This window comes from Actomonas spartinae, assembly GCF_051209155.1.
Lineage (GTDB): Bacteria > Verrucomicrobiota > Verrucomicrobiia > Opitutales > Opitutaceae > Actomonas.
On sequence record NZ_JBPJGB010000002.1, the window covers coordinates 1,107,676 to 1,569,048 of the forward strand.

The window sequence follows — 461,373 nt, forward strand, 5'->3', positions numbered from 1 at the left end:
CACAAAGACCCAGACACCGCCGATCGCGGCAAACCAAGCCAGCCCAGGTTGATAGGCGGAGGAACGGGATTCGGTGGACAGGAGCGGCATCGCGAAAAAGTCGGATTGGCGGTGAAGAACCGGCCACCCTACAACCCGCATTCCCTTTGACAAATCCTTACGCCGGGGAATCCGTGGCAGGATGAACTCTTTGTCTGCCCGGTTTTGCCGCGGCCGCGGTCCGTTGCTGCAGCTCCTTTGCGCGGCCGCTCTGCTTTTGTGCTCCGCCTGCAATCGCTCCGATCAGGCGGCCGAGGCCGACCATTTGCCGGTTCCGGGCCGCCCGCTCAAGGGCCAGATCATCAAGGTCGACCGCGAACGCGGCACCCTGCTGGTCGATCACGAGGAGATCCCCGACTACATGCCGCAAATGGTGATGGAGTTTCAGGTCGGCGAAGGCGACCTGGCCAATGCAGTCGAGGGGCAGTTCATCCGCGCCCGCCTCATCGAGGAAGCCAACGGGGTCTTCCGCCTCGCGCACATCTGGGCCGAGGACAAGCTCGCCGAGTCGCAGGTCGCCACCGCCGCCGCCGCGTTGCGCGAGGACACGGTCATTCGTGGCAGCAAGGCCTACCGCGCCGTCGGCGAAGACCTGCCCGACTTCAAACTCTACGACCAGACTGGCGCCGTCGTCGACGTCAGCCGTTTCCGGGGCAAAAAGGTCATGATCAACTTCATCTACACCCGCTGCCCGATCGCAACCATGTGCCCGGCCGCGGTGACCAACTTCATGGCCGTGCAGGAGGCGGTGGCCAAGGCCGGCAAGAGCGACCAACTCGAGCTCATCTCGGTGACCTTCGACCCCGAATACGATACGCCGGGCGTGTTGCGCGACTATGCCGAGGCCCGCGGGGTCGACACCTCCAACTACAGTTTTCTCACCGGTCCGGAGTCGGCCATCAAAGACCTGCTGCGGCAGATGGGCGTGCTCGCACAGGTGGAAGGCCCGCTCATCCAGCACACCCTCGCCACGCTGCTCGTCGACGAGCGGGGGCGCATCATCGATCGCGCCGATGGCAGTGTGTGGGACATCAACCAATTCGTCCGCAAGATCGTGCGATGAGCAGCACCGCCGCGACGTCTCCCGCCCCGCGTCTCACCGCCGCTCAGCGCCGGCAAGTGGTCATGCTCACCCTCGGCGCCCTCGGCGTTTTCGCGTTGTTTAGGTGGATGCCCACCGGCACCAACCTGAGCCACGGCGACTTCCGGCTGGAGGGCGGCAACGTGCTCGAGTTTTGCGATCCGGCCGCGCCGCAGTTTTTGCCGGTGACCACCGCGCGCTCGCCCGTCGCGCTGACCGCCACGCCCGCCACCACGGGCGTGGGTGAGCCCACCAAGCTCACCCTGCGCCTTAGCACCTCAACGGGCAAACCGATCAGCCCGGTCGACCTGCTCGTCGCGCACGAGCACAAGCTGCATATCATGATCGTTGATCCGACCCTGCAGGACTACCACCACGTGCATCCGGTCGCCTCGGAGACGCCCGGCGAGTGGACCGCGGTCTTCACGCCGCGCCTGCCGGGCACCTATCGGGTGTTTGCGGATTTCACGCCGGCGGTCACCGCTCGCGGACTTTATGCCAGCACCGACATCACGGTGCCGGGAGCGGTGACGATGCCCGAGATCACGCTTAACCGCAGCGCGGAGCGTAACGGCTTCGCTTTTTCGCTGAGCGCCAAGAATCCGGTGATCCGCGCCCGTGAACCGGCCGATCTCACCCTGAGCATTCGCGCGAGTGACGGCGGCGACGTGCAACTCGGTGAAGTGATGGGGGCCTTCGCCCACCTCGTGGCCTTTGATCGCGAGCGCAGTGGGTTTGCCCACCTGCATCCGCGGGAAACCGATCTCAGCGTGGCGCTCGATGCGCAGGCGCCGGAGTTGCATTTTCAAGTCACGATTCCCGAGCCGGGCGATTACGTGATCTGGGCGCAAATGGTCCTCAACGAGGCCGAAACCTTCGTGCCGTTCTGGTTCGAGGTGGAGCCGTGAGGGCGAGGGGGGCTGTCGCTGAACCGGGTCTGCAGGCCGACGCTCAGTTGGTCGCGAGGGGATGGTTGCGCATCGGCATCGGCTTGGCGGTGGCGGGGCAGGCGATGGTGTTTGGGCTGGCGATCAATGTGACGCCAGCGGAGGGCGCGGGGTATTGGGTGGTGCACGGCGGACTCCTGCTGTCGGCCCTGCTGGTGCTCGTGTTTCTCGGTCGGGATCTGGTCGGCTCGGCCTGGCGTTCGCTGCGCGAACAACGCATCAGCATCGATCTGCTGTTTCTGGTCACACTGACCGGCGCGGTGGGCGGCTCGCTGGTCAGCACCTTCACCCGCACCGGCGCGGTGTATTATGAAGTCGTGGCGGTATTGGTGGCGGTGCACACGCTCGGCAAGCTCATCGGCGCGCGCAGTCGTTTGGCGGCCTTGTCGGCCGTGGACAAAACGCGGCAGGAATTCGGCGAGGCGCGGGTGATCGCGGCCGACGGCGGCTCGGTGCGCAAGGCGGTGGACACCTTGATGGAAACCGACCGCGTGCTGGTGGGGCCGGGCGAAGCGATTGTCGTCGATGGCACGATCGAGCGGGGGCGCAGTTACGTGACGGAGACGAGCATGACCGGCGAATGGCGACCGGTGTCGCGTGGTCCGGGCGAGGCGGTGATGGCGGGCACACATGTTGTGGATGGCGACCTCGTGATTGCGCCGCAGCTGGGGCCGCGTCGTTTGGATCACATTTTGAGGGAAGTGGAACGAGCCCGGCTTGCCCCAAGTGCCTTGCAGGCCCAGGCCGACCGCTGGATGCGAATCTTCCTGCCGGTGGTGGTGACGGTGAGTGTGGTGACCTTTGTCTTCTGGTGGTCACGGGCGCCGTGGACCGATGCATTGTTCAATGCCATGGCGGTGCTGCTGGTGGCCTGTCCCTGTGCCATGGGTCTGGCCACGCCGATCGCGGTGTGGAGCGGGTTGGCGCGACTGGTGAAGCTTGGCCTGGTGGCGCGCACGGGCGACCTGCTCGACGTCCTCGGGCGCTGCGACCTGCTCTGTATCGACAAAACGGGCACACTCTCGGAGGACCGCATGGAAGTCCTCGCGTGGCGCACCGAGTCGGCATGGGCTGCTCAGAAACCTTGGCTGTATGCCGCCGTGGTCACCCTGGAATCGGATTTACAACACCCGATTGCGGAGGCACTTGTGAGCCATTGTAACCTATTGGGTGACAAATTATCCGGGGTGCCGAATGGCTCCGGATTGGCTGTAGCCGGGGGCGGTGACCCCGGTGCGGTGGGTGGGGCGGAGGGCGCACCAGGGTCAACGACCCCGGCTACAGCGGGGATGGGTGCACCGGGGTCAACGACCCCGGCTACAGCTGTAGGGCGCGAAATCGTGGCGGGGGGCGGTGTGCGCGGGGTGATCGATGGTCGGAAGGTGGCGGTAGGGGAGTGGGCCCTGCACGGGTTTGCGGGGGAGGCGCCAGTGGGAGGGGCCAAAGCCGTTTGGGTTTCAGTGGACGGGGTGTTGGCGGCGACGGTGACGCTCGGCGAGCGCTGGCGGGTGGGGCTGCGCGAGACGCTGAGCGATCTGCAGGCCTTGGGCGTCGAGGTGGAGGTGCTCACGGGTGACCGGCACCCACCGGACGATTTGGGGGTGGCGGTGCGTGGCGGGTTGTCGCCGGAGGACAAGGTGGCGCGGGTGCGCGAGCACATCGGCTTGGGGCGGCGCGTGGTCTTCGTCGGCGACGGGGTGAATGATGCGGCGGCGATGGGCGCTGCGTCGGGTTCAATCGCGGTGGGGGGCGGCGCGGAGCTGGTGCGGGCCTCCGCGATGGGCACGATGGCAGGCGATGATCTGCGGGTGCTGCCGCGGGCGATCCGCCTGGGGGGATTGGTGCGACGGGGGATTCGGGGCAATCTGCGCTTTGCGGCGAGTTACAATGCGATCGGCATGGCGCTGGCGGCGGCGGGTTGGCTGCACCCGGTGGTCGCCGCGTTGCTGATGGTCGGTTCCAGTTTGGCGGTCGGTGTGCGCGCACTGCGCACAGCGGAGAAGGCGGTGGTGGAGTAGTTTGTTTTTACAGGAGGGAACGGAGAACAACGGAGCCGAGCTGCCGGGTTCATTTCACAGAAGGAAACGAAGAGAACGAGGGATCGAGACGCCCTGCCTTGCTGCGTTCCCTTTGTTGCCTTCTGTAAAACAGCTCCAGTGGAGTGGCTCTGTTTTCCTCTGCTTTCTCCTGTAATAAAAACTCTCCTACAGCAGGACGAGGTCGTTGCGGTGCACGACTTCAAACCGGCGCCGGCTGGGATAGAGGGCTTTGAGGGCGTCGGTATTCAGTCCGGCAATACGCGGGACTTCCTCGTTGCTGAAACGGGCCTGGCCGCGGGCGACGACGGTGCCTTCGGGGCCGGCGATGTCGACGATGTCGCCGACGCTGAAGGGGCCGCGGCTGCCGGTCACGCCCACGGCGAGCAGGCTGCGGCCTTTGTCGCGAAGCGCGGCGACGGCTTTGGCATCGATCTCGATGCGGCCTTCGGGGCGTTGGAAGTAGGCGAGCCAGCGTTTGCGGGCTTCGAGGGGCAGTCCCGAGGGCACGAAATAGGTGCCGGGGTTGTGGCCGGAGAAGATGCGGGGCAGCACCTCATCCTCGGCGCCGCTGGCGATGAAGACGCCGCAGCCGGCCTTCACCGCGAGTTTGGCGGCGGAGATTTTGGAAATCATGCCGCCGACGGCGGTGGCGGAGGTGGTGCCGCCGGCCATGGCCTCGATGTCCGGGGTGATTTTTTGCACCGTGGGCACGATCTCGCCGGTGCCCTGCAGATCGATGAGGCCGGGGGCGGTCGAGAGGATGACGAGGTAGTCGGCGTGGATGAGGCTGGCGACCATCGCCGAGAGGGTGTCGTTGTCGCCAAATTGAATTTCGGCGCCGCTGACGGTGTCGTTCTCGTTGATGATTGGGATGGTGCCGTAGCCAATGAGGGCCTCGATGGAAGCTTTGACCGCAAGGTGGCGGGCGCGGGCACGCACGTCTTCGTGCGTGAGCAGCACCTGGGCGACGGTGGCGTGGTGCGGCTCAAAACCGCGCTGCCAGGTTTGCATGAGCAGGCTTTGGCCAATGGCGGCGCAGGCCTGTTTCTGCGCGAGCAGGGCGGGGCGGCGGCTGAGGCCGAGGCGGCCCATGCCGAGTCCGACTGCGCCGGAGGAGACCACGATCACTTCCGTGCCGGCGGCGCGCAGCGCGGCGATCTGGGCGCAGACGCTGGCGATGCGGCCGATGTCGAGCTGACCGATGCCCGAGGTGAGCACGCCGGTGCCCAGCTTTACGACCACGCGCTTGGGCGGCTGGGTGCTGAAGGTGGTGTCGGCGTTGGGCATGGGGGGGGAGGGCGAGAGAGGGGTGATCTTTCTCTTTATACTTTATCTTTCTCTTTATCCCCACCGGCCGGAACCCATCCGCTCAACGGGGAGAAAGAGAAAGATACAGAGGAAAGAGAAAGAATCTTCGGCGGGCATAAGGAAGGCGGGCTCGGTGAGCCCGCCCTAGCTTTGGGTCACCGGGTCGAGGGGGCTCAAGTGACTTCGAGCAGTTCCTTTTCCTTGGCGTTGAGGTGCTCGGTGATGTTGGCGACGTGTTTGTCGGTGAGAGCCTGAATTTCCTTTTCGAGGCGCTTGGCTTCGTCCTCCGGGAGTTTGGCCTTCTTGATGGCATCGAGGCCGTCGTGGCGGGCTTTGCGCACGGAAACTTTGCCTTCTTCGGCGTAGCGGTGGGCGACCTTCACAAACTCCTGGCGGCGTTCGCGGCTCATTTCGGGCAGGGGCACGCGGACGATGCCGCCGTCGATGTTGGGGTTGAGGCCGATATTGGCGACTTGGATGCCCTTGGCGATGGCTTGGATGACGCCTTTGTCCCAGGGCTGAATGACGATCATGCGCGAGTCGGGGGTGGAGATGGCGGCGCAGTCCTTGATGCGCATGGACGAGCCGTAGGCCTCGACCGGAATGCTCTCCACCATGGCCGGCGTGGCCTTGCCGGTGTGAATGTTGGCAAACTCATGGATCGTGTGATCCACGGCTTTGGTCATCTTGGCTTCGGTGTCGTTGACGATTTCGTGAGACATGGCGGAAGAACTTAGGAGAGGTTGCGGGCGAGGGACAAGGCCTGTCGGGGAACCGGCTTAGCTGTGCACGAGGGTGCCGATCTTTTCGCCGAGGACGGCCTGGCGAATGGCGTGCGGATCGCTGAGGTCGAAGACAAGGATGGGCAGGTTGTTGTCGAGGCAGAGGGAGAAGGCGGTCGCGTCCATCACGTTGAGGCGCTGGCGGAGCGCGTCGATGAAGGTGATGTCGTCGTATTTGACGGCGTCGGCGTGCTTCTTCGGATCCTTGTCGTAAATGCCGTCGACCTTGGTGGCCTTGAAAATGATGTCGGCGCCGACCTCGTTGGCGCGCAGGGCGGCAGTGGTGTCGGTCGAGAAGTAGGGGTTGCCGGTGCCGGCCACGAAGATGACGACGCGTTTGCGTTCGAGGTGGCGGCGGGCGCGGCGGAGGATGAAGGGCTCGGCCACCTGATCCATCGGGATGGCGGTTTGCACGCGAGTCAGCACGCCCATCTTTTCGAGGCAGTCCATGATCGCGAGGCCGTTGATGACGGTGGCGAGCATGCCCATGTAGTCACCGGTGGTGCGGTCGACGCCGCGTGACTCCCCCTGGAGGCCGCGGAAGATGTTGCCGCCGCCGATGACGACGCAGACCTCGACGCCCATGTCGTGGATCTCTTTCACCTGACCGCAGATGCGGCTGAGCACGGCGGGGTCGATGGGATCGGTCCCGGAGCCACGGAGGACTTCGCCGCTCAGTTTGAGGACGATGCGTTTGTATTTGGGGGCGGGACAGTCCGAATCGGATTCGCTCATTTGAGGAGCGAGTGAAGGAAGCGCGTTTTCCGGCGTCAATGCGGGAGAGCGCCGGCCGGGCGGGCCGGGGGAAGTCAGCTCGCGGCCAAGACCTCGTCGAGCACGCGCTTGAGGGTGGAGATTTCGTAGGGCTTGGAGATGGTGCCAACGAAGCCATGAGCGGCGTATTCGGTGGTGACGTTGCCCACGGAGTGTCCAGTGGAGACGATGCTCTTCACCTTGGGATCGAGGGCGCGCAGGCGCTGCTGCGTTTCGGAGCCGTCCATGCCGCCGTGAATGGTGAGGTCGAGAATGGTGGCGGCGAAGGGATCCCCCGTTTGCATGGCCTCCTCGTAGGCTGTGAGGGCGGCCTGGCCCTCGGCCACGGTGGTGGCGCGGTAACCAAGGTAGGTGAGCACGCGCTCGCCGATTTTGCGGATATCGGATTCATCATCCATGAACAGGATGCGCGGGGCGTTGGCGGCGGGAGCGGGCATGTGACCAGGTCCAGGTTAGGGTCGGGCGGCGCGGAGGCGACGCCGAAGTCGCAGGATGACAAGAATGGCAAAGATGTTGCCAATTGCCAGCAGCACGGTGGCTTTCAGCACCCAATCGAGCCTGAACGTGGCAGGTTCGCTCAACACGGTGACGGAGTCGGGATGATCGACCTTGAGATGAAACTCGGCGGGATCGCCGAGATCGTTGGTTTGGATGGCGTAGATCCCGGTGACCAGCAGGCGGGAACCGACTTGGAAGTTGGGGGTTTCGCTCAGGTCGCCCGCGGTTTCGATTTGGGCTTCGAAGACCTGACCCTCGTTCTCCAAGGTGAGGTGGATCTGACCGGCGAACTGGCCGACCTGCAGCAGCTCGCCGTCGATCGTCACCCGACGGTCGACATAATCGAGTTCGAGCACGCGCGGCGACTTGAGTCGTTCGGCCGCGGGCGGCGCGCCGCTGCCCACGACTCGGATCTGGGCTTCGCGCAGCGCGAAATACTCTTCGATGCGGGTGGGCAGGCCGACGGCCTCGATGCGGTCGCCGGCTTGGAGGGCGGTGTTGTCGCGCCGGAGCAGACGCAGGGTGGAGTGTCCCTCTTGCACCAGCACGATGCGGTCGGTTGTGGCGCTCAGAACCGTGGCGGCGATGCGCACATGACGCTGGAAATAGTCGGACGTGCCGAAGCGGCCGAAGTCGGTCAGTGGCACCAGCGGCAGGCTGAACGGATCGGTGGGCACCGGCTGGCGGATATCGACTTGGTTTTCCGAGGGCACCCAGACGCGCACATTGGTCACGCGACCCCGATCATCGGTCACCGCTGTGCAGACCCCCCGCAGGCGCACCACGGCACCGACCTGATTGTCAAACGCGGCGGTCCGGGGCAGCACGGCGCGGAAATCGCCATCGTGGGTCGAGATGTGCAAGTGGGTCCAGTTGGCGGCGGACAGGGTGCGGAAGAGATAACCGGTGAGCTCGACCCACTGGGCCTCGTAGACGCCGGTGCGGGCGGCATCGAGCGTGATGTTGGCGGGCACGGGAAACTCGATGGCCCCACCCGCCTGGTTGCTAAACTCCTCCGCGACGACGACGGGCGCGAACTCGCCCAAGCCGGTCACCCCGGTGAGGCGTGCGCGGGCGCCGACCTCCGGCACCGGCGATTCACTTTTCCCGAGATAGACGCCGACGCCGCCGCTCGAGTCCTGAAAATACAAATACCGGGAGTCCGCATGGGACCACGTGATCATGCCATCAAGCTCCACGCGGTGGCGGTCATTGGCTTCATCAGGTGAGAGGCCGAGCACGCGCGCGGCGAGGGTGTAGACCTGTTCGGGGCCTTCGCGGGCCGGGGGCGGCGCGGTGAGCGTGTGCCGGAAAAACGCGTCGTGCAGAGCCAACTGCAGGCCGTTTACGCGCGGGTGGCCGATGATCTCGATCGCGGTCCCTTTCGCCAAGGGCTCGATCTGACCGGTCAGCACGGTGGCCTGGGCCGTGTGGTCGCGGACGGTGACCGAACGGCCGGGCACCTGATCCACGACCTCGCCGGCGACCAGCACGAGCTGGTCGGAATCGGCCTGGGCGATGCGGTTGAGCGACACAGGCGTGCCATCGAAACGTGGGTCGTCGTCGAGACGGGAGATGTAGTGCACGAAGTCGGGGCTGGCCACCATGACTTCGAGGCTCACGAACTCGCCGGAGGGGGAAACCTTGGGGTTGTAAACGCCACTCACCGTAACGAACGAACCGACCCATCTCACCGCAGCGCCGTCATCCTGTTCGATCACCAAGGCGTGGAAACTCTTACCCTGAGCGGCGACGGTCAGTTGCGTGTGCATCGGGTCGGTCCGACTCTGGTTGATGACGAGACCGCTGATGGTGAGGATTTGCTCGGAAACCTGGCGGTGATCGGTGAAGTCCGCCGGCTCCACGGTCGGCATGGGCGCGTCGGGTAGCGGGGTGAAGGTCGCGTTGCGCAGGGAAAGCTCGGCGGCGGGGAGCTGGATGGTGCCGGTGATGCGGTAGCGCCCGCCCGGCTCGAGGTCGAGGTCGAGGTCGTGCCAGTCGTCGAGGATGTAGCCCACGCGTTGGCCATCGTGAATCCACATCAATGTCCAGGCGGGGTCGAAATATGCGACATGCGCAATCATATCGAGCCGGGCCTGACCGGGGGCGTTCCGATCGGGCAGGTTCCAATATTCGTCCCACGACGTGACGACAGATTCCGGCTGATTCGGGGCCGTGTCCTGGGCGGTCAAGATGCCGGCGGAAGCGAGCCACCCGAGCAGCACCAAGCCCACCCGGCGCGGAAGCGCAGGGCATCGGCGGAACGGCGAAGGCGTGGGGCGGAGGGGATGCACTGGGAGAACTCCTATACCATCAATGCGGACAACCCAGCGGAAGATTTACGTAATTCTTCGTTCTGCCGACACTTTGCAAAATCAGCACAGAGGGCGAAACGGTTGCGACTTGAGTTGGAGCGGTCCTGCCGCGATCGCCGCCAAACGAGTGAACGAAGCCGTGACAGGACGTGCGGCGAACCCATACTTTCCTCGCTTCATGTCGTTGGTCACCACGCTCAATTTTTGTGGTCGAACGGAGGAGGCGGTGGCCTTTTACCGCGAGGCCTTGGATGCGGAGGTCGATTTCCTGATGCGGTTTTCCGAGAGCCCGATGCCGGCGTCGGCGTGGGAGGGGGGAGGGGACTTGATCTTTCACGCGACGTTTCGGATTGCCGATACGGTGTTGATGGCGAGCGACGTGGGGCACGTGCCAGGCGCGGCGGTGGTGCCGTTTTCCGGGTTCGCCTTGGCACTCCGTCTGTCGTCGGTCGAGCAGGCGCAGCGGTGGTTTGCCAACCTGAGCGTCGGCGGCGAGGTGGTGATCCCCTTGGCGAGGTCTGAGTTCACCTCCTGGTATGGCATCGTGATTGATCGCTTCGGGGTTTCCTGGAAGCTCAACGTGGACGAAGCATCGGAGTGATGTTGAATCCGCGGAGCTGGGCCATGGGCAGGACCGGTGGTGCGTAAAAACAACCCGGAACCCGGTCTTGACGCGTCCGTCAATCGGACCACGCTGCCCGATCCCGTTTCACTGCCCGATGGTGTAATGGTAGCACAGGCGACTTTGACTCGCCTAGTCATGGTTCGAACCCATGTCGGGCAGCCACGGAGTGCAGCGGAGGGGAAGCCCGATTTGGGTGAGAACCCTATGGTTCGACGAAGGGGCGCGCAGCGACCCGGAGATGGGGCAACCGTAGGTTGATCCCGCGTGAGCGGGACGAGCTGAAAGCGAGCCAACCCATGTCGGGCAGCCACGGAGCGCAGCGGAGGGGAAGCCGATTTGGGTGAGAACCCTATGGTTCGACGAAGGGGCGCGCAGCGACCCGGAGATGGGGCAACCGGCAGGTTGATCCCGCGTGAGCGGGACGAGCGAAAGCGAGCCAACCCATGTCGGGCAGCCACGCTGGATGAATTTGACCGCAGATGACGCTGATGGGCGCAGATGACTGTGAGGCAACGACGGTTTAACCACAGATTTCACAGATGGGCACAGATGCGGGGAGGCAACGAAGAGGAACGCTAATCTGCGCTGATCTTCACTGATCAAGATGAGCGAAGATTAGCGTATATCAGCGTTCCGTTTCACTCGGATGGATCTGTGCGAATCTGTGAAATCTGTGGTTAAACCGTCGTTGCCTCTCGGTATTTGCGTCAGCCGTGGTGGGGCAGGTAATTGGTGGAACACTGATCGACGCTCATCCTCGCTCATTTGGTTTGCGCAGATCAGCGCAGATCAGCGTTCCCCTTCACTCGGATGGATCTGTGCCCATCTGTGCAATCTGTGGTTAAAGCCATCCGTGCCTCTCGGTATCTGCGGGCATCTGCGCCATCTGCGGTTCAATCCCACGCCTCAATAGCCGTAGTAGCGGTAGACGGTGTCGGTGACTTTGCCGAGCGCGGCCTGCATGGTGCCGCCGCCGCTGACAAGGACGACGAGGTCGATGCCGGTTTCCGGGTCGAGGCTCATCTTGGTGCGGTAGCCGTCCCAACTGCCTTCGTGGCCGTAGCGGTCGCCTTCCAACATGAGGCCGTAGCCGTAGCCACGGCCGAAGAGCATCGTCTGGTGCGGGTTGCTGCGCATGAGCGAGAGGGTGTCGGCGTCCACCAGCTGATGGTTGCGCATGGCGGTGAAAAACCGGCCGAAATCCTCGACCGAGCTCACCTGCGCCATGGCGCCGTGGATATACGTCTTGGTGCCGTAGAAGTTGTCCCGGGTCCCGTAGGCGAGGGCGTCGGTCGGGCCGAGCGCCTGCTGTTCGTCGTTGATGAAACTGTCGGTCATGCCGGCGGGTTCGAAGATGTTCTGGCGGAGGTAAGTGGCAAAGCGCTGACCGCTGGCGCGGGCGACGACCTCGGCAAGCAGGATGTAGCCGGTGTTGCTGTATTCGGCGATCGTGTTGGGCGGGTATTCAAGATCTGGATGCGCGATGAGGTAGGCGATGATGTCGGCGTTGGTTTTGCCCTCCAGCCAGGTGCTGGGCAGGATGTCGTTGACGACGTCGATGATGCCGGAGCGGTGGGAGAGCATGAGTTCCAAGGTGATGGAGCCCCAGGAGCCGGGAAGTTCGGGCAGGTGGGTGAGGATCGAGTCGTTGAGGCGCAGCGTGCCTTCCTCGACCAGTTGCAGGACGGCGAGGGCCGTGAAGGTCTTGCTGATCGAGGCGATGCGGAAACCGGTGTCGGCGGTGATGGGCGTCGCGGGGGTGTTGCGGGCGAGTCCGACTGCACCGCGATAGACGACTTCGCCGTCTTTCATGACCAGGACCGCGGCGCCGCCGGAGCGATCGGCGTAGGCGGCGAGCACGGCGTCGAGTTGGCCGGGCAGACTTTGGTCGACCACGGGCGGTGGCTCGGGCGGCGGTGGTGGTGGAGCGGGCGGCGGCGGCGGTGGGGCCGGATTCGGCGTGGCCGCGTTGCTTGATTTGGCGCCCCCGCCGCAGCCGGTGAGAGAGACGAGAGATGCGAGCAATACGCCGCAGGCGGCGAGGAGGCGGAGTCGGGGCATGCACGGGAAAACCCGGAGGGCGGGCAACTACGTCGGCGAAGTTTGCGACTCGCGGTGTAGGCTTGTCGTGCGCGGCGCGGCTGGCTCTGCTGGCGGGGTGTCTGGCCGATGCCCAAGCTTTTCGCGTGTTTTCCTATGTTGCGTGGGGTGGTGGGGCGGAATGCACGCGCTGGCGCAGGAAACACCGTTGCGGTATCTGTCCGACTTCTGGGCGGCGGCGGAAGAGGATCGGGCCGCCGGCTTGGACTACCGGTTTGAGGTGGACGTGCTGTATTACGACGCGGCGTGGGACATTGTGCAGGTCCAGGATGAAACCCTGGCCGAATATTTGATGCCCTTGGGACCCTTGCCGATGGCTTCGGGGCAGCGGGTGAGGCTGGAAGGCACGACGGTGCCGCCGGGGGCGACGTTTGGCATCAAGGACGCGCGGGTGACGGTGCTGGGGGAGGCCGAGGTGACCTGGCAGCCCATCAATGTGGCGACAGCCAACCACCGGCTCCTGGTGAACACGCCGGTCGAAATTGCGGGGGTGGTGGAGAGCCAGGGTTTTGATGGGGCGGACCATCTGCGGCTCTCGATGATTTGCGACGGCTTGAAGGCGACGGTATGGGTGATGCTCGATCCCTTGGAGCCGGTGCCGAGTTTTGAGGGGCAACTGGTGACGGTGCGCGGAGTGAATGCCTCCCGTTTTGATGGGAAGGGGCGGGTGAATGCGTTCGATATGTTTTGTCCGGGCCTGCGGCACGTGACCTCACACGGCCCGTTGGCGGAAACCGCGCGTTTCAACGGCACGGTGTCCACGGTCCGGACGGTGTTGGGCGCGGGCGGAGGCAGCCCGGTGTTGGTGCGAGGACGGATCGTGCGGATCACCGATGACAACCAAGTGATCCTGCGGGATGAGACCGGGCAGGCCGTGCTGGAGACGGAGCAACGCGCGGGACAGTGGCTGGGCGAGACGGTGTTGGCGGCCGGTGTGCCGGAGGTCGACGGGGTGGCCCTGCGCTTGAAGGAGGTTTTGATGACGCCGGTGGAATCGGCGGAGAACCGTTCGACGGAGCCAGCGCGTTTTCAGCAACGGTCGCTGCACCGGATCGCCGCAACGGCGCTGGAGCTCTCGCCGGAGCAGGCGGCGAAGAACCACCCGGTCGAGTTCAACGGGGTGGTGACCTGGTCGCATCCGCGATCGATGCTGTTTTACCTGCAGGATTCATCGGCCGGCATCGGAGTCTATCGGGCCAGTGCGATTGAGCCCCCGCCGGCGCCCGGGCGGCACATTGAAGTGTCCGGCGTCACCGTGATGGGCGACTACGCGCCGACGGTGCAGGCCGCGCGCATTCAGGACCTCGGTGAAATCGGCGTGCCGCGCCCGCGGCGGGTGACCCTTGAGCAGGCGTTGACCGGTGTGGAGGAGGGGCAATGGGTGGAGATGACCGGCTTCGTGCACCGGGCGAAACGGGACGGACCCTGGGCGCGATTGGAAATGACCTCGACCGCCGGGGCCATGGTCGTGCGGCTGCCCGGGGATGAGGAAGTGGCGGACCTGGTGGGCTCGGTGGTGGCCGTGCGCGGGGTGTGTTCCGCGCTGACCAATGAACAGCGAAGGCTGACGGGCATCGAGATTTGGGCCAACAATCTGGGCGCGATTTCCGTGCTCGAAACCGGTGATGTGGATCTGGCGACGATGCCAACCCGCAACCTGAACGAAGTGGGCCGCTTTCGCACGACGGCGGACCAGCGCCGCCGGATCAAGGTCGCGGGCACGGTCTTGCATTGGGATCCGGAAGGGTGGGTTTATTTGGAGGACGGCGACCAACGATTGATCGTGCAGACGCGGCAGAGCGGCACGTTTCCGCGCGGCAGTCGGGTGGAGGCGGCGGGGTTCCAGGGGCGCGAGGGCGGGCGCACCGTGTTGCGCGAAAGTGTGGTGCGGTTCGTGGAACGCGGTGAGCTGCCGTCGCCGGCGGTGGTAGGAGACATCAGTGAGGTCGATCCGGCGCTGGACGGTCGCCTGGTGGCCCTGACCGGTGAGGTGGTGGAGCGTTTTCGCGCGGGAGGGCGCGTGCTCTTGGCGGTGCAGGATGGTCGCACGGTTTTTGAGTGCGAGTTGTTGGCGGCGAGCGCCGATCGGGGGCTGGCGGAAGCGGGCGCCAGGGTGCGGGTGGAAGGCGTGTATGATGTTGCTTATGACGATCGCACGCGGCCGGTTGGTTTCCGTCTGTTGGTCGACGAGGCCGGGCAGATCGAGGTGTTGCAGCCGCCGGCGTGGTGGACCCGGGACCGGGTGATGGTGATGGCCGGCGTGATGGTGGGCGGGGTGTTTTTGGCCTTGGGCTGGGTGTGGACCCTGCAACGCCGCGTGGGCAAACAGGCCTACGAGATCAACGAGCAGATGCGGCGCGCGGGCCAGTTGGAGGCCGAGCTGCAGCAGGCGATGCGACTGGAGTCGCTGGGCACGCTCGCGGGCGGAGTGGCGCATGATTTTAACCGGCAACTGTCCATGATCATGGACAACCTGGCGGGCTTGCTGAAGGACGAGACCCTGTCGCGGGAGGCACTGACCCGGGTCGACAACTCGCGCGAAGCGGCGATCCGTTCCCGCGACCTGGCGCATCGACTGATGACCTTTGCCAAGGGCGGCGAGCCGAAGTGTCAGCCTACGGATCTGGTGCGGCTGGTCACCGAAACGGTCGGGGCCTTCGGGTTGCCCAAGATCATCGAGTTGCACACCCGCTACGCCAACCGCTGTGAGCCGGTGAAGGCGGACCCGTGGCAGATGAAACAGCTGTTGCAGAACCTGCTGCTCAACGCCGTGCAGGCCATGCCTCACGGCGGCGCGCTCACGGTGGAGGTGGAGGAGGAACTGCGCGAGGAGTCGAAGGCCTCGATCTTGGCGCCGGGGCGCTACGGCGTGATCGTGGTGCGGGACAACGGCGAGGGCATCGCCGACCGCAACCTGCCGCAGGTCTTCGACCCCTATTTCACCACCCGCGACGATGCACAGGGCCTCGGCTTGGCGGTGGTCTACACCATCGCGCGCCGGCACGGCGGCTTGGTGACGCTGAGCTCCAAGGCGATGCTTGGCACCGAAGTGAAGGTGTGGATTCCGGTGGCGTGAGGGTTGGAATGGAAACCGCAGATCAGGCAGATGAGCGCAGATATGGCGAGGCAGGGAGTTGGAGGGAACGCTGATAAACGCTAATCTTCGCTCAATGGAATCAGTGAGGATCAGCGTTCCAAGAAACTCGTCCAGTCAGTTGCGCCGATCTGCGAGATCTGCGGTCAGTCTTTTCCCTGTTTGTCGGCCTCGGGGTCTTCGAGTTTGGCCTGCTGCACGATGGGCAGGGTGCCGCTGCGGATGTGCAGGTCGCGTTGGGGGAAGGGGATCTCGATGTTGTTTTCGCGCAAGACCCGCTCGATGGCGAAGTTCAGCTCGCTCCGGAAGCGCTTGGGGTTCTTCAACATTTCGGCCGTCCAGACGCCGATCTCAAAGTCGAGCGAGCTGTCGCCGAAGCCGATGAAGAAGACGTTGGGAGCCGGGTCGTTGAGCACCTCGGGTCGGGCCTTCACCAGCTCTAGCATGACGCGACGAAACTTCTCCACGTCCGAGCCGTAGGCGATGCCGACCGGAACGTTGATGCGCACTTTCGGGTCGCCGTGGCTCCAATTGACGACCACGTCGCTGATGAAACTGGAATTGGGCACGATGACCGAGATGTTGTCGTTGGTGACGACCACGGTGCTGCGCAGGCTGATGCGGGTGACCTGACCGGCGACACCGTTGACCTCGACGCGGTCGCCGATGGCGATGGGTCGTTCGGCGAGAATGATGATGCCGGAGATGAAGTTGTTGACGATGTTCTGCAGGCCGAAGCCGAGACCCACACCGATGGCGCCGGCCAACACCGCGAGTGAGCTGAGGTCGATGCCGACGAAGGTGAGCGCGAGGTAGAGTCCCAGGGTGAGCACGACGTAGCCGAAGATCCGGGCCACCGCGAAGCGCATCCCCTCGTCCAGTTGGGTGCGGCTCAGCACGCGGAGCAGCACAATCTTCCGCAGGGTCGATTCGCCGATCACCACCAGGGCCGCGAGGAAGATGAACTTAAAGATCGTGGCCAGGGTGATGGCACTTTGGCCGAGGTGAAACAGCTCAAAGGTGAGCACGTTTCGCACGGAGTCGTAGATCGGGACCAGCGTTTCAATCATGCGCGCGAGGGGACCATGCGGGCACAGTGACAGGTTGCGGCTAACTTACAACAAAGGGCGCGAAATAACCGTGCTGGGCCGGTGGATACCGGCCGATGAGGCGAACGCCCTCGTCGAGCGTCTCCTCCTCCTGCACGTGGCCGACCTGGTGCAGGCGCGCGACGACGTCGTAGCGATCGTGCGGCACGAGCAGCTCGGCGCTGCCGAAGGTGTCGCGGATGAGATCGACGCAATGGGTGGCGAGGCCGGGCAGGCCGTCGCCGGAAAGGGCCGAGACGAAGAGCGCGTCGGGGATGAGCAGCTTGGCGCGGTGAATCTGCTCGGGGGTGGCGGAGTCGATCTTGTTGAAGACGGTGAGCCGCGGACGGTCCTCGGCGCCGAGTTCGGCGAGCACCTCGACGGTGGTCTTGTGGTGCTCGGCCACGCTGGGCGCGGTGACGTCGAGCACGTGAATCAGGAAATCGGATACGATGGCTTCCTCGAGCGTCGCCTTGAAGGCCTCGACCAGGCCGTGCGGCAGGCGGCGCACGAAACCGACCGTGTCGGTCACGAGCAGCTTCTGGTTGCCGGGCAGAAGGAGCTGGCGGGTGGTGGGGTCGAGGGTGGCGAAGAGCTTGTCCTCGGCCAGGACGGTGGCGCCGGTGATGGCGTTGAGCAGGGAGGATTTGCCGGCGTTGGTGTAGCCGACGATGGCGGCGGTGGGGACGGGCACGCGGCGGCGTTTGGCGCGCTGCACGCCACGGTGTTGCTGCACCTCGTGGAGTTCGCGCTTCAGGCGGGTGATGCGGTCGCGCACGATGCGGCGGTCCTGCTCGAGCTGGGTTTCACCCTCGCCGCCCATGGCACCCTTGCCGCGCTGGCGGGACAAGTGGGTCCAGGCGCGGGTGAGGCGGGGCAGGGAATATTCCATGCGGGCGAGGGCGACCTGGAGCACGGCCTCGCGGGTCTGGGCGCGATCGGCGAAGATATCGAGGATGACCTCCTGGCGATCGATGACAGTGATCTTGGACTGCTTTTCCCAGTTGCGCTGTTGGGCGGGCGAGAGGCCCTCGTCGAACACGATGACGTCGCAGTCGTGCAGGCGGGCGGCACCGACGATCTCCTCAACCTTGCCCGAGCCGACGAGGGTGGCGGGGCTGGGCGAGCGGAGTTTGACGACGGTGTGCGCGACGACGGAGATGCCGAGGTTCTCGACCAGTTCGGTGAGCTCGTCGACGAGTTCCTCCGCCTCGGTGGCGGTCATGTCGGGATTCTGCACCCCCACAAGGAAGGCGCGCTCCACCCGGAGCGGATCCTCTTTTTGTTGGTCGGTGTTATCGAGAAAGTCGGCCATGCAGACGAAACCCGGTAACAACGGACGTTCCGGCGGAAATGTCCAGAAACGCTCTTTAGTCTTTCGCTTTATCTTTCTCCCCGCGGGCCGAAACCCGTCCGCACCGTGGGGAGAAAGATAAAGAGAAAGAGGAAAGAGAAAGATGGGGACCTCAGTTCACCCGGAAGAAGGTGGCGCGACCGCAGGTGACGGGGGTGAAGGCATCGTCGATCTGCACGGTGGTCTCGGCACCGCCGAGGGAGAGGTAACCGCCGGGGCGGAGGAGCTGGCGGGCTTGGCGCAGGATCTGGCGACGGGTGTCGACGTCGAAATAGATGAGCACGTTGCGCATCATGATGAGGTCGCACTGCGGCAGCCCGACCCACCGGCCGATGAGGTTGAGGTGGCGGTAGTCGACCTTTTTGCGGATGTCCTCGCTGATGGTCCAGGCGCCGGCCTGCTGGCGGAAATATTTGATAAGCAGTTTTGCGGGCAGGCCGCGGTTGACCTCGTGCTGGAGGTAGGCCCCGGAGTTGGCCTTTTCGAGGACCTTGTGGGAAATATCGGTGCCCACGATGCGGTAGGAGATGCTGGGAAAGTGCTCGGCGAAGAGCATGGCGAGGCTGTAGGGCTCCTGTCCGGTGGAGCAGGCGGCCGACCAGATCGAGATGGGGGCGCCGTGGCCGCGGGCGTGGAGTTCCGGGATGATCTGGTCGCGCAGGGCGTCGAAGGGCGCGAGGTCGCGGAAGAAGAGGGTCTCGTTGGTGGTGAGGGCGTCCAGGACTTCGAAGCGCGGGCTACCCGGGCCGGAGACACTGCTGGTGCGCAAGTGGGCCACCAGGTCGTTGACGCTGCCGAAGCCGTGACGCGTGGCGATGGTGGCGAGGCGGGTCTCGACGAGGTATTCCTTGCCGTCGGCGAGCACGATGGCGGTCTCGCGTTTGAGCAGATCGCGCATGAAGACAAAGTTCTCGCGCGTGAGGGGCTGGAGATTGGCGGCGAGCGAACTCATGCGACGAGAGCCGGTGTGGCGTGGAGTTGGCGTTCGATCTGCCGGGCGAGCTGGTCGAGCGGGTATTCGGTGTAGGGCAAACCGGAGGCGGCGATCGCGCCGGGCATGCCCCAGATGGTGGAGGTGGCGCGGTTCTGAATGAGGAGGGTGCCACCGGCTTCGTGCACGTGGGTGCAGCCGCGCGTGCCGTCGGAGCCCATGCCGGTCATGACGACGCTGAGGATGCGGGCGCCGGTGAGGGCGGCGGTGCGGAGCATGACATCGGCCGCGGGGCGACAGGAGTTTTCCGGCGGGTCGTCCGTGAGGCGGACGATAAAATCGCCGCCGACGTTGCGCTCGATGGCGAGGTGGCGACCGCCGGGGGCGAGCACCGCGGTGCCGGTCACGAGGGGCTGGCGGTCGGAGGCTTCCACGCAATGCATGGCGCCGGGACCGCGATCGAGGCGTTCGGCGAGCAAGGTGGTGAACATGGGCGGCATGTGCTGCACGACCGCGACGGGCACCGGAAGGGGCGCGGTGAAACCGGCGAAGAGTTCGGCGAGGGCGTTGGGACCGCCAGTCGAGGCGGAGATGCACACGAGGTCGTAACGACCGCGGACGTTGCGCGCGGGTCGGGCGGCGGGAGGACGGCGCAGGAGTGGCGGGGCGGCGACGGGAGCCGGAGCGGCTTCGAGCAGGCGGCGTTGCAACTCGTGCTCGCAGAGCTGGCGGATGCGCGGGACCAGATCGCGGGCGAGTTTGCTGAGCGCGCCGTTGAGGTCGCCGACGTCGGTGGGTTTGGTGATGTAGTCGTTGGCGCCGGCGGCGAGGGCGTCGAGGGTGGCCACGGCCCCCTGGCGGGTGGTGGCGGAAAACATGATGACGGGCAGGCGCGGGTGGGCGCGACGCAACTCGCGCAGCGTTTCGAGTCCGTTCATCTCGGGCATCTCGACATCGAGGGTCACGATGTCGGGATTCACCTGCGTGATCTTTTGCAGGGCGATGCGGCCGTTGGGCGCGCTGCCCACGACCTCGATATCGGGCTCCTTTTCCAAGGCGACGTGCAACAGGCGTCGCATGACCACGGCATCATCTACAACCAGGACGCGGTGTTTGGGCATGAAAGGAGAGCGGGAAAAGGTGGGCAGGCGAGGCGGGCGCGCGGGGAAGGCGCAGGGATCAGGCGACGAGACCGAGGAGGCGGAGCTTGTCGACAAACATGTCCTCGTTGAGGGGTTTCATGAGGTAGTCGTCGGCGCCGGCCATGATGGCTTCGGTCACGCAGTCGTAGTTGGATTGGGCGGTGACCATCATCGCCTTGATGTGGTGCAGCGACGGGTTGGCCCGCATGATTTTGAGCAGCTCGATGCCGGTCATGCGGGGCATGTCCCAGTCGATGAGGATGGCTTCAAAGTTACCGTCCTTCTCGAGCACTTCGCAGGCGGCGATGCCGTCCTCGGCCTCCACGGTTTCGCAGCCATGTTTGTGGGCAAAGGAGGCCAGGATCGACCGCATGGTCTTGGAGTCGTCGACGATGAGAAAGCGCATAGCGGGTGGAGATGGGTTTACCTCTCTGTTATCGGCCATCGTGGCGCCGACTTGGGGGCTTTTTTGGAGAATCGGACGAGCGGAGTCGCCCGAGGGCGGGCAGACCCTAACGTCCGGCCGGGACCGGCGCGCGGCGGGCGTCCGGCCGGGCCGCCGATGGAAGCGGGTTGGTCGGAGACGACGGGGCGACCTGCTGCTGGGTGGCAAAAAAGAGCCGTTCAAGGGCCTCGACCGAATCGCGCAGTTGGTCGGTCTGGGCGTTGAGCTCGTGACCGGCGGCCGAGGTCTGCTCGGCGGCGGCGGCGTTGGATTGAGTGACGTGGTCGATTTGGCTGACGGAGGTGTTGAGCTGGGAAATGCCTTGGCGTTGCTCGCTGGAGGCGGTGGCGATGTGGCTGACCATGCTGCCGAGTTCGTTGATGCAGGTGGCGACCTCAGTGAGTGTCGCGCCGAGTTCGGCGCCCAGCTTGCCGCCGACTTCGCCACGTTGGTTGGACTCGGCGATCTTTTCGGCGGTGTCGCGGGCGGCGGCGGCGGAGCGAGTGGCGAGGGCCCGCACCTCGTCGGCCACGACGGCGAATCCCGCGCCGGCCTCACCGGCGCGAGCGGCCTCGACGGCGGCGTTGAGCGCGAGGATGTTGGTTTGGAAGGCGATCTCGTCGATCGTCTTCAGGATGCGGGAGATGTCCTGTCCGGCGGTCTGGATGTTGGCGATCGCCTCGTTCATGGCCTGCATGCGTTCCAGCCCGCGATCGATGGTGCGACGGGTGGTCTCGGCGGTGGCGAGCGCGGCCTTGGTGTGATCGTCGTTTTGGCCGACCATGCTGGTGAGTTCCTCCAGCGATGCGCTGGTCTCTTCGATGCAAGCGGCCTGGGTGCTGGCGCCGTCGGAGAGCGTTTCACTGGTGCGGGCCAGTTCCGAGGAGGAGCGCCGCGATTCGTTGGCCATGGCGGATAGATCGACGAGGGCCGCCTGCACGGGGCGGCGGACGGCGCGGCGGTAGAAGACGTTGAAACCGAACACCACGGCAAGGAGGATGGGGATCAACCAGAGGAACTCGGCCTTCATGCCGTCGGCCACCACGGCGTCGATACGGCTGAGATCGGCCTCGAGCACGAAGGCGCCGTGGACTTCACCGACCTTCCAATTCTCCATGGCGAAACCGAGGATGTCCTTGCCGTCCTTGGTCGGGCTGGTGGCGGGGTCGCCGTGGCAGGCGAGGCAATCCTGGGTGAGTTTGATCGGTCGCGCGTAGGTGATGACATTACGCGCGCTGTCGACTTCGAAAAATTCCAGGACGTTTTGATTTTCGAACCGATCGAGGATCGCGAGTTCGGCCGGCGTCGGTTGATTGGCGGGGTTGCGCGGCTGTTTTTTCGGCACGCGAAATTGGTAGTCCTGTTCGGCCGCGACCTTCTCGATCGCCTGCCAGGCCGCCACAACGGGTATGGTGCGATAGAGGGTGGAGCCGCGCAGGTCGCCGGAAGCTTCATATTCGGCGAGGAGTTGCGGGCGGTTGAAGGCGCCGGCGGTGCCGAGGGCGGAGATGGTGTCGCGCACATTCTCGGCTTCGAGGACCGCGGCGCGCATGGTGTCGCGGGTCAGCTCAATCCCTTGGCGGCGAACGATGGAGCGCTGGACCAGCAGCAGAGTGGTGGTGGTGACCGCAACTGCCGCGAGGCTGCCGAGGATGATTTTGTGGCCGAGGTTCATGCTGGAAGAGTAGAAATTTCATTCGTCGCATTGGGCCGCCGGCTTGAGGTCGGCGCTTGGGGATAAACTACCCATTTCCGGGCAGGGGTTTGCCTAGGGTCGTTTGGGATCGCGGGGTCGATCCAAACAGTTCATGCGCGGCCGCCACGCTGCGGCCTTCTCCGGCCGCACCGAGGAGGATTAAACGCAAACGGCCGCCAGCGGGTGCTGGCGGCCGTTGTTGTAAGGGGATTGTTGATACGATCAGGCCGCCTTGCGGAAGGCGGTGACCTTCTCTTCACCGCCGGTGTTGTTGTCGACGATGGCCTTGAGCTCGGCGGAGAGGCGGGCCAGTTCCGACGCCGCGGTGAGGGTGCTGGCGGCGCCTTCGGAGGTGCTCTGGGCGGCCGAGGAGACACTCGCGATATTGCGGGTGATCTCGGTGGCGCCACGGGCGGCCTCGCTGGCGTTGCGGGCGATCTCGTTGGTCGTGGCCGACTGTTCCTCCACCGCGCTGGCGATGGTGTTCTGGATGTCGTTGATCTGGGCGATGATCTTGGAGATGTCGCCGATGGCGCCGACGGCGCCCTCGGTGTCACCCTGGATCGCTTCGATCTTGGCGGAGATGTCCTCGGTGGCGGCGGCGGTCTGCTTGGCCAGTTCCTTGACCTCGTTGGCGACGACCGCGAAGCCCTTGCCGGCTTCCCCGGCACGGGCGGCCTCGATGGTGGCGTTGAGGGCGAGCAGGTTGGTCTGCTGCGCGATGGAGGTGATGACCTTGATGACTTCGCCGATCTCGATCGAGGAGGTGCCGAGTTTGGTGACGGTGGCGTTGGTGTCGGAGGCGACCTTGACGGCGGCGGTGCCGACCCGGGCGGCCTCGGCCGCGCTCTTGGCGATCTCCTTGACGGTGGAGCTCATCTGCTCGGCGGCGGTGGCGACCATGGTGACGTTGTTGGACACCTGCTCGGCGGCGGAGGAGGCGACCCCGGCCTGGGTGGCGGTTTCCTCGGAGTTGGAGCTCATGGTCTGCGCGGTGGCGGAAAGCTCCTCGGCGGAGGCGGCGAGGGTCTGCGAGTTGTTGCCGACGAGGTCCATGGTCTCCTTGAGCTTGGCCTCGGTGTTCTTGCGGGCGGTGATGTCGTTGGCGAGTTTGATCACGCGGTTGACCTTGCCGGTGACATCGAAGCGCGGGTTGTAGGTGGCTTGAATCCAGACGATCTTGCCGCCCTTGCCGACGCGCTTGTATTCGGCGGTCTGGAATTTGCCGGCGCGCAGATCGTCCCAGAATTGTTTGTATTCCGGGGACGAGGCGTCGAGCGGATCCACGAACATGGAGTGGTGTTTGCCCACGATCTCATTGAGCGAGTAGCCCATGGTGGAGAGGAAGTTTTCGTTGGCCTTCTCGATGGTGCCGTCGGCGGTGAACTCGATGACAGCCTGGTTGCGGTTGGCCTGCTCGAGTTGGCGGTCGTTGTTGATCTGGCGGACCTTGTCGGCGGTGATATCGGTGGCGATCTTGACGACCTTGGCGACGCGGCCGACCTCGTCCTTCACGGGGGCGTAGACGGCCTGGATATAGACCTCGCGGCCATCCTTGGTGATGCGTTTGAAGACCCCGGAGACGCTTTCGCCGTTCTGCAGCTTCTTCCACATGGCGGCGTATTCGGCGCTGTTGGCGTAGGCCGAGTCGACGAAGGTGCGGTGATGTTTGCCGAGGACCTCGTCGGCGGCGTAACCGAGGGTGGCGAGGAAGTTCTGGTTGGCGGCGAGAACTTCGCCCTGCGGGGTGAACTCGATGAAGGCGTAGGCGCCGTCGATGGCGTTGATGATGCCCTTGGCGTTCTGGCGTTCGATCTCCGCTTCGGTGATCTCGTAGCGGACCCCGACGTATTTCTCGGGTTTGCCGTTCTCGCCGAGGACCGGCGCGATGACGGCGTCGACGTAGTAGGGGGTGCCGTCTTTTTTGCGGTTCTTGACGATGCCGCGGAAGGTTTTGCCCTTGCCGATGGTGGCCCACATCTCCTTGAAGACTTCCTTGGGCATGTCGGGATGGCGGAAGATGCTGTGCGGCTGGCCAATGAGTTCCTCGCGGCTGTATTGAGAAACTTCACACAGCTTGTCGTTGACGGCGAGGATGTTCCCCTTGAGGTCGGCTTCCGACACAATGGAGGTGACGTCGGCGATTTCGGCACGGACCTTCATGCCGGCCAGCTCCATCCAGTCGAGTTTATCGACCTTGAAGGTCTTCTTCAGGTCATTGCAGGTCTGGTTGAAGGCGCGGGCGAGGTCGCCGACCTCGTCTTTGGCACTGATGTCCAGCTCGGTGTCCAAGCGACCCTTGGCAAGCGCTTCGACGCCGTCGACGGCGGCCTGGATGCTCTTGGCCACGGGGCGGGCGATGAAGTAGATCGCGACGGCGCCGGCGATGATGGCGAGCAGGGCGACGATACCGATCGTGCGTTTGAGCAGGTTGATGGAGGCATAGAGCTCGGCCGGTTCGGCGCGCACGAAGGTGGTGAAGCCGGTGCCGGCGTAGCCGAGGACGGGCACGCTCTTGGCGAAGCCGCCGGGTTGGAGGACACCCATGCGCGCGCTCATGGCCTCGTCGATGCCGTCGCTGTCGGGGCTGGTGGCGGCGTCGGTGGCGAGGCCGTCGTTCAACTTGACGAGGTTCACCTTCATGACGTCGTCATGGCGGGCGGTGAGGCTGCCGGTTTCGGCGGGATCGACGTCCACGAGGAGGGTGCCATCGCGGCCGACCACGTTGAGCTCCGTGGAACCGAGGCCGCGGGCGTTGAACTGATTCCACTCGGCCAGGACGATGCCCTCGACGGTGGCGGAATCAAAAACGTTGTGCCAGTAGCCACGAAGGTTGCCCTCGGCGTCCTTGATGGGCGCGGAGTAGGAGATGTTCCAGGCGGGGGCCTGGTCGCGGTAGATCTCCTGCACGAGCGGGTCCTTGCCGGCCGGGGAGACGGTGGTGCCGGTGAGGGAGTCGGCGCCGTTGTAGGTGAGGTAGCGGCCGGCGGAGACGTCGCGGAACCATGCGTCGTTGGCGAGACTGCGGCCGATGAGGCCGCTGGTGGGGAGCGGGTTGCCGAGGTAGTCGGTGGTGCTGGTGGCGACGACATTACCCTGCGGATCGGTGATGACCATGAGGGAGTAGCAGCCGTAGGTGACGACGTAGTCGTTGAGTTTTTTGTTCAGGCGGGTGCGTTCCGTTTCGGAGACGGCGCCGAGGTCCTGGTGAAAGAGCTCGTTGAGCGCGAAGGCCTGCACGTCGCCGTAGCGCTCGAAGAGGTTGCGATCGATCTTGTCTTGGATCGCGCGGGCGCCGGAGGCGAGGGTGAGCAGTTGGTTCTCGCGGAGGAGTTTGGCCTCGCGGGTAACGGTGAGGTAGACTGCCGCCATGCTCAGCGCGATCAGCACGCAGGCCGGGAGGATGAGTTTGGTTTTGATGCGCATGGTGATGCGTGGGTTGGGCGTTGGGACGGTTGTTGTTGAGAGGGAGGACGGGTAACTAGGCGGCCTGGGCCATGGCAGCCTGGGAGGAGCCGGTGGCCTCGGCGTCGAGGACGTGGAGGAGCGTGCCGTCAAGTTTGTGCACGCCTCGGATGAGGCTGAGCACGGCGGCCGGCACGGTGTCGGGCGGGGCTTCGAAGGTCTCCTCGCTCACTTCCATGACGTCGCCGACGGAATCGACCACGAGGGCGATCGAACCGTTGGTGGTGCGCAGGATCATGAGCATGGGAGAAGCGATCTTTTGTGCAGGTTCGCGCAGCTTGAGCAGGCGACGCAGGTCGATGGCGGTGAGGATCTGGCCGCGGAGGTTGAGCAAGCCCTGAATGGTCGGCGGGGCGAGGGGAACGAGGGCGAGCTCGGGGCTGCGGATGACTTCCTGGACCGAGAGCACATCGAGGCCGAGGAACAGGCCGCCGACGTGAAAGGTGCAAAGTTGACGAGGCGTCTTCATGGCGGTCAGGCGGCGCGGCGGCTGGTCATGCCGGTGGCGGAGAGAATGGCAGGCACGTCGATGAGGTCGGTGATCTTGCCCTGGATGATGGCGGAGCCGGCGAGGCCGTTGCCACCGGTGCCGGGTTGCAGCTCGACGTGTTCCTCGACGATGTCGCGGATCTCGCCAACGACCAGGCCGACGGTGCGGTCCTCGTGGGAGAAGACGATGACCTGCTCGGCGGCGCGTTTTTCGGCCGCGCCATTGCCGGTGCCTAGGATGCGATCGAGGCGCAGGAGCGGCATGATGCCGCCACGGTATTGCACGGACTCGCGGCCGGCGGAGCTTTCGATCTCGCTGCGGTTGAACTCTTCGAGACGGGCGGCGGCGGAGAGCGGGAGGGCGACGCGTTCGCGGCCCGGGACGGAAAACAGCAGGAGGGAGGTGGTGTCGCCGCCGTGGTGTTGCTCGGCGACCTCGGTCGCGGTCTTGAGCTCACGGTGGTTGTTGCCGAGGGCGCCGGCATGCTGGGCGAGGCCGAGCGCGTCGAGAATGAGCGCGACCTTGCCGTCCCCCATGATGGTGGCGCCGGCGAACATGGGCAGGCCCTTGAGGTGCTGGCCGAGCGGCTTGACCACGATCTCCTCAGAGTCGCAAACCTCGTCGACCACGAGGCCGAAGAGTTGCTGGTCGGAGCGGAGCACGATGATGTTGAGCGAACCGCGGTCGGTGTTTTCCGGGTCGCGGAGTTTGAGCTGCTCGTCGAGGAAAACGAGGGGCAACAAATCGCCACGCAGCCGGAAGACGGGGGATTCGTAGACGTGCTCGATGGCGGTGGCGGCGTCGTCGCCGTCGATGTGCACGAGTTCGACGAGGCTCACCTGCGGGATGGCAAATTGCTCCGAGGCGGTGCGCACGACGAGTGCGGGGACGATGGCGAGGGTGAGTGGAATCTTGATCTTGAGGGTGGTGCCCTGGCCCGCGACGGAGGTGACGTCGACCGAGCCACCGGTCTTTTCGATGTTGGTCTTCACCACATCCATGCCGACGCCGCGGCCGGAAACATTGGTCACCTGCTCGGCGGTGGAGAAACCGGGGAGGAAGATGAGGTTGACCATCTCGCGCTCGGAGAGGCGGGCGGCGTCGTCCTCGGAGATGAGGCCCTTGTCGAGGGCCTTGCGGCGGACCTTCTCCCCGTTGATGCCGGCGCCGTCGTCGATGACCTCGATGTTGACCTGACCCCCCTCGTGGAAGGCGCGCATGATCACGTGGGCCTCGGCGGACTTGCCGGCGGCTTCGCGGACGGCGGGCAGCTCAACGCCGTGGTCGACGGAGTTGCGGATGATGTGGGTGAGCGGGTCCTTGATCGCCTCGATGATGGTGCGATCGAGCTCGGTGTCGGCGCCGATGGTTTCGAGGCGAACCTTCTTGCCGAGGTCGGCGGCGATGTCGCGCACGATGCGCGGGAACTTGCCCCACACGTTGCCGATGGGCTGCATGCGGGTCTTCATGACGCCCTCCTGCAGCTCGGTGGTGACCTGGTTCAGGCGTTGGGAGACGGCGGTGATCTCCTGTTGGGAAATGGTGCGGTGCTGGCTAAGCTGAAGCAGTTGGTTGCGCGAGAGCACGAGCTCGCCGACCATGTTCATCAGCTTGTCGAGCAGGCTTACGTCAACGCGCACAGAGGCGGTGGTGGCGACAGGCGCAGTGTTCTTGGGCGCGTTGGTTTTCGCAGCAGGTTCTTTGCTCGGCGACGAACCGGGGTCCGCGACCCCGGCTACAGGGGCCTCGGGTGCATCGGTGAACAGGCCCCAGCCTTGGGCGGCTTCGGCGGTGTCCCTGGCGGAACCGGGGTCATCGACCCCGGCTACAGCGGAATCATCGGTGGCGGGCTCGTCGTCGAAGAGGCCCCAGCCCTGATTGGTGGTGTCGTCGCTGCTGGCGGCGGCGTTGACGGCATCGAGGGCGTCGGCGGGCTCGTCTTCGAAAAGGCCCCAGCCTTGGGCGGTGGTGTCGGGGGTGGGGGGAGCGGGGGCAACGACCCCGGCTACAGAGGAGTCCGCTGTATCCGGATCTTTGAGACGGGTGAGCAGGTCCTGCAGCGGGGTGTAGTCCTCGCCGGAGTCGTCGCTGCCGGTGGACTCGATGGCGCCGAGCATGGCGCGCAGGGCATCGGAAAGTTTGAGCAAACCGTCGGCGATGGCCGGGCTGCTGTCGAGGGTGCCTTCGCGCAGGAGGGAAAGCAGGTTTTCGCCGGTGTGGGACAGTTTCTCAATGTGGTGGAAACCGAGGCAACCGGCGGTGCCTTTGAGGGTGTGAACGACGCGGAAGATGTCGTTGAGCGTCTCGCCATCGGCCTCGCCTTGTTCAATGGCGAGGATGGCCTGGTCGTAGCGATCCAGTCCCTCGTAGCTCTCCGTGAGCATGTCACGGACGAACTGCTCATGGAGGTCGTTGCTCATGCCGCGTGGGCGTTGACGGCTCCGGGGAGGACGCGGGAGACGACGGAGAGAAGCTGTTCCTGCTGGAAGGGTTTGACGATCCAGCCGGTGGCGCCGGCGGCGCGGCCCTCGTTCTTTTTGGCGATCTCGGACTCGGTGGTGAGGATGAGGATGGGCACGCTGCGGCCGTTGGCGGTGGCGCGGGCCTGGCGGGTGAAGGTGATGCCGTCCATGCGCGGCATGTTCACGTCGGTGATAATGAGATCGAACGATTGGCGCTGGAGGGCGGCGAGCGCATCGACGCCGTCGGCCGCTTCGACCACTTCGAGGCCGGCACCGCGCAGGGTGAACGCGACCAGTTTTCGCATAGTGAGAGCATCGTCGACGGTGAGGACCTTACGTTTCATGGCGGGGACAGAGGTTGGTTTGATCTGCTATCGGTTGGCGGAAGGGCGCGCTTTAGCGGGAATATTACGAATGGGAGCCTCAGAAGAGTTCCACATTGTCGGCCAAGGCGGCGGGAGCCGCGGCCTGGGGAGTCTTGCCGGGTTGGGCTGGGGTGCTTGCCGCAGGTGCGGGTTCGGCGATGGCGACCGCGGCGGGAGGCGGATCGACAAAGAGTTCGGTGCTGGCGTCGTGTTCGCCGAGGTCGTGTTTGTCGCCGGTGATCTCGGCGTGGACGCGGCGCTCCGAGGCCATGGTGTAGCTCTTGACGTGATCGGCGAGAGCCTGGCGTTGGGCGGGGGTGACCGGTGCGTCGGTGCTGTGGCGGGCGAACCAATCGGCGCAGCGATCGAGGCAGGCTTCGGCGACGTCGAGCTCCTTGAGGCGCTGGGGCTTGGGGTTGGTTTTGGTGCGGACGTTTTCCATCTCTTCGCAGACGTCCTGAAGCACGGTGAGGGTGCGGTCGCGCATATGGTGGAGGCGTTCGACCACCTCGGCTCCGCGGGTGCGCAGCGCGCCGAGATGTTGGCGGCCGACCTGCTCCATCTCCTCGAGTTGGGCGAGCACGGCGTGGGTGACGTCGCGCAGTTCCACGATCTCGGCGGCGGTGCGGTCGCCGAGTTCGCCGAGTTCGGCGGAGATCTCGGCGGTGCGGGCGGCGAGGACTTCGAGGCCGGATCCGTCGCCGAGTTGGACGGAGCGCACTTGGGCGTTGAGGGCGATGAGTTGGATGTTGAGGGAGACCTCGATGACGACGGAGGAGAGGTTTTCGGTGACGTCGCGCACGGGGTTGAGGGCGCGGCGTGATTCCTCGGCGAGGCGCACGTTGTCGGAGGAAATTTCGGTGATCTCCTGAAAGGCTTCGAGGAGGAGCTGCACCATGCCGTCGACGGAGGCGGTCGAGGTGTCGAGGTTGCGCAGCATGATGGCGGCTTCGCCAAGTTCGTTGGCGTGCTTGACGATGAGGTCGATACCTTCGTCGAGGTCGTTCCGGGCCTCGCGCAGGCTGCCGGTAATCTCCGTGACCTGGCGGTGCATGAGCTGCATCCAGGCGTTGCGCGCCTGAGCCGGCGGGCCGGCGCGCATGGTCTTGAGGCCGTGGTCGATGCGCTGGGTGAGGATGTCCTCATACTGGAGCGCGGAGACCAGGCGGCTGATGACCTGATTGAGCACGGCGGTGGTTTCGCGCGCCTGGGTGTCGCGCTGGGTGCCTTGGCCGAGCTGGCCGCTGAGCGCCTCGATGGCGTGCTCGATTTCGCCTCGTTTTTGGCTGATGCGCGCGGAGTAATCGGCGTAGTCCTTCTTCACCTTTTCACGCACGTGGCTGACGGTGTCGCGGGCCTCGCGCAGGCGGGCGACGTTCTCATCGAAGGTTTCGTCAATGAGCTCGCGCAGACGGTGGATCTCGTCGGCGACGGTGAGGAAGGTGGTCTGGTGTTCCGGCTCGAGCTGGGCGGCCTCGATACGGAAAAACACGATCATGTGGCGCAAGGGGGCGAGGACTTCACCCATCGCGAGCTGGCATTTGAGCAACTCGTTGGAGTGGTGATCGCAGCGCGTGATCTGCTCCAGCATGGGGGGGAGATTCTGGAGCGATTGGTCGGCGTGAGCGAGGGGTTGGTCGAGGATCTGCAGGGAGTCCTGGAAGAGGTTGATGCCTTCCGAGTTGCCAGCCGCGAGGGAGATCAGCTCCTCGCAGCGGGACAGCAGGCTGCGGGTCTGCTGGTCGAGCTCGTCGAGGTCGTTGCCGAAGGCGGCGAAGGTGCGGTGGAGGTTGCTGCGGCCGTCCATGAGGGCGCGAGCGGCGGGTTCGACGGCGGGCCCGGTGTCGGTGCGGTGACGGCGCCAACCGCGCATGATGCGCCGCAGCCCGCGGCCGAGTTGATGGAGGGAGGCAGGAACGCGCCGCTTCATGATTCGTCGGGTCCGGTGACCTGGGCGTGAGTGTCGATGCGGGTGAAGGATAGGATGCGCCGCACGCTGGGGTGGGCGACGCGCAGGAGCACCTCGCCGTCGCGGGCCTTGGCGGCCTTGATGATCGTGACCAGGGCGTTGAGGCCGACCGAGTCGACCAGGCGGGCGGCGCGCAGGTCGATGGTGAACGTGGCGCCGCGGGCGAGCTGCGCGCAATGCGCGGTGGCTTGTTGGCGAAACTCGCCGATGTTGGTGCTCAGCAAATCGCCAGGCACCGTGATCGACGGTCCGGTTCTGTTGGGTAATCCGTAGCTGGTGGTCGAGAGCATCAGTGGGGCGCGGGTGCGATCGAGAAGTCCATGGTCATGCAGGCGCCGCGACTGAAGGCGGCGGTGCGGGAGGGAAGGTGTTTCATCATCACGAGACCGCGGTGCTCGGTGAGCAGGTCGGCGGCGGCGGTGGGCTCATGGGTGTCGAGGTCGAAGTCGTGGCCCTGGCCGCTGTCGGTGACTCGCAGGTGGAGTTGGGTGCGGTCGGCCGAGACGGAAACCTGCACGTCGGCGAGGCGGTCGGCGCGACCTTCGCAGCCGTGGGAGAGGGCGTTGATCATGGCCTCGCGGGCGCAGATGGTCACGTCGGCGAGTTTGTCGTCGGGGGTGTCGGGCAGAGCGACACGCAAAGAGCGTTCGAGCCAGGCTTGGTGGCGGTCGATCTCGTCAACGGTGTCACCGGCGAAACGACGGCTGACGAGGGGGATGGCCGGCGAGCCGCCGATGCGGGAGTAGCGCGCGAGGTCGATGCGGACGACGGCGATGTCGTCGGCCACGTTGGCGAGGTAATATTCGCGGGCGCCGTCGGTCTGTAGCAGGCGGTGGGTGAGCGCCAGTGGGTCGAGGTCGTGCTTGTCGGCGAGGTCCGGCAGACCGTCGGTCCACACGACGACATAGCCGGTGGGCATGGGCGTGTAAACGGAGGCGGGGCGCTCGGGGAACCAGCCGAGCGGACCGGTGCCGTGAGAGGAGTGCAGGGGGTAGGCGAAGCCGTCGATGTCGGAGGCGAGGGGGAAGGGGAAGCCGCAGTTGAGCGAGTGAAGCGAGAGGGAACCGCGATCGAGGACGAGGCCGCAGGCGGCGAGCGAGAGGTTGATGTCGCCGTCGGTGTTCCACTCTTCGATGAGCATCTCGTTGAAGCGGTGGAAGACCTCGTCGATGCTGGCCCCCCGGGCGGTCATGCCGCGGGCAATGCCGTGAAAGTAGTTGGACTGGAAGGCGGCGCGCAGGTCGTGGCCGGAGGCGTCGGAGACGAGGATGATGTGGCGGTGTTCGTGCTTGGGGAGCACGCTGACGAAGTCGCCCGAGGCCTCGGCGAGGGAGTGGAAGAACAGCTCGATGGAATCGTCGAGTTGGCCGAGGTGGTGCTGGAGGAGAAAACGCTGGCTGTCGCCCAGCGCGTTGGCGTTGGCGGCGGTGGTGCGCAGGCTGCGTTGTTCGCGGGTGCTTTGGGAAGCGCCGACGACGGCGTCGCGCAGGGCGGTGCCGGAGACGGGCTTGTCGAGGTAGCCGTAGCCGCCGTTACGGAGCACTTCGGTGACGATCTCCTTTTCGCCCTCGGCGGTGACGAGCATGATGGCGAGGGTGGGGTCGAGGGCGTGAATCTGTTTGAGCAGATCGAGGCCGTTGCCGCCGGGCATCCAGTAGTCGCTGATCACGCAGTCGAACCATTCGGGGCCGATGCTGCGCAAGACCTCGAGGGCTTGCGCGGCGGATTCGGCGGCGTCCACTCGATGCCCTTCGCGTTTGAGCATGGAGCTGAGCACAAAGCGCGCGTTGGCGTCGTCGTCGACGACGAGAACGTGGAGGGATTCGTGAGGGGACGGCATGCGACTACGATGGAACCCTCTCGTTATCGGCTGGTTCAGGCGCGACTTGAGCACGCGCGGGAAATCCGCCGTCCCCGGAGGGGAGGGTGTCCGTCCCCGGGGGGCGGTGCCGGGGCGGGATCGGGACGCGTGGGCGCGCCTGCCGCGATCAGCGACCGAGCCGGGTGATGGTCGCGGGTTCGGCGTCGCCGCTCATGTGGGCGATGAGGCGGTCGTTGAACTCCTTGGCGGGATCGTGGCCCATGTTCTTGAGGGCCTGCACGAGGGCGGCGACTTCGACGAGGCGGGCGATGTCACGGCCGGGGCGAACGTAGAGGTCCACCTCCGGCACCTTGAGACCGAGGATGTTGTAGTGGTTTTCCTCGAGTCCGGTGCGTTCCTCGACCACGTCGGGGGTCCACTCGTGGAGGGAGACGACGAGGTCGACGCGTTTGTCGGGCCGCACGTTTTTGATGCCGAACATCTCGGCGACGTTGATGATGCCGATGCCGCGCACCTCCATGTAGCCGCGGTTGAGGGCGGGGCCGGTGGCGATGAGTTCACGTTCATCGACGAGGCGGATGAGCGTCATGTCGTCGGCGACGAGCGAGTAGCCGCGCTCAATGAGGGCGAGGGCGCACTCGCTTTTGCCGACGCCGCTGTCACCGCGGAGCAGGACGCCGATGCCCTTCACGTCGAGCATGGTGGCGTGCTCGGTGGTGGAGGGCGCGAACTCGTTGTCGACGCAAAGCGTGGCGATGTTGACCCAGTGACGGGTGATCATCGGGGTGCGGAAGATGGGGAGTTTCATCTCGTTGCACACCGCCAGCATGGCGCTGGTCGCGTTGTAGTTGCGGGTGAGGACGAAACAGGGGACGTGGCGGCGGGCCATGGCGCGAAACACCTCTTCCTGTTTCTCGCGCGGCAGAGTGCGCAGGTAGGTCATCTCGGCGGCGCCGAGCACCTGAATGCGTTTGTTGGCGAAATACTTGAAGAAGCCGGTGAGCGCGAGGGCCGGGCGATTGATCGCGCCCTCCTTGATGAGGCGGTGCAGGCCGGTGTCGCCGGTGACGAGCTCCAGTTTCAGCTTCTCGCGATAAGTGGTGAAGAAGTGTTCGACGGTGATGCCGTTGATGGTGCGGGGCATGGCGGGGTGGGGTGGAAGGTGGGTTGAGGGCGCGCGCGGGGGCAAGCTCAGCGCGGGGGGCCGGAACCATCGAACTTTTTTTCGGAAAATCGGGGGCGTTTACCAGACGCACACACGACCTTAACAATCGGCGGGTAAGCTGGTCCGCGATGATGAACCACCAGGTGACACCGGTGCGGAATCAACGCTTCGCCGCACTCTGACTAGGGCGTCGGTGAGACGATTCGTCGCGTGGGCGGCTGGCGGCCGGGAGTCCGTCGAGCCGCCCGCGCGGCCCCTCGGGGGGGGGCCGCCCTCACATGTTGAAGTCGCGGCCGAGGTAGATCTCGCGAGCCTGCTCGTCCTGGATGAGGAAGTCGCCGGGGCCACTGGTGAGCACGCGGCCCTGATGAATGAGGTAGGCACGGTCGACGATGCGCAGGGTTTCGCGCACGTTGTGGTCGGTGATAATGACACCGATGCCGCGCTCCTTGAGCGACAGCACGATGCGCTGCACCTCGGTCACCGACTTCGGGTCGATGGCGGCGAAGGGCTCGTCGAGCAGGAGAAACTTTGGGTTGGTGACCAGCGCGCGGGCGATCTCGAGGCGACGGCGTTCGCCGCCGGAGAGGGTGTAGGCCTTTTGGTTGGCGACATGGCTGAGATGGAGTTCGTCGAGGTGACGGGCGACGAGCTCGGCGCGTTGGCTGCGCGGCACCGCCAGGGTCTCGACGATGGCGAGAAGGTTTTGCGCGACGGTGAGTTTGCGAAAGGTCGAGGGCTCCTGCGGCAGGTAACCAAGGCCGAGGCGGGCGCGCTCGTGCATCTTCAGGCGGGTGGCGTCCTTGCCGTTGATCAGCACTTGGCCGGAAGTCGCGGCGACCAGCCCGACGATCATGTAGAAGGTGGTGGTCTTGCCCGCGCCATTGGGGCCGAGCAGGCCGACCACCTCACCGGCCGCCACGTCGATGTCGACGCCGTCGACCACGGTGCGCTGCCCAAAAGTCTTCACGAGCCCCTTGGTCTCAATGCGATGCGCGGTGGGGGAGGCGGTGTCGGTCATGCGGGATCTATTTTACAAAATGAAGCGAAGGGAACGAAGGCGGAGAGGCAGGGTGTTTTTTGACACAGAGGCCACAGAGGGAGCACAGAGATCACGGGTTCGGAGGCAAGGCCCTCTGTTGCTCTCCGTTTCCTCCTGTAAAAGTAAATCCGGTGGAGCGGCTTTGTTGCCCTTCGCTGCCTTCTGTGAAGTCAATTTAGTTCGTTTCAGGCGTCGGAGGCGCGGGCGCAGGCGTGGTTGGGACGTCGGCGCCGAGGTCTCGGATGGGCGGGCCGCTGAAGCGGGGTTTTTGGATCTCCATTTCCTGCTGGCCGCGGCGCAGGGTGATGACTTCACCGCGGCCGATGATGTCGGTCGCCCGGTCGAGCACGACCGGATTCTCGCTGAGCACGACCGTGCCGTCACTGGGCAAGACTTCGGCGCGGCCGCAGGTGGCTTCGCGCTGACCTTGCACGATGCGCACGTTGCCGGTGGCGAGCAGGTATTTGAAGCCCTTCAATTCCCCCAGCGTGGCGGTCGGGTCGTAATCGCGATCGGCGATGATCTCGAGTCGATCGCAGACGATGCGCAGGTTGGTGCCGGTGAGCTGCACATTGCCCACGCACACGACGCGCGACTCGCGGTCGGTGCTGGTCATGACGAGATCGTCGGCGGTGAGTTCGGTGCGCTGCGGGGCGACGGGCTGGGCGACGAGGGTGGCCCCGCTGAGGAGGGCGAGAAGGAGAAGGACGGAGCGGATCATTTGAGCAGGTCGGCGAGAGGGGCGTTGAAGACGATGCGCGCGTTGCGGCGGATGTGCACCCGACGCTCGCGGTGTTCGTAGGACCAGTCCTCACCCGTGAGGTTGAGGTCGCTGCGTTCGAGGCGCACCGTGTCGGGTCCGCTGACAACTTCGGGTTCGGGTTCGACGATGGCGGTCGGTGCGATGAGCACGGTCTCAATCTCGCGATCGGCCTGGCCGGTGAAGACCGTGAGAATCATGTCGCCAAGTTTCACGTGGGCGGGATCACGCAGGTCGGCGCTGGCACCCTGCACCCGCACGTGCGGGTAACCCTCCTCGCTGAAGAAAGAGACGGTGTAGTCCTTCACCGGCGCCGGCGTTTGCACGCGTCCACCCGATTGCGCGATGGCGCCGACGGCGAGGGAGCTGGCGAGCAGGGCGATGGGACGGAAGCGAAGCACGGCGGGAATCCTCAGTCCTGACCGCGATGGGCGAGGATTTGTTCACACACTTCACGCACGGCGCCGTGGCCGGCGAGGCGGGTGGTCACGCAATCGGCGGCGTTGAGCGCGGCCGGCATGGCGTGCGGCACGCTGATGCCGATGCCGGCCCACTCCAGGGCGCCGGCGTCGATGTCGTCGTCGCCGATGTAGGCGCACTGCGCGGCGGTGAAACCGAGTTCGGTGGCGAGTTCGGCGAGGGCGATGTGTTTGTCGACGCGGCCTTGGATGATGTAGGGGATGCGCAATTCCTCGGCGCGGACGGTGGTGGCGCCGGATGCGCGGCCGGAGATCCAGGCCACGGCGACGTCGTCGCGCAGCAGGCGCACCATGCCGAGGCCATCGAGCACGTTGAAGGTCTTGGTTTCGACGCCGTCGGAGGAAACTTGGATGGAGCCGTCGGTCAGCACGCCATCGACGTCGGTCGCGAGCAGTTTGATGGCCGCCCAACGGGCGGCGGGAATGTCGGCGGGAGTAGGCACGGGAAATTGGTTTTACAGGAGAGAACGGAGGGCAACGGAGTCGAGCAGGAGGCGGGATCTGTTCTTACAGAAGGGAACGAAGATAACGAAGGTGCATCGTGACGCGGGCGTAAGAGCGGCTCTGTTTACCTCTGTTTCCTCCTGTAAAACAACCCCGTTGGATCTGCTTTGTTCTCTTCGTTGCCTTCTGTGAAAGAAAAGAAACTTAGCCGATCCAGTCGGCGATGGCGGTGGTGACTTTGTCGAGGGTGGGACGGAAGGCTTCCTCGAGTTCGGGGGCGAAGGGCACCGGGAGGTCGAGGGCGCCGATCCGCAGCGGCGGGGCTTCGAGGTCGAAGAAGTGTTCCTCGGTGAGTTGCGCGACGAGTTCGGCGCCGAAGCCGTGTTTACGGCGGCCTTCGTGCAGCACGATCAGGCGGTGGGTGCGGGCGAGCGAGGCCTTGATGGCGTCGAGTTTGAGCGGGTTGAGCGCGCGCAGGTCCCAGAGGTCAAAGGTGAGCTCGTATTCGTCGCGGAAATACGCGGCGGCCTTCTCGGCGAGGCCGACCATCTGGCCGTAGGTGACGACGGTGGCGAAATCGCCGGCGGCGACGTGGCGGGGGGCCCAGACCGAGCGGTAGTCGGCGTCGAAAGCGACGGCGGCCTTGGCGCCGCGGTAGAGGGCTTTGTGCTCGAAGAGCAGGACCGGATTGTCGTCCTCGTAGGCGGCGAGCAGCGCGTTGAAGGCATCCTGCGGCGTGCTGGGGTAGAGCGCCTTGAGGCCGGGCATGGCGAGCAGGAAGGAGTCGAGTTCCTGTGAGTGGAAGGAGCCGAAGGTGAGGCCGCCGCCGGTGGGCAGGCGCAGCACGAGCGGAACCTTGGCGCCGGAACGAAAGTGATAGGTCGCGGCGTTGAGGGTGATCTGGGTGGCGGCCTCGGTGCAGAAGTCGGCGAACTGAAACTCCTCGATCGGGCGGTGACCGCCCAGGGCGAGGCCGACGGCGTAGCCGGTGCAGGCGCTCTCGGCCAGCGGGGTATTAAAAACACGACTACGCCCGAAGTCGGCCAGCAGGCCGTCGGTCACCTTGAAGGCGCCGCCGTAGGTGGCGATGTCCTGGCCGAGCACGAGGGACTCGGGGCGCTCGGTGAGGATCTTGCGCAGGGCGGTGTTGAGGGCCTGGGCGAAATTGAGCGGCGCGGCCTCGGCGGGCGTGGCTTGCCAAGCGATGGGGGCGGCGGCGGGCGCAAAGACGTCGGCTTTGAGCGCGGCAAGGTCGGCGGTCGGACGCGGGACGGCGAGGCTCTCTTTGATGCAGGCCTCGACGAAGGCATCGAGTTCGGTCTCGAGGGCGGTGATGGCGTCGGCCTGGCCGGCGGCGACGAGTTGGGCGCGGAGTTTGGGCAGCGGATCGGCGGCGAAAAAGGCGTCGGATTCGCCGGGTTTGAGGTAGTCGCAGGTATCGTAGGCGGCGTGGCCACGCAGGCGCAGGGTGGAGGCCTCGACGAGCAGGGGGCGGCCGGTGTCGCGCACGGTGGCGACAGCGTCGGCAAAGGCGGTGGCGGCGGCGAGGGGATCGGTGGCGTCGATGTGACGGCCCTCGATGCCGTAGCCAGAGGCGCGTTTCCAGAGCTCGGTGCCGGGCGCGAACTGCTCCGCCGTGGGGGTCGAGTAGGCGTAGTGGTTGTTCTCGATGACGAAGAGAACGGAGAGGGAGAGCAGGGCGGCCAGGTTGAGGGACTCGTGAATGTCGCCGGTGGAGGAGCCACCGTCACCGAAGAGGGCGACGCCGATGGCGGGGCGACCGGCGCGGCGCTGGGCGTCGGTGGCGCCGAGGACGTTGGAGAGCATGGCGCCGAGATGGGAGATCATCGGCAGCGAGCGGTTGGCCGGGTCGCCGTGGTGGATGTTGCCCTCGCGGGCCTGGGTGGGGGAGGCGGCGTTGGCGAAATATTGGTTGAGGTGCTCGCAGAGGTGTCCGCTCCAGACGAGGTGGCCGCCAAAGTCGCGGTGGGTGAAGGAGATGACGTCGCTGGCTTTGTCGAGCAGGAGGGCGAGTGGCACGATGAGGCCCTCGTTGCCCTGGCCGCCGGTAACGGTGCCTTTGATGAGGCCTTGGCGAAAGAGCTCGAGGATGCGGTTGTCGGCGCGGCGGGCGAGGTGCATCCACGCGAAGACGCGCAGGTTCGCCGCCGAGGCGTCGGCACCGGAGAGTTCGTCGGCGCTGAGGTTGCGTTGTTCGAGGATCGCGGGAAGTGACGGAAGGGTCATGTCCAAGCCGCGACGTTGGACCGGCTTGCCGGAAGATTGAAGAGCGAAATGGCTCCACCGATGGGCCGGCGGTGAAACGTCACTTGTCACGTCAGCCGTGACAAGTGGCGGGAGGGTTTGGCTGGTGGCGCGGACGGGCGGGGGATCAGCCGATGGCGATTTTGAGGCGCTCGAATTTGCGGGCGGCGCGCTCGCGGGCGATGCGGTAGCGGTGGGTGTCGACCCCCGCCTTGGCGAGGGTGTTGAAACCGGGATCCCAGTAGGGGGCCTCGCCGGGGATCGCGCCGAAGCGGTCGGCGGCGGCGGTGGCGGCGAGCATGAGCAGGTGGATAACGGGGTTGTGGCGGCGGCCGGGCTCGCAGTGGTGGCGGATGGCCTGGACGGTTTCGTGAGGGAAGTTCCAGTGCAGGAGAATCTTCTCGGTGACCTCGACGTGGGTGAGGCCCCAGTTTTCGCGTTCCCAGTCGAGGACCTTGCGGTGGCCCGAATCGGGGAAGGCGGGGATGCCGTGGCCCGGGGGCGCGAGGTGTTCGAGCGCCATCATGCCGAGGGTGCGCAGCATGCCGACGGTGTAGCAGCGGCGTGGATTTTCTTCGGCGGCGTCGGCGAGTTCCTCCATCAGCACGGCGACGTAGAGGGTATTGAGGCGCAGCTGATCGGCGGCCACGGCGTGGAGCCTCATCTGCTGTTCGGCGATCTGGCGACTGGCGATGGCGCCGAGCAGACGGTGCACCTCCGCGAAACCGATCATGGAGAGGGCTTGGTCAAGGTGGCCGATCTTTTCGGCGGGGCTGTAGGCCGGGCTGTTGGCCATGCGCAGGATCTGCGCGATGAGCGCGGGGTCTTGGTTGAGCAGGCCGGCAATGTCGCCGACGTCGCAGCGGGGGCGTTCCAGCAATTGCTCCAATTGGACCAGGAGGCGCGGGGCGGAGGGGAGCTTTTCAGCAATGTGGATGATTTGTTCGTCGGAGATGGCCTCTGCTAGCATCAAGACGCGATCGGCACGGCGGCGACCAACTTAAGGCAGGGCGAACGGAACGAGGTGAAAATCTGATACTGTCGGCGCTCGCCAGAGAAGCGCTTGCGCTGCTGGAGCGGTGCGTTTGCTTGGGAGTGAATTCGCCGCGTTGAAGTCGATATGGTCAGGTCGGAAAGTTGGTTTAAACCCTGTGTGTTCGTGGTCTTGAGCTGGGCCCTGTGGTCTGGTTGCGGCCGGCCAACTGAGACCGCGGCGGGGCGGGAACAAGCTGCGCCAATTTCGGCGACCGTGCCGGTGCCACCGGTGCCGGGGGAGGGGACGGCCCGACCGGAGATGGATCCGGCGCTGCAGTTTGAGCCGCAAGCGATCGGCGAGCCTGCGGAGGGGCGCCCTTGGATCGCGCACGTGGCGATCGTCGACCTCGATGGCGACGGTGCACTCGATGTGTTGGCGTGTGACGCGGTGAGCGATTCGGTGCGGTGGTTGCGCCAGGTGGCGCCGCTGCATTTTGAGGAGCGGCAGGTGGGCGGCACGATCAAGGCGCCGGCGCATGTGGCGGCCTGCGATTACGACCGGGACGGGGATCTCGATCTGTTGGTGGCCAGCATGGGGCAGATCCTGCCCAACAACGACGCGATCGGCGCGGTGGTGGTGTTGGAAAACGACGGCACGCAGCACTTCACCACGCGGATCATTCGTGAGAACGTAGCGCGGGTGACGGACGTGCGGGGCACCGACTTCGATGGGGACGGCGACATCGATCTCGTGGTCGGTCAGTTTGGGTATGCGACCGGTGAGGCCAACCTGCTGCGGCGCATGGCGGATGGCAGCTATCGTGCGGAGCGGCTGCTGTCGCTGGCCGGCACGATCCACACGCCGGTGGCGGACTTTGACGGCGACCGCGCGCCCGACATCGCGTTGCTGCTTTCACAGGAATGGGAGGAGGTGCGCGTGTTTGACAACGTGGGCGGCAACCCGCGCGAGCGGGCGGTCTGGGGCTCGACCAACGAAGACTTTGGTTCGAGCGGTCTCGCGGTGGCCGACCTCGACCGCGACGGCGATCCGGACCTGTTGCTGACCAACGGTGACGCTTTCGATTATGCGCGCCCGGGCAGCCGCCCGTGGCATGGCCTGCAATGGCTGGAAAATGTGCGCGGCAACTTCACCTACCATCGTATTGGCGCCTTCGCCGGTGCCTTCAGTCCGGTGGCGGTTGATCTCGATGGTGACCGCGATCTGGATGTGGTGACCGCGTCGGGGTTTAATGACTGGGATGACCCGCGGGCGGTGTCGCTGATGGCATGGATCAACGACGGCGCGCAGCACTTTAGCCCGGTCGTCCTCGCGCACACGCCGACGCATCTCATCAGCGTCGCGGCGGCCGATCTCGACGGTGATGGCATACCGGAGCTGGTGACCGGCGCGCTGCACGCGTATCCGCCGTGGGGCGGTGAAAGCCGCCTGCTGTTGTGGACGAAAAAATGAGCGTGGTCAGCCCCCGGATCCTTGCCGGCGTCATGTTGAGTGGCGCCCTTCTGCTGCTCCCCGGTTGCGGTCCGGCCGCGCCATCGCCGGCGATCACGCCGGCGGCGTGGGTCGCCGAGGTTCCGCCGGCGCCGAGTGGCGGCGGTTTGCCGGCGGCTTTCTACGCGGAGGCCGAGCGGACCCGTGAGCAGGCGGTGGCTGGAACAGGCGATCCCGCGGCCCTGCGCAAATATGCCGGGCTGTTGCACGCCAGTGGATTTTTTGCGGAAGCGGCGGTGGGCTGGCGGCTGGTCGCGGCCCAGGACGCCAGCGACCCGCAGGCGCGTTACTTTTTGGCAGACGCGTATCGAAACATGGGATACGAAGAGGAGGCGCAGGCCGTCCTGCTGCAGGCGCTGGCGTTGGACCCGGGTTACGTGAAGGGCTGGTTGCGGGCGGGCGAGTTTCAGTTGAAGCGCGGTCAGGTCGCGGCGGCGCATGCGAGTTTCACGGCCGCGCTGGCGATGGTGCCGGACTCCCTGCCGGGGAGACTGGGCTTGGCCCAGGCGGAGGCGCGCGCAGGGCAGGTGGAGGCGGCGATCGAGCGGCTACGCGGGGTGTATGCGGACGCGCCGGGTTTTGGGTCGGCGGCGACGGTCCTGGCCGGATTGCTGGAGCAGCAGGGCGCGGCCGCGGAGGCCGAGCGGGTGCGGCGCCAGGCGGCGGGCGCGTCACAATCCTACGAGGCGGCGGATCCCTGGCTGAGCGCTTTGTATGCGGAAAGTTATGACGCGGATCGATTGGTGCTGTGGGGCAACTACGCGGAGCATGCGCGGCGTCCGGCCGAGGCGGCGCGGTTTTTTGAGCGGGCGATGGCGCGAGCTCCGGCCGCCTCGGCGGCATACCAGTTCATGGGGCAACTCCTGGCCGAAAACGGATCGCATGCCGAGGCGGTGGCGGTGCTGCAGGAGGGGGTGAAACTCGATGACGCTTCGGAGGGGATGTTTGTGCGCCTGATCGAGTCCCTGATGATTCTGCAGCGCCAAGCTGCGGCGCAGGCGGCGGCCGAGGCGGGGCTGGCGCGGTTTGGTGAGTCGGCGCTGGTGGAGAACGCGCGGGGGCGGGTGCTGGTTTTGCAGGGGCGTCGGGACGAGGCGATGGCGGCCTTCGATCGCGCGCTGTCGTGGTTGCCCAACTACGCCGATCCCGCGCTCAATCAGGCGCTGGTGCATCTGCAGACCGGCGATCGTGCGGCGGCGGAAGCGGCGATTGATGAAGCGTTGCGCCGCCAGCCGGCGTTCCCGCGCGCGCGGATTCTCCGTGCGCAGATTGCGATGGGTGATGGCGACCTGATGGCGGCGCTCGATCAGTTGCAGGCGGCGTATCAACAGTCGCCCGGTGTGCCGGATGTGCGCACGGCGTTGGCGCGGTGGTTTGAGACCGCGATCGAGGATCGCTTGGCCGCCGGCGATCGGGTGATGGCCGAGCGTTTGGCGCGGCAGGGAGGGGTGCTGTTGCCGGAGGTGGCGGAGGCGCTGTCAGCTCGGCTGCGTTAGCGCCAGGGTCATAAACACGCTGTTGGGGTCTTCGCGGTAGTCGGCGAAGGGGCCGCAACGCACAAAACCGTGGCGTTCGTAGAGGCGGTGAGCGGGCTCGAAGGGAGGTTGGGCACCGGTTTCCAGACTCAGGCGGTGCAGGCCGCGCGCGCGGGCGGTGGCGATGATGTGGCGGAGGATGAAGGCGGCCACGCCTTGGCGCAGGTGGTCGCGGGCGGTGCGCATCGACTTCACCTCACCGTGGGTGGCGTTGAGGGTCTTGAGCGCGCCGCAACCGAGCAGGGCGCCGTCGCGGCGGGCGCACCAGAAGGTGATTTCCGGTCGACGCAGGCCCGAGAGGTCAAGTGCGTGAATGCTTTCGGGCGGCGAGATGCGGTGCATGTCATCGAGGTGCTCCTGCAGGAGCGCGATGACATCGGAGCCGGTGAGATCGTCGACGAGGATTTGCATGGTGGGCGCGGTTGCCGAGACAGCATGAATCATGCTGAGACGGCGGACTGGCGCGGCGCCGGTCGGGCGCGCGCGGCGCGCATGCCGTGCCACCAACCGTTGAAGGCCATGGTCGGGCCACACAGCGCGTAGAGGGCGCCGGGTTGCCAGTCGAAACGCTGGGTGCTGGCGAGCAGGATCGAGCTGATGCAGATGACGATATTAATGAGGTTGGCGCGCAGGGAGCCGAGGGTGAGCACCACCTCGGACGCGGTCAGGCGCAGGCGCTCACGCATCCGGTAGGCGTGCCAGTGCAGCAGCGCGAAAAAGAGCCAAATGAGTCCCAAACCACCGCCGTAGATGATGTAAATGTTGGCCAGCTGTTCGAGCGAGTCGATGCCCACGACCCCATCGCCGATGCCGAGCAGGGCGCCGAAGGCGCTGGCGAACATGAACTTCAAGGGGTAGGCGAGAAACACCACAAAGAGGAGCACCAGGATATTGAGAAAGCGGGTGAGGGTGTCCTCCAGACCGTAGCGGCGAAAGAAGAGGTAGTGGACCGACCAGAACCACATGAGGATGGCGAAGGTCGCCGCGAAGGCCGGGAAACCGGCGAAGACGCGAAACAGGCCCTCGTAGTCGCGCGGCACTTCGAGCGCGACCACGAGCAGGGTCACGGTGAAGGCAAACACGGCGTCGGCGAGACCCTCGACCCGGGAGACGCCGGTGCCGCGCCAACGGAAGAGTTCCTCCGGTTTGGGCGCGCCGGGCAAGTGGGCCCGGAGGGGCCGACGACTGGAGCGGCGAGGCATGGGCAAGTTAGTTGAACGGTTGGATCTCTTCCTTGATCCGCAGGGTGTGACCGAGGTCCTCCATCTCGAAGAAACGGGCCCGCTCAACCTTGCGATTGGGCTGGTGGATGACCATGGCCAGGCGACCGTCGAAGGTGCGGAACAGCATCGGGTGGCCGCCGTCGTCGACCCAGATGGGTTCCTCCTGTTGCACCCACGGCCCGCGGACCTTGCCGCTCTCGGAGCGGGCGATGCCGACGGCGTAGCGTTCCGGGCCGTAGCTGGACCAGAGCATGAGGAGTTCGCCGGTCTCGGAGCGGTGGAACCAGTTGCCGTCGCTCACGTAGGCGTGGTATCGCTTTCCTTGATACAGTTCACCGATGTCACCGCGGCAACGCACCCAGGGCGCGGCGGAGGCGTGGAACAGCAGCTCGGGTTCGCCCACGGGAGCGGACAGGTCGTCGGTCAGGCGCACGAGGTCGAAGGAGCCGTCGACGATCTGCGCCCACTCATGGCAGAACACCATGTAGGGCACGCCATCCTCGACGAAGAGGCCGCCGTCGAGCGCCATCCAATCGTGCGGCGTCTGCGGACCGTCCCCGATCGGTTGAAACGGGCCCATCGGCGAATCAGCCACGAGGACCTCGGTGCCGCGTTTCACGTTTTGCGGGCGACCTTCGGGCGTGGGCAGGGTGTCTTTGCTGGTGAGCGTAACAAAGAGGTAGTAGCGGCCGTTGTAGACGTGCACCTCGGGGGCCCAGGCGGTTTCGCGTCCCCAGTGGTTCTCCGGCACCTCAAAGACGGGCACCGGGGCCTCCCAGTGGTCGAGGTCCTTGGTGCGGTAGACCATGATGGCTTTGCGCTCCACGCCGGCGTCGAAAATACCGGAGGTGGTCGTGCCGTAGATGTAATAAACGCCGGCCTCGGGGTCGGGCAGGACGAACGGATCGCGGATGCGAACGTCCGAGCGGTGCAGGGTTTCAGCGGCGGCGGTGGCGGCGAGCGTCATGAGCAGAACGCCGAGGGCAATCAAGGGGCGGGGCATGGCGGGGAGCTTTCAGCGATCGGCCGGCCGCTGAAAGCATTTTCCGGCTCAGATCAGCATGCCGGCGATCGAAGCCGGAATGAAGCAGGCGAGCGAACCGCCGAGCAGGGCGCGCCAACCGAGTTGGGCGAGATCCTGGCGGCGTTCGGGGGCGAGGGCGCCGATGCCACCGATTTGGATGCCGATGGAAACGAGATTGGAGAACCCGCAGAGCGCATAGGTGAGGATGATGCGCGTGCGTTCATCGGTCAGGTCACCGCTGGCGTAGAGCGTGTTCATCGAGAAGTAGGCGACGAACTCGTTGAGCACGGTCTTCTGGCCCAGCAGGTTGCCGGCGACCAGCAGGTGGCCGCTGTCGATGCCCATGAGCCAGGCGAGGGGCGCGCCGATGAGGCCGAGCACGAACTCCATCGAGAAGGTCTGGAATTCGCCGCCGGTCATCGAGGCAACGAGGCCGTTGAGTCCGGTCCATTCGCCAATCATGTCGCCGAGCACGTAATTGCACATGGCGACGAGGGCGGTGAAGACGATGAGCATGGCACCGACGTTGACGGCGAGTTTCACGCCATCGGTGGTGCCCGCGCAGATGGCGTCGAGGATGTTGGCGCCAAACTTGTCGCGCGGGATCTGGATGTTGGAATCCACTTCCTCTTCCTGCGGCAGCAGGATCTTGGCGATGACCAGCGCGCAGGGCGCGGAGATCACGGACTTGGTCAGCAGGTGGGTGGCAAAGGCGATCCGGGCCGCCGGGTCATCGCCGCCGAGCAGGGCGATGTAGACTGCCATGACACCGCCCGCGATCGTGGCCATGCCACCAATCATGATGGCCATGAGCTCGGACCGCGTCATGCGGTCGAGGTAGGGTTTGATGAGCAGGGGGGCCTCGGTCTGGCCAACGAAGATGTTGGCCGAGGCCGACATGCTCTCGGCCCCGCCGAGCTTCATGGTCTTCGACATGAGCCAGGCGAAGACGTAGACGACCCGCTGCAGCACGCCCAGGTAGTAGAGCATGGCGGTGAGCGCGGCGAAGAAGATGATGGTGGGCAGGATCGTGATGGCGAACACCGGACCACCTTGGGTGAAGGTCAGCCCCTCGACGTTGCCCCCGGCGATGTTGGTCATCCACCCGAAGACCAGGCTCGTGCCGGCGTTGGTGAAGTCGATGACCTTCACGAAGAAGGCGCTGGCGATTTCGAAAAGCGAGCGCACGAAACCGACCTTCAGCACGATCACCGCGACGACGACCTGCAGCAGCATGCCGGTGCCCACGAGTTTCCAATCAATGGCGCGACGGTTGGTGCTGAAGGCATACGCAATGCCGGTAAACGCAGCCATACCAAGCAAGCCGCGCAGAATAGGAACCAAGGTGTCCATAAGGTGGATGGGTTTTACAGGAGGAAAGGGAGGGAAACAGAGGCGACTAGCGATTGGCCCCCGGCAGGATGAGGCGGGATACGCCGAGCGTTAGCTTGGTGACGTTGAAATTGATCAACAGCCCGATGGGAACGTCCAAAAGTTTCATGTAGGTCAGGAGTTGTGCCTTGTGGATGGGAAGGACGTGTTCGACGGACTTGGCCTCGATGAGCAGGGCATCGGCCAACAACACGTCAAATCGCAACGGTTCCTCTTTGATGAATCCCTTGTATTCCACTTGGACCAGTTTCTGGTTGGTCGCAGGAAGGTCGCGAAGTTCGAGTTCCTTGAGCAGGCACCATTCGTAGATGCTTTCGTTCAACCCGGGGCCCTTGTTCCGGTGCACTTCGATGGCAGCAGCGATCGCGACTTCCGTAAGCGAACTGGCTTTTTCGAATAAGGGGTGCAAGACGGCGAGCTCTGTTTGCCTCTGTTCCCTCCTGTAAAAGAAAGGATTTGGAGTCGGCGGTGAGCTTGCGGTTTGGGCGGGGGGGGGCGAGAACCATTCTTGGTATGACCGTTGAAGAACGTTTGCAGCTACACCTCGCCAAGACGCCCGATGTCGCCGCCGCCAATTGGGTGGCGCCCAATGCCTCCGTGATGGGTGACGTGGTCCTCGGGCCGCGCTCCAGCGTGTTTTACGGCGCGGTGCTGCGCGGTGACATCGCGCGCATTCGGGTGGGCGAGGGCAGTAACATTCAGGACAACGCCATCGTGCATCTGGCCGACGATCTCGATGCCATCATCGGCGACTGGGTGACGGTCGGCCACGCCGCCATCATTCACGCCTGCACGATCGAGGACGAATGCCTCATCGGTATGAATGCGACCATCCTCGACGGCGCGGTCATCGGCGCGCGTAGCCTCGTCGCGGCCGGTGCGGTGGTGACGCCACGCACCGTCATTCCCCCCGGTTCGATGGTGGTGGGCACGCCGGGCAAGGTTCTGCGGACCCTTTCGGAAGCTGAGCAGGCGGGCCTCAAGGGCTGGGCGGAGAAATACCTCGCGGTGTCCGCCGCCCACGCGCGGCTCGAACGCGGCGAAAAAATCTAGCGTTTGGCTGTAAGGCATTGCGGCCGGGCGGCCACTCATGGGGTGAACCGATGCATTCCACCGATCCCCAAGAACAACGCTTTGCCGCCTGGCTCGAGGAGCATGGCGCGATTCTGCACCAGCTGAGTCGCGCCTACGCCCCCGAGCCCGTCGACGAAGACGAGCTGCGCCAGGAAATGATGGTGCAACTGTGGCGCTCGGTGCCGCGGTTTCGCGAGCAGGCCAAAGTCTCCACGTGGATTTACCGCGTGTGCCTTAACACCGCGCTCACCTGGCGCCGCACCACCCGTCGCCGTGAGGCCCGGGTGGTGGCCCAGCCCGAGCCAGTCGAGGCGGCGGCCAGCGATGACCGCAGTCCCGATTCGTCGCATGCGCGTCGCGATCTGATGGCGGCGCTCATGCGGGCGGTGCGGCAACTGCCGTCGACCGACCGCTCGCTCGTCGTGCTCGCGCTCGACGACCTGAGCTACCGCGAAATCGCCGACGTCACCGGCATGAGTGAAAACCACGTGGGCGTGGCCCTGACGCGCGCCCGCAAAAAACTGAGCAAATTAATGGAGGAGATTAGTCATGAACTTTGAAGAACTGCAGAACGCGTGGCAGGCCGATGCCGCCGCGTCCCGCCCCATCGTGGATGCCCGTCTGCTTGCCGCCGTGCGGCAAGGCAGTCGCAGCTTTTCGCGGCAAATCTTTTGGCGCGACGTGCGCGAGATTGGCGCGAGTTTTCTCGTCGCCGCGGTGTTTGGTAAAGTGGCGCTCGATGCCCAAGCCGAGGGCGCGACGGCCTGGCCGGCCTGGACGGCGGCGATCCTGCCGTTGGGCGTGGCCGCCTACTTTCTGCTCGATCGCTTCTTTATGCACCGCCGCGCCACGCCGCAGGGCGAGACCGTGGCGGCTGAGATCGAGCGCGCCGCCGCCGCCGTGCGGCACCAGATCTGGCTGCTGCGCAATGTGCTGTGGTGGTATATCCTGCCGCTCGCGCTGTGCTCGTTCATGCTCGGGCTGCAGATCATCCTTTATGGCCCGGAGAATTTTCCGAACTGGGCGCGCTGGATCATCGGCGCCTTGGTGCTGTTGCCAACCGGTCTCTTCGACTGGTGGGTGTGGAAGCTTAACCAGAACGCCGTGCGCAACGATCTCGAGCCGCGGCTGGCCGAGTTGGAGCAGCAGCGCGATGCCTTGCAGTCGGTCGGTGCCTAAGGGAGGCGCGAATGTGATGACCGTTGGCGCGGCGGGCTTGAGTCCGCCGTGCCGAGGAGCATGCTGCGCGCATGAAAATTGGCGTTCCGAAGGAAATCAAAATCGGTGAAACGCGGGTCGCGATGACCCCCAATCTTTGCCGCCGGGTCATCGGCCTGGGCGCGGAGGTTTACGTGGAGAAGGGGGCCGGCGGGCGCGCCGGTTTCACCGACGAGCATTACCGCAAGGCCGGGGCCCGTGTGGTCACCACCGCGGCCAAGGTTTGGCACACGGTCGACCTCATCGTGAAGGTGAAGGAACCGCTGGCGGCCGAGTTCAAATACTTCCGCCCGGACCTCACGTTGTTCACCTACCTGCACCTCGCGGCCTGTCCCGATCTGGCGGCGGCCTTGGTGAAGAAAAAGGTCCTCGGCATCGCCTACGAATCGGTCGAGGCGCCGAGCGGATTCCTGCCGTTGCTCAAGCCGATGTCGCACATCGCGGGCCGGCTTTCGATTCAGACCGGCGCCTATTTGCTGCAGTCGCAGAATGGCGGCTCGGGTGTATTGCTGGGAGGGATACCCGGCACCATGCCGGGCCGCGTGGCGGTGATCGGCGCGGGCAACTCCGGCGCGCACGCCGTGCGCATGGCGATGGGCATGGGCGCACGGACCGCCGTGCTTGATTTGGACCTGCGCAAGCTGGAAACGCTCGATGAGGAATACCGCGGCGGACTCGTGACCCTCGTGGCCAATCCGGCCAACATCGAGCTGGCGGTGGCGGATTGCGATTTGTTGATCGGCGCCGTGCTGGTGCCCAATGCCAAGGCGCCGACGGTCGTGACCAAGGAGATGGTCAAAAAGATGCGCCCGGGCAGTGTGATCGTGGACATCGCGATCGACCAGGGCGGTTGCATTGAGACGATCCGCCCGACCTCGCACACCGAGCCGACTTACCAGAAGCATGGGGTGGTCCACTATGCGGTGCCCAACATGCCGGCGCTGGTTGGGCGCACCTCGACGGTGGCGCTCACGCAGGCGACGGAGCCCTATCTCGTGCAAATGGTGGCGGAAGGCATCGAGGCGGCGCTGGCCAACCACCCGGGTTTGGCGAAGGGCGTGAACACCCGGGGCGGCGAGATCGTGAATGATGCGGTCGCGCAAGCGCTGGGCTATGCGTGATTTGCAGTGAGATTCCGGCGGGGCGGGCCCGGGGGCTCGTCTTGCCGGTCGGGAAAATTCGCCTTCGAACCGGTTCTTGCGCGAACCGGGATTGCACATGGCGAGCCGTCGGATTCACTCAGCGTCCCATGAAGACGGTGACTCGACGGCTCGGTCTTACGGTGGCAGCGCTTGGCCTGATGGCGGCGGAGGGAAGGGCGGCCCCGCGATGGTATCAGGCCGAGACCCCGCACTTTGAGGTCTACTCGTCGGCCAACAAAGCCGAGACGCGCGCGATCATCTCGGACCTCGAACTGTTTCACCAAACGATCACGGCGATGTTCTCGATCCAGCAGCAGTCGGATCGCAAAACGCGCATCGTGATCTTCGGCCGGGAGCGCGACCTCGAGCCCTACAAGCCGGACGGCTCGGCGCCACCCGATGATTCCCTGGCCTACGACGTGTCGCGACGGCGCTTCATTCCGGTGGGTGCCCAAATGATGGATACGCCGGAGATCCCGCGGTTCGATCGCATCAACGCGCTGCCGTTGCGCGTGCAGCAAGCCAAGCGATTTGAAGCCATGCGCGCCGGCTTGACCGGCAACGACGGCAAGATGGTCGCGGCGGCGCCCGATGCCGTCGATGAACAACACGCCTACTCCGTCACCCATCCGGATGAGACGCTCATTGTGATGTCGGGCGAGGACGATTGGGAGAACAGCAAGGCGACGCTTTACGGCCGGCACATGGTCACGCTGTTGCAGAATGCCGGCGTGGAGGGGCCGCGGTGGTTTTTGGAGGGCATGGCGGAGTTGATGGCCACCTTCGACATTCGGCGGGAGACCTGCGTGGTCGGGCGCACGAGCGGCGAGCTGTTGGGGTTCATCCGGCAGATCAGCTACCTGATGCCGTGGCAGGACTTTTTTGCGGTGGCAGCGGACTCGCGCGAATACCAGTCGGTGAGCAGTCGCGATCTTTTCAGCGGGCAGGCCTGGCTGTTGATGCACTACTGCTACTTCAGCGAGGAACGCTCGGCCGAGTGGCGTGCCGGGTTGCTGCGTTGGATGGAAGATGTGCAGCGGGGCGAAGGGGACATGGTGGAGCTCCTGCAACGGCACCTCGGGGTGACGCCGGAGCAGCTTACCGCCGAGCTGTTGGCCTACGCGCAGGGGGACAATTTCCCGGGGCTCATGACGGAGCGGCCGGATTCGTGGGCTGGCGAAAAGGTGAAGCTCGACCGGGTGGCCAAGGATGAGACGGAGAACGTGTTGCTCGATGTGCGGGTGCGGGTGACCCGCGATCCCGAGGCGGTGCAGGAACTGCAGGCGCGGGCGGAGCGGGATCCAAGTGATGTCGACGCGCTGCGCTTGCTCGGCGTCGATGCGATGCTCCGCGGCGACGAGGCGGCGCAAACCGCCTATTGGAACCAGGCCAAAGCGGCGGGTTCGACCGAAGCGGCGGTGGTGCGGCAGGGTGCGATCGCGGGATTGCGGGCCCGGTTGGAGCACGTGGATCCGGCGGACCTCATTCCGGACGAGCAAGTGATCGTCTGGCGGGCGGAGCTGGAGGAGGCGCTGCGGCTGGATCCGAGCGACGAGATTTCCCTGCAATGGCTGGCGTGGCTGGAGGCGCTGGCGGAGACCCCGTCGGTGCCCAACATGAATCGGGTGCAGCGTGCGGTGATGGCGGGCCTGGCGCAGCCGGACTTTGCGCTCATGGCGGTGGCGATCATGCGCGCTCGGATTGGCGATCTGGATACGGCGCGGGAGATCACGACCCGCTTTGCGGACTGGGACCGGTGGGAATGGCGCCAGGTGGTCGACCGGGTGAGCGCGGTGCTCAAAGACGACAACGAGGCCGCTGCCAAACCTGCCACCCGCACCGAAGGCTGAGCGGCGCGGCGCGGCGGGGCGCCGATGCGTTTCGTGGGATTGCCAAGGCTCAGCCGCGCGCCTTGGGTGAGCAACCATGCACGATTTGATCAAGCGTCGGCGTCGGTTTGGAACGTTGGTGGCAGTCCTGTTTTTGACGGTCGTCGCCAGTGGGCGGGCGGAGTGGCTCTATGGCGAAACTGAGCACTTCGAAGTATTCACTTCGGCGGGCAAGGCGGAGACGCTGGAGGTCCTGGGTGACCTGGAAGTGTATCACGACGTGATCATGCAGGTCTTCGGCGGGCGGCGGATGGTCAACCAGCGCACCCGGATTGTGTTGTTCGATCGGCAGAGGGACATGGAGCCCTACGTCGGCGAGGACGAGATGGCGGAGTATAATATGTTCACCAATGTCCGCGGCGTGAGCCAAGCGGACGGCGCGCTGATCGCGATGTCGGGCGAGAGCCGTTGGAAACACTCACGGCGCAGCGTGCAGAAGGTCTATGCCTACACGCTGCTGAGCTCGATCGGTATGAGCCAGCCGCCTTGGTTCGGGGCCGGCCTGTCGAAGGTGTTTGCATCCTTTGAAATTGGGCGGAACGAGATGATGTTGGGCCGGGCGAGTGCCGATGAAGTTTATGTGCTGCAACGGCGCGAACAGATGCCGTGGAGCGAACTCCTCCATATGCAGCCGTCGCTGTGGCAAAGATTGTCGGCCATCGGGGCGCCTGTTCACGACGCCCAGGCGTGGGCGCTGTTGCACTACTGTTTCCTCAGTCCGGAGCGCGCGCAAACCTGGCGGGCCGGCATCCTGCAGATGGCGCTGGATGCCCAGATGGGTGAGAGGGATTATGCGGCGCTCGTGCAGCGACACCTCGGGGTGAGCATGGAGGAATTGACGGAGGAGATGAAGGCCTACACCCGAAAGACCGATTTCCCGGCCGCCGATCTGCCGCTGCCGGAGGGAGGCGTGAAGTCAAAGCTGCGGCTGAAGAAGGCGGATCCGGTCGGGGTGGAGGATGCGCTGTGGGAAGTGAAGGCGCGGTTCAAGAAAGACGACGCGACGGTGGCGGAACTGGCGGTGGCGCGGGCGGAGACCTCGCGGTTGCGACTGCGGGAACTGCAGGGCTCGCTCGCGCTCGTCCTGGGTGATGTGGAATCGGCGGAGGCGCATTGGGATCAGGCGCGCGAAGCCGGGTCGCAGAATGCCTTTGTGGTGCGTTTTCGCGCGGAGCGGGAGATTCGCCGCCGACTGGCGCAGGGCGCGATCGAGCAGCAGTTTTCACCGGCGGAAGCCGAGCCCTTGCGGGCCGAGTTGGAGCGCGCGCTGGAGCTTGATCCGGGAGATTATTTTTCCGTGCAATGGTTGGCTTGGTTGGAGGCGTTGGCGGAGAAGCCGTCCATCGCCAACGTCAACCGGGTGCAGCGAGCCGTTGGTGAAATGGCGCGGCCACATTTGACCTACCTCGCCATCGCCCGTCTGCAGTCGCGCTTGGGTGATGCCGCGACCGCGCGGAATCTGGTGAACTCGTTGCAGGCCTGGCCAAACTGGGAGTGGGCGCCGGCCGTGCGGGCGGTGGCCGCGGCTCTTCCGGCCGAAGCGGAATAGTCGCGCGCCAGAGAGTGGCGCATGATGGCGGCGACGACGTGACCGATGGTTGACCGCGCCGCCGAAACCGCCCTGCATGCGCCCATGTTGCATCGGACCAGGAGCGTGAATGGACTGAAGCTTTGGGCGGGTTGGTGGTTGTTGTTGGGTTTGCCATTCGTGGCGCTCGCCTCCCCCAAGGACGAGTGGAAGGAAATCGAATCGCTGTCAGCTCGGCTGGACGAATTGAACGCCAAGGGGCCGCCGAAGGTGCGCGAGCGGACGGTCTCCAACGATCCCATTCTCTCCACGGCGGTGCTGCTGAATCTGCGATTGGAGGCGTTCATCAGCGCGCACGAAGGCGACAAACGCTGGGCCGATGCGCGCGCGCTGCATGCCCTGATCATGCCCGAGGCGAACAAGGCACTCGGCCGGGAGCTGGCGATCGATGATTGGCTTGAACATCTCAACAAGGTGAGGCGTTTGCCCGGGGTGACCGACCGATTGGCGGCGAACGCGACCTACAAGTGGATCGCGGTGGGCTTCAATCGCGGGAAGCGCGATGGCTTTGCCCCGGGGGCGCTGGAAGAGCTGTTGGAAGCCACGGAGGCCTTTGTGAAGGCCAACCGTCGTCATGCGGGGGCGGCGCCCCTGGCCTTGGAGGCGGGACGACTGTTGGTGCGGTCAGACGCCGAGCGGGCGCGATCGCTGCTGAAGCAGGCGAAGAAGTTGGCCGACCGCTACAACATCAGGCTGGCCAACGAAGCGGAGCAGGAGCTGGCGGTGCTCGACTATCGCCTCGCGCCGATGGACCTGAAATTTGAAGCGGCCGATGGCAGTGCGGTCGATTTTGCCGCGTTGCGCGGCAAGGTGGTGATCGTGGATTTCTGGGCCTCCTGGTGTCCGCCCTGCCGCAAGGAGGCGCCGGAGCTGGCCGCCCTGTATCAGAAATACCAAGACAAGGGCTTGGCGGTGGTCGGGGTGTCGCTGGATCAGGATCGGCGCAAGATGGAGGCCTTCGCCGCCCAGTCCGGCATGACCTGGCCGCACTACTTCGACGGCCGCGGCTGGGACACCAAACTGAGCCGGGAGCACGCAATCGCCTCGATCCCGACCGTGTGGGTGATCGGTCAAGACGGTCGTCTGATCGACAACAACGCCCGGGGAAAACTCGAGACGATGATCCCGCACCTGTTGGCACCTGGTTCGGCGGGGAAGTGACGGTTGAGGCGGAAACCAATGCGGATGCTCCGGGCAGTTTTGACAGAGGTGGGGCGCACGATCCGGCGACGCGGATGCCTGGTATTGTTGGCAGGGGCGATCGTGGCGGTCTCGCTGGTCCGGGGGGACGAGGCGTCCTGGTTGCGGATTCGAACCCCCCATTTTGAACTGTTAACATCCGCCGGGAAATCCGAGGCGGTGGAAATATTGGAAGGGTTGGAGTCCTACTGCACCGTATTGGAGGAACGTCTTGGCCACACGCCGGCGACGCGCCGACCGATCCGTATCGTCCTGTTCGACCGGGAGTGGGATCTGGATCCCTACAAACCGGTGTCGGAGCCGGAGGAATCGTCCCAATCTACCGGGGAGAACCTTTGGCAAAAATACGAACGGGAGCTGGAGTGGATGGGAGCGAAGCAGCGGGAGTATGGGCGGGTGATGAGAGCGTTGCCGACTTCGAGTGGCCCCACCCGTTTGCACCGTCAGATCGTCTGGAATCCACTCTATTCCGGCGGTCCGGGTCGGGACTTGGATTACTTTACCTTCATCGATGAGGACTCCGCCACGGTGGTGTTGTCGGGAGATCGACGATGGGAGCGAACCGAACGGTTGTTGCGGTGGCCTTGTGCTCGTATCCATTTGGCGCGACTGCGTCGGCCGTTGCCTTTGTGGTATCAGGACGGGCTGGTCGCTTTGTTGGCGCAGGTCCGGGTTCTCAAGGATGAGTATGCCTTTGGCGCTTGGGACGGTTCTCGCGGTGACTTTCTGGAGGCATTGGACGCACTTGCGCCGTGGGAGGATTTTCTGCGTCGAACCGAGGAGGATGAGATATTTGCGGTGCCCGGCGTGCGGTATGCGCACACTGCGCAAGCTTGGTTGTTCCTGCAGTATGCGCATTACGATCAGGGGCGAAAATTCGGTGGCGCCGATGCGATTGAAGCCATCCTCCGGTCTTGGGGGAGGGGCAACGATGACGTGGCGGAGGTATTCGTGCGGGAGACCGGTCAGTCGTTGGCGGGGATCGACGATGCAATGCAACGCATGCTGCGGCGAAAACGCTCGCGAGAGGAATTCCATCCACTCGCGAAGCGGGGCAAGGTGGAGGCAGCGAACATGGTGACGGTTCCGGCCAGCGAACTCGAAACCTTGTTCATGGAACTGCGCGTGCGCCTCACTCGCGATCCGGAGATGCGTGATGTGTTGAAGGCGCGTTTGGCCGACAATGAACAGGATGTCGCGGCTTTGACCCTGTTGGGCTGGCAGGCGCGACAAGACGGTGAAGTTCAGCAGGCCGCCGCGTGGTGGCAACGGGCGGTTGAGGCCGGTTCGACCGTGTCGGCACAGTTGCGCGCGCAGCCTCAGGCTGTCATTGAGGAGAAATGGTCGAGTGGTGATTTTGCAACGTGGACGGGCGGCGAAAAAGCTCGGGTTGATCGATGGCGAGCGCAGTTAATCAAGATTCTTGAACTCGACCCGAGCGATGAATCGGCGGTCGAAGTGCTGGCTTGGGTGGAGGCTTTCGCCGAGTCGCCAAACGAAGTGAACCTGCACCGGATTCGGGCGCGATTACCGCAGTTGGCATGGCCGGATCGCACCCAGCTCGCGTTGGCCCACCTCCGCTTGAGAGCGGACGCTTTGGATGCGGAAGCGCGGGAAACCGTGACCCATCTGCGAACGGGGCGTGGTGACTATGTGTCGGGCGTGGCCCTCGCGCTCATGCAGTTGCACGAACTACTTTAAGCGCAACCCGCCGGAAACAAAAACGCCCGGGCGGTAAAGCCGGGGCGTCTGCAAATTTGGCGACCGGGATCGAGGCTCAGGCGGCGACGATCTTGATCGACTTCACTTCGACGCGGTCGATGGGGGTGCTCTTTTCGCCGCCGCCGCCGTGTTTGGTCGGGACGGTGGCGATCTGCTCGAGCACCGAGTCGCCGGCGGTGAGTTGGCCGAAGGCGGTGTATTGGCGGTCGAGGAAACCGGCCTCGCCGTGGCAGATGAAGAACTGACAGCCGGCGCTGTCCGGGTGGGCGGCGCGGGCCATGGAAATCACGCCGCGCGCGTGATGCTTGTCATTGAATTCGGCCTTCACCTTGTAGCCGGGGTCGCCGGTGCCGGGCATGCCGGAGGCGCCTTCCTTGGTGTTGGGGCAGCCACCTTGGATCATGAAACCCTTGATGATGCGGTGGAAGGCGGTGCCGTCATAAAAGCCCTCGCGGGCGAGTTTCTTGAAGTTCTCGACGGTCTTCGGCGCGACTTCGGGCCAGAAGGAAAGGGTCATGTCGCCGTAGCTGGTGGTGATGACGGCGACTTCGTTGGCGGTGTTTTCAGTGCTCATGTTGCTTTGGGAAAAGGGTAAGCATCGCGACCCGGCCGAGTCCCGGTCAAGCCTCAGCACCCCCGCGCCGCCAATAAAGACCCGATTTGGTGGCTCCAATTGTCACCTAATAGGTGACAATTTGGGAGGAGAGAGTTGAGGTCGGTAGATCTACAAAACGCTAGATGAGCGCTTGAAACGCGATCGTTGCCGGGGCGGCGCCAGCGAAATTGTCACCTAATAGGTTACAAATTCTCCGGGTTGATGGGGCTGGGGGTGCTTTGGGTTTTGACGGGGGCATGGGGCCTGCTTCGGATGCGGGATGCGTTCCCTTTATGTGTTGGGTTTTTCTCTGATGGTGGCGGCGGGGTCGGTTTGGGCAGCGGACCCGATTCCGGTGAAGGTGGTGGTGGTGGCCATGTTTGAGGCGGGGGAGGACACGGGGGATCGGCCGGGCGAGTTTCAGTATTGGGTGGAGCGCGAGGGGCTGACCGAGACCTATGCTTTTCCACAGGGGTATCGGGATCTGCGGGGCACGGCGGACGGCAGTGTGCTGGGCGTGGTGACCGGGGTCGGCACGGCCAAAAGCGCGGCGACGATCATGGCGCTGGGGCTGGATCCGCGTTTTGACCTGAGCAAGGCCTATTGGATCGTGGCGGGCATTGCGGGCGTGGACCCGAACGACATGTCGATCGGCTCGGCGGCGTGGGCGGAGTGGCTGGTGGATGGCGACCTCGGGCATGAGATTGATATTCGCGAGGCGCCGGCGGACTGGACGACGGGTTACATTCCGCTGCGCAAGGCGTATCCATTCCAGCAGCCGGTGGATGGCAGCGAGGGCCAGGTGTTTCGGCTGGTGCCGTCGTTGGTGGAGTGGGCGTATCAGCTCACCAAGGACACGGAACTGCAGGATTCCGAGGGAATGGCGGAGAAGCGGGCGCTGTATGAGGGTTACCCGATGGCGCAGCGGAAGCCGTTTGTGCTGAAGGGCGACCAGCTCGCGGCGATGACCTATTGGCATGGCGAGATCCTGAACGAGTGGGCGAACCAATGGGTCGATTATTACACGGAGGGGCAGGGCAATTTTGTGACCAGCGCGATGGAGGACACCGGCACCTACAATTCGCTCTTCTGGCTGACGCGGGCGGGCAAAGTCGATGTGAAGCGCCTGCTGGTGCTGCGCACGGCGAGCAACTATTCGATGCAATGGCCGGGCGGAGACGCGGCCGAGAGCTTGAGTGGGGAAAAACTGGGTCCGGGTTATTCGGCGTATTTTCAGTCTTTGGATGCCGCGCATCGGGTGGGCAGCCAGGTGATGCATGCACTGATCGACGGGTGGGAGACGTATCAGGACGAGTTGCCGATGCCGTGAGACGCGGTCGGGAGGTCCGCGTCCACCTTGGAGTGTTGGGTGCGGGCTTGATCGGGGCGGGGGAGGTGCGCACGGTGGTCGGCTGTGCCCTATTTTGATCACAACGCGACCAGTCCCTTGAGCTCCGCTGCGCGGGAAGCGTGGCTGAAGGCGCAGGATGAGGCGTGGCAAAATCCGTCGAGCCTGCACCGGGCGGGGACGCGGGTGGGGCTGCGCCTGCAGGCGGCGCGGGAGAAGCTGGCGATGGTCTTTGGTGCCAGGGCTGAGCGAGTGGTGTTCACCAGCAGCGCGACCGAGGGGATCGATGCGATCATGCAGCACCTGTCGGAGCGAGTGGCGCCCGATGCGGCCATCGCGATCAGTGTGACGGAGCACCCGGCAACGTGGGGCGCGGCGGCGAGCTACTTTGACAAGAGTCAGTTGCTCGGATTGCCGTCCAATCAAGGCGGGCAGGTCGTGATCGAGCGGGTGGACGAAGCGCTGGCGGCCGGGGCCCGGGCGGTGGTGTTGATGGCGGCGAACAACGAGACCGGCGTGATTCAACCCTGGCGCGAGGTGGCCGCAAAATGTCGCGCCGCGGGTGTGCCCCTGGTGTGCGATGCCACGCAGTGGTTGGGCAAGTTACCGGCCGATGGATTGAGCGCGGCGGATTGGGTGCTTGGCTCGGCGCACAAGTTCGGCGGGCCGAAGGGCGTGGGTTTTCTGCTGCGGCCGGAGGCGGAGAACGGCTTCGTGATGCGGCGTGGCGGCGGGCAGGAGGGCGGTCAGCGTGGTGGAACCGAAGACTTTCCGGGCATCGCGGCCATGGTCGCGGCCTTGCTGGAGGCCGAGCAATCCAAGGTGCTGTTCGAGGATGAACGCTTGCGAACGCGTGCGGCCTTCGAAGCGGAGATCACGCGGCGGCTGGAGGGCGCGCGGGTTTTGGCGCCGGTGGTGGATCGCCTGTGGAACACGGTCGCGCTGGTGCTGCCGCACGGTGAGGCGACGCGCTGGGTGGCTAAGCTGGACAAGCGGAGCTTTGAGGTTTCGACCGGCTCGGCCTGTGCCAGCGGCAAGGACAAACCCTCGCACGTGCTGGCGGCGATGGGGGTGCCGGGCGAAGAGGCGCGGCGCACGATTCGGATCAGTGCGGGTTGGGACACGACTCCGGCTGAGTGGCGGGCCCTGGCCGACGCCTTGGTCGGGGTCGCCGACGAAACGAAGCCGCCGGCCAACGTGGTGTCGATGTAGTGCTTTTTTAACCACAGATGAACACAGATAGACACAGATGTGGATTAGCCTTACCAGTGGCTCCGTCGGATCGGATCCGTGCCCATCTGTGTCCATCCGTGGTTAAACTCCGTTCCCTTCCGCTCTGATGCAGATTCGTCGGATTGCGTTGCAGCAGTTTCGGAACATCTCCGCCGCGCGGTTGGAGTTGGTCGGGCGCTTGCATTTTTTGGTGGGGCGCAATGGGCAGGGGAAAACGAATTTGTTGGAGGCGGCGGGATTGATCACCGCGCTGCGGTCATTTCGATCGGCGGATGCGAAGACTTTGATTGGTCATGGCGGGGCGGAAGCGGCGATTGCGGTGGAGCTGGATCATGAGTTGGAGGGCGAGACGCAGCTCACGATCAAACTGCGTCCCGGGGCGAAGGAGGCGTGGTTGGAATCCACCAAAGTCACGCGCTTGGCCGAGGTGATCGGACGTTTTCCGACGGTGGTGTTTTCCTCGCAGGACCAGCAACTCGTGCGCGGTTCGCCGGGGGGACGGCGACGGTGGCTGGACCTCACGCTGTCGGCGACGGATGGAGGATACTTCAAAGCATTGCAGGCTTATCATCGGGCGCTGGCCGAGCGGAATGCCTTGCTTAAACGCGAGGCGGGCGCGGCGCAGTTGGATGCCTTTGAACATGTGATGGCGGAGCACGGCGCGGTCCTCGTGCGGGCCCGGCGCGAGTCGCTGGCGGCCTTGGCCAGCGATCTTACCGAGGCCTATGCGCACATCGCGGATCGGGCGGAGCCCGCGGCCTTTGCCTACGCGGCGGATGTGGAGGAGGATACGGTCGAAGGATTGCGGTCGAAGTTCGCGGCGGGACGGCGGCGTGACCTGGCGATGCGTTCGACGGGGAACGGTCCGCATCGGGACGATTTTGATTTTCTGCTGCACGACAAGGAGGCGAAGAACTTTGCGTCCGAAGGTCAGCAGCGGGCCTTGGTCTTGTCGCTGCGCTTGGCGCAGGCGGCGTGGTTTCTGGCGAAACGACAGGTGTTGCCGGTGCTGTTGGCCGATGATGTTTTGGGCGAACTGGATCCGGTGCGCCGCGAGCGGTTTTGGAGCGCGGTGCCGGCGGAGGCACAGGTGATCGCAACAGGCACGACGGCGCCGGATTCAACGTTGGGCAGTTGGCAGGTGTTCGAAGTGAGCGGAGGTGGATTTAGTCCGCTCAGCGTATGACTTTGGAACCCTGGCAGTGGATCTTGGCGTTGACGGCGGCGATGTTCATCGGCGTGTCGAAGACCGCGATCGGTGGGCTCGGCATGGTGTCGGTGACGCTGTTCGCGAACTTTGTGCTGCCGGCGAAGGAGGCGAGTGGCTTTGTGCTGCCGCTCTTGATCTGCGGCGATCTGGTGGCGGTGAAGGCCTACCGGGCGCACACGCAGTGGAAGCATCTGGGGCGCTTGTTTCCCTGGACGGCGGGGGGCGTGTTGCTCGGCTGGTTGGCGATGGGGCGGATCGATGACCGACAGGCGAGTTTGTTGATCGGCGGCATCGTGATCGTGATGGTGGCGATTCACCTGTGGCGGCGGCGCAAAGGGCAGGAGGCGGCGGGGCTGGGGTTTGCGTTTGCGGCGTTTATTGGCGTGATGGCGGGATTCACGACCTTGGTGGCGAATGCGGCGGGGCCGCTGATGGCGATCTACCTGCTGGCGATGCGGCTGCCGAAGATGGAGTTCATGGGCACGGGCGCGGTGTTCTTCTTCCTGATCAACCTCTTCAAGGTGCCGTTCATGGTGAACCTCGACCTGATCTCATGGGAGAGCGCGCGAGGGAATCTGATGCTGGCGCCGGCGGTGTTCCTGGGGGCCTTCATCGGGCGGTGGCTGTTGCCCAAGATCGATCAGCGACTGTTCGAAAACCTCGCGCTGTGGGCCAGTGCGCTGGCCGGACTGAAGCTGTTGTTCTGAGTCTCCGCGGGGCAGGATTCTTTTTTACCACGGATGAGCACGGATCAACACGGACGGGGGGAGATAAAATATCCGTGTCTATCCGGGTTCATCCGTGGTTAAACCTTGCCCGAGTATGGCGAAGATGTCGGTCAGAGCGATGTGGGCGGCGAAGTTGGCGGGCAAAGACGTGCCGGCGGCCTCCTCGCGGCCGCAGCGCGCCGGAGCGACCCCACGCGCCTTGCCCAATATGCAGCGCACGGCGTTTCGGGGGCAGGTGCTGGGCATCGACCCTTCGCTGCGGGGAACAGGTTTGGCGCTGATCGATTTTCAGCCCGGTAAGCAGCCGGTGATGTTGCGTTGCCAGACGGTCAAGGTGCACGCAAAGCGGCCGATGCCGGAGGCGCTGGCGGAGATCCACCGGGCGATCACGCGGTTTCTGGAGGATTTCCAGGTCGTGCACGTGGCCCTGGAGCAGACGATCTACGTGCAGAATTTTCAGACCGCCCAGATTTTGGGCGCGGCGCGCGGCGCGGCGATCACGGCGGCGGCGTTGCGGGAGTTGCCGGTCTTTGAATACCCGCCACTGCGGGTGAAGCAGGCGGTGGTCGGCGTGGGCCGGGCGAGCAAGGAGCAGATGGCGCGCACGGTGATGGGTTTGCTGGGGCATGGCCGGGCGCTGGCACCGGACGAGGCCGACGCGGCGGGCGTGGCGCTGTGTCATGCCTTCACCTGGCGAGCATGATTTTTCGGTAAATCGCTCAAGGACGACCGGGATTGTGCCGATGTTGGTGACACAAAGCCGGCCGCTCCGCTCGCATCTTCACCACAAACGATATACACCACCCAGTGTGAAGGATTTCGAGGGACGCGGCCGGCTCTATTTTTGCCCGGTCGCCGACGATCGAGCGAGGTGAGGCGCGGGGAGTGGATCGGGTTTGCGGCCGGACGGCGGTGAAGCTTGGATGGAGCGATGCGTCCCCAAGTCCTGCTGGTTTTCAGGATGATCTATGAAGAATGCCCGTCCATGCTGCGGGGCATCGCGCACTACGAGCGGTCGCACCGACCTTGGCAGGCCTATCTCGATGACGAGGCCAAGGCCGTGGACGACCCGCGATGGATTCGCGGCAAACCTTGGTCCGGCGTGATCAGCCGAAACACGACCGCCGACATGGTGGCGGAGTGTCGGGCTGCGGGTATTCCGTTGGTGGACCTGAGTGACTGCGATCCCTTTGACGGTGTGCCCAAAGTGCGACCCGACAATCATGCGCTCGGGCATTTGGGGGCGGAGCATTTCTTGGAACGCGGGTTTCGGCAGGTCGCGTTTTGTGGGTTCTCCAATCACGCTTGGGCGGTCGAGCGCCGCGATGGATTCGTCGAAGCGGCCCGGCTGGGCGGGCTGGAAAGCCAGGGGTTTGACGTGAGTTACCCGGGCGATCTCACCCCGCAGTGGGACGAGGAGCAGACCGCGGTGCTGGCCAGGTGGTTGCATGGACTGCCGAAGCCGATCGGCATCATGGCCTGCAACGATATGCGGGCGCTGCAGGTGATGGCGGCCTGTCAGGCGGCGGGCATTCTCGTGCCGGAGGAGGTGGCGGTCTTGGGCAGCAACAATGACGCGATTCGCTGTGACCTGTGCTTCCCGCCGCTTTCCAGCGTGGCGACGGATCCGTTTCAATCGGGCTACCGGGCGGCCGAGATGTTGGATCGCTTGATGATGGGGGAGGAGCTGCCGGACAGCTACGTGCGCATTGATCCGCGCGGGGTCGTGGCGCGGCAATCGAGTGATGTGCTGGCGGTGGATGATCGCAACGTGGCGGCGGCGCTGAGCTACATCCGCGAGCACGCGTGTTCGGGCATCACGGTCGATCAGGTCCTGCGTCAGGCGGCGGCGTCGCGCAGCCAGTTGGAAAAGAAGTTTCGCAAGTTTTTCGGCCGTTCGCCCCAGGCGGAGATCCGGCGGGTGCAGGTGGATCGCATCAAGCAGCTCTTGATCGAAACGGACTTTCCGTTGAAGAAGATCGCCGAGTTGGCGGGCTTTGAGCACGTGGAATACATGAGCGTGGTCTTCAAGCGGCTGGCCCAGATCACCCCGGGGGAATTCCGGCGGCGGCACTCGGAAGGCGGGCGGAAGAGTTAAGGAGGTTTGTAGTATGGATCCAGGGTGCGCCTCCCGAAGTGACGGCCGGAACCGAGAGGCAGATGGAACACGCCGTCGGGGACGTCGGCGTCCACCTTGGGGAAGTGAAAGGTGGAAGTCGGCCTCCGGACGACGTGGGGACGGTTGGGTTGAACGGCCCGACTACACGACTCTCGCCGTCGCATCGATATTCCCGGTCGCGCCGTAGCTTACCGGTGCCGATTTGAATTCCGTGCTTTCGCTGGCGCGCGATTGCGGCACGATGCCGGGTTTCTTGTTCTAGCACCTGTCCATGTCCAAGCACGATGATGATTCCGCGGCCCTGATCGGGTCGGATGACGAAGAGACCGTCTCGGCGCGCGAGAAGCCCATGGCGTTCTTCGACCACTTGGAGGAGTTGCGCTGGACCTTGGTGAAGAGCGCGATCGCGTTCACGGTGTGCGCGGTGCTGGTGGGTGTCTTCCTGAAGGAGTTCAATCACATCCTCATGTTGCCGCTGGAGTGGGTGCAGTCGGAGAAGACCGACTTCGCGCTCGATCTGGGCACGGTGAGCGTGATGGAGAGCTTCACGGTCGTGATTCAGATGTGCTTCATTGGCGGCCTGGTGCTGGGGGCGCCGTTCATCCTGTTCTTCATTGGCCAGTTTGTGGCGCCGGCCTTGCATGAGCGGGAGCTCAAGCTGGTGGCGCCGGGCTGCGCGGCGGCGCTGTTGTTTTTCCTGCTCGGGGTGTGCTTCAGTTTCTTCCTGCTGGTGCCCGGCACCATGCGGGTGTCGATCGGGCTCAACGAGTTGTTCGGCTTCACCATGCGTTGGACCCCGGGTTCCTACTACGGACTCCTGATCTGGCTGTGCATGGGGGTGGGGGCGGCCTTCGAGTTTCCCCTCGTGATCGTCCTGCTGGTGCACCTCGGCCTGGTGACCAGCGTGAAATTGCGCGGTTGGTGGCGCCACGCGCTGGTGCTGTGTTTCGTGGTGGCGGCGATCGTCACACCGACTCCGGACCCGATCAATCAGTCGGTCCTGGCGATGTCGCTGTATGGCCTCTACTGGATCGCGATCGCCGCGGCGACGCGGGTCGAGAAGAAGCAGGCCGAAGCGGAAAGCGAAGACGGGCTCTGATCTTGGTTTTCTTTTCACAGGAGGGAAGGGAGGGGAACAGAGACCGGAGGCCCGTCAGCCTCGGGCTTTCTTCACAGAAGGTAACGAAGGTAAGGAAGCCGTCAGCCTGAGGCGGGAACGCTAATCTTCGCTGACGTTCGCTGATACCGATGAGTGATGATCAGCGGCTATCGGCGTTCCTCTGGTTGTGTTCACGGCTTTGGCCTGATCGCCAACGCGCATGGTCTGCCCGGATTTACGGACAGGAGGCTGAAGCAGTAGAGGGCGGGATCGGGGATCGCGTTCTAGGCGACTTTGGCGTGTGGTTCTGAATCGTGATACGGTTTTGCGTCCTTGTCGGGTTGGTTTGTTTGTTCTCGCCTGCTAGCATCGCGGAGGACTCGGCGGATGATTTAGCCGGGAAAGCTGCCAGGGCGCTGGAGAGCGGAGACCTTTCGACGGCGAAGGACTTGTTCCTCCGCGCGACGGTCGAGAAACCGGACTTTGCCGAGGCGTGGGTTGGTTTGGGGCTGTCGCTGTGGCGGCAGGGCGAGGAGGAGTTGGCCCAGCAATCGTTTGAGATGGCGCTCAAATGGCATGAGTTTCGGTTCCGGAAGCACCCGTCCGACTGGAACCAGTTGTTTCAACAAGTCGCGGTTTTGCTCCTGCTCAATCGGGAAGACGAAGCGCTGCATCGACTCCGAGAAGGCCAAACGAGGTTTCCTGACGTTGAGGCCTTCCAGGTCGACGAGGCGACGGTGCGCGGAATGAAGGCCATGCTCGACGGTGAGTGAGCATCCCGTTGGCGCGCTTGTGCTTCAGGGGGCAACGAAGGTGGGGGAGCAGTCAGCTTGCGGGTGGTTTCACCGCAGATGGAATAGATGAGCACAGATCCGTCAGGCCGAGGTGGGAACGCCAATCTTCGCTGATGGCCGCTGATACGGATTGGTGAAGCTCAGCGTCTGTGAGCGTTCTTTACCTCTTGGGCCCTTCGTTCTCTTCGTTGCCTTCTGTAGAGCTCTGCGGGCTGCTGGGGCTCCACGCTCTGTTGCCCTCCGTTTCCTCCTGTAAAATCAGCGCCTAGTCCGGCTGGCGGAGTTTGGCGGCGAGGTCGGGGTGGGTTTCCAGGTGTTTGGTGAGGCGACCGAGGGCGGCGAAGGTTTCGGGGCTCACGTGGTGCTCCATGCCTTCGACGTCGCGGGCGATGACCTCGTCCTCCAGGCCGAGCAGGCCGAGGAACTGGGTGAGCAACTCGTGGCGGTGGGCGATGTGGGCGGCCACGGCCTGACCGGTTTCGGTGAGGACCATGCCGCGGTATTTTTCGTATTTAACGAGGCCCTCGGCATCCAGGCGCTGCACCATGGTGGTGACGCTGGCTTGGGAAATTTTCAGCTCCGCCGCGATGTCGACCACACGGGCGTAACCCTTGGTCTGGATGAGTTCGCTGATCCGCTCGAGGTAGTCTTCGACGGCGGAGGTGGTGCGGGGGAGCGAAGGGCGGGAGGATGCGGCCACGGCAAGACTCAAAGCCGCGGCGCGGCGCGGTCAAAGGCTAATACGCAAAACAAAAAACCCGGCGCGCGGCCGGGTCGGGGGAGAGGTCAGTTGCGGGTGTTGAGCACCTTTTGGTAGCGGGCAACCATACGCAGCATCCAAAGGGCGAGCCAGAAGGTGCCACTCATGCAGGCGGCGGTGCCCATGGACCACAGGGTCACCATGGTCGGGTCGTTCGACGGCACGTGGCTGGGGAGCCAACGGAAGGCGAACAAGCAGAAGAACGCGCCAACGGCGACGATATCGACGAGGAAGTCGGATTTGCGGACGAGTTTGACTTCGGACTGGGCCATGGTGGTGGAAAAGGAGGCGCGGAGGTGCGGGCTTGTCGAATGCTTTTTTTGGGGATGCGGGATGCGGGGACCGGGCTCACCGAGTCCGGCTACAGCGGGGGGGCGCATCCCTGATCCCCCGATCGCCTCAGGCCCCGTAGGCGCGGGCGGCGGTGGCGACGGGCGGGGCGGCCACGGCGGTGGCGGTGGCCGGGCGCTGGAGGCTGCCGCGGAGCAGGAGTTGCTCGTTTTCGCGGCTGAGGTGCAGGGTCTGCAAAATGCGTTCGCGCAGGCGGGCCACCTCGGCCCGGGCGTCGGAGGTCAGGTGGTTGGGCCGGTAGTCGTGCAGCGCGGGCAACACGGTGTTGAGGCGCTCAAGCAGGGTTTCACGACGTTCGCGCAGTTGCGGGTCATTGAAGTGGTTGCCGGCCTTGAGGGCGCGGTTTTCGGCCAGGTGAAGGGAGTAGGCTTCGTCGCAGGTGGCGGCGAATTCGGACAGGTTTGGGTTCATGGGTTCGATGCGGTGTGGGTTTGGCCTTCTGGGGGAAGGGAATTGATGAGGAGACTGATGTCGGCGCGTTCGCGTTCGAGGTCCTCGAGGTGGGTGATGCGCCAGGAGGCCATCTCGCCGATTTCCTGCAGGCCAATGGACTCGGCCTCGGTGATGCTGGCGACGATGTCACGATACATGGCGATGGCCTCCTCGGTCATGCCGAGACGTTCGCGGCAGAGGGCGGCTTGGTAGGAGGCGGGCAGACGCCACTCGGCATCGCCGTCGAGCGAGGCGAGGGTGTCGTAGATCTGGCGGGCGTTGGCGAACTCGCCGCGTTGGAAAAAGGTGTTGGCGAGCTCGTTGCCGGTGCGGCGTTGCCAGTAGGCCCAAGCGGAGGGATCGCCGGACTGTTCTTCGCGGCTGGCTTGCAGGAGGTGCAGGGTGTGGGCGAGGGCGTCGTCGGCCCGACCGAGTTCACGCAGCGCGGTGGTGGCGTGGTGGAGGGCGGCGGGCACGTGGCGGTCGCGCGGGTATTGGTCGATGAACTCGTTCACGCCGCTCACCACGGCTTCGTGGCGACCGGCGGCGGAGCGGGCTTCGATGACCTTGAACGCACCGAGGGCGCGGTCGGTGGGGGCGAGCTCGAGCAGGGCGAAGCGGTTGAAGTAGCGCTCGGCCTCTTCGTAGCGACCGGCGCGCAGGTGCGTCTCGGCGATCTCGTATTGGGCGGTGCGGGCGAGTTGGCGGTAGCGGTCGACCCAGGTTTGGTCGGGAATGCGCAGGGTGGCCTGTAGCACGGAATAAAAACGGGACAGCGCCAGGCGATCCGCGCCGAGCGAGCGGTGCAGGCGACCGGCGTCGAGCAGGGCCTTGGCGGCGTAGGGGGACCCCGGGTGGTCTTTGACGAGGCGCTCAAGAATGGCGACGGCGCGCGTGCGCTCGTTCAAGTCCTGGTAGGCTTTGGCCAGACCGATGAGGGCCTCGACCTCCATCTCCGGCGGGGCGTGATTTTCCAGCACCTGGTAGAACGCGGTGATGGCGCCTTCGTGGTCACCGGTGGCGGCCTGACTTTCGCCGAGACGCATGAGGCTCTCGAGCGGGGCTCCGGTCAACTCGGTGGGGTTGTCCGGCGCGGTGGCGATGTCGTGGCTGTTGGGATGACCTTGACGGAGGCCGTGGTCGTTTTCGCCGCTGTGGGAGGAGGCCGCGGGGGCAGCGGCGTGATGATCGTTCGCCGCAGTGGGCGACGGTGCGTGGTCGTCGTCGGCGTGATCGTGCTCGGCCGCCTGGGTGCCCTCATGCAGCACGGCCGGAGCATCGTGGTGCTCCGGAGCCGGGCTGGCGTCGTGGTGTGCCGCGGCCGGGACCGGCTCATGATGCTCGTGGCTCGGGCTCGGCTCCGCGGTGTTGGCGCGGCCCAGGAAGGGGACGGCGAACAGAAGCAGGAGCGCGAGTCGGGAGCGGAGCGTCATTTTTGGCGGAAGGTCGCGGAGGAGGGAACGGAGGGCAGACGGAAGAAGGGCATGATGTCCTCGGTGCGGTCACCTAACATCGAGTCCTCGTTGAGAATGATGGGCGGTGGGCCTTTGGGTTGGTCTTCTTCGGTGGGATTGTTTTCGGCGGTTGAGTCGTTGGCGGGATCGAGTCCGGCGAGGGAGCTGTCGAGGGTGCTGGTGGACGGGAGGGCGAAGTTAAAATCGCCAAAGTCGCCGAAGAAGCCGCCGGGCAGTCCAGTGGCGGAGGTTTCGGTCGTGGCGGTTTCGTCGGTCGCGGCTTCCTCGATGATCTCCTCGGGGAGCGGTTCGATTTTGAGCACGGCGGGCGGCCGCTCGGGAGCGGCAAAGCGCAATGGTGTGGGCACCAGCATCGCCAGGTAGGGATGGGTGTTGGGCGTGGGCGAGAGGACGGGACGGCGGTGGCCGCTCGGGTGTCCGAGGGCTGCCGGGGTGGTCAACGCACAGGCCGAGACCATCAGCGCACGCAAGGCCGCGCGCAGAGGCGCGGGCGACTTCCGGATAGGGGAAGGCTTGAGTATCATGTGCGGCGGTTTGGGTCGTGAGCTTCACGTGGTTGATCCGGTTTCCAAACGGTGCAATCGGCCCGGGAGGCCGGACCTCGAGCACAAGTTTTCCGCGAGGGTCCGAGGCAGCTGGACGACTGCGTTCGGGCGGGTGACTTGAGCCAAAGACCCGCACTCCGTGGTTTGAGGACGGAATGCGGGGCTCGCAGGGTGGTGAGTGACCGAGTTCCAGGCCGGAGCCAGGGTCGGCGTCACCAAAGGGAAGGGGAGGAGGCTTAGGCCGTGACCGGCTCGGCCTTCTCGATCGCGGCTTTGGCTTCTTCGAGCGAGTCGTAGAATTTCCAGCTGCGGGTGTCCTCGAAGCCCTTGCATTCCTGCACGATCGGGCCGGAGCCCACCATGGAGTAGTGCAGACCGAGCTCGCGGCAGGTGTTCATCGCGCCGACGAGCAGCTTGATGACGTTCATGTCGAGGCGCTTGAGCTCGGAAAGGTCGATGAGGGCCTTGCCGATGCCGGCGTCGACGGCGTCGGAGATCTTGGGCTTGAGGTAGGTGTTGACCTCGTGGATGGCGGACTGGCCGGTTTGTTCCGGCAGGCGCATGACGAAGAAATCACCGTCTTGGGAAAAGTAGCGCTGCGAGGTGTCGAGGTTCATGGCCTTGGCGACCTTGGTCTCGAGTTCGGAGACATCGAGGGGCTTGGTCACAAGGGCGGAGAAGCCGACCTGTTGGGCCTGGTTTTGCGCGGCGATGTCGGTCTTCACCACGAGGGCGAAGATGGGCGTGTATTTGGTTTTCACCTGGGTGCGCAGGAGGCGGAACAGGGTGTAGGCGGATTCCTCAGGCAGCGAGAGCGAGATCATGATGAGGTCCGGCACGGTGCGGCCGCAGAAGTCGATCGCCTCACCCGTGGTGTGGGTGCCGGTGATCTGCCAGGGCGTGTGCTTGAGGCCTTCGGTGATCTGCTGGATGATCGCGGGCTTGTCCTCGACGACGAGGATGTTGGCCGGATCGAAAATGGACTTGGCCTTGGTGGGCTGGTCGGAGAGTGGCTTGAGATCGATGATGCGACCGATCTTCTCGATGAGCACGTCTTCCTTGAACGGTTTCACGATGTAGTCGCGGATGCCGATCTTGGCGATCTTGAGCACGTTGTCGCGACCACCTTCCGCCGTGAGCATGACGACGGGGATGCCCTTGGTTTGCGGGTCCGCCTTGAGCTTGGTGAGCATCTCCACGCCGTCCATGACGGGCATGGTGATGTCGAGGAGGATGACGTCGGGCATCTCCTTGGAGGCGGCGGCCAGACCCTCGACGCCGTTGGCGGCCTCAAGGATTTCGCAGTCATAGGACTTGAAGGCCTTCTTGACGATGATGCGGACGGTTTTGGAGTCGTCCACGGTGAGGACTTTATAACGCATGGTGGGCAGGGAGCAGAGGGTTGGGAGGAATTATTCGCCTTGTTTCATCAACAGGTCGGCCACGAGCGTGTGACCGGCGATATCGAAGTGGTAGATGCGACGGGCGGCGGAGCGGACGGGCTCGATGGTGAAGTTGCTGCCGCGCAGGATGGACGGGATGGTGAGCTTGCAGGGGTAGCCCACGTCGCAGAGTTGGTTTTTGAAGGCGCCCACCGTCATGTTGGTGAGTTCACCGATGGCGTCGTTGACGACCTCGTCCTCGCACTCGGCGAGTTCGGCCGGCTCCATGTCGAGGAGACCGCAGGCGACTTCTTCGGCGAAGGGAATTTCGAGATAAAGGTAGATGAGGCCGGTGATCTCGCCGATGAACCCGACGGTGCCGACGATTTGAGCGCCTTTCAGCTCGAGCGCGTCGACCTGGTTGGCGTGGATGAGCTCATGCTGGCTCTCCTGTAGAACAGCAGATTTGCCGAGCATGGTGCTGAAGACATCTTGCACCGCGCGGGACAGGGTGTCCTGGAAGACGGCGTCACTGATTGTTTCGACGAGTGGCATAAGGCGGCTTGAGTGAGGTTGAATGTAAGCCTAGTTGTTATCGGCCACCTGACGGGGAATTTAGGGAAAAAGCGGTGCACAGGGCTTTTTCTCCGAGAAAAGTGGCGGTGCAGGATCCGGGATGTGCGATCCGGGATGCATGATGCGCGACGCAGGATGCGGGATGCGGTGGAAACTGTAGCCGGGGTCGGTGACCCCGGGGGAACGGCGGAGCGGCATGGAACCGGGGTCACCGACCCCGGCTACAGCGGAGGAACTCGGATCGTGTATCCCGAATCCCGCATCCCGGATCTCGGATCCCGCGTCCTGTATCTTGCATCCCGTATCCCGCGCCGCGACTCAGTCGTCGCCAGGGATGTCGTCGCCTTGTTTCCGGTATTCCGCGATTTTGTTGCGGAGGGTGCGGATGGAAATGCCGAGCTGATCGGCCGCCTTGGTGCGGTTCCCGCCCGTGGAACGCAGGGTGTCGAGGATGGCGCGCTTTTCCATTTCGGCGAGCGACATGGGTTCGGACGGGGCGAGGCCGGTGGTGGGATCGGCGCCGGCACGCGGCTCCTCGGCCCGAGGCGGATCCTCGTCCGGCTCGGGCGAGGGATTGATGTCGATCGCGGGAGGCGGAATGATGGGGTCCACGGCCGTCGTGTAGGGCGGTGCGGCAGGTGGCGTGGTGCCGATGCCCAGGGTCGGCGGCTCGGGGCGCGGAGCGCCCGCCGGGCCGGCGCTCAGGGGCGCGGGGGTTGGAGAACGAGCACCGGTGTCCGGAGTTGCCGCGCCGAAGATGGAAGGGGGCAGCGAGGGCAGGTTGAGCTGCGCGCTGGAAATGGGGCGGCCTTCCTCGCCGAGGATGACGGCGCGCTCGATGGTGTTCTGCAGCTCGCGCACGTTGCCGGGCCAGGGGTAGGTCTCGAGGGCCCGGGAGGCCTGGTCGGTGAAACCGGGCAGGGCGAGACGGTGGCGCCTGGCGAAGCGCTTGAGGAACTCGTTGGCAATCGCCTCGATGTCCTCGGGGCGTTCGCGCAGGGGCGGGACGTGGACCGGGAAGACGTTGAGACGGTAATAAAGGTCGGAGCGAAACTCGCCGCGTTCGACGGAGCGTTCGAGGTGGCGGTTGGAGGTGGCGAGGATACGGACGTTGACCTTGATGGTCTTGGTGCCGCCGACGCGCTCGAACTCGCGCTCTTGGAGGACGCGCAGGAGCTTGGCCTGGAGGGACGGCGGAATCTCGCTGACCTCGTCGAGCAGCAGGGTGCCTTTGTGGGCGAGTTCGAAGCGTCCCTCGCGGCGGGTGGTCGCGCCGGTGAAGGCGCCGCGTTCGTGGCCGAAGAGTTCGCTCTCGATGAGGGTCTCGGAGAGGGCGGCGCAGTTGACCTTGATGTAGGGTTCGTTGCGGCGGCTGGACTGACGGTAGAGCTCGCGCGCGATCATCTCCTTACCGGTGCCGTTTTCGCCGGTGACCAGCACGGTGACATCGGAGGGGGCGACGCGGCCGATGAGCTGTTTCAGCCGCGCCATGGCGGGGCTGCGACCGAAAACGAGACCGTCGCCGCCGGTTTGCTCCTGCTCGTTGAGGTAGCGGTTGACGCGCAGGAGTTGGATGAACGACTCGCTCTTATTGAGCACGACGTCGATCTGCGAGGCGGAGAAGGGTTTGATGAGGTAGTCGAACGCGCCGATGCGCATGCAGGTCACGGCGTGTTCGATCGTGCCGTGGCCGGTGATCATCACGACCAGCGGGCGGTCGGGCATGGCGACGATGCGCTCGAGGAAGTGTTGGCCGTCGCCGTCGGGCAGCCGCACGTCGAGGATGACGAGGTCGAAGACTTCCTTGGCCAACTGCTCCTCGCCCTCGCGGATCGAGCCCGCGATGGTGACGTGATATTTACGTCGTCGCAGGAGCTCGCCGAGGGAGCGTTGGATAAGCGGTTCGTCGTCAACGACCAGTATTCTCTCGAGGGGCATGCCGGTAGGATGGTCAAACTAGTGATGCGCGAGGTAGGGTGGAAAGGGGAAAGCGGTGCAATTTTTTCCTTAAGCCGGGGCCTGCCCGGCCGATTGCAGGGTTATCCCGCTATGCGCCCGCTCTCTTTTCTCTCCCAAGTCGAAGATACGATCCGCCAACTTAAACCCGACGCCATCACCGGGCAAACGTCGCGCGCGATCGACTTCCGCCAGGGACTGGCCCGTCTGCAACTGACGCCGGAGGGGGATGTCGTGGCGGTGCAGTGCTTCGAACTGGCCGATGGCCGGGACTGCCTCAAGGCGGTCGTGCATTGGGCCGGCAGCGAGGAAACCCGCGAGGTCGCGGTCTATCCGAACGAGGTCAATCGCCTCACGATTTGGAAAGAGTCAGCCTCCCGTCTGGCCGAGCTGTGGCTCGCCGGGGCGCCGAGTGCGGCGACCACCACGCCGATCGGTCACACCGATGCGGGCATGGCAGATGTGCCGCTGCAGGCGAGTGCCTGAGTGTCGGTCGGCACCGTTCGGTCCACTTGGTGGTAAAGGCGTGACCCATACGCGCTACCTCTACTTGGCGGGATCGTATTGTCGCCACGGATATCACGGATTTACGCGGATGGAGTGGCTGTGCCTAACGGCCCCTATCCGGGCAATTTGTTCCGCCTGACAAAGCAGATCCTCGTGGTCATGCGGTGGATGAGGCTGACGCGGCGTTACGCCGTCGGAGACGCCGGCGTCCACTGGCAGGCACCTTGTCCTTGCCGGAAAAGCCTCAGGCGCTGGTGTCGATGCGCGGGCGGCCGGTTTGGCCGGCGGCGGACTGCGTGTAGGCGTTGCGGGTGGGGCGCAGGCGGGATTGCGCCTGGCGCAGGCGATCGAGTTCCTCGCGGGTGGCCGCCGTGGCTTGGCCGAAGCGGCTGTGCAGGTCGCCCAAGAGTTGGGCGCAGCGGCCGAGAGCGGCGGGCTGATGATCGTTGCGGGTGGCCACCAGCGGGAGAATCTTGGAGGCGCGCTCGATGGCTTCGAGGGCGGCAGACCAGGCGCCGGTGCCGGAGCGGCTCAGTGCCCGCTGGAGCAGCTGCTCGAGGTCGAGCGTGAGCTGGGCGGTGGTGGCCGGCATGGTGAGGAGGAAGGTCGAGGCGCGGGGCCCCGCAAAAAATCAGGCGACCTGTGCGGTGGGTGCTTCCTGTTGGCGGAGCATCTCGGCCCAGCCGTCGCGCAGTTCGGTGACGAGGTTGAGCACCTCTTGGATGGCCTCGACGTCCTTCTTGATGTTGGCTTCGTGGAGGCGGCGTTGGTAGTAGTCGTAGAGCCGGTCGAGGTTGGCGGCGTAGTCGCCACCGACGTCGTGGTTCAGGTTCGACTGAAGTTCGGCGAGGATGGCGCCGGCCTTGCCCAAGGCGGTATGCACCACCGCGATACGCTGGATCTCGTCATGCTGCGGGGAGAACCCGTCGATCGCTTGGCGGAGAAACTTGAGCGTCCCGTCGTAGAGCATGAGCACGAGCTGGCCGGGCGAGGCGCTGAGGACAGCTTGGTTCTGATACTGACGGGCGTAGGCGGCGGGCATCATAGGGCGGTAGGGAGGACTCAGGCCTCGGCGGAAACTTTGGTGAGGAGCTCGCGGGCGATCGAGTCGATCACCTCGCGCGGCGGGTAGGCCGGATCTTCGACAAAGTGTCGAGCGCGCTCGACGACTTCGCTGCGGATCTCGGGATGGCGGGCGAGTTCGGCCTTAATGTGGGCCGAAGCGCCGGAATAGATCTGGTCCGAGCCCGGTTCAACGGAGCTCGTGACCCGCTTTTCGCGGTTCACGTCGGCGTTGATGGGCGCGGACGGTCGATTGGATGGTGACGTGGAGTGAATCATTTGTTTGGTCCTTGATTCGTTGGTGGGCGCCTGTTCCGGAGAGCAGACTATGTAAGTGTGTTGAGAGAACTATCGGCGCGGGTCGGCGCGGCTTTAGGTGAAAAACACGTAAGCAAAGCTACGAAGATCAACGGGAGGGTAATGTCCCTACCAGCGTGTCGGCCGCATAGGCGGCGAAACGGGCCGGACTTTGCAGGACGGTGGGGCTGAGATCGGCCGGTTGGGGGGCGCCTTGCAGGTGGTGGCGGCGGGCGCCGGCGGCGGCGGTGGCGCGGGAGGCGTCAAAAAGTTCGTCGGTTGCCCACAGGGTGGCGCCGGTGTCGAGGCGCACGAGACGGGTGCGCAGGCCGAGGGCGAGCGGCGGGTAGGCGGAGTGCGTGGTGACGTCGATGAACAGCACGGCGTCGGCGCCGGTTTGCGCGCGCAGTTCGGTGAAGAGGTTGGCGGGCAGGGCGGAGGTGGAGCCGACGGCGGGCTGCTTTACCCAGCTGCGCAGGTCGTCGCGGGAGACGGGCACGGTTTCAAAACGGGCCGCGCGCGTGAGGGCGTTGACAAAGGCTTGATCGACGTTGTCGAGAGAGCGGCCGTCGAGCGGCTGGGTCGACCAGGCGGGGAGGATGGCGACGCGGCGCACCTCGATCGGCAGGTAGTCGGGGCCGGCGACGTTGGTCGGTTTGTAGGAAGGGGTGAGGGGATCGACCGCGAGGCGATCGGGCACGGATTCGCAACCGGTCAGGCCAAGCAGGAGCAGCGCCGCGCCGACGGCGGCGGTCGGGAGGCGGCGGGAGGCGGGGCGGAGCGCGCGGGCGACGAGGGGGTAGGTGCGGTTCATGCGGCGCGGGTCACTTCTTGGACGAGGTGGTGGGGGCGATGCTCGGGATCGAGGCGATCTGTTGCGACATGTTTTGAATCTGTTGCTGGGCCTGTTCCATGGCAATGAATCCGGCTTCGAGCACGGCGCGCCGTTGGGTGAGGCGGCGCTCGGCGTCCTCGATCTGTTGATCGATGGACTTGTTGGTCTCGGTGAGCGCGGTTTGCTGATCGTCGAGGTAGCCGCCGTTACCGTCGTCGCCGATGAAGTTGGTCATGAGGCTGTCGAAACGGGCGAAGAAACCCGTGTCGGCGGTGGTGAAGAACGCGGCGACATCCTCGGCGTTGTTGGTCAGGGCGTCGTCGAGCTTGGCGGCATCGGTGATGGAAAGGGTCGAGGTGGCCGATGAGAAATCGATGCCCATGTTTTCCAGACGGGCGATCGAACCACTGAGACCCGACACTTCGGCAAAGGCGGAGGCCCGCAGTTGGCGGGCCCAGTCCTGGATCTCGCGATTGGAGGAGAGGGTGGACGTGGAGACACCGCGGGAGCTGGTGGTAATCTTGGTGGCGTCTTCGATGTAGCTTTGGACGGCGTTGAACTTCTCGATGAAGGTGTTGATCGAGTCCTTCATGTCGTCGGTGTTGGCCTTCACCGTGATGTCCTGTGAGCCGGTGCTGTCGACAGTCAGGTCGAGGCCGGTGACGCCGTGCACGTCGGAGGTCAGCGTGTTGCTCGTGCTCGTGATGGTGCTGCCACCGTCGATGGTGAACTGGGCGTTCACACCCCGCTGGAGAGAGGCGCCGGCGCCGCTGGTCAGACCGAGCGCGTCGAGCAGGCCACCGGCGGCTTCGCTGACCCCCAGACCGATGTCGCCGGTGCGGTCGTTGGTAAGGGTCACGCGGTCGGCGGCGGAGTCGTAGGCGGCGGTGACGCCGGCATCGGCCGCGTTGATGCGGGCGATGATGTCGTTGATGGAGTCGTCGTTGACGTTGTAGGCGATGTCGACGCCGTTGATCGCGAAGGTGCCGTTGCCGGAGCCGTCGACGGCGGTGATGGCGGACTTGAGGCGGGCGTCGGTCAGGGCGGCGTCGGTATCGACGGTGCCGAGTCCGTTGCTGGAGGTGACGCTGCCGGTGCCGTTGTTGGCCAGCTTGGCGACGGTGAGAAAGTTGGAAGTGTCGTTGGCGGCACCCAGCACGATCTCCGAGGCGGAGGAGAGGGTGATGGTGTCGGTCACATTGTCGTAGGCCGCGGTGACGTCGCCGCCGGTGGCGGTGGAGATGGCGTCGAAGACATCCTGGAGGGAGTCGGCGGTGTCGACGGTGACCTTGGCGCCGTTGACGGAAAAGGTGCCGGCGGTCACCGCGGTGGCGGTGGGCATGGCGGCGAGGGTGACGCCGGAAACGTCGGTGGTGGTCGCGATGCCCTCGGCGATGTCGGCCGCGCCGCGCTGGGAGGCGGAGGTGGCGAGGCGGGTGACATTGAAGGTGTGCGTGCCCGTGGTCGCGCCCGCGATGACGCCGGCGTTCCAGGTGGAGCCGGTCGTGGAGGAGGAGGCGCTGCGGGCGTTGAAGAGGTCGGTGTCGTTGAGCGCGTCGTTGGCGGTCTGCAGGGCCTTGAGGCGCGTGCCCAGTTCGGTGAGGGCGTTGTTCTTGCGGATGTTGACGACCTGTTCGCTTTCGAGTCGTTGGATCGGGACGCGCTCAAGCGACATGAGGCTGTCGACGAGAGATTTCCAGTCGAAGCCTGAAGCGAGTCCTGCGAGTTGTAGTCCGGCCATAGGTTTAAAGAGAAGTTAGGTGCGTGATCGTCGCAGGCGGGCAAAACTTGAGCCCTTTCGGCCGGGCGGAGGACTCGACGAAAAAAACACGATTTTGCTCAAAAGGCCGCTAAAGGCCGCGACCAAACGACCCGTAAATCAGGGGCAAGCCCAGCAATCGCTGAGCCCGAAGTGACCGGACTTCACCTCCCTCCGGTCCGTCGCCCTACGGACAGGGCAACTTATCAAGGAAGATAACCATGTCAGTCGTCATTAACACCAACTCCGCGGCTTCGATTGCGTCCAACAATCTCGCCGCTTCGAACAACATGCTGCAAAAGAGCCTCAACCGGCTCTCTAGTGGTTCCAAGATCGTCTCTCCGGCCGATGACGCCGGTGGCCTCGCCGTGTCCATGAAACTCACGGCTGCCGCCCGTCGTTCCGGTGCAGCTTCGGTCAATATCAGCAACACGGTCTCGTTCCTGCAGACGCAGGACGGCGTGCTCAAGGTTGCCGGCAAGGTCCTCGAGCGTATGGGCGAACTCAAAACGCTCTACTCCGATCCGACCAAGAACAGTTCCGACCTGGCCAACTACGACAAGGAGTTCACCGCTCTGCAGTCGCAGCTCACGGCTCTCACCACGGAGAAGTTCAACGGCAACGCCCTCTTCGGCACCACGGCTCTGTCCGTCGCTGTCTCGGAAGACGGCACCAACACCACTTCGATCGCGGCCCGCGACCTGTCGAGCACCTCGACTGGCGTCGGCGTCCTCGTCGCCTCCGCGGTGACCGATCTCGGTGATGTGACCTTGGCCAACATCACGACCGCCCTGCAAAACGTGTCGACCTTCCGCGCCGAAAACGGTGCGGAGCAAAGCCGACTCGGATTTGCGCAGGAACTGCTGACCGTCAACAAGGCCAACCTCGAGGCCGCCTCCTCCCGCATCGTCGACGTGGACGTCGCGGAAGAGTCGACCCAATTGGCACGATGGAACACCCTCGTGCAGGCCGGCACGGCCATGCTCACCCAGGCCAACCAAAGCGCGCAGACCGCGCTGAAGTTGCTCAACGGGTAAGGCGTAAGCCGTCCCTGATCCTGCTTGGGAGCGGTTCTCCAAAACCGTTCCCCGCCACGCGGGCCATCGTCGATTGGTCCCGACCCGGCCCGCGTGGCAGGCACCTCCCATCGTTCCTTGGCTTTCCACTAGCAGCCAGCAACCCACTCGCAGGGTGATACTTTGATGCAAATGCATTAAACGGCGCGGCCCGCGCTGTTCTCCAACGGGCCCGTGGCGACGACGGACGTCGCAACATATCAAGGAAAGATAAATACCATGGCAGTGGTAATTAACACCAATAGCGCGGCGGCTCAGGCCTCCAACAACCTCGCCGCTTCAACCTCCATGCTGCAGAAGAGCCTCAACCGGCTCTCGAGCGGCTCGAAGATCGTCAACCCTTCTGATGACGCCGGTGGTCTCGCCGTGTCGATGAAGCTCTCCGCCGCCGCGAAACGTTCCGGCGCCGTGCAGACCAACATCGGTAACGCCGTTTCCTTCCTGCAGACTCAGGATGGCGCCCTCAAGGTCGCTGGTAAGGTCCTCGATCGTATGTCTGAGCTCAAGACGCTCTACTCCGATCCGACCAAGAACAGCTCCGACCTGGCCAACTACGACAAGGAGTTCACCGCTCTGCAGACGCAGTTGACCGCCGTCGCCGGAGAGAAGTTCAACAGCGTTTCCCTGTTCGGCTCCACTTCTTTGACCGTCAATACGACTGAAGACCAGACCTCCGCCTCGGTGTCGCTGGCCGGTCGCGATCTCACCAGCACCTCCACGGGTGTCGGCGCGCTCACCTCCTCCTCGGTGACCGACCTCGGTGACATCACGCTCGCCAACATCACCACCGCGATCCAGAACGTCGCCACCTTCCGTGCGGCCAATGGTGCTGAGCAAAGCCGTCTCGGCTTCGCCAACGAGCTCGTCTCGGTCAACAAGGCCAACCTCGAAGCCGCCACTTCCCGCATCACCGATGTGGACGTGGCCCAGGAATCGACGCAACTCGCGCGATACAACACCCTGGTGCAGGCCGGCACGGCGATGCTCTCGCAGGCGAACAGCTCTGCGCAGACCGCCCTCCGCCTCCTCGGTTAATCGAGTTAGGTTCCTTCGTTAATGACACATTAGATTCGGTTTCTTCCAAAGCTACCCCCACGCGGTCTGGACGCCGCGTGGGGGGATGCTTGGTAAGCCCAAGCCGATCGCAAAGAAGCCCCGTTGCGCTGATCTTTCGAGCCGCTCGTCGCCCCTCCGGACGAAGAGCATCGAGAAACATCAAAACGCGCGTTCGCCGTTCACCCGGCGGGCGCGCGTTTTGGCGTTTAGGGGCGGCGGGTATTCGGCAAGCGGAACGCGCGAGCACGAGCTCGCGCGCGCGGCTACCTGACGGCTCCGAGCTGTAGCCGGGGTCGGCGACCCCGGTCCGTGGGGTGGACCGCGACCTCCGGACGCGGTCTTGCCTTGGATGGGGTAGGCGGACGCAACACAGCGCGCCCGACGCCGTCGGGACGTCGGCGTCCACCTTTGTCGGTCTCCCCCGGCAAACTCTGCCGCCACCAGGTTCGCTACCTGGGATCGCCGCCTTGTTGAAACGGTGGTTTCATCTCTATTTCTTTTTACATCAGATGCTTGCGTCGCCCGGTCGCCAGTTGGCACACGGCATGCAAAACCCATTTCCGTGACGTGATTCACCACCCATCCAGCGCTGCGCGATCGCCGATTGGTCCCGGAGATCGCCCCCGCCGCGAGGTTCTCGCGACGGGAGCTGGGGGCGAATCTCCGCCTGCCTTTTCCCTCTCACCTTCACTTTCACTTCTCCCTCTCAAATGAACCTTTTTGTTACCGGCGGCTGCGGCTACCTCGGCGCCCCCCTCACCCAAACCCTCCTCGCCCTCGGCCATGAGGTCACCGTCATCGATGCCGGCTTCCACGGCTGCAATCTCCCGCCGCATCCGAACCTCACGCTGCGCCTCGCCGATCTCCGCGATCTCACCACGCTCGATCTCGCCGAGTTCGACGCCGTCATTCACCTCGCCAGTATCGCCGATCCGGATACCGCCGCGCTCAATCCCGATCTGGTCTGGGAAACCAATGTCGGCGCCACCACCTTCCTGGTGGAACACGCCATCAATGCCGGCGTGCCGCACTTCATTCACTGCAGCGCCGCCGCCGTCTACGGCAACACCCTCGACCGCCCGCGCACCGAGGCCGATCCGGTCGTGATCGACGGCCCGCTCACCCAGTCGCTCGTCCACGCCGAGCGCCTCCTGCAAAGCTACCACCGCGACCTCCGCGTCGACATCGTCCGTCCCGGTTTCGTCTGCGGCGTCTCACCCCGCATGCGTCTCGACCTGCCGGTCAACCTTTACGCCATGCAGGCCCTTACCCGCGGCCGCATCACCGTGAATGGCGCCACCGAGACGGCCACCCACACCCACCTGCGCGACCTCATCCGCCTCTTCACCACCTTGCTCGACCGCCACCTGCCGGCCGGCCTCTTCAACGCCGGTTTCGAAACCTGCACCCATCTCGATCTTGCCCTGCGCGTCGCGGCCCAGATTCCCGCCGACCTCGAGGTCGTGCAGAGCGAGAACCCGCAGGCGGCGCAGCTCGACAGCAGTCGCCTGACCCATTTCGGCTTTAAGCCGACCTACAATCTCGACGACGCCATCTGGGAGATCGCCGCCGAATACCGCATGGGCCGCCTCCGCGAACAGGAGAACCACTACAATCTCCCGGTCCCCGCGACGCCGCACTTGGTGGTCGCCTGAGCGCATCCCGCGCCCACGCGCCCCCAGCCCGGACGCAAGCCAACCAAATCCCAAACCGACTCATGCCCAATGTTCGTATTACGAACATTGGGCATCGCTACGTTCGGGGAGCGGGATCGCGAGGAAGGATCGTGATGCCTCGGTAGTTACGGCGCGCACCTCTGCTGCGCCATCCCGTTACCGAGCCGCAGAACCTCCTGCCGTGCACACCCCGCGCCGTGCTCGCACTTCCGGCCGTCGGGAGCACGCAATGTTCGTAATACGAACATTCGGTTTATGGGCGCGCCACGTGGGAAGGGGGGGCTGGTGCATCCGGCATAATTTTCCCGGCCGGGGGCCGTTCCGTTCCGTGCGAATCTCGGATTCTGTTTCGGGAAATTTCATGGAAATTTAAAACGTTGGTAGACAGATAATAGCATCACACTTCATCCAACTGGCACATGGACTGCAACCTTCGGGCGCGAACCCAGAAACCACGGCACACTCCATGTCCAAACCACTCAACTTACTCGTCACCGGCGGCTGCGGCTATGTCGGCACCCCGCTCACCCAATCGCTCCTTGCCGCTGGCCACAAGGTCACCGTCGTCGACATCCAGTGGTTCGGCAATTACCTGACGCCGCACCCCGAGCTCACCGTTGTTCGCGCCGACATCCGCGACATCGACGCGGTGCCGATGGAGGGCATCGACGTCATCCTGCACCTGGCCAACGTCGCCAACGATCCCTGCGCCGACCTCGACTCCAAGCTCAACTGGGAGGTCAACGCCCTCGCCACCATGCGGCTGGTCGAGAAGGCCATCGCCCACGGTGTCGGCCAGTTCATCTACGCCAGCTCCGGCAGCGTCTACGGCGTGAAGGAAGAGGAGCGCGTCACCGAGGACCTTTCGCTCGTCCCCATTTCCGATTACAACAAGACCAAAATGGTCAGTGAGCGCGTGCTGCTCAGCTACGCCGACCAAATCTGCGTGAACATCGTGCGCCCCGCCACCGTCTGCGGCGTGTCCGCCCGCCAGCGCCTCGATCTCTCGGTCAACATCCTGACCATGTCCGCCCTCACCAAGGGCGTCATCACCGTCTTCGGTGGCGACCAGACCCGCCCCAACATTCACCTGCGCGACATGATCCGCGTTTACCACCACTTCCTGGAGTGCGGTCGCGATCATCCGGGCATCTACAATGCCGGCTTCGAGAACATCTCCATTCGCCAAATCGCCGAGATGGTCACGAAGCACGTGCCGGCCGAGATCGTCTGCACGCCGTCCAACGATCCGCGCTCGTATCGACTTTGTTCCGACAAGCTCCTCGCCACGGGTTTCACCCCGTCGTTCTGCGTGGAGGACGCCATCCTCGAGGTGAAGGCCGCCTTCGAGTCCGGCCTGCTCCGTGACGAGGAGAACAGCTACAACATCAAGACGATGAAGCGCCTCGCCGTCGCCGCCTGAGCCGCCACCGGAACCGCCGCTCTACCAAGACCACCGCCATGACGTCGATGACCCCCAGCATCCCGTCGGCCGACCTCGAATTGGCCACCCGCCTGCTCCGCTCGATGGAGCGCATTCGCCTCGTCGAGGAAGCCATCGCCGACCGCTACCCGCAGCAGCAGATGCGCTGCCCGGTGCACCTCTCCATCGGCCAGGAAGCCGCCGCCGCCGGGGTGTGCGCCGCCCTGCAGGCCGACGACCTCGCCATGAGCGGTCACCGTTCGCACGCCCACTACCTTGCCAAGGGCGGCAATCTCGACGCCATGATCGCCGAGATGCACGGCCGCGTCACCGGTTGCTGCGGCGGCCGCGGCGGCTCGATGCACCTGATCGATCGCGCCGCCGGTTTCCTCGGCGCCGTGCCGATCGTCGGCAGCACCATCCCGATCGCGACCGGTCTCGCCTTTGCCGACAAGCAACGCGGCATCCACCGCGTGACGGTCGCCTTCCTCGGCGATGCCGCGACCGAAGAGGGGGTCTTCCACGAGAGCCTCAACTTCGCCCAGCTGCACCAGTTGCCCATCGTCTACGCCTGCGAGAACAACCTCTACTCGGTCTACTCGCCCATGCGTGTCCGCCAACCGGATAAACGCGCCATCCACCAGATCGCCGCCGGCCACGGCCTGCGCACGCTTCACGGTGACGGCAACGACGCCCTCGCGGTGCACGCCCTCGCCAGCAGCGCCGCCGAATCCGCGCGGGCAGGGGAGGGCCCCGTCTTCCTCGAGCTCGCCACCTACCGCTGGCGCGAGCACTGCGGGCCGGGTTGGGACAACCACATCGGCTACCGCACCGAGGCCGAATACCTCGAGTGGCGCGAACGCGATCCCATTGCCCGACTGCAAAAGCTCCTCACCGAACTCGGCGCTTTCGATGCTTCCGCGCACGCCACCGAGATCCGTGCCATCCAAGCCGAGATCGACCGCGCTTTCGCCGCCGCCGAGCACGCGCCTTTCCCGGCCAACGCTTCGCTGGCCGACCACGTTTACGCCGCCGCCTGAACCCACCGCCCGATTCACGATGAGCCGCGAACCCCGCACCCTTTCCTACGCCGCCGCCATCCGCGAAGCCTTCGCGGTCTGCCTCGCGCGTGACCCGTCCGTCTCGCTCATGGGCCTCGGCGTCACCGATCCCAAGGGCTTCTTCGGCACCACCCTCAACCTGCACCTTGAGTTCGGCGAAGACCGCGTGATGGACATGCCTTGCGCCGAAGCCGGCATGACCGGCGTCGCGCTCGGCGCCGCCCTCAACGGCCTGCGCCCCGTCATCAACCACCAGCGACTCGACTTTGCGCTGCTGTCGATGGACCAGCTCTGCACCCAGGCGGCGAAGTGGCGCTACATGTTCGGCGGCCAGGAAAAAGTCCCCCTCGTGATGCGGGCCATCATTGGCCGCGGTTGGGGGCAGGGGCCGCAACATTCACAATCGTTGCAGTCCTGGTTTGCCCACATTCCCGGTCTCAAGGTCGCCATGCCGGCCACGCCTTACGACGCCAAGGGCATGCTCATCGCCGCGATTGAGGACGACGATCCCGTTGTGTTCCTCGAGCACCGCTGGTTGCATCACCTTACCGGCCCCGTGCCCGAGGGCCACTACACCGTGCCGCTTGGTCCGACCCGCACCGCCCGCGAAGGCGAACACGTCACCATTGCGGCGATGTCCTACATGGTCATCGAAGCGCTCGAAGCCGCCGACCGCCTCGCCGCCGAAGGCATCGAGGCCGAGGTCGTGGACGTGCGTTGCCTGCGTCCGCTCGATCGCGAGAGTCTCATCCAATCCATCTGGCGCACCGGCCGGTTGGTCGTTGCCGACGGCGCCTGGGCTTCCGCCGGCATGAGTGCCGAACTCATCGCCTCGATCAGCGAATCCGCCTTCGGCGCGCTCAAGGCCGCGCCCAAGCGCGTGTGCATTCCCGACTGCCCGACGCCGACCAGCCCCTCGCTCGCCGCCGACTATTATCCGCGCGCCGGCCACATCATGGCCGCCGTCCGCGAGTGCCTCGACCTCGCGCCCCGCGACGAAGACCTCGTCGTGCCCGCCGGCGTCGAACTCGACAAACCCAACCCCGCCTTCACCGGCCCCTTTTAAGCCAAGCCACTTTCAACATGAGCGACACCGCCACGCTACCGCCCCCTGTCCGCATCGGCCGCGAGATCAACCTGCTCGATCGGCTGCCGCAGACCAAACGCAACCTGAAGGCTCGCGCCGAGGAAAAGACCGCCGCCGACCGTGCCATCGCGAAGCGCTTCGACTTCGACTTCTTCGACGGCGAGCGCCGCCACGGCTACGGCGGTTACCGCTATGATGGCCGCTGGCTGCCGGTGGCCGAGCGCATGGTGGAGTTCTACAACCTGCCGGCCGACGCCCGCATCCTCGATGTCGGCGCCGCCAAGGGTTTCCTCATGCACGACTTCAAGCAGGTGCTGCCCAACTGCACCGTGCGCGGCATCGATGTCTCGACCTACGCCAAGCTCAACGCCCACGGCGGCATGGGCGAATTTATCGACATCGGTTCGGGCGAGAAACTGCCCTACGCCGACGACAGCTTCGATTTCGTTGTATCCATTAACTCGATTCACAACCTCGCCCCCGCCGCCTGCGGCCGCGCCCTGGCCGAGATCGAGCGCGTGAGCCGCGGCGCGTCCTACATCACCGTCGACGCCTGGCACACCGAAGAAGAGCACCAACGTCTCCTCTCCTGGATCCTCACCGCCGAGTCCTACTTCCACGTCGACGACTGGAAGAGCCTCTTCGAGCAAGTCGGCTACACCGGCGACTTCTACTGGTTCATCCCCTGATCAACCACGACCCGTCCAACCGAATTTTTCCACCACGGATGAACACAGATGCACACAGATATCAGGCACCCTATCCGGGTCTATCTGTGTCCATCCGTGGTTAAAAAACTGCCTTAGATGAAAACCCAGGCCGCCATTTTAGTGCAGCAGCGCGCACCGCTCGAGATCGACGAGATCGAGCTGCCGGTGCTCGGCTACGGGCACGTGTTGGTCGAAATCCGGGCGACGCGCATCTGTGGTTCGCAGCTTGGTGAGATCGACGGCGCCAAGGGCCCCGATCGTTACCTGCCACATCTGCTCGGTCATGAGGCGGGCGGCGTCGTGCGCGAGGTCGGCCCCGAGGTCACGCAGGTCAAACCCGGCGACCACGTCGTCGTGCACTGGCGCCCGGGCAAGGGCATCAACGCCAAGCCCGTGCAATACCGCCGCGGTTCGCAGGTCATCAACGCCGGCAACATCACCACCTTCCAGCAGTTCACGGTCGTCTCGGAGAACCGCCTCACCGTCATCCCGGCCGACGTCGACTTCGAGGTGGCCGCGCTCCTGGCGGACACGCTCACCACCGGCTTCGGCACCGTCACGCGTGAGGCCAAGGTTGAGATCGGCGAGTCCGTGCTCGTCATCGGCGCGGGCGGCATCGGCCTCGGCGCCATTCAGGCCGCCAGCCTCGCCGGCGCCTACCCGGTGATCGCGGCCGACCTGTTGCCCAACAAGCTTGAAAAGGCGGCCCAGTTCGGTGCCACCCACACGGTTAACACCTCGAAATACGATCTCGTTGAACGTGTGCGCACGCTGCTCGACGGCGAGTCCGTCGACGTCGTGATTGACGGCACCGGTCAACCCGCCGTGCTCGATCAAGCCTGGCAACTCCTCGGCCGCACCGGCCGCCTCGTGCTCATCGGCGTGATGCGCCACGACCGTCAGTTTTCACTCAATACACTGCCATTGCATTTCGGCAAGGTGCTCACCGGCACCGAAGGCGGGTCCAGCCGCCCGGCCGAAGACATCCCGCGTTACCTCCGCGCCATGCGCGGCGGACGCTTCGACCCGCGAGGCATGGTCACGCACCGCACCTCGCTCACCGACATCAACCAAGCCATCACCGCCATGCGCCAGGGAGAGGCCGTGCACACGATGGTGACCTTCCCCGCCGCCGCCTGATGTCCCGTCCTACATCCAACGCGCAATCCACCGCCACCGCCGCGGCGATCAGCTGGGATCTCACCCAGCGCACGCCGTCGCTGGCCGATGCTCTGCTGCTGCGCATGCGGGCGGAGCTGAACGCTTGGGTCCAAAGTAATGACGGCGGCGATGTCGCCACCGCCCTGCGGGTAAACCTCTGCGGCACGTCGCCACGGTGGCCGCAGGGAGAAATGCTGCTGCGCCGTGTTTTTGCGGCCTCCGGCTTCGCATTCCAAATTGAGACCACCGCCGCGGAAAATCATCGGACCGTCGCCTTGCCGCGGCCTGCGCAAACCGCCGACGAAGCCGCCATTGATATTTCTCCGCTCATCGAGTTCAGCGCCGCCCGTGGGGTGACTCCGCGGCTGCACTGGTCCGATGCCCTCCGCCGCGCCGCTCGGACCCTCCGCCGCCACTTCGCCGCGCGACTCTATGCCGTGCATGTGCCGCGGTCGGTGTTCGCGCAGGCCGATGATCCCTTTGCGCTGGTCTCCCAGTGGATGGAGTTCTTCGCCCGTCATGCCCGGCCCGGGGAGTGCGAATTTATCGTGCTGGGGGACGAGCCGGTGGAGTTCTGCTGGCGCCTCGGCGCTGGCGCTTACCGCGCAGCCGATCTGGGCATCGAAACCATGACGCAGCTTGCGCTGCTCGAGACCGTGCAAGGTTACCTCGGTTACACCTCGGGCGTATCCTGCGCCGCTCACTTCAGCGCGGTGCCACAAGTCGTTTTTGATGCCAACGCCGCGCCGACGACTTTGCCCTTTGCCGCGACCGATCAGATCCGCCGGCCCTACCCGGGCTCTGTGGCCGACCTCGCGGACGCGTTCCAATTCCTGCCCGACGCCCCTGCCACCGTAGCTTCGCTTCCCGCGCTCAGCGCCGCCGCCTGAGTCGTCACCCTTTTTACACTACACCCGATCCTCAACCTTCACCGCCGCACCTCCGATGCCCTCCACGCTTGAAAAACCTCGTGCTGAAAAAGTCGCCACCCACCAACGCTCCTGCTGCTCCGCCTGCGGCTGCAACGCACTGGAGGAGGTGCTCGATCTGCCGCGCCTGCCGCTGACCGGCATTTTTGTTACTCCCCAGACCCGGGCCGACTACCCCGAGTTCGACCAGGCGCTGCTGCGTTGCACCGCCTGCGGTCACGGCCAGCTCCGGGACTCGGTCGACCCAACCTACCTTTATCAGGACACCTACACGCACCGGTCTTCGCTCAGTCCCATTTCCACCCGGGGCAATGACTTCTTCCATCGTTTCATCGAGGATGTGGCCGGCGACCGGCATTTCGAATCGGTCGCCGAGATCGGCTGCAACGACCTCTACCTGCTCAAGAAGCTGCAAGCCCGCGCCACGCACCTGACCGGGTTCGATCCGATCTGGAAGGACCATCAACCGGCTGAGGCCGGTGAGATCAAGGTGTTCGGGAAATACATCGAGGAGATCGGCTCCGCGGATCTACCGCAAGCGCCCGACCTGGTGGTGTCGGTCCACACCCTGGAGCATGTCGACAACCCCTTGGCCTCCCTCGGTCCGATCTTCGAGCACGCCCGTCCGGGGGCCTTGTTCATGATCGAGATTCCGAGTCTGGATACCTTGCTCGCGATCAATCGCTTCGACCAAATTTTCCACCAACACCTCAACTACTTCTCGTTGGCTTCGGTGCAGCGCATGATCGCCCGTTTGGGCGGCGAGTATATCGATCATCGCTACAACTACGGTTATTGGCTGGGCACGATGATGGTGGCGTTTCGCAAGCCGGACCACGCCGGCTTTTTCGAAACCGAAGTCCGTCCGGCGGCGCACGCTACCGCGGGCATTCGGGAGCAGTTCACTCGCTACCGGCGCCAACTGGCCGACCTCAAGGCCCAACTGGATTCGCACCTGGATCGCGGCGTGCCGGCGGTGGGGTTTGGCGCCGCCCAAATGGTGCCGACGCTCGCTTATCACATGGGCACCGATTTCAGCGAACTCCTGGCCATTGTGGACGACAACCCGGACAAGACCGGTCGAACCTGGCCGAGCATCGCCACCACGATCGCGAGCGGCGCCGAGTTCGATGACCTCTCCGACCACGCGGTGCTGCTCACGGCCTTGGACAGCGCCCGCACCTTGGTCCCACGTTTGATCGAAAAACGCGCGCGGTATCTCCTCCTGCCGAACAACCCCTTCTGACCCTTGCGTATGGAGCCCAAACTCAAAGTCGCCATTCTCGGCAGCGGCCGAATCGGCTTCGACCTGTTGGTCAAAGTCCTGCGGTCTCCTTTGCTCGAATGTGGCCTGTTCGTGGGGCGCAATCCTATGAGCCCGCAGTTGGCTCGGGCGCGCGAACTCGGGGTGAGGGTTTCAGCCGACGGCATCGATGCGATCACCCGTGAACCGTCGGTTTGCGATGTGGTTTTCGATGCCACTTCGGCGGCCGATCATCTACGGCACTGGCCCTTGCTGCGCCAGCTCGGCAAACGGGTCATCGACATGACGCCGTCCAACCTTGGGACGATGTTCGTGCCCGCGGTCGATCCGCACGGCGCCGAACTAGCCCAGAACATCAACATGGTGAGCTGCGGCGGCCAGGCTGCCATCCCCATGGCGCACGCGCTCGCCGCGGTATTGCCGGATATCGAATACATCGAGGCGGTGTCCTCCATCGCGTCCCTCAGTGCCGGCCCCGCCACCCGCGCCAATCTCGACGAATACATCGAAACCACCGAGCGCGGCCTGGAGCGCTTTTCCGGCTGCGCCCGCACCAAGGCCATTCTCATTCTCAACCCGGCCAATCCGCCGATTCACATGCAAACGACCGTGAGCGCCAAAGTGGCCTCGGCCGACCTCGACCGGGTGCGGGCCAGCGTCGACGCCATGATCACCCGCATCCGCGCTTACGTGCCGGGTTACGAACTCATCGTGCCGCCGGTCTATGAACAAAACCGTGTGGTCGTCATGGTCCGGGTCGCCGGTCGCGGGGACTCGCTGCCGACCTACGCCGGCAATCTCGACATCATCAACTGCGCCGCCATCGCCGCCGCCGAACGCATCCCGGCCGGCGAGGTGCCTATCCCGGAGCTCGTCGCCGCATGACCTCGATTCTCGTCAGTGATCCCACCCTCCGCGACGGCAACCACGCGGTCGCGCACCAACTCAGCGAAGCCCAGATCGGGGCCTACTGTCGCGCCGCCGATGTCGCCGGCATTCCGGTGGTGGAGGTCGGCCACGGCAACGGTCTGGCTGCGTCCTCTCTGCAACTCGGTCTCGCCCGGGTGTCCGATGCCGACATGATTCGGGTCGCCCGCGCCAACCTGCAGCGCTCCCGTCTCGGCGTGTTTGTGATCGCTGGTTTCGGCACCATCAAACGCGACCTGGGCCCGGCTATCGATCTCGGTGCCGAGGTCGTGCGCGTGGGTTCGCATTGCACCGAGGCCGACACCACGCTCCGTCATCTGACCTACGCCCGCGAACGCGGCTGCGCGGCCTACGGCAACCTCATGATGAGTCACATGGCCGAGCCGGAAACGCTGCGCGAGGAGGCTCGCAAGATGGCCGATGCTGGTGCCCAAGGCGTCGTGCTCATGGACTCCGCCGGCGCGCTGCTGCCCGATGAGGTGCGGCGCCGCGTTGACGTCATGGTTCAGGGCCTCGACATCGCGGTCGGTTTTCACGCGCACAACAACCTCGGCATGGCGGTGGCCAATTCCGTCGCCGCCCTCGAAGTCGGTGCGACCATCGTCGACGGCACGGCCCGCGGTTTTGGCGCCGGCGCCGGCAACACCCAACTCGAGGTGCTCGTGGGTGTGTTGCATAAGCTCGGTTATGAAACCGGGATCGATCTCTACAAGGTGCTCGAGTTGTCCGATCTCGCCGAGGAGCAGATCCTGGAGACCGTGCCTGTCGTGCGTTCGGGCAGCATCGTGAGTGGCATGGCCGGCGTGGTCTCGACCTTTGCCCAACCCGCCGCCCGCATCTCCCGCCAATTCGGCGTCGATGCGCGCGATCTCTATTTCGAACTGGGCCGCCGCAAAGTCGTGGCGGGTCAGGAAGACATCATCATCGAAGTCGCCAAGGAACTGGCGGCCAAAGCGGCCGAGGAGGTCGCTGCTTAACCACGGAACCCCAGCCATGGATCTTGGAATCAAAGGAAAGAAAGCCGTCGTCACCGGCGGAGCCACCGGCATCGGCGCCGCCATCTGCGCCGAGCTCGCCCGTGAGGGCGTGAGTGTCGCCTTCACCACCCGCAAACCCGATGACGCCGCTGCCGCACTCGAACGCCTGGGCGGCAAGGATGCCGGCCACTACGCTATCGTCATCGACATTGCCGAAGAGGGCGGCCCGCAACGCATGGCCGACGAATTGCGCGCCAACTGGGGCGTGCCCGACATCGTCGTCAACAACGTGGGCGACACGCTGGGCGTGACCGATCCGCTGTGTCCGATCACCGACTGGCGCCGGATTTTCCGCCTCAACCTCGAGGTGCACATCGAAACCAACAACTGCTTCATCCCGTCGATGAAGGAGAAGGGCTGGGGCCGGATCGTGAACATCTCCGCCGGGGCTTCGATGGAGAACAGTGGGCCCGTGCCGTATTGCTCGGTCAAGGCGGCCTACACCGCCTACACCCGCTCCATGGGCCGCGTGCTTGCCACCGACGGCATTGTCATGTCGGCCGTGTTACCCGGCGTCGTGTTCACCGAGCGCGGCCACTGGGCCACCGTGATGGAGGAACGTCCCGAGCACGCCGAAAAATACCTGGAAGAGCGCACCGTGCTGAAGCGTTTCGGTCGCACCGATGAGATCAGCCCCATGGTGGCGCTGCTCTGCTCGCAGCAGGCCTCGTTCTGCGTGGGCTCCATCGTCCCGGTCGAGGGCGGTCAGGCCCGGCACTATTTCCACTTCAACGGCGTGGGCTGAAACCCTCCGGCGCAACCCTCCGCTGCTTCGTCATGAAACTCACCGACTACCTCGCCGAGACCCTCGCCGACCACGGCGTGAAGCACGTCTTTGGCCTCACCGGTGGCGCCGTCGTGCACCTGTTCGATTCGGCCGCGCAGACCGGTCGCATCGAGCCGATCTTTCATCACCACGAACAGGCGGCGGCCTTCGCCGCGCAGGCCAATGCGCGCATCACCGAAAATCTCGGGGTGTGTTTCGTGACGACGGGTCCGGGCGTGACCAATGCCATCACCGGGCTCGCGGCCGCGTGGCTGGATTCGGTGCCCTGTCTTTTTGTGTCGGGCCAGACCCGGGTGGCGCACACCACCCGGCACAAGCGTATCCGCCAACTGGGCACGCAGGAACTGGATGTGATTCCGCTGGTAGAGAGCCTGACCAAGTCGGCCGTCATGGTCGAAAAGGCCGAAGACTTTCCCTACGAACTCGGCCGTGCGCTCCATCTCGCCACCAGCGGTCGCCCCGGGCCGGTGTGGATCGACCTGCCGCTCGACCTGCAGTGGACCGAAATCGATCCGCTCACCTGCCGGCACTACGATCCGGCCGAAGACGCCACCACGGCCGAGCTCGTGCTGGAGCCGGCCACGGAGTCGATCGACACCCTCACCACTTGGATCGCGCAGGCGGAGCGTCCCTTGTTGCTGGCCGGCTACGGCGTCGTGCGCAGCGGGGCCCGCGACAAGTTCGCGCGCTTGGTTGAAGAAACCCAACTTCCTTTTGTCACCACCTGGGGCGCCATCGACGTGATGCCCAGCGGGCATCCGCTCAACCTTGGTCGGCCGGGTGTCGCCGGCCAGCGTGGCGCCAACCTCGCGGTGCAGAACTGTGACCTGCTCATCGCGGTGGGCTCCCACCTGAACATTCCGGTGACCGGGACCATGTTCGACGCCTTTGCCCGCACAGCGAAGGTCGTGGTCGTTGACATCGACCCCGATGAACTCGCCGAACGCACCGTGCCGGTGCACCTGCCCGTGCAGGCGGATGCGGGGCGCTTCCTTGATCGGCTGATCACCCGGGCGCCCTTCGCGGCGCCGGCCTCGCGGGGCGCTTGGATGGCGGCGTGCGAACGTTACCGCGACTACCTGCAGCCGCCGGCACCGACTGAGGGTGAGATCAGCCCCTACGACTACGTGCGCACCTTGTCGAATCTGAGCGCAGAGGACGATCTCATCGTCGTCGATGGCGGTGGCACCAACGTCTACACCTCCTTCCAGACCTTTGAGCTGAAGGGCCGGCAACGCATGTATCTCTCGACCGCCCTGTGTTCGATGGGGTCCGGCTTTCCGGAGAGCATTGGCATCTGCATCGGTGGGGAACGTCGTCGCACCATCTGCCTGTGCGGGGACGGAAGCGCGCAACTCAATATCCAGGAGTTGCAAACGATCCTGCATCATCAACTGCCGGTCAAAATCTTCATCTCCGACAACCGCGGCTACATGTCGATCCGCCACACGCAGAGTGAGTTTCTCGGCGCACGCTACACCGGTTCGCAGGCGTCGGGCGGCGTGAGTCTGCCCGACTACACCAAGGTGGCCGCCGCTTATGGGTTGCCAGTCTTTGAGATTACCGAGCGCGGGCAGTTGACCGACGGTTTGGCCGCCGCTCTGGCGGCTCCGGGTCCAAGCCTGTGCGTGGTGCACACCGCGCCGAATCAGGAAATCACGCCCCGCCAGGGATTCCGCCAGCGCGAAGATGGCACCTTTGCCGCCCGACCGTTGGAAGACATGGCGCCGCTGCTTGAACGCCGTGAATTTGCCGAGGCGATGATGATCCCAACGTGGGATGACAGCCCGGCTCCCGTCCCCGCGCCGGTGGCTTCCACCAACGCTTAAAGCTGACCCTTTCGATTCCCCTTCAGATGTCCTCCCGTCCGCCGCTCCTTTCCGTCTGCTTCGCCAGCTATAACTACGGCCGCTACCTGCGGCAGTGCCTCAACGGCATGCTCATGCAGACGTTTCGGGACTTTGAAATCGTGGTCACCGAAGACGGTTCGACGGATGAGAGCCGCGACATCCTGCGCGAATACGAAAAGAAGGACTCGCGCCTCAAGGTGAACTACTTCCCGGAAAACCGCGGCGTGATGCCGGCCGCGCAGGACATGTTGTCGCGGGTGCGCGGCAAGTATCTTTACTGCACCGCGGCCGATGACTTCGTGGCCAACAAGGAGTTCTTCCAACGCGCCGTAACGGCACTGGAGCGCGACGAACGCCCGGCCGGGTTTTACGGCATCTGCGGCATCTTCACCGATGAGTTGAACAAGATCACTGGTGGCATGGGCACGGCCGAAACCGTTGGCTACAACACCCCGCGCCAATGCTGCGAAGGTTTCCTCAAGTGCCGTTCCGTCGTCACCTCGCCGAGTGCGATCTTCCGCACCGACTGGTGGTTGGGGCAGGGCGGGCGCAGCATCGACGACCTCATGGTCAACCTCGGCCCGCAGGTGGATTATTACCTGAACCACTCCCTGGCGTTCCGCCACGGCATGTTCTTCGATCAGACCTTCTTTGCCTGTCAGCGCGTGTATCAGGCCAAGACGAACTACTCGTCCAACCTGCACCTGTGGGAAACCGCCGCGCGCTATGCGGAGATGGAGCGCTTGCTGCGCGAGGACGGTTGCGCGGATTACCCCGACATCGAACGCGACTGGCTCCACTGGCGTTCGTATTGGATGATGGATACGGTCAACAAGGCCGGCCACATTTACCAAGCCGGTGGACAAGCGGCTGCTTGAGTCCGCGCGCACCAAGCGCGATAAGGGCGCCGCATGAAACGCGGCGCTTTGTTTTTTGATCGGGATGGCACGCTCATCGAGCACGTGCATTACCTGCGCGATCCCGCGCAGGTCCGCTTGTTGCCGGGCGTGTCGGAGCTGCTCGCAGCAGCGCGCGATGCGGGTTACCTGCTGTTTGTGCTCACCAACCAAAGTGGGGTGGGGCGCGGTTACTTCACGCTCGCCGAGGCGGAGGCCTGCAACGTGCGCATGGTCGAGTTGATTGGGCTCGGACCCGATGTCTTCACCGAGATCTGCATCGCGCCGGAACGACCCGACGAGCCGAGTCGTTACCGGAAACCGAAGCCGGATTTTTTGCTGGAGAAGATCCGCGAGCACGAGCTCGACCCGGAACACTGCGTCATGCTCGGCGACATGCCGACGGATTGGGAAACCGCGGCCAATGCCGGCATCGCCGCGGTCGCGGTGCGCTCCGCGACGTCGAAACCGAAAGTCATCGCGCAACAGGAAGCGCTCGGACTGCCGTTCGTGAGCGACCTGCGGGATCTGGTGCTGCCGTAAGGTGGGTGGTGGACGCGGACGTCTCCGACCGCGTTGTGTTGCCCCAAGGGGGGAGTTGGTCGAGAGGCAGAGCGGGACGCCGTCCGGAGGTCGGCGTCCACCTTTAATGATTGCTCACGCCGCGCGCCTTGCGAGCACCTGCAGTTTGTTGCGCAGGGCGCTTACTTCGCGGTTTTGGGGCTCCAGGCGTTGCGCTTGCGTGAGCGCTTCGATCGCGGGGGCGAGCAGGCCTTGGCCGGCGAGAGCCACGCCGAGTTGATGGTGAAACGGCGCGTGTTGCGGGAAGCGTTGCAGCGCGAAGCGGAAGACCTGCTCGGCTTCGACGGGGGCGTTGCGGCGCAGTCGCAGCAGGCCGAGGTAGTGCAGGAAGGGCGGCAGCTCGGGGAACTTCGCGACGGCTTCGAGGAGGATGCGTTCGGCTTCGGCGATTTGACCGAGATCGGCTTCCTGGCGGGCGCGTTCGAGCCAGAGCTGCGGCGGCTCGGCGATCGCGATGTCCTCCCAGGCGGCGTAAGCGTGCACATAGGTGTCGAGATCGAGGAGGCGGGAGCGATAGCGCCAACGGCGTGCGGGCGTCGTCCATTGCAGGCCGTAGTGGGCAATGATCTGCGGGTGCAGCGGCACTTCCTCGGCGCCGAGCACGTCGTTGGCGTTGGCCGGCGCGGCGGGCAACTCGACCGCGCCGTCGAGCAGGTGCTGGGCGACGCCGGTGCCGATCGCGTGGAGCGTGCGGAAGGTCGGGTGATTGACCGTGCCGAAAAGTTTGTGGCTCGCGAGATCGCGCTCGATCAGCGGCGTGATGGCGACGTCGGACTGGCGGTCGTTGTGGCGCAGCTCAGCGAGACACATGCGGCCGAAGCGCTCGAGGTTCACGATCTGATTGAGGTCGGTCTCGCGATAGCGCGCCGGGATGTCGGTCGGCGCGACGCCTTGCTCCAGGAGACGCACCACGATGCGATCGCCGTAGGGGTAGCGGCCCCACGGATGGTTGGGCTCGGGCTGATTGCGGGGGTCGACCACATAGGTCGGCCAGAGCATCTTGAGCCACAGGGTGGGAAAACGAATCTGCCGCGCGGTTGCGGGGATGGCATCGAGAAAGGCCGGGTTGCCACGCGTGGCGGCGGTTTGCCAAACGCACACTTCGACGCCTTCGAAGAAGCCCGGCGCCTGCGTCGGATGATCCGCCGGGATGTGCTCGTAGTCGGTCAGGTAGGTGAGCTCGTAGCGGGCGGCGACCTCGGGCAAGGCACCGAGAAAACGGGTGAGCCAACCGGCCTGACAATTGCCGTAAACCAGCAGGCGCTGTTTGCGGTCGGCGCTCATCGTCAGGCTTTGGTGGCGACGAGGGTTTCGTCGACGAGGTCGACCAGTTCACCGACGTCGGCGAGACCGAAGATGCGTTCCTCGGGCAGGGTGAGGCCGAAGGCGTCCTCCACCGCCATGAGCACCATGGTGTGGGAGAGCGAATCCCAGCCGCGCACATCGACGGCGCGGGTGGAACGTTGGATATCGACGGGGCCGCAATGCAGGGTTTCGCGGATAACGTCGGCGACGCGTTCGAGGGTGGAGGCGTTCATGGTGAGGACAGGTAAAGGGAGCTCAGGCCGCGCGCGGCAGCGGGCGTGGCGCGGGCTGGTGGCGGGCGGCTTCGTATTTTTCGAGATTCGCGCCGCGGGCGATTTTGCCGCTGGTGGTTTTGACCAGCCAGCCGGGCGGCACGATCAAGACGTCGAAGGGCACGAGACCGGAGCCGTTGACCAACTCGTGGCGAATGTCGGCGGCGAGCTCCTCGGGTGAGCGGGTGGGCGAGAGGAGTTGGTCGAACTCCGCGATGACCACGACTTCGTGGCTGCCGACTTCCCGGCGGAACCAGCCCAGCGCGACGTTGCGGCCGGGGTGCACGCCGGGGACTTGGTTGATGAGAAACTCCAGCTCGTGGGCCGTGTAGTTGCGACCGTGCACGATGATGAGGTCGTCCTCGCGGCCGACGACGTAGAGTTCGCCGTCGTGCAGGAAACCGAGGTCGCCGGTGAGGTAGCGACCATCGCGAAACTTCTGGGCGGTGACTTCCGGCAGGCGGTGGTATCCATCAAACAAGCACGCGCCCGTGATCGCAATCGTGCCAACGTGGTCGGGCGGCAACGCCTGGCCTTGGGCGTCCACGATCGTGACCGCGAGGGCATCGATCACCGATCCGGCGGAAAGGAAGGATTGCGCGTCCGGGTCGGTCGGCTCGGCGAGGGCGACGCGGTGTTGCTCACGCAGCAGTTGTGGTTGCACCCGCAGATCGGTGGCGCGGGTGTGGGGGCGGGTTTGCGTGACGGCGAACACCGTCTCGGCCATGGCGTAACAGACCTGCAGACTCGTGGGCTCGAGGCCCATGCCGGCAAAGCGGCGCGCAAAGGTTTCGAAAGTTTCGGCACGGCAGGGCTCCGAGCAGTTGATCCACGCGCGCACGCTGGACAGGTCGTAGTCACCCGATGGCCGCACGGTCCGGCACAGGTGATGGAAGGCGAAGTTGGGTTGCCACAAGAGCGTGGGCCGATGCCGGGTGATGGCTTGCAGCAGCCGCTTGGGGCTGGCCACCCACTCGAAGGGATCGAGCATCACGACCGGCACGCCATGCACAAACGGCAGGAGGAAGCAGGCGATCAGGCCCATGTCGTGATAAAGCGGCAGCCAGGACACGATGCGGTCGGTGGCTTGCAGCTCCAGCCGCGTGCCGTAGGACGCGAGCTGCGTGAAGATCGCGTCGTGGCTGAGGGCGACGCCTTTCTTCAGTCCGGTGGTGCCGGAGCTGTGTTGCAACAAGGCGATGTCCTGCGGAGCCGCGTCGTGCTTGGGCGCCTGGTCGGGGGAAAATGCGGCGGCCTGCGCGAGATCGATGACCATTTGCGGAGCTTCGGGCAGGTGCTGCCGCAGCGCCGCGGCGCGGTCGGCATCGGTGAGGATCGCGCCCCGGCCGATGCGTGCGAACAGCGCTTCGTGCGAGGCCCAGTAGCGCACGGGGTCCTGCTTGGCGCTGGGACCGGGCATGAAGGACGGCACGGCCCCGGCACGCAGGGCGCCGAAGAAGCTGAACCACAGCTCCGGTCCCGACGGCAGGACGATCAGGACAATGTCACCGGCGGTGATGCCCTGCGCGGCGAGCAAGGCGGCAATGCGACCGGACTCGCGGTGAAGGTCCGCGTAGGTGACACCGATCTCCTGCGCCCCGAGCCACCAGCGACCAAACTCCGCGTCGGGGTGTGCGGCGCAGTGTTGTTCGAGTCGGTGGTTGAGGGTGCGGGCGGACATGGCGGGCAGGTCACGCGGCCGCGGCGGGGGCGTGGATTTCGATCAGCTCGATCACTTCGCGCAACATGCGCGCGGTGCGGAAATGTTTGTCGGCCCGGGCGCGGGCGGCATCGCCGAGTTGGGTGCGGGCTTCGCGCGTGCGACAGAGATCGGTCCACGCACCGATCACGTCGCGCACGACGCCGGCGGCATCCTGATGCGGGTCGGCGGTGAGCTTGCCGGTCTCGGCCAGTTCCTCGGGGATGCCACTGACCGGTGTTGCCACGACGGGTAGACGGCGGGCCATGGCCTCCATGATCGCGATGGGCATGCCTTCGCTCAGGGAGGTGAGGGTGAACACGTCGGCGGCGTCGAGCCAACCGAGGATGTCGCTTTGCAGACCGATGAAGCGGATGCGGCCCTGGAGGCGGCGGTTGCGCACTTCGGTTTCGAGGGAGGCGCGGGCGTCGCCGTCGCCGGCCCAGACGAGCAGGAGTTTGGAGCGCGGGTTCTGCTTGAGCAGGTGCTCCATCGCGTGGATCTGGAAAATGTGGCCCTTGATCGGATCGAGGCGGGCGGAGGTGAAGCTCACGATGGCGTCGGCCGGGATCTGGTGACGGGCCCGCAGCGCCTGGCGCTTCGCGGGATCGGCGGGCGTATCGAAGAAGACGTCCTTGGCGCTGGGGAAGACCACGTGGCCGCGGTCGGGCGCGAGGCCGAAGAGCTGGCGCAGCCCTTGTAGGTTCTCGCTGGATACCGCGATGACCGCGCGCGCGGCGGCGAATTGTTTGCCCACGATCGGCAGGCACTGGGCGAAGCGCTCGGCGAGGTAGGGCGCGACGAAGTGGACCATCGTCACAAAGGGCAACCCACGATGCAGGGTGACGTGTTTGGCGGCGATGTTCGAAACGGGGCAACAGTCGGAGTAGAACACGAGGTCGACCTCCCCCAGGGCGTCGAGCGCCTGCTCGGCGCTGGCGGTGTCGGTGATGGTGCGCGCGAAGTCGACGCCGGTGTCGTAGTCGATCCACACGAAGTTCACACCGCGCGCGGCGAGGGCCGAAAGGGCGTCGGATTCGTGGCGGGTTTGCACCAGCGACACGCGGTGACCGGCGTCCAGCAGGCCGTGCGCGATCTGATAGGTATAGTTGGCGACGCCGCCTTTACCGGGATCGTCGGTGTAGAGAGCGATGTGCAGCGCGGTGGACATCAGGCGACCTCATATTGCGCGGCAACCGGGGCGCTCGGACGGGGTGCGCCGACCGCGGCGCAGCGTTCAAAGAGTTCTCGGCCCGAGGCGTCGAGGGTGAGGGTGCCGGCGCGCGGTTTGGGATCGAGCACGGCGAGGCCGAGTCCGCCCCACATTTGCCCGTTGGCTGGGTTACCAGGCTGATTGACCACGCAGCCGGTGGTGTAGTCGACCTCGACGAAGTGGGCGTAGGGGCATTGCTCCCAACCGGCGGTTTCAATGCCGCGGCGGCAGCCGGGGTTGAAGCTGTCGTGCATGAGCACGTAGGTGCGTTTGAGGGGCTGGCGGCGGAGCACGCTCTGGATGTCACCGCGCACCCCGGCCTCACTGTGGTCGGCGTCGATGAGAATGAAGTCCGGCCAGAGGTTCTTGGTGCGCAGGCTGTCGAGCAGCATGGGCAACGACTGGGCGGAGGGGCCGATGAGGAACTGGGTGTTCTTGAACTGCTTCAGGCGCTCCGGGATCGATTGGTCGATGTCGAGGGCGAAGACGTTCTGCGAATAGGCGCTGATGATGGAGAGGCTGCCCCCGCGGAAAGTGCCCACTTCGACCGCGAGGCGGGGGCGCAGGCGGTCCATCAGGCCGCGCAGGAGGTGGCGCTCGGCGTGGCTCATTTCCCACTGGCTGTCGCGATGCAGGCAGTCGGGGTAGAGGAAAGCGGCGAGATCGGCCGGATCGGCGGGCTGCGGGTGACGAGCAAGGGGACTGATAGGCTGTGGCATGGCGAGCGAGTCGACGGGAGATTAGGCGAGAGGGAGAGAGGATGGGCGGGCGGCTAAATTGGTGGGGGATTGGGTCGATAGCATGGTGGCGCAGTATCGCGCCGCGCTTAACCCAACCTCGCCGCCATGTCTGAACACCTCTACCCGCTGCAGCTTGATCCCATGGACCTCACGGACTGTTTTGGTCCGATCGGGGCGCATACGAAGTCCGCGGATTCGTCGCCGGATGTCGCCGCCGGCGCGACGGTCGAAGCGATCGGGCTTGAGGCGGGCGAAGGACATGAAGAGGCGGCTTGAGGGGCGGCGGGTCAGACGGTGAGCATCGATTGCCCGGCTTTGAGGAAGCGGCCCTTGTTGATGGGCTCGGTGTTGCCCACGACCTTGACGGCCTGGGCGCCGGCGAGCTGACCCATGAAGGTGGCGACGGGTAGGGGCACGCCGGATACGGCGGCGAGGGAGGCGACGGCGCAGAAGGCGTCACCGGCGCCGACGGTGTCGACGGGCGAGCGCTCAAAGGGCACGCAGCGGGTGAGCTCCTGGCGGCAGTTGCGACCGAGGGTTTCGGTGGCGCCGCGGGTGAGCCACGCGTAGCGGCTCTGGAATGTTTTCGCGAGGTCGGTGAGGGCCTCGCCGTAGTCGAGGTTGCGGCTGCCGGCGGCGAGGTGGATTTCGGTCTGGTCGAGCGTGAACGCGTCGGCCCGACGGTAGCGGCGGTTGATGACGTTGAAGCCGTGGTTGGCGCTGTTGGTCTGGCAGTTGACCACGAGAAAATTGGCGCGGCGCTGCACGAGCTCGCGGACCTTGTCCTCCATGAGGCCGTGGCCGAAATCCATCACGATCACGAGGTCGGCCTCGTCGATCTCGCTGGTGATGCGGGCGAGCAGGGCCTTCTGCACGTCGGGGGCCGGGGCCTCCTTGTTGAGGTAGTTGATCGAGAAGAGCTTGTTCACGCCCTTGCCCTCACCCTTCGACTCGACGAAGCGCTGCTTCACCACGGAGGTGAAGGACTTCGCCCGCACGATGGCGTCTTCGCCGGGTTGCAGGTATTGAGCGAGCGTGTCGTTGAGCCAGGACTCGGTGCCGGTGAGGCCGATGAGTTTCACTTGCGAAGTGAACTCGCGCAGGTGGCGCAGCACGGCGAGCGCGCCGCCGGCCTGCAGGCTCTCGTCGACGTAGCGACCGGAGAGGATGCGGTCCTTGGCGGTCAGGCCCTGGACTTCGACGGTGGTGTATTTGTCAAAAATGATGTCGCCGATGACGAGGACCTTGAGCTTGGCAAAGCTCTCGACGGTGCGACGAAAGGCCGCCGGCGGACACTCCGCCGCGACGAGCTGACAGAATTCCTGCACCTCCGGCGCGTAGGGCGAGAAGTGGCGGTTGAGCAGCTTGGTCGAGCTGTGCACGACGGAGCCGACGTAGCGCATTTCGCCGCCGCAGCGGCGCACGGTGGCGACGTCGTCGGCGATGTTGCCGGTCACGTCGTTCGACTGGTCGGCGTATTCGGTGCCCTTGCAGTAGAAGTGCGGGCGCACGGCTTCGATGGCCTCGACGGCGGCCGCGAACGGGATGATGACCACGTAATCGACACAGGCCAGCGCGGCCAACCAACGGGTGCGCATGGTGTCGTCGAAGAAGGGGCGACCGGGGCCCTTGTTGACGAATTTCTCCGCGGTGAGGGTGACGACCAACACATCGCCGAGCGCGCGGGCTTCCTCGAAGTGCACGATGTGACCCGGATGCACGAGGTCGAAGGTGCCGTGGCACTGCACGATGCGCTGGCCGGCGTGGCGCAGCTTGGCGAAGTGGCCGGCGGCGTCATCGAAGGCGATGATCTTGGAATCGGCGGAAGTGAGGACCTTCATGGCAAACAGATCGGCTGGGAGAGGCGTTTGTCACTTACTAAGTGACAAGTGGTGAATTGCGGCGGAGAGGGAGTGGGAGTTTGTCACTTGCTAAGTGACAAAGGGGATTGGGCTGGGCGGTCGGTTGGTGCGGGAGCGTGGCTCAGGCTTTGTGGATGTAGTTGAATTCTTGGGACGAGATTTCGTCGAACTGGTCGTTGATCCAGGCGATGGTCTGGCGGACGCCTTCCTCGAGGCTCACGCGGTCGGTCCAGCCGAGCGTGGTGCGCACCTTGGTCGAATCGAGCAGGTAGGCGGCGTCCTTGCCGGGGCGGTCGTCGGTCACGTTGACGACGTCGTCAAAGTTCGCGCCCATTTCGCGGCACACGAGTTCAACGAGTTCGCGGATCGAGACAAAGCGGTCGGTGGAAAGGTGGTAGCACTCGCCGGCGGGCGCGCGTATCGCGATGGCGAGGGTGGCGGCGGCGACGTCGTCGATGTGAATGAAGGAGCGCACGCTGTGGCCGCCGCCGTGCAGCTGCAGCTTGTTGCCCAATTTGATGAACAGGGCGGTGCGGGGCAGGATGCGGTAGAGTTGCTGACCGGGGCCGTAGACGTTGGCGGCGCGGGTCCAGACCACCGGAAACTTGTGCTGGGCGAGGAAGGTGCGCAGGTGGAGGTCGCAGGCGGCGCGGGAGGCGGCGTAGGGGGTCGAGGGGTTGAAGGGCGCGCTCTCGTCGATCGTGCCGGAGGTGCTGCCGTAGACTTCGGGCGTGCCGATGTGCACGTATTTTTCCAACCAATCGGCGTGGCGCAGGCGGTCATGCAGGGCGACTTGGCCCATGACGTTGGTGCGATACCAATCGAGCGGCTGCTCCCAGCTCTGGGCGACCATGCCCTGGGCGGCGAAGTTGACCACGGCGGCGGGTTTGAAGCCGTCGAGCGCGGCCATCGCGGTGTCGAGGTCGTGGTTGAGATCGGCTTGGGCGAATTGCCAGCGCGCCTGCGCGTCGGCGTCGAGCCAGCGATAAGGCAGGAAGCAACGGGCGGGCTCGGCGGAGCGGCTGAGGCCGAGCACCTCGTGGCCCTCGCGCAGACAATGGGCGGCGAAGCTGGCGCCGGAGAATGAGTTGCTGCCGATGATCGCGATCTTGGACATGGGGCGGGTGGCGAAATCTTGCGCGGGTGGCGGGTTGTAGCCGGCCTCGGTGAGGCCGGACCGGGGTCACCCTCCTTCGCCGAGGCTTCGGCGGGCGAGGACGCCCCGGCTACAGCGGAGTGATTACTGACTGGCGACTTGGTTGAGGCGTTGGGCGACCATGTGACCGACGACGGTCTGGAGGTCTTCGGCGATCTGCATGTCGTTGACCGGAAAGTGAAGAGCGTGGTCGGCGAGTTCGCGCACGGCGCCGCCGTCGAATCCGAGCACGGCCCACGTCTCGAGTCCGCGCTGTTTGGCGGTGGTCACGGCCTTGACGATGTTGGGCGAGTTGCCAGAGCCAGAGAACACGATGAGCACGTCGCCGGGTTGCGACAGGGTGGAGAGCTGGTGGGCGAAGATGTTGTCGTAGCCGACGTCGTTGCCGAGGCAGGTCATGACGGCCGGGTTGGCCGAGAGGGCGTGGGCGCGGATGCCACCGCGCTTGGTCGAGGTGAGGCCGAGCATGAGGTCATTGGCCATGTGGGCGGCGTTGGTGGCGCTGCCGCCGTTGCCGGCGAGGAACACCTGGCGTTGGCTCAACCAGCACTGCATCAGCGTGTCGACGAGCGGCTCCACGAGGTGCCACGCCGGCGCATCGAAGGACTGGCGCATGACCTCGTGATAACGCGTGACGAAGAACGGCAGCGGTCCGGTGGACGGGGCGGTCTCGTGGGTGTCGGTGAGCTTTTGCGGAGGCATGATTCGATGTGAGATGTTGGAGGTTTGATGTCTGATGTGATGAGGTGAGGTGGCTTATAAACCTCCTACATCGAACATCTTACATCAGACATGTTTCAGGCGACGAGGCGGGGGTCTTCGGGGGCGAGTTGGCGGGCGACGTTGCGGGCTTCTTCGGCGATGTCGGTCGAGCCAACGGCGTCGGCGAGATCGGCCATCATGATCCAGCCTTCGAGGTTGCCGGCGTCGATGCGCAGGCTGGCTTCGAGGGCGGCGAGGGCTTGGGCGGTGTCGCCGCTGGCGTGGAGCGCGCGGGCGACGTCGAACCAGAGCGTGGCGTCTTCTTCGGCGCCTTGGAGGCTGGAGAGGAAGTAGGTGACGGCGCGGGCGGCGTTGCCGGTTTCGAGCAAGGCGCGGGCGTGGGCGCGGCGGGCGGCGGCGTGGCCGGGCTGCACGGCGAGCACGTCGCGGGAGGCCGCGAGCGCGGAGGCGAAGTCGTAGGTCTCGGCGGCGGCGGTGGCTTCGGCGAGCTTCGCGTCGACGTCGATGTCGCGGTCGAGTTGGATCACGCGGTCGGCCTGTTTCGTGAACGTGCGGAAGCCGTCCTGAGCGAGCGAGTCGTAGGCGTGCTCCATCAGGGCACCGAAAGCCTCGGAGGCCGCCAGCGGATCGAGGAAGAGCGGCGCGCCGTGCATGGCTTGTTGGATGCGCTCGGAAACGGCGGCGCGTTGCTCGGCGTCGGTGGCGAGCGACCAGACGAGTTGCAGGTAGCTGTCCTCGTCGGTGGCGATGAGGTCGATGAGGCCGAGCTGGCGGAGGAGTCCGCCGGCCATGCGCGAGCGGAAGGTCTGGCCGTCCCAGGCGACAACCGGCAGGCCGAGCTCAAGCGGGTCGACGAGCGAGTTGACGCCGGAGAAGGGGAAGGTGTCGAGGTAGAGGTCGCCGAGCGCGAGAAGTTGTTTCACGTCGTTGCGGGACGGGAAGAACGTATCCGAAATCGTGAGACGGTCGGCGTTCACGCCATGGGCGGCGAGCACGGCGTCGAACTCGGCGCGGAAACGCTCCATCGGGTAGGAGGACGACCAGTTCGGATTGAAGGGGTGGACCAGCAGGTGGGCGGTCGGGTGGGCGGCGAGGAGTTTGGCCCAGGTGTGCTGGATCTCGGGGACGAGCTTGTAGTAGTTGGCCGCGGAGACGAAGAGCAGCGCGTCGTCGGCGATGCCGTAGTCGGCGCGGGTCGGGTTCGTCGTGGGCTCGCTGGCGTCGGCCTCGTAGTTGAAGGCGTGGGCCGGACCGGGCAGGAGGGCGAGGCGTTCGGAGAACTGGCTGGCGGCCGTGGCGATCTCGGTGAGGTCGCCGGAAACGTAGACATCCACCTCGGGCAGGCCGGAGGTGATGCAGGAGGAGTTGTTGACGACCTGCAGCGGCGCCATGCGGTGGGTGGCGAGGCGGGTGACCTCGTTGATCACGGCGGTCACGTTGGTGCCGAAGACGAGCACATCGAGGCCGGCCATGCGGATGGACTCGACCTGCGCGGCGACGTCGTCGGTCGGCAACACGTGAAACTCGGCGGCGCGGGAGCGGCAGTATTGCTCGAGCGGCGAGTCGTTTTGGTGGAGGCTGAAGAGGACGAGTTCGAAGCGCTCGGGATCGAGGTGCTCGAAGGTGGGGAGGGTGGTGTAGGTCTCCGTCTGCGAGCCGAAGTGGCGGTTCACGAAACCGATGCGCAGCGGGCGGCCGTAGCGTTCGAAGGCCTCCGGGCGCACGACGCCGGCGGGGTCGGTGTTGAAGGCGCGCTGGAGGATGCGGCCGCGGGCCTCGGCATGGCGGCGGAGGTCACCGGCGCTGAAGTAAAGCGGGATGGAGTTGGCGGTCCTGAGGTAAACCAGGGCGGCGTTGCGCACGGCGGCGGAGCCCCAGTTGCGCTCGACCCATTTGGCGAGATTTTCCAACCGCGGGAGTTGAGCGTCAGCGAAACGCTGGGCGTCCCCGAGTTGGGTAAAGCTTTGCACGGGGCACAGCGCCCAGCGGGCGTAGGTGTCCCAGAGGGCGTTGGGCACCTCGTCGAAATTGGGGGCGGCGTCCCAGCGCCAGGCGGCGGTGAGGAGCATGCCGGCAACGAGGTCGGTCCATTGGCGAGGGTTGGCCTCGGCGAGGAAGGCGGTCTCGGCGGCTTCGGGGGCGAGGTCGAGCAGGCCGGAGTTGCACAGCGCCTCGATGGCCTCGAGAGCGGAGCGAGTGAGCGGCGACTCGGTGGCGGTGGGGGCCTGTTCGCTCACGGCGCGGGCCAGCTCAAGGCGGGCGGCGCGGAAGGCGGCGAGGGCGGAGGCATCGGTGGGCGCGGCGGTCGCGGCGGCGAGGGCCGATTCAAACCGGGCGGAGACGGAGGCGGGAGGCGTGGCGTTGGGCGCGCGGACGACCTGGGGAGCAGCTGCGGCGACGGGCAAAGTCATGGTGCGGCCCATAATGCAGGCCGAGTGCCATGGATTTCAGATATTACGGAAGATGCTGATAATGAGAGAAAAGAAAATTCGACGAGCTTGTTTCAGGTCGTTCTCAGCGACCCTGGAGGCTATTTCCGTGGCCCTCACGGCAGCTTTTGCCTGTCCCAATAGGGCGAGGAGCGATTGTCACCTAATAGGTGACAAAAATTGTAGGCCAACGGGTCTTCGCGAACTTTGGTAAACAGCGATAAGATAGTAACTAAAAGCCACATTCCTTGCCTTCAAGGAGGGGAATTTGTCACCTAATAGGTTACAAATTATCGGGGAGCGCTGAGGGGGGGGGCGGTGGGCGTTCCGGAAGGGGATCTCAGGCGGCGGAGATGTCCGGGATCGCGGCGGCGGCGGGCGCGGTCGCTTGGGTCCAGAGGTCGCGGAGCGCGGTGGCGAAGCGGGTGGCTTGGCCGGGGTGGTCCATCAGGGAACTGGTCTGGAGTTCGGCGCGCAGGCTCGCGCTGGTTTGCGCAAGGCGGGTGCGGTCGGTGACGAGTTGGGTTGCGATCGCGAGATAGTCTTCGGCGTCGGTGGCGATCCATTCGGGGTGACCGACGGCGGTGAGGAGCGAGACCCCGACGCGGTTGGCATGACGGTCGCCGGCCAGGGTCACCACGGGGCGGCCCATCCACAGGGCTTCGCAGGTGGTGGTGGTGCCGTGGTAAGGCAAGGGGTCGAGCGCCACGTCGATCTGGCGATAGAGGTCGAGGTGGCTGGTGGAGTCGGCGGTGCGGCCAAGCAGGCGGAGGCGGTCCTCGGCGATGCCGTGAACAGCGAAGCGGGCCAGCGTGGCGCGGGCGAGGTCGGGTTGTTCGAGGCCGGCACTTTTGAGCACGAGGCGGCTGCCGGGGACTTGGTCGAGCAGGCGGGCCCAGAGCGCAACGGTGGCATCGCTGACTTTGGTGAGGGCGTTGAAGGAGCCAAAAGTGGGGGTGCGGTCCGGGGCCACCGTGCAGGGAGGAGGCGCGACGGCGGGACTGGCCGGGGGTGGGGCGTAGCTCCAGAGGGTAGCGGCGAAACGGATCAGTTGCTCGCTGGCGAGGGCGTCGGTGGCGGGGTCGAGCGGATCGGTGTGAGGGTCGACAAAGCGGTAGTCCATCGCGGGCAGGCCGGTGGTGTCGGGGTAGCCGAGGTAGGTGACCTGCAGGGGCGCGATGCGGCGGGCGAAGACGGCGAGGCGGTGGAGGCCGGTGTGGCCGGCGAGGTCGATCGCAATGTGTGGGCGGGCGGCGCGCAGGTGGTGGGTCACCACGGGGTCGGGCTGGCCGTGCACGTTGGTCCAATGGTCGGCGAGGTCGCGCAGTTGCGCGGTGATGTCGTCCTCGATGGCGTGGTCATGCACGAGGTGGATCTCGAACTGCTCGCGGTCGAGGTGTTGCAGGAGAGGCAACATGAACCAGGCGACGGAGTGACGGCGGAAATCCTGGGAAAGGAAAGCGACGCGGAGTTTGGTGGGGCGGGGTGCGTCGGGTTGCGGGTGGAGTGCGGGGGTGGTGCGGTCCTCGAGGGGGGCGAGGGCTTCGCCAAAGGCACGGTGTTCGGCGGCGAGTTGCGCGGGCGAAATGTCGTCGAGGTAGTGCAGGGTGAGCAGGCGACCGCTACGGGCTTCGAGGTCGTGCGGGTTGAGTGCGAGCGCGGCGGCGAAAGCGGCGGTGGCCTCCGGCAGGCGGTAGCTTTGTTGGAGGAGCAGGCCGCGCGCGGTGTGCGCTTTGGGCAAAGCGGGATCGAGCGCAATGGCGCGGTCGAGGGCGGTCTCGGCGGCGGCCAGATCGCCGGTGTAGGTGAGGGCGATGCCGAGGTTGCACCACGCCTGCGGCCAGTCGGGTTTGGCCTCGGTGGCGGCGCGGTAGTGGGGGATGGCGGCGGCGTGGCCCTGCGTTGCAAGCACGAGCGAACCGAGACGGTCATGGGCCTCCGCGTTGCGTGGGTCGGCCTGGGTGGCGGCGTGGTAGGCGGCGACGGCTTCGGCGGTGCGACCGAGGGCCTGCAAAGCGATGCCGTGGCGCGTGGCGCAGGTGGAGTCGGAGGACTTCAGAGCGCGGGCGCGGGCGAGCAGATCGGCGGCGAGGCGCGCGTTGTCGCGCTGCAGTTCAAGGGTGCCGGCCAGGTGCCACGCGTCGAAGGCCCGGGGGGCGATTCGTCTCAGTTGCGCGTAGTCGCGGGCGGCGGCGTCGAGCTGACCGGCGCGGTGGGCGTTGAATGCGCGCTGGAGCAGTTGGGCGGGGGACATGGGGATGTCTGATGTCGGATGTTCGATGTCAGATGTCTGACCGGCACCGACTTGGCTGCTCGTTCAGGCGGCGGCTTGGGCGGAATTGGGCGGCGTGATTTCGCCGTGCCAGCAGGCTTCGAGGGCGGTGGCGAAGTGGCGGGCCTGGCCGGCGTGGTCGAGCAAGGGTGAGGTGGCCATGGCAGCGCGCAAGGTGGTGGTGTGCAGCTCGCGCAGGGCGGTGGCATCGGCGGCGAGCGTGCGGGCGTGGGCGATGTAGTCGTCGGCGTTGGCGGCAATCCATTCGGTATGGCCGATGGCGGAGAGCAGGGAGGCGCCGACGCGGTTGGCGTGACGATGGCCGGCGAGCGTGACAACGGGGCGGCCCATCCAGAGTGCTTCGCAGGTGGTGGTGGTGCCGTGGTAGGGCAGCGGGTCGAGCGCGATGTCGATGCGGGCGTAATCGGCGAGGTGTTCGGCGGTGCCGTCGCGCATGGGCAAAACGTCGACGCGGGCCGGATCGATGCCGGCGGCGGTGACGGCTGCGTGGGCGGCCTCGGTGGTGAGTCCGGGGCTCTTGAGCACCAGGCGGGAGGCGGGCACGGCGTCGAGCACGCGAGCCCAGAGTTGGAGCGTCGCGGGTGAGACTTTGGCGAAGTTGTTGAAGGAGCCGAAAGTCACCGGGCCACCGTTGGCGCCGGGGCCGGGTTGCGGGTCACCGGCTTCGGGCGGCGGTTGATAGGCCCAAGCGGTGGAGGCGAAGCGCACGCGGGTCTCGGTGGTGTGCGGGCACTCGTGCTCGGTCGGGTCGGTGATGGCATCGACGAGACGGTAGTCGATCGCGGGCACGCCGGTGGTGTCCGGATAACCGAGATAGGTGAGTTGCACGGGCGCGATGCGCTGGGCGAAGGCGGGGAGGCGGTTGCCGCCGGTGTGCCCGCCGAGCTCGATGGCGACGTCGAGGGCGTCGGCGCGGGCGACCTTCACAAAGTCGTTGGCGGAGAGCGAAACGGTTTCGCGCCAGACGTCGGCGAGTTCGCGGAACTCGGCCGAGATCTCGTCGCTGATGCCGTGGTCGTGGTAGAGGGTGATGAGGAAGCGGCTGCGGTCGAGGTTGCGGAGCAGCGGCAGCATGAACCAACCGACCGAGTGCCGGCGGAAATCGGCCGAGACAAACCCGATGCGCAGGCGGCGCCCGATGGCGGAGCGGGCGGTGAGGCGGTGGGCCTTGGGCAGGGCGGAGCGCCAGGCGGCGAGGGCGGCGGTGTGGGCCGACTCGTCAAAGGTATCGAGATATTGGCGACAGAGGAAGCGGGCGCTGTGGGCGGCGAGGTGGCCGTGTTCGCGGCGCAGGTGTTGGTCGTAATCGGCGATGGCCTCGGGCAGGCGGTGCAGTTGTTGCAAGGCGATGGCGCGGCCGTAGCGGGCCCGCGGATACGAGCGGGCGGTGCGCAGGGCGGTGTCCTGGGCGCCGAGGCCCTTGTCGGGAGCACCGAGCAGGCAATGGGTTTGCCCGAGGTTATACCAGTATTGGCCGGTGCCGGGATCGATCTCGGCGGCCTTTTGGTGGCAGTCGAGGGCTTCGCCGATGGCGCCGCGCGATTTGAGGACCATGCCGAGGTTGTCCCAGGCCTCGGCCATGGGCGGCTCGGAGGCGGTCAGGTCGCGGAGGCGTTTTTCGGCAATCTCAATGCGACCGGCGGCGCGCTCGGCGAGAGCGAGGCGGAGGAGGCAGGTGCGGTCGCGGGGGCTCACGCGGTTGGCGGCGCCGAGCAGGCGCAGGGCTTGGTCGGAGTTGCCCTGCTGGAGGGCGACGAGTCCGCCAAGGTGCAGGGCGTCGAAGTTGCGCTGGTCCATGCGGAGCACTGCGGCGTAGCGGGCGCCGGCGTCGGCGAGGCGTCCGGCGCGATGGAGGCGCAGGGCATCCTGCAGCAGCGATTTCACGTTGTTGGGAGTAGGCACAGTCACCCGTGAGATCGGCACGACGACGGCGGCCTTTAGCTGAAGTTATTCCACCAAGAAAGTGGCGGATTCCATTCAATCATGGCGCCAGCGGACCGATAGGTCAGGTAGCACCCAGCCCGACCGGGCTTTTGTATCCCATGGTTTCCACTGAATTTTCCACCATCCCGCCAGCGACGGGACCGTATCCGGAGGACGAAATCCGGAAGCGGCTGGAGGCGTGCCCCAAACTCGCCTCCCTGCAAAGTGTGAACCGCGCCCTGGCGGGTTTGGTTAATTCTGAACAAAGCTACAACGCCCAGATCGCGGAGATCATCCGTCGCGACCCTTCTCTGACCACCCGCCTGCTGCGCATGGTGAACAGTGTGTTCTTCGGTCTCACCGCCAAGGTGAGCAACATCGAGGAAGCGGTGTTCTACCTCGGGGTGCGACAGATCCGCGAGTTGTCGATGGCGACGCCCGTCTTGGAGGAGCTCGAGCGCATCAGTCCCACGGGGGTGCATTTGCCGTGGCGCGAGTTGTGGAAACACTCGATTGGTTGCGCGATCATGAGCCGCGAGGTGCTCGGCTCGACGACGTTGATGCTCGATGACGACACCGACTACATCATCGGCCTGTTGCATCACATCGGCAAGGTGGGCATGGCCCTGGCCTTTCCGGCGGAGACGGCGATGATCACGGCGGGGGTTTATGAAACGCCCGAAGAGGTGGTGGCCAAGGAGCAGGAGCTCATCGGCTGGGATCATGCCCAGATCGGCGCGGCCTACCTCGAGCGGCACCGGTTGGCCGAGGAGATCGTGGCGGCGGTGCGCTGGCACCATGACCCGGCGCAGGCGGGCGAGCACAGCGCGTTTGCCGCGGCGGTGCAGTTGGCCGACCAGATGGTGCGCTCAGTCGAAATCGAAAATGGCTTTGAAAAGCTGGCTCCGGTGGAGCCGGGTTCATGGCGGGACACACCGGCCTGGAACATTCTGTTCCAAGGGGAAACTCGTGAGGAGGAAATGGCCGATGCGGCGATCAGCAACGCGCTGCGTCGCCTGCCCGGCATGATCAACGGACTGGTTTAAGCGGCATGAGCACCGATGTCACAACGTGTGCCGCGAGCGCGCCGGTGGATGCCGAGGCGCTGGTCGCCGCCTGGTCCGAAAGCATGGAATTGGCGGTCGTCTGCGATCGCGAGGGCACCATTCTGAGCTGCAACCTTGCCTTTGTGCGCAAGTTCGGCGGGCGCGAGGAATGGGTGGGCCGTCGTATCGACGAACGGGTGCACCCCGATGATTCGCTGGAGTGGCGCAACGCGGCCGTGCGCATCGACATGCGCCCGTGGCACGTGTCGCGTGAGCACCGTTGGCAAACCGTGCAGGGCTGGCGTTGGATCGCGTGGGAAGAGTCCGGCCTGCGCAACGAGGAGGGCGAGGTCTGGGCCGTGCGCATGATCGGTCGCGACGTGACCAAACGCCGACTGGGCGAAGAACATTTTTCCAAACTGGCCAAGGCCATTGACCAGAGCCCGACCGCAGTCGTGCTGTCCACCCCCCAGGGGCAGGTGCAGTATGTGAATCCTCGATACACGGAGATCACCGGCCTCACGTTGGAGGAGATCTTCGAACAGGAAATCGAGGTGCTGGGCCGAGGTTTTGACGATCCGGGCAAATACCGTGAGGTGCTCGAACAGGTGCGGCGCGGCGGTTCCTGGAGCGGCGAAGTCTGCTCTTGGGGCCGGGACGAGAAGGAATTGTGGGAGTTCGTGCAGATCACCCCGATCCGCAACCATGCCGACGAGGTGGTGCAGTTCCTTTGCCTGCGCGAGGACATCACGCAGCGCAAAACGCTCGAGCTCCAGCTGCGCCAGGCGCAGAAGATGGACAGCCTCGGCACGCTCGCCGGCGGCATTGCGCACGATTTCAACAACATCATCGCGATCGTTAAGGGTTACACCGAGTTTTGCCTGAGCCGCACCGAGGATGCCTCGTTGCAGCGTTACCTGAGCGAGATCCACAAGGCCTCCCAGCGCGCGGTGGGTCTGGTGCGCCAGATCCTCACCTTCTCGCGTAAAGCCGAGGTGAGCACGCGCCCGGTCGATATCAACGCCCTGCTCAACGAGCTCGGCCGCCTGTTTTCCGAAACCTTCCCGCGGACCATCGAGTTTCAGTTCAACCTGGACAAGGACCTGCCGTCCCTGATCGCCGATCCGAACCAGTTGCAGCAGGTCATCATGAACCTCTGCGTGAACGCCCGCGACGCCATGCCCGAAGGCGGCCGCCTGCGCCTGGCGAGTTCGCGGGTGCGCGGCAACACGATCGCCGATCAGCCGAACATCAACGCCAAGCGCGACTACGTGTGCATCACCATTGCCGACAATGGTCAGGGCATGCCGCCGGATGTTCGCTCGCGCATCTTTGAGCCGTTCTTCACCACCAAGATGAAGAAGGGCGGCACCGGTCTGGGCCTCTCGGTGGTCTACGGCATCGTGGTGAATCACCAGGGGGCGCTCACGGTCGACAGTGCGCCGGGCAAGGGCACGACCTTCAAAGCTTATTTCCCGATCGTGGAATCTCAGGAAGCGCACGGCGCGACCGCCGATAACGAAACCCGCACCGTGCCGCGCGGCAGTGAACACCTGCTCATCGTCGAAGACGAAGAGAGCCTGCGTGAGTTGCTGAGCACCGCGATGAACGAGCTGGGATATTCCATCGAGACGGCCGAACACGGCTTGGCCGCGGCGGAACGCTTGCTCAACGGCGGCGGCGCCGACCTCGATGCCATCCTGTTGGATCTTAATCTGCCGGGCATGAACGGCATCGAAGTGCTGCGCTCCGTGCGCCGCATCCGCCCGGGCATGCCGGTGATCATCATCTCCGGCAACGTGGGCCGCGAACAACGCGAGCAGCTTGATCAACTCGGCGTGGGCGACGTGATCGTGAAGCCCTACAGCCTGGCCGATATCGGACAACGCCTGCGGGCGGTGTTGGATCGGGCGAAGAACTGAGTTCGCTGGACCGCTCGCTCACGCTCGCCGCTACATCGGAAGGGAGTGCGTCGCGGTAGCCGGGGGCATTGACCCTGGTGCGGTGGATGGGGCGATCAGGCGAGACCGGGGTCGACGACCCCGGCTACAGTGGGAGGCGTGAGCCGGGTGATTTGATCGGGAATCCACTCGCTTACGCTCGCGGCTACGGAATGGCGTTTCACCAGCCACCAGCCACCAGCCACCAGCCACCAGCCACTACGCGGCAGCGTCTTCGGTATCCTCGTTGCCGAGGTAGCGTTTGAGGGCCGCGGCGACGGCGCCTTGGTGGATCGGTTTGGGAATGTAGTCGTTCATGCCGGCCTCGAGGCAGCGCTCGCGGTCGCCTTGCATGGCGTTGGCGGTCATGGCCACGATCGGGATGTCGTGGTTGCGCACGGCCGACTCGGGCGAGCGGATGAGTTCGGTCGCTTCGAAGCCGTCCATCTCCGGCATCTGGCAGTCCATGAACACCAGATCGTAGTCGATTTCTTCCAATACCTTTACGGCTTCGCGGCCGTTCGCGACGGTGTCCACGTGAGCGCCGAATTTTTTCACCATGGCGCGCGCGACCTTTTGGTTCACGGCATTGTCCTCGACCAGCAGGATGCGGAAGTCGTCGTAGCGCGGGCCGCGGTTGACCGGGATGGGCGGGCGCGTGGTGGTGGTGCCGCTGGAGGTGTCGAGCATGCGCAGCAGTGTCATGAGCGGCTCGCGGCGCACGGGTTTGGCGAGGCGTTCTTTATAGACGCCGAGCAGGGAGGGTTCGACGGGCTGGGTCATCGGGTGCATCCACACGAGGCGGATGCCGGGTTGCTCGCTTTCGACCGGGAGTTTGCAGGCAAAGCGCAGGAGTTGGTCGGCCGGGAGTTCCGTCGAGGCCAGGACAAGGTCGTAAGGTTGGGCGGTGAGGGCGGCGCGGCGCAGTTCTGCGCTCGCGGCCGGGAGGTTCTCCACCTCGTGATGCCAGAGCACGCATTGGCCCAGGGCCTCGCCGAGTTGGCGGCGGGTGGCGCCGCGCGGTTCGATGACGAGCGTGCGGGTGTCGACCTTGGGCGGACGGGGCTGGGCCTTGGTGGCGAGCGGGAGATCGGCGGTGAACCAGAAGGTGGAGCCGTCGCCGTGTTCGCTTTCGACGCCGATGTCACCGCCCATGAGGATGGCGAGTTGGCGGCAGATCGCGAGGCCCAGACCGGTGCCGCCGTATTTGCGGGTGGTCGAGCTGTCGATCTGACTGAAGGGGAGGAAAAGTTGCGATTGGCGGTCCTTGGGGATGCCGATGCCGGAGTCGCGCACGGCGAAGCGCACCTTGGGCACGGAGCCGGCGGGGGCGGGCAGGACGAGGGAAGCGGACACCGTGATGTTGCCGGCGGCCGTGAACTTGACCGCGTTGCCGAGCAGGTTGACCAGAATTTGACGCAGGCGGCCGGGGTCGCCTTTGACCCGCACCGGCACCGAGGCGTCGACGTGACCGACGATCTCGAGTTGCTTTTCGAGCGCGCGCACGGCGAGCACATCGACGGCTTCCTCGACGGTGTCGCGCACGTCGAACTCGATGTGTTCGAGGTCGAGGCGGCCGGCCTCAATCTTGGAGAAGTCGAGGATGTCGTTGATGACCTGCAGGAGATTTTCGCCGGAGGTGCGCACGATCTCGAGGTAGCTGCGCTGTTCGGCGGTGAGTTGGGTTTGCAGGAGCAGGCCGGTCATGCCGATCACGCCGTTCATGGGCGTGCGGATTTCGTGCGACATGTTGGCGAGGAAGGCGCTCTTCGCGAGGTTGGCGGCCTCGGCCTGGGCGGCGAGTTCCTTGGAGTGGGCGAAGGCTTCCTGCAGTTGGAGGTTGGTCGACTCGAGGTCCTCTTTGGAGCGGTGCAGGACTTCCTCGGTGTCCTTGAGCTCGGTGATGTCGGCGATGTGACCATGCCAAAGGGTGGAGCCGTCGGACTCGCGGGAAGGGTTGGCGTGCACGAGCAGCCAGCGCATCTGGCCGTTGGTGGGCAGGACGCGGTATTCCTGGCGCCACGGTTGCAGGGTGCGGGCCGAGGCGTAGATCGCGTCGACCACCATGGCGAAGTCCTCGGGGTGCAGGGCGGAGAAAATGGCGGAGGCATCGTCGACGACCTGCTCGGGTGTGCGGCCGTAGATGTCGCGGATACCGTCGCTGGCGTAGGGCAGGCAGGAGGTGCCATCGGGGCGCAGCTTGAACTGGAAGACCATGCCGGGCACGAGGGAGGCGATCTTGTGCAGGCGTTGGCTGGCTTCCGTGCGGGCGGCGTCGACGTGACGACGCTCCGTGACGTCGTGGGCCATGATGATGTGCCCGTTGAACTCACCGGCGCTGTCGTGCACCGGATCGATGCGCAGACGCACCCAGTAGGCACGGCCCTCGCGGTGGTAGTTGAGCACCTCCTCCTCGATGCTGGCGCCCTCGCGGATGCATTTTTCGATGCGTTGGCTGGCGGCGTGATCGGTGGCGGGGCCCCGCAGGAGTTCGATGATGGGGCGGCCGCGAGCCTCTTCAGGCAGGTAGCCGGTGAGGCGACTGAAGCCGTCGTTGACCCACTCGATCCGACCGGCGGCGGTGGACATGATGACGGCGTTGGTGGTTTTGCTGGCCACGAGCGAAAGGCGGCTCAACTCGGTCTGGGCCGCGCGGCGGTCGGTGATGTCCTCGAGGAGGTAAAAGTAGTGGGTGATGGCGCCGTGTTCGTCGCGCAGACAGGAGATCTGGGTGTGGGCCCAGAAACTCTCGTCGTCGCGCGTGCGGTGCACCACATCGCCGCTCCAAGCTTCGCCGAGGCGCAGGGCGGAATCGCGCAGGCGGAGGGTGTCGGCCGGCGTGCCGCTGGCTTCCAAGGTGGCGATGGGCTGCCCGATGGCTTCCTCGGCCGAATAGCCGGTGAGGATGGTGAAGGCGGGGTTTACCTGGGTGATGGCGCCGTCGTGGTCGGTCACCACCACCGCGAGCGGGAGTTGGGCCAGGAGGCGGGAAACCAGCGTTTCGGAGGGCGGCGGCTCGCCGATGGGCCGGGCCGCTTGGAGGGAGGGGGACGCGGTCGCGGGCGACGGGACGATCTGGAGGAGCGCACCGCGGCGACCGCCGATGGCGCAGGCCTTGAGGACCAGGTCGTCGGTGGTGTCGACGGTGTCGCCGGGAGAGGGGGGAATGGGATGTCGGGCCTGGGCCACGGCGCCGCCGAGCACGCGCGCGACGTCATCGGCGAGTTCGGAGGCGGCGGGCCACAACTCGGTCACGGTGGCGCCGAGGGCGAGGCGGCGGGGGTTGTATTCACCCAGTTGTGACGCCGGCAGCTCGCCCCAGGCGGCGTTGGTGTGGTGCAGGACACCGCGTTCGTCGCACCAGGCGGCGGGATGGAGAAACGCCTCGAACACTTGCTGCAAGTCGGTCCCCGACGTCATGGGCGCGTCGGCCGGTGAGGACGTCTCAGCGCCGGTCACGGGTGTCGGGGATGCGAGGGCGGGTGCGGGCATGGTAAGGGTGATGGCGGACAAACGCCCCGTGACTCCGGCCATGGCGGTGTCTCGAGGCGTGGTCAGCAAGGGGCGCGCCGTGGAGGCGGTGCGCGGCGGGTGATGAAGAGAGGCGGGGTGGTGAGGGCGGTGGGCGAGGGAGGCGGGAATCAGAACATGTTCTGAATCTGGCCCATCTCGTCGCCGCTCACGACGCGGTCGATGTCGAGCAGGGTCTTGACCACGCCCTTCACCTTGGCGAGGCCGAGGAGGCAGGAGGTGTCGAGACGGGTGCCGAACTCGGGGGTCGGCTCGATGTCGGAATCGGCGAGGGTCACGACCTCTTCGACGTTGTCGACGATGAGTCCCATCTGGTTGGAACCGGAGGCCATCTGGACCTGCACGACGACGATGCAGGTGCGCTCGGAGACCTCGGCGTTGAGGCCGAACTTCAGGCGGAGGTCGATGACGGGGATGACGCGGCCGCGCAGGTTGATGACGCCCTTCACATAGTGCGGCACCTGCGGGACAGGAGTGACCTTCTGCAAGCGGATGATTTCCCGGACCTTCAGCACGGCGATGCCGTAGGACTCCTGATCGAGGAAGACGGTGAGGTATTTGCCAGAGAGCTGGGAGGTTTCGGTGGATTCGATGACGTTGGACATGGGCACAAAGGTGATGGGGGCCAAATCGACACGTTCGGCGGAGAACTTCAGGGGAAATTCAGCACGAAATCGAAGTCCGTCGGCGAGGTGGGGGGACGGTGACGAATTCGGGTAAAGTTCTTGGTTCCTGCGCCGAATGCATACTCCACCCATAACCCGTTATTTTCGCGGCCATGCCCATCTCCCAGGAACACCTCACCGCCATCGACGAACTCAGCAACCGCCTCGCTTCGGAGAGCATTCTCATCCAGAGCGGTCGCGATGATGGCCTCATTCCCATCTATTCCCTGCTGGGCGAGCTGATCGAGCTGGCCGAGGACGACAGTGATTTCCTCGCTCCGGTGGTTGAGGTCCGCAATGCCCTCGACCAACTGCTCGACAACGCTTCGCCGTTTGACGACGCCAACGTGAAGCTCGTGCAACGACTCATCGATTGGCTGCCGATGGCCGTGCTCACCCGGCGCGCCGAGGACGACCTGCCGACTTGGGACGAAGACGTGTTGGAGGAGGACCCCGCGGTCATTGCCGCCGAAGAAGCCGCCGCCGCCGTCCCGGAGACTGCCGCGCCGGTCGCCGCGGCACCGGTTGTCGATACCTCGGTCGACACCTTGCTCGATCTGAACATGGAGGAAAACGCCGAGCTCCTCGCCGAGTTTCACGCCGAGGCCGTAGATCATCTCCAGCAAATCGAGGCCGCGTTGCTCGTGCTCGATGAGCACCCGAAGGACGCCGACGCCATGGCGTCGATGTTCCGCTCCTTTCACACCATCAAGGGCGTGTCGGGCTTCCTCAAGCTCACCCCCATGCACACGCTCACGCACGAGGTGGAGTCCTTGCTCGACCTCGCCCGCAACGACGAGCTCGACCTGACGCCGGCGATCATCACCGAGATCCTGCGCAGCCGCGACGCGGTGCAGGCGATGGTGCAGCAGATCACGATCGCACTCGAGCAGGGTGAATTGCCCGACGAGGTCATTCCCGTTTCCCACCTGATCGCGGCGGTCAAACGAGTCGCCGTGCCACGCGGGACGGCCCTCGCCGCGGCGCCGGCTGCGGTGGCCGCGACTCCGGCTGCGACGGGCGACACGCCCGATCCCATTTCCTTCGTGGAGGCGGCCGCCGAGGTCGCCGCCGGAGAGGGCGCCGAAAAGGAAAAAGAGGCGAAAAGCGCGGCGCGCAAAACCAAGGCCGTGCGTCCGGTTGCCGCCACCGCCACGGTGCGCGTCAACACCGAGAAACTCGACACCCTCATGAACGTGGTGGGCGAGCTCGTGATCGTGCAGAGCCAGCTCATGGAGTCGTCCCGCGACACGGCGAGCGACAGCACCGACGACGGTTCGACGCTCACCCGCAACCTCACGCAGCTCGGACGCATCACCAAGGAGCTGCAGCACACGGCGATGTCCCTGCGCATGGTGCCGGTGAAACCCACCTTCCAGAAAATGGAGCGCATCGCCCGCGACCTCTCGCGCGAGTGTGGTAAAAAGGTCTCCTTCAGCGTTTCCGGTGAAGACACCGAAATCGATCGCAGTGTGGTCGAGGAGATCGCCGACCCGCTTGTGCACATGGTGCGCAATGCGATGGACCACGGTCTCGAGGACCCGGAGGGCCGCGTGGCCGCCGGCAAGGACGAGGTCGGCAACGTCGCCCTGCACGCCTACCACCAGGGCAGCAACATGGTCATCGAACTCACCGACGACGGCCGCGGCATCGACGCCAACAAGGTTCTCGCCAAGGCGAAGAAGCAGGGCCTCGTGGGCGAAAATCACGGCCTCGAAGAAGGCGAGATCTACCAACTCATTTTCCATCCCGGCTTCTCCACCGCCGAAAAGGTCACGGCCGTCTCCGGTCGCGGCGTCGGCATGGACGTGGTGAAGCGGAACATCGAAAAGTTGCGCGGCAAGATCGAGATCGAGTCGACCCTGGGCAAGGGCTCGACCTTCCGCATCATGCTCCCGCTCACCATGGCCATCATCGACGGCCTCGTGGTGAAGGTGGGCGACGATCGCTTCATCCTGCCGAGCACCTCGGTGCAAATGGCGCTGCGACCGAGCAAGGAGATCCTTTCCAAGGTGCAGGGTTCGGGCGAGGTGCTCGACCATCGCGGCAAGATCCTGCCCATCACCCGACTGCACCAACAGTTTGGCATCCCGGGCGCGATCGAACAACCGACCGAAGGCATCATGGTCATCGTCGAGGCCGCCGGGCGCAGTCACGCGCTCTTGGTCGACGAGATGGTCAACAAGCAGGAAGTCGTCATCAAGAGCCTCGGCTCCTACCTGCAGGGGCTGAAGGGCGTGGCCGGTGGCGCCATTCTCGGCGACGGCAACATCGCGCTCATCCTCGACCCGGGCGAGCTGTTCCACGAAGCGGCCTGAAGCCATGTGCGATGTGGGATGTCCGATGTAAGAAGTGAATCCAGTGCTTTCGCCTCCCCATCAAAATCCCGACCTCTGACCCCAAACATCTTTCCGCAAACATGAGTCTGCCCTCCCTGGATCAAGTCTGCGAGCGCGCCCTCAAGCTGCCGTGCTCGCCCTCTCTCATGCCGCGACTCATCGCGGCGTTGGATGACCCGGAGACGGGCATCGAGGAGATCGGCGCCATCATCCAGATGGACGCGGCGCTCGCGTCGTCGACGCTGCGGCTGGCCAACTCCGCCTACTTCAGCAGCGGAGGACAGGTCGACACACTCAACGGCGCCTTGATGCGTCTCGGCGTGCGCGAGATCTACCGCCTCAGCGCGCTGGCGCTGGTCGGTCGTTGGTTCAACCAGGAGATCGACGGTTACGGCTGGCAGCAGGGCGATTTTTGCCGCCTCTCGCTGGTCACCGCGGTGGCCGCCGAATACGTGGCCGAGTCGACCCGACTGGTCGAGCCCGGCACGGCCTATGCGGCCGGCCTCGTGCACGAAATCGGCAAGATGGCCGTGGCGTATTCATGCGCCGAATACTTTGGCGACATTCGCACGCACCAACGTGAAAACGGCGTGCCGTGGGCGGACTCGGAATCGGCCATCCTGGGCTACAACCACATCGCCGCGGGCGCGGAACTGCTGCGCCGCTGGAACTTCCCGGCCAACCTCATCGCCCCGGTGGAGCACAACCCGCCGACGCGTGACGTGGCGGAGGCTGACATGCCGCTGGTCATCGTGGTGCACGCCGGCAAATACATCGCGACCTCGATCGGCGCGGGTGTGGCCGAGGACGGCTTCCTCTTCGAACTCAAGGCCGACCTGCTCGACGAGTGGAACCTCGGCGCCGAGGTGTTGGAGAAAGCCTTCCCGATCGTGGTCGAGCGTTCCGAGCGCATGCTCAAGGACCGCATGACGACCGGCGAGATCGAGCTCTAGGCTCCGGCGAGGCACGGTGGTTTTTCTTACAGAAGGCAACGAAGGGAAACGAAGCCGGTAGGCTGGCGGAGAGGCACGGTGGTTTTGGACCACAGATGACACAGATGGGCACAGATGGATTGATCCGGTGCCAAGGTGGGCGCCGACGTCTTCGGCGGCGTTGGTCGTCGGAGTGGTGAATCGCCTTAACCGCAAAGGACGCATAGGGCGCAGTAGTTCGGCCGCGTGATGTAGCAACAAGGGCCAGACCTTGTGTCCGACCGCCGTTGGACGGAGTAGCGGTTGCCGCGCCGCGTTTCGACGCAAGGTCGAACCCTACGAGGGGCTGAAGTCACTGACGGATACAACGCGGGGAGCTGTGCACTGGGTTTGACCGGGAGGGTGCCCGCGTTCATCCACCAGCGAAGATGATTCACGTTTTGCCAGGTATGGGTGCCGACCATCGGATGTATGCCGGGCCTTGGTTGGACTTGCCGGATGCGCGGTTCCTCGACTGGTCGATTGATTCCGAGTGCACATCGATTGCCGGTTTGGCGCGTGAAATCATCGCGATGGCTGAGATTGGGAAAAGGGACGCGTTGATCGGTTCGTCCTTGGGCGGGATGGTGGCCTGTGAGATCGCCAAACAAGTGGCAGTGGACCGGTTGTTTCTGATCGGCAGCGCGGTGAGTCCGAACGAGATCAGCGGCTTTTTGCGTATGCTGCACCCCTTGGTCGATCTGACTCCGTTGGCGTTTGTGCAGGGTCTGAGCGGCAAGCTGCCTTCGGAAATTGGTAACATGTTCAGCGAGGCGGACCCTACTTTCGTGCGCGGGATGTGTCGCGCAGTCTTCACGTGGGACGGCTATGAAGCGAGCGCGACGCCGCTTCATCGCATTCATGGTCGGCACGATCGCGTGATCCCGCCGCCAGCATCAGGCGCGACCTTGTTGGATGGTGGTCACCTCATCGCCATGAGCCACGCAAAGGCCTGTGTGGAATGGGTGAGCGATATCCTTGAATCCGTGAACCGAAAATAGACCCAGATGCCGGACGAGACGTTGCGACCGGTGAGTGGAAAAGGAGAAGGGCTGAGCGCTTGGCCTTTCCTGTTGAGTGGTGGTTTGATGTTGCTCGCCGGGTTGGCTCTCGTGCCGGTCGCGATCATGGCGTTGGCGGCACCGGACCAAACGGACGAGTATCGCCGGGCAGTGCTTTGGTGGATTGCTTCGTGTTCCGCAGTTCCTGTGACCTGGCTCTGGTCTTTCGTCCGTAGTCAGGACGAGCGCAAACGCACGCCTAGTCGCCGTTCGCGGATAGTGGTTTTCGGCGTGCTCCCGTTCGTCGCCTATCTCGTTCCGTTTCTGTTCGGAATAGTGCTGTCCTACCTCGGATGCTGAATAATCGCGGCGGTGCGCTCACCGGCACTCGAAGCACCACTGGTGCGGTGGCTTTAAAGGCTCGAAGGGGAAGATCGGCGCGTTCTCCAGGTCTCGGGTCTGTAGATCGGCTTCCTTTGCAAGACGTTCGATTCGGCTGACTAACCATGCTCGTTCACTCTCGAAGTTGGATGGGCGGGCTGGATTGGCTTCGAGCGCTTGCAACGTGTCGAACGCTTGTTGCCGCAGTAGTTGCAATTCCGCCAAACGCCGCGGGCCACGTTTGATGTAGTAGTATTCGAACCACTCGTGGTAAGCGGCGAATATGGCATCGAAGAGGCGTTCACCGCTGCTTTGGATCAGCACCTCGATTGCTCCGCGTTTTTCGCCGCGGTGCGAAATGTCGGTGAGACTGAACCTCACTCCCCGATGCTGGTTCGAGACCAGATGCCGAAGGTCTTGGTCCAAACTTGGCAGAAGGATGCGGTCCCAGAACGCCTTTGATTCCATTTCCCTTCTAAAAACGTCGGCGCTGGGAAACGAGGTCCGGATGGTAGACTGGGATGGATCAATCAGTATTCGCGCCCAGTCGGGCTTCTTGATGAGAAAGTAACCCCGGTATCCGGTTGATGGGAGCGTCCAAATGAGCGCCATAAGCGCGACGGCGCAGATCCAATTCAGTAGGATGGGTCTCATCCGTGTGTTCTGGGACGCATTTCGAAGGGGTGCAGTTCACACCCGTTCCACCGGCTTGGCGCGGGCGAGGCGGGATTCTTCGTCGACGACTTCGGTTTGATCCTGGGGCGGCTGCGGAGGGCGTGGCGGAGCCGAGGGGCCGCGGCGGCGGAAAGGCGCGGTGAGGATGAAGAGGCCCGTGGCGATGAGCACAAAGAGGAGGATCGGCAGGATCAGCGCGGCGCCGAGCGCGACGACGGCAATGCCGACGACGAGTGTGAGCAGGATGGCGGCAGCGCGGATGAAGGGGTTGCGCGCGCGCGGTCCGTGAAAGGTGAACTTCAAACCCATGCGTGCACCTTAGCGGATCACACGGATTCGGCCACTACGGAATCGGCGGGGGATTGGAATGCGGGCGAGCGGCGGACACGGATTTCTCACCCTAAGATCGCGAAGGTCGGAAACGCGGAGGACTTTGCGACCTTCGGGCAGAACCCCATATTCGCAGCGGACGGCCCGGCGGTCCGTCCCTACCTGTCAGTCGGTGGCGACCCTCAACCCAGACGGTGCTGGATGTCGCGGCCGGGGAGTTTGAGGCTTACGACGCCGGTGGCGATGTTGAGGTGGACCGTGCGGTTCACGTTGCCGCCGAGCTCCTCGTAGGAGGCGCGCAGGCCGTAGAGGGAGAGGAGCTTGCGAGTGGTGGCGATGTTGCGTTCGCCGATCTTGAACTGGTCGGGGCCGTTCAAGACACAGGCGCCGCCGGCGAGCAGGATGTTGACGCGCTGGCGTTCGGCGCGAATGCCGCGTAGCGAGTTGAAGAGCATGGGGATGCCGGTATCAGCGAACATGGCCGGCTTCTTCTGGGCGCGGTCGGGTGACAGGGTGGAGTCGGGCAGCATCAGGTGCAGCAGGCCGCCGGCGCGGGCGACGGGATCGAACACCACCACGCCGACGCAGGAGCCGAGCGCGAAGGTCGAGAGGGTGACGTGCTCCACGTTGGACACGGCCATATCACCAACGCCGACCACCACGCGCTGCGCGAAGGATTGGCTGCGCGAGGTGCTGGGCGACCCAAAGCTGCCCATGCTGGGCGCCGGGACTTTGGGTTTGGGCGCGGCGAAGGCGCCGAAGACGTCGTTGATGCTAGCTGAGCCGGCCATGAATAACTCAGTTGTAAACCAGCAGACGCTGGCTGATGGGGTTCACGTTGTGGTGGTTCCGCAGCTTGGTGATCATGGCTTCGCTGAGCGCCTGGCCTTCGCTCACGAGGAGCATGCCGTGGGGGCTGTAGAGTCCGCTGGCGAGCACCATGCCGGGTTGGAGTTCGGAAAGCAGGACCTCGCGCACGACGCGCGGGAGTTGGAAGCTCTCGGTGACCTTGAGCACGAGGCGCACGGCCTCGGGGTCGAGGGCGCGGCCGCTCTCGGCGAGGATGGCCTCGGCGGCCTTGGCCTTGGGCAGGCCGGTCTCGACGAACCATACGGCGGCGGCGAGGCAGCGGGCCACCCAGGGGATGTGTTCGCCGGCGATGCCGTCGGGGAAACCCTTGCCGTCAAAGCGTTCGTGGTGGGCGCGGATGATCTCGCCAACCATTGGCCGGGCGTCGACGAAGGAGGCCAGGGTCTGGCTGTAGACCGGGTGGTGGGAGATGATGTCGCGTTCGCGTTCGGAGAGTCGTTCGGGGTGCTGGCGGAAGGCGCGTATCACCTCACGGGATACGCCGATGAGGCCGAGGTCGCAGAGCCAGGCGGAGGTGCGCAGCACGTCCTTTTCCTCATCCTCGAAGTGCTCGGTCTGCACCATGAGTTGCACGAGGTCGACGAGGGCGCGGGTGCGGCTGCCGAGGAAGGGGTCGTAGGTCGCGAGGATGCGGCTGCAGAGCTCGAGGGAGTGCTCGTAGCGTTCGGCGAGATCCTTGTTGGCGTCGTCGAGACTGCGGTTGGCGGTGTCGAGAGCCTTGACGCGGTCGGCGAGGCGCTCGTTGGCGACGGAGAGCTCGGTGTTGAGGCGTTGGGATTCCTCCAGCAGGCGCGTGTTCTGCTCGATGAGTTCGAAGCGCTGGCGGGCGTTGTCGACCGTGGCGATGAGTTCCTCGCGCAGCCAGGGTTTGGCGATGAAGCGGAAGATCTCACCGCGGTTGATGGCGGCGACGACGGTGGGTAGCGAGAGGACCGCGGTGATGAGGACCCGGGAGGCGTTGGGCTGCATCTCCTTGCAGGCGACGAGGAACTCGAGGCCCGTCATGTCGGGCATGCGGTGGTCGGAGATGATGATGCCGAACTGCTGGTCGCGCACGAGCTCAAGGGCGCGCAGGGGGTGCTGGGCGGTGGCCACGTGGTAGCCCTCGCGCTCCAGCGTCTCGCGCAGCGCGATCAACGCGGCGGCCTCGTCGTCGACGGCGAGCACGCAGCGACTGAGGTCGGCGGGAGACTTGACGGTGGCGGGTTCGGGCATGGCGGTGAGCGTGGCGGGCACGAAAAAGAGGGCGGCGGGCGAGCGGTCAGACCGTGGCGGCGGTCAGGTGGCGCTGCACCGGTTGGTCGAGGAGATTGAGGAGGTGGCGGGGGATCTGGCCGAGGCTGACCTGGGCTTCGGAACCGCCCATTTCCCAGGCCGCGCGGGGCATGCCGTAGACGACGCAGGAGGCCTCGTCCTGGGAGAAGGTGCGGGCGCCGTGTTGGCGGAGAATGTGCAGGCCTTCGGCGCCGTCCTTGCCCATGCCGGTGAGGATGCCGCCCACGGCGTAGGGACCGACGGTGTCGGCGATGGATTTGAACAGCACGTCGACAGCCGGGCGTTGGTGCCAGACCATGGGGCCGGAGACGATGCGGGCGACGTAGCGCGCGCCGTTCCAGCGGAGGGTGAGGTGGTAGTTGCCGGGCGCGACGAGGGCGAGGCCAGGCGTGAGCACGTCGCCGTCGCGGGCCTCGCGCACCTCGAACTTGCAGGTGGCGTTGAGGCGATCGGCGAAAGCTTTGGAAAAGGTGGGCGGGATGTGTTGCACGATCGCCATCGGCGGGATGTCGGCGGGCAACTGGGTGAGCACGTCGCGCAGCGCTTCGGTGCCGCCGGTGGACGCGCCGAGGAGGACGAGGCGCTTGGGGTGGTGTTTGCGCAGAGCGGGCACCACCTGGAGCGGCGGGGCGACGACGGTGCGAGGCGGCTTGGGCGTGGGCGCAACCGCGGCGGGCGCGGGAGCCGGCCGGGGGATGGGGGGCGTGCTGTGGGTGGCACCGGCGGGAGCGGGCGTGTCGTGAATGTCGGCGGCGGGACGCGGGCGCGAGGCGGCGGCGGCGCGGATTTTTTGCACGAGTTGCGGGCCGAGATCGCCGATCGAGTAGGAACCGTTGGGTTTGCCGAGAACCTCGACGGCGCCCAGGCGCAGGGCTTCGAGGGCGTGATGCGAACCGGTCTGGGTGAGGGAACTCATGATCACCACCGGCAGCGGGCGCTGCTGCATGATGATGCGCAGAAAGGTGAGGCCGTCCATGCGCGGCATTTCGAGGTCAAGGGTGATGACGTCGGGCTTGGTCTCGAGGATCTTGTCGCGGGCGAAGTAGGGATCGACGGCGGTGCCGACGACCTCGATGTCGGCTTCCTTGGACAGGACATCCTGGACCACGCGGCGCACGACGGCGGAGTCATCGACAATGAGGACGCGAATGGGACGATCAGACATGAGAAACAGAGGAGGGGGCGGAGTGGGCGCGCGGGGAGGGACGGAGCGGGGCGATCAATCGGGTTTGCGATAAGTCGCGGGCGCGACGGCCTTCAGTTTGTGGTTGATGGCGGTGAGGCTCTCGGAGTGTCCGACCATGAGATAGCCGCCGGGCACGAGCAGGTTGGTGAGCCGGTTGATGAGTTCCTCCTGAGTGGGGCGGTCGAAATAGATCATCACATTGCGGCAAAAGATGACGTGGAAGGGCTCCGCGTAGGGCACCTTGCTGTCGAGGAGGTTGAGTTGCCGGAAGGTGATGCGTTTCTGCAGGGTGGACTTGATGCAGTATTTGCCGTCCTGGGGGCCGAAGCCGCGGAGGAAGTAGCGGGCCACGAGCGGGCGCTCGATGCGGTCCACGACGTTGGCGTCGTAGATGCCCTGTCGGGCCCGCGCGAGAATGCGGTGGGAAATATCGGTCGCCTCCATGCGCCAGCCCCATTTGTCGCGGGCCTCGAGTTCGGCGAGGGTGATGGCGAGAGAGTAGGGCTCCTCGCCGGAGGAACTGGCGGCGCTCCAGATGGAGAGGTGTGGCCAGTTGGCCTGGCGGGCGCGTTCCCGCAGCTCGGGCCAGGCGCGGTCGCGCAGGAAGTCGAAATGGGCCGGTTCGCGGAAGAAGAAGGTGTGGTTGGTCGAGATGACGTCGATGAGATGCGACAACTCATCGTTGTCCGACTGGCCCTGCAGAAAGCGGCAGTAGTCGGTGATGGTGGCGATTTTGGTCGCCCGCAGGCGCTTGCCCAGGCGCGCGGAAACGAGGGCCTTCTTGTCGGGTCCCAGGTTGATGCGGCTGTGGCGATACACCAAATCGCGGATGAATTCGTAATCAGTATCGAGCATACTTGATCAGAGGCTAATTCGGCGCGTGCGGGGCGGACTGAAGGGGGAAACGAGACATGGCCCAAAATAGCTAGAAAGTGGGGGCCTGGCGGCGGGGGCGAAGCGGGCGCAGGCGGACTCGGTAACGTCGCCTCCTGGGTGAGCCTCTCCGGGTCTGGTGGGGGCCGCGGCGACCTGCAGTTGGAACCGGTGGCGGGGAGGGGCGCTCAGAAATTGTCACCCATTGGGTGACAATTTGGTGTTGGTGCTGCTGGCGACGGAGGTCTTGGCGGTTCGTGCAGGGAGAGACGGGAAAATCTTGCCGCCGGGCAGCGGAGGAGGGAGGCGGCGAGGGTGCAGTTGAGGGCTTGGGATATTTGAGAATTTTTTAAGTAAATGGTAATGGGCAACTAACGTCGCACATCTTTGCGTTGGCATCAGGCATGCAATCTCGGGCGACGCCATGATCAGTCCCGTATCGCAATCCACCAATTTCGCCCTGGCCGCCAAGCTTCTCGACGCGTCCGTCATGCGACAGGAAGCGATCGCCACCAACATCGCCAATGCGGAAACCCCGGGCTTCAAACGGATCGACCTGAATCCTGACTTCGCCCGCGAACTCGAGAGTCGCCTCTCTCAAGGTGCCAGTCCGAGCGCGCTGCGCAACATCCGCATGAGTCTCGAGGTCGACGAGAACGCCCGCACGATGCGTTCCGACGGCAACACGGTCGAGGTCGAGAAGGAGGTCCTGGAGATGAACCGCAACACCGTGGCCTACGAATTCCTCACCGACTACGTGAGCGGCAATTTTAAGGCCCTCAAATTCGCCATCACCGGCCGCGGCTGATCACGCGCCCCACCGCAGCCCTTTAAGCCCTCAGCACCATGAACCTGATCTCCGGAGTCGACGTTTCCGCCAGCGCCCTCAACGCCCAACGCACCCGCCTCGACATCGTCGCGCAGAACATCGCCAACGCCCACACCACCCGCGGTCCCGACGGCCGCGCCTACCAGCGCCAGGTGGTTTCCTTTGAGACTGAGATGATGAAGAGCTCCCTCGGCGGCTCTCTTGCCGGGATCAAGATCGCGGGCATCAACCGTGACCCGACCCCGGGCCAGCAGGTCAACGACCCGCAGCACCCGGACGCCGACGCCGACGGCATGGTCACCATGCCCAACGTCAACCTCGCCTACGAAATGGTCGACCTCATCACCGCCTCCCGCGCCTACGAGGCCAACCTCTCCGTCGTCCGCAACGCCAAGCAAATGGCAATGAAGGCCCTGCAGATCGGCCGCTAACCGCCACCGCCTTAAGTCCTTTCCACCATGTCGCTCATCAGCTCACTCGGATCCATCGCCGGCGGTTTCCAAACCCGCCAGCCGACCCTCACCCGCATCGACACGCCGCCGGCCCCCGGGCTGCGGCCGTCGGCTCCGGCGAGCATCCCCGGCGACGATACCGCCGCCTCCTTCGGCAAGCTCATCGACGCGGTCGAGTCCAAGCAGCTCGAATCCGCCGCCGTCGCCCGCGACGTGATGCTCGGTCGCTCCGACCAGATTCACCAGAGCGTCATCGCGATGCAGGAAGCCTCCGTGTCCCTCTCCCTCATGGTCGAAACCCGCAACAAACTCGTCGAGGGCTACCAGGAACTCATGCGCATGCCGGTCTGATGCCCGCCACGCCCACTCCCTTCACCGCTCGACTCACTTTGCCTGATTTCACTCCCCATCGCTCCAATCGATGAAGTCCTTTCTCAACTCACTCCTCGGCCTTTGGAAAGAACTCGGCGTCAACCAACGCGTCTCGATTGTGGTCGCCGCGGTCGCGGTGATCGGCGGGCTTACCGCGCTCACCGTCTGGTCCAACCGCCCCGATTACCAACTGCTCTTCGGCCGCCTCAGTGAAAAGGACGCGGCTTCCATTGTATCCAGTCTGCAAGGACAGGGCATTCCCTACGAGGTGTCCAACGGCGGTTCCGCCGTCTACGTGCCCTCCGAGCATGTGCACCGCCTGCGCATGGACCTCGCTTCGCGCGGCCTGCCTTCCGGCGAGGGCGTCGGCTTCGAGATCTTCGACAAGAACCAGTTCGGCCTCTCCGACTTCATTCAGCGCACCAATTACCTGCGGGCCCTGCAGGGCGAACTCGCCCGCACCATCGCCCAGCTCGACGGCGTGCGGTCCGCCCGCGTCATGATCGTGCAGCCGGAAAACCGCCTGCTGCTCACCGAGCAAGGCATCCGACCCAGCGCCTCGGTCTTCCTGGAGGTTTCGACCAACCGCCTCGACACCGAAGCCGTCAATTCCGTCCGCCACCTCGTCGCCAACTCCGTCCAGGGCCTGGAGCCGGACGAGGTGGCCGTCATCGACCAAAAGGGCCGCGTGCTTTCCTCCGAACTCGAGGAGGATCCCATGCTCGCCAACGCCTCCTCGCAGATCCGCTATCGCCAGCAGGTCGAGGACTACTTCGCCAAGAAGGTCGAAAGCATGCTCAAGCCGGTCGTAGGCGAGGGCAACGTGGTCGTGCGCGTTTCGGCCGACATCGACACCGAGGCCGCGACCCTCACCGAGGAACGCTACGATCCCGAGGCCCAGGTCGTGCGCTCCCAGACCGTCACCGAGGACACCAACAATTCCCAGGAGGCCCGCGCCGGCGGCAACGTCGTCGGCATCACCGCCAACACCCCCGACGCCGGGGGCGCCCAAAACAACGGCGGCGGCCCCACCTCCGTCAACGAGCAGTCGCGCACCACCCGCACCACGGCCTACGAAATCAACCGCGTGCTCACCAACATCACCCGCACGCCGGGCACGGTGAAGCGCCTCACCGCCGCCGTGTTTGTCGCGCCGCTCGCACCCGACGCCGACGGCGCCCCGGTCACCCGCACCGAGGAACAGATCAACGAACTGCGCCGCATCGTGGTCAACGCCCTCGGCCTGCGCGCCGAGGAGGGCCAGAACCTCGACGAGCTCGTGACCCTCACCGAAATGCCTTTCGCCGCCTCGCCCATCGTCGAGGAGGTCAGCCGCATGGAGCAGGTCACCCGCCTCCAGCCGCTCATCGATCTCGGCATGCGCATCGGCGGCTTCGCCCTCGCGTTCTTCCTCATGATGATCTTCTGGCGCCAGCTCAAGAAGGCCCGCCCCGAGCCCGTGCCGCTCGAAGTCCTGCGCTTCGCCGAGGAGGCCAAGGCCAACGCCAGCAAACCCGGCGTGCTCACCCCCGAGATCCTCACCGAACTCATCCGCCAAAAGCCCGCCAACGTCTCGACCGCCCTCCGTGACTGGGCCGGTTCCTCCTCGAAGAACTGACCCCTGACTTTTGTCCCCCATGGCCGACATCGATTACAGCAAACTCAACAAACAGCAGAAGCTCGCGCTCTTCCTCATCGTCATTGGACCGGAAGCCGCCGCCGAGGTCCTGCGCGAGTTCGACGAGGTGGAGATCGAGGCGCTCTGCCGCGAGATGAACCAGTTCACCATGGTCTCCGACGAGGTGCGCGCCCAGGTCTCCGAAGAGTTTTCCACCGTTGTCAGCAAGAGCGTCATCGCCACCCGCGGTGGCCTCGAATACGCCCGCGAAACGCTCACCCGCTCGCATGGCGACTACAAGGCCAACGCCATCCTCGGCCGGGTCGGTCTCGCGCCCACCGGCACCACCGTCGACATGGTCAACGACCTCGGCGAGATGGACGCCCGCCAGATCTTCAACCTCATCAAGAGCGAGCAGCCGCAGACCGTTTCCTTCATCCTCTCCTACCTGCCCGGCAGCAAGTCCTCCGAGGTCTTCAGTCTTTTCGGGCCCGAGCAACGCGAAGAAGTCCTCGAGCGTCTCGGCATCATCGAGAGCACCTCCGTCGAGCTCGTCACCAAGATTGTCCGCAACATCGGCAAGCACTTCGACAAGAAGACCCAGCCCAGTTACCACAACAGCGGTGGCGTGCGCGCCGTCGCCGACCTCCTCAACGGCCTCGAAAAGGAAACCTCGAAAAACCTTCTGGGCCGCCTCGAGGAGCGCAACCCGGCCCTCGGCTCGGCGATCCGCCGCAAGCTCTTCAGCTTCGACGACCTCAGCCGCCTCACGCCGTCCGACCTGCAGCGCGTCCTGCGCGAGGTCGAGTCGTCCAGCCTCGCGGTGGCGATGAAATCCGCCCCCGAGTCCCTCCGCGAAAAGATCTACGGCGCCATCTCCAAGCGCGCCGCCGAGTCCCTCAAGGACGAGATCGATATGCTCGGCCCGGTCCGCGTCAAAGACGTCGAGACCGCCCAGGACGGCATCATCCAGATCGTCCGCCGCCTCGAGGAAGAAGGCGCCATCGCCACCGACGGCGCCGACGCCGCCGTCGTCGCCTAACCCGCCTGCGGCAGCAAATCCCAATCACCAAATCCTAAATCCCAGCTCCCAGCGACCAGCCCCCAGCTCCCACCATGTCCACCTCCACCCTCATCCGCTTCGACCGACCGCTGCGCGGCGCCCGCATCAAAGGGCAGCTGCCGCCGGTATCGCATGAGGACATGGAGAAGGCGCGCACCGAGGCGTATCAGGCCGGCCAGGACGCCGCCCGCCGCTTCGCTGACTCGCAAATGGTCGAGATGCGCTCCGATCTGCAGGAGCTGCAGGACGGTCTCTTCAATGCCGTGCGCGACCTCGAACCCGCGCTCGTGCAACAGGTGCGCGAGGCGCTGCCCGAGCTCGTGCTCGAGGCCACCCGCCGCCTGCTCAACAATTTCGAACCCGACGCCGAGCAGGTGAGCGCCATCTGCCTCGACACGCTCGAGCAACTCTATCCCGAGACCAACGGCCTCGAGCTGCGCCTCAGCTCGCACGACGCCGACCAGCTCGACCAACTCAACCCCGACTGGATGCGCCGCTACCCGGACCTGCGCCTCACCCGCGACAGCCACCTGCGCCCCGGCGACTGCGTGGTGCACAGCCGCTTCGGTGTCACCGACGCCCGTCTCGACGCCAAACTCGATAACCTCGCCCACGAACTCACCAGCGCCAACGGCTGAGTTTCTTTTTCTTTCCGCCTCCCATGTCCGCCACGCTCAACAAGACCGCCGATCTCCGTGTGTTCGTCGACGCGCTGCGCACGCAAGTGAAGCACGCGCCCGTATCACGCCGCGTCGGCCGGGTCACGGGCGTCACGGGCCTGGTGATTGAGTCCGACGGTCCCAACGTCGGCCTCGGCGAACTTTGCCGCCTCTCCTCCGATCGCGGCGACTTCAGTGTGACGGCCGAGGTCGTCGGGTTCCGCGGCGAGCGCGTGCTGCTCATGCCGCTCGGCGAGACCAGCGGACTCCACGCCGGCTGTGAAGTCACCGCCTGCGATCGTCCGCCGTTGCCCAAGCCCGGTCCCGGTCTGCTCGGCCGCGTGGTCGATGCGCTCGGCAAACCATTCGATGGCCTCGGTGCCATTCCCACCATGCGCGGTGACGCCGCCGCGGCCAACGTGCCGCACCCGCTGCGCCGCCAGCGCATCAAGTCGCCGTTCGTCACCGGTGTCCGTGCTTTGGATACGTTCACGCCCATGGGCAAAGGTCAGCGCGTGGGCATCTTCGCCGGTTCCGGCGTCGGCAAGTCGACCCTGCTCGGCATGATCGCCCGCAATTGCGAGGCCGATGCCGTGGTCATCGCGCTCGTCGGTGAACGTGGTCGTGAAGTGCGCGAGTTCATCGAAAAGGATCTCGGCGAAGCCGGCCTGGCCCGTTCCGTCGTCGTGGTCGCCACCTCCGACACCCCGGCGCCGCTGCGTCTGCGCGCCGCGTTCACCGCCACCGCCATCGCCGAGCAATTGCGCGACGAGGGTAAGAATGTTTTGCTGCTCATGGACTCCGTCACCCGCTTCGCCATGGCGCAGCGCGAGATCGGCCTGGCCATCGGCGAGCCGCCGGCCACCCGCGGTTACACACCCTCCGTTTTCGCCATGTTGCCGCGCCTGCTGGAGCGCAGCGGGGCAGGGGAGCGTGGTGCCATCACCGCGCTCTACACCGTGCTCGTCGAAGGTGACGACATGAACGAGCCCGTGGCCGACGCCGTGCGCGGCATCCTCGACGGTCACGTCGTGCTCTCGCGGGCGCTCGCCCACGCCAACCATTTCCCCGCCATTGATGTGCTGGAAAGCGTCAGCCGCCTCGTCGGCGACGTCTGTGCACCGGAGGATCGCGACGCCGTTTCCAAGGCCCGCGAGCACCTCGCGGTTTATCGCAAGAACGAAGATCTGATCACGGTTGGCGCCTATCAGAAAGGTGCCAATCCCGGCCTCGACGCGGCCGTGCAACGTCAACCCGGCATCGTGAAATTCCTGCGCCAAGGCGTTCACGAGCACACCGAGCGCGACGCGTCCTTCACTCAACTCAAGGAGATCCTGTGATGAAGCGTTTCAGCTTTCCCCTCAAAGCCGTGTCCACCGTCCGCGTGTGGAAAGAAGCCAAAGCCCGCGAAGCCCTCGCGGTTGCCGTGCAAGCCTACGTCGATGCCGAGGAGCACCTCGCCGAACTTCGCCGCGAAGCCGATGAGCTCGAAGGCATCGTGCGCCGTGCCCGCGAGAACCATTTCAAGCCGGCCGACCAGGCCGCCTTCCTCCACGCCTACGGCATCGCCGCCAACGCCATCATCGAAGGTGAGCGCGGCGTGGCCGAAGCCAACGAAGCCCTCGAATCCGCCCGCGCCGATTGGCGCGACGCGCGCGCCTCGCTCAAGGCCGTCGAATCCCTCGAAAAACGCGCCCGCGAGCGCCACCGCCTCGAAAACGTGCGCGAAGAACAGGCCGCCCTCGATGAGCGCGCCTCCGCCCTGCACGCCCGCGCCGGCGGGTTCTATTCCTGACCCAGCTGTAGCCGGGGTCGCCGACCCCGGTTCTCCCCCGATTCCTCCCCCCGTTCCAAATGAAAAAACTCTTCCCCGCTCTCACGATCCTGATCGGCGCCGGCATTGGACCGAGCGTCGGCCTCTTCGTGTTTGTGAAGGGGGCCGCGCCCTACATCCGTGAGGCGGCGGCCGCCCAGCACGACAAGGTGGAGGCCGTGATCATTCCCAAGAAACCGTGGGACTTTTGGACGGTCGAGATCGACAAGCTCTCCGATGAACTCGAGGCGAAGCTCAAGAACCTCGCCGATCGCGAAGCCGATCTCGTCGCTCGGGAAGCCCGTATGACCGCGGCCATGGAAGAGCTTAAGCAGGCGCGCGCCGAGATCGACGCGCTGCGCGACCAACTCACCAAACACGTCGGTCAGCTCAAGGAGTCGGAGATGAAGAACATCCGCTCCCTCGCCGCGACTTACGCCGACATGAAACCGAAGGCCGCGATTCCGCTCATTCGCGAGCTCTCCGACGACACGATCATCAAGATTCTGGCCGTCTGGAAGCCCGACAACGTGCGCCCGCTGCTCGACGAGATTTCCAAGAACGCCGCCGCCGATCCCGAAATGGTGCAACGCGCCGGCCTCTGGTCCGAACGCCTGCGCCTCCTGCCGCGCGACCCCGTCAAAGGCTAGACTCCCTTTCCCTCCACAACCTTTCCCCCTGGGAGCCACGGACGGCACCCGCGATTTGCCCAAGATGGGCCAAGCCATGAATGAATTCGTCGTCCACTCCCTCCTTGCTGCCGTTCGGTCCCATGCCGACGGCCGATGCCAGCGCCGCCGCCAACGGTAAGGTCCTCTTCAACGGAACGCGCGGCGACGCGGCGATGCTCGCCGGTTTCGGCCCGGTGCCCGCAGGCCTGGTCTTCGAAGGCCTGGTGCCGTTGCAGACCACGCCGGTTTCGGCGGACACTCAGGCGGTCGTCGCCGCCATCCTGAACGGCTCGCCCGCCGCGGGCACCGCTGGCGAAGGCGACGTCATGGCGGCGCCTCAGCTCGAGCAATCGGCCCCCTGGTCGCCGCGTCCGCCCAAGGCGACCGACACCCGGCCGCTGCCGCTGGTGTCGGGCGAGTTGCCCCTGCCGGTCGAGAGCGAGACCCCGGTGCTCGTCACCGAGCTCACCGTGCCGGCTGAATCGGACGAGCCGACGGAGATGCCGAGCACCAAGGGCGAGGAGCCCGCCCAGATGGTGTCCCGTCCGCAGCAAACGACCGTCGCTTTACCCGCTGCTCCGGTTCCGACGGTGGTCGCGAACGCCAACGCTGGTGACGTTGCACCGTTGACCACCGCTGAACCCGATGAAACCGGGGACGCTGCCTCTGGACGCGTTGTCACTGCGTCGCCGTCCACTTCCATCGCCAAGCCGGCCTCCGTGAGGCCGGCCCCAGTCAAGCAACCTGCTGGTGCCGGGGTCGTTGACCCCGGTCGCGATGCCTCGCCATCGACCACCGCAAGCGCAGTCTCACCGAGGCCGGCGACCATCCAGCACTCCGCTGGTGTGGAGGTCGTTGAAACCGGTCACGTTGCCTCGCCGTCGACCACCACGACCACCGCGGCCTCTCCGAGGCCGGCACCAGCCCGGCACCCCGTGCTGCCCACGGCTACCGAGGGATCTGTTGCTGCCGACCTCGTTGACTCCGGTCCCGCCACGACGACTTCAACCGTAACCACCACGCCGGTCTCAGCACCGCCGCCAACAGCCCAACAGTCCGCGCCGTTCACTCCACTTCAGCAGTCTGCTGTAGCCGGGGTCGTTGACCCCGGTTCCGACGCCACGCCATCCCCGTCCACCGCGGTGCGAACCTCCCTGCCGGTTCAGCAGGCTGCCAACAGGGCCGCAGCCACCCCGTCTACCACCGCCCCGGCGCAAAGCCCGGCGGCGCCGCAGCCGGTGGTCGCTCAGCAGACCGCGGTCTCCGCGACGTCGAGCTCCGCCTCCGTCGCCGCACCGGCCACCCCGGTCCCGACTTCCGCCGCTCCGATCAACGCGACCGGCGCCGTCTCCGCTCAGGCCGTTTCGGCTCCGACCGGGGCGGGCCTCAATGCGGACCGTGATGCCGATGCCGAGGCTGACTCCGACTCCGCCATGCCGCGCACGGCAGATGTTGCCGGGCTGGTCGACGATGCCCCCGCCGTGGCCTTGCCCCAGCAGCAGGCCGGATGGAAAAAAATATTATTAAATGCTTATAAGCAACGGGTTAAACCTGAGTCGGAATCAGTTGGCATCAAAGATGCAAAACCCGACGGCATCATGCCTACTCTGCTGACCACACCGTTCGCCACCGTCGAAACCACGGCGGCTGCTGCCCCCGCCACGACGGCGTCGTCCAGCATTCCGGCAGAGTGGGCGGAGAAGCTCGCGCAACTCACCGCCCGCGCCGATCGCCTCGCTCCGGCCCGCCTCGAAGTGAGCCTGCCGATGGACGGTGCCGCCGACCTCCGCGTCCGGGTCTCCTGCCGTGGCGGTCGCGTCTCCTGTGAGTTTCAAAACGTCTCGACCGAGATGCAGAACGTCTTCCTGCGCGACTGGCCGGGCCTCGCCCAGCTCTTCGGTCGTGACAACGCGCAGCTCCGCATCGAGCAGCCGACTTTCGTCAACCTCAACGATCCGCAGGACCGTCCGGGGGGTGACCAGTCCAACCGCCGTCAACGCGACGAGCACGCCGCCCGCGATGAGGACGAGGCCATCGCCGCGTTCTTCGCCGCCCAACGCCAGACCAAGCCCCGCGCCGCCTAAACCCTCAACTTCCGTCGCCATGCCCTCCGTCAATTCCACCACCTACCTGCCGGCCGCCGGGATGAGCCCTGCGGATACCGGACCGACCCGCGCGCCGAAGCAGGTGCTCGGCCAGGAAGACTTTCTCAAGCTGCTCACCGTGCAGATGACCAAGCAGGACCCCATGAAGCCGATGGAGGACACCGCCTTCATCGCGCAGATGGCGCAGTTCAGCTCCCTCGAGCAGATGAACTCGCTCACCAATGACTTCGCCATGCTGCGGGCCGACCAGCAGATGACCACCGCCGGCAACCTCATCGGCCGCGAGGTCACCATCGATGACGGCGAGTCCTTCATCACCGGCACGGTCGAAGCCGTCGATTCCTCCACCGAGGACGGCGCCACCATCGTCGTGAACGGCCAGAGCTACGACCTCTCCATGGTGCGCCGCATCACCACCCCCGGTGCCCCTGGCGCCAATGACACTCTCTAAAACCACCACCACTCAACTCATCCTTCCCACCGCTTAACCACCACCGACCATGTCTCTTATCGGCACTCTCACCTCCGGCGTTTCCGCCATGCGCAGCTTCACCAAGGGCCTCGAGGTCATTGGCAACAACATCGCCAACGTGAACACCACCGGCTACAAGGCCTCGACCGCCTCCTTCGCCGACAGCTTTTCCAACACCCTGCAGGGCTCCTCGCCCTCGTCGGGCACGTCCTCCAACACCGCGGCCGTTCAAGTGGGCACGGGTGTGAAGGTCGCGTCGATCAGCTCCCGCTTCACCCAGGGCGCGCTCACCACCACCGGCAGCGGCACTGACCTCGGCATTTCCGGCGCCGGTTTCTTCATCGTCGAGAATCCGGTCAATGGCGACCAGTTCGCCACCCGCGCCGGCAATTTCCGCACCGATGACCAGGGCTACCTCGTGACCGCGCAGGGCTTCCGGGTGCAGGGCCTCACCGGCGGCACCTCGCTGGCGGCTCCCGGCACGCTCGGCGACGTCCTCATCGGCGCCAACCCGCCCGCCGGTGAGACCCTCAAGTCCTTCGCCATCGATAAGCTCGGCAACATCCAGGAGTTCTATTCCGACGGCACTTCGGTGATCACCAACCGCGTGTTGCTCCAGAACTACAACGACCCGAGCGCCCTGCAGAAGGAGGGCGACAATCTCTTCTCCGGCTTCGACGCCGCCGGCATCGTCGGCAACGACCCGATGGACGGCACCACCAACGGCCCGGGCGAGGGCGGTCTCGGTTCCATCCAGGCCGGCACCCTCGAGCTCTCCAACGTGGATCTCACCGAGGAGTTCGCCAACATGATCACGGCGCAACGCTCCTTCCAGGCTTCTTCCCGCCTCGTCACCGTTTCCGACACCGTGCTCGAGGACATCGTCAATCTGAAGCGGTAATCCCTGATCCGCCTCCAACCCCCGCTGTATTCCCATGGCCGATACACCCGAAGCAGCCGCCCCCGCCGCCGCGGCGAAGGGCGACAAGATGCCGTTCATCTCGCTGGTGCTGGCGCTCGTGCTCGCGCCCGCCATCACCTTTGGCGTCGCCAAGTTTGTGCTCATCCCGGCCCTCAAGGCCGAGCTCAACCCCGACGCGGCGCACGGCGAGGAACACGTCGCGGAAGCCGAGGAAGGCCACGGTGAAGAAGGCGGCGGCCACGGCGGCGGTCACGACGAGGAAGGCGAAGCCAAGGGCGACGCCAAGTCCTACGCCTTTGAGAACATGGTCGTGAACCTCGCCGGCACCATGGGCACCCGCTACCTCAAGTGCTCGTTTGTGGTCACCGGCCGCGACAATGGCCTGCGCTCCGCCTTCGACGCCCGCAAGGTCCAGCTCACCGATGTCACGCTCAGCGTGCTGTCCTCGCTCTCCCTCGTCGAACTCGAGGAAGCCGGCGCCAAGAACCTCCTGCGCGAACGCCTGGTGAACTCCTACAACCAGGCGCTCGGCAAGGCGCTCGCCGAGCAGGTCTATTTCTCGGACTTCGTGATCCAGTAAGGCCGTCTTCGCGTCCTTTCACCCGCAACCCCTCAACTTCGCAGCATCTCCATGGCAGACGACGAAGAGAACATCCTGGCCGGCGATGGCGGAGAGGCCGACAACCCCTTCGACATCCTCGACCAGAGTGAGATCGACAAGCTGCTCAACTCCTCCGAGGTCGTTGAGGAGCAGATCATGCTGCGGGCCGATGGCACCCGGATCAAAGGGACGTCTCTGCCGAAGGTGGAGGACTACGACTTCCGCAACCCGGTCTTTCTCACCGAGGTCGAGCTGCGTCGTCTGCGCCTCATCCACGAGGAGTTCATCCGCTACCTACAGGCCCGACTCTCGCTGGTGCTGCGCATGGAGTTTTCGCTCAAGATGGCGAAGCTCACGACGCTCACCTACACCAAGTTCTGCGAGTCGCTGCCCAACCCGACCCACCTCTGTCTCTTCAAGGTCGACCCGCTCACCGGTGTCGGCGTGCTGGATTTCAATACCCGTCTGGCCCTCACCGTGGTCGACCGGCTGCTCGGCGGCCGCGGTCACTCGGTGAAGGCCGAACGCTACCTCACCGAGATCGAAATCTCCCTGCTTGAGGACGTCATCAAGGAGATCCTGGACCAATGGTGCCACCAGTGGAAGTGGGACAAGGAGATGCACCCGCACCTCATCGGTCACGAGACCAACGGCCGCTTCCTGCAGACCTCACCGCGCGACGCGATCGTGCTGCTCCTCACCATGGAGGCGGCCTTCGGCGACTGCTCCGAGCAGATCACCATCGGCGTCCCCTACTACATGATCGAGCCGATGGTGAAGTCCATCCAGGCGCGCCGCGCCAAGGATACCGCCCCGGTCACCGTCCACATTCCCGACGCCATGTCGCCGCTGTGCGAGCACATCACCATGCCGGTGCAGGCGGAGTGGCCGGCCTTCGAGACCTCATTGCGCGAACTCATGGCCCTGCGCCCGGGCGACCTGCTGCAACTCCCCACCGCCATCACCGAGGAGACCCGGGTTTCCCTCAACGGCACCAACAAGTTTATCGGTCAGGTCGGCCTCGAAAACGACCGCGTGGCCGTGACCATTACCAAAAACCTACCTTCTGAGGAGCCCTGATCCCATGCCTGGAACAATGGATGACAAGACGTTCGATCTCGTGTTGGACGTGAAAGTGAAAGTCACGGTGCAGCTCGGCCACTGCCAGCTGCCCATGCGGGAGGTGCTCGACCTCGCGCCGGGCGCCGTGATTCAGCTCAACCAGCACGCGACCGACCCGGTCGGCCTCTACGTGAACGACAAACTCATCGCCTACGGCGAGGTCGTCGTCGTCGAGGAAAGCTTCGGCATCAAGATCACCGAGCTCGTCGGTTCCAAGCCCTCCGCTTCCTGAGCGTGCGCGTTCTTTCTCCAGTTTTTCGTCGCTTTACCAGCGTCACCCGCTGGCTGCTAGTGGTAGCCGGCTGCACTGGATTGGAGCTGGTGCAGCCGGCCTTGGCCGCTGATCCGGAGACCGCCCCCGCGACCGCGGAGGAGGCGGCATCCGACCAAACTTTCGGGGAGCCTGCCAGTTCCCCTGCTGCCGAGCGCGGCGGCGACACCGTCCTGTATCCGATTGATGGAGACTCTCGGGTTCTGGGCGGTGCCGCCGCGCCGGCGGACCAAATTTCAACCGGCTGGCTCCTGGCCGGCGTCGTGCTGGTGGGAGCCGGAGTGTGGGTGTGGTTGCAACGCAACCGTCTCGGCAAACTTTCGGGCGGCAAGAAACTCATCGACATCGAGGAGTCCAGGTCGCTCGGCAACCGCCAGTTTCTCGTCGTCGCTTCGTGCGACGGCCGTCGCTTTCTGCTCGGGGTCTCACCCGGCCAGATCAACACGCTCGCCGACCTCGACGACCTGCCCACCAGCGCGGCCATCGTGCCGCCCCCGGAGGGCTCGGCATGAGCACGCAAGGTAGGGCGCGACCGCTGGGCGCGCCGCACGTTGCCTCTCCGGCGCGCCCGGCGGTCGCGCCCTACCTGCTCCTGGTGCTGTTGTTGGCCTGGTTGCCTTGCGGTGTCTTTGCCCAGCAGGCCCAACCCGCGGCCAACGAACCGCCGACGGTGACCTTTGAGGAACCGACCGCCGGTCAGCGCGCCGCCGCCGATGCCCCCGATGCGGCGGCCAGCGGCGGCAATCAGGGCATGTCGCTCAACATCGGCTTGGAAGGCGAGGGTGGGGCGGGCAACGTGAGTGTCACCGTGCAGCTCGTGCTGCTCATGACGGTGCTCACGCTGGCGCCGTCCCTCATCATGTTGATGACCAGTTTCACCCGCATGGTGATCGTGCTGGGTTTCGTGCGCACGGCCATCGGGGTGCCGAGCGCGCCGTCGAACCAGATCGTCATCGGCCTGGCCCTCTTTCTGACCTTTTTCATCATGGGCCCGGTGCTCGAACGCACCTACGACACGGCGCTGGAGCCCTACTTGAACCGCGAGATTTCCTCCAGTGAAGCGATCGAGCGCGCGTCGATCCCGATGCGCGAGTTCATGCTCAAGCAAACGCGCACCCGCGACCTGGAGTTTTTCCTCCAGCTGGGGCGCTTCCCGCCGACGCGGGTCGATGAACTGCCCATGCGGGTGGTGATTCCGGCCTTCATCGTGAGCGAGCTGCAGACCGCCTTTCAGATGGGGTTCCTCGTGTTCCTGCCCTTCCTCATAATCGACGTGCTGGTGTCGTCGGTGCTCATGTCGCTCGGCATGATGATGATGCCGCCGGCCATCGTTTCGCTGCCCTTCAAACTCCTGCTCTTCGTCCTCGTCGACGGCTGGCACCTCGTCGTGCAAAGCCTCGTCCAAAGTTTCGCGACCTAGGCGCGCTCCGCGCGCCATCCGTTTCCCAGCCACCAGTCCCCAGCATCCTAGCATCATGACTCCCGAAGCCGCCATCGACCTGCTCAAAGAGGTGATCACCTTTGCCGTGTATCTTTGCGCGCCGTTTCTCCTCATCCTGCTCACGGTGGGTCTCATCATCAGCGTGCTGCAGTCGGTCACGAGTATTCAGGAACAGACGCTGTCCTTCGTGCCGAAGCTGCTCGTCTTCGCCGGCGCCGCCATTGCGATGGCGCCGTGGGCCATCCGCAGCGTGACCGAGTTTGCCACCGAGATGATCACCCGCATGGGCGGCGTCACGACGTAGCTTGCGCTACTTGCGATTGTCATGACCGTCGCGTCGGCATTGGCATGGGTGATGATCGGGCTGCGGGCGGGCGGGCTGCTCGCGATGATTCCGACCGTGGGCAACAAGCCCTTGCCGCCGACCGTGAAGGTCGCCTTTGCCCTGTGCCTCGCGACGCTCCTGTCACCGCTGGTGCCGGTGGATGCCTCGGCCGTGGCGGGTTGGGGGCCGCTCATTCTGGCGTGCGCCGGGGAGATTTTTCTGGGTATCGCGCTCGGCTGGGTGGGGCGCTTCGTCTTCGCCGCGGTGGAGATGGCCGGACGCGTGATCACGACCGAAATCGGCCTGGGCGGCCAACCGGGATTCGAAGCACCGCGACCCGACCAGGAACCGCTGGCGGCGGCATTGATGTTTTTGGCGGGGCTCTTGTTTTTCGGCTTCGACGCGCACCATCAGGTGATGGCGGCGTTCGCCCGCACCTTTGACCTCATGCCGGCGGGCGCAGGCATGCTCGGCCCGATGTCACCGGAGACCATGTTGGAAGGCACGGCCCACGTGATTGAACTCGGCCTGCGCATGGCGGCGCCGTTCATCGCGTTCAACTTTTTGGTCACCTTGGCCTTTTCCATTCTCAGCAAGGCGGTGCCGAAGATGAACGTCTTCATCCTCAGTTTTCCGATGAAGATCATGGGCGGGCTTCTGCTCTTCGCCGGCTTCGGCATGCTGCTCGGTCGCTACCTCTACGTGGAGTTCGATCGCATCCCGAACCTGCTCTTGGAGCTGGCGGCGCGGTAAGCGCGAAAATGGAGATCACGGCGTGACCGGCAGGTCGTTTCGGCCGAGTCTCGTTTCTTTGGTGGAGCAATGGCGCCACGGATGGCACGGATGCCCACGGGTTGGTGCTGCTGAGACCTTCCAACCAATCTGGGTGAATCCGTGAGTTTCGTGGTGGGAGAGCCCTCCGACTAAGTGGAACCAGGGCGTCGTCGTCCCGGCGGAGGTGCCGCCACCCACCTGTTGCTTTCCCGGCCGCGGTGTCCAATTTCCGATTCCGGAATGCTGCCCGTCCCTGACCCCACCAGTTCGTTCTGGGCTTGGTTACTGATCCTGCCGGTGTGCGTGGTGGGTCTGTTTCTACCCGGTCACCTCTTGGCGTTGCGACTACGGTCGCCCTTGCCGTGGGTGACGGCGTTCATCGGATCGTGCCTGTTGTTGTTTGCGGCCGCGCTGCTGATTGATGTCACGGGCCTGCCGGTGCAGACACTGTTCTTGGTGGGGGGCGTCGGGTTGGCGGGGGCGCTGGTGTGGGTGCGGAGGGAAACGCCGGCGGGATGGCGGATTGACCTGCGCTGGCAGACCGTCCTCCGCGAGGCGTGGTGGATGCTGCCGGTGATCGCGGCCGTCGTGTCGACCTTGTTGCATGCGGTCGTCGAACCCTTGTCGGGCTTCGACACGATTTTTCGGTGGAATCACCCGGCGCTGTTGTGGTTGGAGCAAGGACCGCTGGCGCACTACCCGCCGACGAGTGCGATGGATTTCCGGTTCTATCCGTGGGCGGACGGAATTCCACCGTTGGTGCCGTTGGTGAACCTGTGGATCTACTGGGGAACGGGATCGACCAACGGTGCCCTGATCGCCGCGCGCTTGTTGGTGGAGCTGCTCCTCACGCTCGGATTGGTGTGGCATCTCGCGTGCCGACTGTGGGGAGACCATGGCGGGCGGATGGCTGTGGCGGTGCTGGCGACCTCGACCCTGTTCTGGTGGTCAATCGGGATGCAGCAGGAGACGGGGTTCAGCGGCATCGCGTGGCTGAGTGCGGCGGCGCTGTTCATCGAATACCGTGCCAAGCCCGACCGGGCGACGGCGATCTGGCTGGGGCTCGCGGTGGGCTTCGGCGCCCTGGGCCGAGATTACAATCTGGTGCTGCTGCCGGTGCTCGCGGTCGGAATGGTTTGGGGACGGGTTCCCCGGGGGCACTTCGTCGGAGCGTTGGGCGCGGCGATGGTCGTCGTGCTGCCGTGGCTGGCGCGCAATGCCTGGCTCACCGGCAACCCGCTCTTCCCGCACGATTTGGGCGGCTGGTTGGCGACCAATCCGGTGCATGGCATCTACCTGGAGGCGGTGCGGGAGACCTTCACGTATGCCAATCCCTTGTTGCGGGAGACCCTCCTGCGCGGCGCGGCGATCGGGGCGGGGGTGTTGCTCCTGCTTGGCTTGCCCGGGCTGATGCTGCGGCGGATTGAAGCGCGCGTCCTGCTGGTGCTGGTGTTGGTGGCGACGGGGTTGTTTTTGGCGGCGGTGCCCAGCACGGCGGGCGGCGCGATTTATGCGCTGCGCGTGCTGGGGCCGGCGTTGCCTTTGTTGGCGGTGGCGTCCGGTTGGTGGGTTACCCGGCTGTCGGGCCGGGCGTGTTGCGTGATGGGGGTTGCCCTGCTGCCGCTGAGCGTCGATGCGGCTCGCCGCTCATGGAATTTTGCTTGGACCCCGGATGAGGCGCCGTGGCCTTACACCTGGACCACTTGGAGCACGATCCGATCAGTGGTGGGTCAGACGGCAGGTAGTCCGATCTGGGGGGAGTTGGCGCGGGTGGCGGAGCCGGAGGCCACGGTGGTGGTCAACCCCGATCATTTCGTTCGGCTTGGGCAGCGGGGCGGGAACCCGGTCTCGATCTTCAGCCCGGAAGTCAGCGCGCTGACCGACCCGGCGGAGATCGGGTTGGAGGAGGCGGTGCGCGCCTTGCGGAAACGGGGGATTCGTTTCGTGGTGCTCGTGGACGACCACCTGCACACCAGCCGGTTTCTGCGAGCGATGCCGGTGACACGGGAGCTGTTGCTGCTGCCGCCAACCGTCGAGGTGCACGGCATGCGCATCTATGACCTGGCGCTGATCGAGGAGACGCGCGCGGACGGCGATTGAGCTTCGTTTTCGCCGTCGTATCAAAAAAACAGTTACGATTTAGCTGAGTCGCGAGTCACAGCGCGGAGCGCTGTCAACCGTTGGCTCGGGCGGTTGGATGGACTTATTCATCGAAATTCAGTGGTGGGTAAGTGAAGAAACTATCATCAACTTCAATAACGCTAAACTCATCCGTATCGGATGAATATGAATAGTGGATGTCGAACTTTCCGCTGTCCTTGGAACCCATGATCCAAAGTCCGGCGATACCGATAACCTGCCCGTCAATCGTCTCTCGCTGCCAAGTCTCCGGAATCTCATATCTCCATCTTCTCATCGTCCGGACTATCTTCCCATTTTCGCGATCCTTCCCGAAGCTGACACTTTCCACGGAACCGACTCTGCGGATGATCTCAGGATGAGAATATGCTGTGTGAATAAGCTGGGTCCACTCGACGTCTTGTTCTGGTGATCGTCCGTCTGCGCGAGCCCACCACCAGACTGAAACAATTGCCGCCATTACTCCAATGATGTGAGGCCACCAAGATTCCCGCTTTCGAGCGGTGTCTGGGGTTTCATACTCTTGAGCAATGCCCATCGTTTAAGCTCAGCCGCTCAGGTCAGCGGAGCTGACCTGAGTTGGCTGCGGCGGATGGATGGGCTCTATTCTCATGCGAACTCGGGCAGAAGGAGTAGCACGGAAACTCCCAGCAGTGGTGCAATGAATACTCCGATCACCGCAGGGTGTCGAAACCGAAACTTCGAACGAACAGGACCTCTCCTCCACACCAAAGCGACCGTAGCAACCACTGCCCAAATGCGAGAGGCCCAGGGAACGACACCGCTATCAAACAAATCGATCGTCCCGATAGTCATGGCCGGAAGCCGTCTCTGGCTCGTGTATGCGCTCTCGGCGTGCACAGGAATTCGATACACTAGAACGAAATTCCAGAACGCGATGGCCAGCAAGAGCGATGCCCAGATCGCTACGAGGCTCAGGATGGTCGATTTGCCTAGTTTGCCCACGTTTGAACTCAGCCGCGAGGCGCGCCAGCGCCTCGTTGGCTGCGGTGGTTGGTTCGGCTTTCCTTGGTTCTGGACTCGTTGTGGTAACCCGTCCGCAACCAAAACAAACCGATCAAGAGAAACAGAGCGCCGCCCACATACGCTCCAGGTCCATCAATCGGGATCGCCGGATACTTCTGACCAAAACTTCCGAAGGTCAGAGAAAGAATCCCTGCAAGGGTGAATACGAACCCTGCGCAGAACGTGACGGGGCTCCCTGCTCGAACATACCTCGCAAGAAGGTAGGCGCTCCCAACAAGGAGTCCCATAACGATGGTTGCGGGTAACGAATTCATCTTCTGCGCCGAACGTCGGAGCTCAGCCGCGCTCGGCAGCGGAGCTGCCGGGCGTGGGCTGCGGTGAATGGTTCGGACTTAAGGGACTAGGCGAAAGAAAGATAATGCAGCTTCTTCCCTGTTCGTCCGTGACTGTTAAGAACTCTGGTGCCGGGACCATCCAAAAAAACAAGCGACCTTGCTTATCGCTGAAGGCACCATCGCAGGTCGTAATAGTCATTACCTCTAAACCGTCCTTTGTTCGGGTGAGACCTAGCTTCGTGGCATTCAATCGGTCACTAAGTTCTTGTGGCATGGGGTCACGAAGTTCTCCCGGCATGGAATCTTGGTAGACCACGCCATTGTCCAAGAATTGGCATAATTGGGACTTTTCGAGGTAGACGCGCTCGGCAAATCCTTCGGGAGAATTCCCAAACGCCACAACCTCGTCACCTTTTGGCGGAGGATGGGGAAGAGGAGGTGAATATCGCGTGTTTGCCGCAAGCACTACGCTGATGAGAAAAAGAGGAACGAGGTGCTTCGTTTTCATAATTTGCCGAACGTTTGAGGTCAGACAGGCCGACTTGTCGGCCTTGTCTCCGGCGGTTGGTCGGGCTCTTCTTTCTCTTCGGTAAACGTGTCGCAGGCAATGCCCGATAAACGTGCCGCCTCGACAACGTGGGACGGCGCGTGAATCAGAAAGGCCTGCACACCGTCTCGAATCTCTTCATCCGTGAAACGCTCGGGATATAACGACAGCGCCACGATAAACGCAGCGTCTGCCTGCCAGTCGACCAGATGGAAACCGATCTGATCATCACGCAGAATCTCTTCTTCTTTTTCGCCGGCGAGTGCCGCCGTAATACGTGAATTGACGTCGGCAAGGTAGCGCGAGGCATCGAGTCGATCGCACTTCTCTCCGACAAGCTCCCGGAAGATCGCAGTGACTTTATCGCGTGCGCTCATTGTATGCCCCAACGTTTGAACTCAGCCGCGAGGCGCGCCAGCGCCTCGTTGGCTGCGGTGGGTGGTTCGCCTCTTTGGTTTTAACACGGAGCGAATGTGTCGCTCCACTGACCTAAGTCTCCGTTTCGACCAGTGTGCCTCCTCAGTCTTTCGCCACCACACATAGCCTCCCTCAATTAGTATTATGCACCCGTCTTCGGCTATCCATGCGTCATCTCTTTGACTCAGAAACAGCAAGTATCGTCCCGGCTTTAAATTCTGAAAATTGGTATTCGGACCGCACCATTCAATTTCAGTGCCTAGAACACGAAACGAATCAGAAATACGACCTTTGATTTCGTGATCCAGGTGGAACTGGCCGAAGTGAAATGCTGAATCAGGTCCATCTTCGACAGAAGTTCGCTCAAAATACGCAACGACCACAACGTCAGCATCGAATACCAGCTCATCCAACGAACGAGGCACCCAAAAAGCCGAGACCGATGTGAACGAGACCATCGACAGAAGACTCAATCCGAGTAGTTTCACATTCGGCGAACGATTTAGCTGAGCCGCGAGCGCCGACGCGGAGCGGCGGTGCTCGTTGGCTCGGGCGACTTCCATGAGAAGGCGTCAAGTTTAAGAGGTATCAAATGGTTCACCATTTGGGTGGAAGGGGTCGGTGGCGTGGTTGAGATCGGAGTCCGTTTGTCAGGCTTCCATACGCACTCTGGGGGCGGCTTCTAAGTGCCACTGGTGCAGGTGGGAGTCCAGTCTCAAGCCCTGCCTACTGGTTAGCGCATTGTGGTGTCATGCGGCCGTCTTGATCGCAGTGGCTTGGACGGGACAAACGGTCCGGGAAAGGGTTCATGCAGCGAGGGGTTGGGGTTCGTAGTCGTGGCCGCTCTTCCATAGAGCGAGCATGGTGACGGCCAGTTTGCGGGCCACCGCGATCACCGCGCGTTTCTTTGCGGCCGCGCCGCCGCGTTCGCACAGACGCAGGCCGGTCTGGCGCAACGCGGTGTCCGGCCCGAAGGGGCCGAGGATGTAATGGGCGCAGTTGACCAACAGGCATCGCAACGCGGTGTTGCCCGCTTTGGTGATCCGCAGCTGCTTGTCGGTCTCGCCCGACTGGTCTCTTCGTGGCACCAGCCCGAGGTAGGCACCCACCGTGCGTGTGTCGCCGAAGCGTTGCGGCGTTTCGATGGCCAACACGAAGTAGAGCGCAGTCAGCGGGCCGACTCCGGGGATCTGTCGCAGTTGCAAGGTCACTGGATACTCCTCGCGTCCCATCCGCTCCAACTCCTGATCGAGTGTCTTGATCTGCTCGCTGAGGTGCTCCAGCGAACACAGCAACGGTTCGACCAGTGCCTGGGTCGACTCGTCCAACGCGGCCCTGGCCTTGGCCACAAAACGGCAGGCCTTGGTCGCGGCGGGCAGCTGGATGCCCAGGCTCTTGAGCAGGAAGCGCACGGTGTTGGTTTGGGCGACCCGGCTGCGCACCAGCGCGTCACGCACCTTGATCTTGAGCAACGCCCGCTGGCAGCGCTCGCTGCGATGGGTGACCGGACTGAGCAACTGCGGGTCCGCGCGGCACAACCGGGCGAGCATCCGGGCGTCGTGTCGATCGCTCTTGGTGTCGGACTTGGAGATCGCGCGCAGTTTGCGAGCGTTGGCCACGTAGACCCGGTGGCCACGCTCGGTGAAGAACCGGCTGATCCACGGCGAGTGCGTGCCGGTCTCCATGGCGAGGGTAGCCCCGGGATACTGGGCGCTCAAGCGGGCGAGCCCCTCGCGGTCGTTGGTCACAGTGTGCTCGTCGATGATCTTACCCGGGCAGTTGAGAACGCAGGCCGCGTGGCGGCGGTCTCCTAGGTCGAGGCCAATCGTGCAGGCGGAACTATCGGTCGATGTTGTGGCGGGCTTCATAAGGCGGAGTCTGTATCCACCGGCCGCTTACCGCGATCCGGTAGACTCACGCCTTCTCATTCCTACTGGATAGGCCATTCTTTATCGGGTAGTAGACGTGAAAGCGGGGTGTGACAATGAGGACACTGATCGCGCCAGCGTGGTGCACAGATCCGAAATGGAATATCTGGGTGATTTCTCAACTGAGGTGCGCGTCCGCAATTCGGGCATTTGATCCGCATCCCCAAGAATCCGAAAACTAGCGTCAATGCTAGAGCAGCCATCGCCAGCCGCGGATACGGCTCGAATAGCAGAACAAATGTCGGAAAGATCATCACGATTGGAGCGAGCTGAACAAACAACAGCAGACGATACGGATTCATTGTTGTTCGCCTACTCGTTTGAACTCAGCCGCGGCGGCTTGCCGCCGTTGGCTGCGGTAGCTGGATAGGCCTTTTTGTATTTGGAATGGTCATACGCCTTTTTCGCTCCTCTTCTCCTTCTTGATCCAATAGCCGCCACTCAATAGGACGACCAAACAAATGATCGGTGATAGGATCACGAGGTTCTCTGAACTAGTGAGCGAACCTCCCAAACCGCTATGAACTCGCCAAGCAACGAACGCGACCGGTGTCGAGACGAGCAGGCCAACCAACCCTCCGCCAACCATGATCGTCTGCAACAGCGCTTTCATTTCTGCCTACGTTAGAAGTGAGCCGCGCCGGAAGCGCGAAGCGCTGTAGGCGTTGGTTCAACTGGTTGGTTAGCTCCTTCTATCTTTTGGATTTCCAAATAGACAACCGAAAGACCGCCGTTCCCGTAGCGATCACTGTGAACAACATGACCTTCGGCGACGATTCGCTTCCCGTCATAGAGCGCTTTAAGTCGCTCCCGACCTACGGACGGCGGACTATCTTTCATGATGATCGGATCTACGGATACACCTAACACGGAATCGCTACCTACTCCGACGCTGTCAGTCATGGCCTCGTCCTCTGCGGTAAACCACAAGAATCCGGAAACACGCACCTCTTGGCCGATGCGATCATAACACGATGCGGCCAGCTCATCCACGGTGAGCAGAGGTGCAGGATCACGCGAACATCCTGAAAGCGCGACCCCTGCTAAAATCAGAAATACCGCCTTCATAGGTAGCTAACGTCTAAGCTGAGACAGGCCGACTTGTCGGCCTTGTCTGCACCGGTTGGTTCGACTCTTTCCCGTGTTGGTGGGGTAGAAACTTGGACATCCGTGATCCTAGAAAAAGTAGTAGAACAACGACCGGAAACTCGAGGGCGAACATGACCAGATTTTCGCTTCTGAGTAGAGCGTAGCGACCAGCTTCCAGAAGGTAGGCGCATGCACTCGCGGTGACCAACAACGATGCCTGAGTCGAAAGAACAACAAAGAGGCGAGTTGGCGCATTCCTACGAACAATGTGTCCGAGAGTGAATCCGGAAAGCAGTAGGTATGCTGCGGACGCTGTAACGCGGAATCCGAAGGAATAGTAGAGGAGGAGCCCAAAACCCACACCGATGAACAGGACGGTGACAGCGATGATCGTCTTATTCATCGTCGAACAGTGTTATTAACCTACCGAGAACGCCGCATAACGTTGGAGTGCGTTAAAGGTCTTTTTCGGTTTTATGATTGGTATCCTGTTGCCATTCAGGAAGTAGGCGGTTTTCGCGCCAGCTAAACGGTAGTTCAAGCTCCTCAAAAAGCGGCGTTTTGGCGAGACGCAAATTACAGTGGCCCTACGAACGCGCCGGGACGCCGCACGAACACAAACCGCCGCCGACGAAAAATGATTAAACGTGTTTCGTAAGTTGCGGTATTTCAATATGATAACGCTACAACCCAAGAATCCTGAATTGCAGTTCAAATGAGGAGAAACCGGCGTCCTGGTCGCTTAACACCCCCAAAAGCGGCGTGAATGCCGGACGAACAGAGAGGCCGCGCGGGGGGCGCGGGCTGGATTCGGTTTCATATCCATATCGATACCATGAAATTATATATCATATGAAAGATTGGGTGGTTTAGGCACGTTTCTGTTCGTGCGGCGTAAAGGCGCCGATTTCACGAAATATCACCTTTAGACACTCGCTCATGTTCGCGGCGACGGACTGGGCGATCGGCGATGCGGCAAAGTTTTCCGCGGGGGAGGTGGCGCGGGTCGGCGGGACGAGGAATGGGAGCATTGGTGAGAAACATAATTTCGTAAGATATTCGAAAAGAGGATCTAACGGAGGCCGTGGTTTTCCGGGCACGTGTCCTGCAACTCGCGGGGGCACCAAGATGGCCGAAGATCAGGACAAAGACTCAAAGACAGAGGCGCCGACCGCGAAGCGTTTGGAAGACGCGGTCGCGAAGGGCCAGTTTGCGAAGTCGCAGGACCTGCAGGCCGTCGTGCTGCTGATGGCGGCGCTGGGGGCGCTGGGGCTCACCTTGACCCAATCGGTCCAGACGGTGGTGGGCATGGCGATCCGCACGTTCAGCAGTCTGGCCGTGGCCGAGGTGACGGTGAAGTCGGCCTCGACGCACCTCATGACGATCCCGAACACCTCGCTCCCGGTGCTGCTCCCGGTGATGATCTCGGCGGTCGTGGCGTCCTTGTTGGTGGGGGGATTTCAGAGTGGGTTTAACCTCACGCCGAAGGTCTTCGAATTTGATCCGCAGAAGTTCAATCCGGTGAAGGGCTTTCAGCGCATCTTCTCCAAGTCGGCCGCGGTGCGCGGGGGGCTCGATATTCTCAAGGTTCTGGCCATCGCCTTCGTGCTGCTGGTCGCGGCGAAGGGATTGGTGGCCGACCCAATGTTCAACGCGCCGATCGAGGCGGGTTATCTGGCGGAGTTCATGCACCGCTCCACGCTGGCCTTTCTGGCCCGGCTCATCATCGCCATGGGCATCATCGCCGCGCTGTCGTATGCGTGGGAGAAATACAAGAACGCCGAGGACATGAAGATGTCGCGTCAGGACATCAAGGATGAGAGCAAGCAGCAGGAGGGCAGTCCCGAGGCCAAGCAGGCGATGCGCCGCATGGCTCGGCGCCTGATGCAAAAGCAGATGGTCGAGGCGGTGCCCACGGCCGACGTGGTGATCACCAACCCGACCCACTTTGCGATCGCGCTCAAATACGAGCGCGGCGTCGATGCGGCGCCCATTGTGCTGGCGAAAGGCGAGAACCGTTTTGCGCAACGCCTCAAGGCCATCGCCAAGGAGAATGGCGTGCCGATGGTCGAAAACAAGCCGGTCGCGCGCTTCCTCTTCAAGGTGGGGCAGGTGGGCAAACCCATCCCGTCGGAGCTGTTCCAGGCGGTCGCGCAGATCCTCGCCTACGTCTACCGCACGCACCGCTACTACTTCCACGAGCTCAAGAGCCGGCGGCTGCTGCTGCAGCAGCAAACCACGAAGAGGGCATCCCTTTAGAACGATTGATGTATGAAGTCTGACGTTGATTCATCCGCCGCGCCCCAGCGCTCCTTTGCCGAGGCTCTGTTGCATCGGGCCGATCTGCTCTTCGCCGGTGTGCTGTTTGCCACGGTGTTGATGCTCATCCTGCCGATGCCGGCGATCATGCTCGATACGCTGCTGGCGATGAACATCGGCGCGGCGATGCTGGTGCTGTTGGTGGTGATCTACGTGAAGGACCCGCCCGAGTTCAGTGGTTTCCCGACCATCCTGCTGGCGCTCACGCTTTTCCGGCTCGCGCTCAACGTGCTCTCGACGCGCCTCATCCTCACCAAGGGCGAAGCGGGCAACGTGATCGATTCGTTCGGCAACTTTGTCATCCAGGGCAACTACATCGTCGGTTTTGTCGTCTTCCTCATCCTGATCGTGATCAACTTCATGGTGATCACCAAGGGTGCCGGCCGCATCGCGGAAGTGAGCGCGCGTTTCACCTTGGATGCCTTGCCCGGCAAACAGATGGCGATCGATGCCGAGTTGAACGCCGGCATCATCGACGAGACCACCGCCACCAATCGCCGCGTGAAGGTGCAGAAGGAAGCCGACTTTTACGGTGCGATGGACGGTGCCTCGAAGTTTGTGCGCGGTGATGCGATCGCCGGTATTCTCATCACGCTGGTCAACATCATCGGCGGCTTCGCCATCGGCGCGCTGCAGATGGACCTGTCACTGGCGGAGAGCGCGCAGAAGTTCACCCTGTTATCGATCGGTGACGGCTTGGTCTCACAGATCCCGGCCCTGGTGATTTCGGTCGCCGCCGGTATTCTGGTGACCCGCGCCTCGGCCAAGTCGGGCAACCTGGGCAGTCAGATCGGCGCGCAGTTTGTGCGCTACCCGCGGGCGCTGAAGATCGCCGGGGCGATGCTCGGTTCATTCGGTCTCATGCCAGGCATGCCGCTCATCCCGTTTGCCGTGCTGGGCGGTTTGGCCTACTACACGGGTGTGATGCTGCGGCGCGATCCGGCGACGGAGGACGACGAGGACGAGGCGGACGGCAAAAAGAAGGCGGCCAAGGACGGCGCCGCGGCGGAGGCGGGCGACGGCGGTGCGGCGGGCGCCAGTATTGCCGGCAAGACCGAGAAGACCCCGGCCGAGGAGCTCAAGAGCTGCCTCACCCAGGACGTGTTTGCGATCGAGATCGGCTACGGCCTGCTGCCGCTGGTCGAGACCTCGAAGGGCGGTGAGCTGTTGGGCCGCATCACCGGCGTGCGCAAGACGATCGCACGCGAGCGCGGCCTGCTGGTGCCGCCGATCAGTGTGCGCGACAACATCGAGCTCGAGGCCAATGAATACCGCTTCCTCCTGCGCGGTCGTTCGGTGGCGAAGGGCAGTGTGATGCCGGGGCGCTGGCTGGCCATGAACGTTTCGGGCAGTTCCGTTTCGCTGCGCGGCGTGCCGACCAAGGAACCCGTTTTTGGCATCGACGCGGTCTGGGTCGACGAACCCGAGAAGCGCAACGCCGAGCTCGGCAACTTCACCATCGTCGAACCGGCGGCGGTGATGATCACGCATCTCTCCGAAACGCTGCGCAACGTCGGCCACCTGCTGCTGGGCCGACAGGATGTGCAGCAGCTCATCGATCACGTGAAGGCGACGCATCCGGCGCTGGTGTCGGAGCTGCTGCCGGACCTGGTGAACCTGGGCATCATCCAGCGCGTGCTGCAGAACCTGCTGCGCGAGAACATTTCGATCACCAACCTGCCGCTCATCCTCGAAGGCATCGGCGACTACGCGCCGCTGACGAAAAATCCCGACGATCTGAGCGAGCGCGTGCGCCGGGCATTGGGTTTGTATTTTGTGCCCGGATACGAAACCACGCCGGGCATCCTCAAGGCCTCCACGCTCGATCCGCGCCTGGAGCAGATCCTCGCCTCCAAGGTGCATCGCGGCGGCGGCGAAACCCTGCTGCTGCTCGACCCGAGCACCGCGCACCACATCGTCAACAAGGTTGCCGAGCGCGTGGCCGCCGCCACCCAGGTGGGCGAGCCGCCGGTCCTGGTGGTGGGGGCGGAGGTGCGCATGCCCTTGCAGCGTTTCCTGGAGCCGAGTTTCCCGCGACTGGCGGTGATCGCCTTCCAGGAAATCCCGGCCGCAACGGAGATCGAGAATGCCGGACTCATCCCGGCCCCGGCGGGCGCGGGCATCCCGACGCCCATGCCCATGCCGGCGCAGCAGTCGCAGGCGGCGTAGAGGCCCACGTGTGCCGCCGACCTTCGTCGTCGAGGATCGCCTGCGGGGGTGGGACCGGACGCCGGCGTCCACCTTGACCGGTATCAGGTGGCGCGCTCCCGGCGGAATGCTTTCGCCTCGGCAAATCTGTTGCCAGCCGGTCGGGGCTCGCCCGAGATAACGGGTCTCTATCGCTGGCCGGCTCGAAAAGATTTCATTCATGAATTCAACTTCTCCCCATTCGAACTTGGCCGTTGCCGATGAGCGGGCGCGAGGGCTGGCGCGCGGGATCTTCCGCCACGGCCCGTGGCCCGTCTTGGTGGCGCTGGTCATGATCGCCGCGTCGGCGATTGTTTTTGCCGTGTTGTGGCACGGGGCGGAGCGGGCGGACGAGGTGCGGTTTGACCGGCTGACGGATCAGATTTCCGCCGGTTTCAACACCCGACTGACCGCCACGGCCCAGGCCCTGCGCACGGCGAGCGTGGCGGCGGCTTCGGTCGAGACGATGTCGCGGGCAACGTGGATTGATTTTCAGGCCAAGGCGGAGATCGGCGCAGAGCAGGGCACGGTGGGTTTGGGCTACATCGCGCGGGTAACGCGCGGAGAGGTGGCGGCGCACGAAGCCTGGGTGCGCGAGCGCGGCCTGCCGGATTATACGGCGCAACTGGGCGGGGAGCATGATCCGCTGTATCTGGTCACCTTTTTTGAACCCCTCGAAACCAATGCCGGGGCAATCGGCATCGATGTGGCCGACGGCACCAACCGGCGCGCCGCGGCCGAAACGGCGATGCAGCGCCATGAGGTCGCGATGTCGCGTCGCATTCGGGTGATCGTGGGGGAGCGGAACACGCCGGGTTTCCTGTTGTTTTTCCCGGTCTATGCGCGCGGGGCCGCGATCGACACAGTGGAACAACGCGAACAGGCCCTGGTGGGCTGGGTGTATGCCGCGGTGCGGGTGGACACGCTGGTGGCGCCCCTGCACGCCGGCTTGGAGGATGAGATCGGTTTCAGCATTTACGAGGGCGACACCCTCGCGAGCGGACGTCTGCTGTGGGCGGCCAGCGAGCGCCGGCTGGGGGATCCGCCGCCGCGCTTCGAGCGCACGACGCGGGTGAGTGTGTTTGGGCAACCGTGGATTCTGGTGACGCAGTCGCGGCCCCGGCTGTGGGACAATGCCTCGCACGGCCTCGCCTGGCTGGCGCTGGGCAGCGGTCTGCTGCTGAGCGCGATGGCGTCCCTGCTGGCGGTGCGGATGAGCGGGAGTCGTCGCGAAGCCGAAAAGCAGGCGGCGCGGGCCGAGGCCGACCTGGCCTTGGCCAACGAACAAACCCGGCGCCTGGCGATGATCGCGCGCAACATTCACAACGCGGTCGTCATCACCAACGCCGACGGCGGTATCGATTGGTGCAACGAAGGTTTCACCCGGCTCACCGGTTGGCGGCTGGAGGAGGTGGCGGGGCGCAAACCGGGGTCGTTCCTGCAGGGGGCGGACACCGATCCCGCGACGGTTCAGGTCATGCGCGACGCCCAGCGGCAGCGACAGCCGTTCGCGGTGGAGGTGTTGAACTACCATCGGGAGGGACGGCCCTATTGGGTGGCGAGCGAGGCGCAGCCGCTCTTCGACCGCGCCGGCAACCACCAGGGCTACATGGCCATCCAGAGCGACATCACGGAGCGCAAGAGCACCGCCCTGCAACTGGCGCGGCAGGAGGCGCAGTTACGCTTTGTTTTCGAATCCTCGCCGGTGGGCATGTCGTGGATGCAGGATGACCGACCGGACCAGCGTTTGGTCAATCCGGCCTATTTGCGCATCACGGGATTGAGCGCCGAGGGCGCGCGCCAGAGCGGCGCCTTGCGCCACCTGACACATCCCGACGACCAGGAACGGCTGACGGAGTTGGACGCAAAGATGGAGCGCGACCTCATCGATTGCTACGAGGTCGAGGCGCGATTCCTGCACCCCAGCGGCCGGGTGGTTTGGGCGGAGTATTCCCGGCGTCGTTACGTGGATTCGGCGACCGGTCATCGCCGGGATGTCGCGACCCTCGTCGACATCACCGCGCTCAAGGAACAGGCGGCGGATCTGCTCGCGGCCAAGGAACAGGCGGAGGAGGCGAACCGGGCCAAGAGTCAGTTCCTGGCGATGATGAGTCACGAGATCCGCACGCCGATGAACGGCGTGATCGGCATGGCCTCCATTCTGCTCGAAAGCGACCTCGATCCCGACCAGCGCGAGTTTGCCAGCACCATCGCAAGCAGTGGCAGCGATCTGTTGGCGATCATCAATGACATCCTCGACTTCTCAAAAATCGAATCCGGTCACCTCGAGGTGGAGCGCGAACCCTTTGATCTGATCACCTGTGTGGAGGATGCCGTCGAGATGCTGGCCCTGCGCGCCTCGGAGAAGAAGTTGGAACTGTTGCTGGAGCTCGGGCCCAACCTGCCGGTGCGGGCGGTCGGCGACGGGCTGCGGCTGCGGCAGATCCTGGTCAACCTGGTGGGCAACGCCGTGAAGTTCACCGAACGAGGTGAGGTGCGGGTCAGTGTGCAGGTGCGGCCGGTGACGGACAGCCGGCAGGAGTTGCGTTTTGAGGTGCACGACACCGGCATTGGCATCGCGCGGGAGCGGATCCCGCGGCTGTTTGAAGCGTTCACCCAGGACGATGCCTCGACCACGCGGCGCTACGGCGGCACGGGGCTGGGGTTGCCGATCTGCAAGCGCCTGATCGAGCTGATGGGCGGGGTGATGTGGTGGAACAGCGAGCCGGGCGAGGGTTCGACGTTTGGCTTTTCGTTGCGCACGCCGATGGAGCCGGGCGGGCGGATGGAGGATCAACCGAAGAACATCGAATTGGCCACCGAGCTCAGCGGTCGATCGATCCTCATCGTCGACGACAACGCCACCAGTCGCCGCATCATCACGGATTTGGCGGAACGTTGTCAGATGCAGGCCATGGCCGTGCCCGACGCCACCGCGGCGCTTGAGCTGATCGCGGCCGCACAAACCTACGACCTGGTGGTGGTGGATCACGACCTGGCCGGTGCACCCGGTCTGCAGACAGCCCGCCAGTTGCAACAGGCCTGGGCGAACGACGCGCCGCCGATCGCGTTGATGGCACCCCCGATGTATCAAATCGGCGCGGAGCACCGGGGGGTGGTCAAACGTGTCATTAAAAAACCCCTACGGCCCTGTCCGACCGCAACGGTTTGGGTCGAGATGCTGCGCGGGCCGGATGGGGCGGCGTTGCCGCCGTGTCGCCCTGGCACGGAAGCGGTGACGGCCGCGCCGCCGGCGAAGCCGGAGCCCGTTGAGCCGCGGGTGCTCGCGGTGGAGGACAACGCGGTGAATCTCGAGCTCATCACGATGATGCTCAACACGCTCGGCTACACCTTCGAGCATGTGAACGACGGGGGCACGGTGGTGGAGCATTTGCAGAAGCAACCCTGCGACATCGTGCTCATGGATGTGCAGATGCCGGGCGTGGACGGTTACGAAGCGACGCGCCGGGTGCGCGACCAGATCGCACCGGAGCAGCAACCCTGGATCATCGCCGTGACCGCGAACGCGATGCACGGCGACCGGGATCGCTGCCTGCGCGCCGGCATGGATGACTACGTGAGCAAACCGCTCAAGCTGGCCGACATTTCCGGTGCAATGGAGCGGGCGCGAGCAGGTTTGGCCAAACGCCGGGCCTGAGCGCTGTGGCCGCGAGCGTGAGACTGGTGGGGTAAACCGGACCGGGGTCAGCGACCCCGGCTACAGCGAGGTGCAGAGGGGGAAGGTCCGCCACACGCTCACGCTCGCGGCCACGGGGTTGCGGTGCTTTTGCTGTAGCCGGCCGCGGTGAGGCCGGGGCGTTTGGCGAGAGCGGGCGCAAGCGCCTCGCCTACAGGGGTGGTTGGCCCGTGCTCGTGCCGCCGGGCACCTGCGGTTGGATGGCGTGCCAGAGGTGCTTGGTCTTTTCCGCGATGATGGCCTCGGCTTTGTCGACCTCGGCGACGCGGGCGAGGCGGTTTTCTTCCGCGATCTTGGCGAGGTCGTCGAGGTTGTAGAGATAAACGCCCTCGAGGTCGGCCGCGGTTGGTTCGATGTCGCGCGGCAGGGCAAGATCGATGAGGAAGAGGGGCTGGGCGCGGCGCTGGCGCATGGCGGCGCGGATGGCGGAGGTGGCGAGGATGGCGCCGGGCGCGGCGGTGGCGCAGCAGACGATGTCGAAGTCGGCGAGGTTGGCCTCGATCTGCTCGTAGGGCAGGGCGGCGGCGCCGAGGCGGGTGGCGAGCGCCATGGCGCGTTCCAGGGTGCGGCTGGCGACGGTGACGTGACGGGCGCCGCGGCTTTGGAAGGCCTTGGTGGTTTGTTCGCCAATCTCGCCGGCGCCGATGGAGAGGACGCGGGCGTCGTGCAGTTCGCCGAAGATCGTGCGGGCGAGTTCGACGGCGACGTTGGCCGTGCTCACCTGACCCTCGTTGATGGCGGTGTGGGTGCGCACGTATTTGGCGGCCTGGAAGGCTTTTTGGAAAACGCGGTTGAGGACCGGGCCGGTGGCGTGGGTCGTCTGGGCGGCGGCGTAGGCGTCCTTCACCTGGCCGAAGATCTCGTTTTCGCCGATGAGCTGGGAGTCGAGCCCGGCGGAGACTTTGACGAGGTGGCGAATGGCCTCGGGGCCGGTGGCGAGGGCGCGCACCTTGGCGAAGTCGCTCGGGTTGATGCCCTGCACTTCACAAAAGCGGGCGGCGAGGGATTCGATGGTCGTGCCGGTTTCGGCGACGCCGTAGAACTCGATGCGGTTGCAGGTGTTGAGGATGGCGAATTCGGGCAGGCCGGGCAGGGCGGAGAGTTCCGAGGCGAAGGCGGGCAGCTTCTCCGGACCGAGCGCCAGTTTCTCGCGCCACTCCAGCGGCGTCGTGTGGTGATTGGCCCCCACGACGAACAAGGTTGATCCAGTCGTGCTCACGGGGCGGGGGGGGCTGAAACATCGGCCGGCGAGGCTTCGCGGTGCCGGCTGGAATTCACCGGGGCAAGAGACAGGAGGGCGGCCACGAAGAGGCCGATGCACCACCAGGCGAGGGTCTTGCCGTAGAGGCGATTGGTCCGGCGCAGCACCCAGATGACGGTGTAGGCGAGCCAGACCCCGAGCGTGGTGAAGAGTTTGCCGAGGTTGACGGTGTCGGTGTTGGGCAGCCAATGGACCGCGCCGAGCGCCAGCGACGTGGCGAGCAGCAGCGCGCCAAAGCTGAGCAGCCGCGAGCCGATCGAGTCGAGGTCGCGGATGGCGGGCAGGAAGGAAAAGAAGCCGCTGAGGTTTTTGTTCTTCAGGCTGTAGTTGCGCAGAAGATACATCACGGAGGTGAGCGCGAGCAGGGCGAAGACGCCGTAGCTGAAGAGGGCGAGAGCGGCGTGAAACTCGATCCACGGGTTGTCGCCGAAGATGTTGGTGCGGCGAGTGGCATCCCAAGGAGCGATGCCAAGCGACAGCACGGTGAGCACGGCCGCCATCACCGAGGTGAAGTAGCCGAGCAGGCTGAGCCGGAAGGCGGCGCCGACGACGAGGTAGAGGGCGGTGGCCGACCAGGCGGTGAACTGGAAGAGCTCGAAGGTGTTGCCGAGGGGGCAGCCCTTGACCTCCATGCCGCGCAGGTAGAGGCCGAAGGTCTGGAGGGTGAAGCCGGCCGAAACGATGAAATACATCAGTGCCCGCGACTGCTTGCGGTCGCGCAGCAAGGCCACGGTGCCCAGCAGGAAACCCGCGAGGTAGCAGGCGGCGGCAATCCAGAGCCAAGTGCGGTCGTCGAAAGTCATGGCGTGATGCTTACAGGTAAGCCGCGCAATGCAGCCGTGAAGTCAATTTTCACAGGAGGTAACAGAGGGCAACAGAGCCGAGCAGACGTGGTTCGTTTTACAGAAGGAAACAAAGGCAAGGAAGCTGGAGGGGCAGGGCTCTTGGTGTAGGGGGTCAGCGGAGGAATGGCTCTGTTTCCCTCTGTTTCCTCCGGTTAAAAGCAGCTGCGATCGAGTGGCTTCGTTTTCCTTTGTTACCTTCTGTAAAGAACAGGCCCTCAGCCGGCGAGGGCGCGGTTGATGGCGCTGGCGACGGCCTTGATCGACGCCATGTCGATGCTGCTGTCGATGCCGGCGCCGAAGAGGGGGGCGCGGTTCTCGGGCTGGATCTGGATGTAGGACACGGCCTGGGCGCGGGCGCCGGAACCGAGCGAGTGCTCGCTGTAGTTGAGGAACTCGAACTGGAACACGCCGGCGTCGCGGATGGCGGTGACAAAGGCCGCGATGGGACCGTTGCCGGTGCCGGTGAGCGTGCGCGTCTCGCCGTTGATCTTGAGGTCGGCTTCGCAGGTGACGTTGCGGTCCTTCTCGGTGGTGCGGAAGTCCACCACTTCGATGGGCGCGGTGCGGTCGAGGTATTCGCCCTGGAAGGCGGCGAGGATGTCGGCCGAGGTGAGCTCGGTGCCGCGCTCGTCGGCCAGGCGGTTGACGATGGGGCCGAACTCGCGGTGCATCGCCTTGGGCAGGGTGAAACCGTATTCCTGCTCGAGGATGTAAGCCACGCCGCCTTTGCCCGACTGGGAGTTGATGCGGATGATGGCCTTGTAGTTGCGACCGATGTCGGCCGGATCGATCGGGATGTAGAGCACGTCCCAGGGCTGGCCGGGGACCTGTTTGTCCCACGACTTCTTGATGGCGTCCTGATGCGAGCCGGAGAAGGCGGTGAAGACCAAGTCGCCGCCGTAGGGCGAGCGGGCGGGCACCTCCATGCGGGTGGTGCGTTCATAGACCTCGCGGATGTCGTTGAGGTTGGAGAAGTCCAGCCGCGGGTCGATGCCGTGGGTCAGCATGTTCAACGCGACGGTCACGATGTCCAGGTTGCCGGTGCGTTCGCCATTGCCGAAGAGGGTGCCTTCGACGCGGTCGGCGCCGGCCAGCAAGGCCAACTCGGTCGCGGCGACGCCGGTGCCGCGGTCGTTGTGGGTGTGGAGCGACACGATGGTCGCGTCGCGGCGGCTGAGGTGACGGCACATCCACTCGATTTGGTCGGCGTGGACGTTGGGCGTGGCGTATTCGACGGTGGCCGGCAGGTTGAGGATGATCTTCTTTTCCGGGGTGGGGGCCCAGACGTCGGACACGGCTTCACAGATCTCGAGGGCGAAGTCCAACTCGGTGCTGGTGAAGCTCTCGGGCGAATACTCCAACTGCAGGTTCATGCCCTCGGCGATCAACGGCGCGCCGTGCGCTTTGAGCAGGTGGATGGCGTTGGTCGCGATCTTGACGATGTCGGCGCGCTCGGCGCCGAAGACGTAGTTGCGCTGGGCCGGCGAGGTGGAGTTGTAGAGGTGGAAGATGACGTTCCGCGCGCCGCGAATCGCTGCACAGGAGCGCGTGATCAGGTCCTCGCGGCATTGGCAGAGGATCTGGATGGAAACATCGGCCGGGATGCGGTCCTCCTCGATGAGGCGGCGGCAAAAATCGAACTCGATCTGGGAGGCGGACGGAAAGCCGACCTCGATCTGCTTGAAGCCGATGCGGACCAGCATGTCGAAATACTCGAGCTTCTCCGACACGCTCATGGGCTGGGCGAGGGCTTGGTTGCCGTCGCGCAGATCGACGCTGCACCAGATCGGTGCGGCGGTCATGGTGCGGTTGGGCCACTGGCGGTCGGGCAGGTCGACCACGGGCAGCGGACGGTATTTCGCAGGATTAAAAGCGGACATGGAAAGGGAGGGAAAAAGGGAGGAGTGAGCGTGAAAGGTGAATGCAGTGGGGAAAAGCCCGCATTTCAGCCCTCGCGACGGAGGGAGGGGGCTGCTCGGACAGGAGGGATGGACGCACAATCAGTCCCGCACGGGGACCCTCTCGGATCGTGCGTCTAGCTAAGTCGAAGACGGAGCAGCGTGGTGGCGACGAATCGCATTACGTGGGGGTTATCGGCACAGCGGGGAATTGAGTCAAGGGGCGTAACCGAATTGCCACGGGCGCGTCTTGATTCCCGTGTATGCACTGTTTTGCCTTCGCCTATGTCCGCCGACGCCGAGCTTTTTGATTACAAAGCTTGTCTCGAGCAGGTGCGGGTGGGTGACCAAGCGGCCGCCCGGGAATTGGTGGAGGCGCTGTATCCGCAGGTCATCAAAATCGTGCGCCGCCGTCTCCCCCGCTGGGTGGGCGAGGAGGATCTCGCGCAGGAAGTGTTTTTAAAAATGTTCTCCCGACTCGATCAATACCGGGGCGACGTGCCCCTGCCGCATTGGGTCTCGCGCATCGCGATGACCACGGCGATCGACCACCTGCGCAAACAGCAGCGGCGGCCGGAGCTGCGCTGGGCGGACCTGTCGGAGGACGAGGCCACCGTGCTCGATGCGGTCACGGCCGACGACCGGGCCGAGGACGCCGGCGAAGCACTGGCGGCACGGGAGCTCTTGGCCAAGCTGATGGCCCAGCTTAAACCGGCCGATCAACTGGTTCTCCAACTGCTCGACCTCGAGCAAAAGAGCCTCGTCGAAGTGAGCGAGGAGACCGGCTGGAACACCACCCTGGTCAAAGTGCGGGCTTTCCGGGCCCGTCGGAAGTTGCAAACCCTACTGAAAAAACTCGAAGCTGAGGAACGAACATGAAGCGCAAAGCAACAGAGCTGGAGCGATTGCTCGCCCGGGCGCGGGCCGCCCGGCCCGACGACGGTGCAGACGAAGTCGTGCTGGCGCCGCCGGGATTTGCCACGCGGGTCGTGGCGTTGGCCTGGGCTGATCAGCGCGACGATGTCGCCGGTTCATTGGTTCAGATGCTCGTCACCCATGGCCGCCGCGCCCTGGTGGGCTCGGCCCTGCTGGCCGTGCTCAGCGTGGCCTTCAACCTGCCGGCGGTGGCTGATGCCATCGAAAGCGATATGCTGGCGGCCGACGATCCCATCACCGTCGTGCTCGACCTCTCCTCATGAGCCGACCGAACAAAGCTGTCGTTTGGCTGGTGCTGGTCGGCGTGTTTCTCGCCGGGGGCGTGGCGGGTGGTTTCCTCTCGTTGCGGGTGGCGAAGACCCTCATCGAACGCGGCCGCGGGCCGGAACAGTTTTCCATGCGCATGATGAAGCGGCTCACTGACGGCCTGGAGCTCAGTGATGCGCAGCGCGACCAAATCAAGCCGATCATTGACGCCACGTGGAAGTCCCTCCGCGAGTATCGCCACCAGAGCATCGACGCCATGCGCAGCATGGAGAGCGAAATCATGGCGGTTCTGACGCCCGCGCAAAAGGCCCACTACGCCGAGATGCAGGAGCAGCAACGCGAACGCTGGCGCCGCCTTTCCGAGCAACGGCGTGGGGGGGGCGGTCCCGGTGGGCACGACGGGGAAGGGCGCGGCCCGCCACCGCCGGGACCGGACGGCGAACCGCCGCAAGGCATGCCCCCGCCACCGGAGCCACCATCCGACTAATCGCTTGCCGCGCCGCAGTTTGCTGACTTGTGCCCGACGCCGCCGGCCTTTTAGTTGCGTCAATGGCCTCGCCGCTTTCCGGCAAAAAAATCATTCTCGGTGTTTCTGGATCCATCGCTGCCTACAAGGCGGCCGACTTGGTGAGCCAGCTGCGTAAACTCGACGCCGAGGTCTATCCGGTGCTCACGCGGGGCGGGGCGGAATTCATCACGCCGCTGACCCTGCAGACCCTGGCCCGGCAGCCGGTCGCCGCCGATCTCTGGTCGGAGGGCAATGGCTGGCAACCCGGTCACGTCGAGTTGGCGGACAAGGCCGACCTCTTGGTGGTGGCTCCGGCCACGGCCGATGTGATCGCCCAGTTTGCGCAGGGCCTCGCCCCCGATTTTCTCAGCTCCCTGCACCTGGTCGCGCGGTGCCCCATCCTGATTGCTCCGGCCATGAACGGCAAGATGTGGACCCACCCGGCGACGGTCGCGAACGTCGAAACCCTGCGTGGTCGTGGGGTGCATTTCATCGGACCCGAAGATGGCATGTTGGCCTGCGGTTACGAAGGCGTGGGGCGGCTCTGGCCGGTGGAGGGCATCGTGCAAGAAATCCTTTCCCTGCTCTGTGGCGGGGCTTCCCCATCATGAGTAGACGCGCTTCCAGCATCCTTTTGTTCACCTACGACGCCCACATGGACGATGCGGTCATGGGCGGTATCGATGAATCCTGTGAACAGATGGGCCTGGCCCGCGCCGATGGCCAACGCCTGTGCTTCACAGCGGACGGCCATGCCAACGTGAAACCCGAGGATGGCGGCGTGGTCTGGGGCGTGTTGTGGGTCGTGCCGGCGACGGCGATGGTGTTGCTCGACGCCTGGGCGCGTGCTCGTGGGCTGGAGCGGGGCGTGATGTTCATCATCAGCCCGGCTGGCCCCCGCGTGCCGGCGACCACTTATTTTGCGTCCAATGCGAATGAGGGCGATCCGAAGGCCGAAGAAGTCGAGGCCATCGTCGAGGCGGCGCGCCGCGCGAAGCTCGATTTGCGCTACCTCGCCAACTTGGAAGCATTTCGCAAAGTTTCTCGTTGAATCCGGTGGAAGCGCTGGCCCATGGTCCGCGTCGGCCAGGCGCCATGCATGGGCAGGCGCGCGAACTCCGCCAGGACCGGAAGGTAGCAACGGTAGCGACGTTCTCCCAGTGCCGTGGAGTGCCTGGCCACCTCTTTTTCTTTTCGGATTTGGTTTTCGAACCTTCGATTCCGGTGCTTAGCTAACCCCCTATTTTGGCCGCAAAAGCTTACCAGGTCATTGCCCGCAAGTGGCGCCCACAGACGTTTGCCGACGTCGTGGGGCAGGACCATGTGGTGCGCACGCTGCGCAACGCCATCGCCCGCGACCGCATCGCCCACGCCTACCTCTTCGTGGGCCCGCGCGGCACCGGCAAGACCTCCACCGCCCGCATCTTCGCCAAGGCGCTCAACTGCACCGACGGGCCCAAGGCCGACTTCGATCCCGCCGACCCCTCCTGCGTGTCCATCGCCGAAGGCACCCATCTCGATGTGATCGAGATCGACGGCGCCTCCAACAACGGCGTCGACCAGGTGCGCGACCTGCGCGAGACGGTGCAATACGCCCCGGCGCAGGGTAAGTTCAAAGTCTACATCATCGACGAGGTGCACATGCTCTCGGCCGCGGCTTTCAATGCCCTGCTGAAGACGCTCGAGGAGCCGCCGGAGCACGTGAAGTTTGTCTTCGCCACGACCGACCCGCAAAAGGTCCTCGCGACCATCGTGTCGCGTTGCCAGCGCTTCGACCTCAAGCCCATCCCGGCCCCGTTGATCGTGGAACGACTGCGCCAGATCGCCGACACCGAACAGGTCAAGGTCACCGACGAGGCGCTGCAGTGCATCGCCCGCATGGCCGACGGCGGCATGCGCGACGCCCAGTCGATCTTCGACCAGATGATCTCGTTCTGCGGCGACGACATTGGCGAGCCGGACGTGCTGGATGTCTACGGGCTCATCTCCGCCGAGAAACTCACCGAGCTGGCCGGCGCCATCGCCGCCGGGGACCACAAGCAGATCATCGCCATCGTCGACGAGTGCGACGAATCCGGCCGCGACCTTGTGCGCCTGCTCTCCGATCTGCAGGCCATCGTGCGGGAAGGCCTGCTCGACGCCATCGCCCAAGGGGGCAAGACCACGAAACTCGGCCCCGAACTTACGACCGAACAGGTCACGCGTCTGCTCGACGCCCTGCGCGAGGGCGAAGGTGGCGTAAAGCTGGGACTCGCCGAGAAGATCAACCTCGAGGTGACGCTGCTCAAAGCCGTCGAGGCCAGCCGCGCCCGCGCCATCGACAGCCTCATCAAAGAGATTGCGGCCTTGGCCGACGCGTCGCCGGCCATCGAGGCGGGCGACGAAAAAAAAAAGCCCTGATTGATCGGCTGGAAGCCCGCCTCGCCGCGGTGCTCAAGCTGGAAACGGAAACGGCCGACGCGCGCTCCGCGGCCCTGGCCGGTGCGCCGATCGAAGTGCGCAGCGCCTTGCAGCGCACCAGCAGCACGACGGTGACGCCGACGTTGGGCGGTCGGACCATTGAGGTGCCGGAGCGCCCGCCGGCGGCGGACGATCGTGAAGAGGATCGCCCGGATTGGCCGCCGCCCGAAGTCGAAGCGGCGATGAGTGCCGAAGCGGCGGACCGCGACGGGGGCAACCGCGCGGCGCCGACCTCGCGCCGGGCGCGCGAAGCGGCGGAGACGCTCGATGGTGGGCCTTTGCCCAGTCTCGACCAGATGGTGGCGATGGTGCCGCCGGAGTTGCGTGAACAGCTCGACGAGCTGTTTCGGGCCAAGTTCACCGCCGTGCGCCGCGTGCCGGCGGCGGTGTTCAAAGCGCATCAGGATGACAAGGCGAAGCCGGGCGAGGGGAGCGACACAGCAGGCGATCCCGAAGTCGATTTGCCGGACGACGACAGCGACGACGATTGAGTCAAAGGGAAGAACGCTGGAGCCGGCCTCGGTGAGGCCGGTGCCGGGGGGCACCCGCCTTCGCCAAGGCTATGACGCGGGGGCACCGACCCCGGCTACCATCACGGCATTGCCGCTCACACCGCCGTGGCGGTCGGCGCGTTGCTCGGCGAGACGATGGCGATGAGCGCTTCGCGCAAGGTGTGGAGGCGGTTGGGGTCGCTCACCGGTTCCTCGCTCACATCGACGATGTAGAAGGTGTCGATGGCGACGTGGCGCTCCGTGCCGACGCGGGCAAAGGTGATGTCGAAGCGATGTTCGCTGATCGTCTTGGCGACGCGGAAAAGCAGGCCGATTTGGTCGGGTGCCTGAATCTCCACGATGGTGCGTTCCATCGAAAGTTCGTGGTAAATGTCGACGCGCGGCGGGAAGGTGGCCTGCACGATCTCAGCGCGGCCGGAGTCGCGGGAGTAGCGTTTGGCGGAAGCCTGTTTCTGCGCTTGGTCGACGATGGCGGGCAGCAGGTCCTTGTTGTGCATGAGCGCTTTCTCGAGCGCGTCATTGAACAGTTTCTGGGCCTTGGTGCTCTCGACGACGCCGCCGCCGGGTTCGGTGACGAAGAAGGTGTCGATCGCGATATGGTCACTGCGGGAAACCACCTTGGAGGAGAGGATGGACAGACCCGCCACACTGAAGGCACCGGCGAGTTTGTAGAAAAGGCCGGCGCGGTCCCACGTCACCACATGGACGACGGTGAGGGAGCGGTTGAGGTCGTCGCGCCACTCGACCACGGGGCGCAGCGAGCCAATTGAGTCGGTGCTGGCGATGGTGTTGAGCAGGCGGTTCACCATGTCCAGGTGGAGGATGATGTCCGGCTGGGTGGTGTTGAGAAAGTAGCGGTCGGGCAGCAGGTTGAAGTGCGCGGAGATTTCCTCCTCGCGCACATTGGGCAACTGCTTGGCGATGAGTTCTTGGCGGATCATCGTGAGGCGGGCGGAATGGCGTTCGGGCAGGGCTTCGCCGTGAATGAAACGCTCCATGGTGGTGCGATAGAGCTGGGTGTGGAGCGTGTCCTTGTAGCTGTTCCACAATCCGGCCGCCGTGCCGCGCGCATCACAGTAAGTGTGCACGTAGAGATAACGGAGCAAATCCGACTCGGAAACCTGTTGGGCGAAAGCATCGGCGGTGGCGGGATCATCCACATCCCGCTTCTGCCAAAAGCGTGCCATGATCAGGTGGTTTCGGATAATAAATGCCACAATTTCGCGATTGGCTTTGCCGATGCCGAGCCGGCGCAGGAGCGGGTCGGCGATCTCGACCCCACTTTCGGCGTGGCCGCGGATACCCTTGGCCTTGCCGATATCATGCAGCAGCAGAATGAGATACAACAGCATCGGCTCGCTCGTTTCGTGCAGGGCCTTGCGGTATTTTTGGGAACGCTCGTCGTCCTCGGAAAGCACCGCGTCGAGTTCGCGGATCGTATTCAAAGTATGAATATCGGCCGTGTAGCGGTGATAATATTCGTGCTGCACCAGGCAGGTGAGTTTGTCGAATTCCGGGATGAACCGTCCAAGAATGCCCAACTCGTGCATCAAACTGAGCGTCGGGTAAACGGAGCCGGGTTCTTGCAGGATGGCCTTGAAACTGGTGTTGGCGTCCTCCGAGTGGATGACCGATTCGTCGATGAGGTGACCCTGCTCACGGATGAGCGACTGGAGATCGAAGTGGATCTTGGCGCTGTGGCGTTGGCTGTGCCGGAACACCCGGACGAGGCGGGCCGGGTTTTCGAGGAACACGTCCGGTGAGCCGGCGGAAAGTTCGGCGCCACGGAGATTAAAACCGTCGAGGCGGCGCACCTTCTCATAGCGGCGCGAACGAATGACCTCGCGGAAGGAGAACTTGGTGTCGGGGGGAGCCTCGAGGGTGAGGGCGAGCCGGTTCTCCACCAGTTTGGAGGTGCGGTAGATTTCCTGGGCGGCGCGGTAGTAGTCGCGCATGAAGAGCTCCACCCGACGCAGCATGTCGGGCGTGGTGTAACCCAGGCCGAGGGCGATGCGCGGCTGCGCCTCGAGGTCGAGCACATCGGTCGGGCGCTTGCTCTGGAAGTGCAGTTCGTTGCGCACCCGCAGCAGGAAGTCGTAGGCGCGCTGGAAGGCCTTGAGCTCGTTGGACCGGAGGTAGTTCTGGTTCACCACCTCCTCAATGTCGTCGATGTCGAGTTTCACCCGCGCCATCCAGATGGTGTTCTGGTAGTCGCGCAGGCCGCCGACGCCGTTTTTGATGTCGGGTTCCTGAAGGAAAACGGAACGGCCGTATTTCTCGCGGCGCGAGATCTGATCCTCGAGGCGGGCGGCGATGTAGGCGGTGGGGTGCTCCTGCGTGTAATATTTCCGGTAAGCGTCGGCGAAGGTTGTATAGAGGGTCTTTGATCCGGCGAGGCGCCGCGACTCGAGCAGGGCGGTCTTGGATTGGATCTCGGTGCGCGCCTCGTTGAACACTTCGTCGACGGTGCGGGTGGAGTGGCCGACCTTGAGGCCGCAATCCCAGAGCGGATAGAGGATCTCCTGGGTGAGGTGTTCCTGCAAAGGCGTGACGAGGGAGGTGCGCGCTTTGGACGGGAAGAGGAACATCAGGTCGATGTCGCTGTGCGGGCAGAGTTCGGCGCGGCCGTAACCGCCGAGCGCGACCAGGCTGGCCGGATAGGGGAGTTTGCCGTGCGCACTTTCCCAGGTTTCCAGCGCGACGGTGAAGAGTCGCACCAGCATGGCGTCGACCGTGGCGGCGAGGGCGGCGGTGGTTTCGCTGCCGGTGGCGCCGGCGTCGTGCCGCATTTTGATCATGCTGGTCTCGAGCTGGAGGTAGCTCTTACACGCTTGGGTGCGCTCGGTCACCGAGGTGGTGGCCGTGAAGCTGAGGCGTTCGGAAGAGGCGGAAGATCCAAGCATGGTGGCGAGAGCGGATCAACGTGGGCGGAAGCCGGGGTGGAGCAAAGCGCGAAATGTGCGGCGGGCGCCCGTGGCGTCTGAGCGCTTGCCAGCGCCGGAGGTGGCGGGTGAGCTCTTCGGTTCCGTTTATTCCGCTATGCCCGAGATCACCAAGAGCTACGAAGCCACCGACGTTGAAGCCAAATGGTATGCCGCCTGGCAGGAGGCCGGCTGCTTTGCCGGCAAACCCGCCGAGGGACAGGAGACGTATTCCATCGTCATCCCGCCGCCCAATGTGACCGGCATCCTGCACATGGGCCACGTGCTCAACAACACCCTGCAGGACGTGCTCATCCGCCGCGCCCGCCTCGAGGGCAAGGCCGCCTGCTGGATTCCCGGCACCGACCACGCGGGCATCGCCACGCAGACCATGGTCGAGAAGCACCTCAAGAAGACCGAGGGCAAGAGCCGCTACGATCTCGGCCGTGAGAAGTTCCTCGAACGTGTCTGGGACTGGCGCCACGAAAAGGGCGACAAGATCCTGCAGCAGCTCCGCGAGCTCGGCTGTTCCTGTGATTGGGACCGCACCCATTTCACCATGGACCCCGACTACAGTCGCGGCGTCCTCACGGCCTTCGTGAAGCTTTTCGAGGGCGGTCACATTTACCGTGGCAAGCGCATGGTCAACTGGTGTCCGGCTTCGCTCACCGCGCTGTCCGACGAGGAGGTCGAAATGCGGCCGACCAAGGGCCACATCTGGCGCATTCGCTACGAGCTGGTCGAGCCGGTCGGCGAACACACCCACCTTATCCTCGAGACCACCCGTCCCGAAACCATCGCGGCCGACGTCGCCGTCGCGGTGCACCCCAAAGACGAGCGGTTCAAAGACCTCGTGGGCAAAGCGGTCTGGCGACCCTTGGGTGACCGTGTCGCCATCCCGATCATCGCCGACGAAGCCGTCGAAATGGAATTCGGCGGCGGCGCGCTCAAGGTCACGCCGGCGCACGACAAGGTCGACTTCGAGATCGGTCAGCGTCACGGCCTGCCGGTCATCGATTGCCTCAATCCGGACGGGACCCTCAACGAGTTCGCCGGCAGCGAGCTGGCGGGCATGGAGCGCTTCGCCGGACGCAAGCGCGCGGCCGAGCTGCTCGAGGAGCGCGGCAACCTCATCGAGGCCAAGCCCTACGAAAACAACGTCGGGTTCTCGCAACGCGCCGGCGTGCCGATCGAACCGCGCCTCATGCAGCAATGGTGGCTGCGTTACCCGCGCGTGGAGGAGGCCAAGCAGGTCGTGCGCGAAGGCCTCGTGCAGATGCACCCGGCCCGCTGGTCCAAGGTCTACCTCAACTGGCTCGACAACATTCAGGACTGGTGCATCAGCCGCCAGCTCTGGTGGGGCCACCGCATCCCGGTCTGGTATGCCAAAGGCGTCGATCGTGAGAAGCTGACCGAGGCCGACCTGCGCGATCCGACCAAGATTCACGTTTCGCTCGACGGTCCGGCCGATCCGGAAAACTGGGAACAGGAGGGCGACGTGCTCGACACCTGGGCTTCGTCCTGGCTCTGGCCCATCGGCACGCTCGGCTGGCCCGATGCCGAGAAGCAACAGCAGAGCGCCTTCGAACAGTTCTACCCGACGACCACCTTGGCGACGGGCGCGGACATCATTTTCTTCTGGGTTGCCCGCATGATCATGGCCGGCCTCGAATTCGCCCGCCCGGGCGCGCCGATCGAGGACCGTATTCCGTTCAAGCACGTCTACTTCAATGGCATCGTGCGCGACAAGCAGGGCCGTAAAATGTCGAAGACGCTCGGCAACTCGCCCGATCCGCTCGATCTCATCAAGTCCTACGGCGCCGACGGCACGCGCTTCGGCCTGCTGCAAATCGCGCCGCTCGGTCAGGACGTGAAGTTCGACGAGACGCGCATCGAGGGCGGCAAGAACTTCTGCAACAAGCTCTGGAACGCCTGCCGTTTCCGCACCATGAGCGGCGAGATGAGCGACAACCGCTCGCTCGATGCCATCCTCGCACGCCTCGATCCGGCGCAGATGGATGAGGACGACCACGCCATCCTCGGCGCCCTGCTCGACACCATGCGCACGCTGGAGAAGAGCTTCGCCGAGTTCGAATTCGCGACCGCCACGCAGAAGCTGTATTCCTTCTTCTGGGCCGACTTCTGCGACTGGTATGTCGAGGTCGCCAAGACCCGCGTGCAGGATCCGGCCGCCAAGGGCCATGCGCTCGCGGTGCAGGATCTGGTCATTCGCCAGTTCCTGCTGCTCTTCGAACCCTTCGCGCCGTTCATCTCCGAAGAGCTCTGGCACCAACTCGGCTATGGGGCCGAGGGCAGCTTCGTGCAGGACAACCGCCTGGAAACCGCCGAGCAGCTCGCCGCTGCGCTGGCCGGGAAGGGCGCGGCGATCGATGCCGGCGCTGCGGTGCGCGTCGATCAGCTCAAGCAGTTCACCACGCAGGCGCGCCAGCTGAAGGCCGATCAAGCCGTCGCCCAAAAGCGCGATGTCTTGTTCCACTTGCTCGCCGATGCCGCGGGCTGGACCGCGATCGAGCCGCACCTCGCCAAGCTCGCCCGCTTGGTCGGCGCCGATTCGATCGCCCGCACGGCCGAGGAGCCGACGCTGCCCGCGGTCGTTTCGCCCTTTGGCACGCTCTACCTCGACACCGGCATTCAAGTGGATCCGGACGCCGAACGCGCGCGCCTGACCAAGGAGCTCGATCAAGTGCAGAAGCACATCAAGGGCACCGAGGCGCGGCTCGCCAACGAAGCCTTTGTGGCCAAGGCCCCGCCGGCCGTGATTGACGGTGCGCGCAAGCAACTGGCCGACCTCCAAGCCAAAGCCGTCGAGGTCGAACGCCTGCTTAACGCGTTGTAATTCAATCAACTAGGGTAAATAAGGTAACAAACTCATAAAGTAGGCTTTACTCTGCGCCGATTCGGAGCAGGGTATCGCCGACCATGAGTTCCCTTGCCGCCCGCCAGACCGATGCCGAGTCGTCCCTTGAGACGGCCGATGCGCCGTCGCGGGTGCAATGGGCGGCGGACACCTTCGGCGACGGGCTGATCCTCACGACCAGCTTTGGGGTGCAGTCGGCGGTGATGTTGCACCTCGTCACCCAGGTCGTGCCCGACATTCCGGTGGTGTTTATCGATACCGGTTACCTGTTCCCCGAGACCTATCGCTTTGCCGACGAGCTGCAGCAGCGCCTCAAGCTGAACCTGCAGGTCTACAACCCAAAGATGACGGCGGCGCGGCAGGAGGCCTTGTTTGGCAAACGCTGGGAGCTGGGCGCCGAAGAGCTGAAGCACTACAACCTGGTCAACAAGGTCGAGCCAATGGACCGCGCCGTGCGCGAACTTGGGGCCACGGCGTGGTTGGCGGGTCTGCGTCGCGTGCAGGCCAGCACCCGTGAGGCCTTGCCGGTGGTGCAGCAGCAGAACAAGGTCACCAAGATTCACCCGATCATCGATTGGGACAACCGCACGGTGCACCGTTACCTGACGGAGCACGGCCTGCCTTACCACCCGCTGTGGGAGCAGGGCTATGTGTCGATTGGCGACTGGCACAGCACGACGCCACTCACCGCGGGTATGAGCGAAGAGGATACCCGCTTTGGCGGCGTGAAGCGCGAGTGCGGCCTGCACGAAATCAGCGGGCAACCCGACTTCCAGATCTGAGCTCCGAGCCTGCGTGGCTGGTGCTCCAAGCCGTGAAGGGCTGGATTGGTTTTTTAACCGCAGATTTCACAGATGAGCACAGATGGCTGACGCACTGAGGTCATGGGTTTCCGGGAGGTGAGTTCTTCGGAGCGGATCTGTGATTTTCTGTGAAATCTGTGGTCAGAACTTCAGGCTGACGGTGCGGCGGTTTCCTCTTCCGGCAGGTCGCCGGCCTTTTTGGCTTCGTAGACCTTTTTCACCGTGAGCACCAAGGCGGTGCCGGGGGCCCAGATGCCGAAGAAGAAGGTGCCGATTTTGATGCCATTCATCGCGAGCTGTCCCGGCGTGTAGCCGGTATCAAAAAGCAGACCGGCGAGCGGAAAGGTGATCGCGCCCAGAACCGTGCCGGTGAGCGTGATGCCCACGGTCCACTTGATGAAATACAGCGGCCAGCGCGGAATCTTGATTTGTTTCATCGGGAAACCGCGTAGCGCAACACGACCGAGTTGCTGTCGTCGAGCCGCGTGTGTTCGAGCAGGGTGAGGTGGTGGTCCTGCGTGGCGCGCACCACCGGTGTGCCGGCGCCAAAGAGCCGCGGCTCGATCGTGACCCACAGCTCGTCCACCAGAGCGGCCGCGAGGAAGGCGTCGTGCACGTGACCGCCGCCGAGCAGGGCGCATTGGCGGCGGCCGTCGGCGCGAAGGCGGGTGGTGATGGTGGCCGCATCATCGTCCGTAAAATCCAGCGCGCCGGGAACCGCGTCCTCCGCCCAGTCGTGCGGCGCACGCGTCATGATGATCCGGCGCACCTTTGGCGAGCGTTTGGCCAGAATGGCGTCGCGCACGGTGGCGTAGGTGGCGCGGCCCATGACTTGGCAATCGAACTGCGCCAGGCAGGAGCGGAACCATCTTTGGTCGGCGTCCGACGCCCAGCCCGCGCCGGGTTCATCATGGCGGGTGATGAAGCCGTCGAGCGATTGGGCGACGATGAGCACGGTGCGCATGGCGGCACGATGCATGGGCGGGCGGCGCATGCAAGTGGAGGCGCTTTGCGAGCTTGCGAGCGAGCTGGGTGGGGATTGAGCTCGGACGCTCATGAAGAAAGCGCTCATCACCGGCATCACCGGGCAGGACGGTTCCTACCTTGCCGAGCTCCTGCTCGCCAAGGGTTACGAAGTGCACGGCGTCATCCGCCGGGCCTCGACTTTTAACACCAGTCGGATCGACCACCTTTACCGCGACCCGCACGTGAACGGGGTGAAGCTGTTCCTGCACTACGGCGACTTGGCCGACAGCGTGCAGATGGTGAAGCTGCTCTATGATCTGCAGCCCGACGAAGTCTATAACCTCGGTGCCCAGTCCCACGTGCGCGTCTCCTTCGACGTGCCGGAATACACCGGTGACGTCGTCGGTCTCGGCGCCCAACGCCTCCTCGAGGCGATCCACGAAGCCGGCCTGGTGAAGAAGGTGCGTTATTACCAAGCCTCCTCTTCCGAGATGTTTGGCAAGGTGCAGGCCGTGCCGCAGGTGGAGACCACGCCCTTCTGGCCGCGTTCGCCCTATGCCTGCGCCAAACTTTACGCGCACTGGCTGACGGTGAACTACCGCGAGTCCTACAACCTGCACGCGTCCTCCGGCATCCTCTTCAACCACGAGTCGCCGCGCCGCGGTGAGACCTTTGTGACCCGCAAGATCACCCGGGCCGCCACCCGGATCAAACTCGGGCTGCAGGACGCCCTTTACATGGGCAATCTCGACGCCAAGCGCGACTGGGGTTACGCCAAGGAATACGTCGAGATGATGTGGATGATGCTCCAGCAGGACACGCCCGACGATTACGTGGTCGCGACGAACGAGACCCACTCGGTGAAGGAGTTCATCCAGGAAACCTTCGCGCTGCTCGATCTCGATTGGGAGAAGTATGTCAAATACGACCAACGCTACGACCGCCCGGCCGAGGTTGACCTCCTCATCGGCAATCCGGAGAAGGCCAAGAAGCAGCTCGGTTGGGAACCGAAAGTGAAGTTCAAGGAGCTCGTCAAAATCATGACCGAAGCCGACCTCGAACTCGCCAAACGCGAAGCCCAGATCGCCAGCCTTCCGGCGGTATCGTGAAAAATTTTGGAACGCTAATCTTCGCTAATCAGCGCTCATTAGCGTTCCCGTTGCTTCCGTATATTCCGTGTGGTCCGTGGGCCTAGATTCATGAAACTCTTCATCGCAGGTCATCGTGGAATGGTGGGCGGCGCGCTGGTGCGGCGCTTTGCATCCGAGGCGGGTGTCGAGCTGGTGACCCGCACGCGCGCGGAGCTCGACCTGACCAACCAGGCGGCGGTCGAGGCGTTCTTCGCCGCCGAGAAACCCGACGTCGCCATCATTGCCGCGGCCAAGGTTGGTGGTATCCACGCCAACAATACCTACCCGGCGGAGTTCGCGTTCGACAACCTCGCGCTCGCCACCAACTGCATTCACGCATCCTACCGCAGCGGGGTGGGGCGGCTGCTCTTTCTCGGCAGCTCCTGCATTTATCCGCAGCTGGCGCCGCAGCCGATGCCGGAGGATTGCCTGCTGACCGGTCCGCTGGAACCGACCAACGAGGCCTACGCCATCGCCAAGATCGCTGGCCTCAAGCTGGCCGAGTATTACCGCCGCCAATACGGGGTGTGTTTCCACTCGGCCATGCCGACCAACCTCTACGGTCCGGGCGACAATTACCACGCGCAGAACTCGCACGTCCTGCCCGCGCTTATCCGTCGTTTCCACGAAGCGAAACTCAGCGGTCAACCCGAAGTCGTGGCCTGGGGCACGGGGTCGCCGAAGCGCGAATTCCTGCACGTCGATGATATGGCCGACGCCTGTGCGTTCCTGCTCCAGATGGAGAATCCGCCGGACCTGATCAATGTCGGCACCGGCACGGATGTTTCGATCAAAGAGCTCACCGAGATCGTGGCGGAGGTGGTGGGGTATGTCGGGACGATCACCTGGGACTCCAGCAAACCCGACGGCACGCCGCGGAAGCTGATGGATGTCTCCAAGCTGAGCGCCCTCGGCTGGCGCGCCCGCATCGCGCTCCGCGAAGGCATCGAGCGCACCTACGCCTCGTTCCAAGCTGAGCAATCCGCCGGGATCCTGAGGCTGTAAGAGCAGGGGACGCCGCCGCTCACCAACGACGGCAAGGGATGTTTCCCTTTTTGCCCCGGCGCTCATATAAGGACAAGATGCGCGCAGCCGGATAACGGTCGCTCGGCTACGCTGTGCCGCAAAAAACCCTCCCTCACCCATGTCCAAGCCCGTCGCCTTCACCAACACCGTCCTCCGGGACGGCCACCAGTCGCTCGCCGCCACGCGCATGTCGACTGCGCAGATGCTGCCCGCCGCCCCTATTCTCGACGAACTCGGCTTCTACGGCCTGGAGACCTGGGGCGGGGCAACCATCGATTCCTGCCTGCGCTTTCTCAACGAGAACCCCTTTGACCGACTGCGGGCGCTGAAAAAAGCCGCGCCGAAGACCCCGCAACTCATGCTGCTGCGCGGGCAGAACATTGTCCAATACACCAGTTTTCCGGACGACGTGGTCGAGGCTTTCGTGCGCGCCAATGCGGCGGCGGGGCAGGACATCTTCCGTATCTTCGATGCCCTCAATGATACCCGCAACATGCGCACCGCCATCAAGACGGTGGTCGACTGCGGCAAACATGCGCGCGGCGAGATTTGCTACACCATCAGTCCGGTCCACACCGCCGAGGCCTTCGTCAAGATGGGCATCGAGCTCAAGGACATGGGGTGCCACTCGATCGCCATCAAGGACATGGCCGGCATCATCAAGCCGAAGGTGGCCTACGACTTGGTGAAGGAGCTGAAACAAAAAGTGGGCCTGCCCATCGCGCTGCACACGCACGAAACCGCCGGTTTGGGCGCCGCATCCTACCTCGCCGCTGTTGAGGCCGGCGTGGATACGATCGAAACCTCGATCAGTCCCTTTGCCAACGGCACCGCCCAACCCGACACCGTGCGCATGCTGGCCTTGCTGGAGGGGCATCCGCGTTGCCCGAGCTATGACCTGAAGAAGCTGCGCGAACTGGGTGAATATTTCAAAGGCGTCTACGCCGAGCTCTCGAAGTTCACCAGTCCCGCCAACGAGCGCGTCGATGCCGATACGCTGGCCTATCAGGTGCCGGGCGGCATGCTGTCCAACTTCCGTAATCAGCTCAAAGAGCAGGGTATGGCCGACCAGTTCGAAAAGGTCGTCGCCGAGATTCCGGTGGTGCGCGCCGCCTTGGGTTACATCCCTCTGGTCACGCCGACCTCCCAGATCGTGGGCAGCCAGTCCATGCTCAATGTGAAGTTTGGCCGCTGGAAAAACATCTCCCAACCGGCGATCGACATTGCCCTTGGCAAATATGGCAAGACGCCCGGACCGATCGACCCCGACCTGCTCGAGATGATCAAAAAACGCTCGGGTAAGGAGCCCATGACGGGCCGCCCGGCCGATGTGCTTGAGCCGCGCATGCCGCAACTGCGAGCCGAGTTGGAGGCCAAGGGTTTGCCGACCGACGACGAAGCCTGCGTGTTGCACGCCATGTTCCCGCTGGAGTTCGCCGCGCTGCACAAGGACAAGGCACCCGCCCCCGCGCCGGCACCCGCGCCAGCTCCGAGTCCCGCACCCGCTCGTGCTTCGGCCGCGGTCTCGACTGGCAGCGTGACCCGCCTGCGCCTGACCGTCGAAGGCCAGCCGCACGAGGTAACGGTTGAAGAAGTAGGCTGATTTTCACCCTTGCGCCGACGCGCGCTCTTTGCGGCGATGGTCGTTCACTCTGTTGCCGACCATGATCGCACCTGAAACTTACGACCACATAGAGCTCATCAAAAAACGTGCCGGGCAGTTATGGAGGTTTCTTTGACGGGGAACAAAAACTCCGCGAAATAGAAGCCCTCGACGCCCAAATGGGCGCGCCCGATTTTTGGGATAACAACGACAAGGCCCAGCGCCACATCGCCAAGGTCAACGGCCTGAAGAAGGCCGTCCTCCCGGTGGTCGATTTTCGCAAGAAGATCGAAGACATCGATGTGATGCTCGAACTCATCGAAGCCGGTTCCGCCGAGGAGAAGGCCGAGTATGAGGGCGAGTTGGAATCGACCGTGACCGCGATGCTCGAACAGATCGACGAGATCGAGATCGGTGCCTTCCTCACCGGTCGTTTCGACGCCAACAACGCCATTTTTTCCATTCAGGCCGGCGCCGGTGGCACCGAGTCCAACGACTGGGCGGACATGCTTTTCCGCATGTATTCCCGTTGGGCCGAACGCCGCGGTTTCAAGGTTGAGGTGCAGGACGTCCAGGAAGGCGAACAGGCGGGCATTTCCAAGGCCACCATCCTCATCAAGGGCGAGAACGCCTACGGCTACGCCAAGGCCGAGCGCGGCGTGCATCGCCTCGTGCGCATCAGTCCCTTCGACTCGAACCAACGCCGTCACACCTCGTTTTGTGCGGTCGACGTCGTGGCTGAGATCAACGATGACGTGAAGGTCGATATCCCGGATGACGACATTCGCGTCGATGTCTATCGCTCCTCCGGCAAAGGTGGTCAGGGCGTCAACACGACCGACTCCGCCGTGCGCATCACCCACTTGCCGACCGGCCTCGTGGTGACCTGTCAGAACGAACGTTCGCAGATCAAGAACAAGGCCAGCGCGATGAGCGTGCTGAAAGCCCGCCTCTACGAACGTCGCCTCGATGAGCAGCGCTCGGAGATGGAGAAGTTCTACGGCGAAAAAGGCGAAATCGGGTGGGGCGCGCAGATTCGATCCTACGTGCTGCAACCCTACCAGATGGTGAAGGACCTGCGCACCGGCGTCTCCACGGCCGACACCCAGGGCGTGCTCGACGGCGAGCTTGATGCCTTCATCAGCGGCTGGCTCCGCGCCGGCTGCCCCCGCCACCGCAACAAGGACATCAACGTCGACGACGAGTAAGGCCGATGCCGCGCGAGCGGCGCCGGCTCATCCCGAAACCTTTGCGGTAGGGCCTCACCTCGCGTGCGGCCGCCTCAGCAGGTCATTCGGCGACGCGAGGCTCGTGGCGGTATCCCACGCCGATGTGCGGGTAGTAGTAGTTGTCGCCGGAAGCGACCAGGTTCGCTTCATTGTCGTAGACGCGGTAGGAGCCACGGTGCAGGCGACGATTTCTCCGGTCGTCATATTCCCCGGGGCCGCGGAGGAAGAGAACACAACCTCCAGGAGGGACCGTTAGGCGCTGGCGACTGCCGCGCCCGACTGTTTCCGGTCGGGTATGGGCGCCGGCCACGTGTGGCTGGTCTGGTTCATCGGGGAACGAAAGGTAGAAGACCACGGCGTGGCCTTCCGGCAGCTTCTCCACCAAGTCGCCGTTCCGATTCCAGAGATAGGAACCGTAGCCGCCTTCCTCGTTGGTCCCGTTGTAGGTCACCCAAAAGATGCCGCGACCGCGTTCGACGCGGTGATACTCCGGCGCGATGATTTCACCACTAGCCTCGTCGATCAGGCCGTAACCCTGATGGTCATAAATCATTCCGGTCACCGGTTTCATGATCACCACCTTGCGGTGGGCACTGAGGGGCGTGACCTCATAGCCCAGTCGTTGCAGGTAATCGATTCGAGCTTCCCGCTCGGCCTTGGCTTGCTCTGGATTGGCATACCAGCCGACCGCCTCGAAATGGAGCGTGTCAGGCGATTCAACCTTGAGGGCGATGAGTTGGCGCAGCGATGCCGTGAGCCGGTCAACCGGACTGAGGCCCTCGAAGAGAGTTGCCCCACGGGCGAAGTCCGCGGCTTGCACCGCGGACAGATAGACCGCTTTGGGCTGTTCCGAACGGGCCAGAGCGAAGCCATGGTATTCCTCGGCGTGCAGCGCCGCGCTCAGTTGGAGACCCAGGAGGAGGAAACGCAGCGGTTTCATGGCTGTTGCCCCTGCTTTGCGTAGGCGTCCATCCGGGCGACGAGGTCGCGGACAATGTTTTCCGAGATGTGCTCCAGTTCGAAGGGCACGATCTTGTTCAACCACGAGGCCTCCCACACCGCGCTGTCGTGCACGTTGGCCAGCTCGAGTTCGCGGAAGAAAGCATCGACCGCCTCGTTGTCGTAGCTGTCCGTGACCGGAGTAAGCCGTTCGACCGGGAAAGTGAACGCGCGCCGGTCGGTCCATTGCGCCACCGGATCGGTGACCAGGCCCATCTCCCGCTCCACGTCGTTCAGGATGCTGGGAGCCGGCGTCACGACGTTGAACGTCACTTCGAGGTGCTGACCGCCCGACTCGATCACGACCGGCAACGGGATCGCCTCGCGAATCTCGTCGCGGCTGAGCCGGTCTCTGCTGAAGTCCTGCCAATATACGTCTTCAATGACGACGGGACCGTATTCGGCCTTCAGATACGGGTAGCCGAAGAACACGAACTGGGCGCGGCAGGTGAGTTGACCGGAGATGTGGAGGCCGTCCTGGGTAAGGCTGAAATCGATGGTATGGCGAAAGGTCGGCGGCGCTTCGCCGGCCGCGGGTGGCACGTTGCTGGCGAGGCCGGCGTAGCGTTCCTCCACCGCGTAGCGCAGACGTTCGCGCAGGAAGCCGAGACGTTGCGCGCGTTGCTTTTCAGCGGCGGCACGCGAGTCGAACCAACCGACGATCTCCGACTGGGTCCATCGTTTGTCGGCGAGTTGATCGCCCCAGGCCTGTTGGAGGCGGCGGTGACGCTCGCCCGCGGCGTAGGGATCGTCGCCCGCTTTGACCGGTAGGGCGAAGACCTCGGACAACACGGCACGCTGCCGGGCATCCGACCATGCGACGGCGAAACCGTAGCTGAAGGCAAACTCCTCGCCGGCCTTGATCGGGTCGGCCGCAGCGGCTGGCCGCAGGCCGGTCGCAAGGACGAGAAGGGTGAGAACGATCGAAAGGAAGCGCATCAGAATCTCCAGTAGCCTTCGCTTTGTTGCAGCACGTTGCCGTGGCCGTCGATGACGAGCACGTGAATGGGGTCGTCAACCTTCGCGTCGCCACGTGGGGCCAGACGGACGAGGAGCCCCTTGTCGGGCACGTAGAGGTAGCGCCGGTCGCGGCGCGCCGGGTCGCCGAACACGAAGTGGTTGTCGGTGTCGCGGCCGGTCACGAGGCTGACCGGGCCGGTGAAGGTGGCCAACTCCTCACCGCGCAGGTTCCAGAGCTTGAAGGGGCCGAGGGGCTCGCCGCGGCCCAGCACGATCGGTGGCTGCACGCCGAAAATCGCGGCTTGGTCGACGAGCACGTTTTCTCCGGAGTCGCGGTCGCGCAGGCTCTGGCGACCGACTTCGCCGACAATCACAAAATCGCCCCAAAAGGACTGCATCGCGGGCGGATACTGCTCCTGTGCCGTTTGCTGGGTTTCTCGCAGCCACGAGGTCAGGGCCGACGCTTGCAGCGAGGCATTCTGCTCCAGACTGGCGCTGAAGTTTTTCACGTCCTCTTGCAGGCGGGCGAAGCGCTGTGGTTGGGCGAGTCCTGGGTGGGGGCGGTTGGCCAGGCTCTGCACGCGCGCTTCCAGTAGCGAAAGGACGCGCGGATGGCCGAGGAAGAGCAGGTCTTCGGCTTCGGCGAGAATGGCGGTTTCGAGGCGGGTGGTGTCACCGATATAGGCCGGACCCTCGGGCGCGGGGGGACAATACCACGACAGTTTGATCCACGTGCGGCTGTCGATCGGGTGGTGGTCCGCCACGAAGGCCTGCAAGGCTTCCAGCGGGATCTCCTCATCCTTCGCCTGTTGGGCATCGAGTTCCAGGCTGCGGCGAATGTTGCCGACGCCGACTTGCAGCGGCTTGATGAGCGCGAGGCTGCGGGTGTTTTTTGCGTCGTCCCAAGCCTCCCGCGCGGCCTCACATTGCGCCGCGAAGGCCTGAAGGTCGGCGATGGCCGCTGCGAGTTTGGGCGTTTTGTAGGGCTCCAGAAACTCGATGAAGGCGAGGCTGTTCGCGGAAGCGTCCGCCCAGCGGTCATCCTGCAAGACGAAGCCCGTCCACGATCCGGCGCGGATGAGGTCGTTTTGCAGCTCGGCCAGGTTTTCCTCGGCTTGGGCCAGGATGCGGTCGCCGTAAACGATGTCGCGCTCTTCCAGCGGCATGGGCACGCCGCGGCGTTCGAGTTGATCCCGGACCTGCCATCCCAGTTTGGTTTCAGAGTGGATGAGCCACCAGGTCGCCAGCGGCGGGAGCAGGATGAATCCGGCCGCGATCACCAGGACAACGCGGCGCTTTTTAGATTTTGCGGTCGGCTTCGGACCGGGAGCGTCGTCGCTTGGGGGCGGCGGGGTGGCAGGACGAGTGGGGCTGTCGCCGAGCAAGGTGCGCCAGAGCACGTCGTAGGCAGACTCGAGTCGGGACAGTGCGGTGGCGACGTCCTGTTTGGCTCCGGAGGTGGCGGCGGCCTCTTGGAGCTTGGTGAGCCGCTGCTTTTCGCGGTTAAACCTATCGTTGAGTTCCTCCTGGGCGAAGTCGTCGGCCAAGCCGAGCAGCTGTTTCGCGGTGGTTTGATCCATGAGGAGGCGGTGTCGGAATAGGAGGAAATCGGGTGATGCGACCGCTTCGCGCGGCGGCGGCGAAGGGCGGGGACGCGGTCTCTTTCGGAAAGGCATCACCACCTTGCTGTCAAACCGGTGGCCCGAAACAGATGCGCCAAAAGACCTATCCCAAGGTTGCCTTCACGCATAAGCCATTAGCCTGTGGGTCTCGCATGTCCGATCTCCCGCGCGCCCAACTCGACCAAGCCTTTGCCAACACCTCGCTCTTCGAGGCCAAGACCTGGCAGCTGTCGCCCGAGGCGTGGCCACTGACGTCGGCGCAGGTGGACGAGTTGCAGCGCATCGGTGAAGCCTGCCTGCATTTTCATCAGGCGCTGGAAAACCTCTATCTGCGCTCCGCCGCCGATAAGAACCTCCTGCGCAACAAACCGCTGCGCGCGCCGTGGGTCGCCGAATACCTCGATCGCGGCAAACCCGCCGCGCTCGTCGCCCACGCTCGCGACAAGCGCCAGCGCGGCGCCCTGCCCACCGTGCTGCGGCCCGACTTGTTGCTCACCGACGATGGCTTCGTGATGACCGAGCTCGATTCGGTTCCGGGCGGCATCGGCCTCACCGCCTTTCTGAATCGGCTTTACGCCGAACAGGGCGAGATCGTGGGGGAGGGCGACGCCATGATTCATCGCTTTTACCAGTCGCTCGCGAAACTCGCGCCGACGGTCGGCAATCCGCTCATCGCGCTCGTCGTCAGTGACGAGTCAGCCACCTACCGCCCGGAGATGCAGTGGCTGGCGGAGCAATTGCAACGGCGGGGCCTGCGCGTCTTCTGCCTCGATCCCGACGACCTCTTCCCGCTCGGCACTGCGATCTGTTTCGACGTCGATGGCAATCCCGAGAAGATCGACGTCGTTTACCGCTTCTTCGAGCTCCATGACCTCGATAACATCTCCACCGCGCCTTACCTCTTCGAGGCTTGGGAAGCGGGGGAAATCGTCATCGCGCCGCCCATGCGGCCGTTTCAGGAGGAGAAGCTCGCCGCCGCGCTGTTTCACCATCACCTGCTCGGCGACTATTGGCGCGAGGCCTTGCCGGGGCGCTCCTTCAAACTGCTGCGCAAGCTCTTCCCGCGCTCCTGGATTGTCGATCCGGCACCCCTGCCGCCGGGCGCGGTGCTTGATGGACCGACCGCCGGTGGTCGTCCCTTGGCTCACTGGGGGCAGCTCGCCGAGGCTTCGCAGAAAGAGCGCGACCTCATCCTCAAAATCTCCGGTTATCACGAATCCGCTTGGGGCGCCCGCAGCGTGATCTATGGCGCCGACTGCTCGCGCGAGGAGTGGCAGGCCGGCATCGACATCGCGATCGGTGATGCCCCGAAAAACCTTCACGTGCTGCAGGAATACCGCAAACCCCGCCGCCTGACGCATCGCTTGTATCCGTCGGCCCCAAGCGGGGCACCGTCCGAAGAGGCCGTGGCCCGCCAAGGCCGCCTGCGGCTCTGTCCCTACTATTTCGTCGAAAACGACGCCGTGCAGCTCAGTGGTGCGCTCGCCACCTTTTGCCCTCCGGATAAGAAGATCATCCACGGCATGCAGGATGCGGCCCTGTTGCCGTGTCGCATTCAGGATTGAGACAGACCCAAACATCCGTGCCTTGCCCCGCAGGGTATTTTCCCCACAAGGGGGCGTGTGTTTGACCCCCGCGGGACCTCTGTAACCCACCCTCGATCGCGCCCCCGACGCTCCACTTCGCGTCTGCTGTGGATGGCGTCCTTGCTGTGGGTGGCTGGATCCCTGTCGGCGCAGGTCGATATCACGACCCTGCAACAACAGGCCGAAGCCGGCGATGTCGCGGCGCTCAACGCCCTCGGTAACGCCTACATGAATGGCGAAGGGGTCGAGCAAAGCACCACCGCCGCCATCGAGGCCTATTCGCGGGCATCCGCCGGTGGCTATGCCCCCGCCGCCTTCAACCTTGGTCTTCTGCACGAGCTTGGTCGCGGGGTCCCGCAGGACCTGGCCAAGGCATTTGAATATTACCGCCGCTCGGCCGAACTAGGGTTCCCTGCCGCGCAGTTCAACGTGGGCAACATGTATTCCCGCGGCATCGGCGTGGAAGCCAACCCCATCGAGGCCGTGCTTTGGTTTCGCCAGGCGGCCGACGCCGGCATCCCCGACGCCCAGTTTAATCTCGGCCTGCTTTACGACACCGGCCGTGGCGTGAGCGCCGACCCCGAGACCGCCGCCGAATGGTATCGTCTTGCTGCCGAGCAAGGCTTCCCTCGCGCCTCCTACAACCTCGCGCTGCTCCATGAAGAAGGGCGGGGACTTCCTCGGGATGATGCCGAGGCGGCCCGGCTCTACCGCATTGCGGCCGAGCAGAATTATGGTCCCGCTCAAAACAACCTGGGTATCATGTATGCCGAGGGGCGTGGCGGACTCACCCAGAGTTTCATCGAAGCCTACCCGTGGCTGGTGCTCGCCGCGGAAAACGGGGCCGACGCCCGCGCCCGCGACATGGTCCTGCGGCGGCTCGATCGCGTGCAAAAGGCCGAAGCCGACATCAAACTCTCCTCGCTGCGCGCGTCCCTTGGTTTGCCGGAAGCCCCGGCTGCGACCGCGGCCACCGCGGTGGCCGCGACGCCGGCTCGTCCCACGCCGTCCACCGCGATGCCTCCCGTATCGACGCCGACGGGCGCGCCCGATGCGGTCCTGCAATCCCAGCTCATCGATCTGCGCACCGAGGTGGAACGACTGCGGCGCGAAAACGCCGGTCTGGTTTCGGCCAACCAGACCCTCTCCCAGCAGAAGAACGAACTCGAAGCCCGCAGCGTGCAAACGGTGACCGCGGCCAAGCGGGAGGATGCGACCTTCACCCACATCAGCGCCGTGGCCGAGCGTCTGCAGGCTGTTGCCCCGACCGATGATGACGCGGCGCGGCAGGCGATCAACCAGGCCGCCGCCATGTTGCTCACCGCGGCCGAAGAGAACCGCGATCTCAACGCCGAGGTCAAACGCGCCACGCTCGAACTGAGCGCCATGGGCCGCCGCCTGCGCCAGGCCGAGCGACGCCTCAGCAACGCGCCGGCCGCGGCCTCCGACGAACAGACGGCGCGCGACCTCGCCGCGGCGCGCGAACAGGTGGTTTCCCTCGAAGCCGACCTCGGTCAGGCCCGCGAGCGGGTTGAGTCGCTCGAAACGGCCCTCGGCACCCTCGACGAACTGCACACCCGCATCGACGCGCTCACGGCGGAAAACCAGGCGCTCGCCGCGCGTATCCAGACTGCTGATATGGAGTTGGCGGCGGTGCGCGACCAGAGCGCGGTCTCGACCGAACTGGCCGATGCGCTGCGGGCTCGCGACGAGGAGATCGCGACCCTGCGCGTCGCCGGCGAGCAAACCGCGCAGGAACTCGCGGCGGCCGGCACGGAACTCGCGCGCCTGCGTGACGCGCTGGCCAACGCACAAGCCGGGCAACAGGACGCGGCCACCCTCGCCGCGAACCTGGAGCAAGTGCGCGCGGCCGAGGCCGCCAGCACGCAACGCGCCGAGCGTCTGGCCGCTGAGCTGGCCGAGGTCCGGCAACAGCGCGAAGCTGGACAAGCCGAGCTCGCGACCCTGACTCAGGACCTCGAGGCCGCCCGTCGCCAGCTCGAGACGATCGCGGACCGACCCGATCTCTCCACGGAACTTGGCCAACAGGTGGCCGAGGTCACCGAACTGCGCAACCGCTTGGCCGCGCAGGAAACGACCATCGCCGAGCTCAACGCGCGCGTGGCGGCAGAAGCGATTTGGGCGTCGGATTTGGAGGAAGCCAATGAACGGGTGACAAGCTTGCAGCAGGAGCTGCAAGCGGCGCTGGCCGAGCGCGCCCAGGCCGAGTTGGCGAGCACAGACTCCACCGCGCAATCGCGGGCGATGCAGGATCGGATCGATACCCTGAATCAACAGCTCGAAGCCGCTCAGGCCGCCGGCGAGCAGCAGTCCAGCCAGCTCGCCGCGCAGGCGGAGGAAATCGCCCGGCTCAACGCTCGCCTGACCGACGAGGCCATCTGGGCCTCCGACCTCGCTGAGGCCAACGCCCGGGTCAACGCGCTATCCACCGATCTGCAGGGTGCCGCCGCCGCGCGCGACGCGCTCGCCCTCGAGCTGGCCGCGGCCCGCGACGCGGCCCAGGCGGCCACCGCCCAGGTGGAGACCTTGCGTGAGCAACTCACCGCCTCCGCCGATGCCAACAGCGCGCTCGCCAGTCTGCGTGACCAAGTCCAGGAGCTGGAAGCGGCGCTGACCGCGGCCCAAGCGCGCGATGCCGACTCAACCCAGCAACTCGCTGCACTCGAGGCGGACTTGGCCCAAAGCCGCACGCAACTTTCCGCGCTTCGAGCGGCTGAGGCGGAACGTGCCGCCGAATTGCAGGCGGCTCAGGAACGACTCGCGACCTCGGCCGATGCCGCCGATGAAGCGGCGCGGCTCACCGGTGAACTGGCCTTGTGGCGCGATCTCGCGGGCCAGCACGACCGCGAGTTGCAGTCGACGCGGGCCGAGTTGGAGCAACTCAAACGGGACGCCGACACGGCCGAAGCGAATTACCAGACGGTGGCCGCGGTGCAGCTCGAAAGCCTGCGCGAGAGTGAGGCGACCATCGAGGAACTGCAGGACGCCGTGGCGCAACGTGAGCGGGCCCTGACCGAACTGCGGGCCGGACGGGAGTCCGACGCCGCGACGATTGATCGCTTGCAGTCCGCGTTGGCGTTGGCCGACGGGCAGGACACCACGATCGCCAACCTGCGCGTGGAGTTGGCCGAGGCGCGCACCGAAACGGTCGAAACCCAGCGCGCGGCCAATCGCACCACCGCTGAATTGAGCAGCCGTATCGCCCAACTGGAGACGGAGTTGGAGCAGACCGCAGCAATGGGTGAGAACGCCGCCGCCGCCGAAACCGCTCGGCAGCAGCTCGCCACCGAACTGGCTCAAACGCGCTCGGAACTCGCGGCGATCACCGCCGAACGAGCGAGTCTCGCGACTGAACGTGATGCGTTGGCGCAGGAACTCGCGGCCGCCACCACGGCCAGCGCAGCGACGGCCGCGCAGTTGACCGCAGAACGCGAGGACCTGGCGCAACAGCTCGCCGCCGCGGAAGAGGAGTCGGCGCGACTCCGCAGCAACTTGGTCGCCGCCAACGAACAATTGAGTGGTCGTGCGGATACCGAGCGCGAGGTGCAGACCTTGCAGGCCAGCTACCAGCAAAGCCTGCGTCGCGTCACGGCACTGGAGGAACAGCTCCGCGAGTCCCGCGCGGCGGCGACCGATGCCTCCTCGCTCGCGGACACCAACGCGGACCTGCAGAACCGCGTGGCGGAACTGGAGTCGCGCTTGGCACAGTCGGCCCGCCATGCCGAATCCCAGGAAAGTGCGTTGACGGCCCTGCGGGCGCAGTTGGCCGAAGCGGGCGAATCCGTCGAAGAGCTGGCCAGCGCCCGGATCGCGTTGAGTCAGGAACGGTCCCGCATTGGCGACCTCGAAGCGCAGGTGGCGGAGCTGCGGCAGGCGGCCTCCGCCGCGCAGTCGCTCGATGGTGCCAACCAGGACCTGCGTGACCAAATCGCCGCGCTGGAGGCACGCTTAAGTGCCACGGGTGACGAGGCGCGCCGGTGGGAAGCTGAAGCCGGTCAGCTTTCTGCCCGTTTGGCCGAAATGGGGCAGAGTGCCGCAGAGCTCGGCGCCGCGCGCGCTTCATTGGCGCAGAGCCAGCAGCGGGTGAGTGAGCTTGAGAACCAGATCGTCGCGTTGCGGGAGACCGCCGCGGCGAACGGTGAATTGCAGGCCGACAACGATCGCCTGGCCCGGCAACTCGCCACGGCTCGAAGCGATGCCGACACCTTTGAAGCCCAGGTGGCCGACCTGAGCGCCCAGTTGGCGAGTGCGACCGCCGGTGCCGCGGCATCCGCCGAACTCCAAGCCGAGTTGCGCGGTGCACGCGATCGTGTCGCGGCCCTTGAGGCTCAACTGGCGGCGGCCTCCGGCAGTTCGGCCGAGCTGGCGGATACGCAGACGTCGCTCGATGAGGCCCGGTCGGTCATCGCCGGCCTGCAGGATGAACTGCAGATCGCCCGCACGCGTCTCAACGAACTTGATACGGTCGCCGCGGCCAAGGTGGCGGCCGAAAACGCCAACCGTGAGCTGAGCACCCGCAACGCCCGGTTGCAGGAGCAGCTCGAGGTCGCCCGCGCCGCGCAGGCCGATCTCGGCGATCAGGCCCAGCGTGTCCAATCGTTGGTGACAGCGCGGGACAGCGCGGTCACGCAGGCCCGGAATCTGGCGGAGGAACTGGCGGCGATGGAAGACGCCCTGGGCCAGAACCAAGCCGCGGTCGCGGAGCTCACGGGTGAAAACGAGCGGCTCAAGGGCGACCTGGCCGCCTCCGAGAAGGCCGTGGCCGCCGCGCTGGCGGCTCAAGCCGCCGCCGCCGAGGAGGCGGGGATGAATCAGGCGATGGAGATGGAAATCGCGACCTTGCAGGGCCGCGTGCAACAGGTGGAGGAGCAGATCGCGGTCGAACGCGCGGCTTCGGCCAAGGAATTTGCCGCGCTTACCACGCAACTGCAGCGGGCCCGGGAAACGGCCCAGTCGCTCTCCGAAGCCAACCGATCCTTGCTCGCGACCCGCGAAGTCGACGAAAGCACCTCACGTGATCGCCTCGCCGATCTCGAGCGGGAGGTGGCGGAACTGGCTGATGCCGGCGCCGAGTTGCGGGCGGAGAATCAGGCGCTGCAAACCGCTCTGGCCGAGGCCAAGGCCGCGCCGCGCCCGCCGGCGGATTGGCAGCAGCAGCAACAAGCGCTGGCCGCTCGGGTCGAGACCCTGACTCAACAATTGGCCGACGCGCAGGCCTATCGCGTTCAGGTGGAGTCGCTCAACGCGGCCAACGATACCTTGCTCGCCTCTCAGGCCGACCTTCAGCAGCAGGTCGCCGCCGCGCTCAATCAACAGGCCGAGGCTGATCGCCGCGCCTTGGCGCTGGCCGCGGAGTTGGCCGAGTCGCGGACCGAGCGTGAGGCGCTGGAAGCGCGGGTGAATTCGCTGGTCGCCACGACCACGGAGCTGGACGACCTGCGGGCTGAGCTCGCGAGTCTGCGCGGCAGCTATGATTCCTTGTCGCGCGAAAACACCGCGTTGGCCGGTCAGGTGGCCGCCGCCGAAGCCGATGCGTTGGAACGCGCCACCACCGCTGAGGCCGAGTGGATGCAGGAGCGTGAACGCCTGCGCGGCGAAATCGCCCGATTGGAAGAGAACACCACCGATCTGCAGCAACGTGTGACCGGAGGTTCGGCCGAGTTGGAAACGGCCACGAGGGAATTGGCGCAGGCGCGCGCCCGCATCGCCAGCTTGGAAGGTCGGGCGGAGCAGGCGGAGGCGCAGAGCGACCGGTTGGCCGAGCTCACGGCCCGGGTGCGGGATGCCGAGCAAGAGCTTGTCACGCAGCGTTCCGCCAACCTGCGGCTGCAGGAGGCCCTGACCAACGAGCGGCAGACCCAGGAAGCGCGTCTCGCGACGGCCCAGCGGGAGAATGCCGCGTTGGCCGGACGTTTGCGGCAGGCGCAAAACACGCTCGATCAAATCGCCGCCGCCGCGCGGGTGCTCAATCCGGGCGCGGGCGGTGCGGTGGTTCCCTCGCGTGGCGCGCCGGTGTCGACGGCCACGCCAGCGACGGCGCTGAGTGGACGCACGCACGTCGTGGTCGAAGGGGATTCGTTGTCGCGGATCAGCCTGCGTTACTACGGCACCCCGACCCGCTGGCGGGATATTTACGAAGCCAACCGCGAATTGCTCAGCGAAGCCAACGCCCTGCGCCCGGGCCAAGAGCTGCGGATTCCGTAAGGCGGGGCGGTCGGGGTGACTGGGCAGAGCGACGGCAACGCGGTCGAGGACGTCCGCGCCCACCCTGGGAACTGACGGTGGACGCCGACCTCCGGACGGCGTTTCAGTGCTGGTCGCGGTAATGTTCGCCGAAGGTATCGCGCCCGAAGTCCTTTTCGAAGTCGCGAAAGACCGTGTGGTGGTGGTTGGCGTTGTTTTGCGTGTTGCCGTATTCGATGACAAAGGTCGGACCCTGGATGCGATAGTAGTGGCCCTCGCCGGGTTCGGCCGGACCGGCCCAGGCAAAGGTGAGGTGGTCGAGACCGTGCTGCTCAATGCGGGCGAGCGCGGCGGCGGCGATCTCGTCTTCGTGGCGGTCGAGGTAGAGCCGCACGATGTCCTGCAGTGCCTTTTGTTGGGTTTCGGTCATGCGGGTGAAGGGCAGGCCGCGCGGGGAGATGGGATTCACGCGTGATTCCTGGGCGGTTTCGATCTCGTTGGCGGCGCGGTTCGCCACGACGGCGAGGCGGCGTTGGTCGGCGTCGAGGGAGAGCAAGAAGGCGCGGCCGGTGGATTCCTCGTCAGCCAGGATGCTGGTGCCGGCCTTGGGACCGCTGGGCACGACCGCGGGATTGGCGCCAAAGAACAGCGGCGTGCCGGAGATGCCCTCGGCGGTGATGGTCTGGTTGACCGAAAGGTGGTGCCCTTCGAAGCGCCAGCCCCAGGGGAGTTCCCCGGGCGTGCCAAAAATGGCGACGTAGTAGAGGTCGGGATCGCGGTGCGCCGCGCCGTTTTCGAGGGCGCGAAGCACGGTTTCGAGCTGCATGATGGAGACTGCCTTGAGGGAGCCTTGGTCACTGAGGGCGGTGTGCAGGAGCCGCAGAGCGTGGCCGCGTTGGGTGGCGTTGAGGCCTTTGAAAACGAGGCCGCCGCGCTCCATGGGGACGAAGTGCCAGTTGGTGCGCTCGGCGGCATCGGCCGGGTAGGTGGCGGTGGCGCGATCTTCGTCGTTGAGTGAAGCGAGGAAGGTGGACGCGGCCGCAGCCATTTGGTTCGCGAGTTCCGTTTGATGGTCGTCGTGAGCGAACGCGGTGAAAGGCAGGATGCTGGCCAGCAGCATCGCGGTGAGGCGGGGTAGGGGCATGGAGGGGAAGTTGAACGCTGATCGAGTCGGCGGGAAGCGAGCCCGTGGTGTTCGTTACGCAGCTTTGATTGACCACAGATTTCACAGATGGCCACAAATACCGAGAGGCAGAGCTGCGGGGGAGTGGATCTGCATCTCTCTTCGAAATCTGCGGTTCAACCTGCGTTGGACGGGGGCTGTGTGTTCGGTGAAATCAGTGGTTAAGAACCTGCGTGGGCGGGGCTGAGCGGCAGGGAAATTTTGACCACAGATTTCACAGATAAACACAGATGCCGAGGGGCAGAGCTGCGGGGGAGTGGATCCGCGTTTCTTTGCGAAATCTGCGGTTCAATCCTGCGTTGGACGGGTTCCGTGTCTTCTGTGAAATCTGTGGTTAAACCCAGTGTGGGAATGGCTTCGCGGCAGGGGTGTTTTGCGCCACAGGTCGCGCAGTTGAACTGGGATGCGGGCTTTGCGGGCTAACGGTGGAGTTGCTGCGCGCCGCCTGGTATTTGGTCGAGGCCCGTTTGGAGCTCTTGGTTTCGGGGCGGAAGAAGTGCACCGGCCGCGGCGCGTTCGGCGAACGCGTGCTACCTTTCCACCGGGCCGTAACCGAAGTCGCGGAAGCGCTCGATGACGCGATCCATTTCGTCATCGGGCAGGATGTGGGGCGTGCCGGCGGCCAGGGTCTGCAGGTAAAGTTTGGCGAGGGTCTCGGCTTCGGCGGTGAGCGCGAGGGCTTGTTCGAGGTTTTGGCCAATCACCACCAGACCATGGTTGGCCATGAGCGCGGCGCGGCGATCGGCGAGCGCGGCGACGACGTGGGCGGAGAGTTCGTCGGTGCCGAAGGTCGCATACGGCGCACAGCGAATCTGCGCGCCGCCAAAGAGCCCAACGAGGTAGTGCACGGCGGGCAGGTCACGCCGTAGGCAGGCGACGGCGGTGGCGTGCAGGCTGTGGGTGTGCACGACGGCCTGGGCGTCGGGACGGGCGCGCAGGATGGCGAGGTGGAAAGGGAGTTCGGAGGACGGTTTGCGGGCGCCGGTGACCGCCCCGGTGGCGAGATCGACGTGCACGAGGTCGGCCGGCACCATCGTGTCGTAAGGCACTGATGACGGCGTGAGGTAGAACCCGGTCCCGGATTCGTCGCGCACGGACACGTTTCCCGACGTGCCCTGATTGAGTCCGCGCGCTTCCAGCTGCAGACAAACCTCGATGACCCGTTGGCGAAGCGATGTATCGGACACGCCTGCTACCGAGGCGGAGACACCCATCGGGGGCAAGCCAGCTTTGGGCTCGCGGCGGGGCGTCTGGCCCGCTTTGGTCCTGCGATCAAGCGAAGTCCGAGTGGCCGTGGGTGAAGCCAGTGCGAATGTCTCTGAAACGACCAAAAAACTGGATTGGATGCAGACCGTTCTGAGGCCCGAAATGAAACGTCCCGAACCGGTCCTAAGTATCTTGGCCTTGCTGCTAGTTGTGGTGCCAATTGCGGTTTGGCTGTATCTGGGGCGTGGGATTGTGCTTGCGGAGGTGCCTTGTCCCGCGCCGGGCATCGGTTCGGTGCGGGTGACCGAACTTCCTGGGTCCAGTCTAACGCAACGCCTGTTCCGAGAGTCTCCGATTTACCGTTTCGAGTATGTCAGGCCGGACGGGTTGGTTTGGTCATCGGCCAGCGTTGCGCTTGAGAGCCAGCGCGCCCAAACCGCCAGCGTCGCTTGGGAGAGTAATTACGTGGCAGTGTGCTACCTCGATGATCGGCCGGTTCTCAGACTGGTAAATCGACTCTTCGAGCGGTCGAATCTCTGACTCAGGGGGCGCGTTCGGTGCGCTGGGTCGCGCATTCCGGGAACAACGCGTTCAGGCCGTCCGCCGTGGCGGGGCAGAGGCCGCGTTCGGTGAGGAGGCCGGTGACGAGTCGGGCAGGGGTGACGTCGAAGGCGGGGTTGGCGGCGGGGCTGCCGGTGGGCGGGATCTGCACCGTGGCGACGCTGCCGTCGGCCGCGAATCCGGCGACGTGGGTGACCTCGGTCGCGGCGCGCTCTTCGATGGGGATTTCGCGCACGCCGTCGCGCACAGTCCAGTCGATGGTGGGCGAGGGCAACGCGACGTAGAAGGGCACGCCGTTGTCGTGGGCGGCGAGGGCCTTGAGGTAGGTGCCGATCTTGTTGCAGACGTCGCCGGTGGCGGTGGTGCGATCGGTGCCGACAATCACGAGGTCAACCTGGCCATGTTGCATGAGGTGGCCGCCGGCGTTGTCGACGATGCAGGTGTGGGGCACGCCGTGGTTGAGCAGCTCCCAGGCGGTGAGGTTGAAGCCTTGGTTGCGCGGGCGGGTTTCGTCGACCCACACGTGGACCGGGATGCCGGCGTCGTGGGCTTGGTAAATGGGGGAAGTGGCCGTGCCCCAATCGACGGTGGCGAGCCAGCCGGCATTGCAGTGGGTGAGGATGTTGACGGGCTGGCCGGCGGGTTTGTTGGTGGCGAGCTCGCGGATGAGGGGCAGACCGGCTTCGCCAATGGCGTGATTGATCGCGACGTCCTCGTCGCAGATGTGGGCGGCGAGACGGGCCGCCGCGTCGGCGCGGGCAGCAGGCGTGAGCGGGGTCAGTTCGTCGCGGGCGTGATCGAGGGCCCAGCGCAGGTTGACCGCGGTGGGACGGGTGGCGAAGAGCGTGTCATAGGCGCGGGCGAGATGGGCGTCGCTGGCGTCGGCCAGCATGGCGAGCCACATGCCGTAGGCGGCGGTGGCGCCGATGAGGGGAGCGCCACGGACGAGCATGGCCGATATCGCGTGCGTGGCGTCGTTCAGGGTGCGCAGGGAGGCGACTTCGTAGCGATGGGGCAGGAGGGTTTGATCGATGATTTCGACGGATTGTCCATCGGCGGCGGGCCAGATGGTGCGGGTGGGTTTGCCGTTTACCTGCATCGGTTTTGAAAATGATTGGAGAGTGGGTGTGGGGGGATGAAATTTCTTAACGCGAAAACCAAACGACGCGTAGTCTGACGGCCCAATTTAAGCTACAAAAGTCCTATGTCGTCCCCTTCATCTTTGGTCGCCTTGCCGCAACATTTGGAGCTGGTGCAATCGGCCGAGGACATTGAGACGGTATTGGATCAGCTTGCCGGGAAGGTGGAAGAGTGGGCTCGGGACTGCCAGGAGCGGGATGGTCGCATGCTCCTCATGATGTGTGTGTTGCGCGGCGGGGCCTTCTTTTTCTCCGATTTGGTGCAGCGCATCGGTTATTCGATCGAGCCAGCCTTTTGTCGGGCGTGGAGTTACGCCAAGGACATGACGGCCAAGCCGGAGGAAGCGGTGAAGATCGATTGGCCGGAAGTGAATGTGACCGGTCGTGATGTGGTGTTGGTGGACAACATTTGTGACACCGGACGCACCTTTGCGGCGGCGACCAAGGAGATCCTCGCCCGCGAACCGGCGCGGGTGCGCACGGTGTCGTTTGTGCGCCGCAAACAGGCGGAGCTGATTCACGAGCCGACGCTGTCGGGCGTGAGTTTCATCGGGCCCGAGTGGTTGGTGGGTTACGGTTTGCGGGACCGCGGCACGACCATGATGAACGCGCGACTGATTGCGCGGGTGAAGGACACCGAACGCAGTGGTTTCACCGCGAACAACTCCAGTTCGCCGTTCGTCAACAAAGCGGTCTTCTAGGGGGGCTGGGAGCTGGGAGTTGGTCTCTGGGGCCCAGCGGTCCGACCCTACCTTCGAAAAGCGTGGAAGGGGATGGGCCAGGTGACACGGCGGGAGCCGGTGCCCCAGGCGGCGCGGAGTTCGGGGACAAGGGGCGCGAGCGGATCTTCCCCGGTGGCTTGGCGGGCGCGGTGGGTGGCGGACCAGGAGTCGAGCATGCCGATCAGGTTTTCGACGGTCCAATCCACTGCCATGTCGAAGGCGGGAGGCGCGAGTCGTTCCATGTCAGGGGGAACGACGTCAGTGTAACCGTTTAAAAGTGGACCGCGATCCGGTGGCCAGTAGGGGCCTACGGTGATGTCGTGGTAAAGCGCGACGATGGTGTTCACTTCGTGAGAGATGTCGGGCAACAGGTAACCCCAGAAGGCGAGCACGCCACCAGGTTTGAGCACGCGGTGGCAGGCGGTCCAGAAGGCGTCGCGGTCGAACCAGTGCAGGGCTTGGGCCACGGTGATGAGATCAACGTCGGCGAGGTCGGAGGGCGGTTCTTCGGCCGGCGCGACGGCGTAGGTAACCCGAGGATGGGCGGCGGCGTGCGCGATCATGCCTTCGCCGACATCGGTGGCGGTGACCCGTGCGAAATGTTGGGCCAAACTGAGTGCGGCCTGACCGGTGCCGGTGGCGCAATCCCAGGCATGGTGGCGGGCCGGTGTCTGCGCGGCCAGCCAGGTGTAGAGAGATTCCGGATACGTCGGCCGGTGGGCGGCATAGGTGGCGGCGAAGCCGGAGAAATGATCGTTGCGGGCCATATTAAAAACGCTGAAAGGCTGAAAAACTGAAAAGCTGAAATCAGGCGGAACGGTAATTCGGACCACAGATTGCACAGAAAGGCACAGAAGTCCCGCTTGCCTCGAAATCCCTGGGAACGACCTCGTTCCGAGCCGGCCGGTGCGAGCGTGGAGCGGGTGATCTGATGCAGGCCCTCAGTTTCCTTCTGTAAAACCCAGCGGTGGAGTCGGGGCACAAAAAAGCCGGTCCGAGGACCGGCTTTCGAGAAGGAGGAGGAGCGCGAGGCTTTAGCTCAACGAGACGCCGAGGGCCTCGGCTTTGCGGAGCAGGGCGTCGGCCATGTCGGACGGGGTCTCGGCGACCTCGATGCCGCATTCCTTGAAGACGGCGATCTTGGCTTCGGCGGTGTCTTCCTTGCCGCCGACGATGGCGCCGGCGTGGCCCATGCGACGGCCGGGAGGCGCGGTGGCCCCGGCGATGAAACCGGCGACAGGCTTCTGGCAGTTGGCCTTGATCCAGCGGGCGGCCTCGACCTCGGCGTTGCCGCCGATTTCACCGATGAGGATGATACCCTTGGTGTCGGGGTCCTCATTGAAGAGTTTGATGACGTCGAGGTGGTTGGTGCCGTTGACCGGGTCGCCGCCGATGCCCACGGAGGTGGACTGGCCGAGGCCCTTGGAGGTGATCTGAAAAACGGCCTCGTAGGTGAGGGTGCCGGAGCGGGAAACGACGCCGACGTGGCCCTTCTTGTGAATGTAGCCGGGGGCGATGCCGATGCGGCAACCGCCGGAGGAGTCCGGGCCGGTGCCGGGGGTGACGAGCCCCGGGCAGTTGGGGCCGATGAGGCGGGTGGGTTTGCCGCGCATGGCGCGCTTCACGCGGACCATGTCCTTGATTGGAATGCCTTCGGTGATGGCGACGGCGAGATCGATGCCGGCGTCGACGCACTCAAGGATGGCATCGGCGGCAAAGGGCGGCGGCACGAAGATGGCGGAGACGGTCGCGCCGGTGGCTTTGGCGGCTTCGGCAACGGTGTTGAAGATCGGGACCTTGACGTCGCCGTGTTCGAAGAACTGCCCGCCCTTGCCGGGGGTGACACCGGCGACGAGTTGCGTGCCGTAGTCGAGCGACAGGCCGGCGTGTTTGCCGCCGAAGGCACCGGTGATGCCTTGGACCATGATCTTGGTTTCGGGGGTGATCAGAATACTCATTTTAAAAAGTGGGGCCCACGGAACACACGGAAGACACGGAAAGGATGCGGGAAGGAATCAGTGTATTCCGTGTGGTCCGTGGGCAAAATTTCAGGACTCGGTGGGTTGCGGTTTGCGCTGGTGGATGAGCAGCGGGTTGCCGTCAGGATCGGCGATGCCGGCCATGCGGCAGACGCCGGTGTCGAGAGGTTCCATGGTGATCTGAACCTGGGCCTCGCGGAGGTAGGCGATGGCGGCGTCGAAGTCTTCGACCTCAATCGCGACCGTGCAGCCGTCCGGGCTCGGCTTCCAATCGGGGGTCTTACCGATGGAGAGCGCCGCGCCGCCGACGTCGAACTCGGCCCAGCGCGGGCCGTCGCAGGGCGGCATGGCGAAGGCGAGTTTGAGGCCGAGCGTCTTCTGATAGAATTCGAGGGCGCGATCGAAATCGCTGACGGCGTAGCAGGAGAAGGCGACCTCTTTGGCTCCGATGCTCATGGGATCGATCAGGCGACGAGGTTGACGATCTTCTGGGCGGCGTCGGCCATCGAGTCGCCGGAGACGAGCGAGAGGCCGGAGGCGTCGAGGGTCTTTTTACCGGCGGCGACGTTGTTGCCTTCGAGGCGGACGACGAGCGGAAGTTCGAGGCCAACTTCCTTGACGGCTTCAACCACGCCCTCGGCGATGACGTTGCAGTCCATGATGCCGCCGAAGATGTTGACGAGGATGCCCTTCACGTTCGGGTCGCCGAGGATGATCTTGAAGGCCGCGACGACCTTCTCCTTGGAGGCGCCACCACCGACATCGAGGAAGTTGGCCGGGTTGCCGCCGAAGTGTTTGATGATGTCCATGGTGGACATGGCGAGGCCGGCGCCGTTGACGAGGCAGGCGATGTTTCCGTCGAGCGCGATGTAGGCGAGGTCGTATTTGGAGGCCTCGATTTCCTTGGGATCCTCTTCGTTGAGGTCGCGCAACTCGACGATCTCGGGGTGGCGGTAGAGGGCGTTGGAGTCGAAGGAGACCTTGGCGTCGAGCGCGAGGACCTGGTCGTCGGGCGTGGTGATGAGGGGATTGACCTCGATCATGGACGCGTCGGTTTCCCAGAAACAGTTGTAGAGGTTGCGCAGGAGCTTGGCGGCGTTCTTGGCCTCGGTCTTGTTGAGGCCGAGGGAGAAGATGATCTCGCGCACCTGGAAATCGGCGAGACCGTAGGCGGGATCGACGAAGACCTTGGTGATCTTCTCGGGGGTTTCCTCGGCGACCTTTTCGATCTCCACGCCGCCCTCGGTGGAGGCGATGATGACCGGGTGGGAGGTGGCGCGGTCGAGGAGGATGGAGAGGTAATACTCCTTCTTGATATCGCTCGCGACGGTGAAGTAGACGGTCTGGACCTTGCGACCGGCGGGGCCGGTTTGGATGGTGACGAGGGTGTTATCGAGCATCTTGCCGGCGACTTCCTTGGCCTCGGCCTTGGTGGGGCAGAATTTTACGCCACCCTTGTAGCCATCGGTGAAGGTGCCTTTGCCGCGGCCGCCGGCGTGGATCTGGGACTTCACCATGGTCGGGCCCTCGGGGAGGGAAGCCAGGGCGCTGTCGAATTCCGCGGCACTCTTGGCGGCGGCGCCTTGGGGCACCGGCACGCCGTATTTCTCAAACAGGGCTTTGGCCTGATACTCGTGGATATTCATAAAGGGTCAGGTTTGCCAGATGGCCCCGGGGGGAGGCACGCCAAAAAATGAGCTGTCACCACAATGTCGGCTCGGGTCGTTCGCGGTTGAACGACAGTCAACCACAGCCGCTGACGTGGTGGGGGCGCCCGGCGGAGAAGGGCCCCGGAGCGGGTGGGGCGCTCAAGCGGCGCGGCGGCGCCGGTAGAGCTGGACCACGACGATTCCCAAGCCGGTGATCATGAGCGCCCAGGTGGAGGGCTCGGGGACCGGGGTGAACTCGAAGTTGGAAAGGATGACGCTGTTGGGGTCGAAGAGGCTGGAGGCGCCGTAGTTGACGGTGAAGCCGCCCATGCCGCCGTCGACGTGGGTCCAGAGCTGGCCGCCGTTGGCGACGTTGTCGAATTGGCCGAGCAGATTGTTCGCGGTGTAGAGCGTGAACATGTCGGTCGAAATTGGATCGAGCGTGGTGAGGAAAGACAGCTCGAGGTCGCCGGCGAGGGTGAGGGTGCCGGTGACGGTGGTGAGGTCCGCGCTCAGCACGCCGGCGCTGACTTCATCGATTTCGAAGAAGGAGGAGGCGCCGCTGAGGAGGGTGAGGTCGCCGTCGATGGTGAGACTGCCGACGGAGGCGCCGGGCGAGACGGTGCCGCCGGTGCTGATGTCGGCCGTGATGGTGCCGTTGCCGGCGAGGACGGTGCTCTTGGGCAGCGCGAGCGGGGCGGCGAAGGTGACCTGCCCGCCGTTGGCCACACCGATCGAACCGCCGTCGAAGGTGAAAGTGTCGGCGAAATGCAGAATGCCGCTGCCGGAGAAGACGGTGCCCGCATTGGTGACGGGCACGTCGATCGTGGCGGTGCCGCTGCCGGCGACCTTGCCGATCACGCCGTTGTTTTGGATGTCAAAATCGTTGGTGGCGGAGCTGACGGTGCTGTCGCTGACGATGAAAAAGGCGCCGTTGTTGGTGAGGGTCACGCCCGAGCCGGTCAGGTCGCTGCCCTGCAGGGCGAGCTGGCCATCCACGGTGAAGTCCCGGTTGAGGTGGTAGGTTTGCGCGGTGGCCAGGGCGAGCAGGCCGTCTTCGCCGATCGTCGTGGTGCCATTGGCGTCGAATTCGCCACCGAGCCAAGTGATGTTGCCGGACAGGGTGTGCGTGCCGGTGTAGGTGCCGGAGCGAAACTGCGCGGCCGGGCCGAAGGTGACGGCGCCATCGATCGTGTAGGTGCCGCCGTCGAGCACGAGGCTGCCGCCGTTGCTGACGACCGTGCCGTCGCCGAAGGTGAAGTCGTGGTTGAGGTTGAGGGTGGTGCCGGCCCAGAGGTCGAAGGTGCCGCCATCCGAGGTGCCGGGGGCATTGAAATCGACGGAGCCGGTGTGAACCTCGAAGCGGCCGTCGATCGTGACCGGCACGTCGAAGGCGGTGGTGCCGGTGCCACCGGTTTTGCGGAACTGGCCGGTCTTTTGCAGCGTGAACGCGCCAGGGGTGCCGGTGGCGGAGCCGAAGGCGTCATCCGATTCCGCGAACATGAGTCCCGCAATATTGAAACCGCCGCCCGCATTGGCGAACAGCGAACCGCCCCGCCAGGTCAACTGACTGCTGGCATCGACGGAGAAGAGGGTCGTGCCGAAGTCGAGCGAAACGGGGTTCAACCGACCGTTGGCCCCGTCGACCAAGTCGATGGTCGCGCCGGAGGACAGGGTGGCATCGTCGAGGCGGAACTCGCGGGAGAGGGTGAGGGCGGTGGTGTTGAGGTGGCCCTCGATGAGGTGGAGGTCGACCTCGAGCCGACCGTTGAGGTTGAGTTGGCCGCCGAGTTGAACCAACGCGCCGTCGCCGCTGAAGATGCCGGCGTCGGAGATGGAGGTGGTGCCGGCATCGACGCGGAATTCGGTGTCGGCGCCGAGCAGGATGTCCGAAGACGCGTCGAAGGTGGAGTTCTCGTAGAGGCTGAGTTGACCGCCCTGCAGGTCGATCGTGCCGGTGTTGGTGAACGGCACGCGGATGGCGAAGCTGCCCGTATTGGCGCTGAGTTGCAGGGTGCCGTCGTTGCTGAAAGTCGGAACCGCGCTGAGGGCTGAAACGGTGAGACCGTTGGAAAGCCCCGCCAGGCTGGCGAAGTCGGCGTAGGCCAGATTGGCAAACAGTGCGTTGACCGTGATGGTGCCTTGGTTGGCCAAGGAGTTGGACAGGCCGAGGGTGAGGTCACCGCTCAGCCAGTCCATCGCGCCGCCGGAGGCGATGGTGAGTCCGGTGCCGTCGAGCGACAGGCCGGACGCGGCATCGAGGATGAGCAGGCCGGAGTTCGCGACGTCGAGGGAATGCCCGAATTCGAACCCGTCGGTGGCAAACTCCAGGATGCCGGCCACGGCCACGTCGCCGTGCAGCATGCCGCCGTCGACGATGAGTTCGGCGTCGAGGGTGCCGGGAGCGTCGAGAGTGCCGCCTTCGACGCGGAACGTGCCGTTGCCCTGCAGGGTGCCGAGATCCACGAGGCTGGTGTCGGAGTTGAAAACGAACTCTCCGCCGGTCGTGCCGGCGATCACCGCGTCCGCGCCAAAGGCGCCACCACCGAGCAGGATCACCCGACCGGAGTTGGTGAAGAAGTCGCCATCGGATTCAAAGGGCACATAGATCGAGACCGTGCCGTCGCCGCGGTGCCAGATTGTGCCCGCCGCGAGGTTCTTGAGGTAGCCCATCGAGCCGGTGTTGGTGCGGATGGCGAAGTCGGCGGCGGTCAGATTGGGATCGAAGTCGAGGGTGCCGGAGTTTTCGAAGATGCTGCCGTTGTCGAGGTTCAGGTCTCCATCGACGAGGGAGGCGCTGCCTTGGTTGTCGACGGTGCGATCGGAGAAGACGTTGCCGCTGCCATGGGCCAGCACGAGGGAGCCTGATGGAGCGATCGTGGTGGTACCGCCCTCGCCGACTTTGCCGCCCTCGATGGTGAGAGTGCCGTTGATCTGCTGGGTGCCATCGAGGGTGCCGGAGGCGAGCACGAAGTTGCCGTCGACGTCGGCGTTGAGGGTGAAGGACGAGCCATTGGCGACGTGATCACCTTCGCCCGAGAGCACGGCGCCGGTGTCCACGTTGAAGGTGCTTCCATACGTGACTTGGGAACCGGCGGCGACGTCGATGCTGCCGGTGGGGCCGACATGACCGCCGTCGTTGAAGGCGAGATCGCCGTCGTAGATTTCGATGGTGCCGTGGTTTGTCAGGGCAACGTCGAAGGTGGTGAGGCCGGTGCCCCGCTTTTCGAAAACGCCGGTCTCGTCGTTGAGGAAGATGCCGGGGGTGCCGAAACTACTGCGGATGCGCTGGTCGGAGTTGGTCTGTTCGATCCAGGTGCCGTCGTTGTTGATGCCACCCAAATTGTTCAGCAGAAAGTCGCCGCTGAGCCACTGCACCTCGCCGTCGTTGTTGAAGAGTTGGGCATTGATCTGGTTGGTGGTGGCGTCGAAGAAGAACGTGGAACCCACCGCGTTGGTGGTGGTGCCAAAGGAAGAACCGTCGCCGAGCGCGCCGCCGCTCAGCGTGGCGTCCGCATGAAAGGTGTGGAGTCCAACGAGGGTGCCGCCGGTGAGGGTGAAGTTGGGCACTGCGATGTCGCCGAAGATCGACACGAGTCCCTGCTGAAGCTTCACGAGACCGGAGCCGGTCAGGCTCATGCCATTGGTGAAATCATAGTCGTTGTTGAAAACGAGTTCGGCGCCACTCGCGACGTTGAAGGAGCCGACGGAGCTGGTGCTGCCGGCCCCGGACAGCAGCAGGGTGCCGCTCTGCACGTCGATGAGGCCGTCGTTAAAAAGCTGCACTGCGAACTCGGTGGTGCCTTCGCCGTTCTTCTCGTAGGTGCCGGTGTTGGAGTAGGAGGTGGGGGAGCCGCTGGAGACGCGGATCTTGTGGGTCTCGCCGGCGCCGGCGGCGGTGTCGGTCCAGGTGCCGTGATTGAACACAGACGTGCTGGTGTTGAGGAGCAGGTCACCGTCGGTCCACTCAACCTCGCCATTGTTGGTGAAGAAGGTGCCGACGAGGGTGTTGCCGCTCGGGTCGTTGATGGTGAAGAGCGACTCGGTGTCGTTGGTCAGCGCGGCGAATTGCAGGTTGCCGCCGTTCCAGCTGGCGCCGTTGGCGAAGGTGATCGTGCCGTTGAGGTTGCCGCCGTTGATGGTGAAATCGGGGACGTTGACGGTGCCGTTGAGGGAGAGGGTGCCGGCTTCGAGCAGGACTTGGCCGGAGCCGGTGAGGCTGCTGGCGTCGCCGATTTCGTAGTCGTTGGTGAAGGCGAGCTCGGAGCCGCCGTCGACGAACAGGGTGCCGCCGGTGTAGGTGCTGCCGCCGCCGGCAAGGACCAGGCGACCTGAGTTCACGTTGAGGGTGCCGTCGTTGAGGAAGGTGACGTCCAGAATGGTCTCGCCGTCGCTGTCCTTGTTGTAGGAGGCGCCGAGGTAGTTGACGAATTGGGCGCCGCTGCCGGAGGAGGTGCGGATGCGGTGGCTTTCGCCGACGCCGGCGGCGGTGTCATCGAAGTCGGCTTGGTTGGAGATCCAGGAACCGTTGTTGAGCAGGATGTCGCCGTCGTTCCAGGCGATGACGTGGGAGCTGTCGAGGAAGTGGTTGTTGAGCGTGTTGCCGCTCGCGTCGTTGATGGCGAAGACGGAGTTGGGCTGGTTGTAGGTCGAGCCGTCCTGCAGGGTGCCGCCGTTCCAGTTGGCGCCGTTGAGGAAGGTGTGGGAGCCGGTGAGGATGCCGCCGTTGATGGCGAAGTCGGGGGAGCTGACGAAGCCGTCGAGCGTGAGGGTGCCGGAGTCGAGCGCGACGAGGCCGTCGCCGAGCAGGCCAACCGCGTCGGTGATCGCGTAGTCGGCGGTGAAGCGGAGAGCGGCGCCATTGGCGACGTCGAAGGTGGCGAGGCTGGACGCGGTGCCGTTGCCGCTGAGGATGAGGGTGCCGTTGTTCACCACGACCGCGCCGTCGTTGTAGAAGTCGACCGCGATCTCGGTCGTGCCGGCGCTGTCCTTGGTGTAGGTGTTTTGGTTGCTGAAGTAGGCGTCGGTGCCGGCGGAGGTGCGGATCTTGTGCGTTTCACCGGAGTCGGTGGCCTGGTCGTTCCACGAGCCGTCGTTGGTGATGGAGCTGCCGTTGTTGAGCAGGATGTCGCCGTCGTTCCAGGTGACCTGGCCGTTGTTGATCAGGTGGTGATTGTCGAGGGTGTTGCCGCTGGGGTCGTTGATCGACATCGCCGAGTCACCGGTATTGTGGGTGGTGCCGGCGCTGCCGAGGATGCCGCCGTTCCAGACCAGGCCGGCGTTGAAGCTGTTGATGCCCACCAGCGTGCCGCCATCGATCGTGAAGTCCGGTGCGTTGACGGTGCCGTTCATCGTGAGCGTGCCGGCGGCGAGGGTGAACTGGCCGCCACCCAGCAGGTCGAGGGCCTCCTCGACGACAAAGTCGTTGTCGAAGACGACGGTCGTGCCGGTGTTGGCGGTGAGCGAGGCGCCATTGCGGTTGGTGCCGGTGCCATCGAGCACGAGCGTGCTGCCGTCGTGGAGCGCCACCGCGCCCTGGTTTTCGAACGCAACGGCGAACTTGCTCGTGCCGCCGCCGGCCAAGGTGTAGGTCGCGCCGGATTCGTTGAGGAAGGACCCGGTCGCGCCGGAGGAGGTGCGAACGGAGTGGGTCTCGCCGGGATCGGCCGCGTTGTCCTCGAGGGTGCCGCGGTTGGTGAAGGTCGTGCCGGCGTTGAGCAGGATGTCTCCATCGTTCCAATACACGGTGCCCTGGTTCGTGAAGCTGTGGCCGGTGAGGGTGTTGCCGGCGGCGTCGTTGATTTCGAAGGAAGAGGTGAGGTCGTTGAGCGTGGAGCCGTTCTTGATCTCGCCGCCGTTCCACTGGAAACCGTTGGCGAAGGTGTGGTCGCCGGTGAGCGCGCCGCCGTCCATTCGGAAGGTGACGGTCGCAATGCCGTCCAGCGTGAGGGTGCCGCTGGAAAGCAGGTAAAGGCCGCTGCCGCTGAGCCCCCCGGCGTCGGCGATGGAGTAGGATTGGCTGAAGTAGATCGAGGCACCGCTGGCGACATTGATGGTGCCGGAGGCCGACATGGTGCCGCCGCCGTCGATGATGAGGAAACCGTCCTCGACGAAAAGGGCGCCATCGTTGTTGAAGATGTCGTCGAATCCGGAGCCGAGTGAGCCCTGTTTGCGGAAGATGCCGGTGCTCAGATTGTTGAAGGTGCCGATCGAGCCACTGGAGTGGCGGATGCGGGCGTCGACGACCGCGTTCCACGTGCCGGCGTTGTTGATGACGGAGGCGTTGTTGAGCAGGATGTCGCCAGACAACCAGTTTACGGTGGCGTCGTCTTGCGTCTCCAACACGGCATTGGAGAGCGTGCCGGCGGTGCTGTGGTTGATATTCAGGGTCGCGCCGGTGCCGACGACGAGAGTCAGGTCGTCAATCGTGCCGCCGGTCCACTCGGAGTCGAAGGAACCGCCAATGAGGGTGAGCACGTCATCCACAACGGGTTCGAGATCGATGGATTCGTCGTAACCGGTAAGGTCGCCGCCGCCGAGGCGGAGTTCGCCCACGGACTCGTTGCCGGAGATCTGCAGCACGCCGCTGTTGATGATGGCGCGGTCGCTGGGGCCGGGCACGTTTTCGGGCGTGCCGCCGCCGTCGTTCTCCCACGAGCCGGTGTCCTTCCACTTACCGTTACCGTTGGTTTTGTTGAGGCTGTTGCCCTGCGCCCAAGCGGAGCTCAAAGCGCAGCATGCGCAAAGGGCGGCGACGAGCAGATGTCGCGAACGAGGGAGTCGCATTGAAGTGTTCAAAGTGGGAGTGGGGAGTTCAGCCTGTTTTGGGCCAGGCGCACGCGTGATCGCGAGTTTCGCGATGGAAGCGGCTCCGTCGAGTGTAACTGCCAAAGATTGGCACAAAAGGTGTAAAAATTTTGCGAACAAGATGGGGGAGGGACAAACGGGTGGAGCCGTTCGGAAATACGGGCGGGGGAGCGGTCCCCGGATTGACCCGGTGCTTGGGCTGACCTTTAACGCGGTCATGGTCGACCAGTTCACCGTCAATCTCGGCAACCGCAGTTATCCGATTCAGTTCGGCGGGGACCTTGCGGAGGTCATCGCGGCGGAGGTCGCGTCGCTGCGGGCGGCGGGTCGAAAAGTTGCGGTCGTCACGGACGAGGCGGTGGCGACGGCGCAGGCGGAGGCTTTGGCCCGTATGTTTGGCGATGCGCCGCGCTTCACGGTGGCGCCGGGGGAGGGGGCGAAATCGGCGCGGGTGATCGCCGAGTTGTGGGAGTTTTTGGCCGCGCAAAAATTGGACCGGGGCGGGGTGGTGATCGCCTGCGGCGGCGGGGTGGTTGGCGACCTGGCCGGGTTTGCGGCGGCGAGCTACCTGCGCGGGGTGGCCTTTTATCAGGTGCCCACGACTTTGCTGGCCATGGTCGACAGTTCGGTGGGGGGGAAGACCGGCATCAATCTGGCAGCGGGCAAGAACCTCGTCGGCGCGTTTCATCAGCCCCGAGCGGTGTATGTGGCGACCGACCTGCTCGGCACCCTGCCGGCGCGCGAGTTTGCGGCGGGCATGGCGGAGGTGATCAAATACGGCTTGCTGGGAGACGCGGAGCTCTACGCGGATCTGGCGGCGACGCCCTTGGTCCGGGGGAGCGATCGGATCGCCGCGGTGGTGCGGCGGTGTTGCGCAGCGAAGGCGCGGGTGGTGGAGGCCGACGAGTTCGAAACGGCCAAGTCGGGAGGGCGGGCACTGCTCAACCTCGGCCACACCTTTGCCCACGCGATCGAGAAGGTCGCGGGTTACGGGGTTTACCTGCATGGCGAGGCGGTCGCGATCGGCTTGGCGGCGGCGGCGCGTTTGTCGCGGTCGCTGGGCCTGGTCGACGACGTGGTGGTTGCGAGCGTGGAAGCGACGGTCGCCGCGCATGCTTTGCCGGTGGCCTTGCGCGGTGAGTTCGCAGTCGAGGCCTTGGTCGCGGCGATGGCGCAGGACAAAAAAGTGCGGGCGGGGCGGCTGCGCTTCGTGGTGCTGGAGGCCGTGGGACGGGCGGCGACACGGGACGAAGTGGACCTCGAGCTCGTGCGGGCGATTTGGCGCGAAGTCGGCGCGGCGTGATTTGCGTGGCTTCGGCGGCTCGAGCGGGTTTGCATGCCGAACATGTCGGCGATCGACGAAGGCATTGTTCGCGAGTATTTTGAGCAGAACGGCTTCCTCGTGCGGCAGGTGCGCAAGTATCAGGTGCAGTCCCGCAGGAAGCACTCCGAGGAGGAGATCGACCTGCTGGTCTACAATCCGACCTGGCAGCGCGGATCGCGGCGACCGGACTTCTTCCTGTTTTCATCGGAGTTGCCCTTCGTGCATCGGGCGGTGGTGGCGGTGAAGCCGTGGCACACCGGGGTGTTTTCCGCCGCGACGCTCAAGGGATCGCCGGAGATCCTGCGCTTCCTGGAGGAGGAAGTGCTGAAGCAGGTGCCCAAACTGTTTCCGGCGGAGGCCGACGCGGAGCTGGGGGACGAGCCGACGAAGATCCTCGTGTTGCCGGGACTGCCGACCCAGGAGCCCTATCGCTCGCAGAGCGTGGCGCTGCTGCAGGAGCGGGGCGTCGATGGCATCATCTCGTTTCGCGCCATGTTGCTCGACCTGATCGAGAAGGTGGAGGTGAACCGAAACTACCGGAAGAGCGACACCCTGCAGGTGATCCGCCTCCTGAAGAACTACGAGTTGTTGCGCGATGGGCAGCTCGATCTCTTGACGGGGGACCGTCGGTCGAAGCATTAGGTCATGTCATGGGAACATTGATACATCCGGGCGCGCACGTGGATTCGGCCGCGGCCCTGGGCGAGGACGTCGAGGTGATGCCGGGCGCAGTCGTGACGCGCTGGGCGCAGATTGGCGATCGCACCGTGGTGCACCCGGGGGCGGTTATCGGCGGGGATCCGCAATACCTCGCCTTCAAACGCGAGATGCCCACGTGGGTGCGGGTCGGGGCGGACTGTGTGCTACGCGAGGGGGTGACGCTGAATCGGTCGATCTATGAGGACCAAGCCACGGAGATCGGCGACCGTTGTTTTTTCATGGCCAACTCGCATGCGGGCCACGATGCCCGCGTCGGCGATGATGTGGTGTTGGCCAACGGTGCGTTGTTGGCCGGGCACGTGGATGTGGGTGAGTTCACTTTCATCGGGGGAAACGCGGCGGTGCATCAATTCTGCCGCATCGGACCGGTTGTGATGGTGGGTGGACTGTCTCCGATTTCCGCGGACGTGCCGCCTTTCTGCATGGTGGCGGATCGGAACGAAATCGCGGGGTTGAACTTGGTCGGACTCAAACGCCGGAGCTGGCCGCGTGAAGCGATGCGGGAGGTGAAGGAAGCGTTTCGCGCGGTGATGCGCCCGAGTGGAAACATGCGCGTCATCGCGGCGGACTTGTTGCCCAAGGCCGAAACGGAGCAAGCGCGGACCTTTCTCGCTTTCTTTGCGGAGGGAAAGCGAGCGATCGCGCGGCCGCGACGGGGGCGCGGCGACGGAGGCGACGGGGCATGAAACCCTTGGCAATCACCTGTGGTGACCCGGCCGGCGTGGGACCGGAGATCATTGCGCGTTGGCTGGCGGAGAATCCGGCGGCAGCGGAGCGGGTGACCGTGATCGGACCGGCGGGGTGGCTGGAGGAGCTGCCGCGGTCCGGGGGCAAGCAGGCGGTGGGACCGGCCGACTACACGGCCGTCGCCGGAAAGCCCGACGCGGTGGGGGCGCGTTTGGCTTGGAGTGCGATGGAGGTGGCCGCGGCGGGTTGTGCGCGCGGAGAGTTCAGCGGCGTGGTCACCGGACCGGTGAGCAAGGCGGAGCTCGCGGCGGTGGGATATCCGCATCCCGGGCAGACGGAATTTTTTGCGGCGGCTTGGGGCGGCGAACCGGTGATGGGGTTTCGCAGTGATCGGCTGCGGGTCGTGTTGGCGACGTGGCATCTGCCCCTGCGCGACGTGGCGGGCGCGCTTACGCCGGCGGTCTTGGAACGTGCGGTGCGCGCGGCGGCGGCGCTGGCGGCGGCGGATGATGTGGCGGCACCGCGGATCGCGGTCTGCGGGCTCAATCCGCATGCGGGCGAAGACGGCTTGTTGGGCGACGAGGAAGGGGAGTTCATCGATCCGGTGCTCGACGGATTGCGTCCGGAGTTTGGCGGACTGTCGCGGACCTTGCCGGGCGACACGGTTTTCGGTCGCGCGTTGCGGGGGGATTTCGACGTGGTGGTGGCGATGTATCACGACCAGGGACTCGCGCCGCTCAAGACGATCGATTTCGACAATGCGGCGAATGTCACGCTGGGCCTGCCGCATGTGCGCACGAGTCCGGATCATGGCACGGCGTTTGGCATCGCCGGGCAGGGGATCGCGAGCGCGACCAGTTTTGCGCGGGCGGTGGATCTGGCGTGGCGCTTAGCTGGCGAGCAATGAGCTGAGCGTGCGGTCCAGGTCGGCGACTTCGGGTTTGATGAAGGCGTGGGCGCGGTGGATGAGGAAGGCGCTGATGAAGATGAACAAGGCGGCGGCCATCACCACGCCTGACCAAGCGTTGCCCGGCGATTCGAAGCCGGCGGCGATCGATTGAAACTTGCTCAGGACGATGAGGCCGAGGAACGCCAGGTAAGTGGCGGGAATCCAAAGCGTGAGGGCGGAAATCTCCTGGCGTTTTTCTTTGAGCACCAGTTCGAGGCAGCGACGGGTGTCGTGTTTGAGCGCTTGGTAGCGTCGGTGGGCGCGATACAGCAATACCGCGCCGCCGAGGCAGATGAGGAGCGTGAGGCCGGGGATGAGCAACTCCCAGGCACTGTTGGCGAGGGTGCGCTCCGGCATGACGGCCACGCGGTGAAGTTGCAACGCGAGCCCGATCAAGTTGCCCAACAAACCGACAACGAGCAGCCAGGTATGGCGGCGAAAACTGCGTTGGGCTTGGTCGATCCGTTCGCGGGCCTGGTCGGCGGGGGAGGCGGAGGCGGTCTGGTTGCTCCAGGTGGTTTCGAGTTCTTCGAGGCTCATGCTTATTTGTCCTTCAGGTTGGCGGCCAGTTTTTGGCGGATGCGGGTGAGACGGGCGCCCACGTTGGTGGTGGTGATGCCGAGCGTGGCGGCGATCTCTTCGTAGTTGAATCCGTCGAGATGCAGCAGGATGAGCGCGCGCTCCGCTTTGTTGAGTTGCCGGATTTCGGCGTAAATGAGCGCGAGGCGGGGGTCCTCGCGCGCGGTGGTTTCGACCGGGACGTCGGCGGCGAGCTGTTCATGGCGGCGACGGGTCGCGCTCTCCTTGCGCACCCACGAAATCGCGCGGTTGAGCGCGATGCGGTAGATGTAGGTGGAGGCCTTGCTGCCGGAGTGAAATCCCGGGATGGCGTGCCACAGCGCCAGTTGGATTTCCTGCAACAGGTCTTCGCGATCGGCCGCACGATCGGCGTAGGAGCGAACGACCTTGTGCAGGATGCCGGGGTGGTCGGTCATCCATTGTTGAAAGGTTTCGTGCTGCTCTGGCCGGGTCATCGTGGTTTGCCTCATGAGGCGCAACGGCGGGGCGATTCCTTACACAAAATCGTCAAAAACCGAGACCTATGGGCGGAACGGATGGGGAAGGTCGCTTGATTTGTGCGCGGAGCGCCCGATAGTCTGCGGCTGTTCATGTCAATCGACACCGCCACGCCACCACCGCCGGCCGCACCTCTCGAAGGGGTGCGGGAAGGCAACGAGAACCTGGTGCGCCTCACCGAGGCCGCCGGGACGAAGGTGGCTGCGTTGATCGCCCGCGAAGCGCAGGGCGAGTTCCTGCGCGTCGCGATCACCGGCGGTGGCTGCAATGGCCTGAGTTACAAACTGCGTTTCGTGCGCGAACCGCGTCGGGGTGACATCCTGGTGTGTTCCGCCGGAGTGCAGGTGCTGGTCGACCCCAAGACCGCCCTCTACCTGAAGGGCACCGAACTGGACTACTCGTCGAAACTTATCGCGGGTGGTTTCAAGTTCTCCAACCCCAACGCCAAAGCCAGCTGCTCCTGCGGCGAGAGCTTCAGCGTATGACGGGTTTTTACCCCACCCATTCCCGCACGATCGGCGCGACTTCGTTGTTGTCTTCACCACTGGAGCGGGCGAAAAGCGTGACGATCTTCTCCGAGTTGAACCTTATTTGATGGCTACATCCTTTTCTTTTGGCGGCGGTAAACGCCGAGGCGGTCGTGGAAACTTCCGCCGCAATAACGATCCTTACGCCCACATCCGCCGCAATCAGCGGATCCGTGTTCCCCAGATCCGCGTGATCTCACCCGAGGGCAAACAGCTCGGTGTGCTGCAGACCGAGAAGGCGCTGCAACTGGCGCAACAGTTCAACCTCGATCTGGTCGAGGTGGCTCCCAATGCGAGTCCGCCCGTTTGCCGCATCATGGACTTCGGCAAATACGTCTACGAGGAGCAGAAGAAGTCGTCTCACTCGAAGTCGACCGCGTCGAAAATCAAGGAGGTGGAACTCTCCCCCCGCATCGACGATCACGACCTGATCACCAAGCTGCGCCACGCCGAGGAGTTCCTCAACGAAGGCGCCAAGGTGAAGCTGCGGCTGAAGTTCCGCGGTCGCGAAATGGCCCACACCGAAATCGGTTTCGAGGTGATGAAGCGCGCCATTGTCGAACTTGAGGGCATGGGCCACGCCGACAGCGAGCCCAAGCTCAACGGCCGTCAGATCAACGTGATGATGACGCCGCATCCGGCCAACAAGCGGAAGCTGAAGTATTACCACCCGAAACCCAAGGGGCCGGCGCCGGATGGGGCGAAGGCCCACGAGGCCGACGATCACGCCCCGACGGAGTCCCACGAGGACGCAGAGGCCTGAGTCGTGCCGGCCATGATGGGTTCATGGCTGCGATTTTTCCGTCCCGCCCTTGAACGGCGGGACGTGTTGTTTGGGGCCGCGCGCCAGGGCGGCCGCATCGCACTCCTCGCGTCGATCTGTCTGTTGGCACCCTCGCTGCGGGCGGAGGCGTTCCCGGCGGTCGGTGCACAGGCGACGGTCAAGGTCGGTGGAGTGAATTACCTCGATGCCGAGGCCTTTCTCGCCCGCTACAACCTGAAGGGGCAGTGGACCGAAACCCACCGCACGCTGCGCTTCGCCAGCGCGTGGACCAGGATCGAGTTCGAAGTAGATTCGCGCGAGATCACCTACAACGGCCGGCGGCTCTTCATGGGAGAGGGAACGATCCTGCGCGATGGCAAGCTTTGGATCGATCGCCTCGACGCCGAGAAATTGCTCGCGCCGCTGCTGCGTCCGGCGACCTATGCAAAGGCCGCCCGGCCGGTGCGACGCATCGTGATCGATGCCGGTCACGGTGGAAAGGACGGTGGCACCGCCAACCCCGCGCTCAAGCTGCAGGAGAAAACCTTCACGCTCGACGTGGCGAAACGACTGTCCGCATTGCTTTCGGCCCAGGGGTTTGAGGTGGTGATGACGCGGTCCGACGATCGTTACCTCGAGTTGGCCGAGCGGGCCCTGATCGGCCAGACCGAAGCGGCCGACCTGTTCGTGAGCGTGCATTTTAATGCCGCGGGCAATGCCAAGGTGCACGGCACCGAAACCTATGTGTTTACCCCGCGACACCAGCGCTCGACCTCAAGCAGCAAGGCCGATCCGTCGGACCACCACGAGGAGCTCGGCAACGCCAACGACGCGTGGAACGCGGTCTTGGGTTTCCAGGTCCACGATGCCCTGTGCGAGAAGCTGGACTCGATGGATCGCGGCTTAAAACGGGCCCGCTTTGCGGTGCTGCGTTTGGCCAAGTGCCCGGCGGTGCTGGTCGAGGCGGCCTACCTTTCCAACGAGACCGAGGCGCGCAAAGTCGCCACGGCCGCCTACCGGGCCGAGATCGCGCAGGCGATCGCCAACGGCGTGGTGGGCTACGCCAACCTGGTCCTCAGCACGCAGGCCGCGCGATGAAACGACGCCGGATTTTCGTTTGGCTCGCGCTGCTGGTTTCGCTCGGGCGGACGACTGTGGCCGCCCCGGTGGTCTTCGCTCCGGTCGATGACGAGGCCGCGCGGGTGGTCATCGTTGCGAATCTCAACGATCCCGACTCGGTGGAGCTGGCACGATTCTATGCCGATCGCCGCGCTATTCCGCGGGCCAACATCGTGGCGCTGCCCTTGCCGGCGGGAGAGGAGATCGATTGGCCAACTTACGTGCAGCAACTGCTCGAGCCGCTGCGCGCCTGGCTGATCGAGCACGACTGGCTGCAGGCCATCCCGATGGATCTGGTCGACGACGCGGGGCGGGTGCGCATGTCGATCTCCGGTCATCGTATCAGTTATTTGGTGACGTGTCGCGGCGTGCCCTTGAAGATCCGGCAGAGCAACGAGATTCCCGCCGATGTGCCGGAGACGACGATCAAGAGCCTGCAGACGAATCAGGCCGCGGTGGATTCGGAGCTGGCAGCGCTGGCCCTCAACGAGTCGCAGCGCCACGGTTTCGTGCGCAACGTCCTGTTTGGCAAGGCGACGCCCGACCTGTGGGACCGGGCGGCGGTGGTGCGCGTGGCGCGATTGGACGGCCCCAGTTTTCCGGCCGCGCGCAATCTCGTGAACGGTGCGCTCACGGCGGAGCGGAACGGTTTGATCGGGCGGGCGATCGTCGACCTCGGTGGTCCGCACCAACAGGGCGATACCTGGTTTGGGGAAGTTGCCGAGGAGCTGGCGGCGGCGCGCTGGTCCCTGCAGGTGGACCGCGAGAAGGCGGCGCTGGGACCGACGGCGCGGGCCGACGGGGTGGCGCTTTACTTCGGTTGGTATCAGGGCTCGATCGCGGGGCCGTTCGCGCCGGAGGCTTACGAGTTTGCGCCCGGAGCGATCGCCCTGCACCTGCACAGCTTTTCCGCGCGCTCGCTGCGCTCCTTCAACAACGGAGGTTGGGTGGCGCCGCTGGTGGGGCGAGGGGTCGCCGGCACCTTTGGCAACGTTTACGAACCCTACCTCGAATACACGCACCAGCCGCAGTTGATCCTGCGCGCGCTGGAGGGCGGCGCGACGCTGGGCGAGGCCGCCTATTATGCCATGCCGGTGCTGTCCTGGCAGGGCATCGTGGTGGGCGATCCGCTTTACCGTCCGATGACCCGTTCGGTTGCGCAACAATGGGAGAAGCGCGAGGCACTGCCCGGTCGTCTCGCGTCCTATGTGGGACTACGGCAAGTGGAGTCGCTGGCCGCCGCGCCGCTGGAGGACCGACTGGCTTTGGCCCGACGCATCATGGATGCCGATCCGTCCCTCGCTTTGGCGTATCGCATTGCGGAGTTGCAGGAAGAGAACGGCAACCGTCCGGGGGCGATCGAGGCCCTGGGCGTCGTGGCTTACATGCGGCGCGTGCGTGTCGACGAGTGGGGCTTGGTCGCGGAGATCGCGGAGCGCTTGAGCGCGTGGGGCGACACCGCGACGGCCTTTGCGGTGTGGCGGAATCTCTTGGCCCAGGACTTGCCGGAAACCCAACGCCTCGTCTGGCTGAAGGCCGGGGTCGCGGCGGCGCGGGCGGCCGACGAGTTCAATCAAGGCGCGGAATGGGAGCAGGCGATCATCATGCTCACCACCGACGTGAAGAAATAAAAAGCCCCGGGTCCGGGGAGGGACGCGGGGCTGAAAACCGAGAGTAGGCGAGGGGACCTCAGACGTTCTCGACGATCTCGTCGGCGAGGCCGTATTCGATCGCTTCCTTGGCGTTGAGATAGAAGTCGCGGTCGGTGTCCTGATTGATGCGCTCGATCGGCTGGCCGGAGGCATCGGCGAGGATTTGGTTCAGTTCCTCGCGTAGCTTTTCCATTTCCTGGGCCTGGATGTGAATGTCGGTTGCCGGACCGGTGAAGCGGCCGGAGATGAGCGGCTGGTGGATGAGCACACGGCTGTGCGGGTAGAGCAGGCGGCGACCCTTGGGCGCGCCGGAGAGCAGGATCGAACCCATGGAGGCAGCCATGCCGGTCACCACGACGGTGATGGGCGAGCTGATGAGCTTCATGGTGTCGTAGACGGCCATACCGGCGGTCACGGAGCCGCCCGGGCTGTTGAGGTAGAAGGTGATGTCCTTCCCCGGGCCGACGGCTTCGAGATAGAGCAGCTTTTCGGTGAGGTCCTTGGCGGAGGCGTCGGTCACGGCGCCCCACAGGAAGATTTTCCGCTGATCGAGGAACTTCTTTTGGATCAAAGCGGTGACGGGAGCGGGGCCCTTGGACGGCACGTCCTCGTCATCATCTTCGTCGTCGTCGAGACGCGGCGTGGGTTCTTTGAGGCCGGGTTGGAGATTCGAAAAATGCATGGAAGGCAAACGGTGGTAAGGGACGGCGGGTTTGGCAAGCGGCGGGAGAGGTCCGTCGCGATGGGTGGAACTACGTGGGGGCGCGCCCTGAGCAATGTCCGGGCATGGACCCGAGTGACGAATCGACCGGTTTCGCCTAAAGTTAAGCCACAACGAGACGTTCCACTTAGCTAACCCACTATCAGTCATGCGTGCATTCTCCAAACTCCTCCTTCTCTTGCTCGCAACGACTCTCCCGAGCCTTGCGAATGACCCGGTCACCGTTTCCGCCTCCAGTGCCATCAAAGTGGCCTGGGTTGAGCGTGGAGCGAGAGCCGGAAAAACCACCGACCTCCAGCGCACGTTCACCCCGGTATTCCGGTTGGCGCTGGAAGGTATCTACGGGGCCAGCACCGATGTGGTGTTCGTGCCCATGCGATCCAACGAAGCGGCGGACCAACTCCGCCGCAACGATGTCGACGCCGTGCTGCAATTTTCCGCGCACGTGTCGCGCAAGATCCGCAATAGCGGCTATCACATCCTCAAAGCCGAATCGGTCGTCGAGCCGGGGCGCTACGTGGCGTTCCTCGTGTTGCCTGAAGATCAGTCGACTTTGCAGGACCTGTTGGCCAACGCCTTCTCGGCCTCGATCAATTCCTACGATGTGCGGGAGTCGCTCGACGACACCCTGCCGTCGGTCGAGTTGGCGAGTTGGTAAACCGGCGAGGTTTCCGCCCGGCGGTCCCCCGGGGATACAGCGTTCAACGTTTTATCCTCCGGCCGGGGCAGTGACGGTTACGGCTTGGCCTTCGCGTTGAGGGCACCTAGGGCTTGGGGTGATTCGCCTTACCCCCCGACCATGATGCCCTTACCCCTGCTCCCCGGCGCGGCTTTGTCGCGCCGATTCGTTTCCGTTATTTCCGCCTGTCGCATTGAAGGGGAGGTGTCGCGATGAGCGCGGTGTTGGCTGCGACCGACGGCGCGCCGATTGGCGGTCCGATGTTTGCTTTGGCGGTGGGCGTCGCCTTTGTGGTGCTGAGCATCGCGAAATGGCGCATTCACCCCTTCTTTGCCCTCATGGGCGCGGCGATAGCCGTGGGCTTGGTGACCGCACTGGGGGGTTGGTCGGAGCTGACGCCGCTGCAGGCGGTGGGCAACGCGACGGCGGCACTGGGCCGATCGGCCGGTGGCATCGCCGTCATCATCGCCATGGCGGCCGTGATCGGCGAATGTCTCACCGTGAGCGGCGGCGCCGAACGGGTGGTGAACGCGCTGCTGAAAATGTGGGGCGAGAAGCGGGCGGGCATCGCTTTGTTGCTGGCCGGCCTGGTGTTGGCGATTCCGGTGTTTTTCGACACGGTCTTTTTGCTGCTCCTCCCGCTGGCGCGAGTCCTCGCAGTGCGCACCAAGAAGGACTATTTGTTTTATGTGATGGCCTTGTGCGCCGGTGGCGTGATCGCGCACAGCACGGTGCCGCCGACGCCCGGCCCCTTGTTGGTCGCGGAGGAACTCGGCCTCAGTATGGCGGTGGCGATCGGTGGTGGCTTGGCTTGCGCCGCGTTGCCGGCGATCGGTGCACTCGCCGTATCGCGTTGGTTGGCGGGACGGGTGCTCGTGCCGCAACCCACCGAGGAAAGCCATGAAGCCGCGGCGGCGGAACTGCCGTTGCCGGGTTTGTTCGGTTCGCTGCTCCCGGTGTTGTTGCCGCTGCTGATGATTGGCGCGGCTTCGGTCTATGGTCTGGCCAATGGCGGCGAGGTGCCGATGGGGCTGCAGTTCCTCGGCGACAAACACGTCGCGCTGGGCGCGGGCACGATCGCGGCTCTGCTGCTGGCGCTGCGGAGTGCGCGTGGCAAGGGCGAGACGTTGAACACCATGCTTGGTCGTCCGCTGGAGTTGGCCGGTCCCATCATCCTCATCACGGCGGCGGGCGGTGCCTTTGGCGCGATGTTGCGCGACGCCGGCATCGGCGAAGCGGTGACGGCGATGGCGGCTGGCCGTCAGCTCAACTTCGTGCTGCTCGGTTGGTTGCTCGCCGCCGTCGTGCGCGTGGCCCAGGGTTCGGCCACGGTGGCCATGATCACCGCGACCGGCATGTTGACGGCCGCCGCAGGCGAGACGGGCTTCGGGGTGAATCCGCTCTTCGTGTTCCTGGCGATCGGTTACGGCAGCGTGGTGCTGTCCTGGGCCAATGATTCCGGTTTCTGGCTCGTGAGCCGCATGTGCGGGTGGGACGAACGCACCACACTCAAGAGTTGGACGGTGGTTTTGTCGGCCGTCTCGATCTTCGGTTTGGTCGAAGTGCTGCTCCTTTCGATGGTCTTCTAAAAAGGGATCAGCGGACGCGGGACTGGCTGGGTGAATTTCGATTAGCTAAACTTTATGGCAATTCGCAGCACATAAGCAGCGATTAACCACTATCGCATGGCGGAACCGCCTGGGGGCCGCCTATCAAGCGCTCCGATTTTTCGGAGCCGAGACCACCCGCGGATCATCCCGGCGGGTGGTGGAGGCGACGCAGGTTCCCCTCCAGTATCCCCATGTTGATGCCCCTCACCAGGACCCGCGGGTTCGCGTGGATTCGTATTGCGCTGTGGCTCGCGCTGGCCGGCGCCGGTCTCGTTGTCACCGTGTGGTGGATACGCCGGCCGGAGTCCACCGCCGCGCTGCGCGGCCGCCGGGTGGCGCAGGAGCAGGGCTGTTTTGCCTGTCATGGCGTGGACGGCCGGGGCGGCCGGGCCAATCCCGGGGCCCGCAGTGGTGAGGTTCCCGGCTGGGATGGTCCCACGATGGCCGCGCTGTGCCGCGATGAAAGTGAGGTGGCGGAGTGGATCGATGACGGGCGACCGGCGCGGCTGGTGGCGCTCGCCGCCGCGTTGGCCGAGGAACCGGCCGTGCCGATGCCCGCGTATCGCGGTCGACTGAGCGAGGCGGAACGGAGCGATTTGCTCACCTATCTCCAGGTGGTGTCGGGCTTTGGCCTGGAAATGAGTGACCCGGTTTACGAGGGCTGGCGCACGGCTGAGCGAGTCGGGTGCTTCGATTGTCACGGGCCGGCGGGCATCGGGGGCACGCCGAACCCGGGCAGCCTCAAGGGCACGGTGCCGGCTTGGGACGGTGAGGACTACCGGCATCTGGTGCGGGACGAAGCGGAGTTTCGCGCCTGGACGCTCGAAGGCACCTTGGCCCGCTTGGAGGCCAACCCCTTGGCGCGCCATTTTTTGGAGAGGCAATTGATCAAGATGCCTGCTTATCGCGCGCATCTGAGCGATACGGAACTCGACCAATTGGTCGCCTATGTGAACTGGCGACGGCAGGAGCAGAGTGGCCCGGCGAAACCCGAGCAGGGGGACGCTCACAAAATTCTCGGGGTGCTGCCGGGGGCGGGGAGGGCAAAGTGATGCGGCGTCGGATCTGCGGGTGCATCCTCGTTGTTGCGATGGCGATGCCCATCGCCCGGGGCGATCGCCCGGTGACGCCGGTGCACGCTTCGCCGCAATCCATCTGCCTGTCTCCCGATGGCAACTTGGTGGCCGTGGTCAATGCGACCGATGACACGGTGGCCCTGATCGATGCGGCCAGCCGGGAGGTGCGACGGCGGGTGGCGGTGGGGCGTCGGCCGAACGATGCCTGCTTCTCGCCCGACGGGCGGTGGTTGTATGTTTCCTGTGCATGGGCGGGGCGGGTTGATGTCATCGAGGTGGCGCGCGGAACGGTGACGGACGCGTGGGCGGCGGGCGCCACGCCGAACGGACTCACCCTCGCGCCCGACGGCGCGACCCTCTTCGTGACGGATGCGGCTGAGGATGTGCTCCGCGCGCTCGAGGTCACCAACGGCGGAGTCCGTTGGGAGGCGCGGGTTCGCAACCAGCCCCGCCATGTGACGGTCACACCCGACGGCGCGAGGGTGTTGGTGAGCAACAACCTTGGCCGTGGTATCACCCTTCTTGATACGGCGACCGGGGCCGTGCTCGAGGAGCGCGACTTCGGCCGTTGCTCGATGTTGCGCGATGTGGTGACGACCCGGGACGGACGCTGGGCCTTCGTGGCGAACCTGGTTTCCCATGACGAGATGCCGACGCTGCAGATCGAGCGCGGCTGGATTCATTCCAACGGTTTCACGGTCGCGGATCTCGATCGCCCGGGGCACCGCGTGACTTTCCTGCTCGACCATTTGCTGCAAGGTGCCGCCAACCCGACCGGGCTCGCGCTCTCGTCAGACGATCGCTGGCTCTATGTGAGCCTCGCCGGTATCCACGAGATTGCGATCGTCGATGTCGCCGAATGTTTGGAGCTCGCGGCCACGGTGACCACCCCGGAGCAGGTGCGGCGGATGCAGGAGAACGTCGAGATCCTGGCCCAACGTGGCATCGCCCGCCGCGTGCCTTCCGGTGGACTCGGGCCGCGCAGCATCACCTTGGATGAGGGCCGCAACGAACTTTGGGTCGCGCACTATTTCAGTGATGCCGTGGCGGTGCTCGATGCCACCTGCGGCATCATCAAGGCCACGATACCGCTGCAGGACCCGGTGGAGATGACGCTGTGGCGGCAAGGGGAGCTGCTGTCCTGCGATGCCCGCATGTGCTACCAGAACTGGTTCAGTTGTGTGAGCTGTCACCAGGAGGACGGCACGGTCGATGGCCTCAACTGGGACCTTGCCAACGACGGTTTGGGCAACCCGAAGAACGCGAAGGATCTGATCAACGGCCACGACACGGCGCCGGCGATGTGGGGCGCCGTGCGCGCCAACCTTTTCGACGGCATCGCCGGTGGCCAACGCTTCGAAGGTTTTGTGGCCGATCGCGCTCGGCAGGATGCGCTGGAAGCGTATTTCGGTGCCCCCGAGGTCGTCCCCAACCCGCATCGCCGCCGGCTGCCGCCGGACCTGGTTGCCCGCGGAGAACTCCTGTTCCGCGCCGCAGGTTGCGACCTCTGTCATCCGGCGCCGCGCTTCACCGATCAGAAGTTGCACGACCTCGGCATGAAGACGGTCGACGACTTTCGGGCGCGGTTCGACACGCCGTCCTTGCGCAATGTCTACCGGAACGGCCCGTGGCTGCACGACGGCCGGGCGCCGACGCTCGAGTCGATTTTCACCGAGCACAATCAACGCAACGTCCACGGCCGCACGCAGGGTTTCACGCCCGATGAGATCGCGGCCCTCGCCGCCTACCTTCGCACGCTTTGAAACCGCCACGCTCACTTTTTTTTCGCCTCACGTTTTTCCCGCGCCGGTTCTGGCGCGGGGTTGTGGCCGTAGTGGTTCCGGGAGCAGCGGGTGTGTTCGCCGCTGCTCCCTTCCAAGCCACGCCCACGCCACCGGCCCAATACGGTCGGCAACAAGGCGTGGTGCAGACATCCGGTCATGCCCTGTCGCGTTTTGGTCGGCTCACCAGTCGGCAGTGGGCCTACGGTCAATCGTGGCAGCGCGAGAGTTTGCCGCCGGTGCCCAACCCCAACCCGGCGCCGGAGCCCCGGCCCCTGCGCGATCACCCCAACGATGTGGTGTTTTCGGCCGACGGCACGCGCCTGTATGTGAGCCTGCTGGGTTCCGAAATGGTGCCGGGGCACGAAGTCGCGGTTTGCGACGCGAAGACCGGTGCGGTGTTGAAACGCATCCTGTTGAAGCCGGCGGACGAAGAGGGCGCACCGGCCTCGGGCCCCTACCGCATGGCCCTGCATCCGGGGGGGCGGTTTCTGGTGGTGACCAACCGTTTTTCCAACTTCGCGAGTGTGATCGATACGGTGCGCGACACGGTGACGGCCGAGATCCCGCTGGACTTCTATTGTCAGGACCTGGTGTTCACCGCCGATGGCTCCACCGCCTATGTGGCCAATCGTTACCTGGATCAGATTTTTGTCGTCGACCTTGCGATCGAGACCCAGGCGGACGGGACCCCGTCGCTGACCGGCCGCCAGCGCGTGCTCGGTGGGTTTGTGGAGGATGACTTTCTGGCGGCGGGCGGAGTGGGGGATCTGCTGGCGTCGCATTGCGGGACCATGGGGTGCCACGATGAACCGCGGGGCGGTTTTGTGGCGGGCGCCGACCGACGCGCGAGTTTTGCCTCGGCACTCGAACACCTGATCCCGGGGCAGGCGCGCGAGAGCCGTTTGCTCCGGGCGGTCACCCGGTCGCGCGACGGCGGTTATGCCGATATCCTGCCCTATTTCCGCAGCCACGCGGGGCAGACGGTGGTGTTTCCCGATGCGGTCAACGACCCGGACTATCAACGACTGGCGGAGTGGGTGAACCAGACCACGCCGGGTCCCGGCATTCCGGTGGGCAACCCGGGCAGCAAGCCTCTTTCGCTGGTGCTGAGCTCCGACGAGCGCTTCCTCTACGTGGGCAACACCGGCACCCAGGACATTTCCATCGTCGACCTGCAGCTGGGCCGCGAAGTCGGTGCGATCTACGTGCAGAACGCGGTGTCCGATCTCGCCATTCATCGCTCGCCGCAGACGGGTCACGATTGGCTGCTGGTGGGCACGATGGGCGTCGGGTTTGGGGTGAGCAAAGAGCGCGACCCGTGGGGCGCCGAGACGTGGGATGCGGCCAATCCCGCGGCCCAGTTCAGTGTGCACCGCGATGTCGCCACCGCCGAGGTGCTGCCCAAGGACCAGCAGGAGTTGCTCGGGCCTTACGACGCCATCGACGGCACGGCGGGCATCAAGTTTCGCGACATTCAGAACGATCTGGTCGCGATTGATGTATCCGCGATTGAGATACCAGTGGCGGAACCGCACGGCGGCCTGCGTCATCTGCTCAAAGCCAACCGCTACGAGGCGCATCGCACCTGGGTGCGTTACACCTCGGATACGGCGGAGTCGCTTTACGGTGACGTGAAGGGCGACATCCCGCCGGAACTCATGCGGGTGGTCGGCGCCCTGCCGCAACGGGTGGAAGTGACCGGCGACCGCCTCTATGTCTGCATGGTGGGGAGCAATCAGGTGCAGGAACTGCGCATCAACGTCGATGCGGCCGATCCCTGCGAGGTGCTCACCCCGACGCGGGTTTTCGGCACGGGCTTCGAACCCACGGGCTTGGCGGTGGCGTCCGATGGTCGCCTGGCGACCGCCAACTTCCTCGGCGGCACCTTGTCGCTGGTGGATCCACAGTCACATCCGGACAACGGCCATGCCTATCAGACGCTGCCGGGGACGGAGGTCGTGATTGATCCGTCGGTGTGGCGTGCGCCGGTGCCGGCGACGGATGCCGAGCGCGGGGAACTGTTGGTGCACAGCTCGATGTTTTCCTCCGATCACGACAGCGCCTGCGTGAGTTGCCACTACCTCGAAACCGGCGACGGCCGCCCGTGGGGCGTGAGTCAGGTGGTGGGGCAGGAATATTTACGCGGCCAGGATCGGGTGGGGCAGTTGATCGAAGGCACGACCATGATGGTGCCGCAGCAGCGCGGATTGTGGGGGCTGCAGCCCTTCTTCTTTGAAGGCACGCTGTCGGTTTACGATCCGCGTTCGATGCTGATGGAGCATTGTCCGGCCGACGATTTTCGCGGCATCACCCCGGGCGGAGATTTCCGGGCGCTGGAGGCGCATGAGCCGGTGCGGGCGGTGGCCGACGTGCAGTCCAAAATGAATTCGCAGGCTACCAGCGAGGCCGGCATCGAGGAGCGCCGCAACGAGTTCTTCCGTCGCGCCACCCTGGCGACCATGGGGAAGAGTTTTGTGCTGCGGGATTTTCAGCGCTTCGTCGGCGAGTGGCAGGCCAATGAACCGCGACTCATGCCGGTGCCGTTCGATCAACAGAACGCGTCGGTGCTGCGCGGGCGGGCCTTGTTCGAGGAAGCCCAAACGGGTTGTTCGTCCTGCCATCCGGCGCCGCATTTTGCCAAGAAGGACTTTCCCAACAACCCGCGGCAAGTGGTGCCGCCGCAAGTGACGATGACCGTGCGCGACGGTTCCTTCACCTTGCTGAGCATGGAGCGACTCGATGCGATCGCCGGCATCGCGCGCGACATCGAACCCTGGGATGCGGGTCGCGTGGAGGACGAGCAGGTGCACTACACGCCGTTCGGCCTGCGCGGGTTATGGGACCGGCCGCCGGTTTTCCTGCACAACGGCGTGGCGCGGACCCTGCGCGAGATCGTGTCGGTGCCGGGGCAGACGCAGTTTGGCACGTTCAAGTATGAGCCGCTGATCGGCGGCGAACCGGAACGCCCGCACCGCCGCGAGGTGGGTTTCAACGAGACCTATTTCGTGAAAACGCGCACCCAAAAGAACAAGACCCACCTCGATACCGGCGGCCGCATCGGCAGCGACACGCATGGCGGCACCTCGCACCTCACGGCGCCGCAGATCGACGACCTGGTGAACTACCTGCTTTCCATCCAATGACGACACGCTGGTTCAGTCTGTTCCTCCTGCTCGCGCCGTTGCTGGGCGCGGCGGAATCTGCGCCGATTCGGGATGAGGCCCCGATGGTCGAGATCCCCGCCGGGGCGTTTACCATGGGGACCGATGAGGTGCATCCGGACCTCACGCCGCCGCCGTCGGCAGGCAAAGGCCTGCACCCACCGGAAGTGATGGCGGCGAGGGCCCGCGGGGCGTGGAGCCAGGCCGATGAACGTCCGGCCCGCGAGGTGCGTTTAAGAGCCTATGCGATCGATCAACATGAGGTGACCAACGGACAATACCGCCGCTTCCTCGATTGGATGCGCGAGACCGGTGACCACCGGCTTTGTCCCCCGGGCGAACCGGCGGACAAGGATCACACCCCGCGGTATTGGCGGACCTTCAACCCGCTGTTGCGGGACCCGGTTTACCGGCCGATGGCGCAGTATGGCCGGGACGACACGTTCACCGCCGACGAGAAACCGGTGGTGGGCGTCGATTGGTGGGATGCCGCGGCCTACGCGGCGTGGGCGGGCAAGCGCCTGCCCACCGAAGCGGAGTGGGAACGCGCCGCTCGCGGCACCGATGCGCGTCGTTGGCCGTGGGGCAACCAGTGGGATTGGGGCCTGGCGAATATCGGCGGCGAAAAACTGGGGGCCGACGTGCATGCGAAAGGGCGGGAAAAGGACGGCTTCATTTATCCGGCGCCGGTGGGCAGCTTCCCGGCTGGTCGCAGTGCCGACGGTTGCGAGGACATGGCGGGCAACGCGGCGGAGTGGTGCGCCGATTGGTATCAGGCCGACGTCGGCGATCAGGGGGCGACCGTCAATCCAACAGGCCCCGCCCACGGCACCGCCCGCGTCGTGCGCGGGGGCGGTTCCCACAACATGGCCAGCAACGTGCGTTGCACGGTGCGGTTCTCCTACGAGCCGGATTTCCGGCACTTCACCCTGGGATTTCGCTGTGCACAGGATCGCTAGAACACTGCTAACGCTGACCGCCCTGGGCCCGGTGCTGGCCCTGGGGGCGGGCACAATGGAGTCAGCGGCCCTGCCGCCTTCCGGCATGGTGCTGGTGCCCGCCGGAAGCTTCACCATGGGGGCGGACGATGGTGCCTATGACGAGGCGCCGGCACACTTGGTGTATTTGGATGCCTACTACATCGATCGCCACGAAGTGACGGTGTCGGCGTTTGCGCGGTTTGTGCGGGAGACGGGCGCCTATGACCGATTGGAGGGTGCGTGGTTTCGTTATGCGGTGGAGGGTTGTCTCGATCTGTTGCGCCATTACGAGGCCCGTTACGGCGTGCCCTTTGGGGCGATGGAAGCGATGGAGCGGGCGGAGGACGAACCCGGGGCGACGGATCGCGCCCGGGACATTTTGCGTTGGCGTGCCGGGGTGGCTGCCTTGCGTGAACTGATCGGGTCGGCCGACCTGCGACACGCCAACGCATCGATTGAAGAGCTGGCCCAGGATCCGGCGGTCCGCGGCCTTGTGGCGGCCCAGGCGCAGCTGCCGGTGCGCAGCGTCTCGTGGCGCGATGCGGCGGCGTTTGCCTCCTGGTGCGGGAAGCGCCTGCCCACCGAAGCGGAATGGGAAAAAGCCGCCCGCGGCGGCGAGGCCCGACGCTATCCATGGGGAGCGGAGTGGGAGCCGACACGGGCTAGGGTGGGCTTGGACTGGCAAGCGGGACCCGCGCCGGTCGGCAGCTACCCGGCAGGGGCGAGCGTCTACGGTTGTGAGGACATGGCGGGCAACGTGTGGGAGTGGTGCGCCGATTGGTATGGCCCGGCCACCTACACGCAGACCGCGCGGGAGCGGAACCCGACCGGTCATGTCGGACTGCCAAACGGCGAGCTGCCCGGGCCGGACCCAGCGGCCCCGCTATTCCGTGCGAACCGGCAGGGACGCGAGACCGACACTCGCAAAGTTTTGCGGGGCGGCTGTTGGGCGGGAGGCTCCCTCGGCCAAGCCGCCTTCAATGCCCGGGGCGCGCGGCGCCTGTGGGCGAACCCCGGTTACTGGCAGCCCGACACGGGCTTCCGCTGCGTCCAAGATTTGCCATGAAAACCCCCACCCATACCTCAGACCCCCTCCCTGCAAGCGACTCCCGGGTATCGTTTCACGGAGTGGCTCAGTCGACGACGGATGACACGCTTTCCTTGCGCGTGATGTTGAAGTCGTGCCGCTTCGAAATCCGGGCGACCAAGCGCCCTTCATTCACCGAATTTCACCTCACCGGGCTGATGGTCGAACCCTTGGCGGTTGCAGCCGCGGCCCAGTCCTTGTTGGAGCAGGCGGCCCATCTGCTCACGGAGTATGGGATCCAACCGATCGCGGAAAAACTCTATGGTCGTTCGAGTGCGCGGGAGGCGGTGCTGCGTATCCGTGACGAGATCTTTCGTCATCATGAGTTGGACGTGCGGATGGCGGCGACCTGGATTGAGGGTCGGCCGCTGGGCGAAGGTGATCTCGTCGGATGGCAATTGTGGGGCATGGTGCCGCACGCCCGTGGCGTCGAGGTCAACACGGTCGAGACGCCGGGCACCTGTTGCGGGCGCATGTGGCATGGGCCCGGTTTTCGCATGCTCTACCTGCCGTTTGTGCGGGGCACCTTGGCCGACGGTTCACTGGCAGGTGATGCCCCGGCGCAGGCCGAAGCGATGTTTGGCAATGCGGCCTCGGCCCTGGAAGCACACGGCGTTGGCTTTGCCCAGGTGGTGCGCACCTGGATCTACATGGAGCGACTGCTCGAGTGGTATGATGATTTCAACCGCGTGCGCACGCGCTACTATCGTCCGGCCGGTTTTGGCGGGCCCGGCGGGCTGCCCTATCCGGCGAGCACCGGCATCCAATGCCACTGTGCTGACGAGGAATGCATGATGGATGTGCTGGCGGTGGAGTCGCTCGATGAGAACGCCGCGCCCATCGCCACCGCGATTCAACGCAGCCCGCGGCAGGACCAGTCCTTCAACTACGGTTCGGCTTTCTCGCGTGGCATGCGTCTCGATATCGAAGGCCGGCGCACGGTGCACATTTCGGGCACCGCGAGCATCAACCCGGCCGGCGAGAGCGTGCATCTGGATGATCCCGAATTGCAGAGTCTCGAAACCCTCATGTGCATCGCGGCAATTCTGGAGAATGAAGGCGGCTCGCTGCGCAACATCACTTCGGCGACCCTCTTCTGTAAGAATGCGGAGGCATGGGAAGCGTGGCAACGGGTCTGCCGCTTGCTGCAGGTGCCGGAAATTCCCTTTGTCCCGGTCATGGCCGATGTTTGCCGCCACGATCTCCTGGTGGAGATGGAAGCGGTCGCGGTGATCTGACTTGGTCGACGTGATGTGCCGGGCGAGTCACTCGTCCGGCAGATCGCGGAGGTTTCGCCGGACGCGGCGGGTCGACAGACGCTGCTGCAAGATGCGCCGCCAGAAGGTGCGGTTGCGCGGATGATAGGAATATTCGACGAGCTCGCTTTCGAGTTCGCGGCGGCGTGAGAGTCGGCCGGTCGCCTGCACGCAGGCGATGTCGGGTTCCAAGTAGTCGCGTAGGGTCGAACGCAGCAGCGGCCAGACGAATCGCAACGGGGCATGCAGGCTGCGGCCAAGCAGGTGCATGTGGTAGGCCTCGGGTGAGATGCGGTGGTGTTTGCAGTAACGCTCGGCGTAGGTGGGTCGAGTCGAGTTTGAAGGCATGGAGCGGGAGTGCACGGCGAGGTGTGCACCCTGCATGCCATGTGCAGTTCCGCCGCCAACAATTACGGGAATCGAGGCAGTTGGTGGAATGCAGCGGGCGCACCGCGTCGGGATATGCGGAGTCTAGCGGTTTCGATGGCCTCTGCCATACGTAAAGCGGCGTAGCTGTCTTTGTTGCTTGTTTGCGACAAGCGCATTGCTTGGCTTCGCCCGGCCGCCGGCTGCTCAGAGAAAACCGTGATCGGCCAGCCATTCGGCCGCCCGGTCCGGCCAGGTTGAGACGCGGTGGCCTTTTTGACGCAGGCCGTAGCCGTGGCCACCGACAGGGTAGAGGTGCATCTCGGCCGAGACCTTGGCGGCCTGCAGCGCGATGAAGTAATTCACGGCGTTTTCGATGTGCGCGCCGTCGTCCTGAGTCTGCACGATGAAGGTGGGCGGCGTTTTGTCGGCGGCGACCGCAAGCTCCGGGGCCACGCCGTAGTCGCCCGAACGCAGATAGCCGGGGTAAAGAATCATGGCGAACGCGGGACGACAGCTGAAGGTGTCGGCTGCGTCGATCGGCTCGTAGGTGCGCTCCGCGTGGTTGTTGCTCAACACCGCCCCGAGGTGGGCGCCGGCGGAAAAGCCAATCACCCCGATGCGTGCGGGGTCGATGCCGAGTTCGCCGGCGTGTTGCCGCACCCAACCCATGGCGCGTTGGGCGTCCTGGAGCGGCAGCTCATGGCGCTGAAAACCAGCGCGTTCCGGGACCCGGTATTTGAGCAGGATGCCGGTGACCCCGATGGAGTTGAGCCAGTCGCAGATTTCGGTGCCTTCCTTGTCCATAGCCAGCCGGGCGTATCCACCGCCTGGGCACACCAGCGCGGCGGCGCCGGTGTCGATGACGGGGTCGGGCGAAAACACCTGGAGCGTCGGCACGGTGACGTTGCTGATGCGCGTCACGGCGCGGGTGCGCGTCGCGGGATCGGCAGCGGAGGTTTCCGCGATCTCGGCGGGAAGCCCCGCCGGGTCATTCGGGGCCGCCCCGGGCCAGAGGCGCACGGGATCGTGGGGCGCGCCCGTGAGGCCGGCGGTGAGCAGGCAAAGCAGGAGGGGCAGCGACGTCTTCATGCGGGCCCGATGATGAACCCGCGATCCGTTCGCGGCCATGCCGGTGCCGCGAACCGTTCACTGGCAAATTCGGCCTCAGGTCTCGTCGAAGATTTCGACGTGAAAATTGGAAACCACCTCGACGACTGCCCCGTGGGGGCCGGTGTGGATGCCACGCTGGGCCTGGGCCTTCATGGCGGTCTGAAAGGTTGCGTCGTCCGGAAAGACGAAAAGGGCGTGGAAGCGACCCAGTTGGGAGCGGGGCGGCGCGCCACGGTTGCGCAGCAATTGGCTGGTGCAGCCGGCGCCGTGCTCCGTCAACGAGGCCATGAAGTCGCGGATGACTTGCAGGCCGTGAGCCTCGGCCACGTCGGGTTTCAGATCGAACCAGACGTGGTAGTGAAGCATGGTCGGAGGACGGTGAGGTCTCAGATCAAGCCGAGGACCATTTTGCCCTCTTCGCTGATCATCGACTGGGTCCAGGCTGGTTCCCAGACGAGGCGGACTTCGGCCATGCTGACGCCGGGGACGAGGATGATCTTGCTCTTGGCGTCTTCGGCAATGGCCGGGCCCATGCCACAGCCGGGGGCGGTGAGGGTCATGGCGACGTCGACTTTGTAGCCTTGGTCGTCGTCGAGTTTGATCACGTCCATGGAGTAGACGAGGCCGAGGTCGACGATGTTCACCGGGATCTCGGGATCGTAGACCTTCTTGAGCTGTTCCCACACGGCGTCCGGATCGGGCGCGCCGTCGGCGGTGGTGGTCGCCTCGACCTTTTCCTCGACGACTTCCTCACCAATGGCGTCGGCGTCCTTGCCGTCGATGCGGTAGAGGCCGGTGTCGGTCTGCACGGTGTAGCTGCCGCCGAGTATTTGGTGGATGAATACCTTGGAGTCGGCGAAGAGCGTGTGCTTGTCGCCCGACGGGATCTGCGTGGCGGTGATGTCGCGGGAGAGGGTGCGGTCGCGGTTCATGGGTTTTGTTGCCCACTAAAAACTCGAAAGAACACGAAAGGAAAGCAGGTGGTTCAGGCGGCTGTGGTTTCGTGCCTTTGGGTGTGTTTCGTGGGCTGTTGTTTACTTCTTAAACTTGGACTGGATGAGGTTGCTGAGGACGGCGTGGAGGTCGTCGTTTTCGAGCTTGTCGAGGACCTCTTCAAAGAAGCCGAAGACGATGAGTTCGTGAGCCTTGGTCGGGTCGATGCCGCGGGACTGGAGGTAGAACTCCTGCTCCTGCGGGACGCGGCCGGAGGTGGCGCCGTGCGAGCACTTCACATCGTTGGCCTGAATTTCTAGACCGGGCAGGCTGTTGGCCTCGGCCTCCTCGGAGAGCATGAGGTTACGATTGGTCTGGTAGGCGTCGGTCTGCTGGGCGTCGGGTTCGACGACGATGAGGCCGGAGAAGATGGTCTTCGCCTTGTCGAGCAGCGCGTTCTTGTAGAGCAGGTCCGAGGTGGTGTGCGGCGCCTGATGGGTCTGCAGCGTGCGCTGATCGAACTCCTGGGTGCCCTTGGCCACGGTGAGGGCGAGCATATCACAGTGGGCGCCGGGGCCTTGGAGGCGCGAGTGGGATTCGTGGCGGGCCTGGCGGCCGCCGAGGTGCACGTTGAGGCAGGTGATGCGGGCGTCACGCTGGGCGGCGAGGCTGTTGGACTGGAAGGAGAGGGTGTCGTCCGACCAGTTTTGCGCACCGACGTAGGTGAGTTTGGCGCCCGGGCCGGCGTGGAGGTCGTTGACGCCGGAGGTGAGGTGGGCGGCCTTGTCCCCGGAGACGAAAAACTCGACGAAGGTCGCTTCGGCGTTGTCCTCGAGGGCCACGATGGTGTGCGGGAAGATGGATTGTTTATCGCCGGTGAGGGTGTGCTGCACGACGAAGGGCAGGTCGACCTTCACGTTTTTCGGCACGTAGAGGAAGGCGCCAGAGGCGGCGAAGGCGATGTTGAGCGCGATGAACTTTTCGCTGCCGAGGTTCACGCCGTGCTGCTGGAAGTAGCGGCGGATGAGCTCCGGGTGATCGCGGAGGGCTTCGTCGAGCGGGGCGAAGATCACGCCTTGGTCAACGAGGTCCTGCGGGAGCGCAGTGCGGCCGACGAGTTGGCGATTGGAGAACACGATCTCGGCGGCGTGGGGGAAGTCGGGCAGGTGCGGCACGAGGCTCGACGGATCCTCGGGCACGATGAAGCCATCGAGCGAGAGGCCGGCGAGGTTGGAGAAGCGCCAGGTCTCGTCGGTGCGCTTGGGCATCGGACGGGCGACGAATTCGTTCCACGCTTCCTGCTTGGCGGCGATCCACCACGCGGGCAGGTAGCTGCGCTGCTGCAGGTGGGTGTTGAAGCGCTCGGCATTGATGGAGAAGCCGACGTTGGGTTGCTGAGTGAGAGGCTGAGCCATGGACGGAAAATCAGAAGTGAAAGGGAGTGAGTGAAAGGGGCCGGGGGAGTGATCGGGACCGTGCGGCGCGTTTGCCTCACTTAGTCCCTTTCACTCCTCACCGCGTCGGCGTTAGCCGACGCTGCCTTCCATCTCGAGGTCGATGAGGCGCTTGAGCTCGACGCTGTATTCCATGGGGAACTGGCGCACGAGGTCGTTGACGAAGCCGTTGACGGCGAGGCTCATGGCCTGCGCTTCGGTGAGGCCGCGCTGCTGCATGTAGAAGATCATCTCTTCATTCACCTTGGACACCGAGGCCTCGTGCTGGGTGGCGTGTTTGTCGCCACGCACGGTGATGGCCGGGTAGGTGTCGGTGCGGGAGTTGGAATTGATGAGGAGCGCGTCGCACTCGGTGTTGTTCTTGCAGCCCTTGAGGTGCTTCGGGATGTGCACGACGCCGCGGTAGGTGGCGACGCCCTGGCCGACGGAGATGGACTTGGACACGACGGTGGAGGTCGTGTTGTCGGCGGCGTGAATCATCTTGGCGCCGGTGTCCTGGTGCTGGCCGTCGTTGGCGAGGGCGATGGAAACGACTTCGCCGCGAGCGCCTTCACCCTTCAGGACGACGCCCGGATACTTCATGGTGAGGCGGCTGCCGATGTTGCAGTCGATCCACTTGATCTCGGCGCCCTCGTGCGCGAGACCGCGTTTCGTGACGAGGTTGTAAACGTTGGGCGCCCAGTTTTGGACGGTGATGTATTGGATCTTCGCGTTCTTCATCGCCACGAGCTCGACGACGGCCGAGTGCAGGGTGGCGGTGGAGAATTTCGGCGCGGTGCAGCCCTCCATGTAGGTGACCTCGGCGCCTTCATCGACGATGATGAGGGTGCGCTCGAATTGGCCAAAGTTCTCCGCGTTGATACGGAAGTAGGCCTGCAACGGCATGTCGACCTTCACGCCCGGGGGCACGTAGATGAATGAGCCGCCGGAGAACACCGCGCTGTTGAGGGCGGAGAACTTGTTGTCGGAGGTCGGGATGACCTTGCCGAACCACTTGCGGAAGATCTCGGGGTGCTCGCGGAGGGCCTCGGTGGAGCCCATGAAGATGACGCCCTGCTTGGCGACAATTTCCTTCACGTTGGAATAGGCCGCCTCGGAGTCGAACTGAGCCTCGACGCCGGCGAGGAACTTGCGCTCCTGTTCGGGGATGCCGAGACGCTCGAAGGTCTGCTTGATGTCGTCGGGCACCTCATCCCACGTGCGCTTGGGCTTCTGGCCTTGGGCGAGGTAGTAACGGATCTTGTCGAACTCGATGTTGTCGAGGTCCTTGGTCGCCCAGTGCGTGGGCATGGGCTTATCCTGGAAGACCTTGAGGGCCTTGAGGCGAAACTCGCGGATCCAGTCCTCCTCCTTCTTCACGTCGCTGATGTAGCGCACGACGTTCTCGTTGAGGCCAGTGCCAGCGTCGTAGTCGTATTTGACGTTATAGGTGAAATCGCCGGCGGACTGGTCGATACCCTCGGCGGGGTTTTCGACGGCGGGCGTCTCCAGTTCTTCGAGAGGCTTCATGTGATTTTCGATTTTGGATTATCGATTTTCGATCGGGTCCGCTGCTCAGGCGGTCGCGGCGGCGAACTCTTCCTTCACCCAGTCGTAGCCCTTTTCCTCGAGCTCGAGAGCGAGAGACTTGTCACCGCTCTTCACGATGCGACCGTCATACATGACGTGCACAAAGTCCGGCACGATGTAGTTGAGCAGGCGTTGGTAGTGGGTGATGAGGAGGACACCGAGCTTGTCACCGCGGAGGGCGTTGACGCCTTCGGCGACGACCTTGAGGGCGTCGATGTCGAGACCGGAGTCCGTCTCATCCATCAGGGCAAAGAGCGGCTCGAGCATGGCCATCTGGAGGATCTCGCAGCGTTTCTTTTCGCCGCCGGAGAAACCGTCGTTGACGGCGCGGGCGGTGAATTTGCGGTCAATCTTCAGCGCGTCCATCTTGGCGTAGAGCTTCTTGTAGAAGGCCGGAGCGTCGACGTTCTCGCCCTCGCCGAGGCGGGCCTGTTCGGCGGCGCGGAGGAAGTTGGCGATGGAAACGCCGGGGATTTCGGACGGGTATTGGAAGGCGAGGAAGATGCCGGCGCGGGCGCGCTCGTCGGGCTCCATCTCGAGGATCGACTCGCCGTCGATGAGGACGTCGCCGCCGGTGATGGTGTAGTCCGGGTGGCCGGCGATGGCCTTGGAGAGGGTGGACTTACCCGTGCCGTTCGGGCCCATGATGGCGTGCACTTCGCCGGTTTTGATCGTGAGGTTGAGGCCCTTCACGATGGGCGTTTCAGGAGTGTCGGCGAGGGCGACGGTGAGGTCTCGGATTTCGAGGGAGTTCATGTGATTCAGTGAAAGGGAAGCGTGACAGTAAAAGGGAGCAGCGGGGCCTCAGGCGGTGGGCGCTTTGCCGTGAAAGTTGATTTCAATGTGTTTGGCAGTGTAGCCACTCGGGAGCAGGGAACGGAGCTGTTCGAGCAGCGTGGCCGGCAGGTCGACGTCGAGCGTGTTGCCGCCTTCGTCGTGGAAGTGGGCGTGGGGCCGCAGGTTGGGGCAGTAGCGGGTGGGCGCGCGCTCGAAATTGACGGCGCGGACGAGCTCGTGCTGCACCAGTGCTTCCAAGCAGTTGTAGACCGTGGCCAGCGAGATGGACGGCATCGCCTCCTTTACCCGGGCAAAAACCTCATCGGCGGTGGGGTGGTCGCGCTTGTTGAGAAGGACTTGGTAAACGGTCTCGCGCTGCGCGGTGGGGCGCAGACCGGCGGCGGTGAGGCGCTCGGTCGGCTGTAGGGCAGTGGATTCGGTGACAGACATGGTTCGAAAGAGTCGGTCACCGAATTTGGAATGGTTCCAATTCGCAAGTAGGAATTGGAATTATTCTAAATTATGGGGCGAAGCGCCGCTTTTGCGCGGGCAGTGGCGTCTCGCGGGGGCCGCGCTAGGACAAACGTGTCAGCTCAAGCCGAGGCTGCGAGGAGCCACGGATGACACGGGTTGGCACGGATTTGGATGCGGTCTGCCAGCTTCCTTCCCGGGGGAAAGCCGTGGCGGGTGAGGACAACTCCTAGGCCGGGGGGAAATCCTTGGTGTGGATCTCCTGGGCGCGGGCCAGTTGCGCGGGCGCGAAGGCGCCGGCGTCGGCGGCCCCGGCGCAATCGGCGATTTCGCTCAAACGGCTGGAGCCGGCCAGCACGGTCGCGATGCCCGGTTGGTCGAGCACCCAGCGCAGCGCGGCTTGGGCGAGGGTCGAGATGTCGCCGCTCACGAGCGCGTCGCGGTAGTTTTCGGCGACCGCGACCCGTTCGACGATCTCTTCGCGGGAATAGCGGGCGTTCAGGTGGCCGGCGGGGAAGGTCGTTTCCGGCGTGTAGACGCCAGCCAGGAACCCGTTGGCGAGCGATTCGCGGGCAACAATGCCGATGTTCATGGCCGCGAGATCGGCGATGAGGGCGGCGTTTTCGCGATTCATGAGGCTCCACACCAACTGCACCACGTCGATGCGACCATCGGCCGCCCAATCCCGGGTCATGTCGCTGGTCTTGTCGGGCAGGGAAACCGAATGGCCGACGAAACGGACCTTGCCGCTCGCCTTCAGGGCGTCGAGCGCGCCCCACACGTCATCCTCGATCTGGTCGGGGCCAAAAGGGGAATGAAAGAACAGCACGTCGAGGCGATCGGTGCCAAGTCGGCGCAGGCTGTCCTCGACGGACTGTGTCACGCCGGCGGCCGAATAGAAGGTGTTGAGGTGTCCGCGCGTGGGGTAGCGCCCGAACTTGGTGGCAAGGGTCACCTGGTCGCGGTCGGCGCACAAGGCCTGGCCCAGCACCTTTTCGGCGATGCCATCCTCCTCCTTGGTGCCGTAGAGCGGCGCGGTATCGAACAGGTTGATACCGAGGTCCAGCGCGCCGCGAATCGCGGCGTGGGCATCGGAGTTGTCGACACCGCCGTAGATTGGTGAGCCGAAGGACCAGGTGCCGAGGCTGACTTCGCTGACGGAGAGGCCGGTGCGGCCGAGGGTGCGATACTTCATATCAGGAAAGGTGAGGGCGAATGCGGGCGGCGGCCGCCGCCACAAACGCCGTGGTAAAACGTTGGCCAAGCTCGGCGGTGGCCGGGCGTGGATCGGGTCCCCAAACCGCGTCCTGTTCGAGGGTGGGTTCGCGGTCGGCGGGCAATCGAGCAAGGTCCACGCACTCGGGGTCCGACGCCATCAGCAAGGCGACTTCACCGAGGGCGGCATGGTTGACGATGAAAAGCTCCGGCGGGACCAGATCGGTTTCCGAGGTGGCGATGAAGGTGGTCTTGGCCGCCGCCGCGTCCGCGGCACGGGCCTCGTCCTTGAGGATGTCGTAATGCGGCTGGCCGACGTGACCGCAGAGCACGAAGACGACCCGATGGCCTTCGTCGGCGAGTTGTGCGAAATACTCGCGTGCCACCAGGCGGAGGGTCGACTCCGAGAAATCAACCGAGTGGCGCGGGAAGTTGAGGTCGGGCGCGGTCTTGATCGTGTTGGCGGCGAGGTGCACGGCCGGGTAGACCAGGCCGCCCACTTCCCGGGCGAGCGCGCGGCACAAGGCGCTGGCCTTCAGACTGTCGAGGCCGGTCGCGGCGTGCGTGCCGTGATACTCCAGCGCGCCCCACGGCAAATAGGCCACCGGCACGGCGGCGGCGATGGCTTCGATCTCGCGCGGCAAGAGGCGTTCAATGCAACCCCAGGGCGGGGAGGGGTCGGACGGTGACGGGGCGGAGCACACGAGCCCAGTGCGGTCCGCTCATTGCGCCCGGGCAAGTTGAAAGCCGATGAAAGTTCCTCCCGCCATTCCGATCTCACGCGCGCACGAGCGAGGCGGACGAACGAGGCCGAACTTTCGTCGCGATGGCGGCGGGCGGGAGATCTGCGGGGGCGGGCGCTTGCGCGCTTTGGCGTCCGACCAGCGCGGCGAGGCGTTCCACAATGGATTCCAGCGAGTTGGCTTGTTCCGAGAGGTCGTGCGCGGTGGAGGAACTCTCCTGGGCTTGGGCGGCGCTGCTTTGCACGATCTGGTCCATTTGCGAGACGGCGGAGTTCACCTGCTGGGTGTTTTGCGCCTGCTCTTCGGAGGCGGATGAAATCTCGCGCATCAGGTCGTCGACCTCGCGCACCTGCTGGGCGATGGAACCGAGATTTGCGGAAACTTCGGCGCAGATGGAGACACCGGCACCGGTTCGCTGAATGGCATCGGAAATCTTGTCCTCGACCTCGCTGGCCGCTTTGGCGCTGCGTTGGGCGAGTGCGCGCACTTCGTCGGCGACGACGGCGAAACCGGCGCCGGCTTCGCCGGCGCGGGCGGCTTCGACGGCAGCGTTGAGCGCGAGGATGTTGGTTTGGAACGCGATCTCATCGATCGTCTTCAAAATGGCCGCGATCTCCTCGCTGGCCTTCTTGATGGCGTCCATCGCGGCTTCCATGCGTTCCATCTGGGAGGTCCCGACTTCAACGCCATCGCGGGCGGCTCCGCTCAAGGTCTTGGCCCGCTCGGCGTGTTGGGTGTTGCGGGCAGTCATGCCGGCGACCTCCTCGAGGGAGGCGCTGACTTGTTCCAGGGAGGCGGCCTGGGTGTTGGCAGCGTCGGCCAGCTCGGCGCTGCTGTTCGCCACCACCCGGGCGGCGTCGGTGTTGAGCGAAGAGGTGCGGCTGAGTTCCGCAATGATCGCGGCGAAGGGGCGCGGCACGCTGCGGGCCACCAGCAGGCTTACGAGGGTGAGGGCGATGGCGGAGAGGCCCAGGCCGGCAAGCAGCGTGCGCTTGAAGCCCGCCACCAAGTTGGCGCTGGCCAGCTGGGTTTCCTGCATGGTCTCGACCAGCTGGTCACTGACCGCCGCCATGGCATCCTCGAGTTCGTCGAACGCGTTGAGAAAGGTCTGCATGGCCTGGTCGAGACGGGCTCCGTCGCTGGACGAAAGCGCCATCAAATCCTGGCCAGCCTGCAAATAGTGCTCCAGAGGCGCCCGCGTCGGTCGGATCAAAGCGTCGACTTCAGCGGGTAGCGCCAGCTGCTCGTTGGCGGTGATGCGATCGCGGAGTTCTTGCCCGTGGTCCGCCAGCTCGGATTGGGCAGCCTCGGCCAGCGCGGTGTCGCCGGTGACCTGCGCGAGTCGAAAGGAGATGACGTCCCCGCGCACGGCGTCATGCATCATGTCTGCGGCTTGGTGGTTTTTCAGCGCAGCGTTCAGCTCGGTGAGTTTGTCGCTGCTGATCACAACTTGCTTAAAGGTGCCGAACACGACCACGCCGAGCGTCGCCAATGCGAGCCCGGCGGTGGCGGTGACAAGAAAGATCTTCTGCGTGACGTTGAGTTGCATGGGTCGGTCCGGTGGTTCGGGTCGAGCGTTCCGCTGGTTTTCGTCCCGGTCGGGGGTTCGTGAAGTAAATTGAGGAAAACACCTTGGTTCCCCCGTGCCCGGTGCCGGGCACAAAAAAGCCGCTGCCGGCGGTGGCAGCGGCGATGAATGGCGGTTGAGCGAGAACGGTTATTCCTGCTCGGCGAGCCAGCGCTCGGCCTCGATGGCGGCTTGGCAGCCCATGCCGGCGGCCGTGATGGCCTGGCGGTAGTGGTGGTCGGCGCAGTCGCCGGCAACGTAGACGCCGGGGATGTTGGTGCGCACCTGCGAGCCGGCGGCCGGCTTGAAGTAGCCTTGGTCATCGGTGTCGACGGCGGTGGCAAACGGGCCGGTGTTGGGCACGTGGCCGATGGCGACGAAGAGGCCCTTGATGTCGAGCGTGCTCTCCTCGCCGGTTTTCACGTTCTTGATCCGCAGGCCGGAGACGGCGCCCTCTTCGACGCCTTCGACGGCCACCGGCACGCTGTCCCACACCATCTCGATTTTTTCATGCGAGGTGGCGCGGTCGGCCATGATCTTGGAGGCGCGCAATTCATCGCGGCGGTGCACGAGGTAGACCTTGCTGCAGAAACGGGTGAGGAAGAGCGCCTCCTCGGCCGCACTGTCGCCGCCGCCGATGACGGCGACGTCCATCTTGCGGTAGAAGGCGCCGTCGCAGGTGGCACAGGTGGTCACGCCCTTGCCGCCGAAAAGTTCCTTTTCGCCGGGCACGCCGGTCATACGCGGGGAGGCGCCGGTGGCAATGATGATGGAGTGGGCGAGGATGGTCTTGTCGCCGCACACGAGTTTTTTGGGCGAGCTGGCGAAGTCGACCGAGTCGACCAGCGACTGCTGGAAACGGGCGCCGAACTTCGTGGCCTGCTTGCGCAGGTTGTCCATCAGCATGAAGCCGTCGATGCCTTCCGGGAAGCCGGGGAAATTCTCCACTTCCGAGGTGGTGGTGAGCTGGCCGCCGGGCTGCGTGCCTTCCAGCACGAGGGGGTTGAGGTTGGCGCGGCCAGTGTAGATGGCGGCGGTGAGGCCGGCGCAGCCGGTGCCCACGATGACGACGTTTTCGACGGATTCAGAGCTCATGGAAACGAATACCCAGAGCGTGAAACGCCGGTGGCGACAAGCGCGATTGTCCGATTGCGCTCTTCGCCGCCGGTGATTGTTCTGCAAAGCCATGAAGTTCGGCGTGATCGGTGGCGGTTTGGTCGGTCTGGCCACGGCTTGGAAACTGCGTCTGGCTCTGCCGCAGGCGGAGGTCGTGCTGTGGGAAAAAGAGCCGGGCTTCGGGCGGCACCAAAGCACGCACAACAGTGGGGTGTTGCATGCCGGCCTTTACTACAAACCGGGCTCGGCCAAGGCGCGGCTGGCGGTCGAGGGCATTCGCGAAATGACCGCTTTTTGCCGCGAGCGCGGCGTGGCGCACGAGGTGTGTGGCAAAGTCGTCATCGCGACCGATGCAGTGGAGGAGTCTCGGTTGCGCACCCTGCTTGAACGCGGCACGGCCAACGGTTTGAGTGGGTTGCGCTGGTTGCAGCAGGCGGAGTTGCGGGAGCGTGAACCGCACGCGGCAGGCGTCGCGGCGGTGCTGGTCCCGGAAGAGGGCATTGTCGACTATGCGGCCGTGATCGATGCGCTGGTAGCGGCCAACACTGAAGCGGGCGTGGACCTGCTCGCCGGTGCGCCGGTGCGCGGCATGGTTCGCGATGGCGCGGGTTGGCGGGGGCGACATGGCGAGGCGGAAACGGCGGTCGACTTCATCGTCAATTGCGCCGGCCTGCACTGCGACAAGGTGAGCGAACTGGCCGGCGAGGCACGCGGCACGCGCATCGTGCCGTTTCGCGGCGAGTATTATACCTTGCGGCCGGAGCGCCGGCATTTGGTGAAGCATCTCATTTATCCGGTGCCGGACCCCACCTTTCCGTTTTTGGGCGTGCACTTCACGCGGATGATCGACGGCGGCGTGGAGGCCGGTCCCAACGCGATTCTGGCGACGGCGCGCGAGGGTTATCGCAAGACCGATGTGCGGCTGGGCGAGTTATTCGATGCGCTCACGTTTCCCGGTTTGTGGCGTTTCATGCGTCAGCACGGCCGCATGTGTTGGGATGAGGTGCGACGGTCCTTCAGCAAGGAACTGTTCTGCGCCTCGTTGCAGCGCCTGGTGCCCGAGATCACGATGGCCGACCTCGCGCCGGGCGGTGCGGGGGTGCGGGCGCAGGCGATGACGCGGGCGGGCGGGCTGGTGCAGGACTTCGATCTGATTGAGCGCGACAACGCGCTGCACGTGCTCAATGCCCCGAGTCCGGCGGCGACCGCCTCGCTCGCCATCGGCGGCGAAATCGCCGGGCGGGTGGCGGCGCGGGTGGGCTGAGTTGGTGGCGCTCAGTCGTTGAGCGGCAGGCGTTGTTCGACGAGTGTGATCCAGAACGAGGCACCGTGTGGGATGGCGTCGTCGTTGAAGTCGTAGGCCGGGTGGTGGACATTGGCCGTGTCGCCGTTGCCAGTCAGGATGTAGGCGCCGGGACGCTCCTGCAGCATGAAGGAAAAGTCCTCGGCGCCCATGATGGCGGGGGCGTTGGTGTCGACCGCGTCCTCGCCCGCGACCGCGCGGGCGGCGGCGGCGGCGTGTTGGGTTTCGGGGGCGTGGTTGAAGGTCACGGGGTAACCGGTGTTGTGGGGCGTGAACTCCGCTTTGGCCCCATAGGTGGCGGCGATGCCGGCGGCGATCTCCTCCACCCGCTGAAGGGCGACTTCGCGGGCTTCGTTGGAAAGCGCGCGCACCGTGCCGCGCAGTTCGACCGACGGCGGGATCACGTTGAAGGCTTCGCTGGCGGTGCGGAAACTCGTGACCGAGACGACGACCTGCAGCATGGGGTCGACATTGCGCGATGCGATGGTCTGCAGCGCGAGCACGAGGTGGGAAGCGGCGACGGTGGGGTCGATCGTCTTGTGCGGCATGGCGGCATGACCGCCCTTGCCGGTGAGGGTGATGGCAAACTCGTCGGCCGAGGCGAAGAAGGGACCGGTGCGCATGCCGAAGTGACCAACCGGAATACCGGGCATGTTGTGCATGCCGTAAACTTCCTCGATGCCGAAACGTTTCATGAGGCCGTCGTCGCACATGGCCTTGCCGCCGGCGCCACCTTCCTCGGCGGGTTGAAAAATCACCGCGACCGAACCGTCGAAGTTGCGGGTCTCCGCCAGCACCTGCGCCGCGCCCAGCAGCATGGCGGTATGCCCGTCGTGCCCGCAGGCGTGCATCACGCCGGGCTTGGTGGAACTGTGTTTTGCACCAGTTGCTTCGGTGATGGGCAACGCGTCCATATCGGCGCGCAGACCGACCACCCGATCGGACACGCGGGACTTGCCGTGAATGATGCCAACCACGCCGACCCGACCGATACCGGTCACGACTTCGTCGCAGCCGAAGGCGCGCAACTTTTCCGCCACAATGCCGGCGGTGCGCTCCGTCTCATAGAGCATCTCCGGATGAGCATGGATGTCGCGCCGCCACGCGGTGATTTCGGAGTGAAGTTCGGTCAGTCGGGGGTGAATAGGCATAAAAAAACGGTGTGAAGGGTAGGACCCTCCACACCGTGAGATTGAATGCAACCGGCCGCGAGGAGATTACTCCAGCGGGATGCGGAAGATCGTCGCGCTAAGGGCCGGGGCGGTGAGGCCGGAGGAGACGGCGACCATATCGTGGTGTTCGTCGACTTGGCGCGGCTGGCCGGGCGCATTGGCGTCGTCGGGGCTGCTGCCGCCCACCCAGTAGCGGTGCGCCTGGGCGTTGGGTGCAGCGTTGGACAGGTCGAGGTCCACGGTCACCGCTTCCGCCTTCGGGTTCATCACCGCGAGGGTGAGGACCTTGCCGTCGTCATCCAGACCGGCCACGACGTCGAGGCCGTCGAAGTCCTGCTCAAGGGTAAGCGGGACGTCACCGAAGTGGGCGCGATACATCTTGAGGATGAGGCCGGTGGTGGCGAATTCGGCGGCGGTGTCGGTCGTCTTGATCGCGCCGATCACGTTCACCGTCTGCGCGTAGTAAGCCATTTGCACGAGGTCGCTCTGGCGGTAATATTCGTGCAGGCCGGCGGCGATGCCGAGGGCGTCCTGCAGGTCGTAAACGCAGCCGAGTTCGCCGTAGACGTAGTCGCGGTGCCAGTAGTTCCACTCGGTCATGGCAATCGGCACGATGCGGCCGTCGAGTTGTTCGATGGTCGGCTGCAGCGCGCGGTGTTGATCGGTGATGAACTTGATGAAGTCGGCGATGCGGGTGACGTGCTGCTCGATGGGCTCATGGCCGATCTCCAACTGCCAGGGGGTGCGGCCGGCGTAGAAGTGCTCGGAGATGTGCGTCATGGAGGCGTGGCTGTCCTGCAGGATGCCCTCGGACCAGCCGCGCTCGCGACTGCCGTCGACGCTGGTGCTGCGGGTGCGGATGTCGCCGGAAGCGATGAGCACCAGATCCGGGTCGACCTCGCGCATGGCGGCGACGGCGCGGTTGTGCTTCAGGGTGTATTGATCCAGGTGCATGTAACCGAGCTGCCAGTTGCCCCACATCTCGTTGCCCACGCACCAGAGGTCGACGTCGTAGGGCTCGACCGTGCCGTTCTCAACGCGCATGCGGCCGCCGGCAGTTTCGGCGCCGCTGTTGCAATACTCCACCCATTGGGCGGCGGAGTGCGGATCACCAAAGCCCATGTTGGCGGTGACGACCGGCTCGGCGCCGACGGTGCGACAGAAGTCCATGAACTCGTCGGTGCCGAAGTCGTTGTGCTCAACGCCTTCCCAGGCCGGGTTGCGGCGGGGCGGCCGGCGGTCGCGGTCACCGACGCCGTCGCGCCAGTCGTAGCCGCTGACGAAGTTGCCGCCCGGCCAGCGGTAGATCGGAGCGTCGAGCTGCTTCATCAGCGCGAGGGTGTCGGCGCGCATGCCGCGAATGTTGTCATCGGGCATGATGGAGGCGGTGCCGACAAAAGCCGCGCCGCCGGTCACCTCGAGGGCGAAGGTGCCCTTCGCGCTGTCGGCGGTGGCTGCCCAGAAGAAGGGATATTTTTCGTAGTCGTCGCCGGTGACGACGAACTCGAAGGTGCCGGGGGCGTCGACGCCGCCGAGCGTGAGGGTGACGCGGGCGTGGCCCTCGCCGGTCTTCTTGAGCCAGACGTAGCCCTCGTAGCCGCGGCCCTTTTCCCACGTGAGGTCGAGCTGGCGGATGCCGGTGCCGGCCATCAAGTGCGGGGTGTGATCGCCGACGAAGGAATCCTCGGCGACCATCTCAAGACCAGCGGTGTCGCCGGTGATTTGCCAGGGCGAGGCGCCGATGACGGGGAATTCGGTGTCTTCGAGGCTGGTGTAGGGCGCGTAGTCGGGCGTGACCTCGAAGTAGAACTTTCGGTCTTCCAGCATTTCGGCCCAGATGCCGCCATAGATGCAACGGCCAAGGTGTTCGATGAACTGGCCGTAGATCATCGGATTGATCGGGTGCTCGCGCTGTTGCGCGTCGAGCGAGACCTCGATCGCGGTGGCGTGGGTGGCGAGGGGAAGCAAGGCCATGGCCAAGGTCCTTTGAAGGAATTTCATGGTTAGGTCGTAGGGGGTTGGGTGAGGGAAGGGGCGGACCGAATCCAGACGGACTCGGCGCAAAGACGGCCGAGCTAAAACAGCAACCCGTGGGATCGCAAACGGTGGCGACCGTTCTCTGGTTCGCGATACCGGCGCGGCGTTCGCGCTCAGGGAAGGAGATAGACCTCCAGGATCACCACACCTTCCAGCTGTGCAGGATCGAGCGAATCGACGGTGAGGGAATATGCGCCGGGCGCGAGTTCGGCCACCATGGCGGCATCGGTGCCGTCCTCGGCCAGCGGAAAGGCTCCGACGACGGGGGTGGCATAGCGGATTTGGGCGGCGTCCGCCTCCCGGTGCCATGGTCCGCCCTGACGAAGCACGGTGCCGTCAGCGCGGTGCAGGGTGAGCCGGGGTTGGTTGAGCGTGTCGCTGACCCCGTAGGCCTGCATGCCCTGGCCCACGGCGCGGAGCAGCACGCGGGCGGGACGGCCGAAGCCGGCGTAGTCGGTCAGGACGAAACCGGCGTTGGCGGTGGCGAGTCCGGGACCGGTGCGGGCGCGCAGCGAAAGGTTGCGGAGTCCTTTGCGTTCGTCGGTGGCCTCGTAAATTTCGATTAAGCCGGGACCGTTGGTGGCGCCCTTGTTCACCAATTGAACGGTGTAGGGTTCGCGGTCATGGAGGCCGCGTTCGAGCGCGGCGTCGGCGCTGTCGGTCGGCAGCGGGAATGCGCCCACCTTGGCGCCGACCGCGTTGAAGCGGTTGCGGGCGTTGGTGGTTGGACCCCAGGTGTCGTTGTCGCCGATCTGCTCGCCGGCGACATTGAACAGGCGTAGTTCAGGATCGGATACGGGCTGGGTTATGCCGTATTGCACCAGGCCGGGCCCGACTCCACGGAAAAGCAGCCAGGGGCCGGCACCAGCTCCGGGGGTGGCGCTGAACCCGGCGATCAGCGCGTTGTCACCTTCACCGGGCACGGCTCGGCCCGAGAGGTTGGCGAGAGTGGTGGGACGGTCGGCCGCGAGCAGATCGAACACAGCGCTCAGGGTGCTGCCATACGCGTTGGAAACACGCAGCTGGTAGCGCCCCAGATGTTGCGCTTGAAAGTTGGGTATCGTCAATTCGGCGGCCGTGGTGACGGCGGGCAGGGTTTGGCCGTCGAGGGCGAGCCACTGGTAGGCAAGCCCGGCATCGCCCGAAATCTGGCTGCGAAGCGTCACGTCAGAACCGGCGTGGAGGGTCCAGTAGATAGGGAAGACGAGATCCACGTGCGGCGCGAAGCCCGACGGCAGGGTGAGATCCTGGCGGAGGCGGACGAATCCGCCGCCCGCTCGCTGGGCACCGGAGACGTTGTAAGTGCCGACATACAGCTCGCCGGTGGGCGCGAGGAACGGAAAATCAAAGCGCCATGCGGCTTCGAGGAAACCAAAGTAGGCCGTTTCGTCGATGGAGAAACCGGTGGCGTGGATGGTGACGCGAGCCAGCTTTTCGCCATTCAGGAAGAGTCGATGACGGACGACGTCCACCAAAGGCGGCCAATACTGCAGGCCCAAATCCAGCGGTGATCCGGCGATCAAGCTGCCGTCCTCCCGGTGGAGTTGAATGATGTTGGCCGCGGATCCGTAGCGCTGGAGCACGACGAGGCGTCCGTCGTCGAGCGGCCGGATAAACAAATCGTAGGCCCAGTGGCGGCCGCGCTCGACGCTTTCGGCTCCGATCGGGATAAAAGTGGTGTCGGGGAGACCGTCCGAACCGTATCGGATGCAGCTGGCGGTTTTTTCCGTGAGGTCGGACAGGAACGGATGCGGACGGATGCGCTGGTTTGACACATAAACGCGACCCTGCGCGTCCACCGTGTGGCGCTGATAGTCACCCGGTTCCAAATCGATCGGTGTAAAGGTGGCGTCCTGCGTGCCGTCGGCCAGGCAGCGCACGAGGGTGAAGCCCTGCCGGAGCAGGAGTTTGCCGTCGGCGAGGGCATCGATCTGTTCGAGCGGAGTGTTCGGATCGAAGGTGGCGGGTAACGTGAAGTCGAGCGCCTCGCCCGTGGCGGCCCGCAAGTGGGGAGCGCGGGAGAACAGCAGGCGACCATCTGCGGTGGTCGTGAGCAACACGCCGTTTGAAGCCGGTAGCAGGAACTGGCTTTGCAGCGAGCCGTCGCGTTGCAGCACCGCGATCCCGGTGCCGCCTGCGGTGGCATAACGGATGGCGATGCGACCGTCTGGCATAAACGCGAGCGGCGAGCGAGTTCCCGGGCCGCTCTCGTCCGGGAGGGCCACCGTTGTGAAGCTGTCGTCGATGCCCGACGGCGGCAGGGGCTGCACATTGATGGCCACGGTGTTCGCGGTCCACGTGGTGCCGAGCGGAGTGGTGATGGCGGCGCGATAGTTGCCGGAGTCGGATGGCGCGAGGTTGGTCAGTCGGAGCTCCGCTTGCGTGGCCCCGCTGATCGCGATGTCGTCGTGATACCATTGCACCGAGGAGGGACCTGCGGGCGGAGACCAGGAACCGAGATCCAGCGTCATGGCACTGCCGGGTGTGATCTTGAGAGTGCCTCCGGTGGTGGCAAAAGAGGTGAATGGAACTTCGGCGAGGCGAACAGACTGAGCACCGGCTAAAGCACTGATGAATATCGACAGGATGGCGGTGAGGCCTGGGCGACCAAGTTTGGATCGGGTCATGGCATGCGCTGTGGGGTGTTGGCCAGTATCTCCAAGACAACGGGTTTTCCGAAAGCCTCCACTGCGATTTTCGGGGCGAATTTGGGGACTGCTTTGAATTTCCCATGTGCCGGAGAATTCGGTTGCCGGTGACGTCTGATCGCGGTGACTTGCGGGTCTTGTATGGACTTAGCGAAGTCGACAGCAGCCCGGGTGAATCCTAATATTTTCGGTCGATCTTTCGCATGGTTGATTTTCCTGGCGGTTAGCGGGTTTTGTTTCGGGCAACCGACCCTGTGGTATGACCAGGAAGATGGCTCCGTGCCGGTGCAGGCGGCGATCGGAGCCGGGCCTGCCACCGTGCGGGACGGGAAGGCATTTCCATTGGAACTGGGTGGCGTGTTTCGCTTCGGCGAGTCCGGAGACTATGAGTTGGTCAAAGGCGAGATGTCCGTCAGTTACGCGGTCCATCATTCCCCGCGGATCGAAGGCTCCTGGGTTGAATTTTCATCCGTGGTGGTGCGCGCCAGCATTCAGGCCAAGGAGGATCTAACCGGATTGTATTTTGCCCGGGCGTGGGTGGAGGAAGGGGAACTGATCCACGTGGCTTTTCGACCGATACCGACAATCCCGAAGGGCCAATCATGGATCTACGGGGATAAAATCAAAATGCGACGCGAACAGACGGACGGCTATTTGTGGTGCGGCGTGTTTCGTGACGGAAAGCCGGTGGTGCTTCATCCCAAGGGGAGAGCGAAAACTGCGGACGTGCGTTTTGCGCAGTCTCTTCTACATGACCAGCAAACAGTCGGAGGCGGAGCCGACACGAAATCCGTCTGGCAAAAGTTGGACGAGGAGATTTGCGAGCGGCTCGCCTTGAACGGGAGTCTGGCCTCGCTCCAGCAGTGGGCTGCGGAGCAACGGTCCTGGCAACGCCACCCCGGACCCAATCTCTTGTGGCGGGCCGTCTTGGCTGGTCGGCGGGATGTGGTGGCTTGGTTGCTTGAGGAGGGGGTGGATCCAGAGAGCAAAGGTCGGGAGCGCGTGCTCGTGCTGAATCTCGCGCTGAACCTTCGCGCATGGGAGATTGCCGACCTGCTTTTGTCCCACCGCAAAGGTAAGTGGAGTCGAGACGAAGGCGCCAATCCGCTCATCCTGGCCGCGATGGGCGGAAGTCGCGAGATGGTGCAAAAACTGCAGGAGGCGGGAGTCGAATGGCCGCGGAGAGAACTGGCATTTTTGCAGCCATTGATTCGAGCGGTCGGGGCGAGAAATGCCGAAGCCGTCAAGCTGCTGTTGGAGCATGGGGCCCGTGTTCAAGGCGGTGATATCGCCGCCGGCTCGACCTACCTGCTCCTGCGCGTCGCAGCGGCGCAAGGAGATGCGGAAATCATGCGTGCTTTGTTGGCGCGAGGCATCGATTGGGACGTGCTGGCGAAACAGAATTACTTCCCGATTTATCAAGCGATTGTGAGCGATCAGGTCGAAATGTTGGATCTGTTGGTCGAGGCCGGCTCGGATCCGCATACGATGAGTCCCGACGGTAGATGGGACTTTGTGGCGGTCGCACTGGAGAAAGGCAGCCACCAGGTCGCGGCGCGACTTTTGGAACTGGGGGTGAAACCCGTTACGATTGCGGCCAACGCGGCGGTGTTGTGGGCACAGGCGCTGGACCGTCGTGATGAAGAGACCGCGGCGATGCTGCTGGAACACGAGGTCGGTTTGCCTCGTGGCGAAGTTTACGAGCAGATCCTGCTGGATCAGGCTCTGGCGGAACAGTTTTCGCCGGCACTGCAGGCCGCGGTGTTGGGCGGTTGGACGGGGGACGACGAAATGGGGGCGGGTTGGAATGTCGCAGGGTTGGCCGCTCGTTATGCGGTTGACGAACCGGTCGAGCTCGTGAGCGCAGAGACGATCGAAGCCGGCCCGGAGGTGGTGAGTCCGCCGGAGCCTCCGCGCATGTTGACGCGAGTTGCGCCGCAGTATCCGAAGGAACTTTGGCTGCAGGGCATGGACGGAAGTGCAACGCTTGAACTTCTCGTCGCACCGAATGGCGACACGCGTTTCGTCCGGGTTTTGGAAGCCTCCCGTGAGGAATTTGGCCGGGAGGCGCGGCGTGCGGTTGAACAATGGGTTTTCCAGCCGATGCCCGAGGGAAAGGTCGGATGGCGCCGATTCACCGCTCCTTTTGAATTTAATCCGGTGATGGATGAAATCGCGTTCGTGCCGGCCAATGAGGTGGATCAGTTGCCGGTGCCGCTGAAGCTGGTCGCGGTGGAGCGCCCTGACGATCCTGACGCCGAAGAACAAGGGGTTGCGATGGCCCGGGTGCTGATCAATGAAACGGGACAAGTGATGCAGGTTCGGGTCCACCCGATCACGGATGTCCGCTGGACCGCGGCGGTGGAGAAAGCGGTCAAGCAGTTCGTTTTTCAGCCCGCGTTGAACGAGGAGTATCCGGTCATCACCATGCTCGATATGTTTGTGCGCTATCCGGCGGCACAGATCGTTCCGGAAGAGGGGTTGCCCTACGATCAGGCGGTCGCGCGTGCTCGCGGGGATCGGCCGGCTTTGGTGGTTCGGCGGAAGCTGCCCGACTATCCCAAGGAGCTCGAACAAGGGTATGGGATCGTGCTGTTGAAGGCGAACGTGCAACGCAATGGACGTCCGACCGAAATCGAGGTGATCGCAAGTAGCGATGAACGGCTCAATGTCGCGTGTGAAAAAGCGATGCGCGCATGGAAGTTTCGCGCCGCCACTGCGGCGGGAGAAAAGATCGAACAATCGATCGTGGTGCCGATCGTGTTTCGGCCCCCGGGATGGGATCGGATTCGGCGCTGACTCTAGGGGGCGCTGCGCCCCTGCGCTGTATTGCGCTCATACCCGCAGCGCCGCGCGGAAGCCGCGGGCGCTGTAGTAGGACTGGGCGCCGTTGTGGTAGATGAAGACGCGGCCGTAGCGGCGGTCGCCGAAGAGCGCGCCGCCGCGCTCTCGCACGTCGGCAGGCGTTGCGAGCCAACTGGAGGTTTTCTGGTCAAACTCACCGAGCGATTGCAGGTGCTGGTATTGCTCTTCGGTCAGGAGCTCGACGCCCATGGTGTGGGCGGTGTCGACGACGTTGCCCGCGGGATGGTGGGCTTTGCGCGATTCCCAACCCGCGCGATCGTAGCAGAGTGCGGTGCGGCCGGCCGGGCTCTCGGGAGAACAGTCCATGAAGGTCACTTCGCCCGATTTCGCGTCGTGGTCGACGACGTCGGGCTCGCCGCCGGTGGCTTCCATTTCGTGCAAAACCGCGAGTTTGGCGGGATAGGCCTCCAAGCGGGCGAGGACTCCGGTCCACTTTAACTTGGGGTGGCGCTGGTCGTTGGCTTCAAAGCGTGGGCCGAGGGTGACCAGCAAGGTTCGGCGCTGGGCGACGGTGAGTTTCATCGGAGGTGGGGTTCGTTCGGATGTCAGGAAGCACCTGGAGGGTGCCGTCAGTGCCCTGCCACCCTACGCCTAGGGAATTAGATAAATTTCCAGGATCACGACGCCAGATGCGTCGTTTCGGTCGCTCGCTGCCAGGGTGTAGACGCCTGGCGGAAGTTCGATCACGAAAGCGGCGTCGAGCGAGTCTGGCGGCACTTCGAAGGCGCCCACGGCGGCCTCGATGGCGGCGAGCTGATCGGTGTCGGCGACATCGTCCCGGTTGTCGACGGACATCAAAACCTCTCCGGCTGCGTTGCGCAGAGTGAGCACCGGATCGGGGAGGGGATGGGTGATGCCATAGGAGGCCAGGGTAGGACCGACGGCTCGAAGCAACAGCCGGCGAGGGCGGTCGAAGCCCAGCGGATCGGTGAGCACGAATCCGGCGGTGGCGGTGGCGTCGCCGGGCGCGGAGCGGGCCCGGAGGGAGAGATTCGCCAACGTCGCATAGCGGAAAAAATTCTGAAGGTCGGCGATTTCGTAAACTTCCAGCAGGGCCGGGCCTTGATCGGCGGGGTTCCTGTTGAGGTGAACCGTCAGGCTGCCGGACTGCTGCACCCCGACCAGCAAAGCCGCATCGAGGCTGGGTTCCCGAAGTGGAAAGGCTCCTAGTTGGGCGCTACGTTCGCGGATTAGGTCTTTCGCTGGGTTGTCAGTCCAATTGTCATTGGCGTCAATTTGGGTGCCGTCGACGGTGAATAGCTTGAGACTCGGATCGGCGAGCGGTGCGGCTACGCCGTGGTCCTGCAGAGACGGACCAACGCCGCGGAGCAAAAAGGAACCGGTGGAGCCCGACGAAGGGCGTTGCACGCCGAAGCCGACAATCATGGCGTCCTCACCGTCGCCCGGCACGGCTCGGGCGGAAAGGTTGGCGAGTCCCGCAACCGAATTCTCGGCGGCGAGTTTGGCGACACCACTCAGCGTCGAACCACCAGGCCCGGAGATGCGAAGTTGATAGCGGCCCAAGTTCTCCAACTGAACGTCGGCGATCTCCAACGTCGGACCGGTTGTATTGGCGGGCAGCGGTTGCCGGTCCAACGCGATCCACTGGTAGGAGAAGGGGCCGCTTCCCCGCGGGATTGCGGTAAGGGTGACGTTGGCTCCCCGGGTGATGTTGCTTTTGCCACCGACGATGAACGCCGTGGGCAAGGGGCCACCAGGCAGACTGACATCCGGGTGGAGACGGGCGACGTTGGTCGTGAGGTGGCCATCCCACGAGTCGAACTCACCATACAGGTAGAAGCTCCCGTCGGAGTTTACGGTGTAGGAGGAGTGGAGCGGGCGTTGGTATCCGGGGAAAAAATCGGCATCCGTCTCAATCGCGTTCGAGGTGATACGGTAGCGATAGGGAGGGGCGGGCACCGCGGGTAGGAAGTAGATCAGCCCGCGAAAAGGATCCACTCGCGGTTGGTCCGTTCCTACCCCGGAGGCCGGCGACACCATGGGATCGGGGGAGCCATCCTCGCGGATGAGATAGAGCCCGCTGTAGCCATGGTAGGCCTCATAAACCACACAGCGACCGTCGACGAGCGGATATAGCGTGAGGTGGCTGTAGAGCACGCTGGTGCGAGGCCCGGCAAAGGCAGGATCGAAGGTGCCATCGGGCAGTAGCCGATGCGTGGTGTCTCGACCGTTGGTGTAATTGTCGGGTGATTCGTGGTTGGGAAAACGGAGCGTGACCAACGGGCGCTCCAAGAAGTCGAGGATCACACTTTCGAGGCGGGAAGGGGAGGGGGCTTGAAAACGAAATCCGGAGTCGAGGGTGCCGTCGGCTGCAAAGCGGGCGAGACGGTTACCTTGGCGGAGGAAGAAACTGCCATCGGTGCGGACCACGGCTTCGGTGAGGACTTGTTGGCCATCAAAGTCGGTCGGGAGCGTGAGGGGCAGCGCCAATCCGTTCCGGTCAAACGAGAACGGAGCACGGGAGGTGAGCACGCGCCCCTGAGACGTGCGGGCAAGGACCCGGCCGGCTTCCGTTGGGGGCGCGGTGTAGTCCGAGGTCGGGAGATCAGCCGGAGCGGCAAAGGTGGTATCGACGACGCTGGGCGCGGCGGGCGCAACGTTGATGACAATGGTGTTGGAACTGAACTCGGTGTGGTCGCCGCGGGAAACTTGCAGGCGATAGTTGCCGGCGTCGGCAGCGTCGAGGCGGACGAGTTCCAATTGGGGGTTCACCGCGCCGGCGATTGGAGCCCCGTCGTGGAACCACTGATATCCCGTTGCGGCTGCGACGGTGGCTTCGTCGGTTCCGAGGATGACGTGCGTTCCCGACGCGTAGACGGTTGGATAGACGTTTTGCACCTCGGATGAAACCGAGACGACGAAATCGGCGCTGAGGGTGGCGGCCGGAATCAGGAAGGCCGCCAGGATGCGCGTGAGCCGAAGCCGGGCTAAGGTCAACATGGTGGGGTGAATATACGTGGTGAACCGAGCTGCATGGATGTCGCAGAACGTGCGACAATCGAGCTGCAAAAAGCCGCCACTGAGGTTCACCAACCGTAGGCGCGTTTGATGCGGAGGCCTTCGTAGAGATCGGGCGGGAGTTCCTGGAGGAAGCGGGAGGGACTCAGCAGCATGCCGCCGGGGCCGCCCTTGGTGGCGACCTTGGGGTAGCAGAGATAGAGTTCGTTCTTGGCGCGGGTGACGGCGACGTAGAAGAGGCGGCGCTCCTCCTCGACGTCGCCGGCTTCGATGGAGCGGCGGGTGGGGAACTGGCCGTCGGCGCAACCGATCACAAACACGACGTCGTATTCGAGACCCTTGGCCTGGTGCACGGTGGTCAGTTTGACGGCCTCCTGATTCGGGTCGACCGAGCGGTCGCTGGTCTCGCCGTTGAGCAGCACGATCTGCGCGAGCAGGTCCTGCATCTCGTTGTAGCGGGAGGCGAAGCCGGCGAGCGCGCCGAGTTCGTCGAGGCGGTCGATGTAGTCGGCGAAGGCGCCCTTGAGGTAGTCGCCATACCAGCCGTCGATGGCGACCTCGACGGTGATTTGCGGCGTCTCTTCGCGCATGGCCACCGCGGTTTGTTTGAGCGAGGCGCAGAAGCTGGGCCACTCGTCGCGCGCGCCCTTGGGGACCTTGCTCAGCACGTCGTCGGTGGTGAGCGCGTCGACAAAGTCCTGCTGCATGAGACGGGCGTGATCGAGTGCGGCGGCGTAGATTTTCTGGGCACCTTTTTCGCCGACCTTGGGCAGCAGGCAGGCGACGCGTTGCCAGGCCGATTCGTCGGTCGGATTGTAGACGAAGCGCAGCATGCCGACGAGGTCGCGCACGTGCTGGCGCTCGAAGAACTTCACGCCCGAGGTGATGTGATAGGGAATGCCGGCGCGGGAGAAGGCGAGCTGGGTTTCGAGCGCGACGAAGTGCGAGCGGTAGAGGATGGCAATCTCGTGCGGCGAGACGCCCTCGTCCTCGACCAGGGCGCGGATGCGTTTGATGAGAAACTCGGCCTGCTCGCGGTCGTCCATGGTCTGAACGACGTAGGGTTTTTGCGAATTGGCGCGATGGGCGCGGAGTTCCTTGTCGAAGTGGCGGCCGACGGGTTGGGCGAGCAGCACGCCGTTGGCGAGGTTGAGGATCTGCGGGGTCGAGCGGTAGTTGGTCTCGATGCGGTGCAGCTGGGCGCCGGGGTGGCGGTCCAGGAAGGTCATGATGTTCTCAAAGTTCGCGCCGCGCCACGAGTAGATGCACTGGGCGTCGTCGCCGACGGCCATGATGCGGTGGTGAGGGGCGAGGGCGTCGACGATCTGGGACTGGATGGTGTTGGTGTCCTGATACTCGTCGACGAGCAGGTGTTGGAAGCGTTGCGCGAAGTAGTCGGCGACCTGCTTGTCCTCCTGCAGGAGCTTGAGCCAGAGCTCGAGCAGATCGTCGTAGTCGACCACGTTTTGCTCACGTTTGGATTCGGCGTAGGCCTTGGCGAAGGTCGGCAGGGCTACGGCGATATCGGCGTATTGCGGGTAGTGTTCGTCGACGGTCTGGGCGAGGGACTTCTGGGTGTTGCGCGACATGGAAATCACGCTGAAGAGGGGTCCGGGTCGCGGGTTGGTCTTGTCCTTGAAGAAGGACTTTTGCTCGGCCTCAACCACGCGCTTGAGGAGCGACTCGGATTCGTCGGCGTCGAGGATGGTGAAGTTGCGCGGCAACTTGAGCGCGGGCGAATCGCCAAACATGCGCAGGGCGCGGTTGCCGAGGCTGTGGAAGGTGCCGCCCCAAAAACGGTTGGCTTCGGCGCCGGTGAGGTCGTGCACGCGGTGAAGCATTTCCTTGGACGCCTTGTTGGTGAAGGTGAGCAGCATGATCTCGCCGGGCGGGATGCCCTGGTGGAGCAGCCAGGCAACGCGATAGGTGAGCGTGCGGGTCTTGCCGGAGCCAGCGCCGGCGAGCACGAGCACCGGGCCGGGCGGGGCGGTCACGGCGTTGTATTGCTCCTCATTGAGCTCGGCCTTGAAGTCGATCGGCGGAAAGCCGGGTCGGGTCGGGGCGTCGTCGTCGCGGTCGAGAATGAAATCCATGCGTCTGCTCAGGCTCGCGGTTTCGCCCGGCGGTGCAAAGCGGAAAGCAAGACCGGCCAACCCGAAGGCCGCGCGGCGCGGGTTCCACCTCTGGGCATCTTCCCGAAAATTGTCACCTATTGGGTTACAAATTGGCCGGGGCTGGGATTGATTTTGGGGCGCGGAGTCCCAGCATCCGGGGGCCATGAACCGGGCACCGGCACCAGAATCGTCAGGCGGGCGGGCACGTTTGGTCGGGACGTTGGTGGTGGTCACCATCGCCCTGGGTTGGTGGACGGTGGAGCTGAAAGGGGCGGGGAATGAGCAGGGCGCGGGGGTGGCCGTGGTGGGAGCGTTCTTGACCGGAATGTGGGCATTGCTGGCGGGGGTGACGGCGAAATCCAGCGCCCGAGCCGCTCGCGAGAAGGCACTGCGCGAACAGTATCCGGATGAGCCTTGGCACTGGAAGGAGGAGTGGCATGCCGGTGAGATCTCCGGCGGGGCGAAGGGCGAGGCGATCGCGTTGAGTTTGTTTGCGCTGGTGTTCATGGGGCTGAGCGCCCCGGCGGTTTGGGCGATCCCGGCCGAACTGCGTAAAGGCAACCACCTCATCCTGCTGGTTTTGCTGTTTTGGGTCGTCGGGTTGGTGATGTTGAGGTCGGCGTGGAAACGTTGGGCGCACCATCGTCGGCTGGGCACGTTGGTCTTTCGTCCCGACCCCCTGCCCGGGTCGTGGGGCGGCTTTGTGGGTGGAGTGGTGCACATTCCACACGGAGCGGAGGTGGCGGGTGATGTGACCCTCAAGCTACGCAACGTGCGGGAAACGGTGTCGGGTTCGGGCAAGAATCGCCGCACACGTGACGTCGTGATTTGGGAAACCGGCACCGTGCTCGACGACGAAAAGCTCGCGCACCGGGCGGCGTTACGGGACGTGCCGGTGCTGTTTCAGGTGCCCCGCGGCAAGGGCGAACCCACCGATGAGTCGAATCCGCAGGCGCGCGTGATCTGGCGGTTGCAGATCACGGCGCCGCTCCGTGGTGGGGGAAAACTGGATACGACCTTTGCGGTGCCGGTGTTTGATCGTGGGGAGGATCTGGCGCTGGGTGTGGCACCGGCGCCCTTGTTGGAGTCTGAGGTCGTGCGCCGACCGGACGACTTCATGCGCGAAGCGGGCGTGACAGAGTCCGTCGAGGCGGGCGTGCGGATTTGGCGTATCGACCAACCGGCGGCGCGCAAGGCGGCCTGGTTGCAGTTGGTGATCCTGCTGGTCTTGGGCGGCGTGACGGCGGCGGGGATTCCGGTCATCTCCTGGTTCACGGGGGCGTTCATGTTGCTCCCCTTGTTCATCTTCCTGAGCACGGCCTGGCCGCGTGCGGAGTGCCGACTGGATGACACGCACCTGCACCTCACGCGTTTCACCTGGCGGGGGCCGCGCCGGGCGGTGGTGCCGCTGGCCGAGGTCGGTGACCTGACGTTGACGCGGTCGATGGAAACCGGAGGCGAACAGTTCTGGCGCCTCCATCTGCTCGGCAAAGCCGGGGTGGATGTGGAAGCGCCGCATGCGTTGGAGCATTTTGCGGCCCGCAAGGCTCGTCACCGTTGGCGCAAAGATGCGTCGAACCCGGCAGCGGCGCGGGCCTTGCAGGAGACGCCGCGGTTCCGGGTTGAGGTGGCGGGGTTTCTCAAGAACACGCAGGCCGCCGAACAGGTGAAGGATCACCTGCTGGCGGCCATTTTGGAAAAGCTCTGAGGCGATCCTTAGAAAATCGTCACGGCGACATTCACGCCGGCGGTGACGATGGAGACCATGCTCATCAGTTTGATGAGGATGTTGAGGGATGGGCCGGCGGTGTCCTTGAAGGGATCGCCCACGGTGTCGCCGATGACGGCGGCCTTGTGCGCGGCGGAGCCTTTACCGCCGTGGTGGCCTTCCTCGATGTATTTCTTGGCGTTGTCCCAGGCGCCGCCGGAGTTGGCCATGAAGACGGCCAGCACAAAACCGGTGGAGAGACCGCCGCCGAGCAGGCCGAAGGTCCCCGGCACGCCGTAGAGGATGCCAACCAGAATCGGCACGGCGACCGCGATGACCGACGGGAACAACATCTCGCGTTGCGCGCCGGCCGTGGAGATGGCGACGCAGCGGGCGTAGTCCGGTGTGTCTTTGCCTTCCAGGATGCCGGGCAACTCGCGGAATTGCCGGCGGACTTCCTCCACCATGCGACCGGCGGCGCGACCGACGGCGTTGATGGTGAGGCCGCAGAAAAGGAAGGCCATCATCGAGCCGATGAAGATGCCGAGCAGCACCTTCGGGTTCATGAGGTTGACCTGAAAATACTCCATGAACTGCGGCAAGGTCGCGAGGGCGGTGTTGATGACCTCGCCACCGCGGAGCACGAAGCTGTCCTGCTCGTTGTGCAGCATGGCGATCTTCAATTCCTCGACGTAGGAGGCGAGCAGCGCGAGGGCGGTGAGGGCGGCGGAACCGATGGCGAAACCCTTGCCGGTGGCGGCGGTGGTGTTGCCGAGGGAATCGAGCGCGTCGGTGCGGCGGCGCACCTCGGGTCCGAGGCCGGCCATCTCGGCGTTGCCGCCGGCGTTGTCGGCGATGGGACCATAGGCGTCGGTCGCGAGCGTGAGCCCGAGTGTCGACAACATGCCGACCGCCGCGATGCCGATGCCGTAGAGCCCGAGCGAAATGGATTCGGGTTCAAAGTGCCACGAACCCGCCGCAAACCCGTAGGCGAGGGTCGTGCCGATGACGATGGCGATGACCGGCACCACGGTGCTCATCATGCCGACGCCGAGGCCGGAGATGATGACGGTGGCCGGACCGGTGCGCGCATGGTCACTGATGCCCTGGGTGGGTTTAAACTCCTGCGAAGTGTAATACTCCGTGGCCTTGCCGATCACGATGCCGGTGATGAGACCGACCACGATGGCGCCCCAGATGCCGGTGTAGTTGGGCAGGTCGAGCGCGCGCAGGATGCCGTAGGACGCGGCGATGATGAGCACGGAGCTCAGGTTGACGCCGCGACCGAGGGCGTTGAGCAGGTCACGTTGGGAGGCACCGCTCTTCACTCTCACGGCGAAGATGCCGATGATGGACAGCAGCGTGCCGACGGCGGCGACGAGCATGGGAGCGATGACGGATTTGTAGGCCGCATCGACATCACCGGACGCGGCGAAAGCCGCGGCGCCGAGGGCGGCGGTGGCGAGGATGGAGCCAACGTAGGATTCGTAGAGGTCCGCCCCCATGCCGGCGACGTCACCGACATTGTCGCCCACGTTGTCCGCGATGGTGGCGGGGTTGCGCGGATCGTCTTCGGGGATGCCGGCCTCGACCTTGCCCACGAGGTCGGCGCCCACGTCGGCGGCCTTGGTGAAGATGCCACCGCCGACGCGGGCGAAGAGCGCCTGGAGTGAGGCGCCCATGCCGAAGGTCAGCATCGTGGTGGTGATGACGAGCAGCTTGTGCACCGGATCGACGTCGGTGACGAAGCGGTTGAGCACCACGAACCAGACCGAGATGTCGAGCAGGGCGAGGCCGACCACCACGAGGCCCATGACCGCGCCACTGCGAAAGGCGAGGCGCAGGCCGGCGTCGAGAGACTGGCTGGCGGCGTGCGCGACGCGCGAGGAGGCGTAGGTCGCGGTCTTCATGCCGAAGAAACCGGCGAGGCCGGAGAAGAAACCGCCGGTCAGGAAAGCGAAGGGCACCCAGGTGTTCTGCAGCCCGAGGCCGTAGGCCAGCCAAGCGAACACGCCGGTGAGGATGAGGAAGAAGAGGCCGACGATCTTGTATTGCTGCTGCAGATACGCCATGGCACCCGCTCGCACGTGGCCGGCGATCTCGGCCATGCGCGGCGTCCCCTCGGGGGCGGCTTTCATGCGGCGGTAGAACCAGGCGGCAAAGCCCAGAGCACACGCGGATGCGAGGGGGACGAACCAAAATAAGGAGGAGCTCATGGCGGGAAAAGGCGGATGCGACGGAGGTCGGGCATCACACCCGACCCGCAGGGGGAGGGGCGGGCTATTCGCCCCAAGTGCTCAGGGCGGAGCGCCACCACGGGTAGTGGTTGGTCTCCAGCACGGTGCGGTCGGGGAAGGGGAAGAAACGGAATCCGCCGCCAGCCTGGGCGACGTAGAAACCGCGGTGGATGGTGCGGAAGAGCACGTCCTGCTGCAGGTAGCGGATGACCGTCTTGGTCGGTTTGCCGACTTTGGTGCGCAACTCGCGCAGGCAGTCGCGCAAGTGTTCCAGGTTGGCGTAGGGGAGGTCTTCGATGCCCTCGGCCTCGGGGTCGTCGGCGAGCCGTTGCAGATCCAGTTCGGCAAACACGAGGGTGGGCACGGAAACATTCTGTTCAGCGTCGGTGATCTGCTTGGCAAACTGCCGGGGGCCGAGCGTGCTCACGACCCGCGGGGTGACGGGCGCGAATTCCTGGTAGAGGTGGAAACGGGGGCCCTCGACGCGGAAGTAGTCAGCGGGTTGCAGCTCCAGCACGCGGCCGTCGTTGGTCACGAGGTAAAGGGCCTCGAGCGCGTCGAGCGGCGTGTGCTCGAGCACCCGATAGATCGAGAGGTAGGCGGAGTGTCGCGGGTGTTCGGTGTCACCGCGTTCGAGGTCGGACGAGATGTCCATCTCCTGGAGTTTTTGCGCGGCGTAGTTGTCGGAGAGCCGGAAAAAGATCGCCTGACCGCGCGCCCGTTTGCGCGATCCGGTGGCGAGGTAGGCGCCAAAATTGGCGGGCGGCAGATGGGAGGCGACGAGAGCCTCCGGTAAGAGCGACAGGTAGAGATGGGGTTTCATGGCTGAACGCGTGCGCGGAGGATTAGGCTATTAGAAATAATAACCTTATGCTGCGTGAGAATTGCCTCTGGCTAATCGCAAGTTGTGCAATTGCGGGGCTGCGGGGGGGGCGGGCAAGAGGCGGGGCGAAAACTCCGAGCGGATCAGCAAAGTCTTGCCATGTCGTAACAAGCGCGTGTTTGTTTGGCACCCTAGGGACGATTCCTGGCCGATCCGCCCCCTGCGATTAGACAATGATGATCTGCGTAGAGTTGGAGCGTTTCCACGTGACGGCCGTTCAAAGGAACTCCGGTTCGCACGCCGGCGGATGCTGCTCAAACGACCAAAGGGTGCCGGACTCCACCACCTGGCAGATCATGGCAATTTCTCCTCCAGCCTGTGTTCGTTCCCATGAAAATGTGCCCTTACCCCGCCTTTGTTCGAGCCGTTAACCGCTTGTCTGCGTTTCTTCCGCGCAACAGCCCCTTCGCAAGGGGAAGCTCGGCCCGCTTGGCGATCGCGGTCTTCGCGCTGTTGTTGGCGCTGACCGCGACTTCGCTTGAGGCCCGCAATGACTGGGACCCGATCGATCCGGCGGAGTGGAACCAGACTCGTTCCCAAATCGATCCGGAGGCGCACAGCGAAATCATTTTTAAGCGCATCCGCTTGGGGAACCCCGACCGCGAGGTCTATTTCCGGGTGCGAATCTACGACGAGAAGGGCGTCGAAGAGTTCGCCAAGATTGAACTCGAGCACCGCTCCGGTGGGCGGGTGCACAAGGTGGAGGCGAGAACCATCAAACCCGACGGCACGATTATCGAGCTCGACGAGGACGATGTGTTTGTGCGGGAAACCGTGAAGACCCGGGGCGTGCGCGTGATGACGACCTCCTTTGCCCCGCCGGGGCTCGAGCCGGGAGTGATCATTGAGTATCGATTTGAGCGTATCGGCGGCGGCGCGGGCTACATCAACCTGCTGCAATTCCAGGAGTCCCGACCGGTGCGCCACTGTGAGTATGAAGTGCGGCTGCCCCCGGTGGGAGGGGTGGTGAAAACCCTTTTCCTCAACCGGCCGAAGGAGGAGGTGAAACCCGATCGGGGGAATCGCTACCGTTATGTCATGACCGATTTGCCGGCGCTCCCGGAGGAACCCTACACGCCGGACTTTGAGGGTATCGGGGCGACGGTGCTGCTCTACCTGAGCTACGGCACGAACATGAAGCCGGATCAATACTGGCGCGAAGTGAGCAGCGATCTCGCCAAGGAGACCCGGGCCATCCTGCGCACCAGCAAACGCACCTTGCGCAAAGAACTGGAGACGATCCTCGACGGTAGCGAAGACACCGAAGCCAAGCTGCGGAAGCTGCACGACTTTTGCCGTTCACAATTGATCAACCTGGATCGCGACTCGCCCGAAGCGGTGGCCGCCAATGCGGATGATCCGCCCAAAATCGATTCGGTGAAGGACGTGCTGAAACACCGCATGGGCGACGATCACTGGATCAACCGCACCTTCATCGCGCTGGCCGCCGAGGCCGGGTTTGATGTGCGCCTCGCCACGGTCGGGGACCGCGAAAGTTTCCCGGTCAGTCGCAACATCACCGAGCGGTTTTTTCTCTTCCGCGAAGTCGCGGCCATCAAGATGGCGCACGGTTGGATCCTCACGGACCCCGGTGCGACCTATCTGCCGCTAAGCATGCTGGCGCCGGAGAACTCCTTTGCGCTCACCTGCATCGGCGACTCGAAACAGGAAGTGACCGAAACCTCGCCGGGTTCGGCCGCCCGCCATTCCCTGCGCCGGCGCGTGGCTCGTTTTGAGTTGAAGGAAAACGGCGACCTCGAAGGCACCGTCGAGGAACACCTGCAAGGCTACTGGGCGTTGTCGTGGCGAAAGAACCGCGAAAAGGATTCGGCCGAAGAGGATCGGGATTCGAAGCAGGAATGGCTGCGCGAGAGTCTCGCCAACGCCGAAGTGAGCGACTTCGACGTTGCCCACAAATACGACGTCCTGGAACCCCTCGTGATTCGTTACCGCCTCACCGTCCCGGGCTTCGCCGATCGCACCGGCTCCCGTTTGTTTTTCTCCCCGGCGGTGTTCAACCGCGGCCAGGATCCGGTGTTTGAGGCCGAGAAACGCACGACCCGCATCCTGTTCCCCTACCTCTGGAGCGAGCTGGATGACATCACCATCGTTTATCCGGAAGGTTTCAAACTGGAGGAGCCCTCGGCGCCTGACCGGGTCGATTTCGGACGCATTGGCACCTACGAGAATCGGCTGACGGTGCAGCCCGATTCCCGGGAGGTGAGGCTGCGGCGCGGATGGTCCTTGAACGAGATGGTGCACGGCACCGAACGCTACGATTTCATCAAGGGTCTCTTTGAGGCCCGCCAGGCTTCGGATAACCATACGCTCACCCTGCGCCGCCTGCGCGACTAAGTCCCGACCTTGCCCCCGCTTCCCGTGTCCATGCCTGCCCCGTCCTTTGCTCGCCGTTTATGTTGGATTCTTGCCGCCGTGGCGCTGTTGGCGGCGACCGGCTCGCTGGTCGCGCGGACCAAAGCGCCGGCGTGGGTGTTGGCGGCCGCCGAGCAGCCCGTCGCCGTGGAGACAGGGGATGCGGCGGCGGTGGTTTTGTGGGACGACAGCGAGGTCGAGGTCGAACGCACGGGGAGAGTCAATCATCACTCCCGTTGGGTCATCCGGCTGTTGCGCGATGAAGGTCGCGATGAGGCGGTCGCCTCGGCGAGTTACCTGGAGGACGCCGGCCGGGTGCGCTCGATCAAAGCGTGGCTCGTGAGTCCCGACGGACGGGTGCGCGAGTATGGCAAGAAGGAGCGGGTCGATGTGGCGGCGCATGCGAGTGCACTGGAACTGTATGGCGAGAGTCGGGTGGCGATTGTGGCCGATGCCGCGACGGTGGCGCGCAAGGGCGACGTGTTTGCCTACGAAATCGAGTGGATGGACGAATCGGATTGGGCGGAGCTGCACTGGACGTTTCGCAGTCAGTTGCCGGTCGTGCGCTCCGCCATCGCGGTGACGCTGCCGGCGGGCTGGGACTTTCGCACCAAGTTCTCCAATCATCCTGGCGTTGCGCCGGAGCAAGAGGGCCGCACGCACACCTGGACGCTGCGCAACCTGCCGGGGGTGGGGTGGGAAACCTGGTCCCCGCGGAGCGCGTCGCGAGTGATCGAAATGAGTGTGGCCTTGATCGCGCCGTCGGCGGAGAGCCGCACCCGCACCATGATTGGGGTGGAATCGTGGCAGGAACTGGGGGCGTATTTTGCCGGCGATTACGAACGGGCTTCCACGCCCGACGCGACCGTGCGGGCGGCGGCGGTGGAGACAGTGGCTGGCGCCGAAAACAATTGGGAACGCATTCAACGCCTGTGTCGGCAGGCGCAGAACGTGCGCTACATTTCGGTGGCGCTCGATGTCGGTCGGTCGGGTGGCTACCGTCCCCGGGCGGCGGCCGACGTGCAGCGGGTGGGCTACGGCGATTGCAAGGACAAGTCCGTCTACTTGCGCGCCCTGTTGCGCGCGGTCGGATTGGACGCGCGCGAACTGTTGGTGAGTTCCGGGGCGCGCTACGAAATCGAAACCGACTGGGTGTCGCCGGCGCAGTTCAACCACTGTGTGCTCAGCATTCCCTTGGACGAATCGGCGCCGGGGGACGTGGCCTCGTTCGTCGGGCCGGAAGGACGGCGCTGGTTGGTCTTTGACCCAACGGATGAATACACCCCGCCGGGGCGACTGGACTCGGCCGGCCTGTCGGCGCAGGGATTCTGGTTGTCCGCCGAGCAGGGGGGGCTCGTTGAACTGCCGGCATTGGATCCGGCGCGCTCCTCCATCGAACGCGAGATCGAACTCTCGCTCGATGAGCACGGCGCGGCGACGGGCCGTATGCGGGTGACCTACCGCGGGGACGACGCGTCGCCGCTGCGGGCGTGGTTGCGCCGCACCGATGAGGACCAGCGCAAACGCGGCATGAAGGGCCAGTTTCGCGATCGGTGGACCGCGCCGACGATCGATTCGTTAAGCTTCGCCGATGAATTCGACGACGACAGCGTCCGGATGGACATGACGTTCAGCGGCGAGGGCTACGCGCGGTTGATGCGCAACGTGCTCTTTGTGTTCAACCCGGTGGTGCTGCCGACCGATCTGCCGCGCCTAAAGGCAGAGCAGCGGGAGAACCCCATCCGCTTGAGCTCCAGCCGGGTGATTGAGCGCATGACCTTTACTTTGCCGCCCGGCTACATGGTCGACGAAGCGCCGGAGCCGGTCACGATCGAGGCGGAGTTTGGCTCTTACCTCTTCACGCCGCACTATGATGAGGTGAACCGGCGAGTGGAGGTTGAGCGCCGGCTTGAGTGGCTCCCCGGCCACTGGCCCAAGGAACTTGCCAGCGAGGTTGAATCGTTCGTCGAGCAGGTGCGGGAAACCGAGCAGACACCCTACGTGTTGGAACGCGAGTAATCTTCGCGCCGGCGCCGCCGGGGCGTTCGAACGCGCGGCGCAGGGGAGCGGATGGCTCAGTCCATCGATGAGATCATGCCGACGCCCACGGCGAGAAAAAGCAGGAGGGCGGAGATCATGGCGATGTTGAGCTTGGTGGTCTTCTTCTTGGGTTCAATGAGGGGCTTGCCCTCGGCTTCGGCAGTGCGGTCGAAGTGTTTCATCGCACAGCTTACACGGTTTTCCGGGATTTGCCAAATGCGGCAGCGTATCGGTCGGAGCACTACGCGATGGGGGGCTTCAGGGCTCGGTGATCGTGAGGTGCTGATTGATTCCGATGCCGCGCAGTTCCTGGCGCTGCCCCGAGGGCCATTGGATGACCAGGCGGCGGATGCGGGTGTCCTCGCCGAGGCCAAAGGTGAGGCTGTCATCGGACTGGGCAAGGTAGCCCAGTTGCGGAGCGACGGTGCGCACGGTGATGGCGCGCGGGGTGTGCAACTCGACGCGGGCGCCGTAGGCGGCGCGCTGCGAACGGGTGGCGCGGAGGGTGACCCGCAACCACGGCGGACTGGCGCGCAGGTCGTTGCGCAGGAAGATGGCCGGGCCCTGGTTTTGCGCGATGACAAGGTCGAGATCGCCGTCGCCGTCAAAATCGGCCGTGGCGGTGGCGCGAGCGGTGAAGGGGCGGGGCAGGTCGGTGATGGCGAGGCTTTGGGCGGTCTCCCAGTTGGCGCCGTTCTCCCAGTAGAGGGTGGGCGCGGAGGCGAAGGGCGCGTCGCTTTCGATGCGGGCGAGATCGGGCTCCATGAAGCCATGGGCGCTGAACACGTCGCGATGGCCGTCAAGATCGTAGTCGAGTGCGACGAGTCCGCCGACGGTGGCGAGATCGATTTCGTTGGCGGGGGCGAGCGAGCGCGTGGCGGGATCGAGCGACTGCAACAGCGGGGCGAGGTCGTCGCTGTTGTTGACCGGGGCGAGGGGCAGGGACCCGGCGGCGGCCAACCCGGCGGACAGCCCCTCACGACGCAGGGCTTCGGCCGACACCCACGGCACGAATCCGCCCTCGCGGCGACCCAGGAAGAGGGCGGGCTCGCCGGTGTGAAAATGCAGCAACAAGTCGAGGGTGCCGTCGTGGTCGGCGTCGAGGGACGAAACCGCGAGGGCCTTGTGGCGCGGAAAGCCGGTGAGGGGATCAACGGGCCGAAGCCCCGCCTGATCGCGGAGCGCGGTGAAGGTGCCGTCACCACGGTTTCGATACACACTGGGAAAGGCGTCGAGGAAACCAACCGGCGTGCCGTAGGAGCGGCCGACGCGGGCGAAGTTGATGGCGGCGGCGAGTCCGGCCTCGGCCGGCCAGCGGAGGTAGGGCACGACGATGAGGTCAAGCCAGCCGTCATGGTCGACATCGAGCCAGGCGGCGCCGGTGCTCCAGTCGTTGTCCATGCCGCTGACACCGGCGGCGGTGGAGACATCGGTGAAGGTTTGGTCGCCGTTGTTGGCGAAGAGGCGGTTGGCGCCGATACAGGTGACGAAGAGGTCGGCGTCGCCGTCGTTGTCGTAGTCGCCGCTGACGGCGGCCATGGCGTTCATCACGACGTCGAGACCGGCGGAGGCGGTGACGTCGGTGAAATGGCCGTCGCCGTCGTTGAGGTAGAGTTGGCTGGTCGCGGGGGTTTGCCAGGCGTTGTCGGTCCACGGCCAGGGGGCGCCGTTGACGAAAAAGAGGTCGGGGTGGCCGTCGTTGTTGGCGTCGAAGACGGTGACGCCGCCGCCCATGGAGGTGGGCGCGGCCTCGGTGCCGTGGCGATGGATGAAGTCGATGCCGGCGGCGGCGGTGGTGTTGCTGAAGCGGACGACGGGAGCGGGACGAGTCGTGTCCGGACTGGGGAAGAGCCAGGCGAAGAGGACGTTCAGGATGATCGAGACGACGATGAGTGGAACCAGCACCGGCAAAAGCGGTGGGATCTTGGCCTGGGGAGGCGGCAGGGTGGTGCTGGTGGAGTCCACGGAGGAGATTTCTACAGAAGGGAGGGCGCGGCTACAGCTCTTTGTTGCCTTCGTTGCCTTCTGTAAAAACAACTAGGTCCGCATGACCTCACCGAGCGGCTCCCGTCCCTGGCTTCGTTACAGTGGTGTGCTGCTTTTGTGGACCTTGGTGGGTCTGGCCTTTGCGAGTCAGTTTTACTTGTCGAGTTCGTTGATCGGTCGGTCGGTGTCGTGGGGGGAGGCGATCAGTTACTCGCTGGGGGATTGGTATGTGTGGGCGGTCCTGTCTATCCCGATCCTGTTGCTGGCGCGGAAGTATCCGCCGGATGAAACGCGACCGCTGCGGGTTGGGTTGATCCATCTCGGCGCGGCGCTGGTGATCTCGTTTGTCTATGTGGTGCTGCGGGCGCTGGTGGGGCAGGCGCATGGCTGGATGATTGAGGAGCCGGTGGGGTTCGTGGAGGTGTTTCAGCCCCTGTTGGTGAAGACCTTTCCGTTCAACCTGTTGGTTTATGGCGTGGTGTTTTCCGCCAGCCACGCGCTGGAGTATTACCGGAAATATCATGAGCGCACAGTGCACGCGCTGGAGCTGGAGAAGCACCTGGCGGAGGCGCGATTGCAGGCGCTGTTGCGGCAACTGAAACCGCACTTTCTTTTCAACACGCTCAACGGCATCGCCTCGTTGATGCACAGCGATGTGGATGCGGCGGATGCGATGCTGGTGCGCCTGAGTGAGTTGCTGCGGCTGACGATGAACCAGTCGGGCCAACCACTGACGCGCCTCGCGGACGAAGTGTCGTTTGTGCAGAAGTATCTGGATATCGAGCGCATCCGTTTTCGGGATCGTTTCACCGTGACGGTGAAAGTGGCGCCGGGCGTGCGGGAGTGGCAGGTGCCGAGTCTGTTGCTGCAGCCGTTGGTGGAGAACGCGATCAAGCACGGCCTCGAGCCGCGCACGGCCGGCGGTCGGATCACGGTGCAGGCGGAGCGGGTCGGCGAGGCGCTGGAGATTTGCGTGATCGACAACGGTATCGGCATGCCGGAGGGCGGTTTCACCCGCGAGGGTATCGGTGTCGGCAATACGCGGGCGCGATTGCGGGAGTTGTATGGCGAGCGGCACGTCTTCGCCCTGGAGCCCGCCGGAGGGGGCGGACTTTGTGTGCGGATCGTGCTGCCGCCGACTCCGAACCAGGAGGCAGAGCGCTGAAGGCGAAGGTGATCGGCTTGGTTGTGCTCGGCGCGACGCTGTGGGCGGAGCCCCCGCCGGACGAGAAGGCGTGGCACGCACGTTGGACGGCGGACGAAGCGGCGGCGGAGGCGTGGTTGCGGGAACCGGGCGAGGAGCGGGCGGTGCCGGATGAGCGTTTGGCGTGGGCGGAGTTTTTGGCGGTTCGCGCGGCTGAGGCTGACTCACGGGGGCAATTTGAGTTGGAGTTTCACCTGGCGCAGCGGGCGTTGACGCTCGCGGAGGTGCTGGAGAACGAGCACGTGGCGGCGCGAGCGCGCAACGGCATCGGCTTGGCTCACTGGGGACTGGGGCGGTATCCGGAAGCGGTGGAATCGTTTTCGGAGGCGCTCAAAACCTTCACGGCCCGCGAGGAGTGGACGTGGGCGGCGGGCGCGGCCTCCAACCTCGGCGCGGTCCTGCATGACTCGGGTGAACGTGATCTGGCGGTGGAGTATTATCAGCGGGCGTTGGACTACGATCGTCGGGGCGAATCCCCCCCCTCCTACATTGCGGAGACGCTGGGGAACCTGGCGGTTGTTTGGTTTGACCTTGGCGAAGTCGAGCGGGCGGACGAGCTGGAGCGGCAGGCGTTGGCCATTCGTATCGAAGCGGGCGATACGGAGGGACAGGCGATGAGCCACAGCAACCTTGGTGATCGGTCGCTGCGCACCGGCGACCTGGCGCGGGCGCGCGAGCATGTGGAGCGCGCCTTTACCTTGGCGGGCATGGGCGACAACGCCTACCTGCGGGCCGGCACGCGGATGATGTTGGCGGCGGTGCGGGCCCGCACCTACGGGTTTGACGAGGCCCGCGAGTTGCATGCGCTGGCGCTGGCGGAGTTTGCGGCGATCGGCGCGGTGGCCGAGCTAGCGAGTTTTGAAGGGACCTTGGGGGAGGCCTTGGCGGCGATGCCCGGTCAGGAGGCGTGGGCGCTGGAGGTGCTCGAACGCAGTGTTACGATGTTGGAAGAGCAGGGGCGGCGCGACACTCTGGAGGAGAAATACAGCCTCTTGATCGAGCTGCACCGGCGACTGGGTCAACCCGACGAGGCGTGGGCGGTGGCGGACAAGCGCGAGACCCATCGGCGCGAGTGGAACGAGGAACGTATGGGGCGCCGGGCGCAGTTTCTGAACGTGTTGTTTGCGGTCGATCAAAAGGACCGCGAGCTGGCGCGGCTGTCGGTGGAGCAGGCTCGAGTCGAGGCTGAGGCCGCGCGGGCGCGTTCGCTGCGCAATGCCTGGGCGGGGGCGGCCGCGGTGGTGCTCGTGGGCGGGTCGATGTTGGCGTGGTTGTATGTCGCGGCGCGGCGGGCCAATCGGGTGATCGCAGCGACCAACCGCGAGTTGGCGCAGGCCAATAGCGACAAGGACACCTTCATGGGCATTGCGACGCATGACCTGAAGGCGCCCTTGGCGGTGGTCCGGTTTGGCCTCGGCATGTTGCGGGATCGCTGGGGAGTGAAGTTTGACGACGAAGGCCGCGATCTGCTCGCCGGCAGCGAGCGCGCGGCGGGGCGTTCGGTGGAGATGATCGACGCGTTCCTGGATGCCCAGACGGGGCAGGTGGGCGGCGAGCGCGCGCGGCTGCGGCCGGCGGAACTGGTGGACAGAGTGATGGCGGACGTCGCGCCGGTGGCGGCGGCCAAGGGCGTCGCGCTGGCGTCGCAGGTTTCAGCCGGGGAGGAAATCATATCCGACGCACTGCGGCTTGAACGCGTGTTGAGCAACGTGGTGCACAACGCGGTGAAGTTCAGTCCGGCCGGCGGGCGGGTGACGATCGATACAGCGGTGGATGCGTCGGGTTGGACCCTGCGCGTGCGGGACGAAGGCGCGGGGTTCGGGCGATCCGAAGCCAGTGGGGCCGCGATCGGATCGAGTCACCAGATCGGCCTGCGGTTTTCGGCCCAGTTGATGGCGACTTTGGGCGGGCGGTTGGTGACCGGCGACCGGTCTGATCGCTCCGGCGCCGAGGTGCGTTTGTCTCTGCCCGCGCCCGGGCGCGGCGTCCGGGGGGAGGAATAGACGATGACTTTTCCGCAAATCACGCGCCGAGGTTTTTGTGTTCTTGAGCCATGAAATCGGTCCATGATCGGCAGCAGATGACGGCGATGCGCGTATTGATTGTGGATGACGAGCCCCTGGCCCGGGAGCGCCTGCGGCGTTTGGCGGAACGGGAATCGAGTATCGAGGTCGTGGGCGAATGCGGCAATGGCACCGATGCCATCGCGCGGCTGGCGGAAGGCGGTATCGACATCCTCTTCATCGACATGGAAATGCCGGGTGCGAACGGGCTGGAGGTGCTGGCAAAGCTTCCCGTCGGTGACCGGCCGGCGGTGGTGTTCGCGACCGCGCATGAGAGTTTTGCGCTGGATGCGTTTGAAGTTCAGGCGGTGGACTACCTGTTGAAGCCCTTTGACCGGGAGCGTTTTCAGATCGCGCTGGAGCGGGCACGGGAGTGGCGCGAGACGCATTCGGAGGGTGGGAACGGCGAGGAGCCGGCAGGTCGCCTGAGTTTCAAAGTCGACGGCCGTCTGGTGCTGCTCGCGCCGAGCGAAATCGACTGGGTGGAGGCGGCGGACAATTATGTGGTGCTGCACACCGCGGCCGGACCGCGCCACATGGTGCGCGACACGATGTCGTCCATGGAGAAGCGCCTGGGTAAGGACGCTTTCCTGCGAGCCAATCGATCCGCGCTCGTGCGGATGGACGAGATCAAGGAAGTGCGACCGAGTGCGCACGGCGACTACACCTTGGTGCTGCGCAAAGGGGCGGAGTTGCCGTTGAGCCGCAGCCTACGCGGCAAGCTCGACACGCTTTTCGGCCGGTAAGGCGCACTTCGCCCCTGGTTTCGGGCAGGTCATCCCGGTCGGCTTTTCTTTCGGCGCGGGATCCCGTTTGTTCGTTCTCGCATCAAGGTTGGTTCACGCAAACAAACACGCGCTGCTTTCGAGTTTGGGACGAGGCGGCGCGTGTATGTTTTTTAGGGGTAAATCATCGCGGGAACGCCCCTGAGCGGACGCAGCGTTTTACGATGCCGGCCTTACAGGTCGATGAACACGAGTTCGCCGGAGGCGGTATCGGGCACGATGAGGGTGTTCGTCGTGCGATTGAGATAGTGATCGGCGGCGGACTTGGCGGTGTGGATCAGCCGCGCCTCATGGCCGTTGGGCGCGCGCACAAAAATCCGCCCGGTGCGGACCTCGGTCACGATCAGGTTGCCGGCCGCGTCGGTCTCCACGCCGTCGGCCGTGCGATGGCCGGTGGCGATGACCTGCGGCGTCTGCCCGGGATAGGCGGCGATGATGTCGCCGAGAAAGAAGGAGCACACGAGGATGCGGCCGTCGGGCTCAACGAAAACGCCGTTGGGGAAGCGCATCATCGGGGTGTGGTCGATGGCGACCGTGACGACACCCTCCCAGGACACATGGTAAACACGACCGGGCGGCGGGATGTTGAGCACGTGCGGGTCGTCGAGCGCGCGGATTCCGTCGGGCCCGAAAATCTCCCAGACGGGACCCATCTCGGTGACGTAGACACCGCGGCCGGTGGGATCGAGCGCGACATCGTTAAGATAGGTGGGCGGATCCGGGAAGGCGGCGGGGCCGGCGAGCACGGACTTGGCACCGGTCTGGTCGAGTTTCCACACCGTCTGCATGTCGGCGAAGACGAGGTGTTCGCCGGAGAACACGATGCCCTTGGGTTGGTCGAAACCGGTGGCGAAGATGGTGACCTGTCCCTCCGGCGTGACGCGACGCACCTCACCGTCGGTGGTGGCGTTGGGATCGTTGGCCTCGCGCGAGCCCATCATCGTCACGTAGTAGTCGCCGTCCCAGCCTTGGGTGAGGCTTTCGGGAGCGACACCCACGTCGAGGGTGCGAATGGCGGCGGAGGCGAAAGGCGCGACCAGCAAGGCGGCAGCGGCGAGGAATCGGAAAGCAAGGCGACGGGGCAGGGGCATGGCGTCAGGTTGCCGTCACCCTGACTGGGGGCGAAGTGCGGACACGTTTGACGTTAAGACGACGTCGCCGCCCTCAAATAGACGGTAGGCGGGGGGAACATGCACGGCGCGGGTCAGTCGCAGAACTTGCCGATGTCCTTGTTTGCTTATCTGTATCGTCCCCTTGGTTCCTCGCTTCGATTACTGGCCGCGATCGGCCTGTTGCTTGCCACAACAGGCGCGGTGCGGGCGGACATTGAGGACATGGCGGTCGTGGCGGTGACCGACATGACGTCGGCTGGACGGGAACGTCTACCCGTGACGCGTGAAAACCCGGTGTATTACCAGGCGGTCACGGCGGGCTATCAGGATTTTGGGCGGGGCATGGCGGGAGAGAAAATTCCTGAGAACGACGCGTTTCTGCAGGTCGTGCTGCGCACGCTGAAGAAACAGGGCTACATCCCGGCCACGGAGGACAACAAGCCGACGCTCGTGTTGGGCTTTTCCTGGGGCAGCGTGCGCGGTGACATCGGTGGCGCGTTGGCCGCCTTGGGCGGCGACAAACTCGATTTGATGGATGAGGTGAGCGAGCCGTTGGGTCTGAATCCCAAGCAGTGGTTGCGCGGTCTCCGCAGCGAGAAGGCCGACCGCGTGCTGGAATTGGCCAAAGGCGATCTCTTCGTGATGAACATCGCGGCCTATGACCGGGAGGCGCTGATCCGAGGCCGCAAAGTGAAACTGTGGAACACCCGTATTTCCAGTCCGGCGCGGGGGGTGTGGGCGGCCGATGCCTTGCCGAAGATCGTCGAAGTTGGCGCACCAGCGATTGGCGTGGAAACGCTGACGCCGGAACTTACCACCGTCCGCGAAGGCTTCGGGCGTTCGGGCGATGTGCAGATCGGCGACCTGACTGTGGTGGACGAGGATTTCGACCTGCAGGAATTGCAGTTGCTCGACATGACGAAGGAAGAGCCGTCGGCGGCCGACGCGCGTTAGGCGCGGGCGTGGGCGAGTGCTTCACTTCAGCCGCTTTTGCCCGGGGCGTTTGAACAGGCGTCGCAGCAATAACTCGATGCGATCGAACAGCGCGGCCATCCAAGCGGATTCGCCGGCGACGAGGAATCCGGCCAAGGCGTAGAACAGCACGGCGGGACCGGGCAGGATCATCAGTGGCACGGCAATCACGAGGCAGAGCAGGGCGATGCCGATGAGCACGATACGGCTCCATTGGGAACCGCCGGAGCTGCGCTCACGTTCACGCCGTGCGTAGCGCTCGCGGAAGCGTTGCCCGGCTTCGGCGGTGCGAAATTCGTGCCAATAGTGGCGAAGGCGATGGCGCATGGAGTGCCCGGAAAACGGGCGCGGTCTATCAGAACTTCAGGTGCTTCAGGGTGAGGCCCTGATTGATGAGTTGGTTGAGCGATTCGATGCCGATCTTGAGGTGATCGGTGACGTAGGTGTCGTCGACCTCGGCGTCGCTTTCGGCGGTCTTTACGCCCTCCGGCACCATCGGTTGGTCGCTGACGAGAAGCAGCACGCCGGTGGTGATCTCGTTGAAGAAGCCGGTCATGAAGATGGTGGCCGTTTCCATGTCGATGGCGATGGCGCGAACCTTGCGGAGGTATTGTTTAAACTTGGCGTCGTGCTCCCAGACCCGCCGGTTGGTGGTGTAGACGGTGCCGGTCCAGTAATCGCGGGCGAAGTCGCGGATGGTCGTCGAGATGGCCTTTTGGAGCGCGAAGGAGGGTAGGGCGGGGACCTCGGGCGGCAGGTAGTCGTTGCTCGTGCCCTCGCCACGAATGGCGGCGATGGGGAGGATGAGGTCGCCGATCTCGGCGCGATGTTTGAGGCCGCCGCATTTGCCGAGGAAGAGCACGGCCTTGGGTTTGATGGCGGTGAGCAGGTCCATAACCGTGGCGGCGGTCGCGCTGCCCATGCCGAAATTGATGATGGTGATCCGACCCGCCGTGGCGGAGGTCATGGCCTTGTCCTTGCCCCGGATCGGCACGCGATGCCAGCGGGCGAAGAGCTTCACGTAGCGGTGGAAGTTGGTGAGCAGAATGTGGTCGCCAAACTCATCGAGCGGCACGCCGGTGTAGCGGGGCAGCCAGTTTTCCACGATTTGCCGGCGGGTTTTGAGGCCTTGGCGGGTCTGCGAACCGGAGGGCGATGAGGAGGGCGGGGCGGAGGCGGCGGCGGACGTGACTGGCTTGGGCATATGTTGCCGCTCAACCTAGGAAGGGGCGGGGAATTGTCGATGCCGGTCCGTGGAATCGTCGAGCGCACGGCCAAGGAGGAAGGAATTGCCGGGTGCGATGCCAAAAGATGAGCGGGAAATGATTGGCATGCGGAGTATGTAATGGAAGTCGTTGATAAAAAATGAAATAAAAACTTTGGCACGTGGAATGCATTCATGGCGGCACCTATGATTCACGTTCCCGCCACGACTCCCATTCCGGTTGCTTCGGCTGACGCGCTTTGGCGCGAGATCAGTGAAGCGGCTCATGAAAGCTGCCTCGCGAAGTGCACCGGGCGGCATCGGGATGCGCGGCGTTTGATGGAGCACACGCTGCCGCTGGTCATCCGCGAGTGGTCGCAGGCCTGCGGTCTGCCGGTCAGTGAGCGCAAGGAGCGCCTCCGCAAGCTGTTCGAGCAGGTGCAGGAGCGCGTGGCCTCGGCGGTCATCAGCCGTCGCCTCGCCGAGGAAAGCCTGCCGGCGGAAGAGCGTCGCAGCCGCGTGCTCGGTCGCCCCCTGCAACTCACCCGCCGCATCCCCATCGCCGACGTCGCCGGGATGATCGATGCCCTCAACGAAATGGAACAGCGCTGGAACCCGACCGCCGGCTCCCGCGTTTCCCGAACCCTTTCAAAACCCGCTTTGGTCACCGCCTGAGCGAGTAACGAAAATCCAAATACCAACTCGGTTCAACCAACCAACAACCACCACTAGAAAGTCAGATCAAATGAGCACCACCAAAACCGCCAAGAACTCCAAGGCCAAGGTCCTTACCGCCGACACCACCCTCACCAAGAACGCCCCCTTGCTGGTCGGCTTCGATTGGGGCACCAACATGTCCCGCATCTACGCCGCTTCGCTCGGCGCCACCGAAGCCGCCGTTGATGAGAGCATCCCGACCGTCGTCGGTTACGCCAAGGACGAGGTTCTCGCCGGCGTCATCCCCGGTGACGAGAAGGTCGTCTTCGGCGCCATGGCCAACAAGCACAAGCTGCACCTGAACCTCGTCCGCCCGCTCGAGGGTGGCGTGATCCAGGACACCAAGGCCGCCCGTCTCTTCGCCCAGCACATCAAGTCCAAGCTCGGCGAGGGCAACACCGAGGTGCGCGCCGTCATTGGCATGCCCGCCAGCTCCGACCTTGAAGCCCGTGAAAACGCCCGCGAGGCCGTGCACGGTGTCTTCAACAAGGTTCTCTTTGTGCCGGAGCCTTTCCTCGCTGCCCTCGGTTACCGCCAGGAAGACAAGCTGCAGGACATCGATTATCAGGACCCCGTCCTCAATTCCCTTTACGTCGACATCGGTGCCGGCTCGGCCGACGTCTGCCTCGTCCAGGGTCACTATCCGACCACCGAGGACCAGCTCACCACCAAGCTCGCCGGCGACGCGGTTGATCGCATCATTCTCGAAAAGATCCTCGCGGCCTACCCGGATTGCGGCCTCACCCTGCCGCGCGTGCGCTCCATCAAGGAGAAGCACTCCTGGGTGCTCAGCGAAGACGCCACCACCCCGGCCATCGCCACCATCATGGTCGGCGGCAAGCCGCGGAAGATCGACGTCACCACGCAGGTGGGCGAAGGCTGCCAGGCGCTGCTCGAGGAAGTCTTCAACATGACCAAGGAACTCATCGCCCGCGCCGATCCAGACAGCGTCGAGGAGCTGCTGCAGAACGTCATCGTCACCGGCGGCGGCAGCCTCATCAAGGGCTTCGGCGTCGCGCTGCAGACCAAGCTGCTCGAGGAAGGCTTCGAGAACCCGCGCGTGCATGTGCTCGGCGACAACTACAAGGACTTCGTGGCCAAGGGCGCGCTCAAGACCGCGTCCCGCGCCCGCGAGGACCAGTGGCAGTCGCTGCTCGACTGAGCCGTAACCGGTCGCTGGATACGGACTGGGGTCGACGATCCCGGCTTCAGCGAATTCCGGTGGAAACCTTTGGGCGCGCAGCGGGTGAACGCTGCCACGTGAGCCTTCACTGCGCGCCCCTGAAACTTGGAGTTATCCGATGGTGGTTGCCGTCGGTATGATCTGACTCCGTTGGTATCAGCCCCCGGCCCCCAGCCGGGGGCTGTTTGCTGGGTGAACGAAAATTGAGCCCACGAAACACCCGAAAAAGCACGAAAGGGAATCAGGGTTTCGTGTCTTTTCGGGGGTTTCGTGGGACATCGACGCAGTTGGTCGGATGCCTTGGTCGGCTGACGCACTGGAACGACGTCGTCGGGACGTCGGCGTCCACCTGATGGGCTGGTTTGAGGTGGACCGCGACCTCCGGACGCGGTTGCCGGTGGCGTTGACGGATTACTTCACCTGCAGGTCGCTCAGTTTGATGACCTGCGTGAAGCGGGTGTCGCCCTGCTTGTCGATGCAGGTGACAAGCAGCTCGCGCGCTTTGCCTTCGCCGCGCAGGTCGATGCGCACAAAGTTCTGGTCGCCGACGAGGGTGTCTGGAATCAGGTGCGGGTCGTCGGCGCGTTCGCTGACCTCGACGTTCCACGAGCCGCTGCTCAAGGGGGAGGAGGTGATTTCGTAGACCTTGCGGCCGTCGGAAAGCTCGCGGGCGTAGAGTCCGGAAAAGTGCACATCACCGGTGAGGAAAACGACGCCGGACAACTCGTTCTCGACGATGAAGTCCATCAGCTCCTCGCGCTCGCGACGGTAGAGTTCGTGCGACTCGCCGGCGAGCTGGGTCTGGAGCATCTGGTTGCCGGTGGCGATGAAGAGGAACTTGAAGTGGTTGAGTTCCTTGGCGGCGAGCAGGGACTGTTTCAGCCACTCCAATTGGCGGCGCCCCCATTGGCTCTTTTCCGGGTGCTTGTCCTGATCGAGGCCGGCCGCGTCGCGGTAGTAATGGTTATCCATCAGGAAGAACGCGGCGTCGCCCCAATAGAACTTGCTGTAGACGCCGGGGTTGTCGCGTTCGCCGTAGCTGTGGTTACCCCAGTAGGCTTTGAAGATCTCGAGCGCGGTGTCCTTGTATTCGTAGGACCAGTTTGAGTCGTTGGGCCCGTAGTCGTGGTCGTCCCAGGTGGCGTAGTGGTGCATGACGCCGAGCAGCTTCTGCATCTCCGGGATGGCGCGATCGTGGGACGGGCGATACCAGAGGCCGCTGATCGAGTCGTAGTCGGGTTCGCGCCAATACCAGTTGTCACCGGTCCAGATCATGAAGTCGGCGCCGCTGTCGCCCATGAGTTCAAAGGTGCGGGTGGTTTTACCGTAGGGTGTGCCCGGGCGGTCGTATTCCGGGTCATTGATGTAGGCGCAGGAGCCGACGAGGAAGGAGAAGTCGGGCGGGGCCTTGCGCCATTCCCACAAATCCTGGGTGGCGAAGGTGGCGGGTGCGGCGAGGGTCTGCTCCACGCCATCGATCACCAGCTTGTAATCGTAGGTGCCGCCCATCTTGAGCAGGCCGGGGCGGAAGTGGTGGATTTGGGTGCCGGCCGGGGTGGCGGGTTTGTCGGTGTGGGTGAGGGACGACGCGGTGTCGGGCTGACCCTGCAGCCAGTAGGTGAGGGTGACCTCCTGCGCGTCCTTCGTCTCGAGCCAAAGGAAGACCTCCCGATGCGCCCGGTAACCCAACATGGGGCCGGAAACGATGTCGCCGGCGACGAGCGCCGTGGCGAGCGAGAGACCGAGCAAAGCAAACCGAAGAACGGAACGAAGGCGCGAGTGCATGGCCGGGGACGCTGGTGCGGCGGCGGCCAAAAAGCAAAACCCGACCGCGCCGGGTCGGGTGACAATTGAGCGAACCTGGCCGCGCGGCGGGCCCGCTAGCGGGTGCCCGCTAGCGCGTTGGCGTCGTTGCGATGTTCGGCGCCGGTGTATTTTTCCGACTGCTCGTCGGCGTGGTAGCTGGAGCGCACCATGGCGCCGCTTTCAACGACGCCGAAGCCGAGTTTCAGGCCCCATTCCTTCCAGTGGGCGAACTCGTCCGGATGCACCCAGCGGTCGATCTTCCAGTGACGGGCGGTGGGCTGGAGGTATTGGCCGATGGTGAGGATGTCGACCTGGTCGTCCACGAGGTCGCGCATCGTTTGCTCGATCTCCTCCTTGCGCTCGCCGAGGCCGAGCATGATGCCGGTCTTGGTGGTGAAACCGCGCGACTTGGCGTGGCGTAGCGTGGAGCGGGAGCGATCGTAGCGGGCCTGCACGCGCACGGGTTTCTGCAGGCGTTCAACGGTCTCGACATTGTGGTTGTAGATGTCGGGGGCGGCGTCGAGCACGGTGTCGACCTGATCGATGCGGCCCTTGAAATCGGGCACCAGCACCTCGATCGCGGTTTGCGGATTGCGGTGGCGCACCGCGCGGATGGTGGCGGCCCAGATCCCCGCGCCGCCATCGGCCAACTCGTCGCGGGCGACCGAGGTGATGACGCAGTGCTTGAGGTTCATCTTGGCCACGGCGTCGGCCACGCGGGCCGGTTCAGCGATGTCGTATTCGGTCGGGCGACCGGTTTGGATCGCACAAAAGTTGCAGGAGCGCGTGCAGATGTTGCCCAGGATCATGACCGTGGCCGTGCCGCGGGACCAACACTCGCCGAGGTTGGGGCACTGGGCGCTCTGGCAAACCGTGTGGAGCTGGTGTTCATCCACAAGCGAGCGCACGGCGGAATAACCGGGGCCGGACGGCAGTTTGGCACGGAGCCAGGAGGGTTTACGCGTGGTGTCAGTCAGATCCATGAGACGGAAAGAACCACGAATGGACACGAATGGACACGAATCACAAGTGAGCAGTCACCGCTGGGGGAACCATTAGCGGAGGCATTCGTGTATATTCGTGTTCATTCGTGGTTTAAAAAATCCTGCCAAAGGAGGGTGAATTCCTTGGCCAACACGTCGCGGACCTCGGCCGAGGTCGGAGGCCGGGGCAACTCGGCGGCGAGGGAGGTGACCGTCCCCTCGGCGCTGGCGATGCCGCAGGGCACGATGCCGGCGAAGTGATGGAGGTCAGGCGCCACGTTCAACGCGAAACCGTGATAGGCCACCCAACGCCGCACGGCGACCCCGATGGCGGCGATCTTGCGCGTGCCCACCCAAATGCCGGTGAGTCCTTCGCGGCGGGTCGCGGCGAGGCCGAGGGCGCCGACCGCGCGGATCATGACCTCCTCCAGAAAGCGCAGGTAGGCGTGGAGGTCTTTGACCGCGGAGAGGTCGACGATGGGGTAGCCGACTATCTGCCCCGGACCATGGTATGTGATGTCGCCCCCGCGGTTGGTCTTCGCCACGCTGATGCCTTCGCGGGCGAGATGCGGGGCATCCCAGAGCAAGTGCGCATCGGCCCCGTGACGCAGCCCGACGGTGTAAACCGGGTCGTGCTCGGTGAACACGAGCGTGTCGGTGATGCCGCCCTGAATCCGGTCTTCGACCATGCGCAACTGCCGCTCGGTCGCCTCCGCGTAGGAAGTGCGACCCCAGTCGACGATTTGCAAAGGATGGGTGGTGGCAGTGCTCACGGTGCGCACCGTGTTCGTGCACACCGCGAAGGCAACTTTACACCGTGTCCTTGTTCCTCCCAGACAGGGCGGTCACTTGTAACGTATTACGTTACAAATGGCCGTAAGATACAGCTAGAGAGATGATTGGGTGGTATTTAGTTGAGCAGGATCATGGCGCCGCCCACTGCGGCGGTGGCGCCGAGCACAAGGGCGACGGGTTTACGCAGGGCGGGGGCGCCGAGCGAGACGGCGAGCGTGGCCTTGAGGATGGAGTTGGCCACCGCGCCCATGACGATGGCCTTGGTCGCGAGGTCGAGCAGCACGGAGCCATTGCGTTGCGTTTCGGCCATCGAGAGCGCGATGGCATCCATGTCGGTGAGGCCGGACACAAAGCTCAGCGGCAGCAGGCTGTCCTGCATGTCGAGCTGGGTGGCCGCCTTCACCATGAAGGCGAACAACGCGTAGAGCAGGGCAAACTTGATGGAGGTCTTGAGGCTGAGCGGGTTGCTCACCGCGGGCGAGCCGACCTGTTTGCTGTCCCGCGACCGCAGTAGATACCACGCGGCGAACAGCAGCGCGGGCAGCGTCATCACTGCGAGCGGCAACGCCGAAGAGAGAGCAAGCGCAGGGTTGAGCACCGCGATCACGGCGATCACGCGTGGCACCATGACGGTGCAGGCGGTGCAGATGGCGAAGGCGTAGCCGATGGAGAGATCCGGGTCTTCCTTGCTGCGGCGACTGAAGGCGAGGGTGGTCGCGGTGCTGGAGGCGAGTCCGCCGAGCAGGCTGGTGATCACGATGCCGGATTTGGTGCCGAGCACGCGCATGGCGACGTAACCCACAAAGCCCACGCCGGAAATGAGCACGACCATGAGCCAGGTGGAGTAGGGGTTGAAGCCGTTGAAGGGCCCCATCGCGCGGTCGGGGACGAGGGGCAGGATGACGCCGGTGATGGCCGCGAATTGCAGGGCCGCCCGGATGTCCTCGGGGGTGAAATTGCGGGTCCAGGCATGGATCGGTTTTTTGGCCCCCAGCATTACCATGGTGAGCGCGGTGGTGAGCACGGCGGCCTGCGACATGCCCCAGGCAACGAGTGCGCCGGCCAACAAGGTGAGCAAGGCCGCCGCGAAACTGGTGCCGCCGCCGTGGCCTTCTTCGATTGATTTCCAGCGGGCGAGAATCTGGTGGGTGGCGACGGCGACGATGATCACCGGAAGCACCCACGGCGCGAGACCCACGGTGGTGCCGCCGAGGCAGCCGAGCATGCCCCAGAGCGCGTGGGTGCGCACCCCGCCGAAGTCCACCGTATCCGGCTGGTGCTTTTCCTGTTCGCTCCATTGGCGGATGAGGCCAACGAGCGCACCAAGGGCGGCGCTGGCCGCGATGTAAGCGAGGGCGAGGGACATGGGGCTAAATTGAGGATTTTGGCCGACGAATGCACCGGTTTTTGCATTTGCCGTGGCTGGGGCCGTTTTCCACGGTGACCGATTCCATGAGCGAGAAGACACCGGTAGACAACAGCCACGACCAACATGCCGTGCGGCGCCAAAAGCTGGCCGACCTGCGCGCGATGGGCGACGACCCGTTTCGCAACAATGTCGCGCCGACCCATTTTTCGACCGAAGCCAAAGCGCTCTACGTCGACGGCGAGGACGAGAAGGTCGAGGTCACCGTGGCCGGTCGCCTCATCACCTTCCGCGTGCAGGGTGGCAGCTCGTTCGTGAAGATCCAGGACCAGGCCGGGATCATCCAGCTCTACTTCCGCAAGGACGTGCTGGGCGAGGAACGCTACCTTGTCTTCAAGAAGCAATGTGACCTCGGCGACTACATCGGTGTGACCGGCAAGCTCTTCAAGACCAAGACCGGCGAGATCACGGTGCGAGTCGAGTCCTTCAGCGTCGTATCCAAAGCCCTGCGACCGCTGCCCGAAAAGTGGCACGGGCTGTCCGACGCCGAGAAGGTTTACCGCCAGCGCTACCTCGATCTCGTGGTGAATCAGGAGTCGCGGGAGCGCCTCATCACCCGCTCCAAGATCGTCTCGCAGATCCGGCGTTTCCTTGAGGATCGCCAGTTCCTCGAGGTCGAGACGCCGGTGCTGCAAAACGTCGCCGGCGGCGCGGCGGCCCGTCCGTTTGAAACGCACCACAACGCGCTCGGCGTCGACTTCGTGCTGCGCATCTCGCTCGAACTTTACCTGAAACGCCTCCTCGTTGGCGGTATCGACCGCGTGTTCGAGATCGGCCGCAACTTCCGCAACGAGGGCATCTCCCCGCGGCACAATCCCGAGTTCACCATGCTCGAGGTTTACCAGGCCTACAGCGATTACCGCGGCATGATGACGCTGGTGAAGGACCTGCTGCAGTCGATCTGCCGCGAGGTGCTCGGCACCACCCGGATCAAGCACGCCGCCAGCGGCGAGGAGATCGAGTTCGACGGCGAATGGCGCGAGGTGTCCTACAAGGACCTGCTGCGCGAGGCGACCGGCGAGCCGGACTGGTTCACCTTTTCCAAGGAGGAGAAGATCGCCAAGGCCGAGGCCCTCGGCTGCAAGATCAACCCGGCCTGGGAGGACTACGAGGTCACCAACGAGATCTTCTCCAAGAAGATCGAACCGACCCTCATCCAGCCGACCTTCGTCACCCACCTGCCCAAGGAGCTTTGTCCGCTGGCCAAGCTCAACCAGGACGACCCGAGCGTGCTTGACGTGTTCGAACTCACGATCGGCGGCATGGAAATCGCACCGGCTTACAGCGAGCAGAACGATCCGGATGTGCAGCGCACGATGTTCGAGGCGCAGGCCGGCGAGGAGCAGCAGAAGATCGACCACGACTTCCTGCTCGCGCTCGAGCACGGCATGCCGCCCGCCGGCGGCATGGGCATCGGCATCGATCGCCTCTGCATCCTGCTGACCGGCGCCGAGAGCATCCGCGACGTGATCCTCTTCCCGCAGCTGCGCCCGGGCGGCGGCGATGCCGCCGCGAAAAGCTGAAAAGCTGAAATCTGAAACGCTGAAATAAGGGTGCCGGAAACAAAACGACGTTCCATGGTTCTGAGTTTCAGCTTTTCAGCCTTTTAGCGTTTCAGCTTTTCCCTCCCGTGCCTTGGTCGCTCTACCTTGCCCTTAAGCAGCTCTTCCCTTCGGGGAAGCGGTTTCCGTTCTTCACGGCGATCTCGGTGCTGGGCGTGACCCTGGGCGTGGCGTTGCTGATCGTATCGATCAGCGTGATGGGCGGTTTCGGGCGCGAGATCCGTCGCATGATCGTGGATACGCAGGGCGACGTGCAGGTGCGCTCGGCGAATTTCTTGCCGAACGATGCCGGGGTGCTGGCGACGATTGCCGAGCAACCCGATGTGCTCGGCGTGACGCCGTTTGCCGAAGGCGTGGCCATGCTGGAGTATCGCGGCAAACCCGCCTTTCCCGGTCTGCAGGGCATCGACATCGATCGGGTCAACTCCGTCATCCCGCTCGACAGCTACGTGCGCAACGGGTCCTTGGAGTTGCTCGACGACGATTCGATCATCCTCAGCTCCCGGCTGGCGTGGTCGATTGGCGCCAACATTGGCAGCATCGTGGAGGTCTATTCGCCCTTGCTGCTGGAGAAAATGAAAGGCGACGAGGTCATGCTGCCGCGCGAACTGGAGGTGGTCGGTATCTTCGAGATCGGCCACCAATCGCTCGATAGCAGCATGGTGCTGGTGACGCTGCGCCGCATGCAGGAGCTCTACGGGCTCGGTGACGAGGTGCACGGCTACAGCGTCAAACTGCGCGAGGGCGTCGACCCCGATCGTGCGGCGCGGGAACTGAATGCGGTGTTGCCGGAGGTCGCGCCGGGGGCCTTTGCGCGGTCGTGGCTAGATTCCAATCAGGACTTCCTCTTCGTGGTGCAGCTGGAGAAGAACATGATCTTCTTCCTACTGCTCTTCATCATCGTGGTGGCGGCCTTCTCGGTCACGAGCTCGCTGCTCATCTCGGTGGTGCGCAAAACCCGTGAGATCGGCCTGCTGGGCGCCATGGGCGGACGCGCCCGCGATGTCGCGCTGTGTTTTTGCTGGCAGGCTCTCATCATCGGAGTGACCGGCACGACCGCTGGCGTCGCGCTCGGTTTCACCGTTCTGCATTTCCGCAACGACATCATCGGTCTCTTCACCCGGCTCACCGGCAGCGAGGAGGCCCTGCTGCGTTTTTATGAGTTCAGCAACCTGCCTTCCTACCTCTCCAATCAGGATCTGACGCTCATCATCAGCGCGGCCGTGATCATCTCAACCCTGGCCGGCGTGCTGCCGGCGTGGCGGGCGGCCCGCCTGCAACCGGTGGAGGCCCTGCGTTCCGAATGAGCTCCGCCGCGTCATCGCCGTCCGTGCTCCGCGCCCGCGGGCTCAAAAAATCGTTCGTCAGCGGTGAACGCACGCTCGGCGTGCTCAACGGCGTCGACCTCGATGTGGTCGCCGGGGAAAGCGTGAGCATTCGCGGCGAATCCGGCTCCGGCAAATCGACCCTGCTGCACCTGCTGGCGGGCCTGGACACGCTGGATGCGGGCGAGGTCACCTGGTCGGGCGACACGGCGCTCACGGCCGCACGACGCGGCCGGTATCTCGGCATGGTGTTTCAATCCTTCTACCTCATTCCGGAACTCACCGCGCTGGACAACGTGCTGATGGCGGCACGCATGGTCGGTCGAATCGGCGCGAGCGAGCGGGCCCGGGCGGCGGACTTGCTCAATCGGGTTGGCCTGGCCGAGCGCGACCAGCACGTCCCGGCAAAGTTGTCCGGCGGTGAACGCCAGCGTGTCGCCGTAGCACGGGCGTTGATGAACCGTCCGCGCCTGTTGTTGGCCGATGAACCGACTGGCAACCTCGACGAACACACGGGCGACGAGGTGATCGGTCTGCTGCTGGAGCTTTGCCGCGAGACCGAGACCGCGCTGGTGCTGGTGACCCACAACCCGGCGCACGCGAGCCGCACGGGACGTCAGCTGAAACTGCACGACGGCCAGTTGGGGTAGCGTGGTGGTTTTGGTTTGAACCGCAGATGGCGCGGAGGCGCGCGGATGCCGTCAGACTGAAACCGGATTCACCGGGATGGGGAGGAGCGCCCTACTTTAAGCGCTTCTCCATTACGCGGTGCGGGATACCGTAGGGAGTGGGACCTTCGCCGATGTCGGTGTAACCGCAGCTCGCGTAGAAGCCGACCGCGTTCGCGCGGGCGTTGAGCCAGATGCGCGCCACGTCCTGTTTCTCGGCCTCAGCCTCCAAGGCGGTGAGGATGACGCGGCCGAGTCCGCGACCGCGGTGCGAGTCGGCCACGGCCATGTAGCGCACCTGAGCGGTCCTTGTATCACAAAGGTGGATGCGGCCGGTTGCGACGACGGCGTCCCCGTCGCGGATGCAGCGATGCGACGCGGTGGCTTCGAGTTCATCCCGCTCCGATCCCGGCGGCTGCCCGAGCGGCGCACGCATCACAGACCAACGCAGGTGGTAGTAGGCCTCCCAATCGGCGGGAGTCTCGGGGGCGATGGCGGTGAACATGTGGCGAAGCTGGTGTTCACGAAGGTTGGCATCAATCGGGAACCCATCCTACGGTGTCGCTTCCCCACCAAACCCCTCTGACTTCGAGCCATGTATCGATCCTCGTTCCCACGCTTCGGCGCCCTCTCGATTGTTTTCCTGTTCCTCTGCTCGCTCGGCCTTGCGGCCGGCACGGTCGAACTGCAGCGACACCGGGAAACCGGCGTTTATTGGCCCAATGAAACGCTGACCTGGACGGCGCTCTGGACAAACCCGGACGAAGACGAAGCGCCGGCCGAGGTGCACTATCGGTTCCTGCGCGGCGGCCGCACCGAAGTCGCCGCCGGCACCATCGCGTGGGACGCCGCCGGCGAAGCCGAGCTCGCGGTCAAGCTGGAGCAACCCGACGCAATGCTGCTGGAGGTCACGTGGACGGACGGAGACGGCGAGGAACATCGCGTCCGCAGTGGCGGCGTGGTGGCGCCCGAACGCATTCAGCCGGCCGTCGCGGCGCCGGAGGATTTTGACGCCTTCTGGGCGGAGAAGATCGCCGAGCTCGAGGCCGTGCCGGCGAACCCCCGACTCACGGCGGTGGAGACCGACACCGAGGGCGTCGACTATTGGCACCTCACGATGGACAACATCCGCGGCACTCACATCAACGGCCAGCTCGCCCGGCCGCAGGAGGGCGACCAATTGCCGGCCCTGCTCATCGTGCAATGGGCGGGCGTCTACGGTTTGCAGCCCAGCTGGGCGATCGATCGCGCCAAGGAGGGCTGGCTCACGCTCAATATCCTGCCGCACGACCTGCCGATTGACGAGCCGGAGGAATTCTACGCCGACCTCAAGGCCGGAGCGCTCGCCGACTATGCGGGCATCGGTAAAGCCGACCGCAACGAGAGCTACTTCCTGCGCATGTATCTCTCCTGCTACCGTGCGGTGGAATACCTGCGCAGCCGGCCCGATTGGAACGGCGAGACGCTCGTCGTCATGGGCACGAGTCAGGGCGGGCAACAGACCTTTGTGACCGCCGGTCTGCAACCCGACATCACCGCCGCGCTGGCGCTGGTGCCCGCCGGCGCCGACACCCTCGCGCCGCAGGCCGGGCGCGCCTCGGCCTTTCCGAGTTGGTATGAAAAAGGCGAGGAGTCGGACAACCCCGAGGCGGTTTGGGAAACCAGTCGCTACTACGACGCCGCCAACTTTGCCGCGCGGATTAAGGCGCCGATGTTGATTGGAGTCGGGCTCAAGGACGTCGTGTGTCCGCCGGCCACCGTTTACGCGGCGGTGAATCAAGTGCAGGGATACACCGAGGTGGTTGTGCTGCCCGACTCTGGGCACCAGAACGTGAACGGCTCGCAGGAGCCCTACAACCGGCACGCCTACCAGGACTGGTTGCCGGCGCTGCGCCGCGGCCTGTTGCCACCGCAAAAATTCACCAACTCCAGCGCCCGGCGCGCGATGCTGGACGTGCTCGGCATCGAGTCCACCCGCCCCGGTGCCGACCCCAACAATCCCGATGCGCCCAACGCGGTGAATTACGACGAGAGCAAAGCGACGCGCTTCCCGGTCCTGCCCAATCCGCTCGTAACCGACGACGGCCGTCCGGTGACCTCGACCGACGTCTGGTGGCAGCAACGCCGCCCCGAGATCGTGGAGCACTTTGAGCGCGAGATTTACGGCCGCGTGCCGGCCGACGTGCCGGCGGTGCACTGGGAAGTCGTGAGTGAAACGGCGGACAAAGTGGGCGACATCGCGGTCGTGACGAAGCGACTTTCCGGTCGCTTGGACAACTCGGCCTATCCCTTCCTCCAGCCGGCGATCGAGCTCACGGTGAAGGTGCCGGCCGCTGCCAGCGGCCCGGTTCCGGCAATCCTGAATTTCGGCTTTCCGGATTGGCTGGTGGCGTTGTTCCCGCGCGCGCCCGGGCCGAGTTGGGCAGAGCAGGTGCTCGCGCACGGATGGGCGGCGGCCTCGATGGTGCCGACCAGTTTCCAAGCCGACGCCAGCGGAGGCATCAACCAAGGCGTCATCGGCCTTACCGCGCGCGGCAAACTGCGCGCACCGGATGAGTGGGGGGCCTTGCGGGCGTGGGGCTGGGGCGCGAGCCGCTGTCTCGACTATTTGGAGACGGACCCTCGCATCGACGCCTCGCGCGTCGCGCTGGAAGGCCTGTCCCGTTACGGCAAGGCGGTTGCGGTCGCGATGGCCTTCGATGAGCGCTTTGCCATCGGCTTTGTTGGTTCCTCCGGTGCCGGCGGCGCGAAGATCCTGCGCCGCGACTTTGGAGAGCGGGTGGAAAACCTGGCGGGCGATTATTCCAATCACTGGATGGCGGGTAACTTCATGAAATACGCCGGGCCGCTGGATTGGGACGACATGCCGGTCGACGCGCATGAGCTGCTCGCTCTGTGCGCGCCCCGCCCGATCTTCCTCAGCGCCGGCTCGGGCAAAGTGGAAGGGCAGTGGATCGACCAGCGCGGCATGTTCGTCGCGGCCGTCGAGGCCGGTCCGGTCTACGAGTTGCTCGGCCAACGCTCGCTCGGCACTGCGGAGTATCCGGCGGAAGGCGAAGCCCTTATCGAAGGCGACATCGCGTGGCGCCAACACCACGGCGGCCACACCACCTTGCCGAATTGGCCGACCTTCTTCGAATGGGCCGACCGCTATTTCGAAGCGCCGAACAACTGATCACGGCTCCCGCTTTACCCGGCCCGCAAACTGGCTCCGCCCGCCGAAGCCTGGAGCCGCTTGTCGGACTCGAACCGACGACCTGCTCATTACGAATGAGCTGCTCTACCAACTGAGCTAAAGCGGCCTTGCAGGGATGAGGGAAGAAACCCGGGGGCCGGGTCAGCGCAAGCCTTGTTTTGGCGGGGCTGCGGCGGGCGCCGGCGTTGGCGATCGACCGGGCTTCAGTCGTGCCCCGGTCAGCGTCCCACGCTTCGTTGCAGTTTCTGTGCAAATCGCGCTTTAGGCACGGCGTCCAATCGGTCATGTTTCGCGTGTTACGTATGAAAATCTACTTCATGGGCATTTGCGGGACGGCGATGGGGAATGCGGCCTTGTTGGCGCGGTCGGCAGGGCATGAGGTGCTCGGCGCCGATGCCGGGGTCTATCCGCCCATGAGTGACGTGCTCGCCGAGGCCGGGATTGCCGTGCACGAGGGCTACGATGCCGAGCGTCTGGCGGCGCTGGCGCCCGATTTGGTCGTGGTGGGCAATGCCATGAGTCGGGGCAACCCGGAGGTCGAGTGGCTGCTCGAAACACGGGTCCTGCGTTTCACCTCACTGCCCGCCCAGTTGGCCGAGACCGTGCTCGCCGACCGGCGCAACATTGTCGTTTGCGGCACCCACGGCAAAACCACCACCACGTCCATGGCGGCTTTTTTGCTGCGCGAAAATGGGCGCGATCCTGGCTTTCTGATCGGGGGCGTGCCGCTGGATCCGCCGGTCGGGCAACATTTGGGGGCCGCGACCGATCCGTTTGTGATCGAGGGCGACGAATACGACAGCGCGTTTTTCGACAAGCGCTCGAAGTTCATCCACTACGCACCGCACATCGCAGTGCTGAACAACCTCGAGTTCGATCACGCGGATATCTTCCGCGACCTCGTCGATGTGCAGCGGACTTTCCGCCACCTGACGCGCATCGTGCCGCGCAATGGTTTCATCGTGCTCAATGGTGATGATCCGCACCTCGCCGAACTGGGCGACATGCCGTGGACGCAGGTCGTGCGGGTGGGCACCGGCGAGCACAACGATGTGCGTATCCACGATTTTGACGAGGTCGGGTCCGAGGCCTCGTTTCGCCTGACGTGGCGCGGACGGGAGTGGGGCACCGTCAGGTGGCAGGTCGCCGGTCTGTTCAACGCGCGTAATGCCGCAATGGCGGCGATCGCGGATGGTTTGGCCGTAAGTCCCAATGATCCGACCACCTTGTCGCTGGAGCCGCTCGCCCGTTTTCGCGGGGTGCGTCGCCGACAGGAGATTCGGGTGCAGCGGGAGAAGTTGGTCGTGATGGAGGATTTTGGCCATCACCCGACGGCGCTGGACCAGACCCTGCGCTCGCTGCGCGCGCGTTACCCCGAGCACGTGCTCACGGCGGTGTTCGAACCACGCAGCAACACCGCCCGGACGCGCGCGCTGGAGGAGCCGTTCATGCACGCGCTGGCGCTGGCGGATGAGGTTTATCTCGGCGCCGTGAATCGGGCGGAGCGCCTGAGTGAGGCCGAACGTTTCAATCGCGAGGCGGTGATGGCTTATCTCATCGGTCGCGGCACGGATGCGCATACCGCCGATTCCAACGGCGCGCTCCTGGTGAAGCTCGAGGTCGGCACGCTGCCGGGCGACGGCAAACCGCGCGTCGTGGTCTTTTTCACCAACGGCTCCTTCGACGGCATCATCGACAGCTTCGTGCAGATGGCGAAGGGCGGGTGATGGGGAGGGTTTTTTTAAACCGCGAAGAACGCGAAGGAGCGCGAAGGTTTTTGGCGGAGAGGCAGGGCTGTCTTTGAACCACAGATGAACACCGATTCACACGGAAGGGAGGAATGAAGAAGTAGGAATTGGGACCTTCCTAACGGCTCTGTTACCTCTGGGTTCTCCTCCGTGTGCTCTGTGTCAAAAGGCTAAGTTAGCCGAGTTCGAAGGTGGTGACGCCGTAGATGTTCTGCCACGGCAACACCGGCGCTGGACCGTGATACATGCGCGCGCAGCCGAAGACTTCGGTGAGGCCGTGGCGCCGCGCCAGTTCCAGGGCGGCCGGATTGTTTTCGGGTGTATCCAGATAGATCGGACAGCCGTCGGCACGCTCGGCCAGGGCAATGAAGAGGGCGTCGGCGACCTCCGCATTGTCGGCAAACAACGGGCCGATTTTGTAGCCCTCCTGGCATGGTCGCACGACACCGATGCCACGCAGCGCGTGGTGCGTGACAAAGCCCAGCGCGAGACCTCCTTCCGGTCGAATCCAGTGCTGGAGAAATGCCGGTCGAGGGACGCCGAAGTGGCGCAGGTCGTAGGCGGCGATATCGGTCAGCGGGAGCGTAGCGAGGTCGATCAGGGCAGGGTCGAGTTGGTTGGCTTTTCGCCCGGTGCCGGCCATGCGCAGGTTGCGGTGGCTGAAGGTGAAACCGCCGCGGGCGTAGAACGGTTGCATGTCGAAGACCCCATCCATGCCGATGGCGGCGTCGGGGCGCAGGCGTTGGCGGAGTTGATCCCGGCGCCAGACCCAGAAGTCGCGACCGATGCCTTGGCCGCGACAATCGGGCCGCACGATGAAGAAGCCCATGAAGCCGAAGGCCTTTTCGTAGGCCACGATGGAGCCCGTCGCGATCATCTCGCCGTCGCGCTCGGCGCAGACAAAGCCGTGCGGGTCGGTCGCCCAGAACAGGTCGGCATCGTGCAGACCCGGGTTCCAACCTTCGGCGGCGGCCCAGGCGATTGCCGTATCAAACTCTGTGCGGGTGGCTTCGCGATAGGTGACCATATTAAAGCGTTCGCCAGCAATGGACCGGGTTCACGGCAAAAGGTTCAGGGGGAGGGGATGGCCAAGGCGGCGCACGCGGACCGAAACGCCGACTCGTCGAGCGCCGGGCTGGAACCGTGGGTGGTGGGATCGAGCGGCACGTCGACCCAGGATTTGCAGCCCTGTTGCGCGGCGGTCAGAGCAAACGGAATCGGTTCGCGCAAACGGTGCACGCGCACGATGAGCAAGTGCAGGCCCGCCGCGGGGCCCCAGTTGAAACGTTCGCGCACGGTGGGCTCGGTCCATAGGTGGTGGGGCGCGAGCCGTTGCACGTCGCCCCAATTGGCGAGAAAAGCGTGGTGATGCAGCTCGGCCCAGCAGGTGAGGTCCACTCGGTCAGGTTCGCGGCCACTGGGCGTCGGGAGGTGGGGCTTGGCGCGGGGAGACAGTTTGTCCGCTTGTTCGTGGAAAAGGGTGGGCAGGAGCCAGAAGGGCTCTCCGCGCGGGCGAAACCCACCCCGGGCCTCGGCGATGCCGCCTTTGCGCAGGATGAGGGTCTGCTCGCCGGCGGCGAGGGCGCCGACGATGGCATGCCATTCCTTGAACGCGGGAAACATCACTTCGTTCTAAAAGCTGAAACGCTGAAGAACGGAAACGCTGAAATGCCGAGTGCGGTCTGCCAAGCGAGGCTCTGACTCCCGGGAAACGTCCCGTGCCTTAAAACAAGAAACCGCAGCGCGGGGGCTGCGGTTTCTCGTTCGTCTGAAGCAAGTTGGCCTTATTTCTTGGCCTTGGCTTTGCCCTTGGAGGCGGCGTTGGCGGCCTCTTTCTTGCGCTTCAGGTAGGCCTCGCGGCGACGACGTTTTTGGATCTTGTTGAGTTGTTGTCCCATAGTGTTGGTTGGAGTTAAAGGGGTCGTTTCTCGCGAACGTGGACGCGGGAGTCAAGCGTCGGACCGCGTGGCCTTTCCCGGGGCGCTTAGTGATCCGGGAAGCGGGCGGAGCAGCCGCAGGTTTGACCGGCTTCCTCCAGCTCGATGGTGGTGTGGCCGATGTCGAAACGTTCCTCGAGGAGCGTGTGGAGCTGGCGCCGAATGGCGGTGGCGTCCGCCAGCCGTTCGCTCGGGATGACGACGTGGGCCTCCAGGGCGGTGTGCTGTTCGTCCAGTTGCCAGACGTGCAGGTGGTGGATGTCTTGCACCGGCTCGAGTTTGGTCACGGCCGTGCAAAGTTCATCGAGATCGATACCGGACGGCGTCCCTTCCATGAGAATGTGCGATGTTTCGCGCAGCATACCGACCGAGGTGTAAAGCACGTAGCCGGCGATCAACAGGGAGATGCCCGGGTCAACCCAGCTCCAGCCAAACCACCACACGGCGGCGCCGCCCAAGAGCACGGCGACGGAGGCGAGGGCGTCGGTCAGGTTGTGAATGAAGGCGGCGCGGATGTTGAGTCCGCCCTTGGACATGGCCCAGAGCAGCCACACGGTGCCGAGGTCGACCACGAGCGCCACGCCTGAGGCGGCCATGATCCAGACGCCGTCGGGTTGGACCGGCGTGATGAACCGCGCGACGGCTTCCTTGACGAGGAAGAGGCCAACCACGACGAGCGCCGTGAGATTGATCATGGCGCCGATGAGCTCGGCCCGGCGGCGCCCGAAGGTGTAGCGGGCGCAGGGTTTGGCGCGGGCAATGCGGCGGGCGAGGTAGGCGATGAAGAGCGCCGCGCAGTCGTTGAAGTTGTGCAGCGCATCGGCGTAGAGCGCCACGCTCCCGGCGATGGCGCCGGCGACAATTTCGAAGACGGACAGGCCGATGTTCAGTCCGACCGCCCACAGGATGGCGCGGTCGCTGACGTTCTCGGTGCCGTGATCGTGATGGTGATGAGCGCTCATGCCGTAGCCGGTCTTGCTCCCGTTGGCCGGAGACCTCAGTGACCTTCGCAGGTGCAGGCGTATTCGGCTCGCTGGCACTCGCCGCAGGTGTGCAGATCGAGATCGAGGCGGAAGTTCTGTGGCCGTTCGCCCGGCGCGGCCCGAACCTGAACCACCACGCGATAGGGGGCACCTTCAGGCAGTGGGGCGGTGGAGCGAAAGCCTTGCGCGGTCGGTTCCAACTCGATGCGGGTGCGGCCGGCAGTCGGTTCCGCAATCACGCTTACCTCGGCCGCGCCACTGGCGACGGGTTGCAGATCTGCAGTATAGAACGTGAGCTCCGCGTGCTGATCCGCCGTAACGAAGAACTCGACGGTGTGCGGTGAGGTGGACAACAAACGTCCGCCTTTGGGGCCGGCCAAGGTCTCGGCGAAGGCGCTCGAAGCCATGGTCAAACCGAGGGTGAAGAGAAGAGTGATATGGGTTTTCATGATGAAGGATTGGCTTTGGATTCGGCCCGGGACTCGATCCAGTCGTAGAGCACCGGGAGCACGAGCAGGGTGAGGAAGGTGGAGGTGATGATGCCGCCGATGACGACGGTGGCGACCGGCCGCTGCACCTCCGCGCCGAGGCGAGTGGCGAGGGCCATCGGCACAAAGCCGAGGGAAGCGACCAGCGCGGTCATGAGTTTGGGCCGCAAGCGGGTCAGGGTGCCTTCGACGACGGCTGTGCGCACGGTCGCGCCGGCGGAACGGAGTTGGTTGATGTAGCTGATGAGCATGATGCCGTTGAGCACGGCAATGCCAGAGAGCGCGATGAAGCCGATCGCGGCGGAGATGGTGAAGGGCATGTCGCGCAGCCACAACGCGGCGATGCCGCCGGTGGCGGCCAGCGGGACCGACACGAACACGAGCGCCGCCTGTCGCACCGAGCCGAAGCTGGCGTAGATCAGCAGGAAGATGAGGCCCAGCGCCGCCGGCACCACGATCGCGAGCCGCGTGCGGGCAGCCTGCAGGTTTTCAAACTGACCGCCGAATTCGAAGGCGTAGCCCGGCGGGAATTCCATTTCCGCCCGCAGTCGGGCGGTGGCTTCCTGGACAAAGCTCTCCGTGTCGCGTCCGCGCACATTGATCAGGATGGATACCCGTCGCTGGGTGTCCTCGCGGGTGATGCTCCCGACGCGGCTGGTAACGGTAAAATCCGCGACCCGCCCGAGTGGAACCTGCACCGCGCCATCGCGTGCGACGACCGGGAGGTTTCCGAGCGCCGCCATGTCGTGTCGGGCTTCTTCCGGCAGCCGGACCACCACATCGGTGCGGCGTTCCGCTTCGACCAACGTGCCGGCAGTGGCGCCGCCGAGCGCGGTGCCGACGGTCGCGTTGATTTCATCGGCGTGCAGCCCGAGGCGCCGCAGGGCATCGCGGCGCGGGGTGATATCGAGCACGGGGGAACGGCCCAGCGCATCAAACTCCACGTCGCCGCCGCCCGGGATGGTGCGCAGGATGTCGCGGGCGGTGCCGGCGAGCGCCTCGAGTTCGGCGTGGTCGTGGCCGTAGATTTTCAACGCGAGATCGGCTCGGGCGCCGGCCATGATCTCGTTGAAGCGCATCTGGATCGGCTGGGTGAAGAGGTAGACCTGTCCCGGAATGGTGGATACGAGTTCGCGGCGCATGAGCTCGATGAGCTCGGGTTTGGTAATGGGGCGGCCGTCGACTTCCCGCCAGGTTTCGCGCGGATGAAAGAAGACGTAGGTGTCGGCCAGGTTGGGGCCCATCGGATCGGTCGCAATCTCGGCGGTGCCGATGCGGGCGAAGAGGTGGCTGATCTCCGGGAAGCGTTCGCGCAGCAGCTTCTCGGTGGCGCGTTGCAATGCGACAGAGTCGGTGAGGGCCACGCTGTTGCCGCGGATCATCTGGATGGAGAGCGCGCCCTCGTCGAGTTGGGGGACAAACTCGGCGCCGAGGCGCTGGAAGAGCCAGGCCGAGCCGGCGAAGAGCAGGAGTGCGATCGCCACCACCAGCACGCGCAACCGCAGGGCCAGTGCCAGCAGCGGGGTGTAGAGCGCCTTGGTCGCCCGCACGAGGGCGTTGTCTTTTTCCCGAAACTCGCCTCGCAGCAGCCACGTGCAGAGCGCCGGCGCCAGGGTTAGCGCCAACGCGAGCGCGGCGCCGAGCGCGAGCATGACGGCGACGGCCATGGGCCGGAAGAGTTTCCCCTCGATGCCGGTGAGCGCGAGGATGGGCACGTAGACCAGCGTGATGATGAGCACGCCGAAGAACATCGGCCGCGCCACCTCGCGCACCGAGGCGCGCAGGGCGGTCAGCCGTTCGGAAGCGGTCAGGCGGCGGCCGAGCGCGTGCTGACGTTCGGAGAGATGGCGCAGGGCGTTCTCCACCATCACGATGGCGCCGTCGACGATGAGGCCGAAATCGATGGCGCCGAGGCTCATGAGGTTTGCGCTGATGCGGGTGGCGACGAGTCCGCTGAGCATGAAGAGGAACGACAGCGGGATGATGAGCACCACGATGAAGGCCGCGCGGGCGTGGCCGAGGAACAGGAAGAGCACCGCGGTGACCAGCGCGGCGCCTTCCAGCAGATTCAGCTCCACGGTGCGGATGGTGGCGTCGACGAGGTCGGCGCGATCGTAGACGACATCGACAACAACATTGGCGGGCAGCGTGGTCTGAATTTCGGCCAGGCGATCGGTGACGGCGCGGGCAATGGCGCGCGCGTTGCCGTCGGCGAGCATGATGGCCGCGCCGGTCACGGTCTCCTCGCCGTTGGCGGTCGAGGCGCCGGTGCGCACGGCGGAACCGATGACCACCTCGGCAAGGTCGGCGACGCGGATGGGGTCGGCGCCCGCGGCGAACTTCACCGGGAGTTCGGAGATGTCGAGTGGACCCCGCGCCCGGGTGTCGGCGCGGACGATGACCGATTCGCCGCCGAGTTCGAGAATGCCGCCGCCGGCGTTCTCCGTGCTGGAGGCAACGACCGCGACGAGTTCGTCAAAACTCACGCCGGCGGCAGCGAGCTTGGCGGGGTCGGGTTGAACGACGATCTGCTTCTCGTAGCCGCCGATGGCGTTGACCTCGGCGAGCCCCGGGGTCGACCGCAAGAGAGGGCGAATCGTGTAGTCGTGGAGGATACGCAGTTGGCGCAGCTGCTCCGCACGATCAGCCGGCACGTCCGCCGCGTCGGGGCGGAAGTCGATGGTGTAATACACGATCTCGCCGAGGCCGGTGCTGAGTGGACCGAGCTCCGGAGAGACGTCGGGCGGGATGCGGTCGCGGGCCTGCTGCAAGCGCTCGGCGACGAGTTGGCGAAGCCGATAGATGTCGACGCCGTCCGCGAAGGTCATCGTGACCTGCGACAGTCCGAACTTCGACAACGAGCGCAGTTCGATCATGCCCGGCAGACCGGCCATTTCGAGTTCGAGCGGCACGGTGACCAGCGTCTCGATTTCCTCGGGCGCGAGGGCCGGGACCTCGGTGTTGATCTGCACCTGCGGGTTGGTGATGTCCGGCACGGCATCGACCGGAATCCGGTTGGCGGACCAGAGACCGAGTCCGGACAGGGCCAGGACCACGACCAGCACCAGCGCACGCCGGTGCATGGAAAAATCGACGAGGCGTTCCAGCATCAATGTCCGTCGGCGCAACCGACGCCTCCGTTGACGGCCTGGATCTCGGCGAGGGTGAGGACGCGCAGTCCGCCCACGGCGACGAGATCGCCTTCATACAAACCGGCGGTCACTTCGAGGTGGTCCTCATCGATGGCGGCGCCGAGTTCGATCGGGGTGCGCAGGAACCAATCGCCGTTGGCCACGTAGACCACGGGACCGTTGGCGGTCGGCAGCACGGCGGCGCGCGGGATGGCGGTCCAGGCCTCGCCCCGCGGGGCGACCTCGGCCGTCGTGAGCTGGGCGAACTCGCGCGCGGCGGCGGTGAGTTGCACGCCGTGGCCGGCCTTGTAGGCGCAAGCCGCTTCGGTGGCGGTTTGCGCGTCCGGTTGGGCGGCGGCGGAGGAGTCGCTGCAGCCGCTGGCGAGCAGGGTCAGGGCGGCAAGGGAAGTGAGAGCGGAGAAACGGGTCATGGCGCGGAGGGCGTGGTGATGAAGGTGAGGCCGGTGAGCGCCTCGAGTTCGAGGGCGGCGGTGAGCACGTCGGCCTGGGTGGCGTAGAGGGATTCGAGGGCGTCGAGGTAGCTGCGCTGCAATTCAACGTAGGTGCCTACGGGCACGGCGCCCTGGCGGTAGTGGCGGTCGGCCAGGGCGGCGGCGTCCCGGAACGCGGCGACGGTCGCGGTCGGGTCGGCCGGCAGGTCGGCGTGGCGGGCGGCGTAGGTTTGCCGGGCCAACTCGAGGTCGCGCCGCAGGTCGCGGCGGGCGAGGGCGAGGGCGATGTCGGCCTGGCGCTGACGGGCGAGCGCGGCGGTCTCGGCGGAGGCCGCCCGACCGGTGACCGGCAGGGGCAGGCTGAGGCCGAGTCCGATGACGGTCTCACGTTCCGCGCCCGACTCCGTGCTGGCAAAGGGCGTGACGCTGATGGGCGGCAGTCGTTCGAGCCGGGCTAGGTCGACGGCGAGGCCCTGGCGGGCGAGCTCGGCGCGGCGCACAGCAAAGTCGAAGTTCTTTTCCAAGGCCGCCCGCAAAAGGTCTTCGGCCAAGGGCAGCGACGATGGCCCATTGGGCAACTGCAGGGTGAGTTCGAGCGGTGCATCAAGCGGCGCACCCCGAAGGCGGTTCAAATCGAGCAAAGCCGATTGCACCGCGAGATCAGCCGAGGTCGCGCGCTTTTGCAGATCGAGTTCGGCGGCTTCGATCACCCGCAGTTCCAGCTCGGCGGCGATGCCGGCCGGTTCGCGGGCGACGAGGCTTTCGCGAAGCGCGGTGAAGCGGGCGGCGACGTCCTGCACGGCGCGGGCCTGGACTTCGGCGGTGAAGAGCCCGAAGGCGAGTTGGCGGGCTTCGGCCGCCAGGGCGCGCTCGAAGCGGGCGAGACCGAGCCGGGCGAGTTCCACGTCCTGATCGGCGAGGGCCTTGCGCAGACCGAGACGACCGGGCCACTCGAAGGTCTGGGTCACGGCGACGGCCCAGGCATTGCCTTCGGCGGCGAGGGCACCGCCGGGTGCGCGGACCCGTTTTCGACCGTATTCGACGGAAAGCTCGGGTTCGGTCCAGCGGATGTCGCGGGCGCCTTCGGCTTCGACGGCGGCGATTTCCGCGAGGTAGAAGGCGCGTTCCGGATTTTGCGCGAGGATTTGCGCGATGAGGTCCTCGGCCGCGAGAGGCGCGGAGTGGGCGCTCCACGGCAGCGCTAGCGCGGCGAGGAGCAGGAGGGAAAGGCGGCCGGGAGGCCTTCGGAAAGTGGAGAGGTGCATACGGGCGGGTTTGATCGGAACGCAAACAGCAGACGGACGAAGCCGTCGGTTCTTGGGCGGAATGGTTCACGGAAGCGTCCGCGCGGGGACGCGATGGAACCGGGATCAAACCTGAGCCGTAGGTGCGCGCGCCGGCAAAGCGGCGCGACGGGCGGTATGGCGATCAGGCAGCCACGTCGGCGGATGCCGATCGGAGGCGAAAATCGGGGCGGGTTGGGCGAGTGCCGGTTGCTCGGCGAGCGCCGCGTGCAGGCAGGAGAGGCAGAGTTCAAAACTCAGCGCCGGGGCCGGGGCCTTCAGGGAGCCGAGCGGTTGTGCGAAGTCAGCGTCTTCGACGAGACCGCAGTTGTCGCGGCTGCAGTCTTCAGTTGGATCGCAACAACCGTGATCCTCCTCCGTGGCGGTGGACGATTGCTCAGCCGCGCCGGTGAAAACGCCGCTGGCTTCAATACCGCAATGCACGGTGGCGGCCGACCAGATGGAGAGGACGGCAATCACGAGCACGGACTTGAGCCACGGACGGAGCATCAGGCGTCCAACCTGCGCGACGACGGGGCGGCGTCAAGTATCGGCCGGCCTCTTGTGGTTGCTCAAAGGCGGGTCTCGGTGTCGCCCTCGATGGAGATGCCGTGGGCTTCGAGGGTGAGCCCAAGCTGGCGGTTGTATTCGGCGAGGGCGCGCTGGTGGTCGATTTCGGCGCGGTAGGCGCTGATTTCGGCACCGGCGAGGATCTCCTGTTGGGCGAGCACAAAGAAGGTGGAGCCGGTGCCGGCGCGGAGTTTTTTCAACTCGGCGTCGAGGGCCTGTTCGGCGAGGTCGAGCGACTGTTTGGAGACCTCGACGCGTTGGCGGGTGGTCTCGATGTTGTTGGCCGCATTGCCGAGGGCGACGACGATGTCCTGCTCGGTCTGGGCGAGGCTGAGCTCGGCTTGCTCCTGGGTGAACTTGGCGGCGCGGTAGCGACCGCGCTCGGCGGCGAAGGTGATGGGCGAGTTGAACACGACGCCGAGGGAGTAGGAGCGGCTGTCGCGATCGAGCACCTGGTCGCGGCTTTGGGAAAAGTCGGGATCGAGGCCATTGTAGCCGAGCGATCCGACGAGGTCGATGCGGGGCAGGAGTTGATTGCGACGGTAGCGGCGGTTGGCGTCGGCGCGGGTGACGTTGAGTTTGGCCTGTTGGTAATCGGGCCGACGGTCGAGCGCGTCCGCGAACTCAGCGGCGGGGTTGGGTTGGTGATCCGGCAGGGGGGCGGCCTTGGTGATGGTGAGATGTTCGGCCAGCAGGGCGGTGGTCTTGTCGTCGGAGATCAGGCTTTTCAGGGCGTTCTCGGCCAGGGTGACGGCGCGCTGGGCAAAGAGGATGGCCTCCTCGCGGGTGGCGACACGGGTGCGGGCGGAGGTGACGTCGGCCTGCGAGAGTGATCCAGCGGCGAAACGTTTTTCGTTTTCGTCGAGGAGGCTTTGGGCGAGGTCGCGGGAGCGGCGGGCGATGGCGAGGTTCTTTTGGGCGAAGTCGAGTTCGAGGTAGGCGTTGATGGTGCCGGTCACGATGTTCATGACCGTGGCGCGGTAGGCCCAGCGCTGGCTGTTGTGGGTGGCACGGGCGAGGCGCACGCCAACGAGGTTGGCGTCCCAACCGAAGCCGCGCAGGATGGGTTGGGTGAGCTCGATGCCGGCAAAGGTGTAGTAGTTGTCGGCAAAGGCGTTGAAGGTGCCGCGCTGGTTTTGGGTGTAGCCGGACACGCTGTAGTTGAGGCCCCAGGGGGTGATGCCGCCGACGCCGATGCTGTAGCTGTCCGTCTCGACGACGGAGGAGGGCGGACGGTTGCCGGTGAAAGGGTCGGCCGATTGCGGGCTGCCGTCGGAGTTGAAGTTGTAGCGACCCTGGATGCCGGGGTGGAAGGCGCCCCACTCGGCGGCAAGCTCGGCGCGGGAGGCGTTGGTGCCGGCGGCCTGCGCCTTGATGGTGTAATTCTTCGCCAGCGCGGCGCGAATGGCATCGTTCAAGGTGAGCGAACTGATGCGCTCTTGGGCGCTGAGGCTCAGTGGGAGCAGCGCGAGGGCGATGAGGCGAAGGAAGGTCTGGGGGCGGAAACGTCGCATGCGGAAAAGTGGAATGGATTCATCTATGCAGCGGCTGTGCCAAGTCGGTAGCGAGTGGCGTAAGCCATTGGTAATGAGAATAAAATAAAAAAGGACGATTCGCGCCAGGAGGCAGCGTCATCGCCCTCGGGAAAGGCTTGTCCCAAAATCGGGACGCTCGCGGGGGAGCCTGCAGGTCTGGATTCAGCCCACCATCATGCCGTCGGCGAGGCGGATGACACGGGAGCCGTAGGTGGCGTTGTCGTTGGAGTGGGTGACCTGCACAATGGTCACGCCGTCCTGCTGGTTGAGCTTCTTGAAGAGCTCCATGATCTCCTTGCCCTGATCGGAGTGCAGGTTGCCGGTCGGTTCGTCGGCGAGGATGATGCGCGGGTTGGCGATGAGGGCGCGGGCGATGCCGACGAGTTGCTGTTGGCCGCCGGAGAGTTGGCTCGGGTAGAGGTCGCGTTTTCCGACGATGCTGAAGCGATCGAGCATGTCGCAGACGATGGACTCGCGGTCCTTGCGCGGGGTGTCGCGATAGGAGAGCGGGACCTCGAGGTTTTCGTAGACGGTGAGGTCGTCGAGCAGGTGGTAGCTCTGGAAGACGAAGCCGATGTTCTGCTTTTGCAGGGCGAAACGCTGCTTCTGGTTGAGTTTGTGGACCGGGGCGTCGTCGAACCAATACTCACCCTCCCACGCGCTGTCGTGCAGGCCGAGCGCGTGCAGCAAGGTGGACTTGCCGGAGCCGGACGGGCCCATGATCGAGACGAAGTCACCGGCGGCGATCTCGAGGTTGATGTTGCGCAGAGCGTAGAAGGGACCGCCTTTGAGACGGTAGACACGTTCGAGACCGCGGAGGGAAATCATGGGAGAATGGTGAAGGGTGAACGGTGAAGAGTGAAAGCCGAAGTATCAGGAGCTGTGCCAGCCGAGGCGGTTCAAGCTAACTGGTTTGTGGTGAGGCGGAAGTGAACGCGGCTGAGACGGGCAGGGCGAGGTGGACGGAACGGTTTCGGTATGCCGTATTCCCAAAATCGGGACAACTGGTTTCAGGATTCTTCCGTCGGAAACAGCGTCGAGGTGGCGCTGATGGTGGCGCGTTCGTGTTGCCAACAAAAGAGTCGCGGGGCGTCGGCGCGCTCGAGTCGTTTCCACAACGCCGGGGCGGTGCGTTTGGGCAGGGTGAGCTCGTGCAGTCCGTGGGCGTCGCAGCCGAGCAGGCGGGCGTAGGGTTTGAAGCGCTCAGGGCGACCGATGATGCGGCCCGCGTCGGGCGGCAGCGGACCGGTTGTGCGCACGCGTTCGAGCACCAGAGCGCTGTAGGGGAGGCTGCGGAGGTCGATGCCGGCGCGCTGGCCAAACTTCACCCAATGGGAGTCGGCGAAGATCCACGACGGCGGCGCGGCAAAATGGTGGCACCAGTGGCGCGCGTTTTCCGGGCGCAACATGCCGCAGGTCGTCGCGTGGGTGCAGGGGTAGAGCACCGCGAAGGTTTCGCGAAGTTGTTCGCGCCATTGCACGAGTTGGCCGGCGACGTCGGAGGTGCCGGGCTCAATCCAGATCACGGCCGCGGCGCGATCGATCGCCTCGCGCAGGTCGGTCGCGCTGTCGGCGTCGAGTTCGTTGAGCACGTGGCTGATCAGCAAGGTGCCGATTGGCGCGGTTCGGTCCCAGGACTGAGTCGCGAAGGTGGGGTGGTCTTCGCGGAGCCGTGACTGCGCAAAGGACTCAGCGATCGTGGAGTGGTCGAAGAAGTGGGCGGTGTGACCGTCGGCGAGCGTGGCCGGCCAGTGGTCGAGCACACGGCGGGTGGCGATGCCGGAGCCGCAGCCCCAGTCAACGAGGTTGCCGCGTGGCGGCGACCAACCGCGACGACAGAGCTCGCCAAGCACGTGGTCCCATTTCCAGCCGATGCGTTCGGCGTAGGTGAAATCGTAGTGGGCGAGGTCGTCGTGGTTCTGCCAATACGGACCGGCCACAGCGCCGCCGCGCAGGAAACCGTCGCGCAGCCGATCGAGGATGGTCCAGTCGAGCTCGTCCCAAGTCATGGGATTTTCGAATCAGGCGAGGGGCAGGTCGAGGTGGCGGGCGAGGGCGTGGTCGGTGATGCCGTAGAACGCGGCGAAGGCCTGGGCGCGTTTGAGCGCGGCGGGTTGGGGCACACGCGAGGTCTCGGGGGCGCGCCAGGCGGCGAGCATGAGGTTGCGCGCGGTGTGCTCGGTGGAGACGAACTCGAAGACCTTGGTTTCGAAGCCGACGGCTTCGAGCAGCAGCGCGCGCAGGGCATCGGTGACGAACTCAGTGTGACGCTCCTGGAAGATGCCGTGACGCAGCGCGGGCGCCAGCACGGCCGGGGCGGTGAGTTGGGGGCGCAATTCCTTTTGGCAACAGGGCGAGACGACCAGCAGCGTAGCGCCGGATTGGATACCGGCGGCCAGGGCGTCGTCGGTGGCGGTGTCGCAGGCGTGCAACGCGATGAGGATGTCCAGTGGGCCGAGGTCGGCGGCGGTCGGATCGATGTCGCCGGCGCGGAAGCTGAGTTGGGCAAGGTCGTGGGTCTGGGCCACGCGGTTGCAGGTCTCCACGAGGTCGGCTCGGCGCTCGACGCCCGTGACGGCGGAGCTCGGGCCGAGCAAGGCGGCGGCGGCGAAGGTGAGGTAGCCTTTGCCGGCGCCCATGTCGGCGACCCGCAGGTCGGTGCGCTCGGCGAGGCCCGCGCTGGCGCGCAGGTGATTGAGCGTTTCGGCGAACTTTTGGATCTGGCGATGTTTGGGCGCCATGCCGGGGCGGGGGGAGCCGTCGGGGTGGGTGACACCGAGATCGTGCAGCCAGGCGGCGGAACGGTCGATGGGCCGTTGTTTGGCTTTGTCGTGGCGAACGTCGGGCGCGGGTGGGGCGCTGTCGGCGAGTTGGAACTTCACCCGGCAGCGGCCGTTCGGCGCGGTGGTGAACTGCACGGTCTGCGCCGGCGTGAACAGGTGGGCGTCGAGGAAGGTGAACCCAAGCAGGTGCTCGACCTCGGCGATGGCCGCCTCCGGCGCGTGGTTTTTGGTCAGGTCGCGCGTCTCGTGGCGCGTGACAAAGCTGAGGTGGGGGCCGGCCTTGAGGCTGACCGGGCGCACGAAAACATTGCGCACGGTCGGGTCGGCGTCGGGTGACGGGTGACCGAGGGTGAGTTTGACCAGCGAGCCGTCGGTGACGGCTTGGCGCAGGGCGTTGAGGAAGCGTTCGCGAGGAGGAAGCTTGGACATGAAGCGCGCACTCAGAAGGAAAGTTGCGGGGAACGCCAGAGTTCCCTGCCGCGGTGCACGGTGGCCAAAACGTCGGCGGTGCCCACGCGGCCGACGATGGACGCGATCAGGTTGCGGGTGTGCCGCAGGTGGGGGGCGGTGAAGTCGAGCACGACGAAGGAGGCGGGCAGCCCCTGTTCAAGGTAGCCATAGTGATCCCCGCCGAGCAGGGGGCGGATGTTGCTCGTGACCATGCGGAGAACATCGGCTGAAGCGGGGGCGGACGGCCGAGCTTCACCGGCCTGCGAGCGGGCGAGCCGGAAAGTGAAATCGAGTTCGGCGAAGAGGTTGGGGGGATTGAGCATCACGTTGTCGGTGCCGAGCAGCAGGCGCACGCCGGCGTCGAGCAAGGGCGTGACCGGCGGCAGCGGCAGGCCGAGGGTGGCGTTGGCGCGGGGGTTGATCGCCGCGGTGCGACCAGAGTCGGCCATTTGCATGATCTCGCCGGCGGACGCGGCGGTGAGGTGCACGATGAGGTCGGCGTCGTATTCGCAACGGTCGAGCGCGCGCGTGAGATCGCCGCGGCCGGTGCGTTGGTGTGAGAGATCGCGGTAGCCCACGTTTTCCAAGCAGTGAATGGCCCGGAGCTTTCGGATCGCGCGGGTTGCGTCGCGAATTTCGCGCCATGCCGGTGGCGTGAGATCGTTCATGGTGCTTTCGGAAAAGCCGTGGGCCACGGCCAACATGTCGACAAGTTCCTGTCGCGCGGCATCAGGCAACCCGGCGGTGCCGGCATCGAGAGCGGCGGTGTCGAAGGGCGAGGTGTTGAATTGGCTGAGGATGATCGATTCAACGCCGGTCGCGTCACTGGCGGCGCGTAGCAGGCGCGCTCCCTCGGCGCCCTGCTCGCGAAAATCGAGATGAGCCACGGTGCCCGTGCGGGCCATGGTTTCGAGGGTGCGCGTCATGTGCGCCTGCAGGTCGGAGGGCGAGAGCTTGGCGAGTTCCCGATATTTGTAGCCGGCGGGGCGGAAGAAACCCTGTTCCAGGGACAGGCCGGCGGCGCCATCGGGCAGCGCGCCGTCGCCGACGTGCGTGTGGCCGTTGTAGAGACCGGGCAAAATCACGAGGGCGGGGGCGTCCAGCCGGGCTGTCGGTGCGCCAAGCTCAAGTTCCGTAACGGTGTCCTGCTCCCAAGCGAAGGTGCGGCAGTGGTGCGGCTTGAGATCGGGGCCGTGCAGGAGCACGCAGTTTTGCAGGCGAGGCATGGTCGAATATTGGTGCAGATGGCGTGCCGCGACAACTTCCGGGGTTGGCATTCGTGAAATGCCGTCCTGTAGTAATTCGACCCTTTGCTTATGAAGACCCCAACCCGACTAACACTTAGCTCCTTTCTGGCCGCCGCGGTGCTCGCGAGCAGCCTCGTCCTGCCTTCCGCTCAAGCGGAGGACTGGGTGGACACCCAAGGCGAATCCTTCTCCGGCGATCCGGCCGGGCTGCTGGGCCCGCTCGCCCTTTTCAAACCCGGCCGCAAGCGCGGCAAGCGTCTTCCGCTGGCCAACCTGCGGCCGGAGGACGCCTACCGCTTTGACCAAGGCCTGCGCGCGCTGCCAGAGCGAGCCGAGAGCTGGTCGGACGGCACCAGCCTCGTTTCGCACGAGCTGCTCGGCAACGTGCAGCGGCTGGTGGATGGCAAGCTGCAGGATGTCGCGCTGGATGATGTGCAGGAGCCTGAGTTGTTCCTCTTTGTTTTTGCCGATATCGACAATGGCGCCCGCGAGATCATCCGCGCCGCGGTGCCGCACTACGAAGCCCTCAAGGCCAAGTATGGCGACGAGTTTGAAATGGTCTTTGTCGGCGTGCGCCACACGCTGGCCGACCAGATCAGTCTGGCCGAAAGCCTCGGCATGCCGTGGCTGGTGATGAAACGCAACCGCCAGAGCCAGCTCGATCATGTGGCCGACTTCGCGCCGTATCCTGATCCTGGTTACGCCTTGCTCAATCGTCATGCCGTGCCGGTGACCACCGCGTCGGGCATCATCACCTCGGACGTGGACAAGGTCTTCGCTCAGACCGAAGGCCTGCTGGCCTCCATGGTGCCGAACAATCCGCGCACGTGGGTGACCAAGGTCGCTTACTACAAGAACGTGCGCTTGCAGGAATTTGCGAACGGTGAAGCTGCCCCGATGTTGGTCGGTCCGCCCTTGCTTGATTCGGTGCTCGCGCGCATCGGCGTGACGGCCTTCGAACTCGATGCGGAGATCGATGAGAACGGCAAGGCGGTCAATGTGACGGTCCAACCGGGGCCGGGCATCCCGGACAAATACATCGGTGCGGTAGCGAAGTCGTTCAGCACGGTGCCCTTCGTGCCGGCCGTGAAGAACGGCCAGTTCGTGCCGGGCAAGCTGCACTACAGCTACCCGGCGGAAAAATAACCGCTAAACTCTCGCGAAGGAACTTCGGCCGGCTGGGCGTTCTGCTCAGCCGGCCCTTTTGTGCCTGTCGCCGGAGCGGACGCGCGAGCAAAGATTTGTCCCGTTGTGCGTGGGTCTGTCCTCACCATTGCGGTGGCGCGGGCCGACCTTGTCCGGATGGTGGTTAATTCCCTCGACCCGTCTTTTGTCATGAACCGTTACCCCACCTTTTCCCGTATGCTGTTTTTTCTCCTGTGCGGCGGCCTTGTTGCGCCGGTCGCTTTGCAGGCCGACTTCAAGCCCGAGCCGCTGGAGGTTTGCCAAGGGCAGCCGGCGGTCGGGGTGCCGGACTGGGTGCGGAGCGAAACGATCTACGAGATCAACGTGCGCCAGTATGGTGAGCGCGGCACGTTCGCGGAAGTGGAGGCGGACCTGCCCCGGATTCGTGAGCTCGGTGTCGGCGTGTTATGGTTCATGCCGATTCATCCGATCGGCGAGACCAACCGCAAGGGACCGCTGGGCAGTTACTACTCCATCGCCGACTACCGGGGCACCAACCCGGAGTTTGGCACCGAGGCTGATTTCGTGCGGCTCGTGAAAGCCGCCCAAGCGATGGGCATGCGCGTGGTGATGGATTGGGTCGGCAACCACACCGCGTGGGACCACCCTTGGACGCAGTCGCATCCGGAATACTATGCGCACGACGCCAACGGTAACTTTGTGCCGCCCTATGGCTTCGATTGGACGGATGTCATCCAGCTCGACTACGAGAATCAGGCACTATGGGACGCGGCGATCGGTGACATGCTGTATTGGGTCGAAGTGGCTGGCATCGATGGTTACCGTTGCGACTACGCGACCGGCGTGCCCACGGCCTTTTGGAATGAGGCGGCGCGACGTCTGCGCGCAGTGAAGCCCGATATCTATTTGCTCTCGGAATCGGAGGTGCCGCAGCACCAATTGGCGGCTTTCAACTCGTCTTATTCCTTCGGCATGATGCACGTCATCAACACCGTCGCGAGTGGGGAGGGCGGGGCTTCTCATCTTGACGATGAACTCGCCCGCACCGCGGTGCGGTTCCCCGATGGCGGATCGTTGATCTACTACACCACCAACCACGATGAAAACAGTTGGCAAGGCACCGTGACGGAGCGGCTCGGTGGCGGCGTGGAAACCTTCGGTGTGCTGACCTTCATGTTCGATGGCATCCCGCTGATCTACAATGGTCAGGAGGCGGGCCTCTCTAAACGCCTGGAGTTTTTCGAGCGCGATCCGATCACGTGGACCAGTTCGCCGCTGGCTGGGTTTTATCGCACCCTTTGCGAGTTGCGCCGCGACACCCCGGCCTTGCACACCGGCACCGGCATGGTGCGGATCCCGACCACCGCGAACGAAGCGGTCTACGCGCTGTTGCGTGACGACGGCCAGGGTTCGCGGGTGGCTGCCTTCCTCAACCTGAGCGATGGAGCGGTGACCTTCGACGCTGCGCACGCTGGCCTGACCGGCGCCTGGCGCGATGCGTTCGGCGGAGCGCCGCATCAGGTCAATCGCTCGATCGCGGTCGCCTTGCCGGCATGGGGCTACCTGGTCCTGGTCGCGGAACGGTAGCCGGCGAGTGCCGCGAGCTGAGTCGAGCCGCATATTTATCCGAAAAGCGGGTCACGAGGGGCCCGCTTTTTTTGTGCCCGTCTGGTTTTGTTGGTCAGCTCTGGCGAGACCGTTGTCTCCTAGGAATCGTCGCAGTAGGACAAATCTTGGGCCGGTTGGACTAAACCGATGAATGAGGGTTATTCCTCTGTCGGTAGGGTAGGTGATTCATCGATACAGCGTTTGAGAAACCAAGGTTTTGTCCTGCTCATATCAGTTTATCCGAGGCTTTGACGGTGGAGCTTTCGGAGCGTTGGCCTACTTTGGAATGCAATACGCGATCGTGCGTGATCCCCAACCCCTCCCCACCTGAATCGCTGCCGCGCTAGCACCGTGGCAATGCTTTCGCACCGGGAATTCAACCCTACGAACATGAACTCCAAGCACTCCTCCAAATCCGCGATGACGCTAGCCCTGGCGCTGAGCGTCGCCGCTCCTGGTTTTGCCCAGGCCACCGCCAACAGCGATGAGAATGCAGGCGATGTTGTGGTCATGGACGCCTACGAGGTGACCAGCGGTTTTGCTGGCAGTCTCGCAGCCGCGGCCCAGATCAAACAGGACCAGCAGATCATCGCGGAAGTGATCGCCGCGGAAGATATCGGCAAGCTGCCCGATGTCTCCATCGCCGACGCACTCACCCGCCTCACCGGCCTCACCACCCAGCGCACCAACGGCCGCAGTCAGGCCATCAGCATCCGTGGTCTCACCGGTGATTTCAGCACCGGCTTGCTCAATGGTCGCGAGCAGGTTTCCACCGGCCTCAACCGCGCGGTGGAGTTCGACCAATATCCCGCCGACCTGCTCAGCTCGGTCGTGGTTTACAAGACCGCTGAGGCCGACCTCACCAACCAAGGTCTCGCTGGCACCATCGACCTGCGCACCGTGCGCCCGCTCAGCAAGAGCGGTCGCGTCATCGGTGTGAACGGCTACGTGCAGTTCACCGAACTCGGCAAACTCACACCAGGCGTGGATTCCACCGGTAACAAGTTCAGTGTTTCTTACATCGACCAGAACGATGCGGGCACCTTTGGCGTGGCGCTGGGTTTCTCCCACTCCAGCACCCCGTTTGCGGGTGAGCAGTTCCAAGCCTGGGGTTACCCGACCGATGCCGATGGCAATTTCGGTCTCGGTGGAGCCAAGCCCTATGTGCGCCAGAGCGTGCTCGAGCGCGATGGCGTCATGGCGACCCTCGAATTCAAGCCGGACAACAACATCCACACCGCGCTCGATATTTTCGTCTCCAAGTTCGGTGAGACCCAGATGCTGCGAGGCATGGAGATCCCGCTGATTTGGAGCGGTGCGCAGATTCAACCCGGCTACACCATCACCGATGGTCTCGCCACTGATCTCACCATGACCAACGTGCAACCCGTCGTGCGCAACGACGTGTTTGACCGCGACGCTGATCCGATGTCGATCGGCTGGAACCTGGTCATGGGCGCCGATTCGGCCTGGCCCGTCACCTTTGACGCCAGCTACTCCAAGGTCGAACGCGACGATCTCAACATCGAGACCTGGTCCGGCCTCGGCCTGCGTGGCAACGCCACCAACCCGGACACCATGCGCATCCAACTTTCCCCGGGTAAGGTGCCGGTCATCACGCCGACGCTGAATTACGCCGATGGTTCGGTTCTCCGCCTCACCGACCCGCAGGGCTGGGGCTCCGACACGCTGCCGGGCAACGGCATGTATGGTTATTTGAAGGGCTTCCAGTCCAAGGACGAGCTCGGCCAGTTCCAGCTCTCCACCCGTCATGAGATGGACGGCTTCTTCACTGACTTCGAAATCGGCGCCACCTACACCGACCGCTACAAGCGCGATGGTGAAAATCCTTCCGGTTTCCTCCACACCCCCAATGGCGAGATCACCCTCCCGTTGCCGCCGCAGATCGGCACCACCGACTTCAGCTACCTCGGCATTGGCGAGATCTACGCCTACGACCCGCTCAAGGCGTGGGAAGATGGCGTCTGGGGCTTCCGCTCCAACACCGACACCGGCATCGTGGCCAACCGTTACGAGATCCGCGAAAAGGTTTCCCAGGTCTATTCCCAAGGCTCGTTCGAGCGTCGCATCGGTGACGTCAACATGACCGGCAACATCGGCGTGCGCGTCATCCACACCGACCAGCAGTCCCAGGGCCAATCCGCCAGCGGGAACAACCTCAACTCCGTCACCGACGGCGACACCTACACGGATGTCGCGCCGAGCCTGAACCTCACCTTCGATTTCGGCAACGACCTCTACCTGCGCTTCAGCGCCGCCCGTCAGATTGCCCGTCCCCGCATGTTTGACATGCGCGCCTCCCGCACCTGGGGCTTCGATGGGACGCTCTCCAACTCGACCGACCCGACGCGCAGCCCGTGGAGCGGTGGCGGTGGCAACTCCCGCCTGCGGCCGTGGAAGTCTGACTCGCTCGACATCTCGCTGGAGAAATACTTCTCGGAGAACCGCGGTTACGTCTCGATCGCCGCGTTCAACAAGGACCTCAAGAACTACATCTACGAGCAGAACTCCGTGGCTGACTTCTCGAGTTATCCCGCTCCCGGCGGGGTGAACCCCTCGCTCGACTTCGGTGTCGTTTCCCAGCCGGTCAACGGCGAGGGCGGCAGCGTGCGGGGTCTCGAGTTCACCCTCTCGCTTGCGTCCGAGCTCCTCAATCCGGACTTCAAGGGCTTTGGCGTCATCCTCGGTGGTGCTTACACCGACAGCAGCGTGCAGCCCTGGGGCCCCGCCAACGGCACCGCGCCGATCGCCGGCCTTTCCCGTCACGTGACTCAGGCGACGGTCTACTACGAGCGGGGTGGTTTCGCCGCCCGCCTGAGCCACCGCTACCGTTCCGAAAACCGTCAATACATCACGACCTTCGGTCCGCCCAACCCGGGTGGCGACGTGAACCCGAACGGTGGTTTCTCCGTCGCCCAGCCCGAGTCGATCTTCGACGCGCAGTTGAGCTACACCTTCCAGGACGGTGCGGTCGAGGGTCTCTCGGTCTTCGCGCAGGCCTACAACCTCACCAACGAGCCGCTGGTCACCTACAACAACAATGACCCGCGTCAGGTGATCAACTACCAGACCTACGGCGCCTCCTACAACCTGGGCTTCGCCTACAAATTCTGATCCTTCCGCCGGGTCGCACAACGACCCGCTTGAACCCGCCCCCTGCCGCCCGGTCGGTGCGCCATTCACGCACGGACCGGGGGCAGGCTGGCACCACTGCGCGGCGGCCCGCGGTGGTAGGGCCTCCTTCGCCGCCGCTTCGCTGACTCGACTTCGGGCGTTCGCTGACGCCCCTCCACTTTCCTTTCTCTCCCCGTGAACACTCCCCGCCCAACCTGGCTCCGCTGTCGCTCCTCCGGCGTGCTGGCGCCACTCTCCGCTTTGCCGGGTGACTACGGCATCGGCAACCTGGGCGCGGGCGCGCGGGCCTTTGTCGACTTCCTCGCGGCCACCGGTTTTCAACACTGGCAAATCTGCCCCGCCGGACCGACCGGCTTTGGTGATTCGCCTTACCAGTCGTTTTCCAGTTTTGCAGGAAATCCCTACTTCATCGACCTCGGGGAACTGCAGCGCGCCGAGTTGCTGACCGCGGAGGAGACCAAGCCGCTGCGGGAGCTCCCGCTCCACGTCGTTGATTACGGCGCGCTCTACCAACGTTTCTGGCGCGTCCTCTCCATTGCCCATGATCGTTTCATCGCCCTCGGCGCTCGTGCCCCGTTTGGCGGCGCGCGGGCCCTCGCCGCGTATGAGGCGGAGAACGCCGCCTGGCTGCCGTCCTACGCGGCGTTCATGGCGTTGAAGAATCACTTTGGCGGACACCCGTGGACGATGTGGCCGAGCACCTGGCGCGACTGGTCCCCCGGCATCGAAGACCGCCTGCCACAGCCGGCGCTGGTCGACGCGGCGCATTACCGTTTCCATCAATTCATCTTCGATCGGCAATGGCGGGCCTTGCGCGACTATGCGGGCGAACGCGGCATCGCGCTCATCGGCGACGTGCCGATCTTCGTGGCGCTCGACAGCGCCGACACCTGGCGTTGGCGCGAAGTCTTTCGCCTGGATGACCGCGGTCGCCCCGAGGCGATTGCCGGTGTGCCGCCCGACTATTTCTCCGACCGCGGCCAGTGTTGGGGCAATCCCCTCTACAACTGGCGGCAACAGGCCGAGACCAACTACGCCTGGTGGATCGAACGACTGCGCTCGGCCTTCGCGCTGTGCGACATCGTGCGCCTCGACCACTTCCGCGGCTTCCACACCTTCTGGGAGATCCCCGCCGACGCCCTCGACGCCCGCCGCGGCGAGTGGGTGGAAGGTCCGGGCCTGCCGTTTTTCGAAGCCGTTGCGGCGGCCTTGCCGGAGGCGCGCATCATCGCCGAAGACCTCGGTTACATCAACGCCGGTGTCGCCGACCTGCGCCGCGCCGCCGGCCTGCCGGGCATGAAGATCCTGCAGTTCGGCTACGGGCACGACGACAACAACGTCAACCTGCCGCATTTTTTCCCGCCGGAGACCGTCGTCTACACCGGCACGCACGACAACGACACGACGCGAGGCTGGCTCGAACGGCTCGACGAGGACCAACGTGCGCTGGTCGCCGACTATTATGGTATTGGCGAATCCAATACAGCGTGGCCTTTGCTGCGCGCGGCTTTCTCGAGTGTGGCGCGGCTGGCCATCATGCCGCTGCAGGACCTGCTCGATCTGCCCTCGGCGGCCCGCATGAACCGCCCGGGCACGATGGATGACAACTGGCGCTGGCGCTGCACCGCCACGCAGTTGGCGGCGTTGCGCGGTGAACGCGGCGAGACCCTGCGCCACTGGCACAAACTCTTTGATCGCGACGGCGACCCGCGCCAGCGCGACTACAGCGCTCCTCCCGGGGAGTTGCCACCCCTGCAGGCCGAGCCAAGCTCGGTGCTCAACCCCGCCGCCACCTCGCCCCTGTCATGAAGCATCCGCCGCGTCTATCTCTGCCCGCCATCTGGAACATGAGCTTCGGCTTTCTGGGTATTCAGTTCGGCTGGGGCCTGCAGATGGCCAACATGAGCGCCATCTACCAATTTCTCGGCGCGGAGGAGAGCGAGCTCGCCATCCTCTGGTTGGCGGCGCCGGTCACCGGCCTGGTGGTCCAGCCGATCATTGGCTACTACAGTGATCGCACCTGGACGGGCTTGGGACGGCGGCGACCGTATTTCCTCGTGGGCGCGATCCTCGCCAGCCTGGCGCTCATCGCCATGCCCAACGCCTCGGCGGTGTGGATGGCGGCCGGATTGCTGTGGGTGCTCGATGCTTCGGTCAATATCAGCATGGAACCGTTCCGCGCCTTCGTGGGCGATCTGCTGCCGCCGGAGCAGCGCAAGGTGGGTTACTCCATGCAAAGCCTTTTGATCGGCCTCGGCGCGGTTGCGTCCTCGTCGATGCCCTGGTTCCTGACCAACGTCGTCGGCGTCAGTGGTGGCGCGGAAGGGGAGGCGAGTCGCATCCCGTGGTCGGTGCACCTGTCGTTCTACATCGGCGCGGTCGTGTTCATCGTCGCGGTGGTCTACACCATCGTGACCACGAAGGAGCGCCCCCCGGAGGATCTCGCCGCGTTTGAGGCGGAGAAGGCGCGCACCGCCGGCGTGGGCCACGCTATCAAAGATATTTTGGGTGGTTTCATCGGCATGCCGAAGCTCATGCAGCGTCTCGCCGTGGTGCAGTTTTTCACCTGGTTCGGTTTGTTCTGCATGTGGATCTTTTTTGCGCCGGCGATCGCCCGCACGATCTTTGGCGGTGAACCCGGCAGCGCGGCGTATCAGCGCGGTATCGAATGGGGCGGCGTCTGCTTTTCCGTCTACAACGGCGTGGCCTTTGGTTTCGCGTTCGTGCTGATCGCCTGGGTTAAAAAGTTCCCGGCGCGCACCGTGCACGCGATCTGTTTGGTCTGCGGCGGCGTGGGCCTGCTGAGCACGGGCGTGATGCCGAGTGCGGCGTGGCTCATCGTGTCCATGGTGCTCGTGGGCGTTGCCTGGGCGAGCATTCTGGCACTGCCTTATGCGATGTTGGCCAACGTGCTGCCGGCGGCGCGCATGGGATTCTACATGGGCGTGTTCAACTACTTCATCGTGCTGCCCCAGATCATCGCGTCGGCCGCGATGGGCTGGATCGTCGAGCACCTGTTCAAAGGTCACGGCATCGCGGCGGTCATGACCGGCGGCGGCGCGCTATTGCTGGCCGCTGTGCTGTTGATGACCCTCGTGCCGGCCGACGAATCCGAGCACGGTGCGGTCGCAGTCTGACGGGCGAGGGGTTAGAAGTAGCTGTTTCCGGTGAGGATGCGGCCGAAGTAGACTAGTCCGGAAATCAAGTGCCACGCGAACAGAGCGGTGCCAATCCACCACCAGGCTTTGCGTGGATGGGGTCGACGCAGAAACCACTCCTGCGCGGCGGTCAGAAAAAAGAAGAACATCCCGAACATGTAGGTCCACGCGAAGTTGGCGTGGGTGGCGCGCGGACCGGTTTCGGCGAGGAAGTAGAACACCGCGGTGCTCGTCACGAAATGCACCGTTCCGATGGCGAGGGCCGTGCTGAGCGCGCGGCACCGCAGGATCACCACGTAGAGTGGGAAGGCGACTCCCAGGAGCAGGGACAAGGGAATGTTGACCGAATAGATGCCCCAGCCGGTGCCGGGGGAAAAGACGACCTGACTGGGCTCGGCACCCTCGGTTTTGACGGCGTAGACGCTCAGCGTGATGGCGATCAACACCAAGCCGGCGGGCAGATAGGCGGCGCACCATTTCGCGGCTTCGGCCAAAGCGATTTGCTTACGCGCCCAGCGAAAGAGCAGAACGAAGGGGACGGTGAGCGCAAACGACAGCAGAAACGACGGTTTGGCCCACATCGCCAGAGGCGCGATGACCGCGATTAAGATCCAGTCGGCGAGGCGCACCTTCAGCTCGGACCTTTCATTGAACCGGATGAATTGCACGAAGAGCGCAATGGCGAATACCCGGGAGAAGGTGTAGGTCGGGTTGGTCCAAGAGTTGGGCGTCCATTGCCCGATGTAACCAGTTTGGTAATACGAGCCGAACAGCAGCATCGACACCCAAAAGACGGCCACGGAGACGGCTCCCGTCCGCCAGCCCGCCTGACCGGTGGGAGCGGTCACAAGGTAGTGCTGGACCTGAATGAGCGAAAAATAAAACGCGGCGCCGAGCACGATCACGAAGCTGGCTTTGATCGCGTTGCCAAACTCGACCCCGGCGTGCAGATCGCCGATGCGAGCCAGCTGGCCGGTCAACTTGTGCATCAGTGAATAATTCTCCGCTTTGAACGCGTCGGCCTCCTGCACAAACATGACGTGCATGCCGACGTCCGCCGGGTAGGCATCGTTGGGCGAGGTCGTCTGCATGAACAACAGCCACGTGATCGGCAGGCTCACCAGAAACGCGAGGTGCGCAAAGCGGAGGGGGGGCAGGGCGGGCATGGGACGGGGACGAGGCGCGCTGTGAGTTGGCGCCGGAAACGCGGCGAACACCGGGACAAATGCGTCCCACGCGGTCAAGCGTGCTTGTGCGGGCGAGCGTCCCGCCCCTCGCACAAGCACGCGGCCATAAACTTTGTCTAGCTCGCCTTCGACGGCGCCACCGGGGCCCCGGCCGTGAAGTCGACGCGATCGTAGTAGATCGTTTTGGGACGCTCTTCCTGGTCGCGGCGTTCCTTGTCCAGGCGCTCGCGAAACTCGGCCGGAGATTCGCCGCGGTGTTTCTTGAAGACGCGGGCAAAGTAGGCCGGGTCAGAGAAACCCGAGGCGTAGGCGATCTCGGAGATATAGAGCGGGGTGGTTTCGAGCGCCAGGACCGCGCCGTCGATCCGCACGCGTTGGATGTAGTGGATGAGCTTTTCGCCGGTTTCGGTGTGGAAGAGGTGCGACAGGTAGTCCGGCGAGCATTGGAGGCGCTCGGCGATGGTCTTCACGTTGAGCTGCGGATTCGAAAACTGCTCGCGGACGATCCATTTCGTCTGGAGCACCTTCCCGATGTCGCCCTCGAGCGAGCCGCCGCCGGTTTCGACGAGGTTTTGGAACATGCCCATCACGGCCATGGTGAGCCCCTTGAGCACGGCATCGCGGGCAGGCGTGTGCATGTGGTAGGTGCTCACAATTTGATTCGTGAGCTGCACGAAGGTCTCGAGCTCCGGCGCTTCGAAGAACTCGATCGTCTCGATGTCCGGGCGGCCGGGAGCGACTTCGTGCGCGAAGTGCAGCGAGAGCGTATGGCTGTAGAAGCCGACCACCAGGTTGCGGAACTTGCCGAAGTCGTCGCGGTAGATGGTTTCACCGTGCGGCAGGCCGGCCGGGACGATGAGCATCTCACCCGGATTCACCGTGATGGTTTCCTTGGGAAATCGAAACTCCGTCGTGCCGTGAATCTGCACGAAGATCTCCGGTCGGAAGTGAAAGTGCATGTCTTTGCGTTTCAGCAACAGGCCTTCCGCGCGGGGCACGCGCAGGCGATGACGCTGGCGCTCCACGGCGGTGATGCTCTGGGCAAAGAGTTCGCGCATCTCGGCGCGGGCGTGCAGGTCGAGGGGTTTGCCAGGGCACGAACTGGCTAAGACTTGTCGCTCTTTCATGGGTAACTGAGAGGTTGGGAGCCCGGACATTTCCGTGACTGCTTGGGGGTAAGTCACGGCGCGATGGGATGAGCAAAATAGATGCGATGAGAGGGGTGAACGCAAACTCATCCGATGGTCGGGCTGATCATACCTAAGATTTGTGCAATTCGTTGCGGAGTTGTCCGGGACAGCGAATCATCGAAGAAATGTGCAATCGCGCCGGGTCGTTCAACGGATTCCGGTTTTCGTGTGACTGGAATCGGCCTTGGAGCTTGGCGCGCCTTGTTCCCTGCGCTGAACTTCGCGCATGCGTTACCCCTGTTGGATGCCCGCCCCGGCATCGTGCTTCGCGTTGTTATCTCTTTCCTCCGCCGCCCTTTGGGGTGCTGCCGACCAAAACTGGTCGTCCTACCTCGGTGACAAGAATTCGAGTCAGTATTCCACCCTCGACCAAATCACGCCGGAGAATGTCGCCTCGCTCGAGGTGGCTTGGACGTGGTCGGCCGGCGATGCCACCGGCAGCACGCAGATTCAATGCAATCCGCTCGTGATCGACGGCGTGATATACGCCACGACGCCGCGCCTGAATCTGGTCGCGCTTGATGCCACTCGCGGGATCGAGCTTTGGCGTTACACGCCGCATGAGCCGACCGGGGTGAACCGCGGCGTGGCGTGGTGGAGTGATGGGGAGGATCGGCGCATTCTCTTGGGCGCCGGCAAGTGGCTGCAGGCCGTCGACGCGGCGACCGGGCTGCTCATCGAAAGTTTTGGTGACGGCGGGCGGGTTGATCTTTCGGAAAATATGGGGCGCGATGCCACTGGGTTTGCGATCCAGGCAAACACGCCCGGGCTGGTCGTGGGCGATCTCATCATCATGGGCATGCGGTTGGGCGAGGGCCCGGCGCCGGCGGCGCCGGGGCCGATCCGCGCTTACGATGTGCGCAGCGGCGAGCTGCGTTGGGTGTTCAACACCATCCCGCGGCCGGGTGAGCCGGGTTACGAAACCTGGCCACCCGAGGCCCACACCTACGTGGGCGGGGTGAATGTATGGACCGGTATGTCGGTGGACGAGGAGCGTGGGCTGCTGTTCGCGCCGACCGGCTCGGCGGCCTTCGATTTCTGGGGTGGTGATCGGGTGGGCGACAACCTCTACGCCAATTGCCTGCTCGCGCTAAAGGTCGAGACCGGCGAGCTGGTGTGGCATTACCAGTTTGTGCGCCACGACATTTGGGACCGCGACCTGCCGGCGCCGCCCAACCTGCTCACCGTCACGCATGAGGGCCGGCAGATCGATGCCGTGGCCCAGATCACGAAGTCCGGGCACGTCTTTGTCTTTAACCGTGAGACGGGCGAACCGCTGTTCCCCATGGAGGAGGTCGTGGTGCCTTCGTCGGATCTGGCCGGTGAAGTCACCGCCCCCACCCAGCCGCTGCCGCTCAAGCCAGCGCCCTTTGCGCGTCAACTTTTCACCGCCGCGGAGGTCACCGATCGCACACCCGCAGCACGGCGGGCCGTGATGGAGCGTTTCGCGCGGCTGCGGCCGCACACGCAGTTCGCGCCGCCGAGTGAAATCGGCACCATCATTTTCCCGGGTTTTGACGGCGGCGGCGAATGGGGCGGGGCGGCCGCGACACCGGACGGCGTGCTCTACGTGAATGCCAACGAAATGGCCTGGGTGTTGCAGATGATTCACGCCGATGCCGGCAAGTCGCCCGGTGAAACCATGTATCTGCAGTTCTGCGCCGGTTGCCATGGCGCGGATCGCGGCGGCAATAACGCCGGTATTCCGTCGCTCGTGGATCTGCACCAACGCCTCACCCGAGACCAGACGGCGGAGGTCATTCGGCACGGTCGCAACATGATGCCGCCCTGGGGCTTTCTCACGCCGGCCCAACTCGGGAACATTCTCGATTACATTCACGGCCCGGCTCCGGTTGAGAACCGAGCCGCCCCCGCGCCGGCGCCGACGCATGAGGCGCCGGCTTGGCAGACCTACGTGGGCGACCGCGGCGCGGTGAATCATCCGCCGCCGCCGTATACGCATACCGGATACAATCGTTTCCTCGATCCGGATGGTTACCCGGCGGTCAAGCCGCCGTGGGGCACGCTCAACGCCATCGATCTCAACACCGGCGAGTATCTCTGGAAGGTGCCGCTCGGCGAACTGCCCGAGCTGAGCGCGCAGGGCATCCCACCCACGGGCACGGAAAACTACGGCGGCCCCATTGTCACCGCCGGTGGTGTGTTGTTTATCGGCGCCAGCAAGGATGAACATTTCCGCGCCTTCGACGCCAAGACCGGCGCGGAGCTCTGGCGCTTCAAATTGCCCGCGGGGGCTTACGCGACGCCGGCAACCTATGCCGTAAATGGGCGCCAGTATGTTGTGGTCGCCTGCGGGGGCGGCAAGATGGGCACCAAGAGCGGCGACACCTACGTGGCGTTCGTCCTGCCGGAGTAGGCAGGCAAATCAGACCGGGGTCACCGACCCCGGCTACAGAGAAGTGCGGCGGTAGCCGGGGTCGGTGCCCCCGGTTCGGGCGCTTGCCTACTCCCCAAACTTCCGCGAGCGCGTCTCGGTCGCGGTCGGGAAGTCGCTGGGCACGCGCTGGGTGACCTTGCCGGTCGCAGCCCATTCGGCGCCGCGCTGGAAGGTGGCGATGAAACCGACGCACTCGAGCGAGTAATCATCGTGACCAAGCGTGCTGTGGAAGATGCGGCCCTTCTCGTAGTCGATTGTCATCAGCATCGGCTCGTGGCGGGCGGTGCCGCGTTGGTCCGCCGATGAATAGGCCGTGGCGAGAATGGTGACGTTCTCGGCCGGACCACGCAGGCGATCGTAACACTCGTCCATGGTGTGCAGCCATTGGTGCGGCAGGCCGGCGGTGATCGGGTGGGACTCGCGCAGGGTGAGGGTGAACTCGTGTTGCGGACCATGGCTGCCACCGCGCCCCGGGGATTCGTCGCGGACGCGGCGCCCCTCGTCGGTGTAATAAAGGTAGGGGCCATCCTTTTCGGTGCGACCACCCCAACCGCCAAGGCCGATCATGCGGTTGAAGGCCGGCCACTCGGGCCAGGAGTTGTCGGCCGCGTGAACGACGACGAGTCCACCGCCGTTGGCGATGTAGGTTTCAAAGGCCGCGCGGGTGGCTTCCGGCCAGGGCGCCGCTTGCCAACCGAAGTTGGAGACCACGAGATCGTAGTCGGCGAAGTTGGGGGCGAAGTTGGGATCCGCCTTGGGCTCCTCGAGGTCCTCGGTGGCGGGTTGGGAATCCAGCGGGTAATCGGATAGCCATTTGCCGGCGCGCCAAGTGAAGGCGGTGCGCTGGATGTCGACGCTGAACAGGCCGGTCTCCTCAAGGTAGGCCTTCATCATGAAGGTGGCCTTGGGCCAGACGTCGTGGTTGTTCTGGCCGTCGATGATGAGCGCGCGCAGCGGTGGCGCGGCATCGTCGGCGCCGCGGAGCATGGCGGTGCCGAGACAGAGGAGGACGAGGGACAGGACGCGGCGCAGGGGACGGGAACTCATGGTTGGGGCTGGGGTGGCAGGTAGTCGGTCGTCATCACGGCGGAGGCGTTGAGGCGGCCGGCGGGTTTGAGAATGTCGAGGGATTCGAGCTGCTGAATTTGCGTGGTGAAACGGTCGGGTTCGATGCGGCCGATCTTGGCGGGACCACCGTCCGGGCCGCGACCGGTGACGAGCTTTTCGTCGATGATCATCTGTCGGGAGTAGGCGAGGAAATCATCGGTATTGTTGTCGTTGACCTGCTTCATCAGTTCGTGGGCCGGAGCGGGGTCGCCGTGCAGGTAATCGTCCCAACCGCGGATGTAGGCGGCGAGGAAGGCGCGGGTGACCGTGGGGTTCTGGGTGATCCAAGCCTGATTGGCGATCAGCACCACGTAGGAATCGAAACCGGCGTCCCAAGCGTAGAGAAACTTGGGGCGGGGCAGGCCTTCCTTTTCGATGAAGAAGGGCTCGGCGATGTAGAAGCCCTGTTGGATGAAGTTCGGGTCGGCGATGAAGTTGGCCAAGGAGAAGTTGGTCGGGATGAGGTTGAACTCGATGCCGTATTTCTGGCGCAGATACGGCAGAAAGGCCCACTCCGGTCGCGCCATGATCGTTTCGCCATCGAGTTCCTCGAAGGAGGAAATGGGGTTGCCCGGGTGCAGCATGAGCACACTGGGATTCTGCTGAAACACCGCGGCGACCTGGGTGATGGGCAGGCCCTCATTGATGGCGAGCAGCGTGTTGGTCGAGTCGGCTTGGGCAAATTGCGCCTGGCCGGAGGCCACCTTTTGCGTGGGGAAGGCGTTGGCGCCGCCTTGGACGAGCGTCACCTCGAGGCCGGCTTCAGTGAAAAAGCCGCGCGCCTGGGCTTGGTAGAAGCCGCCGTGCTCGGGCTCAGCCACCCAATCGAGTTGCACCGTGATCGGAGTGAGCGTCGGAGTCGCATCACCGGCCGCAGCTGAGTTGGCCGACTTTTGGCCGCAACCCGTGGCGAAACCGAGGAATGTGGCCGTGGCGAGGAAGAGGAGCACACGCTTCATGGCGCACCACCTGACACGAGTGCGGCCAAGGGGCAACCCCACCGTCGACTCCGTCCCCGCGTTTCACCCTGCGCCGATCACGAAACCGTCGCGCAAAATTTGTAACCTAATAGGTGACAAACGATACCCGAGAATCACCTAAGTCGTTATAGAATAGGATCAAGTTGTGGTGGAGAGGGTCGTCGATTGTAACCTATTAGGTTACAATCGGGTCTGACCGGGTCGGCTTAGAAGCGGTGGGTGAGGACGAGTTTGGCCTCGGGGCCGGGGGCTTTGGTGAGCAGGGTGTTGGCGCCGAAGACGGGTTCGGCGCCGGTGTAGAGGTCAGCGTCGTTGAGGTTGCTGCCGTGGATGGCGACCGACCAGTCGGCGTTTTCCCAGCGCAGGGAAGCGTCGATGGTGGTGGCGGACGGCAGGCGGAGCGTGCGGTCGAAATTGTGCCAGTAGGCCTCGCTCCAACGCAGGCCGGCGGAGAGGGAGAAGCCGGCGGGCAGCCCGAGCGTGGCATGGAGCTTGGCGGTCACTTGCGGGAAACCCGGGTATTCAAGATTTGGATTGGAGGCGGGCGCGGAGTAGGGACCGTAGCCGGGTGGCGGGGCGATGCCGGAGAAGTTGTGGTTCAGCTGGCCGGCGTAGAGCGCCCATTGCTCTGCGGTGAGCGGAATGGACCGGAAGCCGAGCGGGTTGTCGCGGTTGACGGTCTGGCGGCCGATCGACGCGATGACGGCGAAGCGCTCGCTGGGGGCGTAGGTGAGTTCGGCCTCGAGGCCTTTGCCGTGCAGCAGTTCGGCGGCGTTTTCGCGCACGCTGAACGCGGTCTGTTCCCACTGATAGGCGGCGAGGGTGGCGAAAAGGGTTTCGCTAAGGGCGCTGACTTTCAGGCCCACTTCGTCGAGTTCGTTGCGGGCGAAGTTGCCGCGGCCGATGATGGCGCCGCCGTCGATCGGATCGATGGAGGTGCCGCGCTGGACAGTGGCGTAGAGGCGGACGTGATCGGTGAGCGACCAGACCGGACTGAAGCTCACGCTGGTAAAATTCTTGTCGTCGGAAACCGGGTCGCGGCGCGGGTCGTTGGCGGGCACGCGGTCGACGCCGTCCGGGTAGTTGGTGTCGTAGGGTGCGTGGGTGGCGACGAAGGAAAGATAGGTGGTCAAGCGCTCCAAGGGGTGGCTCTCGGCGTAGGCGAAGGCGCTGAGCTGCCAGAGGACGGAGTGGGCGTTGGCGCCGCCTTGCGAGGTGGGCGACCAGAAGTTGACGCCGTTGGGATCGGTCTGCGATCCAACGGGAATGACGGAGTTGGGCGAAACGTCGGGGCGGGTGATGTCGCGGCGGCTGAAGGGTTCGTCGAAGAAGTCCTGCAGCATGGTCGAGTCGGTGCGACGGGCGGAGCTGCCGGCGGTGAGCGTGGTGCTGAGGAAGTCGAGCTCTTGCTGCCAGGAGGCCTTGGCCTCGAGCACGAGTTGGTCGGTGCTCACGGCGTAGCCGTAGTTGGACCGCTTGTTGGTGTGGATGTAGTCGAGCAGAAACTGGGCGCGGAACACGGCGCCGGAGGCGCGGCGGTTCACGAGGTCGGCGAAGGTCAGCAGGTTGTCGGCGTCGGCGAAATCATCGTCGGCCGCGAGCACGGTGCGCGCGGCGATCGGGGCGGTGAAGACCCGGCCGCCGGCGGCGAAGTAGGCGGGCGTGTATTGAAAACCTGATGACGTTTGCGCGATGGTCGCGAGGTCGGCCGCGTCGATGCCGGCGTAGGCGGTGGCGCGGTCGGCCGGGTCGGACAGGTCGAGCATGGCGTCGCGCTGGGCGGCGGTGATAAAACCGTCAATGAGGCCGGCGTTGATCACCTCGGCGGGGACGACGAGGGCCGGATTGGCGTAGAGCGCGTAGCGGTTGGCGCGCCCGTCCCAGGCGGAGGAGGCGATGTTGATGGGTTCGCCGATGACGTAGCGGCCGTCGTCGATGAGCTGTTGGGTGGGACGGTTCCAGCCGGCGTTTTCGTTGGACTTGAAGCGGAAGGCCTCGGCGCCGGTGAAGAGGGTGGTGTCGGCGGAGAGCTGGATCTTGATGGCGCCGTAGAGGGACAGGAAGTCGTTGCGGACGCGATCGTAGGGGGCGGCGGCTTTCTGGCCGGTCAGCGAGACGCGATAGGCCGCCGGTCGCTCGCCGAGCAGGAAGGGCGCGCCGGTGTCGAGCTGCGCGCGGTAGTCGTCGTGCGTGCCGACCTCGAGGGTGAGGCTGGAGCGGGTGCGATCGAAGTAGGGCGACTTGGGCAGGAGGTTGGTGTAACCCCCGGCCTGGGAGGCGCCGAAGTGGGCGGGGGCGGGACCTTTGACGAGGTCCATCGCCTCGAATGAACCGAAGGAGAGCGGCATCTCGTTGCGCTGGTAGGCGCGTTGTTGGCCGTTGAAGAATACGCCGCCGGTGGCGCCGCGGAGCACGGGCGTGCCGGGGACGCCGTAATAATTGATCTGCTGGGTGCCGGCGCCGATTTTGCCGAGATCAGCGAAGTCCTGAATGTCGAAACGGGCCATCAACTCCGGCGTGAGCACGGTCACGGCGCGAGGCGTATCGAGCACGGATTGCTCGCCAAAAACCGAGGCGACGGGCCGCGAAGTCGGCAGGATGTCGCCCGAATCGGCGAGGGCGGATTCGGTCGCAATGAACTCTTCCAAGGTCGTGACCGCGTCGTCGGCCGGCGCGATCCCCTGGGCGCCGAGGTGCATGGCGGAGCCGAGCGCGAGCAGAAGTGCCGCTTGGTTAAGGTGGTTACGGATTTCGATTAACATTGCAGATGGTTGGCGTCGGCAAGGACGCCGTTGGCGAGGGACGTAAAAGGCCCACGTTGAACAAAATCGCCCCGCGCGGGCGAGCGGTTTTTTGGGGCCTGACCGCGGTGGTCGAAGGCGGTTTTGGCGAAACCGCGCTACCTGTGGGGAAGGAATTCCAGCGTCGCGTAGTCGGAGAGCGGGAGCGATCGGCTGAGCACACCAAGTTCGTGCAGGAGTCGAGCGTGGGCGTCGAGGCGGGCGGGATCGAGCGCACCGATCGATTCGCCGGCCGCGGGTTCGCCGGTCACGAAGTGGTCGCGAATCATTTCCGCGTGGGAAAAGGCCATTTGCTCCGGCGTCATGTGGTCGTTCTCGGCCGCGATGCGCGCGTGGGCGGGCGCCGGGTCACCGTGCATGTAGTCGGTCCAACCGCGTAGCGAGGCGGCGACGAAGGCGCGCGTGATATCCGGGTGGGCCTCAGCGTAGGGGCGATGTGCGACAATCACGCGGTAGGGATCGTAGCCAGAGTCGGCCAAGAGGAGGGTTTTCACCGCCACGCCCTGTTGTTCGAGGCGAAAGGGTTCGTCGGTCACGAAGCAGGCCTGAATGAGGTTCGGGTCGGCGATGAAGCGGGCGAGGCCGAAGCTCATGGGCATGAGGTCGAACTCGATGTTGTAACGCTTTTTTAGATACGGAATCCAGGCAGAGCCCGGGTAGGCCATGACGGCGCGACCATGGAGATCGGCGAAGGTGTTGACGGGGCTGTCGGCGTGCAGGAGCAACGCCTGCGGATCGTGCTGCATGAGGGCGGCGACGATGAGCACGGGCAGACCCTGCTCGGCGGCGAGCATCATGTCGTCGCTGCGACCCATGGAGAAGGCGACCTGGCCGGCGGCGACCTTTTGGGTGGGTCGGCCGCCGGGGCCACCGGGCCTGATTTCCACGTCGAGACCGGCTTCGGCGTAATAGCCTTTTTCGGCGGCCTGGTAGAAACCGCCGTGGGCGGGCTCGGGAAACCAGTCGAGCTGCAGGGTGACCTTGGTGGGCAGGGGCTTGCTGTCCGGCGAGGTTTCTGACGGCGCGGGTTCGCGACTGCAGGCCGCGAGCAGCGCGGCGAGGGTCAGGAGTCCGAACGTTCGTAGGAATCGTGCCATTGGTGGAGGCAGAACCACGACACGCGATGCACGATGAGCACAAACACAAATCCGATGAGGCAGCCGCAAATGACCGTCGCGATGAGGTCGGCCATTTTGTTCTGTGCACCGTAGATGAGGATGAGGAACCCGAGTCCGGCGCCGCCGTTGGCCGAGGAGCCGGCGGAAAAATCGCCGACAATCGCGCCGATGGAGGCGAGGATGCCGGAGATGCGCAGGCCGGTGAAAAAGTAGGGCATCGCGGCGGGCAGACGGAGGCGCGTGATCTGTTGCCAGCGGCTGGCCCGGTAGAGGGCGAAGAGGTCGACCAGTTTGCGGTCGGTCGAGATCAGGCCCTGCGTCGTGTTCACCACGATGGGGAAAAAGCAAATGAGGAAGGTGATGATCGAAACCGACGGCAGGCCGGGGCCGACCCAAATGACGAGCACCGGGGCGAGGGCGATCACGGGCATCATTTGCAGTGCCATCAGATGCGGGTAGAGGCTGGCGCGAATGAGGTTGCTCAGCGACATGAGCATGGCGAGGGCGACCGCGATGAGCGTCGCGCTGCCAAGTCCGATGGCGGCGCCGAGCGCGATATTGAGCGAAGCCTGCAGGAGGGTCTCGTAATTGGCGATGAAGGCGCGGACGACGTCGTGAGGCCACGGCAGCATGAACTGTTTGGTCGGCGGCAAACTGGCGCGCACGCCATACCAGGCGCCGAGGAAGGCGAGGGCGGAGCAAAGCGGGGCGACGAAGCGGAGCGTCTTGGCGTTCATGCGGACGCGGTGGTTTCGACAGCGTGGAGCAGTCGGGACAGTTCATCGCAGAGCTCGTGGAAGCGCGCGGATTCGCGGGTGGCGGCGGTGCGCGGGTAGGGCAGGTCGACGGTGACCTCGTGGGCGATGACGCCGGGATTGGCGGCCATGACGATGACGCGGTTGGCGAGGAAGACGGCTTCGCTGATGGAGTGCGTGACGAAGAAGGCGGTCCAATCTCCCTGTTCGCGCAGGGCGAGCAATTCCTCGTTGAGGTGGTTGCGCGTCATCTCGTCGAGGGCGCCGAAGGGTTCGTCGAGCAGCAACAGGCGCGGTTCGACGGCGAGGGCGCGCGCGATGGAAACACGCATCTGTTGCCCGCCGGAGAGCTGCCGGGGATAAGCGTCGGCGCGGTTGGCGAGGCGCACGCGTTCCAGGCAACGTTGCACCGTGGCGGCGCGTTCGGCGGCGGGCACACCGCGCAGGCGCAGCGGCAGCTCGACGTTGGTGGCGACCCGGGCCCAGGGCATGAGGGTGGGTTCCTGGAAAACGTAGGCGAGTTCGGTGGCGTGATCAGCCGGGGGACGTCCGGCGATGGATAGTTGGCCGGACGAGGCTTGGCTCAGCCCCGCGATGAGGCGCAACAGGGTGGATTTGCCGCAACCGCTGGGGCCGATGATGGCGACAAAGTCGCGCTCGTGGGCGGAAAAATTGATGTCGGACAGCACGACCGGACCGTCGCCAAAACGTTTGGTGAGGGCATCGAAACGGACAGGTGGCGCGGTGGACACGAGCGGAGTGAGTGGGGGGATCAGGCGGTCGGCAAGGCGGCGAGCTCTTCCTGGATGCGCGACTCGTTGGGCATGAGCGCGAGGGCTTGTTGCATGGCCTCGCGGGCGGCGGCGATTTCACCGAGCCGGGATTGGATCTGGCCGATGCGCCACCAGACGTAGGCGGGCGGGGCGCCCTTGTCGGGGGCGGGCAGCTCCAGGCAATGGCGGAGGGCGGCGAGGCCCCGTTCGAGCTCGAGGCCGGACTCGGCGGCGCAGCGACCAAATTGGAAGAGGGCAAAGTAGTTGTCCGGCGCGCGGTCGAGGATGCCGCCGAGCGTGGTGAGTGCGCCGGCGTGGTCGTCCTCGGCGCGCTGCAGATTGGCGCGGGCGAATGCGCCTTGGTCGGGATCGCGTTCGGCGATGGCGTCGGCTTGGGCGTAGGCCTTGCGCATGCTACCGCCGGCGATGCCGGGGGCGGCGGCATAGAACTCCAGCAGGCCCTGGCGGAACATGAGGTTGTCGGGCGCGAGCTCGACGGAGCGTTCCATCGCCTTGCGGCCGCGGTGAGCCTCGCGCAAGGCACCAAAAGACGTGCCGAGGGTGCCGGCGTAGAAACTGGCGGCGGCGCCATATTCAAACTGCAGCTCGGCGTTCTGCGGTTCCAGTTCCACGGCGCGCTTGAGGTAGTCGACCGCCAGTTCGCGCTCGCGGCGTTTGGCGGCGAGTTTTCCAAGGTGAAGCAGAACGGTCGTGTTGTGTGGTTCGGCTTCGAGCAAGGCTTCGAACCTGGGCTGCGCCTCGGCGTAGCGTCGCGCGTCGAACAGCTCCCGGGCGGCGGTTAGCTCGCTGACCGAATCCGCGCGCAAGCCGCCGCACACGGCAACGAACACAAGAAACACGGTGAGGGGACGGAGGGAGGGCGGCACGGGCGGACTGTGTTTGGGCGGTGGGCGGGAATCAAACGAAGTTTAACGATTCGCGGGAAGCGTCGAGCGGTGGCTTGCGCGAAGCGGGTGGCGAGGGGTTCGCTGGTCGCACCCCGCCCATGAAACCCCTGCTCGTTTGCCTTATGTCTTTAGCGTTGTTGTCGGTCGCCAGTGCGGGGGAGAGGCTGACGTCGGGTGTTTGGCACTGGTCCTCCCTGACGGCAGAGCGAACGGACACGGGCGAGCGCCGGGAGCTGTTTGCCGGTGAAGGGGCGGATGCCGCGAAGATCCTGGTGCACGCGACGACTTTGAACCCCGGGCTCGCGCCGCATGCCCCGCACACGCATGACGACATGGAGGAGATGATCGTGGTGAAGGAAGGCCGGCTCACCATCACGGTCGGCGATCAGACCAAGGAGGTGGGACCGGGCAGTGTGGCGATTGCGTTGGCGGGCGATGCGCATGGTTGGACCAACCGGAGCGACGCGCCGGTCACGTATTATGTTTTACGTTACAAGAGCCGTTGGGGGTTCGACGCCGACGGTGATCCGGCGAAGCGTTTGCGGTCGGCGATCCATGACTCGGAGGACGTGGATTTCTCGGCCAATCCGCGCGGTGGCTGGCGGGGGTTTTTCAACGGCTCGACCGAAACTTTGCGTTTATTCGAACTGCACGAGACGACTTTGGTGGCGGGGGTGCAAAACCACCCGGTGCACACTCACGCGGCCGAGGAGATGGTGATCATGTTGGAAGGCCATGTGGACCTGCAGATCAACGGGAAGAGTCACATCGGCAAACCGGGTGACGTATTCTTCGTCGCAGCCAACGATCCGCACACCCTGTTTACCCACGGCAGGGAAAAATCGCGTTACTTCGCGTTTCAATGGCGCTAAGCCCGATCGCGATGGAATCACCTGATCACAACCTGTCGCGCCGGGCGTTTGTCGCCGGCACCGCGGCGGCCGGCGCGATGTTCGCGGTTGGCGCGCGGGCGCAACCCACCTCAAGTTCCCTTTCCACCATGCAAGATACCGCCCTCGTTCATCACGTTTTCTTTTGGCTCAAAAACCCCGAATCCAAGGAGGATCTCACGGCCCTGTTGGATGGTATCCGTGGTTTGGGCGCGATTCCCCAAGTGAAGGGACTGCACGTCGGCGTGCCGGCCGACACAGAGAAGCGCGAAGTGGTGGAGAACAGTTACCACGCGTCGGAGATTTTGCTCTTCGACAGCCTGGAGGATCAGGCCGCCTATCAGACGCACCCGCTGCACCAGAAGTTTGTCGAGGACCACTCGCACCGCTGGGAAAAGGTGGTGGTGTTCGATACGGTGAAGGCCTGAGGCCGGCAGCAACGCGGTCCGGAGGTCCGCGTCCACCTTTGCATGGAGCTCAGCGTGCAAATCCGGTTTGCCAGCGGGCGCGGGCGGCTTCCACTGTGATCGTTCCCATGGCCACATCTGCTGACGCTTCCTCCTCCGCGACCCTCGATCGTTTCTCGTTGCCCGACGCGGCGGGACACTTCGGTCCCTACGGGGGCGTGTATGTGCCCGAAACGCTCATGACCGCGCTGAAGGAGCTCGGCGAGGCCTACGCAGTGGCGCGCCAGGACGAGTCGTTCATCAACGAGCTGCGCCATCATTTGAAGGAGTTCGCGGGACGGCCGACCGAGTTGTATTATGCCGCGCGGCTCACCGAGCACTGCGGTGGTGCCAAAATTTACCTGAAGCGTGAGGACCTGCTCCACACGGGCGCGCACAAGATCAACAACGCCATCGGCCAAGCGCTGCTGGCGAAGCGCATGGGCAAACAACGCATCATCGCCGAGACCGGCGCCGGTCAGCACGGCGTGGCGACGGCGGCGGTGTGCGCGAAGTTTGGCCTCAAGTGTCGCGTCTACATGGGGGCGGTCGACATGGAGCGGCAGGCCCTGAATGTGTTTCGGATGCGGCTGATGGGCGCCGAGGTGATCGGCGTCGAGGCGGGTCAGAAGACGTTGAAGGAAGCCATCAACGAGGCGATGCGCGACTGGGTGACCAATGTGCGTGAAACGCACTACATCCTCGGCTCGGCGCTGGGTTCGCACCCGTATCCGATGATGGTGCGCGATTTCCATCGCGTGATCGGGCTGGAGACCAAGGAGCAGATTCTGAAGGCCGAGGGGCGCCTGCCCGACGAAATGATCGCCTGTGTGGGCGGTGGCTCCAACGCGATCGGTTTCTTCTTCGAGTTTTTGCAGGACGAGGCGGTGCGCCTGATCGGCGTCGAGGCCGGTGGCCGCGGTATCACCCGCGGCGATCACGCGGCGCGATTTGAAGGCGGCAAGCTCGGCGTATTGCAGGGCTGCAAGACCTACATCCTGCAGAACCCGGATGGGCAGATCGAGCTGACCCACTCCGTGAGTGCCGGCCTCGATTACGCCGCGATCGGTCCGGAGCACGCGTTCTACCGCGACCGTCAGCGCATTGATTTTGCCTACGCCTGCGACGACGAGGTGATGGAGACCTTCCAGCTCATTTCACGCCTCGAAGGCATCATCCCGGCCCTGGAGTCGACGCACGCCCTGGTGCATGGCGTGAAACGGGCGAAGGAGATGGGTAAGGACGAGATACTGATCATCAACCTCAGCGGCCGCGGTGATAAGGATGTCAATCAAGTAGCGAAGCTGCTCGGCGTTCAGCTTCACTGAACGCCGAGCAGAAATCCCAATGGAGGAAATCCCAAATCCCAACGGAATGAAGCGATGAGCGGACCGGAGGATTTGGGATCTAGAACGGAGCGGTTCGCGCGTGAGGTTCGTGTGTTTGTGAAGACGTTGCCTCGCACGGTGAGCAATCGGGAAGATGTGAAGCAACTGGTGCGAGCTTCCGGGTCGGTGCCGGCAAACTACATCGAGGCAGACGATGCATTGGGTCCGAAGGACAAGCTCATGAAATTTCGCATTTGCCGCAAGGAAGCGAAAGAGTCGCGGTTGTGGCTCTCGCTGGTTGATGTGGGGGATCAGGCGGAGGTGGAAGTCGAGCGGGGGCGCTTGGTCGACGAATCGAAGCAGTTCGTGGCGATCTTTTCGGCGATCATTCAGAAGATCGGCGGGTAAGTATTTGGGATTTGGGATTTAAGCGCTTGGGATTTCTCTTCATGGACTAAGTCATGAAGAGTATGACTGGCTTTGGGCGGGCTTCGGCTCCGTTGGGGGATGGGACCGTGGTGGTGCAGGTGAACTCTGTGAACCGGAAGTCACTCGACCTATCGATGCGTTTGCCGGAGGCGTGGGCGGCGCTGGAGGCGAAAATCGCGGAGGCGGTGCGCAACGTGGCCGCTCGCGGGAAGGTTCACGTGCAAATCGGGCTGGAGGCGGCGAGTGGTGACGAGGCCAAGGTGGGCGCGGCGCTGGAACGATTGCAGCAGCTCGCCGAAGCACATGCGGTGGCGTTCGCGCCGGACGCGCGGTTGATCTGGGACATTGCCAACGATCGCCGGGCCACGGCTGAACCCGAACTCGATGAGGCGGTGGAGGTCGCGGTGCTGGAGGCGGCGGAATCGGCGCTGCGTGAGTTCTCCGCCATGCGGGCGAAGGAAGGGGAAGCGCTGTTGATCGATTTCCTGACCCGGATCAGCGCGCTCAAGAAGCACGTCAACGCGGTCGCCGATCGCGCGCCGCAGGTCGCGCCAACTTACCGGGAATTGTTGTTCAGGCGGCTGCGCGAGGCCGACCTCGAACTCGATGTGTCGGACGAACGCGTGCTGAAGGAGGTCGCACTGTTCGCGGACCGCAGCGACATCAGCGAGGAGCTGACCCGCCTACGCAGTCATCTGCAGCAGCTGGAAACGCTGCTGCGGGCCGACGGTGAAATCGGCCGCAAGGGCGAGTTCATCCTGCAGGAGGTCGGCCGCGAGATTCACACCATCGGCAGCAAGGCCAACGATCTGGAAATCTCGAAGCACGTCATCGAGCTGAAGAACGAGCTCGAGCGCGTGCGCGAGCAGATGGCCAACGTGGAGTAAGCTCGGGTTCGAGCCCGAACCTATTCGAGCGGGATCGGGGCCCAGGCAGCGTCGTCGGCGAGGAGGGCTTGGAACTCCGGGCTCTCGCGGATGCGGTCAGGGAAATCGGCGCCGAGGAAATCCCAGCGAGAGAAGCGCGTGCCTGGGTAGGGGAGGGCCTCGCGCACACGGGCGGCGGCCTCGGCTGGCGTGCCGAAGAACGCGGCGAGGTAGATACGGGTGGTGCGCCAAACTTGTCCGTCCACGGCGTCGTTGAGCGCCTGAAGGGTGGTTTCCAACCACGCCTGTTGCTCCTTGGCCTTGGCTTCGTCGCCGGACACGGCGTAGGCCGCCAGCAGGTCGGACCGCAGGCGGATGTTGTCGGGCTCGGTGGCGATCTTTGGTTCCAGCAGTGCGATGAGTTTTTCCCCGAGGCGGCGGGCCTCCTCCGCATTGCCGCGATTGAGCTGGATAAAGGCGCGTTGGCGCAAGAGCTCCTCTGGCTCCATGACATCGGGCGGTGCCGCCAACAGCGCCGTGCACCGATCCCAGTCTCCCGTCTTGTTGGCCAGATTCATCCGGCCAAACCAAAGGGAAGCGGGGACATCGGTGGTGATGCTCTCATAGGGGGCGAGGGACTCGCGCAGGGGTTCGAATGACTCCGTGAGCTTGCACTTCAGCTGGGCCAGCGCGCCCCTATCGCGGAGGTTTTCCGGGAACATCTGCACCAGCTGTTCCTGGGCGACGATGGCGCGATCGAAGTGGCGCATCATTTCGTAGCTGCCGGCCAGAGCGCGCAGGACGGAAACATTGCGGGGGTCGAGGGAACGCGCCTTTTCGAGGTGGGTGATGGACTCGGCCCACTTGCCCTCCCGGCGGCGGATGAAACCCATGGACGCGATCGCATCGACGTTGTTGGGCGCGACATCCAGCACCTGTTGGTAGTAGTGGGCGGCACGGGTGTAGTCGCGGTGGGCGTAGTAGTGGTAGCTGCCGGCGTTGATCAGGACCTCAAGGTCCGTCGGGGCGAGGTCGAGGGCCTTTTCAATCGCGTTTTTGGCGAGCTCAAGACGCTCCTCGGTCCGGTCATAGTTCCAGAAGTGAGACTGGGCGTGGAGCACGGCGAGATAGGACCAAGCTTGGGCGAACGTCGGGTCGAGCGCGAGGGCGTGCTGGATGAGTTCGATGCTCTTTTGCACGCGATTCTCGGTGTTGCCGTCGCGGTCAGTGAGTTCCCGCTCCCGCAGGTAGAGTTCGTAGGCGGCGGGATTATCAGTGGGTGCTTGAGCCAGCGACTCCTCTTGCTGATCGGTGAGGGCGATCTTGAGGGCGGCGGCGATGGCCTTGGCGAGTTCGCCTTGGATGGCGAAGATGTCCTTGAGCTCGCGGTCGTAGGTCTGCGCCCAGAGGTGCTCGTCGTTGCTGGCGTCGATGAGCTGCGCGGTGACGCGCACCCGATCGCCGGCGCGGCGCACGCTGCCTTCGAGCAGGGTGCCGACCCGGAGTTCCTCGGCGATCTGCCGCACGGGTTTTGCGGTGTTGCGATACTGCATGACCGAGGTGCGGGACACCACGCGCAGGTCGCCAATGAAGGAAAGATTGGTGAGCAGGTCTTCGTGAATGCCGTCGGCGAAGAAGGAACTGGCCGAGGGGTCGTCGCTCATGTTGACGAAGGGCAACACCGCGATGCTGCGGCGGTCGGCGCCGGGGGCCTTGTCCGGCTCAGCGGCGTCCTGCGCGGTCGGAGGGGCCGAATCCGCGGCCAGGTTCGGGGTGATGTAATCGGAACCGTCGCCGCCGAAAATCGCCACGCAGGCGGCGGCGATCACGACGACCATGACGACCAGCGCCCACACGGGCAGACCGCGTTTGGGGGGGGCGGCTTGTGGGGCGGGTGTAACGGCGGGGCGCGGCGGACGTGAGTCGGTCGCGATCGGATTGGCCGTTTGAGCACCGGGCGACGCGAGACGTTTCACCTGTTCAACAAAGGCGGTGGAGGGCTCGCCACCGGGCAGTCGGCTCCACTGGGCCTTGGCGAAGGACTCGGGGACGGTGGCTTCGTATTCCGGCGTGTCGTCGATGACCACCGGCACGATGAAAGCTTTGCCCGGCGCCATGAGGTGCGAGCGGTCGTCGGCCAATTTCCACTCGAGGCGAAAGTAGGCCTCGTCGCGGATTTGCGTGGTCCGGGAAATGACCGGAACGAACAGGCCGCAGGCCTTGATCTGGCTGCGGATCTTGCTGTCCCACTGGTCCCCGCCGCGCAGTTCGTTCTGATCAAACCAGACCTCCAGACCAAAGGCGCGGAGCGAGTCAGCGATCGCCCGCGCGGCGTCCGCGTCCTCGTGGGCGTAGCTGATGAATATGGGGCAGGAGCTGGGCATGGGCGAACCGACGGAGGCCAAACCTGTTAAACCGCGTTCACAAGTCGAGGCTAAGGCTCTTAGCAGGTTGCGAGCCGAAGCGAGCGTTTAACTCGTGGTCTCCTTCGACTCCGCCGGCTGGCGCAGGGTGTGAATCATGTAGAGGCCGACGCCAATGCAGATCCCGCTGTCGGCGATGTTGAAGGTCGGGTAGATGTAGTCGCCGAAGTGGAAGTCGAGGAAATCGACGACGTGGCCGTAGGCGACGCGGTCGATGAGGTTGCCAATGATGCCACCGCAGAGCAGGCCGAAGGCCCATTGCACCATGCGCTCGCGCAGGCCGAGGCTGTGACGCCACCAGAAGATCGCGCCGAGGGTGAAGATGGCGAGCAGGGCGAGCACGGTGGACTGGCCGGTGAAGAGGCTCCAGGCGGCGCCGGTGTTGCCCACGTGCACGAGATGGAAGAAATCCTCAATGACCGGAATGGCGCCGTGGTAGAGGTGGTAGGTGCCGAGCGGCATGCGCTCCACGATCCAAAATTTGGATACCTGGTCGAAGACCAGGGTGGTGAAGCCCAGAATCCACAGCAGGCGGTAGGCGGCAAAGCGGGCCAGCCAGCCGCGGGCGGGCGGCTGGCTGGAAGGGAGAGCCGGGTTGGCATCCGGCAAACGAGAATCGGAGGCGCTCACCGCGCGAGGCGGCGGTCAATGCCGCCGCGACGGAGGTTTAATCGTCGTCGCTGGTGTCGCTGAGGGTCGGACCGTCTTCGCCCATTTCGCCAAAGAGGCCGGCCTGGGTGCGCACGCGATGACGGTTGCGCTCCAGTTGCTTCTGGGCCTCGGCGGTGTAGCGGGTGAAGGGCACGGCCATGAGGCGATCCTTGGGGATGGGTTTGCCGGTGACTTCGCAGACTCCGTAGGTGCCCTTCTTGATGCGCTGGATGGCGGCTTCGATTTCGGAGAGCGCCTCCTGCTCATTGGCGACGAGGGAGAGGGCGAAGTCGCGGTCGAAGGTGTCGGTGCCGGCGTCGGCCATGTGCTGGCCGTAGGAGGAGAGGTCACCGGCGTCGTCCTTGGAGGAGCGCTTCAGGGTCTCCTCGGAGTGCTGGTCGATCTGCCCGGTGAGGGCCTCGCGCAGCTCGAGCAGCGCCTTGTAGTAGCGGCGGAACTTGTCGGGCACCTGCGACGGATCGTCGTAGGTGGCCTTCTTGCCGCCGGCCGGGTTGAAGCCCAGGATGTCGGCCAGCGAAGCGGCGGCGACATGAGTGGGTTTGGCGGCTTTGAGCGAGGCCTCGATGGCGGCCTTTTTCTCGGCGGACTTTTTGGCCTTTTTGGAGGCGTCCTCGACCTCGCGCTTGGCGCTGGTCTTGGCGATCTCCTGCACCTCATCGAGGGAGAAGGCGATGGACTTGGGTCCTTTGGAGCGACCGAGCACGCGACTGCGGAGGGCGTCGCGGGCGGCGGCTTTTTTGGTGGCGGGTTTGGATTTGCCGGTGGAACTCACAGAAGTGGATTTCGATTTGGAGGCGGCTTTCGCCGGGGTTGCCTTGGTCGCCGGAGAAGTCTTCGGCGCCTTGGCGGTTTTCTTAACAGAGGAAACAGATTTCGTGCCGCTCGCCTTGGCCGGGGCCGCTTTTTTGGTCGGAGCCTTTTTCACCGCGACTTTTTTGGCCGGCGCCTTCTTGGCGGCCGGTTTGGCGGCGGGCTTCTTGGCGGGCGCTTTTTTAGCGGCGGCCTTTTTCGGAGCGGTCTTCTTCACGGGAGCTTTTTTCGCCACGGCTTTTTTGACGCTCTTTTTGGCGGGGAGCGACTTGGTGGTTTTGCCGGAGGCTTTCTTTTTGGCGGGAGCTTTCTTCGCTGGTGCTTTTTGGGTCGGCGCCTTCTTCACAGGCGTCTTTTTGGCGGTGGTTTTTTTGGTGGCGGTGGCTTTCTTCGTCGGCTTCTTGGCGGCGGCTTTTTTCGGGGTGGTCGCAGTCTTTTTGGCGGAACGGGGTGGGGTCTTTTTAGCCATGATGGGGAGGGGAGGAGGGAGGATTAGCCGAGGGCCTCCGCGCAGCGGGGGCAGGTTTCGCCTTGAGGAGAGGCGGAAAGGGAGGGCACCCAGCGCCAGCAGCGCGGGCAGCGTTGATCACCGTGCTCCTTGCAGTGCGTGACACCGATCTGCAGCTCGGGGTTCTCACCCGTGGATAGATTCACACGGGAGACAATGAAGAGCTCGGGGAGGACGGCGGCGTGCTTGGCGAGGAGCGCAGTGGACTCGGCGTCGGCCGGGCTGGTAAGGGCCACGGTGGCGTCGAGGGATTTGCCGATCTGCCCGGCCTGGCGGGCCGGTTCAATGGCCTCGGTGACCTGGCCGCGCACCTTCAGAAGGGCGGCGACTTCGGCTTCGAGGTCAGCGTTTTTCCAATCGGCAGGGATGACCGGCCAATCCTGAAGTTGGATCGGCTGATCGGAGAAATCGGTGCCGGTGGTGGCGTGCGCCCACGCTTCGTCGGCGGTGAAGGTCAGCACCGGCGCGAGCAGGCGCACGAGGGTGTCGAAGATCGCGCGAATGGCGGTCTGCGAGGAGCGGCGCTGCGGGTGGTTGGCCGGGAAGGTGTAGAGACGATCCTTGAGGATGTCGTGATAGACCGCGGAGAGCGTGACCGAGCAGAAGTGGTTGCAGAGCTGTAAGACGCGGTGGAATTCGTAGGCGTCGTAGGCGGCGGTGCAGGCCTCGGCGAGCACGGCGGTCTGGTGCAGCGCCCAGCGGTCGATGAGGTCCATGTCGGCCACGGCCACGGTGTTGGTGGCCGGATCGAAATCGAACTGGGTCGAGAGCTGGTAGCGGAAGGTGTTGCGGAAAAGCCGGTAGGCGTCGGAGGCGAGCCCGAGGATCTTGTCCGACAGGGTGATGTCCTGGGTGAAATCCTGGGAGGCGATCCAGAGACGGATGACGTCGGCGCCGTAGTCGTTGATGTAGCGGTCGGAGGTCGGCGGTTTCTCGTATTGGCCGCTCTTGGAGATTTTCTTGCCGTCTTCGCCGACGATGAAGCCGTGGGTGAGCACTGCGCGGTAGGGGGCGGCGCCGCGCGAGATGATGGAGGTCCAGAGCGAGGACTGGAACCAACCGCGGTGTTGGTCGCTGCCTTCGAGGTAGAGGTCGGCGGGCCAGGAGGTGGTGCCCTGGCCGGTGCCGAGCACGGCGTTGTGCGAGGAACCGGAGTCGATCCAGACGTCGAGCGTGTCGCGGCCACAGGTGAGCTCGGCGGCGGTCGGCCAACCGGCGGGCAGCGTCACGCCGTCGAGGATCTCGGTCGGGGTGGCGTCATACCAGAAGTTGGTGCCGCGGGTGGCGATCTTGTTGGCCACGGCGCGGATCACGCCGCCGTCGATATATGGCGTTTTGTCGGGGCCGTAGAAGGCGATGATGGGCACACCCCAGGAACGTTGGCGCGAAACGCACCAATCGGGGCGGGCTTCCACGGCGCCACGAATGCGGGCTTCGCCCCAACCGGGCACCCACTTCACGCCGCCGATGGACTCGAGGGCCTTGGCGCGATGGTTGGCCTCGTCGAGCGAGACGAACCACTGGTCGACCGCACGGAAAATGATGGGCGTCTTGGAGCGCCAGCAATGCGGGTAGCTGTGCGGGTAGCGGGCCTTGGCGAGCAGGGCGTTTTTCTCCGCGAGCAGTTTGAGCACGCCGATGTTGGCCGGGGAGGTCTTTTTGGCGGCGAGGTCCTCCACGGATTCGAGGCAGGAAAGGCCAACGAGTTCGGCGGGCACCTGACCGTCGTCGAGGTAACGACCGTCGTCGCCGACGGGGCAGTAGATCTCGAGCTTGTAGTTGAGGCCGGTGAGATAGTCCTCGGCGCCATGGCCGGGAGCGGTGTGCACGCAGCCGGTGCCGCTGTCGGTGGTGACGTAGTCGGCGAGCACGACCGGCGAGGCGCGATCGATGAAGGGATGGCGCGGTGCGAGGTGCTCGAGTTGTTCGCCTTTGACGGTGTGGATGACCGGCGCGTCGCCCTCGTGTTTGGCGGAGGCGAGCACCTGGTTAAGCAGCGCAGCGGCGACCAAGATGCGTTCGGCGCCGAGGTCGGCGACGACATAGTCGACCTGCGGGTGGACTGCGATGGCTAGGTTGGCCGGAATCGTCCACGGCGTCGTCGTCCAGATGACGACGGAAAGGGGTTTGTCGGTGGGCAGGCCGAATTTTTCCGCCTGCTCGGTCGGCACGGTGAACTTCACCCAGATGGCGGGCGACACGTGGTCCTTGTATTCGATCTCGGCCTCGGCAAGGGCGGTTTCGAAGGGGATGGACCAATAGACCGGCTTCTTGGAGCGGTAGACGATGCCCTGCTCGACGAAAGACGCGAAGGTGCGGATGATGTCGGCCTCGTAGGCGGGAGCCTTGGTCTTGTATTCGCTGGCCCAGTCGGCCTGCACGCCGAGGCGTTTGAACTGCTCCTTTTGGATTCCGATCCAGCGCTCTGAAAAGGCGTCGCAGCGGGCGCGGCGTTCGGCGGTGGAGAGGTCCTCGCCGGCCTCCTGAATTTCGCGAGTGACCTTCTGTTCGATGGGCAGGCCATGGCAGTCCCAACCCGGCACGTAGGGCGTGCGGAAGCCGCGCATGGTTTTGTAGCGGCAGACGATATCCTTGAGCGTCTTGTTGAGCGCGGTGCCAATGTGCACGTCACCGTTGGTGAAGGGCGGACCGTCGTGCAGAATGAAGGTGGGAGCCTCCGCGCGGAGGCTTTGCATCGCCTGGTAGAGATCGAGCTTCGACCAATGCGCCAAGCGCTCCGGTTCCCGCTTCACGAGGTTGGCTCGCATCGGGAAGTCGGTTTTGGGCAGAAGCAGCGTATTTTTCAGGTCTTGCGCCATCCGGAAAACAAAGGGCGCAGAGGCTACCCCGGGCCGGGGGTGAGTCAAGGGCCGCGACGGGGTATTTGTGGGGCGGGCTGAAGCGGAGTTTTGAGACTTGCCGAACCAGGGGTGGTGCCCACGGTGATGCCATCGACCTGCGATTGACCGATCGATGTTCCAGCGGCCCGCGCGCATTGGGGGTTGCGCTTCGTAGACCTTCCGCCCCCCCCGATGAATAAACGTGCCGTCCGAACCGCCCTGCTTGGGGGCCTCGTGTTCCTCCATCTCCTGACTGCCACGCAGGCGCAGTCCGTCGTCTCGACCGAAGCCCAGTTCAATGCCGCGATCGCGGCAGGTCGCGCGGGCGGTTCGAAACACATCGTTTTTGCCAACAACATCACGTCCACCGGCACCCCGTTGGAAGCGATCTCGGGTGGCGGCAGCTGGATCATCGACGGCGCGGGCTACACTTACGATGGCGCCAACGTGAACCAAGGATTCACGGTGTATGACAGTGATGTGACCTTTCAGAACCTGACCGTGCAGAACACGCGGGCGGTGGGCGGTATCGGCGGGTCGGGCGACGCCAGACAGTTCGGCAGCGGCAGTGCTGATGTCTATGGCGGCGGTGGTGGAGGATTGGGCGGAGCCGGCGGTTCGGCCTACGGGGGGGCAAGTCGGTCAGGAGGAGCGGGTGGTCTTGGTCGAGGTGCTGCGGGTGGCGGATATGCCCAAGACGTGGGCGGTGGCATTGTGCCCGGTGCGGGCGGCGGTCAGTTCGGCAAATTGTTGAGCGGCTTCGGTGAATTCGACGTGGCGGACGGCGGTGGTGTCGGGGCGGTGGGCAGTGCGGGTGGTTTCGGTGGTGGCGGCGGAGGCTCGGGCGGTCAGTATTGGGTATCGCACTCGCCTCCGGTGGCGGCGGCGGTCGGAGGGGCCGGCGGTTTTGGTGGTGGCGGAGGCGGTGGTGCCTTGGCCAACGGCGGTGTCGGCGGTTTCGGCGGCGGCGGCGGAGGCGGAGCCTTGGCCGGAGGCGCGGCGGGTTTTGGTGCCGGACAAGGGTCAGCAGGGACCTTCTCGTCCTCCTTTACCAACGGGAGCATTACGGGCGGTGGGTCTGGCGGAGGAGGCCTCGGTGCGGGCGGCGGTATCGCCATCTTCGGCAACGCCACGCGGTCCAGCGTGAATCTCATCAACGTGTCGTTTGATACGACCAATGCCAGTGGCGGCACGGTGAACGCTTTTGCGTCGGGATCGCTTTTACCTTCGGGAGGTGGTGGCGCCGGTTTGGGCGGAGCCTTGTTTGTGATGGGAAACCCCACGGCCGGAGGCGGAGAGTATGTGCTCCACCTGAGAGGTGGCGGTAGCCAGTCCGGTGGGTCGGCGGTCGGGGGCACGGTCAATGAAATTTCCAATCACAACGGGACCGACGGGTCTGGAGCGGGCGCCGGGTTTTTTCTGCAGGGCTTCGGGGTGCTGCGGGTCACCAACGAAGGGGGCGAGAGCTACACGATCGCCAACGCGATCACCGACGAAGTTGGCAGCGGCCTCTCTGGCAACGGCGGCACCAACGGGGTGTGGTCCCTGCAAAAGCAAGGTGCGGGCACCCTCACGCTCAACGGGGTGAACACCCACACCGGCGGCACGGCGCTGACCGGCGGCACGCTCGCCTTCAACGGCGACGCCGCGCTGGGCGCAAGCGGAGTCGGCGTGAGTATCGATAATTTGGCTACATTGCACGCCACCGCCTCCACCGACCTCGAGCGGACGATCACGCTCGGGGGTGGCAGTGCGCGCTTGAGTGCGGCGGACGGGGTGACGCTCGGGCTCAACCAGACAATGCTCGGCAGCGGGGGCATCATCAAAAACGGGGCGGGCACGCTGGCGATCAACACCCCCATGGCCTACACGGGCGGCACCACCGTGGAGGAAGGCACCTTGGTCATGGGCGCGGGCCTCTCCCTGGCCTCGACCAGCGGCATCGGCATCAACGCGGGAGCCACTTGGGACCTCAACGGCCACACGCAGACGGTGGGTGATTTCTCCGGTGCGGGCAGCGTGATCCTGCGCGATGGCGCGGCCTTGTTTGTGAACAACAGCATCGGGTCGGCCGGCTGGGAAGGGGTCATCAGCGGGACGGGTGGTTTCGCCAAGGTGAGTGCGGGGAACCTGATTTTCAGCAGCCAAAACACCTTCACCGGTGGAGTCACGGTGGCGGCGGGCTCGCTGACGGCGCAGACCACCGACGTCATCGCGCAGGCGAGCGGCATCGGCGTGGACGCGGGGGCGGTGTTTGACCTCAACGGTTACGACCAAACGGTGGGCGATTTTTCGGGGGCGGGTTCGGTGACGCTGGGCGGCGCGACGCTCACGGCGGGGCAGAGTCTGCCGACGGCGGACTTCACGGGCGCGATCACCGGCAACGGCGGGTTGGTCAAGACCGGCGCCGGCACGCTGCGCATCACCGGTGCGCAAACCTTTACCGGCACGACCGCGGTCGATGCCGGGCTGTTGGTGGTGAATGGTTCCCTGGCCTCGCTTGCGACGGTGAATACCGGCGGCACGCTGGGGGGAGACGCGACGTTCCATGGCGAGGTGACCTTGAAAGCCGGCGGCATCCTCGCGCCGGGCAATTCGCCGGGCACGATGGTCTTCGCGGACGGGCTCACGATCGAGGATGGCGCGGTGTTCAACTGGGACCTGGGCCTGGAAGGTTCCGATCTGATCATGGTGACCGGCGGGCTGCTTTCCGGCCCCGCCACGAGTGGCGGCGCGACGTTCAACTTCATCAACGGCGAGGACCTCGCCTTCGGGACCTACGACCTGATCAACTTCCAAAGCGCGGGCGACTACGACGATTTTGACGTGCTCGATTTTGTCGTTGGCAGCGGCGCGACGGGTTACGCCTACACCTTCGGCATCAACAACCAGATCCTGCAGGTCACGACCTCGCTGAGCGCGGTGCCGGAGCCCTCGACTTACGCGTTGAGCGTGGGGCTGGTCGCGCTCGCGCTTGGGTGGAGGCACCGTAAACGCCGGATGGTGCGCCGGTAAATTGACAGGTTTTTGCGGCCGGGTTTGGCACGGGCATTGCGGCGGGGCGCGCAATCCATGGAACTCCCGAAATCCCCGTCGAATGCTGACCGGGGCAGCGCCCCGCCGTTTCCGAGCAACTTGGAGCGGTATCAAAGTATCGTCGAAAATGCGGTGGAAGGCATCTTTCAATCCACCCCGCAAGGGCGGTTTCTTTTGGTCAACCCGGCGCTGGCGCGGCTTTACGGCTACGATTCGCCGGCAAGTTTGATGGCGAGCATCGAGGACATCTCCGAGTCGGTGTATGCCGACCCGTCGGTGCGGCAGGAGTTTGTGCGGCGGATGGAGCAGCACGGCGAGGTGCGGGGCATGGAATACCAAGTGCGGCGGAAGGACGGCAGCCTGATCTGGATCTCCGAACACGCGCGGGTCGTGCGGGACGAGCAGCGCGGGCGCCTGCTTTATTTTGAGGGTTTCATTCAGGACATCACCGAGCGCAAGCAGATCGAGCAGCAGTTGCAGCAGGCGCAGAAGATGGACGCGATCGGGCGGTTGGCGGGCGGCGTGGCCCATGATTTTAACAACATCCTGACCGCGCTGGTCGGCTACTCCGAGATCCTGCGTTCGATGGTGAACGACGAAGCGGCCAGCACCTACATCAGCGCCATGCTTGACGGATCGCAGCGCGCGGCCGCCTTGTGCCGGCAGTTGCTCATTCTGAGTCGGCGCCACGCCGTTCTGCCGCAGGTCCTCGAGGTCAACGCGGTGGTGCGCGACATGCAGCGTCTGCTGGAACGTTTGATCACGGAGAACATCGAGTTGAGCACCGCGCTGACGGGGGAGCCCTTGAGCATCCGGGCGGATGCCACGCAGATCGAACAGGTGATCCTCAATCTGGTGGTGAACGCGCGGGACGCGATGCCCAACGGGGGGCGGATCATTATCCGCAGTCGGCAGGTGCGTCTGCCGCACCCGGACCTGCCGGCGATGAGCGGTTTCCCGGACGGCGCTTATGCGGAGGTTGCGGTCAGTGACAACGGCACGGGCATGTCGGCCGCGGTGCAAAGCCGGTTGTTCGAGCCCTTCTTCACGACGAAGTCGGAGGGCAAGGGCACCGGGCTGGGTCTGGCGACTTGTTACAACATCATTCACCAGAGTCGCGGGCAGATCCTGGTGGGCAGTGAGCCGGGGCAGGGCACGACGGTGCGTTTCTTTCTGCCCTTGGTGGAGTCCGCCGTGGTCCGGCGGCCGGTCTTCACCGAAGCGCAGAACGCCGCCCGTGGCACGGAGACGGTGCTGGTGGCGGAGGATGATGCGACGGTGCGCAACCTCACCACGATCGTGTTGGAGGGGCTGGGATATCAGGTGCTGGTGGCGGAGAACGGCGCCCACGGCCTCGAGATTGCCAAGGCGCACGGCTGCCGCCGTATCGACTTGTTGGTGACAGACGTGATCATGCCGCGGATGGAAGGGCGGGAACTAGCCTATTGGCTGCGCGTGGTCGCACCGGAGATGCGGGTGCTGTTCATCTCCGGCTACACTGATCGCGCGACCCTGAGTCCCGGTTCGATGCAGCCCGGGATGGCGTTCCTGCAGAAACCCTTCGGCCCGTCCGCGCTCGCCCGACGGGTGCGCGAGGTGTTGGATGAAACGCTGGTCGGCCCGGCGCCGTCGGCTTAGGCCAGCGCGCGTTGCGCTAGTTTGGCACCGGCGCTGAGGCAGTTGGGCAGCGAGATGCCGTCGCGCACGTGGCCGCCGATGAGCAGGCCGGGGTGCGCGCGTTCGCAGTTCGCGATCGCGTCGAGGTAGCGGCCGTAGCCGAGGTCGTATTGCGGAATGGCGCGCGGCCAGGTGTTGAGGCGGTGGAACACCGGTTCACCGCTCACGCCCAGCAGCTCGCTCAATTCGCGTTTGGCGACGGCGAGCAGTTGGTCTTCCGAGGCCCGCCCGAGGTCCTGGCGTCGCACGCCGCCCATCATGACGGTGAGGGCCACGTGGCCTTCCGGCGCGCGACCGGCGAAGAGCGAGGAAGAGAAGAGGATACCGAGCACCTGGCGGTTTTCCTTCTGCGGCATGAGCACGCCGAACCCGTCGAGCGGATGCGCCACCTGTTCGCGGCGATACCCGAGAAAAAGCGAGGCGACCGGCGGGTAGATGATGTCCCCGAGTTCCGCGAGCGGGCGCTCGCCGAGGGATCCGATGGTGAGCTGGGCCAGGGGGTGCGCCGGCAGGGCCAGCACCACCCGATCAAAATTCTCCGTTTGGGTGGCGCCGTCACGGGCCCAGACGAGGGTCCAGCCGGCTTCGCCGCGCACAAGGTTGGTGACCTTGGCCGAGGTTTCGATCGCACCGGACGGCAGACGCGCGGCGAGGGCGGCGGGGATCATGCCGAGGCCCTCGGTGAAGGAGATGATGGGCGACGGGCCGGAGGTCTCGCCGCGCGCTTTTTTGGCCTTCGCGGCTTTGATCTGACCGCGGATAATCGAGCCGGTTTCGCGCTCGATCTGCCACAGGGAAGGGAAGGAGTATTTGGCCGAGAGTTTCTCCGGGTCGCCGGCGTAGACGCCCGAGACAAAGGGATTGAGGCCGTAGTCGACCAGCTCGTCGCCGAAGTGCGCCCGGATGAAGTCGGCCAGTGAGATATCCGCCGGACGGATACGCGGGCGTTTGAGAATCTCGGCGAAGAGCCGGACCTTGGCGCCGAAGGAAAAGAGCGGCGATTTGAAGAGGCCGGGGGGCGAAGCCGGGGCGGCGACGGGCTGGCCGCCGCGGAGGATGTAGCGGTTCTTGGCCTCGGGGCGGGCGGAGCAACGGGCTTCGTCGAGTCCGAGTTCGGCGATGAGCTCGGTGAGCTCGCGCGAGTTTTCCTGCAGTGAATTGGGACCGGACTCGATGAGCCAGTTGCCCTCGCGTTCGCTGCGGACCGCACCGCCGAGGTGGGGCGAGGCCTCGAAGAGGCGGACCTTGGCGCCGGCTTGGGTGAGGCGGAAGGCGGCGGAGAGACCGGTGGCGCCGCCACCGATGACAGCAATCGAACGAGGTGCGGACATGGGCTGAATCTAGCTTAAAACGGCGCGGTGCGCTGGGCGTTTTTTGCCATTGGATGGCAGCCTACTGCCATGTGGTAACCGTTTCGACGAGGGACTTCATGCACGCAATTTTTGCGCGCGGGGTGATGCCGTGGCCGAGGTTGAAGATGTGGCCGGGCAAGCCGCGCATCGACTCCAGCAGGCGGGTGGCGGAGTCGCGCACGATCTCGGGTGTCGTCTGCATGAGCACCGGGTCGAGGTTGCCCTGCACGGCGACGTTGGCGGGCAGATTGCGACGGGCGATGGCGACGTCGGAGGTCCAATCGATGCTGACCACCCGCACGCCGCTGAACGCCTGATCGGTGAGATGCGGGGCGGTGCCCTTGGCGTAAAGGATGATGGGGAAGTCGGGCGGCATCGCGGCGACGACGCGTTTGATCCACTGCAGCGAGGCGGCTTCGTAGTCGGGGCCGGCGATGATGCCGCCCCAGGAATCGAAGATCTGAATGGCGTCGGCCCCGGCCTCGATCTGCAGCTTAAAGTAGGCGATGAGCGCGGCGGTGAGTTTTTCCAGCAACGCGTCGAACATCGGGCGGTCGGTGTAGAACAGCAGCTTGATGCGCTCGAAGTCCTCGGAGCTGCCGCCTTCGACCATGTAGGTGGCGAGCGTCCAGGGAGAGCCGCCGAAGCCGAGCACGGCCTTGCTGTCGCCGAGTTCGGCGCGGATGAGGCGCAGGGCGGCGGGCACGTAGGCGAGTTTTTCGCCGACGGCGTCGGGACCGGCGAGGGCGTCGACCTGAGCCCGGGTGTCGAGGCGGTATTCCATCCCGATGCCGCCGCTGTCGCGGAAGTGGTAGGGTTGGCCGAGGGCCTCCGGGATGGTGAGGATGTCCGAGAACAGGATGGCGGCATCGAGGGCGAAGCGCCGCAGCGGTTGCAGGGTGACCTCGAGGGCGAGCTCGGGCGTGCGCACCATGTTCAGGAAGGACGATTTGGCCTTCAACTCACGGTATTCAGGCAAATAGCGTCCGGCTTGGCGCATCACCCAGATGGGCGGGCGATCGAGGGGTTCGCAGGCACAGGCCTTCAGAAAGCGTTCACGGGAGGTCATGGGTGGGAGAAATCCTAAATCCTAGGGGCTAAATCCTAAACGGGGGCGAGCCAGTCCTGCGGTTGGAGAAAATCGGTGAGGAGGGCGGCCTCGGGCGTGCCGGGTTCGGGTTGATGGTTGTAGTGCCAGGCCACCAGTGGCGGCAGGCTCATGAGGATCGATTCGGTGCGGCCGCCGCTCTGGAGGCCGAAGTGCGTGCCGCGGTCCCACACGAGGTTGAACTCGACGTATCGGCCGCGTCGATACAGTTGCCATTCGCGTTCCCTTTCGCCGTAGGCGGTGGCTTTGCGGCGGGCGACGATGGGTTGATAGGCGGGCAGGTAGGCGTCGCCCACGCTGCGCATGAGCGCGAAGCTTTGGTCAAAGCCCAGTTCGTTGAAATCGTCGAAAAAAAGGCCACCCACGCCGCGCGGTTCTTGGCGATGTTTGAGATAGAAATAATCGTCGCACCATTTTTTGAGGCGCGGGTAGAGCTCGGCGCCAAAAGGCGCGACGGCGTCGTGGGCGGTGTGGTGCCAATGCACGGCGTCCTCGGCGAAGCCGTAGTAGGGCGTGAGATCGAAGCCCCCGCCGAACCACCAGGTCGGGTGGTCGCCGTCGGGATCGGCCACAAAGAAGCGCACGTTGGCGTGGCTCGTGGGGACGTAGGGATTGCGTGGATGAATGACCAACGAGACGCCCATGGCCTGCCACGGTTTGCCGGCGATCTCGGGCCGTTGCGCGGTGGCGGAAGGCGGCAGCTGATCGCCGAAGACATGGGAAAAGGCCACCCCGCCTTTCTCAAAAGTCTCGCCGTCGGCGAGGATTCGGGTGCGGCCGCCCCCGCCGGCTTCGCGGGTCCACTCGTCGGTGATGAAACGGGCGCCGCCATTTTCCTCGGATTCCAGCCCTGCACAGATGCGATCCTGCAGGTCGAGCAGGTAGGAGCGGACGGCGGCGAGGTCGGGTTGATCAGGCATGAACGGTCGTTAGCCAGAAAGAGAACGAGTTGAAGAACGAGAAAGAATTCGCGGTGGCGAGACGGTCGGCTCGGGGCCGCGCGTCGAGGGGGCGAGCGAGGGGCTTTAGCTAAGGTTTCGTTTTGCCGCGATGGCGCGCAATTCCTTGGCCGTCAGCAGGTCCTTCTCGCGGCCCAGAGTCTCCTTCGCGGCAATCAGGTCTTCCAGGGCAATCACGTGGTATATTCGACCATCCACCTCGAGTGTCTCAGCTTTTTCGCGGAGTCGTTCAAAGTTTCCGACTCCCAGAACGGAACTGATGATGTCGATGACGCCGCGATCGGTCTGCAGATAGAGGTTGTTCAGGGGTTGGCCGGCGGTCGGATGATCGAGAAACGAAAGGCGTTGCGGCGTCATTCGATGTCGAGGATTCCACTCGCCCAGCGCTCGGCGAAGTTTGGCCAGATTCTCCTCGGTCAGCTCCGCGCAAATATCCACGTCGCGGGTGAGAAAGGAGGATCCGTGACTGATCGCCGCGTAGCCGCCGACGATAACGAAGTCCAGCCCGACATCAGCGAGACGTTGCAGCAGCAGGTCGAAGTTTTGCATCGGTCACTTTACGGGCGCGCTCAAGTTTCAAAGCCAATGCCAGCGCGGCATCATGTTGGGCCCAGCGTTCCTTGACGGAGAGCGCCAGATTGGTGTCCAACAAGTCCAGATCGATACCCGCGCGACGGGCGGCTTCGAGGTCCGGATGGTTTTGGTTCATGGTGCGAAAGCATTGGTTTCTGCAGACCTGCGGCAAAGGTAATTTCGGTGGCGCCGGGCCGGGCCTGCCTGCCGCCAGGGACGATCAGTGATCGTCGTGGTGGTCTTGTTCGTAGTTACGCAGCTCGCGGGCGCGGTTGGCGGCGAGGCGGGTGTCGCGGCGTTGTTTGGCTTCCTTGATCGAGCGGCCCTGGGTTTTGCCGGTGCTGATGCCGGCGGAGAAGGAAAACTGCCGCTCGGTCTGGGGGGCGGCGCAGGCGGGACACGCCGGCGTTTCGTCCATCTTGGCCAGTTGCTCAAAGGTGTGGCCGCAGGCAGGGCAGTGGAAATCGTAGATGGGCATGGCAGACCGGGAACTAGCACGACTCGGGATCGAGACGCAAAACCGAGAATGTCTTTGTCGGTCGAATACCAGACGGTGTGGCACTCCCTTGACGACTTTGCTAGAGTTCGCGTTGGACAGCGGGCGCGGCATCGCGATGGATGGTGCGCTCGGGTCCGCCGGACTCCGAATCACATGAACGACACTGCCTTAGCCACCATTGCCCTGACGGGGTTTGCCGTCGCGTTTTTGCACGCGGCGATTCCGACGCATTGGCTGCCGTTTGTGCTGGTGGCGAAAGCGCGGCAGTGGTCGAACGCGAAGACCCTGGGCATGGTGGCGGCGGCCGGGCTCGGCCACGTGGCACTCACCAGCGTGCTCGGTTTGGCCATCGCGTGGTTTGGCTTCCAATTGGACGAGTCACTGGGGCACGCGTTTCCGATGCTCACGGGCGGGCTGTTGTTTGCCATCGCGCTCTATTACGGCTGGCGCCAGTGGACGGGGCGGGGCGTGTGCCATCACCATCCGCCCGGCAGTTCCCACGCACCGAGCGAGGCCTGCAGTGACCACGAGCACGACCACGGCCACACGCACTGGGACGAGGAGCTGAAAGACACGCCCCTGATCAAAGCCGATCGCGGCGACTGGGCGGCGGTGAGTGGTTTGTTCGTGATGCTCACCTTGTCGCCCTGCGAAGGCTTTCTGCCGATCTACCTGAGTGGCGTGCAGTTCGGCTGGCTCGGTTTTGTGGTGCTGAGCGTGATCCTGGCCTTTGGGGCCCTCGGCGGCATGACCTTGCTGACTTGGCTCACCCTCATTGGCAGTGACCGCCTGCGGGTGGAACGTTTTGAACGCTACGAAGCCGGTCTGTTGGCCGCACTGTTTACCGTGCTTGGCGTGCTCGCTCTCTGGTTGCGGCATGGGCACTGAGAGGTGGGCGCAACATGGCCTCGGTAATGGATCCTGAATACGGTGGGCCGCCGCGACGTTCGCGGGGGAAGTTGTTGATGCTGGTCGCGGTGTGCGCCGTGCTATGGGGTTCGGCGTTTCCGGGCATCAAGCTGGTGTTTGCGCACTGGGCGGAGCGCGGGGTGGAGGCCGATTTTGCAGCCCGATCTCTGTTTGCCGGCGTGCGGTTTGTGGCCGCGGGTTTGGGGTTGCTGATGCTGGCCAAGGCGCCGCTCAAGGAATGGGCGCGGACACCGCGGCATCTGATCCTCGCGATGGCGGCGGCGCAAACGGTGGGGCAGTATGTTTGTTTTTATCTCGGACTGAGTTTGTCGAGTGGCGCGCTGGCCGCGCTGTTGGTGTCGAGCGGCAGCTTTTGGTGGGTGCTGTTGGCGCCGCCGTTTTTGGGTTCGGCGCCGCTGACACGGCGGCAGTGGCTCGTGCTGTTGGCGGGGGCGACGGGGGTGACGTTGGCGGTGTATTCGCCGGGCGTGCACGAGGGGAACCCGCGGTTGGGTGGCGTGCTGATCCTGGCGGCGAATTTTTTCGGCGCGCTCGGGCTGCTGGCGTTTCAGCGGGTCAAGCGGACGATGGGCGCGCGAGCAGGCACGGGCTTTTCGTTGTTCCTCGGCGGCGTGGTATTGACGGCGCTGGGCTGGCCGGCGATCGCGGCGGACGGGCTGGCATGGTTCGACGGCTACGTCTGGGCGTGGACCGCCTGGCTGGCGTTCGTGTCGGCGGCGGCGTTTGCCTTGTGGAACCACCTGTCGACGATCTTCCCGGCGCCGGAGTTGGCGACCTACCGTTTCCTGATCCCGTTGGCCGGGGTGTTTGAGGCGTTGTTGCTGCTGGACGGCGAAACGCTGACGCCGGCGATGGTCGCGGGCGGCGTGGTCGTGCTGATCGCGATGTCGCGGATTTCGGTGCGCGCCAAAACCGCGCGCGCTTAAGCGTCAGGCTTCGCGCAGGTTTGAGGACACGTGGTAGAGGAGCCAGTCGGCGACCCGCTCGTAGTCCATGTCGTGATCGGTGCGGTCCCACTGTTCGACGGAGTAGATGCCTTGGAAGCCGGCGGCTTCGCTCATCCGCACGCAGCGGTCGAAGTCGTAGGGCTGGTGCATGAAGTCGGCGTCGAAGCGCACGGCTTTGGCGGAAATGAGGTAGGCGTAGGGCAGGATCTTTTCGAGCGCCGCGAAGCGCGCCTCGTCGCTGTAGTTGCCGAAGTCGGGCAGCGTGTAGAGGTTTTCCGGGCCGGCGGCTTCACGGATGCGCAGGTGGACATCGGGGTCCATCTCGATGCCGAAGTGGTTCTCGTTGAGGAGCACGATGCCGTGGTCGGCGGCGTAGGTATTGATCTCACGCATCGAGGCGATGGCGTTTTCGATCGGACCGCGGCCGGGATTGGCCCGCACGCAGGGGGAGCCGAGCACGACGGCGGCGTCGATCCAGCGTTTGACCTCGACGATGGACTCCGTGCGGCGCGCGGGGTCCGCGGCGGCGAGGTTGTAGTCGGTGTCGATCTGGATGTTGATCAGACGCGACCCGGCGGTGTCGAGCGCAGCGCGGAGGCGGGCAAGGTAAGCGGGTTCGAGTGAATCGAAATGGTAGCTCCAGAATTCGACCTGATTGAGGCCGAAGCGCTGGTGGTAATACTCGGGCACATCGAGCAAGGTGAGGGCGGGCCCCGGGTTGGGTAGATTGGCGGAGCGCGTTTGGGCGAAGCGGTGGCGGAAGATGACCGTGCCCATGGCTAGGCGTTGGCCGTGTTTGAGCGGGGTGTGGGCAAAGCTGCGGGTAGTGAGCCCGACGGTGAGGGCGAGGCCGGTGGAGAAGAGAAAATCGCGGCGGAGCATGGGCGGGGTGGAGTTTTACAGGAGGGAACGAAGGAAAGGAAGGCGAGTGGGGAGGCCTTGGAAATCAGTCGGTTTCCGGCAGCGCGAAGACGACGTAACCACCGCGGCCTTTGGGTTCGGGGGAACCAATGCCGCTCTCGCGCGAGCGCAGGCCCCAAGTGAGTGGGGTGCTGGCGCTGACGACGAGGTATTGGCGGCCGTTGTGTTCATACATGGCCGGCAGGCCTTCGGCACCCATGGGCAGGGCACCCTGCCAGAGCACCTCGCCGGTGTCGGCGGAGAAGGCGTAGACGTGGCCGTCCTTGGCGGTGGAGAAAACGAGGCCGGTGTTCGTCACGATCATACCCATGCGCTGGGAGCCGCGCGGCACACCGGTGCCGGTGAGGCCGGCAGCGGCCGCGTCCCGGTCCTGCCCGAGGGGCTGGCGCCACTTGATGGTGCCTTTGTTGAGGTCGTAGGCGAGGATCGTGGACCAAGGCGGAGTCAGAATGTAGGGGTGACCTAGCCCATAGTCAGTGTAGTAACGATCTTCCGGCGCGCCGGCGTCGGCGGGGTAGTCGTTGTTGCCGCTGGCCGGACGAAAACCGCTGGCGAAGGCGTCCCCGTCCGGCAGGGGGGCGCCGCCGGATGCGACCACGGGACCTTCGGGGGGATTCTCGTCATCGCCGCCCCCGAAAAGGCTGGCGTAGGGCGACACGCCGTCGTCGAGAAAGGTGTAGACGTCGTCGATCTGTTCGTCGGTGAAATGGGGCAAGGGTGGCATGCGCCCGGTGCCATACATGATGTTGCGGGCGAGCTGGCTGCGACTGATCTGGCTGCCGACGGCGAGCAGGCCGGGGCCGACGTCGTTGCCCTTGCGGTCGGGACCGTGGCAGGCGGCGCAATACGTGGCGTAGAGCAGTTCGCCGCGGGTTTTGGCGGCGGCCTTTTCGGCGTCGTTGCCGGGGGCACGGTTGCGGGTGCGGATAGGTTCGCGTTTGGCGAGTTTGTAGAAGGAAGGGAAATCCTGGTTGAGCAGGTAGACGATGCCGTCGTCGGGATGGGCGGCGGAGTTGCCCCAATTGACACCGCCGACGGCGCCGGGCAGGGACACGACCTCTTCGAGCGCGGGCGGCACGTAGAGGCCTTTGCGGGCTTGAGCGACACGTTCGCGCCAATGGGCGCGCTCGGCCTCGGTGATGAGGACCGGAGTGATGTCGTCCTCGGTCATGATCTGGCGGGCGTAGGGTGGCAGGTCGGGCACCGGTTGCGTGGGCCAGGCCTGTTCGCCGGGGACGTCGGAGGCGGGGAAGGGCTTTTCCTCGATGGGGAAAACGGGTTCGCCGGTCTCGCGGTCGAAGACGAAAAGGAAACCCTGTTTGGAGGCGGCGGCAACGGCATCGATGCGGCGTCCGTCGCGTTCGACGGTGATAAGCTGAGGCGCGGAGACGAGGTCGTAGTCCCAGAGGTCGTGATGCACCGTTTGGAAGTGCCATAGGCGCTCGCCGGTGCGGGCGTTGAGGGCGACGAGACAGTTGCCGAAGAGGTTGGCGCCGATGCGATCGGCGCCGTAAAAATCGTAGGTCGGCGAACCGAGCGGGAGGAAGACGATACCACGCTCGGCATCGACGGACATCTCGCCCCAGACATTGACGCCGCCGACGTAGCGGTAGGCCTCCGGCGGCCAGGTGTCGTAGCCGTAATCCCCGGGCTGTGGGATCGTGTTGAAACGCCAGACGAACTCGCCGGTCACAACGTTGTAGGCGCGGATGTGGCCGGGACCGGACATATAGCCCTCGCCCGGCGACGAGCCGAGAATGATGAGGTCCTCGAAGACCCGCCCCGGGGTGCTGGAGGTGGCGCGGCGGATCGTGTCGGGCTCGCGCAGCAAGTTTTGGCGGAGGTCGACCATGCCGCCGTCGCCGAAGGTGAGAATGGATTTGCCGGTGCGGGCGTCGATGGCTTGGAGGGTGTTGTTCATGGTGAACAACAGGCGGCGATCCGAGCCGTCGTCGCTTTCCCAATAGCTGATGCCGCGGCGCTGAATGCCGCTGAGGTGGGCGTGGATCCAGATTTCCCTACCCGTGTCGAGTTCGATGGCGACGAGGGAATTTTCCTTGGCCAGCACATACATCACGCCGTGGGCGACGACGGGATTGAACTGGTAGGAGCGCTCGTCGCCGGTGGGATACATCCACGCGATTTTCAGGTCCGCGACGTTCTCCGGGTTGATCTGGTCGAGCGTGGTGAACTTGGATTGGTCGTGGCCGCCGCCGTAATCGGACCAAGTGCGATGTTGGTCGGCAAAGACCGGCGTGATCAGGGCGAGGAGGGCGAGCGTTTTTCTAAACACAGGGAATGAGGGAATCAGGGGGAGAAAGGGTGCGGATCCGGGCATTCGGAAGGTTCAGTTGTCGGCGCGGGACAGGCGCGCGGCCCAATCCGTCATGGGGGAGGTGGGATCGACCGGGAAGGAGGGAGAACTCAAGGTGCCGTCGGTGGAAGTGCGGATGTTCTGCGCGGGCAGCCATTCTCCGGTGCGCGGGTTGAACCATCGCCAATCGTAGGATGTGCCCGCCGGCAGGCCGGTGAGGTTGGTGGGCGCGGCGCCGTTCTCGAAATAGAGCAGCAGGTGCTGGGCATCGGGCGTGCGCATGGCGAAGGACCAGCCATCGAGTCCGTCGTCGATCGCGCCCGGGGCGGTGCGCGGGGAAAGGGCGTCGTTGATGGGGACGAGCTCGCGGTAGGTCGGACCGAGCGAAAGCACAAAGTCGCGCAGGTGCTGCATCTGCTCGCCGGAGCGGAAGTTGAGCGCGGTCCAGATGTAAGGGCGCCAGCCTGCGGGTTCGCCGGTGGTGGTGATGTCGTAGGCCCCGGTTCCATGCACATGGCCGGCCAGACCGCCGGAAAGGACCGAGCCATACATCTGGGCACGGGCGAAGTAGATGTCGCGTTCCGAACCGGCGACGGGCGTCTCGCCGCCGGGGCGATTGATGGAGTGGTTCCAGCCGGTGTAGTAGGGCTCGAGATTGGCCACCGGGTAGGGCTTGGGCAGATTGAAGCTCTCCTCGATGAAGGCGTAGATCGCGTGATTACGCGGTTTGTTGCCGACGGTGTGCATGGTCAGCCAGGGGGCGTCGTCACCGTGGCCGAAACGGCGGAAGGTGGTGCTGTCGATGAGCGTGGTGTAGGGCTGGCCGAAGGGCAGCGGACCGTAGCGCTCGTGGTGGTAAGTGAGCGCCTCGTTGAACTCCTGCTCGGTGAGGCTGTAGTTTTCCGGAATCCAGTCGAGGTGGATGCCGCTGAAGACCATATTGTAGGCACCGTATCGGGAGATCAGATACTGGACGAAACGCGCGTAGGATTCGTTAAAGTTGAAGTAGGCCTTCCAGGACGGGGCATTGTCGCGGCGGATGGTTTCGAGAAAGGGCACAAAGCCTTGCTCGTCGAGGTGCTGCATCTTGCGGTCGAGGGAGCGGAAGTAGGCCGGGTTGATGCGGTCAAAGTCCGCCAGGCCCTCGCGGTCAGGCAGGATGGCGAAGGGCCGTTGGCCCGCTTCATCGTGCATGTCCTTGCCGGTGGTGATGGCCCCGTCGGCGGTGCTGATCTCGCCGCGGGCGGCCCAGTGACCGAATTTTTCCCAAGCATTGCGCAGGTAAATGCCGTCGGCGTTGGCGTAGGTGGCGCCGCGTTCGTCGGCCGCCCAGTTGGGAAAGGCGGCGATGAAAGAGACGGAGTTGAATCCCTGCCGTTTGCGGAAGGCGACGGCTTCTTCGAAGGAGATGCCGGGCCCGGGCACGTAGTCGGGCGCGGCCGGCATGCCGCGGTAGGGAAGGCGCCAGGTCGAAGCGGCGAGCCAGGTGTCGCCGAGCCAGAAAAAGGGAGTGCCGTCGGCGTATTGCAGGGCGCGGCCGTTGGGGGTGGCGCGAATGAAACCGCGGCGGTTGGGGTTGGCGGCCAGCTCCGCCTCGTCCCAGGCGACGGCGCGCAGGTTGCCACGGCCGGAGTTGAGTCCGGTGTCTTCAGGCTGGTTGGAACCGGTGGTCCACGTCCATTCGCCGGGACTTGTCGCCACGAAGCGGATACGGAAGGTGTTGCCGCCGTCCCAGAAGCCGTAGACCCGCTTTGCGAAACCGGGCCCGCGCAGGTCGATCCAGCAATCGACCTCGGCGTAGGGGTTCTCGTAGTCGCCAGTGGCGGCGAGTTGGATTTCCTGCGCGGTCCACACGTGGACTTCGCCGGACTGCAGGACCGCGCGAGCGGGGATGAGGACAAGCCAATGCAAGGCCAGAACCGTCGCGAGACGGAGGGGGCGGGGTAGCGACATGGTCGGGGACCTTGCCCAGCGGCCAGCCGCGGCGCAAGTCGGGCGGTGGTTAACTCGTCGAGCGAGTGCAATTGACGTGAAGCAGGTTGCGGCGCTTTTGGATCAAGCATGTCCTCACTTCGTCGCACGGGGGCCGCTTTGGTCGGCCTCCTCCTTAGCTCCTTGTTTGCCATGGCCAACGAATCTTCCCCCAAACATGTCGCCCTGATTTTTGACGATGGACCCGTGCCCGCCCAGGCCGAGGCGTTTCGTGAGCTGTTTGCGCGCGAGCGGGTGCAGGTAACCTGGGCCTACGTGGCTCGCGAGGTGCAGCAACATCCGGAGCTGGCGCGGGCGGCGCAGGCGGCGGGCCATGAGGTCGCCAACCACTCCTTTGCCCATCAACACCCGACGCAGCTCGATGATGAAGCGTTGCGGCACGAGATCGTGGAGGCGCAGCGGGTCTTTGCGACCGAGTTGGCCGTGGCGCCGGTTTGGTATTGGAAACCGTTTGCGGAGGCAGATCCCCGCCAAGGGGCGCTTTGGGGTGAGGCGGGGATTCGCGATTTCGGGTTCACCCACCAGGTGTGGTCCAACGATTGGGACCGCGGTAAAAGCGCCGCGGAGATCTATGCCGCGGCGACGGACGGTGTGCAGGACGGCTCGTTGATCATCTTTCACGAGTGGCGGGAGGAGACCCTTGCGCAAATGCCCGCCATCCTGGCTGAGCTGCGTCGCCAAGGTTGCACCTTCCTCACGGTGTCCGAGCTTGCGGCGTATTTGGATAGGAAATCGGCCGCCGAATGATCTTCGTGGCGATGAGCTTTCGCGGTTTGGTGGCGATTCCCTACAAGTGTAAAAAAAAGACCGCAGCCCGAGAGCTGCGGTCGAAAAGAGGGTAGCGATTCGCTCGGTGGGCGGATTTAGCGGATTTCCGCCATCACCACGCCACTTTGAACGCGATCGATCGGGTGCTTCGGCGCGCGGGCGAAGAACTCAACCATGTGGGACACGTTGGTGAAGCCGCGGGCGATGAGCTTCTTCTCGATCTCCTGCATCGCGTCGCGGAGTTCGATGGCGAGGTCGGAATCGAGTTCGGCGACGGCGTTGTTGCTCTTGTCCACGATGTGGTAGGACGGGGAGTCGTCCAACGCGATCTGGTAGAGGCTGGTGCCGTTGTGGAAGAAACAGCGACGCACGAGGCCCAATTCTTCGAACGCCGCGAGGCAGCGATAGACGGTCACCAAGTCACAAGCCGTGTTGGCGAGCTCGGCGTGGATTTGCTCAATGCTGGCCGGCAGCGAACGCTTGATGAGCGCTTCGAGGATCGCGATCCGTGGCTGCGTGATGCGCAAACCTGCACTCTTCAGGCGGTTGCAAGCCACTTGCAGGCCCGCAGCGGTCGGTGAGTCGTCCTTGGCGGACGGGATGGGATGGTTTGTCTGAGTCGAGGCAATCATTGGTTGGGCCGGTTTTTGTCAGAGAGTTACAGTTAGGTAACGCAAAATGTAAACAACCCAAGGTCCTTTACATAACATTTACAATTACAACTGCCGGTTCAGGTATGAGTCAAACTGCACCTGTGGGATTGCACCTGCGGCGCGCAGAAGCACGGTAGGTGAACCTAGCTGCAACCATGCAAGATCTCGATTTCAGTGAAGTGGTGTCACTCATTTGCAAAGAGGACAACCGCTTTCAAAAACAAGCCTACAACTTTGTTCGGCAGGGGCTGGATTTCACCGTCAAGGAGTTGAAGAAAAGCGACTCGCGGCGAGCCGGTCGATCCCTGCACGTGACTGGAGTCGAGCTGCTTATGGGCCTGCGGGCCTACGCGCTCGACCAATATGGCCCGATGGCGCGCACGGTCTTGAACGAGTGGGGCGTGACGCGCTGCACCCATTTCGGCGACCTCGTTTTCAACCTGATCGAGTATAACGTCTTCAGCAAAACGGATCAGGACAAACGGGAGGACTTTTCCGAGGTTTACACCTTCGAGGAGGCGTTCGACGCGCCGTTCCTGCCGGAAAACCCGCCTCGCGCCTGAGCGCCGCCGCGGTCCCTTGGCTGCGGATCGCGCGGCCTTCGCGATTGCCCCCGCGGTGACTTGGTCCCTCAGTGCGTTCGTCGGGGTGGGTCGCACTGGCCGCGATGTCCCCCGGTTGTCCAATCATGCCTGCTTCCAACGACTTTCGTCTCCTGCGTAACCTGTGGGCGGATCGCCCGATGCGCACCGTTCTGCCCAATGGGCTGACCGTCATCCTGAAACCGGACGCTGCCGCGGCCGTCGCTTCCGTGCAGGTTTGGGTGAAGACCGGCAGCATCCATGAAGGCGAGCAGCTCGGCGCCGGCCTTTCGCACTATCTCGAGCACCTGCTCTTCAAGGGCACGACGCGCCGCGAGGGACGGGAGATCTCGCAGGAAGTTCAGGCGCACGGCGGTTACATCAACGCCTACACTTCGTTTGAGCGCACGGTCTACTATATCGACATCCCGGCGGAGCATGCGCCGGTTGCGGTCGATATCCTGGGTGACGCGGTGCTCAACTCCACGCTCCCGGCCGCGGAGGTGGAGAAAGAGAAACAGGTCATCCTGCGCGAGATCGACATGGGGCTCGACGACCCGGAACACGGCCTTTGGCAGGCCTTGTTCGAAAGTGTGTATCAAGAGCACCCCTACCGCCAGCCGATCATCGGCCACCGGGAGGTCTTCGAGGCCGTCGACCGCGACGCCTTGCTGCGCTACTACCGCGAGCGGTATGTGCCCAACAACATCGTGCTGGTGGTGACCGGTGGTTTCGACTTGGCGGCGGTGCGAACGGCCATCGACACGCATTTTGGCCAAGCTCCGCGGCGGCGGTTGGCGCCGGTATTCCTGCCCGCCGAGCCGAGCGCCCTGGCGAGTCGCACGCAGCACATCGAAGACGATGTGGAGATCGTGCGCGCCGCGGTCGCGTGGTCGATCCCCGGCCTTACCCATCCCGATGCCGCCGCGCTCGATGTGCTCGCGCTCATCTTGGGCCATGGTGACAGCTCCTTGCTGTGGCAGGCGATTCGGGAGAAAGCGCGTCTGGCGCACTCCATCGATGTGACCAGTTGGAACCCGTCGCAGCAGGGTCTGTTTTACGTGAGTCTGGTGTGTGATCCGGAGCAGCGCGACAAGGCCCTCGCCGCGCTCGATCGGGAATTGAAACGCATCCATCGGCGCGGCTTCACGGCGGCGCAGGTGCGCAAAGCGGTGCGCCAGCTGGTGGTGGGCGAAATCAACGGTCGCAAAACCGTCGCCGGGCAGGCATCTCGACTCGGCGTCGCCGAGGTCATTGCCGGGGACATGCTCTTCACACAGGGCTATTTTGAACGGCTCCGCAGCGTGACCCCGGCCCGCCTCAAGGCGGTGTTGCGCAGCTACCTGTTGGACGGACACGCGACGACCGTCTCGCTCACGCCCCGAGGCGCGCCGGTGGCGGGTGACCAGGCGGGCGAGGCGACCAAGCCGACGGCGGGTTTGCAGCGTGAACAGTTGCCCAACGGTGCCCGGCTTCTCCTGCAACCCGACGCCCGCCTGCCGAACCTCCACCTGCGCTTGCTCGCCATGGGCGGGCCGGTTTTTGAAATGAGCGGCAAACGCGGCGCCACCTCGCTCATGTCGACCTTGCTCGCGCGCGACACCGCCAAGCGATCGGCGGCGCGCGTGGCCTCTGCCATTGAATCGGTCGGCGGTTCGCTCTCCCCGGTGTTCGGCAACAACACCTTTGGCCTCTCGTTGGAAGTCCTCCCGGATGACGTGGATCTCGCGCTCGACTTGCTCGGCGAGGCGGCGTTGAAGCCGACCTTCACGCGCGATTCGTTTCAGATCGAACGCGATGCCCAGGTTGCCGACCTGCAGCAGGACGCGGACGACATTGTGACGATCGGTCGTCGGACCCTCCGCAAGAAGTTCTTCGGCGCGCACCCCCTGGCGATTGATGCCCACGGTGCGGTTGACGACCTGCGCGCCCTGAAACCGGCCGATCTCAAGGCACTGCATCGTCGCCTGATGGTCGCTCCCAATGTGGTGTTGTCGGTGGCGGGTGATTTTGATCCCAAACAACTCGCGCCGAAATTGCGTGCCATGTTGCGACGATTTCCGAAAGCGAAGTTTGTCGTGCCCACGCCCGACTTCGCGGGACCGGCCGAGGTCGGCGATTTTGTGGAGCAGCAACCCCGGCAGCAGGCGGTGGTGTTTCAAGCCTACGTTGGCCCCGGCGTGAAGTCGGAGGATTTTCATGTGGCGGAGGTCGCTGACGAACTGTTCAGCGGCATGTCCTCGCGCCTGTTTGAGCGGGTGCGCGAGGAGAAGGGGCTGGCCTACTACGTGCGCTCTTCGCGCGTCGTCGGCCTCGATCATGGCATGTTCTATTTCTACGCGGGCACGGCTCCGGGGAAGGAGGACGAGGTGCTTGCCGAAATCGAAGCAGAGATCGCCCGCGTGGCGCGTGGTCGCGTAGGCAAGGCCGAGCTGGCGCGTTGCCAGACTCGCCTCTGCGCGGCGCGGCGCATGGGCCTGCAATCCAACGGCGCCAAGGCCATGCACACCGCGCTTGCCGAACTCTACAATCAGCCGCTTGACGATGGCCGGGATTACGAAGCGCGGATCAATGCGGTGACGGCCAAGTCGCTCGCGGCCTTTGCCAGGACCTACCTCAACCGCAAGGCCTGCACCCAACTTGTCGTGAGGCCGTGAAGTCGCCGTCCCTCGCCGCGCTGTTTCCGGACGAGCCCTACGGGTTTCGGCTCACCCTGAAGCGGGGAGACGTGCGGGAGTTTTTTGCGGCCTCGTCGAATGCGCCGACGGTGCTGGCCGAGCGTCGACGCTGGTTGGATGAACGCTCCGTCGACTTCCTGGTGGATGATCCGTCCAACCGTCCGGGGTGGCAGGCGGCCGCGGCGGCGGCGGGGCTTGAGCTCGATTCGGCGGCAGCATTCGGCCGCGCGGTTGAACCCGATGTCGTGCTGCTGCGCCGTGATCCGCCCGGCACCTTCCGCGTGCGGGGCGGGGCGGTGGTGTTTCCGACGAGCTGGTCTTTGCCGGAGAAAGAGGGGCTCACCCTGGCGGAAACCCACGGTGTGGTTCCGGGGCTCAACGCCGCGATCGGTCCAGCCATCGATCGGTTTTTGGATCGACTTAAACCGGACCTCGGCGCGGTTCGGGCCAATTGGGGCCTGGCTGCCTCCGGTGAACTCAACCTGCATCCCGCGTTGGCGCGCCCGCGACTGCAGGCCGATACCGAGTCGGCGCAGGTTTGGCTACGCGTGGAGCACCAGATCCTGGTTGCCCTACCGGCAGCCGAGGCGGTCTTGTTTGGGATCCGGATCGCGCTGCATCCGCTGGCGGACGTGGTCGCGGATGCGGCGGCCAAGAGTGGGTTGCACCGCGCCTTGGCGTCGATGCCCGCGGCGATGGCGGATTACAAGGGGCTGAGTGCAATCCTGCCGCGTTTTTTGGATTGGACGCGGTGAAGCGGGTCAGCTTCCGTTGGTAACGCCGCCGGACCACTTGAGTTTCGTGCGCACGACGGCGAAGTGGTCGTAGGCCGTGCGGTGGATCAAGCGTAGGCGTTTGCTGGATACGGTGATGTCCACGGGGCTGCCCTCGCAGATGCGAATGTTGCGCTGGCCATCAACGGCCACGAGCAGGCAAGCGTCGCGTTGGCGCGGCGTGACCCGCAGTTTCACCTCTTGGCGGAAGATGATGGAGCGGTTGCTCAGCGTGTGTGGGCAGATCGGGGTGAGGACGATGGTCTCGGCGTCGGGATGGATGAGCGGGCCGCCGGCGGAAAGGTTGTAGGCGGTCGAGCCCGTCGGGGAGGAGAAGATGAGACCGTCGCAGGTGTAGGTGGTGACAAATTCGCCGTCGGCGAAGACCGAGAGTTCGACGAGGCGTGAGTGGTTCTCGTCCTTGATGAGCACGTCGTTGAGCGCGAGGTCGTGCTGACCAGGGGCGGAGCTGCAGTCGAGCAGGGCGCGTTCGGCGATGGCGTAGTCCCCCGCCAGAATGTCGCCGAGGTGCTGACGAGCCTCTTCGGCGGAAAAGGTGGTGAGGAAGCCTAGGCTGCCGCGATTGACACCCATGATGGGCACGCCGGAAAGCGCGGCGGCTTTGGCCACACCGAGCAGGGTGCCGTCTCCGCCGATGACGCAGCAGGCGTCGCAGCCCTGAAGGTAGTCGTCGGCCACCGGAAAATCGGTGGTTTGTTTCACGGTCGCGCCGGCGGCTTCGGCGAGCGTGATCAGGTCGTGCGCGATTTCCGCCGCGCCGTCCTTTTGGGCGTTGATCACGAAGGCGAGCTGACGGAGCGGTGTCATGGGCAGGCGATTACTGCACCGATTGTTTGGTGAGTCCGAGCAGAAACTCCCGGTTGCCGTCGGTGCCTTGGATCGGCGAGTCCATCGTGCCGATGAGCGCCGCACCGGGGAGTTCACCGAGGGCGAACTCACGGATGCCGTCGAGCACGGCCTGTTGCACGGCGGGATCGGTGATGATGCCGCGGCCCTTGTCGACCTCGGCCTTGCCGGCTTCGAACTGGGGTTTGACGAGGGCGATCAAACGCCCCCCGACCGTGAGCAAGGGCCAGACGGCGGGGAGCACTTGGCGCAGGGAGATGAAGGACAGGTCCATCACGATCGCGTCGTAGTCGGCGCGGGGCAGGTCGGCGGCGGTGACGTGGCGGGCGTTGAGTTTTTCGATGTTGGTCACACATGGATCGCCACGAAGTTTGGCGTGCAACTGGGCGCGGCCGACATCGACGCAGACCACGGCGGCGGCGCCGGCCTGGAGAGCGCAGTCGGTGAAACCGCCCGTCGAAGCGCCCACGTCGAGCACCTGAGCGCCGGTCAAGTCGATGGCGAAGTGATCGAGGAAACCCTGCAGCTTTTCGCCGCCGCGACTCACGAAGCGCGGGGGCTGCTCGACCTCGATTTCGATGTCGTTGGGGTAGGTTTTGCCCGGCTTGTCGAGGCGCTCGGTGCCGTGGCGCACGCGGCCGCTCATGATGAGGGCCTTGGCTTGGGCACGCGAGGTGGCGAGGTCGCGGGCAACGAGAAGCTCGTCGAGGCGTTGTTTGGGAGCGCTCATGCTTCGCGCAGGGATTGACGCGCCGGAGACCAGCAGGTGGTGCGCCCCCCGATTTCGGCGCGGGCGAGGTGGACGCCGGTGCGCGGGCAAAGCCCACCGTCGCGCCAGCGGTGGTTGAAAAGCCAGGTATTCGGAATACCGACGTTGAGGTCGTGGGGGAGAAGGTCACCGGCGCCGGCGATGTTGTTGAGGGCGTTGCGGCAGACCGCGCGGATCTCGCGGTAGAGGGTTTTGATCTCGTCGGCCGTGAGAGAGCCGGCGGGTTGGGCCGGGTGGATGGCGGCGCGCCAGAGGATTTCGTCGGCCATCCAATTGCCGATGCCGGGGAAACGCTCCTGCATGAGCAGGACGGCTTTGAGCGGGGCGCGGGCGCGGCGCCGCAGGAAGTCGGCGAGCGCCTGGCGGGTGAAGGCGGCGGAAAGCAACGACGGGGCGATCCGAGCCCACCAGTCGGGTGCTTCCGGGCCGCGGTCAAAACGCACGCCGCCGAACATGCGGGGATCGGTGAAAACGAGCGAAACGGTTTCCAGATCGAGCACGAGGTGGTCGTGTTTGCCGGCGGGCGTGCCGAGTGGCGCGGTGGACAGTTCGCCGCTCATACCGAGGTGCACGCCCAGCCAAGCGCCGTGATCAAAGCGGAAGGCCATTTGTTTGGCCGCGGCGCTGGAGTCGACGAAGCGGGCGCCTTGGAGGCTGCGCTGGATGGAGCGGGCGGGCGCCTCGCGGAAGGTTTTTTTGGCGGCGTGTGCCCGCACCTTGGTCACGCGCTGCCCGGCACCGGCGAGGTGCCAGCGCTTGCGGTAGAATTCGACCTCGGCGAGTTCGGGCATGCCCGACATGAAGCCAGCGTCAGCGGCAGGACAAGTCTGTGCACGGGATTGATTAACGGCGGCTTTCAGCTTTGTTTGCCGCTCGTGCCCGACGACACCCCCACCAAGCGCAAGGTTAACCCGCTCAAAGGCGTCGGCCAACTGGGGCGTTGGTTGATCTCCAACCTCAGCGTTTCCAATCCCTTTGCCAGCGTCAGCGCGCCCAAGGCGACGCCCGGTGGGTCGCCCGGCATCGAGCACATGGCGGGGGTCGACGAGCCGCCGGATCCGACGGCGGTGCGGATCTACTGGGTCGACTACAACGCCGAGCGCATCGAGTGGAATGAGGGCACGGCGGACGAGTTTCATGCCTCCAAGCGGCCGGATTGGTCGACCGCTCGGTGGATCAATGTCGATGGCCTGCACCCCTACGTGGTCAATCAGCTGCGCAAGAAATACAAATTCCACACCCTGACCGCGGAGGACGTGCTGCGCACCTCGCAGCGGCCCAAGATGGAGCTCTATGAGAACCACGTTTTTACGGTGGTGCGCATGATGCGACTGGAGGGCGAGGTCTTGAAGCAGGAGCAGGTGAGCATGCTGCTCTACGAGCGCACGGTGATCACGTTTCAGGAGATCCCGGGCGACGTGTGGGGGCCGATCCGGGAGCGCCTGAAGCGGGCGGGCGGGCGTCTCCGATCACTGGATACGTCGTATTTGTTCTACGCCCTGCTCGACGCGGTGGTGGATCATTTTTATCCGATTCTCGAGACCTACGGGGAACGGCTGGAGGATCTCGAGGACCTCGTGTTGGACGATCCCGGACCCGCGGTGCAGCGCTCGATCCACGGCGTGAAGCGGGAGCTGTCGGTCCTGCGGCGGGTGATGTGGCCACTGCGGGAGGTGGCGAATGAATTGCAGCGCGCGGAGACCGCGCTGGTGGACCCGGAGGTGCGGACGTTCCTGCGCGATGTGTATGACCACGCCCTGCAGATCATGGAAATCGTGGAGATGCATCGGGAGCAGGCGGCGAGCCTCAATGACCTCTACATGTCGGCGGTGTCGAACCGGATGAACGAGATCATGAAGGTGCTCACAATCATGGCCTCGTTTTTTATCCCGATCACCTTTGTGGCCGGGGTCTACGGCATGAACTTCGAGCACATTCCGGAGCTGGCCTGGAGATACAGCTACGGTGTGTTTTGGGCGGTGTGTCTGTCGATCTCGGCGGGACTGGCGTTCTACTTTTGGCGCAAAGGTTGGATCGGGCGAAAGTAAGCGGGGCAGCCGAGAGGCAAGCGGAGCGCCGGCAAGCGACCGGCCTGCGTGGCGGTATTGTTCTTGGAATGTAGGCGAGGCGCTCGCGCCCGCATCGCTTCAGAGCACCCAGTCGTAGCTGTAGCTGCTGAGTTTCTTGGGCTTCGCGGCGGTGACTTGCACGACGTCCTCGATGCGGCAGCCACCGAGGCCGGGGTAGTAAAGACCGGGCTCGACGGTGACGACGGTGCCTTTGCGCAGTTTGCGGTGCACCGAGCCGAGGCGGGGAGCCTCGTGGATGGCGAGTCCGAGGCCGTGGCCGGTGCCGTGGAAAAAGCCGACCGCACCGTTGGCGGTGCGCTCGGTCTTGTAGCCCAGTTCGTCGAAGACGCGGTTGGATTCAGCATGCACGGCGTCGGCGTAGACTCCGGCCTTCACGGCTTTGAGTGCGGCCTTTTGGGCCTTGGCCACGGCGGCGACGAGGTTGCGTTGGGCATCGCTGGGTTCGCCGCGCAGGAAGGTGCGGGTCATGTCGCCCCAGTAGCCGCTCTTGAACATGCGGGGGAAGATATCGATGACGATGAGGTCGTGCGGTCGCAACGGGCCGGAACCGCGGCAGTGCGGATCGCACCCCTGGTCGCCGCCAGCCACGATGGTGTCGGCCGGGAAACCGCCGGCCTCAATGCAGGCGGTTTGGATGGCGGTGCGCACGGTTTCGCTGGTGAGCGTCTTGCCTTGGTAGATCAGTCGCTTGCCCTTGATTTCGGCAGCGCGGAGCACGGTTTCGGCGGCGGCGAAACCGGCGGCGGCGCAGCGGTTGCCTTCGCGGATCCATTTGGCTTCCTGGTCACTCTTAATTTCGCGCTCAGGGAAAACGGGGCCGTCGATGACCTGCAGGTCGATGCCCTGGTCGATCAAACGCACCAGCAAGGCGGATGGGAAATCTTCCGGCACGTCGAAGGCGTTGACCTTCAAGCGACGGGCAAGGGCGATGATGTGGTCGGCCGGGGCGGGCTGGGCCACGCCGGCTTGCTGGGCGGCGGCGGTGAGCTCTTCCAGCGGGATGATCTCGTCGAAGGTGGATTCCTTGAGGGCGCGGCCAAACTCAAGGGCGTTGAGCACGCCGTAACGTTTTTTACCCACCTGCACGGCGATGAAGGGGTCATGCACCTCGAAACCGCAGAAGTAGCGAAGATCGAGGCTACGTTGGGTTTCGTCGAAGAAGAGCAGGGCGGATTTTGGCACGGCGGAAATGGTAAGGAGGTTGAATTCGGAATCTGGCGTGATTAGCCAACGCGATGATGAAAAATGCAAATCCGGTTTCGTGGCGGTGGAGCGCTTGGCTGGCGATCCTGGGCGTCGTGCTTCTCACGGCCTGCGGTCAGTCGAAGGAGGAGGCGTCGGCGCCGCCGAAGACCGTCAAAGACTGGTTTGCCATCAAAGTGGGCGGGGTGAGCGTCGACATGCAGCTGGCGGTGCGTTCGACCGAAATGCAGCACGGCCTGATGGGACGGCGGGACCTGACCGACCAACAGGGGATGATTTTTGTTTATCGGGCGCCGGAGCAGATGAGTTTCTGGATGCGCAACACACCGACGCCGCTCGATATCGGCTACTTCTCGGGTGACGGTGTGCTGCGAGAGGTGTATCCGATGCACCCCTACGATGAAACCACGGTGCGATCGTTTCGCAGTGATATCCAGTATGCCCTGGAACTGAAGCAGGGCGGCTTTGCCAAGCTGGGGATCAAACTGGGCGACAAGCTCGACTTGGACGCGTTGGAGAAGGCCCTCGTCGAGCGTGGGTTTAACCTGCGGATGTTCGCGGGACTGGGCGAGTAGGCGGGAGAGGGGCGGCGACGGGGGGCAACGCAGCGCCCGCAAGCGGGCTGCCCACATGGTCGACTCGAACCCAGCTTTAGGCGGTCACGTCGCGCACGCGCAGGGCGCGGTAACTGACGCAGAGTTGGCGGGGGTCGGCGCCGCCGGGGGCGAAGTGGTGGGCGTAGTGCAGGACGATTTCCTGCGGGCCGTTGGCCGGCGGGAGGTCGAGACTGAGTGTCACCGGGTCGTTGGGTCGCGGCAGCGAAAGGTGGGTGATGGGCGAGCCGTTGAGGCGGACGGATACCGCTTGGTTTTCGAGCGGAGTTTGCAGCACGCCTTCGAGGCGCAGCGACTGCCCGGCGGTGGCCTGAATCGTGAGACGAGTGGCGGGAGCGAGACCCCAGCGAGTGGCGGATTGATGGGCTTCGGGACGGGCGGCTTCAAGGTCGCCGAGTCCTGACTCGACGGTGGCGACCGAGTTGTCGAAACCGTCGGCGATGCCGGAGCTCACCTCGCGCGGCCACGGATTTTCCTGCAGCGCCTCGGCGAGGAGGCGGTCCCAAGTGGCGCAGGCATCGAAGTAGTCGGGGGTGACGAGACCTTGCACGTAGTCCGGCACGCGGTGGTTGAGCACGTGATACTTTTGTGCCGGCTTCGGGCCGTGAAAGTGGAGGATGGCGGCGTCGGTGGCGGAGCCCCAGTAGGTCTTCCAATTAAGGCCCAGCGGCAGCGGATCGGTGCGGCCGGCAAAGTGCCGTTGCAGGGCGGCCTGGTCGTAGGGCGGGGCAATGGCTTCGGCGAGGTGTGCTTTGATGGTGGCCTGCAGGGCATCGTGCTCGGCGGCGAGCGCGGGCAGGTTGATCCACATCACGCCGCTATTGAAGCGGGTGAAGTCGGCCCGGTCGCTTTCAGGGGCGGCGGCGAAAAACTGCGGCTGCAGCGCGGCGAGTTCCTCGCTCGGATCCCGCAGGAAGACGACGTCGCAATCGGTGTAGAGCGCGTGGGTGTCGTCCCAACCCTGTTCACGGCAGACCGCGGGAATCTCGAGCCGCAGGTAGGCCCCGCGCGGAATGGGGGCGAGGTTGGTGACCCAGCGATGAAGGAAGGTGCGGCGGCGGATGACCGGCACCCCGAGCTTCTCGAGCCAGGCGGTGAGCGGGTTGTCGGTGCCGTCGTAGAGGCAGACGGGTTGCAGGCTGGTGTTGCGTCGAGCCGAGTGCACGGCCACCTGCGCGAGGTTGGCGTAGTCCCAGAAGGTGGCCGAGGCCTCGTTGAGCGCGAAAAACCAGCGCATGGTGGAAACGCTGAAAGGCTTAAAAGCTGAAATGCTACGCGGCGGAAGCGAGTGGGATTAGCCGGAGCGACCCCAGCGAGCGTCCTTGTCGGTCTTCTCGGTCGGGATCTTGTTGTTGGTGCGCAGCATCAGCACGGGCTCCTTGGTCTTCACCCAGAGGCTGGCTTCCTTGAAGTGTTTGGCGGCAACGTTTTCGAGGGCTTCGCCGACGGTCGTGGCGGGTAGGAGGCGACCGCGTTTGGTGGCGTTGAAATCGTAGGTGGCGCGGTGGATGCGCTCCTGGGTCGAGGCGGGGCTTTCGCCCTCGGGAATCTGCACGACCCAGCCGGCAAAATCGGTGTCCGCCGGCAGTTTGTCCTCGGGGTCGGAGATGAGGATGCACCACTGTTTCTTGATGGGCGGTGGCTTCTCCTCGCCGGCCTCCTGTTCGAGCACGGCGTTGATTTCGGAAACGATCTGGTTGAGCACCTTGGGATCGACCTCGTTGCGTTTGAGGATCTCGGCGACTTGGTTTACGTCAATTTTGGGCATGGAAGAACGAACGAATTTGGGCAACGAAGGGGCCACACATGAGTGACGATGTAAAGGCCCAGCGCGCGGACGAGCTGTTTGATGTGGTGGATGAGGCGGATCGGGTGATCGGGCAGGCGACCCGCGCGGAGGTGCACCGGCGGGGGCTGTGGCACCGGGCGATTCACGTCTTGGTGTTCAACGCGGCGGGGCAGGTGTTTCTGCAGAAACGCTCCATGGCCAAGGACATGGCGCCGGGATGCTGGGACTCGTCCTGCTCGGGCCATCTTGATGCCGGGGAGGGGTATGACGGAGCGGCGGTGCGGGAGCTGGGTGAAGAAATCGGCGTGTTTGGCGGGGTGCCGCCGCGGCGATGGATTTACGAGGAAGCCTGCGCAGCGACCGGCTGGGAGTTTGTTTGGGTCTACCAATTGGAGCACGAGGGGCCGTTTGAGCTGCATCCGGCGGAGATCGACGAGGGGCGTTGGTTTACGCCGAGCGAGGTAAGCCTGGCGATTGAGCAAGGCCCGGCCGACTTCGCGCCGGCGTTCCGGCACATCTGGTGGCGGCTGGTGGGCGAGGGTAAGCTGGGCTGACTCAGCGGCGCTTCTCGCGTTCGCGGGCGACGAGGGCTTCGAGCTGAGCCATTTGTTTGAGTGAGATCAGACGCCGCGGGACGCGTTTGGCAGCCTCCTTGAGCAAGCGATCGTAGTCGTCTTCGCTCGGGGTGTGATCTTCCCATTGGGTGTGGTGGCCCTGGTGGCGACGGAACGACAGGCGGCCGCCGTGGAAGGACGCCTTGACCTCGTATTTGCCCTCCTCGGGGTCGCGGTTCCACCAACCGAATTCGAACATGCTGCTCATGAGGCTTCGATAGGGTTGGAGCTCAGGCGGTGGCCAGCGGAATCGTGTGGAGCACCCGATCGGCGTGCCAAGCACCGGCGTTGAAACGGATGCGGCGCACCTCCACTCGATCGGCCTGGACGTCGACGGCGCGGGCGCCAACCGGACCGGTGAAGGCGCCGGTGTTGATGACGGTGAGGTGCTCGTGCCGCCAGGTGCGCGGAAAGTGCACGTGGCCCGTAACCACGATGCGAGCCTCGGGCCGCCAGCGCGCGGTCGCCTCGGCGACGTGGCGCGGGAAGGTGAGCCAGGTGTCGATCATGGCCAGCGGTTGGCGGGGTGGAAAAAACTCCGTGAACCAGCGGCGCAGGCGGTGCCCGGGATCGTTGCGCTCGGGATCGCACTCGCGTCCGAAGCCGATGCAGGCGCGCCGCATGGCGGCGATGCGGCCAGCGAAGGTCGTGAAGTCGAGTGCGGGATCGGCGTCGAGTTGGTCGCGCACGCGCTGCGCGAGTTGGTCGCGGACGCGGCTCCATGGCACGATGGTGTCGAGGAACACATCGCCGTGCGTGGCCCAGAGGCGACCGTCGGCGGTGCTGGCGTCGTGGTGGACCGAGATATCGGGGTCGTGGTTGCCGGTATGGAAGCGCACCGTGGCCACGCGATCGGTGAAAAAGCGGCGGATGCCGTCGAGCGTCGCGGTATCCATGCCGGTCTGGTTGTCGCAGGTGTCGCCGTTGAGCCAAAGCTCGTCGACCCCGTCCAGCAAGGGCTGCAGGTCCTCGATGCGGCGGATGCGGCAAGAGGCGTCGCGGAGGTGCAGGTCGGAAAGGATGCGTAGCATGGACGAGCGCGAAGCCAGGGTAAATCGGGCGCCGGGGCAACAGGCTTGTGCCGGGGGGGCGGGGGCGTTTGTGATGCCCGCCATGCAGATGCGTTTTGCGAGCTTGTTCCTCAGCGTGAGTTTGGTGGTCGGGGGCCTGAGGGCGCAGACCGAACCCGACTCCAACGTGGCGAAGGACATTGCCCGCATTCATGTGGAGGCGATCGGGGGCGTCGACCGCTTGACTCGACTCGCGGCGTTGCGCACGGCGGGGCAAACGCAGGCCGGCGGGCAGGAGTTGGAATTTCAGATGTGGGCACGACGCCCCAATGCGGTGCGCATCGAGATTGAAGCCGACGGACTGTTGATGGTGCAGGCGTGGGACGGTGAGGGGGAACCTTGGATTCAAGCCGGAGAAGACGGAGAAGCGCGCCCGATGCCGCCGGCGCTGGCCGGCGCGTTCAAGCTGGAGTCAGAGTTCGATGACCCGTTGTTCAACCCGGAGGAGCGCGGCTATGTGTTGGACTACGCCGGTGAGGATGAGGTGGGGGGCCGCCCGGTGGTGAAGCTCATCGCGACGCGCAGCGCCAGTGATCAGTCGGTGCTGTTTCTGGCCGCCGACACCTACTTTATTGTGCGGCAGGATCGGGTGCAGTTGCGCCCCGATGGAGCCCGCAGCGAGACGCAGACCTTCTTTGGCGATTTCCGCCCGGTGCAGGGCGTGATCCTGCCGCACAAGATATTGGTGTGGGCGGGTGAGGAGCTCGTGAGCGACACCGAGCTGAATTGGATGGAAGCCAACCCGCCGGTGGACGACAGTCTGTTTGTGATGCCGGAGTAGCGTAGGTCAGGGCTTGCTGACTGCGAGGCGTGGCGCTGGAGTGCGCGGCATGGCCATCTGGGGCACCCTTGATTTGATCGAACAACAACTCGCGTCCAACGAGCGCTTTGCCGCCGCGATGGCCTACTTGCGCGAGGCGCTCAATCCGCAATCGGCGGTGCACGCGCGCATCATGGGCATCGCGGAGGGCGTGACGGAGCGGGTGGATCTCGCCGCCGGGGTTTTTGCGTTGGAGCAAGTTTACACCGGCAAACTGCCGGGCTTCGGGCGGTTTGAAGCGCACGATCAATATGTCGATTTGCAGGCGGTGCTGGCCGGTGAAGAGGCCATGGAGGTGACTGCGCGCGCCGGACTCGACGTGACGGAGGATCTGTTGGCAGACAAGGATCTCGTCTTCCTCGCCGATCGCACGCCGGTTTCGCGGTGGATCGTGGCGCCGGGGGAAGTGGCGGTTTTCTTCCCGGGCGATGCGCACAAACCTTCGCTCGCGGCCGGAACGGTGCCGGTCTTGGCGCACAAGACAGTCGTCAAAGTCCGTCTGTGAACTACCGGCATCACTACCACGCGGGCAACTTTGCCGATGTCGCCAAGCACGCGATTGTGCTGGCCTTGGTCGCCGGCATGCAGCGGAAGGAAAAGGGTTTCCTCTTTCTCGATACGCACGCGGGGCGGGGAAGTTATGACCTGAGTGAAGCCGAGCACGGTGACACCCTCGCGCGGGCGCCGGAGTGGCCGGCGGGTTGGGGACGTATCGCAGACGCGGTGCAATCGGAGGATGCGACGGTGCCGCCTGCGGTGCGGGACTACGCCGCGGCGGTGACTACTTTTGCACAGGGGCGGTCTGCGATCGCGCGACCGTATCCTGGTTCGCCGGCCCTGGTGGCGGCGAAGCTGCGTCCTCAGGACCGCGCGGTGCTGTGCGAACTGCATCCGGCGGAGGCGGAGGCGTTGGCGGATTGCCCGGCGTTGCGGACTGCGCGGCGGATGCGGGTCGAGCTGCGTGACGGTTACGAAGCCGTGCGGAGTTGCCTGCCGCCGATGGAGCGACGGGCGCTGGTGCTCGTCGATCCGCCTTACGAAGTCGAGCACGAGTCGGCGCGGGTGGCTGAGGCTTTGCAAGAGGGACTGCGGCGGCTACCGGGGGGGACGTTTGCGATTTGGTATCCCCTGACCGAACGGGCCGGGGCGCCGGCGTTTCTCAAGCTCGCGGATGCCCCAGACTTTCCGCCCGCGTGGACCGCCGAGTTGACCGTCGCGGGGCCGGCGGCCGAGTTAAAAATGCGCGGTGCCGGACTCATGGTGGTGAATCCGCCGTGGCAGTTGGATGCCGCGGTCGCGCCGATGATGTCGTGGCTGGGGGAGACCTTGGCGCAGGCGGCGGGCGGCGCGGGATCGCTGCGGTGGTTGTCGCCGGAGCGGTAGAGGTGCTGGCGGGCGGTGCCACTCGCTCGCGCTCGCAGCCACAGGCAAGATCCAGAAACGAAAACGTCCCGCGGACCGGGAGGTCCAGCGGGACGATTACACGAACTACTACTAAACGAAACTAGAGCGGGGCACGGACGACCGGAGGCCTGAATCAGGCGGAGCGCTTTTCGCGGACGCGGCCTTTGAACGGCTTCTGCGGAAAGTAACTTTCCTTTTTGCGGGGGGCGAAAGACTTGATCTCGGGGGCGCGGAAAATGGGGCGTCCCCAGATGGTGTCGACCTTGGGTTGGGATTCGACGACGTGTTGCACGGAGGGCTTGATGTCAGCGGTTGAAGGTGGAGGGGGAAGGGGCGCGTCCATGGTCTGAAGAGGAGGCGCTTGGTTCATCCGAACGCCCTCTCAGACAGAGATCATCGGTCAAAGCTCCACTGACTTTAGAAAAAAGTCCGCCTCCCGCGTGTTTTTTGCGAACACGCGGGAAGCGGCGGGGCCTTGGTCCTTGCCCCGGCTTAGGCGGCGCGGACGTTTTCCGCGGTGAAGCCGGTCATCGTCGCGCCATTCCGCTTGGGGATGGTGATGGTGAGGGCTCCGTCGTGGAGGTCTGCCTGCAGCGCCATGAAGTTCAACGACCGCCCGAGGCGGAGATTGAGCAAATAATCGCGCTGCACACCCTCGACATGCATGGATTTCCAGTTGGCTCGCACGACATGTGTCTTGCGTGCGGTGACGGTGAGATCGGGCCCGCGGGTGGCGATTTCCACGCCGGAGGGCTGAACTCCCGGCACATACACGATGAGCCTCAAGGCATCGGGCAGGGTCTCGCAGTCGAAGTGCGGCGTGCGGAAGGACTCGGAGGCCGAGACGGGTTCAGCAAGACGGGACTTCGCGGCGGACGTCGGAGGGAGGGTGATGTTGTTCATGACAGGAAACGGTTGGAAAAGTGAAGTTTACGGACCTCGGGCCTTTTCGGGCGGCCGGGCTTTTCAGGTGAGCTAAACGAGATCCGTGAGTCGGAAAGGTTTAGGCCTGAAAGCCCGCGCCGCGTTGGTGTTTCTGCCAACGTTGCACGGACACATGACCTTGTTGACCACAGGCCACCGCGCCGCGCTGCATGGTGGCAGCGGCGAGAAGCGGATTGGACTGGGTCGTGACGAGCGTCATGTGATTCTTGATACTTTCACTAACGGCCAATGCACAGGCCGTGCCAAGTGCGGAGGCGTTTTTTGAGGTGAAGATTTCGTGACGGCCGCGCGCGGAGCGCCCAGCTTCCAGCCATGCCCCTGCCCCGAATCCTCGCTTGGTTGACGAACGCTTTTCCGCTGTGGGTGCTGGTTTTATGCGGTGCCGCCATGATGGTGCCGGACGCATTCACGTGGTTCAGCGGGCCTTGGATCGTGTGGGGACTGGCGGTGATCATGTTGGGTATGGGCGTCACGCTCACGCTGGAGGATTTCCGCGCGATCCGGACGATGCCAAAGGCGGTGGCGATCGGCTTCGTGGCCCAATACACGATCATGCCGTTGCTCGGCTGGGGCCTGGGCCGGGCGTTGTCCTTGCCAACTGAATACGCAGTGGGCCTGGTGCTGGTGGCCTGCTGCCCGGGTGGGACGGCGTCGAATGTGGTGACCTTCATCGCGCGGGCGGACGTTTGTCTGTCGGTCGTCATGACGGCGTGCTCGACCCTGGCGGCGGCCGTGATGACGCCCCTGCTCACGGCGACCCTGGTCGGCACGCGGGTGCCGGTGGATGCGTGGGGCCTGTTTCAGAGCACGATTCAGGTGGTCTTTATCCCGGTGGTGCTGGGCGTGGTGCTGAACCGTTGCCTCCACAAACCGATGCAAAAGGTGCTGCCGGTTGCGCCGTTGGTTTCGGTCGTGGTGATCGCGATGATCTGCGCGAGCATCATCGGTCAGCGGGTGGAGGAGGTGAAGGCGAGTTTCGGGCCGCTGCTGCTGGCAGTGTTTCTGTTGCATTTGGGCGGCTTCGTCATCGGCTACACGCTCGCGCGGGTGTTGCGGCTGCCAACGAAGTCGGCGCGCACGGTGGCGATCGAAGTGGGCATGCAAAACTCGGGCCTCGGCGTGGTCCTGGCCAACCGGCACTTCGTCAACGCGAGCACGGGCGTTGCCGTGGCGGCGGTGCCTTGTGCGATCTCAGCGGCGATGCACTCGGTGATTGGCAGTATCTTCGCGGGCTGGTGGCGGGTGCGAAAAGACAAGACCGCGACGAGCGAGTGAAGTCTAAGGGGTATTGATGTGGACGCGCTGTGCGTCGCTGTTGGCGGTGATCTCCGGGACATACATGGCTGCGGCAGTCGCGGGGAGTGCGCGATAGTCTCCCGGGGTGACGGCTCGGAGCCCCAAGGATAGCTCCCATTCGCCAGGTTCGATATGATCGATGAAGATCGCGCTGTGGTCGTCGTGTTCTTCCCGAAAGAGCATGCGTTCGCTGGTCTCGCCGTGCGACGATTTGTCTGAGGTCACTTGTCTCAGAGAAACGTCCCATTCACTGAGGGGGTTCAGCGGTTCGCAGCCAGCGGGTTTAGGAATCGCGACCATGAGGTAGTGCAGCTCCTGCGGCACCCGGAGGCGCAGGCGGATATTGATTTGATCGGTGGCGTCGGCGGATTCGGTGGAAGCGAGTCGGCTTGGTTCGAAGCGGATGGGCCCCAAAACCGTGGGGGAAGGAATCAGGCGTTCGAAATCACGCTCGACGGTGATCACGTGACCCGCCGCGTTCACGCTCTCGCCGGTCGCCCATGCTTCCGCCAGGGCGGTGGCATAGACGGGAGTTTGATCGTCGCGGGAGAGGCGTCGCAGTTCGATCTGGTTGCGACCGGCCTTGAGGGCGTCCAGGGGCAAGGATACGCGGAGAGGCTGCTCCAGCACGGTGCGCGCAGAGAGCGCGAGTGTTTGGAATTTCTTTCCGTTCAAGCGGACTTCAATCGGGACATTGGTGGCTGGAGATTCGAAGTCGGCGACCAACTGACGAGTGAGGGCGAGCACCGCAAAAGTGGTGGAACGGGTGCTGTCCCAATGTGCGCTCCGGCGGTTCAGGCTCAGCCAAGCAACTGCAGGTTGGATGAGGGCGTTGTCGGGATCGAGGTCGAGCAGGGCGAGGACGGAAAGTGCCGTGGCTTCGTGTGCGCCCTCCAGCGCTCTGCGATGTCCTCTGATGCTGCCCCAGTGGACGAGGGGGCCGAGATCGCTGGTCTCTTTCACGGTGAAGTTGGCGAGATTGCGGGTGATGATTTGGCGCTGTCCGTCGGTGCCAAATTTCGCGACCGCAATTGCCAATGCGGCCCGGGCAGACGGCGTCAGCTCATCTCGCTGGGTGAAAACTGAACCGAGCGTTGCTTCGATCTCCAGGTTCGCTGGGGTCTTAGCCTGAGCGGCGCAGGCGGCGAGAGCCCACGCGCGGTGATCGAGCGCATGTTCGAGCGATGCTGCGATTTCGGCGCAGCGTTCCACGGCGGAGTCCAGCATCTCTTCGTCGAGGGCGAGTCCGGCCTGCTGAGCGAGACCGAGACCCCACGTGACGTAGGCGGTCATCCAGGGATCGTCCTCGTCGCTGCCAGGCCACCAACCCCAACCGCCGGAACCCGCGTCCTGGGCGGCACTCAGTCGCTCCAGACTGCGGTGAATGACTTCGTCGAGCTGGCTCAGGCCGGCGGTATCCAAGCGTCGTTGCACCTCGGCGGCTGTTTCGAGGCCCAGGATACGGGCTTCAACTTCAGCTGGATCGAGCCCCATTTTCGTCAGGGTGCTGTAAACGATCACGGCCGGCAGGAACCGACTCATGGTCTGTTCCACGCAACCATAGGGAAAGTCGATCAGGTAGGGGAGCGCGTCCAGTGCCGCGATGGCCGGACTGGTGGAGAGATGCAGGGTTGCCGTGGTGCGGGCGGGATCAAGTGGCGAAGGCAGTTCAAGGGAGGATCGCACTGCGGGCTTTCCGGGGCCGAGACGAGCCGTGGCGCCGAGGTGTTGCAGGATGCCGTCTTCGAGCACGGGAAGGGGCAACTGCATGGCGTCCGCGTCGTTTGCGCGGGTGGCGCTGGCGGTGAGCAGGAGCTGGCTGGGTTTCGGGGGATTCAACGGCCACCACACGATGGCCTCGGAGTCAGCGGGGAGTGGGGTCGTGGCGGTGGTTGGGGTGGCCGGCCCGAGCCGGTCGTCGTCGACGGTTAGTTGTAGAGTCGTTGAGACGGTGCTGTCCTGACCTGAGCGGTCCACGAGTTTGACCGAAGTGAAGCTGGTATCGCCCGCGATGAGGTAGCGGGGCGTTTGGAGGCGAGCTTGTAGCGGCAGTTCGGTGCGTGAGGTCGCGGTGGCGGTGGCGAAGGTGCGGCCGTCGGCGGTGAGCGCATACGTATCGTGGTTCCAGGAAGTGAGGTTATCGGGATAGGTAAACTGCAGCTCTGCCTGTCCTTGGGCGTCGGTTTCGGCAGCCGGAATCCAGGCCGCGGTGGATGCGAAGTGCTTGCGGAGCCGCGGCAGAGCAGCGGTTCCGTTCGAGTTGGCTGGCGAAGGCGGGGGCTCCAATCCCTGTTGGAAGGCTCCAACCGCCTCTTCGTCATAGTAGATGCCGCTCCCGGCCAGCCTGAGCGACGCGCTGGAGGCGTAGCCCTGGGCAGCGGAAGGGTCGGAAACGGCAAACGCACTCAGTTCCACGAGTTCTTCTTCACCGTCGGCGTTGACGCCGCTGGTGACGCGAATGATCGCACCAGGGCGCCCGTCCGGGATCGGTTTCAGCTCCTCGGCGCGAAGCCGCATCGAGCGGTGGATCTGTGCATCGACGAATTGAGCGGCGCTGTTGAAGGCAAGCCAAGGCGCGGTGTCTGAAGCTACACCCGGTCGCATGCCGGCCACCAATTGCAGGACGGCATCGTCCGCCACAGCATGGAGGATTTGCGCCGGCACGGGGTGGCCGGCGGCATCCGTCGTCTTGACCGAAACGGTAGTCGTCTCACCCGGAAGCACTTGAGCGGGCACCCTGACGTCCAACTGTAGGGGGGCGGTTGGGGCCTCGACTTCAATTTGTCCTCCGGCGATCTGGTGTCGGTCCAGGTTGAACACTTTCACCAGCACATTTCCGGGCTGGTCGGTGAAGGCCGAAAGGTCGACCCAGCGCAGGGGCGGACCCACTGGCAGGATACGTGAATCGGTGCTGCCTTCCCGCGCCACGGTCAGCACCGCTGGCTGCGAGGCGTCCTCAAGTTTCACAAGAGCGTGCGCGGTGTCACCGATCATGGCGTGATCGTTGAGGAAGAGGGCCGAGCCTTTGCCCGGGAGCGGAAGGGAGGGCGTGTCTTGGTCTGCGACCACCAACACAAAGGGGGTGACTTGATTCGGGGGCCAAAGCTGGTGGCGCCACGCCCTCTGCCGGGACAAGGAGGGGAAGGTTTCGTCGTTGGCCTCGTTCAGAGCGCGGCGTTCCTGATCGTATAGACGCAATTGATACAACCCGGCGTCGGGCGCTTTAATCTCCAGGGCGAAACGACCCTGTGCGATGTTGAGCTCGTGGCTCTCGACCACGGTTTCGACGTAGCCCTCGTGCAGTTTGGCCCAACCTTCCGGCATGGGGTGATGGTATTGAAAGTCGGGTAGGGCGGATCGATCCACCACCTCACCGCGCTCATCCAGGTAGATGGCCCGCCACTGGCGACGCACCAACTCGGCCCAACCGTGGAAGGATGTCGGTTCGTCGCTGCCGTCCCTGATCTCGCCCGTCAGCGTTACGGTTTCGCCCGGAGCCGCGAGCAGGGGAACCCTATCCTGATCGATCGTGGCTTTGTAGCCGGAGGGCGTCAGTTGCCAGTTAGCGGTGATCGTGACGGGTTGTCCACCAGGTGGGAGCACGTGCCCGATGACGGAGAAATCAGTTTCAAGGGCATCGTTGGAAAAGAACGGTGATATCCAGTTCAGGACCGCTTCCCCGTTTTTGTCGGTCACGCCTTGCAAGGTCACCGGTTCGAGCCGGTTCCCGCGCGGAGTGTTCGGTCGATAGGTCGTGCGGACGATGACACTGACCTCCACAGTAGCGCCCACCGCAGGGTCGCCGGAAAGGTAGCGGGCACTGATTTTGAGAGGAATATCCATGCCTTGGCGCAGCCCTCCCGGTTCGCCTGCGAAGGAGATTTTGGCGTTAATAGCCGGCGGCACGTAGTTATCGACGATGCACAGTTCGTCCATCCCGGTGATGCGGCCGTCGGGCAAGGTCAGCAGCACTTGCAGGTTTCCTACCGGGGTATCGAGCGGTAGGTCAAACTCCCCGTCCACCGAACCGTATGCATCCAAGTGCAGCTGCTCGGCGACGAACAGGTCAACGTGATTGGTATCCAATAGCTTGAGACCGAAGGAGCCGGTCGGGACCTGCCACACTCCGTTGGAGCGATTGCGCAGGATCAGTTTCCAATGCAGCGTTTCGCCGGGTCGATAGAGCGGGCGGTCGAGGATCAGGTCGCCGATCAAGCCGTCCCTGCTCAGCGCGTTGTAGTCTGTGATAACGAACACCTGGCCCTCGGCTTCGCCGTAGATGACGTGGGATGATACCTGGCGAGGGTCTTCGCGGTGGGTGAGGGGAGCCTGGACCCGGCCGTTCACATCGGTGGTGAAGGACCACTCCACGACCTCTCCATTGAACGGCCGCGCAAACCCGTGCACCGGCGTGTTGGGCACGGGTTCGCCGGTCTTGGCATCGAGCAGCAGCAACTCGTCGGGCGTCTCCGCCAGCGGGGCACTGACCATCTGAATTTGGTAGGCGCCGATGGTGAAGTTGGTCGTCTCCTCTCGGGCGACCGATCCATCGGGCGCGATACCGCGCACTTTGAACCGATAGTAGCCCGGGGACGGGTGCGGGGTGAGTTGATGGATCGCGGTATGCCAGTTGGCCGATCCCTCCGCATCGATCGGGATGACCCATTCGCCGACCGGTTCCCCGGGGAGGCCCAAGGTCAGTTCCGACACCACCCCGGCTTCCTTCGCGGCATAGGGATCCAGGCGCAAGAGCTCGACGTGAAGCGCGGTGATTCCCGCTACCGCATAGCTGAAATCAACTGGTGCGTCCGGTAAGTAGTGTCGGGCGACATTCAGCCGCATGATGGGGTCGCTCCAACGTCGGATGAGGCGATCGAGGTTCCGCTGATGTTCAGATCGGTTTTCGGCGTTCCGGTCGTGCAATAAGTCTGCTTTGAGCGCGCGGGCTTGAGCCAGGAGGGCGTCTATATCCGCGGGCTCTCCGAGGGAGCCGGTGGCGCCCCATCCCGTTTGGACCCGCCACAGAAACCACCCAATTTCGCACGTCGTCTCAAGGCTGGTTCCGGCCGCCAATTTGCGGGTTGCCTGCCACTCGCGGAACTGGGCTTTGACGCCAAACTGGCGGTGATCCATCCACGCGGTGAGAACGAAGGCCGCCCAAACCCGATCATCTTTCGTCGGAGCGTGTTCGCGCAAGGTCCGGAGGATGGGGCGAAGTTGTTTGAGCGTTTTGCCCGAAAGCCACTCGCCGCTCTTCGTCTGCCGACGCACAAAGCCGGTTAACCGGGCTAGGTTGATGGGAGTAGCGGGTTGCTCCCCGAGCAGGTTGGCCACGCGTATAAGGTGGGCGGAAGCTTCGCCGCGACCCGCAACGCGTAGCACCTCGATGCGAGTTTCCATCACCGCGAGTTCGTAGTCGTTCAAGGAAAGCGGCGGATTCTCCTCCCAATCCCAACGCGGAAGGTAGGTCTCAACCTCTTGCTGGAGTCGATCGACGTGGGGAGAGCGTTTAAACCAATCTCGGATGGCTTCCACTTCGGGCACTTGGGCGCGAATGTAGTCCAGGCGCAGTTCGCGGGTATCCGCATCGGCTGGTGCCGCCGCCAACGCCGCGGCCAGTCGTTCGGTGGCGAGCGTCCAGGACCCTTCGGCGGCGAGGGCGCGGCCTTGGGCGGCGAGTTGCTGCCAGAGGGGCGGAGGGGTTTGGGCGGGGAGGCGAGTCGCAAGACACAAAGCTGCGACGGAGAAAGCAAAAAACCGGAGAAACATGGGCACGGCGAACGAGAGGGTAAGAAGTGCAGGCCAGTGCAGGAATAAACGAATCACATTGAGGTTTCTTGGGTAACAAAATTGTCAGCCAGGTTTAATTTACTCAGGGTGTCCGGTCATGAGCACGTTGAGTGACGACGCGACGACTTTGGCGGAGATCAAGGCGCGGGTGCTGGCCTTCGCGCGCGAGCGAGATTGGGAGCAGTTTCATGCGCCGAAGAATTTGAGCATGGCGCTGGCCGCCGAGGCCGGGGAGCTCATGGAGCACTTCCTGTGGGGCAGCTCGGAATCGTCGCGCGAAGCGATGCGTGATCCGGCCAAGCGGCAAAAAGTCGAGGAGGAGTTGGCTGACGTGGTGATCTATGCGATCGAATTCGCCAACATGACCGGCATCGACCTGGCGGCGGCGATCGAGCGCAAGATGGCGGCCAATGCGGTCAAGTATCCGGTCGAGAAAGCCAAGGGGCGTTCGGATAAATACACGGACTTGTGAACGCAGCTCAGTCGGCGGCGGTTGGCACCCAGTGGAGGATGGAGTCGTAGCGTTCCTCGTTGGAGGGGTGGGTGCTGAGGTAGGAGAACTGGCGCTTTTCGGTCGGCAGGGACTCTTCGAGGCGACGCAGGGCGTCGGCCAGGTTGGACGGGGCGATGCCCACCGCACTCAGGCGGGCGCAGGCCATGGCGTCGGCCGCACGCTCGAAGTCACGGGAGTAGCCGGACTGGATGAGCGTCAGGGGCAGGGTGCCGGCGAAGGAGGCGAGGGTGGTGAGATCACCGGTAGCCGCGGCGATGAGCAGCAGGGAGGTGGAGCTGAGCAAGAGGTTCTGCTCGGCGTGGCGGACTTCAAGGTGACCCAGCTCGTGCGCGAGGACCGCGGCGAGTTCGTCGTCGGACAAGTGGTCGAGGATCGAGTCGGTGATGACGATGGTATGACCGGGTAGCGCGAAGGCGTTGGGCAGCTCGCCGAGCTTGCGGTAGTGCAGGCGTGGTGTGGTTTCCTCAGGCAACAGGATCCGCTCGAGGGCGAGATCGACGCGCATGCGTTGCTCGAAACTCAACTGGCTGGGACCGCCGAATTGGTTGAAGGCCGCGAGGGTGGTTTGGCCCAAGGTTTGTTCGATGGATTCGGGCAGGTTGGCGGCGACCGATTCGGCGAGCTTGGGTAGGCCAAACTTGAACAGCGCGGCCACACTCAGCACGACCAGCACCGTCGCAATCGCGGCGAAGGTGGCGTGGGTTTCGAGCGCATGCACGAAGGTGCCGAGACGCTGGCGTGAGAGGGTGGCGGTGAAGGCATTGAGCGCGTCGCAATCGTGCACCTCCAGCGAGGCGCCATCGGGGAAGGTGATGAGGCGGGGGAGGCGCGAGGCGAGGCGGTCGCTGATGGCCGCAGGATCGAGCGGGTGGCAGGCGAGTTCGGCGCCGGTGGCGATGGCAGACACGTGCCATTGGCCGTCGCGCAGCACGACCGTAGCGGGCTGCGGGTTGGTCATGCGACCGTCGAAATAGATGGCGTCAAACACCACTGCGCCCGTGTCGTTCATAGGCCGAAATCCACACCGATGAATTCGGCGGCACTGTCGCCGACCGCGCTCCCGCGGACATCCCCCATGGTGTCGATGCGGTCGAGGGCATCGGGCGTTTCGAGTTCGAGGGCGAGGCTGCTGAGGAGGAGGCGGTTGGAACGGATGGTCGCCCACGGCATGGCGAGTCCGGCGGTGCAGATGATGGCCAGCAGGTTGGTCCATTGCAGAGCCATCCAGCGGCCGGCTGGTAGCGTGGCGCGAAAGCGATGTTCGTCCAACTGGGTGTGGTTCCACACGTGATTGAACACCTTGGGGAAAATGTAGTGGCGGCTCGTGTAGAAGGCCGAGCCGTAGAGCAGAATGGTGGCGGCCAGCACGAAGTTCTGGGGGGGCGGCTGGCCTTCACCGGCGGTATAGAGTCCGATGAGAAAACCCGTAGCCACCGCGCCGGTGAAGACCATCAGCCCACCCACAATCACTGCGGCGTAGAAGGTGCCGTTGGTGCCATGGAAACTGAAGAAGGCGTCGCCGTAGCGATGGTTGGCGGTGACGAAGGCCTGTTTGCGGCGCAACCACGCCGGATAATAGAAACCCAGACTGAGCGGGATGAGGAGCGGGAGAAACAGGTAGACCACGAAGGCCTCGGTGAGGCCGGAACGGAAGCGCAACCGCATGCCGCGGTGCAGGGTGTTGTGGGCGTTAAAAGATAGGGAGCGAACGACGACCCAGGGCAGCAGGGTCACACCTATAACGATGGCGAAGAATTTGGCCAGGGGGTAGACGCTGCCGAAGAAGGAGTAGCAAAGGAAGACGGCGGCCACGAGGATGTTGCCAATGAGGATGCGGCCGGGGCGGGCGGTGTAATGGAAGGCGTGCCCCAGGAGGCGCGTGCTGCCGCGCAGGTAGCGGCGTTTCCGCACCTTGGCCCAGGCGGAGAAGACGCCGAGGCTGAGCAGGGTCAGGAGCGTATTTACAATCCAAATACGGAAGTATTCCTGCTCGCTGCCGAGGAATTCGAAGCGCGCGACGGTGGGCGTCGGTTCGGGCGTCTCGGGCAATGGTGGCGGCGCGGCGGGGGGCGTCGGCGGTTCCTCAGGCGGAGCGACATTGTCGCAGTCGATGGGGGAAAGGGGAAGCTCCGGTTCTGATTGCGCGTCATCCATCGGCGGGGAGAAAGCAGCCAGCAAGCTGGCGGCCTACCCGGTGGGGCGCAAGGTGTTAGCTCGGCATTGTTGGAATGTAACCGGGGGGCGCGGACGGTTGGGCGGCGCTACTGGCCGGGGCGGAAGCACTTCATCACCGTGGGGTCGGTTTCGAGGCGGGGGCCACCGATGAGGTCGATGCAGTAGGGAATGGCGGGGAAGACGGCCTCGAGGTTTTCGCGGATGGCCTTGGGGCGGCCGGGCAGGTTGACGATGAGGGTGGCGCCGCGGGTGCCGGCGGTCTGGCGGGAGAGGATGGCGGTGGGCACGTATTGCAGGGAGGTCGCGCGCATGAGTTCGCCGAAACCGGGTAACATCTTTTCGCAGACAGCTTCGGTGGCCTCGGGCGTGACGTCGCGAGCGGCCGGGCCGGTGCCGCCGGTGGTGACGACGAGGGCGCAGTGTTCGACATCGGCGAGGCGAATGAGCTCGGCCTCGATTTGCGGCTGTTCGTCGGGAATGACGGCATAGACGGGCTCGAAGGGTGAGGTGAGCCACTCGCGCAGCAACGCGACGCAGGCCTGACCCGGTTCGTCCGCGTAGACGCCGGCGGCGGCGCGGTCGGAGATGTTGAGGACACCGATTTTGATCATGGGGAAATACGTGGGGGGAAATACCGGAACGCTGATGGGCGCTGATCTTCGCTGATGGGATTAGCGTGGATTAGCGAATATTAGCGTTCCACACATTCATTTGAGCGATGAGTTCGTCGGGGCTTTGGCCGGATTGGCGGAGGGAACGGAGGCTGAGGGCGTCGTGGCGTTTGGCGAGGCGCTCGCCGCTGTCATCGGTCACGAGGGCGGTGTGGTGATAGGCGGGAACCGGAAGCTCGAGTGCGCGGAGGAGAAGGAGTTGGCGAAAGGTGGACTTGATGAGGTCTTCGCCGCGCACGACTTCGGTAATGCCGAGTTCGCCGTCGTCGACGGCGCAGGCGAGTTGGTAGCTGGGCACGTCGTCTTTGCGCCAAACCAGAAAGTCGCCGAAGTCGCGTCCGGCGACGGCGGCCTGGGGGCCGGTCTGGCCGTCGGTGAACGAGATGGTTTCGCCATCGGGCACGCGGAAGCGCCAGTTGCAGGCGATCGGATCGGTGAGGGGCGGTAACGGGGTGTTGGCGGCCGGTCGCCATGCGGCCGGATAGAGCGGTTCGTCGTTGAGGCCGTTCTCGTGTGGCGCGCTGGCGGCTTCGGCGATCTCGCGCCGCGAGTGGTGGCAGGGGTAGATGAAACCGGCGGCGTAAAGCCGAGCGAGTGCGGTCCGGTAGAGCGGCAGGCGCTCACTCTGGGTGAGCATCGGTTCAGACCAGGTGAGGCCCAGCCAGGCCAAGTCTTCACGGAAAGCGTCGATAAACTCCGGGCGGCAGCGGGCGGTGTCGAGGTCGTCGTTCCGCAGCAGCAGCGTGCCGCCGGCCGCGGCGGCGCGTTGGGCGGCGATCCAAAAGGTGCGGGCGTGGCCCAGGTGCAGCAGGCCCGTGGGGGATGGGGCGAGGCGACCAATATAGGATGAGTTTTTAACCACGAAGGGACACGAATTGGCACGAATGGCGGAACTGGATTGAGCCGGAGCCGACCAGCGCGAGGTGACACATCGGAGTCAGACTCAAATATTGGTGTGCATTCGTGTCCATTCGTGGTTTCTCCATCTCCGTGACAAAGCTTATCTGTGTTTATTGCGCTTCGAGTCGGAAGCTGGATCCCAAATACTACGCCGTCGGCGAGGCGGTCGGGCGTGGTCTGGCGGAGCACGGTTGGGGGCTGATCTACGGCGGCGGCAACGTCGGCACGATGGGCGCGGTGGCCAAAGGGGTGCACGACGCCGGTGGTCACGTGGTGGGGGTGATCCCGGAGTTTATGAAGGACCGCGAACTCGCCTATGACGCGGCCGATGAACTCGTCACGGTTAACTCGATGCGGGAGCGCAAGCGGGTCATGGCCGAGCGGGCGGATGGCTTCGTTACCTTGCCGGGAGGCATTGGCACGCTGGAGGAGGTGAGCGAAATCATGGTGGAGCGAAAGCTGGGTCTCACCACCAAGCCGCTGGTGCTGCTCAATCAGGATGGGTTCTACGATGACTTGCTGCGTTTCCTGGAGCGGGCGGTGACCGAGCGCTGCATGACCGATGACCTGCCGCTGTTGTTTGGTGTCGCGAACACGATCGACGAAGTTTGGCCACTCCTCAAGAAGCCCAACGATTATCAGGCGGGGGTCTGGTGGAAATGAAGGTCGGCACGCGTGAACATGTGGCGGCCTTGCTTCGAGCGCACCTGGACCGGGCCGAACCGGGCCACGAGGCGGAAATGGTCGCGGCGACCCTGGCCTTCGTGGCCGCGGAGCCGCGTTGCGCGGAGCGCTCGTTGGCGGCGGGGCACCTGACCGGATCGGCCTGGATCGTCGATCCCGCGCGCCAGCGCACCCTGCTCACCCATCACCGGAAACTGAACAAGTGGCTGCAGCTCGGCGGCCATGCTGACGGTGACCTCGACCTCGCTGCCGTAGCTTTTCGCGAGGCGGAGGAGGAGAGCGGGCTGAAGCGACTGCGGCTGGTTTCGACCGAACTTTTCGACGTGGACCGCCACCGCATTCCGGCACGGAACAACGAACCGGAGCACTGGCACTATGACCTTCGTTTTATCGTCGAGGCGGACCCCGATGAAGCGCTTGTGCTTTCCGACGAATCCCACGATCTCGCTTGGATCGAGATCGCTCGTATGGCGGACTTCAACGACGAAGAGTCGATGCTGCGCATGGCGCGGAAAACGATCACCGGTTAAGGCGGGCTCGGCAATCCGACCCTACCTCCAGAGGCCGACCAGTTCTTCGGCGCGCACCCAGCCGGTTTGGCCGTTGGGGAAGGTGAGTTGGCGCCAGCCGAGGAAGGATTTGGTGACGCGGGCCAGTGAACCGGCGGCGAGCGGGGTGGTTTCCTGTTCTGCGGCGAGATCGGTCGGGATGGAGCGCAGGGTGGCCGCGCGCCAGGTGAGCACCGTGTCGGTTTGGGTGGTGATGCCGTAGGTCTGCAGGCTGAGCGAGGCGCTGGCGGCGAAGACGAGGGCGAGCGTGACCAGGAGCCAAGCCAGGAAACGCAGGCCGCCGTGCGGCCGACGGTAGGCCCCCAGAATGAGCAGACCGATGCCGACGGTGAGGGCGATGATGGCGGCGAGGAGCAGACGTTGCCACTCGGCCGGCGAAGCCCACCACGCGATCTTTTCCCGCCAACCGGGTTGAAGGAAGCCGCCGATGATGGGCGGGGTGTAACCGCTGCGTTCCAAGGTGTAGCGCAGGTGCCAGCGAGTGGAGGCGTCGCGGGGGTTCTGAAGGAAGGCGACCGCGGCGTGGGCGCCAGCTTCGCCAAATTGTTTTTGCTGGGCGAGCGCGAGCGCGAGGTTGTGGTGCGCGACCCAGTTGGTCGGCGCCTGTTTGGCGTCGGCGCGCCATTCGGCGGCGGCGGCTTCGAAGTCACCCTCGTCGTAGGCGGCGCGGGCGTCGGCGTAGGCGTGATTTGGATACAACGCGCCCAGCGCGGCGAGCAGTGCGATCACGGGAAAGAGATGGCGGGGCGCGAGCGTGCGGAGCACGGGGAAGCCGGGGGCGCGTTTGTCGACGGCGGCGGTCCGGGCGCGGGCGACCCAATCCACGGGCAGGGGCGTGCCGGGGCCGTAGAGGGCCCGGTCGGCTTCCGACCACAACTGCGCCCAAGCCTCGTCGCCGCCGAAGATGGTGCGGGAGGGCACGGCGTGAGGCGATTGCCAGAGCGTCGCGGACAGGCGTTGCCATTCCAGCAGGGCTTGCGCGCGGTTGTTGTCGGAGGCGTCGGCGACGCGTTGGATGGCGACGGGCAGACGCTTTTTTGCCTCGCGGGCAAAGCGCCCGGGATCGGCGGCGCGAGCGTGGCGGAAGGCGAGCGCGAGCCAGAGCAGCGGCAGGAGGGCGGCGGCGACGATGCCGCTGCGCAGAATCGTGCGGCTGGTGATCGGCGCCGGAGCGATCGCGGACCCGGTCAGGGGATCGAGTGGCAAGGCGGAAGGCGCGTCGGGGGCGGGCGTGGCTTGGATGGGGGCGGTGTCGTCGGGCGTGGTGCCGTCGAGTTGCACGGGGGCCGTGGGCAAACCCGAGCCGTTGGGCGCGGCGGGCGGGGCGATCGCGGTGGCGGGTAGAATCGTGAGCTCCTCGGCGGCGGTTTCGATGGTGCGGTAAGCGCCGGCAGCCGGGTCGAAGTAGCTCCACGTAACGCCCGGCAGGGTGAAGGTGCCGGCGCTGGTGGGGATGAGCACGACATCCTCGGAGATCGTGCCATCGAAGAGCTTGTCCTCGGGGTTGCTGCGCTCGGCTTCCGGCTGCACCACGCGGAAGGACTTGGAGACCTGCCGGGCGGGCAGGGCGGAAATGGCCGGCCAGTTGCCGGTGCCTTCGAGGGCAAGGGTCCACGTGATGGGATCGCCGACCTTGGCGTCGGCGGGCACGACCTTGGAGGTGAGGGTGAACGAACCGACGGCGCCCGTGAAGTCGGCCGGCGCCGGGCTGGGCAAGGGTTTGACCACGATCTGGGGCGCGTTGCTGGACAGCACGACCTGCTCGGAGGGAGGACGGTCGAAGAAGGAGCGGGCGGGCACGCTGAGCACGGCGGCCTGTTGCACCGAGGAAAGCGTGTAGGTGCCGGGGGTGTTCACCATGCCGCGGGTGCGGTAGCGGTAGGTGCTGCGGTCACCGGTGTTGGTGCCATTGGGATCGACCGGGCTCTGCGGAAAGGGCTCGGCGACAAAAGGCGTGGGGTCCCACGTCGGCTCGCCGAACTTGCCGTCGAGTTGGGCAAGGTGCCAGATCTGGTAATCGACGTCGACGACCTGGCCGGCCCAGAGTTGGCCTGCGCCGACCTCCACTGCCGCGCCGGCGATATCGGCCATGGGAATATTGGTGTTGGCGAAAACCGCGGGGCGCACCGGCACGGTGAGCGGCGGGAGGTCGAAAGTGCCTTGGTCGGTGGCGACGGTGAACGCCGGGATCTGCACGGTTTGATCGTCGAGGGGGCGGGCGGGGAAGGTGAAGTAGACCAACTTGGTTTCCGTGACGCGACCGTTGATGCTCTGCCGGAAAGATTGACGGCCGGGCGGGCCGGGTTGGCCGAAGTCCAAGTTCGGCACGTCGGGCATTGGCGGCGGAGATTCGGTGGGCTCGCAACCGTCGAAGATGAGCGCGAGCTGGTTGATCTGGCCGATCTCAAAGCCGCCCTCCGGCACCTGCCAGCGCACGGACTGCGCGGTCGCGGTGAAGGCGGCGGCGAGACTGAGAATGAGGATGAAAACGTTGCGGCGCATGGTCACCAATCGCGCCCGGTTTTGGGCGGAGCTTTTGCGGGATCTTGCATGAGTTGGAAAAGTTGGGCGGGGGAGTCCTTCTGCTTCAACTGATCGAGTTTTTGCAGCGGGACGGCGAGGGCGGGGTTGTCGGAAGACTCGCCGCTGCGCGTGGCCTGGCCGCCGACGGTTTGGTTGCCGGGGTCCTGGACGGTTTGGGATTGCGGCTGCGGTTGCTGACCCTGCTCGGGTTGGGACTCGGGTGGCTGCTCTGGTTCATCCAGGTCGCCGAAGGCGGATTCGCGATTTTCGGGCGGGCGGTGTTCCTGCTCGTTGCCCTCTGCGTCTTGGCCGGCGGGGTCCTTGTTTTGCTGATCCTCGCCCTGATCGCCGTCCTGACCATCCTGTTGCGGTGGTTGGTCGGAGTCCTGGTCCTGGCCCTCACCGTTTTCGCCGGATTGGTTCTGTTGACCGTCCTGACCTTGCTCGCCCTGATCACCCTGTTCGCCGTTTTGACCGGAGTTCTCCTGCTGCTGATCCTGGTCGCCGTTGTCGCCGTCCTGCGATTGGTCCTGATCGTTCTCACCGCCGCCATTCTGCTGCTGCTGTTGGTCGTCCTGGTTTTCCTGGTCCTGCTGGTCGTTTTGCTGGTCCTGGTTCTGTTGGTCCTGCTGCTGTTGTTCGTCGTCCTCCAGCAACTTGTTCAATTGCTGGCGGAGGGCGGGCCAATCGGCCGCCGCTTGGTCGAGCGCTTCACCGGCGTCGACGGCGTCGAGAGCATCGTAGACGGCACTGCGTTCGAGCTTTTGACCGGTGCTCTTTTGCCGCAGTCCGTAAGTGAGGGTCTGGTTGGCGAGCTCAGAATAGTCGGTCGCGGCGACCTGCGCTTGTCCGGCGAGCCGGCCGACAACTTCCCGCACCGGGGCCTCGGGCGGTGGCGGCGGTTCGTTACCGATCACGTCGTAGGAATCGGGCAATGGCTCCAGAATATGGTTGGGATCGTCTATCTTGTTTCCACCGGCATCGACGCGTTCGACGGCGCGAGCGTCGGGGGCGGGTATCAAAAATGTGGTGACGGCGATGATCGCGGCGGCGCGGCGGGCGGCCTTGATGGTCACTGCGCGTTGGCGAGGCTGCACCGGGAATTCGCGCCACACGCTCCAGAGCAGCAACAGGATGCCGGGGGCGAGCGCCCATTGAAAACGTTCGATGCGGCGGGCATTGCGGGTCTCGGCGAACTCGCCCTGGCGGCCGGCTTCGACGGTTTGTTGCAGCAAGTCGGCAAGGTCGACCCAAGTGGAGGCATCGCGGTAGACGCCGTTGGTGCGCCGGGCGAGGTCCTCCAGGGTGGCGGGATTCAGGCGTGAGAGCACCACGGCGCCGCGTGGGTCTTTGACGAAACCGCCGGCGCCGTCGGGCAGCATCGCACCGGCGGCGGTGCCGACCCCGAGACCGATGACGTGGATGCCGCGTTCCCGCAGTTCGGCCACGCGGCTTTCCCAGGTTGTCGTCTGGGACTCACCGTCGCTGAGGATGATGAGATAGCGGTCGGCGCCGGAGTCCTTGGAGAAGGCTTCCAGGGCGGCATCGAGGAGCGCGGCGTATTCGGTGCCCCCCTCCGGAAGATAGTTGGGGTCGAGCGCGGGCAAAAACTCCTCGAGGATTTCGTAGTCGGCGCTGAGCGGGCTTTGCAGGAAGGCGGTGCCGGCGAAAACGATGAGGCCGACGCGTTCGCCTTCGAGGCGGTCGAGCAGCGACGTGGTGAGCAGCTTGCTGCGCTCGAGGCGGGTGGGGGCGACGTCGGGTGCAAGCATCGAGCGGGACAGGTCGATCGCGATGAGGATTTCGCGGGACTGCTCAAAGACGGGTTCCTCGATCTCGCCCCATTGCGGGCGGGTGAGGGCGCAAATCACGAGGGCGAGCCCGAGCCAAAGGCGCCAGCGCACGCGGACGGTGGAAGCGGTGGTCGCGGTATTGCCTATCATCTGCAGACCGGAGGGCGAGGCTTCGGCGCGCATGATCTTGGGATGGCGGCGCACGGTGGCGCGCACGCGGCGGCCGATCTCGGCGAGGCCGAAAATAGCGGGCAGCGCGAGCAGCCAAAACAGGTGGGGCCAGTGAAAGGTCATGCGGAGGAGACGAGCGCGTTGAAGTCGGTCGAGCGACGGCGGCGCGCGGCGAAGGCGGCGGCGAGCAGAAGGAGAGCGGCGCCGGGCGCGGCGGCGTAGAAAAACAGTTCGTCGGAAAGCAGGTAGGACTTCGCTTGAAACTCGATCTTCTGCTCGCGATCGATTGCGGCGAAGGCGGCGGCGATGGTGTCGCTGTCGCCGGCGCGGAAGTATTCGGCGCCGGTCAAGGCGGCGATCTTGCGCAGGGTGGCTTCGTCAAGGTCCGACATGCGCTGGGCGTAACCCATGGTCTGGCCAGTGGCGGGGTCGATGCGCGGCACGTGCACCAGACCATTGCGGCCGGCGCCGATGGTGTAGACGGGGATGCCGCGATCGGTGGCGATCTCGGCGGCGTCGATCGGGTCGAGGGCGCCACCGTTGTTGACGCCGTCAGTGAGCAAAATGACGAAGGCGCCCTGGCGTTGTTCGTTGGCGGTGCGGGCCTGTTGCTCGAGCCGGCTGAGAGCGACACCGAGCCCGTCGCCGAGAGCAGTGCCGTCCTCGATGAGACCGACGCTGAGGCGCTCGACCTGCCGGGCGAGCCAGTCGTGGTCGAAGGTGAGCGGGGCAAGGGTGTAGGCGCGGCCGGAGAACACGATGATGCCGATGCGGTCGCCGGGGCGTTCTTTGATGAAGGCGGAGATGACGGGTTTGATTGCCTGCAAGCGATTGATGCGGCGGCCGGCGCGTTGGTAGTCCTCGGCCAACATCGACCCGGACAAGTCGATCGCGAGCATGAGGTCGTAACCCTGCTGGCGCACCTCGCGGCGGTCTTCGAGGCGCTGCGGGCGGGCGAGCGCGGCAACGAGCAGGATGAGGCCGAGGGTGGCGAAGACCATCGGCGCGCGGGACGCATTGACCGCCGACGGGCGATGCCACGCGGCGGCAAAAGGCACGATCCGCACCGGCAGTTTCCGCCGACTGCGCAGCATCCAGACCAGCGGCAAAGCCAACAGGCTCAGAAACCAAAGCGGGTCTTGGAAAGCGTAGTTGATCACGGCGCAGGAAAATAATCAGCGAGCGGCAAGCCGCTGGTGGAAGAAGCGGACGAGGGCATCGAGGCGGTTTTCTTCGGTGCTGACGACGAGGCGGCTGAGCGGGTCCGGAAAAAGCGAAGTCCAGGCGGACTCGCGTTGTTCGCGCCATTGGGCGTGGGCGGCGCGTTCGCCGCGGGAGCCATCGAGGGTGACGAGTTGAGAGGTGAGCGGGTCGTAGGCGGCGAAGCGTTCGCCGGCGGGGAGTTCGCGTTCCCAAGGGTCGTCGACGCGGAAGCCCATCGTTTGGTAGCGCCGGGCCATGACCGACCAACCGTCGGGGGCGACGCGCGGCGGAAAGTCGCCGAGCCAGATGAGGATGGAGTGCTTGGGCGCGGCCTTGGAGAGCAGGCGCCACGGGACCTCGACCGACGGCGCGGCGTCGAGGGCGGGGGCGGGGCGGCCGACGAGGTTGGCGGCGCTGTGCATGATGGCGCCGCGGCCGCGCATGGGTTCGTTGAAGGTGTAGCCTGTAGGGGTGGCGTGGATACAGCCGACGCGGTCGCGGTTGACGGCGCCGAGCAGCATGACGAGGCCGGCGAGTTCGAGCAGGGCCTCGCGTTTGGACTGGGCGCCGGAACCGAACTGGAGGGAGGGCGAATCCTCGAAGAGCACCATGAAGGTGATCTCGCGCTCCTCGACGAACTTCTTGCGGTAGGGCTCGCCGAGGCGGGCGGTGACGTTCCAGTCGATGTCGCGCACATCGTCGCCGAATTCGTAGCGCACGACCTGATCGAACTCCATGCCGCGACCGCGGAAGGCGGAGCGGTATTCGCCGGAGAGCACGGTCTCGACGGCATGGCGCACGCGCCACTCCAGCTTGCGCAGGAGCGCGAGGGCCGAGGTGGTGACGAGGTCTTGGGCGTCGGGCATGGGTTGGTTTTCTTTAGTCTTTCACTTTATCCTTCTCTTTCTCCCCGCAGGCCGGATGAGGCTGTTTCGCTCAACGGGGAGAAAGAGAAAGATAAAGAGGAAAGAGAAAGATTCACACAGAAGGCACCGGGGTCTTCGCGATGAGCTCGGCGAGGATTTGATCGGGCGTCTTGTCGGAAGCTTCGGCCTCGTAGGTGAGACCGATGCGGTGACGCAGCACGTCGTGGGCGACATCCTGGACGAGGGCCGGCGACACGAAATCCTCGCCGCGCAACCAGGCGAGGGCGCGGGAAGCTTGGTAAAGGGCGAGGGAGGCGCGGGGGGAGGCGCCGAAGCTGAGGAGGCGGTAGCCCTTGTCGTCCGGGACAGTGAGGGCGCGGGTGCCACGGACCAGAGCGAGGATGTAACCCTGCACGGCGGACGAGACGTGGATCTGGTCCACCGCTTGGCGAAGTGAGAGCAGTTCCTCGCCGGAGGAGGCGGCCTTGAGTTCGGGGGCCTTGGTGACCTGGCCCCAACGTTCCATCATGAGCGCCTCTTCGTCGGCCTCGGGGTAGTCGACGAGCAGCTTGAAGAGGAAGCGGTCAACCTGAGCCTCGGGCAGCGGATAGGTGCCTTCCTGTTCGACCGGATTCTGGGTGGCCATGACGAAGAAGGGTTTCGGCAGGACGATGGTGCCGCCACCGATGGTGACCTGACGTTCCTGCATGGCCTCGAGGAGAGCACTCTGGACCTTGGCGGGCGCGCGGTTGATTTCGTCGGCCAGGACCAGGTTGGCGAAGATGGGACCGCGGTGAGCGGTGAACTCGCCGGTTTTCGGCTGGAAGATCATGGTGCCGACCACGTCACTGGGCAGGAGGTCGGGCGTGAACTGGATGCGTTCAAACTGCACGCCGAGGGCGGTGCCGAGGGACTTGATGAGCAGGGTCTTGGCGAGACCGGGCATGCCCTCGAGCAGCACGTGGCCATTGGCGAGCAAGGCTACGAGCAAGCGTTCAATGATGTCGTCCTGGCCGATGACGGCTTTGCCGATTTCGGCGCGGAGATTTTGGGACCAGGTGGAACCGTTGATCATGGGAAAGGTTGAGTAGGGAGCCGGAATGTCCGTTGACTGCGGTTTACCGGCAAAGTTTCGGGCGAAACAAAGGATCGACGCGTGGATTTACCACCTCAAATCGAAGAACGACTTAACCGCCTCGGCGTGGAACCGACCGAGGTGGACGAACGTTTTGTGCGTGGAGCCGGACCGGGTGGGCAAAAGATCAACAAAACGGCGTCCACGGTGGTGTTGCGGCATGCGCGCAGTGGGTTGGAGGTGCGGCGGCAAACCGAGCGCTCGCAGGCGGCGAATCGGCGGCTGGCTTGGTTGGCCTTGTGCGAAAAGCTGGAGGCCCGGCGCAACGCGGCGCGGGCGGCAGTGTTGGCGGAGCGGGAGAAAGAGAAGCGCCGCAAGCGCGGGAAGTCGGCCGGCCAAAAGCGGCGGCAGGTCGAGAGCAAGCGGCGGCGGAGCGCGGTGAAGCAGCGGCGCGGTCGGGTCACGGAAGACTAAGCGTCGCCGGGCGCGGATTTTGTGCAGCGGAAGGAACAATGCACGTCGGGTCCGAGCGGAGCGGTCAAGGCGCGTCCACTCCTCCTTCGCCAAAGGCTTCGGCGGACAGGGAGGGGCCGTCTATGCGAGGCGCCGACTGACCCGGAGCAAGCCGGTTCCTCCCGCGGGTGACGAGGCTCAGGTTTGGAGCAGGGCGTCGATTTGGGCGAGGGTGTTGAGGTTGCGCGTGGTGCCGTCGGGCAGGGTGTAGGTGTTGGTCTTTTTGTCCTCCCAGACGATGGACTCGGTGAGTTTCACGGCGCAGCGCCAATAGGCTTCGCGGTCGATGACGGCGAAGCGATCAGTCGCGGTGCGGGTGGCGGTGATTCGGGTGGCGAGTTCAGCGGGCAGGGGGGCTTTGAAGAAGGTGACCTGCGTGCTGGCGTGCGGTTGGTCCGCGAATAGGTCGCCGAGAGGCGCATCAGTGACGACCTGATGCAGTTCGGCTGCGGTGCGAAGGATCGTGGGCACTTCCCAACCGGTGCGCTCGAGCAGGTGGGCTTCGATGGTCTTTTCCAGTTTGGCGGCCGAGCGACTGGTCGAAGTGAACAACACGTTGCCGGAGGCGATGTAGGTGGCGACATCGGTGAGCGGCAGCTCTGCGAAAAGCGCGCGCAACGCGTCCATCTTGATGCGGCGTTTGCCGAGGTTGATGCCGCGGAGGAAGGCGACGTAGCGGGGCATGGAGGAGCAGAGGGAGGCGGGAGTGGGTGGCGGTGGGAACCGTCAGCATTGCGCGCGGTCGCAGGTTGGCGAATGAAACAATCGGCAAAATCGATGGGGCGGTGGGTGTCGGTTGTGCTGGGAGCGGGATTGTTGGCGAGTTGTCGCACGGTGCCGCCAGAACAGGGGCGTTCGCCGGTGGTCGCCGCGCCAGGGCCGGTGGGGGAGCGGCGTGTTGGCGAGTTGAATACAGCGTTGGCCAAAACCGCCGCGGTTGAGATCGTCGTCGAGGGGGCGAACGGGATGGTGGTGCTCAATCGACAACCCGTGGGGCTGGCTCCCCGGGTGGTGGAGGTGCCGGTGACGGAGCAGGGGTTTCTCGCGACCCCGGTTTCGGTGGGCGTGCGTTTTGTGGCCAAGGACGTGAGCGAGGCTTCCTATTCGGTGGAGGAAGTCCTGCGGGTCACCGACCGGCCGCCGGCGCAGATCGTGTTTGGGCGGGATGGAGTGCACCGGGTGTTTGCCGGCGCCAAGTGAGCGACGCGCCTAGTCCTCCGATTCGGGGGAGGGCAGGGACTTTTTGGCTTTGGCGCCTAGGCGTTTGAGGTCCTCGACCTGGTTGAGCAGGTTGCCGCGGCCGGTGCTGAGTTTGTTCATCGCGCCGTCGTAGGCGCCGCGGGCGTTGTCGAGTTGTTTACCGATGGTCTCAAGGTCGGTGATGAGACCGACAAACTTGTCGTAGAGGGCGCCGCCGCGATCGGCGATGGCCTGGACGTTTTTGGTTTGGCGGTCCTGTTTCCAAACCATGGCCACGGTCTTGAGCGCGACGAGGAGGCTCGGCGCGGTGACGAGAATGACGCGCCGGTCAAAGGCCCACTCGTAGAGTGCGGCGTCCGCGTGGATGGCCATGGCGAAAGCGTGATCGAGGGGCACGAACATGAACACGTAATCGGGCGTCACGAGTTTGCCGGTATCGTCGTATTGTTTGGCGCTGAGTTGCTCGACATGGGTGCGCACGGCGCGCACGTGCTCGGCGGTGGCGGCGGCTTTGGTGTTGTCATCCTCGGCGTTGACGGCGCGTTCGTAGGCGATGAGGGAAACTTTGGAATCGATGACGAGGTGACGTTCGTCGGGCAGGCGCACGAGGATGTCGGGGCGGAGGCGGCGCCCGTCGTCGGTCGTGATGGATTCCTGAACGAGGTAGTTCTCGCCCTTCACGAGTCCGGCGGAATCGAGCAGGCGTTCGAGCACGAGCTCGCCCCAAGCGCCGCGGGCCTGGGCCTGGCCTTTGAGCGCGCGGGTGAGGGCGGAGGCTTCCTCCGTGATGTGGGTGTTGAGTTGGCGGAGCTGCTCGATCTGGGTCTTGAGCGCGGCGCGGTCCTCGGTGTCGCCCTTGTAGACCGTGTCGACGCGTTCGCGGAACTCTTTGATCTGCGTGCGCAAGGGGTGGAGCAGGGCGTCGACCTGTTCCTTGTTTTGGTCGGTGAACTTTTTGGATTTTTCGTCGAGCAACTTGGCGGCGATGGCCTGGAACTCCGTCTGCATGGTCGCACGGAGTTTTTCGAGGTCGGCGAGGTGTTGTTTGGTGCGCGCCTCCTGTTCGGCGAAGCGGGCGCGTTCGGCTTCGAGTCGGGCGTTGGACTCGGCGAGCGTCGCCGCGAGTTTTTGTTCGGTGGCGGCGAGGGTCTGCCGGGTTTGCTCGAGCTGACGGTTGGATTCCTCGTGACGGGTTTGCAGTGCTTCGCGCTCGTCGCGGGAACGTTGGCATTCGTGCTGAAGCCCTACTTGGCGGAGGAGCAGGCGCCATACGTAAATCGAGACGCCAATCAGTAACACAACGGTGGTTAGAATCGTAAAATCCATGTAAAGCTAGGGTGCGTCATGCTACTGCAAATGACTGTTTGTCCTGTTACTTGACACGCTCAAGGGCGGCTCGCAAACACAACTACTCGACCGTCGGGGCCTTACGCGGTTCATGTAGCCATTGAATGGCGTGGTTTCCTCCCCGGCTGCGAACGAACCCCCACGATTTACAAATGGCCGGTGACACTGAGACAGCCGTCATAACTGCTCCACCCAAACGTCCCTGTGTTTTGGTGGTGGATGATGAATACGGGCCGCGTGAGTCGATCGCCTTCACCTTGGGAACAGAGTTTGAAGTCGATACGGCGGAGCGAGCGGCCGAGGCGTTGAACAAGCTGGCTCAGCGGGTTTTTGACGTGGTGATTCTGGATATTCGGATGCCGGAGATGGACGGGATCAAGGCCTTGTCTCGAATTCGGGAGATGGACAAGGATATCGCGGTGGTGATGTTGACCGGCTACGGCACTTTGACCACGGCGCAACAAGCGATGCTGGGCGGGGCGAACCAATATTTGCGGAAGCCGCCGGATGTGTCGGAGCTACTTTCCGCGGTGCGCAAACAAGCCGAGCAAACGGCGGTGCGACGGCGCGAAGCAGCGTCGAACCAGAGCACCAAAAGCATGTTGAGCCGGCTCAAGCAGGAGATCGCGGAGTCCGAATCATCGGTGTGGCGCGGTCGTGCGTCGGTGGAACTGGTGCACGATTTGGCGAATCCGCTCACGGTGATGATTGGATATTCCGGGCTGCTGTCGGAGGAAGCGGAGAGTCTGGGGAAAGTCGCCCCGGAGAATGCGGAACGCCTGCGAGAGTATGCGCAAATCGTGGAGCGCGCGGCCGAGTATTGCCATCACCTGGCGGAAAACTGGCGGCAAGCGGCACGACAATCAGGCGAGTTCACGGAAGTTGATCTGGTGGCGTTGGCCGAGGAGGTGAAACAAGTGATCTTTTTCAGCAATGCGGCGCTGCAGTTTGAAGGCGCTGCGGTGGCGCCCGTGCGCGGCGCACGTTTCGAGTTGGCCCGGGTATTCCAGAATCTCTTCCGCAATGCGCTGGAGGCCCAGGCGACGAAAGTGACGGTCAAATTTGTGCGAGGCCTCGAGGCGGTGGACGTTTTTGTGACGGATAACGGCGCCGGGATGGACGAATCCACGGCCAAGAACGCGTTGAAAGGCGGTTTCACGACCAAGTCGCACGGCACGGGGTTGGGCTTGAGCATCTGTCGACACCTGCTCGGCGCACACGGCGCGAGGATGGGGCTGGAGTCGGATGTGGGGTCGGGCACCGTCGTCCAGCTGACATTTCCGGTGATCAAATGAGGCGACGCCGTGTGAAGATCACCGGTGTCGGACCGGTGACTCCGGCTGGCATCGGCCGGGAAGCCTTCTGGAAGGGGATCCTGGAGCCGGTGAGTCGGGTGAGGGCGTTTAGGGATCTGGGGAAGCGTTACGGTCCGTTCGTGGCGGCTTGCGTGGACGACTTCGACCTGCGAAAATATTTGGAGAATCCGCGGTCGCTGTTGGGTGAGGCGCGGCACACCCAGTTCGGGTTGGCCGGGGCGGTATTGGCCTTGGCGGACGCAGGCATTCCTCGGGTGGAGTTGGAAAAAAAGCTGGTGGCGGTGTTTGTAGGGGCGTCGCTGATGGATTGTGAATCTATCCTGCGCTCAACGAAATCCGTGTGGGAAAACGGTGGCTCCGGGGGTTTTCGAAGGACCATTTACGTGGCCAACATCGCGCGGATTAGTGGTGTGATCGTTTCTCATTTGGGTCTTAACGCGACCACCGTGGCGCCGCAGTCCTCGTGTTGCTCGGGATTGGACGCAATTGGCGCAGCAGCGGATGCGATCGCCAATGGGTTGGTTGATATAAGTCTTTGTGGCGGAGTCGACGCCCCGCTGTTCCCTTCACCGCTGGTGGAGATGAGAGCGATCAATCTGACCCCGAAATCTGACGAACGGCCGGGGGAGGTAAGTCGGCCCTTCGATCAGTGGCGAGCGACCGGTGTGGTGGGGGAAGGCGCGGCGATCATCGTGTTGGAGCCGGAGGAAAGCCCGCGGCCAGCGTTGGCGTGGGTGGATGGCTACCAGTCGCGCGCGGACCGGGAGGAATTGATGTCAGGCCTGACTCAGGCGTGCGAGGAAGCGATCGTCGAGGCGGGTCTGACTCGCGACGAAATCGAAGTGTTGAACTTGTGGGGCCCGGGCCATCGTTTGATCGACAAGGCGGAAGGGGAGGTGATGCGGCGGGTCTTCGGGGAGCGAATGGAAAACATTGCGGCAGGCTCGATCAAAGGGGCGATTGGCAACCCCTTGGCCGCGGCCGGAGCGATTCAGATCGTGTCCTCCGCGCTGGGGCTGGCCGAGGGAATCATTCCTCCGACGGTGAACTGGAGATATCCGGACCCGGCGTGCCCGTTCTGCCTCGCGGCGGAGCCCCGCTTCCTCCAGCACCAAAACGTGATCGTGAATGCGCACGGTCTTTCCGGCGAGAACAGTTGCATTGTATTGAAGCAATGAATTCAGCGTGAACACACCTTCTCTAGTCATTGACCTGGCGTTGTCGCTGCCGGCGATTGTAGCCTTGGCGGTGGGTGGGACGGTGTTCTGGGCAAATCCCTCGCGGCGACAAAACCAAGCGGTGTTCTTCATCGCAGTCCACGCGAGCCTGTGGTTGATTTTTCGGTGGCAGGCGGTGCGGGCGAGTCACTGGGTTGTTGGTTTGGAATGGTTGCGTTGGGCCACGGCTATCGGGGGCATGCTGCCGCTGCAGCTGTGGCACATGATGGACAGTATCCTCTGGCCTAAGGCGAAGGCCCGACAAGTGCTGAGTCGTATGTGGCCGATGGCAGTGTTTGTGGGAGCGGTGGGCGTCATCCCATTGACGGGTTGGTTTATCCCCGCGAACTCGACACCGAGTGATCCGCTGATCGGCGCCGGTTACTACGTCTTCTACGCCGGGCTACTGGCGTCGAACTTGTTGCTGATCGTGCGTTCGATCTATTACAGTCGCTCCACTCAGGGGATCGAACGGACAGAACTGCGGGTGGTTCTACTAGGGGGAGCGTTTTCCGTGATGGCGGTGATCGTGCTGGCCCTGCTGAGCAGTTTTTTCGACGTTCCCATCCCGGTCTTCGTTTCGCCTCTGGTGGCGACCGGCTTTTTTCTGGCCGTGGCGACCGTGATCACGACGCATCGGATTTTTGATGCGCGGCACGTCTTTCTATTCACCCTGCAACATCTGCTCACTCTGATGGTGGCGGTGGCGGTGGGATCGGTGGTGTGGATGGGTTCCCGGTCGCTGTTCTCGGAATGGCCATCCTTGGTGATGAGCATCGGCGCGGTGCTCCTCGCGTCGTCATGGTGGGGGGCGAAGGCGGATAAACTCCTCCTGCGTTTCCCGCAAGGAGCGCAGGCGCGCAACGCCGCCTACCGGGTGGCGGAGAAGGAGGTGGACGAAAACCGCCTCATCAAGGGATTCATTGAGATCGTGAATGGTTGGGGTGGAACCAGCCATTCGGTGCTTCTGCATGCGCCGCCCGGTGAACTGGACTTTGGTTGCGAGGAGGGAATCGCCACCGAAAGCCTGGCGGCTGAGTTAGCGGCGATGAAATGGGTCTCGCCCGAACGTTTGCTGCGTGAGCGCTCCACGCCGGCGCGGCGCTTGCTTGAGCGCTTCTTGGCGGAAAAGCGTTTGGGCGCACTGTTGCTTTGCGAAGACCCGACGTTGCAGGTGGTGGTGGGCGCTGGCGTGCGGGCCTCGCGGCGGCCCTACACGCACCTGGAAATCCTGCAGTTGCAGGAACTCGCCTCGATTTTCGAAAGTGCCTTGTCGCGTTCGATGTTTGTCCGCAAGGCGCAGCGCGCGGAGCAGTTGGCGACAGTTGGATTGCTCGGGGCAAGCGTGGCCCACGAAATCCGAAATCCCTTGGTCTCGATCAAGACCTTTGCGCAACTGCTACCGAACCACTATGACGATGCTCGTTTTCGCGATCGCTTCTCCAGATTGATCGTGGACGAAGTGGCGCGCATCGATCGGCTCACCGAGCAACTCCTTGATCTCTCCGCACCCAAGGAATACCAGCAATCAAAGGTGGCCCTGCATGACGTCGTGCGCGATGCGGTGCTGGTGATCATGGGCCGGACGGGCAGCCAGCCGGTGCGCATCGAAACCCAATTGGAGGCGCAGCCGGATGGAGTCTGGAGCGACGCGAATGGTCTGAAACAGGTGTTGCTTAACCTGTGTTTCAACGCGGTGCAGGCCCATGAATGCTCCTTCAAACGCGAGCAAGCCGCGATCGAGGTGCGGGTGTCCACCCGGAACGTGAACGGGCGAATTGAGTTGGCGGTGGCGGACAATGGTCCGGGGATTCCGACCGACAAGCGCGTCCACATGTTCGAGCCATTTCATTCAACCAAGTCGAAGGGGTTTGGCCTCGGCTTGACCATCTGCCGAGATATTCTCGCCAAACTCGACTCAACCATCGCACTCGACCCGTTCGTGGAGGGGGAGGGCGCGATTTTTCGCGTATCGTTGCCATGCCCGCCTCGTTCCTCCTCCTAACTCAAGATCAGTCACTACTCGAAGCTTGGACCGCGCAAATGCCGGCCGGGCGCCCGATCCTAGCCTTGGAACAGGTGCGCGCCTATGGCAATCTTCCGGCCGGTGTCCCGATCGTAATCGTGCTGGATGCGATGATGGCGGACCAGCTGCCAGAGGGTTTGGACAAATGCCCGTTGCTGGTGACCGGACAACCGCACACCAGACGTTTCGAGCAATTGCGGATGGAAGGGCGGGCGCGACATTGTTTTTCCTACGATGAGAGCCGCGAACGCTTGCGGGACTTTCTGCCGCTTCTGGAGGAGATCGCGGAACGCGGTGCTGCGCTGGACCTGTTTGCCGAGAAAACGCGTCGGCGGGAGTCGAGCCGTCCGCCGATGCCGGTGATGGCCCCCGCCGCTTCGTCATCACCGGAGATCTGGGACTTTCTGGAAGGCGCGGTCGAGAATCTCGCTTCGCGAGAGCGGCTGCTGAGCGAGTTTCGCCGCGCCTCGCGCCATCTCCTGCGGGCTTCGCACACCGTGTTTTTCCTGCGGGACAAAAGCGTGTTCCGCGCCGATCGCGGTTCGTCACACTGCCCGGTGACGGACCCCTTGGTGACCTACCTTTCGACCCATCCGGTGGTGCTCGACGGGGTGGAATGGCCGGCACCGTCGGATCCGCTGGCGGAGATGGGGATTCGCAACCGCATGGCGATGTGGGGCGCGCGTCTTTTGGTGCCATTGCATGATAATGGTCACCTCACCGGCATCATTGCTTGCGGCGTGCGTGATGATGGGCAGCCCTACAACGAAAGCGACAAGGCACGGGCGATTTCCGTCGCCCGTCTATTGCGCCAGCTGGTGAATCAGAACCAGCACTACTCTCGTTTGGAGCGACTCTACGAGGACGTGATCATCGGCGATCGCTACTTGCCGTCGCGGATCGTGCTTTCTCCAGAACAGGAACCACCCCGGCATGTGCCGTTGGTGGTGCGCAGCTTGGTCGGCAAGGTGCGGCACACGCGCGAGACCGAGATATTACGAGCGTCGGCGGGCCAACCCTTCCGCGCCTCGGCCGGTATTGTGGCGGAGACCGGCGGAGTGTGGGCGACTTGGGAGGAAGCGAGCAGCGAGATCGACGACTCCCTCCATGCTAACCGCGAAGATAGGCTGAACCTGCTGCGCGAGCTCGCGCTTACTTTGAACCACGAAGTCGGCAACTCGCTGGTCTCGTTGTCCATGCTGCGGCAGTCGTATAATTCAGGCGAAGCCATCCCGGAGCGCCTGCGGACGACGGTCGACCAAGACATCGCCCGGCTGGAGACCTTGAACCGCGACCTCGTCCATCTCGGCTCGTTGCGCGAGCTTTCCTGCGAGTGCGTGGACCTCTGTGCGATGTTGAAAGACCTGGGTGAACTCCTCGGGCTGAAAGTGGAACTGCCGCCAGATCCGGTGCGGCTCCAGGTGGTGCCGACGTTGGTGGAGTTTGCCTTGCAGGCACTGGCGCGGACGGTGCTGGAAAATCAGCCCGCCGACCCCGCGCGAGCCCTTACGATTCAATTGCGATCGACGGGTGAAGAGGAGGAAACGATCGCGTTACTCTCCCTGCAGGGGGCGGGACTGGAATTGGAGGGCATTCTTCCTGATTCGGTCGAGGAGGAAACGCCCAACCAAGGCCGCCTGACCGTGTTTATCGCCAAGGAAGTCATTCGCCTGCATGGTGGGGAGATTCATGCTGGTCCGGGGCTGGAGGGCACCGAGATTTTGGTTTCTCTGCGTCACTGGTAGGCCGGCAAGTCGCTTCGCTATCTCACCGATCATGAAGCAAGTCGCTCCCGGCATTTGGCGTCTCGACGAGAATCCCCCGGCGGTCACCAACTGCTACCTTGCGGGCGACATCCTGATCGACACCGGCCGTCGCTGGGACCGGCGGCGGATTTTTCGTGAACTGGCTGACCAGCAGATTTCGTTGGTGGCATTGACCCACGTCCATCCGGATCACCAAGGCGTGGCCGATGCCGTATGTCGGGCGCGCGGAGTGCCGCTGGCGGTTCATGAGGATGATGTCGCAGCAATGGAGGGCACGGCGCCGATGAACGATCCCGCGCTTGATACGTTGCTGACACGATTCCTTACGCGCCTCTGGCAGGGGCCGCCGCGTCGGGTCGACCGAATCCTGCGGGAAGGCGAACTGGTGGGCGATTTTCGGGTCGTGCACGCGCCGGGGCATTCGCGCGGCGAAGTGATCTTCTTTCGGGAATGTGATCGTGTGGCCATCTGCGGCGATGTTGTGCGCAACATCAGCTTTCTTACCCTTCGTTCCGGTCTGCGGGAACCCCTGGCCGGACTGACCTACGACATGACTGAAAACCGCCGGTCCATCAGACGGCTCGCTGCCCTCCGGCCCGCACTGATCCTACCGGGCCACGGACCTGAAATTCGCGATATGAACGCCTTCGCGCGCTTTGTGGATACCTTGCCCGCCTGAAACCATGACGACGACCTACAAAGAACGAATCGACCGAAACCTCGGGGTGGTGACCGAAGCGGAACAAGAACGCCTGCGGACGGCACGGGTGGCCATTGCCGGCAATGGCGGCGTGGGAGGGGCCTACGCCGTCACGCTCGCCCGCATGGGCGTTGGTAATTTCAACCTGGCGGACTTCGATGTGTTTGAGGCGGCCAATTTTAACCGCCAGCACGGGGCCGCGATTTCGACGCTCGGTCGGTCGAAGACCGAGGTGCTGCGGGACCTGATCCTCGATATCAACCCGGACGCGGTGGTGACGCTCTTTTCGGAAGGTGTTACGCCGGCTTCGGTCGATTCGTTTCTCGATGGCGTCAACGTGGTCATGGACGGCTTGGACTTTTACGCGCTCCCGGCTCGGCGACTGATGTTCCCCGCCGCCGAACAGCGGCGTATCCACATTGTTACTTCAGGACCGATAGGCCTGACCACAACCCTGCACGTGTTTGGACCGGGCGCGATGCCATTCGAGGACTACTTCGACTTTGCAAGCTGCCGGGGACGCACGGAGGAGTTGGCCGCTTTTGTGGTGGGGGTGACTCCGGGGCTGTTGCAACTCGGGCAGATCGACGTCGCCAAGGTCGACTTCGTGGCGCAGCGCGCGCCTTCGTTCGGGACCGCGATCCAACTGTGTGCCGGTCTCGCCTGCACGGAAGCGATGCGCTTGCTGTTGGGCCGGGGCACGCCCTTCTTGGCGCCGCGCTATTTCCAGTTCGATCCGGTGAAACTTGAGACCGTGAAGGGCCGGTTGTGGTGGGGCAATCGGCATCCTTTGCAGCGCTTGAAGCGTCGGTTTGTGATCAGGCAGATTCTCGAAATGTCGCAGGGGGCGTTGGAGGAAAAGGCGTGAGCGACGGACTCTTTGCGCGAGCCCGCGGCTGGGCGGAAATCGCCTGCCACGCCCCGTCGGGGGACAACTCGCAACCGTGGGAGGTGAGCCTGAAGACCGAGGCTGACCGGGTTATTCTGCGGCTGAAACTCGATGCGGCGACCTTGGCCGAACCGAGTTACTTCGACTGCGCGTTTGCGGCATCGTTTCTCGCGCTGGGCGCCTACGCCCAAAATTTTGCCCTGATGGCTGCGGCCGATGGTTACGCAATTCAGTCAGTGGAGGAGGAGGAGGGCCAGTTCACGCTGGTGCTGGCGCCCGGCCCGGTGGCGGCGCCACCGGCAGATATCGCGACCCATATTCGCGACCGGGCGACGAATCGGAATCCGTTCGACGAATCTGCTCTCGACCCGGCGATGGTCGCGACCCTGACCGAGGCGGTGGGGAACGTTGCGCCGGGTGTGACGCTGACCTGCTTCTTCGGCGAACAGCAGCGGCGACTGGCGGGTTTGTTCGGTCGGCTCGACCGGCTGCGCTACCGCAGCCGACTCCTGTATCGAGAGTTTCTCGACAAGCTCCGGTTCGGGGCGGAGGCGACGACACAGCCCGACGGGTTGCGCGACACGACCCTCGGCACGCCGTTACCCGCGCTGGGTTTCCTCCGGGGGTTGCGAGCAGCCCGAAAGGTGCGCGTGGTGCACGGCCTGTTTTTCGTCGGACTTGAGCGCATCATGGCGTTTGTCGGCTGTTCGCTGCTGGTGCGCAAAGCGGCGGCGGTCGGAGTGTTGAGCGGCGGCGACGATACCCCGCGGGGGTGGTTTGAGCTGGGCCGCGGTTTCCAGCAGCTGTGGCTCGACACGACGCGGCTGGGGCTGGCGTTGCAGCCCTTGGGGACCACCCTGTTGCTCTATCGCCGGGAGCGTGAGTTGGCGGGGCGTCAAGCAAGCACACTCCTGGAACGCGAGCGTCGCGAGCTGCACCAACTGCGGGATGCTTTCGCCGCGGGTTACGGAATGGAGTTCCAACGGCCGAGCATCGTTTTCCGGTTGGGACGTTGTCGCCAGGAGGCCGGGCGCTCGCTGCGCCGGCCGCTGGAACTGTGATTCTGCGTCAGACCAAAGTCTGCAATTCGCTCCGCAGCCAAGATGCGATTTCGCTGTTGGCGGGCGCGGGAAAGTCCCGGCGCGCGGCCACGGCCGTGCTGGATGACTGAAAGAGATCGAGGGTTTGGAGCAAGGCGAGCGCGAGTGCGCGGCGATCGGGGGTGAGCGTGAGGTGGCTTTGTTGAAGCCGTTCCGGGCTGAGCCATTGTTCGGCCTTGCGGGCCTCGGGGCGGGCGGGGCGGCCGTCGAGCCGAGCTTCTTCCTGGAGGATGGGATGGAGGTGTTCCATGAGCTCGACCTGATGCCAACGGAGGGCGGCACGATTTTCTTCGCGGGCGAGTTTCTTGAACACCCAAACGGCGTGTCGCCAAAAACCGGTGACGTGGGCGGCAAACTCCGCGGCGCCGAACAACGGACCAGGGTCCGGAGGGGAGAGCACAGACAGTCGGGGCTTCCAATCGGCGGAGCCGGTCAGCACGCGATGCCCGGGGCCGGCGAAGAGGCGGAGGTTGGCGACACCGCGATTGACGGTGGCGGGGAGAAGCCGACTCCATGCAGGGTGGCGCATCGCGCAGCAGGCTAGTTTGATGTGCCACGCCTTGAGCAACACGAAGTCGGCTTCAATGCCTCCGGCGAAGACAGCGCTCACCTTGGGGGTGGAGCGGATGTTGCGTTCAAAGTGAGCGGTCCAGCAGGGAGCGATGTCCGCAAGCCAGCGGGTTTGGGCATAGCGGGCCGGTTGCTGGCTGATCAGGTAGAAGTCCCAGTCGGACCAAGCATCCACCACGGCGTCGGGTTGGACGCGGGACCCGATCTGCACCAAGACCGGCGAGTCCGGTTGGTGCCGGGCCCAGTCGACGATACGGGATTCGAAGGTGACGGCGTCCACGGCCTCAGTGCTTTTCGAAAAGATCCGCGATGACGTCTTCGAGGGGGACGTCTTCGATGGTGATATCGGCGACGGGGCCTTGTTGCAGAATCTCTTGCGAGACGGTGGCGATGAGGTTGCCGGGCACCCGCAGGGTGAACTTGCCGGCTTCGTCGCGGGTGGTGGTGCCATGGGCGGATTGCCAATCGGCGGGGAAGGCCACGCGGCCCGCGCTGTCGGCGCTGTTGAGATCGGGCTCGAAGGTGATGATCTTTTGCCGCGTGCTGGCATTGCCGGTCTCGAGGCGGTCGAGGTCGCCGTCGTAGATCTTGTTGCCGCGATGAATCACGATGACGCGGTCGCAAAGTTCCTGAATGTCGGCCATGTAGTGGCTGGTGAGCAGGATGGTGACCTTGTGGCGTTTGTTGTAGGCTTTGAGGAAGGAGCGCACGGCCCGCTGCGATACGACATCGAGGCCGATGGTGGGCTCGTCGAGAAACAAGACCCGGGGACGGTGGAGCAGGGCGGCAATGAGCTCCATCTTCATGCGTTCGCCGAGCGAGAGCTCGCGCACCATGACGTTGAGCTTGGGGCGCACGGCGAGCAGATCGACCAGTTCGTCGAGGGTCTCTTGCCATTGGTCGGCCGGCAGGCCGTAGATGTGGCGAAGGAGCAGGAAGGATTCGATCGCTGGCAGGTCCCACCAAAGCTGGTTCTTTTGGCCGAGCACGAGGGCGAAGATGCGGCGGTAGGCGTTTTCGCGTTTGGTCGGATCGAAGCCGGCGACCCGAGCGGATCCGCTGGTTGGATAAATCAGTCCCGCGAGCATTTTCAGCGTCGTGGTTTTGCCGGCGCCGTTGGGACCGAGGAAACCGACGAATTCACCTTCCTGAATCGAAAACGAAATGTCGTTGGCGGCGGCCAGTTCCTCGAACTCCCGTTTCACCAGCCCTTTGACGCCGCCCCAGAATCCGGGCTGCTTCTTGTAGGTGCGGAAGATGCGGGTGAGGTTCTGGACTTCGATCATGTGGAAGCTCGGGTGTTAACCATGGATGCGGCCACGGCACACGCTTTTTTCCGGCGGCGGCGGTTTACTTCCACAATACAGTGAAAGCCTGTTTACGCCGTTGTCGCCAGAGTTCGCGCACGAGCTGGCGCGAGCGATCCTTTTGATGTTGGTCGAGGGTGGCCTGGTCGGTCGCAGCAGCGTAGTCGGGGTGGTAAAGCTCAGCCAGCAGCAAGGCGGGATGTGGCATGATTTGATGCCGCGTGAATCCGGCCTGGCGGCCGAGGGCGATGATCTGATTGGGCGGCATGTCCCGTTCGTGCACGCCGAATGCATTGATCGCGTGCTGCGAGGCTTCGGCCTCGTGATGACCCTCGCCGGGCTCGAAGGCGATGAGGCGGCCACCGGGTTTGAGCGCAGCGAAGGCGGTGGCGATCGCAGCCGCGGGATCTTCGGCGTGGTGCAGGGAATCGTAGAATAGCACGACGTCGACCGGGGCGATGCCGGGGGATATTTCGTAGTCTCCAACCTGATACGTCAGCCGCCGCAGTCCCGCCTGATCGCGGCGCCGCTCGGCGGCGGCGATGGCTTCGGCCGCGATGTCGACCCCGGTCACCTGGTAACCCTGCCGGGCGAGGGCGTGGCTCAACCATCCCACGCCGCAGCCGAGGTGAAGGATCGCAAGGGGCGGGCGCGGCAGCAGGTGGAAAAGAGCGGCCATGTTGGCGAGGTTGAAGGCGCAATTGTCGTCGCCAAAGGGTTTGCCGGTTGCGTGGGCGATACCCTCTTCGCCAATGCGCGTGTAGTAGTCGCGTTCACCTTGCTTGGGATCGGGGGCAGACATTGAACCCCTAATATATTGCGAAGATTCGAGGCGGCAAAATTGAACCCAAAAAAGCCCGCCCCTTATTAGGGCGGGCAATGCGTCGTGGACGGCTGCGGGCCTCACCAAATTTTGGCGCGATCCTCAGGGGCTCGCCACATGGGATCGCCCTCCTCGATGCCGAAGGTTTCGAAGAATTCAGGGATGTTCACGAGCGGGCCGACCGCGCGGACCATGCCAGGAGAGTGCACGCCGGAGGCAACGGCGCGCTTGAGGGCGTCGTCGCGGTATTTGGTGCGCCAGTTTTGGGCCCAGGAGATGAAGAAACGTTGTTGCGGGGTGAGGCCGTCGATCAGCTGCACCGGTTTGCCGGCGAGGGAGCGATTCAGGGCCTCGAGGGCGATGGAAACGCCGCCGAGGTCGGCGATGTTTTCGCCGAGGGTTTGTTCACCGTTTACGAAGACACCGGGGAGGACCTCGTAGCTGTTGTATTGGTCGACGAGCTTTTGGGCGCGGGCGGTGAACTCGGTGGCATCCTCTTCGGTCCACCAATCGTTGAGATTACCATGGGCGTCGTAGTTGCGGCCCTTGTCGTCGAAGCCGTGGGTGATTTCGTGGCCGATGACGCCGCAGATGGCGCCGAAGTTGACGGCGTCGTCGAGCTCGGGGTCAAAGAAGGGGGGCTGCAGGATGCCGGCAAGGAAGACGAGTTGGCCGGCCGAGGGCTGGTAGTAGGCGTTGACCTGCTGTGGGGTGCGCAGCCACTCGGTCTTGTCAAAGACTTTGGGCAGCTTGGCGAGCTCGCGGGCGGTGTTGAATTCGGCACCGGCGATGACGTTGGCAAAGTAGCTGTCGGCGGTGATTTCGAGGCCGGAATAGTCGCGCCACTCCGGCGGGTAGCCGACGACGACGCGAAAGGTTTTCAGCTTCTCCAAGGCCTTCTCCTTGGTCGCGGCCCCCATCCAGTCGAGGCCGGCGATTCGCTCCTCGAGCACGTCGCGCATCATCTGAATCATTTCCTCCAAACGGTCGCGCACGGCCGGCGGGAAGTGTTTGGCCACGTAGACCTCGCCGAGGGCGAAGCCGATGTGGTCATCGAGTTGGCGGGCGGCGCGTTGCCAGCGGGGCTCGGGTTCCGGCGTGCCGCTCAGTTCGGTCGAGAAGAAGCGGAAGCTCTCTTTTTCGAAGTCGCCGGCGAGGTAGGCCGCGGCGTCATTGAGCGCATGCCATCGCAGGTAGGTTTTCCAGGTGTCGAGCGACTCGGCGGGGAGGAGTTCGTTGAGGCCTTCGAAGAAGACCTGTTGTTTCATGTCGAGGTGCGTTTCCTCGGCGGGAATGCCGAGCTCCGCAAAGTAGGCGGGCAGCGGAAAGGCCGGGATGACCGCGGCGGCCTCGGCGTAGGTCATCTTGTGGTAGTTGTCGTTGGGGTCCCGGAGGGCGGCCACGGTCTTGGAGAACTCGGCCAGTTTGGTTTCGAGGGCGAGGACCGTTTCGGCATCGGCGCGGGCTTGGTCGGCGGGAGTGCCGGCGAGCTCAAACATGGTCGCGATGTGTTCGACGAACGCGGGCAGGTATTTGGCATACTTTTCGTCGAAGTAGTAATCGCGGGTCGGCAGGCTCAGGCCGCCTTGGACAAGTTGGTAGATCACCGACTCGTTGTCGCGCTGATCGGCGTAAACGTAGCCGCCGAAGAGGGCGCTGCCGATCTGCCGGTGCGAGTGGGCGAGGTAGGTCGCGAAGTCGTCCATGTTGGCGATCGCCTCGATGGTGGCAAAGGTCGGCTCGAGCGGCGCGATGCCGGCGGCGTCGATGGCGGCTGTGTCCATGGCCGAGTGATAGTAGTCGGCGATCTTCTGTAGGTTGGATCCCGCGGCGGCGTCCTGCGCGGCGATTTCCTCCAGCAGGTTGCGGATGCGGCGCCAGTTGTTTTCGCCGAGGGTGTCAAAGGCGCCCCAGCGGGATTTGTCGCTGGGGATTTCTGTCTCCTTCAACCAAGTGCCGGCGGCGTAGTGCAGGAAGTCGTCGGCGGGATCGACGGAGCGATCCATGGTGGCGACGGAAAACCCGATCGGGATAAGATCGACCTCCTTGGCTGAGGTGAAGGGGCATAGGGTTACGACGAGGGCGGTGAGCCCCCACAAACGGTTCAAGTGCATGGGCGGGCACGACAGCCAGAATCGAGCAGATGGCAACGCCGGGATGACGAACGGCGATGATGCGGGTTGGCCGGAAGGACGACGGGCTGTGTCGGTCGACTATTGAACCGGTTCAGCGCTGGCGGGCACGAGGTAGAGCTCCAGCAAGGCTTGGCCGGACGCGCCGTCCGCGGTGGTCACTTGGGCCGTGTAAACGCCGGGCGACAACTCGAGGAGCAGCGCGGCGTCGTCCGACTCCGCGTCGAGCGCAAAGGCACCCGCGGCAGTCGCGATCGCGGCCAGGTCCGCCGCCGAGGTGTTCGAGTTTTGCGACCAGTTGTCGTTGCTGCCGAGGTGCCGGTCCGTGTGGTCAAAAACTCGCAGGACGGGGTCGGTCGCGACGTCATCGACGCCAAATTTCCGAAGAGTCGGACCGACAGCGCGAATGAGCAGACGCAGGGGCCGTTGCAGTCCGCTGGGATCGTCGATGACAAAACCGCCGACGATGGCCGCATCGCCTTCACCCGTGAGCGCGAGGAGCGAGAGGTTGGAGAAGAGCGCGTTTTGTTCGCTGTTGTAGAGGGCAAATACCTCGCCCAGAGCGATGCCTTGGTCCCCGGGTTTTGCCGTCACCTCCAGGTGATGGACGCCGGGCGTGAGGGCGGCGTCGAGCTGGCTGTCGTGCGAGCCGGCGCGGAGGGGAATGGCTGCGAGTGCGGAAAAGTTAAATGCGGTGAGGCCCTGCAGCGGGGCCCAGTCGTCGTTGGTCCAGACTTGCGTGGTGGATTGGGCGATCAGCTGCAGGGCAGGATCGTTCAGCGGGGTCTCGACACCGAGATCGGCAAGCGTGGGACCGATGCCGCGAGCGATGACGACCTGCGCCGCGTTGGGGCGAAGAGCCGGAGGGATTTGCGGGGCGAGGACAAAGCCCATCTTCAATGCGGTTTGGCGTGGTCCCAGCGGCGCTCTCGCGGTCAAGCTGCGGAGCAAGGGAACTGTGAACGTTTCGCGCCAGTCCTGAACCTCGCTGAAAGCCGTGCCGGTGGGCGAGGTGACCTTCACGACGTAGCGACCGGTGTTCGTGGCGTCGAAGGGGTTGAGCTTGAGCGTGCGGTCGGCGGAGAAGCTGAGTTCGGGTCGATCGAGGTTGCGCCACTCGTAGGTGAAAGGGCCCGTGCCCACCACGATTGCGTCGAGCGTGAGCGTGCGCTGCTCCCAGGAACGGGAGCGTTCAAAGATCCGGACCAGGGGTGGATGGCCGCGAGCGTTGCGGGCCGGATCGAGCCGGGCGACCAAGGGACTGGGGTGCCCATCCACCGAGGCGAAGGTGCCGGAAACGTAAATCTTGTCGTCGGATAAAACAAAGGCGTTGCCTGTAGGCACGTTCGCGTCGGCGGGCATTTGCACGGCGAACTCGAGGTCCTGCTCGAGCGCGGGGTTGAGGCGGAGAACACCAAGCTCCGGCGCAAGGGCATAAAGGTAACCGTCAGACTGCGGCGACCAAGTGAGCACACCCCAAGGGCCGAGCTCACGATCGGCCACGACATCGAACTCGGCGTCGTAGCGACGCACTCGACTGTTGGTCAATTCGAGCCAATCGCCGGACTGCAGTCGGGTGAGCGGATAGTCGGCGAGGGTGGGAAATGCCTCGCTGTCAGGGAGTGGACTGCCGTCGGCCCGGATCACTCGGGCCATTGGGGTGACCTCGTCCACATTGCCTTGGATGAGCAGATGCCCACTCCCGTCGCGAAAGGGAATGACCCGGGCGAAATTGGCCCACCCAAAATCGGTCGAATGGATGGTCCAACGGAGAGCGCCGTCGGGCGCGAGTCGCAGCAGGTGGTCACCGTTGAGATGGAACAGGTCACCGTCTTGCGCCATGGTCCAAGCATTCGACTCGAGCGGAGTTTCGCCGTCGTAGTTGAGCAAGTGCGCGTTGCCCTGGCGATCGACGCGCGTGACCCCCGTGGCGGAATACCGTAGGTGGGAACCGTCGGGCAGAAGGGCTGAAACCTCGCCGACGTTTCCATCGAGGTAGCCCCATGCGTGGACGTCTTCACGGTAGTCTCCGTCGGCGCCGAGCCATCCCCAAGAGCCGATCACGAAGGTGCCGAAACTACGCAGGTAACCGATCTCGCCGTCGTCGTTGCGCAGCATCAGCGTGTAGAGCAATTGGTTTGTGTCGGGGTCGACGCGGTTCTGAAACCCGGTGTCGACCAGACTGGCCGTCGGGGCCGTGGTGAGGTTCAGGGTGACGGCGCTCGTATCGACGGCGTAGCCAGCGCGGGTGATGCGTGCCCAGTAGACGCCGGCGTGGGCGGGGGCGAAGTCGACGAGGCGCAGCGAGCTGCGCTTCTCGCCGCTCAAGGGGGTGCCGTTGTGAAACCACTGCAAGTCGTCGCCGGGTAGCGGGCTCGCGAGCAAGGTGACCTTGGCCCCAGCGAAGAGGTCGCGCGGGCGGCCCGGAAGGTGGGCCGCCGCGGGTTCGGAGACGACGGTGACGGCGGTCTCGAAGTAGGACCGATCGACCGGTGAGATGATGTCGGCGGAGGTGAAGCCAGGCGCCGCCAATAAGGCGACCACGCACCGCAACCTGCGAAGAGGAAGGAGGGAGCGCATGGCAATCAAGACGATGTTCAACCGATGGAGTTGCGAGCTTTTCCGGCGATGAAGGCCTTAATCTGGCCAAGGGTGCAAAGGTGGCGCATTTCATCGGCCGTGACATTGATCCCGAAGACGTCTTCGGCCACCAACACGATCTCCATCAGGGTGAGTGAATCCAGTCCGAGATCCTCGCTCAGGCGCATGGTGTCATCGGCGGTGGCGAGGCGGGGCCGGAGCTCCGGCTCGACGAAACGTTCGATGACGCCGTTGACCACCACGGGTAAAAGGCGGGTGTCTCCGGAATCATGATACGCGAGTGCCGCGGCAACGACTTCGGGCCGGCAACGTTTCAGCGATTCCCGCAGAGCGGTTTGGGCGTCGGGCGCGGTGGTAGGCATGGTTGTGGTTGATGACACTCCATGCGGTGCGACCCGCTAGTCCGGCGCCGTTAAAACTCGGCCGTGAGCGAAACGGAGTAGGTGCGGCCGCGCCAGTCGCCGTAGGGTTGCACGCCGGCGCCGGAAGGTTCCCAGGCGTATTTGGGGTAGCCCTTCTTGAAGACGTTGTTGACGCGGAGTTGGCCCTTGAGGCCGAGTCGCGATTTTTTCGGCAGGAGCCATCGGCCGATGTCGCCCTGCACGTAGACATCGGTCTGCCAGTAGGGATCGATGGTGCGCGCACCTTGGATAGCCCATTCTTTTTCGGGCAGCCGGCGCGAATGAAAATACTGACCGTCGAATCCCAGGGCGAGACTGCGCGTCGACCATCCGCCGCCAAAGGTCGCGCGGTATTCGAGCAGGCCCGAGGCACCGCTGGGATCGGTGATCTCGTTGATGCTCGGTTCTTCGGGAAAAATCTGGCGGGTGAACTTGGTGAACCAGACCAAGCGGGAACGCAGCTCCAGGGTCCCGCCCAGCACGTCGCGACGGGCGTAGTCGAGCGTGGTCATGAAGTTTTGGGAGTGGCGGCTGGCCAGGTTGAAGGCGCCGGTGCGGAATTCGGTGATGCGTCCCACGTCGTAGGGATCGCTGGGCGCGGGGGCCGCTCGGGCCACGCGTTCCGGGAAAAACTCTTCGAGGTTGAGCAACTCGGTCGGCCCGAGGCCGACGATTTCGTTGGTCTTGCGGGTGTCGAAGAAGTCGACCGAGGCGCGGAAGCGGTTGCGGTCGCCGCGTTCGAAGATGACGCCGAAGGTCTGGGTGACGGCGTTTTCGATGCGCAGACCCGGGTTGAGCACCGAGACTTGCTCGGCCTCGTATTCGTCGCCGTCGCGACGCGGGTCCTTGATGTTCACATAAACGCGGCCGGTGCCGGCATCGACGCCGTTGCCGCGGTTGCGGCTCATGTAAGGCGTGGGAAATCGGTTCGAAGTGGTGAAGCTGCCGCGGAAAGTGAGACCGTTGGCTAGACCGAGTTTCAGGGCGATCGTGGGCGCGACGTTGGTCTCGGCGGCGGTGTCGGCGATGATGACGCGCGTGGCGAGGTCCGTCTCGATGGTGTCGATCCACGCGGGCAACTTTTGGCGCGGGTAGAGCGGCGCCTGAAGTTCGCCAAAAAGGCTGACACGTTCGAGGGTGCGCCCTTGCCAGCGTTCAGGCAGGCGTTGCAGGGAACCGTCGCCGTAGCGACGAACCGCGTCGTAGCCCTTAAGGGTCATGATGCGGTAATCCGCGCCGAAGTTGGCGACCGCTCGTCCGGTGGGGAGGTTCAGGTTTTCGTGCGTGACACGAAAGGCTCCGTCGAAGGTTTCGTAGTCGCCGAGGGTGACGAACTCGTCCCGTGCTCCGGTGTAGATGAGCACCTCGTCGTAGAAGGCCTGCGGTGGCCCGAAGACCTGCGTGTCACGAAGCGGGTTGTAGTCACCGCGATCGACCAGCGCTTGCCAACGGTTCCGGTCGATGTCGGCGACGCCGCGGTATTTGGTGGAGCTGCGGGAATACTGGGTGTCGATGGCCAGTTTCCAGTCCCACGGCAGAGTCACGAGGGCGCTGCCGACGAGGGAGTAAAAGTCGATGCGGGCCTCGCTGTAGTCCTGGCCGAGCTCGACGGGAGTTTCAAAAAGCGAAACGCGGGCATCGGTGCCGAAGGGGTTGAGCGGATTGGCCTTTCGCAGCAAGAGGTCGCCCTTGAAGACGTCAAAGCCGCGATTGATCGTGGTGTTGGAGTAGGCGGCATCGAGACCGAGTTCGAGCCAGTCCGAGACCGTAAAGACGGCGGAGGCAAAATAGAGCGCCCGGCGTTGCTCGCGACCGTAAGGATAGTCGACCCCTTTCAGGGCGCTGGCGAGGTTGCCGGGGGAATCATATAACGCGAAATTGCGGATGCCTTGGCGGCGGTCGAACGCCGCGAGACCTCCCGTGCCGTCGGCTCCCGGCGCCACCGAGGTGACGCGGAATGGTGTGTTGGGAAAAAGCGGGGTGGCGCTGGTCGAGCGCACGTTGGGCGTCGCGCGATGGAGGGCGTCGTTGTCGGTGACGACCTCGTCGGCGGCGCTGTTGTCGCGGTGGTATTTCAACTCGGAATCCGTCGCCGGTCTGGTCTGCACAAAGTTGGCGTTGAAGCGCAGATTCAGTTTTCCGCCGAGCAGGCTTTCGCTGTGCAACAAGGACACGGCGGAGTAGGGGGCATCGAAGCCCTCGGTCGCGTTGGTGTAGGTGGTGGTGACCTCGCTGCGGCGGTGTTCACCTTCGGGGCGCAGCAGGATGTTGATCACGCCGCCGATGGCGTTGCCGCTGTAGAGGGCGGACGCCGAGGCGGGCAGCACCTGCACCTGCTGCACGAGGCTGAGGGGGATGAAGTTTACGTCGGGCGGTTGGTAGCCACCGCGGCCGCCGGACAGGTTGGTGGTCGTAAGGATCTCCGGCAGCCGGCGACCGTTGACGAGCACCACGGTCTCGTCGGAGGCGAAGCCGCGCAGATTGAGGTTGGAGCTGCCGCTGGCGGTGAGGTCACCGTTGCCGTTCTGGTCGGGCGGCAGCACGGTGGCGTCGGTATCCAGAAGTTCGCGACGGAGAAAATCGTTAAGGTTCACGACGCCGCTGCGGGTGATGCGGTCGCGGTCATAGACGATGAAGGGCAGGGCGTCGTTGAGGGTGCGAGTGAGGTCGAGGTTGCCGCCGGCGCGGCGCGGGCCCCAGACGGTCGGACCGGGGTCGAGCGGACCGCGGCGATTGAGGTGGCCCTCGACGACGACCGGTTCGAGTTGGTTGGTTTCGTGCGCCGAGCGCAGGACATTGGGCGCGAGGTAGGTGCGGAGATCGGCGGTGACGCGCACGTTGTCGATATGGAGCGGGTGAAAGCCCTCGCGATTGGCGACGATGCGGTAGGTGCCGAGCGGCACCTCATCAAAGCGGTATTCACCGTGCCGGTTGGTGATGGTGCTGCGGTGAAGGTCGGGAATGGCAACGAGGGTGCCGCCATTGGGCGCGCCGTTGCTGGTGGTGATGCGCCCGACAAGTTCGCTGCGCGGGCGCGGGATGCGGGTGATCAGGTAGGCACCGTTTTCCAGACGGGCGCCGAAGCCGGTTTCGCGCAGCAGGCGAACGAGTGCGTCGCCAGGTTCGAACTCACCGTGGACGGGGGTGGAGCGCACCTCGTGCAGTTCGGCCGGGGCGTAGAGCAGGTTGACCTTGGTCTGCTGAGTGAAGGCAGCCAGCGCCTCGTCGGCCGGCTGGGCGTCGATATCAAAAATCTGCGGTGCCGCCGCCAGCGGGAGCAGGCCGATCAGCCCGCACAACAGAAAACGCAAAGGCGCCCGGAGGCGATGGCGGACGGGGTGGATCGGCATGCGGACGGTGGCGGAGGATCAGGGGCGCAGCAGCACGCGGGTGGTGCCGCTTTGGTCGTGGGTCACTTGGACGGCGAGCACGTTTTCGAGGTTGGCGAAGAAGCTATCGAGGTTTTCGAGTGAGTAACGACCGCTGAGCTCAAGTTCCGCGGCCCCGGGGGCGGCGCTGATGCCACGGCCATGGTAACGGGCGAAGCGGGCGAGGACCTCGTCGAGGGGAGTTTCGTTGAACACAATTTGCCCTTCGCGCCAGGCGAGGACGTCCTGGACGGCCCGCGCGCCGATGTGGCGGATGGTGGGCGGACCCTCGCCACGGGCGGTGAGTTGATCATCGGCGGTGAGGGCGACGGGACCGTTGTCGGTGGGCGCGGCGTCGTGGCCCAGGCGGACCTGCACGGAACCTTCGAGCACGGTGACTTCGATCTCGTCGGCCGCGGAGGTGCGCACGTCGAAGGCGGTGCCCGTGACCCGCACGAGGCCGGCCGGGGTTTCGACGATGAACGGTCGGCTGGCGTCCTTGCTGACTTGGAAAAAGGCCTGACCGTCGGCGAGGCGCACGCGGCGTTCGGCGGCAGTGTGCTCGACGACGAGGCGGGTGCCGGCGTTGAGGTCGACGTGCGTGCCGTCGTCCAAGGTGATGGATTGGCGCTGGGCGACCGGGGTGGCGTAACGGATGACTGGATCGACCGAGGTCGAATCGGGGCGCAGTGCGAAGAGGCCAATGAGAGCCACCAGCGCGGTGGCGGTGAGCAGGCGCCATGCGGCGACCCGCGCCCAAAGTGGACGGGGCGCCGCCGGGGAGGTTGCGGGCAGGTGCACGGAACCGGATGACAGCAAAGTGGGCAGGTGCCTTTCGAGGTCGGTCGAAAGTTGGCAGTAGTCGGAGAGTGCGTCGCGGTGCCGAGGATCGGATTCGAGCCAGGCATCGAGTTCACGCCGTTGGTCGGGCGAGAGGGGCGCACCTTCCAACCGGGCCGCCCACAGAGAGGCCGTTTCCTCCATAGAGGACTCGGGACGGTTATTGGAGGGATTCATGACGAGTTGGGAGAGTCGGAGGCGAAGGGCGACGATGCATCGTCGTCGGCCATCGCGAGCAGAGAGGCGCGCAGCAGGCGCAGGGCGCGCGCGTGTTGTTTTTCCACGGTGCTGACGGCGATGCCGAGGCGATCGCCGATCTCCTTGTGGGACAGACCGTGGATCTTGCGGAGGAGCAGCACGTTGCGACAACCCGGCGGGAGGTCGTTGATCGCGTTTTCGAGCAACTCCAGCTCCTGGCGGGCGATGACCTGCCGGGTGACGTCAGGAGCGGAAGACGCGGCTGTCTCCAGCGGCGCGTCGGTCGGCGCGATGGGAGAAATGGAGCGGCGCTTGATGCGATTGATCGCGAGGCGTCGTGCGGTGGTATAGAGCAGGGCCTCGGGGCGTTGCGCCTCGTGTTGGTAAATCCGGGCGTAGGCGTCGTGGGCGATCTCTTCGGCCTCGGCGCGGTTGCCGAGCAAGCGGTTGAGATAGCGGCGCAGCGGATCGATCGTCGACCGATACAAGGCGGTGAACGCGCTGGGCGAGGAGAGGTCTTCCGGTTTGGGTTCCGACATCACACGGGCACGGCGAGGGCCAGACGCGGCGCGCACCGAAGAGTTTTCGGCGCCAGGGTGATTTGACAACGGAATTGAACGAAGGGCAGGCACGGTTTGCTGCTGATGACAGTCAGCACCGCCGATACCCCTATTCGCCGGAGGAATATTTTTGGAACGTATTGCTCGGGTCAGAATGTCGCGCCCGACGAGACGTAAACGAAGTCTATGTCATTGGCCGGACCGCTCTGCCGAATGGCTTCGCCGGCAAAGAAGCGCGCCCAGCCCGCTTCGAAACCGAGGTGGCGGTTCAGCGGCCATTTCACGATGAGGTTCACTTCGTTGCCGATCTCTCGGTCCGTGTAGCTGCCGCCAGGGCGCACCACGCCGCCGCCGGGGTTGTAGATGGCGTCCGCGGTGTCGTCGGCCCGGAAGTGGTGCCAGGCGAGGTTGGCGGTCAGGGCGCCAACGGGCTTCCAAGTCGCGCCGACGCTCAAGTCCACGATGTTCTGGCGACCGATCACGTCAGCGATGCCGAAGTAGGCGTGACCAAGCGGGAAGAGTTGGTTGAAGGTGCCGGCGCGCCCACCGGACTGATCGTCGCCACTGGCCCAATCGAAGCCCGCCCACAGGCGAAGCGACGCGTCGGCGCGCGGTTTGAATCCGAGCTGGCTGGCGACTGACCAAGCGGCGACGTCGTTGGCGCCGACCGAGCCGGTTTGGGCGCTGAGCTCGACGTGGTAGTCGCCGCGGTCGGTCCAGTTGCCCCAAAGGCGGGTGCCGAGGGTCCAGCGCGCATCGCGCCCACTGCTGCCGTTGAAGGTGCGTGGAGGCCATTGGTTGCGCAGCAGGTAGACGTTGACGCCGGGGCGGGTGGCGTAGAGGCCCCACAGTTGGTTTTGGCTGTCGGCGGTGCCGATGCCACGAGCAGTGGTGGGCACAAAGGCGGCGCCGAATGCACTCAGTTTCCAGCCGCCGGCCGAGGTGTCGAAGCGCACGCCGTCCCAGGTGCGCAGGGCATTGGCCCAAGGCAATCCGCTCACCAGCCGTTGTGCGCCGAAAGCAAACAACTGGCGCCCGGCGCGGACGCGGGTCGCGGCCTCGGCGGTGAGGCCGGGCAGGTCGAACTCCACGAAGGCCTGCTGCAGTTCAAATTTGTCTTGGTCGATCGCGCGCACGCCGCCGGGCAAATCGCGGTCGGACGCATAGGCACCCTTGAACTCCACGAATACCCGCAGGTCTGACGCGCTATGGAAATCGGCGTGGGCGCGCCACCGGCTGAGCGCGTAGGTGTCGTCATGCGACACCCCGACGGGCGCGCCGAAGTTGAAGTTGCGCCAGGACTCCGCGCGCACGCGGGCGTCGGCGCCGAAGCTGACCCAGGCGCCGGCGCCCAGTTCATGGTGTTTCAGCGCGGAGCTTGAGTTGGACCAGTCCTCCTGCCAGCGCAGAAACTGGAAGGCGGGCGGCGGCGTGGTTTGGCTGTATCCGATAACCGGGCACAGCAGGAGCAGGGCGCCGCTCAGCGCGGCGCGAAACGGAGTTCGTTTCATCGCGGTGGCAACAGTGGTTCAGGCGGCCCGAAGGGCTTGGGCGGCGAGGCGCGGGAAGTCGCGTCGCATCATAAAAGCCAGCGCGAGCGGCGCGGTGTAGCTGCCAAAGCGTTCGATCACTTCCCAGAACGGTGCCCCGGCCGGGATGAAGAGAAACTCAGTGGCAAATTTCCAGCCGGCGATGGCCAGCAGCAGCCCGGGGGACGGCCGCATGAGCACGGCGGCGGCGAGGAAGAACTCAAACGCACCGATGGCCGGGGTGATGCCTCCGCCCAAACCGATCGCTTCGTAGTGGTGGGCGAGTCCCAACTTTTGGCTGAAGAGTCCCAAACCGGCATGACCGATCAGGAGTGCCGCCGTGGTCACGCGCAGCGCCCACGAGAGGCGCTGCCGTGCCGCGGCATCGAGGGAGGGCCACCGTGAGGGCAGCCGCTCAAAGAGGGGGCCATGCAGGCCGACGACCAGCAGGAGGGCGAAGGGCACGCCGTAGTTGCCGGCGCGTTCGATCGCCTCCCACACGGGTTCACCGGCAAACGGACGTAGCAGAGCGGTCCAGGTGGCCCACATGGTTGCCCAAATCAGCACGGCGCGCGTGGGGAAGACCAAGGCGGAGACACCCATCAGGATGTCCATCGTGCCGACGATCGGCATGAGTTTCCACGCGAGCTCTTCCGGGATGCCGGCCACGGCGAAATAAGGCAGCCAACCGGCCTTGGTGATGATGCCGAAGGCACCGTGGCCAATGAAACACCCGGCGACGCCGATGCGCAGGATCCAAGGGAGAAGGGTGTTCTCGTTGGCGGAAGAAAATGGGGAAGACGAATCCTTCATCGTTGGGCGACCTTTGCGGTTTCGTTCCTGAGCTGCAGGCTGTGGGCATAGACCCAGTCGCCCACCGAGGTGCCGGCAGCCCGGGCGGCGTCGACATCCATCGGAAAGTGAATGCCGCCATAGACGCGGCTTTGGCCGACTTCTTCACGCACCGCCGCGAGGCTGGTGTAGGTGCGGACCACGCCGGGCAAACCATCTGAGCCGATGGTGAAGCCCACCTCATCGGTGCCAAAGTAGAGTTGCAGCACCCGCACCGCCGCGGAGGTGAAGGTCATGTGCGCGGAGATGTAGGACGGGAAGGGCAGCGAGGCCATGCTCGGAATGAAATCCGGGTCGGGCTTGAAGTAGGGGTTGGTTTCCGGCGTCAGCTCGCGGGCGTCGGTCTCCGGTCGCGCGGTGTTGTAGAAATACTTGCTGTCCCACGCGGTGATGAAGCCATCGGCCGCGGCGAAGTTGAGCAGCGCAAAGAGGCGGGCGCACTCGACAGTGGACAGCTGGCGATCACGGGCGATCTGGGTCGCGATCTGGTTCCAGTGGCCGGAAGGACCGGCGGTGCCCAGGCCGTCGGCCCAGAACGGCACACTGAGGGTGTCGTATTCGGAGCGCTCGGCGTCGTCGCGGCGACCGACTTTCATGACGGTCATGAGTTCTTCGGCGTATTGCTTGGTTTCGACGCCGGGGGGCGGCGGAGCGCGAAACTGTGCGGGCATCGACAGCACGAAGGGTTCGGTGGTGGCCATCTGTGGCGTGACGCCGGAGCGGAAATCGGGAGCGGTCGGGCGCCATTTGCCGGGCGCGTCGCTGGGGATGTATTTGGGTGCAACCTTGAAGCCGCTCAGCGAACGGCGGGCGAGCACGGCCTCGGCCACGTGCTGCCCCCAAGCCAGTCCGGCGTCCTTGCCAGGACCATCGGGGATTCCGGCGAGGGCTTCGTCGTAGGCGAGGTCGAAGACGTGCGGATTCGCCTGCTGCCCCCAAATTTGGCGGAGCATCGTGCGAGCGGCACCGGCGATGGCGGCATCGACGTTGGCGCCGGCTGGAGCCTCGCCCTCGACGAGCCACGGTTGCCATTGACCCTCGATGCCGTTGACGGCGTCGGCGATGGCAGCGTGGTAGGACCCAAACCACAGTGCGCTGACCGGCGGTGGGTTGCGGGCGAGGCGAGTGGCGTTGAGAGCCTGTTGGTTCCAGAACAGCACGGCGTTGTCGCCGGCGGCGGTGGAGAACGCGGCGCTCAAGGTGAGCAAGAGCGTGGCGGGGAGGAAACGGGCAAGGCGCATAGGGGTAGCAGGGATCAATGATCACGAGCGGGGACGGGGAGCTCGGATCGGGAGCGACCTATGCAAATCTTGCCCTGGCCGGGAATGGCGGAGTGGCCGAGCGCGTCAGCACGGGGTGAGTTGCCGCAAAACCGGGGTGAGGCGAAATCGAGGCTGGGGCGAAGTGCGCAGGTTTTGCGCGCCCCCTGCGCGTCAGAGGCGGGAAAGAATCAGCGACGGCGCCAAGCCGAGGAGCAACAGCCCCAGATTCACGATCAACAAGAACAGGGCGGCACTGCCGCTGAGCGTGATCCGGTTCGAGGAGCCTGGTGCGGCCGGGCGCACCAAGGCCTCTTTCAGCACAACCAGGTAATAGTAGAGCCCCACCGCACTCGCCGCGATGCCCAGCAAGGCGAGGCCCCCAGTCGGGCCGCCGATGCCGCCGGATCGAATGGCGGCCGCAAAGACGCCAAACTTGCCGAAAAATCCGGCCAGCGGCGGCACCCCCGCGAGGGATAGCAGGCACATGAACAGGGTGCCCGCCAGCAGCGGTGAACGGTGGCGCAGACCGGCGAGGTCCGTGATGCGATCGCCGACGCCTGCTTTCTCGAGGATGCCGATGACCCCGAACGCGCCGACCGTCGCAAGGCCGTAGGTGAGTGCGTAATACACCAACGGACCGTAGCCGGCGTCGCCAGCCACCATCACGCCAAGGATCATGATGCCGGCGTGCGCGATGGCGGAGTAGGCCAGCAGCCGGCGGAAGGAGCTTTGTGCAAGGGCCGCGAGATTGCCCACGATGATCGAGGCCGCGGCCAATATGCCGACCACCGGCAACCATCCGGCCAGTGGGACCTCCGCACCGGGGCCGCCGGAAGCCGCACTCAGTCCGGGCCAAAGCAGGCGGGCAAAGACCGTGACGCCGGCCAACTTCGAGGCGGAGGCGATCAAGGCCGCCGCCGGCGCAGGGGCTCCCTGATAAACATCTGGCGCCCAGAGGTGAAACGGCGCGGCCGCGGTCTTGTAGCCGAAGGCCACCACGATCATGACCAAGGCCACGAGCAGCAGCGGCTGGCGACTGTCCATGCTGCCGATCGCGATCGCGATGTCGGGCAGTTCGATCGAGCCGGTGACGCCATAGATCAGGCTGAAACCGAAGAGCAGGAAGGCCGCGGCCATGCCCCCGAAGAGGAAGTATTTCAACGCCGCCTCGGCCGAGGCCGGGTTGCGCTTGTCGAAACCGGTGAGCAGGTAGAGCGAGAGGCTGGCGAGTTCGATCGCCAGAAACACCACGAGCAGTTGTTGTGCAACGGCCATGAGCGTGAGCCCGGCGGTGGCGAGCAGCACGAGCACGATGAATTCGACGGGGTTGCGGACTCGTGCCGTCGACGAGGCGAGGCCGACTGTCAGCAGCGAGAGGCTGAGGATACCCAAGCGGGAGAGTCCGCCGAGCGCGTCGAGGCGAAACACTTCTCCGAACATCGAACCGGGGTTGCCGATCTCCAGCACCCAGAATGCGGCGGCGACCAACCAGACGAGGCCGAGCGTCGCGGCGGTGTTGAGGCGAACGGCTTCCGAGTGGCGTTTGCCCAGGGTGACGTCGACGCCGATCACCACCAACGCGCCGAGCGTGAGCATCAGCTCCGGCAGCATCGCCTGCAACAGTTCGGAATAAGCGAGCGTCGCGATCATGAGCCGAGTCCTTTCATGACCGCCGACATGAGTGGCGAACGCAGCGCCGGTTCGATCCAGTTCAGCAGGAGGTCGGGCCGCAGGCCGAGCAGCAGGGTGGTGAACAGGAGCAACGCAGCACCGAGCTTCTCCGGCCACGTGAGCGGAGCGTAGTCAGGCGGAGTGACGGTGGGCGTGCTGCGCGCGCCGAAGAAGGAGAGTTGCATCACTCGCAAGGTGAAGGCGGCGGCCACCAGCACGCCGGCGGCGGCGAGGAAGGTCCAGACGGGCGATACCGACCACGTGCCGATGAGGATGGTGAGCTCCGCCGGGAAACCCGAGAAACCCGGCATGCCCATCGAGGCGAGTCCGGCGACGACGAAGGTGCCGGCGGCGAAGGGCATCAGGCGGAAGAGTGGCATCGCCTGCAAGGCGGCGAGTTTGCGGGTGTGCGTGCGTTCGTAGACCATACGGCCGACGACGGCGAAGAGCAGTCCGGCGATCACGCCATGGGAGAACATCTGCAGCACGGCGCCGCTCAGCGCGCGCTCGTTCGCGGCCGCGAGGCCGAGAATAACGAAGCCCATGTGACTCACGCTCGAGTAGGCGATGACGAACTTGAAGTCAGTCTGAACGAGCGCGACGAGTCCGGCGTAGAGAATGCCGATCAGCGCGAGTCCGGCGATGATCGGCTGCCAGGCTTCAAAGGCTTGCGGGAGCAAGGGCAGCGCCACGCGCAGGCAGCCGTAGGCGCCGAGTTTCATGACGACGCCGGCCAGCAACATGGAAGCGCCGGTCGGGGCGGCGACGTGGCCGGTGGGCGCCCAGGTATGAAGCGGGAAAATACCGGCGAGGGTGGCGAAGCCGAAGAAGAGCAGGCCGAAGACGATGAGTTGGGAGGCCCAACCGAGGGTTGAGGCCGCGTAGGCGAGCTCCGGCAGCGAGAAGTTGGTCGCGCCGCCCACGCCCGCGATCCAGATCAGACCGGCGAGCACCATCGCGCTGCTGGCGAAGGAGTAGAGCACCAGCTTCATCGCGCCGTATTCACGGTTGGTCGAACCCCAGTTCGCGATGAGGAAATATTTGGGCACGATCGCGATCTCGTAGAAGACGAAGAACAAGAAGGCGTCGGCGCTGAGGAAGACGCCGTAAACACCGCCGATCAGCGCGAGGTAAAGCGCGAAGAATTCGCCGGCGCGCTCCTCGATGTTCCAGGAGAACAGAATGCCGGCGGTGGCGGCCAAGCCGGTGAGCACGACCAGCGCGAGGCTGATGCCGTCGGCAGCGAGGTGGTAGTGAATGCCGAGCTGCGGAATCCACGCGACCTTGACGAGGTCCGTCATTTCCTCGGTGGGCGTGAAACCGCACGCCGCGGCGAGGGTGCAGCCCCAGGCGAGGAGCGCCGTGACCAGGGCGATGATCCGCGCGGCGGCGGCGGAACGGCCGCCCACAAAGAGGCAGGCGAGCGCGCCGGCAAACGACAGGTAGATGGCGTAGGGCAGCGCGTTCATGGCAGGGTGGCGACCCAGGAGGTCACGAGAGGATTGACCAGACCGATGAGCAGTTGCGGCAGGATGCCGAAGAGGAACATCAGTCCTACCAGCGGATAGAGCGTGAGCTGTTCGGCGTCGTTCAGTGGCGCGAAGGCCGCGACGTCGTTTTTGACCGGCCCGTGAAAGACCCGTTGCCACAAGGTCAGCAGGAAGAGCGCGGTGGCGAGCAAACCGAGGGTGGCGAGGGCGGTCACCACCGGCGCGAAACCGAACACGCCGCGGAAGATGAGGAACTCACCGACGAAGCCGTTGAGACCCGGCAGACCGAGCGAAGAGAAGAGGCCGATGCCGCAAAGGCCGCTGAAGACCGGCATGGCGGTGCGCAGCCCGCCGAAGTCGTGCAGGCCGCGACGGCCAGCATTGCGCGTCTCCATGAAACCGATACAGGCAAACAGCGCGGCGGCGGAAAGGCCGTGGTTGAACATCTGCAACAGCGTGCCGTTGAGCGCGGCGGTGGCGGCGGCGGGATTGGCACCGGGCGCGCTCGCCACGGCGAACAGCGCCAGCAGGCAATAGCTGAGGTGATTGATCGAGGAATACGCGATGATGCGCTTGAGGTCGCGTTGCGCGAGCGCGGCGAAGGCGCCAAGGACAACGCCGGCGAGCGCCAGCCAGAGCAGGGGCGTGGCCCAAGCCTGCAGTTGCGCGGGAAAGAGCGGCCAGAGGATGCGCAGGAATCCGTAGACGCCCATCTTGGACATGATGCCCGTGAGGAACATGGAGGCCCCGGTCGGCGCCTCGGCGTAAGTTGCCGGCAGCCACGTGTGGAAGGGGAAAAGAGGCACCTTGACGGCGAGGCCGAGCAGCACGCCGACGAAGACCACGGTGCCGAGCGTGGACCCGAGCGTCGCGTCGAGCGCACCGTCGTTGCGGAGGATCGCGAGGTCAACGAAGTCCAGCGTGCCGACAGAGGCATAGAGCGCCGCGAAGCCCGCGAGCATGAACGCGCTGCCACCAATGGTGTAGATGACAAACTGATACGCGGCGGCGATCGCGCCCTGACCGCCCCAAAGACGGATGAGAAAGTAGGTCGGCATTAGACTCAGTTCCCAGCAGATGAACCACGGGAAAAAGTCGAGCGCGACGAAGACGCCGAGCGCGGCGCCCTGCAGGATGAGAAACAGCGCGCCGAAGGCGGCCGGATTTCGCGACTCATTCCACGAAGCGACGAGCGAAAGCGGGCCGAGGATGCCGGTGAGCAGCACCATCAGCAGACTCATTCCGTCGAGACCCAGATGGTAGGTGATGTTGAGCGACTCGATCCAAGCGTGACGCTCGACGAACTGCAGCCCCGCGTTCGCGTCGAAGCGGGTCAACGCGAGCAGGCCCAACACCGTGGTGCTGAGGCTGCCGGCGAGCGCAAAGCCTCGGCCAAGCTTAGGCGCGAGAGCGAGCAAGAGAGCAAACGCCCACGGCACAAAGATGAGCAGGGAGAGTAAGGGTAGCCCGTTCATTGCAGACCTCCCACGAGTAGCAGCGCGGCCAACACGGCAAAGGACAGCGCCACGGTGAGCAGGTAACCGTGCGCGTCGCCGGTTTGCACGCGCGAGTAGGATCTGCCGCCTTCGCGTAGCGATTTGCTGGCACCGTCCACGCCGCGGTTGATGAGCTCTTCGTCTGACTCAAGATTTGTGAGTCCCACCCAACGCCCGAGGGCGGCCAAGGCGCGGATGACGCCGCCCCACACCCAGCGGTCGGCAAAGTCGGCGAAGCCGGCGACAGCGTCGTTCAGCTTGAAGACCGTCGCAGCGTAAAGTTCGTCAAAGCCGAGTCGTGCGGCGAGGGCGCCGAACACACCCGGCGCGCGGTGTTGGAGCGGATCCGCGTCCTGAGCGTAACGCCGCGGATTGCGACCGTAGACCCACCAACCCAGCCCGATGCCGAGCGCGACCAGCGCGATGGAAAGCACCATCAGACCTGCGCCCGCAAAGATCGAATGGCCGTGCACCTCCGCTTCGCCGAGCAGCATGCTTTGCAACCAAGGCCACGCCGGAGTGCCGATGAAGCCGAGTCCGATGGCAAAGAGGGCGAGGATGACGAGCGGCCAGGTCATGGAGGCCGGTGATTCGTGGGCGTGCTCCGCGTGCGAGGAGCGGCCGTGTCCGCCGAACGTTTCGGCCATGAGCCGGGTCATGTAGAACGCGGTGAGCACCACGCCGATCAGACCGAAGGCGAGGGGCAGGTGGGAGACGTCCCAACCGTGCGCGGCGTGCAGGATGGCCTCCTTGCTCCAGAAACCGGAGAAGAGGAAGGGCACGCCGGCCAGCGCCATCATGCCAATGGCAAAGGTGCGGAAGGTCGTCTTCATCTTCGCCGCAAGTCCGCCCATGAAGCGCATGTCCTGCTCGTGGTGCATGCCATGGATGACCGAACCGGCGCCGAGGAAGAGCAGGGCTTTGAAGAAGGCGTGGGTCAGCAAGTGGAAGATAGCGACTTCCCACGCACCGACCCCCAGGGCCAGCATCATGTAGCCGAGCTGGGAGACGGTGGAGAAGGCGAGGACGCGCTTGAGGTCGTTCTGCGCGACGGCGATGCAGGCGCCGAGCAGGGCGGTGATGGCGCCGATGTAAGCCACCACGGTGAGGGCGTGCACCGGCACCGCGGCGAGGCCTTGGTCGGCCGCCATGAGCGGGAAGATGCGAGCAATGAGGAACACGCCGGCCGCCACCATGGTCGCGGCGTGAATGAGCGCCGAGACGGGCGTCGGACCTTCCATGGCGTCGGGCAACCAGACGTGCAGCGGGAACTGGCCGGATTTGCCAATCGCGCCGCAGAAGATCAGCAGGCCGATGGCAGTCGAAGCAGCGAGTCCGCCGCAGACGAGCGTGCCGGAGAGTTGGCTGAGCGTATCCGTCTCCAGCACCCCGGCCCCGCCGTCGAAGAGGAGCAGCGAGCCGCCTTGGTCGTAGAGCCAGACGAGACCGAGGAGGAAACCGAGGTCGCCGATGCGGGTGGTGATGAAGGCCTTCTTGGCGGCGGCGGCGGCCTCGGGTTTGTGGAACCAGAAGCCGATGAGCAAGTAGGACGCGAGGCCGACCACTTCCCAGCAAATGAAGAGCAACAGCAGGCTGTTGGCGACGATGAGCCCGAGCATCGCGGCGGCGAAGAGGCTGAGGAAACAGAAGAACTGTTTGAAGCGCGCATCCTCCGCCATGTAGCCGCTGGCGAAGATGAAAATGAGGGTGCCGACAAAGGTGACCATCACCGCCATGAACGCGGTGAGCGGATCCAGCAGCCAACCCAGCCGCAGCGAGCCTTCGCCGAGGTCGAACCACACGAAGTTGCTCACGAGGTGCGCAGCCGGATCCTGCAGGGCGGTGAGCAGCGCAGCGACCGACAATAAGAACGAGATGCCCAAAGACCCGATCGCCAAACTCGACCCCAGCCTTCGCGCAGTGGGCGGAAGCACGGCGGTGATACCCGCCGCCAGCAAGGGCAGCGCCGGAATGAGCCAGAGAAATGAAACCGGGAGGGTCATGGGTTTTTAACCACAGAGGGCACAGAGAAGCACAGAGACCCTGTGGGAGTCGTAAGCGTTGGTTGGTGCTGAAAATCTGTGCTCATCTGTGAAATCTGTGGTCCCAAAGCTTCAGCCTTTGAGGCTGTTCACCTCTTGGAGTTTGATGGTCTGCCGGTGGCGGTAGATCGCGATGATGAGGGCGAGGCCGACGGCGGCTTCGGCGGCGGCGACGGCGATGGAGAAGAGCACGAAGACGATGCCGGTGGCGGCTTCGGGATTCGGGCCAAATCGCCAGAAGGCGATGAAGTTCAGGTTGGCCGCGTTGAGCATCAGCTCGACGCCGAGCAGCACGAGGATCGTGTTGCTGCGGGCGAGCGCGGCGGCGAGTCCGGCGCAGAACAATACCGTGGAGAGCAGGAGGCAGGCGGCGAGCGGCGTCATGCGGCGTCCTCCGTTTCCGATTCGGGTTTCCGCGCGGCCGCGACGGTGGTCGCACCGATCAGGGCGATGGTGAGGATCAGGCCGACGATGAGCAGGGCGGCGGCATGTTCGCGCATGAGCACTTCACCGAGCTGACGCACGGTGACGGTGGGCGCCGACTCCGAAGGCGGCGTTGCGAACTGCGAGGCGCTGATCGCCTTGAAGAGCACCGCGCCGACCGCACCGGCGGCGAGCACGGCCAGGCCGGCGCGTTTGCGGGATTCGGGTGGGATCTCGGTCGTGTCCGGTTGCGGGCGGGTGAGCAGCACCGCGAAGAGCACGACCATGGAGATGGCGCCGGCGTAGGTCAGCAGTTGGGCGAAGGCGAGGAACTCCGCGCCGGCCCACAGATAAAATCCGCCGATGCTGGCCCAGGTCAGCACCAGCAGGAGCGCCGCATGCACGAGGTTGCGGCGGGACAGCGCGAGGGCCACTGAACCGACGATGCAACCGGCGATGATGACGAGGGCGATCATGACGCGTAACGGTAGGTGCGGGGGCCGAGGCCGGAGCCGAGGTTGCGGCCGAGCACGACGAAGGTGGCGACCACGACCGCGAGCGACAGCGGCCAGCGGATGAGTTGGCCGCCGAGGGCGACGTCGGCGGTGAGCGACCAGACGGCGGCGTTGAGCAGGTTCACCAAGGAAAGCGGCACGAGCAGCTTCCAGGAAAGGCGGGTGAGCTGATCGATGCGGAGGCGGAGCAGGGTGCCGCGAATCCAGATGAGCGACAGCACCATGAGGAAGAGCTTGATGCCGAACCAAGCGTAGGACGGCACGATGGTCAGGAAGGGCAGCGGGGCCTGCCAGCCGCCGAGGAAGAGCGTGACGCCGAGGCCGCAGAGGGCGGTCATGCCGAAGTATTCGGCCATGAAGAACAGTGCGTATTTAAAACCCGAATACTCCGTGAGATGGCCGGCGATGAGTTCACTCTCGGCTTCGGGCAGGTCAAACGGCGAGCGGTTGGTCTCGGCCAGGGTGGCGATGTAGAAGACCACGAACGCGGCCAGGCCCCACGGGGTGAGGATGTTCCACTGCGGGATGAAGCCGAAGCTGTAGCCGCCTTGGGCCTCGACGATGGCCATGGTCGAGAGCGAGCCGGAGAGCAGCACGACCGGCACGACGGCTAGGAGCAGCGGTAGCTCATAGCTGATGAGCTGGGCGAGGGCGCGCATGGCGGCGAGCAGCGAGTATTTATTCTGGCTCGCCCAGCCGGCCATGAAGATGGCGAGTTCGGTCGCGCCGCCGGCGGCGAAGAAGTAGAGCACGGCGGCGTCGAGTTCGACGGCGATGAGGTTCTGACCGAAGGGGATGACCGCAAAAGTCATCAGGGCGAAACTGCACACGACAACCGGCGCGAGAAAGTGGAGGAACTTGTCGGCCGCGGCGGGGACGACGTCCTCTTTGGTCAGGGCTTTGACGGCATCGGCGAAGGGTTGGGTGAGGCCCCAGAGTTTGAATTTCGGCGCCCACGGTAGGCCGGCGCGATTGGGGCCGCGGCGGTTCTGGATGCGGGCGAGAAACTTGCGCTCGACGATCGTGAGCATCGCGAAGAACAGGCCGAACACGGCGAGGATCGCGACGATCGTGATGAGGTGGTGCACGAGCCACTGCAGCGGTGCGGGGAACCACGCGACCAACGCGTCGCGCAGCTCCAGCGGGATCCGCTCAAGGTAAGCGCCGGAGGCCGCCGGGGTCATTCGGACGAGGACGGCTTATCGGCTTCGGCGCTGGGCGCTTCGGCAGTTGAGGCTTTTTTGGCCGCGGCGGCCTTGGCGGCGGCCGCTTCCTTGGCGGCAGCGGCTTTGGCGCGTTGGGCGGCGACTTCTTTTTGTTTGTTAAGATTGGCGTCGGAAGCGGCGGCGTCGGTGGGGCGGATCTTTTGGTAGTAGCTGTTGGGTTTGAGGAGCTGGTCGCGGTGCAGCATCAGCGCGTCGAAGCGGTTGTCCGTCGCGATCTCAAAGTCCTTGTCCATCTTGATGGACTCGAAGGGACAGAGCTCGGCGCAGATGCCGCAGCTCATGCAGACGGAGGTATCAATGTCGAAGACGACCGGGTAGAACTGGAGTTTGCCGACGTGGTCGGGCTTTTTCTCGGTGCTCTTGACGATGTAGATGCACTGCGGCGGACACTCCTTCTCGCAGATGTGGCAAGACACGCAGCGCATCGTGTCGAAGGGGGTTTCCGGATCGTCGCAGACCAGGAACGGGAAGCTGCGGTAGTGCTCGCCGATCGGTGCTTTTTCCTCGGGGTAGGAGACCGTGGTCATCCGCTCTTCGGGCTGCGTGTAAGTGCCGAAGAAGTTCTTCGCGGTGACCGCGAGGCCTTTGAGGATGCCAGAGCCGAGCATGGGCTGAAGGGATTTCAGATTTGAGATTTGAAATTTGAGATCGCGCGAAAGCGCTAGCGGTCGACCTCGCCGAGGACGATGTCGATGGAGCCGAGGATGACGACGGCGTCGGCGATGGTGTGGCCGAGGCACATGTCTTCCAAGACGGTGAGGTTGACGAAAGACGGCGGACGCACGCGGTAACGGTAGGGATTGGTGGTGCCGTCGCTGATGAGGTAGAAACCGATTTCGCCCTTGGGACCTTCGATGCGGCCGTAGGCTTCGCCAGCTTTTGGACGCAGGCCGCGGGACTTGGCCTTGGGGTTGATGGCGTCGCCGGCTGGCAAATCGCGCAGCGCTTGCTGGAGGATCTTGATCGTCTCGCGCATCTCAAGGATGCGCATCATGTAGCGGTCGTAGGTGTCGCCGTGATCACCGAGCGGGACGCGGAAATCGAAGCGGTCGTAGATGCCGTAGTGGTCGACCTTGCGGATGTCGTAGTCGACGCCGGTGGCGCGGAGAATGGGGCCGGTGAGACCGGCGTTGATGGCGAGATCGGGTTTGAGCACGCCCACGCCCTGGGTGCGCGCGATCATGATCTCGTTGCCGGTGAGCATGTCCTCGTATTCGTCGAGGAAGCGCGGCATGCCCTCGACGATCTTGCGCACGGCGTCGAGCCACTCCGGCGTGGGGTCGACCCGGCAGCCGCCGAAGCGCTGGTAATTGACCATCATGCGCGAGCCGCTGAGGGCCTCGAAGAGATCGAGGATCTTTTCGCGCTCGCGAAAGGCGTAGAGCAAAGGCGTGAACGAGGTGCCGAGATCGTTGAACAGGAAGCCGACCAGGCAGAGGTGGTTCACCAGGCGGGTGAGTTCAGCCATGATGACGCGCAGGTATTCGGCGCGCTCGGGAACCTCGATGCCGGCGAGTTTTTCAACCGACAGGGCGTAGGCCCAGTTGTTGGTCATCGCGCAGAGGTAATCGAGCCGGTCGGTGTAGGGCATCGACTGGAGGTAGCCGGTGTTCTCGCCGAGTTTCTCGTGGTTGCGGTGCAGGTAGCCGAAGACGGGCTGGAGCTTGACGATGGTCTCACCGTCGAGCGTGACGTTCATGCGGAACACGCCGTGGGTGGACGGGTGTTGCGGGCCCATCGACACCTCGAGCAGATCGCCGTGGAAATCGTCGTGCACGCCGCGGACGGTCGGGCTGCCGAAAGGGCTGCCGGGAATACCGAAGGGCGGAACCTCGGGCAGGTCTTTCATGCCTCGGCCTCCGGGTAATGTTGCTTGGCGCGTTCCAGCACCTGGTCGTGCGGGGTGGGCTCGTATTCGTAGTCGTCGGGTTCCACGTAGTCCTTGCGCATCGGGTGGTCCTTGAACTCGTCCCACATGAGGATGCGGCGCAGGTCGGGGTGATCGGTGAAGGTCACGCCGTAGAGGTCGAAGACCTCACGTTCCTGGAACTCACAGGAGCGCCAGACGGGAGTGAGGGAAGGCACGGTGGTGTCGTCGGTGCGATTGCCGGTGCGCAGACGCAGGATGACGGGCTCGCTCGATTTGCGGGCCATGGAGTAGAGGTGGTAGACGACCTCGAGGTAACCCGGCTCGGTGCGGGTGGTTTTCTCTTCGACTTCGCTGGTGGTGCCGTCTTCGGCCGTGACGGTCTTTTTCGCGGTTTCGGTGATCTCGCGATCCAGCCAGTCGACGCCGGTGACATTGGAGCAGTAATCGAGGCGAAGGTCGGGATCATCGCGCAGCCAAGTCGCGATGGCTCGGGCGTAGGCCGAGTCGAGCCGGATGGCGGGTTGATCGGCCGGACTGGGGTTCTCCACCAACTCGAGCGTCGCGGCCGGGAAGGCGGCGCGGAGGCGTTCGAGGATTTGGGGGGGGGAGGACATGGGGTGAGCGAGGAGGAGGGCGAGGTCCGGTCGGCGGGGAGAAAGAGAAAGATAAAGAGGAAAGAGAAAGATGGACTACTGGTCGCGGGGGAGGGGTTTTTGGGTCCAGACCTGCGGGTTCTTCGGCGGGTTGAGGTCGTGTTCGGCGTAGTCGGGAATCGGATACTCGCTGGGCGAATCGGCCTTGAGGTGGCGGGCAGTCTTGGGGCCGGCGAGACGTTCGGCTTTGATCTTCTCCTGCAGCCTCATGAGCCCGTTGAGCAAGGCTTCGGGGCGGGGTGGGCAGCCGGGGATGTAGATGTCGACCGGGATGTAGCGGTCGATGCCCTTGAGCACGTTGTAGCCCTGCTTGAAGGGGCCGCCGGAGATGGCACAGGCGCCCATGGCGATGCAGTATTTGGGCTCCGGCATCTGGTTGAAGAGGCGCACGACCTGCGGGGCCATCTTCTTGGTGACGGTGCCGGACACGATCATGAGATCGGCCTGGCGGGGCGAGGGACGGAAAATCTCGGCGCCGAAGCGGGCGATGTCGAAGCGGGCGGTGGCGGTGGCGATCATCTCGATCGCGCAGCAAGCGAGCCCGAACTGGAGTGGCCAAATGGAGTTGGAGCGCCCCCAAGCGTATAGTTCCTCCAAGCTCGTCAGCAGAATGCCATGGCGGCGCAGTTCCTCTCGTTCCTCATCCGAGATGTTGCCGGCCGCCGGGAAAGGTTCGGGAGCGGCCGGCGTCGGCGTGGAACGGGGTGGGGTCTCGCTCATGGGGTTATTTCCAGTCGAGGTGGCCACGGCTCCAAGCCCAGACGAGGCCTTCGGCGAGGAGCAGCAGGAAAACAAACATCGTCACCAAGGCACCGGTCGGCAGACCGGTAAAAGCGACGGCGAAGGGGAGGAGAAAAAGGACCTCTACGTCGAAAAGGAGGAAGAAAATCGCGTAGAGGTAATAGTGCGCCTTGAACTGGATGCGGGCGCCGGTGGCGGGAAGACCGCATTCGTAGGTGGCGTTCTTCAGCGGACCGGGTTTCGGCGCCTGGAAGGTGCGGACCCAGAGTTGGGCGACGCCCAGCATGATCAGCGGAAACGCGAGGGCGACCGCGAGGAACAGCGCAAGAAACGCATAGGGGTTGGCAGACACGGAGGTCATGTCGTGTCGCAACGAAAGGGGATTCGCGGGCTCAGCTCAATGCCGGAACTCAGCAGTTCTTTGCGGAAGGCTGCGCGTTTGTTGTTGCGGTCACCGGTGGATGGCGAAATCCGCCAATAAAAAGCCCGCGTCCGTGGAGGGACGCGGGCTGGAAAGGATGACGCGTTGAAGGCGTCGCTGAGCTTACTCGCTCTTGGGCTCTTCGGCGGCGGGAGCGTCAGCTTCGGGAGCGGCGTCCTCGGCGGGAGCGGCCTCTTCCTTCTGCGCTTCGAGCTCGGCGAGGGCGGCCTTGCGGGAGAGGCGAACCTTCTTGGAACGCTCGTCGATGCCGATGCACTTGACCGTGATCGAATCGCCGACCTTGCAGACGTCCTCGGTGCGGCGCACGCGGAAGTCGGCCAGCTCGGAGATGTGGCAGAGGCCTTCCTTGCCCGGCAGGCATTCGACGAAGGCGCCGAACTCCTTGGTGCCGGTGACGCGGCCGGTGTAGATCTTGCCTTCCTCGATCTGGGAGCCGCCGCCGCAGAGGGCGTCGATTTCCGAGATCGCGCGGTTCATGGAATCCGCGTTGTTGGAGTAGATGAACACCTTGCCGGAATCGTCATCGGAGATGTCGATCTGGGCGCCGGAGGTCTCGACGATGCGACGGATGGTCTTGCCGCCCGGGCCGATGAGGAGGCCGATCTTCTCGGGATCGATCTGCACGGTCTGGATGCGGGGGGCGTAGGTGCTGAGCTCCTTGCGCGGGGCCGGGATGGACTCGAGCATCTTCTTGAGGATCTCGATGCGGGCGTCGCGGGCCTGGAAGATGGCCTGCTTGGCGATCTCGAAGGGGAGGCCCTTGATCTTGAGGTCCAGCTGGAAGCCGGTGATGCCCTCGGTGGTGCCGGCGAGCTTGAAGTCCATGTCGCCGAAGTGGTCTTCCTCACCGAGGATGTCGGTGATGGTTTCCCACTTACCCTCGAGCGGCTTCTCTTCGTTCTCGGTGATGAGACCGCAGGAGATACCGGCCACCGGCGCGATGATCGGCACACCGGCGTCCATGAGGGACAGGCAGCCGCCGCAGATGGAGGCCATGGAGGTAGAACCGTTGGAGGCCATCAGCTCGGAAACGACGCGGATGGAGTAGGGGAACACTTCCTCGGAGGGCAGCACCGGGACGAGCGAACGCTCGGCGAGGGCGCCGTGGCCGATTTCGCGGCGGCTCTGGCCACCGAAACGGCCGGCTTCACCGACGGTGAAGGGAGGCATGTTGTAGTGCAGGATGAAGGACTTGGAGGTCGCGCCGCCGGTGAGGCCGTCCATGGACTGGGCTTCCTTCGTCGGGCCGAGGGTGGTGAGCACCAGGCCCTGGGTATCGCCACGCTGGAAGAGGGCGGAACCGTGCACGCGGGGGAGGACGCCGACTTCGCAATCGATCTGGCGCAGGTCCTTGGGGCCGCGCTTGTCGGCGCGGATGTTCTCCTTGAGGACGGACTTGCGGTAGGCCTTGTATTGGAGCTCCTCGAACACGATGGCGATGTCGGCATCGGTGAAGCCGTCTTCGCCGAGCTCGGCGGTGAGGGCCTCGCGGGCTTCGTCCTTGATGCCCTGGACGTTGGCGGCGCGCTGTTGCTTCTCGAAGCCGAAGATGGCGGGACCCACGCGGTCACCGGCGACGCGCTCAATGATGGCGCGGGCGGCGTCGGAAGCCTTGACGAGGTCGAACTCCTTCTTGGCCTTGCCGGCCTTTTCACGGAGTTCTTCGATGGAGGCGATGATCGGCTGGATGGACTGCTGGCCGAACTCGAGCGCCTCGATGAAGCGGGCCTCGGGGATTTGGTCGGCGGAGCCTTCGATCATGAGCATCTCGGTCTTGGTGCCGACGTAGATGAGGTCGAGCGTCGACATGCTCATCTGCTCGTGATTCGGGTTGGCGACGAACTCGCCGTCGATTTCGGCGACGCGCACGGCGCCGACGGGGCCATTCCACGGAATGTCGGAGATGGCGAGGGCGGCCGAGCAGCCGTTGAGCATGAGGATGTCGGACTCGTTGACCTGGTCGGCCGAGAGGAGGAGACCGATGAGCTGGACCTCATTGAGGAAGCCCTCGGGGAAGAGCGGACGGCAGGGACGGTCGCAGAGGCGGGAAGTGAGGATTTCCTTCTCGGACGGACGGCCTTCGCGCTTGAAGAAGCCACCCGGGAAACGGCCGGCGGCGGAGTATTTCTCGCGGTAGTCGACGGTCAGGGGGAAGAAGTCCTGGCCGGGGCGCATGGTGGTGGCGGCGGTGGCCGAAACGAAGACCTTGGTCTCGCCCTGGGTGACGGTGACGGCGCCGTTGGCAAATTTGGCCATGTCGCCGGTGGTGAACTGAAGACCCATACCCGGGACTTCGACGGTTTGCTTGTTATTCATTATCTCTAATCGGATGTGGCGTGTGGCGGACAGGGGAACGCCACCGCCACACGCAGCGGAGGGGTTCCAAAGGGACCGGAGGTGGCAATCGTGCCACTCGCTCACGCTCGTGGCCACATCGGGCGGCGAGCAGGGATCGAGTCCCGGAAAGGGGTTTGAAAAAGGAGCGGTAACCGCTCTCGTGACTCTCAAATCTGGTTCGAGAGATTTCCGAGTGGCGCCCGGCGAGGTGCCGGCGGCAGGCGGAAATGTCCCGATAGGAGAAGCGCGAGGGGCGGAAAGGCGGAAAAAGAACAACGGGCGGCCCCGGTAAGGGAGCCGCCCGTGGAAAGGGGGATTACTTGCGCAGGTTGAGCTTCTGGAGGAGCTCGCGGTATTTCTCGAGGTCGTGGCGCTTGACGTAGTCGAGGAGCTTACGACGACGGGAGGCCATTTGCAGGAGGCCGCGGCGGGAGTGGAAGTCCTTGCGGTGGATGCGCAGGTGCTCGGTCAGGTGATTGATCCGGGCGCTCAGGATGGCGATCTGGACTTCGGACGAGCCGGTGTCCTTATCGTGGGTCTTGAACTGTTCGATGATTTCGGGCTTAGCGACGGTAGACATTGGTTATTAGTAAGGTTGCATAACTGTAGGGGGCTTCGCAGCCCCGTGGACCCCGCATCCGACACAGCGCTTACTGTGCCATCAGCCGAACCCACCGTTCCAATCCCGCGGGAGGCGAGACCAGTCATGGTGGAACCCCGCAACCGGCGGAGTTTCACTAACGCAAGGGGCGACATTCAAAAACGGGGCGACCGCGTGCAAGCGCAATTTTTCGGCAAATTTGGCCGCCTGAGCGGGTCTAAATCCACGGGGTCGCTCAAGGGGTCAAGACCTCAGCCACCCTAGGGTCGCGTCCGGGGTAATCGGCCCGGGGCGTTTGATATCCCGGTCGAGCGGACTTCGGTGAGGGCGGTGTTCGAGGTTAGCCCCAGTTCAGCGGACGAGCCGCAGCACCCCGTTGGGCGCAAAATGCGTCGGCGGGCGTGGGAACTCGCGGCGGCGGTCGCGGCGATGTGTGCGTGGTGGGGGGGATGCGCGACCCCGGTGACCGAGACGCCGGCAGTCGACGTGCCGGTCCAGTTTGGCGAACAGGGCGGAACCGTCGAACCGCCGGAACGGTGGTGGACGGCGTGGGGCGACGCCGAGCTGACACAGCGGATCGACCGCGCTCTGGCGGCGAATCTGAGCTTGGAGGCAGTCTGGCAGTCCTTGCAGGAGGCGGAGGCCGTGGCGCGGCGGACCGGCGCGTCCCGCTGGCCGGAGTTGGAGGCGAGCGCGGGGGGGAGCGATCGCCGCGAGGCGGGTGTCTCGGAGCGCGAATACGGAGCCGGTCTGGCGGCAGCTTACGAAGTGGACCTTTGGCGGCGCGTCGGCGCCGCGGCGGCGGCAGCCGATTTTCGCGCCGAGGCGGCCTACACCGACCTGCAGGCGGCGGCGTTATCGCTTTCGGCCGAGGTGGCGGTGAGCTATTTTCAATTGATCGAGGCCCGCCAGCAGCGAGAGCTGTTGCAGGATCAGCTGGCCACCAACGAGAAAGTGCTGCGGTCGCAGCGCGCACGATTCAGTGGCGGTTTGGTGCGCAGTGCGGACGTGCTCCGCCAGCAGCAGGTGTTGGAACGCAACCGCGGCCAGTTGGCGTTGGTGGAACTGGAGATGGCGGTGCTCGAGCATCGTCTCGCCGTGCTGCAAGGCCAGCCGCCATCGCCAGTCCCGGGCGCGATCGCGACCAGCCTGCCGACCCTGCCGGCGATGCCTCGCACGGGGGTGCCGGCGGAGTTGCTGCAACGGCGGCCCGATGTGCAGGCGGCGCTGGCCCGCTTGCGCGCAGCGAACGCGGAATTGGCCGCGGCCGTCGCGGAACGTTATCCGCGCATCACCCTGCGAGCGTCGCTCGATACGGTGGCGGATCGACCGTCGGCTTTGTTCGACGACTGGATTCGTAACCTGGCCGGGCAAGTGGTCGCGCCGCTCTTTGACGCCGGGAACCGGCAGGCCGAGGTCGAACGCAACGAGGCAATCGCCCGACGACGCTTGGCGGAGTATGGTCAGACCGTGCTCGAAGCCTTGCGCGAAACCGAGGACGCCTTGGTGCGCGAGCGGCGGCAGGCGGAGCGGATTGCGAGTTTGGAGGCGCAGGCGCGCCTCGCCCAGCAGTCCTATCAGCGATTGCTCAATGAATACCTCAATGGCGTGACCGACTTCCTCGATGCGCTGACGGCGCTCAATCAAGTGCAGCAACTGCAACGCGATGTGCTGGAGGCGCGGCGAGTCCTGGCGGAATACCGGGTAGGGGTGTATCGGGCGCTGGCCGGAGGCATCGCGCCGGATCGATCGCAACTGGCCCAAGCGGTGAGTCCGGAGGCATGAATCCCTTTTTAAAGAGATGAATTGGAAACGAACCCTGCTCCTTTGCGTGATCATCGCCGCCGTCGCGGCGGGGGTTTCGGCTTTGATCTACTCCACCGAACCCGCCGCGCAGCGCTCCACGATGAGCAAACGCACGGCCATGCTGGTCGAAACCGTGACGGTCCAGCGCGGGGACTACCGGCCGCAGATCGTGGTGATGGGTGTGGTGCGGGCACGCGATGATGTGGCCCTGAGCTCGCGCGTGAGTGGCGAGGTCCTGGAGCGGATGCCGGCGTTTGATCCGGGCAACTTGGTCAAAGCCGGTGAGCCGCTGCTGCGGATCGACCCGGCGGACTTCCGCAACGTGGTCGCGCAGCGCCGCAGCGCCTTGCATCAAGCCGAGGCAAATTTGGAATTGGAAATGGGGCGGCAACGCGTCGCGCAGATCGACTACGAGTTGCTTGGTGACGAGCTCGGCACGGACAACGCGTCGCTGGTGCTGCGCGAACCCCAGCTCAACGCGGCCAAGGCCGATCTGGAGGCGGCGCAGGCCGACCTCGATCAGGCGCTGCTGGATCTCGAACGCACGACGGTGTCGGCGCCCTTCGACGCGATGGTGTTGTCGCGCGATGTCGGCGTGGGCTCGCAGGTTTCGAGGGGGCAGTCATTGGGGCGACTGGTGAGCGTCGATTCGTATTGGGTGACCGCGACGGTGCCGCTCGACAAATTGTCGCGCATCCAGTTCGGCGAGGGTTCCGCCCCGGCCGGTTCGCGGGTGGTCCTGCGGAGTCGGGCGACCTGGCCCGAGGGCGCGACCCGCGAAGGACGGGTCGATCGTCTCATCGGCGCGCTCGACGAGAACACCCGTTTGGCGCGCGTGAACGTGGTGGTCGAGGACCCGTTGGCGCGCCAAGCCTCGGCCAACGATCAGCCGCCCTTGATCATTGGCGCCTTGTTGGAGGTCACAATCGAAGGAGCTCCGCTGGCGGGGGTGGTCCGATTGGAGCGAAGTTATCTCCGCGAGAACAACACCGTTTGGGTGAATGATGACGGCGAGCTCCGCATCGCCGCGGTCGACGTGGTGTTCAGCGATGCGCGGCACGTTTATATTCGCGACGGACTGGCCGACGGCGCGGCCGTGGTGACGACGGGATTGAGCGCGATCGTCGAAGGCGCGCCCTTGCGCACCGAAGGAGGCGACGAATGAGCGCCGAGGCACCGCCGCCGAAGCGGACGGAGTTGAAGGGCGACGGTGTCATCGGCTGGATGGCGCGCAATTCCGTCGCCGCCAATTTGCTCGTGGTGATTCTGCTGGTCGGCGGACTTTGGACCGCGGCCAATATTCAGAAGGAGGTGTTCCCGTCCTTTCAGCTCGATGTCGTCACGGTGAGCGTGGGCTACCCGGGCGCTGCGCCGGCGGAAGTGGAGCAAGGCATTTTGTTGCCGATCGAGGAGACGGTGCGCGGGGTCGACGGCATCAAAGAGATCACGTCGGTGGCGCGTGAGGGTGGGGGTTCGGTGACGATCGAGTTGGTCACAGGCACGGATCGAATGCGGGCGTTTCAGGATGTGGACCAGGCGGTGAGTCGCATCCGCACCTTTCCCGATGACATCAACGAGCCGCAGGTCAGCCTGCGCACGCAGCAGCGCGAAGTGCTCAACATCGTGCTGTTCGGGGCCGGCGATCAGTGGACGCTGCGGCGCATGGCCGAGCGACTGCGCGACCAGATGTTGAGTGATCCGCGCATCACTCAGGTTGAGCTGGGCCGTTCGCCGGACTTCGTGACCCATGTGGAGATCCCGCGGGCGACGCTGCGTGAATACCAACTCACCCTCGGGCAGGTGGCCGCGATCATCCGCGAGTCGAGCGATGACATTGCGGCGGGGGCGGTCGAGACCGCGACCGGGGAGATTCTGCTGCGCATGAAGGAGCGCAAACAATGGGCGGATGAATACGCGCAGATCGAGATCCTCGCCGCGCCGGACGGGGCGCGGGTGCGTTTGGGGGACATTGCGACCATCACAGACGGCTTTGAGGAGGGGAGTTTTCCTTCCCAGTTCAACCAGTCGCTCTCGGCGGAGGTGAATGTGTTTCGGATCGGCGATCAGTCGCCGCTCGAGATCGCCGAAGCGGTGGAGGAAATCATGGCCGACTTCGAGATCGGCCTGCCGCCGGGGGTCGAATGGCGCATCGATAGCAACGCGGCGGAGGACTATCGTCAGCGGCTGTCACTGCTCATCGAAAACGGCGTGCTCGCGATGGTGATCGTGTTGGCGATTCTCGCGATCTTCCTGGAGCTGCGCCTGGCGTTTTGGGTGATGATGGGGATGACGATCTCGTTCGTCGGCGGCATCATGTTCCTGCCGGTGGTGGATGTGAGCATCAACATGATCTCGATGTTCGCCTTCCTGGTGGTGCTCGGCATCGTGGTGGACGACGCGATCGTGGTGGGCGAAAACGTCTACGAATACCGGCAGCAGGGCATGAGTTTCATGGAGGCCGCGGTGAAGGGCGCGCGCGACATCGCGGGGCCGGTGATCTTCAGCATTTTGACCAACGTGGTGGCGTTCATTCCGTTGCTGTTTCTGCCCGGTGAAACGGGCATGTTCTGGTGGCCGCTGGCGGCGGTGGTGATCATCGTGCTGCTGGTTTCCCTGTTCGAGGCGTTGTTCATTTTGCCGGCCCACTTGGCTCATACGGGTGAGGGCGGCGGTGGCCGGGTGGGGCGCAAGTTGCACGGGACCCAGCAGAAATTCGCGCAGGCTTTCAGCCACTTCGTGAACACGAAATACAAGCGCTTCCTCAAGCTGTGCCTGCGCGCGCGCTACGTCACGCTCACCGCGGCGCTGGCCCTGTTTGTGATCGTGGGCAGTTACGCCACGAGCGCGCACATGGGGATGATCAACATGCCCGAGGTCGCGGCCGACGAGATCGAGGCGGGCATCCGTCTGCCGGTCGGCGTGACGCCAGAACAGGCCGCGCGCGTCGCGAATGATGTGACTGCGTCGACTCAGCGGATGTTTGAAGAGCACAACCTGCACAAGGTGGCAGAAGGCATCAAAACCAACGTGCGCGGCGGCAGCTTCGTGGACGTGGAGATCGTGATGCGCCCGCCGGATCAACGCGACATGACCGCGGCCGAGGTGATCAAACTGTGGCGCGACGAAATCGGCGACATCCCGGGTGTGAGCCAGATGACCTTTGAAGCGGAGAGCGGTCCGGGCGGCTACCGCCAGGACATCGACGTGGATCTGAGCCACGACGACATCGACGTGTTGGAGAAGGCAACGGCCGCGTTTGTGGCGCGGGCGGAGCAGTTCGCCAACACCCGTGACGTGAGCGACAACTACAACAAGGGGAAGAAGCAGATCGACTTTCGCCTGCGTCCGGAAGGGCGCGCGCTCGGGCTCACCTCCGACGATGTCGGCCAGCAGATTCGGGATGCATTTTACGGTGCGCTGGCCACGCGCCAGATGCGCGGCACCAATGAAGTCGAGGTGCGGGTGAAGCTGCCGCTCACGGAGCGCAAGGACCTGCACAACCTGGAGGACCTCGTGATCATGACCCCCTCGGGGGCGGAGGTGCCGCTCTACGACGTCGTCGAACTCGACTACGGCGAGGCCTTCACCTCGATCAATCGGCGCGACGGCCGGCGGGTGGTCGGCGTATCGATGGATGTCGAGCCGAAGCGCGCGATCGGCCAGGTGATCGACGCCTTCGACAACGAAGTGCTCCCGCAATTGCGCGCGGATTTTCCGGGCCTGACCTGGAGCTTCGAAGGCTCCCAGGCGGACATGCGGGAGTCGACGCAGGTCTTGTATGCCGGGCTGGGCATGGCCTTGTTTGTGATCTACGCCCTGCTCGCGATCGCGTTCGGAAGTTACGTGCAACCCTTTGTGGTGCTGGTGGCGATTCCGTTCGGTGCGATTGGCGCCGTGATCGGGCACATGATTCTCGGCTACGACCTTTCGCTCATCAGCCTCATGGGCATCATCGCGCTGTCGGGTGTGGTGGTGAACGACTCGCTCATCATGATCGATTTCGCCAACCGGCAACGACGCAAGGATGCCTCGGCGTTCGATGCGATCCTGCAGGCCGGATTGCGGCGCTTCCGTCCGATCGCGCTGACCACGATGACGACGGCGGGCGGTTTGATTCCGATCATCTCGGAGCGCTCGCTGCAGGCGCAGTATTTGATTCCGATGGCGATCTCGTTGGGCTTCGGCATCGTCTTCGCGACGATGATCATTCTCGTGCTCGTGCCCTGCCTCTACATGGCCCTGGAGGATGTGCGCGGCTGGCTGCTGAGCGGAAAACAGGCGCGACGCACCTGACCCGGTCTCAACCGGCGCGAAAGGTCATGCCCTTGATCGCGCCGCAACCAGGGACGGCCTTGATGGCGGGCAAGAAGCGACGGCGATTGTTGGAAAGTTCCTGTTTCGCGACCGAGTTGGAGACCATGACGACCAGCCAGCCGGAGTTGCTGATCTCCACCACGTGCGAATAGGCCGCGAGGGTGGGGGTGACGAGTTCCGGCCAGCGTTCGCGCAGGACCTGCACCGGCGAGGAGTCGGTGAGGTGGTATTTGTGCACCAGGTTCTCGATGACGTCGCCGGCGGACTTGGTCTGGCGTTTGACCTGTCGACGCGGCTCGTTGAAGGGCACGCCGCGCAGGTCGCCGATCAGTTCCTCGGCGAGACGGGTGAAGCGTGCGGGTTCACGGTCTTTGGACACGGTGGGAAGTTTAACCACGAATGGACACGAATGAACACCAATCCTGGCGGTTTATCGGTCGGGCCGCCCTCACTCGCCGCCCAAGGCTGTCTGGCGTTCGTAGAGGGTCTTGTAGAGCGGGCTGGTGGTGAGGAGCTCGTCGTGGGAGCCCCGGGCGGCGAGGCGGCCGCGGTCGAACACCAGGATCATCGAAGCATCGCGGATCGTGCTGAAGCGATGGGCGATGATGAGCACGGTTTTGCCGACCACCAACTCGCGCAGGGCCTTTTGGATGAAGGCCTCGCTTTCGCTGTCCAGCGCGCTGGTGGCTTCGTCGAGGATGAGGATCGGCGCGTCGCGCAGGAAGGCGCGGGCGAGAGCGAGACGTTGGCGCTGGCCACCGGAGAGCGAGGCGCCGCGTTCGCCGACGATGGTGTCGTATCCGTTCGGCAACTTCAGGATAAAGTCATGCGCGTAGGCGGCCCGAGCGGCAGCCTCAACCTCCTGGCGAGTGGCGTCGGGGCGACTGAGCAGGAGGTTGGCGTAGATCGTATCGTCGAAGAGAACGGACTCCTGAGAGACGATACCGATGTGGCGGCGAAGGTCGGCGAGGGATACATCACGCACGTCGGTGCCGTCGATTTTCACGTGACCGGAGACGGTTTCGTAGAACCGAGGGACGAGATTGGCGAAGGTGGATTTGCCCGCGCCACTCGGGCCCACCAAGGCGCAGACCGTGCCGGCTGGTATCTCGACCGTGACATCTTTAAGGACGGTCTCGCCTTCGCGGTAAGCGAACCGGACCTTGTCCATGATGATGTCGCCGCGGACGCGATCAAAGGGCAAGGGCTCGGCTGGGTCGGTGATGCTGACGGGTTCATGCAACACGACCTCAAGTCGCTCAAGCGCAGCCTGCCCCTTCTTGAGCTCGTTGTTGAGGTTGCCGAGTTTCTTGATCGGTTCGTAGCTGACATACAACGCGGTGATCAGGGCAATGAAGGACTCCAGCGGGACCTGCACGCGGTAGGCGTAGATGAGCGTGATGGAGATACCGATGGCGGAGATGATCTCGATCGCGGGGTTCAGCGCCTGGTGGTATTTGACCACTTTCATCTGAAAACGCACGAGGGCGTTGCTGATGCTGCTGAAGCGTTCGGTTTCTCGCTCCTCCAGACCGAAGGCACGCACCTCGCGAGCGGCAGCGAGGTTCTCACTGAAGCGGCCGGTGATGGAACCGAGCTCCTTTTGCACTTCTTGGGCGCGCCGGACGATTTTCTTGCCGATGAAACGGATCGGCAGGACGCAGAGTGGCACCACTGCGAGGCAGACCAGAACGAGGGCGACGCCGCGTTCGTTGAACGCCACCCAGATGAGAAAACCGATCGAGCCGAGCAGGGTGGCCGGCTGGCGGATGATTTCGTTGGCGGCAGAGGTGAGAGTGACCTGCAGCTGGTTGGTGTCCGCGAGGCCACGCGAAATGAGGTCGCCGCTGGACTGGCGCTGCAGGAACGAGAGGGGCAGGCGCTGCAACTTGGCGAAAAAATCGAGCCGGATCTTCTCGAGCACGCGCACGCCGGCGAGTTGCACGAGGTAGACGTTGCCGTAGCCAGCGAGACCGCGGACTAGGAACACGATGGGCAGCCATGCGGCGACGAGCGCGAGTTGCCAAGTGGTGAGGGTGGCGGCGTCTTCCGCGAAGATCTTCGGGAACACCCACTGCATCATCAGTGGCAGGCCGGCGCCATTGGCTGCGCCGTAGATCAGGCCACAGAGCAGGGCCGCGAGCAGGGTGCCTTTGACCGGCTTGAGGTAGCCGAAAAAGGGGCGGAAGCGCTTGATCATGCGCGGCGTGGCACTCAGTCCTTCGACGAGCGGACGTCGAGGGCGTCGCGCAGACCGTCGCCGAGGAAGTTCAGCGAAAAGAGGGTGAGCGAGAACACGGCACCGGGGAAGAGGAGCAGCCACGGGTATTCCTCCATCTTCTCCGCGCCGTCCTTGATGAGGGAACCCCAGGAGCTGAGCGGCGGCTGCACGCCGAGGCCGAGGAAGCTGAGAAAGGCCTCGAGCAACATGACCGCGGGAATGGTGAGCGTCGTGTAGACGATGATCGGGCCCAGCACATTGGGGATCATGTGGCGGAAGATGATCCGGCGCTTGCCGAGGCCCAATGACCGGGCGGCTTCGATGAACTCCATCTTCTTCAAGGACATGATCTGCCCGCGCACGATGCGGGCCATGGTCAACCACTCGACCGCGCCGATGGCGACGAAGAGCAGCAGGATGTTGCGACCGAAGAACACCATCAGGAGGATGACAAAAATGGTGAAGGGCAGCGCATACATGATGTCGACGATGCGCATCATGACAGTATCGGTCTTGCCGCCAAAAAAGCCGGCGACGGCACCGTAGACCACACCAATGGTGAGCGCGACAAAGGTGGCGCAGAGGCCGACGCCGATCGAGATACGACCACCGATCAGCAGGCGCACCAGCAGGTCGCGGCCGAGTTGGTCGGTGCCGAGCCAGTGGGTGCCGTTGGGTGACGCGAAGGTGTTGTTGAGGTTGGTCTCTTCGTAGCTGAAGGGGCTCAACCAAGGACCGACGATGCAGGCGATGGTGAGGAAGACGAGGAGACCGCCGCCGGCGAGGGCCAGCTTGTTCTTAGCGAGACGGTGCCAGGCGTCCTGCCACAACGAAGAACCCTGTTCGAGTTCGTCGGGCGCGGGCACGTTGGACGGGAGTTGGTCGGCGGAGGGGGAGAGGGAGAGGGACATTCGATGTAAGAGGTTGGATGTATGAAGTCTGATGTTACATCAGGGCGGCTTACTCGAATTTGAGCTTCGGGTTGAGGAGCACTTGGACGACGTCGACGATGAGGTTCATGCTGATGATGAGCGTCGCGTAGAGGATGACGGTGCCGAGGACCAAGGTGTAGTCGCGGTTGAAGGCGCTCTCGACGAAGGCGCGGCCGAGACCGGGGATCTGGAAGATGGTCTCGATGACGAACGAGCCGGTGAGGATGCCGGCGATGGCGGGGCCGAGGAAGGAGACGACCGGCAGCAGGCCGCCGCGCAGGGCGTGCTTGAAGATCACGCGGGTCTCGCTGGCGCCCTTGGCGCGGGCGGTGCGGATGTAGTCCTGGTTGAGGATCTCCAACATGCCACCGCGGGTGAGGCGGGCAACGTAGGCGGCGTAGACGAGGCCGAGCGTCGCGGCCGGCAGGACGCGGTCGTAGCTCGTATACCAACCCGAGGCGTTGAACCAACCGAAGTTGATGGCGAAGAGCAGCACGAAGAGCGGCCCCATCACAAAGGTCGGAATGCAGATGCCGGTGAGCGCGATCGACGAGCAGAGGTAGTCGGCCCAACTGTTGCGGTAAACCGCGGCGAAGGTGCCGAGTGGGATCCCGATCAACAACGCGACCACAAGTGACGTGAGGCCGAGTTCCAGCGAGACGGGCAACTTGTCGGCGATGATCTCATTGACGGTGCGGTTGGGGTATTTGAACGACGGTCCAAAATCGAAGTGGAGGATGATACTCTTCAGGTAGTCGAAGAACTGGACGTGCAGCGGGTTGTTGAGGCCGTAGTGGGCCTCGAGATTGCGCAGCACTTCCGGCGTCACGGCCTTCTCACTGTCGAAGGGACCGCCGGGCGCTTGGTGCAGCATCACAAAGGAGACGGCCACAATGATGAAGAGGACCGGAATGGCTTCGAGCAGACGGCGGGCGATGAAACGAAACATGGTGGTGGTTCAAGTGTGTGTGTCAGAACGGTGACTGCCTTTGTCTACTTGGCGACAAAAAGGGCGCAAAAGCACAAAAAGCACCCGCATCCCGGCGATCTTGCAGCCGATTCGCAGAGAAAATCAGATTTTTTTGCGACTCATGGCGGTTGAGTGGGGTGCTGGAGGGCATCATGTTGTCGGATCTACGCTTCACCCTGCGCTCGCTCGCCAAGGCTCCGGGGTTCGTTTTCATCGCCCTCCTCACCCTGGCCATCGGCATCGGGGTCAACACCACGATGTTCAGCATCGTCAATGCACTGCTCTTTCGGAGTCTGCCTTACGAGCGGCCGGACGAGCTGATTTCCATCAAACTGCTCAACACCTCCAGCGGGCGGATCGATGGCGGCCTTTCCATGCAGGAGTTTGAGGATCTGCGCGGAGCCGCGACCACGATCGGGGGGCTCTCCGCGATGCAATCCGGCACCTTCAATGTCAGCGGCGGTGACCTTGCGCCGGAACGATTCACGGGCACGTGGATGACAGGCAACGGTCTGCAGACCATCGGCGCCAGGCCACAACTTGGCCGGTGGTGGACGGACGACGAAGATGTCGCCGGCGCCGCGCCGGTGGTGGTGATCAGCGAGTCCCTGTGGCAAACCCGCTTCGGGGCCGCGCCGGATGTGATCGGTGAGACGCTGCGGGTGAACGGGGAGGTCGCCACGATCATTGGAGTGAGCCAGGGGAAGCTCGATTTCCCGGAGTCAACGGACCTGTGGATGCCCCGTCGCTACGATCGGGACAACGAGGAGCGCGACACCCGTTATCTCGATGTTTTTGGCCGACTGGCACCAGGCGTCGACGTGGCGGCGGCGCAACGCGAACTCGACGTGCTGTTCGCGCGCTGGGCCCAGGCCTACCCGGACGATTACCTGAATCTCGGCATCAAACTACGACTCATGCGCGAGGACTTTATCGGCGACCATGTGCGCCAGATGCTGGCGATCATGATGGCCTGCGTGACGGCGGTGCTGCTCATCGCCTGCACCAATGTCGCCAACCTGCTGCTGGTGCGCGGCGGCGCGCGGTCCAAGGAACTCGCGGTGCGAACCGCCCTGGGCGCGGGTCGCGGCCGCACGGTGCGCTTGCTGCTATTGGAGAGCCTGGTGCTCGCGGCCGGCGGGTCCTTGCTCGGGCTGCCCTTGGCGTATGGGCTGCTCGAAGCCTTTGGGCGGGCGATGGCGAACTCGGGTGAAACCATGCCGTCGTGGTTGGTCTGGCAGATGGATGTGAGTGTGCTGCTCTACGTGGCACTGGTGGCGGTCATGTCGTGTCTGTTTGCCGGATTGCTTCCGGCGGTGCGACTCACGCGATCAAACCTCGTGACCTTTTTGAATGACGCTTCGCGAGGCTCGACCGGCGCGCGGGGTGGGCGGTTGACGCGGACCCTGGTCATCGCCGAGGTGGCGCTGTCCTGTGTGCTGCTGGTGATGTCCGGGCTGATGATTCGCTCCGTGATCAAGTCGGCAGATATTCCGCTGGGCTACGAAGCGACCGGGATCATGTCCTGCCGCATTGGATTGCCCGAAGCCCAATACGCCGATGAAGCAGGGCGCATCGCGTTCTTCGAGCGCTTGCTCATCAACCTCGACGAACGGGCCGACGTGCGATCGGCCGCCCTGAGCAACCGGCTGCCAACGTGGGACGGAACCGGCGCGGTGGTGCTGGAAGATTCCCCGTTGACCGGTGGCGAACGGCAACCGGAGGCGGGCAGTGGCGTGGTGTCGGCGGGGTGGTTTGACCTGCTCGGCGTGGACCTGGTGGCGGGCCGGGATTTTGCGCGCACCGACACGCCCGATCGCGACCGCGTGGCGATCGTGAACCTGAAGGCGGCGGAGACCTTTTGGCCGGGGGAGAGTGCGCTCGGCAAACGCCTGAAACTCGGCCAGGCCGATGACGTGACCGATGATCCGTGGGTCACGGTGGTCGGCGTCGCGCCGTCGGTCTACCAGGGAGACTTTGAAAATCCGGTCGAGCCGCAGGTCTACCTCGCGCTGACCCAAGGCACCGCGCGTTATTATTCGCTGTTGCTGCGGACCACCAGCGCCGATCCCGCCGCCGCCGCCCAGTTGATGCGCGAGGAGGTGCGTCGGATCGATCCTGATCTGCCGATCTACTGGGTGCAGCCGTTGCAGCAGCACCTCGATCAAGCGCTGTTCTTCAACAAACTCTTCGCGTGGATCTTCGGCATCTTCGGTGGGGTCGCGCTGGTGCTCGCCGCGGTCGGCATTTACGGGGTGATGGCCTACAGCGTCAGCCAGCGCACGCCGGAGATTGGCGTGCGCATGGCGCTGGGCGCGAGTCCGCGCAGTGTGTTGACGCTCGTGCTGCGCGACGGCGGAGTGCACCTCGTCATCGGTCTCGCGATCGGTTTGGTGGTGGCCTTCTTCGCCGGGCAGTTGCTGCAGAGTTTCCTCTACGACGTGCAACCGGGTGATCCGCCCGCCTTCATGGGCACCATTGCGGTCTTGGTCGTCGCCGGGACGGTCGCTTGTGCGATTCCGGCGTGGCGCGCACTGCGAGTGAGCCCGATGGAGGCGCTGCGCGGGGATTAAACCGTGGCTAACGCGCGCCGCGACCGAGCAGCGCCACCGGGATCGTCGCGAGGAGGATTTTCAGGTCCAACCACAGGCTCCACTGGTCAATGTAGGCGAGGTCGAGGCGCACCCAATCCGCGAAGTCGGCGAGGTCGCTGCGTCCGCTGACTTGCCACAACCCGGTCATGCCGGGTTTCACGCTGAGGCGGCGGCGGTCGGCGCCGGCGGCAATCGCACCGATCTCGTCGAGGGGCAGGGGGCGGGGGCCGACCAGACTCATTTCGCCGCGCAACACGTTCCAGAGTTGCGGCAGTTCATCGAGGCTGTGACGGCGCAGGAAATGGCCCAGTGGCGTGACGCGCGGATCGTGGCTTAGTTTGAAGGCGGGGCCCTTGAGCTCGTTGCGCGCGGCGAGCTCGGCCTGCTCGGTCTCGGCGCCAACTCGCATGGTGCGAAACTTCAGCATCGTGAAGGGTCGGCCGTTGCGGCCTCCCCGCTCCTGGCGAAACAACACCGGGCCGCGGGAGGTGAACTTGACCGCGATCGCCGTGAGCAGAAACACCGGCGACAGCAGCAGCAAGAGCCCGCCCGCCAGGAGGTAGTCGGCGGCCTGCTTGACGGCGAGGGCGGTCGGGGCGGCGGACTGCGGGCGCACATAGAGCACGGGTTCGCCGGCAAATTCGTCCACCGCGAGACGCCAGGCGGAACCGAGGGGCAAGCCGGGGCGGATGAGCAATTCGACGCCCTCGCTTTCGCAGGCATCGAGCAGGGGTTTGATGCGCGCCGGGTCGGCGCCGGCCATGTTGGCCACAACCGCGTCGATCGCGTGTTGGTGGAGCAGGTCGATGAAGGCGGCGGCGTCGGTCGTGGCCGGGTCACATTCCGCCGCGGTCGAGAGCGCGTCGCGTTCGAGGCCGGACAGCGCGTTCTGGGCGATCCGGTTTTCGGCGGGCGAACCGAGCCAGAGCACCCGGCGTTGCCAGCGCTCGTCGCCGCTGCTCCAGCGGGTCAATTCGTGGCGGCCGTAGACGAGAATGACCCCGAAGCCGCCGACGAGCAGGATGACCGAGCGGGCGAACTCCTCGCGCACGAGGAAGAGCAGGAAGATGGTGCCGGCCACGGTCACCATGCAGCCGCGCACGATGATGAAGAGGATGCCCCAGCGTGAAGTCAGGCGCGGCTGGGCATAGAGGCCCTGCGAGCGCAGCATGAGCGGGCCGAAGACGCCGACCCACGGAAACAACCAGAGGTAGTTGGTGATGGCTTCCAGCGGATCGAGCGAAAAGCGGGCCAAGTAGGCTCGCAGTGAATATGCCACGCCGAGGGCCAGCATGAACAGACCACCGTCGGCAACCTGGCCGAGGAACGAACGGGTCTGGCGGGGGTGGGTGAGCATGGTGAGCGGAGGAGCGGTCGGCGGCGGCGGCGGTTTTTTGGGCCGGCGGGTGCGGGCTAAGAAAGGTTAATTGCAGGGAAGGGCAATGATTTGCATTTTCACCACCGATGCGGCGTGATCGCCCGGTGCCTTCGGTCGCGCGATTCAGACTCAACAGTTACCGTGTTCGTTTCATCGCGGCGATGACGAGTGTGGTGGTGCTCGGTTTTGTCGCGATGGTGCTCACCAACCGGTATTTCGGCGAGCGCACGAACCGGTCTCACGCCGAGGCCCTGGCGGAGCAGGGGCTGCAGCGGATGGTAAGCCAGTTGCAGGTCATCACCACCGACGCGGTCAACCAGAGCGCGGTGTTGGAGCGGGTGGTCCGCGCCCAGGCCGGAGCCTTTGATCCTGTCGCCGCGCTGTGTGATGTCGCGCCGCTTTTTATGGCGTCGGATTCGATCACTTACGCCGGCGTGGCGATCGCGGAGACCGGGGAATACGCCTTTCTGCAGCGGCGTGCGGATGGGGCGGTGTTGCTGCGACATTACGCCATCGGTGCGAACGAGGAGCGTTTCGTGCGCGACGGTTTGCTGGAGCCCGACGGGGCCCTGAGCGCGGTGCAGGTCTCGCCGTGGGACGGATACGATCCACGGGAGCGCCCTTTCTATTTGGCGGTCGCAAACGAAGGACGGCGGATCTGGACGGACTCCTACCTGTTCCCGGCGAATCAATTCACGCCGGCTTCGGCCGGGGTGACCCTAGCCTCGCCGGTGCGCGACGAGGAGGGGAAATTGCAGGCGGTGGTGGACGTCGACTTCGGGACCATCGAGCTGTCGCGTTTCGTGCGCCAGCTGCAGCAGGGCGTGGTCGGGCGGGTGTTCGTGATGGAACAGCGTGAAGACGGAGCCCGGCGCGTGGTGGTCCATTCGGATTACCTGGAAGCCGGTGCAGTGTGGGGCGCGAATCTCGGCTTCGATCCCTTGGTGGCGGAAAGTTCCCGGCGCTTCGAAGGCGACTTTGAGGTGCTGGCGGCCAATCCGCCGCCGCCGCAGATGATCGATTTGGACGGCGAGGAATTCCTGTCCAGCATCCGTTTCCTCGGGGGCGAGATGCAACCGCGCTGGATGGTGGTCTCGGTGCTGCCCATGGCCGTGGTCAGCGCGGAGATGCACAAATTGCAGCGGGCGGCGATCGGTATGCTGACGCTCATCGCGGTCGCGGGCATTGGCTTTTCTTGGTTTCTGGCGGTCGGCTTGAGCCGCCCGATCGCGCGGCTCGGCGCGGAGGTGGAGCGAGTCGCCGAAGGCAAGGCGATGCGCGACGAGGCGCGGCGGCGAGGTCCGGTGGAAATCACTCAGCTGGCGAACCAGTTTCATGTCATGGCCGAGAAGGTCGCCGATCGCGAGAAGACCCTGGTGGCCAACGAAGCATCGACGCGGGCGAATGCCCAACGGCTGTTGCGGGCCAACGACATCACCCACGACGTGGCGCTTACGCTGGCGCAGTCCGGTCTGGCGGACGGTATTCAGCAGGTGCTCGAATCGAGCCTCGAACTGCTCCAGGCATGGCGCGTTTCGGTCTGGCGAGTGTGCAATGAAGCGGGCGACATCGAGCTGGTTTCACTGAAATCCATCGATGGCCCGGTGGATTGTGGCCGGCTGCGCATCCCCCGGGCCGATCACGCCGCCTATTGGCAATCGATGGAGCGCGACGGCAAGGTGCTCGTGGCCGACGCGCGGACCGACAGTCGCACGGCGCGGATTTATGCGGAGCGGATGAAGCACGAGGGCCACATCTCGTTTCTGGATCTGGGCGTCGTGGTCGGCGGGCGAATCTCCGGCCTCTTTTCGGTGCACCGCCGCGATGGCGAAGCCTGGCGGGCGGAGGATGAGCTGCTGGCCCGGGCGATGACGGACCTGCTTGCCTTTGCGTTCGAACGCGAGGCTCGGCGGGTGGCCGAGCAACAGCTGGAGGCGCAGGCGAACCGCTTGGTGCGCAACAGCGAGTTGATCGCCGCGCTCACCCGCGAACTTTATCGCAGTGAATCCATTCAGGACGGGCTGCGCCACGCTTCGCAATTTTGCGGCGAGGCGCTTGAGGTCGCCTATGTGGTGACCTGGCTCGCCTTGGAAAAACGCGAGCTGCATGACTTCGTGAGCGTGTTTGATGTCGCCAGTGGCGGGCACCGTGACGGCGGGCCGCTTCCGCTTGCGGTGGACAAGCTCCTCAAGCGCGAGCTGCGGGAGGAGCGATGTCTGGTGATACCGGATTCCGCCGCCGACCCGGCCATGCGGGAATATTTCAGCAAACACCTGCCCGGTCTGCCGATGCTGAATCTCTTGATCAGCCCGCTGATGGCGCGTGAGCAGATCGTGGGGTTTGTCTGCGCGCAGTCGGCGGAGCAAAGCCGACGGTGGACGGCGGAGGACAAACTGTTTCTCGGCGCGGTGGCTGACGTGTTGTCGCTGCGCATGGAATCCCTCGCGCGACGCCAGGCCGAGGAGTTCTTGCGGCGCCGCTCCGAGCGTATCAGTGTGCTCAATACGGCCTTGAGTCGCGTCGCGGCGGACCCGGTGGTGCACGGCGATCGGGCCGAAGATGCGCTGCGGAAGCTCACGCTCATCTGCCTCGACGGCCTGCGGGTGGGACGGGTGAGCATCTGGATCCGGCACCCGGAGCCCGAGCGTCTGGAGATGCATCATCGCCAGGGATTGCGCGACGACTTCACCGACCAGCACTACAGTTTTGCGCAGACAGCGATTCCGCTGCTCTTCACGGCGCTGGAAAAGAACCGCCATGTTGAAATCAACCTGACGTCCGACGAGCCGATTGCCGCCCAATTCAACCCCGCGTGTTTTGCGCGCGACCAAGTGGTGTCGGTCCTGTGCACGCCGGTGCGCTTGCGCGGTGAGCTCAAAGGCATGCTGTGTGTGGAATCGCTGCGTCATCGGCGGACTTGGACGGAGGAGGAGAAGATCTTCAACGGCGCCATCTCCGATATGGTCGCGAGTGTCTTCGAGAGCGAGGCGCGGCGCATTGCGGAGATGGAGAACGAAGAGTCGCGCGAACGCATCCGGATGCTGATCGAGCGCACCCCGCTGGCTGCGATCGATTGGGACCGCGGCATGCGAGTGCGGGGATGGAATCCCGCGGCGGAGCGGATTTTCGGCGTGCCGGCCCAGGAGGCCCTGGGGCACAAGGCGTGGTTCATGGTGGACCCCGCGGAGCGTGAAGCGGTGGTGCGCGGTTGGCGACAGGTGCTGCGAGAGCAGGGCTCTTACGTGCCGCGGGTGCGCAATCGTCGCAAAGACGGCAGCGTCGTGATTTGCGATTGGCACAACAGCCTGCTCACCGATGCATCGGGCCGAGCGATCGGCATCAGTTCGCTGGTCGAAGACGTGACCGAGCGTGTGCGGGTGGAGGAGGAGGTGCGCGAGCTCAACGCTTCACTGGAGCAGCGGGTGGAGGATCGCACCGCCGAGCTGCAACGGGCCAATGAACGGTTGGAGGAACTGGACCGTTTGAAGTCCGAGTTCATCGCGACCATGAGTCACGAATTGCGGACTCCGCTCAACTCCATCATCGGCTTCAGCAAGATTCTTAAACAAGGGTTGGCGGGGCCTTTGAATGATGAGCAACTCAATCAGATCGGCCGGGTGCATGCCTCGGGCGTGCACCTGTTGGGGCTCATCAATGATCTGCTCGATCTCTCAAAGATCGAGGCCGGCCGCATGCGACTGGCGATCGAACGTTTCAACCCGGCCAAACTCGTGCACGATTTGCAGCAGTTGCTGGTGCCGATGGTGGCCGTGAAGGATCTGGAGTTTGTGGTGAAGAACGAGGTGCCGGAGGTGGAGATCGTGAGCGACCCCACGCGGGTTTATCAGATCCTGGTCAACCTCGCCACCAATGCCGTGAAGTTCACCCGCAAGGGGAACGTGACCGTGCGCGTGCATGCGGTGGATGACCGACTGCACTTCGAGGTCAGCGACACCGGCATGGGCATTGAGGCGGATAAAATCGGCCAGCTCTTCGAGGCGTTCCGTCAGGTCGATGGCTCGGCGCGTCGTGACTTCGAGGGCACGGGACTTGGCCTGTATCTCAGCCGTAAGATCGTCACGATGCTGGGCGGAAACATTGGGGTGGAGAGCGTCTACGGTGAGGGATCGCGTTTCACTTTCTGGCTCCCGCTCAACGCCGCGCTGCCCAGTGCGGATTCTCAATCGCCGTTTACCTCAGTCCGTTCATGAAACCCCACGTCCTGCTCGTCGAAGACAACGATTCCAATGTATACCTCGTGCGTTTCCTGCTGGAGCGCGCCGGTATGCGGGTGAGCCACGCCGCCAACGGTTTGGAATCCCTCGCGATGGCGCATCACGAGCGGCCTGACCTCATCGTGATGGATCTGCAGATGCCGGTGATGGACGGCTACGAAGCGGCGCGTCGGTTGAAAGCCGACGAGCAGTTGCGCGATATCCCCTTGGTGGCTTCGTCGGCGTATGCCCAGGTCAATGACGAGCAGAAGGCTTTCGACGCGGGCTTCGCCGGTTACATATCCAAGCCTTTCGACCCCGATACCTTTGCCGAAAAGGTGCGGGCGTTTTTGCCGGCGGGATTCGACGACGCGGCGGACTGAGGGCGTTCACTTGCCGCCATACCACACGCCGCGGCGCCAGTTGTGGCGCTGAAGGGTGGTGACCAGCTCCGCCGGCATGGGCGGCAGGTCGCTCACGCCGCAGTTGGCCTCGGCCTGGGCCACAGTGCGAATGCCCGGGATGACGACGCTCACCGCCGGGTGCGCCAGGACAAACTTCAACGCGGCCTGCGGCATGCTGTAACCCGAGCCGGCGATGTCGGCCTTCACGGCGTCCACGCGCTTGATGACGCGTTCGAGCCGGTCGCCGGCGAAATACCCGGCGCGAAAGTCGTCGGGATCAAAGGTCGTATCGGCGGTGAACTTGCCGGTCAGTGCTCCCTCGTCGAAGGCCACGCGCACGATGACCGCGACGCCGGTTTCGGCTGCCACGTCCAGCAATTCGGCCGCGGGTTCCTGTTCAAAGATGTTGTAGATGACCTGCACCGCATCGATCCAACCGTCGCGCATCAGGTCGATGACGCTGTTCTGATCCTGCTCCGGCGTGGAGACACCGATGAGGCCGACCTTGCCCTCCGCCTGGAGCTGGCGCAGCACCTTGAACGGCGTGGGGTTGCGGTTCCAGGCGCGGGTCCAGGTATGGAGTTGCAGCAGGTCGAGACAGTCCGTGCCGAGGTTGGCGAGGCGGGTCTCGATGTTGGCGCGGAGGTAGGCCTCGGAGTAACGTTCGTCGGCCTGGCAATAGGGCGAGGGCGGCCAGACGCCGTCGGCAGGCGGGGTTTTGGTGGCGACGAAAACCGACTCGGCTTTGCCGGCGGCTTGCCGCTCGCGCAAAACCTGGCCGATGAGTTTTTCGCTGCGCCCGTCGCCGTAACCGGCGGCGGTGTCGATGAAAGTGCAGCCGAGGTCGAGGGCACGGTTCAATGCCGCGAGTGAATCGGTGTCATCCTGCGCGCCCCATGAGCCGCCGATGGCCCACGCGCCGAAGCCGATTTCCGAAACCATGCGATCCTGTTTGCCGAACCTGCGAGTATTCATGACCGCCAGCTTCAGGTGGCGCAGGGGGGTGGGGCGAACGTGAATGCGCCGAAAGTTAACTGAAGCGGGGATTAGAAACCCGCCGGCGCGGCGTCGGCACTGCGCCGATCGCTGACGCCCAGGAGGAGGCCTGAGGCTGCGTCCACCATGATGCTTTCGGCATCGCCCCAGTAACGGGCGGCGCGGTCGCTCTCGTTGCGATAGAGTTTTCGGAGGGCGAGCGAGTGGCCCATCGCCTCGAGGGCATCGAGCGTGTCGGGCGACGCGAGAAAGGGTTCGTGGTAAATTTGATCCGGTTGCCACTGGTGGTGAAACCGGGGGGCGTCGACGGCGAGGGTGAGCGGCAGTTGATGATCAATGACGTTGAGGCAGACCTGCAGCACCGTGGTGATGATCGTCGGACCGCCAGGGGAACCGGTGACGAGGCAGGGCGTGCCGTTGCGCAGCACGATGGTCGGTGTCATCGACGAAAGCGGGCGTTTGCCGGGCGCGATGGCGTTGGCCTCGCTTTGCAGCAGACCGAACATGTTACGCACGCCGACTTTGCTGGTGAAGTCGTCCATTTCGTTGTTGAGCAGCACCCCGGTGCCGACGGCGGTGACGCCGTTGCCGTAGAGACCGTTGAGCGTGTAGGTGCAGGAGGCGACGTTGCCGGCCGCATCGACCGCGGCGAAGTGGGTGGTCTCGGTGGACTCGTGCCCGGCGATTGGCGCGGGGGCGAGCTCGTCACTGGGCGTGGCGTGCCGGAGGTCGATGCTGGCGCGGTGGTGGGCGATGGTGGCGGGCGACAACAACTCGGCCTGCGGCACCGGGTGAAAGTCGGGATCGCCGAGGAATTCCGCGCGGTCCCGAAAGGCGCGTCGCATGGCCTCGGTCACCAGATGGAGGTAGGCGGTTGAATGCAGGCCGAGTCCCCGCAGGTCGTGGGGTTCCAACAGGGCGAACATCTGCGCAAGGGCGATGCCGCCCGAGCTCGGCGGCGGCATGGTCACGAATTCATAGTCCCGATACGTGAAACGAATGGGCTCGCGTTCGACCGGGGTATACGCGGCCAGGTCGGCCGCGGTGATCAGGCCGCCGCCGATCGCTTGGTCGGCCGCGATGAGCGCGGCGGTCTCGCCCTCGTAGAACTCACGCGGACCGTGCTCCTGCAAGCGGGCAAGGGTGGCGGCGAGTTCGGGTTGGCGGAAAATCTCGCCGGCGGCATAGGGTCGTCCGTCGCGCAGGAAGATGCGGCGGGATTCGGCGTTGGCGGAGAGGAGCTCGGTGCTCGCGACCAGATCCTGGGCGAGGGCCGGGCTGGCCTCAAAGCCGTTGGCGGCGAGACGGCGGGCGGGTTCCAGGACGGCGGCCCAACTGACTTTGCCGGAGCCGAAGCGCGCCCAGGCGTGACCGAGGCCGGCGACGGTGCCGGGCACGCCGTTCGCGAGGTAACCGTGGGTCGAGGCGAGCGGGATCACGTTGCCCTCGGCATCGAGGTAGAGGTCACGGTGGGCGCTGGCCGGTGCGACCTCGCGAAAGTCGAGGGCGACCGATTCGCCGGAGGCCGTTTGCACGATCATGAAACCGCCACCGCCGAGGTTGCCGGCGCGCGGGTAGGTCACCGCCAGGGCGAAGCCGGTGGCCACGGCGGCATCGATGGCGTTGCCTCCCTGCCGCATGATCTCAACGCCGGCGGCGGAGGCCAGATGGTGAGCCGAGACGAGCATGCCCTGCTCGCCCTCGACGGCGGAACGCTGGGCGGACGCGACCCACTGCAGACAGAGAATGCAGGCAAGGATGGATCGCTGAACGAGGGGCATAGGGGAAAGTCAGTTTGTCACGTCGGACGTGACAAGTGGAAGGTGGTGTCAGTCCGCGGGGACGAGGCGGATGATGCGGTGGGGGTTGTTGAGGGCGACGTAGATCGTGCCGTCGGGCGCGCTGACGACGTCGCGGCAGCGGCCGAAGTCCTGGAGGAGGATTTCCTGGTCGACGACCTGGCCGTCCTCGATGACGACGCGGCGCAGGTGCTGTTGGGCGAGGGCGGTGACGAGCAGGTTGCCGGTCCAGGCGGGGAAGCGGTCGCCTGCGTAGAAGTCGATGCCGCACACGGCGATGGAGGGCGTCCAGTGGGTGATTGGCTGCTCGAGACCGGGCGCGGCGGTGCGATCGGTGATGGGCGTGCCGTTGTAGTTCATGCCGTAGGTGATGAGCGGCCAGCCGTAGTTGAGACCCGGTTCGATGAGGTTCAGCTCGTCGCCGCCACGGGGGCCGTGTTCGGTGGCCCACAGGTGGCCGGTGCGGGGATCAAAATCGAGGCCCTGTGGATTGCGGTGGCCGTAACTCCAGTTGGAAGGGATGGCGGTCGGGTCGTTGGCGAAGGGGTTGTCGCTTGGCACGCTGCCGTCGGCATTCAGGCGGTGGATCTTTCCGTTGGGGCGCCCGAGGTCCTGGGCATGGTCGCGGGCGCCGCGATCGCCGATGGAGAAGTAGATGTGCCCGGTATCATCAAAGGCGATACGGCTGCCGTAGTGCGGTCCTCCGGGCTGGCGGTAGAGCTCAACGTCGGCCGCGAAGATCACCTCCTCGTCGACCCAGACACCGTCCCGCACGCGGCCGCGCACGACCTTGGTGAAGCTCACGTTGTCACCGGCCGCATTGACCTGCGGGTCACTGAAGCTGAGGTAGAGCCATCCGTTGGTCACGTAGTCGGGATGCGGCGCGACGTCGAGCAAGCCGGCCTGACCACTGGGATCGACCCAGGGTGTGTCCATGATCGGCGCCGACAGTTCTCCGTCGCGATAGAAGCGCAGCGTGCCGGGTTTCTCGGTGATGAGCAGCGTGCCGTCGGGCAGCCAGTTGAGGGCCCAAGGTTGGTCGACGGCCTCGGTGACCGTCTCAATTCGAAAGGCGTGGTCGCGGGTGCGCAGCACGAGGTCGGAGGCAGGCGTCGGCAGGGTTTCGCGGTTGCGTTGGTAGCCGGCGCGACGTTCGCGGATGTAGACGACCAGCGAGCGGATTTCGGCGGCGTTGAACACGCTTTCCCAGGCCGGCATGCCCTTGTCGAGGTTGCCTTGGGCGATCTGTCGCGCGATGTCGGCGTCGGTCCCGCCGTGGGCCCACTCATCGTCCAACATGGAGGGCGCGCTGCCGCCTTCGAGATTCACTCCGTGGCAGTTGGCGCAGTATTGGCCGTAGATATCGGCGGCGTTGCGCGGTTGACTGCAACCGGTGGTGGTGATGACGACGAGGAGGCACGCCGACGCGGCGCAGCGGTGGAGGTTCAGCATAACGATCGAGCGGACTTCAGGGGGCGTTCGCGTCGACCGACCGGCCGACGGCTGTGAGCAAGGAGCGCGCTTGGTCGGCTAAATCAAATTCGGTGTGCGATCGGCTGCGGCCGCGTTCGTCGATGGTAAAGCCGAGTCCACTGGCGACAAACACGGCGTCGGCCCCGCAGGCCAGGAAGTCGCCGATGTTCCCGGCGTTGACGCCACCAACGGGAAAGAGTCGCGCGGTGGGAAAACGTTCCCGGGTTTCGCGCACGTGGGTGGGGCCGAAGCGGTCGCGGGAGGGGTAGAGTTTCACGGCGTCGGCGCCGGCTTCGATGGCGGCTTCCACTTCCTCGGCGGAGTGCGCGCCGCAGATGACGGGCACATGGTGGCGGCGGCAAAGCAGGATCACCTCGGGTCGCAGGGCGGGGGTGCTGATGAAGCGGGCGCCGGCGAGGATGGCGCGACGAGCGGTGTCGGTATCGATGACGGTGCCGATCCCCAGAGTGAGTTCCGGCAGGCGCGGGGCGACGGCGGCGAGGAAATCCGGCACGGCCGGGCAGGTGAGGGGAAGCTCGAGGAGACGGACGCCGCCTTCGAGCAGGGTCGTGCCGAGGTCGTGCAGCGCAGCGGCCGAGTCGGCGCGGGCCAGGGCGATGAGGCGTTGTGCTTGAATTCGCTCGAGAACCGCTTGCTTGGACATCGGCAGCGACGTTGGCGGCCCCGGCGAGGGGATGAAAGCCGGAATGCTTGGCGAAGGACGAAATCAGGGCTTGCCAAGGTGCAGCGGGCGTCGTGTCTTCCTCGTCCTTCCTCCTGCCCAGGTGGTGGAATTGGTAGACACGCAGGTCTCAGAAGCCTGTGCCGCGAGGCGTGCTGGTTCGAGTCCAGTCTTGGGCACCATTTTGAAAAGCCTCCTTACTCAAACGAGTGGGGAGGCTTTTTACGTTCCGAGTCGGTTGCGCGGGCGCGAAACCGGATCACCTCACGTAGAGGGCGAGGTCGTTGCGGGCCTCCTGCATCTCGTTGAGGATGCGGTGGGCGTGGTTGAGCAATTCCTTGCCGGGCGGAGTAAGGCGGATCTTGCGACCGCGGCGGTCGACGAGGCGTAACTGCAACTCGTCCTCCAATGATTTGATCGAGTGGCTGACGGCGGACTGGGTCACGTTCAGTTCTTTCGCCGCGAGCGTGAAGCTGCCCACTCGGACCAAGGTCACGAAGGCTAAGAGTTTTCGGCTATCGAGGATCGGCATGTGGTTCAAGTTGGTGTCGACCCCTCGCATGGGTGGTCTCGGAGCTGCGAAGCAGCAGCAACCGAGCCAGAATTTTAACTAATACTGGAAAAATGCCCTCGTGCCGGGCTTTTTCCCGGCGCCGCGCGCGGAAGGTGCGATCCGGAGTGATTCGAACGACGGATCAGGCGTAGCGATCCTCGGTCCAGGGGTCGGCCGTGTTCGAATAACCCCGCACCTCCCAGAACCCCAGTTTGTCCTCGGGCAGGAAGTGGACGCCTTTGACGAATTTTGCCCCCTTCCACGCATAGAGTTTGGGAATGATTACCCGCACCGGTGCACCGTGTTCGCGGGTGAGGGGAGCGCCGTCAAAGTGGGTGGCCAGCAACACGTCGTCGTCGAGGCAGGCTTCGAGCGGGACATTGGTCGAATAGCCGTCGTAGCCGGTGAAATACACGAAGCGCGCCGACTCGCGCGGCTGCACGTGCTCGTAGAGGGCGGTGAACGGCACGCCCGTCCAGCGGCAGTCGTAACGGCTCCAGGTGGTGACGCAGTGAAAGTCGCTGACGTCCTCGACCTGCGGCAGTCCATTGAACTGCTCCCAATCGAGCTGCACCGGACGCTCGACTTCGCCGTCCACGGTGAGCGACCACTCGTTGAGCGGAAGCTCCGGCTGGATGCCCAGATCGAGCACTGGAAAATTTGAGGTCAGTTTCTGCCCGGGCGGCAGACGATCAGCCGACGGTGCGGCGCGGGGGCGCACCCCGCGGGCGATTTGTTTTTGGGCCCAGGCTTCCTTGGCGGCGATGAAACGCTCTTTCGACATGGGGCGAGACCGTAGAGGCGAAATGACGCCGTGCAAGTGTGGTGCTTAGTGCCGCGCGATCTCTGGCAGGGCCGCTTCCAGCACCCGGCGCTTACGGTGATAGTAGAGCGCCAAACCGCCTTGGTAGGCGAGCGAGACGAAGATCACGATCACGCCCGACGAAATGCCGATCAAGCGGTAGTAGCCGGGCAACTCCTCCTCGGTTAAGCCGGCTTCGAGCAGTTGGTTTTCGTTCCACTCGCGGTAAGACTCCGGGATCTGCGCGCGGTAAGCCTCCGCATCGAAGGTTTCCAGCATCCAGGCCGAGTAAGCGATGACGACGGCCAGCAGGAACAGTTCGCCGTATTTCATCCACGCGGTGCCGGTGCTCCGGCCGGTGGCGAGCAGGGAGGCCCCGTGCCACTCGCAGGCCCCCGCCCCAAAGGCCAGTGCGCCGGCGATGGCGGCGGCGCCGTGATGTTGCAGGGCGGCGAGCAGGGCGAAGAAACCGGATACAAACATCAACATGCGACCATGGGTCGACGCGAGCCGCACGACGCGGAATGCGACTTCGATCGGGAGGGGAGGAGGTTTCGGGGACTTGCCAGCCATGGTGCGAGGGACGTTCACTTTGCGTTTCCGCCTCGTCGCTGTGCCAGACCAAAAGCCATTTCCCTTCCGTTTGGAGTTTCCCCCCGAGTTGCCCATCAGCGCCCGGGCGGGGGAGATCGTGGATGCCCTGCGCGACAATCAGGTCGTCATCCTGGCTGGTGAAACGGGCTCGGGCAAAACCACCCAGATCCCGAAACTCTGCCTGGCGGCCGGCGCCGGCGAGAAAGGCCGCATCGCCTGCACTCAACCGCGCCGCGTGGCCGCGCTCTCCGTTTCGCGTCGGGTGGCCGAGGAAATGGGCGTCAAATGGGGCCGGGAGGTCGGCTGCAAGGTGCGTTTCAGTGACCAGACTTCGCGTGATACCCGGGTGAAGTTCATGACCGACGGCATGCTGCTGGCCGAGGTGCAGGGCGACCCGCAGTTGCGCGACTACGATACCGTCATCATCGACGAGGCGCACGAGCGCTCGCTCAACATCGACTTTCTGCTGGGGCATCTTCGCCAACTGCGTTTCCAGCGCCCCGAGCTGCGCATCGTCATCACTTCGGCGACGATCGACACGGCGGCCTTCAGCAAAGCCTTTGACGACGCGCCGGTCATCGAGGTGTCGGGCCGCACTTTCCCGGTGGAGGTGGTCTACGCCCCGCTCGACGAACTCGGCAGCGACGAGGCCGAGGGCGATGAACCGACCGCCCGCGCGGAGGCCCTGCACTACATTGACGGCGCGGTCGAATCGATCG

The 461,373-nt window shown here is 64.7% G+C and carries 380 protein-coding genes, 3 tRNA genes and 1 other RNA gene (2 of these 384 cut by a window edge); 166 read left to right on the top strand and 218 right to left on the bottom strand.

Features of this window, described 5'->3' with window-relative positions; translation table 11 throughout:
- Positions 1–90 carry the start of a COX15/CtaA family protein gene (locus tag AC0MRV_RS12200; RefSeq protein ID WP_472764751.1) on the bottom strand. The gene continues 870 nt to the left of window position 1, outside the view, so only the first 90 of its 960 coding nucleotides appear in the window; it begins with the start codon at positions 88–90; the stop codon falls past the left edge of the window.
- A gap of 91 nt (positions 91–181) precedes the next feature.
- Here AC0MRV_RS12200 and AC0MRV_RS12205 point away from each other — a divergent pair, with 91 nt between their 5' ends.
- From AC0MRV_RS12205 to AC0MRV_RS12215, 3 genes are read left to right on the top strand one after another with little or no spacing between them, the layout of a single operon-like run.
- Positions 182–1,102 carry an SCO family protein gene (locus AC0MRV_RS12205; RefSeq protein WP_472764752.1) on the top strand — a complete coding sequence of 307 codons (921 nt, stop codon included), beginning with the start codon at positions 182–184 and terminating at the stop codon, positions 1,100–1,102.
- On the top strand, positions 1,099–2,028 hold the full coding sequence (locus AC0MRV_RS12210) for a hypothetical protein (protein ID WP_472764753.1): 930 nt from the start codon (positions 1,099–1,101) through the stop codon (positions 2,026–2,028). Before AC0MRV_RS12205 ends, AC0MRV_RS12210 begins: the two co-directional genes overlap by 4 nt.
- A complete protein-coding gene (locus tag AC0MRV_RS12215; RefSeq protein WP_472764754.1) occupies positions 2,025–4,085 on the top strand; it encodes a heavy metal translocating P-type ATPase in 2,061 nt (686 codons plus the stop codon). Before AC0MRV_RS12210 ends, AC0MRV_RS12215 begins: the two co-directional genes overlap by 4 nt.
- Before the next feature lie 186 nt (positions 4,086–4,271).
- On the opposite strand, the gene proB is transcribed toward AC0MRV_RS12215, so the two are convergent.
- The 5 genes from proB to AC0MRV_RS12240 form a co-directional block, all read right to left on the bottom strand.
- Positions 4,272–5,393, bottom strand: a complete 1,122-nt coding sequence (gene proB, locus AC0MRV_RS12220) for a glutamate 5-kinase (protein ID WP_472764755.1) — start codon at positions 5,391–5,393, stop codon at positions 4,272–4,274.
- A 194-nt stretch (positions 5,394–5,587) separates the two neighbouring features.
- A complete protein-coding gene (frr, locus tag AC0MRV_RS12225) occupies positions 5,588–6,136 on the bottom strand; it encodes a ribosome recycling factor (RefSeq protein WP_472764756.1) in 549 nt (182 codons plus the stop codon).
- Between the two features lie 57 nt (positions 6,137–6,193).
- Positions 6,194–6,931: a UMP kinase gene (pyrH, locus tag AC0MRV_RS12230; protein ID WP_472764757.1), complete on the bottom strand. Its 738-nt coding sequence runs from the start codon at positions 6,929–6,931 to the stop codon at positions 6,194–6,196.
- A 74-nt stretch (positions 6,932–7,005) separates the two neighbouring features.
- The gene (locus tag AC0MRV_RS12235; protein ID WP_472764758.1) at positions 7,006–7,407 is read right to left on the bottom strand and encodes a response regulator; all 402 of its coding nucleotides are present in this window, start codon (positions 7,405–7,407) and stop codon (positions 7,006–7,008) included.
- A gap of 15 nt (positions 7,408–7,422) precedes the next feature.
- Positions 7,423–9,660, bottom strand: coding sequence for a hypothetical protein (locus AC0MRV_RS12240; protein WP_472764759.1), 2,238 nt, complete (start codon positions 9,658–9,660; stop codon positions 7,423–7,425).
- A gap of 301 nt (positions 9,661–9,961) precedes the next feature.
- Between AC0MRV_RS12240 and AC0MRV_RS12245 the strand changes: the two genes are divergently transcribed.
- Positions 9,962–10,384 (top strand): VOC family protein, encoded by a 423-nt coding sequence (locus AC0MRV_RS12245; protein WP_472764760.1) that lies wholly within the window; start codon positions 9,962–9,964, stop codon positions 10,382–10,384.
- A gap of 112 nt (positions 10,385–10,496) precedes the next feature.
- A tRNA-Gln gene (locus AC0MRV_RS12250) sits at positions 10,497–10,570 on the top strand.
- Positions 10,571–11,314: 744 nt separating this feature from the next.
- On the opposite strand, the gene AC0MRV_RS12255 is transcribed toward AC0MRV_RS12250, so the two are convergent.
- The gene (locus tag AC0MRV_RS12255) at positions 11,315–12,469 is read right to left on the bottom strand and encodes a serine hydrolase domain-containing protein (protein ID WP_472764761.1); all 1,155 of its coding nucleotides are present in this window, start codon (positions 12,467–12,469) and stop codon (positions 11,315–11,317) included.
- A gap of 160 nt (positions 12,470–12,629) precedes the next feature.
- On the opposite strand from AC0MRV_RS12255, the gene AC0MRV_RS12260 reads away from it, so the two are divergent.
- Complete coding sequence (locus tag AC0MRV_RS12260; protein WP_472764762.1) at positions 12,630–15,584, top strand: ATP-binding protein; 2,955 nt, start codon at positions 12,630–12,632, stop codon at positions 15,582–15,584.
- A gap of 164 nt (positions 15,585–15,748) precedes the next feature.
- Here AC0MRV_RS12260 and AC0MRV_RS12265 read toward each other — a convergent pair whose 3' ends face one another.
- The 20 genes from AC0MRV_RS12265 to AC0MRV_RS12360 all read right to left on the bottom strand — a co-directional run bounded on the left by AC0MRV_RS12265 (position 15,749) and on the right by AC0MRV_RS12360 (position 39,956).
- Positions 15,749–16,672, bottom strand: a complete 924-nt coding sequence (locus AC0MRV_RS12265; RefSeq protein WP_472764763.1) for a mechanosensitive ion channel family protein — start codon at positions 16,670–16,672, stop codon at positions 15,749–15,751.
- A gap of 40 nt (positions 16,673–16,712) precedes the next feature.
- Positions 16,713–18,005 (bottom strand): GTPase HflX, encoded by a 1,293-nt coding sequence (hflX, locus tag AC0MRV_RS12270; RefSeq protein ID WP_472764764.1) that lies wholly within the window; start codon positions 18,003–18,005, stop codon positions 16,713–16,715.
- Between the two features lie 151 nt (positions 18,006–18,156).
- Positions 18,157–18,996, bottom strand: coding sequence for a CheR family methyltransferase (locus tag AC0MRV_RS12275; RefSeq protein ID WP_472764765.1), 840 nt, complete (start codon positions 18,994–18,996; stop codon positions 18,157–18,159).
- Positions 18,993–20,096: a chemotaxis-specific protein-glutamate methyltransferase CheB gene (cheB, locus tag AC0MRV_RS12280; protein ID WP_472764766.1), complete on the bottom strand. Its 1,104-nt coding sequence runs from the start codon at positions 20,094–20,096 to the stop codon at positions 18,993–18,995. Before cheB ends, AC0MRV_RS12275 begins: the two co-directional genes overlap by 4 nt.
- A 58-nt stretch (positions 20,097–20,154) precedes the next feature.
- Positions 20,155–20,523: a response regulator gene (locus AC0MRV_RS12285; protein WP_472764767.1), complete on the bottom strand. Its 369-nt coding sequence runs from the start codon at positions 20,521–20,523 to the stop codon at positions 20,155–20,157.
- Positions 20,524–20,629: 106 nt separating this feature from the next.
- The gene (locus AC0MRV_RS12290) at positions 20,630–22,237 is read right to left on the bottom strand and encodes a methyl-accepting chemotaxis protein (protein ID WP_472764768.1); all 1,608 of its coding nucleotides are present in this window, start codon (positions 22,235–22,237) and stop codon (positions 20,630–20,632) included.
- A 243-nt stretch (positions 22,238–22,480) separates the two neighbouring features.
- Positions 22,481–25,684: a PAS domain-containing protein gene (locus AC0MRV_RS12295; RefSeq protein WP_472764769.1), complete on the bottom strand. Its 3,204-nt coding sequence runs from the start codon at positions 25,682–25,684 to the stop codon at positions 22,481–22,483.
- Positions 25,685–25,739: 55 nt separating this feature from the next.
- Positions 25,740–26,192, bottom strand: a complete 453-nt coding sequence (locus AC0MRV_RS12300) for a chemotaxis protein CheW (RefSeq protein WP_472764770.1) — start codon at positions 26,190–26,192, stop codon at positions 25,740–25,742.
- A 5-nt stretch (positions 26,193–26,197) separates the two neighbouring features.
- Complete coding sequence (locus AC0MRV_RS12305; protein WP_472764771.1) at positions 26,198–28,633, bottom strand: chemotaxis protein CheA; 2,436 nt, start codon at positions 28,631–28,633, stop codon at positions 26,198–26,200.
- On the bottom strand, positions 28,630–29,019 hold the full coding sequence (locus AC0MRV_RS12310; RefSeq protein ID WP_472764772.1) for a response regulator: 390 nt from the start codon (positions 29,017–29,019) through the stop codon (positions 28,630–28,632). The genes AC0MRV_RS12305 and AC0MRV_RS12310 overlap by 4 nt, the downstream gene beginning before the upstream one ends.
- Positions 29,020–29,098: 79 nt before the next feature.
- A complete protein-coding gene (locus tag AC0MRV_RS12315) occupies positions 29,099–30,970 on the bottom strand; it encodes a hypothetical protein (protein WP_472764773.1) in 1,872 nt (623 codons plus the stop codon).
- Complete coding sequence (locus AC0MRV_RS12320) at positions 30,967–31,299, bottom strand: STAS domain-containing protein (RefSeq protein WP_472764774.1); 333 nt, start codon at positions 31,297–31,299, stop codon at positions 30,967–30,969. Before AC0MRV_RS12320 ends, AC0MRV_RS12315 begins: the two co-directional genes overlap by 4 nt.
- A complete protein-coding gene (locus AC0MRV_RS12325) occupies positions 31,299–32,849 on the bottom strand; it encodes a response regulator (RefSeq protein WP_472764775.1) in 1,551 nt (516 codons plus the stop codon). The genes AC0MRV_RS12320 and AC0MRV_RS12325 overlap by 1 nt, the downstream gene beginning before the upstream one ends.
- 148 nt (positions 32,850–32,997) lie before the next feature.
- A complete protein-coding gene (hprK, locus tag AC0MRV_RS12330; RefSeq protein WP_472764776.1) occupies positions 32,998–33,975 on the bottom strand; it encodes an HPr(Ser) kinase/phosphatase in 978 nt (325 codons plus the stop codon).
- A 295-nt stretch (positions 33,976–34,270) separates the two neighbouring features.
- Positions 34,271–35,017: an LPS export ABC transporter ATP-binding protein gene (lptB, locus tag AC0MRV_RS12335; protein WP_472764777.1), complete on the bottom strand. Its 747-nt coding sequence runs from the start codon at positions 35,015–35,017 to the stop codon at positions 34,271–34,273.
- 196 nt (positions 35,018–35,213) lie between these two features.
- Positions 35,214–35,759 (bottom strand): LptA/OstA family protein, encoded by a 546-nt coding sequence (locus AC0MRV_RS12340; RefSeq protein ID WP_472764778.1) that lies wholly within the window; start codon positions 35,757–35,759, stop codon positions 35,214–35,216.
- The gene (locus AC0MRV_RS12345) at positions 35,756–36,199 is read right to left on the bottom strand and encodes a hypothetical protein (RefSeq protein WP_472764779.1); all 444 of its coding nucleotides are present in this window, start codon (positions 36,197–36,199) and stop codon (positions 35,756–35,758) included. Before AC0MRV_RS12345 ends, AC0MRV_RS12340 begins: the two co-directional genes overlap by 4 nt.
- A gap of 11 nt (positions 36,200–36,210) precedes the next feature.
- On the bottom strand, positions 36,211–36,720 hold the full coding sequence (locus tag AC0MRV_RS12350; RefSeq protein ID WP_472764780.1) for a KdsC family phosphatase: 510 nt from the start codon (positions 36,718–36,720) through the stop codon (positions 36,211–36,213).
- A gap of 205 nt (positions 36,721–36,925) precedes the next feature.
- Positions 36,926–38,968, bottom strand: a complete 2,043-nt coding sequence (locus AC0MRV_RS12355; RefSeq protein WP_472764781.1) for a thiamine pyrophosphate-dependent enzyme — start codon at positions 38,966–38,968, stop codon at positions 36,926–36,928.
- Between the two features lie 145 nt (positions 38,969–39,113).
- Positions 39,114–39,956: an HDOD domain-containing protein gene (locus AC0MRV_RS12360; protein ID WP_472764782.1), complete on the bottom strand. Its 843-nt coding sequence runs from the start codon at positions 39,954–39,956 to the stop codon at positions 39,114–39,116.
- A 279-nt stretch (positions 39,957–40,235) separates the two neighbouring features.
- Here AC0MRV_RS12360 and AC0MRV_RS12365 point away from each other — a divergent pair, with 279 nt between their 5' ends.
- Together AC0MRV_RS12365 and AC0MRV_RS12370 are read left to right on the top strand one after the other, a co-directional pair.
- Positions 40,236–41,432, top strand: coding sequence for an FG-GAP repeat domain-containing protein (locus AC0MRV_RS12365; RefSeq protein ID WP_472764784.1), 1,197 nt, complete (start codon positions 40,236–40,238; stop codon positions 41,430–41,432).
- A gap of 2 nt (positions 41,433–41,434) precedes the next feature.
- Positions 41,435–42,967, top strand: a complete 1,533-nt coding sequence (locus AC0MRV_RS12370) for a tetratricopeptide repeat protein (RefSeq protein ID WP_472764785.1) — start codon at positions 41,435–41,437, stop codon at positions 42,965–42,967.
- On the opposite strand, the gene AC0MRV_RS12375 is transcribed toward AC0MRV_RS12370, so the two are convergent.
- The 5 genes from AC0MRV_RS12375 to AC0MRV_RS12395 are packed head-to-tail and all read right to left on the bottom strand — an operon-like array spanning position 42,950 to position 47,054.
- Positions 42,950–43,417: a GNAT family N-acetyltransferase gene (locus AC0MRV_RS12375; protein ID WP_472764786.1), complete on the bottom strand. Its 468-nt coding sequence runs from the start codon at positions 43,415–43,417 to the stop codon at positions 42,950–42,952. The two genes, AC0MRV_RS12370 and AC0MRV_RS12375, sit on opposite strands and share 18 nt — an antisense overlap.
- A 29-nt stretch (positions 43,418–43,446) precedes the next feature.
- Positions 43,447–44,208 (bottom strand): TMEM175 family protein, encoded by a 762-nt coding sequence (locus AC0MRV_RS12380; protein WP_472764787.1) that lies wholly within the window; start codon positions 44,206–44,208, stop codon positions 43,447–43,449.
- A 7-nt stretch (positions 44,209–44,215) separates the two neighbouring features.
- Positions 44,216–45,232, bottom strand: a complete 1,017-nt coding sequence (locus tag AC0MRV_RS12385; RefSeq protein WP_472764788.1) for a glycoside hydrolase family 43 protein — start codon at positions 45,230–45,232, stop codon at positions 44,216–44,218.
- A 48-nt stretch (positions 45,233–45,280) separates the two neighbouring features.
- Positions 45,281–46,606, bottom strand: a complete 1,326-nt coding sequence (locus AC0MRV_RS12390) for a NupC/NupG family nucleoside CNT transporter (protein WP_472764789.1) — start codon at positions 46,604–46,606, stop codon at positions 45,281–45,283.
- A gap of 46 nt (positions 46,607–46,652) precedes the next feature.
- Positions 46,653–47,054 (bottom strand): GxxExxY protein, encoded by a 402-nt coding sequence (locus tag AC0MRV_RS12395; RefSeq protein WP_472764790.1) that lies wholly within the window; start codon positions 47,052–47,054, stop codon positions 46,653–46,655.
- 104 nt (positions 47,055–47,158) lie between these two features.
- On the opposite strand from AC0MRV_RS12395, the gene AC0MRV_RS12400 reads away from it, so the two are divergent.
- The 8 genes from AC0MRV_RS12400 to AC0MRV_RS12435 all read left to right on the top strand — a co-directional run bounded on the left by AC0MRV_RS12400 (position 47,159) and on the right by AC0MRV_RS12435 (position 56,457).
- Positions 47,159–47,698 (top strand): gamma carbonic anhydrase family protein, encoded by a 540-nt coding sequence (locus AC0MRV_RS12400; protein WP_472764791.1) that lies wholly within the window; start codon positions 47,159–47,161, stop codon positions 47,696–47,698.
- Positions 47,699–47,748: 50 nt separating this feature from the next.
- Positions 47,749–48,279 carry an RNA polymerase sigma factor gene (locus AC0MRV_RS12405; RefSeq protein ID WP_472764792.1) on the top strand — a complete coding sequence of 177 codons (531 nt, stop codon included), beginning with the start codon at positions 47,749–47,751 and terminating at the stop codon, positions 48,277–48,279.
- Positions 48,269–48,898 (top strand): hypothetical protein, encoded by a 630-nt coding sequence (locus AC0MRV_RS12410; RefSeq protein WP_472764793.1) that lies wholly within the window; start codon positions 48,269–48,271, stop codon positions 48,896–48,898. Before AC0MRV_RS12405 ends, AC0MRV_RS12410 begins: the two co-directional genes overlap by 11 nt.
- Before the next feature lie 71 nt (positions 48,899–48,969).
- A complete protein-coding gene (gene ald / locus AC0MRV_RS12415) occupies positions 48,970–50,058 on the top strand; it encodes an alanine dehydrogenase (RefSeq protein ID WP_472764794.1) in 1,089 nt (362 codons plus the stop codon).
- A 128-nt stretch (positions 50,059–50,186) separates the two neighbouring features.
- A complete protein-coding gene (locus AC0MRV_RS12420) occupies positions 50,187–51,929 on the top strand; it encodes a tetratricopeptide repeat protein (protein ID WP_472764795.1) in 1,743 nt (580 codons plus the stop codon).
- Between the two features lie 76 nt (positions 51,930–52,005).
- Complete coding sequence (locus tag AC0MRV_RS12425) at positions 52,006–53,517, top strand: hypothetical protein (RefSeq protein WP_472764796.1); 1,512 nt, start codon at positions 52,006–52,008, stop codon at positions 53,515–53,517.
- Positions 53,518–53,562: 45 nt separating this feature from the next.
- Complete coding sequence (locus tag AC0MRV_RS12430) at positions 53,563–54,717, top strand: TlpA family protein disulfide reductase (RefSeq protein ID WP_472764797.1); 1,155 nt, start codon at positions 53,563–53,565, stop codon at positions 54,715–54,717.
- Positions 54,718–54,933: 216 nt separating this feature from the next.
- Positions 54,934–56,457 (top strand): tetratricopeptide repeat protein, encoded by a 1,524-nt coding sequence (locus AC0MRV_RS12435; RefSeq protein ID WP_472764798.1) that lies wholly within the window; start codon positions 54,934–54,936, stop codon positions 56,455–56,457.
- Between the two features lie 76 nt (positions 56,458–56,533).
- On the opposite strand, the gene AC0MRV_RS12440 is transcribed toward AC0MRV_RS12435, so the two are convergent.
- Positions 56,534–57,052, bottom strand: a complete 519-nt coding sequence (locus AC0MRV_RS12440) for a peptidylprolyl isomerase (RefSeq protein WP_472764799.1) — start codon at positions 57,050–57,052, stop codon at positions 56,534–56,536.
- Between the two features lie 301 nt (positions 57,053–57,353).
- Between AC0MRV_RS12440 and AC0MRV_RS12445 the strand changes: the two genes are divergently transcribed.
- The 8 genes from AC0MRV_RS12445 to AC0MRV_RS12480 all read left to right on the top strand — a co-directional run bounded on the left by AC0MRV_RS12445 (position 57,354) and on the right by AC0MRV_RS12480 (position 65,583).
- Positions 57,354–58,403 carry a purine nucleoside permease gene (locus tag AC0MRV_RS12445; RefSeq protein ID WP_472764800.1) on the top strand — a complete coding sequence of 350 codons (1,050 nt, stop codon included), beginning with the start codon at positions 57,354–57,356 and terminating at the stop codon, positions 58,401–58,403.
- A gap of 84 nt (positions 58,404–58,487) precedes the next feature.
- Entirely contained in the window at positions 58,488–59,633 is a 1,146-nt protein-coding gene (locus AC0MRV_RS12450; RefSeq protein ID WP_472764801.1) for a cysteine desulfurase family protein, read from the top strand.
- Between the two features lie 127 nt (positions 59,634–59,760).
- Positions 59,761–60,840, top strand: coding sequence for a DNA replication/repair protein RecF (recF, locus tag AC0MRV_RS12455; RefSeq protein ID WP_472764802.1), 1,080 nt, complete (start codon positions 59,761–59,763; stop codon positions 60,838–60,840).
- The gene (locus tag AC0MRV_RS12460; RefSeq protein WP_472764803.1) at positions 60,837–61,571 is read left to right on the top strand and encodes a sulfite exporter TauE/SafE family protein; all 735 of its coding nucleotides are present in this window, start codon (positions 60,837–60,839) and stop codon (positions 61,569–61,571) included. The genes recF and AC0MRV_RS12460 overlap by 4 nt, the downstream gene beginning before the upstream one ends.
- Positions 61,572–61,686: 115 nt before the next feature.
- Complete coding sequence (ruvC, locus tag AC0MRV_RS12465) at positions 61,687–62,295, top strand: crossover junction endodeoxyribonuclease RuvC (RefSeq protein ID WP_472764804.1); 609 nt, start codon at positions 61,687–61,689, stop codon at positions 62,293–62,295.
- A gap of 228 nt (positions 62,296–62,523) precedes the next feature.
- A complete protein-coding gene (locus AC0MRV_RS12470; RefSeq protein WP_472764805.1) occupies positions 62,524–63,690 on the top strand; it encodes a XylR family transcriptional regulator in 1,167 nt (388 codons plus the stop codon).
- Between the two features lie 292 nt (positions 63,691–63,982).
- Entirely contained in the window at positions 63,983–64,810 is an 828-nt protein-coding gene (gene tatC, locus AC0MRV_RS12475; RefSeq protein WP_472764806.1) for a twin-arginine translocase subunit TatC, read from the top strand.
- A gap of 449 nt (positions 64,811–65,259) precedes the next feature.
- Complete coding sequence (locus AC0MRV_RS12480; RefSeq protein WP_472764807.1) at positions 65,260–65,583, top strand: hypothetical protein; 324 nt, start codon at positions 65,260–65,262, stop codon at positions 65,581–65,583.
- A 286-nt stretch (positions 65,584–65,869) separates the two neighbouring features.
- Here AC0MRV_RS12480 and mntR read toward each other — a convergent pair whose 3' ends face one another.
- From mntR to AC0MRV_RS12520, 8 genes are all read right to left on the bottom strand, one after another.
- Complete coding sequence (gene mntR, locus AC0MRV_RS12485) at positions 65,870–66,304, bottom strand: transcriptional regulator MntR (protein WP_472764808.1); 435 nt, start codon at positions 66,302–66,304, stop codon at positions 65,870–65,872.
- A gap of 86 nt (positions 66,305–66,390) precedes the next feature.
- Positions 66,391–66,636: a hypothetical protein gene (locus tag AC0MRV_RS12490; protein ID WP_472764809.1), complete on the bottom strand. Its 246-nt coding sequence runs from the start codon at positions 66,634–66,636 to the stop codon at positions 66,391–66,393.
- 127 nt (positions 66,637–66,763) lie between these two features.
- The gene (locus AC0MRV_RS12495) at positions 66,764–67,126 is read right to left on the bottom strand and encodes a hypothetical protein (protein ID WP_472764810.1); all 363 of its coding nucleotides are present in this window, start codon (positions 67,124–67,126) and stop codon (positions 66,764–66,766) included.
- Positions 67,123–68,580: a tetratricopeptide repeat protein gene (locus tag AC0MRV_RS12500; protein WP_472764811.1), complete on the bottom strand. Its 1,458-nt coding sequence runs from the start codon at positions 68,578–68,580 to the stop codon at positions 67,123–67,125. The genes AC0MRV_RS12495 and AC0MRV_RS12500 overlap by 4 nt, the downstream gene beginning before the upstream one ends.
- Entirely contained in the window at positions 68,577–69,146 is a 570-nt protein-coding gene (locus AC0MRV_RS12505; protein ID WP_472764812.1) for a hypothetical protein, read from the bottom strand. The genes AC0MRV_RS12500 and AC0MRV_RS12505 overlap by 4 nt, the downstream gene beginning before the upstream one ends.
- A 257-nt stretch (positions 69,147–69,403) precedes the next feature.
- Positions 69,404–70,549, bottom strand: a complete 1,146-nt coding sequence (locus AC0MRV_RS12510; RefSeq protein ID WP_472764813.1) for a response regulator — start codon at positions 70,547–70,549, stop codon at positions 69,404–69,406.
- Between the two features lie 30 nt (positions 70,550–70,579).
- Positions 70,580–71,104, bottom strand: coding sequence for a chemotaxis protein CheX (locus tag AC0MRV_RS12515; protein ID WP_472764814.1), 525 nt, complete (start codon positions 71,102–71,104; stop codon positions 70,580–70,582).
- A 339-nt stretch (positions 71,105–71,443) separates the two neighbouring features.
- On the bottom strand, positions 71,444–73,063 hold the full coding sequence (locus tag AC0MRV_RS12520; RefSeq protein ID WP_472764815.1) for a sigma-54-dependent transcriptional regulator: 1,620 nt from the start codon (positions 73,061–73,063) through the stop codon (positions 71,444–71,446).
- Between the two features lie 111 nt (positions 73,064–73,174).
- Here AC0MRV_RS12520 and AC0MRV_RS12525 point away from each other — a divergent pair, with 111 nt between their 5' ends.
- On the top strand, positions 73,175–73,567 hold the full coding sequence (locus tag AC0MRV_RS12525) for a hypothetical protein (protein WP_472764816.1): 393 nt from the start codon (positions 73,175–73,177) through the stop codon (positions 73,565–73,567).
- A gap of 265 nt (positions 73,568–73,832) precedes the next feature.
- Here the strand turns inward: AC0MRV_RS12525 and AC0MRV_RS12530 are convergent, their stop codons facing one another.
- The 5 genes from AC0MRV_RS12530 to fliD form a co-directional block, all read right to left on the bottom strand.
- A complete protein-coding gene (locus AC0MRV_RS12530; RefSeq protein WP_472764817.1) occupies positions 73,833–74,180 on the bottom strand; it encodes a hypothetical protein in 348 nt (115 codons plus the stop codon).
- A 39-nt stretch (positions 74,181–74,219) separates the two neighbouring features.
- Entirely contained in the window at positions 74,220–74,633 is a 414-nt protein-coding gene (gene fliS / locus AC0MRV_RS12535) for a flagellar export chaperone FliS (protein WP_472764818.1), read from the bottom strand.
- 17 nt (positions 74,634–74,650) lie between these two features.
- A complete protein-coding gene (locus AC0MRV_RS12540; protein WP_472764819.1) occupies positions 74,651–74,929 on the bottom strand; it encodes a hypothetical protein in 279 nt (92 codons plus the stop codon).
- Between the two features lie 127 nt (positions 74,930–75,056).
- A complete protein-coding gene (locus AC0MRV_RS12545) occupies positions 75,057–75,761 on the bottom strand; it encodes a hypothetical protein (protein ID WP_472764820.1) in 705 nt (234 codons plus the stop codon).
- 10 nt (positions 75,762–75,771) lie between these two features.
- The gene (fliD, locus tag AC0MRV_RS12550) at positions 75,772–77,523 is read right to left on the bottom strand and encodes a flagellar filament capping protein FliD (protein WP_472764821.1); all 1,752 of its coding nucleotides are present in this window, start codon (positions 77,521–77,523) and stop codon (positions 75,772–75,774) included.
- Between the two features lie 239 nt (positions 77,524–77,762).
- On the opposite strand from fliD, the gene AC0MRV_RS12555 reads away from it, so the two are divergent.
- The 16 genes from AC0MRV_RS12555 to AC0MRV_RS12630 all read left to right on the top strand — a co-directional run bounded on the left by AC0MRV_RS12555 (position 77,763) and on the right by AC0MRV_RS12630 (position 95,024).
- Complete coding sequence (locus AC0MRV_RS12555) at positions 77,763–78,578, top strand: flagellin (RefSeq protein ID WP_472764822.1); 816 nt, start codon at positions 77,763–77,765, stop codon at positions 78,576–78,578.
- A gap of 258 nt (positions 78,579–78,836) precedes the next feature.
- Positions 78,837–79,652 (top strand): flagellin, encoded by an 816-nt coding sequence (locus tag AC0MRV_RS12560; RefSeq protein ID WP_472764823.1) that lies wholly within the window; start codon positions 78,837–78,839, stop codon positions 79,650–79,652.
- 731 nt (positions 79,653–80,383) lie between these two features.
- Positions 80,384–81,328 (top strand): NAD-dependent epimerase/dehydratase family protein, encoded by a 945-nt coding sequence (locus AC0MRV_RS12565; RefSeq protein ID WP_472764824.1) that lies wholly within the window; start codon positions 80,384–80,386, stop codon positions 81,326–81,328.
- A 487-nt stretch (positions 81,329–81,815) separates the two neighbouring features.
- Entirely contained in the window at positions 81,816–82,772 is a 957-nt protein-coding gene (locus AC0MRV_RS12570) for an NAD-dependent epimerase/dehydratase family protein (RefSeq protein ID WP_472764825.1), read from the top strand.
- 38 nt (positions 82,773–82,810) lie between these two features.
- Positions 82,811–83,812, top strand: coding sequence for a thiamine pyrophosphate-dependent dehydrogenase E1 component subunit alpha (locus tag AC0MRV_RS12575; RefSeq protein WP_472764826.1), 1,002 nt, complete (start codon positions 82,811–82,813; stop codon positions 83,810–83,812).
- A gap of 19 nt (positions 83,813–83,831) precedes the next feature.
- Positions 83,832–84,899 carry an alpha-ketoacid dehydrogenase subunit beta gene (locus AC0MRV_RS12580; protein ID WP_472764827.1) on the top strand — a complete coding sequence of 356 codons (1,068 nt, stop codon included), beginning with the start codon at positions 83,832–83,834 and terminating at the stop codon, positions 84,897–84,899.
- 17 nt (positions 84,900–84,916) lie between these two features.
- Positions 84,917–85,609 carry a class I SAM-dependent methyltransferase gene (locus tag AC0MRV_RS12585; protein ID WP_472764828.1) on the top strand — a complete coding sequence of 231 codons (693 nt, stop codon included), beginning with the start codon at positions 84,917–84,919 and terminating at the stop codon, positions 85,607–85,609.
- 117 nt (positions 85,610–85,726) lie between these two features.
- Positions 85,727–86,770 carry a zinc-binding dehydrogenase gene (locus AC0MRV_RS12590; RefSeq protein WP_472764829.1) on the top strand — a complete coding sequence of 348 codons (1,044 nt, stop codon included), beginning with the start codon at positions 85,727–85,729 and terminating at the stop codon, positions 86,768–86,770.
- Complete coding sequence (locus AC0MRV_RS12595; protein ID WP_472764830.1) at positions 86,770–87,681, top strand: hypothetical protein; 912 nt, start codon at positions 86,770–86,772, stop codon at positions 87,679–87,681. The genes AC0MRV_RS12590 and AC0MRV_RS12595 overlap by 1 nt, the downstream gene beginning before the upstream one ends.
- Positions 87,682–87,736: 55 nt before the next feature.
- Positions 87,737–88,966 (top strand): class I SAM-dependent methyltransferase, encoded by a 1,230-nt coding sequence (locus tag AC0MRV_RS12600; protein ID WP_472764831.1) that lies wholly within the window; start codon positions 87,737–87,739, stop codon positions 88,964–88,966.
- A gap of 9 nt (positions 88,967–88,975) precedes the next feature.
- The gene (locus tag AC0MRV_RS12605; protein WP_472764832.1) at positions 88,976–89,869 is read left to right on the top strand and encodes an acetaldehyde dehydrogenase (acetylating); all 894 of its coding nucleotides are present in this window, start codon (positions 88,976–88,978) and stop codon (positions 89,867–89,869) included.
- Positions 89,866–90,888, top strand: a complete 1,023-nt coding sequence (gene dmpG / locus AC0MRV_RS12610; protein ID WP_472764833.1) for a 4-hydroxy-2-oxovalerate aldolase — start codon at positions 89,866–89,868, stop codon at positions 90,886–90,888. The genes AC0MRV_RS12605 and dmpG overlap by 4 nt, the downstream gene beginning before the upstream one ends.
- Positions 90,889–90,904: 16 nt before the next feature.
- Entirely contained in the window at positions 90,905–91,693 is a 789-nt protein-coding gene (locus AC0MRV_RS12615; protein ID WP_472764834.1) for an SDR family NAD(P)-dependent oxidoreductase, read from the top strand.
- A 32-nt stretch (positions 91,694–91,725) separates the two neighbouring features.
- Positions 91,726–93,564 carry a thiamine pyrophosphate-binding protein gene (locus AC0MRV_RS12620; protein ID WP_472764835.1) on the top strand — a complete coding sequence of 613 codons (1,839 nt, stop codon included), beginning with the start codon at positions 91,726–91,728 and terminating at the stop codon, positions 93,562–93,564.
- Between the two features lie 26 nt (positions 93,565–93,590).
- Positions 93,591–94,463: a glycosyltransferase family 2 protein gene (locus AC0MRV_RS12625; protein WP_472764836.1), complete on the top strand. Its 873-nt coding sequence runs from the start codon at positions 93,591–93,593 to the stop codon at positions 94,461–94,463.
- A 33-nt stretch (positions 94,464–94,496) separates the two neighbouring features.
- Positions 94,497–95,024 carry a D-glycero-alpha-D-manno-heptose-1,7-bisphosphate 7-phosphatase gene (locus AC0MRV_RS12630; RefSeq protein ID WP_472764837.1) on the top strand — a complete coding sequence of 176 codons (528 nt, stop codon included), beginning with the start codon at positions 94,497–94,499 and terminating at the stop codon, positions 95,022–95,024.
- Positions 95,025–95,138: 114 nt separating this feature from the next.
- On the opposite strand, the gene AC0MRV_RS12635 is transcribed toward AC0MRV_RS12630, so the two are convergent.
- The 5 genes from AC0MRV_RS12635 to AC0MRV_RS12655 are packed head-to-tail and all read right to left on the bottom strand — an operon-like array spanning position 95,139 to position 100,271.
- Complete coding sequence (locus AC0MRV_RS12635; RefSeq protein ID WP_472764838.1) at positions 95,139–96,347, bottom strand: WcbI family polysaccharide biosynthesis putative acetyltransferase; 1,209 nt, start codon at positions 96,345–96,347, stop codon at positions 95,139–95,141.
- Between the two features lie 2 nt (positions 96,348–96,349).
- A complete protein-coding gene (locus AC0MRV_RS12640; protein ID WP_472764839.1) occupies positions 96,350–96,601 on the bottom strand; it encodes an acyl carrier protein in 252 nt (83 codons plus the stop codon).
- 22 nt (positions 96,602–96,623) lie between these two features.
- On the bottom strand, positions 96,624–98,321 hold the full coding sequence (locus tag AC0MRV_RS12645; protein WP_472764840.1) for an AMP-binding protein: 1,698 nt from the start codon (positions 98,319–98,321) through the stop codon (positions 96,624–96,626).
- A 10-nt stretch (positions 98,322–98,331) separates the two neighbouring features.
- Entirely contained in the window at positions 98,332–99,510 is a 1,179-nt protein-coding gene (locus AC0MRV_RS12650) for a glycosyltransferase family 4 protein (RefSeq protein ID WP_472764841.1), read from the bottom strand.
- Positions 99,510–100,271: a class I SAM-dependent methyltransferase gene (locus AC0MRV_RS12655; RefSeq protein WP_472764842.1), complete on the bottom strand. Its 762-nt coding sequence runs from the start codon at positions 100,269–100,271 to the stop codon at positions 99,510–99,512. The genes AC0MRV_RS12650 and AC0MRV_RS12655 overlap by 1 nt, the downstream gene beginning before the upstream one ends.
- Positions 100,272–100,397: 126 nt before the next feature.
- Between AC0MRV_RS12655 and AC0MRV_RS12660 the strand changes: the two genes are divergently transcribed.
- Positions 100,398–100,568 (top strand): hypothetical protein, encoded by a 171-nt coding sequence (locus AC0MRV_RS12660; protein ID WP_472764843.1) that lies wholly within the window; start codon positions 100,398–100,400, stop codon positions 100,566–100,568.
- 11 nt (positions 100,569–100,579) lie between these two features.
- On the opposite strand, the gene AC0MRV_RS12665 is transcribed toward AC0MRV_RS12660, so the two are convergent.
- The 6 genes from AC0MRV_RS12665 to AC0MRV_RS12690 form a co-directional block, all read right to left on the bottom strand.
- On the bottom strand, positions 100,580–102,133 hold the full coding sequence (locus AC0MRV_RS12665; RefSeq protein WP_472764844.1) for a PfkB family carbohydrate kinase: 1,554 nt from the start codon (positions 102,131–102,133) through the stop codon (positions 100,580–100,582).
- A gap of 142 nt (positions 102,134–102,275) precedes the next feature.
- Complete coding sequence (locus tag AC0MRV_RS12670; RefSeq protein WP_472764845.1) at positions 102,276–103,271, bottom strand: GDP-mannose 4,6-dehydratase; 996 nt, start codon at positions 103,269–103,271, stop codon at positions 102,276–102,278.
- A gap of 123 nt (positions 103,272–103,394) precedes the next feature.
- Complete coding sequence (locus AC0MRV_RS12675; protein WP_472764846.1) at positions 103,395–104,012, bottom strand: SIS domain-containing protein; 618 nt, start codon at positions 104,010–104,012, stop codon at positions 103,395–103,397.
- A 95-nt stretch (positions 104,013–104,107) separates the two neighbouring features.
- Entirely contained in the window at positions 104,108–106,444 is a 2,337-nt protein-coding gene (locus AC0MRV_RS12680; protein WP_472764847.1) for a tetratricopeptide repeat protein, read from the bottom strand.
- A 358-nt stretch (positions 106,445–106,802) separates the two neighbouring features.
- Entirely contained in the window at positions 106,803–108,716 is a 1,914-nt protein-coding gene (locus tag AC0MRV_RS12685) for an O-linked N-acetylglucosamine transferase, SPINDLY family protein (protein ID WP_472764848.1), read from the bottom strand.
- Between the two features lie 63 nt (positions 108,717–108,779).
- Positions 108,780–110,639: an O-linked N-acetylglucosamine transferase, SPINDLY family protein gene (locus AC0MRV_RS12690; protein ID WP_472764849.1), complete on the bottom strand. Its 1,860-nt coding sequence runs from the start codon at positions 110,637–110,639 to the stop codon at positions 108,780–108,782.
- Positions 110,640–110,797: 158 nt separating this feature from the next.
- Here AC0MRV_RS12690 and AC0MRV_RS12695 point away from each other — a divergent pair, with 158 nt between their 5' ends.
- Together AC0MRV_RS12695 and AC0MRV_RS12700 are read left to right on the top strand one after the other, a co-directional pair.
- Positions 110,798–111,724: an HDOD domain-containing protein gene (locus tag AC0MRV_RS12695; protein WP_472764850.1), complete on the top strand. Its 927-nt coding sequence runs from the start codon at positions 110,798–110,800 to the stop codon at positions 111,722–111,724.
- 5 nt (positions 111,725–111,729) lie between these two features.
- Complete coding sequence (locus AC0MRV_RS12700; protein WP_472764851.1) at positions 111,730–113,646, top strand: hybrid sensor histidine kinase/response regulator; 1,917 nt, start codon at positions 111,730–111,732, stop codon at positions 113,644–113,646.
- A gap of 237 nt (positions 113,647–113,883) precedes the next feature.
- Here AC0MRV_RS12700 and AC0MRV_RS12705 read toward each other — a convergent pair whose 3' ends face one another.
- Both AC0MRV_RS12705 and AC0MRV_RS12710 read right to left on the bottom strand, forming a co-directional pair.
- A complete protein-coding gene (locus tag AC0MRV_RS12705; protein ID WP_472764852.1) occupies positions 113,884–117,156 on the bottom strand; it encodes a PAS domain S-box protein in 3,273 nt (1,090 codons plus the stop codon).
- A gap of 149 nt (positions 117,157–117,305) precedes the next feature.
- Positions 117,306–117,800, bottom strand: a complete 495-nt coding sequence (locus AC0MRV_RS12710; protein WP_472764853.1) for a chemotaxis protein CheW — start codon at positions 117,798–117,800, stop codon at positions 117,306–117,308.
- A gap of 173 nt (positions 117,801–117,973) precedes the next feature.
- Here AC0MRV_RS12710 and AC0MRV_RS12715 point away from each other — a divergent pair, with 173 nt between their 5' ends.
- The 4 genes from AC0MRV_RS12715 to AC0MRV_RS12730 all read left to right on the top strand — a co-directional run bounded on the left by AC0MRV_RS12715 (position 117,974) and on the right by AC0MRV_RS12730 (position 122,531).
- Positions 117,974–120,178 (top strand): chemotaxis protein CheA, encoded by a 2,205-nt coding sequence (locus AC0MRV_RS12715; protein WP_472764854.1) that lies wholly within the window; start codon positions 117,974–117,976, stop codon positions 120,176–120,178.
- 101 nt (positions 120,179–120,279) lie between these two features.
- Positions 120,280–121,152, top strand: coding sequence for an HDOD domain-containing protein (locus AC0MRV_RS12720; protein WP_472764855.1), 873 nt, complete (start codon positions 120,280–120,282; stop codon positions 121,150–121,152).
- Positions 121,153–121,559: 407 nt separating this feature from the next.
- On the top strand, positions 121,560–122,171 hold the full coding sequence (locus AC0MRV_RS12725) for an alpha/beta fold hydrolase (protein ID WP_472764856.1): 612 nt from the start codon (positions 121,560–121,562) through the stop codon (positions 122,169–122,171).
- Positions 122,172–122,177: 6 nt separating this feature from the next.
- A complete protein-coding gene (locus AC0MRV_RS12730; protein ID WP_472764857.1) occupies positions 122,178–122,531 on the top strand; it encodes a hypothetical protein in 354 nt (117 codons plus the stop codon).
- 18 nt (positions 122,532–122,549) lie between these two features.
- On the opposite strand, the gene AC0MRV_RS12735 is transcribed toward AC0MRV_RS12730, so the two are convergent.
- The 6 genes from AC0MRV_RS12735 to AC0MRV_RS12760 form a co-directional block, all read right to left on the bottom strand.
- Positions 122,550–123,164 carry a hypothetical protein gene (locus AC0MRV_RS12735; protein WP_472764858.1) on the bottom strand — a complete coding sequence of 205 codons (615 nt, stop codon included), beginning with the start codon at positions 123,162–123,164 and terminating at the stop codon, positions 122,550–122,552.
- Between the two features lie 78 nt (positions 123,165–123,242).
- A complete protein-coding gene (locus AC0MRV_RS12740; protein WP_472764859.1) occupies positions 123,243–123,536 on the bottom strand; it encodes a hypothetical protein in 294 nt (97 codons plus the stop codon).
- A gap of 203 nt (positions 123,537–123,739) precedes the next feature.
- Positions 123,740–124,348, bottom strand: a complete 609-nt coding sequence (locus AC0MRV_RS12745) for a chemotaxis protein CheD (RefSeq protein WP_472764860.1) — start codon at positions 124,346–124,348, stop codon at positions 123,740–123,742.
- Between the two features lie 7 nt (positions 124,349–124,355).
- Positions 124,356–125,663, bottom strand: coding sequence for an HD domain-containing phosphohydrolase (locus tag AC0MRV_RS12750; protein WP_472764861.1), 1,308 nt, complete (start codon positions 125,661–125,663; stop codon positions 124,356–124,358).
- Positions 125,664–125,688: 25 nt separating this feature from the next.
- Complete coding sequence (locus tag AC0MRV_RS12755) at positions 125,689–126,867, bottom strand: protein-glutamate methylesterase/protein-glutamine glutaminase (protein WP_472764862.1); 1,179 nt, start codon at positions 126,865–126,867, stop codon at positions 125,689–125,691.
- 54 nt (positions 126,868–126,921) lie between these two features.
- Positions 126,922–127,743, bottom strand: a complete 822-nt coding sequence (locus AC0MRV_RS12760; protein WP_472764863.1) for a CheR family methyltransferase — start codon at positions 127,741–127,743, stop codon at positions 126,922–126,924.
- A 442-nt stretch (positions 127,744–128,185) separates the two neighbouring features.
- On the opposite strand from AC0MRV_RS12760, the gene flgB reads away from it, so the two are divergent.
- The 20 genes from flgB (at position 128,186) to AC0MRV_RS12860 (ending at position 145,371) form a co-directional block, all read left to right on the top strand.
- The gene (flgB, locus tag AC0MRV_RS12765) at positions 128,186–128,569 is read left to right on the top strand and encodes a flagellar basal body rod protein FlgB (protein ID WP_472764864.1); all 384 of its coding nucleotides are present in this window, start codon (positions 128,186–128,188) and stop codon (positions 128,567–128,569) included.
- Between the two features lie 38 nt (positions 128,570–128,607).
- Positions 128,608–129,021 (top strand): flagellar basal body rod protein FlgC, encoded by a 414-nt coding sequence (gene flgC / locus AC0MRV_RS12770; protein ID WP_472764865.1) that lies wholly within the window; start codon positions 128,608–128,610, stop codon positions 129,019–129,021.
- 27 nt (positions 129,022–129,048) lie between these two features.
- A complete protein-coding gene (fliE, locus tag AC0MRV_RS12775; RefSeq protein WP_472764866.1) occupies positions 129,049–129,393 on the top strand; it encodes a flagellar hook-basal body complex protein FliE in 345 nt (114 codons plus the stop codon).
- A 70-nt stretch (positions 129,394–129,463) separates the two neighbouring features.
- Positions 129,464–131,032 (top strand): flagellar basal-body MS-ring/collar protein FliF, encoded by a 1,569-nt coding sequence (gene fliF, locus AC0MRV_RS12780; RefSeq protein ID WP_472764867.1) that lies wholly within the window; start codon positions 129,464–129,466, stop codon positions 131,030–131,032.
- Between the two features lie 19 nt (positions 131,033–131,051).
- Positions 131,052–132,074: a flagellar motor switch protein FliG gene (fliG, locus tag AC0MRV_RS12785; RefSeq protein ID WP_472764868.1), complete on the top strand. Its 1,023-nt coding sequence runs from the start codon at positions 131,052–131,054 to the stop codon at positions 132,072–132,074.
- Between the two features lie 74 nt (positions 132,075–132,148).
- On the top strand, positions 132,149–132,733 hold the full coding sequence (locus AC0MRV_RS12790) for a FliH/SctL family protein (RefSeq protein WP_472764869.1): 585 nt from the start codon (positions 132,149–132,151) through the stop codon (positions 132,731–132,733).
- Positions 132,734–132,756: 23 nt separating this feature from the next.
- On the top strand, positions 132,757–134,094 hold the full coding sequence (locus tag AC0MRV_RS12795) for a FliI/YscN family ATPase (protein WP_472764870.1): 1,338 nt from the start codon (positions 132,757–132,759) through the stop codon (positions 134,092–134,094).
- A complete protein-coding gene (fliJ, locus tag AC0MRV_RS12800; protein WP_472764871.1) occupies positions 134,094–134,549 on the top strand; it encodes a flagellar export protein FliJ in 456 nt (151 codons plus the stop codon). Before AC0MRV_RS12795 ends, fliJ begins: the two co-directional genes overlap by 1 nt.
- Before the next feature lie 59 nt (positions 134,550–134,608).
- Positions 134,609–135,217 (top strand): MotE family protein, encoded by a 609-nt coding sequence (locus AC0MRV_RS12805; RefSeq protein WP_472764872.1) that lies wholly within the window; start codon positions 134,609–134,611, stop codon positions 135,215–135,217.
- Positions 135,218–135,339: 122 nt separating this feature from the next.
- Complete coding sequence (locus AC0MRV_RS12810; RefSeq protein WP_472764873.1) at positions 135,340–137,322, top strand: DNA polymerase III subunit gamma/tau domain-containing protein; 1,983 nt, start codon at positions 135,340–135,342, stop codon at positions 137,320–137,322.
- Positions 137,323–137,341: 19 nt separating this feature from the next.
- Positions 137,342–137,794, top strand: a complete 453-nt coding sequence (locus AC0MRV_RS12815) for a flagellar hook capping FlgD N-terminal domain-containing protein (protein ID WP_472764874.1) — start codon at positions 137,342–137,344, stop codon at positions 137,792–137,794.
- Positions 137,795–137,843: 49 nt separating this feature from the next.
- Positions 137,844–138,716: a flagellar hook-basal body protein gene (locus tag AC0MRV_RS12820; RefSeq protein ID WP_472764875.1), complete on the top strand. Its 873-nt coding sequence runs from the start codon at positions 137,844–137,846 to the stop codon at positions 138,714–138,716.
- Positions 138,717–138,750: 34 nt separating this feature from the next.
- Positions 138,751–139,317, top strand: coding sequence for a flagellar basal body-associated FliL family protein (locus tag AC0MRV_RS12825; RefSeq protein ID WP_472764876.1), 567 nt, complete (start codon positions 138,751–138,753; stop codon positions 139,315–139,317).
- 51 nt (positions 139,318–139,368) lie between these two features.
- Positions 139,369–140,418 (top strand): flagellar motor switch protein FliM, encoded by a 1,050-nt coding sequence (locus tag AC0MRV_RS12830; RefSeq protein ID WP_472764877.1) that lies wholly within the window; start codon positions 139,369–139,371, stop codon positions 140,416–140,418.
- A gap of 16 nt (positions 140,419–140,434) precedes the next feature.
- Positions 140,435–140,692 carry a flagellar motor switch protein FliN gene (gene fliN, locus AC0MRV_RS12835; RefSeq protein ID WP_472764878.1) on the top strand — a complete coding sequence of 86 codons (258 nt, stop codon included), beginning with the start codon at positions 140,435–140,437 and terminating at the stop codon, positions 140,690–140,692.
- A 2-nt stretch (positions 140,693–140,694) separates the two neighbouring features.
- A complete protein-coding gene (locus tag AC0MRV_RS12840) occupies positions 140,695–141,243 on the top strand; it encodes a FliO/MopB family protein (RefSeq protein WP_472764879.1) in 549 nt (182 codons plus the stop codon).
- The gene (gene fliP, locus AC0MRV_RS12845) at positions 141,240–142,151 is read left to right on the top strand and encodes a flagellar type III secretion system pore protein FliP (RefSeq protein ID WP_472764880.1); all 912 of its coding nucleotides are present in this window, start codon (positions 141,240–141,242) and stop codon (positions 142,149–142,151) included. The genes AC0MRV_RS12840 and fliP overlap by 4 nt, the downstream gene beginning before the upstream one ends.
- A gap of 55 nt (positions 142,152–142,206) precedes the next feature.
- Positions 142,207–142,476, top strand: coding sequence for a flagellar biosynthetic protein FliQ (locus tag AC0MRV_RS12850; protein WP_472764881.1), 270 nt, complete (start codon positions 142,207–142,209; stop codon positions 142,474–142,476).
- Positions 142,477–142,497: 21 nt separating this feature from the next.
- Complete coding sequence (locus tag AC0MRV_RS12855) at positions 142,498–143,250, top strand: flagellar biosynthetic protein FliR (protein ID WP_472764882.1); 753 nt, start codon at positions 142,498–142,500, stop codon at positions 143,248–143,250.
- Positions 143,251–143,511: 261 nt separating this feature from the next.
- Complete coding sequence (locus tag AC0MRV_RS12860) at positions 143,512–145,371, top strand: ArnT family glycosyltransferase (protein WP_472764883.1); 1,860 nt, start codon at positions 143,512–143,514, stop codon at positions 145,369–145,371.
- Positions 145,372–145,474: 103 nt separating this feature from the next.
- Here AC0MRV_RS12860 and AC0MRV_RS12865 read toward each other — a convergent pair whose 3' ends face one another.
- The 5 genes from AC0MRV_RS12865 to AC0MRV_RS12885 form a co-directional block, all read right to left on the bottom strand.
- Positions 145,475–145,948, bottom strand: coding sequence for a hypothetical protein (locus tag AC0MRV_RS12865; protein WP_472764884.1), 474 nt, complete (start codon positions 145,946–145,948; stop codon positions 145,475–145,477).
- Between the two features lie 785 nt (positions 145,949–146,733).
- Positions 146,734–147,240 carry a hypothetical protein gene (locus AC0MRV_RS12870; protein ID WP_472764885.1) on the bottom strand — a complete coding sequence of 169 codons (507 nt, stop codon included), beginning with the start codon at positions 147,238–147,240 and terminating at the stop codon, positions 146,734–146,736.
- A 20-nt stretch (positions 147,241–147,260) separates the two neighbouring features.
- Entirely contained in the window at positions 147,261–147,656 is a 396-nt protein-coding gene (locus tag AC0MRV_RS12875) for a hypothetical protein (RefSeq protein WP_472764886.1), read from the bottom strand.
- A gap of 846 nt (positions 147,657–148,502) precedes the next feature.
- On the bottom strand, positions 148,503–149,564 hold the full coding sequence (locus AC0MRV_RS12880) for an IS110 family RNA-guided transposase (RefSeq protein ID WP_472764887.1): 1,062 nt from the start codon (positions 149,562–149,564) through the stop codon (positions 148,503–148,505).
- A gap of 684 nt (positions 149,565–150,248) precedes the next feature.
- Positions 150,249–150,617, bottom strand: coding sequence for a hypothetical protein (locus AC0MRV_RS12885; protein WP_472764888.1), 369 nt, complete (start codon positions 150,615–150,617; stop codon positions 150,249–150,251).
- Between the two features lie 1,035 nt (positions 150,618–151,652).
- Between AC0MRV_RS12885 and AC0MRV_RS12890 the strand changes: the two genes are divergently transcribed.
- The 3 genes from AC0MRV_RS12890 (at position 151,653) to AC0MRV_RS12900 (ending at position 158,877) form a co-directional block, all read left to right on the top strand.
- A complete protein-coding gene (locus tag AC0MRV_RS12890; RefSeq protein WP_472764889.1) occupies positions 151,653–152,972 on the top strand; it encodes an EscU/YscU/HrcU family type III secretion system export apparatus switch protein in 1,320 nt (439 codons plus the stop codon).
- Positions 152,973–152,984: 12 nt separating this feature from the next.
- A complete protein-coding gene (gene flhA / locus AC0MRV_RS12895; RefSeq protein ID WP_472764890.1) occupies positions 152,985–155,201 on the top strand; it encodes a flagellar biosynthesis protein FlhA in 2,217 nt (738 codons plus the stop codon).
- Between the two features lie 226 nt (positions 155,202–155,427).
- Positions 155,428–158,877, top strand: coding sequence for a CHASE domain-containing hybrid sensor histidine kinase/response regulator (locus AC0MRV_RS12900; RefSeq protein ID WP_472764891.1), 3,450 nt, complete (start codon positions 155,428–155,430; stop codon positions 158,875–158,877).
- Positions 158,878–159,067: 190 nt separating this feature from the next.
- On the opposite strand, the gene hemA is transcribed toward AC0MRV_RS12900, so the two are convergent.
- The 3 genes from hemA to leuA all read right to left on the bottom strand — a co-directional run bounded on the left by hemA (position 159,068) and on the right by leuA (position 162,902).
- Positions 159,068–160,135, bottom strand: a complete 1,068-nt coding sequence (gene hemA / locus AC0MRV_RS12905; RefSeq protein WP_472764892.1) for a glutamyl-tRNA reductase — start codon at positions 160,133–160,135, stop codon at positions 159,068–159,070.
- Positions 160,132–160,980, bottom strand: coding sequence for a cytochrome C assembly family protein (locus AC0MRV_RS12910; RefSeq protein WP_472764893.1), 849 nt, complete (start codon positions 160,978–160,980; stop codon positions 160,132–160,134). The genes hemA and AC0MRV_RS12910 overlap by 4 nt, the downstream gene beginning before the upstream one ends.
- A gap of 257 nt (positions 160,981–161,237) precedes the next feature.
- Positions 161,238–162,902, bottom strand: a complete 1,665-nt coding sequence (gene leuA / locus AC0MRV_RS12915; protein ID WP_472764894.1) for a 2-isopropylmalate synthase — start codon at positions 162,900–162,902, stop codon at positions 161,238–161,240.
- A gap of 303 nt (positions 162,903–163,205) precedes the next feature.
- Here leuA and AC0MRV_RS12920 point away from each other — a divergent pair, with 303 nt between their 5' ends.
- The 8 genes from AC0MRV_RS12920 to AC0MRV_RS12955 all read left to right on the top strand — a co-directional run bounded on the left by AC0MRV_RS12920 (position 163,206) and on the right by AC0MRV_RS12955 (position 167,582).
- Positions 163,206–163,799 carry an RNA polymerase sigma factor gene (locus AC0MRV_RS12920; protein WP_472764895.1) on the top strand — a complete coding sequence of 198 codons (594 nt, stop codon included), beginning with the start codon at positions 163,206–163,208 and terminating at the stop codon, positions 163,797–163,799.
- Positions 163,796–164,119, top strand: coding sequence for a hypothetical protein (locus tag AC0MRV_RS12925; protein ID WP_472764896.1), 324 nt, complete (start codon positions 163,796–163,798; stop codon positions 164,117–164,119). Before AC0MRV_RS12920 ends, AC0MRV_RS12925 begins: the two co-directional genes overlap by 4 nt.
- Positions 164,116–164,610 (top strand): hypothetical protein, encoded by a 495-nt coding sequence (locus AC0MRV_RS12930; protein WP_472764897.1) that lies wholly within the window; start codon positions 164,116–164,118, stop codon positions 164,608–164,610. Before AC0MRV_RS12925 ends, AC0MRV_RS12930 begins: the two co-directional genes overlap by 4 nt.
- A 62-nt stretch (positions 164,611–164,672) precedes the next feature.
- Positions 164,673–165,242 carry a flavoprotein gene (locus AC0MRV_RS12935; RefSeq protein ID WP_472764898.1) on the top strand — a complete coding sequence of 190 codons (570 nt, stop codon included), beginning with the start codon at positions 164,673–164,675 and terminating at the stop codon, positions 165,240–165,242.
- Positions 165,239–165,682 carry a gamma-glutamylcyclotransferase gene (locus AC0MRV_RS12940; protein WP_472764899.1) on the top strand — a complete coding sequence of 148 codons (444 nt, stop codon included), beginning with the start codon at positions 165,239–165,241 and terminating at the stop codon, positions 165,680–165,682. The genes AC0MRV_RS12935 and AC0MRV_RS12940 overlap by 4 nt, the downstream gene beginning before the upstream one ends.
- 33 nt (positions 165,683–165,715) lie before the next feature.
- Positions 165,716–165,814: signal recognition particle sRNA small type (gene ffs / locus AC0MRV_RS12945), an RNA gene on the top strand.
- Positions 165,815–165,876: 62 nt separating this feature from the next.
- Positions 165,877–167,031 carry a DNA polymerase III subunit gamma/tau gene (gene dnaX / locus AC0MRV_RS12950; protein WP_472764900.1) on the top strand — a complete coding sequence of 385 codons (1,155 nt, stop codon included), beginning with the start codon at positions 165,877–165,879 and terminating at the stop codon, positions 167,029–167,031.
- Positions 167,032–167,060: 29 nt separating this feature from the next.
- On the top strand, positions 167,061–167,582 hold the full coding sequence (locus AC0MRV_RS12955) for a hypothetical protein (protein WP_472764901.1): 522 nt from the start codon (positions 167,061–167,063) through the stop codon (positions 167,580–167,582).
- Positions 167,583–167,698: 116 nt separating this feature from the next.
- Here AC0MRV_RS12955 and glnD read toward each other — a convergent pair whose 3' ends face one another.
- Positions 167,699–170,506 carry a [protein-PII] uridylyltransferase gene (glnD, locus tag AC0MRV_RS12960; protein ID WP_472764902.1) on the bottom strand — a complete coding sequence of 936 codons (2,808 nt, stop codon included), beginning with the start codon at positions 170,504–170,506 and terminating at the stop codon, positions 167,699–167,701.
- A gap of 136 nt (positions 170,507–170,642) precedes the next feature.
- Here glnD and AC0MRV_RS12965 point away from each other — a divergent pair, with 136 nt between their 5' ends.
- Together AC0MRV_RS12965 and AC0MRV_RS12970 are read left to right on the top strand one after the other, a co-directional pair.
- Complete coding sequence (locus AC0MRV_RS12965) at positions 170,643–173,381, top strand: valine--tRNA ligase (protein ID WP_472764903.1); 2,739 nt, start codon at positions 170,643–170,645, stop codon at positions 173,379–173,381.
- A gap of 83 nt (positions 173,382–173,464) precedes the next feature.
- Positions 173,465–174,184, top strand: a complete 720-nt coding sequence (locus tag AC0MRV_RS12970) for a phosphoadenylyl-sulfate reductase (protein ID WP_472764904.1) — start codon at positions 173,465–173,467, stop codon at positions 174,182–174,184.
- Positions 174,185–174,354: 170 nt separating this feature from the next.
- Here AC0MRV_RS12970 and AC0MRV_RS12975 read toward each other — a convergent pair whose 3' ends face one another.
- On the bottom strand, positions 174,355–174,642 hold the full coding sequence (locus tag AC0MRV_RS12975; RefSeq protein ID WP_472764905.1) for a hypothetical protein: 288 nt from the start codon (positions 174,640–174,642) through the stop codon (positions 174,355–174,357).
- Positions 174,639–175,199: a dihydrofolate reductase family protein gene (locus tag AC0MRV_RS12980; protein ID WP_472764906.1), complete on the bottom strand. Its 561-nt coding sequence runs from the start codon at positions 175,197–175,199 to the stop codon at positions 174,639–174,641. The genes AC0MRV_RS12975 and AC0MRV_RS12980 overlap by 4 nt, the downstream gene beginning before the upstream one ends.
- Positions 175,200–175,260: 61 nt before the next feature.
- Between AC0MRV_RS12980 and gmd the strand changes: the two genes are divergently transcribed.
- The 4 genes from gmd (at position 175,261) to prfB (ending at position 180,138) form a co-directional block, all read left to right on the top strand.
- Entirely contained in the window at positions 175,261–176,280 is a 1,020-nt protein-coding gene (gmd, locus tag AC0MRV_RS12985; protein ID WP_472764907.1) for a GDP-mannose 4,6-dehydratase, read from the top strand.
- A gap of 90 nt (positions 176,281–176,370) precedes the next feature.
- Entirely contained in the window at positions 176,371–177,306 is a 936-nt protein-coding gene (locus AC0MRV_RS12990) for a GDP-L-fucose synthase family protein (protein WP_472764908.1), read from the top strand.
- A gap of 139 nt (positions 177,307–177,445) precedes the next feature.
- Positions 177,446–178,930: a pyruvate carboxylase subunit B gene (locus tag AC0MRV_RS12995; protein ID WP_472764909.1), complete on the top strand. Its 1,485-nt coding sequence runs from the start codon at positions 177,446–177,448 to the stop codon at positions 178,928–178,930.
- 61 nt (positions 178,931–178,991) lie between these two features.
- Positions 178,992–180,138 (top strand): peptide chain release factor 2 gene (prfB, locus tag AC0MRV_RS13000; protein WP_472764910.1). Its coding sequence is split into 2 segments (ribosomal slippage): positions 178,992–179,063 and positions 179,065–180,138, totalling 1,146 coding nucleotides; the frame shifts between segments, so codons are not numbered across the junction.
- A gap of 82 nt (positions 180,139–180,220) precedes the next feature.
- On the opposite strand, the gene AC0MRV_RS13005 is transcribed toward prfB, so the two are convergent.
- Genes AC0MRV_RS13005 through AC0MRV_RS13015 form a run of 3 tightly spaced genes read right to left on the bottom strand, consistent with a single transcriptional unit; the run spans position 180,221 to position 183,698 of the window.
- The gene (locus AC0MRV_RS13005) at positions 180,221–181,099 is read right to left on the bottom strand and encodes a hypothetical protein (protein WP_472764911.1); all 879 of its coding nucleotides are present in this window, start codon (positions 181,097–181,099) and stop codon (positions 180,221–180,223) included.
- Positions 181,096–182,097: a hypothetical protein gene (locus AC0MRV_RS13010; RefSeq protein ID WP_472764912.1), complete on the bottom strand. Its 1,002-nt coding sequence runs from the start codon at positions 182,095–182,097 to the stop codon at positions 181,096–181,098. The genes AC0MRV_RS13005 and AC0MRV_RS13010 overlap by 4 nt, the downstream gene beginning before the upstream one ends.
- Positions 182,097–183,698, bottom strand: coding sequence for a hypothetical protein (locus AC0MRV_RS13015; RefSeq protein WP_472764913.1), 1,602 nt, complete (start codon positions 183,696–183,698; stop codon positions 182,097–182,099). The genes AC0MRV_RS13010 and AC0MRV_RS13015 overlap by 1 nt, the downstream gene beginning before the upstream one ends.
- A 194-nt stretch (positions 183,699–183,892) precedes the next feature.
- Between AC0MRV_RS13015 and AC0MRV_RS13020 the strand changes: the two genes are divergently transcribed.
- Positions 183,893–185,305 carry a hypothetical protein gene (locus AC0MRV_RS13020; RefSeq protein ID WP_472764914.1) on the top strand — a complete coding sequence of 471 codons (1,413 nt, stop codon included), beginning with the start codon at positions 183,893–183,895 and terminating at the stop codon, positions 185,303–185,305.
- A gap of 132 nt (positions 185,306–185,437) precedes the next feature.
- The gene (locus AC0MRV_RS13025; RefSeq protein ID WP_472764915.1) at positions 185,438–191,551 is read left to right on the top strand and encodes a LysM peptidoglycan-binding domain-containing protein; all 6,114 of its coding nucleotides are present in this window, start codon (positions 185,438–185,440) and stop codon (positions 191,549–191,551) included.
- Between the two features lie 103 nt (positions 191,552–191,654).
- Here the strand turns inward: AC0MRV_RS13025 and AC0MRV_RS13030 are convergent, their stop codons facing one another.
- From AC0MRV_RS13030 to mtnA, 3 genes are all read right to left on the bottom strand, one after another.
- On the bottom strand, positions 191,655–192,674 hold the full coding sequence (locus AC0MRV_RS13030; protein WP_472764916.1) for a DUF3500 domain-containing protein: 1,020 nt from the start codon (positions 192,672–192,674) through the stop codon (positions 191,655–191,657).
- A 569-nt stretch (positions 192,675–193,243) separates the two neighbouring features.
- Entirely contained in the window at positions 193,244–193,900 is a 657-nt protein-coding gene (locus AC0MRV_RS13035; protein WP_472764917.1) for a class II aldolase/adducin family protein, read from the bottom strand.
- Between the two features lie 560 nt (positions 193,901–194,460).
- The gene (gene mtnA, locus AC0MRV_RS13040) at positions 194,461–195,579 is read right to left on the bottom strand and encodes an S-methyl-5-thioribose-1-phosphate isomerase (protein WP_472764918.1); all 1,119 of its coding nucleotides are present in this window, start codon (positions 195,577–195,579) and stop codon (positions 194,461–194,463) included.
- A 105-nt stretch (positions 195,580–195,684) separates the two neighbouring features.
- On the opposite strand from mtnA, the gene AC0MRV_RS13045 reads away from it, so the two are divergent.
- On the top strand, positions 195,685–196,320 hold the full coding sequence (locus AC0MRV_RS13045; protein ID WP_472764919.1) for a phosphoribosyltransferase: 636 nt from the start codon (positions 195,685–195,687) through the stop codon (positions 196,318–196,320).
- Positions 196,321–196,367: 47 nt separating this feature from the next.
- Here AC0MRV_RS13045 and AC0MRV_RS13050 read toward each other — a convergent pair whose 3' ends face one another.
- From AC0MRV_RS13050 to AC0MRV_RS13070, 5 genes are all read right to left on the bottom strand, one after another.
- Complete coding sequence (locus AC0MRV_RS13050; protein WP_472764920.1) at positions 196,368–197,108, bottom strand: class I SAM-dependent methyltransferase; 741 nt, start codon at positions 197,106–197,108, stop codon at positions 196,368–196,370.
- 267 nt (positions 197,109–197,375) lie between these two features.
- A complete protein-coding gene (gene sucD, locus AC0MRV_RS13055) occupies positions 197,376–198,299 on the bottom strand; it encodes a succinate--CoA ligase subunit alpha (RefSeq protein WP_472764921.1) in 924 nt (307 codons plus the stop codon).
- 90 nt (positions 198,300–198,389) lie between these two features.
- Positions 198,390–198,776, bottom strand: a complete 387-nt coding sequence (locus tag AC0MRV_RS13060) for a VOC family protein (RefSeq protein ID WP_472764922.1) — start codon at positions 198,774–198,776, stop codon at positions 198,390–198,392.
- Positions 198,777–198,784: 8 nt separating this feature from the next.
- Entirely contained in the window at positions 198,785–199,966 is a 1,182-nt protein-coding gene (gene sucC, locus AC0MRV_RS13065) for an ADP-forming succinate--CoA ligase subunit beta (RefSeq protein ID WP_472764923.1), read from the bottom strand.
- Between the two features lie 162 nt (positions 199,967–200,128).
- On the bottom strand, positions 200,129–206,755 hold the full coding sequence (locus AC0MRV_RS13070; RefSeq protein ID WP_472764924.1) for a PEP-CTERM sorting domain-containing protein: 6,627 nt from the start codon (positions 206,753–206,755) through the stop codon (positions 200,129–200,131).
- Positions 206,756–206,993: 238 nt separating this feature from the next.
- Here AC0MRV_RS13070 and aroB point away from each other — a divergent pair, with 238 nt between their 5' ends.
- The 4 genes from aroB to pdxA are packed head-to-tail and all read left to right on the top strand — an operon-like array spanning position 206,994 to position 210,414.
- Positions 206,994–208,079, top strand: a complete 1,086-nt coding sequence (gene aroB / locus AC0MRV_RS13075; protein ID WP_472764925.1) for a 3-dehydroquinate synthase — start codon at positions 206,994–206,996, stop codon at positions 208,077–208,079.
- 33 nt (positions 208,080–208,112) lie between these two features.
- A complete protein-coding gene (locus tag AC0MRV_RS13080; RefSeq protein ID WP_472764926.1) occupies positions 208,113–208,742 on the top strand; it encodes a hypothetical protein in 630 nt (209 codons plus the stop codon).
- An 8-nt stretch (positions 208,743–208,750) separates the two neighbouring features.
- On the top strand, positions 208,751–209,506 hold the full coding sequence (gene lpxA / locus AC0MRV_RS13085) for an acyl-ACP--UDP-N-acetylglucosamine O-acyltransferase (RefSeq protein ID WP_472764927.1): 756 nt from the start codon (positions 208,751–208,753) through the stop codon (positions 209,504–209,506).
- Entirely contained in the window at positions 209,503–210,414 is a 912-nt protein-coding gene (gene pdxA / locus AC0MRV_RS13090) for a 4-hydroxythreonine-4-phosphate dehydrogenase PdxA (RefSeq protein WP_472764928.1), read from the top strand. The genes lpxA and pdxA overlap by 4 nt, the downstream gene beginning before the upstream one ends.
- On the opposite strand, the gene AC0MRV_RS13095 is transcribed toward pdxA, so the two are convergent.
- Positions 210,397–210,996 (bottom strand): hypothetical protein, encoded by a 600-nt coding sequence (locus tag AC0MRV_RS13095; protein WP_472764929.1) that lies wholly within the window; start codon positions 210,994–210,996, stop codon positions 210,397–210,399. The two genes, pdxA and AC0MRV_RS13095, sit on opposite strands and share 18 nt — an antisense overlap.
- Before the next feature lie 2 nt (positions 210,997–210,998).
- Entirely contained in the window at positions 210,999–211,505 is a 507-nt protein-coding gene (locus AC0MRV_RS13100) for an RNA polymerase sigma factor (RefSeq protein WP_472764930.1), read from the bottom strand.
- Between the two features lie 120 nt (positions 211,506–211,625).
- On the opposite strand from AC0MRV_RS13100, the gene AC0MRV_RS13105 reads away from it, so the two are divergent.
- The 4 genes from AC0MRV_RS13105 to AC0MRV_RS13120 all read left to right on the top strand — a co-directional run bounded on the left by AC0MRV_RS13105 (position 211,626) and on the right by AC0MRV_RS13120 (position 215,573).
- Positions 211,626–212,018 (top strand): HesB/IscA family protein, encoded by a 393-nt coding sequence (locus AC0MRV_RS13105; protein WP_472764931.1) that lies wholly within the window; start codon positions 211,626–211,628, stop codon positions 212,016–212,018.
- A gap of 109 nt (positions 212,019–212,127) precedes the next feature.
- Positions 212,128–212,823, top strand: a complete 696-nt coding sequence (infC, locus tag AC0MRV_RS13110; RefSeq protein WP_472764932.1) for a translation initiation factor IF-3 — start codon at positions 212,128–212,130, stop codon at positions 212,821–212,823.
- 12 nt (positions 212,824–212,835) lie between these two features.
- The gene (locus AC0MRV_RS13115) at positions 212,836–213,921 is read left to right on the top strand and encodes an N-acetylmuramoyl-L-alanine amidase family protein (protein WP_472764933.1); all 1,086 of its coding nucleotides are present in this window, start codon (positions 212,836–212,838) and stop codon (positions 213,919–213,921) included.
- A complete protein-coding gene (locus tag AC0MRV_RS13120; protein WP_472764934.1) occupies positions 213,918–215,573 on the top strand; it encodes a TIGR03790 family protein in 1,656 nt (551 codons plus the stop codon). The genes AC0MRV_RS13115 and AC0MRV_RS13120 overlap by 4 nt, the downstream gene beginning before the upstream one ends.
- Positions 215,574–215,631: 58 nt before the next feature.
- Here the strand turns inward: AC0MRV_RS13120 and AC0MRV_RS13125 are convergent, their stop codons facing one another.
- Positions 215,632–216,276 carry a ClpP family protease gene (locus AC0MRV_RS13125; RefSeq protein ID WP_472764935.1) on the bottom strand — a complete coding sequence of 215 codons (645 nt, stop codon included), beginning with the start codon at positions 216,274–216,276 and terminating at the stop codon, positions 215,632–215,634.
- 187 nt (positions 216,277–216,463) lie between these two features.
- On the opposite strand from AC0MRV_RS13125, the gene AC0MRV_RS13130 reads away from it, so the two are divergent.
- The 8 genes from AC0MRV_RS13130 (at position 216,464) to AC0MRV_RS13165 (ending at position 227,930) form a co-directional block, all read left to right on the top strand.
- The gene (locus AC0MRV_RS13130; RefSeq protein ID WP_472764936.1) at positions 216,464–216,973 is read left to right on the top strand and encodes a hypothetical protein; all 510 of its coding nucleotides are present in this window, start codon (positions 216,464–216,466) and stop codon (positions 216,971–216,973) included.
- A gap of 233 nt (positions 216,974–217,206) precedes the next feature.
- Entirely contained in the window at positions 217,207–218,583 is a 1,377-nt protein-coding gene (locus AC0MRV_RS13135; protein WP_472764937.1) for a GntP family permease, read from the top strand.
- Between the two features lie 218 nt (positions 218,584–218,801).
- Complete coding sequence (locus AC0MRV_RS13140; protein ID WP_472764938.1) at positions 218,802–219,656, top strand: cytochrome c; 855 nt, start codon at positions 218,802–218,804, stop codon at positions 219,654–219,656.
- A 44-nt stretch (positions 219,657–219,700) separates the two neighbouring features.
- Positions 219,701–221,443 carry a YVTN family beta-propeller repeat protein gene (locus tag AC0MRV_RS13145; protein ID WP_472764939.1) on the top strand — a complete coding sequence of 581 codons (1,743 nt, stop codon included), beginning with the start codon at positions 219,701–219,703 and terminating at the stop codon, positions 221,441–221,443.
- 92 nt (positions 221,444–221,535) lie between these two features.
- Positions 221,536–224,607, top strand: a complete 3,072-nt coding sequence (locus AC0MRV_RS13150) for a YncE family protein (RefSeq protein WP_472764940.1) — start codon at positions 221,536–221,538, stop codon at positions 224,605–224,607.
- Positions 224,604–225,584 carry a formylglycine-generating enzyme family protein gene (locus AC0MRV_RS13155; RefSeq protein WP_472764941.1) on the top strand — a complete coding sequence of 327 codons (981 nt, stop codon included), beginning with the start codon at positions 224,604–224,606 and terminating at the stop codon, positions 225,582–225,584. Before AC0MRV_RS13150 ends, AC0MRV_RS13155 begins: the two co-directional genes overlap by 4 nt.
- A 55-nt stretch (positions 225,585–225,639) precedes the next feature.
- Entirely contained in the window at positions 225,640–226,671 is a 1,032-nt protein-coding gene (locus AC0MRV_RS13160) for a formylglycine-generating enzyme family protein (protein ID WP_472764942.1), read from the top strand.
- 104 nt (positions 226,672–226,775) lie between these two features.
- Positions 226,776–227,930: a RidA family protein gene (locus AC0MRV_RS13165; RefSeq protein WP_472764943.1), complete on the top strand. Its 1,155-nt coding sequence runs from the start codon at positions 226,776–226,778 to the stop codon at positions 227,928–227,930.
- A 27-nt stretch (positions 227,931–227,957) separates the two neighbouring features.
- Here AC0MRV_RS13165 and AC0MRV_RS13170 read toward each other — a convergent pair whose 3' ends face one another.
- The 12 genes from AC0MRV_RS13170 to trxB all read right to left on the bottom strand — a co-directional run bounded on the left by AC0MRV_RS13170 (position 227,958) and on the right by trxB (position 239,251).
- The gene (locus AC0MRV_RS13170) at positions 227,958–228,296 is read right to left on the bottom strand and encodes a hypothetical protein (RefSeq protein WP_472764944.1); all 339 of its coding nucleotides are present in this window, start codon (positions 228,294–228,296) and stop codon (positions 227,958–227,960) included.
- Between the two features lie 225 nt (positions 228,297–228,521).
- Positions 228,522–229,406: an alpha/beta hydrolase gene (locus AC0MRV_RS13175; protein WP_472764945.1), complete on the bottom strand. Its 885-nt coding sequence runs from the start codon at positions 229,404–229,406 to the stop codon at positions 228,522–228,524.
- 75 nt (positions 229,407–229,481) lie between these two features.
- Positions 229,482–229,793, bottom strand: a complete 312-nt coding sequence (locus tag AC0MRV_RS13180) for a DUF6614 family protein (RefSeq protein WP_472764946.1) — start codon at positions 229,791–229,793, stop codon at positions 229,482–229,484.
- A 20-nt stretch (positions 229,794–229,813) separates the two neighbouring features.
- The gene (gene sufT, locus AC0MRV_RS13185; RefSeq protein ID WP_472764947.1) at positions 229,814–230,359 is read right to left on the bottom strand and encodes a putative Fe-S cluster assembly protein SufT; all 546 of its coding nucleotides are present in this window, start codon (positions 230,357–230,359) and stop codon (positions 229,814–229,816) included.
- Positions 230,360–230,461: 102 nt separating this feature from the next.
- Entirely contained in the window at positions 230,462–231,775 is a 1,314-nt protein-coding gene (sufD, locus tag AC0MRV_RS13190; RefSeq protein ID WP_472764948.1) for a Fe-S cluster assembly protein SufD, read from the bottom strand.
- Between the two features lie 111 nt (positions 231,776–231,886).
- A complete protein-coding gene (gene sufB, locus AC0MRV_RS13195; protein ID WP_472764949.1) occupies positions 231,887–233,323 on the bottom strand; it encodes a Fe-S cluster assembly protein SufB in 1,437 nt (478 codons plus the stop codon).
- A 45-nt stretch (positions 233,324–233,368) separates the two neighbouring features.
- Positions 233,369–234,139: a Fe-S cluster assembly ATPase SufC gene (sufC, locus tag AC0MRV_RS13200; protein WP_472764950.1), complete on the bottom strand. Its 771-nt coding sequence runs from the start codon at positions 234,137–234,139 to the stop codon at positions 233,369–233,371.
- Positions 234,140–234,187: 48 nt separating this feature from the next.
- Positions 234,188–234,610, bottom strand: coding sequence for a Fur family transcriptional regulator (locus AC0MRV_RS13205; protein ID WP_472764951.1), 423 nt, complete (start codon positions 234,608–234,610; stop codon positions 234,188–234,190).
- 250 nt (positions 234,611–234,860) lie between these two features.
- The gene (locus tag AC0MRV_RS13210; RefSeq protein ID WP_472764952.1) at positions 234,861–235,826 is read right to left on the bottom strand and encodes an aldo/keto reductase; all 966 of its coding nucleotides are present in this window, start codon (positions 235,824–235,826) and stop codon (positions 234,861–234,863) included.
- 1 nt (position 235,827) lies between these two features.
- Complete coding sequence (locus AC0MRV_RS13215; RefSeq protein WP_472764953.1) at positions 235,828–236,490, bottom strand: creatininase family protein; 663 nt, start codon at positions 236,488–236,490, stop codon at positions 235,828–235,830.
- Between the two features lie 133 nt (positions 236,491–236,623).
- Positions 236,624–238,138 carry a methyl-accepting chemotaxis protein gene (locus tag AC0MRV_RS13220; protein WP_472764954.1) on the bottom strand — a complete coding sequence of 505 codons (1,515 nt, stop codon included), beginning with the start codon at positions 238,136–238,138 and terminating at the stop codon, positions 236,624–236,626.
- Positions 238,139–238,306: 168 nt separating this feature from the next.
- Positions 238,307–239,251 carry a thioredoxin-disulfide reductase gene (gene trxB / locus AC0MRV_RS13225; protein WP_472764955.1) on the bottom strand — a complete coding sequence of 315 codons (945 nt, stop codon included), beginning with the start codon at positions 239,249–239,251 and terminating at the stop codon, positions 238,307–238,309.
- A 91-nt stretch (positions 239,252–239,342) separates the two neighbouring features.
- On the opposite strand from trxB, the gene lhgO reads away from it, so the two are divergent.
- Entirely contained in the window at positions 239,343–240,536 is a 1,194-nt protein-coding gene (gene lhgO, locus AC0MRV_RS13230; protein ID WP_472764956.1) for an L-2-hydroxyglutarate oxidase, read from the top strand.
- Positions 240,537–240,547: 11 nt separating this feature from the next.
- Here lhgO and AC0MRV_RS13235 read toward each other — a convergent pair whose 3' ends face one another.
- The 3 genes from AC0MRV_RS13235 to AC0MRV_RS13245 form a co-directional block, all read right to left on the bottom strand.
- A complete protein-coding gene (locus AC0MRV_RS13235) occupies positions 240,548–241,726 on the bottom strand; it encodes a M20 aminoacylase family protein (RefSeq protein WP_472764957.1) in 1,179 nt (392 codons plus the stop codon).
- A gap of 66 nt (positions 241,727–241,792) precedes the next feature.
- Positions 241,793–243,721, bottom strand: coding sequence for an alpha-L-arabinofuranosidase C-terminal domain-containing protein (locus AC0MRV_RS13240; protein ID WP_472764958.1), 1,929 nt, complete (start codon positions 243,719–243,721; stop codon positions 241,793–241,795).
- A 176-nt stretch (positions 243,722–243,897) separates the two neighbouring features.
- On the bottom strand, positions 243,898–246,411 hold the full coding sequence (locus AC0MRV_RS13245; RefSeq protein ID WP_472764959.1) for an immunoglobulin domain-containing protein: 2,514 nt from the start codon (positions 246,409–246,411) through the stop codon (positions 243,898–243,900).
- Positions 246,412–246,573: 162 nt separating this feature from the next.
- Between AC0MRV_RS13245 and AC0MRV_RS13250 the strand changes: the two genes are divergently transcribed.
- The gene (locus AC0MRV_RS13250) at positions 246,574–249,231 is read left to right on the top strand and encodes a TonB family protein (RefSeq protein ID WP_472764960.1); all 2,658 of its coding nucleotides are present in this window, start codon (positions 246,574–246,576) and stop codon (positions 249,229–249,231) included.
- 36 nt (positions 249,232–249,267) lie between these two features.
- Here the strand turns inward: AC0MRV_RS13250 and AC0MRV_RS13255 are convergent, their stop codons facing one another.
- The 3 genes from AC0MRV_RS13255 to AC0MRV_RS13265 all read right to left on the bottom strand — a co-directional run bounded on the left by AC0MRV_RS13255 (position 249,268) and on the right by AC0MRV_RS13265 (position 254,369).
- Complete coding sequence (locus AC0MRV_RS13255) at positions 249,268–249,819, bottom strand: DUF4256 domain-containing protein (protein WP_472764961.1); 552 nt, start codon at positions 249,817–249,819, stop codon at positions 249,268–249,270.
- A 69-nt stretch (positions 249,820–249,888) separates the two neighbouring features.
- The gene (locus tag AC0MRV_RS13260; protein WP_472764962.1) at positions 249,889–252,258 is read right to left on the bottom strand and encodes a hypothetical protein; all 2,370 of its coding nucleotides are present in this window, start codon (positions 252,256–252,258) and stop codon (positions 249,889–249,891) included.
- Between the two features lie 86 nt (positions 252,259–252,344).
- Positions 252,345–254,369 (bottom strand): ATP-dependent helicase, encoded by a 2,025-nt coding sequence (locus tag AC0MRV_RS13265; RefSeq protein ID WP_472764963.1) that lies wholly within the window; start codon positions 254,367–254,369, stop codon positions 252,345–252,347.
- Positions 254,370–254,553: 184 nt separating this feature from the next.
- Here AC0MRV_RS13265 and AC0MRV_RS13270 point away from each other — a divergent pair, with 184 nt between their 5' ends.
- Positions 254,554–256,098 carry a hypothetical protein gene (locus AC0MRV_RS13270; RefSeq protein ID WP_472764964.1) on the top strand — a complete coding sequence of 515 codons (1,545 nt, stop codon included), beginning with the start codon at positions 254,554–254,556 and terminating at the stop codon, positions 256,096–256,098.
- An 8-nt stretch (positions 256,099–256,106) separates the two neighbouring features.
- On the opposite strand, the gene AC0MRV_RS13275 is transcribed toward AC0MRV_RS13270, so the two are convergent.
- Both AC0MRV_RS13275 and AC0MRV_RS13280 read right to left on the bottom strand, forming a co-directional pair.
- Entirely contained in the window at positions 256,107–258,314 is a 2,208-nt protein-coding gene (locus tag AC0MRV_RS13275) for a sodium-translocating pyrophosphatase (protein WP_472764965.1), read from the bottom strand.
- A gap of 64 nt (positions 258,315–258,378) precedes the next feature.
- Positions 258,379–259,158 (bottom strand): hypothetical protein, encoded by a 780-nt coding sequence (locus AC0MRV_RS13280; protein ID WP_472764966.1) that lies wholly within the window; start codon positions 259,156–259,158, stop codon positions 258,379–258,381.
- A 435-nt stretch (positions 259,159–259,593) separates the two neighbouring features.
- On the opposite strand from AC0MRV_RS13280, the gene AC0MRV_RS13285 reads away from it, so the two are divergent.
- Together AC0MRV_RS13285 and AC0MRV_RS13290 are read left to right on the top strand one after the other, a co-directional pair.
- Positions 259,594–261,573: a DUF3857 domain-containing protein gene (locus AC0MRV_RS13285; protein WP_472764967.1), complete on the top strand. Its 1,980-nt coding sequence runs from the start codon at positions 259,594–259,596 to the stop codon at positions 261,571–261,573.
- Between the two features lie 30 nt (positions 261,574–261,603).
- On the top strand, positions 261,604–263,610 hold the full coding sequence (locus AC0MRV_RS13290; RefSeq protein ID WP_472764968.1) for a DUF3857 domain-containing protein: 2,007 nt from the start codon (positions 261,604–261,606) through the stop codon (positions 263,608–263,610).
- Positions 263,611–263,666: 56 nt separating this feature from the next.
- Here AC0MRV_RS13290 and AC0MRV_RS13295 read toward each other — a convergent pair whose 3' ends face one another.
- A complete protein-coding gene (locus AC0MRV_RS13295; protein WP_472764969.1) occupies positions 263,667–263,813 on the bottom strand; it encodes a hypothetical protein in 147 nt (48 codons plus the stop codon).
- A 76-nt stretch (positions 263,814–263,889) separates the two neighbouring features.
- Positions 263,890–265,596 (bottom strand): CRTAC1 family protein, encoded by a 1,707-nt coding sequence (locus AC0MRV_RS13300; protein WP_472764970.1) that lies wholly within the window; start codon positions 265,594–265,596, stop codon positions 263,890–263,892.
- An 82-nt stretch (positions 265,597–265,678) separates the two neighbouring features.
- Between AC0MRV_RS13300 and AC0MRV_RS13305 the strand changes: the two genes are divergently transcribed.
- Genes AC0MRV_RS13305 through AC0MRV_RS13315 form a run of 3 tightly spaced genes read left to right on the top strand, consistent with a single transcriptional unit; the run spans position 265,679 to position 269,630 of the window.
- Complete coding sequence (locus tag AC0MRV_RS13305; protein WP_472764971.1) at positions 265,679–266,782, top strand: sensor histidine kinase; 1,104 nt, start codon at positions 265,679–265,681, stop codon at positions 266,780–266,782.
- 8 nt (positions 266,783–266,790) lie between these two features.
- Positions 266,791–268,824: a sensor histidine kinase gene (locus AC0MRV_RS13310; RefSeq protein WP_472764972.1), complete on the top strand. Its 2,034-nt coding sequence runs from the start codon at positions 266,791–266,793 to the stop codon at positions 268,822–268,824.
- Between the two features lie 50 nt (positions 268,825–268,874).
- Complete coding sequence (locus AC0MRV_RS13315) at positions 268,875–269,630, top strand: LytR/AlgR family response regulator transcription factor (protein ID WP_472764973.1); 756 nt, start codon at positions 268,875–268,877, stop codon at positions 269,628–269,630.
- Between the two features lie 212 nt (positions 269,631–269,842).
- On the opposite strand, the gene AC0MRV_RS13320 is transcribed toward AC0MRV_RS13315, so the two are convergent.
- The gene (locus AC0MRV_RS13320) at positions 269,843–270,760 is read right to left on the bottom strand and encodes an SMP-30/gluconolactonase/LRE family protein (RefSeq protein WP_472764974.1); all 918 of its coding nucleotides are present in this window, start codon (positions 270,758–270,760) and stop codon (positions 269,843–269,845) included.
- 126 nt (positions 270,761–270,886) lie between these two features.
- On the opposite strand from AC0MRV_RS13320, the gene AC0MRV_RS13325 reads away from it, so the two are divergent.
- Positions 270,887–271,735, top strand: a complete 849-nt coding sequence (locus AC0MRV_RS13325) for a hypothetical protein (protein ID WP_472764975.1) — start codon at positions 270,887–270,889, stop codon at positions 271,733–271,735.
- Between the two features lie 21 nt (positions 271,736–271,756).
- Here AC0MRV_RS13325 and AC0MRV_RS13330 read toward each other — a convergent pair whose 3' ends face one another.
- On the bottom strand, positions 271,757–272,080 hold the full coding sequence (locus AC0MRV_RS13330) for a hypothetical protein (protein ID WP_472764976.1): 324 nt from the start codon (positions 272,078–272,080) through the stop codon (positions 271,757–271,759).
- 28 nt (positions 272,081–272,108) lie between these two features.
- Complete coding sequence (locus tag AC0MRV_RS13335; RefSeq protein WP_472764977.1) at positions 272,109–272,957, bottom strand: AMP nucleosidase; 849 nt, start codon at positions 272,955–272,957, stop codon at positions 272,109–272,111.
- 207 nt (positions 272,958–273,164) lie between these two features.
- On the opposite strand from AC0MRV_RS13335, the gene AC0MRV_RS13340 reads away from it, so the two are divergent.
- Together AC0MRV_RS13340 and AC0MRV_RS13345 are read left to right on the top strand one after the other, a co-directional pair.
- Positions 273,165–273,632, top strand: coding sequence for a hypothetical protein (locus AC0MRV_RS13340; RefSeq protein ID WP_472764978.1), 468 nt, complete (start codon positions 273,165–273,167; stop codon positions 273,630–273,632).
- A gap of 70 nt (positions 273,633–273,702) precedes the next feature.
- The gene (locus AC0MRV_RS13345; RefSeq protein ID WP_472764979.1) at positions 273,703–274,836 is read left to right on the top strand and encodes a rod shape-determining protein; all 1,134 of its coding nucleotides are present in this window, start codon (positions 273,703–273,705) and stop codon (positions 274,834–274,836) included.
- Between the two features lie 432 nt (positions 274,837–275,268).
- Here the strand turns inward: AC0MRV_RS13345 and AC0MRV_RS13350 are convergent, their stop codons facing one another.
- From AC0MRV_RS13350 to AC0MRV_RS13365, 4 genes are all read right to left on the bottom strand, one after another.
- Complete coding sequence (locus AC0MRV_RS13350; RefSeq protein WP_472764980.1) at positions 275,269–276,642, bottom strand: alkaline phosphatase D family protein; 1,374 nt, start codon at positions 276,640–276,642, stop codon at positions 275,269–275,271.
- 95 nt (positions 276,643–276,737) lie between these two features.
- The gene (gene lipA / locus AC0MRV_RS13355; RefSeq protein ID WP_472764981.1) at positions 276,738–277,646 is read right to left on the bottom strand and encodes a lipoyl synthase; all 909 of its coding nucleotides are present in this window, start codon (positions 277,644–277,646) and stop codon (positions 276,738–276,740) included.
- A gap of 101 nt (positions 277,647–277,747) precedes the next feature.
- Positions 277,748–278,419: a lipoyl(octanoyl) transferase LipB gene (gene lipB / locus AC0MRV_RS13360; protein ID WP_472764982.1), complete on the bottom strand. Its 672-nt coding sequence runs from the start codon at positions 278,417–278,419 to the stop codon at positions 277,748–277,750.
- A gap of 137 nt (positions 278,420–278,556) precedes the next feature.
- Positions 278,557–279,807, bottom strand: coding sequence for an MgtC/SapB family protein (locus AC0MRV_RS13365; protein ID WP_472764983.1), 1,251 nt, complete (start codon positions 279,805–279,807; stop codon positions 278,557–278,559).
- Between the two features lie 86 nt (positions 279,808–279,893).
- On the opposite strand from AC0MRV_RS13365, the gene lysS reads away from it, so the two are divergent.
- The 3 genes from lysS (at position 279,894) to AC0MRV_RS13380 (ending at position 283,404) form a co-directional block, all read left to right on the top strand.
- Positions 279,894–281,390 (top strand): lysine--tRNA ligase, encoded by a 1,497-nt coding sequence (gene lysS, locus AC0MRV_RS13370; protein WP_472764984.1) that lies wholly within the window; start codon positions 279,894–279,896, stop codon positions 281,388–281,390.
- Positions 281,391–281,497: 107 nt separating this feature from the next.
- Positions 281,498–282,736, top strand: coding sequence for an ABC transporter permease (locus tag AC0MRV_RS13375; protein ID WP_472764985.1), 1,239 nt, complete (start codon positions 281,498–281,500; stop codon positions 282,734–282,736).
- Positions 282,733–283,404 (top strand): ABC transporter ATP-binding protein, encoded by a 672-nt coding sequence (locus AC0MRV_RS13380; RefSeq protein ID WP_472764986.1) that lies wholly within the window; start codon positions 282,733–282,735, stop codon positions 283,402–283,404. The genes AC0MRV_RS13375 and AC0MRV_RS13380 overlap by 4 nt, the downstream gene beginning before the upstream one ends.
- A 91-nt stretch (positions 283,405–283,495) precedes the next feature.
- Here AC0MRV_RS13380 and AC0MRV_RS13385 read toward each other — a convergent pair whose 3' ends face one another.
- Positions 283,496–283,927, bottom strand: coding sequence for a GNAT family N-acetyltransferase (locus AC0MRV_RS13385; protein ID WP_472764987.1), 432 nt, complete (start codon positions 283,925–283,927; stop codon positions 283,496–283,498).
- Between the two features lie 90 nt (positions 283,928–284,017).
- Between AC0MRV_RS13385 and AC0MRV_RS13390 the strand changes: the two genes are divergently transcribed.
- Positions 284,018–286,597: an acetylxylan esterase gene (locus AC0MRV_RS13390; protein WP_472764988.1), complete on the top strand. Its 2,580-nt coding sequence runs from the start codon at positions 284,018–284,020 to the stop codon at positions 286,595–286,597.
- A gap of 51 nt (positions 286,598–286,648) precedes the next feature.
- On the opposite strand, the gene AC0MRV_RS13395 is transcribed toward AC0MRV_RS13390, so the two are convergent.
- A tRNA-Thr gene (locus AC0MRV_RS13395) sits at positions 286,649–286,724 on the bottom strand.
- A gap of 196 nt (positions 286,725–286,920) precedes the next feature.
- On the opposite strand from AC0MRV_RS13395, the gene AC0MRV_RS13400 reads away from it, so the two are divergent.
- Positions 286,921–288,345 carry a UDP-N-acetylmuramate--L-alanine ligase gene (locus AC0MRV_RS13400; protein ID WP_472764989.1) on the top strand — a complete coding sequence of 475 codons (1,425 nt, stop codon included), beginning with the start codon at positions 286,921–286,923 and terminating at the stop codon, positions 288,343–288,345.
- A gap of 196 nt (positions 288,346–288,541) precedes the next feature.
- On the opposite strand, the gene AC0MRV_RS13405 is transcribed toward AC0MRV_RS13400, so the two are convergent.
- The 13 genes from AC0MRV_RS13405 to AC0MRV_RS13465 form a co-directional block, all read right to left on the bottom strand.
- Positions 288,542–289,393, bottom strand: coding sequence for a GNAT family N-acetyltransferase (locus AC0MRV_RS13405; RefSeq protein WP_472764990.1), 852 nt, complete (start codon positions 289,391–289,393; stop codon positions 288,542–288,544).
- A gap of 44 nt (positions 289,394–289,437) precedes the next feature.
- Entirely contained in the window at positions 289,438–289,989 is a 552-nt protein-coding gene (locus AC0MRV_RS13410; RefSeq protein ID WP_472764991.1) for a DUF1802 family protein, read from the bottom strand.
- Positions 289,990–290,350: 361 nt separating this feature from the next.
- Complete coding sequence (locus tag AC0MRV_RS13415; RefSeq protein WP_472764992.1) at positions 290,351–291,265, bottom strand: cation diffusion facilitator family transporter; 915 nt, start codon at positions 291,263–291,265, stop codon at positions 290,351–290,353.
- 35 nt (positions 291,266–291,300) lie between these two features.
- Complete coding sequence (locus AC0MRV_RS13420; protein ID WP_472764993.1) at positions 291,301–291,735, bottom strand: hypothetical protein; 435 nt, start codon at positions 291,733–291,735, stop codon at positions 291,301–291,303.
- Positions 291,732–294,884 (bottom strand): efflux RND transporter permease subunit, encoded by a 3,153-nt coding sequence (locus AC0MRV_RS13425; protein ID WP_472764994.1) that lies wholly within the window; start codon positions 294,882–294,884, stop codon positions 291,732–291,734. Before AC0MRV_RS13425 ends, AC0MRV_RS13420 begins: the two co-directional genes overlap by 4 nt.
- Positions 294,884–295,336 carry a hypothetical protein gene (locus AC0MRV_RS13430; RefSeq protein WP_472764995.1) on the bottom strand — a complete coding sequence of 151 codons (453 nt, stop codon included), beginning with the start codon at positions 295,334–295,336 and terminating at the stop codon, positions 294,884–294,886. Before AC0MRV_RS13430 ends, AC0MRV_RS13425 begins: the two co-directional genes overlap by 1 nt.
- The gene (locus AC0MRV_RS13435; RefSeq protein WP_472764996.1) at positions 295,333–296,622 is read right to left on the bottom strand and encodes a TolC family protein; all 1,290 of its coding nucleotides are present in this window, start codon (positions 296,620–296,622) and stop codon (positions 295,333–295,335) included. The genes AC0MRV_RS13430 and AC0MRV_RS13435 overlap by 4 nt, the downstream gene beginning before the upstream one ends.
- A 105-nt stretch (positions 296,623–296,727) precedes the next feature.
- Entirely contained in the window at positions 296,728–297,150 is a 423-nt protein-coding gene (locus AC0MRV_RS13440) for a hypothetical protein (RefSeq protein WP_472764997.1), read from the bottom strand.
- A 62-nt stretch (positions 297,151–297,212) separates the two neighbouring features.
- The gene (locus AC0MRV_RS13445) at positions 297,213–298,724 is read right to left on the bottom strand and encodes a TolC family protein (RefSeq protein WP_472764998.1); all 1,512 of its coding nucleotides are present in this window, start codon (positions 298,722–298,724) and stop codon (positions 297,213–297,215) included.
- 183 nt (positions 298,725–298,907) lie between these two features.
- Positions 298,908–299,573 carry an ABC transporter ATP-binding protein gene (locus tag AC0MRV_RS13450; protein ID WP_472764999.1) on the bottom strand — a complete coding sequence of 222 codons (666 nt, stop codon included), beginning with the start codon at positions 299,571–299,573 and terminating at the stop codon, positions 298,908–298,910.
- A gap of 182 nt (positions 299,574–299,755) precedes the next feature.
- The gene (locus AC0MRV_RS13455) at positions 299,756–300,754 is read right to left on the bottom strand and encodes a small ribosomal subunit Rsm22 family protein (RefSeq protein ID WP_472765000.1); all 999 of its coding nucleotides are present in this window, start codon (positions 300,752–300,754) and stop codon (positions 299,756–299,758) included.
- Between the two features lie 12 nt (positions 300,755–300,766).
- Positions 300,767–301,957, bottom strand: a complete 1,191-nt coding sequence (locus AC0MRV_RS13460; RefSeq protein WP_472765001.1) for a class I SAM-dependent methyltransferase — start codon at positions 301,955–301,957, stop codon at positions 300,767–300,769.
- Positions 301,958–301,968: 11 nt separating this feature from the next.
- On the bottom strand, positions 301,969–303,204 hold the full coding sequence (locus AC0MRV_RS13465) for an amidohydrolase family protein (RefSeq protein ID WP_472765002.1): 1,236 nt from the start codon (positions 303,202–303,204) through the stop codon (positions 301,969–301,971).
- Positions 303,205–303,294: 90 nt separating this feature from the next.
- On the opposite strand from AC0MRV_RS13465, the gene AC0MRV_RS13470 reads away from it, so the two are divergent.
- The 5 genes from AC0MRV_RS13470 to AC0MRV_RS13490 all read left to right on the top strand — a co-directional run bounded on the left by AC0MRV_RS13470 (position 303,295) and on the right by AC0MRV_RS13490 (position 312,272).
- Positions 303,295–304,371, top strand: a complete 1,077-nt coding sequence (locus AC0MRV_RS13470) for a hypothetical protein (protein WP_472765003.1) — start codon at positions 303,295–303,297, stop codon at positions 304,369–304,371.
- A 189-nt stretch (positions 304,372–304,560) separates the two neighbouring features.
- Positions 304,561–305,958: an alpha-amylase family glycosyl hydrolase gene (locus tag AC0MRV_RS13475; RefSeq protein WP_472765004.1), complete on the top strand. Its 1,398-nt coding sequence runs from the start codon at positions 304,561–304,563 to the stop codon at positions 305,956–305,958.
- A 441-nt stretch (positions 305,959–306,399) separates the two neighbouring features.
- Entirely contained in the window at positions 306,400–309,114 is a 2,715-nt protein-coding gene (locus AC0MRV_RS13480) for a TonB-dependent receptor (protein WP_472765005.1), read from the top strand.
- Positions 309,115–309,309: 195 nt separating this feature from the next.
- Complete coding sequence (malQ, locus tag AC0MRV_RS13485) at positions 309,310–310,944, top strand: 4-alpha-glucanotransferase (protein WP_472765006.1); 1,635 nt, start codon at positions 309,310–309,312, stop codon at positions 310,942–310,944.
- On the top strand, positions 310,941–312,272 hold the full coding sequence (locus tag AC0MRV_RS13490; RefSeq protein ID WP_472765007.1) for an MFS transporter: 1,332 nt from the start codon (positions 310,941–310,943) through the stop codon (positions 312,270–312,272). Before malQ ends, AC0MRV_RS13490 begins: the two co-directional genes overlap by 4 nt.
- 11 nt (positions 312,273–312,283) lie before the next feature.
- Here AC0MRV_RS13490 and AC0MRV_RS13495 read toward each other — a convergent pair whose 3' ends face one another.
- The gene (locus AC0MRV_RS13495) at positions 312,284–313,459 is read right to left on the bottom strand and encodes a hypothetical protein (RefSeq protein ID WP_472765008.1); all 1,176 of its coding nucleotides are present in this window, start codon (positions 313,457–313,459) and stop codon (positions 312,284–312,286) included.
- A gap of 137 nt (positions 313,460–313,596) precedes the next feature.
- Positions 313,597–314,607, bottom strand: coding sequence for a helix-turn-helix transcriptional regulator (locus AC0MRV_RS13500; RefSeq protein ID WP_472765009.1), 1,011 nt, complete (start codon positions 314,605–314,607; stop codon positions 313,597–313,599).
- A 289-nt stretch (positions 314,608–314,896) separates the two neighbouring features.
- Between AC0MRV_RS13500 and AC0MRV_RS13505 the strand changes: the two genes are divergently transcribed.
- Entirely contained in the window at positions 314,897–317,047 is a 2,151-nt protein-coding gene (locus tag AC0MRV_RS13505) for an outer membrane protein assembly factor BamB family protein (RefSeq protein ID WP_472765010.1), read from the top strand.
- An 87-nt stretch (positions 317,048–317,134) separates the two neighbouring features.
- Here the strand turns inward: AC0MRV_RS13505 and AC0MRV_RS13510 are convergent, their stop codons facing one another.
- The 7 genes from AC0MRV_RS13510 to AC0MRV_RS13540 form a co-directional block, all read right to left on the bottom strand.
- Positions 317,135–318,115: a ThuA domain-containing protein gene (locus AC0MRV_RS13510; RefSeq protein WP_472765011.1), complete on the bottom strand. Its 981-nt coding sequence runs from the start codon at positions 318,113–318,115 to the stop codon at positions 317,135–317,137.
- On the bottom strand, positions 318,112–319,134 hold the full coding sequence (locus AC0MRV_RS13515) for an ABC transporter substrate-binding protein (protein WP_472765012.1): 1,023 nt from the start codon (positions 319,132–319,134) through the stop codon (positions 318,112–318,114). The genes AC0MRV_RS13510 and AC0MRV_RS13515 overlap by 4 nt, the downstream gene beginning before the upstream one ends.
- Positions 319,135–319,361: 227 nt before the next feature.
- Entirely contained in the window at positions 319,362–321,917 is a 2,556-nt protein-coding gene (locus AC0MRV_RS13520) for a TonB-dependent receptor plug domain-containing protein (RefSeq protein WP_472765013.1), read from the bottom strand.
- Positions 321,918–322,054: 137 nt separating this feature from the next.
- The gene (locus tag AC0MRV_RS13525; protein WP_472765014.1) at positions 322,055–323,053 is read right to left on the bottom strand and encodes an ABC transporter substrate-binding protein; all 999 of its coding nucleotides are present in this window, start codon (positions 323,051–323,053) and stop codon (positions 322,055–322,057) included.
- Positions 323,020–323,811, bottom strand: a complete 792-nt coding sequence (locus AC0MRV_RS13530) for an ABC transporter permease (RefSeq protein WP_472765015.1) — start codon at positions 323,809–323,811, stop codon at positions 323,020–323,022. Before AC0MRV_RS13530 ends, AC0MRV_RS13525 begins: the two co-directional genes overlap by 34 nt.
- Positions 323,808–324,581 (bottom strand): ABC transporter ATP-binding protein, encoded by a 774-nt coding sequence (locus tag AC0MRV_RS13535; protein ID WP_472765016.1) that lies wholly within the window; start codon positions 324,579–324,581, stop codon positions 323,808–323,810. The genes AC0MRV_RS13530 and AC0MRV_RS13535 overlap by 4 nt, the downstream gene beginning before the upstream one ends.
- A 20-nt stretch (positions 324,582–324,601) precedes the next feature.
- Positions 324,602–325,489, bottom strand: coding sequence for a tetratricopeptide repeat protein (locus AC0MRV_RS13540; RefSeq protein ID WP_472765017.1), 888 nt, complete (start codon positions 325,487–325,489; stop codon positions 324,602–324,604).
- Positions 325,490–325,632: 143 nt separating this feature from the next.
- Between AC0MRV_RS13540 and AC0MRV_RS13545 the strand changes: the two genes are divergently transcribed.
- From AC0MRV_RS13545 to AC0MRV_RS13565, 5 genes are all read left to right on the top strand, one after another.
- Positions 325,633–326,382 carry a cupin domain-containing protein gene (locus tag AC0MRV_RS13545; protein ID WP_472765018.1) on the top strand — a complete coding sequence of 250 codons (750 nt, stop codon included), beginning with the start codon at positions 325,633–325,635 and terminating at the stop codon, positions 326,380–326,382.
- Positions 326,383–326,393: 11 nt separating this feature from the next.
- Positions 326,394–326,828 (top strand): Dabb family protein, encoded by a 435-nt coding sequence (locus AC0MRV_RS13550; protein ID WP_472765019.1) that lies wholly within the window; start codon positions 326,394–326,396, stop codon positions 326,826–326,828.
- Positions 326,829–326,935: 107 nt separating this feature from the next.
- Positions 326,936–328,174 carry a tryptophan synthase subunit beta gene (trpB, locus tag AC0MRV_RS13555; RefSeq protein WP_472765020.1) on the top strand — a complete coding sequence of 413 codons (1,239 nt, stop codon included), beginning with the start codon at positions 326,936–326,938 and terminating at the stop codon, positions 328,172–328,174.
- A 54-nt stretch (positions 328,175–328,228) separates the two neighbouring features.
- Positions 328,229–328,582 (top strand): four helix bundle protein, encoded by a 354-nt coding sequence (locus AC0MRV_RS13560; protein WP_472765021.1) that lies wholly within the window; start codon positions 328,229–328,231, stop codon positions 328,580–328,582.
- A 53-nt stretch (positions 328,583–328,635) separates the two neighbouring features.
- Positions 328,636–329,490 carry a YicC/YloC family endoribonuclease gene (locus tag AC0MRV_RS13565; protein ID WP_472765022.1) on the top strand — a complete coding sequence of 285 codons (855 nt, stop codon included), beginning with the start codon at positions 328,636–328,638 and terminating at the stop codon, positions 329,488–329,490.
- Between the two features lie 20 nt (positions 329,491–329,510).
- Here the strand turns inward: AC0MRV_RS13565 and AC0MRV_RS13570 are convergent, their stop codons facing one another.
- From AC0MRV_RS13570 to ileS, 4 genes are all read right to left on the bottom strand, one after another.
- The gene (locus AC0MRV_RS13570; protein ID WP_472765023.1) at positions 329,511–331,853 is read right to left on the bottom strand and encodes a TIR domain-containing protein; all 2,343 of its coding nucleotides are present in this window, start codon (positions 331,851–331,853) and stop codon (positions 329,511–329,513) included.
- An 87-nt stretch (positions 331,854–331,940) separates the two neighbouring features.
- Entirely contained in the window at positions 331,941–332,522 is a 582-nt protein-coding gene (lspA, locus tag AC0MRV_RS13575; protein WP_472765024.1) for a signal peptidase II, read from the bottom strand.
- A gap of 37 nt (positions 332,523–332,559) precedes the next feature.
- Complete coding sequence (locus AC0MRV_RS13580; RefSeq protein ID WP_472765025.1) at positions 332,560–333,843, bottom strand: TraR/DksA family transcriptional regulator; 1,284 nt, start codon at positions 333,841–333,843, stop codon at positions 332,560–332,562.
- A 23-nt stretch (positions 333,844–333,866) separates the two neighbouring features.
- Positions 333,867–336,650 (bottom strand): isoleucine--tRNA ligase, encoded by a 2,784-nt coding sequence (gene ileS / locus AC0MRV_RS13585; RefSeq protein WP_472765026.1) that lies wholly within the window; start codon positions 336,648–336,650, stop codon positions 333,867–333,869.
- A 264-nt stretch (positions 336,651–336,914) separates the two neighbouring features.
- On the opposite strand from ileS, the gene AC0MRV_RS13590 reads away from it, so the two are divergent.
- Positions 336,915–339,737: a beta strand repeat-containing protein gene (locus AC0MRV_RS13590; protein ID WP_472765027.1), complete on the top strand. Its 2,823-nt coding sequence runs from the start codon at positions 336,915–336,917 to the stop codon at positions 339,735–339,737.
- Positions 339,738–339,794: 57 nt separating this feature from the next.
- On the top strand, positions 339,795–341,396 hold the full coding sequence (locus AC0MRV_RS13595; RefSeq protein WP_472765028.1) for an ATP-binding protein: 1,602 nt from the start codon (positions 339,795–339,797) through the stop codon (positions 341,394–341,396).
- Here the strand turns inward: AC0MRV_RS13595 and hemG are convergent.
- From hemG to AC0MRV_RS13625, 6 genes are all read right to left on the bottom strand, one after another.
- Positions 341,393–342,766, bottom strand: coding sequence for a protoporphyrinogen oxidase (hemG, locus tag AC0MRV_RS13600; RefSeq protein ID WP_472765029.1), 1,374 nt, complete (start codon positions 342,764–342,766; stop codon positions 341,393–341,395). The two genes, AC0MRV_RS13595 and hemG, sit on opposite strands and share 4 nt — an antisense overlap.
- Before the next feature lie 61 nt (positions 342,767–342,827).
- Complete coding sequence (gene hemE / locus AC0MRV_RS13605) at positions 342,828–343,856, bottom strand: uroporphyrinogen decarboxylase (protein WP_472765030.1); 1,029 nt, start codon at positions 343,854–343,856, stop codon at positions 342,828–342,830.
- Positions 343,857–343,891: 35 nt separating this feature from the next.
- Positions 343,892–344,815 carry an oxygen-dependent coproporphyrinogen oxidase gene (gene hemF, locus AC0MRV_RS13610; RefSeq protein WP_472765031.1) on the bottom strand — a complete coding sequence of 308 codons (924 nt, stop codon included), beginning with the start codon at positions 344,813–344,815 and terminating at the stop codon, positions 343,892–343,894.
- 105 nt (positions 344,816–344,920) lie between these two features.
- On the bottom strand, positions 344,921–345,403 hold the full coding sequence (locus AC0MRV_RS13615; RefSeq protein WP_472765032.1) for a hypothetical protein: 483 nt from the start codon (positions 345,401–345,403) through the stop codon (positions 344,921–344,923).
- Positions 345,366–345,563, bottom strand: coding sequence for a hypothetical protein (locus AC0MRV_RS13620; RefSeq protein ID WP_472765033.1), 198 nt, complete (start codon positions 345,561–345,563; stop codon positions 345,366–345,368). Before AC0MRV_RS13620 ends, AC0MRV_RS13615 begins: the two co-directional genes overlap by 38 nt.
- A gap of 84 nt (positions 345,564–345,647) precedes the next feature.
- Positions 345,648–345,905: an FmdB family zinc ribbon protein gene (locus tag AC0MRV_RS13625; protein WP_472765034.1), complete on the bottom strand. Its 258-nt coding sequence runs from the start codon at positions 345,903–345,905 to the stop codon at positions 345,648–345,650.
- Between the two features lie 174 nt (positions 345,906–346,079).
- Between AC0MRV_RS13625 and AC0MRV_RS13630 the strand changes: the two genes are divergently transcribed.
- On the top strand, positions 346,080–346,814 hold the full coding sequence (locus AC0MRV_RS13630) for a hypothetical protein (protein WP_472765035.1): 735 nt from the start codon (positions 346,080–346,082) through the stop codon (positions 346,812–346,814).
- A gap of 26 nt (positions 346,815–346,840) precedes the next feature.
- On the top strand, positions 346,841–347,782 hold the full coding sequence (locus tag AC0MRV_RS13635) for a DMT family transporter (RefSeq protein WP_472765036.1): 942 nt from the start codon (positions 346,841–346,843) through the stop codon (positions 347,780–347,782).
- Positions 347,783–347,785: 3 nt separating this feature from the next.
- Here the strand turns inward: AC0MRV_RS13635 and AC0MRV_RS13640 are convergent, their stop codons facing one another.
- The 3 genes from AC0MRV_RS13640 to AC0MRV_RS13650 all read right to left on the bottom strand — a co-directional run bounded on the left by AC0MRV_RS13640 (position 347,786) and on the right by AC0MRV_RS13650 (position 352,991).
- On the bottom strand, positions 347,786–348,685 hold the full coding sequence (locus AC0MRV_RS13640) for a sugar phosphate isomerase/epimerase family protein (RefSeq protein ID WP_472765037.1): 900 nt from the start codon (positions 348,683–348,685) through the stop codon (positions 347,786–347,788).
- Between the two features lie 64 nt (positions 348,686–348,749).
- A complete protein-coding gene (locus tag AC0MRV_RS13645) occupies positions 348,750–351,017 on the bottom strand; it encodes an outer membrane protein assembly factor BamB family protein (RefSeq protein ID WP_472765038.1) in 2,268 nt (755 codons plus the stop codon).
- 54 nt (positions 351,018–351,071) lie between these two features.
- On the bottom strand, positions 351,072–352,991 hold the full coding sequence (locus AC0MRV_RS13650; RefSeq protein ID WP_472765039.1) for an apiosidase-like domain-containing protein: 1,920 nt from the start codon (positions 352,989–352,991) through the stop codon (positions 351,072–351,074).
- 108 nt (positions 352,992–353,099) lie between these two features.
- Here AC0MRV_RS13650 and AC0MRV_RS13655 point away from each other — a divergent pair, with 108 nt between their 5' ends.
- Complete coding sequence (locus tag AC0MRV_RS13655) at positions 353,100–353,777, top strand: polysaccharide deacetylase family protein (RefSeq protein WP_472765040.1); 678 nt, start codon at positions 353,100–353,102, stop codon at positions 353,775–353,777.
- A gap of 116 nt (positions 353,778–353,893) precedes the next feature.
- On the opposite strand, the gene AC0MRV_RS13660 is transcribed toward AC0MRV_RS13655, so the two are convergent.
- Entirely contained in the window at positions 353,894–354,430 is a 537-nt protein-coding gene (locus AC0MRV_RS13660; protein WP_472765041.1) for a Fur family transcriptional regulator, read from the bottom strand.
- Positions 354,431–354,606: 176 nt separating this feature from the next.
- Between AC0MRV_RS13660 and AC0MRV_RS13665 the strand changes: the two genes are divergently transcribed.
- The 3 genes from AC0MRV_RS13665 (at position 354,607) to AC0MRV_RS13675 (ending at position 358,465) form a co-directional block, all read left to right on the top strand.
- A complete protein-coding gene (locus AC0MRV_RS13665; RefSeq protein ID WP_472765042.1) occupies positions 354,607–355,014 on the top strand; it encodes a Minf_1886 family protein in 408 nt (135 codons plus the stop codon).
- 125 nt (positions 355,015–355,139) lie between these two features.
- Positions 355,140–357,689, top strand: a complete 2,550-nt coding sequence (locus AC0MRV_RS13670) for a M16 family metallopeptidase (RefSeq protein WP_472765043.1) — start codon at positions 355,140–355,142, stop codon at positions 357,687–357,689.
- A complete protein-coding gene (locus tag AC0MRV_RS13675; protein WP_472765044.1) occupies positions 357,686–358,465 on the top strand; it encodes a heme-dependent oxidative N-demethylase subunit alpha family protein in 780 nt (259 codons plus the stop codon). Before AC0MRV_RS13670 ends, AC0MRV_RS13675 begins: the two co-directional genes overlap by 4 nt.
- A 6-nt stretch (positions 358,466–358,471) precedes the next feature.
- Here AC0MRV_RS13675 and AC0MRV_RS13680 read toward each other — a convergent pair whose 3' ends face one another.
- Genes AC0MRV_RS13680 through AC0MRV_RS13690 form a run of 3 tightly spaced genes read right to left on the bottom strand, consistent with a single transcriptional unit; the run spans position 358,472 to position 360,910 of the window.
- Entirely contained in the window at positions 358,472–359,311 is an 840-nt protein-coding gene (locus tag AC0MRV_RS13680) for an NAD(+)/NADH kinase (RefSeq protein WP_472765045.1), read from the bottom strand.
- Positions 359,312–359,321: 10 nt separating this feature from the next.
- Positions 359,322–360,080 carry a TlyA family RNA methyltransferase gene (locus AC0MRV_RS13685; RefSeq protein ID WP_472765046.1) on the bottom strand — a complete coding sequence of 253 codons (759 nt, stop codon included), beginning with the start codon at positions 360,078–360,080 and terminating at the stop codon, positions 359,322–359,324.
- Entirely contained in the window at positions 360,077–360,910 is an 834-nt protein-coding gene (locus AC0MRV_RS13690; protein WP_472765047.1) for an Fpg/Nei family DNA glycosylase, read from the bottom strand. The genes AC0MRV_RS13685 and AC0MRV_RS13690 overlap by 4 nt, the downstream gene beginning before the upstream one ends.
- A gap of 84 nt (positions 360,911–360,994) precedes the next feature.
- On the opposite strand from AC0MRV_RS13690, the gene corA reads away from it, so the two are divergent.
- Positions 360,995–362,167 (top strand): magnesium/cobalt transporter CorA, encoded by a 1,173-nt coding sequence (gene corA, locus AC0MRV_RS13695; RefSeq protein WP_472765048.1) that lies wholly within the window; start codon positions 360,995–360,997, stop codon positions 362,165–362,167.
- A 99-nt stretch (positions 362,168–362,266) separates the two neighbouring features.
- Here corA and AC0MRV_RS13700 read toward each other — a convergent pair whose 3' ends face one another.
- The gene (locus AC0MRV_RS13700; protein WP_472765049.1) at positions 362,267–363,391 is read right to left on the bottom strand and encodes a M24 family metallopeptidase; all 1,125 of its coding nucleotides are present in this window, start codon (positions 363,389–363,391) and stop codon (positions 362,267–362,269) included.
- 53 nt (positions 363,392–363,444) lie between these two features.
- On the opposite strand from AC0MRV_RS13700, the gene AC0MRV_RS13705 reads away from it, so the two are divergent.
- Entirely contained in the window at positions 363,445–363,987 is a 543-nt protein-coding gene (locus AC0MRV_RS13705; RefSeq protein WP_472765050.1) for a DUF192 domain-containing protein, read from the top strand.
- 76 nt (positions 363,988–364,063) lie between these two features.
- Here the strand turns inward: AC0MRV_RS13705 and AC0MRV_RS13710 are convergent, their stop codons facing one another.
- Positions 364,064–365,263, bottom strand: coding sequence for a hypothetical protein (locus tag AC0MRV_RS13710; RefSeq protein WP_472765051.1), 1,200 nt, complete (start codon positions 365,261–365,263; stop codon positions 364,064–364,066).
- A gap of 57 nt (positions 365,264–365,320) precedes the next feature.
- On the bottom strand, positions 365,321–365,794 hold the full coding sequence (locus AC0MRV_RS13715) for a hypothetical protein (RefSeq protein ID WP_472765052.1): 474 nt from the start codon (positions 365,792–365,794) through the stop codon (positions 365,321–365,323).
- Positions 365,795–365,832: 38 nt separating this feature from the next.
- On the opposite strand from AC0MRV_RS13715, the gene AC0MRV_RS13720 reads away from it, so the two are divergent.
- Positions 365,833–366,369 carry an NUDIX hydrolase gene (locus AC0MRV_RS13720; RefSeq protein ID WP_472765053.1) on the top strand — a complete coding sequence of 179 codons (537 nt, stop codon included), beginning with the start codon at positions 365,833–365,835 and terminating at the stop codon, positions 366,367–366,369.
- 1 nt (position 366,370) lies between these two features.
- Here AC0MRV_RS13720 and AC0MRV_RS13725 read toward each other — a convergent pair whose 3' ends face one another.
- A complete protein-coding gene (locus AC0MRV_RS13725; RefSeq protein ID WP_472765054.1) occupies positions 366,371–366,637 on the bottom strand; it encodes a hypothetical protein in 267 nt (88 codons plus the stop codon).
- A gap of 22 nt (positions 366,638–366,659) precedes the next feature.
- Positions 366,660–367,460, bottom strand: a complete 801-nt coding sequence (locus AC0MRV_RS13730; RefSeq protein ID WP_472765055.1) for a metallophosphoesterase family protein — start codon at positions 367,458–367,460, stop codon at positions 366,660–366,662.
- An 82-nt stretch (positions 367,461–367,542) separates the two neighbouring features.
- Between AC0MRV_RS13730 and AC0MRV_RS13735 the strand changes: the two genes are divergently transcribed.
- Genes AC0MRV_RS13735 through AC0MRV_RS13745 form a run of 3 tightly spaced genes read left to right on the top strand, consistent with a single transcriptional unit; the run spans position 367,543 to position 369,702 of the window.
- Complete coding sequence (locus AC0MRV_RS13735) at positions 367,543–368,280, top strand: hypothetical protein (RefSeq protein WP_472765056.1); 738 nt, start codon at positions 367,543–367,545, stop codon at positions 368,278–368,280.
- A 49-nt stretch (positions 368,281–368,329) separates the two neighbouring features.
- Entirely contained in the window at positions 368,330–368,824 is a 495-nt protein-coding gene (locus AC0MRV_RS13740; RefSeq protein ID WP_472765057.1) for a NanQ anomerase/TabA/YiaL family protein, read from the top strand.
- On the top strand, positions 368,821–369,702 hold the full coding sequence (locus tag AC0MRV_RS13745) for a 23S rRNA (adenine(2030)-N(6))-methyltransferase RlmJ (RefSeq protein ID WP_472765058.1): 882 nt from the start codon (positions 368,821–368,823) through the stop codon (positions 369,700–369,702). Before AC0MRV_RS13740 ends, AC0MRV_RS13745 begins: the two co-directional genes overlap by 4 nt.
- Before the next feature lie 154 nt (positions 369,703–369,856).
- Here the strand turns inward: AC0MRV_RS13745 and AC0MRV_RS13750 are convergent, their stop codons facing one another.
- The 3 genes from AC0MRV_RS13750 to AC0MRV_RS13760 all read right to left on the bottom strand — a co-directional run bounded on the left by AC0MRV_RS13750 (position 369,857) and on the right by AC0MRV_RS13760 (position 370,867).
- The gene (locus AC0MRV_RS13750; protein WP_472765059.1) at positions 369,857–370,066 is read right to left on the bottom strand and encodes a hypothetical protein; all 210 of its coding nucleotides are present in this window, start codon (positions 370,064–370,066) and stop codon (positions 369,857–369,859) included.
- A 149-nt stretch (positions 370,067–370,215) separates the two neighbouring features.
- A complete protein-coding gene (locus tag AC0MRV_RS13755) occupies positions 370,216–370,626 on the bottom strand; it encodes an Hsp20/alpha crystallin family protein (RefSeq protein ID WP_472765060.1) in 411 nt (136 codons plus the stop codon).
- A gap of 100 nt (positions 370,627–370,726) precedes the next feature.
- Positions 370,727–370,867 (bottom strand): hypothetical protein, encoded by a 141-nt coding sequence (locus AC0MRV_RS13760; RefSeq protein ID WP_472765061.1) that lies wholly within the window; start codon positions 370,865–370,867, stop codon positions 370,727–370,729.
- Positions 370,868–370,980: 113 nt separating this feature from the next.
- Here AC0MRV_RS13760 and AC0MRV_RS13765 point away from each other — a divergent pair, with 113 nt between their 5' ends.
- Positions 370,981–371,943 (top strand): bile acid:sodium symporter family protein, encoded by a 963-nt coding sequence (locus AC0MRV_RS13765; protein WP_472765062.1) that lies wholly within the window; start codon positions 370,981–370,983, stop codon positions 371,941–371,943.
- A gap of 3 nt (positions 371,944–371,946) precedes the next feature.
- On the opposite strand, the gene AC0MRV_RS13770 is transcribed toward AC0MRV_RS13765, so the two are convergent.
- Entirely contained in the window at positions 371,947–377,697 is a 5,751-nt protein-coding gene (locus AC0MRV_RS13770) for an alpha-2-macroglobulin family protein (protein WP_472765063.1), read from the bottom strand.
- Positions 377,698–377,851: 154 nt separating this feature from the next.
- On the opposite strand from AC0MRV_RS13770, the gene AC0MRV_RS13775 reads away from it, so the two are divergent.
- Positions 377,852–378,226, top strand: coding sequence for a nucleotide pyrophosphohydrolase (locus AC0MRV_RS13775; protein WP_472765064.1), 375 nt, complete (start codon positions 377,852–377,854; stop codon positions 378,224–378,226).
- A 7-nt stretch (positions 378,227–378,233) separates the two neighbouring features.
- On the opposite strand, the gene AC0MRV_RS13780 is transcribed toward AC0MRV_RS13775, so the two are convergent.
- The 4 genes from AC0MRV_RS13780 to gluQRS all read right to left on the bottom strand — a co-directional run bounded on the left by AC0MRV_RS13780 (position 378,234) and on the right by gluQRS (position 381,976).
- Positions 378,234–379,277: a M48 family metallopeptidase gene (locus AC0MRV_RS13780; protein WP_472765065.1), complete on the bottom strand. Its 1,044-nt coding sequence runs from the start codon at positions 379,275–379,277 to the stop codon at positions 378,234–378,236.
- Complete coding sequence (locus AC0MRV_RS13785) at positions 379,274–380,422, bottom strand: YjgN family protein (protein ID WP_472765066.1); 1,149 nt, start codon at positions 380,420–380,422, stop codon at positions 379,274–379,276. The genes AC0MRV_RS13780 and AC0MRV_RS13785 overlap by 4 nt, the downstream gene beginning before the upstream one ends.
- A 107-nt stretch (positions 380,423–380,529) precedes the next feature.
- Positions 380,530–381,054 carry a molybdopterin adenylyltransferase gene (mog, locus tag AC0MRV_RS13790; RefSeq protein WP_472765067.1) on the bottom strand — a complete coding sequence of 175 codons (525 nt, stop codon included), beginning with the start codon at positions 381,052–381,054 and terminating at the stop codon, positions 380,530–380,532.
- A 70-nt stretch (positions 381,055–381,124) separates the two neighbouring features.
- Complete coding sequence (gene gluQRS / locus AC0MRV_RS13795) at positions 381,125–381,976, bottom strand: tRNA glutamyl-Q(34) synthetase GluQRS (protein WP_472765068.1); 852 nt, start codon at positions 381,974–381,976, stop codon at positions 381,125–381,127.
- A 128-nt stretch (positions 381,977–382,104) separates the two neighbouring features.
- Here gluQRS and AC0MRV_RS13800 point away from each other — a divergent pair, with 128 nt between their 5' ends.
- Both AC0MRV_RS13800 and AC0MRV_RS13805 read left to right on the top strand, forming a co-directional pair.
- Positions 382,105–382,677, top strand: coding sequence for an LOG family protein (locus tag AC0MRV_RS13800; protein WP_472765069.1), 573 nt, complete (start codon positions 382,105–382,107; stop codon positions 382,675–382,677).
- A gap of 29 nt (positions 382,678–382,706) precedes the next feature.
- Positions 382,707–383,228, top strand: coding sequence for an NUDIX hydrolase (locus tag AC0MRV_RS13805; RefSeq protein WP_472765070.1), 522 nt, complete (start codon positions 382,707–382,709; stop codon positions 383,226–383,228).
- A gap of 21 nt (positions 383,229–383,249) precedes the next feature.
- On the opposite strand, the gene AC0MRV_RS13810 is transcribed toward AC0MRV_RS13805, so the two are convergent.
- From AC0MRV_RS13810 to AC0MRV_RS13830, 5 genes are all read right to left on the bottom strand, one after another.
- On the bottom strand, positions 383,250–385,769 hold the full coding sequence (locus tag AC0MRV_RS13810) for a BatD family protein (protein ID WP_472765071.1): 2,520 nt from the start codon (positions 385,767–385,769) through the stop codon (positions 383,250–383,252).
- A gap of 2 nt (positions 385,770–385,771) precedes the next feature.
- Complete coding sequence (locus tag AC0MRV_RS13815) at positions 385,772–387,877, bottom strand: VWA domain-containing protein (protein ID WP_472765072.1); 2,106 nt, start codon at positions 387,875–387,877, stop codon at positions 385,772–385,774.
- On the bottom strand, positions 387,874–388,914 hold the full coding sequence (locus AC0MRV_RS13820; RefSeq protein WP_472765073.1) for a vWA domain-containing protein: 1,041 nt from the start codon (positions 388,912–388,914) through the stop codon (positions 387,874–387,876). Before AC0MRV_RS13820 ends, AC0MRV_RS13815 begins: the two co-directional genes overlap by 4 nt.
- Positions 388,915–388,929: 15 nt before the next feature.
- Entirely contained in the window at positions 388,930–389,823 is an 894-nt protein-coding gene (locus tag AC0MRV_RS13825) for a DUF58 domain-containing protein (RefSeq protein ID WP_472765074.1), read from the bottom strand.
- A gap of 112 nt (positions 389,824–389,935) precedes the next feature.
- The gene (locus tag AC0MRV_RS13830; RefSeq protein ID WP_472765075.1) at positions 389,936–390,898 is read right to left on the bottom strand and encodes an AAA family ATPase; all 963 of its coding nucleotides are present in this window, start codon (positions 390,896–390,898) and stop codon (positions 389,936–389,938) included.
- Positions 390,899–390,979: 81 nt separating this feature from the next.
- Here AC0MRV_RS13830 and AC0MRV_RS13835 point away from each other — a divergent pair, with 81 nt between their 5' ends.
- Positions 390,980–391,372: a peptide chain release factor family protein gene (locus AC0MRV_RS13835; protein WP_472765076.1), complete on the top strand. Its 393-nt coding sequence runs from the start codon at positions 390,980–390,982 to the stop codon at positions 391,370–391,372.
- A 177-nt stretch (positions 391,373–391,549) separates the two neighbouring features.
- On the opposite strand, the gene AC0MRV_RS13840 is transcribed toward AC0MRV_RS13835, so the two are convergent.
- Positions 391,550–392,095, bottom strand: coding sequence for a DUF1697 domain-containing protein (locus AC0MRV_RS13840; protein ID WP_472765077.1), 546 nt, complete (start codon positions 392,093–392,095; stop codon positions 391,550–391,552).
- 72 nt (positions 392,096–392,167) lie between these two features.
- Here AC0MRV_RS13840 and AC0MRV_RS13845 point away from each other — a divergent pair, with 72 nt between their 5' ends.
- Positions 392,168–392,611, top strand: a complete 444-nt coding sequence (locus AC0MRV_RS13845) for a hypothetical protein (protein ID WP_472765078.1) — start codon at positions 392,168–392,170, stop codon at positions 392,609–392,611.
- A 9-nt stretch (positions 392,612–392,620) separates the two neighbouring features.
- Here the strand turns inward: AC0MRV_RS13845 and AC0MRV_RS13850 are convergent, their stop codons facing one another.
- Positions 392,621–393,910 carry a DNA recombination protein RmuC gene (locus AC0MRV_RS13850; protein ID WP_472765079.1) on the bottom strand — a complete coding sequence of 430 codons (1,290 nt, stop codon included), beginning with the start codon at positions 393,908–393,910 and terminating at the stop codon, positions 392,621–392,623.
- A gap of 263 nt (positions 393,911–394,173) precedes the next feature.
- Between AC0MRV_RS13850 and AC0MRV_RS13855 the strand changes: the two genes are divergently transcribed.
- The 7 genes from AC0MRV_RS13855 to AC0MRV_RS13885 are packed head-to-tail and all read left to right on the top strand — an operon-like array spanning position 394,174 to position 402,933.
- Positions 394,174–395,253 carry a response regulator gene (locus AC0MRV_RS13855; protein ID WP_472765080.1) on the top strand — a complete coding sequence of 360 codons (1,080 nt, stop codon included), beginning with the start codon at positions 394,174–394,176 and terminating at the stop codon, positions 395,251–395,253.
- 11 nt (positions 395,254–395,264) lie between these two features.
- Entirely contained in the window at positions 395,265–396,452 is a 1,188-nt protein-coding gene (locus AC0MRV_RS13860; RefSeq protein WP_472765081.1) for a beta-ketoacyl synthase N-terminal-like domain-containing protein, read from the top strand.
- A 7-nt stretch (positions 396,453–396,459) separates the two neighbouring features.
- Complete coding sequence (locus AC0MRV_RS13865) at positions 396,460–398,496, top strand: ATP-binding protein (RefSeq protein WP_472765082.1); 2,037 nt, start codon at positions 396,460–396,462, stop codon at positions 398,494–398,496.
- Positions 398,472–400,262, top strand: a complete 1,791-nt coding sequence (locus AC0MRV_RS13870; RefSeq protein ID WP_472765083.1) for a hypothetical protein — start codon at positions 398,472–398,474, stop codon at positions 400,260–400,262. The genes AC0MRV_RS13865 and AC0MRV_RS13870 overlap by 25 nt, the downstream gene beginning before the upstream one ends.
- Positions 400,263–400,293: 31 nt before the next feature.
- On the top strand, positions 400,294–400,962 hold the full coding sequence (locus AC0MRV_RS13875; RefSeq protein ID WP_472765084.1) for an MBL fold metallo-hydrolase: 669 nt from the start codon (positions 400,294–400,296) through the stop codon (positions 400,960–400,962).
- A 4-nt stretch (positions 400,963–400,966) separates the two neighbouring features.
- On the top strand, positions 400,967–401,851 hold the full coding sequence (locus AC0MRV_RS13880; RefSeq protein ID WP_472765085.1) for a ThiF family adenylyltransferase: 885 nt from the start codon (positions 400,967–400,969) through the stop codon (positions 401,849–401,851).
- Complete coding sequence (locus AC0MRV_RS13885) at positions 401,848–402,933, top strand: nitroreductase family protein (RefSeq protein ID WP_472765086.1); 1,086 nt, start codon at positions 401,848–401,850, stop codon at positions 402,931–402,933. The genes AC0MRV_RS13880 and AC0MRV_RS13885 overlap by 4 nt, the downstream gene beginning before the upstream one ends.
- A 7-nt stretch (positions 402,934–402,940) precedes the next feature.
- Here the strand turns inward: AC0MRV_RS13885 and AC0MRV_RS13890 are convergent, their stop codons facing one another.
- From AC0MRV_RS13890 to rpsO, 26 genes are all read right to left on the bottom strand, one after another.
- Positions 402,941–403,822: a hypothetical protein gene (locus AC0MRV_RS13890; RefSeq protein ID WP_472765087.1), complete on the bottom strand. Its 882-nt coding sequence runs from the start codon at positions 403,820–403,822 to the stop codon at positions 402,941–402,943.
- A 4-nt stretch (positions 403,823–403,826) separates the two neighbouring features.
- Positions 403,827–404,828, bottom strand: coding sequence for an ABC transporter ATP-binding protein (locus AC0MRV_RS13895; RefSeq protein WP_472765088.1), 1,002 nt, complete (start codon positions 404,826–404,828; stop codon positions 403,827–403,829).
- A gap of 64 nt (positions 404,829–404,892) precedes the next feature.
- Entirely contained in the window at positions 404,893–405,651 is a 759-nt protein-coding gene (locus tag AC0MRV_RS13900) for a class I SAM-dependent methyltransferase (protein ID WP_472765089.1), read from the bottom strand.
- A 101-nt stretch (positions 405,652–405,752) separates the two neighbouring features.
- Complete coding sequence (locus tag AC0MRV_RS13905) at positions 405,753–407,786, bottom strand: M13 family metallopeptidase (protein WP_472765090.1); 2,034 nt, start codon at positions 407,784–407,786, stop codon at positions 405,753–405,755.
- 99 nt (positions 407,787–407,885) lie between these two features.
- A complete protein-coding gene (locus AC0MRV_RS13910; protein ID WP_472765091.1) occupies positions 407,886–410,384 on the bottom strand; it encodes a hypothetical protein in 2,499 nt (832 codons plus the stop codon).
- 17 nt (positions 410,385–410,401) lie between these two features.
- Positions 410,402–410,767: an acyl carrier protein gene (locus tag AC0MRV_RS13915; protein ID WP_472765092.1), complete on the bottom strand. Its 366-nt coding sequence runs from the start codon at positions 410,765–410,767 to the stop codon at positions 410,402–410,404.
- A gap of 50 nt (positions 410,768–410,817) precedes the next feature.
- The gene (locus AC0MRV_RS13920) at positions 410,818–414,156 is read right to left on the bottom strand and encodes a TonB-dependent receptor plug domain-containing protein (protein WP_472765093.1); all 3,339 of its coding nucleotides are present in this window, start codon (positions 414,154–414,156) and stop codon (positions 410,818–410,820) included.
- A gap of 18 nt (positions 414,157–414,174) precedes the next feature.
- A complete protein-coding gene (locus AC0MRV_RS13925; protein WP_472765094.1) occupies positions 414,175–415,191 on the bottom strand; it encodes a FecR family protein in 1,017 nt (338 codons plus the stop codon).
- Entirely contained in the window at positions 415,188–415,751 is a 564-nt protein-coding gene (locus AC0MRV_RS13930; protein ID WP_472765095.1) for an RNA polymerase sigma factor, read from the bottom strand. The genes AC0MRV_RS13925 and AC0MRV_RS13930 overlap by 4 nt, the downstream gene beginning before the upstream one ends.
- A 170-nt stretch (positions 415,752–415,921) precedes the next feature.
- Positions 415,922–417,283: an alginate export family protein gene (locus tag AC0MRV_RS13935; protein WP_472765096.1), complete on the bottom strand. Its 1,362-nt coding sequence runs from the start codon at positions 417,281–417,283 to the stop codon at positions 415,922–415,924.
- A gap of 18 nt (positions 417,284–417,301) precedes the next feature.
- On the bottom strand, positions 417,302–418,114 hold the full coding sequence (locus AC0MRV_RS13940; RefSeq protein ID WP_472765097.1) for a hypothetical protein: 813 nt from the start codon (positions 418,112–418,114) through the stop codon (positions 417,302–417,304).
- Positions 418,111–419,394, bottom strand: a complete 1,284-nt coding sequence (locus tag AC0MRV_RS13945; protein ID WP_472765098.1) for a vanadium-dependent haloperoxidase — start codon at positions 419,392–419,394, stop codon at positions 418,111–418,113. The genes AC0MRV_RS13940 and AC0MRV_RS13945 overlap by 4 nt, the downstream gene beginning before the upstream one ends.
- A 192-nt stretch (positions 419,395–419,586) precedes the next feature.
- Entirely contained in the window at positions 419,587–421,065 is a 1,479-nt protein-coding gene (locus AC0MRV_RS13950; RefSeq protein WP_472765099.1) for an NADH-quinone oxidoreductase subunit N, read from the bottom strand.
- Positions 421,062–422,555: a complex I subunit 4 family protein gene (locus tag AC0MRV_RS13955; protein ID WP_472765100.1), complete on the bottom strand. Its 1,494-nt coding sequence runs from the start codon at positions 422,553–422,555 to the stop codon at positions 421,062–421,064. The genes AC0MRV_RS13950 and AC0MRV_RS13955 overlap by 4 nt, the downstream gene beginning before the upstream one ends.
- A complete protein-coding gene (locus tag AC0MRV_RS13960; protein ID WP_472765101.1) occupies positions 422,552–424,051 on the bottom strand; it encodes a complex I subunit 4 family protein in 1,500 nt (499 codons plus the stop codon). The genes AC0MRV_RS13955 and AC0MRV_RS13960 overlap by 4 nt, the downstream gene beginning before the upstream one ends.
- Entirely contained in the window at positions 424,048–426,075 is a 2,028-nt protein-coding gene (gene nuoL, locus AC0MRV_RS13965; RefSeq protein ID WP_472765102.1) for an NADH-quinone oxidoreductase subunit L, read from the bottom strand. Before nuoL ends, AC0MRV_RS13960 begins: the two co-directional genes overlap by 4 nt.
- Before the next feature lie 111 nt (positions 426,076–426,186).
- Complete coding sequence (gene nuoK / locus AC0MRV_RS13970; RefSeq protein ID WP_472765103.1) at positions 426,187–426,498, bottom strand: NADH-quinone oxidoreductase subunit NuoK; 312 nt, start codon at positions 426,496–426,498, stop codon at positions 426,187–426,189.
- Entirely contained in the window at positions 426,495–427,013 is a 519-nt protein-coding gene (locus AC0MRV_RS13975; RefSeq protein WP_472765104.1) for an NADH-quinone oxidoreductase subunit J family protein, read from the bottom strand. Before AC0MRV_RS13975 ends, nuoK begins: the two co-directional genes overlap by 4 nt.
- A complete protein-coding gene (locus AC0MRV_RS13980; protein ID WP_472765105.1) occupies positions 427,010–428,236 on the bottom strand; it encodes a complex I subunit 1/NuoH family protein in 1,227 nt (408 codons plus the stop codon). Before AC0MRV_RS13980 ends, AC0MRV_RS13975 begins: the two co-directional genes overlap by 4 nt.
- Positions 428,233–428,886: a 4Fe-4S binding protein gene (locus AC0MRV_RS13985; protein WP_472765106.1), complete on the bottom strand. Its 654-nt coding sequence runs from the start codon at positions 428,884–428,886 to the stop codon at positions 428,233–428,235. The genes AC0MRV_RS13980 and AC0MRV_RS13985 overlap by 4 nt, the downstream gene beginning before the upstream one ends.
- A gap of 53 nt (positions 428,887–428,939) precedes the next feature.
- Positions 428,940–430,127 carry an NADH-quinone oxidoreductase subunit D gene (locus tag AC0MRV_RS13990; protein WP_472765107.1) on the bottom strand — a complete coding sequence of 396 codons (1,188 nt, stop codon included), beginning with the start codon at positions 430,125–430,127 and terminating at the stop codon, positions 428,940–428,942.
- Positions 430,124–430,762 (bottom strand): NADH-quinone oxidoreductase subunit C, encoded by a 639-nt coding sequence (locus AC0MRV_RS13995; protein WP_472765108.1) that lies wholly within the window; start codon positions 430,760–430,762, stop codon positions 430,124–430,126. The genes AC0MRV_RS13990 and AC0MRV_RS13995 overlap by 4 nt, the downstream gene beginning before the upstream one ends.
- A 75-nt stretch (positions 430,763–430,837) precedes the next feature.
- Positions 430,838–431,521 carry an NADH-quinone oxidoreductase subunit B gene (locus AC0MRV_RS14000; RefSeq protein WP_472765109.1) on the bottom strand — a complete coding sequence of 228 codons (684 nt, stop codon included), beginning with the start codon at positions 431,519–431,521 and terminating at the stop codon, positions 430,838–430,840.
- A gap of 4 nt (positions 431,522–431,525) precedes the next feature.
- Positions 431,526–431,903 (bottom strand): NADH-quinone oxidoreductase subunit A, encoded by a 378-nt coding sequence (locus AC0MRV_RS14005; protein ID WP_472765110.1) that lies wholly within the window; start codon positions 431,901–431,903, stop codon positions 431,526–431,528.
- Positions 431,904–432,086: 183 nt separating this feature from the next.
- Positions 432,087–434,300 (bottom strand): polyribonucleotide nucleotidyltransferase, encoded by a 2,214-nt coding sequence (gene pnp / locus AC0MRV_RS14010; RefSeq protein WP_472765111.1) that lies wholly within the window; start codon positions 434,298–434,300, stop codon positions 432,087–432,089.
- Between the two features lie 337 nt (positions 434,301–434,637).
- Positions 434,638–434,901: a 30S ribosomal protein S15 gene (gene rpsO, locus AC0MRV_RS14015; RefSeq protein WP_472765112.1), complete on the bottom strand. Its 264-nt coding sequence runs from the start codon at positions 434,899–434,901 to the stop codon at positions 434,638–434,640.
- Between the two features lie 408 nt (positions 434,902–435,309).
- On the opposite strand from rpsO, the gene AC0MRV_RS14020 reads away from it, so the two are divergent.
- The 3 genes from AC0MRV_RS14020 to AC0MRV_RS14030 are packed head-to-tail and all read left to right on the top strand — an operon-like array spanning position 435,310 to position 441,021.
- Positions 435,310–436,707 (top strand): efflux transporter outer membrane subunit, encoded by a 1,398-nt coding sequence (locus tag AC0MRV_RS14020; protein ID WP_472765113.1) that lies wholly within the window; start codon positions 435,310–435,312, stop codon positions 436,705–436,707.
- Positions 436,708–436,723: 16 nt separating this feature from the next.
- Positions 436,724–437,893: an efflux RND transporter periplasmic adaptor subunit gene (locus AC0MRV_RS14025; RefSeq protein ID WP_472765114.1), complete on the top strand. Its 1,170-nt coding sequence runs from the start codon at positions 436,724–436,726 to the stop codon at positions 437,891–437,893.
- Entirely contained in the window at positions 437,890–441,021 is a 3,132-nt protein-coding gene (locus tag AC0MRV_RS14030; protein ID WP_472765115.1) for an efflux RND transporter permease subunit, read from the top strand. The genes AC0MRV_RS14025 and AC0MRV_RS14030 overlap by 4 nt, the downstream gene beginning before the upstream one ends.
- A gap of 7 nt (positions 441,022–441,028) precedes the next feature.
- Here the strand turns inward: AC0MRV_RS14030 and AC0MRV_RS14035 are convergent, their stop codons facing one another.
- The 4 genes from AC0MRV_RS14035 to AC0MRV_RS14050 form a co-directional block, all read right to left on the bottom strand.
- The gene (locus AC0MRV_RS14035) at positions 441,029–441,421 is read right to left on the bottom strand and encodes a DciA family protein (protein WP_472765116.1); all 393 of its coding nucleotides are present in this window, start codon (positions 441,419–441,421) and stop codon (positions 441,029–441,031) included.
- 69 nt (positions 441,422–441,490) lie between these two features.
- On the bottom strand, positions 441,491–443,242 hold the full coding sequence (locus tag AC0MRV_RS14040; RefSeq protein WP_472765117.1) for an ABC transporter ATP-binding protein: 1,752 nt from the start codon (positions 443,240–443,242) through the stop codon (positions 441,491–441,493).
- Positions 443,243–443,256: 14 nt separating this feature from the next.
- Complete coding sequence (locus tag AC0MRV_RS14045; protein ID WP_472765118.1) at positions 443,257–444,174, bottom strand: ABC transporter permease; 918 nt, start codon at positions 444,172–444,174, stop codon at positions 443,257–443,259.
- Positions 444,175–444,223: 49 nt separating this feature from the next.
- Positions 444,224–445,144 carry an ABC transporter permease gene (locus tag AC0MRV_RS14050; protein WP_472765119.1) on the bottom strand — a complete coding sequence of 307 codons (921 nt, stop codon included), beginning with the start codon at positions 445,142–445,144 and terminating at the stop codon, positions 444,224–444,226.
- Between the two features lie 173 nt (positions 445,145–445,317).
- On the opposite strand from AC0MRV_RS14050, the gene AC0MRV_RS14055 reads away from it, so the two are divergent.
- The gene (locus AC0MRV_RS14055; protein WP_472765120.1) at positions 445,318–447,738 is read left to right on the top strand and encodes an ABC transporter permease; all 2,421 of its coding nucleotides are present in this window, start codon (positions 445,318–445,320) and stop codon (positions 447,736–447,738) included.
- 7 nt (positions 447,739–447,745) lie between these two features.
- Here AC0MRV_RS14055 and AC0MRV_RS14060 read toward each other — a convergent pair whose 3' ends face one another.
- On the bottom strand, positions 447,746–449,116 hold the full coding sequence (locus AC0MRV_RS14060) for a sugar transferase (protein ID WP_472765121.1): 1,371 nt from the start codon (positions 449,114–449,116) through the stop codon (positions 447,746–447,748).
- A gap of 107 nt (positions 449,117–449,223) precedes the next feature.
- Here AC0MRV_RS14060 and AC0MRV_RS14065 point away from each other — a divergent pair, with 107 nt between their 5' ends.
- Positions 449,224–453,348, top strand: coding sequence for an ATP-binding protein (locus AC0MRV_RS14065; protein WP_472765122.1), 4,125 nt, complete (start codon positions 449,224–449,226; stop codon positions 453,346–453,348).
- Positions 453,345–453,734 (top strand): response regulator, encoded by a 390-nt coding sequence (locus AC0MRV_RS14070; protein WP_472765123.1) that lies wholly within the window; start codon positions 453,345–453,347, stop codon positions 453,732–453,734. The genes AC0MRV_RS14065 and AC0MRV_RS14070 overlap by 4 nt, the downstream gene beginning before the upstream one ends.
- 6 nt (positions 453,735–453,740) lie before the next feature.
- Here AC0MRV_RS14070 and AC0MRV_RS14075 read toward each other — a convergent pair whose 3' ends face one another.
- The 4 genes from AC0MRV_RS14075 to AC0MRV_RS14090 form a co-directional block, all read right to left on the bottom strand.
- Entirely contained in the window at positions 453,741–454,730 is a 990-nt protein-coding gene (locus AC0MRV_RS14075) for an aldo/keto reductase (RefSeq protein ID WP_472765124.1), read from the bottom strand.
- Positions 454,731–454,801: 71 nt separating this feature from the next.
- Positions 454,802–456,532 carry a gamma-glutamyltransferase gene (gene ggt, locus AC0MRV_RS14080; protein ID WP_472765125.1) on the bottom strand — a complete coding sequence of 577 codons (1,731 nt, stop codon included), beginning with the start codon at positions 456,530–456,532 and terminating at the stop codon, positions 454,802–454,804.
- 48 nt (positions 456,533–456,580) lie between these two features.
- On the bottom strand, positions 456,581–458,002 hold the full coding sequence (locus tag AC0MRV_RS14085; RefSeq protein ID WP_472765126.1) for a PQQ-dependent sugar dehydrogenase: 1,422 nt from the start codon (positions 458,000–458,002) through the stop codon (positions 456,581–456,583).
- A gap of 16 nt (positions 458,003–458,018) precedes the next feature.
- On the bottom strand, positions 458,019–458,687 hold the full coding sequence (locus tag AC0MRV_RS14090; RefSeq protein WP_472765127.1) for a bifunctional 4-hydroxy-2-oxoglutarate aldolase/2-dehydro-3-deoxy-phosphogluconate aldolase: 669 nt from the start codon (positions 458,685–458,687) through the stop codon (positions 458,019–458,021).
- A gap of 115 nt (positions 458,688–458,802) precedes the next feature.
- Here AC0MRV_RS14090 and AC0MRV_RS14095 point away from each other — a divergent pair.
- Positions 458,803–458,887, top strand: a tRNA-Leu gene (locus AC0MRV_RS14095).
- A 77-nt stretch (positions 458,888–458,964) separates the two neighbouring features.
- Here AC0MRV_RS14095 and AC0MRV_RS14100 read toward each other — a convergent pair.
- From AC0MRV_RS14100 to AC0MRV_RS14110, 3 genes are all read right to left on the bottom strand, one after another.
- Complete coding sequence (locus tag AC0MRV_RS14100) at positions 458,965–459,237, bottom strand: LysR family transcriptional regulator (RefSeq protein WP_472765128.1); 273 nt, start codon at positions 459,235–459,237, stop codon at positions 458,965–458,967.
- 163 nt (positions 459,238–459,400) lie between these two features.
- Entirely contained in the window at positions 459,401–460,042 is a 642-nt protein-coding gene (locus tag AC0MRV_RS14105) for a sulfite oxidase-like oxidoreductase (RefSeq protein WP_472765129.1), read from the bottom strand.
- A gap of 45 nt (positions 460,043–460,087) precedes the next feature.
- Positions 460,088–460,633: a hypothetical protein gene (locus AC0MRV_RS14110; RefSeq protein WP_472765130.1), complete on the bottom strand. Its 546-nt coding sequence runs from the start codon at positions 460,631–460,633 to the stop codon at positions 460,088–460,090.
- Positions 460,634–460,673: 40 nt separating this feature from the next.
- Here AC0MRV_RS14110 and hrpA point away from each other — a divergent pair, with 40 nt between their 5' ends.
- Positions 460,674–461,373, top strand: partial view of an ATP-dependent RNA helicase HrpA gene (hrpA, locus tag AC0MRV_RS14115; RefSeq protein WP_472765131.1) — the 5' end (the start) only. The gene runs 3,293 nt beyond the window's last position; only the first 700 of its 3,993 coding nucleotides appear in the window; its start codon is at positions 460,674–460,676; its stop codon lies beyond the right edge, outside the window.

Excerpts from the sequence above, each read along its gene's own strand:
- AC0MRV_RS13895 (WP_472765088.1), bottom strand. The coding sequence starts at position 404,828 with ATGATCGAAGTCCAGAACCTCACCCGCATCTTCCGCACCTACAAGAAG.
- AC0MRV_RS13545 (WP_472765018.1), top strand. The coding sequence starts at position 325,633 with ATGTCTTTAGCGTTGTTGTCGGTCGCCAGTGCGGGGGAGAGGCTGACG.
- AC0MRV_RS14040 (WP_472765117.1), bottom strand. The coding sequence starts at position 443,242 with ATGATCAAGCGCTTCCGCCCCTTTTTCGGCTACCTCAAGCCGGTCAAA.
- AC0MRV_RS13100 (WP_472764930.1), bottom strand. The coding sequence starts at position 211,505 with ATGAGGCAAACCACGATGACCCGGCCAGAGCAGCACGAAACCTTTCAA.
- AC0MRV_RS13505 (WP_472765010.1), top strand. The coding sequence starts at position 314,897 with ATGCGTTACCCCTGTTGGATGCCCGCCCCGGCATCGTGCTTCGCGTTG.
- AC0MRV_RS14045 (WP_472765118.1), bottom strand. The coding sequence starts at position 444,174 with ATGTCCCTCTCCCTCTCCCCCTCCGCCGACCAACTCCCGTCCAACGTG.
- recF (WP_472764802.1), top strand. The coding sequence starts at position 59,761 with ATGCAGATTCGTCGGATTGCGTTGCAGCAGTTTCGGAACATCTCCGCC.
- AC0MRV_RS12865 (WP_472764884.1), bottom strand. The coding sequence starts at position 145,948 with ATGGGCATTGCTCAAGAGTATGAAACCCCAGACACCGCTCGAAAGCGG.
- AC0MRV_RS13510 (WP_472765011.1), bottom strand. The coding sequence starts at position 318,115 with ATGAGTTCCCGTCCCCTGCGCCGCGTCCTGTCCCTCGTCCTCCTCTGT.
- AC0MRV_RS12635 (WP_472764838.1), bottom strand. The coding sequence starts at position 96,347 with ATGAGCGCCGACCGCAAACAGCGCCTGCTGGTTTACGGCAATTGTCAG.
- fliD (WP_472764821.1), bottom strand. The coding sequence starts at position 77,523 with ATGGCCGGACTACAACTCGCAGGACTCGCTTCAGGCTTCGACTGGAAA.
- AC0MRV_RS13405 (WP_472764990.1), bottom strand. The coding sequence starts at position 289,393 with ATGGTCACCTATCGCGAAGCCACCCGCACAGAGTTTGATACGGCAATC.
- AC0MRV_RS12685 (WP_472764848.1), bottom strand. The coding sequence starts at position 108,716 with ATGTCCCCCGCCCAACTGCTCCAGCGCGCATTCAACGCCCACCGCGCC.
- AC0MRV_RS12300 (WP_472764770.1), bottom strand. The coding sequence starts at position 26,192 with ATGAAGACGCCTCGTCAACTTTGCACCTTTCACGTCGGCGGCCTGTTC.
- AC0MRV_RS13130 (WP_472764936.1), top strand. The coding sequence starts at position 216,464 with ATGCGTGCATTCTCCAAACTCCTCCTTCTCTTGCTCGCAACGACTCTC.
- AC0MRV_RS13060 (WP_472764922.1), bottom strand. The coding sequence starts at position 198,776 with ATGAGCATCGGAGCCAAAGAGGTCGCCTTCTCCTGCTACGCCGTCAGC.
- AC0MRV_RS13240 (WP_472764958.1), bottom strand. The coding sequence starts at position 243,721 with ATGGCCTTGCTTCCCCTCGCCACCCACGCCACCGCGATCGAGGTCTCG.
- AC0MRV_RS13345 (WP_472764979.1), top strand. The coding sequence starts at position 273,703 with ATGAGCACCACCAAAACCGCCAAGAACTCCAAGGCCAAGGTCCTTACC.
- AC0MRV_RS14090 (WP_472765127.1), bottom strand. The coding sequence starts at position 458,687 with ATGTCCAAGCAAGCGGTTCTCGAGCGAATTCAAGCACAACGCCTCATC.
- AC0MRV_RS13920 (WP_472765093.1), bottom strand. The coding sequence starts at position 414,156 with ATGCCGATCCACCCCGTCCGCCATCGCCTCCGGGCGCCTTTGCGTTTT.
- AC0MRV_RS13570 (WP_472765023.1), bottom strand. The coding sequence starts at position 331,853 with ATGCCCAGCTCCTGCCCCATATTCATCAGCTACGCCCACGAGGACGCG.
- AC0MRV_RS12675 (WP_472764846.1), bottom strand. The coding sequence starts at position 104,012 with ATGCCTCCGCAAAAGCTCACCGACACCCACGAGACCGCCCCGTCCACC.
- AC0MRV_RS12715 (WP_472764854.1), top strand. The coding sequence starts at position 117,974 with ATGCCCATCTCCCAGGAACACCTCACCGCCATCGACGAACTCAGCAAC.
- AC0MRV_RS13720 (WP_472765053.1), top strand. The coding sequence starts at position 365,833 with ATGAGTGACGATGTAAAGGCCCAGCGCGCGGACGAGCTGTTTGATGTG.
- AC0MRV_RS13220 (WP_472764954.1), bottom strand. The coding sequence starts at position 238,138 with ATGCAACTCAACGTCACGCAGAAGATCTTTCTTGTCACCGCCACCGCC.
- AC0MRV_RS12210 (WP_472764753.1), top strand. The coding sequence starts at position 1,099 with ATGAGCAGCACCGCCGCGACGTCTCCCGCCCCGCGTCTCACCGCCGCT.
- AC0MRV_RS14055 (WP_472765120.1), top strand. The coding sequence starts at position 445,318 with ATGTTGTCGGATCTACGCTTCACCCTGCGCTCGCTCGCCAAGGCTCCG.
- AC0MRV_RS13280 (WP_472764966.1), bottom strand. The coding sequence starts at position 259,158 with ATGAAACCCCATCTCTACCTGTCGCTCTTACCGGAGGCTCTCGTCGCC.
- AC0MRV_RS12725 (WP_472764856.1), top strand. The coding sequence starts at position 121,560 with ATGATTCACGTTTTGCCAGGTATGGGTGCCGACCATCGGATGTATGCC.
- pyrH (WP_472764757.1), bottom strand. The coding sequence starts at position 6,931 with ATGAGCGAATCCGATTCGGACTGTCCCGCCCCCAAATACAAACGCATC.
- AC0MRV_RS12515 (WP_472764814.1), bottom strand. The coding sequence starts at position 71,104 with ATGCCACTCGTCGAAACAATCAGTGACGCCGTCTTCCAGGACACCCTG.
- fliJ (WP_472764871.1), top strand. The coding sequence starts at position 134,094 with ATGAAGCGTTTCAGCTTTCCCCTCAAAGCCGTGTCCACCGTCCGCGTG.
- AC0MRV_RS13670 (WP_472765043.1), top strand. The coding sequence starts at position 355,140 with ATGCCTGCTTCCAACGACTTTCGTCTCCTGCGTAACCTGTGGGCGGAT.
- cheB (WP_472764766.1), bottom strand. The coding sequence starts at position 20,096 with ATGCCCAAACACCGCGTCCTGGTTGTAGATGATGCCGTGGTCATGCGA.
- AC0MRV_RS12285 (WP_472764767.1), bottom strand. The coding sequence starts at position 20,523 with ATGCGCTTTCTCATCGTCGACGACTCCAAGACCATGCGGTCGATCCTG.
- AC0MRV_RS13915 (WP_472765092.1), bottom strand. The coding sequence starts at position 410,767 with ATGCCTACCACCGCGCCCGACGCCCAAACCGCTCTGCGGGAATCGCTG.
- AC0MRV_RS13995 (WP_472765108.1), bottom strand. The coding sequence starts at position 430,762 with ATGTCCTCCCCCCCCCAAATCCTCGAACGCCTCCGCGCCGCCTTCCCG.
- AC0MRV_RS13650 (WP_472765039.1), bottom strand. The coding sequence starts at position 352,991 with ATGTCGCTACCCCGCCCCCTCCGTCTCGCGACGGTTCTGGCCTTGCAT.
- AC0MRV_RS12965 (WP_472764903.1), top strand. The coding sequence starts at position 170,643 with ATGCCCGAGATCACCAAGAGCTACGAAGCCACCGACGTTGAAGCCAAA.
- AC0MRV_RS12295 (WP_472764769.1), bottom strand. The coding sequence starts at position 25,684 with ATGCGCATCAAAACCAAACTCATCCTCCCGGCCTGCGTGCTGATCGCG.
- AC0MRV_RS12695 (WP_472764850.1), top strand. The coding sequence starts at position 110,798 with ATGGTTTCCACTGAATTTTCCACCATCCCGCCAGCGACGGGACCGTAT.
- AC0MRV_RS13430 (WP_472764995.1), bottom strand. The coding sequence starts at position 295,336 with ATGACCCGTTTCTCCGCTCTCACTTCCCTTGCCGCCCTGACCCTGCTC.
- AC0MRV_RS13530 (WP_472765015.1), bottom strand. The coding sequence starts at position 323,811 with ATGAACGCCAAGACGCTCCGCTTCGTCGCCCCGCTTTGCTCCGCCCTC.
- AC0MRV_RS14060 (WP_472765121.1), bottom strand. The coding sequence starts at position 449,116 with ATGCTCACCCACCCCCGCCAGACCCGTTCGTTCCTCGGCCAGGTTGCC.
- AC0MRV_RS12805 (WP_472764872.1), top strand. The coding sequence starts at position 134,609 with ATGAAAAAACTCTTCCCCGCTCTCACGATCCTGATCGGCGCCGGCATT.
- AC0MRV_RS13145 (WP_472764939.1), top strand. The coding sequence starts at position 219,701 with ATGCCCATCGCCCGGGGCGATCGCCCGGTGACGCCGGTGCACGCTTCG.
- AC0MRV_RS13120 (WP_472764934.1), top strand. The coding sequence starts at position 213,918 with ATGAAACGACGCCGGATTTTCGTTTGGCTCGCGCTGCTGGTTTCGCTC.
- AC0MRV_RS12385 (WP_472764788.1), bottom strand. The coding sequence starts at position 45,232 with ATGCCCCGCCCCTTGATTGCCCTCGGCGTTCTGCTCATGACGCTCGCC.
- AC0MRV_RS12390 (WP_472764789.1), bottom strand. The coding sequence starts at position 46,606 with ATGGACACCTTGGTTCCTATTCTGCGCGGCTTGCTTGGTATGGCTGCG.
- AC0MRV_RS12880 (WP_472764887.1), bottom strand. The coding sequence starts at position 149,564 with ATGAAGCCCGCCACAACATCGACCGATAGTTCCGCCTGCACGATTGGC.
- AC0MRV_RS13025 (WP_472764915.1), top strand. The coding sequence starts at position 185,438 with ATGGCGTCCTTGCTGTGGGTGGCTGGATCCCTGTCGGCGCAGGTCGAT.
- AC0MRV_RS12540 (WP_472764819.1), bottom strand. The coding sequence starts at position 74,929 with ATGATTCACTCCACGTCACCATCCAATCGACCGTCCGCGCCCATCAAC.
- AC0MRV_RS13460 (WP_472765001.1), bottom strand. The coding sequence starts at position 301,957 with ATGTCCAAGCTTCCTCCTCGCGAACGCTTCCTCAACGCCCTGCGCCAA.
- AC0MRV_RS13780 (WP_472765065.1), bottom strand. The coding sequence starts at position 379,277 with ATGAACGACACGGGCGCAGTGGTGTTTGACGCCATCTATTTCGACGGT.
- AC0MRV_RS12940 (WP_472764899.1), top strand. The coding sequence starts at position 165,239 with ATGAGTAGACGCGCTTCCAGCATCCTTTTGTTCACCTACGACGCCCAC.
- AC0MRV_RS14085 (WP_472765126.1), bottom strand. The coding sequence starts at position 458,002 with ATGCTGAACCTCCACCGCTGCGCCGCGTCGGCGTGCCTCCTCGTCGTC.
- AC0MRV_RS12560 (WP_472764823.1), top strand. The coding sequence starts at position 78,837 with ATGGCAGTGGTAATTAACACCAATAGCGCGGCGGCTCAGGCCTCCAAC.
- AC0MRV_RS13480 (WP_472765005.1), top strand. The coding sequence starts at position 306,400 with ATGACGCTAGCCCTGGCGCTGAGCGTCGCCGCTCCTGGTTTTGCCCAG.
- AC0MRV_RS13070 (WP_472764924.1), bottom strand. The coding sequence starts at position 206,755 with ATGCGACTCCCTCGTTCGCGACATCTGCTCGTCGCCGCCCTTTGCGCA.
- AC0MRV_RS13740 (WP_472765057.1), top strand. The coding sequence starts at position 368,330 with ATGGCCATCTGGGGCACCCTTGATTTGATCGAACAACAACTCGCGTCC.
- ggt (WP_472765125.1), bottom strand. The coding sequence starts at position 456,532 with ATGCCCCTCGTTCAGCGATCCATCCTTGCCTGCATTCTCTGTCTGCAG.
- AC0MRV_RS13905 (WP_472765090.1), bottom strand. The coding sequence starts at position 407,786 with ATGCACTTGAACCGTTTGTGGGGGCTCACCGCCCTCGTCGTAACCCTA.
- AC0MRV_RS13140 (WP_472764938.1), top strand. The coding sequence starts at position 218,802 with ATGCCCCTCACCAGGACCCGCGGGTTCGCGTGGATTCGTATTGCGCTG.
- AC0MRV_RS12520 (WP_472764815.1), bottom strand. The coding sequence starts at position 73,063 with ATGCCCCTCGAGAGAATACTGGTCGTTGACGACGAACCGCTTATCCAA.
- AC0MRV_RS13925 (WP_472765094.1), bottom strand. The coding sequence starts at position 415,191 with ATGAATCCCTCCAATAACCGTCCCGAGTCCTCTATGGAGGAAACGGCC.
- leuA (WP_472764894.1), bottom strand. The coding sequence starts at position 162,902 with ATGTCCGCTTTTAATCCTGCGAAATACCGTCCGCTGCCCGTGGTCGAC.
- AC0MRV_RS13490 (WP_472765007.1), top strand. The coding sequence starts at position 310,941 with ATGAAGCATCCGCCGCGTCTATCTCTGCCCGCCATCTGGAACATGAGC.
- AC0MRV_RS13170 (WP_472764944.1), bottom strand. The coding sequence starts at position 228,296 with ATGCCTTCAAACTCGACTCGACCCACCTACGCCGAGCGTTACTGCAAA.
- gmd (WP_472764907.1), top strand. The coding sequence starts at position 175,261 with ATGAAGAAAGCGCTCATCACCGGCATCACCGGGCAGGACGGTTCCTAC.
- AC0MRV_RS13265 (WP_472764963.1), bottom strand. The coding sequence starts at position 254,369 with ATGGATTTCATTCTCGACCGCGACGACGACGCCCCGACCCGACCCGGC.
- AC0MRV_RS12705 (WP_472764852.1), bottom strand. The coding sequence starts at position 117,156 with ATGCCCGCACCCGCCCTCGCATCCCCGACACCCGTGACCGGCGCTGAG.
- AC0MRV_RS12820 (WP_472764875.1), top strand. The coding sequence starts at position 137,844 with ATGTCTCTTATCGGCACTCTCACCTCCGGCGTTTCCGCCATGCGCAGC.
- AC0MRV_RS12575 (WP_472764826.1), top strand. The coding sequence starts at position 82,811 with ATGACGTCGATGACCCCCAGCATCCCGTCGGCCGACCTCGAATTGGCC.
- AC0MRV_RS13785 (WP_472765066.1), bottom strand. The coding sequence starts at position 380,422 with ATGGATGACGCGCAATCAGAACCGGAGCTTCCCCTTTCCCCCATCGAC.
- AC0MRV_RS13500 (WP_472765009.1), bottom strand. The coding sequence starts at position 314,607 with ATGAAAGAGCGACAAGTCTTAGCCAGTTCGTGCCCTGGCAAACCCCTC.
- AC0MRV_RS13945 (WP_472765098.1), bottom strand. The coding sequence starts at position 419,394 with ATGCGCCTTGCCCGTTTCCTCCCCGCCACGCTCTTGCTCACCTTGAGC.
- AC0MRV_RS13705 (WP_472765050.1), top strand. The coding sequence starts at position 363,445 with ATGATGAAAAATGCAAATCCGGTTTCGTGGCGGTGGAGCGCTTGGCTG.
- AC0MRV_RS12410 (WP_472764793.1), top strand. The coding sequence starts at position 48,269 with ATGAACTTTGAAGAACTGCAGAACGCGTGGCAGGCCGATGCCGCCGCG.
- fliN (WP_472764878.1), top strand. The coding sequence starts at position 140,435 with ATGGATGACAAGACGTTCGATCTCGTGTTGGACGTGAAAGTGAAAGTC.
- AC0MRV_RS12420 (WP_472764795.1), top strand. The coding sequence starts at position 50,187 with ATGAAGACGGTGACTCGACGGCTCGGTCTTACGGTGGCAGCGCTTGGC.
- AC0MRV_RS12310 (WP_472764772.1), bottom strand. The coding sequence starts at position 29,019 with ATGAAACGTAAGGTCCTCACCGTCGACGATGCTCTCACTATGCGAAAA.
- AC0MRV_RS13210 (WP_472764952.1), bottom strand. The coding sequence starts at position 235,826 with ATGAAGTATCGCACCCTCGGCCGCACCGGCCTCTCCGTCAGCGAAGTC.
- AC0MRV_RS13250 (WP_472764960.1), top strand. The coding sequence starts at position 246,574 with ATGGACTTAGCGAAGTCGACAGCAGCCCGGGTGAATCCTAATATTTTC.
- AC0MRV_RS13095 (WP_472764929.1), bottom strand. The coding sequence starts at position 210,996 with ATGAGCCTCGAAGAACTCGAAACCACCTGGAGCAACCAGACCGCCTCC.
- AC0MRV_RS12585 (WP_472764828.1), top strand. The coding sequence starts at position 84,917 with ATGAGCGACACCGCCACGCTACCGCCCCCTGTCCGCATCGGCCGCGAG.
- AC0MRV_RS12745 (WP_472764860.1), bottom strand. The coding sequence starts at position 124,348 with ATGGCCGGCTCAGCTAGCATCAACGACGTCTTCGGCGCCTTCGCCGCG.
- AC0MRV_RS13255 (WP_472764961.1), bottom strand. The coding sequence starts at position 249,819 with ATGAAACTCACCGTCGCCCAGCGCCGAACCTTGCTGGTCACCCTCGGC.
- AC0MRV_RS13810 (WP_472765071.1), bottom strand. The coding sequence starts at position 385,769 with ATGCGCCGCAACGTTTTCATCCTCATTCTCAGTCTCGCCGCCGCCTTC.
- AC0MRV_RS13750 (WP_472765059.1), bottom strand. The coding sequence starts at position 370,066 with ATGGACGCGCCCCTTCCCCCTCCACCTTCAACCGCTGACATCAAGCCC.
- AC0MRV_RS12930 (WP_472764897.1), top strand. The coding sequence starts at position 164,116 with ATGAGCCGACCGAACAAAGCTGTCGTTTGGCTGGTGCTGGTCGGCGTG.
- AC0MRV_RS12645 (WP_472764840.1), bottom strand. The coding sequence starts at position 98,321 with ATGTCCGCCCGCACCCTCAACCACCGACTCGAACAACACTGCGCCGCA.
- AC0MRV_RS13305 (WP_472764971.1), top strand. The coding sequence starts at position 265,679 with ATGACCTCACCGAGCGGCTCCCGTCCCTGGCTTCGTTACAGTGGTGTG.
- AC0MRV_RS12600 (WP_472764831.1), top strand. The coding sequence starts at position 87,737 with ATGCCCTCCACGCTTGAAAAACCTCGTGCTGAAAAAGTCGCCACCCAC.
- AC0MRV_RS12665 (WP_472764844.1), bottom strand. The coding sequence starts at position 102,133 with ATGAAGGTCCTCACTTCCGCCGATTCCAAGATCATCGCCTTCGATGAC.
- AC0MRV_RS13825 (WP_472765074.1), bottom strand. The coding sequence starts at position 389,823 with ATGCCCGACGCCCAAGACCTCGTCACCACCTCGGCCCTCGCGCTCCTG.
- tatC (WP_472764806.1), top strand. The coding sequence starts at position 63,983 with ATGTCCAAGCACGATGATGATTCCGCGGCCCTGATCGGGTCGGATGAC.
- AC0MRV_RS12700 (WP_472764851.1), top strand. The coding sequence starts at position 111,730 with ATGAGCACCGATGTCACAACGTGTGCCGCGAGCGCGCCGGTGGATGCC.
- fliE (WP_472764866.1), top strand. The coding sequence starts at position 129,049 with ATGTCGCTCATCAGCTCACTCGGATCCATCGCCGGCGGTTTCCAAACC.
- sufT (WP_472764947.1), bottom strand. The coding sequence starts at position 230,359 with ATGAACCGCGACCGCACCCTCTCCCGCGACATCACCGCCACGCAGATC.
- AC0MRV_RS13940 (WP_472765097.1), bottom strand. The coding sequence starts at position 418,114 with ATGAAGGATTCGTCTTCCCCATTTTCTTCCGCCAACGAGAACACCCTT.
- AC0MRV_RS13640 (WP_472765037.1), bottom strand. The coding sequence starts at position 348,685 with ATGCTCCGCCGCGATTTTCTCTTCTCCACCGGCCTCGCCCTCACCGTC.
- AC0MRV_RS13410 (WP_472764991.1), bottom strand. The coding sequence starts at position 289,989 with ATGTTTCCCGCGTTCAAGGAATGGCATGCCATCGTCGGCGCCCTCGCC.
- AC0MRV_RS12830 (WP_472764877.1), top strand. The coding sequence starts at position 139,369 with ATGGCAGACGACGAAGAGAACATCCTGGCCGGCGATGGCGGAGAGGCC.
- AC0MRV_RS13910 (WP_472765091.1), bottom strand. The coding sequence starts at position 410,384 with ATGCGCTCCCTCCTTCCTCTTCGCAGGTTGCGGTGCGTGGTCGCCTTA.
- aroB (WP_472764925.1), top strand. The coding sequence starts at position 206,994 with ATGGTCGACCAGTTCACCGTCAATCTCGGCAACCGCAGTTATCCGATT.
- AC0MRV_RS13020 (WP_472764914.1), top strand. The coding sequence starts at position 183,893 with ATGTCCGATCTCCCGCGCGCCCAACTCGACCAAGCCTTTGCCAACACC.
- AC0MRV_RS12860 (WP_472764883.1), top strand. The coding sequence starts at position 143,512 with ATGCTGCCCGTCCCTGACCCCACCAGTTCGTTCTGGGCTTGGTTACTG.
- AC0MRV_RS12260 (WP_472764762.1), top strand. The coding sequence starts at position 12,630 with ATGCACGCGCTGGCGCAGGAAACACCGTTGCGGTATCTGTCCGACTTC.
- AC0MRV_RS12655 (WP_472764842.1), bottom strand. The coding sequence starts at position 100,271 with ATGCCACAGCCTATCAGTCCCCTTGCTCGTCACCCGCAGCCCGCCGAT.
- AC0MRV_RS12525 (WP_472764816.1), top strand. The coding sequence starts at position 73,175 with ATGCGCCCGCTCTCTTTTCTCTCCCAAGTCGAAGATACGATCCGCCAA.
- AC0MRV_RS13015 (WP_472764913.1), bottom strand. The coding sequence starts at position 183,698 with ATGGATCAAACCACCGCGAAACAGCTGCTCGGCTTGGCCGACGACTTC.
- AC0MRV_RS12340 (WP_472764778.1), bottom strand. The coding sequence starts at position 35,759 with ATGATCCGCTCCGTCCTTCTCCTTCTCGCCCTCCTCAGCGGGGCCACC.
- AC0MRV_RS12755 (WP_472764862.1), bottom strand. The coding sequence starts at position 126,867 with ATGTCTGATCGTCCCATTCGCGTCCTCATTGTCGATGACTCCGCCGTC.
- AC0MRV_RS13620 (WP_472765033.1), bottom strand. The coding sequence starts at position 345,563 with ATGAACCAAAACCATCCGGACCTCGAAGCCGCCCGTCGCGCGGGTATC.
- AC0MRV_RS12570 (WP_472764825.1), top strand. The coding sequence starts at position 81,816 with ATGTCCAAACCACTCAACTTACTCGTCACCGGCGGCTGCGGCTATGTC.
- AC0MRV_RS12650 (WP_472764841.1), bottom strand. The coding sequence starts at position 99,510 with ATGTCCACCGCGCTGCACATCGCTCTCTACACCGACGATCCCGGTAAA.
- frr (WP_472764756.1), bottom strand. The coding sequence starts at position 6,136 with ATGTCTCACGAAATCGTCAACGACACCGAAGCCAAGATGACCAAAGCC.
- AC0MRV_RS13205 (WP_472764951.1), bottom strand. The coding sequence starts at position 234,610 with ATGTCTGTCACCGAATCCACTGCCCTACAGCCGACCGAGCGCCTCACC.
- sufB (WP_472764949.1), bottom strand. The coding sequence starts at position 233,323 with ATGAAGCCTCTCGAAGAACTGGAGACGCCCGCCGTCGAAAACCCCGCC.
- AC0MRV_RS14110 (WP_472765130.1), bottom strand. The coding sequence starts at position 460,633 with ATGGCTGGCAAGTCCCCGAAACCTCCTCCCCTCCCGATCGAAGTCGCA.
- AC0MRV_RS13715 (WP_472765052.1), bottom strand. The coding sequence starts at position 365,794 with ATGCCCAAAATTGACGTAAACCAAGTCGCCGAGATCCTCAAACGCAAC.
- AC0MRV_RS12925 (WP_472764896.1), top strand. The coding sequence starts at position 163,796 with ATGAAGCGCAAAGCAACAGAGCTGGAGCGATTGCTCGCCCGGGCGCGG.
- AC0MRV_RS12605 (WP_472764832.1), top strand. The coding sequence starts at position 88,976 with ATGGAGCCCAAACTCAAAGTCGCCATTCTCGGCAGCGGCCGAATCGGC.
- AC0MRV_RS13765 (WP_472765062.1), top strand. The coding sequence starts at position 370,981 with ATGCCCCTGCCCCGAATCCTCGCTTGGTTGACGAACGCTTTTCCGCTG.
- AC0MRV_RS13880 (WP_472765085.1), top strand. The coding sequence starts at position 400,967 with ATGACGACGACCTACAAAGAACGAATCGACCGAAACCTCGGGGTGGTG.
- AC0MRV_RS13165 (WP_472764943.1), top strand. The coding sequence starts at position 226,776 with ATGTTGAAGTCGTGCCGCTTCGAAATCCGGGCGACCAAGCGCCCTTCA.
- AC0MRV_RS13775 (WP_472765064.1), top strand. The coding sequence starts at position 377,852 with ATGAGCACGTTGAGTGACGACGCGACGACTTTGGCGGAGATCAAGGCG.
- fliS (WP_472764818.1), bottom strand. The coding sequence starts at position 74,633 with ATGATGCCCGCCGCCTACGCCCGTCAGTATCAGAACCAAGCTGTCCTC.
- AC0MRV_RS12430 (WP_472764797.1), top strand. The coding sequence starts at position 53,563 with ATGGTTGACCGCGCCGCCGAAACCGCCCTGCATGCGCCCATGTTGCAT.
- AC0MRV_RS12590 (WP_472764829.1), top strand. The coding sequence starts at position 85,727 with ATGAAAACCCAGGCCGCCATTTTAGTGCAGCAGCGCGCACCGCTCGAG.
- AC0MRV_RS13400 (WP_472764989.1), top strand. The coding sequence starts at position 286,921 with ATGAAAATCTACTTCATGGGCATTTGCGGGACGGCGATGGGGAATGCG.
- AC0MRV_RS12325 (WP_472764775.1), bottom strand. The coding sequence starts at position 32,849 with ATGCCGTCCCCTCACGAATCCCTCCACGTTCTCGTCGTCGACGACGAC.
- AC0MRV_RS13735 (WP_472765056.1), top strand. The coding sequence starts at position 367,543 with ATGCAGATGCGTTTTGCGAGCTTGTTCCTCAGCGTGAGTTTGGTGGTC.
- AC0MRV_RS13685 (WP_472765046.1), bottom strand. The coding sequence starts at position 360,080 with ATGAGCGCTCCCAAACAACGCCTCGACGAGCTTCTCGTTGCCCGCGAC.
- AC0MRV_RS12490 (WP_472764809.1), bottom strand. The coding sequence starts at position 66,636 with ATGGCCCAGTCCGAAGTCAAACTCGTCCGCAAATCCGACTTCCTCGTC.
- AC0MRV_RS12500 (WP_472764811.1), bottom strand. The coding sequence starts at position 68,580 with ATGACGCTCCGCTCCCGACTCGCGCTCCTGCTTCTGTTCGCCGTCCCC.
- AC0MRV_RS13975 (WP_472765104.1), bottom strand. The coding sequence starts at position 427,013 with ATGATCGCCCTCGTCATCATCGCCGGTTGCATCGTCGGTTCAGTGGCC.
- AC0MRV_RS13435 (WP_472764996.1), bottom strand. The coding sequence starts at position 296,622 with ATGCACCTCTCCACTTTCCGAAGGCCTCCCGGCCGCCTTTCCCTCCTG.
- AC0MRV_RS13155 (WP_472764941.1), top strand. The coding sequence starts at position 224,604 with ATGACGACACGCTGGTTCAGTCTGTTCCTCCTGCTCGCGCCGTTGCTG.
- AC0MRV_RS13125 (WP_472764935.1), bottom strand. The coding sequence starts at position 216,276 with ATGCATTTTTCGAATCTCCAACCCGGCCTCAAAGAACCCACGCCGCGT.
- AC0MRV_RS13260 (WP_472764962.1), bottom strand. The coding sequence starts at position 252,258 with ATGTTGACCTTAGCCCGGCTTCGGCTCACGCGCATCCTGGCGGCCTTC.
- AC0MRV_RS12555 (WP_472764822.1), top strand. The coding sequence starts at position 77,763 with ATGTCAGTCGTCATTAACACCAACTCCGCGGCTTCGATTGCGTCCAAC.
- AC0MRV_RS12980 (WP_472764906.1), bottom strand. The coding sequence starts at position 175,199 with ATGCGCCGCCCGCCCATGCATCGTGCCGCCATGCGCACCGTGCTCATC.
- AC0MRV_RS14075 (WP_472765124.1), bottom strand. The coding sequence starts at position 454,730 with ATGAATACTCGCAGGTTCGGCAAACAGGATCGCATGGTTTCGGAAATC.
- AC0MRV_RS13625 (WP_472765034.1), bottom strand. The coding sequence starts at position 345,905 with ATGCCCATCTACGATTTCCACTGCCCTGCCTGCGGCCACACCTTTGAG.
- AC0MRV_RS13445 (WP_472764998.1), bottom strand. The coding sequence starts at position 298,724 with ATGCGACGTTTCCGCCCCCAGACCTTCCTTCGCCTCATCGCCCTCGCG.
- AC0MRV_RS12245 (WP_472764760.1), top strand. The coding sequence starts at position 9,962 with ATGTCGTTGGTCACCACGCTCAATTTTTGTGGTCGAACGGAGGAGGCG.
- AC0MRV_RS12730 (WP_472764857.1), top strand. The coding sequence starts at position 122,178 with ATGCCGGACGAGACGTTGCGACCGGTGAGTGGAAAAGGAGAAGGGCTG.
- AC0MRV_RS13425 (WP_472764994.1), bottom strand. The coding sequence starts at position 294,884 with ATGCTGGAACGCCTCGTCGATTTTTCCATGCACCGGCGTGCGCTGGTG.
- AC0MRV_RS12975 (WP_472764905.1), bottom strand. The coding sequence starts at position 174,642 with ATGAAACAAATCAAGATTCCGCGCTGGCCGCTGTATTTCATCAAGTGG.
- AC0MRV_RS12470 (WP_472764805.1), top strand. The coding sequence starts at position 62,524 with ATGCGTCCCCAAGTCCTGCTGGTTTTCAGGATGATCTATGAAGAATGC.
- AC0MRV_RS12825 (WP_472764876.1), top strand. The coding sequence starts at position 138,751 with ATGGCCGATACACCCGAAGCAGCCGCCCCCGCCGCCGCGGCGAAGGGC.
- AC0MRV_RS12815 (WP_472764874.1), top strand. The coding sequence starts at position 137,342 with ATGCCCTCCGTCAATTCCACCACCTACCTGCCGGCCGCCGGGATGAGC.
- AC0MRV_RS12510 (WP_472764813.1), bottom strand. The coding sequence starts at position 70,549 with ATGCGTTATAAAGTCCTCACCGTGGACGACTCCAAAACCGTCCGCATC.
- AC0MRV_RS12405 (WP_472764792.1), top strand. The coding sequence starts at position 47,749 with ATGCATTCCACCGATCCCCAAGAACAACGCTTTGCCGCCTGGCTCGAG.
- AC0MRV_RS12875 (WP_472764886.1), bottom strand. The coding sequence starts at position 147,656 with ATGAGCGCACGCGATAAAGTCACTGCGATCTTCCGGGAGCTTGTCGGA.
- AC0MRV_RS12640 (WP_472764839.1), bottom strand. The coding sequence starts at position 96,601 with ATGAACGCCTCCACCCTCGAACGCGTCGCCGACGTTATCCGCGAAACC.
- AC0MRV_RS13470 (WP_472765003.1), top strand. The coding sequence starts at position 303,295 with ATGAAGACCCCAACCCGACTAACACTTAGCTCCTTTCTGGCCGCCGCG.
- AC0MRV_RS13175 (WP_472764945.1), bottom strand. The coding sequence starts at position 229,406 with ATGAAGACGTCGCTGCCCCTCCTGCTTTGCCTGCTCACCGCCGGCCTC.
- AC0MRV_RS14100 (WP_472765128.1), bottom strand. The coding sequence starts at position 459,237 with ATGCCGATCCTCGATAGCCGAAAACTCTTAGCCTTCGTGACCTTGGTC.
- AC0MRV_RS12545 (WP_472764820.1), bottom strand. The coding sequence starts at position 75,761 with ATGAACCGCACCTACCCCCTCGTCGCCCGCGCGCTCCGCCCCGCCTCC.
- AC0MRV_RS12440 (WP_472764799.1), bottom strand. The coding sequence starts at position 57,052 with ATGAGCACTGAAAACACCGCCAACGAAGTCGCCGTCATCACCACCAGC.
- AC0MRV_RS12870 (WP_472764885.1), bottom strand. The coding sequence starts at position 147,240 with ATGAAAACGAAGCACCTCGTTCCTCTTTTTCTCATCAGCGTAGTGCTT.
- AC0MRV_RS13690 (WP_472765047.1), bottom strand. The coding sequence starts at position 360,910 with ATGCCCGAACTCGCCGAGGTCGAATTCTACCGCAAGCGCTGGCACCTC.
- AC0MRV_RS13455 (WP_472765000.1), bottom strand. The coding sequence starts at position 300,754 with ATGACTTGGGACGAGCTCGACTGGACCATCCTCGATCGGCTGCGCGAC.
- AC0MRV_RS13080 (WP_472764926.1), top strand. The coding sequence starts at position 208,113 with ATGCCGAACATGTCGGCGATCGACGAAGGCATTGTTCGCGAGTATTTT.
- pdxA (WP_472764928.1), top strand. The coding sequence starts at position 209,503 with ATGAAACCCTTGGCAATCACCTGTGGTGACCCGGCCGGCGTGGGACCG.
- AC0MRV_RS13830 (WP_472765075.1), bottom strand. The coding sequence starts at position 390,898 with ATGATCAACGGTTCCACCTGGTCCCAAAATCTCCGCGCCGAAATCGGC.
- lhgO (WP_472764956.1), top strand. The coding sequence starts at position 239,343 with ATGAAGTTCGGCGTGATCGGTGGCGGTTTGGTCGGTCTGGCCACGGCT.
- AC0MRV_RS12425 (WP_472764796.1), top strand. The coding sequence starts at position 52,006 with ATGCACGATTTGATCAAGCGTCGGCGTCGGTTTGGAACGTTGGTGGCA.
- AC0MRV_RS13680 (WP_472765045.1), bottom strand. The coding sequence starts at position 359,311 with ATGACACCGCTCCGTCAGCTCGCCTTCGTGATCAACGCCCAAAAGGAC.
- ald (WP_472764794.1), top strand. The coding sequence starts at position 48,970 with ATGAAAATTGGCGTTCCGAAGGAAATCAAAATCGGTGAAACGCGGGTC.
- flgC (WP_472764865.1), top strand. The coding sequence starts at position 128,608 with ATGAACCTGATCTCCGGAGTCGACGTTTCCGCCAGCGCCCTCAACGCC.
- AC0MRV_RS13990 (WP_472765107.1), bottom strand. The coding sequence starts at position 430,127 with ATGAAAGACCTGCCCGAGGTTCCGCCCTTCGGTATTCCCGGCAGCCCT.
- AC0MRV_RS13180 (WP_472764946.1), bottom strand. The coding sequence starts at position 229,793 with ATGCTTCACTACCACGTCTGGTTCGATCTGAAACCCGACGTGGCCGAG.
- AC0MRV_RS13950 (WP_472765099.1), bottom strand. The coding sequence starts at position 421,065 with ATGATCGCGACGCTCGCTTATTCCGAACTGTTGCAGGCGATGCTGCCG.
- AC0MRV_RS13660 (WP_472765041.1), bottom strand. The coding sequence starts at position 354,430 with ATGATTGCCTCGACTCAGACAAACCATCCCATCCCGTCCGCCAAGGAC.
- AC0MRV_RS13755 (WP_472765060.1), bottom strand. The coding sequence starts at position 370,626 with ATGAACAACATCACCCTCCCTCCGACGTCCGCCGCGAAGTCCCGTCTT.
- AC0MRV_RS13440 (WP_472764997.1), bottom strand. The coding sequence starts at position 297,150 with ATGCTCCGTCCGTGGCTCAAGTCCGTGCTCGTGATTGCCGTCCTCTCC.
- AC0MRV_RS12680 (WP_472764847.1), bottom strand. The coding sequence starts at position 106,444 with ATGACTTTGCCCGTCGCCGCAGCTGCTCCCCAGGTCGTCCGCGCGCCC.
- AC0MRV_RS12275 (WP_472764765.1), bottom strand. The coding sequence starts at position 18,996 with ATGAGTTCGCTCGCCGCCAATCTCCAGCCCCTCACGCGCGAGAACTTT.
- AC0MRV_RS13450 (WP_472764999.1), bottom strand. The coding sequence starts at position 299,573 with ATGATTTCCCTCCGCGGTCTCGAACGTGTCTACCGTCTCAAAGGCGGT.
- fliF (WP_472764867.1), top strand. The coding sequence starts at position 129,464 with ATGAAGTCCTTTCTCAACTCACTCCTCGGCCTTTGGAAAGAACTCGGC.
- hemF (WP_472765031.1), bottom strand. The coding sequence starts at position 344,815 with ATGCCTGATCAACCCGACCTCGCCGCCGTCCGCTCCTACCTGCTCGAC.
- AC0MRV_RS12360 (WP_472764782.1), bottom strand. The coding sequence starts at position 39,956 with ATGCTAGCAGAGGCCATCTCCGACGAACAAATCATCCACATTGCTGAA.
- glnD (WP_472764902.1), bottom strand. The coding sequence starts at position 170,506 with ATGCTTGGATCTTCCGCCTCTTCCGAACGCCTCAGCTTCACGGCCACC.
- nuoL (WP_472765102.1), bottom strand. The coding sequence starts at position 426,075 with ATGACCCTCCCGGTTTCATTTCTCTGGCTCATTCCGGCGCTGCCCTTG.
- AC0MRV_RS13365 (WP_472764983.1), bottom strand. The coding sequence starts at position 279,807 with ATGTCCCTCGCCCTCGCTTACATCGCGGCCAGCGCCGCCCTTGGTGCG.
- lysS (WP_472764984.1), top strand. The coding sequence starts at position 279,894 with ATGAGCGAGAAGACACCGGTAGACAACAGCCACGACCAACATGCCGTG.
- AC0MRV_RS12630 (WP_472764837.1), top strand. The coding sequence starts at position 94,497 with ATGAAACGCGGCGCTTTGTTTTTTGATCGGGATGGCACGCTCATCGAG.
- hemG (WP_472765029.1), bottom strand. The coding sequence starts at position 342,766 with ATGTCCGCACCTCGTTCGATTGCTGTCATCGGTGGCGGCGCCACCGGT.
- AC0MRV_RS12445 (WP_472764800.1), top strand. The coding sequence starts at position 57,354 with ATGCGTTCCCTTTATGTGTTGGGTTTTTCTCTGATGGTGGCGGCGGGG.
- AC0MRV_RS13115 (WP_472764933.1), top strand. The coding sequence starts at position 212,836 with ATGATGGGTTCATGGCTGCGATTTTTCCGTCCCGCCCTTGAACGGCGG.
- AC0MRV_RS13475 (WP_472765004.1), top strand. The coding sequence starts at position 304,561 with ATGAACCGTTACCCCACCTTTTCCCGTATGCTGTTTTTTCTCCTGTGC.
- AC0MRV_RS12995 (WP_472764909.1), top strand. The coding sequence starts at position 177,446 with ATGTCCAAGCCCGTCGCCTTCACCAACACCGTCCTCCGGGACGGCCAC.
- AC0MRV_RS12920 (WP_472764895.1), top strand. The coding sequence starts at position 163,206 with ATGTCCGCCGACGCCGAGCTTTTTGATTACAAAGCTTGTCTCGAGCAG.
- AC0MRV_RS12790 (WP_472764869.1), top strand. The coding sequence starts at position 132,149 with ATGTCCACCTCCACCCTCATCCGCTTCGACCGACCGCTGCGCGGCGCC.
- AC0MRV_RS13760 (WP_472765061.1), bottom strand. The coding sequence starts at position 370,867 with ATGACGCTCGTCACGACCCAGTCCAATCCGCTTCTCGCCGCTGCCACC.
- AC0MRV_RS12320 (WP_472764774.1), bottom strand. The coding sequence starts at position 31,299 with ATGCTCTCGACCACCAGCTACGGATTACCCAACAGAACCGGACCGTCG.
- AC0MRV_RS13960 (WP_472765101.1), bottom strand. The coding sequence starts at position 424,051 with ATGAACGGGCTACCCTTACTCTCCCTGCTCATCTTTGTGCCGTGGGCG.
- AC0MRV_RS13955 (WP_472765100.1), bottom strand. The coding sequence starts at position 422,555 with ATGAACGCGCTGCCCTACGCCATCTACCTGTCGTTTGCCGGCGCGCTC.
- AC0MRV_RS12290 (WP_472764768.1), bottom strand. The coding sequence starts at position 22,237 with ATGAACCTCGGCCACAAAATCATCCTCGGCAGCCTCGCGGCAGTTGCG.
- AC0MRV_RS13900 (WP_472765089.1), bottom strand. The coding sequence starts at position 405,651 with ATGTCTGCCCCCGATCCCAAGCAAGGTGAACGCGACTACTACACGCGC.
- flhA (WP_472764890.1), top strand. The coding sequence starts at position 152,985 with ATGAAGTCTGACGTTGATTCATCCGCCGCGCCCCAGCGCTCCTTTGCC.
- AC0MRV_RS12810 (WP_472764873.1), top strand. The coding sequence starts at position 135,340 with ATGCCGACGGCCGATGCCAGCGCCGCCGCCAACGGTAAGGTCCTCTTC.
- AC0MRV_RS14065 (WP_472765122.1), top strand. The coding sequence starts at position 449,224 with ATGCGGCGTGATCGCCCGGTGCCTTCGGTCGCGCGATTCAGACTCAAC.
- AC0MRV_RS12530 (WP_472764817.1), bottom strand. The coding sequence starts at position 74,180 with ATGCCGGCCACCACCGCCCAGCTCACGCTCGACCTCGAGCAGCTGCTC.
- mtnA (WP_472764918.1), bottom strand. The coding sequence starts at position 195,579 with ATGCAGGTAAACGGCAAACCCACCCGCACCATCTGGCCCGCCGCCGAT.
- AC0MRV_RS12315 (WP_472764773.1), bottom strand. The coding sequence starts at position 30,970 with ATGAAGCGGCGCGTTCCTGCCTCCCTCCATCAACTCGGCCGCGGGCTG.
- AC0MRV_RS13320 (WP_472764974.1), bottom strand. The coding sequence starts at position 270,760 with ATGCCCCTGCCCCGTCGCCTTGCTTTCCGATTCCTCGCCGCTGCCGCC.
- AC0MRV_RS13875 (WP_472765084.1), top strand. The coding sequence starts at position 400,294 with ATGAAGCAAGTCGCTCCCGGCATTTGGCGTCTCGACGAGAATCCCCCG.
- AC0MRV_RS12595 (WP_472764830.1), top strand. The coding sequence starts at position 86,770 with ATGTCCCGTCCTACATCCAACGCGCAATCCACCGCCACCGCCGCGGCG.
- hflX (WP_472764764.1), bottom strand. The coding sequence starts at position 18,005 with ATGGCCGACTTTCTCGATAACACCGACCAACAAAAAGAGGATCCGCTC.
- AC0MRV_RS13870 (WP_472765083.1), top strand. The coding sequence starts at position 398,472 with ATGCCCGCCTCGTTCCTCCTCCTAACTCAAGATCAGTCACTACTCGAA.
- AC0MRV_RS13335 (WP_472764977.1), bottom strand. The coding sequence starts at position 272,957 with ATGCCCAAGCCAGTCACGTCCGCCGCCGCCTCCGCCCCGCCCTCCTCA.
- AC0MRV_RS12735 (WP_472764858.1), bottom strand. The coding sequence starts at position 123,164 with ATGGCGCTCATTTGGACGCTCCCATCAACCGGATACCGGGGTTACTTT.
- AC0MRV_RS12205 (WP_472764752.1), top strand. The coding sequence starts at position 182 with ATGAACTCTTTGTCTGCCCGGTTTTGCCGCGGCCGCGGTCCGTTGCTG.
- AC0MRV_RS12720 (WP_472764855.1), top strand. The coding sequence starts at position 120,280 with ATGAGTCTGCCCTCCCTGGATCAAGTCTGCGAGCGCGCCCTCAAGCTG.
- mog (WP_472765067.1), bottom strand. The coding sequence starts at position 381,054 with ATGATCAAAATCGGTGTCCTCAACATCTCCGACCGCGCCGCCGCCGGC.
- AC0MRV_RS13495 (WP_472765008.1), bottom strand. The coding sequence starts at position 313,459 with ATGCCCGCCCTGCCCCCCCTCCGCTTTGCGCACCTCGCGTTTCTGGTG.
- AC0MRV_RS12970 (WP_472764904.1), top strand. The coding sequence starts at position 173,465 with ATGAGTTCCCTTGCCGCCCGCCAGACCGATGCCGAGTCGTCCCTTGAG.
- trpB (WP_472765020.1), top strand. The coding sequence starts at position 326,936 with ATGGCCACATCTGCTGACGCTTCCTCCTCCGCGACCCTCGATCGTTTC.
- AC0MRV_RS13985 (WP_472765106.1), bottom strand. The coding sequence starts at position 428,886 with ATGCTCGGCTCTGGCATCCTCAAAGGCCTCGCGGTCACCGCGAAGAAC.
- AC0MRV_RS13525 (WP_472765014.1), bottom strand. The coding sequence starts at position 323,053 with ATGGCACGATTCCTACGAACGTTCGGACTCCTGACCCTCGCCGCGCTG.
- AC0MRV_RS13550 (WP_472765019.1), top strand. The coding sequence starts at position 326,394 with ATGGAATCACCTGATCACAACCTGTCGCGCCGGGCGTTTGTCGCCGGC.
- fliP (WP_472764880.1), top strand. The coding sequence starts at position 141,240 with ATGAGCACGCAAGGTAGGGCGCGACCGCTGGGCGCGCCGCACGTTGCC.
- AC0MRV_RS13330 (WP_472764976.1), bottom strand. The coding sequence starts at position 272,080 with ATGCGCCATCGCCTTCGCCACTATTGGCACGAATTTCGCACCGCCGAA.
- AC0MRV_RS13105 (WP_472764931.1), top strand. The coding sequence starts at position 211,626 with ATGTCAATCGACACCGCCACGCCACCACCGCCGGCCGCACCTCTCGAA.
- AC0MRV_RS12910 (WP_472764893.1), bottom strand. The coding sequence starts at position 160,980 with ATGACTTTCGACGACCGCACTTGGCTCTGGATTGCCGCCGCCTGCTAC.
- AC0MRV_RS13710 (WP_472765051.1), bottom strand. The coding sequence starts at position 365,263 with ATGCGCTGGTTTTTCGCGCTCAACGAGGCCTCGGCCACCTTCTGGGAC.
- AC0MRV_RS13270 (WP_472764964.1), top strand. The coding sequence starts at position 254,554 with ATGAACCGGGCACCGGCACCAGAATCGTCAGGCGGGCGGGCACGTTTG.
- AC0MRV_RS13415 (WP_472764992.1), bottom strand. The coding sequence starts at position 291,265 with ATGAGCGCTCATCACCATCACGATCACGGCACCGAGAACGTCAGCGAC.
- AC0MRV_RS13135 (WP_472764937.1), top strand. The coding sequence starts at position 217,207 with ATGAGCGCGGTGTTGGCTGCGACCGACGGCGCGCCGATTGGCGGTCCG.
- AC0MRV_RS12620 (WP_472764835.1), top strand. The coding sequence starts at position 91,726 with ATGAAACTCACCGACTACCTCGCCGAGACCCTCGCCGACCACGGCGTG.
- sufC (WP_472764950.1), bottom strand. The coding sequence starts at position 234,139 with ATGAACTCCCTCGAAATCCGAGACCTCACCGTCGCCCTCGCCGACACT.
- AC0MRV_RS12235 (WP_472764758.1), bottom strand. The coding sequence starts at position 7,407 with ATGCCCGCTCCCGCCGCCAACGCCCCGCGCATCCTGTTCATGGATGAT.
- hprK (WP_472764776.1), bottom strand. The coding sequence starts at position 33,975 with ATGCCCCGCACCATCAACGGCATCACCGTCGAACACTTCTTCACCACT.
- rpsO (WP_472765112.1), bottom strand. The coding sequence starts at position 434,901 with ATGTCTACCGTCGCTAAGCCCGAAATCATCGAACAGTTCAAGACCCAC.
- AC0MRV_RS13815 (WP_472765072.1), bottom strand. The coding sequence starts at position 387,877 with ATGACCTTTCACTGGCCCCACCTGTTTTGGCTGCTCGCGCTGCCCGCT.
- AC0MRV_RS12660 (WP_472764843.1), top strand. The coding sequence starts at position 100,398 with ATGTCTGAACACCTCTACCCGCTGCAGCTTGATCCCATGGACCTCACG.
- AC0MRV_RS13615 (WP_472765032.1), bottom strand. The coding sequence starts at position 345,403 with ATGCAAAACTTCGACCTGCTGCTGCAACGTCTCGCTGATGTCGGGCTG.
- AC0MRV_RS12850 (WP_472764881.1), top strand. The coding sequence starts at position 142,207 with ATGACTCCCGAAGCCGCCATCGACCTGCTCAAAGAGGTGATCACCTTT.
- AC0MRV_RS13245 (WP_472764959.1), bottom strand. The coding sequence starts at position 246,411 with ATGACCCGATCCAAACTTGGTCGCCCAGGCCTCACCGCCATCCTGTCG.
- AC0MRV_RS12505 (WP_472764812.1), bottom strand. The coding sequence starts at position 69,146 with ATGATACTCAAGCCTTCCCCTATCCGGAAGTCGCCCGCGCCTCTGCGC.
- AC0MRV_RS12990 (WP_472764908.1), top strand. The coding sequence starts at position 176,371 with ATGAAACTCTTCATCGCAGGTCATCGTGGAATGGTGGGCGGCGCGCTG.
- AC0MRV_RS13655 (WP_472765040.1), top strand. The coding sequence starts at position 353,100 with ATGTCCTCACTTCGTCGCACGGGGGCCGCTTTGGTCGGCCTCCTCCTT.
- AC0MRV_RS12460 (WP_472764803.1), top strand. The coding sequence starts at position 60,837 with ATGACTTTGGAACCCTGGCAGTGGATCTTGGCGTTGACGGCGGCGATG.
- AC0MRV_RS12255 (WP_472764761.1), bottom strand. The coding sequence starts at position 12,469 with ATGCCCCGACTCCGCCTCCTCGCCGCCTGCGGCGTATTGCTCGCATCT.
- AC0MRV_RS13420 (WP_472764993.1), bottom strand. The coding sequence starts at position 291,735 with ATGAAAACCCATATCACTCTTCTCTTCACCCTCGGTTTGACCATGGCT.
- AC0MRV_RS13315 (WP_472764973.1), top strand. The coding sequence starts at position 268,875 with ATGAAATCGGTCCATGATCGGCAGCAGATGACGGCGATGCGCGTATTG.
- AC0MRV_RS13275 (WP_472764965.1), bottom strand. The coding sequence starts at position 258,314 with ATGAGCTCCTCCTTATTTTGGTTCGTCCCCCTCGCATCCGCGTGTGCT.
- AC0MRV_RS13930 (WP_472765095.1), bottom strand. The coding sequence starts at position 415,751 with ATGTCGGAACCCAAACCGGAAGACCTCTCCTCGCCCAGCGCGTTCACC.
- AC0MRV_RS13730 (WP_472765055.1), bottom strand. The coding sequence starts at position 367,460 with ATGCTACGCATCCTTTCCGACCTGCACCTCCGCGACGCCTCTTGCCGC.
- AC0MRV_RS14105 (WP_472765129.1), bottom strand. The coding sequence starts at position 460,042 with ATGTCGAAAGAGCGTTTCATCGCCGCCAAGGAAGCCTGGGCCCAAAAA.
- AC0MRV_RS12710 (WP_472764853.1), bottom strand. The coding sequence starts at position 117,800 with ATGTCCAACGTCATCGAATCCACCGAAACCTCCCAGCTCTCTGGCAAA.
- sucD (WP_472764921.1), bottom strand. The coding sequence starts at position 198,299 with ATGAGTATTCTGATCACCCCCGAAACCAAGATCATGGTCCAAGGCATC.
- AC0MRV_RS12795 (WP_472764870.1), top strand. The coding sequence starts at position 132,757 with ATGTCCGCCACGCTCAACAAGACCGCCGATCTCCGTGTGTTCGTCGAC.
- hemE (WP_472765030.1), bottom strand. The coding sequence starts at position 343,856 with ATGACCTCCCGTGAACGCTTTCTGAAGGCCTGTGCCTGCGAACCCCTC.
- lpxA (WP_472764927.1), top strand. The coding sequence starts at position 208,751 with ATGGGAACATTGATACATCCGGGCGCGCACGTGGATTCGGCCGCGGCC.
- AC0MRV_RS12305 (WP_472764771.1), bottom strand. The coding sequence starts at position 28,633 with ATGAGCAACGACCTCCATGAGCAGTTCGTCCGTGACATGCTCACGGAG.
- flgB (WP_472764864.1), top strand. The coding sequence starts at position 128,186 with ATGATCAGTCCCGTATCGCAATCCACCAATTTCGCCCTGGCCGCCAAG.
- nuoK (WP_472765103.1), bottom strand. The coding sequence starts at position 426,498 with ATGACGCCGCTCGCCGCCTGCCTCCTGCTCTCCACGGTATTGTTCTGC.
- AC0MRV_RS12355 (WP_472764781.1), bottom strand. The coding sequence starts at position 38,968 with ATGACCCTTCCGTCACTTCCCGCGATCCTCGAACAACGCAACCTCAGC.
- AC0MRV_RS12495 (WP_472764810.1), bottom strand. The coding sequence starts at position 67,126 with ATGAACCCAAACCTGTCCGAATTCGCCGCCACCTGCGACGAAGCCTAC.
- proB (WP_472764755.1), bottom strand. The coding sequence starts at position 5,393 with ATGCCCAACGCCGACACCACCTTCAGCACCCAGCCGCCCAAGCGCGTG.
- AC0MRV_RS13385 (WP_472764987.1), bottom strand. The coding sequence starts at position 283,927 with ATGTTCACCGCCATCGCCCCCGAGACTCCCGCCGATTGGGAGGCCTAC.
- AC0MRV_RS12615 (WP_472764834.1), top strand. The coding sequence starts at position 90,905 with ATGGATCTTGGAATCAAAGGAAAGAAAGCCGTCGTCACCGGCGGAGCC.
- AC0MRV_RS13290 (WP_472764968.1), top strand. The coding sequence starts at position 261,604 with ATGCCTGCCCCGTCCTTTGCTCGCCGTTTATGTTGGATTCTTGCCGCC.
- AC0MRV_RS12890 (WP_472764889.1), top strand. The coding sequence starts at position 151,653 with ATGTTCGCGGCGACGGACTGGGCGATCGGCGATGCGGCAAAGTTTTCC.
- AC0MRV_RS12375 (WP_472764786.1), bottom strand. The coding sequence starts at position 43,417 with ATGCAAATCCTCGTCGACGATCTCACCGGCTCCGATGTCATCGCGCTC.
- AC0MRV_RS13235 (WP_472764957.1), bottom strand. The coding sequence starts at position 241,726 with ATGCCTATTCACCCCCGACTGACCGAACTTCACTCCGAAATCACCGCG.
- AC0MRV_RS13050 (WP_472764920.1), bottom strand. The coding sequence starts at position 197,108 with ATGGCCCGCAACGATCATTTCTCCGGCTTCGCCGCCACCTATGCCGCC.
- AC0MRV_RS13390 (WP_472764988.1), top strand. The coding sequence starts at position 284,018 with ATGTATCGATCCTCGTTCCCACGCTTCGGCGCCCTCTCGATTGTTTTC.
- AC0MRV_RS14025 (WP_472765114.1), top strand. The coding sequence starts at position 436,724 with ATGAATTGGAAACGAACCCTGCTCCTTTGCGTGATCATCGCCGCCGTC.
- trxB (WP_472764955.1), bottom strand. The coding sequence starts at position 239,251 with ATGAGCTCTGAATCCGTCGAAAACGTCGTCATCGTGGGCACCGGCTGC.
- AC0MRV_RS13595 (WP_472765028.1), top strand. The coding sequence starts at position 339,795 with ATGGAACTCCCGAAATCCCCGTCGAATGCTGACCGGGGCAGCGCCCCG.
- pnp (WP_472765111.1), bottom strand. The coding sequence starts at position 434,300 with ATGAATAACAAGCAAACCGTCGAAGTCCCGGGTATGGGTCTTCAGTTC.
- AC0MRV_RS12380 (WP_472764787.1), bottom strand. The coding sequence starts at position 44,208 with ATGCCTCGCCGCTCCAGTCGTCGGCCCCTCCGGGCCCACTTGCCCGGC.
- AC0MRV_RS14030 (WP_472765115.1), top strand. The coding sequence starts at position 437,890 with ATGAGCGCCGAGGCACCGCCGCCGAAGCGGACGGAGTTGAAGGGCGAC.
- AC0MRV_RS13845 (WP_472765078.1), top strand. The coding sequence starts at position 392,168 with ATGAAACAATCGGCAAAATCGATGGGGCGGTGGGTGTCGGTTGTGCTG.
- AC0MRV_RS13520 (WP_472765013.1), bottom strand. The coding sequence starts at position 321,917 with ATGTTAATCGAAATCCGTAACCACCTTAACCAAGCGGCACTTCTGCTC.
- AC0MRV_RS13340 (WP_472764978.1), top strand. The coding sequence starts at position 273,165 with ATGATTCACGTTCCCGCCACGACTCCCATTCCGGTTGCTTCGGCTGAC.
- AC0MRV_RS14070 (WP_472765123.1), top strand. The coding sequence starts at position 453,345 with ATGAAACCCCACGTCCTGCTCGTCGAAGACAACGATTCCAATGTATAC.
- lptB (WP_472764777.1), bottom strand. The coding sequence starts at position 35,017 with ATGACCGACACCGCCTCCCCCACCGCGCATCGCATTGAGACCAAGGGG.
- AC0MRV_RS13295 (WP_472764969.1), bottom strand. The coding sequence starts at position 263,813 with ATGAAACACTTCGACCGCACTGCCGAAGCCGAGGGCAAGCCCCTCATT.
- AC0MRV_RS13980 (WP_472765105.1), bottom strand. The coding sequence starts at position 428,236 with ATGACCCCGGCGGCCTCCGGCGCTTACCTTGAGCGGATCCCGCTGGAG.
- AC0MRV_RS14005 (WP_472765110.1), bottom strand. The coding sequence starts at position 431,903 with ATGACCTCCGTGTCTGCCAACCCCTATGCGTTTCTTGCGCTGTTCCTC.
- AC0MRV_RS14020 (WP_472765113.1), top strand. The coding sequence starts at position 435,310 with ATGCGTCGGCGGGCGTGGGAACTCGCGGCGGCGGTCGCGGCGATGTGT.
- AC0MRV_RS12580 (WP_472764827.1), top strand. The coding sequence starts at position 83,832 with ATGAGCCGCGAACCCCGCACCCTTTCCTACGCCGCCGCCATCCGCGAA.
- lipA (WP_472764981.1), bottom strand. The coding sequence starts at position 277,646 with ATGGATCTGACTGACACCACGCGTAAACCCTCCTGGCTCCGTGCCAAA.
- AC0MRV_RS13160 (WP_472764942.1), top strand. The coding sequence starts at position 225,640 with ATGGAGTCAGCGGCCCTGCCGCCTTCCGGCATGGTGCTGGTGCCCGCC.
- AC0MRV_RS13045 (WP_472764919.1), top strand. The coding sequence starts at position 195,685 with ATGTCGTCCCCTTCATCTTTGGTCGCCTTGCCGCAACATTTGGAGCTG.
- AC0MRV_RS13030 (WP_472764916.1), bottom strand. The coding sequence starts at position 192,674 with ATGCCCCTACCCCGCCTCACCGCGATGCTGCTGGCCAGCATCCTGCCT.
- AC0MRV_RS13580 (WP_472765025.1), bottom strand. The coding sequence starts at position 333,843 with ATGGCTAAAAAGACCCCACCCCGTTCCGCCAAAAAGACTGCGACCACC.
- AC0MRV_RS13380 (WP_472764986.1), top strand. The coding sequence starts at position 282,733 with ATGAGCTCCGCCGCGTCATCGCCGTCCGTGCTCCGCGCCCGCGGGCTC.
- AC0MRV_RS13590 (WP_472765027.1), top strand. The coding sequence starts at position 336,915 with ATGAATAAACGTGCCGTCCGAACCGCCCTGCTTGGGGGCCTCGTGTTC.
- AC0MRV_RS13840 (WP_472765077.1), bottom strand. The coding sequence starts at position 392,095 with ATGCCCCGCTACGTCGCCTTCCTCCGCGGCATCAACCTCGGCAAACGC.
- AC0MRV_RS13935 (WP_472765096.1), bottom strand. The coding sequence starts at position 417,283 with ATGAAACGAACTCCGTTTCGCGCCGCGCTGAGCGGCGCCCTGCTCCTG.
- AC0MRV_RS12760 (WP_472764863.1), bottom strand. The coding sequence starts at position 127,743 with ATGCTCGATACTGATTACGAATTCATCCGCGATTTGGTGTATCGCCAC.
- AC0MRV_RS12740 (WP_472764859.1), bottom strand. The coding sequence starts at position 123,536 with ATGGGTTTGAAGTTCACCTTTCACGGACCGCGCGCGCGCAACCCCTTC.
- AC0MRV_RS13560 (WP_472765021.1), top strand. The coding sequence starts at position 328,229 with ATGAGCGGACCGGAGGATTTGGGATCTAGAACGGAGCGGTTCGCGCGT.
- AC0MRV_RS13665 (WP_472765042.1), top strand. The coding sequence starts at position 354,607 with ATGCAAGATCTCGATTTCAGTGAAGTGGTGTCACTCATTTGCAAAGAG.
- AC0MRV_RS12400 (WP_472764791.1), top strand. The coding sequence starts at position 47,159 with ATGACCGTTGAAGAACGTTTGCAGCTACACCTCGCCAAGACGCCCGAT.
- sufD (WP_472764948.1), bottom strand. The coding sequence starts at position 231,775 with ATGGCTCAGCCTCTCACTCAGCAACCCAACGTCGGCTTCTCCATCAAT.
- AC0MRV_RS12935 (WP_472764898.1), top strand. The coding sequence starts at position 164,673 with ATGGCCTCGCCGCTTTCCGGCAAAAAAATCATTCTCGGTGTTTCTGGA.
- AC0MRV_RS14000 (WP_472765109.1), bottom strand. The coding sequence starts at position 431,521 with ATGAGCGAGACCCCACCCCGTTCCACGCCGACGCCGGCCGCTCCCGAA.
- AC0MRV_RS12265 (WP_472764763.1), bottom strand. The coding sequence starts at position 16,672 with ATGATTGAAACGCTGGTCCCGATCTACGACTCCGTGCGAAACGTGCTC.
- fliG (WP_472764868.1), top strand. The coding sequence starts at position 131,052 with ATGGCCGACATCGATTACAGCAAACTCAACAAACAGCAGAAGCTCGCG.
- AC0MRV_RS13005 (WP_472764911.1), bottom strand. The coding sequence starts at position 181,099 with ATGAAACCGCTGCGTTTCCTCCTCCTGGGTCTCCAACTGAGCGCGGCG.
- dmpG (WP_472764833.1), top strand. The coding sequence starts at position 89,866 with ATGACCTCGATTCTCGTCAGTGATCCCACCCTCCGCGACGGCAACCAC.
- ruvC (WP_472764804.1), top strand. The coding sequence starts at position 61,687 with ATGGCGAAGATGTCGGTCAGAGCGATGTGGGCGGCGAAGTTGGCGGGC.
- AC0MRV_RS12855 (WP_472764882.1), top strand. The coding sequence starts at position 142,498 with ATGACCGTCGCGTCGGCATTGGCATGGGTGATGATCGGGCTGCGGGCG.
- AC0MRV_RS13635 (WP_472765036.1), top strand. The coding sequence starts at position 346,841 with ATGGATCCTGAATACGGTGGGCCGCCGCGACGTTCGCGGGGGAAGTTG.
- AC0MRV_RS13565 (WP_472765022.1), top strand. The coding sequence starts at position 328,636 with ATGAAGAGTATGACTGGCTTTGGGCGGGCTTCGGCTCCGTTGGGGGAT.
- sucC (WP_472764923.1), bottom strand. The coding sequence starts at position 199,966 with ATGAATATCCACGAGTATCAGGCCAAAGCCCTGTTTGAGAAATACGGC.
- AC0MRV_RS13465 (WP_472765002.1), bottom strand. The coding sequence starts at position 303,204 with ATGCCTCGCCTGCAAAACTGCGTGCTCCTGCACGGCCCCGATCTCAAG.
- ileS (WP_472765026.1), bottom strand. The coding sequence starts at position 336,650 with ATGCGAGCCAACCTCGTGAAGCGGGAACCGGAGCGCTTGGCGCATTGG.
- AC0MRV_RS12625 (WP_472764836.1), top strand. The coding sequence starts at position 93,591 with ATGTCCTCCCGTCCGCCGCTCCTTTCCGTCTGCTTCGCCAGCTATAAC.
- AC0MRV_RS13515 (WP_472765012.1), bottom strand. The coding sequence starts at position 319,134 with ATGAAGCGTGTGCTCCTCTTCCTCGCCACGGCCACATTCCTCGGTTTC.
- AC0MRV_RS13350 (WP_472764980.1), bottom strand. The coding sequence starts at position 276,642 with ATGCACTCGCGCCTTCGTTCCGTTCTTCGGTTTGCTTTGCTCGGTCTC.
- AC0MRV_RS12565 (WP_472764824.1), top strand. The coding sequence starts at position 80,384 with ATGAACCTTTTTGTTACCGGCGGCTGCGGCTACCTCGGCGCCCCCCTC.
- infC (WP_472764932.1), top strand. The coding sequence starts at position 212,128 with ATGGCTACATCCTTTTCTTTTGGCGGCGGTAAACGCCGAGGCGGTCGT.
- AC0MRV_RS13010 (WP_472764912.1), bottom strand. The coding sequence starts at position 182,097 with ATGCGCTTCCTTTCGATCGTTCTCACCCTTCTCGTCCTTGCGACCGGC.
- AC0MRV_RS14050 (WP_472765119.1), bottom strand. The coding sequence starts at position 445,144 with ATGTTTCGTTTCATCGCCCGCCGTCTGCTCGAAGCCATTCCGGTCCTC.
- AC0MRV_RS13725 (WP_472765054.1), bottom strand. The coding sequence starts at position 366,637 with ATGAGCAGCATGTTCGAATTCGGTTGGTGGAACCGCGACCCCGAGGAG.
- AC0MRV_RS13630 (WP_472765035.1), top strand. The coding sequence starts at position 346,080 with ATGAACGACACTGCCTTAGCCACCATTGCCCTGACGGGGTTTGCCGTC.
- AC0MRV_RS12670 (WP_472764845.1), bottom strand. The coding sequence starts at position 103,271 with ATGTCCAAGATCGCGATCATCGGCAGCAACTCATTCTCCGGCGCCAGC.